280 protein-coding genes, 5 tRNA genes and 3 pseudogenes (1 of these 288 cut by a window edge) are annotated in these 337,165 nt (G+C 43.1%); 181 read left to right on the top strand and 107 right to left on the bottom strand.

Annotated elements, in window-relative coordinates:
- The 7 genes from HMPREF1535_RS02460 to HMPREF1535_RS02430 all read right to left on the bottom strand — a co-directional run.
- Nucleotides 1-611 (bottom strand): IS110 family transposase (locus HMPREF1535_RS02460; RefSeq protein WP_046146372.1); only part of this gene is annotated, 611 nt, incomplete at its 3' end.
- 175 nt (nt 612-786) lie between these two features.
- Nucleotides 787-1,857, bottom strand: a complete 1,071-nt coding sequence (locus tag HMPREF1535_RS02455; RefSeq protein WP_046145201.1) for a metallophosphoesterase — start codon at nt 1,855-1,857, stop codon at nt 787-789.
- 24 nt (nt 1,858-1,881) lie between these two features.
- The gene (locus HMPREF1535_RS02450; protein ID WP_046145200.1) at nt 1,882-3,927 is read right to left on the bottom strand and encodes a BNR-repeat neuraminidase N-terminal domain-containing protein; all 2,046 of its coding nucleotides are present in this window, start codon (nt 3,925-3,927) and stop codon (nt 1,882-1,884) included.
- 11 nt (nt 3,928-3,938) lie between these two features.
- Nucleotides 3,939-4,970, bottom strand: a complete 1,032-nt coding sequence (locus HMPREF1535_RS02445; protein WP_046145199.1) for an endonuclease/exonuclease/phosphatase family protein — start codon at nt 4,968-4,970, stop codon at nt 3,939-3,941.
- 90 nt (nt 4,971-5,060) lie between these two features.
- On the bottom strand, nt 5,061-6,623 hold the full coding sequence (locus tag HMPREF1535_RS02440) for a SusD/RagB family nutrient-binding outer membrane lipoprotein (protein ID WP_010802276.1): 1,563 nt from the start codon (nt 6,621-6,623) through the stop codon (nt 5,061-5,063).
- 11 nt (nt 6,624-6,634) lie between these two features.
- A complete protein-coding gene (locus HMPREF1535_RS02435) occupies nt 6,635-9,952 on the bottom strand; it encodes a SusC/RagA family TonB-linked outer membrane protein (protein ID WP_016213026.1) in 3,318 nt (1,105 codons plus the stop codon).
- 247 nt (nt 9,953-10,199) lie between these two features.
- Nucleotides 10,200-11,216 (bottom strand): FecR family protein, encoded by a 1,017-nt coding sequence (locus HMPREF1535_RS02430; RefSeq protein ID WP_010802278.1) that lies wholly within the window; start codon nt 11,214-11,216, stop codon nt 10,200-10,202.
- 181 nt (nt 11,217-11,397) lie between these two features.
- Between HMPREF1535_RS02430 and HMPREF1535_RS02425 the strand changes: the two genes are divergently transcribed.
- A complete protein-coding gene (locus tag HMPREF1535_RS02425; protein WP_010802279.1) occupies nt 11,398-11,982 on the top strand; it encodes an RNA polymerase sigma-70 factor in 585 nt (194 codons plus the stop codon).
- Nucleotides 11,983-12,034: 52 nt separating this feature from the next.
- Here HMPREF1535_RS02425 and HMPREF1535_RS02420 read toward each other — a convergent pair whose 3' ends face one another.
- Both HMPREF1535_RS02420 and HMPREF1535_RS02415 read right to left on the bottom strand, forming a co-directional pair.
- The gene (locus tag HMPREF1535_RS02420; RefSeq protein WP_007657333.1) at nt 12,035-12,769 is read right to left on the bottom strand and encodes a nucleotidyltransferase family protein; all 735 of its coding nucleotides are present in this window, start codon (nt 12,767-12,769) and stop codon (nt 12,035-12,037) included.
- Nucleotides 12,766-14,196 carry a RapZ C-terminal domain-containing protein gene (locus HMPREF1535_RS02415; RefSeq protein WP_046145198.1) on the bottom strand — a complete coding sequence of 477 codons (1,431 nt, stop codon included), beginning with the start codon at nt 14,194-14,196 and terminating at the stop codon, nt 12,766-12,768. The genes HMPREF1535_RS02420 and HMPREF1535_RS02415 overlap by 4 nt, the downstream gene beginning before the upstream one ends.
- Before the next feature lie 457 nt (nt 14,197-14,653).
- Here HMPREF1535_RS02415 and HMPREF1535_RS02410 point away from each other — a divergent pair, with 457 nt between their 5' ends.
- Nucleotides 14,654-17,155 (top strand): DUF6383 domain-containing protein, encoded by a 2,502-nt coding sequence (locus tag HMPREF1535_RS02410; RefSeq protein ID WP_046145197.1) that lies wholly within the window; start codon nt 14,654-14,656, stop codon nt 17,153-17,155.
- A 78-nt stretch (nt 17,156-17,233) separates the two neighbouring features.
- Here the strand turns inward: HMPREF1535_RS02410 and HMPREF1535_RS02405 are convergent, their stop codons facing one another.
- A complete protein-coding gene (locus tag HMPREF1535_RS02405) occupies nt 17,234-18,070 on the bottom strand; it encodes a hypothetical protein (protein ID WP_046145196.1) in 837 nt (278 codons plus the stop codon).
- A gap of 79 nt (nt 18,071-18,149) precedes the next feature.
- Between HMPREF1535_RS02405 and HMPREF1535_RS02400 the strand changes: the two genes are divergently transcribed.
- Nucleotides 18,150-19,583, top strand: coding sequence for a CCA tRNA nucleotidyltransferase (locus tag HMPREF1535_RS02400; RefSeq protein ID WP_046145195.1), 1,434 nt, complete (start codon nt 18,150-18,152; stop codon nt 19,581-19,583).
- A 98-nt stretch (nt 19,584-19,681) separates the two neighbouring features.
- On the opposite strand, the gene HMPREF1535_RS02395 is transcribed toward HMPREF1535_RS02400, so the two are convergent.
- Entirely contained in the window at nt 19,682-20,017 is a 336-nt protein-coding gene (locus HMPREF1535_RS02395) for a helix-turn-helix domain-containing protein (RefSeq protein ID WP_007657339.1), read from the bottom strand.
- Between the two features lie 495 nt (nt 20,018-20,512).
- Here HMPREF1535_RS02395 and HMPREF1535_RS02390 point away from each other — a divergent pair, with 495 nt between their 5' ends.
- The 9 genes from HMPREF1535_RS02390 (at nt 20,513) to HMPREF1535_RS02350 (ending at nt 35,502) form a co-directional block, all read left to right on the top strand.
- On the top strand, nt 20,513-23,719 hold the full coding sequence (locus tag HMPREF1535_RS02390) for a SusC/RagA family TonB-linked outer membrane protein (RefSeq protein ID WP_046145194.1): 3,207 nt from the start codon (nt 20,513-20,515) through the stop codon (nt 23,717-23,719).
- A 13-nt stretch (nt 23,720-23,732) separates the two neighbouring features.
- On the top strand, nt 23,733-25,601 hold the full coding sequence (locus HMPREF1535_RS02385) for a RagB/SusD family nutrient uptake outer membrane protein (protein WP_046146371.1): 1,869 nt from the start codon (nt 23,733-23,735) through the stop codon (nt 25,599-25,601).
- A gap of 174 nt (nt 25,602-25,775) precedes the next feature.
- Nucleotides 25,776-26,942 carry a Gfo/Idh/MocA family protein gene (locus tag HMPREF1535_RS02380; protein WP_007657342.1) on the top strand — a complete coding sequence of 389 codons (1,167 nt, stop codon included), beginning with the start codon at nt 25,776-25,778 and terminating at the stop codon, nt 26,940-26,942.
- Between the two features lie 29 nt (nt 26,943-26,971).
- Nucleotides 26,972-30,070, top strand: a complete 3,099-nt coding sequence (gene lacZ, locus HMPREF1535_RS02375; RefSeq protein WP_046145193.1) for a beta-galactosidase, LacZ type — start codon at nt 26,972-26,974, stop codon at nt 30,068-30,070.
- A 158-nt stretch (nt 30,071-30,228) separates the two neighbouring features.
- Entirely contained in the window at nt 30,229-31,812 is a 1,584-nt protein-coding gene (locus HMPREF1535_RS02370) for an SUMF1/EgtB/PvdO family nonheme iron enzyme (protein ID WP_007657344.1), read from the top strand.
- 47 nt (nt 31,813-31,859) lie between these two features.
- Nucleotides 31,860-33,248 carry a Gfo/Idh/MocA family oxidoreductase gene (locus tag HMPREF1535_RS02365; protein ID WP_007657350.1) on the top strand — a complete coding sequence of 463 codons (1,389 nt, stop codon included), beginning with the start codon at nt 31,860-31,862 and terminating at the stop codon, nt 33,246-33,248.
- 4 nt (nt 33,249-33,252) lie between these two features.
- On the top strand, nt 33,253-34,194 hold the full coding sequence (locus HMPREF1535_RS02360; RefSeq protein WP_007657351.1) for a sugar phosphate isomerase/epimerase family protein: 942 nt from the start codon (nt 33,253-33,255) through the stop codon (nt 34,192-34,194).
- 24 nt (nt 34,195-34,218) lie between these two features.
- Nucleotides 34,219-34,908 (top strand): helix-turn-helix transcriptional regulator, encoded by a 690-nt coding sequence (locus HMPREF1535_RS02355; RefSeq protein ID WP_187386426.1) that lies wholly within the window; start codon nt 34,219-34,221, stop codon nt 34,906-34,908.
- 9 nt (nt 34,909-34,917) lie between these two features.
- On the top strand, nt 34,918-35,502 hold the full coding sequence (locus HMPREF1535_RS02350; RefSeq protein ID WP_046145191.1) for a response regulator transcription factor: 585 nt from the start codon (nt 34,918-34,920) through the stop codon (nt 35,500-35,502).
- A 107-nt stretch (nt 35,503-35,609) separates the two neighbouring features.
- Here HMPREF1535_RS02350 and HMPREF1535_RS25935 read toward each other — a convergent pair.
- Nucleotides 35,610-35,992, bottom strand: a pseudogene (locus HMPREF1535_RS25935) (AAA family ATPase); the annotation flags it as partial.
- On the bottom strand, nt 35,944-36,105 hold the full coding sequence (locus tag HMPREF1535_RS25285; RefSeq protein ID WP_222622090.1) for an AAA family ATPase: 162 nt from the start codon (nt 36,103-36,105) through the stop codon (nt 35,944-35,946). The pseudogene HMPREF1535_RS25935 and the gene HMPREF1535_RS25285, both read right to left, overlap by 49 nt.
- 304 nt (nt 36,106-36,409) lie before the next feature.
- On the opposite strand from HMPREF1535_RS25285, the gene HMPREF1535_RS02340 reads away from it, so the two are divergent.
- The 9 genes from HMPREF1535_RS02340 (at nt 36,410) to HMPREF1535_RS02300 (ending at nt 49,314) form a co-directional block, all read left to right on the top strand.
- The gene (locus HMPREF1535_RS02340; RefSeq protein WP_046145190.1) at nt 36,410-38,281 is read left to right on the top strand and encodes an OTU domain-containing protein; all 1,872 of its coding nucleotides are present in this window, start codon (nt 36,410-36,412) and stop codon (nt 38,279-38,281) included.
- Between the two features lie 218 nt (nt 38,282-38,499).
- On the top strand, nt 38,500-40,821 hold the full coding sequence (locus HMPREF1535_RS02335) for a TonB-dependent receptor (protein ID WP_046145189.1): 2,322 nt from the start codon (nt 38,500-38,502) through the stop codon (nt 40,819-40,821).
- 126 nt (nt 40,822-40,947) lie between these two features.
- The gene (locus HMPREF1535_RS02330) at nt 40,948-43,020 is read left to right on the top strand and encodes a TonB-dependent receptor (protein ID WP_046145188.1); all 2,073 of its coding nucleotides are present in this window, start codon (nt 40,948-40,950) and stop codon (nt 43,018-43,020) included.
- Nucleotides 43,021-43,236: 216 nt separating this feature from the next.
- Nucleotides 43,237-44,442 (top strand): MFS transporter, encoded by a 1,206-nt coding sequence (locus HMPREF1535_RS02325; protein ID WP_046145187.1) that lies wholly within the window; start codon nt 43,237-43,239, stop codon nt 44,440-44,442.
- A 2-nt stretch (nt 44,443-44,444) separates the two neighbouring features.
- Complete coding sequence (gene hemN, locus HMPREF1535_RS02320; RefSeq protein ID WP_010802295.1) at nt 44,445-45,812, top strand: oxygen-independent coproporphyrinogen III oxidase; 1,368 nt, start codon at nt 44,445-44,447, stop codon at nt 45,810-45,812.
- A gap of 1 nt (nt 45,813) precedes the next feature.
- Nucleotides 45,814-47,187: a protoporphyrinogen oxidase gene (gene hemG, locus HMPREF1535_RS02315; RefSeq protein WP_046145186.1), complete on the top strand. Its 1,374-nt coding sequence runs from the start codon at nt 45,814-45,816 to the stop codon at nt 47,185-47,187.
- 35 nt (nt 47,188-47,222) lie between these two features.
- A complete protein-coding gene (locus HMPREF1535_RS02310; RefSeq protein WP_010802297.1) occupies nt 47,223-47,621 on the top strand; it encodes a putative signal transducing protein in 399 nt (132 codons plus the stop codon).
- Between the two features lie 13 nt (nt 47,622-47,634).
- Nucleotides 47,635-47,817 (top strand): hypothetical protein, encoded by a 183-nt coding sequence (locus HMPREF1535_RS26440; RefSeq protein WP_007657367.1) that lies wholly within the window; start codon nt 47,635-47,637, stop codon nt 47,815-47,817.
- A 162-nt stretch (nt 47,818-47,979) separates the two neighbouring features.
- Nucleotides 47,980-49,314, top strand: coding sequence for an NADP-specific glutamate dehydrogenase (locus HMPREF1535_RS02300; protein WP_046145185.1), 1,335 nt, complete (start codon nt 47,980-47,982; stop codon nt 49,312-49,314).
- Nucleotides 49,315-49,401: 87 nt separating this feature from the next.
- On the opposite strand, the gene HMPREF1535_RS02295 is transcribed toward HMPREF1535_RS02300, so the two are convergent.
- Genes HMPREF1535_RS02295 through HMPREF1535_RS02285 form a run of 3 tightly spaced genes read right to left on the bottom strand, consistent with a single transcriptional unit; the run spans nt 49,402 to nt 51,715 of the window.
- Entirely contained in the window at nt 49,402-50,586 is a 1,185-nt protein-coding gene (locus HMPREF1535_RS02295; RefSeq protein WP_046145184.1) for a class I SAM-dependent rRNA methyltransferase, read from the bottom strand.
- 2 nt (nt 50,587-50,588) lie between these two features.
- Entirely contained in the window at nt 50,589-51,173 is a 585-nt protein-coding gene (locus HMPREF1535_RS02290) for a 3'-5' exonuclease (RefSeq protein WP_007657374.1), read from the bottom strand.
- On the bottom strand, nt 51,170-51,715 hold the full coding sequence (locus HMPREF1535_RS02285; protein WP_046145183.1) for a DUF5063 domain-containing protein: 546 nt from the start codon (nt 51,713-51,715) through the stop codon (nt 51,170-51,172). The genes HMPREF1535_RS02290 and HMPREF1535_RS02285 overlap by 4 nt, the downstream gene beginning before the upstream one ends.
- A gap of 378 nt (nt 51,716-52,093) precedes the next feature.
- On the opposite strand from HMPREF1535_RS02285, the gene HMPREF1535_RS02280 reads away from it, so the two are divergent.
- The 26 genes from HMPREF1535_RS02280 to HMPREF1535_RS02155 all read left to right on the top strand — a co-directional run bounded on the left by HMPREF1535_RS02280 (nt 52,094) and on the right by HMPREF1535_RS02155 (nt 94,208).
- Nucleotides 52,094-52,693 (top strand): HU family DNA-binding protein, encoded by a 600-nt coding sequence (locus HMPREF1535_RS02280; protein WP_046145182.1) that lies wholly within the window; start codon nt 52,094-52,096, stop codon nt 52,691-52,693.
- 1 nt (nt 52,694) lies between these two features.
- Nucleotides 52,695-53,087, top strand: coding sequence for an A1S_2505 family phage non-structural protein (locus HMPREF1535_RS02275; protein ID WP_046145181.1), 393 nt, complete (start codon nt 52,695-52,697; stop codon nt 53,085-53,087).
- A 231-nt stretch (nt 53,088-53,318) separates the two neighbouring features.
- On the top strand, nt 53,319-53,906 hold the full coding sequence (locus HMPREF1535_RS02270; RefSeq protein WP_046145180.1) for an RNA polymerase sigma factor: 588 nt from the start codon (nt 53,319-53,321) through the stop codon (nt 53,904-53,906).
- Nucleotides 53,907-53,993: 87 nt separating this feature from the next.
- Nucleotides 53,994-55,163: a FecR family protein gene (locus HMPREF1535_RS02265; RefSeq protein WP_046145179.1), complete on the top strand. Its 1,170-nt coding sequence runs from the start codon at nt 53,994-53,996 to the stop codon at nt 55,161-55,163.
- Nucleotides 55,164-55,310: 147 nt separating this feature from the next.
- Entirely contained in the window at nt 55,311-58,748 is a 3,438-nt protein-coding gene (locus tag HMPREF1535_RS02260) for a TonB-dependent receptor (protein ID WP_046145178.1), read from the top strand.
- A 13-nt stretch (nt 58,749-58,761) separates the two neighbouring features.
- Nucleotides 58,762-60,612 (top strand): RagB/SusD family nutrient uptake outer membrane protein, encoded by a 1,851-nt coding sequence (locus HMPREF1535_RS02255; protein WP_046145177.1) that lies wholly within the window; start codon nt 58,762-58,764, stop codon nt 60,610-60,612.
- Between the two features lie 27 nt (nt 60,613-60,639).
- Nucleotides 60,640-63,789, top strand: a complete 3,150-nt coding sequence (locus tag HMPREF1535_RS02250) for a SusC/RagA family TonB-linked outer membrane protein (RefSeq protein ID WP_046145176.1) — start codon at nt 60,640-60,642, stop codon at nt 63,787-63,789.
- A gap of 13 nt (nt 63,790-63,802) precedes the next feature.
- On the top strand, nt 63,803-65,623 hold the full coding sequence (locus tag HMPREF1535_RS02245; RefSeq protein WP_046145175.1) for a RagB/SusD family nutrient uptake outer membrane protein: 1,821 nt from the start codon (nt 63,803-63,805) through the stop codon (nt 65,621-65,623).
- A 26-nt stretch (nt 65,624-65,649) separates the two neighbouring features.
- Nucleotides 65,650-66,621 (top strand): DUF1735 domain-containing protein, encoded by a 972-nt coding sequence (locus HMPREF1535_RS02240; RefSeq protein ID WP_046145174.1) that lies wholly within the window; start codon nt 65,650-65,652, stop codon nt 66,619-66,621.
- A gap of 80 nt (nt 66,622-66,701) precedes the next feature.
- Nucleotides 66,702-69,092: a glycoside hydrolase family 88 protein gene (locus tag HMPREF1535_RS02235; protein ID WP_046145173.1), complete on the top strand. Its 2,391-nt coding sequence runs from the start codon at nt 66,702-66,704 to the stop codon at nt 69,090-69,092.
- Between the two features lie 175 nt (nt 69,093-69,267).
- Nucleotides 69,268-69,819 (top strand): RNA polymerase sigma-70 factor, encoded by a 552-nt coding sequence (locus HMPREF1535_RS02230; RefSeq protein WP_046145172.1) that lies wholly within the window; start codon nt 69,268-69,270, stop codon nt 69,817-69,819.
- Nucleotides 69,820-69,897: 78 nt separating this feature from the next.
- A complete protein-coding gene (locus tag HMPREF1535_RS02225) occupies nt 69,898-70,881 on the top strand; it encodes a FecR family protein (RefSeq protein ID WP_046145171.1) in 984 nt (327 codons plus the stop codon).
- 144 nt (nt 70,882-71,025) lie between these two features.
- The gene (locus HMPREF1535_RS02220; RefSeq protein ID WP_233584417.1) at nt 71,026-74,361 is read left to right on the top strand and encodes a TonB-dependent receptor; all 3,336 of its coding nucleotides are present in this window, start codon (nt 71,026-71,028) and stop codon (nt 74,359-74,361) included.
- A gap of 17 nt (nt 74,362-74,378) precedes the next feature.
- Nucleotides 74,379-75,947 carry a RagB/SusD family nutrient uptake outer membrane protein gene (locus HMPREF1535_RS02215; protein ID WP_046145170.1) on the top strand — a complete coding sequence of 523 codons (1,569 nt, stop codon included), beginning with the start codon at nt 74,379-74,381 and terminating at the stop codon, nt 75,945-75,947.
- Between the two features lie 129 nt (nt 75,948-76,076).
- Complete coding sequence (locus HMPREF1535_RS02210; protein ID WP_046145169.1) at nt 76,077-79,211, top strand: sugar-binding domain-containing protein; 3,135 nt, start codon at nt 76,077-76,079, stop codon at nt 79,209-79,211.
- A 6-nt stretch (nt 79,212-79,217) separates the two neighbouring features.
- Nucleotides 79,218-82,160: a glycoside hydrolase family 2 TIM barrel-domain containing protein gene (locus tag HMPREF1535_RS02205; protein WP_052716636.1), complete on the top strand. Its 2,943-nt coding sequence runs from the start codon at nt 79,218-79,220 to the stop codon at nt 82,158-82,160.
- Between the two features lie 122 nt (nt 82,161-82,282).
- A complete protein-coding gene (locus HMPREF1535_RS02200) occupies nt 82,283-84,799 on the top strand; it encodes an FtsK/SpoIIIE family DNA translocase (protein WP_046145168.1) in 2,517 nt (838 codons plus the stop codon).
- A 24-nt stretch (nt 84,800-84,823) separates the two neighbouring features.
- A complete protein-coding gene (gene lolA1, locus HMPREF1535_RS02195) occupies nt 84,824-85,498 on the top strand; it encodes an outer membrane lipoprotein periplasmic chaperone LolA1 (protein WP_046145167.1) in 675 nt (224 codons plus the stop codon).
- Nucleotides 85,499-85,552: 54 nt separating this feature from the next.
- Nucleotides 85,553-86,506 (top strand): thioredoxin-disulfide reductase, encoded by a 954-nt coding sequence (trxB, locus tag HMPREF1535_RS02190; protein WP_046145166.1) that lies wholly within the window; start codon nt 85,553-85,555, stop codon nt 86,504-86,506.
- Nucleotides 86,507-86,548: 42 nt separating this feature from the next.
- Complete coding sequence (locus HMPREF1535_RS02185) at nt 86,549-88,027, top strand: glycoside hydrolase family 10-like protein (protein ID WP_046145165.1); 1,479 nt, start codon at nt 86,549-86,551, stop codon at nt 88,025-88,027.
- A gap of 47 nt (nt 88,028-88,074) precedes the next feature.
- Entirely contained in the window at nt 88,075-88,512 is a 438-nt protein-coding gene (locus HMPREF1535_RS02180) for a hypothetical protein (protein ID WP_046145164.1), read from the top strand.
- 318 nt (nt 88,513-88,830) lie between these two features.
- Nucleotides 88,831-91,041: a TonB-dependent receptor gene (locus HMPREF1535_RS02175; RefSeq protein WP_046145163.1), complete on the top strand. Its 2,211-nt coding sequence runs from the start codon at nt 88,831-88,833 to the stop codon at nt 91,039-91,041.
- A 37-nt stretch (nt 91,042-91,078) separates the two neighbouring features.
- Nucleotides 91,079-91,411: a cation transporter gene (locus HMPREF1535_RS02170; RefSeq protein WP_007657419.1), complete on the top strand. Its 333-nt coding sequence runs from the start codon at nt 91,079-91,081 to the stop codon at nt 91,409-91,411.
- Between the two features lie 187 nt (nt 91,412-91,598).
- Nucleotides 91,599-92,126, top strand: coding sequence for an RNA polymerase sigma factor (locus HMPREF1535_RS02165; RefSeq protein ID WP_046145162.1), 528 nt, complete (start codon nt 91,599-91,601; stop codon nt 92,124-92,126).
- Nucleotides 92,127-92,135: 9 nt separating this feature from the next.
- A complete protein-coding gene (locus HMPREF1535_RS02160; RefSeq protein WP_046145161.1) occupies nt 92,136-93,392 on the top strand; it encodes a porin family protein in 1,257 nt (418 codons plus the stop codon).
- 42 nt (nt 93,393-93,434) lie between these two features.
- Nucleotides 93,435-94,208, top strand: a complete 774-nt coding sequence (locus HMPREF1535_RS02155; protein ID WP_046145160.1) for a BFO_2992 family lipoprotein — start codon at nt 93,435-93,437, stop codon at nt 94,206-94,208.
- Nucleotides 94,209-94,276: 68 nt separating this feature from the next.
- On the opposite strand, the gene HMPREF1535_RS02150 is transcribed toward HMPREF1535_RS02155, so the two are convergent.
- From HMPREF1535_RS02150 to HMPREF1535_RS02140, 3 genes are all read right to left on the bottom strand, one after another.
- Nucleotides 94,277-94,936, bottom strand: coding sequence for a suppressor of fused domain protein (locus tag HMPREF1535_RS02150; RefSeq protein WP_046145159.1), 660 nt, complete (start codon nt 94,934-94,936; stop codon nt 94,277-94,279).
- A gap of 55 nt (nt 94,937-94,991) precedes the next feature.
- The gene (trxA, locus tag HMPREF1535_RS02145) at nt 94,992-95,306 is read right to left on the bottom strand and encodes a thioredoxin (protein WP_472467380.1); all 315 of its coding nucleotides are present in this window, start codon (nt 95,304-95,306) and stop codon (nt 94,992-94,994) included.
- A gap of 576 nt (nt 95,307-95,882) precedes the next feature.
- Entirely contained in the window at nt 95,883-96,176 is a 294-nt protein-coding gene (locus tag HMPREF1535_RS02140) for a hypothetical protein (protein WP_007657427.1), read from the bottom strand.
- A 40-nt stretch (nt 96,177-96,216) separates the two neighbouring features.
- Between HMPREF1535_RS02140 and HMPREF1535_RS02135 the strand changes: the two genes are divergently transcribed.
- The 15 genes from HMPREF1535_RS02135 to metH all read left to right on the top strand — a co-directional run bounded on the left by HMPREF1535_RS02135 (nt 96,217) and on the right by metH (nt 112,441).
- Nucleotides 96,217-96,969, top strand: coding sequence for a GNAT family N-acetyltransferase (locus HMPREF1535_RS02135; RefSeq protein ID WP_007657429.1), 753 nt, complete (start codon nt 96,217-96,219; stop codon nt 96,967-96,969).
- 114 nt (nt 96,970-97,083) lie between these two features.
- Nucleotides 97,084-99,162 (top strand): NHL repeat-containing protein, encoded by a 2,079-nt coding sequence (locus HMPREF1535_RS02130; RefSeq protein ID WP_046145157.1) that lies wholly within the window; start codon nt 97,084-97,086, stop codon nt 99,160-99,162.
- A gap of 27 nt (nt 99,163-99,189) precedes the next feature.
- Entirely contained in the window at nt 99,190-100,227 is a 1,038-nt protein-coding gene (locus HMPREF1535_RS02125) for an NHL repeat-containing protein (RefSeq protein ID WP_046146368.1), read from the top strand.
- A 181-nt stretch (nt 100,228-100,408) separates the two neighbouring features.
- Nucleotides 100,409-100,485, top strand: a tRNA-Asp gene (locus tag HMPREF1535_RS02120).
- A 213-nt stretch (nt 100,486-100,698) separates the two neighbouring features.
- Nucleotides 100,699-101,289 (top strand): imidazole glycerol phosphate synthase subunit HisH, encoded by a 591-nt coding sequence (gene hisH / locus HMPREF1535_RS02115; RefSeq protein ID WP_007657442.1) that lies wholly within the window; start codon nt 100,699-100,701, stop codon nt 101,287-101,289.
- A gap of 6 nt (nt 101,290-101,295) precedes the next feature.
- Nucleotides 101,296-102,015 carry a 1-(5-phosphoribosyl)-5-[(5-phosphoribosylamino)methylideneamino]imidazole-4-carboxamide isomerase gene (gene hisA / locus HMPREF1535_RS02110; RefSeq protein ID WP_007657444.1) on the top strand — a complete coding sequence of 240 codons (720 nt, stop codon included), beginning with the start codon at nt 101,296-101,298 and terminating at the stop codon, nt 102,013-102,015.
- Nucleotides 102,016-102,035: 20 nt separating this feature from the next.
- Nucleotides 102,036-102,791 (top strand): imidazole glycerol phosphate synthase subunit HisF, encoded by a 756-nt coding sequence (gene hisF / locus HMPREF1535_RS02105; protein ID WP_010802324.1) that lies wholly within the window; start codon nt 102,036-102,038, stop codon nt 102,789-102,791.
- A gap of 13 nt (nt 102,792-102,804) precedes the next feature.
- A complete protein-coding gene (hisIE, locus tag HMPREF1535_RS02100) occupies nt 102,805-103,401 on the top strand; it encodes a bifunctional phosphoribosyl-AMP cyclohydrolase/phosphoribosyl-ATP diphosphatase HisIE (RefSeq protein WP_007657448.1) in 597 nt (198 codons plus the stop codon).
- A 6-nt stretch (nt 103,402-103,407) separates the two neighbouring features.
- Nucleotides 103,408-104,085: a cell division ATP-binding protein FtsE gene (locus HMPREF1535_RS02095; protein ID WP_007657449.1), complete on the top strand. Its 678-nt coding sequence runs from the start codon at nt 103,408-103,410 to the stop codon at nt 104,083-104,085.
- A 66-nt stretch (nt 104,086-104,151) separates the two neighbouring features.
- The gene (locus tag HMPREF1535_RS02090; RefSeq protein WP_007657450.1) at nt 104,152-105,468 is read left to right on the top strand and encodes an aspartate kinase; all 1,317 of its coding nucleotides are present in this window, start codon (nt 104,152-104,154) and stop codon (nt 105,466-105,468) included.
- Nucleotides 105,469-105,528: 60 nt separating this feature from the next.
- Entirely contained in the window at nt 105,529-106,686 is a 1,158-nt protein-coding gene (gene lysA / locus HMPREF1535_RS02085; RefSeq protein ID WP_046145156.1) for a diaminopimelate decarboxylase, read from the top strand.
- A gap of 152 nt (nt 106,687-106,838) precedes the next feature.
- On the top strand, nt 106,839-107,603 hold the full coding sequence (locus HMPREF1535_RS02080) for a hypothetical protein (protein ID WP_007657453.1): 765 nt from the start codon (nt 106,839-106,841) through the stop codon (nt 107,601-107,603).
- Between the two features lie 58 nt (nt 107,604-107,661).
- Entirely contained in the window at nt 107,662-108,228 is a 567-nt protein-coding gene (locus HMPREF1535_RS02075) for a YIP1 family protein (protein WP_007657454.1), read from the top strand.
- Nucleotides 108,229-108,241: 13 nt separating this feature from the next.
- On the top strand, nt 108,242-108,703 hold the full coding sequence (smpB, locus tag HMPREF1535_RS02070) for an SsrA-binding protein (RefSeq protein ID WP_007657455.1): 462 nt from the start codon (nt 108,242-108,244) through the stop codon (nt 108,701-108,703).
- A gap of 45 nt (nt 108,704-108,748) precedes the next feature.
- Entirely contained in the window at nt 108,749-112,441 is a 3,693-nt protein-coding gene (gene metH / locus HMPREF1535_RS02065; RefSeq protein ID WP_046145155.1) for a methionine synthase, read from the top strand.
- 319 nt (nt 112,442-112,760) lie between these two features.
- Here the strand turns inward: metH and HMPREF1535_RS02060 are convergent, their stop codons facing one another.
- Nucleotides 112,761-113,186 carry a transposase gene (locus tag HMPREF1535_RS02060; RefSeq protein WP_010802327.1) on the bottom strand — a complete coding sequence of 142 codons (426 nt, stop codon included), beginning with the start codon at nt 113,184-113,186 and terminating at the stop codon, nt 112,761-112,763.
- Nucleotides 113,187-113,913: 727 nt separating this feature from the next.
- On the opposite strand from HMPREF1535_RS02060, the gene HMPREF1535_RS02055 reads away from it, so the two are divergent.
- The 7 genes from HMPREF1535_RS02055 to HMPREF1535_RS02025 all read left to right on the top strand — a co-directional run bounded on the left by HMPREF1535_RS02055 (nt 113,914) and on the right by HMPREF1535_RS02025 (nt 125,609).
- Nucleotides 113,914-114,666, top strand: coding sequence for a DNA-binding domain-containing protein (locus tag HMPREF1535_RS02055; RefSeq protein WP_046145154.1), 753 nt, complete (start codon nt 113,914-113,916; stop codon nt 114,664-114,666).
- A gap of 225 nt (nt 114,667-114,891) precedes the next feature.
- A complete protein-coding gene (locus tag HMPREF1535_RS02050; RefSeq protein ID WP_046145153.1) occupies nt 114,892-116,700 on the top strand; it encodes an Mfa1 family fimbria major subunit in 1,809 nt (602 codons plus the stop codon).
- A 12-nt stretch (nt 116,701-116,712) separates the two neighbouring features.
- On the top strand, nt 116,713-117,729 hold the full coding sequence (locus HMPREF1535_RS02045) for a FimB/Mfa2 family fimbrial subunit (protein ID WP_046145152.1): 1,017 nt from the start codon (nt 116,713-116,715) through the stop codon (nt 117,727-117,729).
- A 3-nt stretch (nt 117,730-117,732) separates the two neighbouring features.
- Complete coding sequence (locus HMPREF1535_RS02040; RefSeq protein ID WP_244275553.1) at nt 117,733-118,902, top strand: fimbrial protein; 1,170 nt, start codon at nt 117,733-117,735, stop codon at nt 118,900-118,902.
- A gap of 7 nt (nt 118,903-118,909) precedes the next feature.
- Nucleotides 118,910-120,124 carry a hypothetical protein gene (locus HMPREF1535_RS02035; RefSeq protein WP_046145151.1) on the top strand — a complete coding sequence of 405 codons (1,215 nt, stop codon included), beginning with the start codon at nt 118,910-118,912 and terminating at the stop codon, nt 120,122-120,124.
- Between the two features lie 21 nt (nt 120,125-120,145).
- Nucleotides 120,146-123,454, top strand: a complete 3,309-nt coding sequence (locus HMPREF1535_RS02030; RefSeq protein ID WP_046145150.1) for a DUF4906 domain-containing protein — start codon at nt 120,146-120,148, stop codon at nt 123,452-123,454.
- Between the two features lie 163 nt (nt 123,455-123,617).
- Nucleotides 123,618-125,609, top strand: a complete 1,992-nt coding sequence (locus HMPREF1535_RS02025) for a tetratricopeptide repeat-containing sensor histidine kinase (protein ID WP_224263253.1) — start codon at nt 123,618-123,620, stop codon at nt 125,607-125,609.
- Here HMPREF1535_RS02025 and HMPREF1535_RS02020 read toward each other — a convergent pair.
- Nucleotides 125,602-126,009 (bottom strand): type II toxin-antitoxin system VapC family toxin, encoded by a 408-nt coding sequence (locus HMPREF1535_RS02020; protein ID WP_010802334.1) that lies wholly within the window; start codon nt 126,007-126,009, stop codon nt 125,602-125,604. The genes HMPREF1535_RS02025 and HMPREF1535_RS02020 overlap by 8 nt on opposite strands.
- Entirely contained in the window at nt 126,009-126,272 is a 264-nt protein-coding gene (locus HMPREF1535_RS02015; protein WP_007657482.1) for a hypothetical protein, read from the bottom strand. Before HMPREF1535_RS02015 ends, HMPREF1535_RS02020 begins: the two co-directional genes overlap by 1 nt.
- Nucleotides 126,273-126,434: 162 nt before the next feature.
- Here HMPREF1535_RS02015 and HMPREF1535_RS02010 point away from each other — a divergent pair, with 162 nt between their 5' ends.
- Together HMPREF1535_RS02010 and HMPREF1535_RS02005 are read left to right on the top strand one after the other, a co-directional pair.
- A complete protein-coding gene (locus HMPREF1535_RS02010) occupies nt 126,435-127,499 on the top strand; it encodes a DUF3810 domain-containing protein (RefSeq protein ID WP_392391951.1) in 1,065 nt (354 codons plus the stop codon).
- A gap of 107 nt (nt 127,500-127,606) precedes the next feature.
- Nucleotides 127,607-129,049: a TlpA disulfide reductase family protein gene (locus tag HMPREF1535_RS02005; RefSeq protein WP_046145148.1), complete on the top strand. Its 1,443-nt coding sequence runs from the start codon at nt 127,607-127,609 to the stop codon at nt 129,047-129,049.
- A 33-nt stretch (nt 129,050-129,082) separates the two neighbouring features.
- Here the strand turns inward: HMPREF1535_RS02005 and HMPREF1535_RS02000 are convergent, their stop codons facing one another.
- The gene (locus HMPREF1535_RS02000; protein ID WP_046145147.1) at nt 129,083-129,673 is read right to left on the bottom strand and encodes an RNA polymerase sigma-70 factor; all 591 of its coding nucleotides are present in this window, start codon (nt 129,671-129,673) and stop codon (nt 129,083-129,085) included.
- Nucleotides 129,674-129,802: 129 nt separating this feature from the next.
- On the opposite strand from HMPREF1535_RS02000, the gene HMPREF1535_RS01995 reads away from it, so the two are divergent.
- The 5 genes from HMPREF1535_RS01995 to HMPREF1535_RS01975 all read left to right on the top strand — a co-directional run bounded on the left by HMPREF1535_RS01995 (nt 129,803) and on the right by HMPREF1535_RS01975 (nt 138,239).
- Nucleotides 129,803-130,819, top strand: coding sequence for a FecR family protein (locus HMPREF1535_RS01995; RefSeq protein ID WP_046145146.1), 1,017 nt, complete (start codon nt 129,803-129,805; stop codon nt 130,817-130,819).
- A 233-nt stretch (nt 130,820-131,052) separates the two neighbouring features.
- On the top strand, nt 131,053-134,409 hold the full coding sequence (locus HMPREF1535_RS01990; protein WP_167769553.1) for a TonB-dependent receptor: 3,357 nt from the start codon (nt 131,053-131,055) through the stop codon (nt 134,407-134,409).
- Between the two features lie 11 nt (nt 134,410-134,420).
- Complete coding sequence (locus HMPREF1535_RS01985; protein ID WP_046145145.1) at nt 134,421-136,211, top strand: RagB/SusD family nutrient uptake outer membrane protein; 1,791 nt, start codon at nt 134,421-134,423, stop codon at nt 136,209-136,211.
- Between the two features lie 57 nt (nt 136,212-136,268).
- On the top strand, nt 136,269-137,180 hold the full coding sequence (locus HMPREF1535_RS01980; RefSeq protein ID WP_046146364.1) for an endonuclease/exonuclease/phosphatase family protein: 912 nt from the start codon (nt 136,269-136,271) through the stop codon (nt 137,178-137,180).
- Between the two features lie 159 nt (nt 137,181-137,339).
- Nucleotides 137,340-138,239, top strand: a complete 900-nt coding sequence (locus HMPREF1535_RS01975; protein ID WP_046145144.1) for a metallophosphoesterase — start codon at nt 137,340-137,342, stop codon at nt 138,237-138,239.
- A gap of 303 nt (nt 138,240-138,542) precedes the next feature.
- Here the strand turns inward: HMPREF1535_RS01975 and tnpC are convergent, their stop codons facing one another.
- From tnpC to tnpA, 3 genes are all read right to left on the bottom strand, one after another.
- Nucleotides 138,543-140,003 carry an IS66 family transposase gene (gene tnpC, locus HMPREF1535_RS01970; protein WP_046145143.1) on the bottom strand — a complete coding sequence of 487 codons (1,461 nt, stop codon included), beginning with the start codon at nt 140,001-140,003 and terminating at the stop codon, nt 138,543-138,545.
- Between the two features lie 88 nt (nt 140,004-140,091).
- On the bottom strand, nt 140,092-140,460 hold the full coding sequence (tnpB, locus tag HMPREF1535_RS01965) for an IS66 family insertion sequence element accessory protein TnpB (RefSeq protein ID WP_046145142.1): 369 nt from the start codon (nt 140,458-140,460) through the stop codon (nt 140,092-140,094).
- The gene (tnpA, locus tag HMPREF1535_RS01960; protein WP_046145141.1) at nt 140,453-140,776 is read right to left on the bottom strand and encodes an IS66 family insertion sequence element accessory protein TnpA; all 324 of its coding nucleotides are present in this window, start codon (nt 140,774-140,776) and stop codon (nt 140,453-140,455) included. The genes tnpB and tnpA overlap by 8 nt, the downstream gene beginning before the upstream one ends.
- Before the next feature lie 341 nt (nt 140,777-141,117).
- Here tnpA and HMPREF1535_RS01955 point away from each other — a divergent pair, with 341 nt between their 5' ends.
- Entirely contained in the window at nt 141,118-142,671 is a 1,554-nt protein-coding gene (locus HMPREF1535_RS01955; protein WP_187386425.1) for an ATP-binding protein, read from the top strand.
- A 75-nt stretch (nt 142,672-142,746) separates the two neighbouring features.
- Here the strand turns inward: HMPREF1535_RS01955 and HMPREF1535_RS01950 are convergent, their stop codons facing one another.
- A complete protein-coding gene (locus HMPREF1535_RS01950) occupies nt 142,747-143,352 on the bottom strand; it encodes an HU family DNA-binding protein (protein ID WP_046145139.1) in 606 nt (201 codons plus the stop codon).
- A 254-nt stretch (nt 143,353-143,606) separates the two neighbouring features.
- On the opposite strand from HMPREF1535_RS01950, the gene HMPREF1535_RS01945 reads away from it, so the two are divergent.
- Both HMPREF1535_RS01945 and HMPREF1535_RS01940 read left to right on the top strand, forming a co-directional pair.
- Nucleotides 143,607-145,682, top strand: coding sequence for a BT4734/BF3469 family protein (locus tag HMPREF1535_RS01945; protein ID WP_046145138.1), 2,076 nt, complete (start codon nt 143,607-143,609; stop codon nt 145,680-145,682).
- Between the two features lie 236 nt (nt 145,683-145,918).
- Nucleotides 145,919-146,809, top strand: coding sequence for a HEPN domain-containing protein (locus tag HMPREF1535_RS01940; protein WP_046145137.1), 891 nt, complete (start codon nt 145,919-145,921; stop codon nt 146,807-146,809).
- A gap of 6 nt (nt 146,810-146,815) precedes the next feature.
- Here the strand turns inward: HMPREF1535_RS01940 and HMPREF1535_RS01935 are convergent, their stop codons facing one another.
- Nucleotides 146,816-147,025 carry a DUF3791 domain-containing protein gene (locus HMPREF1535_RS01935; RefSeq protein WP_046145136.1) on the bottom strand — a complete coding sequence of 70 codons (210 nt, stop codon included), beginning with the start codon at nt 147,023-147,025 and terminating at the stop codon, nt 146,816-146,818.
- A gap of 51 nt (nt 147,026-147,076) precedes the next feature.
- Nucleotides 147,077-147,346: a DUF3791 domain-containing protein gene (locus tag HMPREF1535_RS01930; RefSeq protein WP_046145135.1), complete on the bottom strand. Its 270-nt coding sequence runs from the start codon at nt 147,344-147,346 to the stop codon at nt 147,077-147,079.
- 131 nt (nt 147,347-147,477) lie between these two features.
- Between HMPREF1535_RS01930 and ileS the strand changes: the two genes are divergently transcribed.
- The 5 genes from ileS (at nt 147,478) to HMPREF1535_RS25275 (ending at nt 153,183) form a co-directional block, all read left to right on the top strand.
- Complete coding sequence (gene ileS, locus HMPREF1535_RS01925) at nt 147,478-150,906, top strand: isoleucine--tRNA ligase (RefSeq protein ID WP_046145134.1); 3,429 nt, start codon at nt 147,478-147,480, stop codon at nt 150,904-150,906.
- Nucleotides 150,907-151,024: 118 nt separating this feature from the next.
- Complete coding sequence (locus HMPREF1535_RS01920; protein ID WP_046145133.1) at nt 151,025-151,405, top strand: TraR/DksA family transcriptional regulator; 381 nt, start codon at nt 151,025-151,027, stop codon at nt 151,403-151,405.
- Complete coding sequence (locus HMPREF1535_RS01915; RefSeq protein ID WP_007657509.1) at nt 151,406-152,032, top strand: lipoprotein signal peptidase; 627 nt, start codon at nt 151,406-151,408, stop codon at nt 152,030-152,032.
- Nucleotides 152,033-152,842, top strand: coding sequence for a DUF4296 domain-containing protein (locus tag HMPREF1535_RS01910; protein WP_007657511.1), 810 nt, complete (start codon nt 152,033-152,035; stop codon nt 152,840-152,842). It begins immediately after the preceding gene.
- An 8-nt stretch (nt 152,843-152,850) separates the two neighbouring features.
- The gene (locus HMPREF1535_RS25275) at nt 152,851-153,183 is read left to right on the top strand and encodes a hypothetical protein (protein ID WP_007657513.1); all 333 of its coding nucleotides are present in this window, start codon (nt 152,851-152,853) and stop codon (nt 153,181-153,183) included.
- Here the strand turns inward: HMPREF1535_RS25275 and HMPREF1535_RS01905 are convergent.
- Nucleotides 153,106-153,873, bottom strand: a complete 768-nt coding sequence (locus HMPREF1535_RS01905; RefSeq protein ID WP_046145132.1) for a TrmH family RNA methyltransferase — start codon at nt 153,871-153,873, stop codon at nt 153,106-153,108. The two genes, HMPREF1535_RS25275 and HMPREF1535_RS01905, sit on opposite strands and share 78 nt — an antisense overlap.
- A gap of 479 nt (nt 153,874-154,352) precedes the next feature.
- Here HMPREF1535_RS01905 and HMPREF1535_RS01900 point away from each other — a divergent pair, with 479 nt between their 5' ends.
- The 8 genes from HMPREF1535_RS01900 (at nt 154,353) to HMPREF1535_RS01865 (ending at nt 169,186) form a co-directional block, all read left to right on the top strand.
- Nucleotides 154,353-154,946 (top strand): DUF3575 domain-containing protein, encoded by a 594-nt coding sequence (locus tag HMPREF1535_RS01900; protein WP_046145131.1) that lies wholly within the window; start codon nt 154,353-154,355, stop codon nt 154,944-154,946.
- A 13-nt stretch (nt 154,947-154,959) separates the two neighbouring features.
- Nucleotides 154,960-156,390, top strand: coding sequence for a DUF3868 domain-containing protein (locus HMPREF1535_RS01895; protein WP_046145130.1), 1,431 nt, complete (start codon nt 154,960-154,962; stop codon nt 156,388-156,390).
- A gap of 23 nt (nt 156,391-156,413) precedes the next feature.
- On the top strand, nt 156,414-158,381 hold the full coding sequence (locus HMPREF1535_RS01890; RefSeq protein WP_046145129.1) for an Mfa1 family fimbria major subunit: 1,968 nt from the start codon (nt 156,414-156,416) through the stop codon (nt 158,379-158,381).
- Between the two features lie 19 nt (nt 158,382-158,400).
- Nucleotides 158,401-159,423: a FimB/Mfa2 family fimbrial subunit gene (locus HMPREF1535_RS01885; protein ID WP_010802349.1), complete on the top strand. Its 1,023-nt coding sequence runs from the start codon at nt 158,401-158,403 to the stop codon at nt 159,421-159,423.
- Nucleotides 159,420-160,784: a hypothetical protein gene (locus HMPREF1535_RS01880; RefSeq protein ID WP_046145128.1), complete on the top strand. Its 1,365-nt coding sequence runs from the start codon at nt 159,420-159,422 to the stop codon at nt 160,782-160,784. Before HMPREF1535_RS01885 ends, HMPREF1535_RS01880 begins: the two co-directional genes overlap by 4 nt.
- Nucleotides 160,785-160,944: 160 nt before the next feature.
- Complete coding sequence (locus tag HMPREF1535_RS01875; RefSeq protein ID WP_046145127.1) at nt 160,945-166,524, top strand: T9SS type A sorting domain-containing protein; 5,580 nt, start codon at nt 160,945-160,947, stop codon at nt 166,522-166,524.
- A 169-nt stretch (nt 166,525-166,693) separates the two neighbouring features.
- The gene (tamL, locus tag HMPREF1535_RS01870) at nt 166,694-169,045 is read left to right on the top strand and encodes a translocation and assembly module lipoprotein TamL (RefSeq protein ID WP_007657531.1); all 2,352 of its coding nucleotides are present in this window, start codon (nt 166,694-166,696) and stop codon (nt 169,043-169,045) included.
- Nucleotides 169,046-169,112: 67 nt separating this feature from the next.
- A tRNA-Arg gene (locus HMPREF1535_RS01865) sits at nt 169,113-169,186 on the top strand.
- A 47-nt stretch (nt 169,187-169,233) separates the two neighbouring features.
- Here HMPREF1535_RS01865 and HMPREF1535_RS01860 read toward each other — a convergent pair.
- The 10 genes from HMPREF1535_RS01860 to HMPREF1535_RS01815 form a co-directional block, all read right to left on the bottom strand.
- Nucleotides 169,234-170,115 (bottom strand): aryl-sulfate sulfotransferase, encoded by an 882-nt coding sequence (locus HMPREF1535_RS01860; RefSeq protein ID WP_007657533.1) that lies wholly within the window; start codon nt 170,113-170,115, stop codon nt 169,234-169,236.
- Nucleotides 170,116-170,128: 13 nt separating this feature from the next.
- Entirely contained in the window at nt 170,129-171,931 is a 1,803-nt protein-coding gene (locus HMPREF1535_RS01855; protein ID WP_046145126.1) for a c-type cytochrome, read from the bottom strand.
- Entirely contained in the window at nt 171,931-174,420 is a 2,490-nt protein-coding gene (locus tag HMPREF1535_RS01850; protein WP_046145125.1) for an HzsA-related protein, read from the bottom strand. Before HMPREF1535_RS01850 ends, HMPREF1535_RS01855 begins: the two co-directional genes overlap by 1 nt.
- A gap of 157 nt (nt 174,421-174,577) precedes the next feature.
- Nucleotides 174,578-175,273, bottom strand: coding sequence for a deoxyribose-phosphate aldolase (deoC, locus tag HMPREF1535_RS01845; protein WP_010802355.1), 696 nt, complete (start codon nt 175,271-175,273; stop codon nt 174,578-174,580).
- A 12-nt stretch (nt 175,274-175,285) separates the two neighbouring features.
- Nucleotides 175,286-176,320 (bottom strand): zinc-dependent alcohol dehydrogenase, encoded by a 1,035-nt coding sequence (locus tag HMPREF1535_RS01840; protein WP_087880785.1) that lies wholly within the window; start codon nt 176,318-176,320, stop codon nt 175,286-175,288.
- Between the two features lie 20 nt (nt 176,321-176,340).
- Nucleotides 176,341-177,864 (bottom strand): xylulokinase, encoded by a 1,524-nt coding sequence (gene xylB, locus HMPREF1535_RS01835; protein ID WP_010802357.1) that lies wholly within the window; start codon nt 177,862-177,864, stop codon nt 176,341-176,343.
- Nucleotides 177,865-177,880: 16 nt separating this feature from the next.
- Nucleotides 177,881-178,360, bottom strand: a complete 480-nt coding sequence (locus HMPREF1535_RS01830; RefSeq protein ID WP_007657547.1) for a Lin0368 family putative glycerol transporter subunit — start codon at nt 178,358-178,360, stop codon at nt 177,881-177,883.
- A complete protein-coding gene (locus HMPREF1535_RS01825) occupies nt 178,357-178,740 on the bottom strand; it encodes a Lin0368 family putative glycerol transporter subunit (protein ID WP_046145124.1) in 384 nt (127 codons plus the stop codon). Before HMPREF1535_RS01825 ends, HMPREF1535_RS01830 begins: the two co-directional genes overlap by 4 nt.
- Nucleotides 178,741-178,761: 21 nt before the next feature.
- Entirely contained in the window at nt 178,762-179,811 is a 1,050-nt protein-coding gene (locus tag HMPREF1535_RS01820) for an SMP-30/gluconolactonase/LRE family protein (protein WP_046145123.1), read from the bottom strand.
- Nucleotides 179,812-180,006: 195 nt separating this feature from the next.
- Nucleotides 180,007-181,653: an alpha-L-rhamnosidase-related protein gene (locus tag HMPREF1535_RS01815; protein ID WP_046145122.1), complete on the bottom strand. Its 1,647-nt coding sequence runs from the start codon at nt 181,651-181,653 to the stop codon at nt 180,007-180,009.
- Nucleotides 181,654-181,862: 209 nt separating this feature from the next.
- Between HMPREF1535_RS01815 and HMPREF1535_RS01810 the strand changes: the two genes are divergently transcribed.
- The gene (locus tag HMPREF1535_RS01810; protein ID WP_229102478.1) at nt 181,863-182,411 is read left to right on the top strand and encodes a glycosyl hydrolase; all 549 of its coding nucleotides are present in this window, start codon (nt 181,863-181,865) and stop codon (nt 182,409-182,411) included.
- The gene (locus HMPREF1535_RS01805; protein ID WP_046145121.1) at nt 182,377-183,054 is read left to right on the top strand and encodes a hypothetical protein; all 678 of its coding nucleotides are present in this window, start codon (nt 182,377-182,379) and stop codon (nt 183,052-183,054) included. The genes HMPREF1535_RS01810 and HMPREF1535_RS01805 overlap by 35 nt, the downstream gene beginning before the upstream one ends.
- 244 nt (nt 183,055-183,298) lie before the next feature.
- On the opposite strand, the gene HMPREF1535_RS01800 is transcribed toward HMPREF1535_RS01805, so the two are convergent.
- Nucleotides 183,299-183,574, bottom strand: a complete 276-nt coding sequence (locus tag HMPREF1535_RS01800; protein ID WP_007657564.1) for an HU family DNA-binding protein — start codon at nt 183,572-183,574, stop codon at nt 183,299-183,301.
- A gap of 747 nt (nt 183,575-184,321) precedes the next feature.
- Here HMPREF1535_RS01800 and HMPREF1535_RS01795 point away from each other — a divergent pair.
- From HMPREF1535_RS01795 to HMPREF1535_RS01730, 14 genes and pseudogenes are all read left to right on the top strand, one after another.
- Nucleotides 184,322-185,806 (top strand): TolC family protein, encoded by a 1,485-nt coding sequence (locus HMPREF1535_RS01795; protein ID WP_007657565.1) that lies wholly within the window; start codon nt 184,322-184,324, stop codon nt 185,804-185,806.
- Nucleotides 185,807-185,849: 43 nt separating this feature from the next.
- The gene (locus tag HMPREF1535_RS01790; RefSeq protein WP_046145120.1) at nt 185,850-187,229 is read left to right on the top strand and encodes a sigma-54-dependent transcriptional regulator; all 1,380 of its coding nucleotides are present in this window, start codon (nt 185,850-185,852) and stop codon (nt 187,227-187,229) included.
- A gap of 11 nt (nt 187,230-187,240) precedes the next feature.
- Entirely contained in the window at nt 187,241-188,542 is a 1,302-nt protein-coding gene (locus HMPREF1535_RS01785) for a sensor histidine kinase (protein WP_046145119.1), read from the top strand.
- Between the two features lie 65 nt (nt 188,543-188,607).
- Nucleotides 188,608-189,846: a site-specific integrase gene (locus HMPREF1535_RS01780; RefSeq protein ID WP_046145118.1), complete on the top strand. Its 1,239-nt coding sequence runs from the start codon at nt 188,608-188,610 to the stop codon at nt 189,844-189,846.
- A 523-nt stretch (nt 189,847-190,369) separates the two neighbouring features.
- Nucleotides 190,370-190,936, top strand: coding sequence for a DUF3575 domain-containing protein (locus HMPREF1535_RS01775; RefSeq protein ID WP_046146361.1), 567 nt, complete (start codon nt 190,370-190,372; stop codon nt 190,934-190,936).
- 13 nt (nt 190,937-190,949) lie between these two features.
- Entirely contained in the window at nt 190,950-192,560 is a 1,611-nt protein-coding gene (locus HMPREF1535_RS01770; RefSeq protein WP_046145117.1) for a DUF3868 domain-containing protein, read from the top strand.
- Nucleotides 192,561-192,597: 37 nt separating this feature from the next.
- Entirely contained in the window at nt 192,598-193,512 is a 915-nt protein-coding gene (locus HMPREF1535_RS01765) for a FimB/Mfa2 family fimbrial subunit (protein ID WP_235438496.1), read from the top strand.
- A gap of 167 nt (nt 193,513-193,679) precedes the next feature.
- On the top strand, nt 193,680-194,528 hold the full coding sequence (locus HMPREF1535_RS01760; protein WP_010802370.1) for a KilA-N domain-containing protein: 849 nt from the start codon (nt 193,680-193,682) through the stop codon (nt 194,526-194,528).
- Between the two features lie 159 nt (nt 194,529-194,687).
- Entirely contained in the window at nt 194,688-197,486 is a 2,799-nt protein-coding gene (locus HMPREF1535_RS01755) for a hypothetical protein (RefSeq protein ID WP_046145115.1), read from the top strand.
- Nucleotides 197,487-197,510: 24 nt separating this feature from the next.
- The gene (locus HMPREF1535_RS01750; RefSeq protein ID WP_046145114.1) at nt 197,511-199,394 is read left to right on the top strand and encodes a hypothetical protein; all 1,884 of its coding nucleotides are present in this window, start codon (nt 197,511-197,513) and stop codon (nt 199,392-199,394) included.
- Nucleotides 199,394-199,717, top strand: coding sequence for an HU family DNA-binding protein (locus HMPREF1535_RS01745; RefSeq protein ID WP_007659123.1), 324 nt, complete (start codon nt 199,394-199,396; stop codon nt 199,715-199,717). Before HMPREF1535_RS01750 ends, HMPREF1535_RS01745 begins: the two co-directional genes overlap by 1 nt.
- Complete coding sequence (locus HMPREF1535_RS01740) at nt 199,704-202,721, top strand: fimbrial protein (RefSeq protein WP_046145113.1); 3,018 nt, start codon at nt 199,704-199,706, stop codon at nt 202,719-202,721. The genes HMPREF1535_RS01745 and HMPREF1535_RS01740 overlap by 14 nt, the downstream gene beginning before the upstream one ends.
- Before the next feature lie 21 nt (nt 202,722-202,742).
- On the top strand, nt 202,743-203,516 hold the full coding sequence (locus tag HMPREF1535_RS01735) for a DNA-binding domain-containing protein (RefSeq protein WP_007659121.1): 774 nt from the start codon (nt 202,743-202,745) through the stop codon (nt 203,514-203,516).
- A 186-nt stretch (nt 203,517-203,702) separates the two neighbouring features.
- Nucleotides 203,703-205,020: pseudogene (locus tag HMPREF1535_RS01730) on the top strand (ATP-binding protein).
- 16 nt (nt 205,021-205,036) lie between these two features.
- On the opposite strand, the gene HMPREF1535_RS01725 reads toward HMPREF1535_RS01730, so the two are convergent.
- On the bottom strand, nt 205,037-205,924 hold the full coding sequence (locus tag HMPREF1535_RS01725; protein ID WP_046145112.1) for a beta-propeller domain-containing protein: 888 nt from the start codon (nt 205,922-205,924) through the stop codon (nt 205,037-205,039).
- Nucleotides 205,921-209,247, bottom strand: a complete 3,327-nt coding sequence (locus tag HMPREF1535_RS01720; RefSeq protein ID WP_046145111.1) for an SUMF1/EgtB/PvdO family nonheme iron enzyme — start codon at nt 209,245-209,247, stop codon at nt 205,921-205,923. Before HMPREF1535_RS01720 ends, HMPREF1535_RS01725 begins: the two co-directional genes overlap by 4 nt.
- A 164-nt stretch (nt 209,248-209,411) precedes the next feature.
- Between HMPREF1535_RS01720 and HMPREF1535_RS01715 the strand changes: the two genes are divergently transcribed.
- Nucleotides 209,412-210,314 (top strand): AraC family transcriptional regulator, encoded by a 903-nt coding sequence (locus HMPREF1535_RS01715; protein ID WP_007659116.1) that lies wholly within the window; start codon nt 209,412-209,414, stop codon nt 210,312-210,314.
- Nucleotides 210,315-210,390: 76 nt separating this feature from the next.
- On the opposite strand, the gene HMPREF1535_RS01710 is transcribed toward HMPREF1535_RS01715, so the two are convergent.
- The 4 genes from HMPREF1535_RS01710 to HMPREF1535_RS01695 form a co-directional block, all read right to left on the bottom strand.
- A complete protein-coding gene (locus HMPREF1535_RS01710; RefSeq protein ID WP_046145110.1) occupies nt 210,391-212,808 on the bottom strand; it encodes a hypothetical protein in 2,418 nt (805 codons plus the stop codon).
- A 12-nt stretch (nt 212,809-212,820) separates the two neighbouring features.
- Complete coding sequence (locus HMPREF1535_RS01705; RefSeq protein ID WP_046145109.1) at nt 212,821-215,622, bottom strand: sugar-binding domain-containing protein; 2,802 nt, start codon at nt 215,620-215,622, stop codon at nt 212,821-212,823.
- A 279-nt stretch (nt 215,623-215,901) separates the two neighbouring features.
- Nucleotides 215,902-216,999 carry a phosphotransferase enzyme family protein gene (locus HMPREF1535_RS01700; protein WP_046145108.1) on the bottom strand — a complete coding sequence of 366 codons (1,098 nt, stop codon included), beginning with the start codon at nt 216,997-216,999 and terminating at the stop codon, nt 215,902-215,904.
- Nucleotides 217,000-217,179: 180 nt separating this feature from the next.
- A complete protein-coding gene (locus HMPREF1535_RS01695; protein ID WP_007659112.1) occupies nt 217,180-217,434 on the bottom strand; it encodes a type B 50S ribosomal protein L31 in 255 nt (84 codons plus the stop codon).
- Nucleotides 217,435-217,654: 220 nt separating this feature from the next.
- Here HMPREF1535_RS01695 and HMPREF1535_RS01690 point away from each other — a divergent pair, with 220 nt between their 5' ends.
- On the top strand, nt 217,655-218,653 hold the full coding sequence (locus HMPREF1535_RS01690; protein WP_044214855.1) for a class II fructose-bisphosphate aldolase: 999 nt from the start codon (nt 217,655-217,657) through the stop codon (nt 218,651-218,653).
- Nucleotides 218,654-218,814: 161 nt separating this feature from the next.
- Nucleotides 218,815-219,357, top strand: a complete 543-nt coding sequence (locus HMPREF1535_RS01685) for an RNA polymerase sigma factor (protein ID WP_010802380.1) — start codon at nt 218,815-218,817, stop codon at nt 219,355-219,357.
- A gap of 80 nt (nt 219,358-219,437) precedes the next feature.
- Here the strand turns inward: HMPREF1535_RS01685 and HMPREF1535_RS01680 are convergent, their stop codons facing one another.
- The 5 genes from HMPREF1535_RS01680 to HMPREF1535_RS01660 form a co-directional block, all read right to left on the bottom strand.
- Nucleotides 219,438-221,396 carry a RagB/SusD family nutrient uptake outer membrane protein gene (locus HMPREF1535_RS01680; protein ID WP_046145107.1) on the bottom strand — a complete coding sequence of 653 codons (1,959 nt, stop codon included), beginning with the start codon at nt 221,394-221,396 and terminating at the stop codon, nt 219,438-219,440.
- Between the two features lie 29 nt (nt 221,397-221,425).
- Entirely contained in the window at nt 221,426-224,788 is a 3,363-nt protein-coding gene (locus tag HMPREF1535_RS01675) for a TonB-dependent receptor (protein ID WP_046145106.1), read from the bottom strand.
- Nucleotides 224,789-224,898: 110 nt separating this feature from the next.
- Nucleotides 224,899-226,122, bottom strand: coding sequence for a FecR family protein (locus tag HMPREF1535_RS01670; RefSeq protein WP_046145105.1), 1,224 nt, complete (start codon nt 226,120-226,122; stop codon nt 224,899-224,901).
- Between the two features lie 280 nt (nt 226,123-226,402).
- On the bottom strand, nt 226,403-227,806 hold the full coding sequence (locus HMPREF1535_RS01665; RefSeq protein WP_046145104.1) for an MFS transporter: 1,404 nt from the start codon (nt 227,804-227,806) through the stop codon (nt 226,403-226,405).
- 11 nt (nt 227,807-227,817) lie between these two features.
- On the bottom strand, nt 227,818-229,821 hold the full coding sequence (locus tag HMPREF1535_RS01660) for a hypothetical protein (RefSeq protein ID WP_046145103.1): 2,004 nt from the start codon (nt 229,819-229,821) through the stop codon (nt 227,818-227,820).
- Between the two features lie 114 nt (nt 229,822-229,935).
- Between HMPREF1535_RS01660 and HMPREF1535_RS01655 the strand changes: the two genes are divergently transcribed.
- The gene (locus HMPREF1535_RS01655) at nt 229,936-230,556 is read left to right on the top strand and encodes a DUF4923 family protein (protein WP_046146360.1); all 621 of its coding nucleotides are present in this window, start codon (nt 229,936-229,938) and stop codon (nt 230,554-230,556) included.
- 50 nt (nt 230,557-230,606) lie between these two features.
- Here the strand turns inward: HMPREF1535_RS01655 and HMPREF1535_RS01650 are convergent, their stop codons facing one another.
- From HMPREF1535_RS01650 to HMPREF1535_RS01640, 3 genes are all read right to left on the bottom strand, one after another.
- On the bottom strand, nt 230,607-231,278 hold the full coding sequence (locus tag HMPREF1535_RS01650) for a YczE/YyaS/YitT family protein (RefSeq protein ID WP_007659087.1): 672 nt from the start codon (nt 231,276-231,278) through the stop codon (nt 230,607-230,609).
- A 675-nt stretch (nt 231,279-231,953) separates the two neighbouring features.
- Complete coding sequence (locus HMPREF1535_RS01645) at nt 231,954-234,071, bottom strand: AAA family ATPase (RefSeq protein WP_044214854.1); 2,118 nt, start codon at nt 234,069-234,071, stop codon at nt 231,954-231,956.
- 116 nt (nt 234,072-234,187) lie between these two features.
- Nucleotides 234,188-235,786 (bottom strand): aspartate:alanine exchanger family transporter, encoded by a 1,599-nt coding sequence (locus HMPREF1535_RS01640; RefSeq protein ID WP_007659085.1) that lies wholly within the window; start codon nt 235,784-235,786, stop codon nt 234,188-234,190.
- 122 nt (nt 235,787-235,908) lie between these two features.
- Here HMPREF1535_RS01640 and truA point away from each other — a divergent pair, with 122 nt between their 5' ends.
- From truA to HMPREF1535_RS01625, 3 genes are read left to right on the top strand one after another with little or no spacing between them, the layout of a single operon-like run.
- Complete coding sequence (truA, locus tag HMPREF1535_RS01635; protein ID WP_044214853.1) at nt 235,909-236,661, top strand: tRNA pseudouridine(38-40) synthase TruA; 753 nt, start codon at nt 235,909-235,911, stop codon at nt 236,659-236,661.
- 5 nt (nt 236,662-236,666) lie between these two features.
- Entirely contained in the window at nt 236,667-237,563 is an 897-nt protein-coding gene (locus HMPREF1535_RS01630) for a DMT family transporter (RefSeq protein ID WP_046145102.1), read from the top strand.
- A 10-nt stretch (nt 237,564-237,573) separates the two neighbouring features.
- Nucleotides 237,574-238,206, top strand: a complete 633-nt coding sequence (locus HMPREF1535_RS01625; protein WP_046145101.1) for a DUF3256 family protein — start codon at nt 237,574-237,576, stop codon at nt 238,204-238,206.
- 75 nt (nt 238,207-238,281) lie between these two features.
- Here HMPREF1535_RS01625 and HMPREF1535_RS01620 read toward each other — a convergent pair whose 3' ends face one another.
- The 5 genes from HMPREF1535_RS01620 to HMPREF1535_RS01600 all read right to left on the bottom strand — a co-directional run bounded on the left by HMPREF1535_RS01620 (nt 238,282) and on the right by HMPREF1535_RS01600 (nt 242,185).
- The gene (locus HMPREF1535_RS01620) at nt 238,282-238,731 is read right to left on the bottom strand and encodes a PepSY-like domain-containing protein (protein ID WP_046145100.1); all 450 of its coding nucleotides are present in this window, start codon (nt 238,729-238,731) and stop codon (nt 238,282-238,284) included.
- 123 nt (nt 238,732-238,854) lie between these two features.
- Nucleotides 238,855-239,700, bottom strand: coding sequence for a PepSY-like domain-containing protein (locus HMPREF1535_RS01615; RefSeq protein WP_046145099.1), 846 nt, complete (start codon nt 239,698-239,700; stop codon nt 238,855-238,857).
- Between the two features lie 24 nt (nt 239,701-239,724).
- Nucleotides 239,725-240,165: a PepSY-like domain-containing protein gene (locus HMPREF1535_RS01610; protein ID WP_007659072.1), complete on the bottom strand. Its 441-nt coding sequence runs from the start codon at nt 240,163-240,165 to the stop codon at nt 239,725-239,727.
- A 66-nt stretch (nt 240,166-240,231) separates the two neighbouring features.
- Nucleotides 240,232-241,500 (bottom strand): sensor histidine kinase, encoded by a 1,269-nt coding sequence (locus tag HMPREF1535_RS01605; protein WP_007659070.1) that lies wholly within the window; start codon nt 241,498-241,500, stop codon nt 240,232-240,234.
- A 4-nt stretch (nt 241,501-241,504) separates the two neighbouring features.
- Nucleotides 241,505-242,185 carry a response regulator transcription factor gene (locus tag HMPREF1535_RS01600; protein ID WP_007659068.1) on the bottom strand — a complete coding sequence of 227 codons (681 nt, stop codon included), beginning with the start codon at nt 242,183-242,185 and terminating at the stop codon, nt 241,505-241,507.
- 97 nt (nt 242,186-242,282) lie between these two features.
- On the opposite strand from HMPREF1535_RS01600, the pseudogene HMPREF1535_RS01595 reads away from it, so the two are divergent.
- The 5 genes and pseudogenes from HMPREF1535_RS01595 to HMPREF1535_RS01575 all read left to right on the top strand — a co-directional run bounded on the left by HMPREF1535_RS01595 (nt 242,283) and on the right by HMPREF1535_RS01575 (nt 245,411).
- Nucleotides 242,283-242,792, top strand: a pseudogene (locus tag HMPREF1535_RS01595) (RNA polymerase sigma factor).
- A complete protein-coding gene (locus HMPREF1535_RS01590) occupies nt 242,789-243,316 on the top strand; it encodes a hypothetical protein (RefSeq protein WP_046145098.1) in 528 nt (175 codons plus the stop codon). The pseudogene HMPREF1535_RS01595 and the gene HMPREF1535_RS01590 overlap by 4 nt, the downstream one beginning before the upstream one ends.
- A 13-nt stretch (nt 243,317-243,329) precedes the next feature.
- Nucleotides 243,330-243,803 (top strand): DUF6108 family protein, encoded by a 474-nt coding sequence (locus tag HMPREF1535_RS01585; RefSeq protein WP_010802401.1) that lies wholly within the window; start codon nt 243,330-243,332, stop codon nt 243,801-243,803.
- Between the two features lie 20 nt (nt 243,804-243,823).
- Entirely contained in the window at nt 243,824-244,711 is an 888-nt protein-coding gene (locus HMPREF1535_RS01580) for an outer membrane beta-barrel protein (protein WP_046146359.1), read from the top strand.
- Between the two features lie 304 nt (nt 244,712-245,015).
- Nucleotides 245,016-245,411 carry a YkvA family protein gene (locus HMPREF1535_RS01575; protein WP_007659063.1) on the top strand — a complete coding sequence of 132 codons (396 nt, stop codon included), beginning with the start codon at nt 245,016-245,018 and terminating at the stop codon, nt 245,409-245,411.
- 121 nt (nt 245,412-245,532) lie between these two features.
- Here HMPREF1535_RS01575 and bioD read toward each other — a convergent pair whose 3' ends face one another.
- The 14 genes from bioD to HMPREF1535_RS01505 form a co-directional block, all read right to left on the bottom strand.
- Complete coding sequence (gene bioD / locus HMPREF1535_RS01570; RefSeq protein ID WP_046145097.1) at nt 245,533-246,216, bottom strand: dethiobiotin synthase; 684 nt, start codon at nt 246,214-246,216, stop codon at nt 245,533-245,535.
- Nucleotides 246,217-246,219: 3 nt separating this feature from the next.
- Nucleotides 246,220-246,981, bottom strand: a complete 762-nt coding sequence (gene bioC / locus HMPREF1535_RS01565; RefSeq protein WP_046145096.1) for a malonyl-ACP O-methyltransferase BioC — start codon at nt 246,979-246,981, stop codon at nt 246,220-246,222.
- The gene (locus HMPREF1535_RS01560) at nt 246,957-247,616 is read right to left on the bottom strand and encodes a DUF452 family protein (protein ID WP_046145095.1); all 660 of its coding nucleotides are present in this window, start codon (nt 247,614-247,616) and stop codon (nt 246,957-246,959) included. Before HMPREF1535_RS01560 ends, bioC begins: the two co-directional genes overlap by 25 nt.
- Nucleotides 247,613-248,752 carry an 8-amino-7-oxononanoate synthase gene (locus HMPREF1535_RS01555; RefSeq protein ID WP_046145094.1) on the bottom strand — a complete coding sequence of 380 codons (1,140 nt, stop codon included), beginning with the start codon at nt 248,750-248,752 and terminating at the stop codon, nt 247,613-247,615. Before HMPREF1535_RS01555 ends, HMPREF1535_RS01560 begins: the two co-directional genes overlap by 4 nt.
- A 3-nt stretch (nt 248,753-248,755) precedes the next feature.
- Nucleotides 248,756-250,033 carry an adenosylmethionine--8-amino-7-oxononanoate transaminase gene (gene bioA, locus HMPREF1535_RS01550; RefSeq protein ID WP_046145093.1) on the bottom strand — a complete coding sequence of 426 codons (1,278 nt, stop codon included), beginning with the start codon at nt 250,031-250,033 and terminating at the stop codon, nt 248,756-248,758.
- Between the two features lie 13 nt (nt 250,034-250,046).
- Nucleotides 250,047-251,027 carry a biotin synthase BioB gene (gene bioB / locus HMPREF1535_RS01545; protein ID WP_046145092.1) on the bottom strand — a complete coding sequence of 327 codons (981 nt, stop codon included), beginning with the start codon at nt 251,025-251,027 and terminating at the stop codon, nt 250,047-250,049.
- A 12-nt stretch (nt 251,028-251,039) separates the two neighbouring features.
- Complete coding sequence (locus tag HMPREF1535_RS01540) at nt 251,040-251,444, bottom strand: hypothetical protein (RefSeq protein WP_007659056.1); 405 nt, start codon at nt 251,442-251,444, stop codon at nt 251,040-251,042.
- A 13-nt stretch (nt 251,445-251,457) separates the two neighbouring features.
- Nucleotides 251,458-253,119, bottom strand: a complete 1,662-nt coding sequence (locus tag HMPREF1535_RS01535) for a peptide MFS transporter (protein WP_010802405.1) — start codon at nt 253,117-253,119, stop codon at nt 251,458-251,460.
- A gap of 19 nt (nt 253,120-253,138) precedes the next feature.
- Nucleotides 253,139-254,206, bottom strand: a complete 1,068-nt coding sequence (locus HMPREF1535_RS01530; RefSeq protein ID WP_007659053.1) for a DUF4831 family protein — start codon at nt 254,204-254,206, stop codon at nt 253,139-253,141.
- Between the two features lie 270 nt (nt 254,207-254,476).
- Nucleotides 254,477-254,842, bottom strand: a complete 366-nt coding sequence (locus tag HMPREF1535_RS01525; RefSeq protein WP_007659050.1) for a DUF3244 domain-containing protein — start codon at nt 254,840-254,842, stop codon at nt 254,477-254,479.
- 116 nt (nt 254,843-254,958) lie between these two features.
- Entirely contained in the window at nt 254,959-256,560 is a 1,602-nt protein-coding gene (locus HMPREF1535_RS01520; protein ID WP_233584437.1) for a tetratricopeptide repeat protein, read from the bottom strand.
- Nucleotides 256,561-256,870: 310 nt separating this feature from the next.
- Entirely contained in the window at nt 256,871-258,382 is a 1,512-nt protein-coding gene (locus tag HMPREF1535_RS01515; protein WP_046145090.1) for a bifunctional ADP-dependent NAD(P)H-hydrate dehydratase/NAD(P)H-hydrate epimerase, read from the bottom strand.
- Nucleotides 258,383-258,482: 100 nt separating this feature from the next.
- Entirely contained in the window at nt 258,483-259,805 is a 1,323-nt protein-coding gene (locus HMPREF1535_RS01510) for a sensor histidine kinase (protein ID WP_007659047.1), read from the bottom strand.
- On the bottom strand, nt 259,802-261,169 hold the full coding sequence (locus tag HMPREF1535_RS01505; RefSeq protein WP_007659046.1) for a sigma-54-dependent transcriptional regulator: 1,368 nt from the start codon (nt 261,167-261,169) through the stop codon (nt 259,802-259,804). Before HMPREF1535_RS01505 ends, HMPREF1535_RS01510 begins: the two co-directional genes overlap by 4 nt.
- A gap of 456 nt (nt 261,170-261,625) precedes the next feature.
- Between HMPREF1535_RS01505 and HMPREF1535_RS01500 the strand changes: the two genes are divergently transcribed.
- The 13 genes from HMPREF1535_RS01500 to HMPREF1535_RS01440 all read left to right on the top strand — a co-directional run bounded on the left by HMPREF1535_RS01500 (nt 261,626) and on the right by HMPREF1535_RS01440 (nt 274,591).
- Entirely contained in the window at nt 261,626-264,013 is a 2,388-nt protein-coding gene (locus HMPREF1535_RS01500; protein WP_007659045.1) for an ABC transporter permease, read from the top strand.
- Between the two features lie 22 nt (nt 264,014-264,035).
- Complete coding sequence (locus tag HMPREF1535_RS01495; RefSeq protein ID WP_007659044.1) at nt 264,036-266,444, top strand: ABC transporter permease; 2,409 nt, start codon at nt 264,036-264,038, stop codon at nt 266,442-266,444.
- Between the two features lie 27 nt (nt 266,445-266,471).
- Complete coding sequence (locus HMPREF1535_RS01490; protein ID WP_007659043.1) at nt 266,472-267,146, top strand: ABC transporter ATP-binding protein; 675 nt, start codon at nt 266,472-266,474, stop codon at nt 267,144-267,146.
- Nucleotides 267,147-267,206: 60 nt separating this feature from the next.
- On the top strand, nt 267,207-267,749 hold the full coding sequence (gene hpt / locus HMPREF1535_RS01485; RefSeq protein ID WP_046145089.1) for a hypoxanthine phosphoribosyltransferase: 543 nt from the start codon (nt 267,207-267,209) through the stop codon (nt 267,747-267,749).
- A 64-nt stretch (nt 267,750-267,813) separates the two neighbouring features.
- A complete protein-coding gene (locus HMPREF1535_RS01480) occupies nt 267,814-268,383 on the top strand; it encodes an adenylate kinase (RefSeq protein ID WP_007659038.1) in 570 nt (189 codons plus the stop codon).
- Between the two features lie 80 nt (nt 268,384-268,463).
- Nucleotides 268,464-269,621 carry a GTPase ObgE gene (gene obgE, locus HMPREF1535_RS01475; protein WP_007659037.1) on the top strand — a complete coding sequence of 386 codons (1,158 nt, stop codon included), beginning with the start codon at nt 268,464-268,466 and terminating at the stop codon, nt 269,619-269,621.
- Nucleotides 269,566-270,390: a peptidoglycan editing factor PgeF gene (gene pgeF, locus HMPREF1535_RS01470; RefSeq protein ID WP_046145088.1), complete on the top strand. Its 825-nt coding sequence runs from the start codon at nt 269,566-269,568 to the stop codon at nt 270,388-270,390. The genes obgE and pgeF overlap by 56 nt, the downstream gene beginning before the upstream one ends.
- 6 nt (nt 270,391-270,396) lie before the next feature.
- A complete protein-coding gene (locus tag HMPREF1535_RS01465) occupies nt 270,397-271,086 on the top strand; it encodes a B3/B4 domain-containing protein (protein WP_046145087.1) in 690 nt (229 codons plus the stop codon).
- Between the two features lie 129 nt (nt 271,087-271,215).
- Complete coding sequence (locus HMPREF1535_RS01460; protein WP_007659033.1) at nt 271,216-271,416, top strand: winged helix-turn-helix domain-containing protein; 201 nt, start codon at nt 271,216-271,218, stop codon at nt 271,414-271,416.
- Nucleotides 271,417-271,564: 148 nt separating this feature from the next.
- Complete coding sequence (locus HMPREF1535_RS01455) at nt 271,565-271,858, top strand: hypothetical protein (RefSeq protein ID WP_007659032.1); 294 nt, start codon at nt 271,565-271,567, stop codon at nt 271,856-271,858.
- A 5-nt stretch (nt 271,859-271,863) separates the two neighbouring features.
- A complete protein-coding gene (locus HMPREF1535_RS01450; protein WP_007659031.1) occupies nt 271,864-272,160 on the top strand; it encodes a cell division protein ZapA in 297 nt (98 codons plus the stop codon).
- A 103-nt stretch (nt 272,161-272,263) separates the two neighbouring features.
- Complete coding sequence (gene rny, locus HMPREF1535_RS01445; protein ID WP_007659029.1) at nt 272,264-273,802, top strand: ribonuclease Y; 1,539 nt, start codon at nt 272,264-272,266, stop codon at nt 273,800-273,802.
- Between the two features lie 261 nt (nt 273,803-274,063).
- Nucleotides 274,064-274,591, top strand: coding sequence for a DUF1097 domain-containing protein (locus HMPREF1535_RS01440; RefSeq protein WP_007659027.1), 528 nt, complete (start codon nt 274,064-274,066; stop codon nt 274,589-274,591).
- A gap of 9 nt (nt 274,592-274,600) precedes the next feature.
- Here HMPREF1535_RS01440 and HMPREF1535_RS01435 read toward each other — a convergent pair whose 3' ends face one another.
- Nucleotides 274,601-276,442, bottom strand: coding sequence for an LTA synthase family protein (locus HMPREF1535_RS01435; protein ID WP_046145086.1), 1,842 nt, complete (start codon nt 276,440-276,442; stop codon nt 274,601-274,603).
- 57 nt (nt 276,443-276,499) lie between these two features.
- Entirely contained in the window at nt 276,500-278,113 is a 1,614-nt protein-coding gene (locus HMPREF1535_RS01430; RefSeq protein ID WP_044214846.1) for an ABC-F family ATP-binding cassette domain-containing protein, read from the bottom strand.
- 125 nt (nt 278,114-278,238) lie between these two features.
- On the opposite strand from HMPREF1535_RS01430, the gene HMPREF1535_RS01425 reads away from it, so the two are divergent.
- From HMPREF1535_RS01425 to rodA, 11 genes are all read left to right on the top strand, one after another.
- Complete coding sequence (locus HMPREF1535_RS01425) at nt 278,239-278,883, top strand: site-specific integrase (RefSeq protein WP_229102488.1); 645 nt, start codon at nt 278,239-278,241, stop codon at nt 278,881-278,883.
- Complete coding sequence (locus HMPREF1535_RS26160; RefSeq protein WP_244275552.1) at nt 278,804-279,154, top strand: tyrosine-type recombinase/integrase; 351 nt, start codon at nt 278,804-278,806, stop codon at nt 279,152-279,154. The genes HMPREF1535_RS01425 and HMPREF1535_RS26160 overlap by 80 nt, the downstream gene beginning before the upstream one ends.
- A gap of 46 nt (nt 279,155-279,200) precedes the next feature.
- Nucleotides 279,201-280,040, top strand: a complete 840-nt coding sequence (locus HMPREF1535_RS26155) for a DUF3575 domain-containing protein (protein ID WP_242507771.1) — start codon at nt 279,201-279,203, stop codon at nt 280,038-280,040.
- Nucleotides 280,006-280,542, top strand: coding sequence for a hypothetical protein (locus HMPREF1535_RS01410; RefSeq protein ID WP_244275551.1), 537 nt, complete (start codon nt 280,006-280,008; stop codon nt 280,540-280,542). Before HMPREF1535_RS26155 ends, HMPREF1535_RS01410 begins: the two co-directional genes overlap by 35 nt.
- Before the next feature lie 400 nt (nt 280,543-280,942).
- Entirely contained in the window at nt 280,943-281,221 is a 279-nt protein-coding gene (locus HMPREF1535_RS01405) for an HU family DNA-binding protein (RefSeq protein ID WP_046145084.1), read from the top strand.
- A 168-nt stretch (nt 281,222-281,389) separates the two neighbouring features.
- Nucleotides 281,390-282,913 carry a bifunctional phosphoribosylaminoimidazolecarboxamide formyltransferase/IMP cyclohydrolase gene (gene purH, locus HMPREF1535_RS01400; RefSeq protein ID WP_046145083.1) on the top strand — a complete coding sequence of 508 codons (1,524 nt, stop codon included), beginning with the start codon at nt 281,390-281,392 and terminating at the stop codon, nt 282,911-282,913.
- 91 nt (nt 282,914-283,004) lie between these two features.
- Nucleotides 283,005-284,024, top strand: a complete 1,020-nt coding sequence (locus HMPREF1535_RS01395) for a rod shape-determining protein (RefSeq protein WP_007659018.1) — start codon at nt 283,005-283,007, stop codon at nt 284,022-284,024.
- Nucleotides 284,025-284,137: 113 nt separating this feature from the next.
- On the top strand, nt 284,138-284,992 hold the full coding sequence (gene mreC, locus HMPREF1535_RS01390; RefSeq protein ID WP_007659017.1) for a rod shape-determining protein MreC: 855 nt from the start codon (nt 284,138-284,140) through the stop codon (nt 284,990-284,992).
- Nucleotides 284,985-285,500, top strand: coding sequence for a rod shape-determining protein MreD (mreD, locus tag HMPREF1535_RS01385; protein ID WP_007659016.1), 516 nt, complete (start codon nt 284,985-284,987; stop codon nt 285,498-285,500). Before mreC ends, mreD begins: the two co-directional genes overlap by 8 nt.
- A complete protein-coding gene (locus HMPREF1535_RS01380) occupies nt 285,490-287,376 on the top strand; it encodes a peptidoglycan D,D-transpeptidase FtsI family protein (protein WP_046145082.1) in 1,887 nt (628 codons plus the stop codon). Before mreD ends, HMPREF1535_RS01380 begins: the two co-directional genes overlap by 11 nt.
- Complete coding sequence (gene rodA / locus HMPREF1535_RS01375) at nt 287,357-288,802, top strand: rod shape-determining protein RodA (RefSeq protein ID WP_046146357.1); 1,446 nt, start codon at nt 287,357-287,359, stop codon at nt 288,800-288,802. Before HMPREF1535_RS01380 ends, rodA begins: the two co-directional genes overlap by 20 nt.
- Here the strand turns inward: rodA and gldH are convergent, their stop codons facing one another.
- The 3 genes from gldH to spt all read right to left on the bottom strand — a co-directional run bounded on the left by gldH (nt 288,803) and on the right by spt (nt 292,105).
- The gene (gldH, locus tag HMPREF1535_RS01370; RefSeq protein WP_007659013.1) at nt 288,803-289,315 is read right to left on the bottom strand and encodes a gliding motility lipoprotein GldH; all 513 of its coding nucleotides are present in this window, start codon (nt 289,313-289,315) and stop codon (nt 288,803-288,805) included. It abuts the gene before it with no gap.
- Nucleotides 289,254-290,729: a PSP1 domain-containing protein gene (locus HMPREF1535_RS01365; protein ID WP_046145081.1), complete on the bottom strand. Its 1,476-nt coding sequence runs from the start codon at nt 290,727-290,729 to the stop codon at nt 289,254-289,256. Before HMPREF1535_RS01365 ends, gldH begins: the two co-directional genes overlap by 62 nt.
- A gap of 188 nt (nt 290,730-290,917) precedes the next feature.
- Nucleotides 290,918-292,105 (bottom strand): serine palmitoyltransferase, encoded by a 1,188-nt coding sequence (gene spt / locus HMPREF1535_RS01360; protein WP_007659011.1) that lies wholly within the window; start codon nt 292,103-292,105, stop codon nt 290,918-290,920.
- A gap of 198 nt (nt 292,106-292,303) precedes the next feature.
- Here spt and HMPREF1535_RS01355 point away from each other — a divergent pair, with 198 nt between their 5' ends.
- The gene (locus HMPREF1535_RS01355; protein WP_007659010.1) at nt 292,304-293,275 is read left to right on the top strand and encodes a diacylglycerol/lipid kinase family protein; all 972 of its coding nucleotides are present in this window, start codon (nt 292,304-292,306) and stop codon (nt 293,273-293,275) included.
- On the opposite strand, the gene HMPREF1535_RS01350 is transcribed toward HMPREF1535_RS01355, so the two are convergent.
- Entirely contained in the window at nt 293,260-293,976 is a 717-nt protein-coding gene (locus HMPREF1535_RS01350) for a tRNA1(Val) (adenine(37)-N6)-methyltransferase (protein ID WP_046145080.1), read from the bottom strand. The genes HMPREF1535_RS01355 and HMPREF1535_RS01350 overlap by 16 nt on opposite strands.
- A 104-nt stretch (nt 293,977-294,080) precedes the next feature.
- On the opposite strand from HMPREF1535_RS01350, the gene lon reads away from it, so the two are divergent.
- Nucleotides 294,081-296,543 (top strand): endopeptidase La, encoded by a 2,463-nt coding sequence (gene lon, locus HMPREF1535_RS01345; RefSeq protein WP_044214754.1) that lies wholly within the window; start codon nt 294,081-294,083, stop codon nt 296,541-296,543.
- Between the two features lie 181 nt (nt 296,544-296,724).
- Here lon and HMPREF1535_RS01340 read toward each other — a convergent pair whose 3' ends face one another.
- The 5 genes from HMPREF1535_RS01340 to nusB form a co-directional block, all read right to left on the bottom strand.
- Complete coding sequence (locus HMPREF1535_RS01340; RefSeq protein ID WP_007659005.1) at nt 296,725-297,174, bottom strand: DUF5606 family protein; 450 nt, start codon at nt 297,172-297,174, stop codon at nt 296,725-296,727.
- A gap of 99 nt (nt 297,175-297,273) precedes the next feature.
- The gene (coaE, locus tag HMPREF1535_RS01335; protein ID WP_046145079.1) at nt 297,274-297,846 is read right to left on the bottom strand and encodes a dephospho-CoA kinase; all 573 of its coding nucleotides are present in this window, start codon (nt 297,844-297,846) and stop codon (nt 297,274-297,276) included.
- Nucleotides 297,839-298,849 (bottom strand): CdaR family protein, encoded by a 1,011-nt coding sequence (locus tag HMPREF1535_RS01330; RefSeq protein WP_046145078.1) that lies wholly within the window; start codon nt 298,847-298,849, stop codon nt 297,839-297,841. Before HMPREF1535_RS01330 ends, coaE begins: the two co-directional genes overlap by 8 nt.
- Nucleotides 298,850-298,862: 13 nt before the next feature.
- Entirely contained in the window at nt 298,863-299,174 is a 312-nt protein-coding gene (yajC, locus tag HMPREF1535_RS01325; RefSeq protein ID WP_007658999.1) for a preprotein translocase subunit YajC, read from the bottom strand.
- A gap of 62 nt (nt 299,175-299,236) precedes the next feature.
- Complete coding sequence (nusB, locus tag HMPREF1535_RS01320; RefSeq protein WP_007658997.1) at nt 299,237-300,163, bottom strand: transcription antitermination factor NusB; 927 nt, start codon at nt 300,161-300,163, stop codon at nt 299,237-299,239.
- Nucleotides 300,164-300,387: 224 nt separating this feature from the next.
- On the opposite strand from nusB, the gene HMPREF1535_RS01315 reads away from it, so the two are divergent.
- The gene (locus HMPREF1535_RS01315) at nt 300,388-300,750 is read left to right on the top strand and encodes a DUF3276 family protein (protein WP_007658995.1); all 363 of its coding nucleotides are present in this window, start codon (nt 300,388-300,390) and stop codon (nt 300,748-300,750) included.
- Nucleotides 300,751-300,854: 104 nt separating this feature from the next.
- Here HMPREF1535_RS01315 and HMPREF1535_RS25270 read toward each other — a convergent pair whose 3' ends face one another.
- Nucleotides 300,855-301,025 carry a DUF362 domain-containing protein gene (locus HMPREF1535_RS25270; protein ID WP_007658993.1) on the bottom strand — a complete coding sequence of 57 codons (171 nt, stop codon included), beginning with the start codon at nt 301,023-301,025 and terminating at the stop codon, nt 300,855-300,857.
- A 111-nt stretch (nt 301,026-301,136) separates the two neighbouring features.
- On the opposite strand from HMPREF1535_RS25270, the gene porT reads away from it, so the two are divergent.
- Nucleotides 301,137-301,838 (top strand): type IX secretion/gliding motility protein PorT/SprT, encoded by a 702-nt coding sequence (gene porT, locus HMPREF1535_RS01310; protein WP_010802419.1) that lies wholly within the window; start codon nt 301,137-301,139, stop codon nt 301,836-301,838.
- Here porT and HMPREF1535_RS01305 read toward each other — a convergent pair.
- The 3 genes from HMPREF1535_RS01305 to rsfS form a co-directional block, all read right to left on the bottom strand.
- Complete coding sequence (locus HMPREF1535_RS01305; protein ID WP_010802420.1) at nt 301,825-302,658, bottom strand: phosphatidate cytidylyltransferase; 834 nt, start codon at nt 302,656-302,658, stop codon at nt 301,825-301,827. The two genes, porT and HMPREF1535_RS01305, sit on opposite strands and share 14 nt — an antisense overlap.
- A gap of 136 nt (nt 302,659-302,794) precedes the next feature.
- Complete coding sequence (gene ftsH, locus HMPREF1535_RS01300) at nt 302,795-304,858, bottom strand: ATP-dependent zinc metalloprotease FtsH (protein WP_081615941.1); 2,064 nt, start codon at nt 304,856-304,858, stop codon at nt 302,795-302,797.
- A 28-nt stretch (nt 304,859-304,886) separates the two neighbouring features.
- Nucleotides 304,887-305,246, bottom strand: coding sequence for a ribosome silencing factor (gene rsfS / locus HMPREF1535_RS01295; RefSeq protein WP_007658988.1), 360 nt, complete (start codon nt 305,244-305,246; stop codon nt 304,887-304,889).
- Between the two features lie 224 nt (nt 305,247-305,470).
- Between rsfS and HMPREF1535_RS01290 the strand changes: the two genes are divergently transcribed.
- A tRNA-Gln gene (locus tag HMPREF1535_RS01290) sits at nt 305,471-305,541 on the top strand.
- Between the two features lie 90 nt (nt 305,542-305,631).
- On the opposite strand, the gene HMPREF1535_RS01285 is transcribed toward HMPREF1535_RS01290, so the two are convergent.
- From HMPREF1535_RS01285 to HMPREF1535_RS01245, 9 genes are all read right to left on the bottom strand, one after another.
- Nucleotides 305,632-306,924 (bottom strand): site-specific integrase, encoded by a 1,293-nt coding sequence (locus HMPREF1535_RS01285; protein WP_052716633.1) that lies wholly within the window; start codon nt 306,922-306,924, stop codon nt 305,632-305,634.
- Complete coding sequence (locus HMPREF1535_RS25710) at nt 306,912-307,178, bottom strand: hypothetical protein (RefSeq protein ID WP_148499097.1); 267 nt, start codon at nt 307,176-307,178, stop codon at nt 306,912-306,914. Before HMPREF1535_RS25710 ends, HMPREF1535_RS01285 begins: the two co-directional genes overlap by 13 nt.
- A 184-nt stretch (nt 307,179-307,362) precedes the next feature.
- On the bottom strand, nt 307,363-307,626 hold the full coding sequence (locus HMPREF1535_RS01275) for a hypothetical protein (protein WP_044193335.1): 264 nt from the start codon (nt 307,624-307,626) through the stop codon (nt 307,363-307,365).
- A 33-nt stretch (nt 307,627-307,659) separates the two neighbouring features.
- Nucleotides 307,660-307,935, bottom strand: coding sequence for a hypothetical protein (locus HMPREF1535_RS01270; RefSeq protein ID WP_046145075.1), 276 nt, complete (start codon nt 307,933-307,935; stop codon nt 307,660-307,662).
- Nucleotides 307,936-307,946: 11 nt separating this feature from the next.
- The gene (locus tag HMPREF1535_RS01265) at nt 307,947-308,309 is read right to left on the bottom strand and encodes a hypothetical protein (RefSeq protein WP_046145074.1); all 363 of its coding nucleotides are present in this window, start codon (nt 308,307-308,309) and stop codon (nt 307,947-307,949) included.
- Between the two features lie 25 nt (nt 308,310-308,334).
- Nucleotides 308,335-309,216 carry an HNH endonuclease gene (locus HMPREF1535_RS26150; RefSeq protein WP_052716632.1) on the bottom strand — a complete coding sequence of 294 codons (882 nt, stop codon included), beginning with the start codon at nt 309,214-309,216 and terminating at the stop codon, nt 308,335-308,337.
- A gap of 1 nt (nt 309,217) precedes the next feature.
- A complete protein-coding gene (locus HMPREF1535_RS01255) occupies nt 309,218-309,703 on the bottom strand; it encodes a S24 family peptidase (protein ID WP_235438424.1) in 486 nt (161 codons plus the stop codon).
- Nucleotides 309,704-310,394: 691 nt separating this feature from the next.
- The gene (locus tag HMPREF1535_RS01250; protein ID WP_046145072.1) at nt 310,395-310,973 is read right to left on the bottom strand and encodes a hypothetical protein; all 579 of its coding nucleotides are present in this window, start codon (nt 310,971-310,973) and stop codon (nt 310,395-310,397) included.
- A gap of 5 nt (nt 310,974-310,978) precedes the next feature.
- The gene (locus HMPREF1535_RS01245) at nt 310,979-311,260 is read right to left on the bottom strand and encodes a helix-turn-helix domain-containing protein (RefSeq protein WP_048316132.1); all 282 of its coding nucleotides are present in this window, start codon (nt 311,258-311,260) and stop codon (nt 310,979-310,981) included.
- Between the two features lie 176 nt (nt 311,261-311,436).
- Between HMPREF1535_RS01245 and HMPREF1535_RS26410 the strand changes: the two genes are divergently transcribed.
- The 18 genes from HMPREF1535_RS26410 to HMPREF1535_RS01160 all read left to right on the top strand — a co-directional run bounded on the left by HMPREF1535_RS26410 (nt 311,437) and on the right by HMPREF1535_RS01160 (nt 323,167).
- Complete coding sequence (locus HMPREF1535_RS26410) at nt 311,437-311,571, top strand: hypothetical protein (RefSeq protein WP_255419288.1); 135 nt, start codon at nt 311,437-311,439, stop codon at nt 311,569-311,571.
- A 13-nt stretch (nt 311,572-311,584) separates the two neighbouring features.
- On the top strand, nt 311,585-311,884 hold the full coding sequence (locus tag HMPREF1535_RS01240) for a hypothetical protein (RefSeq protein WP_046145070.1): 300 nt from the start codon (nt 311,585-311,587) through the stop codon (nt 311,882-311,884).
- Nucleotides 311,885-312,257: 373 nt separating this feature from the next.
- Complete coding sequence (locus HMPREF1535_RS01235) at nt 312,258-312,512, top strand: hypothetical protein (protein WP_046145069.1); 255 nt, start codon at nt 312,258-312,260, stop codon at nt 312,510-312,512.
- Nucleotides 312,509-312,847: a helix-turn-helix domain-containing protein gene (locus HMPREF1535_RS01230; RefSeq protein ID WP_046145068.1), complete on the top strand. Its 339-nt coding sequence runs from the start codon at nt 312,509-312,511 to the stop codon at nt 312,845-312,847. Before HMPREF1535_RS01235 ends, HMPREF1535_RS01230 begins: the two co-directional genes overlap by 4 nt.
- 2 nt (nt 312,848-312,849) lie before the next feature.
- On the top strand, nt 312,850-313,134 hold the full coding sequence (locus HMPREF1535_RS01225) for a helix-turn-helix domain-containing protein (protein ID WP_046145067.1): 285 nt from the start codon (nt 312,850-312,852) through the stop codon (nt 313,132-313,134).
- A gap of 194 nt (nt 313,135-313,328) precedes the next feature.
- Complete coding sequence (locus tag HMPREF1535_RS01220; RefSeq protein ID WP_046145066.1) at nt 313,329-314,279, top strand: ATP-binding protein; 951 nt, start codon at nt 313,329-313,331, stop codon at nt 314,277-314,279.
- Entirely contained in the window at nt 314,248-315,048 is an 801-nt protein-coding gene (locus HMPREF1535_RS01215) for an HNH endonuclease (RefSeq protein WP_129698225.1), read from the top strand. The genes HMPREF1535_RS01220 and HMPREF1535_RS01215 overlap by 32 nt, the downstream gene beginning before the upstream one ends.
- Nucleotides 315,045-315,470, top strand: a complete 426-nt coding sequence (locus HMPREF1535_RS01210; RefSeq protein WP_046145064.1) for a NinB/YbcN family protein — start codon at nt 315,045-315,047, stop codon at nt 315,468-315,470. Before HMPREF1535_RS01215 ends, HMPREF1535_RS01210 begins: the two co-directional genes overlap by 4 nt.
- Before the next feature lies 1 nt (nt 315,471).
- On the top strand, nt 315,472-315,663 hold the full coding sequence (locus HMPREF1535_RS01205) for a hypothetical protein (protein WP_028729675.1): 192 nt from the start codon (nt 315,472-315,474) through the stop codon (nt 315,661-315,663).
- 4 nt (nt 315,664-315,667) lie between these two features.
- Nucleotides 315,668-316,330 (top strand): hypothetical protein, encoded by a 663-nt coding sequence (locus tag HMPREF1535_RS01200; RefSeq protein WP_046145063.1) that lies wholly within the window; start codon nt 315,668-315,670, stop codon nt 316,328-316,330.
- On the top strand, nt 316,324-319,134 hold the full coding sequence (locus HMPREF1535_RS25025) for an SNF2-related protein (RefSeq protein WP_052716631.1): 2,811 nt from the start codon (nt 316,324-316,326) through the stop codon (nt 319,132-319,134). Before HMPREF1535_RS01200 ends, HMPREF1535_RS25025 begins: the two co-directional genes overlap by 7 nt.
- A complete protein-coding gene (locus tag HMPREF1535_RS01190) occupies nt 319,131-319,484 on the top strand; it encodes a VRR-NUC domain-containing protein (protein WP_028729673.1) in 354 nt (117 codons plus the stop codon). The genes HMPREF1535_RS25025 and HMPREF1535_RS01190 overlap by 4 nt, the downstream gene beginning before the upstream one ends.
- Entirely contained in the window at nt 319,481-320,191 is a 711-nt protein-coding gene (locus HMPREF1535_RS26065) for a hypothetical protein (protein ID WP_187386416.1), read from the top strand. The genes HMPREF1535_RS01190 and HMPREF1535_RS26065 overlap by 4 nt, the downstream gene beginning before the upstream one ends.
- The gene (locus tag HMPREF1535_RS01180; protein WP_052716630.1) at nt 320,127-320,774 is read left to right on the top strand and encodes a P-loop NTPase family protein; all 648 of its coding nucleotides are present in this window, start codon (nt 320,127-320,129) and stop codon (nt 320,772-320,774) included. Before HMPREF1535_RS26065 ends, HMPREF1535_RS01180 begins: the two co-directional genes overlap by 65 nt.
- Nucleotides 320,775-320,795: 21 nt before the next feature.
- Nucleotides 320,796-321,194 (top strand): PcfK-like family protein, encoded by a 399-nt coding sequence (locus tag HMPREF1535_RS25265; protein WP_046145062.1) that lies wholly within the window; start codon nt 320,796-320,798, stop codon nt 321,192-321,194.
- A 3-nt stretch (nt 321,195-321,197) separates the two neighbouring features.
- Nucleotides 321,198-322,523: a PcfJ domain-containing protein gene (locus HMPREF1535_RS01170; RefSeq protein WP_046145061.1), complete on the top strand. Its 1,326-nt coding sequence runs from the start codon at nt 321,198-321,200 to the stop codon at nt 322,521-322,523.
- 13 nt (nt 322,524-322,536) lie between these two features.
- A complete protein-coding gene (locus HMPREF1535_RS01165) occupies nt 322,537-322,893 on the top strand; it encodes a putative quorum-sensing-regulated virulence factor (RefSeq protein ID WP_028729669.1) in 357 nt (118 codons plus the stop codon).
- Complete coding sequence (locus tag HMPREF1535_RS01160; RefSeq protein ID WP_235438425.1) at nt 322,886-323,167, top strand: DUF551 domain-containing protein; 282 nt, start codon at nt 322,886-322,888, stop codon at nt 323,165-323,167. Before HMPREF1535_RS01165 ends, HMPREF1535_RS01160 begins: the two co-directional genes overlap by 8 nt.
- Before the next feature lie 318 nt (nt 323,168-323,485).
- Here HMPREF1535_RS01160 and HMPREF1535_RS01155 read toward each other — a convergent pair.
- Nucleotides 323,486-323,560: transfer RNA gene (locus tag HMPREF1535_RS01155), tRNA-Val, on the bottom strand.
- Nucleotides 323,561-323,598: 38 nt separating this feature from the next.
- Here HMPREF1535_RS01155 and HMPREF1535_RS01150 point away from each other — a divergent pair.
- Nucleotides 323,599-323,922 (top strand): hypothetical protein, encoded by a 324-nt coding sequence (locus tag HMPREF1535_RS01150; protein WP_052716629.1) that lies wholly within the window; start codon nt 323,599-323,601, stop codon nt 323,920-323,922.
- 7 nt (nt 323,923-323,929) lie between these two features.
- On the opposite strand, the gene HMPREF1535_RS01145 is transcribed toward HMPREF1535_RS01150, so the two are convergent.
- On the bottom strand, nt 323,930-324,127 hold the full coding sequence (locus HMPREF1535_RS01145; RefSeq protein WP_148499096.1) for a hypothetical protein: 198 nt from the start codon (nt 324,125-324,127) through the stop codon (nt 323,930-323,932).
- Nucleotides 324,128-324,542: 415 nt separating this feature from the next.
- On the opposite strand from HMPREF1535_RS01145, the gene HMPREF1535_RS01140 reads away from it, so the two are divergent.
- Nucleotides 324,543-325,502, top strand: a complete 960-nt coding sequence (locus HMPREF1535_RS01140; RefSeq protein ID WP_046145059.1) for a bacteriophage abortive infection AbiH family protein — start codon at nt 324,543-324,545, stop codon at nt 325,500-325,502.
- A 42-nt stretch (nt 325,503-325,544) separates the two neighbouring features.
- Here the strand turns inward: HMPREF1535_RS01140 and HMPREF1535_RS01135 are convergent, their stop codons facing one another.
- The 3 genes from HMPREF1535_RS01135 to HMPREF1535_RS01125 all read right to left on the bottom strand — a co-directional run bounded on the left by HMPREF1535_RS01135 (nt 325,545) and on the right by HMPREF1535_RS01125 (nt 327,712).
- Nucleotides 325,545-325,976 carry a hypothetical protein gene (locus tag HMPREF1535_RS01135; RefSeq protein ID WP_046145058.1) on the bottom strand — a complete coding sequence of 144 codons (432 nt, stop codon included), beginning with the start codon at nt 325,974-325,976 and terminating at the stop codon, nt 325,545-325,547.
- A 33-nt stretch (nt 325,977-326,009) separates the two neighbouring features.
- On the bottom strand, nt 326,010-326,606 hold the full coding sequence (locus tag HMPREF1535_RS25010; RefSeq protein WP_052716628.1) for a hypothetical protein: 597 nt from the start codon (nt 326,604-326,606) through the stop codon (nt 326,010-326,012).
- A 299-nt stretch (nt 326,607-326,905) separates the two neighbouring features.
- Nucleotides 326,906-327,712, bottom strand: a complete 807-nt coding sequence (locus HMPREF1535_RS01125; protein ID WP_046145057.1) for an AbiH family protein — start codon at nt 327,710-327,712, stop codon at nt 326,906-326,908.
- Nucleotides 327,713-327,869: 157 nt separating this feature from the next.
- Here HMPREF1535_RS01125 and HMPREF1535_RS26060 point away from each other — a divergent pair, with 157 nt between their 5' ends.
- Complete coding sequence (locus tag HMPREF1535_RS26060) at nt 327,870-328,280, top strand: terminase small subunit (RefSeq protein WP_046145056.1); 411 nt, start codon at nt 327,870-327,872, stop codon at nt 328,278-328,280.
- A gap of 7 nt (nt 328,281-328,287) precedes the next feature.
- The gene (locus HMPREF1535_RS01115) at nt 328,288-328,707 is read left to right on the top strand and encodes a hypothetical protein (RefSeq protein WP_046145055.1); all 420 of its coding nucleotides are present in this window, start codon (nt 328,288-328,290) and stop codon (nt 328,705-328,707) included.
- Nucleotides 328,708-328,713: 6 nt separating this feature from the next.
- Here HMPREF1535_RS01115 and HMPREF1535_RS01110 read toward each other — a convergent pair whose 3' ends face one another.
- The 4 genes from HMPREF1535_RS01110 to HMPREF1535_RS01095 form a co-directional block, all read right to left on the bottom strand.
- The gene (locus HMPREF1535_RS01110; RefSeq protein ID WP_046145054.1) at nt 328,714-329,184 is read right to left on the bottom strand and encodes a hypothetical protein; all 471 of its coding nucleotides are present in this window, start codon (nt 329,182-329,184) and stop codon (nt 328,714-328,716) included.
- Between the two features lie 3 nt (nt 329,185-329,187).
- Entirely contained in the window at nt 329,188-329,703 is a 516-nt protein-coding gene (locus tag HMPREF1535_RS25005; RefSeq protein ID WP_167769552.1) for a YfbU family protein, read from the bottom strand.
- A gap of 610 nt (nt 329,704-330,313) precedes the next feature.
- Nucleotides 330,314-330,553, bottom strand: coding sequence for a hypothetical protein (locus HMPREF1535_RS01100; RefSeq protein ID WP_046145053.1), 240 nt, complete (start codon nt 330,551-330,553; stop codon nt 330,314-330,316).
- Between the two features lie 10 nt (nt 330,554-330,563).
- Nucleotides 330,564-330,839 carry a helix-turn-helix domain-containing protein gene (locus HMPREF1535_RS01095; RefSeq protein WP_046145052.1) on the bottom strand — a complete coding sequence of 92 codons (276 nt, stop codon included), beginning with the start codon at nt 330,837-330,839 and terminating at the stop codon, nt 330,564-330,566.
- A 194-nt stretch (nt 330,840-331,033) separates the two neighbouring features.
- On the opposite strand from HMPREF1535_RS01095, the gene HMPREF1535_RS01090 reads away from it, so the two are divergent.
- The 10 genes from HMPREF1535_RS01090 to HMPREF1535_RS01045 form a co-directional block, all read left to right on the top strand.
- Entirely contained in the window at nt 331,034-331,369 is a 336-nt protein-coding gene (locus HMPREF1535_RS01090; RefSeq protein ID WP_046145051.1) for an SH3 beta-barrel fold-containing protein, read from the top strand.
- Nucleotides 331,370-331,371: 2 nt separating this feature from the next.
- Nucleotides 331,372-331,554 (top strand): hypothetical protein, encoded by a 183-nt coding sequence (locus HMPREF1535_RS25705; RefSeq protein ID WP_148499095.1) that lies wholly within the window; start codon nt 331,372-331,374, stop codon nt 331,552-331,554.
- A 632-nt stretch (nt 331,555-332,186) separates the two neighbouring features.
- A complete protein-coding gene (locus tag HMPREF1535_RS01080) occupies nt 332,187-332,960 on the top strand; it encodes a hypothetical protein (protein ID WP_235438457.1) in 774 nt (257 codons plus the stop codon).
- 172 nt (nt 332,961-333,132) lie between these two features.
- Nucleotides 333,133-333,206, top strand: a tRNA-Val gene (locus tag HMPREF1535_RS01075).
- Between the two features lie 31 nt (nt 333,207-333,237).
- The gene (locus HMPREF1535_RS01070) at nt 333,238-333,627 is read left to right on the top strand and encodes an ASCH domain-containing protein (RefSeq protein WP_046145049.1); all 390 of its coding nucleotides are present in this window, start codon (nt 333,238-333,240) and stop codon (nt 333,625-333,627) included.
- Between the two features lie 183 nt (nt 333,628-333,810).
- On the top strand, nt 333,811-334,494 hold the full coding sequence (locus HMPREF1535_RS01065; protein WP_046145048.1) for a phosphoadenosine phosphosulfate reductase domain-containing protein: 684 nt from the start codon (nt 333,811-333,813) through the stop codon (nt 334,492-334,494).
- A complete protein-coding gene (locus HMPREF1535_RS01060; RefSeq protein ID WP_046145047.1) occupies nt 334,466-335,206 on the top strand; it encodes a ParB N-terminal domain-containing protein in 741 nt (246 codons plus the stop codon). The genes HMPREF1535_RS01065 and HMPREF1535_RS01060 overlap by 29 nt, the downstream gene beginning before the upstream one ends.
- 1 nt (nt 335,207) lies before the next feature.
- Complete coding sequence (locus HMPREF1535_RS01055; protein WP_046145046.1) at nt 335,208-335,426, top strand: hypothetical protein; 219 nt, start codon at nt 335,208-335,210, stop codon at nt 335,424-335,426.
- A gap of 1 nt (nt 335,427) precedes the next feature.
- Nucleotides 335,428-335,943: a hypothetical protein gene (locus HMPREF1535_RS01050; protein WP_046145045.1), complete on the top strand. Its 516-nt coding sequence runs from the start codon at nt 335,428-335,430 to the stop codon at nt 335,941-335,943.
- Nucleotides 335,940-337,165, top strand: the 5' portion of a protein-coding gene (locus HMPREF1535_RS01045; RefSeq protein WP_046145044.1) for a PBSX family phage terminase large subunit. Its footprint extends 43 nt past the window's final position; only the first 1,226 of its 1,269 coding nucleotides appear in the window; it begins with the start codon at nt 335,940-335,942; the stop codon falls past the right edge of the window. The genes HMPREF1535_RS01050 and HMPREF1535_RS01045 overlap by 4 nt, the downstream gene beginning before the upstream one ends.

Below are 337,165 nucleotides of genomic sequence, written 5' to 3'. Positions count from 1 at the left end.
GGACTGGCTTCAAGTTTTTTATGATAGATGCAAGTTATGTCATCCATTGTTACATGACCCTTATCGATCAACATATCTATCAGCTTGTTCGCCACGACTCCGTCCAGGCTGCACACCACGCTGGAAAGTTTGATGTTACAATCTTCCAGGATACGAACAATACGGTTTTTCTCAGAAGATACATGCTGGATCAACTTGTTACGGTAACGGGTTAAATCACGAAGCTCACGTTGTTCACGCTCCGGGATATAACTCGGTTTCAACAAACCTGCTAAAAGCAGTTTGCAAATCCAGGCACTATCCTTTTTATCCGTTTTGTGCCCGGGAACATACTTGATGTGCCGTGCGTTCACGATCCAGACTTTCATATCAGGACATTCAAGAATCTTATAAACCGGCTTCCAGTAAACACCGGTACTTTCCATGGCTACATGCGTAATGCCACTGGATAATAACCATTCTTTTAATTCTGTCAAAGAACTACTGAAGGTCTTGTAACTGCGGGTTTCAGTTTTGAGACCTTCGCCACTTATCGTAGCAACTACCATGTCCTTGTGGACATCTATTCCACAACCCCGGAGGATGACTTGTTCAAAAGGTACTGTTTTCATTGCATTCGTTTTTTCGAGTGAATGACACTAAAGTAAACAATACCCCCCTATTTACATTCTCTTGGACGAAATTTATTTCATGGATGTTTCATGATATGTGTTTAAATTTTGTATTAGTTCACCAAAGGTATGTATAATTGGTTCGAATACCCAATTATCATAAGTTCTTTTATCATTATTTTATAGTAATATCGAATTGATCGTACGACTCGGTTCTCCAGGATTTATCAGCTGTTGTTGGGGAGATAGCGAAGAGGGGAGAGAATGTTTTTATCTTGATCGTCTGTCCGTCAGGCATAAACTCCATAATCCGTAACCAACCGTCACCTCCGTTGCCATGCCAGAAACCGTCTGCGGTCTGGGCGTTGAACATCATCTGTGGAATATCTTTGCCGGCTGCATTCTTATCAGTACGGAAGGCTACATTGTCTTTGAACGGAGCGATCTCACACTCATGCCCGCAGATGACCATGCAGATATTGGAAGAAGGATAAACAAGTTTCTGCCAGATCGCTTCCCCGTAGTTGGCAGGAGATACTTTGTAGTTCTCTTTTAGGTGACGTTTTCCGTTCCATGCCAGGAAAGAGTGGGTGAGAAGTATCACTTTATGCTCTTTATATTTCGGTTTTTCCGTAACTGTTTTTGCCCATTCGATTGCTTCATCACGTGGAGCGAACTCGAGGGATACGACGAGTATCTTTCCCCATGTTTCGGTTTCAAATTCATAAGCCGCATTTTCGAGTGTCGGGATTCCCTGGTAGTTGTTTCCTACTTCGACCAGTGAGTTTCTCCAGCAGGAGTTTCTTTCTGACGGGAAATATTCCGGTAATCGGCATAAACGGTTTTCCGCCTTTTCGTATCCGTAATCATGGTTTCCGGTACAGACAACATAAGGCAGTTTATTATCCAGTCGGGCAAAGGCTTGCGAAGCAGCTTTCCATTGTTCTTCGCTGGTCTGGTTTCCGTTCACTCCGTCGGGGATACGGATTTCGTTCTGCTCCACCAAATCTCCGGTACAGAGCACAGCTTCGATATTCAGTCTCTCTTTGTTGTTGGCGGTCCATGCCGTCATCAGTTCGAACAAAGGCTGGTTGACATCGAATTTCGTGTAACTTTGCGGATCAGGGAACAGAATCATGGAAAATGATTTGTCGTCCGTTAATTTGGGTTGCACAGGCTGAACCTGTGCGGTAATTGCTGCCAGATTGAATAGGCCGGCGGCGAATAAAAGAAGTCCTTTTTTCATGTGTATTTAGTTTTTAAATTGTAGTTATTTCTCGGATGGTGATATTATTTCAAAGACAGTCAGGACAGCAGCATGATCGGAAGCCCAGACATCATCGATCTCCGGTGCTGTTTTTACTATTTTGGAAGAAACAGCTTTGATATTCTTTCCTTTGTAATAGAGAAAGTCAATACGGCTGACCTGTAGTTGTCCGTAAATAACGGCAAATGTCCCTTCCGGGCGGGCTACTTCATCCGGATTGATTTCACGAAAGCTGTCTTTAAATCCTTCATCCAACATATATTGCGAGATAGGGAAAGGTACGGGACCATATCCGAAATGTATGGGTGCAGCTGCTTGGGTCCAATCCAGATGGCTGCAAGAGTTAAAGTCACCTCCGATAATAATGGGAGTATCGTCATCCGTCAGATAAGGTTTCGTATCCTTTTCCATAATATGTTGCATATCCGCCAAACCGCGTAGGGCATCTTCTGCCACCCAAACCGAAGTGTTATGTCCTATATTGGGGTAATTGCAGGAATATTCTGGGTTATAAGCATAACGTAACCAGCAGGCGTTAACTAATAGTTGTCGGTTGCCGGGTAATGTCAGTTTCACGGGGTTGGAGTTGAAACTCTTCTTTGTCGGTATAACTTCAGTTATAGGATAACGGCTAAAGAGAACCAGATTGTCTTTCAGGGAAGGTGTTTGCATATAATATCCCAGTGAGTCTTTGATCCGTTGCTGACCTCCGTAGCCTTCCTGCATGGTAACAATATCGGCATTGGATGCCTTTACGAGATCTATAACCCGGCTGAGACCGTCATTCCCGACATGAACACCTCCGTGCCAGATATTCCATTGCAGGACTTTCACGATGTTGGGATTGTTTTTGCTGCTTTCCGTGATTCTTTTTTCAATGATACCGTCACTAACTTCCGGAGTATATCCGGTTTTTTCCAGTTTGAAAGAAGGTACGGATATTTTTATTTTGTTACCGGCGATGGCTTTTTCTGCTATATCGGCTGTGACCAATAAATAATTGATACCAGGAGTCAGTGTTACGACACCCTGTTCGTCTTTAAAAGTCATTTTCTTTTGAGGCTTTTCTCCTTTGCCGAATAATTCGGTTTTGACTCCTGACCGGGCAGTTTTTCCCGTATAATATACGTGAAGACTGTTTATATCGGATAAAGCAGTCGTTTCAGATAAATCAAGAGAAAGTTCTGTCAGGCGTAATGGGGCCTGGCTTCCGGTAACGGCTATTCTTAATTTAAGGACCTGATCATCCAGACTTCCCTGGTCGACGTCCCATTCGCTATCGATGACGACTGCGTTGAATAATTCCTGCTGTTTATCCGGTTTTATGAATTTGGGGTTATCGTTTACTACGGTATAGGCCAGTGGAACAGTACCGTTGTATTTGTTTCTGCCGTTTCTCAGATGGTATCCCAGGTCTCCTTTTCCCACCCAGTTGGTTGAAACATCTTCGATACCGTCATCGAAGTTATAGTAGGCAACCAGCGTGCCAAACTGGGGATGAGTCGGTTCAAGCGGTTTCCCCATCCACTCTTTTAATGTTTCGGTTGATACTGCCGAGTTCCATATGCGGATTTCGTCCATTAACCCGCCGAACGTAGTCGGTTCACCTTCATTTACACCAATTGCTCCAGGCAATACGGATATGGCAGTCGTTTTACTGTCGACAACTTCTCCATCCAGATACAGCTTGGTGACAACTCCGTCACAACTTAATGCCACATGATGCCACTGGTCATCCAATACATCTTCCGACCATAAATCAGCCCATGTGTTATGCAGCCTGCCATTCTCGATAACAAGCGGCAGATAATCCGCTATATTCAACAGGCTGTATTCTCCTCCCCCGAAGATAACTTCAAGATCTTTCCATGAATTATCATCGCCCTTGATCCAAGTCTCCAGTGTCCATGAGTCTTTCAGGATACCGATGCCGGTACGGACATTGTTATCTTGCCCGTCCAGGTGAAGGGCAAGATTATCGTTTGAGGCGTGTATAAAAGATAAATTTGTAAAAAGGCTGATAAATAAAAGAGTGAATATGTATTTCATGGTATTTTATTTTAATGTTTTAGTTTGAAGGTCGCCAGGACTGCTTTATGATCTGTTGGCCATGTTCCCGCAGGTTGTATAAATTTGTCCTTGCTGTTTTCTTCAGCACGTTCACCTCGGATTATAGATTTCCGGGGACCTACCACGGCGGCATCTATTAACTTTAATTTTTTGTTAGGTTTGAAATAGATAAAATCAATACGGTCTCTTTCATCGGCTTCCGGAGCCCAGGCCAGTTTTTTTACATCGACATCGGGATTGTCTGAAGGAAATGTGAAACCGGGATGTGTCACAGGATCAGGATATACTTCACGATAAGCATCTTTAAACCCGTTTTCCTCCAAAAGGACAGAACAATCCCAGCGTACGACCGTTCCATTGTGATCCCACAGGTCTTTTGTGTTATCCTTCCAATCCAGATGGGACGGTTCATTGAAGTCTCCTCCCAGGAGGATGATATTCCCTTTTTCATTTTCGACATCTTCGATTACTCCCCGGATAGCTTCGTCCCGTAAGGATTCATTATTGGCCTTTTCTATTTCCTGGGAGTCAAGAACCGGTGCGTCCAGTTTTTTCCAGGTAACGCCACTGTATCCGCGTGGCAGATAACAGGCGTAATGCGTATAATCCAAATGGGCGGAATAGACGACAATGGTCTGCCCTTCGATTTCGATACGGGCTTTGAGAACTGACCCTGCATCATTTTTGAGAGGATAATTTGGCCGTTGTTCCTGTATTTTGTATTTAGAAAGTATACCGACATCCAAAGTACTGGTTTCACCGTAATAATTAACACCTCTGTCTTTTAATGCCTGCAAAATGCGCGGAATAAATTGTTTACCGTGGTAGTTTCTTACTTCACTGAACAGGACAATATCTGGAGACAACCGACTGACTTCGTCTGCTATGGCATCGAACCCACCATCCACCATCGTACCTTCCTGCCAGATATTCATTTGCAGAACAGTCAATTCTTTACTTTTTCCATAAAGCGTACAAGAACAAATCAATAGAATTAGAAGTATAAAATTGTATTTTCTCATGATATTCAAAGTGTATAATAAAGATGTACTCTATGAAAAATAGAGCGACCTATATTCAAAGAGTACATCAAAAGTAGTAATATAAATTGATTATTTAATTATCCACATAATTTTGTTTACATCCTCGGAACCTCCCCATTGGCGGTTAACAGCATTGATCAGTTGCTCTTTATTGTAGTTTGTCTCAGATTCAGGATATAACCATCTTACTGGTATTTTATATTTGTCGTCATTCAAGTTTGTTTCCGGGTTGATCGGTAATTCCGGATAACCTGTACGTCTGTAATCATAATAAGAGTCCCAAGCAAGGTGGAAATAAGAAGCTAAGAATGCTTGCATCCATATTTGTTTAAGCCGGTCGAGTGATGTTCCGTTTGTAGCATAGGCTACATCTTCTCCTTTTAGATATTGGGTGATATACTCGTCTGTGATGGTCATTCCTTGATTATATTCAGGAGAAGAAACCGTTGTGCGAACGAATTCAAAAGAGGCGCGGATACCTTTTTCATAATAATTTTGAGCAGAACCGCTGATCCATCCTCTTTCAGCAGCTTCAGCCAATACAAAATTCATATCAGCATATCCCAATCGTATAGAAGGTACTCCGACATAATCTGTGCGATAAATATCGTTGGGGCGGCAATGCATTTTGTTAGAGATCTTTTTCTGTTCCGTGTTGAATAATCCTGCGGCTTCAACTCCCTGATACGCATTCCAATCATTTTTTTCCAACAGGGTTTCGCCTTTCGGCAGATATATTGGATCTGTCAGAGCCTGCATCGGGGCAAAATAAGAGAATAACCGATAATCTTTGTACTTTTTCAGCGGATCGATTAAAGTGGTTGTTCCTGCATACACATTGATACTTCTTGTTAGATCCTGATGAAAAGGATTTTTCTGACCATCTTTATTGGAATAAGTAACCTGGAGGTTGTCATCATTTCCTTCAAAAAGATTTCCTTCTTTTACAATTTGTGCAAATTTTTCTTTGATCTGTAATTCAGGTGTGTCATCCGCTCTTTTCTGTAAAGCCATTAATACTTTCAGGCGGAGCACATTGGTCGCTTTTCTCCATTTAGCAGGATCGCCATTGTAAAATGGATCGCCGCTGATACCTTCCGTCGCTTTGGCAAAATGACTGTCAGCCTGTTCCAGATCATCGAGTATCCCTTTGAATACCTCTTTTTGTTCATCATATTTAGGATATCTGAACTCATTGACTTGAAGCGCTTCACTATAGGGTATGTCTCCCATATCCATTGTTGTCCGGTAAAATGCCCAACCTTTTAAATAATAATAGAGTCCGGTATAAGCATCTTTATTGGATTCAGAGGCTAATTCAACCATTTTCTGTGCATTGGTAAGTCCCTGTATGGCGCTGAAGCTCCCTTTTTCCACACGATTGTATTGATAATTATCCATTTGTTCTCCCCAGAACATGCGTTTGCACATGAATTCATTATTGTCGCTACTTGCAGATTTTACATGATCCAGTATCACTTTAGTGGCAAGCAGTGCCGGGGTAACTTTTGTTGTGGCGTCAGGATTGGTATTCAGATCATCAAAAGATGATGTACATCCATTCCAGATTATAGATATTCCTATTGCACTGAAAGCAAATAAAGATTGCTTTATATATTTCATTGTTTTCATATATTTTACCTTTAGAAGTTTGCTTTTATGTTAAAACCGATGTATCGTTGAGAAGGTGAATTCAAACTTTCATAACCACTGCTGTCTCCTCCTTTGTCAGGATCTGCATATTTGTATTCTTTCGCCCATAAAAATAAATTCTGACCTGTAAGACTGACTGATGCTGATTTCATTCCTATTTTTCCACACCACAATTGAGGTATGTCATAAGTAAATGTCAGATTTCTTAGTTTGAAAAATGTTTCATCCAATACATTCTGACGGCTGGGGCGGCTTGTTGAATCGTGATATTTTGAAATATATGCTTCATAAGATACAACGACATCATTAGGAGCGAACACGCGGGTGTCACTGATGATATTTCCATCTGGATCACGTTCAACACTACCGGATACCACTTTTACACCTTCTCCGATGAATGTTTTGTTTCCATTGACCACTTCTTCATATCGCCATTGATTGTCAGAATCTTTATGTGCTCCGGAGTTCCATAACATTTGGTGGGTACGTGAATATGACATGCCACCAATACGTCCATCGATAGTGAAGTTAAGTGTAAAGTTTTTATATCTGAAAGTATTAGTAATACCCCAAACCAAGTCAGGTGTCAGGTTTCCTACTTTGGTCTTGAAGTTTTGTTTTACCGGAATACCTCCGTTATGTATAATATTTCCGTCTGGATCTCTGTCCCAGTCGTAGATGTCGAACCAATCCCAGCTTTCTCCTTTTTTTACCCAGGGTTTTTTAGTTGAATAATCTGGGTCGATTTTGAAGTAAGAATATTTATCATGTCCCCAGTTTGTAAGGATGTCCCACTGGAAATCTTTGTTTTTTATAGGACTTCCCCCTATCGTTAATTCATAACCGTTTCTCAATCTTTCTTCTTTAAAGTTGACTTGCACAGAACTGAAACCTGTTGCAGAACTTATACCTCCGGAAATAATGAAGTCCGATTCAAGTTTTCTGAAATATGCTAAGTCTGCATATAATCTATTATTAAAGAAGTTTGCGGCTGTTCCGACTTCATATACCATTGATTTTTTTGGATGTACATTACCTCCGATTAGAGATGAAGGATAAGAAGCGGTACCAAGTCCGTCCCAAACATTCGTAGAGACAGAGTAAACATTATTGTTGTCATAGACGCCTGCATCCTGTTTGGAGGTTGTCCATGAACCTCTTATCTTCCAGAAATTCCAAGCTTCGGGTAAAGTGATGATCTCTGATAATACCACACTTCCGGCGACGGAAGGATAGAAGTAAGAACGTGTCTCTTTGGATAATGTGGATGACCAGTCGTTACGTCCGGTTACATCAAGGAAATAGGTACTGGCCCATGATAATGACAATTTACCATATAAGCTGTTTACTCTTTTCCTTTTCAATTCACTGCTGGCATCGATAGGATCGACGCTGGCTTTTAGAGAATAAAATCCGGGAATAGTCAGACCGCCGGAGGTGGTGCTTCTCATTTTGTCATCCGAATAGAAATAAATATTACCACCGGCTAATACATTCATATTTAGTTTTCCCCATGTCTTGTCTGCCATTAACATGGCGTCTGTATTGATACTGTAACCGGAAGTGCGACTGATACCGAAGAATCCGTTTTTATCCCATGCATAATTGGCACTTTTCGCATTTCTCCATTCATTTTTCTTGGAATAAAAGTCCAATCCGCCTCTTAACATGGCTTTCAGCCAAGGAGTAATTTCATAGGACGAATTCATATACACATTCAATATATCAGTATCATAAGCATCGACAACTTCGTTGGCTTTAAACCACGGATTGTCATACCAGCTATTATCGTACCAGTTTTGCTGTTCATTTTCTTTACCTTCAACCCAATAATTTTTATAATCGCGTACATCATATTCCGTACCACCCCAAATTACCATGTCATAAATATAGCTGCCGCTATAACCTGAACCGTTGTCGTTTGATGACACACGTTTGTTGTATGACGCTGATCCTTCCAGTTTGAAATTTTTGTAACTCATTTCACCTCCGGCAGTATAAGTTATTTTGTTCAGTTTTTGGTTAGGATATTGTCCCTTGTTGAACACGTGGGTCAATGATGTTCTGAACGAGCCGTACTTTCCTTTTTGCGAGACACTGACATTGTTGTTTGTAATCGCACTGAATTGGAGGAAGTTTTTAAAGTTATTTTTTCCTTTGGATGTTAACTCCATTTCTCTCCACTCGAATGTTTCCGGGTCGTATTGAATAGCCGTTCTTCCGATATCCAATTTGTCTCCCCATACATAATCGCTGTTGTATTTTCCGCCGTAGCCTCTACTATAAGATGATTGTACTTCTGGGAATGCCAGATATCCTGCGAAAAACATTGTGTTACTGTTGATCTCTACATTAATACCTTCATTTTGTGAACCTCTCTTGGTAGTGATCATGATCGCACCGGTAGTACCGCGTGCTCCGTATAAAGCAGAAGCGGTGGCACCTTTTAAGACATCGATGGATTCGATATCGTCAGGTGCAATTTCGTTCAATGTCATATTTCCATATGGGATACCGTCGATGATCAATATGGGAGTTTCTCCTCTTAATTTCAAAGAGGGAGCTTCATTGAATTCGGTACTGTTTTTAACATTTAAACCTGCCACTTTTCCGGTTAATGAAGTTCCGACATCGATACTTTTTGCTGAGGTTAATGCTTTCGCATCTACTTTTTGAACCGCATATCCCAAAGCTTTTTCTTCACGTTTGATACCTAACGCTGTTACAACTACTTCATTTAAGTTTTGAGTGTCTTCTGTCAATTGTATGTTGAAGACTGTCTGGTTTCCTACGACAATAGCTTTGGATACATATCCGATATAGGAGATTACCAATGTCGATTTATTGGGTACGGATAAACTAAATTTGCCGTTGATATCGGTTACGGTACCGTTTGTAGATCCTTTCTCCAATACATTTGCTCCGATGATTGGTTCGCCATTGCTATCGGTAATAGTGCCGGATATATTTTTTATGGATTGCTGTACAACAGCACTCATCAGCATCTCTTTGGGAGAGAGGATAATGCTTTTATCCAAAACCTTATAACTGATATCCGTTCCATTGAATAATTGTTCAAGAACGTTGAATACATCCTTTTTTTTACTTTTAATAGAAACAACACGATTCGTATTTACCTGCTTGTTGTTATAGAAGAAGTGAAACTCAGATTGTTTCTCAATTTCATCCAGGACCTCTTGTACCGTTTTGTTGTTAACGTTCAGAGTTAGTGTTGTAGATTGACTGTAACTTTCGGAGGCATATGCCAGTCCGATACATACAAATAACATTATTGCGGTGAGTCTCATACATAATGGTATTTTTTTCAGGACAATAAACGATAAATTCACCATCCTGAAATGTTGGATGCTAAAATAATTTGTCATAGATTTGTAAGTGATTTTAGAGTTAAAAAAATTCATTTGCTGGAGCTTGTCGCCAAACAAGCTTACAGTTGTTTTTCATACGGAGAAATACGCCAATATTTTTCCGTATGTTTTTTTTAAGGAGGCTTCTTTCTTTTCATGCTGTACTTAATTTAGGTTACACAAAAGATTAATATAATTCGACAATTGTCTTTTCGGATATTTTATTTTGACTGATATCCGGATCAATGAATTTGTATTGAATATCAGTTGATAAGCGAAAATGTTCAAGTATCAGATGGAGATGTTGTCCACTAAATGTACCAGTAAACGAATTGTTATACAATAGGTCGTTCTTTACGATGAAGTTTGTATTGAATCGTTTACTCAATATTTTTAGAACTTCTTCAAATGGTGTGTTTCTTAAAATAACCAGTCCATCTTTCCAGGCTATTTGTGTTGGAATATAGGATGTATGAAGTTTAATCTTTTTATTTTTAATGTTATATGAAATTTCCTCATCAGGTTTCATTATTACAGATTCTTCTTTGTTGTCCTTATTTAGGAATGAAAGTCTAACTGAACCAGAGACCAAAGTTGTAGTTACTTGATTTTTCTTCTTATAGGCTTCAATATTAAATTCTGTGCCTAATACTTCTGCTTTTATATCAAAAGGTGTATTTACTATAAATTTTTTGGTTTTATCCTTTTGGATGGAGAAGTAGGCTTCCCCGTTAATTTCTACATAACGCGTATCTCCTGTAAATTTTTGTGGATATTTCAAGTAAGATTGGGAGTTTAGCCATACTTTACTTTTGTCTGGCAGATCGACTTTAGCCACCATACCCGGATTTGTCCTGATTTCAATGTATTCAACCGGATCTTCTTTGAGAGCAAAATAAAGTGTGCTGATTAGTAAAGGTAAAACCAATATAGCAGCGATTCTTTGAAGCCAGACAAAGTAATGTTTTTTTTCGGGCTTAATGATCCTTTTCTTTACCTGGACAAGAGCCTGGTCGGAGTTTATTCCTTTTATTGTCTGAAGTGTGTCGGTTGCTAAATAAATATATTGAATGTCACGAGCTATTTTTCTGTTTTCCTCAGATTGGTTCAGCCATTCTTCTACTTCTTGTTTTTGAGTAGCGGATAGTGAACCTGAAAAGTAGTCCAGAAGCATATGTTCGTCTATGTTTTTTTGTGTATCCATTTTGTCTCTTTTATAATTAAGACTAATGAGCGGGAAAACCTCCTAAACGAAAAAGCATTTTTTTTGTGATATTTTTTTGAAAAAGTTAATCGTGTTGTAATAGGTTGATATGTTGAAAAATGTTATTTTTGCACAGACTCACATTAGTATCACTGGAATTTAATACATTATAGGTCTTAATATGCTTTCAACTACTACAGACAACACAAACGATGAGATTCTTTTTCAAAGGATTCAAGCAGGCGATGTGAAAGCATTCGATGTATTGTTTATGCGTTATTATCCTCTTTTGTGTGCTTATGCCAAACAATTTGTAAATGTAGATGACGGTCAGGAGATCGTACAAGATGTGATGGTTTGGTTTTGGGAAAACAGTAGCATGCAGGTTATCGAATCCTCTCCGAAGAATTATCTATTTAAAGCCGTAAAGAACAGATGCCTGACCCTGATCAATCGGAATGAACTGAAACAACAGATTGTAAATACGCTGTATGCAGATTGGCAGTCACAGTATGAAGATCCGGACTTTTATGTGGTTGAAGAGTTGACGAGGAATATTGAAGCTGCTTTGTCACGTTTGCCGGAAAGTTATCGGGAGGCTTTTGAAATGAATCGCTTCCAGAATATGACTTATAATGAGATAGCACAGAAACTGAATGTCTCATCTAAAACGGTCGATTACCGTATTCAACAGGCATTGAAACTTTTGCGTGTCGAGTTGAAAGACTATCTGCCATTATTAATGGCCTTAGTCAGAATTGTCTGAAAGACATTTCCGGCTAAAGCCATCCTGATGTATTATTGTCTTTATCCTTGTATTATAAACCTTTCATCCATTTTTCCGCTTTGGCTAAAGCCTCCGGCTTGCCTATATCCAGCAACTGTAAGTTTTCGGCTGCATAGGCATGGATATTTGTTTTAGCACAGATAGCCAGATAGAAATTGATGATCGAGAATTTACCCGTCCATTCTTCCATCCAGTCGAATATTTTCGGTGATATTACATGGATACCGCTAAAAGCGTATTCATTATATTGTTTGGGGTCGAAATCCGGATAATAAGATTTTACTTCTCCGGTTTCATGATTTCTCCATCCGCACAACCGGCTCTCTTTGTTGAACAGGAGATAACGCGATGTGTTACGTTTACTGACCAGCAAAGTAGCGACCGGATTGGTTTCCAGATGGCAATCGTATAACTTTTTCAGATCCACATTCGACATGATGTCGACATTGTGTACCAGAAACGGTTCGTTTCCCTGAAGGAATTTGGCCGCTTTTTTGATGCCTCCTCCCGTGTCGAGCAGGTAATCCCGTTCGTCGGAGATATGGATCTGAACTCCGAAGTTGTTGTTGGCTGCCAGGAAATCGATGATCTGGTCTCCCAGGTGGTGAACGTTGATAACGATCTGATGAAACCCTGCATCCTTCAGCTTCAGAATTACATGTTCCAACATTGGTCTTCCATTTATTGGTATCAATGCTTTTGGTGTATTGTCAGTCATCGGTTTGAGGCGGGTCCCCATACCGGCTGCAAAAATCATAGCTTTCATAATATTGCGTCAAAGATTTGTTCTATATTTTGTTCCCTGTGGGTAAGGTCTATTTTTATTCCGAATTTGGCATGCAGATGCTCTGCCAGATGTTGTGCCGAATAGACGGAACGATGTTGTCCGCCGGTACAACCGAAAGAGATCATCAGATTCGTGAAACCACGGTCCAGATAACGTTTCACCGAAGCATCCACGATCGTATATACATGTTCCAGGAATTGCGTGATTTCCCCGTCTTCTTCCAGGAAGTGGATCACTGGCTCGTCCAGTCCTGTAAAATGGTTGTATCGTTCATATTTTCCCGGGTTGTTGATGGCCCGGCAATCGAATACGAAACCACCGCCGTTTCCGCTCGGATCGTTCGGTATTCCTTTTTTGTAGGCAAAGCTGACGATCTTAACTTCCAGCATCCGTTTTTGTATGTCGTCCCTGAACTGCGTCAGGCCGGTCAGTTCTCTCAGAACGGCGCACAAGTACGGATATTCCGGATAATCATTCTTTAATAACTGCCGCAGATTGTTGATGGCGAAAGGTACGCTTTGGATAAAATGCGGTTTCTTTTCAAAGTATCCCCTGAAACCGTAGGCTCCCAGCACCTGTAGTGTGCGGAACAACACGAAATGGCGTAGCTGGCAGAAGAAATGTTCTTCGTCTACATCAGTATATTTTCGTAATGCTTGCAAATAATCGGCAAGCAATTCGTTTCTCAAATCTTCCGGGTAATTGGCTTTAGCCTGCCAAAGGAAAGAGGCTACGTCATAATAGACCGGACCTTTTCGTCCTCCCTGGAAATCAATAAACCAGGGTTCGCCATCTTTGATCATGACGTTGCGTGACTGGAAATCCCGATAAAGGAAAGTGGGAGAGGTGTCCTGAAGCAATACATCGCTCATTTTCTGGAAATCATCTTCCAGGCGGTCTTCCTGAAACTCCATCCCCGTCGCTTTCAGAAAGCAATATTTGAAGTAATTCAGGTCCCAAAGAATAGAACGTTGGTTGAATTCCGGTTGAGGATAACAGTTCTCATACTCGAATCCTTCGGCACCGGCATACTGAATAGAAGGAAGTTGCGTGATTGTTTTGTGTAACAACCTGCGTTCCTCTTCATCGAAAACACAGCTTTTGCGTCCTTTTTCTATGGCATTGAAAAGCATGGTGTCGCCCAGGTCTTCCTGTAAATAAAAAGAATAATCGTCCGAATAGAAATGCACTTCCGGGACGGAAATACCTTTTCCCCTGAAAAATCCGGACATATAAATAAACGCTTTGTTCTCCTCCTGGGAAGAGCCGCTGACCCCTATCAATGTTTTCGGGCCGGATATTCTGAAATACCGGCGGTTAGAACCGGATGAAGGTAGTTCTATAATATCTTCGGCCTGCGAACCGGTATATTCGTAGTAGAGTCTTTTTAATTCTTCTGTTACCATATTTTTTGAATTACGGCACTAAGGTAAGCCTTTTTTGTTAGGGAAGGAAACTTCTCAAAAACATTCGCAATTGTATTTGCTTTTTGTACTGATGTCTGTGGAATTACTATACGTACTAAATTATATAGCAAGCTTTCGGTGTAGTACATATAAACAATCTATAAATGTTTAACGAAAGCAGTATCATCGATATTGTTTCATCCTAAAGAAACAAGTGTTTCTACATAATGAAACAACTGTTCCATTACTATGAAACAGATTCTCTTAAGGAGGTATTGGGAATGTGAAAAGAGTAAAGGTGATAAGATGCATTGTTCCAGTATGATTTTGCATGAAAAGTCGTCTCTTTTGTACAATATACTTGATTATTAGCGTTTGTTATAGTAATTTCGGATTTAAAATATTCTATCTTTGTACTTAGTATGGGTTAATATGTAAATCAAAAGTGAAATAATATATGAATAGAAAATCTACATTATTGGCTGTGGTTTTAATGGCGGTAAGTTCTTTCACGATGAATGCGACAGAATTTGGATCTACGAATGATTTCTTTTATTTGAAATCAGGAGATCTCTACTTATCACTGGATGGTAATAAATCGGATTCTGTTATAGTAAAATCTTTTAAAGAAAATATGACGAAGGCTGCAGTTGATTCTGCTTTGTGGCAGATAGTGGAAAAAAAAGCGGTCGTAGGAGTTACAACTTATTCGATCATAAACAAAGCAACTTTGAGTTATTTGGCTTTTGCTCCGGCTAAAAAACCGGTACCTAATCTGGTTGCAGTGAAAGATGGAGTTGCTTATAAATGGATTTTGGATGGAACAGATAATCCGCAAGAATTAAAAAGTTTTTATAGCGGAGATAAATATTTGTCTTTTGTGATTACGAATGATAAAGATTTATCTTTGGTTGATACTCCTGCGGCTGATTCCAATGCTAAATTTACGGTAGTAGAGCCTTCTTCCAAATTTCTTTTGAAGGCAGACGAGCTCGGGGCTGGTTTTAAGACTTTCCAGTTAAAGTTTGGTGATACGTATGAAGGGGATATTTTTTCAGGGAAAGACCTGATAGCAAAAGATGTCGATGATGAAGACGGATACGTTACTTTACAGGAAAAAGGAAACGAGGCATTCCCGGATAATAAGGCTAAATATTTTGGTGTCGACATGCTTAAAACAGATATTTCTGGTGCAAAGGATGTATTTGGATATAATTTTTCTTTGGATTCTACCCGTCAGACGCAAGATCCGAATGCTGATTGGCAAAAGTTTAAATTTACAGTCGACTTAAAGAATGATTCAGTATCTGTATTTTTAAAAAGAGCTCCTGAGAGTGGAGAAGATACTGTGCAAGTTGTATTTGCCAGTGTTGGACCGAAAAAAGTGTTGACTGTTTCAAAGGTGGATGATAATGGTGCTGTGAAACAAGGAAAAGCACCTTTGATCAATTTGTCTGCCGGAACTCATGCAAATATACCGACAGGTTCAGGCGTTTATTTTCTCCAAAGTGCAAGCAAAGGTACCAAAGGTAAATATTATGTTAAGAAAAACTCCTTTATGGGGGGAGACAGTGTTCCTTCTGTGAACTTGCCGAGAGGGCAATGGTATATTAAAACTGAAAATGGCAAATATTCCGTTGTCGACCGTGAATCTGATGATGCTTTTATCTTGAATCAGGAAATATTTGAAGTGGCAGAAATGGAGGATACCTATTTACTCGATGGAGACTCTGTAAAAGTTACTCCGGTGTCTGTTGATTTGAAAGATAAATATCTAGGTTCGCGGGCTTATACAGAGAAAGAATTGGCCGAGAAAGGATTTACGCTTCATCTGATACCCGGAATTCCGATAGGTCCTGCTTATCTGTCTACATTTACGAACGATTCTATCTTGAAAGGAACAGGTGATATTTCTAACCAGATTATGTTTAAACTGATACCAAAGGATACGCAAGTAGTAGCTGGTGCTAAACAGTTAGGCGATGAAATCTCTATTATTTCTTATCAGCTACGTACGTTGTTCGGAACTGATAGAATCGCAGCGCAAAGTGATAGTTTGAAATTGTCCGAGACAAGTGAGCCTCTTTCATTCCACTTTGTTTTCAATGAGACAAGACAATGGTCTACAATGAAAGTTGTGGGTGATGCTGAAGACCGTTACGTTGGAATGGATATACAGACTGGTTGTCTTCAGTTGACAAAAAATCCGGCTAATGTTATGATCCTGTCTGCTGATGCTCCTGAATATGCTCCTCAGGAAGTTGGTCATAAGCGTTTTTCTACTGCTAATAATTCGTTGGTGATGAACCCGAATACATTCCTGGCTGAACTGAAAATCGAAGGCAATCCGATTACGAAGTCTGGTTATACGGAAGATAATTTTAGTCTTTGGGTTGAGAAAGCTGAAAAGAGTCCGTTGGGTAAACAGTTGTATTATATCTCTTGCAAGGCCATAGGCGCGAAAGAGGGTGACGAAACTCGTTATTATTTGGCAGCTAGTGATACTTTAGGCGGACGTGCCGTATTCATTTCCGATGAATCTGTTAAAACGATGGAAAACAGTCCGGCTCTCTTTGCATTCAAGATGGTAGAGGGTGGTACTTATTATCTGGAAAACCAGAGTGAGTTCAAAAAGGATGATGCTAAACCTTATGTCGGTATGGTGAATGGATTTGCTGTAATGCAGCCTGTTCCGATGGCAGAGTTTACTATTGAGAATGCTCCGGCTCCTGTTGCCAACGAAGAAATCGAAGCACCTACGACTATTCAGGTAATCGGAAGTACAGGTGAATTCCAAATCCGTAATGCAGGAGGTAAGAAAATTACTTTATCGAATATTCTGGGGCAGACAATCGGTTCCCGCTTTGTATCTTCTGATAATGAATCAATTCAAACAGCAAGAGGCGTTGTGATTGTGTCCGTTGAAGGTGACAAGGCTTATAAGGTGATCGTGAAGTAAAAAAAGATACTCTCAAATAAAAATCCGGTTCTCATATTCAATTGGGAACCGGATTTTTTATGGAGAAAATCAGACCGTTTATTCTTCTGTATTACTTTCCAATTTGCTTTTCAAATAAGCAATTCGCTTGGTTGCTTTTTCTTTCTCTTTCTGAAGATTTTCCAGATCGCTTAATACAGTAGCCAGTTCAAAAGTCGCGGCAATCGCTTTTTTATCCCCGTCAGCTATATATAATGTATAGGGTTTGCCACCTGTGTACTCGGCTTTGACACGTTCTTTTACGTTTGTAGAAATGAACTTGGCAGCATCGAGTCCTTTTTCGCCTTTGTAGGTGACGACTTCAGTTGTTTTTCCCAGATCTTTAAAACGGTAGTTTACTCCGCCGTCGTACGGGATTGCGGCTGTTTCGGCAAACTGGCCGTCTTTCGTACTGACCTTGATGCCTGTATGGTTGATCGGTGCGCCGCCGTAGAAAACACTGGCAAGATAAATCTCGCCCTTTTCGTTGACCCCGCTGCGGATATAACAGCGTTGCACATTCCGCTCCACTGTCTGCTGTTTCCATATATAATTACCGATCTCTTCGTAGACGCTGTCTTTTTCAAAAACGAATCCTTTTTTCAGTCCTTCCGCTTCTTCTGTCTTGATGGGAATAAGGCTATCGCAAAAAGCGATATTCCGTTCCGCCTCTTTCATCTCGACCATACGCATCAGGGAAAGTCCTTCTTTCAATACTTTGAATTCTTTCGGATAGAGGGCACGGATAGAGTCTATTTCGCTTTTTGCGGCGAAGAGCTCGTTTCGTTCATACATACTTTTTGCATTGTTCAACCGGGTTCGGGCTTCTTTCTCCGTGTTATTGCATGCTGCCAGGGTTACGGCTGCCAATGCGATGCATATTACAGACTTCTTCATGTTGTTTATCTTATTCGTTCTGTCTGCAAAGATATATTTTTTATCTTTGCAGTCTCAATGAGTGAGATAAATAAAGCGAATGTATATAGAACAGGAAGATATTTTAAATCATATATCGGCAAAACCGTTCCACATAATTTCAGAGGCCGCAGACGAATTAGGTGTTGAGGCTTATGTGATTGGCGGTTACGTCAGAGATATTTTTTTATACCGTCCATCAAAAGATATTGATGTTGTTGCAGTAGGTAGCGGGATAGAGTTGGCAAAAACTGTTGCCGGCAAGTTGGGGAAAAAGACACATTTGTCCGTATTTAAGAATTTCGGAACGGCGCAGGTGAAATCAGGCGACCTTGAGATCGAGTTTGTCGGAGCACGGAAAGAGTCGTATAATCGCGATAGCCGGAAGCCGATTGTGGAAGACGGGACTCTGGAGGATGATCAAAACCGGCGCGATTTTACGATCAATGCACTGGCTTTATGTCTGAATAAAGAACGTTACGGGGAGTTGGTCGATCCTTTTGGAGGATTGGATGATATGGATAATCTGATTATCCGTACGCCACTCGATCCTGATATAACGTTCAGTGATGACCCGTTGCGTATGATGCGTGCGGTCCGCTTTGCTTCACAGCTGGGATTTTTTATTCATCCCGATACATTTGATGCGATTGAGCGCAATAAGGAACGCATCTCCATTATATCCAAAGAACGGATTGTGGATGAATTGAACAAGATCGTACTTTCGCCAAAACCCTCCATCGGTTTTGATTTGCTTGATAAGAGCGGATTGTTGCAGCTGATTTTTCCGGAACTGTGTGCTCTGAAAGGAGTGGAAACAAAAGAAGGCATCGGCCATAAGGATAATTTTGCCCATACCTTAATGGTGTTGGACCGTTTGAGTAAAACAACGGATAATCTGTGGCTTCGTTGGAGTGCGATTTTCCATGATATAGGAAAACCGGCAACCAAACGCTTTGATCCTCGTCTGGGATGGACGTTCCACAATCATAATTTTATCGGCGAGCGTATGCTGCCGGGTATTTTCCGTCGGATGAAGTTGCCGATGAATGAGAAAATGAAGTATGTACAGAAAATGGTAACCCTTCATATGCGTCCCATAGCTTTGGCAGACGATGAAGTGACAGATTCTGCCATCCGTCGTTTGTTGTTCGATGCCGGTGACGATATCGATGACTTGATGAAGCTTTGTGAGGCGGATATCACCAGTAAGAATCCGGAAAAAGTCCGCCGTTTTCTGAATAACTTCCGGTTGGTTCGTGAGAAGCTGGCAGAAATAGAGGAAAAAGACCGGGTACGGAATTTCCAGCCGCCGGTCTCGGGTGAGGAAATTATGGAAACATTCTCCCTGCCTCCTTCACAGCCGGTAGGCGTCATAAAAGAAGCCATCAAGAATGCTATTCTGGACGGCATAATTCCTAATGAATATGAGGCAGCTAAACAGTTTATGCTGGAACGGGCTGCAAAGATGGGGTTGAAGCCAGTTAGGGGATAATTCCTTTAAGTATAAATAGTTACAGAGTAAATATAATTAATTAGATCCGGTTTTTATATTCAATAAACCGGATCTGATCTTTTCAATAGATAAAAATATCACTTTCCTTTTAGCAATTCTGCTGCTTCATCTCCGAAAACGATTTTTAGCACCTGCTCTTTTTTATCGTTGTCCAGCTTGATTTGTAATACTGTTTCTGTTGATATATTACTTTCCTTGCTCAGAACATATTTATCCGGATATGCAATAATGTTTATTACTGATTCTTGCAGGGCATTTGCAATTTGTAATAATGTGTTGTATTTAAGTTCCCGCTCTCCTGACATAATAAGACTTAACCCGGCTTGTTTTAAGCCGATCTGACTAGCTAAGTATTCTTGCGAATATCCTTTGTTTCTGCGAATTGCATCTATATTCCTTAGTATATCGTTCATGTAAGCAATTTAGTGTTTGTGGTTTGAATAAATAAATGATATTTGTAATAAAAAATTGCACTTATGTTTGCTAATATAACAAAATGTAATATCTTTGCTGCTGTGATTTTCTTAATTCTCTTAATAGATCTTGTGTTCCCATTTTGAAACATTTTGCTATTAAGTCTAATAGTTAACCTAATTTGTCTGAAGATTGTGTTGATGTATAGAAGGTTATGCTTGTTTGGTAAATGAGGTGTCCGGTATGTGTATGAAGGGGACTGTTTTCCTTAGTAATACGGTTCTCAAGATATATGCCAGTTGTTTCTCTGTAATAAAGATTGCACTTTGTTAAGTAATGGAGAAGATAAAATTTAAGTTTATATAATTCACTAGTATTCATTTTAATATTGCTTGCCTATGATTATGAATTTTTAATTCCAATGTTTTCTATTCGGATATGTAGTCATATCCATTGTGTTTTTTAACCTTATATTCATTTAATAACAGAAGGAAATGAAAGAATCTTTTTTAGACATACATTTAAAAGGATGTCGTGTTAAAAGCAATTTATTCAGAATGTTAACCTTATTGCTTTTAATTTTTTGTACGACAAATGTATTTGCACAGCAGAAAAATGTCAGAGGAACGGTTGTTGATGCTTCGGGGGATCCTCTTATTGGTGTAAATGTTTCAGTAAAAGGAATGACAATCGGTATAATTACCGATATGGAGGGTAGATATCAACTGGAAGTACCGGCCAATGCTACGCTTCTCTTTTCTTATATTGGATATCGTTCGCAGGAGATTGCGGTAGGTAATCAGTTATCGATCAATATTACGATGCAGGAAGATACTCAAAATATAGATGAGGTTGTGGTTGTCGGATATGGAGTTCAGAAAAAAGAAACTGTTACAGGTGCTGTCTCCACATTGAAGGGGGATGATTTAATAAAAACACCAGTAGCGAATCTATCAAATGCCATAGCTGGTAAAATGTCGGGAGTGGTAACATTTCAGCGTTCCGGTGAACCGGGTTACGATGGAGCAACAATTCGTATTCGCGGTTCAAATACATTAGGAAATAATGATCCGTTGATTGTCATTGACGGAGTAGCGGCGAGAACTGGTGGTTTGGAGCGTCTTGACCCAAACGAGATTGAAACGATGTCTGTACTGAAAGATGCGTCTGCGGCTATCTATGGGGCACGTGCAGCCAATGGTGTAATCTTGATAACTACTAAAAAAGGACGTGCGGGTAAGAAACCGGTGTTTTCTTATTCTTTTAACCAAGGATGGTCTAAGCCTACCAATCTACCGGAAATGTGTGAAGCTCCTCAATATGCAGAGTTGATGAATGAATTGTATATGAATAAAGCCATGAAAAATCCGGCTAAGAATAATGGTGTCGGTATGGGAGATTATACTTTGTTTGCAACTCAGGAAGAAATTCAGAAATATCGTGATGGTTCTGATCCTTGGAGATATCCGAATACGGATTGGTATGCGGCAACCTTTAAAGATTGGTCTCCACAGCGAATTCACAATGCATCGCTGGAAGGTGGTTCTGATAAATATCAATACTTTGTAAACTTCGGACATAAATATACAGACGGGCTTTATCATAAATCAGCGAACAACTACAAACAGTTCAACCTGCGTATGAATGTTGATGCACAACTCAATGAGTTTATTAAAGTGGGAACTCAATTAATGGGACGTCAGGAAAACCGTAATTTCCCAAGTCAGGGAGCAGGTGATTTGTTATGGTTCACATCCAGAGGCCGTCCAACTGACCAGGCTTACTGGCCTAACGGACTTCCCGGACCGGCACAGGAATATGGGCGTAATCCGGTTGTTGCCTGTACAGATGAAACCGGTTATACGCATGATAAGCGTTACTATATACAAACTAATGCTAATGTAGAAATTACCCAGCCCTGGATTGAAGGCTTGAAACTTGTAGCTTCCGTCTCTTATGATAAATACTTAAAGCAAAGTAAAACATGGTTTCAGCCATGGACTTTATATGATTGGGATAAAGTGAGTTATGAATCAGATGGCACAACACCTAAATTAACGCCGATGTTGAGTTACCCGAACCATGAGGATCCGGACTTGTCTATGGAGTCTACAGACCAGACAAATACAGTCTTAAGCGGTATTATGACATATAATCGGGTTTTCGGAGATCATGGAGTCGATTTTTTGATTGGTATGGAACGCGACTGGTCTGATGCTGAATCGTTTAACGGATACCGGAGGTATTTCCTTTCTACGGCTCTTCATCATTTTAATGCAGGTGGTGATAAAGAGAAAAATGCCAAGAGTGACGGAGATAACTGGGAACGTGCCCGTATGAATTATTTCGGACGTTTTGCTTATAACTATAAAGAGAAATATCTGGCTGAATTTGTATGGCGTTATGATGGTTCTTATATGTTCGCAGCAGGCGAGCGTTTTGGCTTTTTCCCCGGTGTTTTGCTTGGATACCGTATTTCGGAAGAGGACTTTTGGAAAGAAAATCTCTCTTTTATTAATTACTTTAAGTTACGTGCATCCTGGGGGCAGATGGGGAACGACCAGGTTTATTATGATGATAAATTAAGGGAATACCAATTTGCACCTACCTATTATTATGAATGGGGATATATTATTGATAATGCGGATGAAAAGGGATTGCGCATCAGTCGTTTTCCGAATCCTGCTATTTCGTGGGAACGTGCTAATAACTTCAATGTTGGTATTGAAGCCCGGACATTCGATAATCGCTTATATTTAGAGGCAGATTATTTTTATAATAAACGTTCAAATATTTTATGGCGTAGAAATGCATCTATTCCTACAACTTCCGGCTTAACATTGCCTGCTGAAAATATAGGTAAGGTTAATAATACCGGTTTTGATTTTAAGATTGAATGGAATGACAATATCGGTAAAGATTGGCGCTATAGTATATCTGCAACCGGAGGCTATGCAAAAAATACCATTAAGTTCTGGGATGAAGCTCCGGGTGCTCCTGAGTGGCAAAAGTCGACAGGTCATCCGATGAATACTTCTTTGTATTACGAGTATGACGGTGTATTTAAGGATTGGGATGAAATCAACGATATAGCTAATCGTCCAAATTATGACGGTATAACAAAGGATGCGGACTTAAAACCGGGTGATATGAAATTTAAGGATCTCGATGGGGATGGTAAAATAACCCCGGATGACCGTTATCGTTCGGACCGTACCAATGAACCGAAATGGACATATGGCATTACAGGATATTTGCAATGGAAAAACTTTGACATGAATATCTTATTTCAAGGTGCGGCTGATTCATGGACTAAAGTTTACTGGGAAGCCGGTGATATTGGTAATTATCCGAAAACAGTTTATGACAAGCATTGGTCTATTGATAATCCATCTGACAAATATCCGCGTGTAAACGAACGCAGTCAGTATTATTGGGATGGAACGGCGGCCGGTAACAACACTTACTGGATGGTCAATACGAATTATATCCGTTTGAAAAATCTTGAAGTAGGATGGAGTATCCCCAAAGCATGGTTGCTGCAAACAAAGTTTATCTCGTATGCCCGTTTGTATGTGAGTGGGGTAAACTTGCTGACTTTCTCGCCAAGTAAAGATATTGACCCGGAAAGTACAAGTTCCAATGCGACAAACTATCCTCAGTCAAAAATTATTAATGTAGGTTTTACTGTAACATTCTAAACTTGATATGAACATGAAAAAAGCGAATATATTATGTCTTTTATCTGTAGCTTTGCTTACTGTGTCTTGCAGTACGGATTTTCTGGATACAAAATCACAGACAGAAATCATGGCAGATGATATATGGAAAGAAAAGAGTCTGGCAGAAGCTTATATGTATGATATTTATTTTGCATTTCAGGATGCCGGTTTTACGGAAGAACTACAGGCTTCGGCTTGCGACGAGGCGATGTTTACACATGGGAGGGAATTTGTTGAGACAAACGCTGGTGCTGTGACTGATGTGAATTTAGGCTGGTTTTCAAAGACTCAGAGTGGGCATCAATGGCAACGTTTATACCTGAATATCCGTTCCTGCAATGATTTTATCGAACATGTGGATGACGCAACATTTGCTGACGATGCAAAAAAGCAGTTGAAGGGGGAGGCTTATTTTTTGAGAGCCTATTTCCTGCATCGTTTAACACGTGGATTTGGCGGTGTTCCTATTCAGTTAAAGGTAACCCAGCTGACTGACGATCCGGAGTCGTTTTTATTATCCCGTTCTTCTTATACGGATTGTATCGGGCAGGTTCTGGATGATATTGACAAAGCTGCGGAGTGTTTAAAGGATCATACGTTTGATAATACGCAGAAGGGCAGGGCTACATTGGCTGCTGTTAAGGCTTTGAAAGTTCGTGTGTTGACGGATGCTGCCAGTGATTTGCATGACCAGGCTACAGCTTCGGCAAAATCGTCTCTGCTTGCTTCTTATAAAAATTCGGAATTGTTGTTTTACACGCAAGGGTCACGAACGGAGCGTTGGCAAGCCGTTAAAGTCGCAGCAAAAGATTTGTTGGATAATCCGATGGGACATGCTATTCCGACCTATGGAGGTACAGGACTTTCTACGGAAGAAAAAGCTCAGGCTATCTGGCGTTTCTTTTTGGCAGAAAGTGCAGATCATATTTTTTCTCGCTATTTTATCGATACAAAAGACGAAAGTGGTACTAAGATGCCGATATTTAATGGCCCTTCCGGTTATCATGGATGGGGAGGAAATACTCCTGTTCAAGATTTGGTAGATGCATTTGCAATGGAGGACGGGAGCAAATTTGATTGGAATAATTCTCAACATGCAAACAATCCATATGGTAATCGCGAACCCCGCTTTTATGCAACCATCATGTATGATGGCATGCAATGGATACAGAGACCCGATGATTATGCTTCTATTGAACCGACCGGAAAAATACAGACTGGTTATTATCAGTTGGATCCGTCTGTAACTGATGATTCTAAATTTTATGCAGGAATGGATAGCCGTAGTGGCGGTGGGGAAAATTGGAATGCTACATACACTGGTTATTATTTAAAGAAATATATCAATCCTGCCGATGGGGATCACCGTAACAAGATCAATGCGGTTTTTCCGTTCATTCGTTTGTCAGAGGTTTATTTCTGCTATATTGAAGCTTGCATTGAGTTGGGTGAATTGGACGAGGCGAAAAAGTATCTGAATGAATATCGTGAACATGTGAATTTACCGGCTGTTACAACCAATAATAAAGATGAATTGCGGAAAATTTATCAGAATGAGCGTCGTCTGGAATTTTCTTTTGAAGAAATTCGCTATTGGGATGTCCGCCGTTGGATGACTGCCCCTGATCTTCCGGGTTTAAATAGTTTGAAAGGTATTCGTGTTACTGCTACATTGAAGTCAGGAGCTGGTGTTCAATACAAGTATACTGCGGATCCGGATATCTGGAATATGCATTATAAAGTTATAGACCTGAATAATGAAGGGCGTCAGTTTGTTGACAAATGCTATTTTTTACCTATAATGCGTGATGAGAAAAACAGTAATCCAAATTTAATTCAAAATCCAGGTTATGAAAATTAAATAAGTTACTAGTTCTTTTTTTATAAAGTACCGTCTTTGTATTAGAGTATAGACGGTACTTTATTCAGCCTTTTGTTGAGCGATTTGCATTAAATCGGATTTATCATTTGTCTATATAACGAAATAAATCCTATCTTTAGGGTCTCAATTCGTAATTGTAAAAATAGTATTATCATGAAAAACAGAAAATTAAGAATGGGCATGGTAGGCGGTGGAAGTGACGCCTTTATCGGTGCAATCCATCGTCGTGCGGCTTTTATGGACAATCAGATCGAACTGGTATGCGGATGTTTCAGCGTAGACCCTGAAATTTCTAAGAGTTCCGGTCTGTCTTATTACTTGCCGGAAGATCGCATTTACAGTACTTATCAGGAAATGTTCGAGCATGAAATGACGTTGCCGGAAGGTGAACGGATGGATTTTGTGACTATCGTGACACCTAACCGCTGGCATTTTGAACCGGCTATGATGGCTTTGGAAAGAGGATTCCATGTTGTAGTGGATAAACCGATGACCTTCTCGCTGGAAGAAGCTAAACAACTTCAGAAGAAAGTGGAAGAAACAGGACTGATCCTGGCTCTGACCCATGTATATTCTGCCTATCCGGCAGTAAAAGAAGCCAAAGAACGTATCGCCAGAGGTGAACTGGGAACGCTCCGCCGTGTTTATGTGGAATATCTCCAGGGATGGCTTTCCGATCGGATCGAACTACAGGGTGGAAATAACGCCGGATGGCGTACAGACCCGAAACGCTCCGGAAAAGCCGGTTGTATCGGAGATATCGGTACGCATGCCTGGCATCTGAGTGAATATATAACCGGTTTGAAGGTGCTGGAAGTTTGTGCCGACCTGAATGCTTTTGTGCCCGGACGTCCGATCGATGATGATGGCGCAGCATTCCTTCGTTATGAGAACGGTGTGGTCGGAACTTTAACCGCATCGCAGGTCGCTGTCGGAGAAGAAAACAATATCCGGATCCGTATTTACGGAGATAAGGGCGGTCTGGAATGGCAGCAGCAGGAACCGAATACTTTATATGCTAAATGGTCGAATAAACCGACAGAAGTGATCCGTATGGGAAATAACGGTTTTATCGGTGATATGGCCAAAATGAATACCCGCACTCCGGGTGGTCATCCGGAAGGTTTCATCGAAGCTTTTGCCAATATTTACAGAAACTTTGCCCATACTGTTATGAGTATCAAGAAAGGAGAAAAGCCATGTGAGGAATGTCTGGACTTCCCGACTGTTTATGACGGCGTAAGAGGCATGCAGTTCATTGAAACGATGGTGGAAGCCGGATACAATGAAAATGTAAAGTGGCAGAAGTGGGTAGATTGATGATCGCACATTAGTAAATCAATATAGGAATGAAATTAAAAATGTTAGCTTGCTGTTGTTCCTTGCTGGGAGTGACAGCATTTGCTCAAAAAAATGAGTGGAAAGATCCGAACGTAAATGAAGTTAACCGTGCCCCGATGCATACCAACTATTTTGCGTTTGAAACAGAGGATGCGGCGTTGAAGGGATGCAAAGAATCGTCAGTCAATTTTATGACTTTGAACGGAACCTGGAAATTTAACTGGGTGAAGGATGCCGATGCCCGTCCGACAGATTTTTATCAGGTAGGATTTAATGATAAAGGTTGGGCGAATATGCCCGTTCCCGGCATCTGGGAATTGAATGGTTTCGGTGATCCTATTTATGTGAATGTGGGATATGCCTGGAGAAACCAGTTCAAGAATAATCCGCCGGAAGTGCCGGTCGAAAATAACCATGTCGGTTCATACCGTAGAGAAATCGTTATTCCGGCAGACTGGAAAGGAAAAGAAATATTTGCTCATTTCGGTTCGGTAACATCCAATATGTATCTTTGGGTAAACGGACAGTATGTAGGGTATAGCGAAGACAGCAAACTCGAAGCGGAATTCAATCTGACCAAATACCTGAAACCAGGCAAGAACCTGATCGCATTCCAGACATTCCGCTGGTGCGACGGTACGTATCTGGAAGACCAGGATTTTCTGCGTCTGTGCGGTGTCGGACGTGATTGTTATCTGTACACCCGTAACCCTAAATATATCCAGGATATCCGCGTAACTCCAGATCTGGATGCACAGTATAAGGATGCCACATTAAATGTAAGCGTTAACCTGAAAGGTAGTGGCGTTGTGGATGTAAAATTGTTGGATAAACAAGGCAATTCCGTTGCAACAACTACGCTGAAAGGCTCAGGCAAAGTGTCTGCGGATATCGCTGTTTCCAATCCGTTGAAGTGGACGGCTGAAACGCCTAACCTGTATACCCTGGTCGCTACGCTGAAAGAAGGCAATAAAGAACTGGAAGTTATCCCGGTGAAAGTCGGTTTCCGTAAGATAGAACTGAAAAACAGCCAGATCCTGGTAAACGGGCAGCCGGTACTGTTTAAGGGAGCAGACCGTCATGAAATGGATCCGGACGGCGGATATGTGGTTTCCCGCGAACGTATGTTGCAGGACATCAAGGTGATGAAGGAATACAACCTTAATGCGGTTCGTACCTGTCACTATCCGGATGCAAACCTGTGGTATGATTTGTGTGACGAATACGGTATTTATGTCGTAGCCGAGGCAAATGTGGAATCCCACGGTATGGGGTATGGCGAACAAACCTTGGCTAAGAATCCGGCGTATGCAAAAGCACATATGGAACGTAACCAGCGTAATGTACAACGTGGTTTCAACCATCCGTCTATTATTTTCTGGTCATTGGGTAATGAAGCCGGTTTCGGACCGAACTTTGAAGCATGTTACACCTGGATCAAGAATGAAGATAAGAGCCGTGCCGTTCAGTATGAGCAGGCAGGAAAGAATGAATTTACCGATATCTATTGCCCGATGTATCTGGGGTATAAAGGATGCGAAGACTATTGCAATAGTAATGTCGACAAACCGCTTATCCAGTGCGAGTATGCGCATGCAATGGGTAATTCACAGGGTGGATTCAAAGAATACTGGGATCTTGTCCGTAAATATCCGAAATATCAGGGTGGTTTCATCTGGGACTTTGTGGATCAGTCATTGCGTATGAAAAATAAGGAAGGTGTGGAATATTATGGATACGGTGGCGATTTTAATCGCTACGATGCATCTGATAATAACTTCCTGGACAATGGTTTGATCAGTCCGGACCGTAAGCCTAATCCTCATATGCATGAGGTCGGACATATTTACCAGTCGATCTGGGTAACTCCTTCGGACCTGGCAAGCGGTGTCGTGAATGTTTATAACGAAAACTTCTTCCGTGATTTGAGCGGTTATTATGCAGAATGGGAATTGCTGGCTGATGGCGAAGTAGTTCAGACAGGCATGGTCAAAGATCTGGAAGTGGCTCCGCAACAGACCAAATCTGTAAAGTTGAACTATACTACGGACGGAATCTGCAAATGCAAGGAATTGCTGTTGAATGTCGCTTTCAAACTGAAAAAAGCGGAAACAATGCTTCCGGCGGGATATACGGTTGCTAAAAACCAGTTGGTTGTCCGCCCGTATAAGGCTCCGGAATTGAAACTGGCAAATGTTGAAAAGGTAAATGTTGCCACGGTAACCCCGGTAATTACAGAAAATGATTACAACTATCTGATCGTTACAGGTGAAAACTTCCGTATCGAGTTCAATAAACATGACGGTTTCCTTTGCAAATATGATGTAAAGGGCCAGGCTTTGATCGATGAAGGCGGCAAGCTGACTCCAAACTTCTGGCGTGCTCCGACCGATAACGATATGGGAGCCGGTTTGCAGAACAGATATGCAGCATGGAAAAAGCCGGGACTGAAACTGACCTCTTTGAGAAATAAGATGGAAAACGGTCAGGCGGTAGTAAATGCAGAATATACAATGGAAGCCGTATCGGCTAAGTTGTCCGTTTCTTATACCATTAATAATGAAGGTGCCGTAAAAGTAACACAGAAGATGATTGCCGATAAGTCGGCTAAAGTATCGGATATGTTCCGTTTCGGTATGCAGATGCAGATGCCGAAAGAAATGGCATTGATCAAATATTATGGTCGTGGTCCGTGGGAAAACTATTCAGACCGTAACAATGTGACCGATCTGGGTAAATTCTGCCAGACAGTGGATGAACAATTCTACTCTTATATCCGTCCGCAGGAAACCGGTACAAAAACGGATATCCGCTGGTGGAAACAGACAAACAAAGGTGGCAACGGTCTGATGTTTGTTGCCGAGGCTCCTTTCTCTGCTTCTGCATTGAACTACTCGATCGAATCACTGGACGACGGTGTGCAGAAAGACCAGAGACATTCAGAATTAGTCCCGAAAGTGGACTATGCCAACCTTTGTATCGACAAGGTACAGATGGGACTGGGCTGTGTGAACAGCTGGGGCGCATTGCCTTTGGAGCAATATCGTTTGCCTTACGGTGATTATGAATTTACTTTCATTATGACACCGATACAGTCAAATCTTTAAGGGATACTGAAAATAATTAAAAAAAGCATAATCTGCTTACTTATTACGTTAAATAGGTGGGTTATGCTTTCTTTATATTAAGGAAAATGTTACTTTTATTGCCGATTTTTAAATCTAATTCTCAGACTAAGTGTAAATATTGAATACCATAAAAACAGATGGCTACTAACAAGAATTCTAATCGATACTCATCAGGCCTGAAGAAGAATTTTTTTAAAGGAAAGACCTTTATGCTTCTTTTGGGCGTAATTTTTGGTGCCGGGGTAATGATTCTGGCTTATAATACTTCCGTTTATTTTTCCAGTGACGAATCCTGTATGATGTGTCATGTGCATCCGCATGTGGAAGGCAGCTGGAAACTATCCAAGCACGTAAATAACGGGAGCGGGGTGAAAGTGCATTGCGTGGACTGCCACCTTCCGCCTAAAAACGATACCTGGAACCATTATACGGCAAAAGCAAAACTGGGCTTAAAAGATGTCTGGTCTTTTATGACCAAAGACAGTGCCGACTTTGACTGGGATGTAAAGTCAGAACTGGATCATGCCGTTAAATATATCCCGAACGAATCATGTAAAGAATGCCACCAGAATTTGTTTCCGGAAGGAATTACGAACGACGGTATTACAGCACACCTTTATTATGATGAAAATGAAAAGAAACTGGACTTGCAGTGTATCAGTTGTCACCTGGATGCCGGGCATTATAATCCCAACTACAACCATTCCAAGTTGACTGGTATTCCTGGCATGGCTTCCGGATCTTCGGCGGTCGATACAAGCCTTTATTTCAAGGAACCTGCACAGGTAACAAGTTTTGCCGATTATGTAGAACAGATACCCGGAACACCGGTGTCTTTCAAAATGGTTGCCGTGCCGGGCGGTACGTTCAAAATGGGTAGCACCAGCAAGGAACCGTTCCATAAACCGGATGAAGCACCTGTACGCAACGTAACGGTCAGCCCGTTCTTTATGGCTGAGGTGGAAGTTACCTGGGACCAGTACTGGTCGTTCTATGGAAATACGATGAGCGAGGGACGTACTCCTCCTGAAACAGTTTATGCGAATAACAGCAATCCGGATGTGGATGCTATTTCCGGTCCGACACCTCCATTCGGATTCCCCGACCAGGGATGGGGTGGCGGCGATCGTCCGGCTATCACAATGACACATTATGCAGCTGAAACATTCTGCCAGTGGTTATCGAAGAAGACCGGCAAGAAATACCGTCTGCCGACCGAAGCCGAATGGGAATATGCAGCCCGCGGAGGTACGGAAACTCCTTACTTCTTCAGCGGCAGCCCGAAAGACTTCTCCGACCAGGGATTCTGGCGTAAGTTCTTCGATGCAAAAACCGACAGTATCAGTTCGTTCGTCATTTACAGCAAGAACAGTAAGAATAAGACACAAGAACCGGAACTGGTGAAAGCCAATCCGTTCGGATTAAAGAATATGTTGGGTAATGTCATGGAATATTGTGCAGACAAGTATGATCCCGAAGCCTATAGCAAGGGTGGCGAGTCTGTTACGAATCCGTTGGTAACCGAAGGAACGGAATGGGTAGTGCGCGGAGGTAATTATACTTCTGACGCGGCAGACCTTCGTTCGGCAGCCCGCGACTATACCAAACATGAAGCGTGGTTAAAGACCGACCCGCAGCAACCTAAAAGTATCTGGTGGTATTCTGACATACGTGGCATTGGCTTCCGTGTGGTATGCGAGCCGGATTCATCCATTCAATAAAGTAGACTAGTGTAAAAATTATATCAATTCTTTAAATTTGCTATATCATGAAAAAGGAAAACAGTATCAGTAGAAGATCATTTTTAAAAAGTTCAGCGATGGCCGGTGCACTGGGTGCAATCGGTACAGGTAGTGCAGCAAGTGTGGTTCTGACTTCATGCGGCGGGGGAGAAAAAGCCGCAGCTTTGAAACCGCTGAAAGAACCGGGTACTTATTATATTCCGGAATTGCCGGATCTGGCAACCGACGGCCAGGAACTGAAAGCCGGTGTTATCGGTTGTGGCGGACGTGGTTCCGGTGCCGCTTTCAACTTTCTGAATGCAGCAAATGGCGTGACTATTGTTGCGTTGGGTGATACTTTCCAGGAAAGAGTTGACGAACTGGCCGGTAAGCTGAAAAAAGATAAGAATATAGATATTCCTGCCGACAAACGTTTTGTAGGTCTGGATGCATATAAACAAGTAATAGACAGTGGCGTGGATGTTGTGATCATTGCAACACCTCCCGTGTTCCGTCCGGTACATTTCCAGTATGCGACAGAAAAAGGGAAACATTCATTCCTTGAAAAACCGATCTGTGTGGATCCGGTAGGTTATCGTACGATCATGGCTACAGCCAAACAGGCGGAAGCGAAGAATCTTCGCGTAATCACAGGTACACAACGTCATCATCAGCGTTCTTATGTAGAATCTTACAAAAAGATCATGGAAGGTATGATCGGTGAGATCACTGGCGGTACGGTTTACTGGAACCAGAGTATGTTATGGTTCCGCGAACGTCAGAAAGAATGGAACGATTGCGAATATATGATCAAAGACTGGGTGAACTGGAAATGGTTATCCGGCGACCATATTGTTGAGCAGCATGTACATAATATCGACGTATTTACTTGGTTCAGCGGGCTGAAACCTGTTAAGGCTGTCGGTTTCGGTTCTCGCCAGCGCCGTATTACCGGTGACCAGTATGATAATTTCAGTATCGACTTCACTATGGAGAACGGTATCCATATGCATAGTATGTGTCGTCAGATTGACGGTTGCGTGAGCAATGTAAGCGAATTTGTCCAGGGTACGAAAGGCTCATGGGACAGCTCTACGATGGAGATCAAAGACCTTGCCGGTAATGTGGTATGGAAATACGATTATGAAGCAGAAAAAGCAAACTTCAAACAGACCGACCCGTATACATTGGAACATGTTAACTGGATCAACAGTATCCGTGGTAACAAACCGCTTCAGCAGGCTTCCGAAACAGCTATTTCGAATATGGCAGCTATTATGGGACGTGAATCGGCTTATTCCGGTGCTGAGACAACCTGGGATGCTATGACCGCTTCTCCGCTGGATTATACTCCGAAAGACCTGAATCTGGGTAAGATGGATATGAGTACATTTACTGTACCGGTTCCGGGAAAACCTCGTGATCAAAATAAATAAAGATATGACATTAAACAGAAGAAACTTTTTAAGAACAACTTTGTCCGGTGCTGCGGTAGCAGCCGTTAGTACCGGCACGTTGGCATCCTGTGCATCGAAGGCTTCTTCGGATGAGAAATGTCCGGAAACGAAGTCTTGCTGCAACACCAAGGCGAAACTGAACCTCTCTTTCCAGGAAGGCATCGCTCCGGGTGAAAACCTGAACCAGAAGCTGGACTATATGGAAAAGCTGGGAGTTGTCGGTTTTGAACCGGGCGGACGTGGTTTGAAAGACCGTGTAAGCGAGATCAAGCAAGCTCTGAATGGTCGTGATATCAAAGTCAGTGCCATTTGTGCCGGTTTTGACGGTTTTATTCTTTCTACCGATCCGGCTATCCGCAAGCAATGTATGGATACGATGAAGGAAATCATCACGGCTGCCGGCGAACTGGGGTCGACTGGTGTTATCATCGTTCCGGCTTTCAACGGGCAGGTACCGGCGCTTCCTCATAATCAGGAAACCCGCGACTTCCTGTGCGAGCAATTCACCGAAATGGGAAACCATGCCGCTCAGAACGGAACGACCGTGATCTTTGAACCTTTGAATCGTAAAGAATGTTTCTATATGCGTCAGGTGGCCGACGCCGCTTCCGTATGCCGGGATATCAACAATCCGGGAGTACGTTGTATGGGTGACTTCTGGCATATGACCTGGGAAGAAACGTCCGATATGGGAGCCTTTATCTCGGGTGGAGACTATTTGCAACACGTACACGTGGCAAGCCGCAAACGTCGCAGCATGCCGGGTGAAGACGGGGAAGCAGATAACTACGTAGACGGCTTTAAAGGCCTGAAGATGCTGGGTTATGACAAATACGTAAGTTTCGAGTGCGGATGCCAGGGCGATCGTAACATCGTTGTCCCTGCCGCGGTAGAACTCTTGCGCAAACAATGGGAAGAAGCATAAATTATGCCTTTAGTATATCCAAATATGCAAATGAGTGAGGTGGTGGAAGAACATCCCTCACTCATTCCTGTAATCAACCGGTTCGGTATCCGCCTCGGGTTGGGCGATAAATCGGTGAAGACGATCTGTGACGAATATCAGCTGGATACTGATTTCCTGCTGACTGTAATTAACACGTTCCTGAACGAGGAATACTTCCCGGAAAGGAAGTTACAGACATTCCATACGACACAGATTATCGATTACCTGACCAAGACCAATCTTTACTATCTGCGTTATCAGTTGCCGAACATAGAGCGGCACCTAACTTCTTTCATCTCTATGAGCACACCGGGAAACAATACGTTGAACCTGATCGGCAAATTCTTCTCCTCTTTCAAGGAAGAGCTTACGGCACGCATCGAACATGATGATAAGGAATGGTTCCCTTACTGCCTGGAGTTGAGTGAAAAAATAAAAGGGTGTTGTAATTCCGATGAAAAGGAGGCACTCCATCTGGGTGACGAGCAGCGTTCGGAAGATGCTATAGAAGCGTTGTTATCCGACCTGAAAGGCATCATGATCAAGCATCTTTCCGGCGATTACAACGAGAATCTGTGTTATGCCGTGATCTTTGGGATCAGCAGCCTTGAAAAAGACATCAAGCAGCATAACCGTATCCGTTACCGTATCCTGACTCCGATGGTCTCTGCCATGGAGAAATTATGTAAATAACCCCTGTCGATGCACCGGAACAAACAAATAGCGATTATCTTACCCGACACTCTACAAAGTATAGGTCTTCAGAGTCTGCTGACCGACTACTTTCCTCCGGTCGAGGTCTGCTATTTCCCTGCGTTCGAGATTTTTAATGCGGCAGGTGGCAACGATGCGTTCGATTATTATTTTACCTCTCCGGACATCATGGTGCTGAACGCCGACTTTTTCCTTCCCCGCCGTAGCAAAACCACGGTACTGATCGATGGGGGAGAGGGTACTGGCGGTATTTCTACCACCAACCATATAACCATCAAGGCATCGCAGGAGATTATCATCGAGCAATTGCAGCAATTGTTTACCAGCGACAGTTCCGCTTACACAGTCGGTGAAAACAGCAAAGACCTTTCTTCCCGCGAGACTGACGTCCTCCAACTGATCGTCAAAGGCATCACGAATAAGGAGATTGCCGACAAACTGAATATCAGCCTGAACACCGTCCTGACCCACCGCAAGAATATCACAGCCAAGCTAGGCATCAAGACCGTCTCCGGTTTAACATTCTATGCCATCATGAACGGGATTATTTCGGGGGATGATATTGAGTTATAAGTTTCTTTCCACCACCTTCCACGTCTCTATATTCCGTGTTTTGTTACTGAAGTTTACGCCTATTTTGAATAGTTTGCGGGTATCGCTGGCGAAGGGGTGTGCATAACCTTTCTCTTCTGGAAAGGTGAATCCACCTTGTCCGTATTGGCATAAAAAGGTAACAGGAATTTCATAAATCCATCTTCCTCTTCGCGGTTGGGAAATCCCAGCCGGTAAAAATACCAAAGAGACGATCATAATCTTTGATAGTCTGGTATCCGCTCTGATAGATAACTGGTATTGGGTTCGTAGAAGTCGAGTCAATACTGTTTAACACGTCTGCGTCGGTTTCCGTATGAGCCATGTTGAGATTGTAGTTGGAACGTTTAAGCAACATAACCAAATAAGTTGGCGTACCTGTTTCAAATCAGTAACTTCCAAATTGCATGTACTTGAATGTATTTAACAGACTGAACGGATTATATATTCCTGGACTGTCGGGCACGAAATATAACTGCCTGTCTTGACCAATTGGTAGATCAATTCCGTTTTATCAATATAAAGAAAACCATCCTTTCTGATTTTCTCGAAGTTCTGTATGCCGATGGGATAAAGCTGTGTCATAATTAACCTGATTGAAAATGATACTTTCACAAAGGTTGAGAATTATTCCTAATAATATGCCTTTTCACCGAATCCGGGATACAAGCACTGTCATCCTTATGCATTATATATGTAGCAAGTTCTCCGTGCCAAGTCGCCAGCCATATTTTTTCTACCAATACCTACTTCCTCTGCGGTATAAGATTATGCCGGTTATTGGCAAAGTAATGTCGTTTGCAAACAATGCCTGTCGTTTGTGGAAATAAATTGCATAATCATTCTACAATCTTTAGCTTTGGGTAATTGTAAAATAGTATTTACTGCTATGGGCAAAAAAAAAGCGAAAGAAAGAAAGCCGGGTGGAACACAAGTTAGCAGTGTCTCGTCCCAAAAAGGGAAACCCAAAGATAAGGCCAAAGGTCAAACACAAAAGGAAGAACCAACTCATGTGGATAATAGTCCTAAATCTGAGCATGACCGAATACTGAAAGAGAAGATAGAAAAAGGGGAGAAGAAAAAAAGAGCACAGGAAAACCTAAAGAAAGTGAAGGATCTACCAGCCAAAGAGAGAATGGCTTTTATTGCACAAATCATGAAAAAGTATGAATGTTCTGAAGACGATTGTATTGGTTATATTAGCCAAAGTCTTCAGGATCTTAAGCCGGGAGAATATGATAGGACCCGGTTTGAACAAACGTTAGCTTTTGATATACGGCATATTAGATTTGCTCCTGAACCCCAAACCTTGCATCAACAATATCTAACTAAAAGCGGATGGGATAGGAAATTGTTAGAGAAAGAAGGAAAATCAGTTGTACCAAGAAGACAGGCAACGAAAGAAGAACTGGCAGAAGATCAGCTATGCATTTACAGAACGATGTCTTTGGCTGAATGGGAAGGGTTGAAAGGGAAGCCATCATCGTTGAAAAATCATTTGGGCGATTTTAAAGAGGCAGTAGAATATTTATATTTAAAAAGTTCTGATGTTCCGATCAAAGTGTTGGTTGAATTCCCTATAAAGAGAGGTCGGGAAGCAAATTTGTTCTCCCCGAATCTCATAGGCTTCCCTTCTAAGATCGCTTATAATATAAAATCAATGTCTAAAGTTCTTTTGGATGTAGAGCATTCAAGTAATTTTTCAGAAAACGAAGCAAAGGACAAGACGGGAGAAAAGGTTGGAATAAAATCGGAAGACCATGGCGATGCAAAATTCAGCTTTTCATTGCCTTCCAGCAACAATCCGACGAAAAACAAAAAATGCGTTGAAAATTTAATGAGTCTGATTGATATACCGCAAATAGGTGTTTTAGCTTATAATATCAATGGAAAGATAACATTTCTGGAAGAGAAAAAAATAGATTTTGTGAAGGCTGATGTGAATGACTCGGAAAAAGCTACCGACAAAACGATATCTGCTGAATCTGACATTCCGCAACCAGAGAAACAAACACCTGATGCCACTCCGTCAAAAGAATCCCAACCTGTAACGCAGGTTCCGCCAGAAATGCCCCAATCCGAAGATGAAACTTCCGTTGTCTCAGTCATTGCCTCTGAGATACGATCAATGCTTCAATCCGCTGATGAAGACGAACAAGTATATCCGGATGTGCCGGACCTTACTCCTGAAGAACTCCGGAGGCTCGATATGCCGGCAGCGTCAGATCCCGAAAGAAAAATGATACCCGAAGCCCAATATGTAGCAGAAAAGAATTGGATTATAGAAGATTACGGAGGAGGTGGTGATTGTTTGTTTCGTGCCCTTTCGGCTTCTTTAGATCCTGAGGTATTCTTAAAATTGCGTCAGGAGATAGTAATAGAAGAACAAGAGGCGGGTTTGGTACAGAAAGGATTTGTAGATGCCAACCTTATGGGTATGTTAGAAAACAGCCTCTATCCCGAACTTAGAGATCTGTCGGTTGAAGCAATTCATAAACAGAATATTCCTATTGAAGCCTATCATAAACTTATGGCACTCCAAGGTACATGGGGTGGGGATATGGAAATTTTGGCATTTACTCGATTGGGTCATCAAATCGTGTATGTGATAGACGAAAATGGGACTATGTTTTGTTATGAGGAAGGTGAGAGCCAGAGAATTGATGAAATACCGGATGGGGTATGGGAGAATGAATCTATTGTTCTTTACAAAACTCGTGATCATTGGCGTAGAGTTACCGGTCGATACCATACACAATAGCAGACCTATTCAATTATATACTGAAGAAGGCGGATTTCAAAATGGTTTAGATAAACTTAATAATAGACAAAGTTTGTGATACATCTCTTTTATCCAGGATAAAGGAATTCGCGAAAAGATCGCAAAGGCTCTTTGTTAAAATCACTACATCTAGTGATTGATCGCCTTGTTTCTTTCCTGTTCCTTTGCAATCGTAATATACTAATAGTGAAAATACGATGAAACAACGCTACTTGTTTGTTCTGATTGCAGGGGCTGTCTCTGGATTACAACCGTTGATGGCTGATGAAGTAAATGTGAATGTAAATGAAAATGACACCATCAAGACGTATAATATCGATGAGGTCATTATAACATCTTCTACAAAAGAGACGAATGACTTACGGTTATTGCCCGGTTCTGTTTCCATCCTTTCCCCCCAAGCGATATCAGGACGCCAGATCGATGCGTTGAAAGATATCAGTTCGTTTGTTCCTAACCTGTATATGCCGGATTACGGCTCCAAAATGACTTCGGCTATCTATATCCGCGGTATCGGTGCACGAAGCAGCGGACAGTCGATCGGACTTTATGTCGATAATGTGCCGTATCTGGATAAGAGTACCTTTGATTTTGAATTGAACGATATACAGCGCATGGAGGTGTTGCGTGGTCCGCAGGGTACTTTGTATGGCCGTAATGCGATGGGAGGAATCGTGAATATTTATACATTGTCACCCTTCAATTATCAGGGAACAAAGTTTTCGATGTCGACAGGTAACTATGGTGCTTCCAAGATCAAAGCGTCCCATTATCGAAAACTGAGCGAGCATGTCGGTATTTCCCTTAGCGGTTACTACGACAGGAATGACGGTTTTTTCATGAACGAATATTCCGATACGAAGGCAGATAAGGAGAAGTCTGCCGGCGGACGTTTTAAACTGGATTGGCTGATCAATCCGGCAATGAAACTGCAATATGCATTCAATTATGATTATGTCGACCAGGGCGCCTTCCCTTACGGACAATATAACACGGAGACAGGAAAGGTGGAGCCTGTACGTATAAATGATCCCAGCACCTATTGGCGGCGGATGCTGAATAACAGCATTTATTATGAGTGGAAAACGGATAAATTCCTGCTGTCCTCCACCACCGCCTACCAGTATCTGAAAGACGATATGAAGATGGACCAGGATTATACGGAGAAGTCTATTTTCACACTGAACCAGAAGCAAAAGCAATATGCCTGGAGTGAAGAGGTGGCGATCCGGTCGAATCACCAGAAGAATTATCAATGGAGCTTCGGTGCATACGGCTTTTATAATAGTCTGAAAACGGATGGTCCGGTGATGTTTAAGGAGGATGGTCTGAAAGATGTTCTGCAGAAAGCCTTTGATGAGATGTTGGTTACTTATCCCAAGGCTCCGCAATTGACTGTATATGGTGATGATAAGAATCAGATTTATTTCCCCGGATATTTTGAAACGCCGACATTCGGTTTTGCTGTCTTCCACCAGTCCACTTATAACAACTTATTTACGGACGGACTGTCTGTAACGGCAGGTATCCGGCTGGATTATGAAAAGGCAAAGCTGAATTACGACTCTTCGGTAGATAGTATGAAGATAGGTGTGTCGATGGGAGGACGTCCTATGGGTGTTCTGCCTGTCGAGACAAGATTGGAAGGTAAAACATCGCAGGACTTTTTGCAGGTGCTGCCAAAGGTGTCTGTGAGGTATCAGTGTTCGCCGGGTACGTTTACGTATGTGTCGGTTGCCAAAGGGTATAAGACGGGAGGCTACAATGTGCAGATGTTTGGTGACCTGGTACAGGAATATGCCCGGTACGATCTGATGTCGAAGTTCATGCCCAACCAGGCAAAGAAGCCGGCAGAGGTGGAAGAGGTGGCTGCCTATAAACCGGAGCACAGCTGGAATTATGAAATGGGTATCCGCAGTGAATTGATCAAGGACCGTCTGCATGCCGAACTGACACTCTTTTATATGGATATTCAGGATATCCAGTTGACGACATTTGCCAAAGGGGGAAGCGGGCGCATGATCACCAATGGAGGCAAGGCCGACAGTTATGGGGTGGAGGTAAGCCTTCGCAGCCGTATTGCCGAGGGCCTGACGGCTGATTTGAATTATGGTTTCACCCGTGCTACCTTCCGCGATTATAAGACGTTGGATAAAAACGAAACGGAGATAAATTATAAGGATAACTTCATCCCGTACACTCCGCGCCACACTGTCAGTCTGGGATTGAACTATACCAAACTGTTGCGGAACAGTTGGCTCGACCAGTTTACTGCTTCCGTCCAGTATGCCGGAGCCGGGAAGATTTTCTGGACCGAAAAGAATGATATCAGTCAGGACTTTTACGGTGTGTTGAATGGCAAAGTGGGAGTGCGTAAGGGCATTGTTAACCTGAATGTATGGAGCCGCAATATGACTGACACTGACTACCAGGCATTTTATTTCGAATCATTCGATAATTCATTTATACAAAAAGGCAAACCCTTCCAGATCGGGGCGGAAGTGGCTGTGACGTTTTAATTCAGTATTTATCAAATATGAACTATCCGATTATTGACCGGTTGTACCTGGCTCCCCTCTTGAGAGGGGAATTGGTTACTCCCGTCACTATAAGCAGATAGTTCATATTTTTCTAAAATAACTTATATGAAAGTATTATTCTTATTTGTTTGTTTGTGCTTGTCCGCATCAGCGGTTAAAGCGGACGATCCGGATACAACGAAAGTTCGTCAGGTTGAGTTGAACGAGGTGGTGGTCCGGTCGTTTAAGCAAAACAGGGATTTGCGCCTGGAACCGCTATCGGCTTCCTCCGTTACCGGCACAGCCATACAAAATAAGAATATTACAGGAATTAAGGAGTTCAGTTCCTTTATCCCGAACCTGTTTATGCCAGATTATGGGTCGAAGCTGACTTCGCCTGTGTATATCCGTGGGATCGGTTCGAAGATCAATGCACCTTCCGTCGGACTTTATGTGGACGGTATCCCTTATTTTGAAAAGTCGGCGTTCGATTTCGATTTTGCGGAGATCGACCGTGTCGAAGTGTTGCGCGGTCCGCAGGGAACTCTATACGGACGCAATACGATGGGGGGAATCATCAATGTCTATACCAAATCCCCCTTGAAATTTCAGGGAACGAATGCTTCGATCTCTAACGGTACCTACGGTGCCCGCGAGTATGCCCTTTCCCGCTATGCGAAAATAGGGGAGAAGTTCGGCTACTCCCTTTCCGCCAATTATAACAGGAATGACGGATATTTTACCAATCTGTTTACCGACAAGAAAGCGGATGACCTGAAAAGCGGCTCCGGCCGTATCCGGTTGGAATGGCAGCCGACGCAGCGGTTGTCGCTCGGCCTGATGAGTTCGTATGACAATTCCAGACAGGGAGGTTATCCATATGCCGTCTGCGATTCGGTGACATACCGGCCGGGCGATGTCAACTACAACGATTACAGTTTTTATAAACGGGCCATGTCTACCACCGGCCTGACGGTGGAATATAAAGGTACGGGGTACAGTCTCAGCAGCAAAACGGCTTTCCAGTACCTGTCGGATCATCAGGGGATCGACCAGGACTTTTCTCCGGCAAGTATTTATTTTGCCCGGCAGGATCAGAAACAGAAGATGTTTTCGGAAGAGTTTAATATAAAATCGACGACAGACGGGCGGTATAAATGGCTGTTCGGCGCCTTCGGTTTCTGGCAGGGAATAGATAATACGGTGATAATGGATTATCTGTCGGCTGCCTACAGTTCGCGTAAGTTGTACGACACGCCCACCTACGGAATAGCCTTTTATCATCAGTCTACCTTCGATGACCTGCTGGTCGACGGCCTTTCCGCAACGATCGGCATACGCTATGATTACGAACGCGCTTCTACCGATTATCTTAGCTTCAAAGATACGGAGGAGGAGAGTAAGGAGTTGGATGCCTTTTACAGCAAACTTAAATTCAGCCAGGTTACACCTAAATTTGCCTTGCAATATATGTTTCCCTCTTCCGGGATTATCTACGCCACTGTAACGAAAGGATATAAGACCGGTGGCTTCAACACCTCCTTCGAACGGGAAGAGGACCGCTCTTTCCGGCCGGAGAGCAGTTGGAATTATGAAGTGGGAGGCAAGCATCCTTTCCTCGATAACCGCCTGCGCGCCGAGATCGCTCTTTTCTGGATCGACTGGAAAAACCAGCAGATCAGCCAGTCGCTTACGGTAGGTTCCATGCTCAACAATGCGGGGCGGAGCGAAAGCAAAGGGGTAGAAGTCAGCTTGCAGGGAAATCCGGTAAACGGCCTGATGGTACAGTTGAATTACGGGTTTACCCATGCCACATTCAAGGATTATACAGACAAGAAGAAAGACAAAGTGTATGACTATTCGGGCAATTATCTGCCGCTGGTCCCCTCGCATACTTTCTCTGCCGGGGCTGATTATACCATTTCAAATCCTTGTTCCCATATCGACCGCATCCTGATCAGTGCGAACTTTACCGGTGCGGGCCGGATATATTGGAAAGAAGATAACGTTGTTTCCCAACCTTTTTACGGACAATTGAACGGAAAGGTTTCTGCAACGAAAGGATTTGCTACCTTTGCAATCTGGGCTAAGAATATCACCAACACACAATATACCGCTTTTTATTTTGAGATGGGAAAAGGTCTGGCACAAGCGGGCCGCCCTTTCACGATCGGAGGAAGTGTAGCGGTGGCATTTTAATCGGGTGTAAAATGCTTTCCCAATCTGGGAAACGACTTTGCAAGGGTGTAAAATGCTTTCCCAGGTTGGGAAACGACTTTACAAGGGTGTAAAATGCTTTCCCGATTTGGGAAACGACTTTACAAGGGTGTAAAATGCTTTCCCAACGTGGGAAACGACTTTACAAGGATGAAAAGTGCTTTCCCAACATGGGAAACCATATTACAAAGAAAACGAATGGAACAAAAAAATAAAATATTCAATCTCGGGACCTTTTTCTGCCTCTACATTGCGCAGACTATCCCGATGAGTTTTTTCTCTACCGTCATCCCGGTAATGATGCGGCAGGAGAATTTTTCTTTATCAGCCATCGGTTTGCTGCAACTGATCAAGCTGCCCTGGATACTGAAATTCCTCTGGTCGCCGATGGTGGATCGCCATGCCCGGACAACGGGCGATTATAAACGGTGGATCTTCTCGTCCGAACTGATCTATGCCGTCCTGATCTTTGCCGTCGCTTTCCTTGATTTTAAAACGGATTTCTATACCATTATCGCCCTGATCATCGTATCGTTCGTAGCCTCTGCCACCCAGGATATTGCGACCGATGCGCTGGCTGTCCTTTCCTTTAGCCGGAAAGACAAGAGCCTGGTGAACAGCATGCAGTCGATGGGCAGTTTCGGCGGCTCGATGATCGGGGGAGGCGTGTTGCTGCTGTTGTTCAAACAGCTGGGATGGAACAGCCTGTTGCCTTGCGTTGCCTTGTTCGTGATCGTTGCTTTATTGCCGTTACTGTTCAACCGCGGACTGGAGATTGCACCGAAAGATACGCATGAACGGGCGAAGAAAGCAGATGTCTTTTACTTCTTTACCCAAAAGAATATATGGAAACAGATCGGTTTCCTTTTCCTTTACTATTCCGGCCTGATCGGTACGCTGGCGATGTTGAAGCCTTACCTGGTCGACCTGGGATACTCGATGAAAGAGATCGGGGTGATGAGTGGCGTGATAGGGACCTCTTTCGGGTTCATCTTTTCTTTTGTCGGGGGCTTTATCGTGCGCCGCATCGGACGGCATTGGGCACGCATCCTGTTTGCCGTGTTTGTGCTGCTTGCCACGCTTTATTTCCTCGGATTGTCTTATGTCACTCCGACACTCGGACTCTTGCATGCCGGCATTGCCCTGCTCTGGGGCAGCTATGGGATGGCGACGATCGTGGTCTATACAACGGCGATGGATTGTGTTCGTCTCGGACGGGAAGGCACGGACTTTACGATACAGACGGTTATAACCCATCTGAGCGGGATGGTGATGGCGATATTGAGCGGAAAGATTGCCGATCATACCGGCTACCACGGCTTGTTTTTCTTTGAAGTCAGCCTGGCGGCCTTGTCGTTGGTTTATATATTGATCGTATTCAGGAAAGAGAAAGAAACAGTATAATTATGATACAGGATTTATTACAGAAATATAATGTGCCGGTGCCGAGATACACCAGTTATCCGCCGGCCAACTATTTTACGGAAGCGTTTGCCAATAAGGAATACGAATCGGCCATAGAGGCATCCAATACGGCACGGCCCGAACACATCTCTTTTTATGTGCATATCCCGTTCTGCCGCCATCTTTGCCATTATTGCGGGTGTAATTCATTCCCGATGATGAAGCGGGGCGTGATAGAACGTTATTTCTCAGCGTTGCACAGGGAAATAGAACTGGTAAAGACGCGGCTGGCTCCCGGACGGAAGATTTCCCAGATACATTATGGCGGGGGAAGTCCGACATCCATGCCTGTGTATTATCTGAGAGAACTGAACGAGCATTTGTTGGCAGGCTTCGAAACGATCGACCAGCCCGAAATAGCCGTTGAGTGCCATCCCGGGTATCTGGATGAAGAGTCTTGGCAGTCGTTGACGGAGGCGGGTTTCAATCGCTTCAGCCTCGGTGTGCAGGATTTCAATGAAAAGGTGTTGAAGACGGTCAACCGCCGCCCGTCGTTGTTGCCGGCGGAGATGATCTTTCAGATTCTCCGTAGCAAAGGGGCGCGCATCAATATGGACTTTATCTACGGCTTGCCGTTCCAGACGGCCGAAAGTTTTGCGGAAACCATTACGCGGGCGGCAGTTCTGTGTCCTGACCGCCTGGTTACTTTCTCGTATGCCCATGTCCCTTGGGTGAACAAACAGCAACTTATCCTGGAAAAAGCCGGTTTGCCGCCCAGTGAGGAGAAAAGCCGCATGTATGAATCGGCAAAGAAACTTTTGTCAACAGCCGGTTACAAGACGATCGGCCTGGACCATTTTGTCCGGCAGGACGATGAATTGTATACGGCGTTGAAGAACGGCCGTTTGCATCGTAACTTCCAGGGATATTGTACCCGCCGTACAACCGGACAGGTGTATGCTTTCGGTGTGACCGGAATCAGCCAGCTGAATACCGCCTATACCCAGAACAGCAAGGACATTAATCAATATATGGAACGGATCGAAAACGATACGTTTGCCGTATCGAAAGGATATGAGTTGAGCCGGGACGAACAGATTACCCGTGAGGTGATCGAAACGCTGATGTGTAACTATTCTCTGGACTGGCAGGAGATGGCCGCTCGTTTCTCCCTGTCTGCGGAAGAGGTAAAATCGGCAACTGCCTATAATGACAATCGTCTGAATGAATTTGCCGCCGACGGCCTGATCGAGTATGACGACAATCATATCCGTATGACTTCCGGCGGAGCTCTCTTTGTCCGTAACGTTGCCGCTTCGCTGGATAAACTGATGCTTCATTCCAATAAATCATTTTCAAAACCAGTCTGATATGGAACAACATAATACGGATATTCTGGTTATCGGAGCCGGACTGACCGGTCTGACTACCGCCTTCCGGCTGACCCGCGGAGGAAAACAGGTACATATCCTGGAATGTAGTAACCGGGTAGGCGGGCAAATACATACCTTCCGTGAAGACGGGTTCGTTTTTGAAAGCGGACCGAATACCGGAGTGATATCCTATCCCGAGGTCGCCGAACTGTTTGAAGCCTTGTCGCCTGCCTGTCAATTGGAAACGGCCCATGAAGAGGCCAAACGCCGCCTGATCTGGAAAGGAAACTCTTTCCGTGCATTACCTTCCGGCTTGTTGAGTGCAATAACAACCCCGTTGTTTACTCTCGGCGATAAATTCCGTATCCTGGGCGAACCTTTCCGGGCAAAAGGTACGAATCCCGATGAATCGGTCGGTGAACTGGCTGCCCGCCGTTTGGGAAAGTCATTCCTGAATTATGCCGTAGACCCGTTCCTCTCCGGTGTTTATGCCGGCGATCCGCTGAAACTTATTACCCGTTATGCTTTACCTAAATTGTATAACCTGGAACAGCAATACGGAGGATTTATCAAAGGCACGATTGCCAAAGCCCGGCTGCCTAAAACAGACCGTGACCGATTGGCAACCAAAAAGGTTTTCTCCGCTGCCGGTGGTTTGGAGAATCTGGCGAAAGCGATGGCAGAGGCTATCGGTTCCCGGAATATCACCTTGTCGGCTTCCGGCGTGACGGTCCGTCCGTCCGAAAAAGGCTGGCTGGCTACTTATACGACTTCCGAAGGCGAACAACTTATGCATGCCAATAAGGTCGTAACGACGAGCGGTGCCTATACCTTGCCTGACCTGCTGCCGTTCATTCCCCGGGAAGATATGGATAAGATCAGTAACCTGCAATATGCTCCGGTAATACAGGCGAGTGTCGGCATTCGTAATACCGGGAGTTTGCGTTTTAACGCTTTTGGCGGACTGGTCCCTTCCTGCGAAAAGAAAGATGTGCTGGGGATTCTTTTCCCGGCTGCCTGTTTCGATAATCGCGCACCGAAAGAAGGAGCGCTCTTTTCTTTCTTTATCGGTGGCGTCAAGCGGGCGGAACTGACCCGTTTAACCGATGATGAACTAAAGGGGCTGATCACACATGAATTTCATGCAATGCTGAAATTTCCTATTCAGGTGCAACCGGATATGATCCGTATTTTTCGCCACCCGCATGCAATACCGCAGTATGGCCTGAGCAGCGGCGAACGTTTCGCTACGATCGATCAGTTGGAGGCACGTTATCCCGGACTGATACTGGCCGGTAATATGAAAGGTGGTATCGGCATGGCCGACCGTATCCGGCAGGCGACTGGTATTGCTGAAAACTTGCTCATGTAAGTCAAAATCCTTTTCTTTGCAGAAAAGATCTATTCATGGATGATACGGATAAAATGGTCGAAATAGCCCGGTTTCAATATCCGGCAGAGGCCCAGACACTGATCGCTTTGCTCAGGTCGGAAGATATCGAATGTTATTTGAGGAACGAATATAGCAGTCAACTGATGGCGGGTTATATAGATGTTGGCGGTGCCCGTGTAGAGGTGCTTGAAAGCGATGTGCCCCGGGCGTTGGAGGTGATGGAAGCCGGTGGGTACGACATTCCTGCGGAGGATGAAGAACCAGAGCAGATACAGGTCGTAGCCGGATGGGCCCGTCATATCCCTTTTCTTCGTAATTACACGTTAGAGAAGCAAATTGTCATCTTATTTGTGATTATTGCTGTGTTTTTGGTATTATTGATCTTTTTTGGATCACAAATCTCGTCTAACTAAAAAAATGTAACCGATGGCCCGTAGAAAGATAACAAATAGTCAGGCGGTGTGTCTCACTCTTTTATGGGGTGTTTTGGCCTACATGCTGCTTGTTTACAGTGAAAAGATAACCTTTGATGTGGTTTTTGCCTTGGTAGCGTCCGCTATCATTGTGTTCGTTCCTGTCTATAAAAACATAAAACGTAGAAATGAGTGACATTTAGTCACGTTTGCCTCTTTAAAATATCATTTCGATATTTTTTTATCATTTTTTCTTTCAAATATTTGCCGGTTTGAAAAAATGGCTTACCTTTGCGACGTTCTTAAAAGAAGAACGCTAACTAGCAAATTGGTATAACATTCTAAATAAACAGTTCTTATGAAGGCAAATGAAGTTTTAGACAACTTAAAGAGAAGATTTCCTAACGAACCCGAGTATCATCAGGCAGTTGCTGAAGTTTTAGGCACAATTGAAGAAGCCTATAACGAACATCCTGAATTTGAAAAGAGCAACTTGATCGAACGTCTTTGTATTCCTGATCGCATTTTCTCATTCCGCGTAACATGGGTAGACGATAAAGGACAGGTACAGACAAACATGGGTTACCGTATCCAGCATAACAACGTGATCGGCCCGTACAAAGGCGGTATCCGTTTCCATGCTTCTGTAAATCAATCGATCCTTAAGTTCCTGGCTTTCGAACAGACTTTCAAGAACTCATTGACTACACTGCCGATGGGTGGTGGTAAAGGTGGTGCCGACTTCAGCCCGCGTGGCAAATCAAATGCTGAAATCATGCGTTTCTGCCAGGCTTTCGTTATGGAATTGTGGCGTCACATTGGTCCGGATACAGACGTTCCTGCCGGTGATATAGGTGTTGGCGGACGTGAAGTTGCTTATATGTATGGTATGTACAAAAAGCTGGCCCGCGAAAACACAGGTACATTCACAGGTAAAGGTATCGAATTCGGTGGTTCACTGATTCGTCCGGAAGCAACAGGTTACGGTAACGTTTACTTCCTGCTGGAAATGCTGAAGACTCGTAACATCGACATTAAAGGTAAAGTGGTTGCTGTTTCAGGTTCAGGTAACGTAGCTCAGTATACGGTTGAAAAACTGATCGAACTGGGTGCTAAGCCGGTTACTATGTCTGACTCTGACGGTTATATCTATGATCCGGACGGTATCGACCGTGAGAAACTGGATTATATCATGGAATTGAAGAACCTCTATCGTGGACGTATCCGCGAATATGCAGAAAAATATGGCTGCAAATATGTTCAGGGTGGCCGTCCCTGGGGTGAAAAATGTGACATCGCCATGCCGAGTGCAACTCAGAACGAATTGAACGGTGACGATGCCAAGACATTGTTGGCTAACGGTTGTTTCGCTGTATCGGAAGGTGCAAACATGCCTTCTACTCCGGAAGCTATCGATGCATTCCTGGAAGCTAAGATCCTGTATGCTCCGGGTAAGGCTGCTAACGCCGGTGGTGTTTCCGTATCAGGTCTGGAAATGACTCAGAATGCAATGAAGCTGAGCTGGACAAGAGAAGAAGTAGACGAAAAGCTGAAAGGTATCATGAAGTCTATCCACGAACAGTGTGTAAAATACGGAACACAGGCTGACGGAACTGTAAACTACGTGAAGGGTGCAAATGTGGCCGGCTTCATGAAGGTTGCAAAAGCTATGATGGCGCAAGGTATCTTATAATTGACAGAAATGTCGGTTACCATATAGATTTTGGTCATGGAAAAAGGGAGTCAAAAATGGCTCCCTTTTTTATTAAATACAATTTTTTTATTCCACGTATAAAACCAGTCCTTTCAGATATTCCCCTTCCGGATGATAGATGTTTACCGGATGATCGGCCGGTTGCGTCAGCTGATGCAGGATACGGACGCTACGTCCGGATTGTGCAGCGGCACTGAATACGGCCAGGCGGAAATTCTCTTTACTGACAACCTGCGAACAGGAGAAAGTAAATAAAATACCTCCCGGTTTAATCTTTTCAAAAGCGATCGCGTTTAGTTTACGGTATCCTTGCAAAGCATTGCGGAGCACGTTCTTATGCTTGGCAAAGGCTGGCGGGTCCAGAATGATCAGGTCGTAATTGCTACCCATCTTTTCCAGATATTTGAAGGCATCTTCCGCAAAAGCCTTATGTCGCAGGTCGCCAGGGAAGTTCAATTCTACATTTTTATTTGTCAGTGAAATCGCTTTGGCCGAACTGTCTACCGAATGAACCACTTCGGCACCGCCACGCATCGCATAGAACGAAAATCCTCCGGTGTAGCAAAACATGTTCAGCACCGAATGACCTTTGGCATACCGCTCCAGCAAAGAACGGTTTTCGCGCTGGTCCACAAAGAAACCGGTCTTTTGGCCTTTCTGCCAGTCCACACAGAACTTCAGTCCGTTTTCTGTTGCAATATCCTCTACTTCTCCGCCATATAGGTAACCGTCCTCACTGCCGAGATTGGCTTTATAAGGAAGAGTCGCTTCCGATTTATAATAAATGTTCTGTAAAGTATCTCCCAGTACCGTTTTTAACGCTTCGGCAATTTCGTGGCGGGCATAATGCATACCGACCGAATGCGCCTGCATAACAGCCGTATGGGCATACATGTCGATAACGAGTCCCGGAAGATTATCTCCTTCCCCATGAATCAGGCGAAAAGTATTATTGTTTTCCACACCTGCCAGTCCCAGTTCGCGGCGAATAGCATAAGCCACGCGGATACGTTCTACCCAAAAATCCGCATCGATCGTAATCGGTTTGAACGATAAGATACGTACGGCAATGCTGCCTATCTGATAATGGCCGATAGCCAGAAAACGCTGGTTCGTTCCGTACACCTTTACCAGGTCGCCCTCTTCAGGATTCCCTTCAATGCTTTGGATAGCTCCGGAGAACACCCACGGATGGAAGCGCAACAACGATTCTTCCTTTTTCGGTTTGAGAAAGATTTTACAATAGTTCATTCTTATTTATCTTGATTCAATTGGTTGTAAATTTTCAGACAAGCCCAGGCGTCCAGGGCTGCATATTTCTTTTGTTGTTCGGTCAGCACATCGGCTTCCCAGTTGCTCAGGCGCTGGCCTTTCGATATTTTCTTATCGAAAAGGATCGCGTAGATCTTTTGCAGGCTGGCATCCTCGATACCGAATTGTCCCACATAATTCTGCAAATCCAGAAAGTTGGCCGGTTTGATATCCGTCCGCTTCCGCATGGCACCGAAATCATCGCGCAGGGATAACCCGATTTTTAATATTTTATCGTTAACCAGAAAATCTTCAAGCGATTGCGGAATACCGATTCTGTTCAACCGGAACAGGAAGCAAGCCTCATCTGTCGAAATCTGCATCAACGAAATCTTATAGCGTGTCCCCTTTTTAAAACTGGGACGTGTTTCCGTATCGAAGCCAACCGCTTCGAACTGGGTTAAATAGCTGACGGCTTTATCGGCATCCTTTTCGGTGTCGATAACAAGGATCCGTCCCGGAAATTCTTCTATTTCAAGAAGTGATATCTCTTCTTTTGTTATTGTGTGTGTGTATTGTGTCATCATTCCTCGTTCGTTTCAATAATTTCTTCATCGCTGTAACGGATAGCGTGAAGCGCTTTCAGTGCATTTAAGAGTTGCTGTCCCCAGAACTCCTGGAAATTGGCGCGGCATAAAGCAATAGCCTGAAGCATGACTTCCTCATTTCCCTGTCGAAAAAGTGAAACAAAATTTCCTGTGTCTTGGTAAACATCCGCTAGGTTTTCCGAAACAAATGCAGCGATTGGCGTGTCGCTATATTGCATATCCGGATGAAATGTCTCCAGGTAAGAGTCTTTTTCTCCCAGCAGGGCGGCAATACGGGTCCGCACGGCTTCGTACATATCTTCCGTAACAGTCAGTTCCGGTTCGTCATCTTCGTCGTCCACTTCCGCTTCCGGTAATAGTGTCGCCTTCAGATAGAGCAGAGGTAACAGCTTGATTCCTTTATCTATAAAATCAAAAAGGCCGTTTTGTCCGGCTGTTTCAACAAATGTACAAAATTCCAGCGCTACAGTTACAAACTCCAGCGTATTGCGTTCATATATGGGATTATTCTCCTTTTCCATGCTACTTCTTATAGTATACCTATGATTTCTAACTTGCAAAAGTAAGAAATATATTGCGATAATCAGAATTATTAATTCTTATTAAGGTCTAATAAGAGGATGTCGATGAGAAAATTTTCGTGTGTGTTAAAGAGAATACGTGGGAAACAATAAAATATAAGCGTTCAGGAGGATAATTTCTCCCTTTCTGTTGTATCTTTGATGCTAATGGATTTAGCGGCTGATAATTGTCGGCCGTTTGGTTGATAATTATGTGCCAATCGGTCGATAATTGTGAGCCAAACGGCCGAGGATTATCAACCATTGATTACCTGCCGTACTAATTCAAATTAGTAAGGCATATAGATGAAAAGAGTATGTAACCAAATAAATAATACCATGTCAATAAAATTTAAAGCTTACTACACGCCGAAGCCGAATGGACGTAAAGGCATGCGGTTGACACATGCCCGTGCGATCAGCAGGGGAACTTATAATCTGGAAAAAGTTTGCAGGTTGATAAGCGAACGTTCTGCTGTATCGTCGGCAGAAGTCAAAAGTGTCTTGGATTCATTTGCCTGGGTGGTCGAACTGGCCCTGGAGGACGGCTGCCATATCGAGTTGGATGATCTGGGGTATTTCTCGCCATCATTGAAAACTACTCCGAATAAAGAAAACGGAAACAAGGGAACGGTTTACGTAGATGGAATTAATTACCGTTGTTCCACTTCTCTACGAAAAAAGTTAAGGAAAATCGATCTGGAGTTTGAAAAAGATAAAAAGATACTTGATAACAGGGAGACACTAAAAGATAAATTGTTGAAATACATGAAACATTGGGAAAGTGTGACTCCGCGTGCTTATGCTAAAGAATTTGGTTGTAGCCGTTACCGGGCGGAAATAGATCTGAAGAAGTTCGTGGAGGAAGGCGTACTCGTCAAGGTGGGCTATCGGAATAAGGTGATGTATTTGCTGGCGGCGGATAAGCAGGAAGAATAGTATGTATAAACAGCGCATAACAAACAATCGGATACAGGACTTGAAGCCGGATGAGATTTTTGTATTTGGTAGTAATTTGGCAGGAGCTCATGGTGGAGGTGCCGCTCTCCTGGCTTATCGTAAATGGGGAGCCGTATGGGGACAAGGTGTCGGTTTACAGGGACAAACGTATGCTATACCAACGATGCATGGCGGTGTGGATAAAATCGATCCTTATGTAAAGGATTTTATCTGTTTTGCAAAGCAACATCCGGAAATGACTTTTCTGGTAACAGAAATCGGTTGTGGAATTGCTGGCTTTCTTCCGGAAGAAATTGCTCCTTTGTTTAATGAGGCTATTTGGGTCGGGAACATTTATCTTCCGGAAAGGTTTTGGAAGGTTTTGATGAGTTAGTAGATTGATTAACATAGTAAAAACAAATAATATACCATTGGTTGTGCTCGTTTTCCGAATTGTGGCTATCCGGATTGGAAGTATTAACTGCATATGGAGTATTTGTTTGTTATGAGGTAAGTATTATATGCTTTTTGCTCAATAAAAAAGCATATAATAAAAAAATGGCTATATTTGGAAGCTGAAGTTAACCAGGTGCAGGTAGACACAGGTTAGTCTATTAATGCTTTTATGAATGTAGCTGAAGAAGATATTATAAAAAAATTAGTTCAGGGAGATCGAGAGAGTTTTGACTATATTTATACTTGTTATGTGAATAATTTGTATGCTTATGGGAAAGGGTTCGGTCTTTCGGACGATGAATTGTATGATGTTCTTCATGATCTTTTCCTGTCATTGTTATCTAATACGAAAATTTTTGAAGGCGTTAGAAATATAAAATCTTTTTTGTTTACTTGTTTTAAGAACAGACTTTTGAATGTCTTAAAAATCCCCTATGAATATAGTGACGTAGAACAGTGTGAACATTTATTTGTTGTTGAGGTCGATTTACTGGATGAACTGATAGACCGTGAACAAGCTGCTATGAGAGTACAGAAAGTAAAATCTCTGCTGGATACTTTAACGGATCGGCAACGGGAAGCCATCTATTTAAGGTATATGCAAAAACTTTCCTATGATGAGATTGCAGATATGTTAGACCTGACCCAGAAAGGTGCACGAAAGTTGGTGGCGAGGGGAATTGAACATATGCGTGAGGAGGCAACCTCATCTGTTATTCCGCTATTTTTGATAATCTTTCCTTCTGATTGGATATAAAAAATCATTTTTTTTAATTATTTGAATTTTTGTGGGGGCAAAAAATGAGTGAGGTTGTCTTAATAGTAACAACACTTGTTTTCTTATATGAAAAAGAAAGTAAAAAATGATTTTTGGCAAGATGAGCGCTTTGTCCGTAACAGACTGTTGTCGGATGAAGAATCTACTGCATATTGGGAAGCCTATTTGAAGGAACATCCTGATAAACAGGAACTTTATGAAGAAGCGTGCCATGATTTTGAAAAAATACAATTGAACAATTATTCTTTATCGGAGGAAAAGCAAAAGGAATTATTGGACAAGGTTTATAGAAGCCATAATGCACAAAAGAAAAAACAACATAACCTTTATTTATATGGGGCACTGGTTGCAGCCTGCCTGATCGGAGTTTTGTTTTTGATTCCGGTTTATATGAGTCATGATTCATCTGTCGGTCAAGATAGTTTGGCTGTTCTCCCGGTAAGCGATACTGTTCATACGGAAGTTACTTTAATCACAGATCGAGCGGAAACAATTGAGATTGAAGATAATGCTATTATTGCCTACGATTCTACTGTTTATGTACAGAATGCCAAAGGGCAGAAAAATTATTTATCAGAATCGAAAGTGGACCCGAAGGAAAAAATGGTTTATAATACCTTAGTCGTTCCCCGTGGAAAACGTTCCTCATTGCAATTGCCGGACGGATCGAAAGTATGGGTTAATGCCGGATCTGTTTTACGTTTCCCCTCGACATTTTCTTCTGAAAAGCGAATGATTCAAGTGCAGGGTGAAATTTATATAGAGGTGGTCAGAGACGAGTCGAAACCTTTTTATGTGCAAACTCCTAAATTTACAGTCAATGTGCTAGGGACGAGTTTTAATGTCTCTGCTTATTCTGATGAAGAACTTCAGTCTGTCGTTTTGGTTAAAGGGCAGGTCGCTGTAAAAACAGAGATGAATGAAGAAATAAAATTAATTCCTAATCAGAAACTAGAGATGAACGATCACAAGAATAAAGTCGTACCAGTCGATGTGTACGACTACACTTCATGGAAAGATGGAATTCTTCAGTTTAAGGGAGAAACTGTAGCCGAAGTATTGAAACGGTTGAGCCGTTATTATAATGTAGAGATAAAGTGTGATCCATCAGTGGCCGGTAGGCGATGTGGTGGTGAGTTGATTCTTTTTGATGATGTAAATCAGGTGATGAAGTCTCTTTCTTTGTTATATGAATTTACTTATCGGTTTGAATCGGAGACTATTATAATTGAATAATAACTAAAAATGAAAAGCCTATGTAAAATGTAAAGAGAGTCATTGTTAATCAGTAAAGAATAAGCCCGGATAACGGCAATTATCCAGGCTTGATTGAATTTAAATTTTCCAGTAGTAAATTGAAAAACCTAAAATGTATACAAATGTATGAAAAAAGTAAGTCGTAACAATACAAATCGGTTACGTTCTCTTCTTAAAATGTTTGAAAGTGTGGGATTTATTGTAGTTCTATTATTAGGAGCTACTAATATTCATGCTCACACGGATCATGTTTTCGTATCGATAGAACAACTAGTTAAAGCTAGAAAAACAACCATGTTGGATGTCTTTAAAACGATAAAAGAAAAGACCGGGTATATATTCTTTTATTCGGAAGACATAAAAGCTGAGTTAGAGAAAGAAGTTACTCTAAAGACTACCTCCGGTTCTATAGAGGATATTTTAAAGCCTCTTTTTGTAAATTCTAATCTGACTTTTGAAATTAACGAAAAGCAGGTTATTATTAAACAGAAAATGGATAGATCCGTAACTCCTTCCATACAACAACAACCGATTGAATTGACGGGTGTTGTGGTGGATGAGACAGGAGTACCTGTTATCGGAGCCAATGTGTTGGTTAAAGGAACGACAATGGGTATAATAACGGATGTCGATGGTAAATTTATATTGAAAGTGCCTGCTAACAGTACGTTGGTTGTTTCTTTTATCGGATATAAAACGGTAGAGATAAAACCGGGTAAAAGGAATCATGTCTCTGTAGAACTGGTAGAGGATACGGAACATCTGGAAGAAGTAGTGATCGTTGGATACGGAGTCCAAGAAAAAGAAAGTGTTGTGGGTGCGATCACACAGGTTGGAAATAAGAGTTTGGTGCAATCTGGAGTGTCTGATGTGACTGCTGCAATTGCCGGTAAACTATCCGGTGTATTAACTATGCAGCAATCTGGTCAACCGGGACAGACAACGAATGATATTATTATTCGTGGTGTTTCCAGTTGGAACAGCTCTAAACCTTTGGTTATGGTGGACGGAGTGGAACGTGATTTTGCAGATCTCGACCCGAATGAAATCAATACGATTTCTGTTTTGAAAGATGCGTCGGCAACAGCTGTTTTCGGTGCAAAAGGGGCTAATGGGGTTATCTTGGTGACGACTAAGCGCGGTGTGGAATCTAAACCGAAATTAGATTTTTCAGCTTCTTACGGTATTGAACTGCCGACCCGAATGCCTAGGCATGTTAATTCTTATACGACAATGAGTATGTATAATGTCGGATTGATGAATGCCGGGACTTTTCAGAGCCTAACCCCTCAGAATGTACTTGATGAGTACCGGAACCCTTCTACTCCGTTGAATTCAATCCGTTATCCGGATGTTGATTGGTTTGATGTACTGGCTCGTGATTTTGCGCCGGTAACGAATGCTAATTTTAATATACGCGGCGGTACAAATTTTGTGAAATACTTTGCTTCTTTAGGATATTATCATCAGGGTTCATTCTTTAATTCTTTGAATGAAGGTTATTGCGATACGAGATATAAGTATGATCGTTTTAATTTTCGTGGAAATCTGGATTTTGATTTGACTAAGTCTACTGTTCTATCCTTTAATATCGGAGGAGATATTAGTATACAGAATACTCCAGGTGAAGATCCTTGGAGGCCGGTTTATCAGGCTAGTACAACATTGTATCCAGCCTATTATCCGGCATGGGTTTTGGAGCAGGTTCCGGATCTGGATTATCCGGATGCGTCCGGAGATCGTCTGGCGGCAGCACAGAATGATGCAAGAGGAAATCCTTATTCCGCTCTTCACCAGGGGAAATTTAATGAATATACATCTTCTAAATTATTTACGGATCTTATTCTTAAACAGAATTTGGATATGGTAACGAAAGGACTGTCCGTCCAGGCAAAAGTGTCATTAAGTACGTATTATAAAAATAAATCTCTGACAGCTGATTGGTCGGTTCCTCAATATACGCTTAATTTTGATAAAATAGGGACAGGAATGAATCCTTGGTTCAGGGAAGGTGAAGGAAACGAAAGTTGGACGCAGCCTCCGTTGGATATTAATGTGGGCGGATTGGAAAATGGTTATTACAGTAATTTGTATTATGAGTTTTCATTGGATTATAAACGTTCATTTGGAAAACATAATGTAACGGCACTGGCATTAATGAGCCGTCATCAGAAAAATTCAGGAACAGATTTTGCCTACTATAACGAGAGTTGGGTAGGTCGTGCTACTTATAATTTTGATAAAAGATATTTATTGGAGGTCAATATTGGGTACACTGGTTCCGAACGGTTTGCCCCTTCTAATCGTTTTGGTTTTTTCCCTTCCGGTGCTGTCGGTTGGGTTGTTTCGGAAGAAAAGTTCTTTAAAGATAATATCTCCTGGATGAACAAATTGAAATTCCGTTATTCTGATGGGAAAGTAGGTAGTGATTCCGCTAGTGAACGATGGCTTTATATTGGCGAATATAGTGCTAACGGAAATTATATTTATGAAGATAAAGTACCTAATATATACGCTCAGTGGGAGGAAGCTCGAAAAAGAGACTTGGGTATTGAAATGGCTTTTTTAGATAATATGATAACTGTAGGAGTTGATTTTTTTGATGAAAAAAGAACACATATGTTGTTAAATCCTCAAAGTAATACCATGTTGATTGGTAATAACGGGTTTAAACAATTAAACAAAGGTTCAATGAAAAAGCATGGTCTGGAAGTTGAACTGGGATTTAACAAAACAACTTCGTATGGATTAAGTTATAATTTGAAGGGAATTTTTGGTTTCAATGAAAACCGGATTGTAGATAAAGATGATTTACCCTATGCCCCGGAATATAAAAAAGCGGCTGGAAAACCTTATGGAGCTCAGCTTGATGGGGCTTTATTAACGGGTTCCGGATATTATACGTCTGTGGATGATATTCATAATAATCCGGCTCCAACAACTATAGGCAATATAAATGTAGGTGATTATAAATTTTTGGATTATACGGCTGACGGAAAAATAGATACTTATGATAAGTATGCAATTGACGGAACTCTTTATCCGCCGATAACTTTTTCTTTATCCGGAGGATTTTCCTATAAAAATTTTGATTTTAGTATTTTGTTTCAGGGAAATTCCGGTAAATATGTTGAGTATAATGAAGCATTTGAGGCAGAGTTTACCAGTGGTTCTCTTCGGGTTCATGAGTCTCAATTGGATTATTGGACGCCGATTAATCCTAATGCAAATCATTCGACTTTGCATTATGTGGGACAGGGAAATCCTCCTATGTTATCTTGGGGGGGAGGAGATGCTTATGCCGGATATGGTATAATGATTAAAGATCGTTTTTGGAGAAAAGCGGACTATATTCGGTTGAAAGAGATTTATCTGGGTTATAACATAAAACCGAAATACTTGAAGAAGTGGGTCGGTATTTCTGCCGTTACAGTATATGCTTCGGGAAATAACCTTTTTACGATTACGAGTTTGTTAGAAGGTGATCCGGAAAGAAAAGATTTTGCTCGCGGATTCTATCCTCAGATGAGTACTTATAAAGTTGGTTTGAAAGTCGCTTTTTAAAACTTAAATCAATATGAAGAAATATATATTATTATTTATTGCAGTAATTGGTTTGTCAACACAATTTTCTTGTACGGATTATTTGGATAAAGCCCCGGAGTCTGGTTTATCAGAAGAAGATGTGTTTACTAAACATGTGAATTTTAAGAAATTCTTTTATACCGTTTATGGGGGTAAAGAGAACAAGAATATTACATGTGCTCATGCATTGAGTATCGCGAATTGGGATCAACGTTATGGGCTGGAGGCATTAACAGAACTGGCTGATAATGGACGTTTACTTGGTGGTCAAAGGATAAAAGGCGGAGTGATGGGAACAGATATCAATTTTTTTACCTATCAAACTTCGGCAACCAGAAGACCTATCCTTGATGCTATGTTTAAAGTAATACGGGTCTCGAATATCGCATTGGAAAAAGTTGATCAGATCAAAGATGCTACTCAGGAAGATATTGAAGATTTGAGAGGACAAGCTTATTTCATACGGGGATATGCACATTTTGTATTAAATCGTTATTGGGGTCCGATGCCGTATCTGAATCAGTCGATCGGTGCTTATGATGAATGGGATATTCCGCGTCTTTCCAAAAATGAAAGTTTGAGGTGCGTTGCATTGGATATGGATTCAGCTTTTGTCGCTTTCGAGAAAGCGGGAAAAATACGCCGTGATCCGGGACCAGGAGAACCAGGACATTTGAATGACCCGGATTTGGAGAAACCCAATGGCGTAGCTGCTAAGGCAATGAAAGCCAGAGCGCTATTGTATGCGGCAAGTCCGTTGAATAATGCGAATGGTTCGAAAGATTGGGAAGATGCAGCTGTTGCCAGTTGGGAGGCGATCCAATTGGCACAAAAATATCAGTATGCTTTGATTGACGGAGACAGGTATACGGATAATATGTACGGTGTAAAATATACAAATGAGCAGATATGGGCCTGGCATGCGGGAAATAAAAATTATGGAAATGCTCCGACTGCATTGCAAAATGGAATATTTTCTAATAAGAAAACAATCGTGTCCGGTGAAAATCCAACACAGAATTTTGTGGACATGTTCGAAACACAGTGGGGAGATCCTTTGAATACGGAAGAGGATAGAAAAGAGGCTATCAAATTAGGACATTATAATGAACAAGATCCTTATGTAAGTCGTGATCCTCGTTTTTACCATTGTGTTATTTACAATCAGGCAAATATAATATGGGCGAAAGTGGCAGATGGAGAAGTTAAAAATAAGGCAAATATCTATTATGAGAATGATAATGGAAAATTTAAATATTCTACACTTTTAGATCAGAGTTATGTTGGTGTTAGTCATACAGGGTATTATACCCGGAAATATTTTGGCGATATGAGTGTCCAGAATCAGGTAAATACTTTGACGACAGATCCGTTGATTCGTTTGACTGAATTATATCTTAATTATGCCGAGGCAGCAAATGAAGCCTATGGTCCGTCCGGAAAAGCCCCAGGGGCTTCTATGTCTGCTATAGATGCTATCAACCTGATTAGAGAACGTGTTGATATGGTTCCGGTTAAATCAATTTATACGAAGGATACGGAAACGTTCAGAAAGCATATTAAAAATGAACGTACAATCGAATTATATGGCGAGGGTCATCATTACTTTGATATCCGACGCTGGAAGGATGCTCCGGTAATCATGTCGACAAAATTATATGGAATGGATATTGAGAAAGTGGAGAAAAGCGCTGAATATCCTACCGGATTTAAATATACACGGCAGCCGTTGGAAGAAGGACGTCAGGTCAGATGGCACGATGCTATGTATTATTTTCCGTTCCATTCGGATGATTATTATAAATTGAAAAACTTTGATACCAGTTTGAATCCAATTTGGTGATAAGAACCATAAAAAAAGAAGAATTATATGAATCTATATAAACGACTATATGTCATAACAAAATGCGTAGGTTTGATTTTACTTTTTCTGACCGGCTATGGTAATCTGTCTGCACAGGAAAAAGAAAAATCGAAAGTGTTAGAACTCACCATACGAGTTGTGGATGAGGCTGATGAGACTGTTTCTGATGCAGAAATAGTGGTTGGTGAAGGTTTTACCCATGGGGTAACAGACCAAAACGGTGAATATAAACTGAAAGCGAAACCAACCGATTTTATCACTGTTTCTAAACCGGGATTTGAAAAAGTAGTTACTTCAATGCCTCTGTTGAATAACGACCCTTCGGTTGTATTGAAACACTCCTTACTCTATCGTTCGGAAGATGATCGTATTCAGTTGCCGTACACCTATAACTTTAAAAGGAATACGACGGGCGATTATATTGTTATTACAGGCAAGGAATTGGAAAAATATCCTTCCAATGATCTCCGTAATGCGTTGGTTGGGCTGATTCCCGGCTTAATGATAACGGAAGGGGAAGGATCGACCGGTACGAGTGCGGAAGAAACACGCGGCCAGTTCGGGGTAAAGACGAAAGTTTCTGCTAATATGCGTGGTTTCAGTCCGATTTATGTCATAGACGATATGCAGATCGATATTACGGAAATGCAGTTGGATCCTTCAGAAATAGAAACGGTTACATTTGTTAAAGATGTGGTTGGTAAAGCAATGTACGGACCGCGGGCGGCAAATGGAATTATTTTTATCAAGACTAAAAAAGGACAGGCTAATGACCGGATATTGAATGTGAATGTAGAAGGCGGGGTTAGCATGGTAGATCGTTTCCCGAAATGGGCGACAGCCGGAGAATATGCCCGCTTGAATAATCAGGCACGTATCAACGATGGTTTGTCTCCTTTATATGATGACGCGGCACTTGCCGGTTATGATAGAAATGATCCGTATGATAAAATATATCCGGCTGTTAACTATCAGGATATGATGTTTAATGATCTGAAATCTTATCAACGGGCTAATGTGTCTTCTTCGGGTGGCAATAACTTTATTAAGTATTATGCTTATCTGGGATATTCGGGTGAAGGTGATAATTTCAAGATTGGAAATAATGCGGATTATAACCGGTTGAATGCCCGGGCTAATCTGGATATGAATGTGAATGATTTTATTAATGTGGAATTCGGATTTTTCGGAGGACTGACAATTCGCCGCTCTCCCAACTATGGATATGATAAAGATTATGGGAAGGATAATAGTGATGATGCGGAACTGGATATTTTTGAATTTAATTCGGCTATAGAAGATGCGACGACAATTGCTCCCAATGCATTTCCTGTATATGCGGCTTTTGATGAAGAATCGGGTTTGCCTTGGTATGGAGTAAGTTCCACTTTTAAAAGAAATCCGATTGGTCATTTGGTAGATAATGGTTACTATAACGAAACGGGGCGTTTGGGCGCTGCCAATGTAGCTTTGAACTATGATATGAATCATTTGGTTAAGGGACTGAAATCCAGAACGTATGTCGGATTTAATGCTTATAACCTGACCCGTATCGGAAAGGCGGAACAATTTGCAGCTTATATTGCCACCCCGAATGCTGATAAAACAGATGTAACTTTGGAAAAAGTGTGGGATTTGACGGAAATGTCCGGACAGGCAAAATTGCATGATTATTATTTCCAACAGTTTTCCGGCTATCAGACATTTTCTTATGATCGACTATTTAATGATGTACATGGAATCAACACTGCATTGACTTATCATATTTCCAAATTGACGCGTAACCAGGTAGAGAATCCTTTATGCCAACAAAATGTGAATTGGACGGGTAGTTATACCTATGATAATAAGTATACGTTGCAAGCGGCTGTGACTTTTGCCGGAACACAGAGCCTGATTAGTTCATATCAATATCAGTTCTTCCCTTCTGTCGGTGCCAGCTGGATCATCTCGGATGAACAGTTTATGAAAAACTTGAAATTTATTGATTTTCTTAAATTGAGGGCAGAATATGGAGAACTCGGCTATCAGGCGTTGACTCCGACGCTTTTCATGTATGAAGATAAATGGGGGGTAGACAATAAAGGTACTGCATTTGGACCTCATACGAATAATCAGTGGTTTGGAAGTAATACGGATAACAATATTTACCGTTCGACCTATAACAAACTGGGTAATCCTGATTTGAATTGGGAAACACGTAAAGAGTTTAGTGTCGGTTTGGATGCTCTTATGTTGGATCGTAAATTGTCTGTCAGTGTTAGTTATTATAATACTCTTCGTACTAATGAATGGGTGAAACCGACTAACCGGTATCCGTTGGCTATCGGTTTGCTGGCAACACCTTATGTGAATTTTAATAAAACGCGTTATTACGGAGTGGAACTCTCTGCAAAATATACAGATAAAATAGGTGATTTCCGGTATTCAATCGGTGCGATGGCTACTTTACCGAGAACTGAGCGCATCCAATTCGATCAACCTGATTATCGTAATGAATACCAAAGTCGTATCGGAAAACCGACAGATGCTTATTTTGGATTGGTTCATCAGGGACGGTTTAGTTCGGATGAAGAAGCAAATAAAATACCTCAACTGTTCGATGAAAAATTGAAAGCTGGAGATTTTAAATATGCAGATTTGAATAATGACGGAGTTGTGGATGGTAATGATATGAAACAGATAGGGAATACATCTCCTCGTTTGTTTTATGCATTGAATATTAATCTGGCTTATAAAAATATCGAGTTAACGATTATCGGAGACGGCCGTTCTGGTTTTGATATTCCCTTGACCAGCAAATATTTCCATAACGGTTGGGGTGATAATAATTATTCAAAATATTTAGTGGAGAATGTGGGTACTGATAAGTTACCTCGGCAGACATATTATAAAGTGGAAAACAATTATCAGGCATCTACATTTTGGTTGAAAAAAGGTGATTATTTTAAAATCCAGAATATTGAAATTGCTTATAATCTACCTTTGGCAGCCTCCGCTTTCATGGGTATCCGTAAGGCTCGTTTCTTTGTTCGCGGTGCTAATCTGGCAACAATTTCCGGAATAAAAGATATTGATCCTGAATCTGCAACCTCGGGGATAGATCGTTATCCGCTGAATAGAACGTTTACGGGCGGAGTCAAATTAACCTTCTAAAATTAAGAGTAAGATGAAAAATATAGTAAAAACAAGTCTTTTTGCAGTAGTAGTTATGATGAGCACATCCTGTGCGGATTTTCTGGATCCTTATCCTTACGGCAGATTATCGGAAGAGGATTTTTGGGAGCGCCAGGATGCTGTACAAGGATTAGTCGGACAGTGCTATGACTATATGCAGCGTAATTATAACCATAATAATGGCTTTTTTCTGGATGGGGCGACCGATGATGCGGTAGTAACGAGCTCTACACATGCGATGGCAAAGTTGGCTACCGGAGCTTTAACTCCGTCAAAGGATCCTTTTGAGGCTTATTGGATAGAGGATTATAAAGGAATCGCTTTAGTCAACAAATTTTTGAAAGATCAACATGGGTTTAATACTCGTTTTATGGTAGATGCCCATTTTAACGATCTGGTACGTTATCGTTTACAGGGAGAAGCTTTTGCGTTGCGTGCCTGGTTCCAGTGGGATTTACTTCGGCGTTATGGTGGTATCGGTATAAAGAGTGGCGAGTTGCTGGGGTTCCCTATTATTACCGAACCGGTAAATGTTTTTGAGGACGATATGAACCTTGCACGAGATACGTATGCCGCGTGCGTAAAACAAATAGAGAGTGATTGCGATTCCGCATACGCTTATTTGCCGATCGCGCATCGCGATTTTTTAGTGGAAAATGCGGGCGATCTGGTTTATGCCGGTTCTCGTTATTGGGGCCGTTTAGACGGTATCACAATGACTGCCCTCAAATCGCAAATGTATCTTACATATGCCAGTCCGCTGTTTAATCCGGAGAATGATATGACACGTTGGGAGAAGGCAGCTATATATGCCAAACAGGTGATCGACTTTAAACTAAATGTGGATAATGTAAAAAACGGATTTAATCCGGTAAATAGAGTTGATTGGACTGATCCGAATTTTCCGGGTATAGTTTATGGTTCTCGCTATGATAATAATAATGATGCAATGGAACGTGTTTTGTATCCGGCTGGTTTCCAGGGGAATGGTGCGCTAGGGGCTACTCAGGACCTGGTGGATGCTTTTCCAATGAAGAACGGTTATCCGAAAGATCATCCGGAAGGAGCAAAACTATATGACCCGAAAAATCCGTATGCTAATCGCGACCCTCGTTTTTACAGTGTGATTTTTTATAATAATTCGAAAGCCAACAGAGATAATAATGAGACAAAGCCTATGTATACTTTTGAATGTTGGGAAAATCAAGATGCATTGGGAAAAGATGCCGCAGGAAATAAAGCGACCAGCCGTACGAACTATCATATAAAGAAATATATTTATATGGGACTAAACTGGAGTGATGCGACCGTAAAGAAGATGCCGCATTCCCGTTTCTATATTCGTTGGGCCCATATGGTTCTGAACTTCGCAGAAGCAGCTAATGAAATTGGAGGACCTAATCATCCGATTGACGGATTGTCGGCAAAGGAGGCCATGAAATATTTGCGTACCAGAAAAACTTATGATGGGAAAGAGCTTTATACGGACGATGATCCTTATCTGGACGAGGTCGCTACAATGGGAAAAGATCAGTTCAGAAAGTTTATACAGAATGAACGGCGTCTGGAAACTTGTTTCGAGGGTATGCGTTTTTATGATCTTAGGAGATGGTCGAAAGATGGCAGCATTGAAATGTTGAATCAACCTGTCTATAAAGCAAAAATTTTGAAGAATGCGGAGAATACTTTTGATTATGATAAGGATGTTGTAGAAAATAGAATTTATACATCACCTTATCTTCCGTTACCCTATGATGATATCTTGAGAATGGATAAATTGGAACAGAATAAAGGCTGGGATAACTGGCAGTAAAATGAATTTAATAAAAACATAGAAGCATGAAAAAGATAGGAGTTTTTATATTATTGGCTGCGGCTTTGACTTCTTGCTATGACGAATATGTGAAAGATTATGATTATGATGGGGTTTATTTTCCTTATCAGGAGAATGTCAGGACTTTTGTCGTTGGCGAGGGGTTGAAGATCGATGTAGGGACTGTATTGGCCGGGGTTTTGGAAAATAATAAGGACCGTGTTGTTCGTTATCAGATAAAGAATGATCTGGTGACACCGGATGCTTTGGCACGGATGAAAAGCGGACAGAATTATATAAAGAATTCTGTCGCGGGTGTAAATGAACTGTTGCCTATGCCAGCAGATTATTATTCATTAAGTAATTCGGAAGAGATGGTGATTCGTAAGGGGTCACATGGCGGAACAGTTACTGTCTATGCGGATTCTGCTAAATTTCTTTCTGATCCGAAGACATTGAAAGCAGCTTATGCATTACCTTTTTATATAGAGTCGGCTGATGCGGATTCTATCATAGAGCCCATGCGGTATGCTGTGATCGGATTGAAATATGAAAATATGCTTTTCGGTAATTATTGGCATGGAGGAGTTCGGGTTGTAAAGGATGCGGCTGGTAATACGCTGAATACGGTTGCTTACTATACCCAGATACCACAGCCGGAATCTAAAGTCTGGACTTTATCTACAGTCGCTCCTTTCGAACTGGAGACAAACGGTCTGGCAGATGATGCGGATAAAGGTTCTATGAAGTTGACTTTAAATTCGGACGGGACTATTACGGTGGGAAAATCTTCTTCCTCTGACATAAATGTATTGCCGGACGGAGAATCCCGTTTTAATCAGGCCAAACTACTTCAGGATAGAAAAATATTCCTTAAGTATAAATACGATAATGGAGATGGTACTATCTCTTATGTAACGGATACATTAACATTCAGAAACCGTGTAAGAGATGGAGTGAATGAATGGCAGGATGAAAATCCGGGAAACTATGAGTGAGTTTTTTATTTGTGTTTTTTAAAAGAACAGTGTCTTTAAGCAAAGACACTGTTTTATAATATCTAATATCAAAAAACTATATGATTACAAGAAATGTACGAAAAGTTTGTAATACGGCTTTTCTGGCGTGTTGTTTATTAGCAGGAGGAGTGAATGCCCAACAATATAAATGGGACACGCCTCCTTATGCTGAAGATTATGCCTTTATCACAAATGATGGTGCCTGGTGTTGGTTTTCTGATCCCCGTGCGATTTATGTCAATGATAAGATGATTGGCGGATTTGTAGATAAAGAGGGAAGTATCTGGGCTTTTAGTTATGATCCTGCAACTCAGGAAAGACGGCAGTATAAACTGAAAGATAAGTTTGATTACGATGACCATGCGAATCCATCGGTTATGGCACTTCCTGACAATCGAATTGCCATTTTTTTCTCTGCTCATGGCGGAACCAAGAATTCTCCCATTTATTATGCGATATCGAAAAATCCGGCCGATATATCATCATGGAATGAATTACAGCAAGTCGATCCTGATATGCCCGGAAAATTAGGTGTTTGTTATTCCAATCCGGCAATGCTTTCTTCAGAAAATAACCGGACGTATCTCTTCTTTAGAGGACGTAATTTTAAACCGACTTTTATAGCGACAGATGATTTTAAAACCTGGAGTGATCCGGTAACGATTGTAGTCAATGATACGATTTTTGGAGAGAGTGGCCGTCCTTATATGAAAGTTACGACTAATCATAAAGATAAAATTTTCTTTGCTTTTACAGATGCCCATCCTCGTGATAGAGCAACGAATTCGATTTATTTTATGATGTATGAAAAAGGGAAACTGACTAAAGCAAACGGAGAAATTATATCGGATAGCTTTGATAAGCCAGTGATGCCAAGTCAGACCGATAAAGTCTACGATGCAACAAAAACATTCGATAAGGCCTGGATTTGGGATGTGGCTTTCGATCAGGAAGAAAAACCTGTTCTGGTCTATGCCCGTTTTTCTCATGCCAGAAGTACTCATTCTTATTGGTATGCCCGCTGGAACGGGAATGAATGGGAAAATCATAAAATAACGGATGCCGCGCAGTGTTTTATGCGTAATGATTATAATAATAAAAACTATATGGAAACCGAAGAAAATTATTCGGGAGGAGTTTATCTGGATCATCAGAATCCTTCGGTTGTTTATACCTCGCGGCCTATTAATAATGTATTTGAAATAGAGAAATGGACATTTGTTGGAGGAAAGGATAAATGGAAGACAGAGGCGGTAACCCGGGATTCGGAACGTGACAATATTCGTCCTTTTGTTGTTCGTAATTATTCCGGTGATCAACCGAATGTCTTATGGGCTTATAATTATAAATATCCTGGCTTTAAGTCTTATGAAAGTGCTATCCGTGTGAATCAAAAGGCGAAAGGATTTGATAGCAGCCTGAATAAAGAAGCGATTAAAACAGTTGCCGCTAAGGTTGCGGATTGGCAGCTTCGTGATTATAAAACAGCGCCGTTTAGTAGTGGTGTCGCCCGTGGCTGGAGGAATGGAGTTTTATATAACGGAATGTTCGACTGGGCAGAATTGAGCGGTGATAATAAATATTTTAAGTATTTGGAGAATATCTTCAATAAAGAATATTGGCAGGTAGGTAACCGTATGTATAATGCGGATGATATTTGTGTGGCTCAGGCTTATTTGGATATGTATGTAAAGTACAAGAAGGACAATATGTTAATTCCAACATTGGCACGTGCGGAATGGGTACTCGAACACCAACCAAAAGGAAATATCGATATATCGAAAGGAAAAAGTGACCGTTGGTGGTGGTGTGACGCTTTATATATGGCTCCGGCAGTTTATTCCCGTCTGTATGCGATTACCGGCAATAGGGCGTTTATGAAATTTGCCGATAAGGAATTCAAAGCGACTTACGAACATTTATATGATAAAGAAGAGAAGTTATTTTTCCGTGATGGGAATTATCTGGATAAACGTGAGGCAAACGGAAAGAAGGTTTTCTGGGGGCGTGGTAATGGTTGGGTTATGGGTGGCCTGGCTGAAATATTGAAAACCTTACCGGCAGGGGATAAAAAATATCGTCCGTATTATCTACAACTATTCCGTGAAATGAGTGACCGGGTAGCTGAGTTGCAGTGTGAAGATGGTTTTTGGCGGACAAGTATGCTGGATATGGAAACATATCCGGATCCTGAAACGAGTAGTACGGGGTTGTTTGTTTATGCATTGGCTTACGGTATAAATCAGGGATATCTGCCTAAAGATAAATTTTTACCGGTAGTAACGAAAGGTTGGAAAGCGCTTGTCGCTTCAGTAGATACGGAAGGAAAAGTCTGTTGGGTACAACCGGTAGGGCAGGCTCCGAAGAGAATTGAAAAAAGAATGACACAGGTGTATGGGACCGGAGGTTTTCTGATGGCAGCTTGTGAAATGTATAAATTGACAGAATGATAGCTACTTGTTTAGAAGTAGCTGTTACATAATTAGTAGTATGATTGTAAACCTCGAAAGTTTTTATTTACTTTCGAGGTTTATTTGGTTTATAAATAATGACTTTTGCATATTCGATGTTTTTATTTACTTTTGTTTATAGTAAGGAGTTTGTTTTGAGATATCGGATATATTGATGGATTTCGAGAATTTTTACATAACATGGTATTCGCGTGTCAAATATTTTGCACGCGACTATGTCCTTTCTGATGAGGAGGCTGAAAATATCGCACAGGATGTTTTTCTGGAGTTCTATCAAAAGAGAGAGGAACTGGGTTTCCACATAAATCTGGTTGCCTATTTATTTACCTCTGTGAAAAATAAATGTATCGATTATTTACGGCGGAGGTTGATGGAACAGGAAGCTGCTGTTAAAATGCAGGAGGAGTTCGATCTGTCTTTCCGTATGAAATTTGATTCATTGGAGGCTTTCAATCTGGAAGGCCTTTCTGAAGACAATATAAAAGACATCATAGAGAAAGCACTTGATACGTTACCCGAACGGTGCCGGGAGATTTTTGTAATGAGTAAAATAGAAGGGAAAAAACAGAAAGAAATAGCAGAAGAATTGAATGTATCTGTGAAAACCATTGAAAGCCAGATGACTATAGCCTACAAAAAGTTGAGAGAAGAATTGAAAAACCACTTACCGCTACTCCTGTTCCTTTTATCTTCCTGGGAAAATTGAGATAAACAGAAAAAAAATTTGATTTTGTTTAGGGGGATTATTTTTCCTGTTCGTTTACTATATAAAGAATCGTACACGATGGATGAAAAAATAATAAAATATTGTCAGGGAAATTTATCAAAAGAAGAACAGGATCAGCTTCTGAAAGAAGCCTACAAAGACCCTGTGCTGAAATCCCGGATAATAGATTATCAACATTTACATAGCTTGCTCGAATTGACTCCCGAACGGATGGACAAGGAGCAGGGCCGGATAAATTATGCTTGTTTCAGAAAGCTGGTTAATTCTCAAAAGCGGAAAGTAATGCTGATATCTTTCAGCCGGTATGCTGCGATCATTGTAATTGCTTTTGTTTCTGCATGGATGCTGGCCTCTTATTATTTTTCGGGGAATCTGGCAGAACAGAAAGAATTGATCGCTTTTCAGCAGGAACTGCTTGTCCCGGCCGGGCAGCGTGCGGAACTGACGTTACCTGACGGAACGAAAGTGTGGCTGAATGCCGGTTCGAAATTATCTTATCCTTCTTTTTTTGAAAAGGAGCGGAAGGTTTTTTTATCGGGGGAAGGATTTTTTGATGTGGCTAAAAACGAAAAAGTACCTTTTATTGTTTCTACCGGAACGATCGATGTAAAGGCTTTGGGTACTCAGTTCAATGTGTTCTGTTACCCGGGGAGTGACTATACCGGTGTTTATCTTCAGCAAGGGTCTGTGAAGGCTTATTTCCCCTCTTCAGAGTCGGAAGGAGTTGTACTTTCTCCGGAACAGTATTTGGTTCAGAAAGGGAAACGGCTGGAACTGTCGACGAAGGATCCGGATGAATTGTTGTGGCGCCAAGGTATTTATACATTTAAAAGGCAAAAGTTAGGAAGCATCATAAAGAAACTCGAGTTACATTATGATGTAAAAATAATTGTGAAAGACCCGGAAATATTAAATTATGAATATGTCGGAAAGTTCCGTCAAAGGGATGGCGTGCTGGAAATACTCCGGTTGATCCAGCGGATACATAAATTTAATATTAAAAAAGATGATGAGTTGAATCAGATCGTTCTGAGTAAGTAAAAAGAAGTATTAACCTTTAAATGTAATATGTATGAGCCCATGACAAATTAAAAAAATCGGCAGATATTGGCGTATCTACCGATTTAGCGAAAAGCAAACCCATTCGTGATCAAAAAAATAGTATTTACTTAACAAAACAAAGATATGAAAATAAATCCTTTGTTAATACATTTCTTATGTCTAAAAAATATCCAAAAGGCATTCAGAATTATGAAAATATCCTTTTTTATTCTTTTTGTTTGTGCTTGTCAATTGTTCGCAGTGAATACAGAAGCGCAAAATGCTGTTATCGAATTGAACTCAAACAAAATTTCGATAGAAGAGCTTTTTAAAGAAATTGAAAAACAGACTGATTATCTGGTAATCTATAGTACAAGCGGTCTTCGTTCAAACTTTGAATTATCATTAACGAAAAAGAAAGCAAAAGTATCCGAATATTTGGAGGAAGCTTTAGCCGGACATAACTTGAAATATGAGTTTGTGAATAATTACATAATCTTGTCGAGTTTGGAAATAAAGAAATCCCAACAGGATAAAAAACAATTGCAAGGAACAGTTTATGACCAGAATGGAGAACCTGTCATTGGAGCGAATGTAATAGAAAAAGGTACTCACAATGGAACAGTCACAGATATTGATGGTAAATTCTCTCTTACCATAGGAAAAAATAGTTCTTTGGAAATTACCTTTATCGGTTATTTGGCACAATCTGTAACTCCTAAAGATAATACAATCAATATTTATCTGAAGGAAGATTTACAAACTCTTGATGAGGTAGTTGTAGTTGGTTATGGTGTACAGAAAAAGGTAAATGTAATTGGGGCTGTAGCTGCAGTTAATTCTGAATCGATCGGAAACAGACCTGTGACTAATATATCCAATGCTATTCAAGGTTTGTTGCCAGGAGTGTCGGTAACTTCTGATACAGGACAACCAGGGCGTGATAACCCCACATTGCGTGTTCGTGGAACTGGAACATTAAATAATTCGAATCCTATGTATGTTGTGGATGGAATGCCTGTAAGCGGTATCAGTGACATTGATCCGAATGATATTGAAAGTCTATCTGTCCTGAAAGATGCTTCATCTGCTGCTATTTACGGATCACGTGCTGCTAATGGTGTAATTCTTATTACCACCAAAAAAGGAACGGAAAGAGCTCCCCGTTTAAAATATGACGGATATGTTGGATGGCAGAATGCAATTAGTTTACCGGAATATCTGTCTTCTGCGGAATATGCAGAGTTGTATAATAAAGCTTTGATTTATGAAGGTAAAGCTCCGAGATATACAACGGAAGAGATCGCTCTGTTCAAAAATGGATCTGATCCGGATAATTATCCGGATACGGATTGGCATGATTTGTTTTATAAGACAGGGTTTATGCAAAATCATAGAGCAGAAATAAGCGGAGGAAATGGTGGAACGTCCTATATGTTTTCGGTAGGTTATTTAGGACAGGATGGTATCGTTAAGAATTCTGAATATGATCGTTATACAGTAAGAGGTAATGTGAATTCGAAAATAAGCAATGTGATTACAGCCGGTGTAAATTTGTCTTTTATGTATGGGGATATGAAAGAACCTATTTCTGCAAAAACAGGGTCGACAGGCTCTTTATTCACTATGATAAATACAATAGCTCCCTTTGTCCCTTATAAATATTCAAATGGCTATTATGGTTATAATTCCGATGGTAATCCGATATCCAATTTGGATATTAATAATATAAATAACGAAAAATGGTACTCGAGTCGTGCTGTAGGAAATATTACTTATGAACCGGTTAAAGGATTAAAACTTCAGGAAAATGTTGGATTTGAATACAAAGCGAATGTAGCGGAATGTTTTAAAAAAGATCAGCAGTTCTATAATTGGAAAACAGGTTCTCCTAGTATGTATATTGGTCCTAATAGTCAAACGGATGAACGTAATAATCAATTACGTGTCAATTTGCAAACATTAATTAATTATAATAAGACTTTTGGGTCTCATGATATAGGTATTATGGGAGGATTCGAACAGGAGTACACTCGTTATGACTGGACAAAAGGATATCGGATCAATTTCCTGAATAATGACTTATGGGAATTGAATGCCGGTTCTCCGGATGGACAACAAGCTTCTGGTTCTGCCTATGAAATAGCTCTCCGTTCTTTCTTTGGTCGTTTAAGCTATATTTACGATAACAGATATTTATTGGAGCTCAATATCAGAAGGGACGGAACTTCCCGCATTGCTCAAAGTACACGATGGGGTAATTTCCCTTCTTTCTCTGCAGCTTGGAGAATTATTAATGAATCGTTTATGGAAGGAACCCGAGGTATTTTGTCTGATTTGAAACTTCGTGGAGGCTGGGGTAGATTAGGAAACCAGGCGATATCCAATTATCCTTATCAATCGGTTCTTGCACAGAAGAACTATGCTTTGGGTGGTTCTGTTTATCAGGGGGTTGCTCCTGTAGATGGAGCAAATAAGAACATCAAATGGGAGACAACGGAAACGATCAATTTGGGATTGGATGTTGCTTTCTTATCCAATCAGTTTGTTTTGTCAGTTGATGCTTATAAGAAAAAGACATATGATATATTAATGAAATTACCGGTTAGTCCGCTTTACGGATTATCAGCTCCTTATCAAAATGCAGGAGAGGTTCATAATACAGGGGTTGAACTTCAATTAGGATACAAATATGCACATAAAGATTGGACTGTGGATGTTACAGCGAACACTGCTTATAATAAAAATGAAATCGTTGATTTAAAAAATAACGGTGCACGCATTTGGAACGGATATAAATTCCTGCAGGAGGGGTATTCTATTGATTCCTATGGTGGATTTATTGTAGACGGTATTTTCCAAAATGAGGAAGAAGTCAAGAATAATGCTGTGATAAATAGAGCAAATGCCGGTCCGGGTGATTTTAAGTATAGAGATGTAAAAGAGGATGGCGTTATAGATGCAGAAGACCGTGTTTATCTAGGATGTAGTACTCCTAAATGGATATTTGGTTTAAATTTGTCTGCTACATGGAAAAATCTGGATGCATCGGTATTCTTCCAAGGTGCTGCCGATGTAAAAGGATTTCTTCATTCATGGGCAGTCGGTGAATTAATGGGAGATAAATCAAAGCCCTCTTCTCTGTATCGAGATGCATGGGATGCAGAGACCAATCCTGACGGAAAATTTCCAAGACCGTTGTCTTCCTGGTCGCAGAACAGTAGTGTATATTATAATTCGTCATTTTGGATGAGAAATGCTTCTTATTTGCGATTGAAAAATCTCCAGATTGGGTATACAATACCAAAAGAATGGTTGAATATCCTTAATATAGAAAAAGTACGGTTTTATTATAGTGGTCAAAATATGCTTACCATTACAAAATATCCAAAAGGATTTGATCCGGAAAGAACATATACTGACGGCGGTTCCAATCCTCTGTTAAGAGCGCATACGTTTGGTGTAAATATTGTTTTCTAATTTAATAAGATGAAAAAATGAGAAATATAATTTATTCGATAATGGGTGCGCTGTTTTTATCAGCGTGCAGCAGTGATTTTTTGGAAAGAAATCCATTGGATCAGCCTTCAAACGAAGGATTTTGGAATACGGAAAAAGATGCTGTAGCTGCGGCTATGGGATGCTACGACGGGTGGTTTTCAATGACAGAAGTGATATCTTTAGATTGTGCTTCCGATAATGCACATGATCCGTTCCCTTGGGAAGGATGGTCGGTTCAGGCTTCTGGGTATGCAACTCCTTCTGATCCGGGAACAGATTATTTTGGATATAGCAAAATGGTCCGTTACAATAATTTTCTGGAAAATATTCATCGTCCAGAAATGGATGATGCATTGAGAGCCAGACTGACTGCGGAAGTCCGATTTTTGCGTGCATGGGATTACTTTTGGAAAGTTCTGTTTTATGGTGATGTTCCTTTAGTAAAAGAAGTTTTACCTATAACAGATGCGAATAAACCGCGTAATCCGAAAGAAGAAGTTATTCAGTTTATTTTGGACGAACTTACCGAGATAACACCTCAACTGGAAATTAAATATACAGGAAATGATGTGGGGCGTGTTACTCGTGGAGCAGCATTGACATTGAAAGCGAGGATGTTGTTGTACAATAATCAATATGCAGATTGCCTGAAAGCATGTGAAGAAATTATGAAACTGGGATATTCCTTGTTTCCTAATTACAGAGGCTTGTTTCGAATTTCGAACAAGAATAATCAGGAGATAATCATGGATGTTCAGTATGTTGAAAATTTATATTCTAATGGGACATTGGGAATATTGCCTCCTGCCAGTTGCGGGGGGTGGTGCTCTATCAATCCGACACAAAGTTTGGTGGATATATATGAATGTATAGACGGAAAAACAATAGAAGAATCTCCTCTTTATGATCCTGACCAACCTTATCAGAATCGTGATCCTCGACTTAGTGCCAGTATTTTATGTCCGGGTGACCTGTACGAGGGAAAATACTATGATCCGATAGATCAGAACGATCCCAATGGGGATTATTATGCTCCTTACGGACGTTCAAAAACAGGTTATCTGGTTCGTAAATATGTGGATGATTTGAGTGATTATGCAGATATGTGGAATACGGCAATGAATGCTATTGTAATGCGTTATGCGGAAGTCTTATTAATGTATGCAGAATGTAAAGTAGAGTTAGGGGAAATTGATGCTTCTGTTTATGATGTACTTAATGAACTTCGCAGTCGTGCCGGTATGTGTGAAGTAGATAAAACTGTTTATATAACTCAAGCCAAAATGAGAGAACTCGTGAGACGTGAACGTCGGGTAGAATTGGCTTTGGAAGGATTACGCTGGTTTGATGTTTGTCGCTGGAAAATCGGTGAGGAGGTGATGCCTGGGCAGGTTTACGGATGTCGTTTAGGAACAGTGGATCCTGTAACTGGTAAATTGGCTTTAACAAAGGAACGGATCAAGACGGAAGTTCGGATTTTTGATCCAGCCAAGCATTACCTGTGGCCAATTCCGCAAACAACGATTGATGCAGCTTCTGAGATAAAACAAAATCCGGGGTACTGATAAAATATCCGGTATAACTAATCAAGGCAAAACTGATTGTCTGTTTTGCCTTGACTTTTATAAAAGATCACTATAATGAAAAAAATAATCTGTTGTATTTTTCTACTTTTTTCTTTACATCAGTTTTTAATGCCCCAAACTACCGGACGGATATCGTTAGCCGGAGATTGGCGGTTTGAACTGGATTCGGCTGACATTGGCGAAGAAGAATTATGGTATACAAAAACATTAATCAATAGTATAAAACTGCCGGGTATTACGGATGAAGGTGGTTATGGTCCAGAAGTTATTGAGACAGGAAAACTGTCCCGGTTGCATAAATATATAGGGAAAGCATGGTACCAGATGGATATAAGCATACCTGAAAACTGGAAAAATAAAAATGTATCCCTTTGTTTCGAGCGGATAATGTGGAAAAGTAAGTTGTGGTTAAATGATCAATATATTGATGCGCAGGAATCGTTATTGACACCTCACTATTATTTTTTAGGTAAGTTATCTCCTGGTACTTATAGGTTAACTCTATGTATTGATAATCGGGAAATCTATCCGATAGGAAATGAATGGGGACATAGTTATGGCGAACAGACACAAATTATCTGGAACGGAATAATCGGAGAAATGATCATGTCGTCACATCCGGATGTACAAATCAGCCAGATACGTACTTTTCCGGATGATACGGGACAATTAGATATTGAAATTTCAGTTTTGAATCGATCCCAAAAGGAACAGAAAGCAAAACTGTGTTTTGAATTAAGGGACAGGAAAACTGGCAAGGTGGTTAATACAATGGAGTCGAATTGTCGGATAACTTCCGGAAGAAACAGGATCGTTGAATCTCTTAAAGTCTCTGATGTAAAACTTTGGGATGAGTTTTCTCCTTCTTTATACGAACTGAACTGTTCTTTGATGAGTAAATTAGGAAATGATGTTTATGAACCTGTTATATTCGGATTTCGTTCGATTGGAAAAACAGAGGATTATATAACGGTTAATGGTTTGGAACGTTACTTGAGAGGAAATCTGGATTGTGCCGTTTTTCCATTGACAGGATACCCGGCCACAGACAAAAAGAGTTGGCTTCATATTCTTCGGTCCTATAAAGATTTTGGTTTAAACCATGTCCGTTTTCATTCATGGACTCCCCCTAAAGCTGCTTTTGAAGCAGCAGATGAACTCGGCTTATATATATTGAGTGAAATATTTTGGCGGGATGGATGGATGGGTAAAGAATTGGATATCGAAAAGGTGGAACCTTTTTTACATGCGGAGTTAAGGAGGATAGCTGATTCTTATGGAAATCATCCCTCTTTGGTCATGCTGGCAATGGGGAATGAACTGGGGGGATTTGATCGTAATAAGTTGGACCCCTGGATAAAGGACGTTAAAGAACATGATCCGCGGCATTTTTATACAGCATCGGTCAGACGACCTGTTACAGCGAATTCGGATATCAATTTTCAAGGGGATCTTTCATCTCCTTATCCGTTACTTTTTATTAATGAAGGACGATTATCCACGGATTGGGATTATTCCAGGTGGTATGGAGATGCCTCTCCGTTACCATCTATTCAACATGAAGTCGGGCAATGGGTGTTTTATCCTGACTGGAATGAAGTAAATAAATATACAGGAAATTTGAGAGCGCGATCGATGGAATCATATAAAAAACTAGCCTTGAAGCATGGTGTATATGAGCAAAATAAAGAATTTACACAATCTTCCGGACTCCAATCTCTTACTTTGTATAAGGAGAATGTGGAATCTTTATTGAGAACTCCTTATTGTGGAGGTTTTCAATTGTTAAGTATTCAGGATTTTCCGGGACAAGGAGTGGCTTTGGTCGGCTGGTTGGATTCATTTTATGATAACAAAGGGATTGTTACACCTAAAAAGGTTAGAAATTGGTGTAATACGACAGTTCCGCTTATGCGAGTACCATCTTATATATATATGTCAGTCGATACATTGAAAGTTGGAATAGAAGTTTTTCATTTTGCCAATAAAGATATAGAAGATGCAAGGATCGATTGGCAATTAAGGAATGATAATGGTTATGTATGGGATAAAGGGACTTTCGATCATTATGATATTAAAAATGCGGTATTGAATAAAATAGGATTTTTATCAGTACCATTGAATAAAATAGATCGTTCACAGAAACTGGTTCTGGAGGTCTCAATACGTGATACGGAGTATAAGAATAACTGGAATTTATGGGTATTCACCGAACAGAAGGATTTAAAAGATAATTCAGTGAAAGAAACAACTTCTGTTACAGAAGCTATTGATTATCTTAAAGCTGGAAAGAATGTTGTTTTGTGGGCACATCGGTTGGGAGGTAATAAAAATGCCGGATATGCTCATTGGAAACCTACTTTCTGGCAGGCGGGAGATCAGGGAAATGAAGGGTTCACGAACGGAGCGGTTATTCGAAACACACATCCGGCATTCAATAATTTTCCGACCGACAACTATTTGGATTTTCAGTGGTTTGAGATTTGTCAGGGTGGACGTGGTTTTGATTTAGAAGGATTTCCGTCCACTATACGTCCTATTGTACAACCGATTCATGATTTTCATTTTAATCGTAAATTAGGTTCCATCATGGAATTTGTAAGTAAAGAAGGAGGACGTATTTTAATATGTGGGTATAATTTGGTGGATTCGTTGGAGAAGAGACCGGCAGCGCGGACTTTGAAGAACAGCTTGCTACGATATGTCGCTTCCTCTGGTTTTCAACCAAGTGACATTATTGATTATGATTGGATGAAACGTGAATTGTATGATATAAACACATCTTATTTAGCCTCTGGTGAATTTGAAAAGGCGTATCTCTATGTAAAGGCCGGAGGCCGTTGGGAGCAAAACGGAGTAACGGAATGGGCACTTGAAAAGGATGCTTCTACATTTTATGAAACAGATAAATATGGTTATCGTGTTCATTGCGATAATATAATAGTAGATAAATCATTTTCGGCATGGCAGGGAAAGAAGATTGAATTGGACTTGAAATTGCCATTTGATTTTGATGGTGTAATTAAATTATTCCTCTGTAATCCTGATAATAAGGTTAGAAAAGGAACTGTTTTTTTCAATGGAAGAGAAACAATTGTCGATCATATTCCGCGTGAAGGGAAATGGGTTACATTTAAGTTGAATCCGGGAGAAACCTTGTTAGGTAATATCGGTATTACGCTTACAGGCCTTGACGGTAGATCTTTGTTGGTTGGTGAAATAGCCTTGATGCCTAAACAATAATATTTTATGAAGAGCGTGAAAAAGTATATAAATAAGTTTTTAAGTGGGATCATTTTCTTTTGTATGTTTTTTGCGGAAGTGTATGCAGGGAATGTTTCACGGATAAACCTTTCAATGAATACTGACTGGGCTTTTTTTCGGGGTGATATTGAAAACGGTGAATCTATTACGGCTGATGATTCCTGTTGGATGCCGGTTTCAATTCCGCATATTATGCAACTGGAGAGGAAACATTGTGGTGGAGATGTGATTTATGATGGGATAGGTTGGTATCGTCGTTATTTTACTCTCGATCCTGAATATAGAGATAAAAATATTCGTATAGCATTCGAAGGTGTGATGACTTCATGCAAAGTCTATCTGAACGGGTATGAAATAACTGAAAATCATGGTGGATATATTGGCTTTATTGCAGATATCACGGGAAAGGTCAACTTTGATGGAAATAATGTCTTGGCAGTACGGGTCTCCGCAGAATATGATCCGTTGACTCCGCCGGGAAAACCACAGAGCGATCTGGACTTTTATTATTACAGCGGCATATACCGGGATGTGGAAATGATAATTTCAGATAAGCTTTATGTTACGGATCCTCTGGAAGAGAATGAAATAGCCGGAGGAGGAGTTTTTGTCACGTATCCCGAGGTGAGTAGAGAAAAGGCAAAGATACATATAAAGACTCATGTCAGGAATCGGTACAATATTCCCAGAAAAGGATATCTTCTCACTCGTTTGATCGATTCGGATAATAAGGAAATTGTTTGTCAACGGCATCTCTTTTCATTAAAAGCTGGTGCAAGTATTCACTTGGAGCAAGATTTGTCAGTTGATAATCCTTCTCTTTGGTATCCTTATTGTCCTTGTTTGTATGAATTGAGAACAGAAGTGATAGTTGACGATAAAACGGTGGATAAGGTCACCCGGCAAATTGGGATACGTTCTATACAATATACGACAGAAGATGGCTTTCTTATAAATGGAGAAAAATTGTATATGCGTGGTGCAAACCGGCATCAGGCTTATCCCTATGTAGGGGATGCCGCTTCGAATTCAATACAGGAAAGAGAAGTAATTAATATGAAACAGGGTGGTTATAATGCGGTACGTGCAGCCCACTATCCACATGATCCGGCTTTTCTTGACGCTTGTGATAAATATGGACTGTTGGTTGTAGAATGTATACCGGGTTGGCAGTATTTTAATAATGATACAACTTTCATAAACCGGGTTTATGAGGTTTGTCGTAGAATGATCAGGCGTGACAGGAATCACACTTCGGTTGTTTTATGGGAGACAGCTTTAAATGAAACGCGTTATCCGAAGGAAATTGCTAAGATACTTTATGGGATAGCACATGAAGAATATCCCGGTGATCAAATGTATACGGCTGGAGATTATTTCGGTCATACGGATCTGGTGGATTGTTATGATGTGTTCTATAAACAAGTAGCCCGTTTCCCGAAAGACGGTAATGTAATGAGCAATTATACGGAGGATCAAGTTGTAATTAAGCCGTTACTAACTCGAGAATGGGGAGACGGAGCCGGAGAGAAACCTCGTGTGAGCATAACAGAGAATGGGAGAGAATTGCTTGAACAATGTAATACTCGTTATGAACAGCTGGAAGGAAGAGGTTATTTTGATTGGTGTATGTTGGATGCTAATGAACGTTTAGGAGGACATTTCCTATGGAGTTATAATGATTATAATCGCGGAAGCCAGGAAACGACAATGTATTGTGGCGTTGTGGATATAAATCGTGCCCCAAAGTTCAGTTATTATATGATGCAGAGCATGCGTGATAAAAATATAAGTCAAGCTGGTTTATATGAAGGGCCGATGGTGTTTATCGCTTCCTATAATATGCCTTCGGAGACAGGAGGGGCTTTATCCCCAATCACTGTATTTTCTAATTGTGATGAAGTAAAACTCTATCAGAATAAACGGCTTATAGGAACACAAACTCGGTTGGAGCGAACCTCATTCCGTCCTAATATAGTAAAAAAAGGAGGAAGTCCGGATTTTGTTTTTTATCCGGATAGATATGAACAAGGAGAATTAATGGCTGAAGGTTTATCTGCTGGCAAAATTGTAGCCACACATGTGGTACGTACCCCTGGGAAACCACACCATCTGGAAGTCTTTTTTAATCATAAAAATGTGATGCCGGTGGCGGATGGAAGTGATATGATACCAGTTTATATAAAGGTTTGTGATGAAAACGGGACATTAGTGAATAACGCTGCAGATTTGATTACTTTGTCAATACGTGGACAGGGAGAGATCATAGGTGATGGTATTGAACGGGTAGGTATTAGTCGTCAACGGGTAGAAGGTGGTATTGGTTTTGTTTTTGTCCGGACTGGCAAATATCCCGGAGAGATAATAGTTAAGGCTGAAGCGAAAGATCTGCAGGAAGGGATAGCAGGCATAAAAAGTATCCCTTATGACGGTCTATTCGTGCCGGACGGTATTCACGCTTCTTTTAAAGGGAAAGAAGAAGATGGCGTAGTGGAAAAGATGAATATAAAAGAAAGGATGTTGCTAAATCTTCCTGTGATAATTCCTCGAGAGGTTACAGCGACCAGCTCTCATGTTTCTTATCCTGTAGTAAATCTCGTAGATGGAGATGATCGTAGTTGGTGGATTGCGGATACGGATAGTCTACCTCAGGTTGTGACTTTTTCGTTTGATGAACCTGTCGATATAAAGGCAAGTCGTATTCTTTTTCAAAAGGATAGTTCTTTGTACGGACATACAGTTGAAGTGTCATCTGATGGAAATAATTGGAGTTTGGTCTATGAGCAGGAGTGTACCGGTTGGGAGTTTAAACCGATAGAATTGAATTGTAGAAAAGTGAAGTGTTTTCGGGTTACAATTCATAGTGTATCGGAAGGACGTGCTGGTATGGGAGAAGTTACTTTGTTTGGGAAACGTAATGCTGATTGATTTCCAGGAACTGATAGGGAATATTAGAATTTTTGCGTGGTAGTTTGGAGATAATCATGTATATTTGCAAGTTATAAAAATATCTGGACTGTTTTTTCAGATATCATTTAACGAGGATTTATATGGCAAAGAAAGCAACTACAACAAAACAAAATAATAATAATGAACCGGGTAAGTTCGCAATGATGAAAATGTTTTTCACTAATGAGCGTACCCGTTTCATTACAGGATTGGTAATAGCAATTATCACCATTTATATAGGATTAGCTCTTATTTCTTTCTTCTTTACGGGAGGGGCCGATCAGAGTAAGATAGAAAACGTTCCGTTGGCAGACTTGCTGACCAACAGAGGTTCCGTAGAGAACTGGACGGGAGTGCGGGGAGCTGTCCTGGCAGACCTGCTGATGAACCGGTGGTTTGGGATATCTTCTTTTATGATCCTGTTTTTCCTGGGGTCGGTAGGAGCTAAATTGATGAACCTGCGCCGGGTATCGCTGTTGAAACGGTTTTTGTTTTGTGCAGCCATGCTGATTTGGGGATCTATGTTTTTTGCCTTTGTCTTTATCAGCGGATATGAAGATACGTTCATTTATCTGGGAGGACAGCACGGATATTACCTGTCGGAGATGATGATCACGAATGTCGGTATTCCCGGAACGATACTGTTGTTGGCGGGGGTGTTTCTGATCATCGCCATATTCTCTAGCAAACGGACGATACCGTTCCTGCAAAGTGTCCTTTCTTTCGGATGGTTGAAGAACCGTTTGAAAAGGGAGAAAAAAGAAGTATCGGAAGAAGAGGATATCCATGAAGATGATGAGGAAGAGGTAGCAGATCAGGTAGTGACAGACCAGCCGGACGAACGCCCGGAAACAGAAGAATTTGTTTTCGATACTGAAAAAGAGATAGAAACAGCCCGCAAGGAAGAGAGCCGGAAGAAGACGGAGGTTTATTCAACGATCTCCCATGATGATGCTTTTGAAGTGACAGTGCCGCAGGAAGAAGAAGTGTATGATGCTCCGAATGCGGAAAATCAGCCTGATGAGCCGGAAGATCTTCCCGGAGATCCTCGTTTTACGGTGGAAGTCCCGGCAGGAGACGATGAAGTGTATGATGCTTCTTCATTAGGTGAGTACGATCCGAAACTGGACTTGTCCGGCTTCCGTAATCCACCGATCGAATTGCTGAAAAAATATGATGTAAGCGACCATCAGGTCGATATGGAAGAACAGATGGCTAACCAGAAACGTATCAAGCAGACGCTGGAAAGTTTCGGTATCAGCATTGCCTCTATCAAAGCAACCGTCGGTCCGACTATTACCTTATATGAAGTGATTCCCGATACCGGGGTCCGTATTTCAAAAATTAAGAATCTGGAAGACGATATTGCCCTGAACCTGTCGGCTTTGGGTATCCGTATCATAGCCCCGATGCCGGGTAAAGGTACGATCGGTATCGAGGTGCCGAATAAGGATCCGCAGATTGTATCTATGCAGTCGGTCGTTGCTTCACGTAAATTCCAGGAATCGAAATATGACCTGCCGGTTGTGCTGGGTAAGACGATTACGAATGAAATCTTTATGTTCGACCTTTGTAAGATGCCTCACCTGCTGGTGGCCGGTGCTACCGGACAAGGTAAGTCCGTCGGGTTGAATGCCGTGATCACTTCTTTATTGTACAGGAAGCATCCGTCGGAACTGAAGTTTGTCATGGTCGACCCGAAGATGGTAGAGTTCGGTATCTATTCCGATCTGGAACGTCATTATCTGGCGAAGTTGCCGGATGCGGACAAAGCGGTAATTACGGACTGTACAAAAGTTATTATGACGCTGAATTCCGTTTGTAAGGAAATGGATGACCGTTATGAATTGCTTATGAAAGCGCATGTGCGTAATATCAAGGAATATAATGCCAAATTTATTTCCCGTCATCTGAATCCGGAGAAGGGGCATAAATTTATGCCGTTTATCGTGGTGATCATCGACGAGTTCGGTGATTTGATCATGCAGGCCGGTAAGGAGATTGAAACACCGATCGCCCGTATTGCCCAGAAAGCACGTGCCGTCGGTATCCATATGATCATTGCAACGCAGCGTCCGTCTACCAATATCATTACCGGTATTATCAAGGCAAACTTCCCGGCCCGTATGGCATTCCGTGTGATGCAGATGGTCGATTCGCGTACGATTCTGGATGCACCGGGTGCCAATCAGTTGATTGGTCGTGGTGACTTGCTGTTCTCACAGGGAGGCGATACAAATCGTGTGCAATGTGCGTTTGTCGATACTCCGGAAGTGGAACAAATCGTCAATTTTATCTCCGGTCAGGCCGGATATCCGACTGCTTTCCTGTTGCCTGAATATGTAGGTGAAGGTGGTGAAGACAAGGCTCCGGGATCAGTGGATCTGTCAGACCGTGATCCGTTGTTTGATGAAGCTGCCCGTCTGATTGTGATTCAGCAGCAAGGTTCAACATCTCTGATCCAGCGTAAGTTTGCTATCGGTTATAACCGTGCCGGTCGTTTGATGGATCAGTTGGAGGCTGCCGGAATCGTCGGACCGTTTGAGGGTAGTAAGGCCCGTCAGGTCCTGATCCAGGATGAGTATAATCTGGAACAGTTACTGAATTCCCTGAAATAATATGTCCTTTAGTAAATGTAGTTTATGGAAAGAGAGAGAAAAATAAGAATATGGCGGGGAATCGCGTTTGTGGGATTTCTGTTGTGCCTTCTTTTTGGAACAAGAGTGATAAGCCAGGCTCAGAATCCGGTATCTATCCTCGATAAAGCGGCTTCTGCCTACGAAAACTCGAATGGTATAACAGCCTCTTTTGAACTGAATACCCGTTCGGATGTACATAAAGTATCGGAAAGTTTTGAAGGAACGATCAATATGAAAGGCGATAAATTTACGTTGGTCACTCCTGATATGATAACCTGGTTCGACGGGACTACCCAGTGGACTTATGTGGAACGGAATGACGAAGTGAATGTGAGTACGCCGAGCGGAGAGGAATTGCAATTTACCAATCCGGCTTTGTTGTTACGTGTATATAAGAAAGGGTTTACTCCTAAGTATATAGGGGAAAGCACTGCGTCGAACGGAAAAACGGCTTATGATATCGAACTGACACCAAAGAAAAAAGGCGATATTATCAAAGTCGTGTTGCAAATCGAGAAGTTCTCCAATTTCCCTGCATCGATCAGGATCGAAGCGAAGAACGGAGTCAGCAACACGATTCATATCAGCCAATTGAAGACAGGGATAAACCAACCGGATGACTTTTTTGTTTTTAAAGAAAGCGAATATCCGGATGCAGAGGTGATAGACCTCAGGTAAAATAGAAGCGATGAAATAACAGCCAATTATCAATATTCAATTAACATAAAAAGTATGAGCGATTCAATAAATGAAAAGGTTCGTTGCCTTATAATAGGTTCCGGTCCTGCAGGATATACAGCAGCAATCTATGCTTCCCGTGCTAACTTGTCTCCGGTATTGTATGAAGGTATTCAACCGGGCGGCCAGCTTACTACAACAACAGAAGTGGAAAATTTTCCGGGATATCCCGAAGGAATCACTGGTCCGGAACTGATGGAAGACTTGAAACAGCAGGCGCTTCGTTTTGGTGCAGATATTCGTTTTGGTATCGCGACGGAAACGGATCTTTCGGCTGCTCCATACAAAATTACAATTGACGGGGAAAAGGTTATTGAAGCGGAAACGGTAATTATTGCAACCGGGGCAACTGCTAAATACCTGGGTATTCCGGATGAACATAAATATGCAGGAATGGGTGTATCTGCCTGTGCTACCTGTGATGGTTTCTTCTATCGCAAGAAAGTGGTGGCTGTTGTCGGTGGTGGTGATACGGCTTGTGAAGAGGCTATCTATCTGGCCGGACTGGCTAAACAGGTTTATCTGATTGTGCGTAAGCCTTTTCTGCGTGCTTCGAAAGTTATGCAGGAACGTGTATTTAACACGCCGAATATTATGGTATTGTTTGAACATAATACAATTGGTCTGTTTGGTGAGAACGGGGTGGAAGGTGCCCATCTGGTAAAACGCATGGGCGAATCGGATGAAGAAAAGGTGGATATCGCTATTGACGGTTTCTTCCTGGCTATCGGACATAAGCCGAATTCCGATATTTTCAAACCGTGGATCGATACGGATGAAGTAGGATATATCAAAACCGTACCCGGTACGCCACGTACGAAAGTTCCGGGAGTTTTTGCTGCGGGCGATGTGGCTGATCCGCATTACCGCCAGGCGATTACGGCTGCCGGAACTGGTTGCCAGGCCGCTATAGAAGCAGAGCGCTACTTGTCCGAAATTGGAAAATAACGAAAAAGTAGTACCTTTGCGCCACTCAATAAATAAGTGGAAATGAGAAAGTATTGCCTGTTATTTCTGGTCTTTTTCCTGCTTCAAGCGATTGGAGCGGTTGAATCTCCTAAGCACGAAATCCGTGCGGTTTGGCTGACTACCATCTATGGTCTCGACTGGCCGAAGAAACCGGCTACAACGGAAGCGGGGAGAAAAGCACAGCAACAGGAGTTATGTTCTATGCTGGATAAATTGGCTGATGCCAATTTCAATACAGTGTTTTTGCAGGTTCGTTTGAGGGGTGATGTTATTTATCGCTCGGCTATTGAGCCTGCTTCCAAAACTTTCTCAGGAAAATACGGAACGATGCCCGGATATGATCCGCTGGCATTTGCAATAGAAGAATGTCACAAACGGGGGATGGAATGCCATGCCTGGTTTGTGACATTTCCTGTTGGTACGGATAAGGCTGTGAAGGAACAGGGGAAACTGTCCGTTGTGAAGCGCAAACCCAAACTGTGCAAGCGTCATAATGGCGAATGGTATCTTGATCCGGGTGTGCCGGAGACAGCCGATTATATTTTGTCGCTGGTGAAAGAGCTGGTAAACGGATATGATATCGATGGTATCCAGTTCGATTACATCCGTTATCCGGAGCAGGCAAAGACGTTTCCGGATAAAGCGGTTCATCAGAAGTATGGCAAGTCTACCCGTTTGGCGGATTGGCGGCGTGAGAATATCAATAAAATGGTATACCGTATTTATGACTGGGTGAAACTGGCAAAACCCTGGGTTCAGGTCAGCAGTTCGCCGTTGGGTAAATATAACCGTATCGAACGGGTTCCTAATGCCGGATGGACGGCGTACGAAAGTGTTTTCCAGGACCCTAAAATGTGGATGGAGAAAGGAAAACAGGATATGATTGTTCCGATGATGTATTACCTGCATGATAACTTTTTCCCCTTTGTGGATAACTGGGTGGAAAATTGTAACGGACGTTTGGTTGTTCCAGGTTTGGGAGCTTACCGGATGGATAAGTCGGAGGCGGACTGGACGGTAAATGATATCACAGACCAGATAGATTATAGTCGTTATTATGGTGGTGCCGGTGCTACTTTTTTCCGTTGTGAGAATGTTCTGGATAATACAAAAGGACTGTATAATGAACTGAAAGATAATTATTATAAATATCCTGCTCAGTTATTTCCGCTGACCTGGCTGAATGACCGTGTTCCTATTGCTCCGGATGAAATTCGTGTGGATCGGGAAGGGGATGAATTGAAATTGTCCTGGCAGAAGCCGTTGGAAGAAAAAGAGGATTTAACCTATACGGTTTATTATTCATTGACGGATTCGATCGATACGGCATCGGCCAAATATATGCTGGCGACAGGGATAAGGGATACGGTTCTGTATCTGCCTGTCGGTCCGAATGAAGAAAGAGGATATAGTTTCAGTGTCTCGGCCTCTACCCACTATCATATAGAGAGCCTGCCGTCTCCGGAAACGTATTATTACCTTTCCAGATTTCCTAAATAATATTAACGATTAGGAGCGGATTTACGAAAGCACTATCTTTGTGCTGAATGAAAAAAGCTGTAACATATTTGTTTATCGTTTTTCTGGCGTCTCTTATTTTTTATGGAGGGGCCGGAGTGAATTTTATTACCTACTGTTGTGGCGATTGCCGTACGGAAGGTGTTGCAGTTTTATTGAATGATAATTGCTGTGAAGTGCATGGTCATGACTGTTGTGATGAGGCGGCAGAAGCACCTGTATGTTCTTCCGGCTGCTGTGAAGATGACTGTTGTGATCTGGAACGCATCAGTTTTGACTGGAGCAGTTTTAATAACCCCATTGTAGAATTACAGCCGGTAGTGGTCGACCTCTTGTCGTTTGGCTCTTCCTTTGCCTCACTCGTGCCGGTTCCTTCCATAAAAGAATTTATAGCACAGAATCAGGATGGACCACCCATTGTCTGTCCCCGTATTTATTTGAATTTATTGACTGCACTTTTGATTTAGCAGGTCTTTATCTACTTTTCCCTTGATGGAAAAGTAGTCAAAAGATCAAGGCTGCACCGGCTTCACTGCTTCGGTGAAAGATTCCGCTGTCGCATCTGAACTCGCTTCGCTCAAACAGCAGATGCTCCTACCGCTCCATCTTTCCCCTTTGCGGACGTTCACCCGCTGAGGCCTTGACAAGAACGCAACGCGTTCTCTTAGGATGGCCGATACAGATAGTTGTGTAAGAGACTGATACCTATATAACAGGTGGTTTTGGCGATCCCAAAAGGAAGCTCTGCTTCCTCTGAATTAATGATTATAACTCAAATGTAAGACATGTTGAAACAACTCTATCTTATTATAATATTGACTTTCTGCGCAGTTTTTGCCCAGGCGGAGGAAGTAAAAGGGCATGTGTTTGATGATAACAACCAGCCGATCATCGGGGCGAATGTTTATTGGGAAGGGACCCAACAAGGCACGACTACCGATGTAGACGGCGCATTTGAACTGAAAACAAGAAAAAGTACAAACAAACTGGTTGTAAGTTATATCGGTTATGAAACGTTTGTCATGCCGGTAACGAATACAGATGAACCTCTGGTTATAAAGCTGAAAGGCGAAGTAGCCTTAGAGGAAGTCGTGATCAGCGAGCGTAAAATAGGAACAATCGCTTCGCGTACCAGTGTGTTGCAAACTCAGAAGATCACCTATGATGAACTTTGCCGTGCTGCCTGTTGTAATCTGGCGGAAAGTTTTGAGACAAATCCTTCTGTGGATGTGTCTTATGCCGATGCAGCAACCGGAGCTCGCCAGATTAAGCTGTTGGGATTGGCCGGAACATATGTGCAGATGCTGACGGAAAACTATCCGAATTTCCGTGGAGCAGCTTCCTTATACGGCTTGGATTATGTTCCGGGTGCCTGGATGGAAAGTATCCAGGTCTCCAAAGGAACCTCTTCCGTAAAGAACGGATATGAGGCATTAGCCGGGCAGATCAATGTTGAATTTAAGAAACCGCCTACGGCTGATATTTTTTCTGTAAACCTGTTCGGTAGTGATGCCGGACGGTACGAAGGAAATGCGGATGCTTCCTGGCATATCAATGATAAGGTTTCGACCGGTTTACTGGTGCATTATTCGAACGATAAGAAACAGCATGACGGTAATGATGACGGTTTTCTGGATACACCTTTAAGAGAACAGGTCAACCTGATGAACCGCTGGTATCACAAACTGGATAACTATGTAGCCCAGTATGGAGTTCGTTACCTGCACGAAAGCCGTACGGGAGGGCAGGCCACCAAACATCATGATTTTACGGATCCGTATCGTGTGCAGTTGAATACGAACCGGGCGGAGTTATATACCAAACAGGCTTATATCATTGATAAGGAAAAGGTGGAGAGCGTAGCCTTGATTCTGTCCGGTTCTTATCATGAACAAAAGTCCATGTATGACCGTACTCCTTATAATGTATATCAGAACAATGTCTATGCGAGCCTGCTCTATGAAAAGGAATTTTCTCCGGCCCATAGCCTGAGTACCGGTTTGAGCATGAACTACGATGGTTTTAACGAGAACCTGTTGCAGAATGATGTGCGTAAAGTGTTCGACCGTACGGAAGTTGTTCCGGGTGCCTATGTACAATATACTTACAACCTGAATGATAAGCTTATACTATTAGGCGGCATCAGGGCAGATTACAGTTCTTTGTACGATTTCTTTGTTACGCCTCGCGTACATATTAAATATAATCCGTTCGACTGGTTTCATGTCCGTGCTTCTGCCGGTAAGGGGTTCCGTACGGCTAATATTCTTGCAGAAAACAATTTCCTGTTATCCAGTAGCCGTAAAATGAATATTGCGGATAATCTGGATCAGGAAGAAGCCTGGAACACTGGCGTTAATTTGTCATTCTACATTCCTCTGTTTGGAAAAGAACTGACGCTGACCGGCGAATGGTATTATACCAACTTCCTGAAGCAGGTAGTTGTCGATATGGATAGCGATGCCCATGCCGTCAGTTTTTATAACCTGGACGGTAAATCCTATTCAAACAGTTTCCAGGTGGAAGCGACCTATCCTTTCTTCCGTGGGTTTACACTGACTGCCGCCTACCGTTATACGGATGCTAAAACCGATTACCGGAATGCAGAGGGTGTGACACAGCGCTTGAAGAAACCGTTGGTAAGTGATTATAAAGCATTGGCAACCGCATCTTATCAAACCCCGCTGAAGAAATGGCAGTTCGATTTGACCGGACAGTTCAACGGAGGAGGCCGGATGCCGACACCGGATGCAACAAATCCGCTGTGGAAGCCTAATTTTAATGCTTATACAGTTGTGAATGCGCAAATTACAAAGTATTTTCGCAGATGGTCCGTCTATGTCGGCGCGGAGAACTTGTTTGACTATAAGCAATCTCATCCGATCATAGATGCGGAAAATCCGCGGGGAGACAATTTTGACGGTTCGATGGTCTGGGGACCGGTTCACGGACGGAAGATATATGCCGGCCTGCGTTTCAACATCAGCCGTGATTAAATAACAGAAAATATTTACCAATTAATACAGATACATTATGAAACAGTTAGTAGTAGCATTGATTTGTGCCGTTTTTACTCTTTCTACGGTTTATGCACAGGATGCAAAAAAGAAAAAAGATACCGTTACTTTCTTCGTTGAAGGGATGGAATGTGCCAATTGCCAGAAAAAAGTAGAAAAGAATATCTCATTCGAAAAAGGAGTGACCGATATGAAATGTGACCTGACTACCCGTACGGTAGTTGTCACTTACAAACCGGATAAAACCTCGAAAACCAAACTGGCATCAGCCTTTAAAAAGATCGGTATGGAGGCAGTGCCTGTGGACGATGGAGCCGGATGTCCTGTCGATCCTGCGAAAAAAAAGTAAGCAGTCTATATCCGTTAACACGGAAATTCGTTAGAACATCTTATCTTTGCAAAGCATACCTGTAGGGGGCGGATCTATGTGTCCGCCTCTTTTATGAAAAAAAGTTCGTAAAACATGCAGCGTTTTGCACGAGAATAACATCATAATATTTGTACGGCCTCGTAAGAGGTGAGAAGGCACACACTGAATGGATGAGACACAACTGATAAATGGTTGTAGGAAGGGAGACAGGCTGGCTCAGAAAGAGCTTTACGAGAGGTATTCCCGCAAAATGATGGGAGTTTGTCTGCGTTATGTGAACGACAGGGAGACTGCTCGTGATTTGCTGCAGGATGGATTCGTTAAAGTTTTTACCAGTATGGACTCCTATTCGGGAATTGGCTCATTCGAGGGGTGGATGCGAAAGATCTTTGTAAATTGTGCATTGGAATATTTGCGTAAATCAGATGTGCTGCGCGAATCGACTGATCTGGATAATACGGCGGAGTTGATCCAACCGGATGCTTCGGTTATCTCCAATATGTCGGCGGCTGAACTGATGCAGCTGGTACAGGAGTTACCTGCCGGTTTCCGTACGGTATTCAACCTGTTCGCAATTGAAGGGTATTCGCATAAGGAGATCAGCGACATGTTGAATATAACGGAGAGTACGTCACGTTCACAGTTTACGCGCGCCAAACAGATGTTACAAAAGAGGATTAACGCATTGTATTAAGAGGAAAGAATGGAAAAGGAAAGAGATACATTTGATGATTTGTTCCGCTCGAAATTGCAGGATTTTGAGGTGGATACAATGCCGGGGGACTGGGAGGCCATAGCCGATCGTTTGCCGGTAAAAGCGCCGGTACCTTTCCGCCGGACATTACGCTACTGGGCTGCGGCAGCCGTAGTTTCGCTGTTGATGATAACAAGTGGCGTTTATTTATTCAAGTCAGAGAAGGAAGCGACTCCTTTGGCTGAAAAGATCGAACAGGAAACAAAGAAAATAGAGACGGAACTGGCAAAAGAGACGGAAGCGTCTGTTACTCAGGTAGAGCCTGTCGAGGAAAGAATTACTGCATCACCGGTTGCAGCAGTGCAACAGCCGGTGATGCAGGCAACATATAAGGCGACTGTAAAGGTTGCTGAAAATGAACCTGCCGTTATTTCTTCAGATGATGATATGGAGGAGAATGCAGAAGTTATAACACTACCGGATAATACTGCTGTTGTTGAAACAGAAGAAGTTGCGCAGGATTATCCGGAAGTGGGTTCTGCTGATGATACCCGTTCGTTGATAGCGGATGCGGCTCCTGTCGGTAAGAAAGATAAAGAAGTATCTCCACGCAGATGGGGATTTGGCATGGGAGGCGGAAGTGTAACTGCCGGAACAAGTAATTCACTGAATACATATGCTTTGAAGAATACATCGCTTACGGATCAGGAGTTATTGTTTTTGAATTCTGCTAATTTTGAGAATTCAGCGCGAAAGACAAATGTAAAACATAAGACACCGGTTTCTTTGGGGATGTCAGTGAGTTATTCTTTAAATAACCGGTTTGCTTTAGTAACCGGTTTAAATTATTCGTTATTGTCTTCTTCGTGGGAAACATCCGATGCATACCATAATAAAACGAGTCAGAAACTTCATTTTATAGGTATTCCGTTGTCTTTGACATATAGAATAGCTGAATGGAAACGTTTCCAGGTTTATGCGGCAGCGGGAGTCATGACAGAAGTGAATGTGGCGGGTAAATTGGTTACGAAAAAATACATGCATAATGAATTATATGAAAAGGAAGCTGATCATATTCGTATGAAAGAATGGTTCTGGTCGGTGAATGCCCGTGCCGGTGTAAGCTATCCTTTGCTTCGTTTTGTAAGTCTTTATGCGGAAGTAGGGGCTGATTATTATTTCGATAATGGCAGTTCGATCGAAACTGTCCGTTCCGAAAAACCATTTAATGTAAATCTGCAGGCCGGTTTCCGGTTTGGCTTTTAATAAGAAACAAATACTAATAACATAAAAATTAAAAGACAGAAAATGAAGAAGCTAAAATCTTTAGGCGTGGTTGCCGCAGCAACTATTTTGTTGACCTCTTGTTTGGATGGTAATAATGAGAGAAGTTTAAACGGTTTTGGAGTTATAGAATTATCTATGGATGCTATGGGGAATGTTGCCTATATAGATGATTATACCCCTGTATATTCTCCTGCATTCAAAGATTACAAAGATGGTGATTGTATTTTTTTTACTAGCACTTATAGTACTGATGACCCAGCGAATAATGGGACGAAAAAATATTTGACGGTAACCAATGCAGTAGCGTCAAATCCATTAGACAAGGGAGAATTTGTGACTTACATTGATACAGCTAATATTATACCTGGTGAAATTGCAGCTCTGAATGTAGGGGTATTGGATTATTCTTATACTCAGTATTCATTTACCAATCATAATTATTTGTTTATGGGTTCGAGTCATGAAAAAGTGGCTTTAGATCAACCCAATAGATATATTTTGCAGTGGGATTATAATCAGGAACCTCAAACTGTAGATGGAAAACGTGTTTATGATTTCTTTTTACGTGTTGTGAAGAATGGTGATGGAAAGGGAGTTGCTGGCACTAATGCTTTTAATTATGTATTTAACACAAGTAGTTATTTCAAAACTTTACAGTCAAGAGAAACTGCAGCTGGAAATGAAACCTTAAATATTAGATTTAACTATATCAAAGAGTTTAATAAAGATTCAACAGCTGCAACATGGGGCAAATCTCAGATTTTCCAAACAGCCATTTACAAGGAAAATAAATAATAAGATAATATTATTATATGAAAAAGGGGATTCAGTATTGAATTCCTTTTTTTGGCTAGTACATATATTTAGAGGTAATTTATAGTACGAGTAAGATCTGTAATGAGCATTGGATTATCCTTTCTCATTAACTCTATTAATACCGATGCTTTTGACGGATCGGCTTTTATTGCTTGTAATTCCTGTTCTGTGATACCAACCAGCTGCATAAAGTCCAGTTTTCCGTGGATTGTATTTACACCGGGGACTTCTGTGTCATTTACAATCAGTAAGGCTGTAATGGCTGATTCGACATCCCAATTAATGGATTGTCCGTTACCTGCTATGAATTGCAATGGTTCGAACCAACGTTCCTGGGTAAAAGTATAGCGAGCCAGGTTACTCATCATGCTGATGGCCCATTGACATTCTTCACTCGTTTCGACCGGTAGTTTTATGGTCATCTCGTATCCCCATTTGCTAAATTCGTTTTCCTGTGCTTCTTCGTTGGCATATAATTCGCTCATGCCATAGGTAACAAGATGTTTGTAGCCGTTGGGGGAGGTGTAGATGCTGTATCCGTCAAGATACTCGTCACCACCCATCATCGCTCTGGAAATGATGTTGGTGCCGAAATGTTCCGGCTCTTGTCCGGGATAAAGTTTTTCGAAACATTCGTCGATAGCATCCCATCCGGGAGCCCAGTCTTCATGTTCCTCTGCATATTTTTTATATTCTTCTTTGTTCATAACCGTATGTGTTTGTTATGAACAAAGATAGAAAGAGTTTCCGGGAATAAAGATTTTAGTCAATAAACTTCTTGATTTGTTCCAGAAGGGCCCCTTTTTCCATTACTCCGGAAGTACGCCAGACTATTTCACCCTTTTTGAAAATGATTAAAGTCGGAACGGACTGGATCCGGTACAGGTTGGCGACAGCTTCGTTTTTATCGACATCGATTTTCAGAATACGTGCCTGGCCAACCAGTTCCTTGCCTAACGCTTCCACTGTCGGACTCATTACTTTACAGGGACCACACCAAGTGGCAAAGAAGTCAACCAAAACCGGTTTATCTCCATGTATGATATCTTTGAAAGTTTCCATATTGCTAGTATTTATGATTGCAACAAACAATTATTTATCTTCATTTATAACAGTTACTTTGTAGTGGTTGTTCATTAGCCAGTGTGGTAGAGCTATGACGAAAGACATCGGTAGGTAGAGAGTGTTTAATAGGTGAGTTTTATTAACTTTGTATGAATAAACTGCGTTATAGGCAAATGTCGGGTGAAAGTTTATACATTAGGTTTAATTCATTAAATGTACTATCATACTATCATTTTCTAGTGTATGATATTGTTTTCCAGTTGATTAATGTATGATAGTAGATGCTTTTAACTATCACTTATCTATCATTTAACTGTCATTTTAACAGGGTTTTAACTAACGGTTAGTCTTTTTTTGACTATAAAAGCTGTTCATTACTGCTGTATACGGTACCTTATCATTCGTCGGCCTACCAGCTTTTTATACCAAAACTATGATTTAACTTCACTCGGATAAAGACTTTTTGTTGCCAGGATGCCCGTCTCACCTGATTTTACACCCCCATCCTGACGATGCTTACACCCGGGTGTCGATGATATCAAGACCCGGGTGTCAAGCAATAGTTTTTACTATCTTGCTGAAAATTAGTTATATATTTACTGAAAATAGCAAACTGTCTTCCCTGCTTTTTAAGCAGGGTAAGCTGGTTACTCCCTCCAAGGTTTCATTATTGACATCTGTCACTTTACTGGAAACTTTGATTTCTGTTTGCTGTGCATATAAAGGATAAGCTAGTAATCCTAAAAGCAGTATCTGAATGATCTTTTTCGTCTTCATATTTTTGTCGTTTAATAATTTATCAGCAAAGCTATGGGGTGGGGAAGCGGGTTTCAAATAAGATTGACGAATTGCTTGTTTTTTGAGGTGAATTGCGGAATTCATATAAGTTCACTACATTTACACTATTGAAACGAAGATACACATGGATACTGATTTTATAAACATAACAACAGCAAATCTTGCCGATGAGCATTTATGCTGCATTATCCGCACTAAAAAGCTACATCCGGGTGTTGAGGCAAAGCGTCAATGGCTTTCTGACCGGCTGAATGAAGGTCATGTCTTTAGAAAGTTAAATGCGAAGGCAACGGTTTTTATCGAATATGCTCCTTTGGAAACAGCCTGGGTTCCCATAATCGGGGATAACTATTATTACCTCTATTGTTTATGGACTTTGGGTAGTTGCAAAGGGAAGGGGTATGGAAAATCATTGATGGAATATTGTATAGCCGATGCCAAAGAAAAAGGTAAATCCGGTATCTGTATGCTCGGGGCAGAAAAACAAAAATCCTGGCTTTCCGACCAGTCATTTGCGAAGAAGTTCGGCTTTGAGGTAGTCGATACTACCGATAACGGATATGAATTGCTCGCACTTTCTTTTGACGGAACAATGCCGAAGTTCGCGCAAAATGCAAAAAAGCTGGAAATAGAAAGCAAAGAGCTGACAATTTATTATGATATGCAGTGTCCTTATATCGATCAAAAAATTGGGATTGTCAGACAATATTGCGAAATGAATGATGTCCCTCTATCATTGATTCAGGTGGATACATTACAAAAAGCGAAGGAATTGCCTTGTGTTTTCAATAACTGGGCTGTGTTTTATAAAGGAAAATTTGAAACGGTGAATTTAATACAAGACGTTACCCACCTGAAGAGAATACTTAAGAAATGAAAGTATAATTTTGACTACCTTGCAATAAGAATACTGGTAAAACACATCGAAAATAATTAATTTTGCACCCTTTTTCGGAAGAGCATTATATTTAATTATAAACAAAGACAGACGATGAAAAGATTATTTCCCACTAGCCTGTTTGTGTTGGCTGGTATGCTTTTGCAGCTGGTTGGCTGTAAAGATGATGAAGTATCCCTACCCGATGAAGGTGGTCTTGTAATTGAAGAATTGCCCGTCAGGATGACGGAAGCTGCCTATAATGAGGATAATACGTATTATTTGTTGAACGATGAAGAATCGCCGGATATTTATTTCGATTCGAGCCAGCGCAGTTTCTATGTCACTCAGCCGTTGCAGATTCAATTGGACGACGATCATAATTTCCAACTCCGCTTTTATAGCCCCAGAGCGTTGAAAAACGTAACCATCTGGGCGACTATTGATGGATATGATGAAGAGTTCATGTTTATGTCGCTCGAAAAGGTGCTGCCGTTTCAGCAACTTCGGGTATGTATTCCGTTTGCCACTCAAGACTTGACGGCTTATACCCGTAGCGGAAAAAAGATTCGTATCATGGCAAACCCGTATCTGACGGGAGAAAACATTTCTTTCACGGTAGAGTCTGACGATCCTTATTGGGACAGGTTGCAATCTATTCGTTGCAAATGGCGCATCGCTTTTGGCAGATATAGTGATACTCAGGCTAGCTGGAAATATAAAATGAAGGCTTCGCATACACGTGAAGCTGTAGCTATTGCGCTGAACATGAGCTATATGTTCTCTTCGCAAAAGTTCGAGAAAGCATTGTATGAGTTTGGACCGTTGCATAGTAACAATGACAGGGTGGAGATCGACAAAAGCGCCTTGTTGACGAGAGTGCTTAATCATGCAGGACTGGTTTTTGGATATACGACAGGAGTCATGGGGCTGGGGGGAGGAACTACCTTCGGTATGCATGAGGTGTGTTATTTGGAGCATTATGCCGACGATAAAAGTATTACGGAGACTATCTTTCACGAATTTGCACACTGTGTCGGATATGGCCATGCCGGAAACATGACATACGAACAAACCGGACCAGGCTGGCCTACTTTGTGTAATAATGTATATGTAGATTTATCGCTGGAGAAAGAACTGCCGGTTTATTCTCGCCGTTTCTTACATACCCGCCGGAGTAAAAACAGGTATTTTGACGATATCTATGTAGCTTCTAAGTATATTATTGAAGATCCGGAGCTGGATGCCCTCGATGGTGGGTTGTCACCGCTACGCGAAGAGAATACTTCTGAGGGAAACGATGGAGAACCTGTTACTTTCAAGCTGGATTATTCAGATGTACCGGGAGCAACAGCAGCTACTTTCCGTCCGAAAGATGTGTTTGCATATGGTGATACGTTGTATGTCGTGAATGATGCCGATAATAACTATAGCCTGGAAGTGTTCAGTATAGCAAACGGTGGTAAGAAGCATTTGGAAAGTATCAAGGAATGGACCTGGGAGGATACCCAGGAAAAATTTGCAGGTCGACCGAATGGGGTTACACGTGCTAACGGAAAGATTTACGTTACTCATGAGGGGAGCCGAACGGAGATTTTTGATGCGGCAGACCATCAGTTTATTACTTGTATCGGTACCGGTAGTTGGGGAACAGGAGTTTCGCAGACTGTTCATGCTTTTGATGTGCTATGTTATAAGGGACTGATTATGATTCATGATAAACGTTATATCGATATTGTGGAAGAACGAATTTTGGAACCGGGGAAAAAGGCTCCGCGTATCTATATCCGTTCCGAACATTTGGGTGAAACCGCCGGTACTTATGGTATGGCAGTAGATGAACAGAGCGGACTATTGTATTCTACTCATCCCTCCAAACGTATAGATATCTTTACTCCTGATGCTATCCGTGAAGGAGTAACATTTAAACGTGTCGATCAGCTGACGTATGCAAATATTCCTTATGCCTTGGATTTTTATGAAGGTCGGTTGTTTGTTAGTTCAAACGGCAAGGAGAAGTTTTGCGAAGTCGATCCGGTGACAGGCGAAATCTTGAAAGATTACACGGTTGTAGGAGATGTCACCTTGCAGGTTCCGGAAAAATTCTGTATTCGCCGTAATACCTTGTTTATGATAGACCGTACAAAGAGCGGAGCGTGTATCTATGCAATCCCTATGAATGAATTAAACTAAGTTGATCCCATAAAAATGAAAGTGAATATGAAAATGTATGTTTATATCTGGTTGGTATTGTTGGGTATGCTGACCATTCGGTGCAGCAGTGATGATATAGGGAACCCGGAGGAGGATTCGCCCGAATATGATAGTTATTGGTATTATTCTTATGAGGCTGCACAGTTAGTTAATGCGGAAACTTTAGGAATGGAAGCCTTGGAGGACTTCTCGCCTTATACTGTAGCACATCTGGGAGATACTCTTTTTGTTGCTAACATAGGAAAGGAAGGAAACAGTTTGTTGGTATTCAATACAAAGGAGGGGCGATTGCTGGATGTGGTGAAATCATGGCAATTCGACAATGAGGAAAAGAATTTCGGGAGTTCGATCGAAGCTATTGTTCCGGCAGGAAATCGATTATATGTTGCTGAGCGGCAGTCGCGCATTCATGTGTTCGAACTACCGGATCTGACTTATGTCACTTGCATTGGAAATGGACAATGGAGTGGTCCGGTATTTCAGGCACAAGCGCTTGCGGTGAAAGATGGCCTTATCTTTGCACGCGACAAGAACGGAAAGGTCAGTATTTATAAAGAGTCGGATGTTACTCAAGAAAATTATCAGAAGATAAACCGTCATTGGCAAGTTTCCGGAAATAACAGTCCGGGTAACAATGGTTTTGCTCCCCACTATATGCAGTTCAATGCAGAAGGGAATATTCTGCTTACAGATTATGAGGGAAAGAAAATACGTGTACTCGATCCGACATTGGTAAATGATGATTTGGTAAACGGAACTTCCATTGATATGGACGAACTGTCTCTTTCTCTTGATTTTAAACCCAAGACGCTTGCTTTGTGTAACGAACGTTGGTATGCTACCGGTGATAACGATGCTATCAATATATATGATAGCCAACAAGGTGAATGGGTGAAAAAAATAAAGACCATCAAAGGATACTCTTTTTTACTGCCTGTTCGTATTTATGCGCAGAATGATTCGGTGTTATGGGTTTCGGATACACATAAATCGATGCAGACATTGGTAAAAATGGTTGTGCATAAAGGAGAGATACGCGAGTAAGTATCTAAGCGTGACAAGCATGTGTTTAGTGGATATTTTCTTAAAAATATATGCTTTCTAATTTGTTGTCTATCAGGTATGGTTGAAATATTGGTGTATTTTTTTTGCTTAAAGTATTGCAGAATTAAAAATAATATCTACCTTTGCACCGCAATCGAGAGAGATTGATTATTCAAGAAGAGGTTCGGTAGTTCAGTTGGTTAGAATACATGCCTGTCACGCATGGGGTCGCGGGTTCGAGTCCCGTCCGGACCGCCAAAAAAGTCTGTTAGTCGTTAGATTAGCAGACTTTTTTTATGTTTGGGCGTTTCGTGTGTTATGGCTTTTTTCATTTTCCAATTACCTATTTATAAAACAGGTTTGTTACAAATCTATACTGTTTGGCAACTTTTCATAAACCATACGGTGATATGTTATGATAATTTGTTACTTTTGCAACTCAATATAAAAAAAGAAAACGGAGAAAGAAAAATGGACGTCGCCATTATTAAGTATAATGCCGGAAATATCTACTCAGTGAATTATGCACTGAAACGATTGGGCGTAAGTCCTGTGATAACAGCGGACCCGGAAGTATTAAGTAAAGCAGATAAAGTGATCTTCCCGGGTGTAGGGGAGGCACAAACGACAATGGCTCATCTGCAGGAACATAAACTGGATGCTGTTATTAAGGATCTGAAACAACCCGTATTGGGTATTTGTCTGGGTATGCAATTAATGTGTCGTCATTCTGAGGAAGGAGATGCAGAGTGCCTGGGGATTTTTGACACGGAAGTAAAGCGGTTCATTCCCCACCGTCATGAGGATAAGGTGCCCCATATGGGATGGAATACTATAACTCAGGTTAAAGACGGTTTATTTACCGCACAATTGGAGAATAAATTTGTTTACTTCGTACATAGTTATTATGTACCCGTAAATGAATATACGGCTGCTACCACTAATTATATATTACCGTTCAGTGCTTCGCTGCATAAGGATAACTTCTACGCAACGCAGTTCCATCCGGAGAAAAGTGGTTCGGTCGGTGAAGTAATTCTGAGGAACTTTCTAAAACTGTAAGAGAATATGATCGAGCTTATCCCTGCAATAGATTTGATAGATGGCAAATGTGTCCGCCTGACGCAAGGCGATTACGATACCAAGAAGGTGTACAACGAAGATCCGCTGGAAGTGGCGAAGATGTTCGAAGCGCATGGCATCCGTCGTTTGCATGTAGTGGATCTGGACGGTGCCCGTCAGGGACGGATCATCAATTACCGTGTGTTGGAAAGACTGGCGACACGGACCGCTTTGGTGATAGACTTCGGTGGCGGACTGAAGCAGGAAGATGATCTGGAGATCGCTTTTGAAAGCGGTGCGCAGATGGTGACCGGCGGAAGTATCGCAGTGAAGAACCCGGAAGTTTTTACTTCCTGGATTACCAAGTTCGGAAGCGAAAAGATTATATTAGGCGCTGATGCGAAAGATAAAAAGATTGCTATCAGCGGGTGGGAAGAAACTACTGATAAGGAACTGATCCCTTTCATCGAGGGGTATTACGACAAAGGAATCACAAAAGTGATCTGTACGGATATCAGCCGGGATGGAATGCTGCAGGGACCGGCTATCGGATTATATAAGGAAATACGGGAAGCATTACCTTTTATATATATTATAGCCAGCGGCGGCGTCAGTTCAATTGAAGATATAGAAAAACTGGCTGAGGCGGGAATACCGGCGGTAATTTTCGGCAAAGCCATCTACGAAGGAAAGATCGATTTGAAAGATCTGCTTCGTTTTACGTGAAACAAAGGAGAAATCAACGTATGCTAGCCAAGAGAATAGTGCCCTGTCTGGATATTAAAGATGGAAAAACAGTAAAAGGTATTAATTTTGTAAATTTCCGCGATGCAGGAGACCCTGTGGAGTTGGGAACGCAATATAGCCGGGAAGGAGCTGACGAACTCGTCTACCTGGACATAACCGCTTCGCATGAAGGACGTAAGACCTTCACCGAACTGGTCAAAAAAGTAGCTGCAAATATCAGCATCCCTTTTACTGTGGGCGGCGGTATTAACGAATTGAAAGATGTAGACCGTCTGTTGAGTGCCGGTGCCGATAAGGTATCCATCAACTCGGCGGCACTGCGCAACCCTTCGTTGATCGAAGAGATCGCGAAGAACTTCGGAAGCCAGGTCTGTGTCGTGGCTATCGATGCAAATTATGAGAATGGCGACTGGATCTGTTATCTGAACGGCGGACGTATCCCGACAGAGAAACATCTTTTCCAGTGGGCGGCCGAAGCTGAAAACCTGGGAGCCGGAGAGATCCTGTTTACCAGTATGACACACGACGGTGTGAAAGACGGTTATGCAAACGAGGCGTTGTCGACCCTGGCGGACAACCTGCATATCCCGGTCATTGCATCGGGTGGTGCCGGAAAGATGGAACATTTCCGTGATACATTCGCGGCAGGTAAGGCGGATGCGGCATTGGCTGCCAGCGTATTTCATTTCGGTGAAATCGGCATAGCCGACCTGAAGCAGTATCTGAATAGGGAAGGAATCAATGTAAGAATATAATTACAAGAATAAGATGAAATTAGATTTTGAAAAAATGGGCGGACTTATCCCGGCAATCGTTCAGGATAACAATACCAACAAAGTATTGATGCTGGGTTTTATGAATGAAGAAGCCTATGAAGAAACAAAGGAAACCGGTAAGGTGACCTTCTTTAGCCGTACAAAGAACCGTTTATGGATGAAAGGCGAAACCAGCGGCAACACCCTGCAGGTGGTTAGCATGATGGTGGATTGCGACAATGATACGATCCTGATCAAAGCCAATCCCGCCGGTCCGGTTTGCCATACAGGTGCTGATACCTGCTTCGGCGAAAAGAATGTGGAAGATATCATGTTCCTGAAATATTTGCAGGACTTTATCGAACAGCGCCGTCAGGAAATGCCGGAAGGCTCCTATACGACCTCCCTGTTTTTGAAAGGTGTGAACCGTATGGCCCAGAAAGTGGGAGAGGAAGCGGTTGAAACTGTGATCGAAGCGACCAACGGAACGGAAGACGGCTTTATCTACGAAGCATCCGACCTGATCTATCATCTGATCGTATTACTCACCAGCAAAGGACTTCGTCTGGAAGACCTGGCACGCGAATTAAAGAAAAGACATAAAGGATAAATTACTATGGAAGATACAACACTGCTCAGACTGGATGGCGTAGAAATCTGCCGCGATGAAAATGTCATATTGCACGATGCCTCTTTTACCTTGTGTAACGGGGAGTTTGTGTACGTCATTGGAAAAGTAGGCTCCGGAAAGAGCAGTCTGTTGAAATCCTTGTATTGCGAAATCCCCATCAGTCAAGGCGATGCCTGGCTGTTGGATTACAATCTCTGTAAGATGAAACGGAAAGATATCCCGTATCTTCGCCGTAAGCTGGGGATTGTGTTTCAGGATTTTCAGCTGCTTACCGACCGCTCGGTGATCAAAAACCTGGAGTTCGTATTGCGGGCGACAGGCTGGAAGAAGAAGAGCGAGATTAAGGAGCGCATCGACGATGTGCTTCACCAGGTGGGTATGCATAATAAAGGGTACAAGATGCCGCACGAACTATCGGGTGGCGAGCAGCAACGTATCGTCATAGCAAGAGCACTCCTGAATGATCCTAAACTGATATTAGCCGATGAGCCGACCGGCAATCTGGACCCTGAAACAAGCGGCCAGATCGTACAGCTTCTGCACGACATCTGTGAGAAGGGTACGGCGGTGATAATGACTACACATAACTACACGCTGGTGCATAATTATCCGGCCCGTATAGTTAAATGTGAGAATGCACGCCTGGGTGATGTCGGTGAATAATTTTTTATGTAACTTTGCACACGCAAAAGAAGCAAGGAACGAACAATTTAATTATAGGAAAAGAAAATGAAAATTTTAAAGTTTGGCGGTACTTCTGTGGGATCTGCACAGAGAATGAAAGATGTAGCAAAATTGATTTGCACGGGCGACCGTAACATTGTCGTATTGTCTGCCATGTCAGGTACAACCAACTCGTTGGTTGAAATATCCGACTACCTGTACAAGAAAAATCCGGATGGTGCAAATGAAATCATCAATAAGCTTGCACAGAAATATTACGGACATATCGAAGAACTGTACAGTACCGACGAATATAAGCAGAAAGCCAAAGAACTTGTAAAATCTCATTTCGATTATATCCGCACTTTTACTAAAGACCTGTTCACCCTGTTCGAAGAAAAGGTCGTGCTGGCACAAGGCGAGTTGATCTCTACCGGCATGATGAACCTGTATCTGAATGAAACAGGTGTGAAGTCTGTCCTGCTTCCGGCATTGGAATATATGCGGACGGACAAGAATGCAGAACCGGACCCTGTATATATCAAAGAACGTCTGGTTAAACTGCTGAATGAACATAAGGATGCTGAGTTGTATATCACTCAGGGTTACATTTGCCGTAATGCTTACGGTGAAATTGATAACTTGCAGCGTGGCGGTAGCGACTATAGCGCTTCTTTGATCGGTGCAGCCCTCAATGCTGATGAAATCCAGATCTGGACAGATATCGACGGAATGCACAACAACGATCCGCGCATCGTAGATAAAACATCTCCTGTCCGTAACCTGCATTTCGAGGAAGCAGCTGAACTGGCTTACTTCGGTGCGAAGATCCTGCACCCGACTTGTATCCTGCCGGCCAAGTTGAACAATATACCGGTTCGCCTGCTGAATACTATGCAGCCGGATGCTCCGGGTACATTGATCTCTAACAATACTGAAAAAGGAAAGATCAAAGCTGTTGCAGCAAAAGACAATATCACTTCCATTAAGATAAAGAGCGGCCGTATGCTGCTGGCTACCGGTTTCCTGCGTAAGGTATTCGAAACTTTCGAAAACTACCAGACTCCGATCGACATGGTTACTACTTCTGAGGTAGGCGTATCGGTAACGATCGACAACCGCAAACATCTGGAAGAAATTGTAGACGACCTGAAGAAATACGGAACCGTTACCGTAGATGAAGATATGGTAATTGTATGCGTAGTCGGTGACCTGGAATGGGATAACGTCGGTTTTGAAGCCCGCATTGTTCAGGCGATGAAAGATGTTCCGGTACGTATGATATCGTATGGCGGTAGTAACTACAACGTTTCGCTTCTGGTGAAAGCTACTGATAAAGTGAAAGCGTTGCAAGCGTTAAGCGATCATTTATTTAACAACTAAATATATGAGGGCAGCCTTTTCCGGACTGCCCTTTTTTTAATTTATATATAATAAAGTAATATGCTCAAAGGAACATTCCCGATAGATAAATTGAAGGCACTTCCTACGCCCTTCTATTATTATGATGTAAAGTTATTACAGGATACACTGGATATGGTGAAGAATGAAGCCGGCAAATACGGCTATCATGCACATTATGCCGTAAAGGCAAATGCCAATCCGCGAATCCTTTCTATCATAGCTGAAAACGGACTGGGTGCCGATTGTGTAAGCGGCGGTGAGGTTAAAGCGGCATTGGATGCAGGTTTCCCGGCTGATAAGATCGTTTTTGCCGGTGTGGGCAAAGCTGACTGGGAGATCAACCTGGGACTGGATAACGATATTTTTTGTTTCAATGTGGAATCGGCGGTAGAGTTGGAGATAATCGACGAACTGGCTGCCGCAAAGAATAAAGTAGCCTCGGTCGCTCTCCGTATCAACCCGGAAGTAGATGCCCATACACATGCCAAGATCACGACCGGTATGAAGGAGAACAAGTTCGGTATCAACCTGAGCCAGTTAGGACAGGTGCTGGATAACCTGGCGAATCTGAAAAATGTGAAACTGATCGGTATTCATTTCCATATCGGTTCGCAGATCACGGACATGTCGGCTTTCCGTAACCTGGTGATTCGTGTAAACGAAATACAGGAAGACCTGGAAGCACGTGGTATCCGGATCGAAAATGTGAATTTCGGTGGCGGTCTCGGTATCGATTATTATCATCCGAATCATTTGCCGATCCCGGCTTTCGATAATTACTTTGCCGTATTCAACAAATTGCTGAAAGTACGTCCCGGCCAGCAGGTACATTTCGAACCGGGCCGCTCGGTAGTAGCCCAGTGCGGTACATTGATCTCAAAGGTGCTGTATGTAAAGGAGGGCGAGACAAAGAAATTCGCTATCCTGGATGCCGGTTTCACTGAACTGATCCGTCCGGCCATGTATGACGCTTATCACCGGATCGAGAATATTTCCAGTGATGAAGAGGTTGATTTGTATGATGTAGTTGGCCCTATCTGCGAATCATCCGACGTGTTCGGTAAAGATGTAGAATTGAATAAAGCGCATCGCGGAGACCTGATCGCCTTGCGTTCGGCCGGTGCTTACGGCGAGGTGATGGCTTCCCAGTACAACTGCCGCCAGCTTCCGAAAGCCTACTATTCCGATACGATTTAATTGTTAATTAATTATATAGAGAAAGCCGGGTTTCTTTGTTTTTGCAAAGGTTCCCGGTTTTCTTGTTTGTTGTGTTTCCTTTTTTACTACCTTTGTACGATCCCGTCATGTGGGGTGTGGTTTAACTTGAATGTTCGTAAAGATAGAATGTGATGAAAAATAAAGAGTTATATAGCATATTCATAGTTTGCTTGTTGATGATGTCCTCTTGTCTGGGGGATACGAATACACAGATCACCGTAGGGGAGCAGGAAGCTGTGTATCAGACCCGTCCGACCCAGGGCTTCTTTGTTGAGGGCGGGCGTTTCCTTTATGGTACCAATTTAGGCGTAAGCGGGAATAATGGCGATTGTTTTCTGATACAATATTCATTTGATTCGGCTGCTCCTGAGTTACAGAATTCGGATAGTTTGTCTATCGAGTTGATAGAAAATCCTGTTCCTGTGGATTTGTGGCCTGTGGATAAAAACTGGACGGATACAACGGTCGTATTAAAAGACGAGATGCTGACAAAAGCTATCACTGGAAGGGACTTTTATATCAGAGGCCGGCTGTTTTTATGGAGTACCCATACGGTTGTGGAGAACCAGAAGGATAGTTTCATGATAAGCTATAATCCTGAAAACCTGTATACCCAGGAAGACGGCAAACGTATTTACAATTTATATCTGAGAGCGATAGCGAGAATTGAAGTCGGGGAAGGAGAGGAGCTGCCTAAAGGCCAGCAACTGAACCTGGTGAATGCCTTTAGTGTGGAAGAGTTCTATAATATGGTGAGTGCTTTGGAGGAAGAAAAAGGCAGTAACACATTTTCTATAGCGATCAATTATGCTTCTGCTTTTAATAAGGATACGACGGCCTGTATCTGGGACAGGACGGAACCGATAGAATATAAAATTAACAGCAGGACGGAATAAGGAAAAACAGATAAATAGAGGGGATAGGGAGAATACATTCAAATAGAAAAACAGAGAGATGTACAAGGAGATAATTAAATGGGTTATAGCCATCATATCCCAACCGGGGAAGGCCTGGGATATGCTGTCGAGGAAAGAAGAGAAGGGCGACGAGTTCTTGTCGCGCTTTATATATCCGTTAATCGGGCTGGTAACTGTGGCAGCTTTTCTGGGCGTATTGTTTACACGGAAGGAATTTGATGTCGAACTGGCGTTGAAGTCGTCGATCAAGACATTGGTCGCTTCGTTCGGAGGTTTCTATCTCGGGGCGTATTTGCTGAATGAAGCCTGGCAGGGGTTGTTTAAAAGAGAGAAAGACATGAAACTTTGCCAGCGTTTTGTCGGTTATTCATCCTCCCTGATGTTTGCGTTGAACGTCGTACTGATGCTGTTGCCGGAGTTTTTCTTCCTGCGCATCTTTATACTTTATACATTTTATATTGTATGGGAAGGGGCCGGCCCTTACATGCAGGTGGAAGAGAAAGAACGCCTGAAGTTTGCAGGTATAACGACCGTTATCATTTTGCTGACACCGGCGGTGATCGAGTTTGTTTTATTCATGCTGATGCCGGGGTTACGTTATTGACAGTTAGAAAAAGATGAAAGAAAAGATTAGTAATAATATACAGATAAAGAATAAGCGGGCAACCTTCGATTACGAATTGCTCGACACTTTTACTGCCGGGATTGTGCTGACAGGGACGGAGATCAAATCCATCCGCCTGGGAAAAGCCAGCCTGGTGGATACGTTTTGTATCATGGAGAAGGGCGAGTTGTGGGTAAAGAACATGTATATCGCCGAGTATTTCTATGGTACCTATAATAATCACGTCGCACGCCGCGACCGCAAACTGCTGCTTACCAAAAAGGAACTGCGCAAGATAGACAGTGCCGCCCGCAACAGCGGTTTTACCATTATCCCGACCCGTATGTTCATTAATGAAAAAGGGCTGGCGAAAGTGGTTGTCGCTATTGCCAAAGGTAAGAAGGAATACGATAAGCGCGATTCCATCAAAGCCCGTGACGATAAGCGGGAGATGGACAGGGCATTCAAACGGTAAGAAATATTCTTGCCGTTTCTCTTTTCATAAAGAAACAACATATCTATGACTAAAGAATTATTTATACGATCTCTGCAGGAGCGTATCCTGATACTGGATGGTGGTATGGGTACCATGATCCAGGGGTTCAAACTCAATGAACAGGATTATCGCGGCGACCGTTTTGCCGATTTCCCCGGACAACTGAAAGGAAACAACGACCTGTTGTGTATCACCCGTCCGGACGTGATCAAATCCATTCACCGGCAATACCTGGATGCCGGGGCCGATATTTTTGCCACCAACACATTCAATGCCAACGCGATCTCGATGGAAGATTATGCCATGCAGGAATATGTGCGCGAAATAAACCTGGCCGCCGGTAAGTTGGGACGCGAAGTGGCCGACGAGTTCATGGCGGAGCATCCCGACAGGACTATTTTTGTTGCCGGCTCGATCGGTCCGACCAACAAGACTGCCTCCATGAGCCCCGATGTAAGCAACCCTGCTTACCGTGCCGTTACCTATAAAGATGTATATAAAGCATATAAGGAACAGGTGGAAGCCTTGATCGACGGCGGTGTCGATCTCATCCTTTTCGAGACGACCTTCGATACGCTGAACGTGAAAGCCGGACTCGAGGCAGCTGAAACAGCATTGAAGGAAAAAGGCAAAGACCTGCCCATCATGTTGTCCCTGACGTTGTCGGCTCAGGGAGGACGCACGTTGTCGGGACAGACGCTGGGTGCTTTTCTGGCATCGGTCCAGCATATCAATCTGGTCAGCATCGGCCTGAACTGCTCGTTCGGTGCGGCCGATATGAAGCCTTATCTGGCGGAACTGGCCAAGCATGCCCCTTACTTTATCAGTGCCTATCCGAATGCCGGGTTGCCTAACAGTTTCGGTACGTACGATGAGACACCCGAAAAGATGGCTGTCCATGTCAAACCGTTTATCGAAGAAGGACTGGTAAATATTATCGGTGGCTGTTGCGGTACGACTCCGGCCCATATCGCCCAGTATCCGGCATTGGTAAAAGGAGCGAAGCCGCATGTGCCGGCTCCGAAACCGGATTGCTTGTGGCTGTCGGGCCTCGAACTGCTGGAAGTAAAGAAAGAAAATAACTTTATCAATATCGGCGAACGTTGTAACGTGGCCGGCTCGCGCAAGTTCCTGCGTCTGATCAAAGAAGGAAACTATGAAGAGGCACTGACCATTGCCCGCAAACAGGTGGAAGACGGTGCCCAGGTGATCGATATCAATATGGACGATGGAATGCTCGACGCGGTGAAGGAGATGACTACTTTCCTGAACCTGGTCGCTTCCGAGCCTGATATCGCCCGTGTCCCCGTTATGATCGACTCCTCCAAATGGGAAGTGATTGAAGAGGGACTGATGTGTGTGCAGGGAAAGAGTATTGTCAACTCGATCTCGCTGAAAGAAGGGGAGGAAGTCTTCCTGGCCCATGCCGCCCGCATCAAACAGTTGGGGGCAGCCGCCGTGGTGATGGCTTTCGATGAAAAAGGGCAGGCGGATACTTTCGAACGGAAAGCCGAAGTCTGCGGACGCGCTTACCGTCTCCTCCGGGAGAAAATAGATTTCGATCCGAATGGAATTATATTCGACCCGAATGTACTGGCAATCGCAACCGGGATGGAAGAACATAACGGATACGGACTCGATTTTATCCGTGCCGTCGAATGGATCAAACAGAACCTGCCGGGTGCGAAGGTGAGCGGCGGTATCAGTAACCTGTCGTTCTCATTCCGTGGAAATAATTATGTACGTGAGGCGATGCACTCCGTATTCCTTTACCATGCTATCAGCAAGGGACTGGATATGGGGATTGTCAACCCGTCATCGGCCGTACTGTATGAAGATATAGAACCTGAATTCCGCAATTTGCTGGAAGATGTGATCCTGTACCGCCGTCCCGAAGCGGCAGAGGAACTGATCACCTATGCCCAGAACCTGGTCGTTGAGAAACAGGGCGGAACGGAAGAAAAGCATGAAGCCTGGCGTGAACAACCGTTGAAGGAACGTCTTGAATATGCCCTGATAAAAGGTATCGGCGACCATCTGGAAGAAGACTTGCAGGAGGCGTTGAAGGCGTATCTGCGTGCCGTGGATATTATCGACGGTCCGTTGATGAGCGGCATGAATAAGGTCGGCGAACTGTTCGGGGCCGGAAAGATGTTTCTGCCGCAAGTGGTGAAGACTGCCCGCACGATGAAAAAGGCAGTTGCTATCCTGCAACCGGCCATCGAGGCGCAGAAATCGGCAGCCGGCTCGGCAAAAGCCGGAAAGGTGGTTTTTGCTACTGTAAAAGGCGATGTGCATGATATCGGAAAGAATATCGTTTCGATCGTCCTGGCCTGCAACAACTACGAAGTGATCGACCTGGGTGTGATGGTTCCTGCCGAAGTGATCGTGCAGACTGCCATGAAGGAGCAGCCCGACCTGGTTTGCCTGTCCGGCCTGATCACCCCTTCGCTGGAAGAGATGGTACATGTGACGGACGAAATGCAGAAAGCAGGTCTGACCATACCTATTATGGTGGGTGGTGCAACAACCTCCAAATTGCATACGGCTATCAAGATCGCTCCTCATTACGACTATCCGGTGATCCATGTGCTCGATGCGTCGCAGAATCCGTTGATCGCAGCTAAGTTGTTGAATCCGGATACCCGTGATGCGTATATCGAAAACCTGAATAATGAATATGAAGCCTTGCGTGCTTCCATGGAAAAGAAAAAGGAAGTGCTGGTTTCATTGAGCGAAGCTCGTGCCAATCCTCAGCAGATAGATTGGAAGGGGTATACGCCGGTGGTTCCGAATCAGATGGGTATCCATGTATTGCCTTATATCCCGTTGGAGGAAATTATTCCGTATATACACTGGACATTCTTCTTTACCGCCTGGAAACTGAACGGCCGCTTTGCCGATATCACCCAGATACACGGTTGCGACGCTTGCCGCGCTTCCTGGCTGGCAGATTTTCCGGAAGAGGACCGTGCCAAGGCTGCCGAAGCCATGCAACTGTATAAAGACGCCGTCAAACTGCTGGACCGCCTGGTGGAGATGAAGGCTGAATATTGTAAGGCCATCTACGGGTTCTTCCCGGCTAACAGCGATGGCGATACGATCCGGATGGGAGAGATCGCGATCCCGGTATTGCGTCAGCAGTCGAAAAAGGAGGAGGGCGTTTATAAATCGCTGGCCGATTATATCATGCCGGTGTCGGAAGGCCGTACCGATTATGCGGGGGCGTTTGTCGTTACCGCCGGTGTCGGTGCCGAAGACTTGAAGAATAAGCTGGAAGAAGAAGGGGACACCTACAATTCCATGTTGCTTCAAACATTGACGGACCGTCTGGCGGAAGCCTTGGCGGAATATCTCCATGAAAAAGTCCGCAAGGAATACTGGGGGTATGCTCCGGACGAAGCCTTGTCGATCCCTGACCTGTACAAAGTGAAATATCAGGGTATCCGTCCGGCAATCGGTTATCCTTCATTGCCCGACCAGTTATTGAATTATACGCTGGACAACCTGCTCGATATGTCGCAGATCCATGTGAAACTGACGGAAAACGGCGCCATGTACCCGACAGCAACGGTAAGCGGTATCTATATCGCCCATCCCGACTCACAATACTTTATGATCGGCTCGATCGACGAAGAACAAATGAAAGATTACGCCGCCCGTCGCAACCTGTCGGAAGCGGAGGCTAAAAAATTGTTGAATAAGAATATATCCTGAATAAAGAATAAAATTATTCCCATAATTATCTCTTAAACGAGGCTCGCCTCGTGCCGCAGGCTCTCTTTTGCCGTCAGTTTCAACTGACGGATAATTAAATTTTCCGGCTTTGCCGGATTCCTCTGTGGGTTTTAACCCCTTTAATAATAATAATAAAGGGACTAAAGTCCGCAAAGGAAGAGGCTTTGCCTCCTGTTTTTAGATCCGTCAGTTGAAACTGACGGCAAAAGAGAGCCTACGGCATGCTATGCTCCACATGGCATATGGGATATGAGACATGGCATATGGTATTGGTATAAAGCCATACCTTATAACAATATTACAATCCTTCTTTGTGGAGTATTTTCAGAAAAGATTCATATTCCTCTCCGAAACTATACTTTTTATGATGCTCTTCCTGTTTTCTAATATATCGGCGAACTGTCTCCAGCCGATCCGGACTTACCGAAATAGCAAAATAATCATCCTGCCACTCTAAATGTCCGTATTTCATTTGGGAATACCAATGGGAAGACTCTCCTTTAATTAATTTCTCTATTTCGGCCAACGATTGACCTGGTTTAAGAAATAACAAGAGATGTACATGATTTGTGAATCCTCCGATATAGTCGGTAAGAATACCCTTTGATTTTGAGTACTTTCGTATATGAGCAAATAGTTCATACCGGTAATGTGGATTCTTTAATAACGGAGCTCTGTCTTTAGTGCTCCAAACGCAATGGATAAGAATAGATACGTAAGACATAGTCAATGGTTTTAAAATTGCGGTAAATGTAGAGATAATTATTTGAATTATCTCAAAGCGAAGATTTTTCTTTTCAAATAATTTAAACAGGGTAAATCCTGGTGTCGCAGTTCTTTTATGTCTTTAGCTTTCTTTCTCATGTTTTTGATTCTCTTTTGCTATAGGCTCTCTTTTGCCGTTGGTTTCAACCAACGGCAAAAGAGAGCCTGCGGCATTCGTGTTTTCCGATTGCTTTTTGTTATGTGGGTTTGAGTTTGAGTTTGTGATGGTTGGATATGGTGGCTTAATTAGAGGGGGGATACAAGAGTTTTTTATTCTATTATTTTATACAATAACCGATGTTTTGAAAGTGTTATTTTTTACAGTAAGATATTATGAAAATCATTACATTTTAAATGTGGTTTAATCCTTCTTTTATAACAGGTAGTAATTGCTTGTTATGCTATTTGGATAGTATAGTCTTTGATAAACAAGGTTGGTTGTTGGTGGGTTTAAAATGATTCTATTTCTCTGAAATTATTCTTTAAAAGAAATCTCCTATCTGTGGATTGATCTTTTAGGATTGTTTTATAATATATAAAAAATACAATAATATTTGGCGAGATGATAAAAAAGGCATAGATTTGTCGGCGTGTTGAAACGAACGTTTGGTCCGGTGATGATTTGACGGCAGACAACGCCCGTAAAATGCGTAGTGAAGAATTATTAATCTTAAAAAGCTAGTATTATGCAAAACAAATTAAGAGGATGGTTGACTGATAACAGCGTTACGGCAGACCCGAATGACCAGATTTTAGTGCTCGACCCTGCCGGAAATGTCGGCCTTCCCGAAATTTATGCGGAAATGCGTTCGGAAGATACCGGACTTCGCGAAGAAACTCTCGTTCATGTAGTAACCCTTTTCCAACGTATGGTGGCCCGCTTCCTGATGAACGGCTATAATGTGAATACCGGCCTGTTCTATGCCGTTCCCCGTTTTACCGGAATAGTCGAAAAAGGGCTCTGGAATCCTCTGAAGAATGGTATTTATGTTGTCTTTACCCAGGATAAAGTCCTCCGTGAAGAGATTGCTAAGACCGAAGTCGTCATTAAAGGCGAAAAACCCGGTCTTATGTACGTGGTTGATACGGAGGACCGTAGCAATGGTATGATTGACGGCAGTATGACTCCGGGACGTAATTTTGCTATCCACGGCTCTTACCTTCGGGTGGTGGGTGACGATCCGTCTGTCGGCATTACAATCCGCAATACTGCGACCGATGCCGTGACTAAGGTCGAAAGCGACATGTTCGGAATAAACGACCCTTCGAAAATCATGTTTGTTGTTCCTGCCGGCCTACAACCCGGAAGCTATGAACTGACAATTACCACTCAATATATGAAAGGGAAAAACGCCCTTCGCAAATCCCCCCGCTCCCTGACAATCCCTGTATCCATAGCCCAGCCGGGAGGTGGTGGCGACCGTCCCGAAATCGAGTGACAGCCCCTCTGCTTTCGAGGCACCCGCGAAACTACTTTCGCCGATAGTGCGAAACCGTTTTCGAGGGTGCCTCGAAAGGCTTGTTGCCAGACCTGCAACCGCCCCTTTCGCGTTGGTGGGAACCTCCCTTTTCGAGGCATCGGCAACCATCCCTTTCGCTCTATCGGCAACCGGTGTTTTTTCTTAGGCACGAATGTATTATAATTAAACTAACAGAATAAGAGTATGAAAACGAATTGCTTCTATTGGGCAGCTTTGCTGGCACCGCTTTTGGTGGGCTGTACGAATGACGAAGTGAAAGATGATAAGGGTAACCCGCAACCCGAAAAAGATACCTATACCTCGGTCACCATCAAGTTGCCGACAGTGAGTTCTGAAACAAAGGCAGAACTGGGTTACGATGCCGGTACGAAAGGCGAATATAAAGTGTCTGACCTGACGCTTCTATTCTTTCGTGCTCCTGAAGGACAGGAGGAAAGTGCTACGGCTGAAGATGATTTTGTATTATCGGAAGTCGTCTCTACCAAAGCTGAACTGAGTACGGGAACTGTTTTGCCCGGAACGATTTTACCGGATAATAGCGCAGATGGTGATGCCGGGGTTACTACTAAAAAGTTCAGCACCGGTGCTATTCCAATCAGCAGTAACTCCGTACGTGTACTGGCTTTGCTTAATGTGGGGCCTACCGAAGGAATAGCAAAGGAGCTTTTGAAGTTGGGAAGTCCTTTTAGTACCATTAACAAAGCGCTTCCTATTCCCGGTGGCAATCTGGAGGGACTTTTGGGTACTGCCCATGACTGTTTTCTGATGACTTCCGCTCCCGTTTACAGCGAATCGGATATGAAGACCTTAACGAAATGTGTTATAAGTAGTAATGAAGTGACAGCTGGAAGTAATCCTACGGCAATTAACGTAGAAAGAGTAGTTGCCAAGGTGAGCCTGAAAGCTGGAGATAAATATGTTGTGGGGGATGATGGCACATCCTATTTTACAGTGGCAGATGGCCTCAGCCATTCAGGCGATAAGATAACTATCCTGGGGTGGACGCTCGGTAATGCCAATACGCAGGCTTTCCCTTTTCGCAAGGTTGTAACGAGTTGGTCTACTATCAGTCCTTTATGGGAGAATGCAATTTGCCCTTCTAAAGCGAATCCTGCACGTATCCATTGGGCGGTCGATCCCAATTATAACCGGACTGTTGCCGAATCTCAATTCTCGACTCCGACATCTGTAACGGATAATGCCGATTGGACTGATGCCGTTGAATATTGCCTGGAAAATACCTGCGATTATAATTGGATGTATAAATCCCAGGTAACCCGTCTGATTGTCAAGGCTAAATATATTCCGGATATAACGAAGGCGACATCGACAGGTAATAATACAATGGATGATGATGAGACCTGGTGGTCGTTCACTACAGTGGCTGAACATTATTCGGCAAAGAATATGTATTGGAAAATAATAAAGTGGGCACATGATAATTTGAATAAAGATGGTGACATGCCTGATGTTCCTGATAATGGAGATGGCATTACAACTGCTGAGTCAAGTGATGAATTAACAGGTACTTCTTCTGGTAATACATGGAAGATCACTTTGAAGTCCGATGGTTATTTACATTATAAATTGTATAAAGTATCTTATCAAAAAACAACCGGTTTTGGTACAATCGAACTGACCGGAGCCTCCCTGGACGCTTTCCATTCCAGCATGGGAAGAATCCAGAAATACGACAAAGGCGTCTGTTACTACGAAATCTTTATCCGTCACTTTACGGATGACGAAGGCGGTTATGCACCGGCTGACGGTTCCCTTTGGGTGAAGGAAGGTGAGTATGAACAAGCCCAACTCGGCCGTTACGGCGTAGTAAGAAACAACTGGTACACCGTAACCATCAACTCGATCAAGCAACCGGGCGAACCGACCATCCCCATTGATCCGGATGAACCCGTCGATACCCAGACGGCCTATATCAATTGCAATATCGAAATCTCTGCATGGGCCAAAAGAGACCATAACATCGACTTATAAAGTCCGGATTGTATGACTGAACCTGTTCGTATATGGCGATTGCTGGTGGCCGGGCTGCTATACCTGCCGGTCTTTACCTCTTGCATTCATGACAATCTGGCGGAATGCCCGCAGGCCTACTCCGTTTGTTTTCGCTACGATTACAATATGGAGTTTACCGACCGGTTTGCCGATGAGGTCGACAGCCTTTCCGTCTATGTCTTCGATGCCGGCGGGAAGTACCTCCGCACGTTCAGCGACGGAGGAGAAGCCTTGCGCAAATCCGGTTACCGCCTGCCTCTGCCGCTTGACCCCGGCAAATACCAGTTGGTCGCATGGGCAGGTTTGAAAGAAGGGTGCTTCGAACCTTCCGGCATGCAGGTGGGTATCTCCGGACCGGAAGACCTGGTGGTCACCCTGCAATGCGACGGCAATGGCGAAGTCCCCCGCGACAAACCTCTTTCCCCGCTCTGGCAGGCGATGCAGGAAACAGTCACCGTCCCCCGGCCGGGTACGGAGCGGACCGATACGCTCAGGCTTGTCAAAGATACGAATATCCTTCGTGTCATCCTTCAACGGCGTGACGGAGCGACCCTACATGCTGCCGATTACGGTTTCAGGATACTATGCCCGCATGGCAACGGACGGCTGGCTTACGACAATACATTGCTCGACTGCCGCCCCCTGGTGTACCGCCCTTACCTGCAAACGGATGGGACGGACGGCGAGGATTCCGGCGGCGCAGAGGCTGTTTCGAACGTGATAGCCGAACTGTCCCTCTCGCGCCTGCTGGAAGACGATGCCATGCGGTTGCATATTACCGATGCTTCCGGCAATGCGACCTTGATTGATATTCCGCTGATGGAATACCTCCTGATGACGCAAAGGGAGCAGGACAGCCGTATCCTGTCCGACCAGGAATACCTCGACCGGCAGGACTTTTTCACCATCACCCTCTTTCTGGAAGGCAAGTCGGGAGAGGAACACTGGTTTGACGGATTGATTATTATTAACGGCTGGGCTTTGCGTCCCGGCTCTGTGGATTTATAAGAAATGAAAGGAATCACCCGACATATGATTTCAGCTTTGTTGCTGGCGGGGTCGGCCTGGCTTCTGGCTGCCTGCTCCAATGAGGTGCTTATCGGGCAGAAGGACGGGAAAGACGATCCCGACGACGGTAAGGTGGTACTGGCAATGACGGTACGCGGCACCCCGCTTTCCGTCTCCGGCGATACCGACGCCGGGTCGGAAGAGGAAAGGGCTATCCATTCGCTTTATGTCTTTGTCTTCAACATCGGTACCAGCCAGTATTGCGAAGCGGAAAGGTTCAGCGTGTATGATATGGCAGAGGGTACAGACGGAAAATATACTTTTAAGATGGAAGTCACTCCCGGATATAAACGTTTTTATCTGGTGGCTAATCCCGGAATTGATTTACGGACGAACCTCGCCAGCTATACCCAGGCGGAACTACAGGATTTGCGGACGATGGAACTGAATGACCATCACGATAATCGTACCAGCGGAAACCTGGCGGATGGCTTACAACAGGACCAGATCATGATAGCCCTTAAAGACGGAAGGGGAATACCCATGTCGATGAGTGTGACAGGCTGGATAACCTTGAACAATACCAAGGCCGGGTCTGAGGGAACTGCACAGGGGAATTTGGTGTTGGATGACGGGTCTGATACTTTCAACCTTATCCGTGCTGTTGCCAAAGTCCGCCTGATCTGCCGGGTGAAGGATGAACTTCCGAGTAATAATTTTCAACTGGAAACGTTTGAAATCCTGCAGGCAAACAGACGGACGTTTCTGTTTCCAAAATATGCCGTGGAGAATGATAAGTGGACGATCGACTTTCCTTCCATGACGGAGGCGGCTGATTTGAGGAGAACTGTCGGATATGTATATGGCAAGCAAGAAAATCATTCGGGGCAGGAGTGGCTGGAGTTTGACCGCGGAACGCATTATCTGTATGAAAACTATTTTGGTCCAACGTTGCCGGGCGATACACGGGAGGGACTGATCGACGAGACGAAGTATAGCCATATACATGTCGTTTTGGATGACGGACGCGATAGGACTTTCGCCTTGCCTTATTTGAAGCGGAATGATTATCTGACGGTTCGGATCAATATGAGTGCTTCCGATATTATCTGTGATATAAAGCCGTGGGAGAAGGAAGATATTTATCCGGATTATACTGATACGACAAAATGAAGTGAATATGAAATATCGGACACTGTATAGAACGATTATCCGGTTGGCTACATTATTGCTGATATCCGGATGTACAAAGGAATTACCGGTAGGGGAAGAACTTCCCGAAGGAGAGAAATTTACGAGGATTGTGTTCACTCCTTCAACTTTTACAAAGGCGGATGCTGGTCCGTATGCTTCGACGACAGGAAATGAGGATGGTATAAAATCTCTCGATGTCTATGGGATTGTCCGGGGAAGTTATTCGATTGTTAATATATTCCATGCTCCGGGTGTCGATCCGCTGGGTAGCGGGCGGACTTGGGGAGAGATCAGAGGGGATACGGCTGTTATCATGAGTTCGCTCTTTGAAAGGAATGCCAGGGGAGATGTAATTAAATATGTGAATTTATATGTTATAGCGAATGTTGAACAGTTGGAACCTGCCTATACTGACGTTTTTAAATCTTTTACTGCCTATAATACTCAGATCAAAGATGCGGTACAAAAATATCTGTGGAGCCGTCAACCGATCAACCAGAATGTAGAGGATATATTAAAAAAACTAGTCGTAAAAGCCAATGGTCTTTCGGCAGCTCTCGATTATCCGGTTATGGCACAGTCGATGAAAGTGGAAGGCGGCGTATCTTTTCTCCATATGCCGTTGGAGCGGATTTATTGCCGCATCGGTTTTTCGTTCCTGTTTACAGGTAATTCCAGTGACAAGATTAAAATTGATAAGATCACTATTGACAAGACGAGCAACCAGGGTTATTTGTTTCTGGAAGAGAATGAAGCGGATAATAAAACGCCTTTAGGTTCTCTGGTATGGTCTGCCGCCACCAATGGTCCGGGAGTGTTTAAAGATGCCAAAGGGAATATTAATACGAATGGGGAGCAACCTACAGGGGGAACCCTTATGACTCTTTATGCAGAGTCATCCAGTGCGGCCCCTCTCTATTTCCGTACCTGCCAGTATCTTTGTGACGATGAAAGGGAGGCGCCTTCGATCACCCTCGACATTACTGTTACCGGTAGCGGAGGTACAAAAACACGTACATTGACCGCACCCCTGTACAGTTCAGGGGGCATAGGCGGCAAAAAGCATTATGGTTTCCTGCGTAACCATTCCTATCAGGTGGTTTCAACAATCAACACCAGTGCGCTTCAACTGGAAGACGTGACGGTTGAGATGCGCGACTGGAACGACCGCCCCTCGGTCGATATTCCCGAATTTAAATGAGTATTACGTAAATATCAGGCAATGAAACATAGAAATATCCCAGTTTGGTCGATTACACTTTCCTTCTTTTTCATCTTTGCCTCGTGCCGTGATGAGATGGCCGGTAAAGGTGGTGTCCTGGAAGTGGAAGAAGGGATTCCCGGCACGCTGACCCTCTCGGTCACTTCCGGCGATCCCGCCCTGCATGTGGTTACACGGGCTTCGGAAGAGGAAGAGAAACATATCTCATCGCTCTATGTCTTTATTCTGGATATGACTTCGACAGGTGGTCCGGCGACTCATCCGGTCCTGTCGAGAAAATGGTTTCCTGATACGCAGAGTTTCCCGCGTGATGTTTCCGGGAATATACAGGTCGGTATTCCTGCTGTCTCCTGCAACTCTGTTCGGATATTCGCCGTTGCCAATCTGAATACGGCTAACCAGTTGTCGAACAACAAAGAGATGTTGGAGGCTTTTCACAATGCAGCCAATGAAGCTGAACTGGAAAGTATAACGGCTCGGTTGGATGTGTTTAAGACGGCAACGGATGCGGAGCCGGAGAGTGGGAGGAGCCTGGCGCTGGTCGATCGGTTGCAGGGCAGTTTGCTTTCTGCCGGACATTACTCTTCTTCGCCGGATTATTCTCCTTATGCGAGTGCAGAACAGTTTGTACTGGATAGTGATGTCGCAACAGGCCGCTTAATAATGAAGAAAACTACGGGTGGGACTGTAAATGGGGCCATCCGGCTTCATCATCTGGATGCCCGGTTTAACTTCGTTGTAAAACTGGCGGACGGATTGCCGTCGGGTGCTTATTTCAAACTGAAATCATGGAAGGTGAAAAACCTGCATATGCGGTCGTTCGTGCATTGGCAACAGAACAGTCCCTGTTTTTCGGGAACGGAAGAGTTAGGAGGAACTACCGATATGAATGGTAATTATATCGACGAAACCTCTGCCGATGGCAAAGTAACAAGTAGCTTTACCTTTTATACGTTTGAAAACCGGCATGCTCCGGCTGCCCCTTTCACGAGTGTCGATAAGGTGAAAACAGCGATGGAGGCCGAAGGATTGTCGTGGAACGAAGATTCCGGCTTTACTTCCGATCAAGCATATATGTTACGTGAAAAGAAAAATCCGGACGGCAGTTTTAAATATGCACCCGGTAATGCCGCCTATGTCGTTTTGAAGGGTGAATATTACAATCCGGCGGAAAAGGTGCTGGGAGGCATTACGCAGCAATGTTCGGCAACTGTAACCTATCTCATCCATCTGGGATATATCGGGGAAGGGAATATGGAAAAATCAATGGTAGGCAGTTCTTCGGAACAGCAAGAGCTGGATAAGCTGAACGACTATCGTATTTTGCGTAATTCGAATTATACTTATACGGTTACAGTCGGCGGAGTGGATAATATCCGGGTCGAGGCGGAGGCTGGTGGCGTTGAGAACCAACCCGCTGCCGAAGGGAATGTAGTCGATTCGGACTTCGATTTCCAGGCGGATGCACATTATGAACAGCGGCTGGTTAGACTGAATCTCAAGAGTGTGGTTGCGCGAATGAATCAGACCGGTGCCGGTTATTCTTATACAGTGAATACTCCTTTTACTTCCGGTCCGGTATCGGTGACGCTTCAGGATGACGGAGGCAGCGACCGGTCGATCATGCTGGATGACGGATGGGTACATTTTGCTTATCTGGGAAACGATATTTACGGAGGACTGTCGGAGACGCTGCACCGGCGGATAGAGGAAACCGGCGGGTACGGCTTGCCTTATACTTATACGTATGACCTGGAGTCGGGGGAAAGCTCGGTCAGTAATCCGGTACAGCTATGGGGACCTGTCACTCTATTGCAACACCTGAAGTCGTGGATTAATATCTATAACGCGGAGTTAGCAAAAGGGAAAAAGATCGAGGGGCGTGAGGAAGATCCTTATATCGTGCTCGACGGAGGTGCTTATTTTTACCTCTACCGCTATTTCACAGTCTATGTCGATGAATATTATTATATCCAGGACCCGGTGACCGGAACGACTTCGAATACATTTTGGATGAGATTCTGTAATGCAGCCGACCGTACGATGAGTGTTTTTCAGGGAATGGATACGAGTGCCGATGGTCACAGTAGCTACACCCGTTCGGGCATGAATATCCGGCAACGTTCCATCCAGACCTTATATTCGCCGGGACAAAGCGGGCAACAACTGACCTACAAGGCTTTCGGTATCGAACATACGGACGAGTATGGAGGAAACTATAACATAACGTCTGACGCGCCTATGCTTTCCGCTTCTTCCACCTCTGCCGACGGGCTCGATAATACCTGTCGAGGACTTTGGGATAACAAAGTTCTAGTGATTGAAGCCCTTGGTGAGTTTACCTGGAAAGGCGGGAACGGAATCTTTCCGGTGACCGATCGGACGTCCGATAGTGGTGCAGGGTGGCCTATGGCGCGAAGCAGTCGCTATGTCAATGTCGCTGCACTTTCACGCAACAGAGACAACAATCGCAATGGCCTGATCGATCTGGATGAGATTGTATGGTATGTACCGGCTAAAGAACAGATGATGCACCTCTATGTTGGTACTTTCCTGATGGATGACCCGCTTTATCAGGCCCGTTTGCAGAAGGGGGATAATCTGTGTTATGCAACCAGCACTTTCGACGCATCGAAGGGACTGGCTATCCTGGTAGCCAATAAGGGAGCTGCGATCGACTGGATGAAAGACGGCTCATTCAGTGAGACGGACAGGAAGAATTGCTATATCCGGTGCGCTCGCAATCTGGGTACTCCGCCGGTGATGCAGGCACATGCACCTTATACCGGCACCGGCTATGCACATGAAGGTTTGGCGTTCGTCTCTCCGGCACCGGGTAGTACGGGTGTAAATTATATAATTACATATAATAAGCTAAGTACTACGGCACTGCGTTCGTATATCGGTGTCGGTTCATTGGGAAGTCATACACAGTTCCAGGCGGCCGCCCGTCCGTATCGTAGTTTTATCACGGCAAAACAATTACTTTACGGGGCAGGTAACTCTCCTGTCACTTGGAACGAGGCCCGTAACTTATGTTACAATTATTCGGAACAGACCGATCGCTCGGACAAAGGGACCTGGCGTTTGCCTAATTCCTGTGAGGCGATGGCTATGTTGTTTAAGTTTACGGATAATTTGTGGGATAAGACTGTCGGTCGGGTCATGTGGTCGTGTACCCGGTATAGTGGAAGCGCATTGTCTGTCGAGTATATTGGAGTGGAGTATGATAAGCAGGAGATAGTATGTGCGCCGGGAACGGATGTCGTAGGTTATGCCAGATGTGTGCGTGATAATAATGATGAATAAAGTCTATTATTTTGTATAATATCGGACAGTGTCTCGCAAAAACATCTATCTTTGGAAATCAATAGCTATAGGTGGGCTTATGAGGAAGAAATGCATATATGTAAGAGGGTTTTTTATTATCGTTAATCTGATCTTGTTGAGTGGATTTGATTACTGTTTGGGTATGAATAGTTTTGAAAATCAAAAGAAATCAGGTCAGGATAGTTTGTTGTCCGTTCTTCGGAATACAACGGATGTGAAAGTGAAACTAAAGTCATTGCTCGGGTTGTCTCGGCTGAACTGGGAAACGCCGGAAGAAGTCGGTTATCTGCAACAACTCATGGAAACGGCGGCTCCGGTCGATTCTATGAATCATTATTATTATGCCCTTTCCGGATTGGGACGTTATTATTGCAACCTGAATAAATTGGATAGCCTGCTATATTGGGGAGGGATATTCGATTCGGTAACGAAGGTTCGCAAGGAAACTCCTCATGAGGCGTTTGATTTCCTGAATTATTATTGTCGTTATTACCTGAATAATGAAGAATACGAGTTGGCGATGAATGAAGCCGTGCGTCTTCAGATGCTGTCGGATGAGACCGGTAATTTGCAAGGAACTATCTCGAGTAATGAATACTTGGGATTGATTTATATCATGATCGGTCGCGACCGGGATGCTGCGACCGCTCTTGAAAAAGGGATGAGCTTGCTGAAAGAGTCCGGGGGGCAACCTGATTATGAAATGCAACTGACGCCCTTCCTCTTGATTGCTTACCTGAGGCTTAATGAATTGGAGAAAATGAGGTCGCTCCTTGTTTATTATGAGTCTGTAATACATATGATGGAGAGTGAACAACCAGCTAAATGGATGAATTATCCGTTCCGGCAGAAGTATTGTTTCTTGTATTCCTATTATACGAACTTATATATTGCAGAAGATAAACCGAAAGAGGCGAAGAAGGCTATGCAACAGGCGTCTTCTTATGTGGACGATACGAACAGGAATGACCCTTTTCTGATCTCGGTATACAACCTGGCGATGGCCCGGTATTATTTTTATGTGAAAAAGTATCCCGAGGCGATCCGTGAAATAGATAAAGTATTGTCTGTCGATTATTCTACCGAACCTCTTAAATTGAAGGCTGAGATACTGAAAGCGGCCGGAAAGAAAGAGGAGGCGCTGGTCTTTTACGATCAACTGCTGACGTTTGTAGAACAGATAAATGTTAAGGCTTTCACCCGCCAGCTAAACCAGCTCCGTACACTGCATGATCTGAATGAACAGAAAATACAGGAGCAACGCCTGGTTTACCAGAAGGAACAGTTATCTCAAAAGCAAACCCAACTGACTGTCTCGCTTGTCTTTTTCGGTGTGCTGTTGTTGCTGTTCTCTTTTTTACTTCGTTACGTTTACCATGTCCGCAAACTGAAGGATGACTTGCAAAAGGAACGCGGGGTATTGATCGATACGACCGATAAACTGCGTATAGCCAAAGAACAGGCGGAGGAATCCAATCGGCTGAAGTCTGCGTTTGTCGCCAACATCAGCCATGAGATACGGACGCCGTTGAATGCGATCGTCGGCTTTTCCGGTTTGCTGGAAGATGCGGACGAGGAAGAAAGGAAAGAGTTTATCCGGATCATCAATAATAATTCGGACTTGTTGCTCGACCTGGTAAATGACGTTCTCGACCTATCGCGTCTGGAATCGGGGTCTTATAATCTGAACCTCAAAGAGTGCAATATTTATGCATGTTGTAAGGATGTTGAAAAGAGTGTGCAGCAGAAAATACAGCCGGGTGTAAACTTGACTCTGACCTGTTCGGAAAAGGATTTTGTCATGAAGACCGACATACTTCGTTTGCAGCAATTATTGCTGAACCTGTTGACCAATGCCGCCAAATTCACCGCTCAGGGAGAGATCAACCTCGATTATCAGGTCGACAAAGAGAAGATGCAAGTTATTTTCTCTGTCACGGACACCGGTTGCGGTGTACCTCCCGACAAACAGGAAAGCATCTTCAATCGTTTCGAAAAGGTGGATGAATTCAAGCAGGGAGCCGGTCTGGGCCTGCCTATTTGTCGTACGATCGCCGGACTTTTCGGTGGCACGCTAACTGTCGATCCTGCTTATACCGGCGGGGCACGGTTTATATTTGTGCATCCTATCTAACTGTCCAGTTTTCGATGAAAATTCCAGGCAGTCTTTCCAGATGTTTTATGTTGTCTGTAACCAGGATTAAGTTGTTATGAATAGCTGCACATCCTATTAAGATATCAAAATCATCAATTAATGTTCCTTTTCTTTTCAAATTAGCTTTGATATCCCCAAATAAAGGTAATGTTCCTGAAACGGAAATTACTTTGAAACGGTCTACTATAAAGGCAACATCTTTTAAACGTTCTTTTTTATTGTCACTGAATGATGCACCAAAATAGAGTTCTCCTAAAGTTATTTCAGATACATAACAATTTTCAGCTTTGGCTTTTAATATCGCCTCGCGAACACCATATTTGTTCTTAAGCATAGATATGCAGATATTGGTGTCTAACAGATAACCTTTAGTTTTCATTAAAATTCGTCTATTATTCGAGTTTGGTTACTGGTTCTGCTTTCCCTGATTTTCCGGACTTCATCTTCAACAGAAGTATCATCTTCCCAAGCTCCTGATAATGCACTGAAGAAATCGGAAGATTTGGATGAGGTTTTTTTTGAATATGTATGCGTGTCTTTTAAAGATTCAGACAATTTGCTGATTAAGTCTAATTTTATATCCGGACTTAATGGAGCCAACAGTTTCATATACCAATCTACGGGATTTAATGCCTGTTCCATAAAGTTTCTCCTTTCTTTTTTACAAAGATAGCTCGTTTGTTTTAAAGTGGCGGTATATTTATGTTGTTTTTTGTTTTAAAGTAGATGGTAAATGGGGAAATTAACTCTGTATAAATTCATAATCCGTTTGGAGAGTGAAAGGGATTATCTATCTTTGTTTGCATGATGAATGTAAAGGATGTGATTAAAAATATACGTTTGCGCTGGGTTGTACTGGTGGTTTTGCTGGTGTTTATCCGGACGACTATGTCTTTTCCTGTGATGGGAGAGTGGTATGCCCGTACGGTTTATCCGGTGTTTTCGGGGGTGTTGTCCCGTTTTTCTTCTCTTTTCCCTTTCTCGATCGGCGATTGCTTCATTTATGGCAGTATTGCAGGGTTGGTAGTCTATCTGGTTTATGCGATTGTGAAACGGCGTCCGTGGTTGAGGACCATCGGGCGGATGGCGGAATTTTTGCTTTGGGTATATGTCTGGTTCTATATGGCCTGGGGGATGAATTATTTCAGAATGAATTTCTATGCCCGGGCGGAGGTGCCTTATGCAGCCTATTCGGAGGATAACTTCCGTTCGTTTCTGGCTGATTACATGGAGGCATTGAATGCTTCTTTTGTTCCTGTCGGGAAGATCGACGAGGCTATCGTGGCGAAGGAAGTGGAGAAAAGCTACCAGGAAATAGCAGGACGTTTCGGCTTGGTCTCGCCTGCAACTTACCTGCATCCGAAACCGATGCTGGTCCCGGCCCTGATGAGCGGTGTCGGCATACTGGGATATATGGGGCCGTTCTTTACCGAATACAATCTGAATCCGGATCTGCTTCCGGTCCAGTATCCTTTCACCTATGCTCATGAAATGGCACATGTACTGGGCATATCCAATGAGGCGGAGGCAAACCTGTACGGCTTTCTGGCATGTTCACGTTCCGAAGTACCGGAAATACGTTTCTCCGCTTATTTCGGTTTGTTGCCTTATGTGCTGGGCAATGCGTACCAGTTGTTGCCGGAAGAGGAATTCAACCGTTGGAAAGAAACGATCTCTCCGGATGTGAAAGATGCCTACAACCGTAAAGTGGCTTATTGGCAGACATTATATAGCCCGACAATCGGCGATATACAGGACACAGTTTATAATTGGTTCCTGAAAGGAAACAACATTCCTTCCGGCCGTCAGAATTATTCGGAAGTGGTCGCTCTTTTAATGGCTCTGGATGCTTCCTCACTAGAAAAATGATCGCGTAACAAGCCAACAGAAATAAATACCTAACGGTAGATATGGATTAAAATAATTCTCTACTTTTGCATATATCAATTATGTAGCAAATATCTAAAACTAATAAGATGAAAAATCAAAGACTGGGATGTGTATTGGCTGGTATAGCTATTTGGGGATTAACGGGGTGTTCGCCGGAATCGATAATCCTTGAAGGTAAAGTTTCGAATCTTTCCGGTAATACGATTGTTTATCGGCCGACAATGGATGGTATATACAATGCGACACAAAGGGATACCTTGTTTCTGCAAGCCGACAGTACGTATCGTATCACTCTTCCGTCTAAAGGAAATGAGAAGATATCTTTCTATATCTATGGGCAAAAATACCTGGGAACGGTTTATGCTGAACCGGGAAAGAATGTACTCGATATCGACGCATCCCTCGAAAATAACCTGAGTATTGAAAATACGTTGGTAAAAGAAAATGAAATAGTAAAAGAACTTTCCCGTTTACAGGAAGAAGTCTTTAATTTGAGAGCACGAAGAGGCGATGCTTTCCAGGTAGCAAAGGATACAGTAGCCTCTTCCGTCTATCAGAAACTGACGGATTATGCGTCGGGAATAGAGCAAAAGATTACAGGGGTGGATGATGTATTCAAAAAGAGGGCGGTACAAGACGTTCGTATGCAGATGTTGCTGGCCTTTATGAACCAATATTTTGGCATTAACTATCAGGGTACGGAAGAAACAAAGAAAGAGTGGGAGGCCGTCTATCCGGAAATGTTGGCATATGCGGATATCAGTCAGCCGGAGAATGTCTTTTCCGAAGCATTTGCTGATGTGATATCCAATGTAGCCGGTATAGAACTTTACATGAAAACAAAACAGCAGCCTAAAGACCGGAATGAAGGTAAACAGAAACTTTTCGACTGGTATAAAAACAATCTAAAAGGGCGTGTACAGGAAGTCGCCATGGCTAACGTGATCCTTGAAGACGCATCGAACGAGAGTTATTCAACGGGGATACCGGCTTTATACGAACAGTTTAAAGAATTGCATCCGGGTAGCACGCTGACTCCGGCATTGGAAAAAGCGATACAGAAAAATATCGCATTCAACAATCAGGAGCTTCCCGAAGACATTCATATACTGAACACCGATAGTGTGCGTTCCTTTAAAGAGATAACCGACCGATATGCCGGCAAAGTTATTTTTATCGATATCTGGGCTACCTGGTGCGGTCCTTGTCGTGAGTCTTTTGCCCATGTGAAACCTTTGCAACAATATGCGAAAGAGAATGACATCGTATTGTTGTATGTTTCTATCGACCGTCCGACCGATGCCGCTTTGTGGAAGAAGATGGCCGGGTATTATAATCTGAAGGGCGACCACGTTATTATTAATGAGTTTTTCAAGATGGATATCTACAATACATTCGGAAATAACGGTGCCTTATACATACCTCATTGCGCTATCATCAATAAGAAGGGAGAGTTGCAATTCAAGAAAGCAGCCAGCCCGGAAGATATGGATAAACTGGCGGAACAGTTACGGGAAGCCGGTGAATGATTCTGAAATCTAACCTTACAATTCAGTAAGCCTTTAAGAAAGCAGGTTTTTGGGGAGTAATAAGAAGATGATCGGTAGATAATCTTTTAAACTGACCCGTAACTGTTTTAAGGCTTGCTGGATACGGTAATTTACCGTTTGGGTGGAAACTTGCAGGATTTCGGCAATCTCTTTATAACTTTTATTTTCAAAGCGATGCATTACAAATGCCTCCCGGTAACTGGGCGGTAAGGCATGTATTGCCTCGATGATATGCTTTTTCAGTTCTTCCGTTTGATAGAAATCGGTATCCTGTAGCATTTCCAGCATATATTCGTAGAAACGTGTTTCTGCCCGCAGTTGTGACTGTTGGCGGGTAAGTTGATTGATGCATTTGTGGTAGACTGCCTTGTACAGGTATTGGCTGAAGGAGGTGTTGAAGGTTTGTATTTCCCGATTTTCCCATAACCATAACATGACATCCTGCACGATCTCTTCGGCATCTTCCAGACTAACAAATCGATTTGCATACGTACATAACATCGGATAGTATCTTCTGAATAAGGTACCATAAGCCTTTTTATCCCCATGTTGCATGGCTGATAACAGAAATGAATCATCTATCGCTTGTGAGGTATTTTTCATATCACTTTCTCCCTGGTTGCAAAGGTAGGTTTTTTGTCGTAGAAAAAAAATATCAAAAAAAAGTGGATTCCCGTTTAGTAATCTGTCGTAGTTCTCTTGTCTAATATATAAACAGGGATAAAAGTGCAGATGGAAACATTCAATATAGATAAGATAGAAGAGATTCTTCCCCGGTATTGTTCCGGTGAGGCAACGATAGAAGAATGCCGGATGGTAGAGGAATGGATCGGGCAGTCGGAAGATAATTACCGGATTGTCAAACAAATGTATGCCATCGATCAGGCAATGGGCACGGTGCGGATGGAATCGCAGGTGAATACAGAGAGGGCTTTGGCTTCCGTCAACCGTAAAATGAGTAAGGAACGTTCGCTCGTAAACTGGTTTACCTGGGTACAGCGGGTGGCAGCTATTCTCTTTGTTCCCCTTCTTATTATCTGGGGCATCGAGCACTTTACTCCCCGGACTGAGATTGCCCGGATGATCGAGATAAAAACAAATCCGGGAATGACGACGACTGTCGACCTTCCTGACGGTTCCAAAGTTTATCTTAATTCAGAATCTTCTTTGATCTATCCTTCTTCTTTCAGTGGAGAAAAGAGAAATGTTCAACTAAAAGGAGAGGCATTCTTTGAAGTACAGAAAGATCCTGAGCATCGTTTTATCGTATCCGGTCCTTGTCATACACAGATTGAAGTATTGGGAACTTCTTTTAATGTAGAGGCGTTCGAGAGAGATTCGTTTATCTCCACAACGTTGGTGGAAGGGAAAGTCCGCTTTGCTTATCAGAAGAATCAGAAACTTGCTACGGTAGAGATGAAACCCGGACAAAAACTGCTGTATGATACAACCTCTTCTCAGGTTAAGCTGCTTCGGACAAGTGGTGAAACAGAGACTGCCTGGAAAGACGGAAAGATCGTTTTCCTGGCAACTCCGTTACCGGAAGCATTGCGGATGTTGGAGAAACGTTTTAATGTAAACTTCGTATTATCCAATGACCGCCTTCGTAGTGAAGCCTTCAACGGTACTTTCACAAACCAGCGTCTGGAACGTATATTGGAAATATTTAAAATATCATCGAATATAAAATGGCGTTATCTGGATACCCAGAATACGACAAATGAGAGAGCGAGAATAGAAATTTATTAATCTAATTGAAAAGATCATGAAAAGCAAACCACCCTAAAGAAAAACATCCGGAGAAATATTGGCGTATTTCACCGGATGGAAAGAATTAATTTAAAACGCTTGTTTGGCGACAAGCTGTAGTAAATCACTTTTATTAATTAGATCAGTACAAAGTTATGCAAAAACATTTTAATACCCAACAGTTTTGGGTAGCAGAGTTTCTGCGGTTTATCTTAAATAAAATACCGAGAGTTATGAAGTTATCAGTCTTCTTACTATTATGTTCCATAGGTTTGGCGCAAGCAACAGACAGCTATGCACAGAAGGCTACTGTGAATTTGGAGATGCGGAACCAAACGGTAAAAGAAGTGTTGGATGAGATCGAGGAACAATCAGATTTCTCTTTCTTCTTCAATATCAAACATGTCGATCTGCATCGGAGAGTCTCTGTCGTAGCTAAGAAAAGCGATATATTTAAAGTGCTGGAAACTGTGTTTGCTGGTACGGATGTGCGTTATTCGGTGGTGGATAAGAAGATTATTTTGTCGACGGAAAAACAGGAACTTCAGCAAAAAGAGGGAAAAAGAATAAAAGGAGTTGTTAAGGATGAACGTGGTGAACCTATTATAGGGGTAAATGTGATAGAGAAAGGAACAACAAACGGGATAGTCACTGATGCTGATGGAAAATATGAGTTGACAGTTTCTCCCGAAAGTACTCTTTCTTTTTCTTATATAGGGTATAATACACAAGAGATAAAAGTAGGAAAAAGCGAAGTGATGAATGTTTCTCTTCGCGAAGATACAGAAGTTTTGGATGAATTAGTTGTTGTGGGATATGGAACGCAGAAGAAAGTGAATTTGACGGGAGCTGTTACAGAAATAAAATCAGAAGACTTTATTGAGGACAGGCCTATAACACAACTTGGACAGTCTTTACAAGGTAAAGTTGCAGGTTTACAAGTTTCCAAATCAAATGGTAAGCCGGGATCAGGTTATTCATTTAATGTCCGTGGTACAACTTCATTAAATGGTGGAGGACCATTGGTTCTCGTTGATGGTGTTGAAATGAATGCCAATACGATTCCACCTGAAGATATTGAGTCTATTTCGGTATTAAAAGATGCCGCTTCTTCTGCTATTTATGGAGCACGTGCAGCATTTGGTGTTGTTCTTATTACTACAAAATCAGGTACTTTTGATAAAAAAATTGAAGTCAATTATTCCAATAACATATCTTGGAGTAAACCGACAGATTTACCTGAAAAAGTTGATCCTGAAACTCAGATAAAATATGGTGGATATGCATGGGGTAATAAATCAGGATCTTATGATAGTTATTGGGGGCATAGTGTAAGTACCTGGTTGGATTTATATGAAAATACGACAGAAAGGAATACGTATAAAATTGTTGATGGAGTATTTTATCCATTAGGTAATACTGATATGATTAAGGTAATGACTGAAACTGGTTTCCTTCAAAGACATAATGTTTCTGTCAATGGAGGTAGTAAGAAAGTTGCTTATCATATTAGTGCAGGATTGATGAATCAAAATGGTGTGTTGACCAGGGATAGGGATAAATATAGTAGAAAAAATATAAGTATTAAACTAAATTCTAATGTTACCGATTGGTTGTCATTACAATTATCTTCAAGTTATATTAGGAACAAAACTGAATTTCCGTATATTCCTCAAGGTGATTGGTATTTATATAGTGTATCTTATCTTCGTCCTACGTTTTGGCTTACAGGGATAAACGACATACATAATTTACCCTATGGTTATTCACCTCAGATTATAGATTATGGTGCACAGAATTATAATTTAAACAATAATTATAATCTACAATTTATGACGACAATTAAACCTATAAAAGGTTTAGAATTGAATGTAAGATATACTTATAGGAGAAATGATGGAGAAGATTTCTTTCATCAAAACAGTTATCAGACTGTACATCCTATGAGTGGTGGTGTTGAATATTATAAAAATGAGGTGAATTATTTACAACGAGATGATAAATCAAGCAATTATCAGGTATTTGATTTGTGGGGGCAATATGAAAAATCCTTTGGAAATCATAAATTCAGATTAATGTTAGGATATAATCAAGAATTATATACATCTCGCAGTTTCTTTGCAAAAGGAGAGAAATTGGTTTCTGATAATGTTCCTTCACTGGATTTGTCAATGGGTAATACTTATGTCGGTGATGATTTGAGTGAATGGTCTACCAGATCAGGATTCTTCCGATTTAATTATAACTATAAGGAAAAGTATTTATTGGAAGTGGTAAATCGATATGATGGTTCTTCTAAATTTAGAAAAGACAGTCGATTTGTTTATTTGCCTTCTGCCTCTTTAGGTTGGCGAGTATCGGAGGAAAGTTTTATGGATTGGTCAGATACTTTTTTAGATAATTTAAAATTAAGAGCATCTTATGGGATACAGGGAAATCAGTCTATTTCTCCTTATGCATTTATACCAACCTACGGAACCGGATTATCTAATTGGATAGTGGCAGGAAAAAAGGCTGTAACAATAACACCTAGAGGAATTGTAAATGATAATTTCACATGGGAAGAGGTGAAAAATTTGAATTTAGGTGTTGATTTAGGATTATTTTCCAATCGATTGACATCAACATTTGAATGGTATTCTAGAAAAACGGAAGGAATGTTGATGCCGGGTGAAGTTTTACCTGGTGTTTTGGGAACAAGTGTTCCAAAAGAAAATGCGGCTGACTTACGTGTTAATGGCTGGGAGTTGTCTGTAAATTGGAATGATCAAATAGGTGATTTTTCTTATAATGTAGGTTTTAATCTTTATGATTATAGAACTAAGATTGTGAAGTTTGCTAATCCTACTGGATTATATACTAGTAATTATGAAGGAGAATATTTAGGAGAGATTTGGGGATACGAAACTGATCGCTTTTTTACAGAAGATGATTTTATCGTAGATTCTGAAGGTAATAGAAAATATAAAGACGGAATTCCAAATCAAGACATAATAACAGGTAACAGAGTGCCAATGCCCGGAGATGTAAAGTATAAGGATTTGAATAATGATGGTAAAATAGATTATGGTAATAATACATTAGAAAATCCTGGTGATAAGCGTATAATAGGAAACTCATCACCTCGTTACCAATTTGGAGTTAATATGGGAGCTCAGTATAAAGGGTTCGATATGTCCCTGTTCTTCCAAGGTGTTGGAAAAAGGGATCTTTGGATTAGTAATAGTTTAATATTTGCCTTCTCTGAGAGTTATGAGTCTTTGTTTAAGCATACTATGGATTTTTGGACTCCTGAAAATACAGATGCTTATTATCCTAGACCTATTGCTGATTGGGCATGGAACAGACAAGTTCAAACAAAATATTTACAAAATGCAGCTTATGTTAGATTGAAGAATTTAACAATAGGCTATTCATTACCTAAATCGTTATTGTCTAAATTATATTTATCAAAATTACGCTTGTTTGTAAGTGCTGAAAACTTATTAACGTTTACACCATTACCTAAAGGTATAGATCCAGAAATAGGAGGTAGTCATACTTATCCATTTGCTAAAGAGATTTCTTTCGGTGTAGATATTAAATTTTAAAATTGTAAGTTATGAAGAAGAAAACATTATTAGTTACAATACTTTTGAGTACGGCTTTTTCTGCATGTAATGATAGTTTTCTGGAAAAATATCCGGGAGATAAGATGACAGAAGAAACTTTATGGCAATCAGAGGCTGATTTTAGAGGATATGCATTGAACTTATACGACTTTCATGGATTTGGAGTTGGGAATGATCAGAATGTAATTCAAAATAATTCAGATGAAATTTGTCGGGGAGCTATGAACCAAAATAGCCGAATATTTGATCGAAGAGTAATTCCGGAGACAGGTGGTTCATGGAGCTGGAAAAAGTTAAGGGATATAAATATAATGGTAACTGCCGCAAGAAATTGTAATTTGGATGAAGATGTTAAATTGCATTGGGAGGGAGTTGCACGTTTTTTCCGAGCTAAAGAATATTTTTCAAAGGTAAAAGCATTTAATGATGTACCTTGGATTGGAAAGGAGTTAACAACTTCTAGTGAAGAGTTATTTAACCCTAAAGATCCAAGAGCATTAGTCATGGACTCTGTTTTGGCGGATATAAACTTTGCTGTTGAACATATCCGTATAGATGATGAGGAAAATCAAGTGAATAGAGATGTCGCTTTAGCCTTAAAATCTGAAATTTGTTTGTTTGAGGGTACTTATCGTAAGTATCATAAGGAGTTGAATTTACAAGATTGGGAAAAATGGTTGAAAGAGTGTATAAAGGCTTCAGAAACATTAATGGAAAGAGGTTATACCTTGTGTGAGGATTATAGATCCTTATATTCATCTTTGGATTTGGCAGGTAATCCGGAAATTATTCTTTATAAGCAGTATGAAGCTGGTGTTATATCAAATCAAATGACAACTGCTATATCTTCTGGAGAATCTTCTACCGGTACATTTGGGGGAACAAAGGATGCGGTTGAAGCTTACTTATGTAAAGATGGACTACCTTATGGTGTAAGTCCGTTACATCCAAAAGCGATAGCAGGAGAACCTGAATTTTTAGAAGAAGAGTTTAAGGATAGAGATCCACGCTTGTTGATGTCGTTTGTTTTACCGTATAATGATTCTAATCCAACTCAACTTCCGGCCATGGATCATAATTATTCAGGAGATTTACCTCCATTTATGCCGGCTTTTACAGGTGAGGGTTATATTCATTCTCCTTCTGGTTATCATATTTATAAATATTGGAATCCAGACTCACCCAATACAGATGCAACTACCGGTATAACAGATGCTCCGATTTATACATTAAGTATAATCTTGCTAAATTATGCTGAGGCAATGGAAGAGTTGGGTTTATGTACAAATGATGTTTTGGATAAATCCATAAATTTATTGAGGCGAAGAGTTGGTATGTCTGATTTAACGGTTGAATTTGCTAATAAAATAAATGATCCAAAGAAAGGTAAATTTGCGCCTGAAATTTCACCTTTGTTATGGGAGATTCGAAGAGAAAGACAAGTAGAATTGATATTTGACGGTTCTCGTTTTTCTGATATTTTACGTTGGAAAAAAGCCAGTTATTTCTCAAAACCTTTTGTGGGTTGTTATGTGGATCTGGAAAAAAGGCCACAAGCTGCCTATAATGAGGATGGAACACCTAAATTTAAAGCAATCTTGGGCGATCGTGAAGGGAATGTGATACCAGGAGCGACAAAAGGTTATGTTTTACCATATAATGGTGAGTTACAACCTGTATATAGTGATAATGATTTGAAGCTATATTATGAACCTATAAATAAACAAGAATTGACTTTAAATCCTAATCTTACTCAGAGTCCAGGTTGGGAGAATGAATAATAATAACATAACATGGTTTGGATTTTCATCCAAACCATGTTATTACATTGGAAAATTATGAAAAGAAAGTTGTTTATATTTGTATTTTTATTTTCAGTCTTTAAAGTAGTATCTCAAGAGCAATTTCATGCATTAGAGGAACATTGGGAACCCCAATGGGAAAAAATAAGAGTAACTTCTTATAATATATTATCAGCATTTAATAAAGAGGAGAGAAAAGATCAATTGGTGAATTGGTTAAAGCAACAAGATCCGGAGGTGTCTGCTTTTCAAGAATTGAGTATGACTCAGAAACAGTTTGCGGATTGTGCTAAATTATGGGGACATCCTTATGTGATTATTTTAAAAGAAAAAGGATTATCTGTAGGAATATCATCAAAAAAACCAATCGAGGTAATATCTAAGAATATGAGTTTTCACCATGGTTTTTTACATGTGAAAACTTTTGGAATAGATTTTATTGTAACACATTTACATCCAGGTTCTTGGAAAAAGAGATTGAAAGAGGCAGATATATTGGTTGATTATATAAACACCAATAAGCTAGACAGTTTGTTTTTGATGGGAGATATGAATGCTCATTCACCGATGGATGCAGACTATTTAGAAAATAATTCAGTATTACTACCATTGATGCGAGGAGGAATTAACAGTGAAAATTTCCCCGCAGGGAATTTTGATTATTTTGCTATTTCAAAATTGTTAGGTACTCCTTTGTTGGATGTTATACAACCTTTTGTTCCTGTAGAAAAGAGGATGTCTTTTCCGAGTCATTTGTTAATGACGACATCAAAGCAAGATTATCGTTTGAAAAAAAGAAAGGAAAGAATTGACTTTATATTAGCATCACCTAAAATAGCTCCTTTTGTAGTTGATGGTTATGTGTTTAATGGGAGGGAAACAGATTATATATCGGATCATTATCCAGTTTGTGTGGATATATTGGTTGATAAACGGTTAGAGAAATAATATTTCCTTACTATTGATTTTGGATAAATCATTCAGCTCCGAAAGATAATTTTTCTATATTGTGTTGTTAGAGCAATTATCTGACTTCAAATATATTTCTACAGATTTTGTACTTGCAATAGTTTAATTTGATAATACTATTGACTTTTTAAAGGATTTATGGATAGAAGACGTTTTTTACAATCAACTATTACTTTTGTGAGCGGATGCGCTATAGCTCCGTTTTTAAATGCTTGTGGAAAAGAGGTTAATGTGAGGTTTGGTTTAATAACAGACTTACATTATGCATTTAGAGAGTCAAATAATACAAGGTGTTATAAAGATTCTTTCGCAAAAACACAAGAAGCATTAGATGTGTTTGAAAAGCATAATTTAGACTTTATTATAGAATTAGGAGATCTAAAAGATCAAGGTTTAAATCCTCAAAAAGAAGAGACAATCTCTTATTTAAGGGATATAGAGAAGTTATTGCAAAGTTTTTCTGGAAGGGTTTATCATGTTTTAGGAAATCATGATATGGATAGTATTTCGAAATTAGATTTCCTATCTAATATCAAGAATCCTGATGAAGTAAATGGTAAAAGCTATTATTCATTTAAGCATGGTGGATTGAAATTTATAGTTTTAGATGCAAACTTTAGGGAAGACCAAAGTGATTATGATTCTGGTAATTTTAATTGGGAGATCGCATTGGTTCCAGATAAAGAGTTAGAATGGTTACGACAAGAATTGCATGAAGGTAAAGAACCTGTTATTATATTTATACATCAGCTATTAGATAAGGGTTCAGGCTTATACGAGGGTTTGTATGTAAAGAATGCTGAACAGGTAAATCAAGTATTAATTGAATCTCAACGTGTCTTAGCTGTTTTTCAAGGGCATCATCATGAAGGATCTTATTCTTTTCAAAATCATATTCATTATTTCACAATGAATGGTATGATAGAAGGGGATTTTCCAGAAAATAATGCTTATGCGATAGTTGAAGTATATCCAAATAAGAATATAAAGTTAATAGGATTTGGAAATACGCCGAGTAAGGATTTGAAAAGTTGTTGAAGGTTAACAAGATTGAAGTACATTAAAAAGGTTATAGTCGTCCTGTCATTTGCCATTGCAATATTACAATAGACATTATATAGATTAAATTGTTATATAGCTCATTTTATGACTGATTCTAAAGTTGTGTAACCCACAAGCAATAAGAATCACCATATCTTCGAAACCGAATTTATGGCATCTAAATCGTTCTTTGACAATACGGCATTTTTTTAGCGGCTGTCACTATGAACCTTATAGTAGCAGTCGCTATTGTTTTGTTAAACCTGTATGTTGCATTCGTGGTCAGTTCCCATATACCTCCTATTGTTTTGTCAGTACACATTCCGGATGTTTCAACTTCCATTTGTGTGGAAGTAGATTCAAAAGTTCTTCTTGAGTTGCCTTTTTGTGATAAGGCATTTGTGCGATGACATCGTTCAGGTATACCCTTGGGTTTACATCAAGTGCCTTACATGTGGCCAGCAAAGAACATATGACAGACATATTAACCGCTGCTTCGTGATTACCACAGAAGAGAAGATTTTTTCTGCTCAAAGTAATGGGTCGTTGGACATTTTCCGCCAGATTATTATCCCAGTACAGGCGGCCATCGTCCAGGCATCTCATAATATTATCCCATTTGGTATAGGCATATGTAATGACCTTGCCTGTCAAAGAACTTGGACTGTATTTAATGCCTTCTGTCTCCATCCAGACCTTCATTGCCTCCATGATTGGCCTGGACAGTTCCTGACGCGTCTGTCTGCGCTCATCATATGACAGGCCGGCTTCGTCACACTGACGTTCTATTTTATAGATATGCTGTATCTGAGTCAGTGCATGTTGGGCCATCTCCCTGTTTTCATCCAACGTTTGCTCAAAATGACGACGGATATGAACCAGACAGTTGAGCAGCCGCACGTTGGGGTTGGTTTTGAAGGCTGTTTCATAGCCTGCAAAACCGTCACATTGAAGATATCCCTTGAAGTTATATTGATTTGCCAGGGATTCGATGACCGCTCCGGCTCGTGATCCTCCGTCGTAATGGAAGATGACCAGTTTCTCCATGACTGATCTTACCATCCAAAGATATTCCTTGTCGGCCTTGTGCTTTTCCCTGTTAATGACCGGAACTGTAGTCTCGTCCGCTTGTACATAGTCGCAGAAGAAGACTTCCCGTTTGAGTTCTTCATACAGAGGCTTAAGCAGTTCTACTGTTTTCTTGAACCAGCCGGTCAGTGTACTTTCGGTCAGACCTTTCATTCCAAGATGGCGGTATTGTTGTATCTGACGGTAGAACGGGACATGATATTCATACTTCTGAAGCAATATTTCGGCAAGAAGACTGGTATCAGCGATGCACTTGTCGACCGGCATCAGCGGCATGGGAGCTATTTCTACGCCTTTCGGTTCTATTGTATCGGTCTCCAATACGGGTAAGTCCTCTGTCATTTTGCGGTTCTGACGATTTCGTTTTCCGTCTTCCACCGATTCCTTCTCAATCTTTTTCACAGCCTCGTCCCGCTTTTCTTCCACCTGTTGCCGGAGTCCGGAAAACTCGCCGGCAAAGAGATCGGGCATATTAGGATCATATACGCGGAGTTTCTCCGATTTACGACCAAAGAGCTGACGGTTCAGCCATGCGACCTGAGCCGTCAACTCCTTGATACGTTCCTGCAGATTTTTTATCTGTTCGGATTGATTCTTATTAGTAGTAGACAATGAGACTATAGAGGCATTCAGCCCTTCTGTCGTCTTGAGTAATATTTCCTTTTCTTCCATTGTCTGTACCTTTTTGTTGATGTAAATATACTAAATTATAGTGAATTACACAACAATATCCGTACTTTTGCTCTCACTGAGAAGCATGTTATACATGGTATTCCTTACGTTCAGCCCTCAACCGCCGGAGCCTCTGTTCCGGGTTTTCCTGTATGCCTTCAACCATCATCACCAGGTCGCGCCACTCCATGGGGTAGCTGTTTGATTTGGAATCATACTCCGGCAGTTTGAAGCGACCGGCCTCCAGGCGTTTTACATACATTACCATACCTCCGTCTTCGGCATGAAGCAGTTTCATGAGTCTGCGGCTGGAGCCGATGAAGATGAAGACATCACCGTTCCTCACTTCACTGTTCATCTTCTCATGTACCACTCCGCATAGCGAACTGATACCCTTGCGCATATCTGTCCTGCCCGGACACAGGAAGTAGCGCATCGTGTCGTTCAGGTTAAACATGGCCGCCTCGAAGACTTTGGCTTAAAACTTCCATCAGTATATCTTTTGAACCGCTTCCAAAGTGGGCACGAAGCCCATTGGGAAACAGCAGGGCCACACCATAAAGCAATTGTTCTTCCTGGAAAGACTCCGTAACTGCCTGTTTAAAACTGATGGGAGCCAACTCCTGTCTGACACTGTTACTGTCAGCGGAACATTTTCTACGCCGGTAGTGATAGGTTGAATAACTTACACCTATCTGTTGAAGGTACGACTTCAACGGCAGGTTGCTTTGTTGCACCTGTAATTCTAATTCTTCAAATTCTTGTCTGTTCATAATAATTGAGATTTGATTGTATTCGCTGCCGCAAAGCTACAACCAAACCTCAAAGTCTAAAAGGTGCATTTCTTCGAATGCTTACGAAAATTGTTTCCGTCGCGGACTTTCTCATGACCTTAAACTACCATTTCGATTATGTAAAACGGTGTTTTGTGTCGGCAAAAACGGCACTTATTCGGAAAAAGAACAGTTCCCCATCCGTTTTCTTTCGGGCGAGAACTATTTTGGTGCGGTTGCCCTGATGATGGTAGAGGTATCTTTTTTCAAACAAAAGTTTTTTAATAATCCATTATCTCTATTTTTTAATTACTTTTGTCTTGGTACGAAAACAAAAGCAGATTATGGCAACACTTTATCCGATAGGTATACAGAACTTTGAAAGTCTTCGTAAAGACGGTTTTCTTTATGTTGATAAGACCGCATTGATTTATCAATTGGTTCAGACGGGACGTTATTATTTCCTGAGCCGCCCCCGCCGTTTCGGTAAAAGCCTGTTGATATCTACTTTGGAAGCCTATTTCCAGGGAAAGAAAGAGTTATTCAAAGGTTTGGCGATGGAGCAGTTGGAGAAGGATTGGATAGAGTATCCGATTCTGCATTTGGATTTGAATACCGGCAAGTATGACTCGGTGGAACAATTGATGTATGTCTTGGATGATACGTTACATAATTGGGAACTCCTGTATGGGCGTTCGGAAACGGAGAAGACACCTGAACTTCGTTTTAAGGGAATTGTTCGCCGTGCATATGAGAAGACGGGGCGGCGTGTGGTCATCCTGGTGGATGAATATGATAAGCCATTGTTGCAGGCGATTGGCAATGAAGCACTCCAGGAAGAGTTCCGTAATATGCTGAAACCCTTCTATGGGGTATTGAAGACGATGGACGGTGCGATCCGCTTTGCCTTGCTGACCGGTGTCACGAAGTTTGGCAAAGTAAGCGTGTTCAGCGATTTGAATAACTTGGACGATTTGTCCATGCGTGATCCGTATGTAACCCTTTGCGGCATATCGGAAGAAGAGTTGCATGCCTATTTTGATGACGATATCCATGCATTGGGAGCTTCGTTGAACCTCACGTTTGAAGGGACTTGTTCTTTGCTGAAGAAGCAGTATGACGGTTATCATTTCACGGCAGGCAGTCCGGGCGTTTATAATCCGTTCAGTCTTTTGAATGCCTTTAAATATAAGCAGTTGGGTAGTTATTGGTTTGAGACGGGAACCCCCACTTATTTGGTAGAATTGTTGAAGCGCACGGATTATGACTTGTATCGCATGGCGCATACGGAAACGGATGTGGACGTGTTGAACAGCATTGATGCCGTTTCATACAATCCCATACCGGTCATTTACCAAAGTGGTTATCTGACGATCAAGGATTATGATCCGGAGTTTAAGATGTACACGCTTGGTTTTCCAAACGAGGAAGTCGCCGAAGGTTTTACCCGTTATCTGTTGCCTTTTTATACATCCGTAAAAGCGGGTGACACCGCATTCCAAGTTCAACATTTTGTTAGAGATATCCGTAAGGGTGATGTGGATGCGTTCTTAGTTCGCCTTCAAAGTTTCTTTACCGATACGCCTTACGAGTTGATCCGCAATTTGGAGGTACATTACCAGAATGTCTTGTTTATAGTTTTCAAGCTGGTCGGTTTTTATGCCCAAGTGGAATATCGTACATCACGTGGTCGTATAGATTTGGTGTTGCAGACCGACCGTTACTTTTATGTCATGGAGTTCAAGTTGAATGGAACGGCAGAAGAGGCATTGCAACAGATCGAAGACAGGCAATACGCTTTGCCGTTCGCATCCGACCCGCGGACTCTGTTTAAAATCGGTGTGAGTTTCGATAATGAAACGCGGAATATTGCGGAGTGGATCGTCCGGTCGTAAGATTCTCTTTCTCTGAAAAAAGTTTTTCGAAAATAATCCTTCATTCCTTCATCTGTAAAAGCTTGTTGTTTATTATCAATGTTTTTCAGATGAAGGCAATGAATAAACCCTAGTGCTTCGATACCCGTTTTTCTCCAATTTACCTTCATCGATCAGCTTTTTCAGGTCTTCTAAAGCACGATACTTGGAACAACCTGTCAGTTCCCGGTAATCGCTGCAAGTGATATAGTGATGTTTTTCCAGATATTCCATCAGCCTGCGGACCCGTTCCCCGAAAGGGGGTAACACTCCTTTTCCTTCCGGCATGCGTTCCAGATCCATTGTTTTTAATTTACTTTTCAGGTATTTTCCGCAGCGGAAGTTGACATTCTTGAAATGAATCGATTCGCTACGGATTTCCTTCTTATCCATGACCGGGCGTGAAGAAAGCGAAACGCTGAGGAAGCCAAAATTCTCTACTTCGACATTGTAGCCTTGTTCCAATCTGTCGGCTACCACATCTGCAAGGACCCGTAAAGCCCCTTTGATGTCTGCTCCCGAAATTCCCGAACGGTTTTCGACTTCTTCGATTAAATCGTCGGTATGGAGTGTCCCGAGAGGTACTACACGCGGATGCAACGCTTGTTTTTTCTTCTCTCCAGTAGGGTTCGGAGTGCGAACCATTCGATATCTTGCACACATATCAGTTATTGTTTAAGGTGTAACCAGGCATCCGGTAATGCCGGAGTGCTTTCTTTTAATTTATCTGCCAACTGTCATACGCTTGTTTGAAAGCTGACAAACGCTTGTAAGACTACTGTTGAATAAGCGTTTGACAATTGACAAACAAGAAAGAATAACGCACTAAAGATATAAATAATAATCGATAGAAACCTTGTTGTCCATAGCTTTTTTTCTTATCTTTAAACAGAAAATACACCTTAAATTACAAGCAAATGAATATAACACAGTATAAAGACGGAAGTAAGTCCGTTAAAACCTTTTCGCTTAGTGAATTAGTCGATACGATGAAGGACCGTGCGTCCGGTCGTGCAGTAGAAGAATTCCGGGACAACCCGGAGGATACTCCTCCGGGTTGTCCTTGTCCGGCGGCAAGTAAACTGCCCCGGATTGTTTTTGGTGCCGAATACCGGAAGAAGAACGGAGAGATGAAAATGGCAGCCTACAATGGTCTTGTCCTTCTCGAAGTCGGTAATCTGTCCGGGTATACGGAGGCGACGGAGGTGCGACGGAAGGCAGCCGGTTCGCTGCAAACACTGCTTGCTTTTATCGGCTCAAGCCGTAAAAGTGTGAAGATTGTTGTACCTTTTACATTGCCGGACGGTTCTTTGCCTCGTAACTGTGAACTGGCGGGGTGGTTTCATGCACATGCTTACCAATTGGCACTCAATTATTACCGGATGCAATTGCAGCGGGATATCGCTTTCCGGCAACCGGTTATAGAGCAGTCTTGCCGTATCTCCTATGATCCCGATCTTTATTATAATCCGGCGGCTGTTCCGGCAACACTCGAACAGCCTTTGCAAATGCCTGGCGAACCGACTTTTCGCGACGTGAAACAGCAAGAACCGTTGCCGCTTCAGCGGATGGAGGCGGGGCACGAACGTAGTAGTTCTGTTTATCTGCTCTATCAGGTAGCTCTGAAAAAGGCGATAGAGGAGGTGAAAAAGGAACTGGGGGATGCGGAAGAGGACACGTTGTTGGTCCGTTTGGCAGAGAATTGCCTGCGGGCAGGCATACCGGAGGAAGATGTGCTGAAATGGTCGTATGCGAACATGCACTTCCGGCGTAGTGAAACGGAATTGCGGGCGGCTGTGCATAATGCCTATCTGCTGGATAAATATTATGGTGTTGGTCCGGTGATGCCGGCTTGCCAGAATCTGGTGCTCCGGATGGAAGAGTTTATGAAACGACGGTATGAATTGCGACGGAATGAGTTGAAAGGGGAGGTGGAGTATCGCGAGCGGCGTTCCTATTATTATGATTTTTTCCCGGTCACAGAGGAGGTGCTCAATACGATCTCTTTGCATGCACAAGCCGAAGGACTTGATTTATGGGATCGCGATGTGAAACGCTATATCTATTCCAATAAGATACCGCTGTTCAATCCGCTGGATGATTATTTGGATCATTTGCCCGAATGGGATGGGAAAGATCATATCCGTGCATTGGCGGATACCGTGCCGACATCGTCGAAACTGTGGCGCAATCATTTTTATCGCTGGTTTTTGGGGCTGGTTGCCCAATGGAAACAGATGAGTAGCGTGTATGCCAACAGTGTCTTGCCTTTGCTGGTGGGTGAGCAGGGATGTGGAAAGTCTACCTGGTGCCGTAATCTGTTGCCGCCTGTTCTGCGCGACTTTTATACGGATAGCATTGATTTTGGGAATCGCCGTGACGCCGAACTGATGCTGCATCGATTTGCCCTGATCAATATCGATGAGTTCGATTCGGTGGGGGCTTCCCGCCAGTCTTTCCTGAAACATCTGCTTCAGAAGCCGGAGGTGAATACCCGCAAGCCTTATAAATCGAGTGTTCGGGTGTTGAAACGGTATGCCGGATTTGTCGGGACTTGTAATAATATGGACCTGTTATCCGATCCGACCGGTAGCCGTCGTTTCCTTTGTGTTGAAATTAAAGGGGAGATCGACCGCCGCTATTTGGTTGACCATGACCAGCTATATGCTCAGGCCATTTATTTGTTGCGGGCAGGCGAACGTTATTGGTTTACGCATGAAGAGGAACTGGCTGTTACTCGGCAGAATGAGGCATTTGAGCAAGTGCCGGTGGAAGAGCAGTTGTTGTTGCAGTATTTTCGTGCCGTTCCTGTTGGGGAAGATGGAGGCGATTGGTTATCAGTAGCTGAGATCATGCAACATATCCGTAAGCGTAGCCGCCTTAGTTTCAGTAACACAACGATCAATGGCTTTGGCCGTTTGCTGCGCCGAAATAACTATCCTTCTCGCCACGCTTTGCGTGGAAATTTGTATCATGTAGAGGAGATCGGATGATATTCTTCATTTTGTTCATCTGCAAGGCGTTTATTTTTAGTGTTATAGCTTTGCAGATGAATAAATGAAGGAAAAAATGGGAAAACTTTTATTCGGCATATATGGCATAGAGCAAGCGGATGGTTTATAACTGTATTGTAGTTTCAGAAAAAATGAATGTATGTAAGTTTGATTAGTTACGGCAGTAAACTTTTTGTACTTTTGTAGATATTATCGTACATAATAATAAAGGCATAATGAAAGACTCGATAGCTTATTTACCCAAGGACAAGCAGGAAGATTTAAACTTTCTGGTTAATGAGATACTGAAAAGGCTACCTCAGGTGGAGTTTATTATTCTGTATGGTAGCTATGCAAGAGGAAATTATGTACGCCGTAGCATACGGATTGAAGATGGCGGTATTCCTACCGTCAAAATATCCGATTATGATATCTATGTGATAACCAGTGGTATCAATAGTAAAAAGGCTGAGACTGTTCTGGATAACGTGGAAGATATATTTTTTTCCGGAAAGGATTTTGACCGGGATACTCCTGTCCAGTTTATCAATGATGATATTAAGATAGTAAATAAGTACCTGGAGGAGGGACGATATTTCTATACACAGATTAAACAGGAAGGAATTGTTCTGTATAATAGCGGTAAATACAAACTGGCTCGCCGCCGGAAACTAAATTATGCAGAGATAAAGGAACAGGCGCAGGAATATTTTGATGAAAAATTAAATGAAGCGAATGAATTTTTAGTAGATACAATCAATGCGTTTAATAGAGGAAATTATAAAAGAGCTTCGTTTTATCTTCATCAAGCCTGTGAGAACTATTATTATGCGATCCGATTGACTTATACCTTGCGCAATAACAAACAGCACAATCTATCAAAATTGTCTTCATCAGTTAGAAGCTATTCTGAAGATCTGAAAACGGTATTTCCACAAGATACACTTGAAGAAAAACGGCTTTTTACTTTATTAAAGGCTGCTTATGTGGATGCCCGGTACAATCCGCATTTTGTCGTTACCAAAAAAGATATCGATCAACTAACTCCGAAAGTAGAATTGTTAAGGGATATAACAAAACGGATTTGTGAATCGAAGATTAAGGAGTATGCGGAGAAAGTTTTGTGAAACTTGTCAGGTTTGTTGTTGCTGCAATTCGATTATGATTTCATCGGTAATATATGCATCGCTCATCGTTATTAAAGGATATTCTTTATTAAGTAAGAGAGCATATATATTACTATTATAGAATAGATGCAATGCTTTTACGGGAGAAACTTTTAGTTGTTTAGCTAGTTGCATCACAATCCGACTGTATTTATTCCATACTAAAACATCTATCATAGTTTGTTTATTTAAGCGTTTGTGTTTCCGCTGTACTTCCGTGAAAGACTTTCATGATTGTTTCTCTTTTTCTTTATAATATCTTTCCCAATTATCCAGAGCTTCTATCAATGTGTCCGCAATGTATTCCCGACTTTGAGTATGAAGCATGTCATATCCCTCGATAAGGTAACGGGTGATGAGATCGACCTTTTCTAATCGATTATAAAGGACTGGGGCAGGAATACCAGTTTTTTGTGCTGCACTTTCGATGGCAAAAACCACAAACTCCATGAGTTTATCGTCTATCGCTCGGAATATATGTGTTGCTTCTTGTTGCATATTTCATTCTATATACTTATCTGCATTACAAAGATACTAATAAAAGCGCAAAAGAGAAATATGTTTTTTCTAATTAGAATTAAATCACTAACTTTGCGGCATTTTTAGAAGAAAGATAAATATAACGCGAAATGAGTAAGAAATTTGCCGAATATTCTAAGTTTGACTTATCGAATGTCAATAAAGAGGTGCTGAAGAAGTGGCAGGATGGAGACATCTTCCACAAGAGTCTTGAAATCCGCGAAGGATACCCCTCATTTGTATTTTACGAAGGACCGCCTTCTGCAAATGGTATGCCGGGTATTCACCACGTTATTGCCCGTTCGATTAAGGACATTTTCTGCCGTTACAAGACCATGAAAGGATTCCTGGTCAACCGTAAGGCGGGATGGGATACGCACGGCCTGCCGGTTGAGTTGGGCGTGGAGAAATCCATGGGTATAACCAAGGAAGATATCGGCAAGAAGATTTCTGTCGCTGACTATAATGCAGCTTGCCGCCGCGATGTGATGAAGTTTACCAAAGAATGGGAAGACCTCACCGATAAGATGGGCTACTGGGTGGATATGGAAAATCCGTATATCACCTACGATAACCGTTACATCGAAACGCTGTGGTATCTGCTGAAAGAATTATATAAGAAAGGTTTGCTGTACAAAGGATATACGATCCAACCGTATTCGCCGGCAGCCGGAACAGGTCTTAGCTCACACGAGTTGAACCAGCCGGGATGCTATCGCGATGTGAAGGATACGACCTGTACGGCACAATTCCATATCCTCGATCCGAAGCCCGAAATGGCACAGTTCGGTGATGCATTCTTCCTGGCATGGACGACTACTCCGTGGACATTGCCTTCAAATACGGCTCTTTGCGTAGGTCCGAATATCACTTATGTGGCTGTTCAGACGTACAATCCGTATACCGGTATGCCGATGACTGTCGTGTTGGCAAAGGATTTGATGGATGCACATTTCAATCCGAAAGCTGCCGGTCTGGAACTGTCTGATTATAAGATAGGAGATAAGCTGATTCCGTTTAAGGTGGTTGGCGAATGGAAAGGACCGGAATTGGCTGGCATGCATTATGAACAGCTGATTCCCTGGGTAAATCCGGGCGAAGGTGCTTTCCGTGTAATTACGGGTGATTATGTAACAACCGAAGACGGTACGGGTATCGTACATATCGCTCCGACTTTCGGTGCGGATGACGACCGTGTGGCTAAGGCAGCTGGCGTTCCTCCGTTGATGATGATCGACAAGGATGGCAACAGACGTCCGATGGTGGATATGACCGGTAAGTTCTATCTGCTGGAAGATCTGGATCCGGAGTATGTACAGGCTCATATGAACGCTGCCGATTACGATCCGTGGCAGGGTAAGTTCGTAAAGAATGCGTACGATCCGGAAAAGACAGACAAAGACGAAACATTGGATATCGAAATATGTATGATGCTGAAAGTGCAGAACCGCGTGTTCCGCATCGAAAAGCATGTACACAATTACCCGCACTGCTGGCGTACCGACAAACCGGTGTTGTATTATCCGTTGGATAGCTGGTTTATCCGCACAACAGCCTGTCGTGATCGTATGATCGAACTGAATAATACAATCAATTGGAAGCCGCAGAGCACCGGTACGGGACGTTTCGGCAAATGGTTGGAAAACCTTCAGGACTGGAACCTGAGCCGTAGCCGTTATTGGGGTACCCCGTTACCAATCTGGCGTACGGAAGACGGAACGGAAGAAAAATGTATCGGTTCGGTGGAAGAACTGTACAACGAAATAGAAAAGGCTGTTAAAGCCGGATTCATGGAAAGCAATCCATATAAGGATAAAGGCTTCAATCCGGGTGAATACAATAAGGATAATTACGAAAAGATCGACTTGCACCGTCCGTATGTGGATGAGGTAATTCTGGTTTCTGAAAGTGGTAAGCCGATGAAACGGGAAACCGACCTGATCGATGTTTGGTTCGACTCGGGTGCGATGCCTTATGCCCAGATCCATTATCCGTTCGAGAATAAGGAAATACTGGATAACCGTACGGTTTATCCGGCCGACTTTATCGCGGAAGGTGTCGACCAGACACGTGGTTGGTTCTTTACCCTGCATGCGCTGGCAACAATGGTATTCGATAGCGTGGCTTATAAAGCGGTTGTTTCCAACGGTCTAGTACTGGACAAGAATGGAAATAAGATGTCCAAACGTCTGGGAAATGCGGTCGATCCGTTCTCTACAATCGAACAATATGGTTCCGACCCGTTGCGTTGGTATATGATTACGAATGCATCTCCTTGGGATAACATCAAGTTCGATATTGACGGAATGGATGAAGTGCGCCGTAAGTTCTTCGGTACATTATATAATACCTATTCATTCTTCTCACTGTATGCAAATGTGGACGGCTTCGATTATTCGGAACCGGATGTTCCTCTGAACGAACGCCCGGAGATCGACTGCTGGATTCTTTCTTTGCTGAATACATTGGTGAAAGATGTGGACGGATTCTATGATACCTACGAACCGACCCGTGCGGGACGTGCTATCTCCGAATTTGTAAACGATAACCTGAGTAACTGGTATGTACGTCTGAACCGTCGCCGTTTCTGGGGTGGTGGTATGACAACCGATAAGTTGTCGGCTTACCAGACATTATATACTTGCCTGGAAACGATAGCCAAGTTGATGGCTCCGATTGCTCCGTTCTATGCCGATCAGTTGTTCTGCGACCTGATTGCTGTAACCGGACGTGAGACGGTTGAGTCTGTTCACTTATCCGATTTCCCGAAATATGACGAAGCATTGATCGATAAGGATCTGGAAGAACGTATGAAGATGGCGCAGGATGTATCGTCCATGGTGCTGGCTTTGCGTCGTAAAGTGAATATCAAAGTTCGTCAGCCGCTCCAGACCATTATGGTGCCGGTTATGGATGCCCATCAGCAGGAAAGTATCGAAGCTGTGAAGAACCTGATCCTGAACGAAGTGAATGTGAAGGAACTGAAGTTTGTCGATAACGCTGCCGGAATCCTGGTAAAACGTATCAAGCCGGACTTTAAGAAGTTAGGCCCGCGTTACGGTAAGATCATGAAGAGTCTGGCTGCCGCTATCCAAAGCATGAGTCAGGAGGATATCCTTGCATTCGAAGCTGCCGGAACATTCATGCTGAATGTGGAAGGACAGGAAGCAACTATCGAACGGGCTGATGTTGAAATTATCTCGGAAGATATCCCGGGTTGGTTGGTTGCCAATGAAGGCCGTCTGACTGTAGCTCTTGATATCACAGTCACTGAAAGCCTGCGTAAGGAAGGTTTGGCACGCGAATTGGTAAACCGTATCCAGAACCTGCGTAAGAGCAACGGTTACGATATCACCGATAAGATTGTCGTGACCGTTCTTTCGACCGATGAGATGGATGACGCAATTAAGGAATTTAATGAGTACATTGCGAACCAGGTGCTGGCTGTATCTGTTGAAATAACGGAACATGCCATAAGCGATGCGACCGTCCTTGATTTCGAAGATTTCAATCTGTCGGTACGAATCGAAAAAGAGTGATTTTTTCTATAAAAAAGAAAGGCGTCCCTTGTTGCATATAAATATTATCGTATATTTGGACTGCGACTTGGTCGCCTGATATATATTATGAATTGTGGAACCTAAAATTAAATGAACCATGGCAGAAAAGACTAGATATTCGGATGCTGAACTCGAGGAGTTCCGCGCCATTATTTTAGAGAAGTTGGATGTAGCCAAGAAGGATTACGAGTTGTTGAGATCGGGTGTAACCAATTCTGATGGTAACGATGTGGCTGATACATCACCAACATTTAAGGTGTTGGAAGAAGGTGCCGCAACTTTGTCGAAGGAAGAGGCCGGACGTTTGGCACAACGCCAGATGAAGTTCATACAGAACTTACAGGCTGCTTTGATCCGTATAGAAAATAAAACGTATGGCATTTGTCGTGAAACGGGTAAACTGATCCCGAAGGAAAGACTGCGTGCCGTTCCTCATGCTACTTTGAGTATCGAAGCAAAACAAGGAGGTAAGAGATAAATGAAATTTTCTAAAGGTTGGGGAGCAGTGTTGATTATAATGCTGCTCCTTATTCTTGACCAGGCTCTCAAAATTTGGATCAAGACACACATGCAGTTGCATGAGAGTATAGAGATTACCCCGTGGTTTTATCTCTATTTTACCGAGAATCCGGGAATGGCTTTCGGTATAGAAGTAATAGGTAAGTTGTTTTTGTCGATATTCCGCATTGTGGCGGTCGGCTTTATCGGTTATTACCTGTATAAGCTTGTAAAGGACAAATATAATTTCGGTTTTATTGCTTGTGTCTCGTTGATATTTGCAGGAGCAATCGGTAATATTATCGACTCCGTATTTTATGGAGTGGTATTTGATCATAGTTTCGGTCAGATCGCATCTTTTATGCCTGCGGGCGGAGGATATGCGGGATGGCTGCACGGGAAAGTAGTGGATATGTTTTACTTCCCGTTGATTCAGACGGTATTGCCTGACTGGCTTCCTATCTGGGGTGGGGAGGAGTTCGTCTTTTTCCGTCCTATCTTCAACCTGGCGGATTCAGCAATCTGCGTAGGTGTTTTCTTATTATTGATATTTTACCGGCATACCTTGTCGGCCAGTCTCTCTAAAGAAAAAGAAAGTAATAAATAAATGCGGAATAAATTGCGCAGATATGGTGTCGCATTGTTGACGGCAGCTTTGTTGGTTTCCTGTAGTAAGGTGCCTGATGGTATTTTGTCGGAAAAGGAAATGAAGGCTGTCCTGATCGATATGCAACTGGCTGAAGCTATGATCAGCACGGATTATAAAAAGTATAGCGACGATGCTGAGAAAGAAGCGCTTTACCAGTCTGTATTCCGCAAGCATAAAATAGAACAGGCTGTTTATGACAGTTCGCTGGTCTGGTATGGGCGTAACCTGGATGTGTACATGCAGGTCTACGACTTGGTACTGGCCGAACTGAATGAACGGCAAAAGGCGCTGGGAGATGTGCAGGCAAATGCCGCCCCTGTATCTAAACAGGATTCGGTAGATATCTGGCCGCGTCTTACTTATCTTACCTTAGAACCGAATGCCCTGTTTAACGGGATAGCGGTCGATATTAAACCGGAAACCAACTATCCGTCCGGCAGTACGTTTGTATTGGGAATGCGCGTCTGGGGATTGAACGATGCGATGAAGAATCGTCCGGAGATCCGTCTGAGCGCCAATCAGGGAGATACGATTATTACCGTAAACGACAAAATTCTTCGCGACGGTTATCATGAAACAACGTTAAGGACTTTGCCTACCAAACAGGTAAAGAGCGTGTATGGTTTTATCCGCCTGAACGGAAAGGATGATTCCACCTCTTATTTCAAAATTTATGTGGATAGTTTGAGCCTGATGCGGTATAACTACGGTCGGTTACCGGAAAAGGACTCCATACAAGTTGCACGTAAGGACTCTATAAAGAATTAGATCAAAATATGCGCAGGATTGCTTCGCATTATATATATTGGCGTAAATGGTACCGTATGCATTATCTTGAGTTGGATGCGAAGGGACGTTTGACCGGTGTGTATCCTCTGGTACAGGAGATTGCGAATACAGAATTTTATGACGGTACTTTATTGCCGGTACCGTCAGATATTACTTTTCCTCCGGTTGGAGTTTCTTCTTTAGCGGAATGGCTGGCTGTTACGGATTCAGTAACCATAGACTCTCTGGTACAAGTCTGTCATTTACCCAGCATTTCCCCGACGACGCCTGAACTCGGCGCAGACTACAGCAGTGGCGATTGCTACGTTCAGCGACTCTGATGTTTCCCTGTCCTGTGGATAGTTAGGTATGTATAATTTTTCATTGACAAGCGTTTCTATCTCGGGGCGGATACCGTTTCCTTCATTTCCCATGATGATGATACCTGTTTCCGATAATTCTTTCGCGTACATATTTTCTCCGTCAAGAAACGTTCCGTATAACGGGATTTGTTGTTCTGCCTGTTTTTTCAGGTAGTCGTGCAAATCCGTATAATGTACTTTTACATGGACGAGAGCCCCCATAGTGGCTTGTACCGTTTTGGGACTGAATACGTCGGCGGTGTCCTGGCTACAAATAATATGTTCGATGCCGAACCAGTCGGCCAGCCGTATGATCGTACCGAGATTGCCGGGGTCTTGTATCCCGTCGAGGGCAAGGATTAACTGTTTTTTGGGGTCGGTATCATCCAATGACCAGGTCGGACGTTTGAAGACGGCCAGTACATCCTGCGGGTTTTTCAGGAAACTGGCTTTCCGTATATCGTCATCATCAGCTTCCAGCAACTCCTTAGCGGGAATGTCGCCTTGTGTTGCCATCCATGACGGTTTGGCTATCAGCAGGTCGCATTCGAATGCATGTAACATGTCTGCCACCAACTTATTTCCTTCGGCAACAAATGCATTTAACTCGTTGCGAAACTTCTTTAATTCCAGTGAACGGATCTGTTTTATTTTAGACTTACTCAGCATCTTTACTTTTTTTACAAAGCAAAAGTACAGGAATTTATTTAATTTCAGTTACATTTCATTGAAAAGTGGATATAAGGTAAATACATTATAATTCTTCTTTTATGAGGATTGTGTCTATTGCCTTTGTGAACTAATGAAGGAACAAATTTCCCTATTATAATACCATATGTCTTGAAATTGATGGTATTTGGAATAATTGCTTTTTATAATTTATAATTTTAAGGCGAAGTTTTCGAAAAATTAGTATTGATGGATAAATCCAGTAACCCTCATGAGGGTTTTTTGCTGTATGCACAGCAAAAAACCCTCATGAGGGTTTTTTGCTGTATGCACAGCAAAAAATTATATATATTTTATTTACTTAATTTACATGTAACCCTAATGCATGTAGTTTGGATATGAATGAAATGAATAGATTGATAGCGATGTGAAGAGGATAATAAACGAATAAAACAAAATAACTAAAAACAAAAAGTATGATGAGAAAACTTGTTATCATGATCTTCCTGTTTGTGATTCCATTGTCGTTTTATGCACAGGATAGATTGAGTGGTCAGAAAGGATCAGTCGTCGGTCTGAAAACGAATATTCCGTATTGGGGAGCGATGGCAACTTTCAATGCCGGAATTGAATTCCGTCTGGCACGTCATTGGTCATTGGATATAGAAACCGGTCTGAATCCGTTCGACGGAAAGAAAGAGGATGGTAGTTATGGTAAATCTCTTAAGCATTGGCGACTCCATCCGGAGTTGCGTTATTGGTTTTGTGAAACTTCTTACAAACATTTCATCGGTCTGCATGTCCCTTACATATTATATAATGTATCGGACATCAAAATACTGGGTACCGAGAATGAGCGCCATCAAGGTTGGGGAGCAGGAGTAGGAGTTAGCTACGGTTATTCATGGTTGCTTTCCAAGCATTGGAATCTGGAAGCGACGGTCGGTGTGGGATATCTCTATCTCGAATCGGAGAAATACCCCTGTACAAACTGCGGTCGTCGTCAGGAATACGTCAAGAAACATTATTTCGGTCCAACACAGGCTGCAATTAACCTGATTTATCAATTTTAATTTTCGCCGCCTTATGAAAATGAACAAACATATACTTATAGTAACGAGTCTGCTGGCGGCAACTGCTTTGCAGGCACAGGAGATTAAAGTAAAGGATAAGATTGTAGAGAAATCGGACAATGCGTTGATTATTGGTATGACGTTCGATTTTGGTAAAGTGAAGGTTCCTGCTGACCGTAGTCTGGTATGCACACCGGTGGTTGTTTCGGGGGATAGTATCCGCCCTTTGACACCGGTTATTCTCAATGGTCGCGATCGTCATATTTTGTACGACCGCACAGGGCGTACTTATTCGACACACGGGGAATATGAACTGCGTCGTAATAATGGTGAGGAACAATTCTTCGAATACACCACTCGCACACCAATGGCGCCTTGGATGAAGAAGTCGGAAGTGGCTCTCGTAACCGACCTCTGCGGTTGTGGTTGGGAAGCGTTGCAGAACGACCGTTCTCCACTCTTTCCGATCAATTTGTCAGAGCCGGTTGTTTTGAGACCGTTGCTTGCCTATCGTACGCCTGAAGCCGAGGCGGTCAAGGCGCGTTCGATCGAGGGAAAAGCATTTTTGGATTTCCCGGTTAACAAAATAACGATTTATCCCGACTACCGAAACAATCCGCGTGAGCTGGCAGCTATCCGTGCAACGGTCGAGTCCGTGAAAGACGATCCGTATGCTACCATCACGGAGGTGTGGATCAAAGGTTTTGCTTCTCCCGAAGGCTCATACGCCAATAACACATATTTAGCGGAAAACCGTGCCAAGGCCTTGCGCGACTACGTGAAAAGTCTTTATCGTTTCGAACATGCTACATTCAGCGTAGATTTCGAACCGGAAGACTGGGAAGGATTGGAAAAGCGTCTGGAAGAAATGAATTTACCGGACAAAGCTGAGTTGCTGGCTATTATTCGTGATCAGGAACCACGCGACCTCGATAAGAAGGAACAGAAGTTGAAAGTCTTGAATGGTGGTAACTCTTATAAAATTTTGCTCAGGGATGTTTATCCGGCGTTACGCCATTCGGACTATGTGGTGAAGTATAACATCCGCAATTTCACAGCCGAAGAAGCCCGGTCGCTTATCTATACTGATCCGAAGCAGTTGAGTCTGAATGAAATGTTTATGGTGGCTCAAAGTTATGAGGCTGGAAGTGAGAAATATAACGAAGTGTTCGAAATTGCTGTCCGCATGTTCCCGGAAGATCCGGTATCGAACCTGAATGCTGCCAACACTGCTATTCAAAGAGGCCAGTTGGATCAAGCCGAACGTTACCTTCAGAAAGCAGCCGAAGGAGATGAGAAACAGTTGGCACGTGCATCTATTCTGATGCTTCGCGGCGATCTGGACGGTGCGGAAAAGATCTTGAATACGTTGCAGAATAGTCCGGTGACAGGAAAAGCAGCCCAGGCAAACCTCGAACAGATCAAAGCAAAACGTGAAGAATGAAAAACGTCAAAAAATGATTGATTATGAACATAGCCTATAAATATCTTTTATACGTCTGTATGGCAACCTGTTTTATGCAGGTTGGCTGTACTGACGAAGTTCATTTGAACCGTGATGACGGAGAGGAGGATGTGGTGGTGGAAAACTACCTTCGTCTGACTATCAGTAGTCCGGAAGCCAAACACTTAACCCGTTCAAACCCCACCGGTGGCGAGAATGGTGACGGCTATGAGCCGGGACAGGACTACGAGACGCGCATCGACGATCTGATGCTACTCTTTTATCAAGGGACAGACGGTGTGAATTCTCCTGCCTCGACCCCGATAGATAAAATTATGTATCTGGATCGTGACGCCATGGAGGGTGATAATCGCACCGAACCAGTATTAGTGGGGCTTCCGGGTGGTTGGTATGACTTGTTGGTCATTACCAACACCGGCAACATACGTTCGCAGCTTCAGGGAATGACGCTCGGCGGTGTGCGTGACTATTTGCAAAAGCGCGCCTGGACGGAGAATGGAGGAAAATATTCTCGTTTTGTGATGGCTTCGGATGGTCATTTGGACACACAAGTGTATATCTGTGGTGAGAATACGATCGATAATCCGGCTTCTGCCACAGTTGAGGTGGAACGTCATGCGGCACGCATCGATTATCAATTGGTACACAAATATTATGATGTGACGGACAAGACAGCCGGCGAGGCCCAGGTTTCCATTACCGGGGCTTTGATCGTGAACAAACTGGATGCCGGTTCCTATATGCTCAAACGAGTGATAGGTGCAGCATCGGACGGTTCGTACGGTGCGGAAAGTACGCTTAAATACCTCGGCTTGGAATTACCTGAATGGGGCGATCACCAGACCAACTACGTGCTGGATCCGTGGAGTCGCAAGAAGACGCTGGCCAATGTGGATCGTCGCGTTTTTAATCCGGAACAGCCTTCCGGTTCCGGACAACCGCTTGCTTCACTTTATGAAAACTATTTTACGAGCTACGGTACATCGGTATCCAACTGGAAGTTTGCTCCCGGTTTGGGTGAACGTGTGGGTGACTGGTACCGTGTGGGTTACACGAAAGAAAATACGGTGGCAAAGGCGGAACAATCGCCTTACATCAATACGGGAGTCGTATTTAAAGCTTCTTATGGACCTAAGAAATGCATTGTTTATGATCCGGTTTCCGGTAAAGCGATCGAACGGACGGGCTTGGATGGAACACCGTTCACGTTCTTTGCATACAAAGGCGTTATATACAACTCGGCGGAAGCTGTTATGGCCGCATTTACAGGTAACGGCACGAATGTGGTCGGCTATGATTTTGCCGGTAAGACTTGGGGCGATGTCGAGAAGTTGACGAAGGAGTTAAAGGAAAACGATCCGGTGGGTTACCGTCGTTTTCTTACTCAGAAGGCAAAAGGCAAGACGGCAACCGACCGTTTGACCGAAGCAGAAGCCTACCAGTTGTCCTGGAATAATTATATGTATGTCACCTTTGGGTACTCGTTGGGTACGAACGGTACATCCATTATTAATCTGAATGGCAAGGACACTCGCCGATTGTTGGCGCGTTACAGACTACATACGTATGCTGATGGAGTTTGCTATTATACTCACTGGATTCGTCATTCTAACAACAATGATCCATCAAAAGGGATTATGGAATATGCGATTGTGCGTAATAATGTTTACAAATTGCGTCTTAGTGACATTTATGGCCTGGGACATGATATCCCATACGAACCGCCGTTCGATCCGGAACCTGTCGATCCGACACCTCCCGGTCCGGATGACCCGGACAATCCTCCTACACCTCCCGGCCCGGACGATCCGGATAACCCACCGACGCCACCAGGGCCTGATGATCCGGATAATCCACCAACGCCACCCGGACCGGATGATCCTGATGACCCGGATACCGATCCGCTTATCCAGATCGAGGTGGTTGTGAAACCTTGGTTGATAATCGACCCTGAAACGTTTTATTTCTAACCGTTAAAATAAGAAAACGATGAAATCAATAACAACAAAATATATCTTTTTCCCGGTACTGGTACTGTTGTGCCTGGCCGGGTTGGCTTCATGCGATTATATCCATGATGAACTACCTCTTTGCCGGCATACACTCCGTTTTGTTTACCGGCATAATATCAAACATGCCGATGCATTTGCCTATGAAATGGAGAATCAGGAGGCAGCAAAAAATGTTCGTTTGTATATTTATAGTGCTGATGGCAAGTTTCTTTCATCTCGCCTGATTGAGGGGGAAGAGTTAAAAAAGAACGAAGTGGATCTGAGCGAACTTGCCCCGGGCGATTACCGCCTGTTGGCTTGGGCCGGTTTGAACGCTCAGGATTATACGTGGACGGAACCGGCCCCCGGTTCTTCTATCGATGACTTCCGTATGTCGGTACAAATGGTGGAAAATCGTGTCGATCGCGAATTGTCCGGTCTTTTTCAAGGGGAATTGGAATATACGATACCTATCGGAGGTACTACCGATACCGAGTTCCCATTGGTAAAGAATACCAATAAGATACGTTTCATACTGATCGATGCCAACCGGGGAACGAAACTGACGTCGGATGCATTCGACTTTGCTGTTACTACCACAAACGGCGATCTTGATGCGCACAATGAACCGGTCTCTCCTACACGAATCACCTGGTTGCCTTATTTGCAACAGGTAGAGGAAGTGAAAGCCTCCGGTAACGAAACGATTAAGTATGAGGCTGTTTGTACGGAATTGAATACACTTCGTTTGATCGACAACACTACCGGTACGCTTCGTATCCGTTATGCGAGTGAGAAGACGCCGTTTATCAACGTCAGTCTCACGGAACTCCTGAAATTGACACAGATAGCATCTCATAAACTACCGGGACAGGAGTATTTGGATCGGCAAGACGAATATGTGATCACCGCATACGTCGACATCGTCGGCGGACGGGCACACTGTCTTGAAGTGATCGTTGATGACTGGATTGTTCGTTTGGAAGACTTGACACTTGGAAATGAGGAGATGACATTATGAAAGGTCGATTGAATCCATATAGGAACCTGTCAGCGGTTGTCTGCCTGCTTGCTTTTCTCGCCTTCGGTTGTGTGAGTGGCGAGAAGGGTGGCTCCGGCGACCTGGACCTTCCCGAAATGGTGGAGGTGGATTTGCAAGTGGGCATAGCGGATGTTGCGCCCTCGTTGCAAACGAAAGCTGACGAAGGTGAGGAGGTAGAAAGAGAAGACAAGAATGCTTTGCCGGGTGAACAGATTCATTCGCTGGCCGTGCTGATTGTCAATAATTCTACCCAAAAGATTGAGAAGAAGTTTTTGCCCGATTTGACTAATGATGAAAAGGCTAAAGAGGGTGAACTGACAAGTTGGAGTTCCGAAGAGTTCCGGTTGCCCAAAGGTACGAAACGAATTTATGCCTTAGCCAATTGGGAGTCGCTGAAGAATGAGACGCTGAAAGCTGCTATCGAGGCAAAAGAGGGTGACGAGATGCCGAAGCTACCGGAAGATGTCTCCTGGCCTGAAGGTGGTTTTAACCCGGGGAATGGAGTTTATCTTCCGATGAGTTACGCTGAAACGTGGGAGGTTTCTTCTTCGGTAAAGAAAAGAATCGAACTTACCCGTTTAGTGAGTCGTTTGCAGGTGAAGGTGGCTAATGCCACAAGTCACGAGTTACAGTTGGATGGCCTTACATTTGGTTCTTTTAATAATAGAACGCTTTTGTTTGGTAGGGCTATTAAGGATTGGTATGAAAAAAGTGATGTGAGTTTTTTACCTGCGGTGACAAAAACGCTGCAACCGATGGGGAATGAGCTGGAAGAATATACCTCCGACTGGATGTATGTTTTTGAGACAACTCAGGCAAAAGGTTTCCGGCTTGGTTTTAAAACGACAAGTAAGGGGACAACGCTATTTCATGCTGCCGATATGCATAGTGGAACAAAAAATACTAAAAACACGGAAGTAAAACGTAATCATATCTGGAATCTGAATCTGTGGGTTTGTGGTTACACGTTGACTTTGAAGTTAGAAGGTGAAAATCCGCCGATCGGTGGTTATCCAGTGATAACGTCGAATGTGATGGAAGGTTTGAGCGGAACGTTGTATGGTGGCGGTCCGTTTACTCTTGAAATCGGAATGTTGAAATCGCCGGAAAATCAATTGACTGTACCGAATGATATCCAATGGTCAATCATAGATGTTGAAAATTCTGATTTGTTAATAGAACAGTTAGAATTAACAGGTAAGACGATAAAGGGTTGTATGGTTGGATATGCTGATAATGGAAAGAGCCTTAGCTTTAAGTTGAAAGCAACAAGCAACGGTCAGGTGGTATCTGTTTTTCCAGTTACTCTGAAATTTGAGGAAATATTCAACATGAAATAGGAGTCCGTCTGCTCGTTGAACAGGCGGGCGTCTGCTTATCGAACAGATGGGCTCCTGTTCATCGAACAGACGTACGTCTGCTTGTCGAGTAAATGAAGGGTTACTCGATAAGCAGTTCAAAAGATAAAAATAACTGATGTTATAACTAAATTAGAATACGATGAAACGAAATAAAATAAAATATGACAGATGGCTGCGAATGTTACTCTTGTCGTTCGCTCTGCAGGTTGGTGGGGGATGGACGGCTTTGGGGCAGACGGATTCGAAACCGATGATCAGCCTTACATGGAATGATAACGACCATGATGAAGTACATACGGAAGAGAAGATAATTTATGTTGATCCAAATAAACAACGTGTGTTGTCACTTCCTGAGTTGAGTATCAATAATAGGTCAGATGGTGATGATTCTTATAATTGGTTTGTACATTGGTATGTGTTAAACAGTAATGGAGGAACCCCCGGTGTAATTAAGCATGAAAGCATTACTGTTAATAATATCGATGCTTCAAATCGAGGCGGATCGATTGGACAAGGGACAACCGTTGTCATTGAAGGTGCAAATACAAATCAATATACAACGAAAGATTTTTTTGTCAAAGTAAAAGAGACTCAAGGTTTGCTCTGGTCGAATAGATTAAAAATAAATAATGTTATATCTCCAATTGATGGGAAAAGAGGATTAGGTATTGATGCCTCTACTATTGCATATACATTACCTTCTAACTATACCGAAGGGGATGTTATATATTGTGATGTGAGTGTTTATCAGAATGGGGTTTGGACATCTAATAGTAGTTCTGACATTGTTGGTACATATCAAGAACCTACCTTGTTGAAACGATATAAGTATGTAATTAAAAAGGCGGAAGAGTGTCCAGCTTTTAGTGGGGAAAGTGAAATTTACGATATATATTTCCCTGATAAAACTACATCAATAAATTTGTCGATGCCTTATGCACCGGATAATTATTTTTGGAAAACAGGTACTACTATCCATCAAGGAACCCAATTTTTATATCGAATAAATGGTGAAGGTGAATTTCAACCGTTCCATCTTGTAACCAGAAATGCTAAGTTGAAATTTCAACAGACTCAAAAAATAGAAATAAAAGACTTACATACAGATAAGGAGAATATAGTTGAAGTCAAAGCGGAATGTTCAATACATTCAAATGAAGTAAGCCATGTTTTAGCGACATTCAAATTTCGGCCGATTGAGAATGCCGAGTTCAAGTTGGAAGATGATTTGGATAAAGGTAAAGATGATGACAGATGGCCTAGAGGAAATACAGAGAAATATGAGCAGATAGGGATTGTTGATTTTGATCAAAAAGAAAAAAATGAAGAATTACTGACGACAATAGCTCCGGGAGAAAATATGTCAAGTAGACCAGTCGGTTCTGTAAGTGAAGCTCGAACAAGTTATGGCTTTATACGTAAAGATGGTGCGTCTTTATTAGATAATAAAGATAAATGCTGGACTTCATATCCCGGTATGTATGGTTTATTTAGAAGTGCAAATGCAGAAAACTCTAAAGATCAAGGGGATTGTTACGTTAGTGGAGATGTAAAAAGATATTATAAGTGGATAACTCCTCGTATAGCAGGTAGTGGAACAATGTATGACAATCTTGAATTGTTTGACCGAACTTATGAAGTCGAAGGTAAACATGGTTATTTTTATTATATCGATGCTACAGATGAACCCGGCATGTTGGTTTCTGTACCTATAGATGGAACTATTTGTGGAAATACGGAGTTGACTGTAACTGGTTGGTTAGCAGATATGACACGTCCTAAGGCTAATGGATGGGATCCAAACAAATATCTTCCTTTAGCTCCTAATTTGAATATACTATTTAAAGCAACAAACCAAATTGGAGAAGAAGTTGTTCTTCACCGATTTACAACAGGAGATGCAAAAACAAGTTATGATGGAGCAAAATTAGATACTCCGGATGATCGAGCGAAAGTCTTTAATACGTATCTTATGCAATGGCAGCAATTTCATTATAAGTTCGTTGTTTCAGAAGAAAAGATCGCTGGATGCTCTGATTTTCGTTTGGAAGTTCAAAACAACGAGCCTCATACTGATGGGGCCGACTATGCTATTGATGATATCCGTATCTTCAAAAGAAAACCGGAAGTGGGAATTGTTCAAGCTGGAGATTTGTGTGATACGGAGTTAAAAGAGGTCCGGTTTGTGACAAGTTATAGCAATATAATAGATGTAATGGGACTGGCGAAAGGTGAACCGGTATCGGGTGTGAATCGAGATGTCGTATGGGATGAAAAATCATTGCCGAAGGCGTTAGTTGAATATATAAAAGCACACTACAAGGATGATCCGAAAGGTGCTGTAGAAAATTACTTCACAAAGATTTATTATTCTATTTATGACTCTGAAAATAAGAATGAGCCTCTCAAAATAGATTATAACGGTGATGGAGAACCTGAGTATTGTCGTGTATCTTATCTTTCCACACGTAAGGAAGACATGGGATGGGTTGATTATTCATCTTTTGGTTCTGAACAAAAAGATAATACAGATAAAATCTATTCTATGTCTCTGGAAATCGGTCAATATTTTAAGAGTAAGAAGTATATAGCTAGAATTTCATCACAACCGATAGGTAATGGAGCTGGGGAGATATCGCCTGTATGTGATGCTTGTGCTTTGATTGGAGATCCGTTTGAGATATCGGTTGCAGAAGATCGCTTTAAAATATATGGTTCGGATGATACGCAAACTGAAATATCGGAAGAAGATGTAGAACAAGAAAATACGTATCGTATTGTCGGTAATTTTCAATATTTCAAAGACGATAAATGGAATATATTGGAAAATGCCAGCTTCGACTGGTTTATTGGAACTCTGGAAGAGGCTAAAAAATTAACAGTAGAGGTAGATGGAAAATCTTATTCGATATGGGGAGCCTTAAGTGAGATTTCAACTAATGCAAGCAATAATAGAGATATTTTGAAAGAAGCTTTACAAGATAAATATGGTTTCTATAGTAAAAGTACTCCTAAAGGTTTGTTTGTTTTAGAAGCTTCTTCTTTTGATTACGAGATGGTTGGAGGATACCAATCTGTAGTTGGTCTGGCACGAGCTAAACAAAAGGATCCAACAACCGGTGAGGAAATTGAAAGTGATTTGTATTGCACGGAGCCTGTAGTGATCAAATTAGGTGGAACACCTCCGACAATTACGCCGGGTGATCCGGATGTACCAGAACTCGATCCGGAAGATCCTGATGATCCCGATAACCCTCAACCGGATAAAGATCCGGAGACCGGTTCGTATGTTCGTTCGGTTCGTGTTGGCTTGGTTCAGATTCGGGAGATGGTGAAGAATAATGGAACGTTGCGTATTCCTATTCATTTCCGGAATTCGGGAAAGGCAAATAGAATATTCTCTAAGAATAAAAATAATGCGGATATAAAAGTAGTCCGGACTGCTGATAAGGAGTTTGTAAACAATCAAGATCTTGTAATTGCGACATTGGATAAGCTTGTAGATAAAAATACTACTGCTAATTGGAAGGAGAATTATTTCGAGATTAGATTTACAGACAAGGCTATCGGTAATTTCCGTGAAGGCTTCTGGTATATGGTTGATATACCATACGCTGTAATTTATAAGGATAATGTAGACAAAATAGCTTACGAAAATTCTTTTAAACTTACCCTCAAAATCGTACCGGAATACGTGACTTGGGTAGGTAGTGAAAAGACAAAGCATAACTGGAATAATGACGACCTGAATCATTGGAGACGTTCTACAAATGCAGAGCTTTATATATTAGGTGATAAAGTAGCAGCCGAGGCCAATGGCACACATCCCGAAGCTTACACTCCGATGCGTTTCACGAAAGTGACAATTCATGGCAAAGCTACAGTAGAAGAAAAAGATGGTTCTTATTCTTATGGGGATAAGGGGGCTGCTTATGCCGCTTATCCTCATCTATACAAGCTGGAGAAGAATACCGGTGACCAGAAAAAAGATCCTGAAAACGTCTTGTTGAATATGATGCCTGGTATAAATGTATCGGATGAAATCGGTGCTGCCACTAAAAACATCGAATATGACTTGTTGGCTGATCCGGCTTTTGAAGTGGAACTAAACCGAAAACCGGTTAATGCACTATCTGAACATTCTTTCGCCTGTGTCCGTTTCTACGGCAACGCTTGCGACGAAATTTACATCAAGCCTGAATCGGAAATCCTGCATACGGAATACCTGACCTACAATAAAGCTCATGTAGACTACGAAATGGATCCGAACCGTTGGTATATGCTTGCTTCACCTTTGAAAGGTGTTGTTTCGGGAGATATGTATTTGCCGACAGGGACAGTTGAGAACAATATCGGCAGATATGCACGACAGGAGACTCCGGCGTTTAATGAGATTGAATATCTAAACAATACAGATTATACCCGTTGGAATCCTGCTGTCTATATGCGCGGTTGGAATAATTCTTCTGTAACAGTTGTTTATCCTAAAGATAAACCGGTTGAATATGCTGTTAAAGGTAATTGGTCGAATCTGTATAACGATGTGAATGTCTCGTTTGCTCCAGGGCACGGTTTCTCTATTGGGACAAAAGTTTCGACTAAGTTCCTGAATAGAAAGGAAAAAGTGTTATTCCGTTTGCCGAAAGAAGATTCAAAGTATTATTATTATAGTAATGATGGTAATATTAAAGACTACTATATAGATATCTCTAAAAATCGGACAGAGAAGAATGGTCGTTTCTATTTTAGTCCGGATGAGAAAGAATCTTTGACTGTTCAAACAACCGGTATGTTTGGAAATCCGTTTATGTCACATTTGGATATGTCAGAATTCATAAAAGAGAACGAATCGGGTAGTACATATTATATTTTAAATGGTAATACTACGATAACTAATATCGCTGGTGCCGAGTATAACTTATCTACGGATAGTGATTACGACTCAAAATATGTAGCTCCTCTTCAATCATTTATTAAAAATGATTTGAAAAATGCTGTATTTACTACTGCTATGATAGCCAAGGCCCCCACCTCAGGAAAGAAAGTCGGCTTGCGTTCCGCTACTGCTGCGGCATCAGAAAAGACATTGCCTCAATTGCGTATCACAGCCAGCCGTGGTGGTGTACATAACACTGCGCTTGTGGCAGGTCTTGTTACAGCATCAGACAGCTATATAGAAGGTGAAGATGCAGCCTTGCTGATCAATGAGGAAGTCGCCGCTCCGCAAGTGTATACGCTTGCCGGTAATCAGATGACGGCTATCAACGTGACGCCGGAACTGAAAGATATTCCGGTCGGTATCTATGGTAAAGATGCTTCTCCGGTAGAACTGAGTTTCAAGCTGTCGGGAGATATGCAGAATGTTACATTAGTAGACAAGCAGAGTGGCAAGGTTTATCCGGTGACTGACGGTTTGACCCTGACTGTCTCCGGCAATACTTCCGGACGCTACTTCCTGAATGGCTCGATCGCTACGTCGAACGAGGTGATCGTTCGCAACGAGATTGTATGTTATGCCAATGGAAACGGTCAGATTGTGGTTTCATCGGTTGATCCGCTTACCCGGATCTCCGTCTATAGCGTCTCCGGACAGCGTTTGCGCTATTTGGATAATCTGAATATGCAGACGGTCTATGTCAAAGACTTGGCTCCCGGCATTTATATCGTCAAAGCCGAAAGTGTAACACAGGTATGTTCGGAAAAAATGGAGGTTAAGTAATTGTGGATACAATATAAATCTTCATAGATATTTGTAACTGAATGGCGGTCATATTATTAATGGCCGCCATTTTTTTATTCAAAAAGGCATTCCCTTTATTGTATCTTGTATCGACTAGTTGCCTTTCTGAATAATTTCAGCTACATTTGCGTGCGTAAAAGCTCGAATAATGAAGGGAATCCTCCATATACTATATTTCATATGCCTTGTTTGGATGCTGGCCGCCTGTAGTACGACGAAATATGTCGGTGACGGTGAATATCTGCTGGATAAAGTAGAGATTGTCTCCGATAATAAATCTTATAAAACAAATGAGCTGAAGCCATATCTTAGACAGCAACCGAACTTTAAAGTGTTCGGATTGATGAAATGGCAACTTTTTGTTTATGACTGGTCGGGCCGGAATGAAAAACGTTGGCTCAGCAAGCAGCTTCGCCGGATCGGGGAGCCGCCTGTTATTCTGGATACTACATTGGTGGAGCAATCGACGGATGAGTTGAGGCGGTTCTTTATCAATAAAGGATACGTGAATGCGGAAGTCTCGGCCGAGATAGATACTTCGCGGCAGAAGAAGGCGGTTGTCATTTATAAGATTAATTCGAATGAGCCTTACCGGATACATAATTATACGATGGAACTGGATGATTCGAAGATTGACAGTATTGCCCATTTGAAAGCCCCCAAGCGTTCGGCTGCCTCTTCGGCTTTTCGGGTATATCCGGAAGACTATACCTCTTTGGTGAAAGACAGTTCCCTGTTTGACAGGGATATACTGGATAAGGAGCGGCAACGCATCACGACATTGCTCCGTAGAAGAGGATATTATGCATTTAACCGTGATTACCTGGCTTATCTGGCAGATAGTTCCTACAATAGGAATATTGTGGATTTGGATATGGTTCTTAAACCTTACCGTAAATTAAAGCCGGACGGTTCTGTTGTCGATACTCTGCATCGCCAATATTACATCAAAGATGTAACGATTGTGACAGATTATGATCCGCTGAATCAGACGCAGAGTGACTTATCGTTTGCTTCTGCCGATACGGTGAAAGCAGGAGATTTACAGATTCTCTACGGAGAGAATGGTAGAACTATCCGCCCAAATGTTTTACGTAGAAGTACTTATATAACTCCCGGCAGGTTATTTAACGAACGGGCTGTTGAACAAACTTACTCTTCGTTTGCCGCTCTCCGTGCATTGAGGAATGTAAATATACGTTTTACGGAAGTGGAAGAACGCGACACGATGATGTTGAATTGTACCATCCTGACTTCTCCGGCAAAGTTACAAGGTTTTGGTGTTGACCTGGAAGGAACGAACTCGGCTGGTGATTTCGGTTTTGCTTCCAGTGTGAGTTACCAACACAGGAATCTGTTCAGAGGCTCGGAGATTTTATCAACGAAAGTGCGTGGAGCCTATGAGGCTTTATCCAAGAGTTCGGCGGGCGGCAGTTATTGGGAAGTTGGAGCGGAAGCGTCTGTTTTGTTTCCCCGTTTTCTGTTTCCCTTTGTCAATGAAAGTTTCAAACGAAGGGTGCGTGCTTCTACGGAGTTGAAGGTCAGTTACGGTATTCAGACACGTCCGGAGTACAGACGTGCGATCCTTTCCGGCGGATGGAGTTATATCTGGCAGGAACGCTCGAATACACAAGCACGGCATGTATTTAAATTGCTGGATATCGATTATGTGCATTTGCCGAAGATCGATCATGATTTTGAAGAGAGTTTGCCAAACTCTACCCGGATATATAATTTTACGGACCAGTTTGTCGTTGGTTCCGGTTATACCTATTCATTTACGAATTATAATCCTCAGAACCGTTTGAGGAATACACATTCTTTGCGTGTATCCTTTGAGATGGCCGGAAATCTGTTGTATGCGTTTTCCAAGATAACGAATGCAAAGAAAGATAAAGACGGATTGTATAATCTGTTTGGAATTAACTACTCACAGTTTGTAAAGGGGGATGTTGATTTCAGTAAAAGTTATGTATTGGATAGCCGTAATAAGATCGCATTTCATGTGGGAGTAGGTGTCGGTTATCCTTATGGAAATGCGAAGATGCTGCCTTTTGAGCGGCGTTATTTTTCCGGTGGGGCGAACAGCGTCCGCGGATGGTCTGTCCGGTCATTGGGACCGGGAGGAATGCTGGCAGACTCTGTTACATCGTTTGCCGACCAGGTCGGGGATATCCGTTTGGACTTGAATCTGGAATACCGGACCAAGATGTTCTGGAAATTTGAACTGGCGGCTTATGTCGATGCAGGAAATGTCTGGATGATGAAGCCGGATAAGGATCATAAAGATGGAAACTTCGATTTCTCCCGTTTCTATAAAGAAATAGCCGTATCTTATGGTTTGGGATTGCGTCTGGATTTCGATTTCTTCCTGATTCGTTTCGATACAGGTATGAAAGCCTATAATCCACAGGTACGTGGAAAAGATCGGTGGGCTATTCTGAATCCCAATTTAAAGAATAATTTTGCCTGGCATTTTGCAGTAGGATATCCCTTCTGATGAAAAAAAAGACTTTCCTGTTTGCAAATATAAATATTAATGCTACCTTTGCACCGCAAATAAGGATGGTCAGGTAGCTCAGCTGGATAGAGCAACAGCCTTCTAAGCTGTGGGTCCTGGGTTCGAATCCCAGCCCGATCACATAAAAACAGGCGGTTATCAGTGATTGATGACCGCCTGTTTTGGTGTTAATGGTACGATTTCCCGTTCTCATCGAGGCTGAATACAGATGACATGGTTTGTATTCCTTCCCGGTTCTCTACTGTACAAAGAATATTTTTCTCCCTGTCTACCAGAAACAGATGGTTCCGTTGTTCTGGGTTGACATGTCCTACCCAGTTGGTAAACAACAGACGCCCGTCCAGGAAATATTGCATGCCTCCCAGAAACTTCAACGGTTTACCGGGAATATCCTTGTTGGATATTTCCCAAACGGTTTTACCTTGTTTGTCTAGCTCCACGATGCGGGGGTTTTGTGTCTTATCAGCAACAGCGACCAATGTGTGTCCATCCGGCAGCCGGATTACGGAATGAGGGCCACCGGGTATCTGTACCTGCCAGACAACTTTACCTGCCTGGTCATATTCTTTAACACATTCATCGCCGTAATGAGCGACCAGATAATGTCCGTTATCCAGTTTCCGGGCATTGCGCATAAAAGCAAATGTCCCGTCTGAAACGCCTTCCGGTAAAATGCATATATCACTGACGATATTCCCATCGGGAGATACTTCCAGCAGACGTCCGGCATTACATTCTCCGATAAACGTATTTCCGTTCTTCAACCGCTGGCAGGCAAAGATCGGACTTTCGGAAGTATAATGAAAAATGGTATCGTTCTGACGGGTGATTTCCAGTACCCCTTTGCCGGTTGAAAATAACAGGTTGCCGTTGGGTAATACCCAGATGTCATTCGATTCCGGAGCTTTATGCTGCCAGACGATCCGGTTGTTTTCCATAATGAACACTATCCCTTGCGAATAGTCTGCTCCAACAAAATTCCCGCACTGGGCCACGGTTGCCAGGCAACAGATACAAGAAAGAATGAGTGTATAAATAATGGTTCTCATGATCTTTTATTGATTATAAAGATAATACGTATTCTGCCAGGTCATTCAGTTCGTTTTCAGATAATACTTCTGCCGGAGCATGTATTTTCAGCATTTCCTGCATTGTGTAAGCACGTCCGTCGTATAAATAGGGGGCTGTTCTCCATACTTCGTTCAGGGCGGGAACATCCATTTTGACATGCTCGTCCGGTCCGTTGGTCCAGCTCACTTTATATTGTTTCATATCTGTGTAGTAAGTTCCGGAATGGCAGGAAGAACAATCTTTCTCAAAATGAGCTTTGCCTCTCTTTGCCGCTTCCGACAGGTTGCCGTTCACCAGTCGGGGACTGGGAACCGGGGATAACGATTTCAGATAGGCATCGATAGCCGGAGCTACTTCTTCGGTTGAAGCTGAGAATAAAATATATTTGATTCCCGAAACAACTGCGGTCTCTGCATCTTTACGGATTCCGGTGACCATACAGGGCGGTGTCTGATGGGAGAGGACTAACGTCTTGGTGTTCTTAGGATTCCCCATTCCATCATTCAGCAAGTCCCAGTTCAGTCCGTCCATCCGGGCATCATTCGGATGACAACTGGCGCAACTCTGCCATCCCTGGAAACCGATCGATGCGTCATGGAAATACATGTCGCCTTTGCCTGTTTGAGTGGAAGCGAGAGGAGTACCCAATGAAGAAGAAGTCATCTCTTTTCCACTCTGATTGAAGGCTACAAGTTCACCGGTGTAGTAATTTGCCGTATATACTTTATCCGAAGTGACGTGTAAGGCCCGGGGACCTTTCCCCTGTGTTTTGTAAAAATCGCGGATACCGTATAAGAAGCCGGCGTCATCCCGGATATGTGCATAATCTTTTGTCGAGGGAGTTGCTTTTCCCCCTTCTTTTACCTGTGCCAGACGGTTATGCAGCATCGCTCTGTCTATACAGGCCAGTTCGTGGGTACCGGAAATTGCCACCCATATTTTGCTGTCGTCCGGTGAAACAACGACATTCCAGGGATTTGAGGCTCCTTTCTGGGGAGTATCCAGCAGAACAGTGTTTTCCACTTCCTGTGAATGCAGGTTGATGATAGATAAAACGTTGGTACTCATCCATCCCCGGTCCACCTGATTGGTCGGGAGTTGGTAGCGTGCCAGCAAATGGACGGCATATGCATAGTCGCCTTTACTGTCTGTAGCCAGGGTTTTTACATCAGTCGAACCGTTCGGGAGTTGTAATCGTTTCACTACCTTTTTGTGGTTCACATCCACAATATCCAACTGACAGGCAACCGGATAAGCAAGCGACGACATTTCCGGCAGGTTATTGGCTACCAGCAGCATGCTGTCGTTTGCAAATGAGACGAGGTCTACCGGTTCACGTCCAACGGGAATTCGGTTCAGTACTTCTTTTGTTTTCGGAGAGACTTCCCAAAGTTCATTATTGAAACGTTGCGTAGTCCACAAGGATGCGGTTTGTTTATTGAATAACAGGGCGGAGGGCGTATGTCCCAATCGGGTATCCGATATGACGGACAAATCTTTTCCGTTCAATTCGCACAGAGAGCCGTCTACACCGTCACACACTACCCAGATATGCTGGTCAGGTGTTTCCGCCAGATCGTTTGCTGGGGCGGGCAGTACCGCTTTTGTCCCGGTTTTATTGAAATTGGCGTCGATGAGGTATATTTCTTTTTTATCCCGGTTTGTCACCAGGAGTCCGCCTTGCTTTCCGGCACTCCATATATGGTCCGGAGCAAAAATATCATCTCCGCTGCATCCGGTCAGGATGGTCAGGGAGAGACAGGCTATGTAGGTCCAGTTTATTTTCATGATCATTACTTCTTAGCTTTTAATGATTGAAGATACTGGCGGATATTTTCTTTTTCCGCAGCACGGGATGTCTCCCGTTTCTTCTCATAATAAGTATAATACTCTTTTTCTTCCTGTGTCCAGTTATTCGCTTCCCGGTAATCGCCGATGAACGGTACACACAGGTCGATCCATAAAGCGATCGTTTCTATTTCCTCCTTGCTCAGTTTGCAGCCGCCATGCCCGTTTTCAAGTCGCTTGATCAGATTACTTGTATTGGAACCTGCAAAATAAGGGGCAAGTAAAGTCGGCTCGGATAAATTGCTGATCCAGTTCACTTCCGGATGATGGGCGTCTCCCTGCCAGGAGTCGTTATCTCTGGTCATTTGACGGGCATGAGTCAGGTTCAGGTAAGAGTCTGAGAATTTACGCTTCGTCTGCTGGTCTACTACTTTTAATTCGCCTTTCAGGCTTAGCTTGCTTTTTACCCCGTCGTGGCAGGAAATGCAATGAGCGTCCCAGATGGGCTGCACTTCTTTGATATAACTGAAACAACGGTCGCCGATACCTTCCGGCTCGATCTTTTGGATACCGGTGTTCATCGCCATAGATACCGGATGCGAGGCTATCGGAACGGTGTTTTTATGTTCATGACAGCCCACGCAACTCTGCGTTTCTCCCGGTTGCAGTGTCGACCAGCTGCGCATGGTTTGCACAACCCGGTTGTTTTCGTCTAATGCCTGAAAATAAAGCGGAGTACGGCAAGGAACTTTAAAGAAAGCCGAACCGTCGGGATTAACATCGACAGTTCCCAATATCCGTTTTACATCCCAGCTGGCGTTGCCGACACCTACCGGAGAGAAAGCATGTCCGGCACCACCCGCATCAAAACCGAAAGCAGCACCGATACTGGCTACCCGGTAGATGGGTTCTACAATTCTCAGTTTTTTGATCGTTCCGGGCTGAACACCTTTCAAGCCGTTGCCTTCATAGATATTTTGCATATAGTAGACACCTTCCTCTTTTGTGTAATCCACATTGTCTACGCGCTGGAAAGGACGTTCACGTTCGGACAACAAGACCGGTTGGTTGCAAGATATGCTGGCGTCTGAAACCAGCAGTTCCCGTTCACCGGACGGTGTCATCCAGTAAATACCGAATTCCATCGGATGACCTACATGGTAACCTAATGGGGTATAGGATATTAAAAACTCCTTTTCATTCAATGGGTAAGGATGCTGGAACTGGTCGGCGAACTGCCCGTAGGCGTCGATTTTTACGGCTTCCGGTTTCCGGAGCGGGGCAACCAGCATGACGCCTTCATTCTCGTCACGTCCGGCTTCCGGGTCGATGATACATAGTTTGCCATGCTGGGGAGTGTGATGTCCCAGGATTGTCGCCATCACTTTCCGGGTTCCGGGGATTTGCCGGGTGTGGGTGAGTGTGGTTGGGAAAAAACTGTTCCCGCCATAGTATTCCGCTTGTCCGGTACCGTCCGGATTCATCTGGCAAAGCGGTTGCATGAATACCTGGCCACGGTCATTGTATTCCCAGCGGGTATAGACAACCCGTCCGTCATCGAGCAGTGTCGGGTTTGATGTATGTACCTGGTCGAAACCAACCTGGCGCATATAACGTCCTTCACGGTCGCAGAGATAGAGGTTGCTGACTTCGACAGTCCAGCAATCCACTGCACTTCCGTTGCGGGTCGAATTGAACAGAATGTTTTCGTCGGGCAGATAGATCGGCTCTATGTCGGCAAATCCCAGACCTGAAGTGATTTGTTTCAGTTTCCGCGACGGCATCTCCATTTCATAGAGATGAAAATCATCCTCCTTTTGTGATTTCTTCCAGGCAAAGAGAATATGTTTACCGTCGAAATGAACATCCGGATCCCGGAAGACACCGGCTGTATCTTTTAATAAAGTTTCTTCCTTTGCCCAGATCCCGTCCATTTTGAAATAAGCCAGCTCGCCACCAGCAAAGAAGTTGCATTCTGCGCGGGCATCCGACAGACCTTCCGTATAAGCGAAAAAGGAAGGGCGAAGTGTGCGGAATTTGGTAAACACGACTTCGGGAGTGTTTTTTATAAAGGATGCCAGCCGTTGTTCCCTTCTTGCTTTACAGGCATCCAGATAGGCGGATAAAGCCTGTGTTATGCTTTCCGGCGTGTTGGTTACTTTGGTTTCCTGCTGTAATTTTTGCAAACGCTCTGAAATTTGTTCGGGCAATGTTTTGTCAAACCATTTTACATCGCTTCCATCCTGTAGCCACCAGTCGTAGTAAACCGGATAGTGGTGATAGAAATGCAGATGTGCCTCCCGGATCAGGGTGGCAGTACTGTCTTTTGAAACAAGACCTTCGGTTGCCTTTATTTTATTAAACCGGTCTTGTATGTCTGTTATAAATTCCTGCTTGTCGGCGGGATAGTGGTCCTTATATACTTTTTCCTTGTTCTGGCAAGCTGCCAGAATGAGGAGCATAAGTCCTAATCCTATTTTGTGTAAGTTATTCATATATATTACTCCCTTCTTTGTTGTTATTGGTTTGCCGGAATTGGCAAACGGAAGTCATTTTTCCCCACTTATTTTTTCTTTGTGGGGAAAAAGTCCCACTAGCGTGGGGAATAATCCCCTTTGCAATGGGGAATTATCCCCATACTAGTGGGGATTTTTACTTAATAGCACTTTTATAAGCCTCCACAATAGTAACTCCACTGGATGTGCCGATGCGGGTTGCTCCTGCCTTGATCATGGCTAAAGCAGTATCGAGGTCGCGGATACCGCCAGCCGCTTTTACTCCGATTTCCGGACCAACTACACGGCGCATCAGGGCTACATCTTCTACAGTCGCACCGGCTGTTCCAAAACCAGTCGAGGTCTTAACAAAGTCAACTCCAGCCTCTTTGGCTATCCGGCAGACTGTTTCCTTTTCGGCATCCGACAGATAGCAGGTTTCCAGAATCACTTTGCAGATAACGCCCGCCGGTCTACAGATAGCAACCATCTCTTCGATTTCTTTCTTTACAATATCCAGGCGGCCTTTTTGTAACGCGCGTACATTTATTACTGTATCTATTTCCGTCGCGCCTTTAGCGATGGCGTCGCGTGTTTCGAAAGCCTTGCATTCGGTCGTGGTCTGTCCTAACGGAAAGCCGATGGCTGCACCGACACGGACGGGCGAACCTTCCAGCAGTTTGACGCAGGTTTCTACTTCCGCCGGATTGATGGCAACCATGGCGAATTCGTATTTGCGTGCTTCGTCACATAGTTTCTCAATGTTTTCTGCTGTGCCGAAAGGTTTCAGGAAAGTATGGTCGATCATTCCTGCCAATTGTTTTACTGATAAGTTCGCTATTATTTCGTTCATGATAAATGATGTTTAGAATGTTAAAACTGTTTTTATTACTTCGTTACGTTTTACGGCTTCCAGGGCCTCGTTGATTTGTTCTATTTTAAAGCGGTGGGAGATGAAGTCGGATGCGGACAGCCGGCCTTCGCGTATCCATTCGGTCAGGGCTATCATTGCCCGTTTCTCTTCCGAACGGGTCGGCCAGCGGTGGATGAACAGGTTGAAATTGTAAGGAGCCTGGTCCAGGTCGATCGTCGGATTCTTTGTCATTACGCCATATACACAAATATCTCCGGCCATTTTTATAAGGGGTAGGGCCGAATGAACGATGGAAGGCAGGCCGACAGCGTCGATGACCGTATCGTATGAACGATTTGCGGCAGCGATAAATTCGGGTGTCGCAATCTCAGCCGGCGTATAGCCATTATCAGCACCCATTTGTCTGGCTAGTTCCAGTTTGGCAGGTAGCATGTCGACAATATCCACTTGTCCGAGACCGAATAGTTTGCCGAGTTTCACAAAACTCAACCCGACAGGACCGGCACCGAATACCATCACTTTCTTTCCCGGTTCCAGGCGGAAGTCTTTGAATGCACCCACTATTTCACGCCAGGTGCAGGCAATGACTGCTTCTTCCGGCTGTATATCGGCCGGTATTGCATTCTGTATTTCGAAGCTGTCCCAGCAGCCTTGTTCCGGAGTGGCAAGGCCTTCTTCCTGCAAAACTTCGAAATCGTTTACTACGACATATTCACAGAAACCGCCCCAGGCACTGTTCAGCCCCGGTGTCGTAAAGGAGGCATTCAATCCGCCGATTACCCTGTCGCCTACCTTGAAATTTCGAACTTTACTTCCGACTTCTATTACAATGCCGACATTTTCATGGCCTAAAGCCATCGGGAACTGATCTGCCCCCGGAAAATGTCCGGCTATCAGTTTGCTGTCGGTGGCATTGCACAAAGCGACCATTTCTGTTTTTACGAGGGCCTGGTACGGAGTGATAACAGGCATATCTATTTCCCGGATTTCTACTACGCCGGGAGCTGTTGCGATTACGCTTTTCATTTTTCCTTTCATATTCATTCTTATAGATTTAAATCCGACAGGTCTGTATAAACATCTTTCAAATGCTCGTACGTCCGGTCGAAAACAGCTATTAATTCTTTGTATTTCTCTACATTGGCGGGGATAGGACTGATCTTTTTGTCGATATGGATAAACCGGTCGGTTACACTGAAATCTTTGAATAAGCCGGCTCCGATTCCTGCCAGGATGGCGGCGCCCATGGAGGTCGCTTCTTCCAGATAGTTCGGGATTTTTATTTCAGTCTGATAAATATCGGCCATCATCTGCTGCCAGATCGGATTTTTAGCACAGCCTCCTATTACCGTCATATTTTCTACGGGGACGTGGTTGCGGAATATATTGACGATAAGTCCCAGGTTCAGGGTGATGCCTTCCATGACGGAACGAAGCATATCGCCATGCGTGTGTCCTACCGTCAGTCCGATAAAAGCGCCTTTGGCATTTACGTTCCAGCGGGGAGAACGTTCGCCCATCAGGTAAGGCAGGAACAATAGTTTGTTGGAGCCTACCGGAGATTTCCGTATCTGTTCGTCAATCAGTTCGTACACATTCCCTTTCCTGATTCTGGCTTCTTCCTGTTCAAACAGGCAGAGTTGCTGCACCATCCAGTTATAGGAAGCGCCTGCCGTCTGCATAGTTCCCGACGGATGCAGCATGCCCGGTACGACATGCGCCCAGTTCATGGTACGGCGTTGTTCGTCTACAACCGGCTTTTCTACTGTCAGGGCAACCCATGAGGAGGAGCCCAGATAATTGTAGGATGTTCCCGGGGCTACACAACCTACGCCGACTCCGGCACAACTGCCGTCGCCTCCTCCGCAGATAACCGGTGTACCTTTACGGAGTCCGGTGGCTTTGGCTGCTTCCTCCGTTACTTCTCCTATAACATCAATAGAAGAACGGACTTCCGGGAAGAGGGAGATATCCAGTCCTGCTGCTTCTATGATCTCTTCGCTCCATGACCATCTGTTCAGGTCGTAGGCGTTTGTTCCGGAAGCATCTGACGGGTCGGTGGCGATCGTACCGCAAAGGCGGAAATTGATGTAGTCTTTTGCATTAAGCATTTTGTACGTTTTTGCAAAAACTTCCGGCATATGTTTTCGTATCCACATTAATTTTTCTATTGAATAGGAAGCACTGATACGGTGTCCTGTTATTTCATAGAAATGAAGCGGGTCCATTTTTTCATACAGGAAAGCTTCTTCCTCCTGTGAACGCTGGTCGCAGTACAGCAGGTGTGGAGAAAGCGGATTCCCTTTTTTATCGATACATAAGCATCCCATCATCTGGCCGCTCAGGGCAACTCCGGCGATCTCTTCGGGTGATACGAGTTGAAGTAATGCATTTGTTGTTTCTGTTATGGCTTTCCACCAGTCGGACGGATCCTGTTCCGCGCGGTTACCGGCGGCATAAACAGTCTGGTAGGAGGCGACACGGGATGCAACCAGCATGCCTTCTTCATTGAATAAAGTGGCTTTGTTGCCACTTGTTCCTAAATCGTGTGCAATGACGTATTTTGCCATGGTCTTTGAATTTTATTTATAATGCAGCATTCGTATATCCGGTCAGTCCGACCAGGATGCCTCCTGCTATCCCCCCGGCAATAATGACGGCCCAACGTGGAAATGCCTCTTTCAATAATCCCAAACGTGTCCCTCTGGGAGCACAGAGTGTATCACATACGACAAATCCCATAGCGATGGCCCAGCCCATATCCACCCAGGGAGCACTTCCGCGGGCTCCCTGATGGATGAGGCTGAATTGCATGGGTAATCCGTTTACATCGGTAGCTAAACCGGTGGAGAAACCGAAACCGGGCAATTTGTGATTCACCAGCCAGAATGTTCCTATAATTAAGGCGGCCGCAATAAATCCTCCTTTTGCTCCAAAATCTTTCACCAGTTTGGGCCAGCAGAATATAACTGTAAAAGTGACGGCGAAAGAACCGAATATACTGGTTATGATACCGGCATTGTACATGCCGAACAATTCATTGTAAGTTTGTAACCATTCGCTCATACTGCATCCTCCTCTTTTGACAGGCGATTACCGCATGAACGCATTATCCAGATGGTTATTCCGGCTAAAGCACCTCCGATCAGACAACAAAGCAAAGTGGGGGCAGCCAGGAAAAACTGAGTGAAATCACCCTGGAAACGGACGATTCCCCAGGCTATGCCGGCAGAGCCGATACACCATCCCTGGTCCAGCCATATTTTTCCTTCCGGATTTAATATGGCTCCGTTATAATGGTTCATGTACCACATGATCCCGATAATAAGGGTAGCAGCCAGCCATCCTCCCATTAAACCGTATGTTTTCCAAAGTTCCGGCCAGATGCCGAAAGCAAATCCTCCGCATATTGCCGAACCGGCAAATGTAGATAAGTAGTGTTTCATGATATTTAGGTTTATGATCTGTTAGTTCAATTGTAATTTAGCTAGTGTAAAAGGCTTGTCGTGTTTGGTATTTACTTTGTCGGGACCTGTCACGATGTCGAAGCAGGATACAATCACCTGGCCGTTCCAGACGATCGGTTCTCCCGGCTGGTCCAGACCACCGTCGCTGCCGTCGCAATCCGGACTTTGGGCGATACGCTGAATGCGGCCGTTCTTGTTTATACGGGCCACTGCATTTTCAGAAAAGTCGGCTACCCAGATATTTCCGTCGTCATCCATGCACATTCCGTCGGTGGTGCGTAGTTGTGACGGGTCTTGTGCCCATATCTCATTTCCGATAACGTTGCCTTTGGGATCCATGGTTATTCGGTGAATGGTGCCGTCTCCAAAATTTCCTACATATAAATTGTCTTTTTTATCGAATACGATTCCGTCAAGTCCGTACTGAACTGCTTTGTTTTTCGTAATGACGGTTGTGAGCAGGTTCTTATCTGCTTTTGTATTGGTTACTTTTATATTCTTATCGTTCTTGTCGAAGCAATAGACTCCGCTTACCAGTAGTCCGGACGGATCCTGGATGGAGGAGAGGGAGCTTTGTGTTACATATAATTTCCCATTTCTGAAGCGGATGCCGTTGGGGTGTTCCATACCGGTGGCTACTTCGATAACTTCTTTCAGTTCGTAGCCATCTAATTTTAAGCATAAGATTCGGCCTTTGTTCCTGGCCTTTTCAGCTCCGCTCCATCCCTGGTTGTCACAAATAAATAAGTTTCCTTCATCATCGAAGGTGATTCCCATGGGAGCAGCCCAACCTGTTTCTTCTAATATGGGTACATTCATCCATTTGCTGATTTTCCCGTCTTTAGTAATCCGCATCAGGCAGGCTGGTTTCGACAAATCGGCAAAGTTCGGACAAGCCAGGATCAGGTCGCCATTTGGGGCAATTGCCATTCCGTCGGGTGTCGGACAATCATCCGGCAATTCCATGAATAGTTCACTTTTTTGCATTGCCGGTGTACAAGCTCCCAGGAATGCAGATAATAAAACTGATATTAAAAACACGTTCTTCATGATATATAGATTTTTCATTGGCAAAGAAATATAATTCTGCCCTGAAAGAGTTTCATCTATCGGTCAAAAGCTTTCAATATTCGGTCAGTGAATGATTTGTGTTGTTGTAAGGTGTTGATATTTAGTAGCCTGATTGTATGAGGCTTTTATATGCCGGAATAAATCTAGATGAACTTTTTCAACGTGTATTTGAACTTATTCCTGAAATATTTCCGGATATTTCCGGATGAAATACGTCGGTGTACAACTCCAGGCATGGCAATAGCTATTGACCGGGAAAAAGTTGTATGGAGATAAAAACTCATTTTTAGGATCATAAACTTCCCAGAATGTATCAGCACCTTTGTGGATCATTCCTCCCCAGTATTCTGCTACTTCATTTCGGGCTTCTTGCGGCATTCCGCTTTTGATCAGGGCCTCTATATAATAATGGAACAGGTAAGGGGCTCCCGGAGTGCAGACATTCTCTGTTGTTTTCAAGGCTTTTAAAGATCGTTGGGCTTCTTTTTGTGTAGGTATTTCTCCCAGTATCATCCATATTTGGGAAGCATAAGAAACCTGATCATTCAATTTGCCTGTGAATAAACCCGTTTTTGGATTGTAGAAATGCTTTCGGGCAGCTTTTTTCATCTTTTTGATGAGTCCCGGAAGTTGGGCGACCTCATTTTCTTTGTTCAGTAATTTTGCCAGTTCATAGGTCTCTTTGAAAGCAAAAACAGTAACGCCATGAAAAGCTACTTCTCTATGTAATCCGTCTTTCCAGTCGAAGAATATCCACCATTCACGGGATGCCCGTTCGTAATTCATTGTTCCGTCATCCTGTAGGTATTGGTAAGCTGATTCCAATTGTTTTTTTACAACGGGCCAAAGATCCTCAGCCGTCTCTCTGTCTCCCGTTTCCTGCAAATAGTCTTTGAGGGTAACGCCAAACAGGAAAGAATAATCATATAAATGTTGTTTTGCCTGGGGCTTGGGCTCCTGGGTTTCAAAAACAGTTGCGTTTAGTTTTCCGTTATGCTCGCTTAGTCCGGCCAGCAGGTAGAGGCAGCGTTTGGTCAGATTGTATTGTTTGAAGGAATAGTTGTTAGCCAATGCTTCCAGATATAAGTCGCCCAACCACAGACGCTGATCCCTTTTGGGACCGTCTTCGTAAACGGTTTGCATACATTCTTTCAGAGTATTTAAACTAACCCGGTCTATGTCTTTAAATATCTGTGGCGTGGCAGCCGATAATTCTCCGGGCGTATTGACGGCAGAAGTAACAGCGTCGCATTTCATTCCGGAAATACAGAAGTCATATCCGGGAGGAGTCGCGATAAGTTCTATTTTTACATATCTGAAGGATACACGGCGTGGAATGGTGATCGTTGACGGCATTGTCATCATGGTGACTATTTCATCTTGTAACCACGCACGGCTGAGTCCTCCCTGATAAGGATCGAAAGGTGTTACCAGTTCAGAAGGAACTTCTCCGAATGTCAGTTTGAAGCGTGCCGGTGCGTCTGCCTCGGCTTTTAGTAACTCCGTGCTGAAACTGAAACTACCTGTTATGTGCTCTCCGAAATCGACAATGACGGCTTTTGTCTCCTTAAAAGAGTTATCGTAGAGTGTATTTATAGGTGCTGTTTGCTCTGCTTTGTATTGCTGGAAAGCATTTTCATCTTTTATTATATGTACTAAACCGACCGGCTTTTTTTCTGTAACGGTCAGTTGAGGAATGCTTTCTTTTGCTTTTTGTAACCAGGATGCCCGCTGGCTGGCATAAAAATCTTGTCCGTGGACTGTTATAAAACAACTGGCAAGTAAACAGTTTAATATAAGTGTTTTTAAGGTCGTTTTCATGTTTCTATAAAATATGAATAAGTGTTTTATCAAAAGTATTCTTTCTTATAAATAGTTGATAAAATTACTATTTACCGGGTGGATGTATGTTGTATTATTGATATTAAATGTTACAAAAATGACACAATAGTAAGGGTTGAATTATTTTATCTTTTTCGTGTTGGGAATTCCTTTTATGCAAGGATGCCGGTTTATTGACAGTGGAGAAAATGAAGATGATGGGCGACCAGAGTAACCTTTCCGGTGTGACCCATTCGATCCTGCACGGTTTTAATTATAGTCCGCTGGAAGTGCCGTTCCCCGGTTGGATCATGTACGGCGCATTTCTGAACGAACGGAATAGCTGGTGGCCTTATTTCAATTTGTGGGCGACCTATAAAAGCCGGGTGTCGACTGTCCTTCAGGAATCCGATTTCTTTGCTGATATTGCCGTGATGCATCCGCTGGCTGATATGTGGATGATACACGGACCACAGCGTGATCCGTTCCCCAGCCTGCATTATCCGTCTTATCAATATCATGTGTGGGAAGCAATTCATCAGAACGGAAATAGTTGTGACTACATAAGTGAGAATATCATTCAGCAAAGTAGTTTCAAGAAAGGCAATCTTGTTTTCAATAACAGGAAATATAATACATTGATGCTGCTGGAAGTTGAGTCGATGATGCCGACGACAGCAGAAACACTGGTTGAATTCGTTAAAGCCGGAGGTAAACTGATCTTTGTCGGTAAAGAACCATTTTATTACGAATTGTAATCCGGAGGATGGAATACGGATACAGGCAACATTTGAGGCGAATGGCAGAACACCTTGGTTATGGAATCCGGAAACAGGCGAACGGACACCTTATCCGGTCTCTTCCGGTTCCACTTTACAGATCGACCTGGGGCCGGCCGCATCCAAACTGATTGTTTTTGAGGAAACGAAAGGCGCGAAGATCTCCATTCCGGCTTTGCCGCTTCAGAGTTCGTCTCCGCTCGAACTGAACGGATGGACGGTCGGAATGGCGCATGTCAATGGCGAGTCGGCCAAACGTGAGCTGGATACGTTGGTGGATTTCTCTGCAAACCCGGAAACACAATCGTTTTCCGGCGACCTGTATTATGAAAAGACGGTCGATAATGCAGCCGGATTCAATTACCTGGATTTAGGGAAAGTATATGGCGTTTCGGAAGTAACCCTGAATGGGGAAAAACTGGGATGCAAATGGTATGGAAACCGTGTGTATCAACTGCCGGAACATTTAGCTAAGGCACCGGTCAAATCATTGCAGATAAAGATCACGACAACTGTCGGTAATTATCTGAAGGGTACGCCTGAAAACAAAATAGGGCAGGCATGGACCCATCATCAGAAATGGGCACCGACAGGTATGCTGGGCCCCGTTAAATTAATGTAACATCAGGAATAAACGGATAATGTCTTTTTTTGTCAACTGAAAAATGTTTCTCTTTTATTTTCTTGGCATTCTCTCATCCCTCATTGCAGCATTATAGGCAGACCAGGCTACGATCACTGCATTATGACGTATATCGTCTAACACCAGACGGTCGGAGATATTCTGTTCGCAGGGGACGGGACCGGCTTCTTCCAGTTTATGGAAATTCAGTCCCGGAACGCTGTAACTACCGGAATGTGCAAAATTATTTGTTCAGCGCCTTTATCAGGTCTGAGCCGGCGCGGAACTTGACGGAGGTACGCGGCTTGATCATCACCGGCTCTCCGGTCTGTGGATTCCGGGCGGGGCGTTCGGTCTGCTCCCAGGGCAGGAAGGTACCGAATCCCTGGAATACGACCGTATCTCCCTCTTGCAGGGCTTCGGTGGTATTGTCAATGAAGGAGTTGAGTACCGCCTTTATCGCTGCTCTCGTCATGCCGGTGTCTGCGGCTATTTGTCCGATCAATTTACTTTTATTCATATACTACAGGTTTAAATCGTTTTTAGAACAAGTGTTCGGGATACTTGGCCGGAGACGTAGTTCTGCGGTAGAAGCAGGGTATAACTTTTCAGCATAATATCCTTTAAATCGGTATAAATACTCCGTTTTCAGGAGTATGGTTTACTTCTTTTTGTTCTCTGATATTAGTTAATATAAATTGTTCACTTTCTGTTCTTCGCCCTCAATCAGTGGATTAACTACCGTATTACCGGAAATACAGCGTATTCGATAATTTGTAGTAGGCCATTTTCTCTTATTTAATGGAGTTCGTTAAGAACTTTGTTATTAATGGAGACAAAGATAATAAATACAGAGGATAAGCAATCAAACATGCGATAAAATTCATCTTTTCTCTTCTTTTTCTCCTCTTCCACCAAGGATAATGCGATAAAGCCGGGTTCTGTAAAAGTACCACAAGGGAATTGGCAGGGGAGGAAACAAGGAGAAATCTTGCCGGAAATAAGCAGTTTTTAATCAAGTGGCTTGGCTGTTACAGGTTTATTTGCAACAATTAAATCTTTCTGTTTATGGATAACTCCATTATTTCTATAGCGCCCCCCTAATTTCCTGAGTTCTTAACGAACTCTGTCCATTTTCCCTTCATAACTCCATTATCGGACATACTGTTCATTATCGGACACTATTCTTTTGTGTTATACTCAGAAAATCAATGATATATGTTTTTGGCATACCTTTTGCCTGTAGCATGGCAAAACATATATTACGATGAAAAAGATCTATATAGCCATTACTTATTTATTGCTGACATGCTTTGGTTTACAGGCCGAAGAACAAGATAATGTAGTCCGTCTGACTTTGAAAGATGCCATTACGCTGGCACAACACCAGTCTGTCGATGCGGCTGTGGCTCTGAACGAATTAAAGACGTCTTACTGGGAATACCGTACCCATGTCGCCGACCAATTGCCGGAGGTTAATTTTAAAGGAACGCTCCCCAGTTACAGCAAGCAATATTCACGTTACCAACAATCGGACGGAACCTATGCTTTTGTGCAGGACAATAACCTGTCGATGGACGGAGCGATCTCTATCGACCAGAATATCGCTCTGACAGGCGGTAAGATCTCATTGAACTCTTCTCTTAATTTCTCCCGCCAGTTGGGGCATGGTGCCTTCAATGAATATATGAGTGTCCCGGTCGGTCTGACCCTGACGCAACCTATCTTCGGCGTGAACGACCAGAAATGGAACCGCCGGATCGAACCTGTTCGTTACCAGGAAGCAAAAGCCGCTTATATTGAAAGCGTAGAGGGGGTAACCATCTCGACAATCGCTTACTTCTTCAATCTTCTGTTGGCGAAAGAAAACCTGGCAACGTCTGTGCAGAATCTGGATAACGCAAATAAACTGTATGATATCGCTATCGCGAAACGCAAGATCGGTCATATCTCTGAAAGTGAACTGATGCAATTGAAATTATCTGCTTTACAGGCGAAAGGTAAGTTGACGGAAGCGCAGTCGAACCTGAACGCCAAAATGTTCCAGCTGCGTTCTTTCTTGGGATTGAGCGAGGAAGATGTGATAGAACCGGTCATCCCCGAATCTGTCCCCGACATGCGGCTGGTCTATCAAGAAGTATTGGAGAAAGCCCAGGAAAACAACTCGTTTGCCAAACGCATACTACGCGAACAACTCGAAGCCGATTATGCAGTAGCGACGGCCAAAGGGAAACGCCGCGATATCAACCTGTTTGCTTCCGTGGGATATACAGGGAAAGACCGTGATTTCAGTGGCGCTTACAATCCGCTGAAAGATAACCAGGTGGTGGAAGTCGGTTTCAGCATCCCTTTGCTGGACTGGGGAAAACGGAAGGGAAAGGTTAAGGTTGCCGAATCCAACCGCGAAGTGGTTCTCTCCAAAAACCGTCAGGACCAGATGACATTCAACCAGAATATCTTCTTGCTGGTGGAGAACTTCAACAACCAGGCTGCCCAGTTGGAAATTGCGGAAGAAGCCGATGAGATCGCCCAGAAACGCTACCAGACATCTATCGAAACATTTATGATCGGCAAGATCAATATTCTCGACCTGAATGATGCCCAGCAATCGAAAGATGATGCCAAACAGAAGCACATACAGGAATTATACGGTTTCTGGAGTTATTTCTATAATGTCCGCAGCGTGACGCTTTACGATTTTCTGAACGACCGTAATCTGGATGCCGATTTTGAGGAAATTGTCAGAAAGTAGGTAACTTATTCGTATCTTTACAAACCCAATTAAAGAAACCTATATGATATTAATTATTGATGATGACGCAGCTGTCCGTTCTTCGCTTACTTTTTTGTTGAAGCGGGCAGGCTTTGAACCGGAAGCTGTTCCGGGGCCTGAAGAAGCGTTGGTTATTGTGCGCCGGGAAGCGCCCCAACTGATTCTGATGGATATGAACTTTACCTTGACTACGACGGGAGAAGAAGGGATACAGCTATTAAAACAAGTAAAGATATTTCAGCCGGATGTCCCAGTGATCTTAATGACCGCCTGGGGCTCCATTTCGCTGGCTGTGCAGGGTATGCAGGCCGGCGCTTTCGATTTTGTGACCAAGCCCTGGAACAACCTGGTGTTGCTGAAGTCGATCCGTACGGCTCTGGAACTGAATGAGCAGAAGAAGATGCAGAAATCGCCGTTGAACCGGAACGATGCGGACAGTAAATTCCATTTCGAGAAGATTGTCGGACAGAGTGATGCGCTGATGGATGTGTTGGGAACCGTTTCCCGCATAGCACCGACCAATGCTTCGGTGCTGATTACCGGTGAAAGCGGGACAGGCAAGGAACTGATTGCGGAAGCGATCCACGCCAATAGTCCCCGTATGAAAGAGGCTTTCGTCAAGGTCAACCTGGGAGGATTGTCTCAGAGCCTTTTTGAGAGCGAGATGTTCGGTCATAAGAAAGGTGCGTTTACGGATGCTTATATAGACCGTACCGGACGTTTTGAAATGGCAAACAAAGGAACTATCTTCCTGGATGAGATAGGTGACCTGGAGTTATCCTGCCAGGTAAAACTATTGCGTGTATTGCAGGACCAAACATTTGAAGTGCTGGGCGACAGCCGTCCCCGGAAAGTGGATATCCGGGTGGTGAGTGCTACCAACTGCAACCTTCCGGAAATGGTTGCCGCACGTACGTTCCGTGAAGACCTGTTCTACCGTATCAATTTGATCACGATCCATCTGCCCGCCCTTCGCGAGCGGAAAGACGATATTCCTTTGTTGGCCCGTTATTTTGCCGATAAGCAGTCGGAAGTCAACGGTTTGCCTAAAGTCACTTTCTCTTCGGATGCCGTCAGTTTCCTGCAACGTCTTCCGTATCCCGGAAATATCCGTGAATTGAAGAACCTTGTGGAAAGAACGATGCTGGTATCCGGTAAATCCTTGTTGGATGTGTCCGATTTTGAAGGGCAATGCCTGAATCTGGGGAACAAACAATCCGTGAGAAAAGGCGGAGCCGTCAGTTTCGAGGGTATGACGCTGGACGAGATTGAAAGGCGGACTATCCTTCAGGCTTTGGATACACATGAGGGAAATCTCTCGCATGTCGCATCCGCATTGGGAATCAGCCGGGCAGCCTTATACCGCCGGTTAGAGAAATACGGAATACCTACCGATAAATAAATGATATTCGAATGAGGATAAAAGGATTGTTCTGGATCTTGACCGGGTTGCTGCTGACTATTCTGGCAGTTATCACTTACCATGTCTTCTATAATTATTCTTCCTTCATGTTCTTTATTGTGGAAGGTGTTGTCCTGGTTACGATCTTGTACCTTTTCCTTTTTTACCGTCGTATCATCAAGCCGTTGGATATTATCGGCAATGGTATGGAACTGCTGAAAGAGCAGGACTTCAGTTCCCGCCTGAGCCGTGTCGGGCAGAAGGAGGCCGACCGCATCGTGGACATTTTCAATAAGATGATGGAACAGTTGAAAAACGAACGTTTGCACCTGCGGGAACAGAATCATTTCCTGGATTTGCTGATCAATGCTTCTCCTATGGGAGTGATTATGCTGAATCTGGATAACGAGATCATATCGCTGAATCCCGCTGCCCGCAAGATGTTCGGACAACCTTTGTCGGTCGATTTCGCCGGAAAATCCTTTACAGAGATAGATTCCCCGTTGGCGGTGGAGTTGGCGCGTATTCCCTTGTATGAATCGCAGACTGTTCGCCTGAACGATGCCAATATATATAAATGTACGCATTCCTCTTTTGTCGACCGGGGATTCCATCACTCGTTCTATCTGGTGGAAATACTGACGCAGGAAGTCTTTAAGGCTGAAAAGAAAGCCTATGAAAAGGTGATCCGCATGATTGCCCATGAGGTAAATAATACAACTGCCGGTATTACATCTACATTGGATACGTTGGAATCCACTTTCAGCGAGATGGAAAATACGGAAGATATATGCGACGTGTTGCGTGTTTCCATCGAACGCTGTTACAGCATGAGTCATTTCATTACAAACTTTGCCGATGTGGTGCGCATCCCGGAACCGCAAATACGTAACCATGAATTGAATATGGTGGTGACTTCCTGCAAGCGGTTTATGGAGACGGTTTGCCAGAACCGCAACATTCAAATCATTATGGAGCTGGATGAAGTGTCTCCTGTTGTGCGGCTGGATAGTTCGCTTTTTGAACAGGTGCTTGTCAATATTATAAAGAACGCCGCCGAGTCGATCGAGCGCGACGGCAAGATTTATATACGTACTTCACGTAACCCTGTCTGCCTGGAAATAGCAGATACCGGTAAAGGAATAGACAAAGAAACTGAAAAGAAATTATTCAGTCCTTTTTTCTCCACCAAACCGAACGGGCAGGGGATCGGCCTGATCTTTATACGCGAAGTATTGCAGAAACAGAACTGCTCTTTTTCCCTGCGTACTTATACGGACGGTTTGACAAGGTTCCGTATATTGTTTGAATAAGTCTGAAATACAGTAGGCTATAGTTGTTTTCATTTTGTTATATTAGGTAACAAAATGAAACCAGTATGTATAACGTATCAGTAAAAGTAAAAAGGCGTAAGTCGATAGAGGCTGGGAAGCGGATGCCGCTCTATGTGCAGATTATCTATCGCCGCGAGGTCCGGAAGATGGCTTTGCCGTACCAGTTATCCGAAGAAGAGTGGGACGGAGGCAGGGAGGAAATCAATATCCCGGGTGAAAGCACTTCCGAACGGTCAAAAGAATTGTATGCCATTCGTGAGCAGTTTTCCCGCGATTGCCGGACAGTCCGGTCCGTAATCTATTTGAAGGAGAAAAAGGGTTCCTTTACTCCGGATGAAATAGTGGAGGCGTGTAAGGAACGTTTTGCGGTAGCCAACCTGACAAAATATGTGGAGAAACAGATCTGTGTGCTGCAAGGGGAGGGCAAGGATGAAACGGCCAGGCATTACCAGAGTACGCTGAATGCCTTTATGCATTTCCGGGGTGGCTGCGAACTCAGGCTGGACGAGATCGACGCGCCGCTTTTGAAAGAGTTTGAGACCTACCTGTTCAGTTCCGGTGTTTGTGCCAATACCGTTTCTTTCTATCTTCGCGTGCTCCGGGCTATCCGTAACCGGGCGGTAAGGGATAACCTTGTCGAAGCCATCCCGCAGCTTTTCAGTAATGTCCATACCGGTATTGAAAAGACGCGCAAACGTGCGGTTCAGGAGAATGTGATCCTGGGTCTTGTCGCTTTGCAGCTTCTGTCGCCTGCGTTGCAGCTGGCACGCGACCTGTTCCTGTTCTCTTATTATGCCCGTGGAATGGCCTTTGTGGATCTGGCTCATCTGACGCGGAAGAATATCGTGGGGGATAAGATCGTCTATATCCGGCGCAAGACCGGGCAGGAGTTGCAGATACGTCTGCTACCCGAAATGAGGAGACTGATTGCCCGTTACCAATATGTATCCGGCCCTTTCCTGTTCCCAGTCCTTACGGGTTCCCGCCCGGACTATATCGGTTATCAGAGTGCGCTGCGTGTTCAGAACAAGCGTTTGAAGAAACTGGGAAAGATGGTCGGGACCGACCTTTCGACTTATATTGCCCGTCATACCTGGGCCAGCGTTGCCGCACAGAAAGGGATACCGGAAGAACTTATCTCACAGGGTATGGGACATGAGTCTGTTAAAACGACCCGTATCTATATGGCGCTCCTGGATACCTCGCGGGTGGATCGTGCCAATGAAATCGTGATACATAAGAGGAATTGTAAATCAAAGCCTGTTTATAAAGTCGTATTGTGAGGTGTGTTCTGTCTCTTAGGAAGAGACGGTCCGTCGGTGACAGTCAGTGTTAAAACTTTGCAAATGTACTAACTCTTTTTTATACTTGCACCATTTAGTACGGTGTTTTTCCATATGACTAGCCTTAATATTCATGTATTTACTGAATATTGTTACATCTTTTAAGAAAGAAGGCCTGTTGTTCATGCCTCTCTCCGGTCTTTCTATGTCTGTCTTTTTGCTTCTTTTTCTGTTTGTTATCTATTGATTATCTGTTGTTTACTGTTTGTTTTCCTGTTGTATCTCTTTTTTTTGGCAGGGATGCTAAATGATAAAACTTGAAAAACAAGCACTTTTCTACTTTCCCTTTTTTTCATCTTCCCGTTTTGTTTTCCGGATGTTGTCCCTGAGTGTTCTGCTCTTGCAGTATGGCACCATAAAACAGTTTGAAATCCCTGATTCTTGTGCCTTTTGTGTATCCCTGTTCCGTCTCTTCCTAAGAGACAGAATCCCTCTGACGGTTACCAAATCTAGTATTAATATAATGTATAGGGTTCTTTACTTATCGCTGCTGTATACCGGTTGTTTGTTGCTAACGACAAATATGTATGGACAACAAACCGCACTGAAAACGAATCTCCTGTTCTGGGCGACCACCACTCCGAATACCGGTGTGGAGTTCGGGATGGGACGTCAATTCACCATGGATATCTGGGGTGCCTATAACGCCTGGAAGTATCCGGATGATATGCGTCTGAATCTGTACCTGATACAGCCGGAAGTCCGTTTCTGGCCGTGCCGCAAGTTTGAAGGGCATTTCTTCGGGGTACACGGTCATTACGGTCATTTCAATATCGGCATGATTCCGTTTATTTCCGGCCTGAAAGACCATGTGTTGAGAGGTGACCTTTACGGCGGCGGCGTAACCTATGGCTACCACTGGGCGGTCGGCAACCGCTGGGGATTAGAGGCGATGATCGGCGGCGGTTATGTTTCGATGAAATATACCAAATATAAATGTGCCGAATGTGCGGAGGCATCCGGTTCTTACAGCCGTAGCTATTTCGGCCCGACGCGTATCGGTTTTTCAGTCATCTATTTTCTACGCTAAAATAACTTGTCCGATGAAACATACCTTCTTCTATAATATATATGTATGGGCCGTTTGCCTGGTGCTTTTTGCGTTGCCTGCCGGCGCGCAGCATATCCGTGTCGTGCCGCAGCAGGTCTCTGTGCGTAACGACAGCCTGCAACTTCAGCTCGATATGGACCTGGAGGCAGTGAATGTGTCCGCAAGCACAGCCGTTATTTTTACCCCTCAATTGCTTGGACCGTCCAAACAACTTCTTTCTTTGCCCCCTGTCATTATCAGCGGCCGTATCCGTGAGCGTCAGGACCGTCGCGAACGGTATCTGTCTGCCGGCAAAGAATCTTCCGTCCCTTATATGCGCATCCGCGATACCCGGCATACGGGATCAAAGAAAATAACTTACCGGATGTCCGTCCCTTACACCTCGTGGATGCAGCAGGCTTCTTTATTACTCTGCCAGGAGGTGAAAGATTGCTGTGACCTCCAACTGTTGGGAGTGGATACGCTGGTGCGTAAACTCAGCTTAAACCATGTGCCGCAACCGATTGGTGAGGCTCCCGTTCCCGTGCCTGACACGGGATCGCAGAAGAAGCGTCCTCTTTCCCGGGCGAATATGACAAAAAATACGAAGGATCGGGCCGTTGTCCCTGCGATCCCGCATCGGGTACGGGAACGGGCTGTCGATGTGACTGCTTACGAGTCGATGGTATCCTATCTGCGTCCTGAAACTGGCCAGACCGGCAAACGCCATACCGAGAGTGCCGTGCTCTATTTCGATTACCCGATCGGCAAGGACGATATTTATCCTGATTATAAAAACAACCGCGAAGAGATCGATAAGATCGACCGTATCATGGTGCCTTTGCAGGATAAGCGTTTTACATCGGTCGACCGTATCCGTATCTGCGGTTATTCTTCCCCCGACGGACCTTACGGCGACAATGAACGGCTGGCAAAAGCGCGTTCGGGGCTTTTTGCCTATTACCTGCGGAATGCATACGGCATTCCTCGCGACCTGGTGGAAGTCTCTTCGGTGGCAGAGGACTGGGAAGGACTGTCCGATCTTATGAGGCGGGAAAAACCTTCGTGGCAGGATGCCGTGCTCCTTATCATCCGCCGTTATGGCATTTTCAACGGGCGTGAAAAGCAATTGATGGATTTAGAGGGCGGGACGCCCTACAGGGAGATGATGCGCCATTACTTTCCGAAACTGCGGCGTATAGAGGTTGTCGTTCAATACGATGTCCGCAAAGTGGAGGGCGACGAAGCGGCCGAACTGATCTATACGCATCCCGACCTGCTGAGCCTGAAGGAGATGTATGCCGTGGCACGCTATTACCGTCCCGGGACGGAACAATACCGTGAAGTCTACGAGATAGCCGCCTTTCATTTTCCGGATGATGTGGTGGCGAATGTGAATGCGGCCTCGGCTGTCATGCTGACGGGCGACCTTACATCGGCCTGGGATTATCTGCGTAAGGTGGAGGCGGACCCGCGTGCCTGGAACAACCTGGGCGTGCTGACGCTGATGGAAGGCGACCCGTCCGGTGCGGCGGTGTGGTTCCGTAAGGCGGTGGGTGTGGAACCCCGCAAGGCGCGGAAGAATCTGGAGATAGCTGAAAGTTATTTGGAAAGCGATGAATAGGAAACGGTCCCGGAGATATTTCAAGCATTTGATTTTTATGATACTGACAGTACTGCAATCAAGCTGCACTTTCGGAGATGAACCCGGCGTTTGTCCCTACAATACCCGCCTGGACTACAGGTCTGCAGGTAGCGGTAGCGAGAACGAGCTGCCAGTCTACGTCGACAACCTCCGGCAGTACCTGTTCGACAGTGAGGGTAAACTGCTGGGCGTCGAAACCCTCCGTGGCGACAGTATCCGCGGCTGGCAGGGCAACCTGGCGGCGGGTGAATATACGGTCGTCCTCTGGGGCAACCTGGCGGACGACGGCAGTGACGGCCTGGCTATAGAGCCGGAATCCGGAGAGAGGCTGGCCGATATGGAACTGAGCGCCGTCACATCCGGTGCCCCTGCGGGATACCGGATGAACACCGGTCGGCTGTATTACGGTAACCTGACGTTTCGCGTGGAGGAAGGCCGGAGCTTCCGGCGCCGTGTTTACCTCTCGCATGCCCATGCCTCGCTGCATGTCACGGTGCAATGGATGGCGGATGCGCCGGCGGAAGGCGGTACCTACCGGATGCGGATGAAGGGGATCGCCTCGGAATACGGCTTTGTGAAAGGCTGGGAGAGTGAGGAACAGCCGGAGGGCGGTTCGTATGCAGTCCCTTACATCAGCACTTCCCGTATCAACCATGAAACACGTGCCTCGATGAATTACGACGGCGAAGTGACAGGCGAGTTCGTCACTTTCCGCTATACCTCAGGCACGCACCAGTTATGGAGCCTGTGGCGTAACGACGAACGTATCGTCGGCGATCTGGACCTGTACCGCTTTTTTGCCAAAAAACCGATGGATATGGACCGGAACATCGAGCAGGAGTTCGAAATCCTGGTCACGGTCTATGCCGATAAGATCATCGTCACGGAAGTTACGGAATCGGATTGGGACGAAGGCGGTGCGATCGGCTAACAGATAATTAATCCGGTACGGGAGCGTAGCGGATAGATATAAGCGTTCTTTGACATGGTGTAATTAATGGGAATTTTTAGGTAAGACTTGAAATATATTCTTTCATGGTTTGTGAAGAATATATATTTCCTTATATTTGCGCATTATCAATCAAAACAATTTAGTCTATGAAAAAAGAAAAATGTGTAAAAGCGGAAATCAATGCTGATGGCAGACAAGTTTCAATCTTATCATTAGGAAGAAATAATGATTACATTTCTTTGACGGATATTGCCCGTTATAAAAGTGATGATCCCAACGATGTAATAAAAAACTGGATGAGAGGAAAAGATGTTATCCAGTTTCTTGGCCTTTGGGAGAAATTGAATAATCCGGATTTTAAACCCGTCGAATTTGACGGGTTTAAAATGGAAGCAGGAACAAATGCTTTTACTCTTTCTCCCCAAAAATGGATTACAGCAACAAATGCAATCGGTATTATTTCAAAGGCAGGTCGTTATGGAGGGACTTTTGCCCATACTGATATTGCTTTTGAATTTGCATCCTGGATTTCAGCCGAATTTAAGTTGTATATTATTAAAGATTATCAGCGGCTGAAAAATGACGAAAATAGTAACTCCTCTTTAGGATGGAACTTAAATCGTGAACTGGTAAAAATTAATTACCGTATACATACCGATGCGATAAAGGAAAATCTTATTCCGGAATCTATGGCTAACAAATTACAGGGTATTGTTTATGCCAATGAAGCAGATATATTAAATGTGTCTCTTTTTGGAAAGACAGCCAGACAATGGAGAGATGAAAATCCCGGATTGACAGGTAATATCAGGGATTACGCTACATATCATCAATTGATCGTTCTTATAAATCTGGAGAGTATGAATGCTGAACTGATCAAGATGGGACTATCTCAAAATGAACGAGTATTGCGATTAAATAAAATGGCAATAGAACAAATGTCTTTATTGCTTCGTGATATATCTATAGAGCCAATCAAAGGGCTGAATAAGTAACCTTTCTTTTCCTATTAATTACATCCGTGTTTGAAAATGCACGGATGTACAATCGTTACATAATACTGGGTCCGGTATCATGCTGCTTTTTGTGCATCCATATGATTTTGAATTGAAAGAGATTTTTAAACATATAGTATTCACTTTAAAAGAGTAGTTATGAAAAAGACGTATTTAATGTTGCTTCTGGCCCTGTCCGGCCTGGGAAGCGGTTGTACAAACGATGACGGCACGACGGAGAGTCCGTCCGGTGCCGGCGGTGAGATCCAGCTGGTGTTCAGCGGGAGCGGTGAGAGCGAGGAATATACGAAGGCCATCGCTTCCAACAGTGAGAATGAGATAAAGAACCTGAAGGTTTATCTTTTTGCCTCGTCGTCGGCAGAAGCGGGTGATGACGAGTATTATTACATGGAAACCTGGTCGAAGACGGAGGCAACCCCTACCGGAAACCAGTTCCTCCTTCAATCGTCGGGCTCTTCGTATAAGGCCTCTATCAAACCCGGAGAGTTGAAAGGCCTTCCGTATCTGACATTGGTCTGTGTGGCGAACCAGGACGACCTTTTTAAAGGTGACGGCAATGCTTTTGGCGGCCTGACCGCCGTAACGGTCGATGCCAACGGTGCGCCCCAGAATGCCGCTGCGGCAACCGACCTGGCCGATTTCAAAGCCGCCTATACGGCCAGTCTGGCAGCGGACGGTATCATCAAAACTCCCCTGGTCATGACGGGAATGGAGAAAACGAAGATCAGCGGGAGCGTCTCTAAAGTCGCCATTACGCTGAAACGTGTCGTGGCCCGTTTCGACATCGACAATACGACGGCGACCTCCCGTCTGACCATCACGCATATCGCTTTGGGACAGGGCCGTCCGAACGCCTCCCTGTTTGGTGCGGCACTGGCGGAGGTAACGCCTCCTACGGGTGTGATGACCTATGCCGACGTCGAATACAAAGGAGAAAACGCGAACGTGGGAACCCTTGAAAGTGCCCTTTACGTTTATCCGAACCTGGCCACGGATAAGAGCTTTTTGATCATCAAGGGTACCTACAGCAGCCCGTCTACAGGCCAGCCGATAGATGTGACCTATAACATCCCTATCGTCAAAACCCCTGAAGACGCCACCCCTACAGAGCCTGCCAATTACATCGCCATCAACGCCAACAGCCGTTACAAGCTGCACATCACGGACGTGACCGAATCAAACATCTTCTCCACCTTCGAAGTGGAAGACTGGACTTCGGGCGGTGGTGTGATAGTCAAACCGGGTAACGATGCACCTGTATTCGATGTCGCCACCGGATTTACCGCTGCCGACGGAGGCAATATCGCGGATATCCCGGTCGCAGTAACCTATGCCGGGGGAGCAACTTCCACCACTGAATTTAAGGTAGTGGATGGAAAATCCTTTAAGACAACCCTCGCAGCCACCGGTAAAATCCGTGCAGAGAAAGCCCCGGCAACCAAAGCCGATGTGGCACCCGATGCCTGGCTGACCTTCGATGCCCCGACTTACGAAGAGAAGGACGGCATATGGTATACGACATTCGTATTCAAATCTACCGACGCAACGGGAAAACAACCTGTAAACGTTACTTTCATCAACGACGCCGCCTCTTACGATCCCGACCTGTGGACCACGCTGACATTCTACGGCCCGCTGGCCGCCCCGTCCCTGAAAGAGGTAGTAAACGGACATAGTACCGGAAACGCGGTGGATATCGCAGCGTCTACCGCCACGATGTATAAGCTCAATAACAGCCTTATCAAAGTGGAAGCCATGTGTATCGAAGGGGTAACGGTGGAAGTCCCTGCCGGATTTGTTGCAGAAGCAGGTGAAACGAATGGTTATACGACTGTTTATACGGTAAAGATCAATAAAGTATCAGAACTGGTAGGTAACGAACAGAAAATCACGTTCAAGAACAAAGAAGCGGGTGACGTTAAAACCGAATTGACCGTAACCCTGGCCGAACCGGGCATGACCATGGAAGAAGGAACCGATACGAACAATGCCGCTGATGTGACCGGCAATACGATCAAGGTCGACCTGGACGTTCTGGCCACCGGAAACTTCACCTTCAAGGTAAATGCCCCGCAAGGCCTTACAGCGGGAAGCCTGGAGTGTCCGTGGCTGACAATCACCGAAAGCCATGCCTGGGCGGATACTGACGGTAACCGTTATGCCGAATATACGGTTGCAGCCAAAGGCGGCACTCCAGCCAACTTCGATGACTTCGACATCCTCTTTACCAATGCCCTGGCGGGAGCAGCCAACCTGACCGTCACGCTGAACAAGGCCGCCAGCAAACCCAAACTGGAAGCCGCCACAGCAGGAACAGCCAGCGACTTCAACGGAACGGTCTCATTCCCTGACGCAAGCACAGCAACAGTCGACATGTATAAAGCTAACGGCAGTAAGGTGTATGTAAAAATGACCTGTGATGAAGCAGCCGCCTTTGCCAGTGTCACCGGTCTGAGTATGACTAAAGAATCTGACGATAATTACGAGGTCAAAGTAACGGATGCCACCCAGTTTACAGCCGGAGCCACAACGGTTATCACCGCTAAAAACAGCAGTGATGAAACCCGTACGGCAACACTGACTATAACCTGGTTGGATCCGGCGATAACATTTGAGAAAACGTTGGATACAGCCAGTGCAGGAACGATAGTGGGTGATGATATTAATGTAAATGGGACAACCTTTAAAGATTCATACGGAACAATCAAAGTAAAAATCAAAGGTTATAAAGGTTCCGTTATTGCTGTCTCGGATGTCAGCAGTGCTTGGGCCGGCATTGCGAATCCTCCTTCTGTTATAGCGGAAGATGGTACGGCAGAAATTACGATTTCTGCAGCAACGGCTGTAAATGCAGATGCTACAAATGATATAACAATCACTGTAACGAATGCGATTACCGGCGGAGGTGATAAAACGATTACGTTGAAGAAACAATAAACTGTAAATAACAAAAAAAGAATCATGAACATAAAATATAAACTATCCAGCATCGCCGCCAGCCTCCTGCTGGTCGCCTGCACCAGTGAAAACACACTGGAACCCCCGACGCCTCCCGACGAAGGCACGGCATCGGTAAACAACACCCGTGAAGTCCTGTTATCCCTTAAAAACAAGCTGAAAGTCAGCCCTGTCGGAACGAAAGCCGGCGATGTGATCGCCACGGTGGAGGAAAACCATATCTACAGTCTCGACGTCTACGTTTTCGGTTCCAAGACGGAGGGAGGCGACTACACCTTCCTGCAACAGTTTTATTACCGTGAAGACGCCCGCCAGATTGTCGACGGCGAATACGCCACCAGCTTCACCCTGAATACGGGAGCCGACAACTCGACCGCCCTGCTGAAAATGCAGAAAGGTCTCTTCGTCAAAGTCTACTGTATTGCCAACAGCACCAAACTGATCGACGCTGCCGGTGCAGAGTTCGCCGGCTTCCAGCCATTGGTACAGACGAAACCCGGCCAGCCGGATAACGTTGTCACTCCCGGTGTGCCTACCGAGACAGCCTTCAAGGCGCTCCATACCGCAGTCCTGAAAGCCGACGAGCCGACCGATATCCTGAAAACCCCGCTGCCTATGACCGGCGCCTACACCACGCCGCTCGACCTGACCGATTTCTCCGTCTCCGCCCGTACGCAACTGGGCTTCAAGCTGACCCGTATGGTCGCCCGTTTCGATGTGGAGAACGATGCGTCGAAATCGAAGTTCACCATCGAATCGGTGAGTATGGGCAACGGACGTACCGGCGCCACCTATTTCCCGGTGAAGGTCCTGGGAACCGAGCCGGCTGCCGACGGTGACCTGATCATCTATCCGGTTCGCGACTATGTAGCCGACCAGACAACCGCGAGTCCCAAAGGAACAGGTGTTTTCTATTCCTATCCGAGTCCGGTGGGCGACGGCGGTTACCTGATCCTGAGCGGTACTTATGCCGCCAACAAAACCGACAATATCCCGGTCACCTACAGGGTCCCCTTCAAACCCGCAGGCAACGAGACGGGTAACTATATCGAAGTGGCGCATAACCACCGTTACATGGTCAAGATCACCGATGCCGACGAATACCATCTGGACTTCACGCTGAATGTGGCTGACTGGGCGGACGAGGGCACAGTCGACAATTACAAGCCGGATAACGACTTTTCCAAAGATGCGTTGGCCCTGGCCGATGCAGGTAATAGCCCGGAAGTGAAACTGCTCGCAGACGGCAGGGTGATGATGACTACCGAAGCTGCGAAAACACTGGCCTTTACCATCGCATCGAACAATGTGAAGGTGGAGGGCATCACCGAAAAACTGGATTATGCCGGTGGTGACGAATGGCTGGTCGTAGATGGTGAGAGGACGAACACGACGAAAGCCTCCATGCTTACCACATTTACGTATAAGACGGCGGACGGTATCGGTAGCATGAGCAATTTCCGCCCGGTAACCATCCAGCTTACGAATGTAGCCAGCGGCAAGACGTTGGATATTATCGTTGTACCAAAAGACCAGACCGGTCCGGAGATCAGCCTGGTGGAAGAAGAAAGTAACGACAATACCTACAATGCGGCCACCCGGACGGTGACGCTCCTGAATGAAGACGGGCAGGCCATCCAGCTGAAAGCGACTGCCGTTACCATACCGGGCGAATCGCCCGAGACCGGAAGCAGTACTGTTTCGGCGGACAACTGGATTCAGGTATCTCCCGCCAGCTCTGCGGAAGCCGAAGGTGTCTATACGATAACGTTGCCGACGGCAAAGGATAATGCGACGTACACGACTACGCTGACGTTTACCTCTACGGCAACAGGTGCGAAAACAACAGTGAATGTGAAACTAAAAGAAGCCTCCCCATCCATCTGATGAATAAGCGCGATTTAGTAGTATCCCTATCCGAACGCCTCTCCCTGACCCAATCCCAATCCGTTGAGATTGTGAACGCCTGGGAGGGCGTTCTCACGGACGCATTGCAGTCCGGTGAACGGCTCACGCTGCAAGGTTTCGGTACTTTTTTTGCCTGGAGCCAGACCGAGCGGACAGGACGTAATCCCCGAACGGGTGAGACCTGCCGCATCGAGGCGCGTGTCAGTGTGAAGTTCAAGCCCGGCAAATTCCTGCTGGCCGCATTGAACGAGAAAAAGAATGATTGTCAATCAACAAATGAAAATAAAGATGAGACTATTTAATAAGTTATATGGAATCAGCCTGTTTACCCTGCTTCTCTCTGTGGCGTCCTGCACCAGCGAGACGGAGGAACAGCACCGGACGTCTGCCCCGGACCCCTCCGGAAGCGAGGCCCGCCGTGAAGTGATGCTAACGCTTAAAAACAAATTGTCGGTCGTAAAGACCAAGGCCGGTGATGCGATCGCCACAGCCGATGAGAACAAAATCTCGTCGCTCGACATCTACGTCTTCGGCAGTACGACCGAGAATGGAACCTACACCTATCAGGAACGTTTCAGCTATCGCGAAAGCAGTGCGGAGATGCCGTCGGGCAATGATGTGACGCCTCTCGATCTGACGGAAGTCGGTAGCGACGGCAAACAGACGAATGCCCTTTTATCCCTGAAAAAAGGCCTGTTTGTCAAAATCTACTGCATCGCCAATCAAAGCAAGCTGATCGATCCGGCCACTGATACCGTGTTTAATGGCTTTATTCCGCTCGTGCAATCGAATCCGGGACAACCGGGTAACACTGTCACGGAAGGAACTCCGACCGAGTCCGATTTCCTGCTCTTCAAAAGTATCCAACTCGACCCCGCATCGGCAACCGACATACTAAAAACCCCGCTGCCCATGACCGGGGCCTATGCTACGCCGCTCGACCTGACCGATTTCTCAGTCTCGGCACGTTTGCAACTGGGTTTCCGCCTGACCCGTTCGGTGGCGCGTTTCGATATCGTGAATGATGCTGCCACCTCTAAGTTCACGATCCAATCGGTCAGCATGGCGAATGGCCGTCGGGGAGTAAGTTTCTTTCCTTTAAAAGTTACGGGTACTTTGCCGACAGCCGCTGCCGGCGATCTGATCACCTATCCCGCCCGCCCGTTCGATGGAGAGAAAGCAAATGCAGGTAACTGCCTTGGCGCTTTCTATACCTGGCCCAGTCCAATGGGAGATGGTGGTTACCTGATCTTATCGGGGACTTATGCCACTAACCAGACCGAAAATGTCCCTGTCACCTATAAAGTGCCTTTCAAACCCGAAGGGGATGGTAACTATATAGAAGTATCCCAGAATCACCGCTACACGGTCAATATCACTAAAGCCGACGAATATCATCTTGACTTCACGATCAACGTGGAAGACTGGACGGACGAAGGTAATATAGATGATTATGAGCCGGGTGGGGAAGCGGATGAGAATGGTATGGTTGTAAATATCACAGATGCAAATGGGACGTATGATACAGATACCCGTACGGTAACAATGGCAATTACCAATGATGTTCAGTTTACGATAGAAGGAAACTCAACGTCCGGTTACTTTACTACGTTATACTATGAAAATGGAGATGTCGATCATCAATGGCTAACCATCAATCCGGAGGCTGACTATATGCCAACGAAAGCGGAAGCTGCGCCAACAATATATACTGTAAGCAAGAAAAATGAATATATAGGTACAAAATTCCCTGTAGCCTTCATCCGTTTTACCGATAAGATTTCAGCCAAAGAAACGGTAATTATTGTGGAACCCATATCAAATCCGGTAGTAACAAAGATAAGTTCATCAGATGGATGTAGCTATATAGACAATATAATGACATTATATCAATCAAAAGAAGATACACCTCCCTCTATGGGTTTCAAGGTTTTTGCATCGGGAGGAAGTGAATTCTCTTTGAATGAAAATGGTAACGTCTGGGAAGATTGGTTGACCATAACTCCTAGAACAAAGCAGGATTTATCTCAATCGGAATATACATTGACACTTAATGCCTCATCAGCAAACATTCCGAGTCCATATCCTTCAACAGGTAAAACTATTTATATTATCAACCAGGGAGATAAAACTAAGAAAGAATTGATTACTGCAAAGATAAGTAGCTTGCCTGTAATAAAGACAAAAGAAATAACAGGTGGAAGTTCTCTTTCTTCCTATGATGAAGGTTCAAAAACAATGCATTTGTTTAATGACGGTTCCACTGTGAAATTGACGATCTTCTCTATTGGAGGTTGCGTGGTTAATGATGTAGATAAACCTAGTTGGGTAACTGTTGCTCCGGGTGGTGATAATAATACAATGGATTTAACTTTCTCTCAGCAAACTTTGAATCAAAATGCTACCGGGACAATTAAAATCCGTAACAAAAATGATGAAACAAAGTCTATAGAGCTAAAAGTGAATAATAGGAATAAAGATGTAACGTTCGAGTCGACAAGTATAACGGCTTCTAATACCCCGAGTACTGCTATAGTAAATGCTTTTTCGACATCTGATCCTAAAATCAAATTCTATCCCACTACTTCTGATAATTTTACATTTCAGGTACGTTCTCCTAGAGGTGTTTCACTTAATATATCAGAAAGTAAAAATTTAATAGGGAATGGAGTCATAAGTCAATGGATTAATGCAACCGTAAATGAGACATTGACTGCTTCCAATGGTGATATTCTGAATACAATAAAAGTAACAATGGGTTCATCATCGACGAATATCATGAATATAGATCGGAAATCGTGTAAATTAACAATACAAAACAGTGTGTCGGGTTGTGCTAATAAAGTTGTAACTGTAGTAACAGCAGCTCCGACATATCCGGGTGTTACAGGTCAGGCTCCAAGGTCAATAACTACCGCTCGTTTGGATTGGTGGGTAGCTCCTATATCAGTAAACGGAGGAAGAGCAATGAATGGTTCTACTTTTAATAGTATCCGAACATCTTGTTGTCCGTCAGGTTGGTATCTTCCTTCTTCTGGTGATTTTAAGTATGCATTTTCTAATAATGTGGGACCTGTTACCAATACTTATTATCAGTATAGTAATACTACAATAAGAGATGCTGCCCGTGCAGCATTTACGGAAGATAGATATTTTACCAATGAGGTACAACTTATTGACAATTGGTATTCAATATACAGACCTAATATTGATGGTTGGGGAGGCGGCTATACTAACCTTTATAATTTAGGCGGATTATATAACGATGATGCGTATGCTCGTTGTGTAAAAAATATCTCTTATTAATAATTTATAAATTAATCACTTATGGCAAATTACACCAAATTCTGGAAGGTCTGGCTCCGCCTGAACCTTCTGACAAAAGATGTGGATAACGACTACACAGCCGAAGTTTCCACCATGAAAAACTCCCTGCGTAATGAAGATATCGCGCAGCGGATAGTAAATGAAGGTTCGGAATACAAGTACGATACTTTGTTATCAATCATTAACCAGCATGACCGCATCATTCGTGAAGCGGTCATGGACGGTTATAGTGTTCTCACGAAAACCTGCCAGTACACCCCGCGTGTGCTAGGTCCATGGATCGGCTCGAGTGCCAAATTTGATCCTGAGAAACATAAGGTGACGCTCGATATCACGCTCTCTTCTGAAATGCGTGAAGCCTTGAGCCATGTCGGAGTGGAAGTTCTGACGGTGAAGGATAGCGGTGCTAATATTGGCCTGGTTATCGATACGGTCACCGGCCTCTCCAATGATACCATCACTCCCGGCGACGATATCCGTATTGAAGGCGAAAAGATCCGTGTATCCGGTGAAGCCGCAGGTGTCGGTGTCTTCTTCATCGCCAGCGACGGCACGGAGCATCCCGTCACTCGCCGCCTGACAACGAACGATCCGAAATGCCTCCTGGCCCGTGTCCCATCAGACTTGGCAGACGGTCAGTACACCTTACGTATCGTCACCCAGTTCTCCAACACAACCACCCTGTTGAAAGAGCCCCGTACCATCGAGTACGAACGCCCTCTCACCGTAGGCACGGGTGGAAGTGGCGATGGTGACCGCCCCGAAATCGAATAACCTCCCCGCGTCGCATCGAGGCGCCGCCTTACGTCTCTCCGCGACGCACCCCATCGTCTCCCCTAAACGCAACGTTACGTCTCATCGAGACGCCGCACGGCGTTTAAGGGAGACGGTAATTTTACATCTCTAATTAATCTATTACGTGATATAATATCCTATATTTATATGAGAAAAAATAAAGTTATGAATGCAGCCGTAAGAAAATTACCGATAGGCATACAAAGTTTTGAATATATAAGGAACCAGGGTTTTTTATATGTTGATAAAACAGCCTTGATTTATAAAATGGCAACTATGGGAAAGCCTTATTTCCTGAGCCGTCCCCGCCGTTTTGGTAAAAGTCTGTTGTTGTCTACCATTGAAGCCTATTTTCAGGGGAAAAGAGAGTTGTTTAAAGGACTGGCTATCGAGAAACTGGAAACGGATTGGCTGGAATATCCTGTGTTGCATCTGGATCTGAATGCAGAAAAATATACTTCTATTGAAGCATTAACATATATACTGGAACGTCATATCAACGGATGGGAAGATACTTGGGGTAAAGATACGCGAGAGAATAGTTTGTCTGACCGTTTTATAGGTGTGATAACACGTGCTTACGAAAAGACAGGGCGTCAGGTCGTTGTTTTGATAGATGAATATGATAAGCCTTTGTTACAGGTATTTAATGATGAAAAGCTGCAAACGGAATACCTAAAGACTCTGAAAGCGTTTTATGGCGTATTGAAAAGTGCGGACCGTTATTTGCGGTTTGTTTTTAATCCGTTTAGTTTATTAAATACGTTGAGTTTTAGCCGGTTTGGAAGTTATTGGTTTCAAACAGGTACACCGACATTTTTGGTGGAATTATTAAAGCAGAGCGAATACGATTTGCGGACGTTAATCGATGGTGTGGAGATGAAAGAGTCTGCTTTCTCTGAATATAGGGTAGCCGAAAATAATCCGATCCCATTGATTTATCAAAGCGGTTATCTGACGATAAAGGATTATGATGAGCGTTTCCATCTTTATACTTTGCGATTTCCCAATGATGAGGTAAAATATGGTTTTCTTGATTTCATAACTCCGTTTTACACATCCGTCGGCGATGAAGACAATGGTTTTTATATCGGTAAATTTGTTCGTGAGTTGGAAAGTGGCGATGTGGACTCTTTCCTGACACGTTTGAAAGCATTCTTTGCTGATTTTTCGTATGAGTTGAATGATAAGACTGAACGTCATTATCAAGTTGTTTTTTATCTGGTATTTAAACAGATGGGGCAGTTTTGTGATGCGGAAGTCCGGAGTGCCCAGGGGCGTGCGGATGCTGTAGTTAAAAACACAAGATTCTATCTATATTTTTGAATTTAAACTGAATGGTTCTGCTGAAGCGGCTTTAAAACAAATCAATGATAAAGGATACCTGATACCCTATATGGCTGATAACCGTAAACAGATAAAAGTCGGCGTTATGTTCGACGTCTCCGAACGTAATATCGGACAATGGCTTATTGAAGAATAAAAAAGGAATAGCCGTCTTATTCCCTGAATGAATAGACGGCTGAGATATTGATAATGTCCTGATGTAGCGGAAGCGCCCAGACAACTGTATTATCCGGAGTTATTTCTACCAGTAGTGGTTGCGATTTATCTTTACTATGTCCGTTCCAGTTACTTATCAGCGTGTTTCCGTTGTCATACCGGACCAGTTCGGCAACAAACAACAAAGAGATGTTCTGTAAGTCGTCGCTTCCGACTTTTCTGACAATCTGTTTGCCGGCGGGGTCTATCTCCACGAAATTATGTGCATCGCCGCAGGATACCAGCCAGTTTCCGTTTTTCAGTATCTGGATGGCGAAGGGATTGCCACCGCATTCGACCCTATTGATAATTTCCTTTTCTTTAGTCATTTCAACTACTTCCCCTTTCCCCATCAGTGGTATCAGGTAAGTGTTTTGCGGTGTCTTTATAATCTGGCGGAACTGGTCGTGCACACCTGTGATGCTGGTGTCAAACTTAATCTCTTCGACAGGATGGCCTTGCGGGTCGAGTTCGATGATGCGGGAAGGGGTGCCGCAGATTGCCAGCATGTAATGGCCGGAAGGTAGCTGGGTTGCGGTGAATAATTCTTCCCCTTTCTTTGCTTTGAAGTCCCACACCGTCTGTTGGTCACGGGTAATCATCCGGGCACCGGAAGTGTAGGCATACAGGATATTTCCTTCCCTGGTTATTTCAACATCGTTGCAGTCTTCCCCTTTGTTAAGCGGGTGACTCCATTCTATCTCTCCTGTTTTTTTGTCGAGAATTGCTACCTGTTTCCAGCCACAGCCGGAAACAAGCAACTTTTCTCTGGTATTGCTGCACGAGCAACAAGTGCTAATTACTACTACAATGCAAAACAGATATTTAAAATAGCGTTCTATCATTCTTCAGTCATTACTACACGGAATCCAACATTATATACTTTCTGATATTCACGGTACGGCAGGCGGAAAGAAGATGTCGAACGGTAAGGACGGTCGTACCAGGAACCTCCGCGTACAACCCGTTTGCCGTTTTCCGAAGACAATTCGTTTCGTCCGTCATTTTCGTTGTACGGGTAAGGCAGATAGGAAGACAAGGTCCATTCCCATACATTTCCGTGCATATCGAACAAGTCCCATGGATTGCGGACGTAACGTCCTACCGGTTCGGAGATGAAACCTCCGTCGTTGTAAGTCGTGTCGCGCGGAATCCAGTCGTCGTATTTATTGGGATTCTCTATCACCATGGCGCTTTCGTAGAATTTATAAGCGGTACAGGCGGCAAATTCTTTCAGCTTGATGTCTCCCAGGTTGGCATAGCGTGAGAAATCGGCTGACATGTCGCCATACCAGAAAGGTGTATCGCTTCCGGCACGGCAAGCCCATTCCCATTGCGCTTCGGTAGGAAGCGAGAACTTCATGCCTGTTTTTTCGGATAACCATTTACAGTAATCCATCGCTTCCTGCCAGGAGATGCGTACGGCCGGCTGGTCGGGATGGTTCATGGAATAGCCTTTGCGTCCGAACTGGTAGCCGTGGCGGTGTTCGTCGCGACTATCGTGTGCCGGGTTATAGGCCCTGAACTGTGCGTTAGTGATTTCGAAACGCCCCATCCAGAAAGGTTTGTCTACCTGTACGATTGTTTGGGGCAATTCGTCCGGATGCCGGTCGCTACCCATGATGAAGGAACCTGCCGGAATTTTCACCAATTCCAAAGTAATACCGTTACCCAGCGGGATGCTTTTCTGAAAGTTACCTAATGCCAATTGTTTCCATTGCGTGTTGTCCCATTGTGCGTATGATTTTTCGGTCGGGTCATAAAGAGGCCATTTAGCCAGCAGGGTATCGCCTAACGGTTTCTGTTCCTTTTCAAATCTGACGGGTTCTATATTCTGCGGGATTTCCGGTAACCATTCGGCTGTCGATTCCGGGGCACCGAACATTTCGCGGTATAGCTCACGAAGTTCATTACTCTTTTCTGCATCTTCAAACTTCGGAATGTCAGAACGGCGTCCGTGGAAAGGTGCATTGAAGTCTATCCAGCAGGCTAGCTTCTCCATAGACTCTTTATCCAGTTTAACGCCGTAATGCCCTTTCTGGAGAATCTGCATCAGTTCGGTCTGATCGGCATGTACGTCCATCGGAACCAGCATGTGCATATCGCTTTCGATACCCGGCCGACGCACGTAACGGTGCAGGTTGGCATACGAAAGTGTAAAATGTCCGCCGTTTTTCCAGGCTCTTCCCGATATGTTTGAAGTCCAGTCATTAATCCATTTGTCCCCTTTCAGGTACGGTTTTCCGGGTTTGTCCTGATTGTGGCAGGAGATACAATATTTATCCAAAACGGGTTGTATTTCGTGACGGTAGCTGAATCCTCTCTCTTTCCCGTACCATTCTTTGATGGCCTGCGGTTTTTGCAGGGATGCTTTTGTCCGCTTCGGAATGGCTATTGTTGATTTTTCTTCATGGCAACCGATACAAGAAACCGTTTCGCCCGGCATTCCGGTAAACCAGCTTCTCATAACCTGTAATGCTTTTCCCTCTGCATCCAGCGGTTGTACGAATATGGCCGTATTGGCCGGGATTGTGAACATGGCCGAACCGTCTTCTTCGACATCCACTTCGCCCAGGATTCGCTTGATGTCCCACGGTCCGTCCATACCGATGGTGCCCAGCAATCCGCCTTGACCCCACGGGCTGAAGCTGAAAGAGCCGATGCGTAGTTTCTTTACTGTGCCACGTGGAATACCTTTTAGTCCTTCACCTTCATAAATATCTTGCAGAAAAACAGTGGAAGTTGAAGATGCCAGATTGATACGGTCGGGGATTACATTCGGTGATTTACGACTGTCCATTAGTACCGGTTCAAGGTAGGCAACGTTTTCCTCTTCGGCAATCAGAGTACGGTTATCGAACGTGTCGACCAGATAAAGTCCCCACAAGCTTTCCGGGTTTTCCTTCATGGAAACCAAATAGTATGTATCGTTCAATGGATACGGTTGCAGGAACTGCGGCCATATACCGTCGGGCAGGCGGTCGCGAACGACAGCTTCCACTTTTCTGCCGGCATACGGGATTTCGGCAACAACTCCGTCCGCTTCGTGGCGGCCTTTATTGGTATCGATGATCAGCATGCGTCCGCTGCGCGAAACGCTGTGATGACCGGAGGCTATGCCAACCACGGCTGATGGTCGTCCCGGTATGGGGCGAGCATTGAAGAATGAAGTCGGGAAGTAGGAGTTGGAACCATAGAAAGCCGATTGTGTGGTGCCGTCCGGATTCATGGTAAACAGCAGGCGCGAATTGGAATGGGGCAGGTCGGCATACTCCCAACGCTGGTAGAGCACAGTACCGTTGTCCATCATGACCGGTCCCCAATTGCTGTCCTGGTCGTATGTCAACTGACGGGTTTGTTTTGTTTTTGGATCATACAGGAATAATCCGCACATTTTATTTCCTCCATCTGTACAAGGCAGTCCGAGGAAGGTACCTGTCGAACAGAAGATGTATCGTCCGTCCGGTGTATAACATCCGTCGAAGCTGTCGAAATCTTTATATGTATCCGGGGTTAGTTGATGGGCTTTACCTGTGGTCAGGTCGAGTTCGAACAGATGCCAGCGGTCGGAGGTACCAATGGAAGAAAACATAAGTTTTTTCCCGTCGAAGTGTGGTTCCGGATCGGTGATGATTTTTCCGTCTTCCGGTTTGTACAGGAGAGATTGTTTTATTTTATCAGGGTTGACGGTTAATGAAACAAACTCGTTGGTCCAGCCTGCTTTCGGATTTCCAATCTCCGAATTATTCTGGAAATTGGAAGGGGCGATGCCCAGTTGCCCGCTCATGGCTGTACGGGCCTTATCGCCCAGCGTCCGGCGGATAGCTACCACCTGTTTGTCCGCCAGCAAAGGATTGGCCAGCAGGGCGGCATCCAGTTGTTTCAACAGTTTCTTTGCCTGTTTTTCCGCTTTGGGGTCCTTGGCTTTCAAACCGCTGATAAGTGTTTCCTTATCGGTTTTCAGTTCGCTGAGCGCTTTCTCCCAATCTTTATCGGGGTGGTAACTGTCAGGATATTTCTTTTTCAGGTTATCTATTGCCGATTTGTATTTTTCCGGTGAGTAATAGGTAAGCCTGTTAATCAGGCTTTGCCAGGAGTCCTGCGCCGAAAGGAGGAACGGACTACATAGTCCGGACACGATAAGTAATGCTGTTATAAGCCGTTTCATAGCGTAATTAGAATTATGTGATAAGATGAAGTTTAGTAATTACAAAAGTAAAGGCTATCCGGCTATAATCTTTGACAAAATAAGATGAATACTTTGCATAATCCGATATTGTGCATTTAAATATTATTCCTACATTTACACCGGTTAACTAATAAATGTCTGATATGCTTGTCTCTTATTCTCCTTACGACCTGTCGTTACCCTTACTTTATGCTGACTATTCCCGGGTTGAAACCTGGTGGAATTATCAGGATGTTATCAGTCCGTTTTACCGGCTTTACCTGATTACGAAAGGGAAAGGAAAAGTCTATATTAATCAGAAGGGATACGAACTATTGCCCGGACAACTTTTCCTTATACCCAAGTTTGCTTTCCATAGTTATGAATGCGATGACTTTATGGAACATTATTATATCTGTTTTTTCGATGAGACGAAAGGAGGGAAAGGTATCAGCAATCCGATGAAAATGGATTTGCAGATAGAGGCTACTCCGATGGATTATTCCCTGATGGAACGTTTTTTGGCGCTGAACCCGTATAAGTCGTTGCCGACGTCTGACCCGAAGCATTATGATAACGACAGGAATATTTATACCCGGGAGGATGAGGTTTCGGTTTCGACATTCTCCAACCTGGTAGAGAGTAGCGGTATCCTGCTGCAACTGTTTTCCCGTTTTATAACGGAAGAGTGTTTGCTTTCACCGGAGGCGAACAGCTTGTATGAAAAACTGGATGTGGCTATACAATATATAAATAAGCATCTGGACAAGCGTATCTCTGTCTCGGTTCTGGCTGATTTGATGTGTATTACTCCCGACCATTTTTCCAAAGTCTTTAAACGGATTATCGGCATGCCTCCCTGCGAATATATCCAGATGAAACGAATCGAACGGGCACAGACTTTACTGCTTACTTCCCATATGTCGATTATCGAAATTGCGGAAAAAGTAGGCATCACCAACCTTTCCCAGTTTTCCCGCCTGTTCTCAAAGATGGTCCGTTGTTCCCCGAGAGAGTATCGTGTGAAACAATTTAATGAATTGAAGTCGGATAATCATTCTATATAATAAAAATATCTCCCTACTGAAACAAATGCTTCAATAAGGAGATACCTGTGATGCTATCCGGCAGGCCGAGGATTTGTTACTTCTTCAGTTTTATCACTTCCGGAGTTCCTTTGGTAATGTAACGGATGATTACTTCGGGAGCGTCTTCACTGGTCTGTTCACAGGAGAAGGCTACGGCTGATGAGCCTGCGGGAAGTACGGCATTTCCCTGGGGCTGCACTTCGCTGATTACATTATAGTTCTTATCGGTTACTACGGCCTTGCCGTCGAATGTGTAAAGCAGATACTGGCGGTCTGAAATCTCGCATGGGAACTTAATCACTCCTTGAGGCGTAGTGAATGACGGGTCTTTGATGGTTCCGTCTCCATCTACTTTCAGACGGATGGCATATGTGCTTTTATAAGGACTGCTCCATGACCAGTCGGCACCGCCCGGTTGTCCCGGTTGCATTTCGGACAGGTTGCAACGGAAATGTTTGGATATATAGAGCGGATACAGGTTGTAGTTCTGTTCGTCTGTTTTTTCCAGGTGCCATTCTGTCTGCGGGTCTCTCAGACGGACTTTCTGCTCGTCCGTGAATGCTTCTGCTTCGCGCAGCTTATCCCAGTTTTTGATCGCTTCCAGTAATTTATCGATTTGTCCGTGACGGCGCAGTGTGTTACTGTTGATTGTCATCGCATAACCGGCATCGAAACCGGCTGATTCGGATAATGCCCATTCCAGGTCTTCGAGGGAAGAACATTCGAAATTACGGTCGGCCAGACGGATCAGGAACCAACCTAGCATACGCGGGAACAGGTTGCGGTGGAAGAATGATTGGTTTTTGATACGATTTTCAACCTGACCGGTGCGCATCGCTTCGCCCCAGGGTTCACCCCAGTTCATACGAGTGTGGATGTGCCATAAGTTATGGCTGAGGCGGCTGGCATCGTTAAGCACATTCTGGTCGAGCTGATTGTAGAAGCGATAGACGAAACGGTTGTTTGCATATTCGTCCTGACCGGTGTAGGAACATCCTTCCAGACCGTCGAAGGATATCTGGCGGATACCTGTTTTATTCATTATCTCAGCCAGGCGGTCAGCGTATTTATCTTGCAGGACCAGATCAGGGAAGAGGGTTTTGTAAGGGTAGTCCCAGAGTTTGTACAGCGGTGTTTTCTGTGAATGGCTGGCGGCTGTTGTTCCCCAGGCACCTCTTTTACAGTTTTTCAGCAGGATGTTTTCTCCCTGCTCTTCTGTTGTGCCGTAAGTAATCAGCTCTTTGTCGATCTGAAGGGTGTTGAGCGTCATCGGCATGGAGAACAGGTCTGACTTTTTGATTGTAATGTCGGTCTGGTCTTTGTTCAGATCGGCTGTCAGGGTGAGTATGCCTTGTTTCAGCAAGTGGTCGGAAGGAACCGGTGTTACATAGGCGTCGTTTGTAGTCGTGAAGTTACTGAGGGTATGGACACCGACAGCGATACCCTGTGCCTTTGCCTTGTCTACCATCTTCTTTACGCCTTCATCCCCGCCTTTGGTGAATTTGGGGTCCCAGTTGAAATGTCCCCAGTCCAGGAACGGGCCACTATGGTAAACGTATTCGAAACCGGCAATCTTAGCCTTGTCCAGGATCATATCAAAATTGTCTTCCGAGAAATCAGAGATCAGATAAGATTTCATGGCTGCGCGAGCTGTTTTCCCCCATTCGCCGTCGAACATCGGGTGGGGAAGTCCCTGCTCGATTTCAATCTCGCCGATACGGGCTAAAGCATCTGTATTCTTACAGCCGAAGAGAGCGATTTTTGAACCTTTTATCAGTCCGTCTTCCCCTTCGACAGGAAGGACCAGTGATTTCTGTATTTGCTGTACTTTGCGATATTCCTGTTTGTTTCTTCTGCGGGCGGAGAAATGGAATACCGTCCCGTCAGAAATATCGGCAGCTGCCAGTTTGAAGTCCGGGATGCTGGCAACCGACAGTTCAGCAGATTTTCCTTTATAACCGTATGTGCTGGTAATCAATTGTCCGTATTCCTCAGGGATACCGGCATTCGTTTTAATGTTCAGCGCTTGTATACCGAAAGCAACGCCGTTACCCTGTGCGACACCGACCACGTCTCCAACAACTTCATTGATCGTAACAGCTAACGGGCCGAACAGTAATACGTCGTATTTTTCCGGGATATTTGCTACCTCCAATGTGATGCAGACATCGCTTTCCTTATGTTTCAGTGTGATTGTGCCGCCGTCGGACATCGTTAGTTTAAGTTGGTTTCCGTTGGCACTCATTTTGGACGGTGTTATGAGTTTGTTGTCCGTGCAGGCCGTTACGAGCGGATATTTACCCGTATGGAGAATATCCTTGCCTTCTACCTGGATAGAAGAAAAGTAACCTTCATTGTTTATCCCTATCTGGGTGGAACGGGTTTTCAGATTTACATGCTGGGCCCTGGCCTGAAAAAACAGCGCGAAGGCAAAAAGCAGCACTAGTCTGCCAATTACAGAGAGTCGTTTCATGTTTGTTTTAAATTATTTGTATAATGATTTGATTAGTGTCGGATCAAGTGATACAGACGGATTGAAGCGGTCGGATGCCATATATTGCAAGATGCTTTGCCTGAACTGGCGGGCAGCCGGACGTTTATCCAGTTCCGTTTGCAGATCGGCACTGCATACCATCAGTTTGCCGTTACCGACTTTACCTTCCAACAGGATTCCCAACTTCCGGTTTGTGAACCAGTCGTCGATCAGATGTACAACCGGGCGGTAATCTGCTGGGAAGTCGTCCAGTACCATCGCATTGCAATGGCTTACCAGGTCCCACCATTGATAATCGCTATATTTCTCTGTGGGGAAAGCTGCCAGTGCCGGGTGTTTGGGATCACAGAGGATACCGAGCGTATGAGGCGGTTGTTTGTTGGTCCAAGCCGTGTTCCAGAAAATAGAGGAGAAGCCGACACTGATATTTCCTCCCTTTTCCGGCAGGATGCTTCCGGGTGACAACAGGAGCAGGACGTTTTCTCCTTTTTCCAGTTGTGCCATGGCTTGGTTATCCAATGCCGAAGTTATATAAGGTTGTTTATCTACCGTTTCTTGTTTTGCCGGATATACCCAGATATTCCATTGGTTTTTACTGCCGGTTTCTTTCACTTCCGCACTGACAACCAATTGCGTCGGTTTTTCTATGCCGGAGAATGGATATTCGATGTTTCCGGCAGGAATGCAATTGGTTACGGACAGGTCTTTCACGAAGTTGCCCTGTGCAATCTTTTCTCCTGCCTGGTTGCTGATCTCCCAGGTGATATTGGCTGCCTGTAACGGTTTTTCTCCGAAATGTGCCACTTCGAGGGGAACGTTCAATGTCTCGTTGTTCAGCCAGACCATTTTCGGGAAACGGACAAGAGGAACTGTTTTGTTACAGAAAGTACTATACTCTTCCGGTGTTACATAACCTTTTTCTTCCCAGAAGGGATCAAGAACGCCGACAAGGGCTGTTCCTTGTCCTGGAAAATCATGGAGGTCGAGTAATTGGAAGCCGGCGAAACCGGGCGTACGGAGAGCCCCTTCAATGTCTGCTTTGTAGCAAAGTGTTTGCAGGCGTCCGGATGCAAACAGGAAATCGTCTGCTAAGTCAGCCATATGATGTTCTTTCAAGGTTTCCTGAAATATCTCGAAGTTTTTAGCTTTCAGTACTCCTGTGTATTTTTCTATTTCTTTGAAATTCGGATAGACACACCACTGTCCGATTTCGTGGCTGACAGTCGGCATATTTTTTCGGATAATGTCGGCAAAGTCAAAGTCAGTACGGGGTTGTTGTGCGTTGATGATACTGTTCATACCTTCTCCCCAACGTTGGATGCGTGGTTCCATAGGATCCCAATAGTCGGCGTTTTCAACATAAGGCCAGCCACCGGCACTTGTATAGACGCGGCGGAGGTCTTTTGATTTCCAATAATCTATCAGGCCTGACAAATATGTAGCCTGATTGGCTCCTCCCGGCTCGTTACCGTAAGCCATCATACAGAAAGAAGGATGATTACCGTACTCTTTCAGGATGCGGTCGCTTTCGTCACGGAACCATTGATCGGAGTAACCTCCGTCGCCAACTGTTGCCCAGCCTGCGCATTCGACTTGTAGGTAAATACCCATGCTGTCTGCTACTGCGAAAGCAGCTTCCGGTGGACACCAGGAATGGAAACGGACATGATTTAGACCGTGTGCTTTGCATTGGTTATATATTTTTGCCCAGTAAGTATTGTCCATTGCCGGATAGCCTGTTAGTGGGAATATACAACATTCCAGAGTCCCGCGAAGGAATACTGGTTGTCCGTTTATTTCGAAACGCGTACCGTTCGCCTTAAACTCCCGGAGACCGAATGTGCGGCATTGTTCTTCTTTATTTTCGCCGTTTTTGATAACTGCACGTAAGGTGTAAAGGTTCGGAGTGTGTTCAGACCAGAGCTGAGCGTCATCACCCATTGCTAGAGTGGCCTCCTGTATTATACCGGAACCAGAAGTGATCTCTATTTTGTAAGGTTTGCCAACGATACTTCCATTTTTCTTCTCTATCTGAAGAAGTAGGGAAGAACCGTTCGTTCCGATTGTTCCGTCCAACGAGACTATAGCTTTGATCGTTTTGTTTGTGATATTCGGGTAAATCTGTATATCGTCTATGTAGAGGGACGGTTTGGCTGTCAGGCTGATTGTCCCGATGACACCATTCCAGTTCGATTGGGTATGGTCGGATACACTGTGTGCGTTTGTGCCCACTTCTATATTTACCCGGTTATCTACGCGGAGAGTTAACGTGTGTTTTCCGGGGGACAATTCATTAAAAGTGTGTCTGTACGGAGTGGACAGTGATTCGTGTTTCCCCATTTCCATGCCATCCAGAAAGAGCGTTGTTTCCCAGTGCGTGCGTTCCAGTTCGAGTTCTATCGGGCGGCCGTTCCATGAAGCGGGTATCTCTACTTCCTTCTGATACCATGCAACTCCTACATAATGCTTGTCCGGGTTCAGCCAGAAAGGAACTTTGATATTTCCCGGCTGACGGAATTTCTCATATTGGGGAGCGTCATACCATGATCTGTCGACGATTTGTCCGGTCCAGGGTGTTTCTATTCCGACATTGTCGCCATATCCTTGTTCCTGTAATGAACCGGGCAGATGAATTGTGTCGTTTAAAGATTTATTATACCATTGTTCTGTTAATCCGATGTCATTAGGATCGAGGGCAAATAGCCATTTCCCTTGTAGGGATTGTTTGTCATCAACCTGACGACAGGCCATTAGAGATAAAAAGATAAATAGGACTGATAAGTACTTTTTCATGAGTATTTAATAATATGTGAAATTATGATGCAAAGGAATCGTGTTCTCGATAAAAAATCAATAGATAATATACTCTTATAGATGGATTATATTCTGATTTGGTGATTTTATTTCTTTATTTTTTCTTTTATTGGTTGCTCGGGTAAATGGTTGTTTATACATTAAAAATATAGAGGTTGGTCTAAATAGTAAAGAGGTACATCCAATCTTGATTTACACTTGGTATAAACCGATTAAGAAGTACCTCTTAATTTATAAATTATTTGAATATACGACTGTTTACAGCCATTCCTTCATGAAGTTATCCATTTCTTCCGCATGTTCTTCCAGGCTTTGCAGCAGTTTGAACTGGGCTTTTGTACGGATCAGATTATGTTTCGGGCTGTGGATCTTATAATATGTATCACCGTTGATATAGTCTGTCAGGAAGCGTACGGTCTGCATGTAAGTCAGCAGGCGGCCACCATAAGGAAGCAGACTGATTTCGAGCGGAGAAAGGAATGCCTTGGCTGTTTCCATGTAACCACGGGTATAAGCCTTAAAGATATCCATGTTTACATTTACATTGTCCAGATTTTCATCATCTTCGGCACCTGTATTGGCACCTGTACGGATAAAGTCACCGATATCGGACAATACGAATCCCGGCATTACCGTATCCAGGTCGATTACGCAAAGTACCTTGTCGGTATCGGCATCGAACATCATGTTGTTAACCTTCGTGTCGCAATGGTTGGTACGTTTCTGCAACTTGCCTTCACGGTACAGACGTTCCTGAATGCACATTGCTTCGGCACGTTTTTCAATTTCTTCGATCAGATCTTTCACTTCTTCCAGACGTCCGGCAGTGTTAGCTTTTACTGCATCATGGAATTGTTCCAGACGGAATTCCATATTGTGGAAGTTAGGAATTGTTTCTCCCAGTGAACCTTCGGGCAGGTCTGCCAGCATAGACTGGAAATCACCGAAAGCCTTACCGGCTTCGTATGAAAGATCCGGAGTTACTTCTTCGTAGCTTTTGCTGTTGGGGATGAACAAACATACACGCCAATAGCTGTCGCCATCGAAATAATATGGTTTACCATCTTTAGTCGGAAGGAAAGTCAACACTTTGCGGTCGATATCGCTTTCGCCTTTAGCTTCCAGTTTTTTGCGGATATGAGTCGTTACAATATTGATATTGTTCTGTAACATATCTACATTGGTAAAAATCAGATGGTTGATACGTTGTAATACGTATTTGATCTCGCCTTTTTCGTTTGTTACTTTCAGCGTGTCGTTAATGTGTCCGTTTCCGAAAGGTTCAGCGGAAACAACTTTTTCTGCCAGTGTGAACTGGTCGAGAATGTTCAGTAATTCTTCTTTTGTTTTTGCCATGGTATTTATTAATTGACAATTGATAATTGACTATTGAAAACAAGTTGTTGTTGTACTCTTTTCAATCATGCATGCAAATGTAAAAATAATCTTTGATAAAATAAAAAAGGCAACGAGTCTGTTCGCTGCCTTTTTTATAAATTCATTTTGAATTGTTAATTGAACTTTGTCAATCTACAATTATTTTTTGTTGCGGTTACCGTAACGGCTCATGAACTTATCAACACGTCCTGCTGTATCCACCAGTTTAGATTTACCAGTGTAGAACGGGTGAGAAGTGTTAGAAATTTCGACTTTTACCAACGGATAAGTAACACCGTCAATTTCGATAGTTTCTTTTGCATTGATAGTTGAACGAGTGATAAATACATCTTCGTTTGACATGTCCTTGAATACTACAGGACGATAGTTTTCAGGATGAATTCCTTTTTTCATTGCTTCTTTATCTAATTTAATTTATACTCTTATTAGTTTGGTAACCGGTAAATTGGCTTGCAAAGGTATGGATTTGCTTCAAACTAACAAAGAAAATCGAACTATTTTTTCCGAAGGCGTTACTTTTGTATTATTTTATATGCTTAAAAGCATAAAGTTTTCAGAGAGTTCTTATCTTTGTGCAGAATTTTCAATCATTAACGTAATAATATATACTACAATGGTAAATTACAAAGATTTAGGTTTGGTGAACACAAAAGAAATGTTCGCTAAAGCCATCAAAGGCGGATATGCAATTCCGGCTTTCAACTTCAATAACATGGAACAGATGCAGGCTATCATCAAGGCTGCTGTTGAAACAAAATCTCCGGTTATCCTTCAGGTTTCTAAAGGTGCTCGTCAGTATGCTAATGCAACACTGTTGCGTTACATGGCTCAGGGTGCAGTTGAATATGCAAAAGAATTAGGCTGTCCGAATCCTCAGATTGTTCTGCACCTGGATCACGGTGATACATTTGAAACTTGCAAGAGCTGTATCGACTCAGGTTTCTCTTCTGTAATGATTGACGGTTCTCACCTGCCTTATGAAGAAAACGTAGCTTTGACTAAGAAAGTTGTTGACTATGCTCACCAGTTCGATGTAACAGTTGAAGGTGAACTTGGTGTATTGGCTGGTGTTGAAGACGAAGTTTCTTCAGATCATCACACATATACTGACCCTGAAGAAGTAATCGATTTCGCTACTCGCACAGGTTGCGATTCTTTGGCTATCTCAATAGGTACTTCTCACGGTGCTTACAAATTTACTCCGGAACAGTGCCACATCGACCCGAAGACTGGCAAAATGGTTCCTCCTCCATTGGCATTCGAAGTATTGGATGCAGTAATGGAAAAACTTCCGGGATTCCCTATCGTTCTTCACGGTTCTTCTTCTGTTCCTGAAGAAGAAGTTGAAACAATCAACAAATTCGGTGGTGCTTTGAAGGCTGCTATCGGTATTCCTGAAGAAGAATTGCGTAAGGCAGCTAAATCTGCTGTTTGCAAGATCAACATCGACTCAGACTCTCGTCTGGCTATGACTGCTGCAATCCGTAAGACTTTCGCTGAAAAACCGGCTGAATTCGACCCACGTAAATATCTGGGCCCGGCTCGCGATAACATGGAAAAACTGTACAAGCACAAAATTCTTAATGTACTTGGTTCAGACAACAAACTTTAATCAGATAACGGATTAAATATATTAGGAAGCCATCCCGTGTTTGCGGGGTGGCTTTTTGTTTTTTCTCCTTTTTTATTGTATAAATATAAAATTAAATATTTTATTATTTGTAAGTTTGTAATTGAATTTTAAGCTTTCTCATGATAACTGGCAAAGTATAAATGGAGCAGAAAATAAGAGAGTTCGATAAGTGGTATGAACAATATGTTGATGAATTGTTTTCGTATGGAATGGCATTCGGTATGGAGAAAGAATATGTGCTGGATGTCATACATGATGTTTTTTTACATTTATACGAATCGGTAAATAAAATAGAAATGCCTGATAATCCCAAGTTTTATTTACTCCGTTCTCTTAAAAACAGAATTATATCCTCTAAACAAAAGAATTTCAATTTATTAAGTCTTGATGACAATATGGAATATGAGTTCCAGATTAAGGTTGATGCACTTGCATTACTGGAAGATGAGGAGGAACGGTTGGCTTATGAAGAACAACTGGATAATTTATTCCGTTTATTGACCAATAAACAGCGTGAGGTTGTTTACTTGCATTTTATGCAGGAACTGAGTTATCAGGAAGTAGCGGAAATTCTTCATATAACGCCTAAAAGTGTACGTAAAATTATTTATCGTGCGTTGGAACGTATGCAAGGAGGAGTAGCTCCTTTATGGCTAGTCTTTATTTTTCTGGCTGAATCGTAAAAAAGGAAAAGGGTAACCCCATATGGAATTACCCTCCCGAATTAAAAACTCATCTGTAGTATTAATCTATTTATTGGTCTTTATTTGTCCCAGAATGGTGCCTGAACAAGCGTCGGGTCCTTATCTATCTCTTCCTGATAAATTGGATACCAATAGAATTTACGTTCATAGACCCGTTTGATGTATTGTGTACGGACGAAGAAAGCTTTGGGGTTATTCGGGTCATCAGACAATTCTGTTCCGCTGAAATTCATGCCATACATTGGCTGGTCCAAGACTTCTTCCGCTTTTTTCCATCGGCGCAGATCAAAATAGCGGATACCATTTTCACAACATAATTCTACACGGCGTTCATGATAAATAGCCCGTCTGACTTCTTCCTGGCCGTTTAAAGGAATCTTGTTGAAACCATTGCTGTCAATTCCGGTTCCATATTGCGGAACGCCTGCACGTTCACGAATCAGGTTCAGGTATTTTAAAATGTCCGCGTTACCCGGATCACATTCATTTAATGCTTCGGCATAATTCAGGTAAGCTTCCCCTAAACGATAAAGTATTCCCGGGCGATATGGATGTATATTATCACGCTGGTTTTGTTCCAAAGAAACTTTTTTACGATTCAGATAACCATTTTGAGGAGCATCGTGTGTGGGGCCACCGTCTTGTTCGTTAGACATCATTTGTACTTCGCGGTTGGCTTGATGGTACCATTGCCGGTTCCACATAACGGTCAGATAGAAACGAGGTTCCCGGTTGATATACATATTATATGTACCAGTAGCTGCAACCTGATTGTAAGTATTGCCGTCTGTACCGACAGAATCGACTGTTGCTCCCGGGCAATTGCGATACAGGTTGTATTTGGTTTTGCGGATATCTGGCTGGTCGGAGAAACCACGCTCTGTATAACCTGACTTTTCATTGATAACCGGCGAACCATAGTTACTTTTATAACCGGTAATGGGTAATGAACCATCTTTCATGGAGAAGGCATCGACTAATGTCTGATAAATACCTAATCCTCCGTTACCGGATGCTCCGCGTGGAGTAGCATGTTTTTCAAATTCACTGAAGTTACTGTCTGAACGAACGAATAATGCTTCCGGATTCACATCTCCACGCAGGAATAGCACGTTATAGCAGGACATGAAAGGATCGATGCTCCCGTCTGCATTATATTCGCGTACCAAGTCGTGACCGGCAGCATGGGCTGCCTCTATCAATTCCTTGCAGGCATCTGCCGCGCGGTTCCATTTGCTGGCGTCATAAGTCTGGCTAAAACGATCTTTACCGTCATAGTTTTTAAATCCATTATACCATTCATTGCCGTTGACCAGCGGGCTGGCTGCAAACAATAACATACGGGCACGGACTGCGAGGCACATAATGGATGTGGCACGTCCATAGAACTGTGTCGATTCGCTTAGCCAGGAAGTCGGCAGTTTTTTTGATAGGCTGACTAATTGTCCGTCAATCCAGTCAACCATTTCGTCGAAAGGTATCTGCCCACGCATTAAATTGGGATCATTGACATCTGCCAATCCGTCGAAGAAGGGAACACTGCCGTATGCTTCAATCATCATCCAGTAATAATAGGCAATCAGAAAGCGGCATTCATCTTTCATTCTTTCTATCTTTTCTTCTGTAACTCCCTGATCCGGAAGTGCATGAGCATTTTCAATAAACTGGTAGGCAGAACGGATACGTACAGGGCATTGACTCCATACCGCTCCGTCCCAGGAGGAACTTGTAAACCATTGTCCAATTACGAAATTCAGTGTATTACCCCACCACTGATACCAACGTTGGGAAGGATCGAGGTCATCTCCCATACTGTCATAACCATAATCTCTCAACAGACTCCAGTAAGGGTCAGGAACCCTGTTATAAACCCCGGAGAGCCAGTCCTCAGTTCTGGTTTTATCGTTAAATACCATTTCCATTGTTAGTGTATCATCCGGTGCATTATCCAGATAATCCGTACAACTATTGAGGGATAAACCTAAAAATGATAAGCCAATATATTTGAGTAGTTTCATTTTCTATATGTTTTATATTTATTACTCTGTTAGAAATTAATATCCAGTCCGAAAGAGAAGGATTTCATGATCGGGTATTTAGCTCCGTTTGCTGTGTCCAACTCTGGGTCCCAAAGATCGAAGGAGGAGAAAGTGAAGAGGTTGGAACCTTTGGCATAGAGGCGGATATTGGCAAGGCCGACCGAATTAATCCAGTGTTTCGGAAATGTGTAACCGATTTCTATATCTTTCATCCGGAGCATGCTCATGTTACGCAACCACCAGGTCGAATTTTGGCTGTTGTTGGCGTTTGTTCCATAACTTAAACGCGGGTAGAAGGCATCCTGTTTCGGGTTTTCCTGGGTCCAACGATCGTTGTAGTTGGTCAGGATGTTACCCATAGATCCTTGGGAAGCTCCTGGTAAGAAATTGGAAACAACGCCTCCGATAAAACGATAAGTCTGCCCGTTCCCCTGAAAGAAGATATTGAAGTCTACATTTTTATAACGAGCTGTTGCTCCGAAGCCATAGACAATTTCTGGATTGACGGTTCCGCCCATTGCCTTCTCATCCTTATTAGTGATAACGCCATCACCGTCGATGTCCATATATTTAATATCTCCCGGACGGATAGCGCTGAAAGTTTGTGCCGGTATACCTTCTTTTAAAACCAGGTCCCCTTTTTCATTTGTAGTGAAATCATCTTCTGTGAATAATCTTTCGGCAACGAGGCCAAATAATTCATTGACAGCTCTTCCGGTACGTTGACGATTTGTTCCGATAACTCCCATCGCTTCATCCATTTCAATAATTTCGTTGTGTGCATAAGTGAAAGTTCCGCGAAAACCCACGTGCAGGTCTTTATTGAACTGTTTATTGTAAGTTAATGAAAGATCTATACCTGTGTTGTTCACTTTACCGTAGTTAGCCCATGGTGTTTTACGGAAACCTGCAGATGTCGGGATATTATTACGTTGCATGAAAATATCACGGCGCTGTTCCTTGAACCAGTCTGCCTGTAATTCCAGAGCGTTCCAAAGACCTAATTCTATACCGACATTTAGTTTTTCTACGGTTTCCCATTTCAAATCTGTCACACCAAATTCTCCCTCAAAGCGGGAGGAACGGTTGTAATCGTTGTTTACACCCCATTTATATGATCCATCCGTGTCTATTGTTGGTAGGAAAGCGAAGCGGCGTCCGTCCAATTGGTCGTTACCGGTCAACCCCCATGATGCGCGGAATTTGATTTTAGAGAAAGTCTCTTTGAATTGTTCCATGAATTTTTCTTCCGAAAGCATATAGCCGACGGCGACAGAAGGGAAGAATCCGTAACGATGTCCTTTTGTGAAATTCTCCGAACCATTATAACCGAAATTGAATTCGGCGATGTAACGGTTGTCAAAAGTATAGGAGGCACGTCCTGCTATACCCATGCGGCGGAACGGCACAATGTTGCCATCCTGATAATCCCGTTGATTATAGAGGAACATGGCACTGACTGCGTGTTTCTTATTGAATGTGCGGTCGTAAGCGATATTTCCTTCCAGATAAGTGGCTTTATTTCCCCATGCAGACTCGCTTTTTGTATCCAGAAATTCTTGTCCGTCCGTACTGACTGTCAGGATCAGTTCTCCTGTTTCCGGATCTCTGCCTGTTGCCGGATTATAGTAAGTCGGAGTTTTGGAGCGTTTCACCCATGAACTGGAGTAACGGTCGAAAGAAAAGAGTCCTTTTATTTTCAAACCGGGAGTAATAAATTTCAGGTCCTGTTCGATAGAAAATAAGGATTCGACTTTTGAGTTGGTTGTTGTCTGATAACCATGCTGTGTGGCTTCCGCCCAAGGGTTATGGCGCTCTGTTACACGGACATCGCGTCCACCGGAATACTGGATCGGATGGTAGAAAGGAGGTGTATCAAATGCATAATTCCAAATGTCCTGTCCACTGACTGCCATTCCGTTTTGTTCCTGTAAATATCCCCCTATACTTATGCCGACAACGGTTGTTTTCGTAACGTTAATATCAACATTTGAACGGATATTGTATTTGTTCAGGCGGGTCGACGAATCCCAGTCTTTACTTTTATCGGTGACAAAAATACCACGTTCCCCATAGTAGGACGCAACTAATGCATAACGAAGAATATCGCTACCACCTGTAATAGTCAGATCACCTCGTGTATTGGATGCCATGTCTTTTGAAACGGCATCCAACCAGTTTACATTTGGATAAAGCTCCGGATCTACATTATTACGGTAGTTGTTGATTTTTTCTTCTCCGTAAAGAGGATTAGGATTCCCAGCGTCCATATATAGTTCATCCATTAATGAAAGATAATCAGCCGATCCGATATATTCCGGGAGCTGGGTAGGTTGTGTGAAACCCTGTTCGAAGTGAAAATTTACTTTGGGTTTGCCCAGTTGCCCTCTTTTGGTCTTTACGATGATAACTCCATTTGCTCCTCGTACACCATAGACAGCACTGGCAGCAGCATCTTTCAATACAGAGAATGATTCAATTTCTGCAGCGGAAAGATCATCGAGCGTACGTTCTATTCCATCTACCAAAACCAATGGTTTGATACCTGTCCCTTTGAATGAAGATATACCGCGAATCCAAAAGTCGGAACCGTCAGAACCAGGTTCGCCACTACGTTGAACGGCGATCACTCCGGCCAGTTGTCCTGCCAGATTATTGGAAACGGCACGGGTTGTTCCTTGTTGCAATTGAGCAGGTTCGATGGTCGTGATAGAGCCTACTACGGATACTTTTTTCTGGGAACCGTAACCAACTACTACAACTTCATCCAGATTGTTCGATTCTTCAGACATATTTACGTTTATATTGATCTGGTCTCCGACTTTAATTTCTTGTGATTCGAAACCGATATAGCTGAAAACAAGTACCGTGTTTTTATGAGGAACTTCAATGAAGTAATTTCCGTTAATATCGGTAGTTGTACCCTTTGTTGTACCTTTAATAATAACATTGACACCTGGTAATGGAACTTGCTGTGCATCTCTGATTGTTCCGTTGATAGAGATACTTTTTTGCTGTTGTTCTGTTTCTCCTTTTCGCATAATCATTACCTGTCTGTCATTGAGAACGTAGGTAAGACCGGTGTTTTTCAGAATTTCAGATAAAATTTGATCTATCGTTTGAGATTGGATGTTAATACTTACATTTTTACGTAGTTCTAGACGAACTAAGTCAGAATAAAAAAATACATACTCACTATTTTTTTCTACAGACGCAAAAACATCACTGATAGCCACATTTGATAAATCGAGTGACAAACGTGTAGATTGTGCATAGGACAATTCAGCCAAAAGAGATGAATTTACTGTAAAAAGCAAACACAACACTACACAAACCGCGTGTATTTTTCTTTTAATTTTTAGATATTCCATAATAATATAATAAGTTTTCCTTGATATTAATATTTTACTTGTTAACAACACAATGGTCTATTGTTTTATACAATACTAGGTTACGGCATGTTTTATCTATTCATAGGCATTCATTTTTTATTATTGATACTATTTACTTCAATCAAATTCCCCTTACGATGAAATGAAACTGATAACGTTTTCTGGAGTGTTTGAAGAACTTGGTCCATATTATCAAACAACACCAGCTTACCAGAGCATTTCACTTGTTCTATATCCGGTGGATAGCTAAATTGAACACGGTAATAACGTGAGATACTGCGTAGTACCTCACCTAAATTTTTCTCCCGGAACTGGAGAATACCATCTATCCATGAGATATAATCGTATACATTCACCTGGCTAACAGACATCTGCCCATTTTCCAAGACTAAGAGATCATTAGGTTTGATAATTTGTTTTCCGCTTTTATATCCTTCAACCGCAACACTTCCTTCTTTCAATACAACAGATTGGAAATTTTCATCCTTATATGCAACTATGCCAAAAGATGTTCCTAAAACTCTGATTTCCATCTGGTTCGTTTTTACATAAAATGGACACGATGCATCTTTGGTCACTTCAAGATAAACTTCCCCTTCCACATAAATCATTCTTTTTTCTTTTTCAAATATTTCAGGGAATTGAAGCACTGTGCCTGAATTTACCCATACTTTCGTACCATCAGGCAAAATCAATGAAGAATGACGTCCTTTCGGTACGCTTAACACATTCATATGATTACCTTTTTCCTTTGCTTCACCAATACACTTCCTCTCTGTAGCCTCTAGATTATTAAAGTCTTTATCCGTCACCTTGATTTTCCCTTGTTGATCGACTAAAATTGTCGCATTATCAGAAACCTTCATTTTTTCCTGTGCCAAATGAAGTTCTACTTCTGTCTGATTAACATCTAACTGGACATCATCCACCAAAGACAGAATATCTCTTTCCTGAAATAAATTTTCTTTAGTAATCAAAAATAATGAACCCAATGTACATATAATAAGAATACAAGCTGCTGCATATTGCCATGTCAGACGCATTCGCTTTGGCTTTCTGAATTTTCTTAAATCATTTATAATATTTTCTTTAAGAGATTCTTTTTCAATTGGCGACAGTTTCCTATTATTCAATTTCAACGAACGAACCATTTGCCTGGCCTTCTCTATATTTTCTTTCTCTTCCGGATACAGTGTCAGATAATCATCAATCCACACCTGTTCCAACTCTTCCGTAGGAAACAGACACCAGAGAATAAAGGAATCGTCATGTATTAACTGGTCAACAGTTTTTATATGCTGTTTTTTATTCATTTTGCTTTTTCATTTTAAACAAGACATTAATTTCCCAAATTTGGCCCCATTTTATATGTTAAATTCATTTAATACCAATATATATATATTGAATTAGTTCGTCTAGAACTAAGTTAATTTTTCAAATTGATAATAAAGAACCTTATGTCTTGAAAAATAAAGCTCCTGTTTGGTGGACCGTTTTTCCCTATTTTATTGTATTCATGCTGTTTCCCAATAAAAATATTAGTTAATAATTCGTTCTGTGAGATGAAAAGATTTGTGTTATATAACTGAATTTTTATTTAAATCCTTTCAACGGTCTTGGCTGTGAAATCCTTAAACTACTGATTATTGCGGCTACCACGGCAAATCCTGTTGCCAGATATAAACATGCTTGCGTGCTGTTGTTCGGAACCAGATTGAATATCATAGCGACTAATGTTGCTCCTAATGTCTGTCCTAATAAACGGGCTGTTCCCAGCATACCGCTTGCGCCTCCGCTTCGGTTGGAAGGGGCAGAGGAGATGATCGTGCTGTTATTGGGTGTCTGGAATAAACCGAATCCGGCTCCACAGATAAACAGGCGCCATATAATATCCGTATTTGTCGGGTTATCGGGTAATATGGCCAGTAGGAAAAGACCGGTAGCAAATATCGTCATACCGATACCTCCCAGTATACCGGCATGAATCCGTTCGACTAACCGTCTGGCAAGCGGGGCCATGATCATCGTTGCCAACGGCCAGGGAGTAAGAAGCAGGCCGGTCGTTACGTCGCTTCGTCCCAATGCTCCCTGAAGGAAAAAGGGGAGGGAAATCATTGCCAGCATTTGTCCGGTGAAAGAACATATCGACGTGCCGATCGACATGGAGAAGATCGGGATGCGCATCAGGTCGACCGGAAGTAACGGAAACTGTTGGCGTAGCTGATGGCGTACAAAGAAATAACCGATCATAAACAATGTGGCTATACCTGCTATGATCAAAGTTGTGTTCTCTTTATGGGCAATACCTTCCAGCGAGAAAATCAGTAATCCGAATGTAAGAGCGTTCATCAGGCAACTGAGCTTGTCGAAACGGCGGCCGGTGACTTTAACCGGATTGGCTGGCAAATGCATCAGACCGATCACCAAGGCTGCAATGCCGATCGGGATATTGATGGCAAACAGCCAGTGCCACGAACCTAAAGACAGGATGACGGATGCAATGGTCGGTCCGGCGGCAATCGAGACGGCGACGACCAGGGCATTGATCCCCATGCCGCGCCCCAGGAAACGTTTGGGATAAATGATTCGGAGCAATGCCGTGTTAACACTTGTGATGGCGGCAGCTCCGAATCCTTGTAAGATACGTGCGGTTGTCAACATCCAGAACGAATCGGCAAGGGCGCAGATGGCTGACGTGATGCTGAATAGTAAAATTCCTGATAAGTAAATCCTCCGGTAACCGTAAATGTCTCCCAATGAAGCGAAGGAAAGAAGCGAAATGGTGATTGCCAGCTGGTAAGCGTTGACAACCCAGATCGTGACAGACGGTGAAGTACCCAGGTCGCGGGCTATTGTCGGCAAAGCGACATTTGCAATTGTTCCGTCTATGACGGACATTCCGACACCTAAAGCTGTGGCCAGTATAGCCCAGTAACGTTTAGGTAACGGTAGTCCGTCGTTCTCACTTACAGTTATGGCGCGATTTTGTAATATCATTTATGTCTTGTTTACTTAATAACTTGTCTTACAGCTTCCAGCATAGGTTCGACGGTCAGCGGACTTCCTGTAGCCAGTATCATCCATTGGTTAGGGGTTAAACGTCCTTGACGGAAAATCCGTTCTACTTCGTTCGCGAAGTTCTTGCCTTCCAGATACTGGTCAAGCTGGAATTCTATGATTTGTCCGAAAGCATAAGCCGACAAATACAATGGATAGCTGATCATGTGCGAATAAACAGCCAGTACCGTCTCGTCCTTTACTCCGAAAACAGGCGCATAATATTTGTTCCATATCTCTTTCGATAATGCGATCGTCGCTTCTTTCAGCTGTTCGGCCGTTGCGTCCGGATGGGCATACATCCATTTCCATACGGAAATATCCAACATGGAAACACCGCAAATTTCATACATGCTCCATACTTTATCCAATATTTCCATCGCCTGTTTTTCCGGATTCGGATCGGTGATATCCAATATTTCGAGATCACGTTTCTGGAAAACAAAAGCCAGCGCTTCGGTAAATGCAGTGTTGGGTACGCCGCTCAACATATAATAGTCTACATCATAAAGCGATAAAGTCTGCTCTACATTGTGACCGAATTCATGGATGGCTATGTTGTATCCTTTATAATTTATTCCTGCTGCCGGAATACGTGTGCGGAGACGTGACTGCTGTCCTTTCATGGATGCTCCCCAGGCATGCCCTGAACCACGGGCGGCATCGACTGTGATCTTGTCGGCCAGATAGTTGGCCCGTTCGGCACTGAATCCCAGCTTCATAAGAATGTCCGGTAACTTCTTGTCCAAAGCTGCCGCATCCGGGTAAAGGGCTTGCGTTTGTGCATCCAGCTTGGTCTCGTCGAGATTACTGCGGGCTTTGAAACCGTCGTACCAGATATCGTAGGCTTCCAGTTTGCGTCCCAGACGTTTGGAGATCGTTTTGCCGATTTCTTTCAATTCGGTAGCGGACAGAAATTCATCGAACAGTTTTTCAACATCCTGCAAAGCTACTTCCATATCGTCGTTGAATTTACGGTCGATATAGGTATTACCTGTGTATTTGTCAATGTCTTGCATGGCCTTAAAATTGTTCAGCATCTTCTGATAACGGACAGTCGATTCGGGAGTCGTTTTTACTTCCTTGTTCTCCTGTTGTACCATGTTTGTATATGGATTCCATTCATACGTCCCTGAGTTGATTACTTCGACAGGAATATCCTGTGAAATGATCCGTTTCATCACTTCGTAAACGGTGCGTTGCTTGTCGAGTCCCTCTTTCCCCTTGTTGTAGTTTGCCTTGATTTCATCACGCAGGTTCCAGTGTGACAGCAGGATCATGTCTTTAGGGAACAGGTGTTGACCTTTTTTGTTCATTACATGACCCATGTAAATGTTATACTGGGAGATATAAATGTCGGCATCGCTTTCTGCGTTGGAAGCTGCCTGTAACAATGCGGCAGGGATCCGTTCCGTGAACATGTCGCCCAGACGTGCATAGGCCCAGGCTTTGCGGTCGGTGCCCAGTGCTTCTTTTTCTTCCAGGGTAAGGTGGGGGAAGTTTAGCGCGATGATAAAAGCTATTTTATTATTGTATAAGTCATCGCTTAAATGGCTTGAAGGACTGTATGAACCGAACTTCTCATCGATGGGGTGCAACGGACCGTTATCCAGCTGCAAATTTTTCTGTAAGCGCAGCGACATCTCATTGAAATGACCGCTGATACCTTCGAGGTAGTCGCTGATCTTGAGGAATACCTGATACTTTTCGTCCGGATCGGCAATATAATTGTCTTCACAAAAAGAGCGGAAGGCTTTTTCGTCGCCGTCTGTTTCCAGCCAAAGACGTGCAACCTGGCTGACTCCTTTTTCTATACTCTGTTTGTTACTGTTGTCCCTGGAGGTTAACGTGCTGATGGTCGATTGTATGACGGACGGATCGATGGATGCTTGTCCGTTCAGATACGCTAATGAGCAAATAAGCATAATACAAATGCGTTTAGTTAGATTTCTCATAAGACTTATGTTGTTAAGTTCAAGATCTTTTGTAGTGTAAATAAAAGCGTGAAACAAATGTAGGGATAATATTTGTATCTTTGTATGTTTTTTAAAAAGAGTAAAACAAGAGATATGAAAAAAGTGTGGGGATTAATGGCTGCTATATGCATCCTGCTGTCCGTATCCGGCCAGGCTTACGGACAATCGTTGAAAGACTTATTGAATTCATCTACAGTAAAGGATGCGGTTACTTCTGTAACTGGCGGAAAGAAACTGACAGTAGAGAACTTGCAGGGAACATGGACGTATACCAATCCTGCCGTTCAGCTGGAAGGCGATAATGCGTTGAAGAATGTAGCCGGGAGCGTGGCTGCTGGTGAATTGGAGAAGAAGCTGAAAACGTATTGTGCCAAGGTCGGTATTGTGGAAGGCATGTTCAACTATGTGTTCAATAGTGACAGTACGTTTACCAATGCATTAAAGAAAAAGACATTGAAAGGTACTTTCTCTGTTAATCCGGATGAAAAAACGGTTGAACTGAAATATGCGTTGGGCGGAAAACTGAAAGTGACAACTTTAACAGCCCACGTCGTGATTTCCGGAGATGAGTTGTCTTTGCTGTTCAATGCGGATAAGTTACTGGATTTTCTGACCAAATTATCATCGATATCTGACAATTCCACTTTGAAACTGGTCAATAAACTGGCCAGCGAGTATGACGGGATGATGCTGGGATTTGAATTGAAGAAATAGAAGAAAGTAGTATATTTTGAAAGTGGGTGGTCTTTTCGGACTATCCATTTTTATTTCAGTCCCGGCAATATTTTGTAGAGTGTTTTTCTGGTCATGATCTTCTGGTTCAGGAAACTTACAATATAGCCTGTTATACAGGCGGCAATAAGTGAACCTTCGCGTATCCCTTCAATGCCTTGGGTGAACATGAGGGAGATGAGTACGGCTAAAGTGACCAGGGTAACATCGAAATACACCTTGAACTTTCCGAATTCCTTATTATAACATCGGGATGCATATTTTACAAATGCTTCTGCACTCATCATAGCTACCTTCGGTTTGATTTCGAGCACTACGCCGATGGATTGTATGAGGCATCCTGTGAGCAGTAAGGCCATCGACATGCCGTAACCGGACGGATGCAGATTGCTTGTTAAAGCCATGTTGAAATCAATGAAAGCGGAGAATATGCAGGAAAAAGGTATCTGAAGAAGTATTTCTATCGTGTCCTGACGACTTCTGTCTTTCCGGATCAACCAGAACTGTCCCAGGATCAGCAGTACGTTTACAATGAATGTCCATGTTCCTAATGATAAAGGAGTATTAAGGCTTAACACGTAATTTACACTGGAGATAGGAGTGGTTCCTAATGCAGAGCGAACGATCAATACAATGCCTACAGCTAAAAAATATAATCCTAAAATAAATACCGAATACTTTTTTAATAGTTCTTTTATATCCATATCAAATCTCTATTTGTCTGATCTCTTTCTTTTTGATAGTTAGAAAAAGATATGCAAATATCCGATTTATTTTTCAAAACCGGATGTTATGGTGAATAAATTATTATCAAAATGATAATTTAACAGGGGAATGGAAGCTCTATTTGAATCCTGGGTCAGCCTGGCCTTTGTGTAGACGATTCCTGGATGGGTTAGGTTGGGAAAATAGCTATTATAAGTCGAGGTTTTGTGTTAAACAGATGTTGAAACCTCGCGGTTGTAAATATTTGTCTTTTTGTTTTCTGTTATGCTGATGTTTTTGATAATTTTATTTTGTTCGTGTGACGTTGTCTTTTAGAGTGTAAAATATGCTGTTTAGCATAAAAAAGTATTGTTTCTGAACTGTTTTTCAGTGTGTTTTTGTGCTTTATTAACAAAAAAACTCATCTTAAATAAACCAGGGATCCGTTTAAAACGAGAAAAAACTCGTTTTAAACGAGATAGAAATTTGTTTTAGATGAAGTTATCAAAATGATAAACCTTTACTTTGTGTTAAAAAATGTAATATCGATCTATCTGGAAGCTCTTTCCTGTGAGATGTGTCTGTTTCTATTTTGAGCTTATTTGTATCTAAAGTGATAAAATAAGCTCAAAAAATAGCCATTATGATAGTCGGTGCAAAATAGTGATTCTGTTCTATTGCTTCTTATATTCTTCAACAAGTTCCAGCAGTACGCTACCATAGTTTTCGATTACTTTTTTCCCTATTCCGGGGATTGCAAGCAATTCGCGTGAATTGGAAGGTAGTGTATTGACAATACCCAGCAATGCTTTCTGTTGAAGGATCGTATAAGGAGGCAATCCTTTTTCTGTTGCCAGCTCATAGCGCCACCGCTTAATGCTGTTATAGAGTTCGGGATGGAGAACGTCGCTCGAAACGGTCACTTTGGCCGGCTGCGAAGAACGTTCAGAACGTTTTTTAGCGGATGCGGGCGGTTCGATGGACGCTTTTGCTTTGGCGGATAGATAGCGGACGACAGAAAAGCCGTCTACGCATGCTTTCAGCGTCTCCTGCTTTAAATGGAGTTCTTCCGTAAATTTGCTGATCGCATTGTTCACCGCTTTCCGGCTTTCCTTGTTATCTATTTCGACAGCGGAATTTTCCTCGAGAGATGTACACAGGCTGTCGATACGCTCGATGAAATAGGCTACTCCTTTCCGCACACGTTCCTGGATGGTTTCGTCCTGTTGGTAATCGGGGTTTCCGGAGATCATGCGCGTCAGTTGCTGTTGGAAGCGTCCGCCTACTTCTGTTATTACGGAACGGAAGGCATCACGGGTGTTGGCATATTGCGTGTTGAGTTCCGGATATAATTTCTGTAAATGAGCATATACCGTATAAGCGGCATATTGCAGGCGTTGCTGGATGGAGGTGAAATTGAAAAGTTCGATAACCAGTTCCAGGTAATATTGCTGTTGCGCCTGTTCCAACTGTTCTTTTCCTGGTTGTTTGTCGGTGACGGAACTGGTAAATTCCTGTATCCTCATATCCTTGATCATCGCGTTGCGGGTGATCGGACTGCTTAAAACCAATCCCTCCAGGGTTTTGCAGCGACTGAGTGCCACATAGACCTGACCGTGTGAAAAGGCTGCCGAGGCATCGATGATGGCATGTTCGAAAGTCAGGCCCTGGCTTTTATGGATCGTGATCGCCCAGGCTGTTTTCAACGGATACTGGCTGAAAGTTCCGGCAACCGTCTCTGTTATTTCTTTGGTGTCCGGATTGATCGTGTATTTGACATTCGTCCAGGTTTCTCTTTCTACCTGTATTTCATTGCCGTCTTCTCCGACAACCGTTATTTTGTTCGGGTTGATAAAAACGATTTTACCGATTTTACCGTTGTAGTACCGGTGTTCGCCGGAAGAGTCATTTTTGACGAACATAACCTGGGCTCCGTTTTTCAGTTCCAGTTGATTATCGGTTGGATAAGAGTATTCAGGGAAGTCGTTGTTTATTTCGGCATTGAAGGTGTATGACTTACCGGGCAATTCGGCTAACTTCCGGTTGTTGAGTTGCTGTGCCTGATAATTATGTGTTGTAAGTGTGATATACCCTTGTTGGTCGTCTGGGGCGAAATCGGGTATATATCGCTGGTTAAGACTGTTTAATGTTTCTTCATCGAATCTGTTTTCCCTGATGTTATTCAGCAGGGAGATGAATGTACTGTCATTTTGGCGATACACCTTGGTGAGTTCGATGCAGTAGTAATTGCTTTCCGAAAGCGCTTTACTGTCGAAGAAAAAGGTGGACGGATAATGTTCTTTCAATAAGTTCCATTCGTCATCTTTGGCAACAGGCGCCAGCTGTTGCAAGTCACCGATCAGTAATAGTTGTACGCCGCCGAAAGGTTTTGTCCGGTCTTTATAGCGGCAAAGTACGTCGCTGATCGCATCCAGCAGGTCGGCTCGTACCATACTGACTTCATCTATCACCAATAAATCCATGCTTCGGATGATATTAATCTTATCCCGGCTGAATTTATTCGTGAAATTTTTTGCCTGGTCTGCCTCCCTGCTTGCCGAGGGGAGATAAGGGCCAAACGGTAACTGGAAGAATGAATGGATTGTAACACCTCCTGCGTTGATGGCGGCTACACCTGTGGGAGCAACAACGATCATACGTTTGGGGGAAACTTCTTTAAGTTTTTTCAGAAACGTTGTTTTTCCTGTTCCGGCTTTACCTGTCAGAAAAAGGTGAGTACCTGTATTCTGTAAGAAGTTGAAGGCAAGGTCAAATTGTTGGTTCATTTGCATCATCATAGATCTATTGTTTATGGTATCTGCAAATATATAATAAAAAAACGTGAAAAATGCGCTTATAAGCTAAAAATCAAGCTGACAAGCGCATTTTTTTTATTGTGCCTTTTTTATCAGACAATCAGGTTTGCGATCAGCTGGATAAACAGGATCAGGAAAACCATGGCAATCGGATAAACAGTCGCATATGCAATGCTCGGTGCGGAACTGTCTGTCATAGAGTCGGCTGCGGCAAGTCCGGGTGTGCTGGTCATACCTCCGGCGATGGTTCCGATCAGGTCAAGGATATTGATTTTAAAGACCCAGTAACCGAATCCTAAAGCGATAAGCATCGGGACCATCGTGATTGCCATGCCGACACCGAACAGCGTCCATCCGCTTTCCTGAAAAGTGGATACCAGGTTAACGCCGGCTGATGTCCCGACTTCCGCCAGGAATAACAACAACCCTAACTGACGCAGTAACTGGTTGGCTGAACCTGACATGGACCATACGATCGGGCCCGTTTTTCCGATTGCGCTTAAAACAAGCGCCACCATCAGGATACCTCCGGTCAGTCCCGGAGAGAACGAGAATGAATCGGAGAACGACAGATTCAGTTTCCCGAATAGTACGCCCAGTACGATACCGGCGGCAATCGGGAAAAAGTCGGTATCTGAAAGTTTTTTCTCATCGTTACCGAGAATTTGTCCAAGTTCTTTTAAGTCCTCTTTTTCTCCGGCGATCATCAGTTTGTCACCAAATTTTAGTGTCAGATCCGGTTCGGGAGGAAGGTCGATACCGCTTCGACGGACGCGGGTTACCGTGCAGTTGAATGTTCCTTGCAGGTTTAAATATCCTAACGTCTTATTTATTACGTTTTTATTAGTAATAAGCATAGACTGAAGTTCTTGTGTGCTGTTGAAAGGGAGATCCCCTTTGATGCGTTCGCCTACCAATATTTCCAGTTGTTCCAGTGATTTGTCATTACCGACGGCTTTGATCAAATCTCCTTCTTCCAGAACACTTTGTGCTGTGGGAATAGATGTTTTTTCGTTATGCTTGATACGGGAGACGACAGCTCCTGTCATACTACGCAATTGTAGTTGTGCCAGTGTCTTGCCACAAATATTACTGTTAATAATACGGAAAGCAGCTGTATGCAATGGGGGATATTTACCTTTTCTTTTTGCTTCCAGGGCCTGTGCTTCTGCATTCAGGTCTATACGAAGTATTTTGGGTAACAACTTGACAAACAGGATCACACCGATCACACCGAACGGATAAGCAATACCATAGGCGATGGAAGCGGAGGAAGACTGGGTCGTGTCGATTGCAACCGCCAAACCCGGTGTACTGGTCAGTGCCCCGGCTATCAGTCCGACTATGCTTGGTGTATCGATTCCTAAAGCATATTTGAATATCAAACCTGTCAAGCAGGCGGAACCAACGATTAACAAGGTGAGGATAATCAGTGTTTTCCCTTTCGACCGGAAAGAATCGAAAAATCCCGGACCGGCCTGTATACCGATGGTAAAGATGAATAACACTAAACCGAAGTTACCCAGTTCCTTAGGTATGATCACTCCGAAATGACCGAACAAAAGTGCAATGAAAATGACGGCTGAAACGTCAAGAGAAAGACCCTTAATCTGTATTCTGCCCAAGATGAATCCTAATGCAACGATCAGGAAAAGAGCAAAATAGGAAGACTGAAGCAGTGTTGCAAACATGTCAAATAATTTTATTGTGAAGATTTGAGAGCGCAAAAGTACACTTTTTTGGGTGCATGGGCAATCTCCTGGCGAGATTTCTGTTACCTTTGCAGCGAATTATTAAGAAGAATATCCCGCACGTGAATCGATACTTTATTTATTTAGGTTATAACGGTAAGAATTTCAGTGGTTGGCAGGTACAACCCAATGGTATGACTGTACAACAATGTCTGGAAGAGGCCTTGGCTACACTGCTGCGCCAGCCGGTTCCGGTTGTCGGTGCAGGACGTACGGATGCAGGTGTCCATGCCCGGCTGATGGTTGCTCATTTTGATTGGGGCGAACCGGTTGCCGACCTGTCTTTCCTGGCGGAGAAGCTGAACCGTTTACTTCCGAAAGATATTGCCGTTTACCGGATCGTACCGGTCAGGCCGGAAGCGCATGCCCGTTTTGACGCCACTTCCCGTACCTATAAATATTATATAACTACCCGGAAAGATCCGTTCAATTATGATCTGGTTTACAGAATGAGCGGTCAGCTGGACTTTGAAGCGATGAATGAGGCATGTAAGGTTTTGTTTGATTATATCGACTTCACCAGTTTCAGCAAATTGCATACGGATGTAAAGACGAATAACTGCCGTATTTATAAAGCGGGATGGGAACAGGAAGGCGATGTTTGGGTATTTACAGTTCAGGCGGACCGTTTCCTGCGTAACATGGTGAGGGCGATCGTCGGTACCTTATTGGAGGTGGGACGCGGAAAGTTGACGATAGAGGGTTTTCGTAAAGTAATAGAGGCCAAAGACAGATGCAAGGCCGGAACTTCTGTTCCGGGGCATGCACTTTTTCTTGTGGATGTAACATATCCTGAAAATATTTTTAATATTTAATCATCATGTGGTTAGCGCTAGCATTTGCCTCAGCATTCCTGTTGGGATGTTATGAAGTAAATAAAAAGATTTCCCTGAACGGGAATGCCGTAATTCCGGTATTGTTTCTGAATACGTTGATAAGCAGCCTTATCTTCGTTCCGTTTATATTTTTATCGTTCTGTACGAATGTGCTGGACGATACTATGTTTTATGTTCCCCGTGTCTCTTTTGAGGCGCATGTGGCTGTATTTATCAAAGCGGTGATCGTGTTGTCTTCCTGGATATCCGGTTATTTTGCATTGAAGCATCTGCCGCTTACCATCACGGGACCGATCAAGGCTACACAACCGGTCCTTACTTTGGTCGGAGCGATGGTTATTTTTGGGGAACGTCTGAATTTGTATCAGTGGATCGGGGTTTTGCTTTCCATCGCTTCATTTTATATGCTTTCCTCTTCGGGAAAGAAAGAAGGGATAAACTTTACCCATAACAAATGGATATTCTTCACGATTATTTCCATAATAACCGGTGCAATGAGCGGCTTGTACGATAAGCATCTGATGGGGAGTATGGATGTGATGACGGTGCAGGTCTGGTTCAATGTCTATCAGTGTCTGATCATGTTGCCGATCCTGTTGTTGCTATGGTATCCGCAGCGTAAGAAGAGTACGCCTTTTGTGTGGCACTGGAATATCGTATTTATCTCCGTATTCCTGATCATTGCCGACTGGATTTACTTTTATGCCTTGAGTTTCCCGGATTCAATGATCTCGATTGTATCTATGGTACGCCGTAGCAATGTATTGGTTACTTTTGTAGCCGGAGCGATCTTCTTCCATGAAAAAAACTTAAAGAGCAAGGCTGTGGACTTATTCCTTGTGTTGTTAGGAATGATATTCCTATATTTGGGGACGAAATAGACAATAGAATATGAAACGACTTATTTTTTCTATATTGATTTGTGTTTTTGCATGGGGTGTGAAAGCCCAGGAAATAGATGCATTATTTGTTTCAATGCCGGATAAGAATATTCCGCAACTGGAAGATGCCTGGCGTAAGGACTTGGTCGATCTGTACAAATCGGGTAAAGAGGCCCGTTTGAAGAATACGATGAATGGCTTTTCTACATTGAAGAATCTTACTTCCGATTATCTGTTGTTACAGGTTACCGACAGAAGTACTATAGAAATGAAATTACTTCCATTGGTAAATAATACGAATGTGATCTGTCTGGTGAAAACGGTAAATGGTCCGGTTCCTGACAGCCGGATTGAGTTTTTTACAACGGAATGGGAACCTTTGGCTGCTTCCGACCTGTTCACTCCCGTAGAGGCGGATTGGTTTATTAAAGAAGATGCAGATAAAAACAGTACGGCTTTTCTGGATGCAGCTTCCCGGTTGGATATGGATTTGATACAGTACAGTTTGAGTCCTGAAAATCTGATATTAACGGCAACATACACAACTCCTCAGTATCTGAGCCAGGAAGACCGTAAGATAGTAACTCCCTTTATAAAAGAAGCTCCAAAAGTGTATACCTGGGAGAAATATCATTTTAAATAGGACAAATAAAAAGAGATCAGCCAAGGTTGGATAAAGCTAAACCTTGGTTGATTTTTTGTTTCACTGTGTGATGATTTATTCAATGAGCTGTCCTTCCGAATCGAATGTAAGTTTTACCTCGTTATTATCCTGTTTCAGTTCAAATACGTAAAACATACCGGCTGGTTTTTCGATTGCATCTACTTCCAGTACTTTGTATTGGTTATAGGCGGAACTGGCAAGTTCGTCCGTCACAACGACCGGGACATCTTCAAGACGGGTATCCCATTGAGTGCTGATCCATTCGTTCTTTTCATTGAATGATACTTCTTTATGGATGCCTTTATCTTTTATATCGATTTCCGTGCCGCTCTTTTCTTTATCGAGTTTCAGGATGGTTGCCTGCGGATATTTGGTCGAGATAAAGTTCCGGAAAACCTGAGGGACTTCGACAGTCTGGTTTACTTTCTTTTGATGGTTATTACAACCGGCAAGCAGCGAAATGCAGCATACGAGAATGGCTAAAACAGATAGTTTTTCTTTCATGACGTTTAATTTTAATTGTTTATAAAAGAAAACACGAATACAATGGAGGTCCAGCCATCGTATTCGTGTAGTTTATTCTCGTAAGAAACAAATTCGCTCTATGCAAAGTTCGTTTTTACAGAGTTAATCTTTTTGGGTACTCTTAATATTGCCTTCGGAATCGAATGTTACTTTAACATCATTATCTCCTTGTTCCAGGTCGAATACATAGAAAGTACCTTCCGGTTTTTCAATAAGATCAATATCATCAATTGTATAATTCTTGTATTCGGAAGCCTGTAAAGCATTCATGACGATTGCCGGAACCTGATCTTTTGTAATGTCCCATTCTGTAGAAATCCATTGGTTTTCAGTGTTGAAATAAACATCCTTGTAGATATTATTATGGAGGATATCCACTTCAAAACCATTTTTTTCTTGATCGAATTCCAGCATAGTGGCACCCGGATACATCTCGTTGATGGCATCGCTGATTGCTTGCGGGATAACAACAGGTTGGAAATTGTTGTCGTTATCATCATCGGGAACTGCTTTTAAGAGAACACCATCTTCAGTATAATACAGGTCGACTTCCTGTTCTCCTTGTTCCACTTCTATGACATAGACTGTGGCGGCGTTGGAGCGTTCGAGCTTATCAAAGTCAGTGGGTTTCCAGTTTTTGTATTCGCCGCCGTTCAGGCTTAAGCGTACCGGTTCGGGAAGCAGACCGAAATTGATTTCCGTTTTTGTCATTACCCAGTTGCCTTTATTGTCGAACCAGGCTTCGGCTTTATTTCCGCTCAGATGGAAATCGGCTACCTCATAACCACTTTTTGTTTCCCATTCTACTTTACCGACACCCGGGTATTTTTCATCGAATGCTTTAGTGACGGTTTGGTCGGGCAGATAGTTGTTGTCATCATCATCACAACTTGTAAATGCAAACAGACCGCACAATGCTAATGCTAAGATAGATAGTTTTACTTTCATACTTATTTTCTTTTTGTTGTTTTGTTAATCGAATTTCTTAAAGTTACCGTTACGGTCGAATTTGAGTTCAAGGTCATTGTTTAACTTGACTTCATATTCGCGTGTGTCTTTGTCCACAGAGATTACCTTGCTATCGGCAAAATTCTTCCTTATATAATCAGCTATTCTGGCAGGCAGGATTTCTAAAGGGATGGAGGCATGGCGCGCTTCGATCTCTTTCCATTCGCCGGACTTGTCAAATTCCACATTAATTCCGTTGGTAAGGATCACGTCATATCCTTTTGTTCCTAACAGATTGCTTTCTATTTTTATATGCGAGATATCTGTCTGTCCGAAATGGTCTGACAGGAAGTTGCGACATACAGAAGGCAATACCGATTTGTCTCTTGTAATCTTCTCGTTGTCTGCGAAAATGGCCATTGTCGATAATAACAGGCTGACCAGAATTAATCCGAACTTTTTCATGACTTTCTTCTTTTAATTTATACTGCAAAGAAAAGGTGACATTTGGGAAAGATTTGGGAAAAATGATTATTTGAATGTTAAAATGAACTGATGCAGCCCATTATATTCATATTTTATATTTATCCCGTAAATGGAAACAATCGATTTAACGATCGCTAATCCCAGTCCGGTTGAATCTTTCTTATGTGTCTGTTTTTCAAAACGGTTGAACAAAGTAGCTTCATTCAGTTTCGGACTGTCGCAACTGTTGGCAACAGTTAATGTACGGCTGGTTACTGTAATGGCGATTGTTCCGTTTTCTATATTATGTATAAACGCGTTCTTTAATAAATTGCTGACCAGGGTAGTAGCCAGCGATTCGTTCATCGTATATGTTAATAAACCGGTTTCCGTATAGGATACCTGTATATTTTTGTATTCATACATCTCTTTATAATCCGGCAGGAGTCTGTCGATCAGCTTGTTGAACTCTATCTCGGAGGTGTCGGGGAACTGTTTGTTGTCGATACGTGAAAGGAGTAACAAGGATTTGTTCGTCTTTATAATCCCACGGAGCGTATGATTGATTCCGGCTATTTCGGAAAGCTGTTCTTCCGTGCAATCAGGGTCCTCGCTGAGAAGTTCCAGTTTGTTCATGCAGATAGCTAACGGTGTTTGCAGTTCGTGGGAAGCATTCTCGACGAACTGTTTTTGTTGGTTATACATGGCTGTATTCCGTTCCATGGCTGTTTGTATGGCCGTATTCAGGATTTTGAATTCTTCCACTTGGGTTTCGTTTACCAATGGAGCCGGTTGTTTTCCGGGGCGGTATTCTTTCAGCCATTTAACGAGCGTATAAAGGGGGCGGAAGCTGGATTTGAATACAAAGTGCGATACCAGCAGGATACAACAAAGCAGGCTGACATATAATATAATGATACTCCAGAAGATTGCTTCGGCCATATCTTCTTTCTCGAGGGTTGAAGTTTCGATGGTCAACTCGTAATATTTCCGGTCGGAAGTCATGAACCAGGTACGTAATACACGGACCGGTTCGTATTCCATTTCGATTTCGATATAGGTGGTGGAGTCGAAGAACTCGTCTTTATCCAGTTCCGCTTCCGCCTCCGGGACTTCACGGATATAATATTTGGTCATGATGTCGACATGGTCACGCAGTAATGTGCTGTCGGCAAGGACACTCTTGATAATGATCTCCTTATAATTCTCCAGGCTGTCGTTGGTCTCGTCGTCTATCTCATGCATGATGACGAAATAGAAACAGCAGGCCCAGGCGGTCAGGATAATCAATAATGGAATCGACAGGTTGCGGAATGTATAGTGGATCAGTTTCATCGTGTTATTCTTCGTTTACCATTTTATAGCCAAAACCGTAGACTGCTTTGATTTCGGCTGTCGCTCCGGCAGACTTTAGTTTCTTGCGCAGGTTTTTTACCTGGCTGTAAATAAAGTCGAAGCTGTCTGCCTGGTCGATATAATCTCCCCAGATAGATTCGGCCAGTGCCCCTTTGCTGATCAGGCGGTCGGGGTTGGTGACAAAATAGTAAAGCAGGTCGAACTCTTTGCGGTTCAACACCAGTTCTTCTTCATTAATATATACGGCATGGCGGTCCGGGTAGACAATAATGTTTGCCAGGTTGATATGCATTTCGCCATCCTGTTGTTTCCGGCGGATGATGCATTTGATCCGGGCATTCAGCTCGGCCAGGTGGAAAGGCTTGGTCAGATAGTCGTCGGCACCGAGGTCGAGACCGGTCACTTTATCTTCGATCGAGTCTTTGGCGGAGACGATGATAACACTGTCTTTCTTCCGCATCTTCTTCAATTCTTCCAGTAAACTGAGGCCGCTACCGCCCGGCAACATGATATCCAGCACGATACAATCGTAATCATAATCGTTGATCTTCAGCAAAGCATCCTGATAGTTGGCTGCACTTTCCACGACATAGCGCTCCTTTTCCAACGAACGGATCATTACTTCACGCAAAGAATCTTCATCTTCTACAATCAGAATTTTCATGGGCTATCTTATTTATTTACAAAGTTATGCAATAATTCTGGCAAAAATCTGGAATTTTCGTGTTATGTTTTCCTTCCTTTGTCGTCATAATAACAGAATGGAACTTGAAACGTTTAAAATAACCGTCTTACCACTCCGGGATAAGCTGATCAACTTTTCCCTGAGACTGATGCAGGAAAAGGCCGATGCCGAGGATATCGTGCAGGAGACTTTTTTGAAGTTGTGGTATATCCGTGAGAAACTGGACGGCTACAATAGCGTGGAAGCACTGGCGATGCAGGTCACCAAGAATCTGGCTTTGGATAAACTACGAGCTCGCCGGCCGGAAGGTCCCGATATAGAGACACTGTCGCTGGATTCAGGATACCGTTCACCGGCTGAACAGTTGGAACAACAGGATGCCGCCGCCCGTATCCGGTAACTGATCAGCCAACTGCCTGCTGTACAGCAAACCATCATCCGGATGAAAGATGTGGAAGGCTATGAGATTGGGGAGATAGCGGAGATAACCGGCTCTCAGGTCGAAGCTATCCGTTCCAACCTCTCGAGAGCCAGGAAGAAGATACGGGAACAGTTTTTATTATTAAACAAACAGGAGCAATTATGAATATAGATGAATTATTGAATCGGTATTTTGAAGGAGAGACTTCGGCGGAAGAAGAGCAGAAGCTCCGTCGTTTCTTCGCTTCAGACAATGTTCCGGAAAACCTGTCTGCCTACAAACCTTTGTTTGCTTATTTCGATGAGGAGATTACGGCTGAAAGGGATATGGCAGAAGAGATATGGTCGGAGATCGCTCCCGAAGCACTTCCGGAAAAGCGTTTCCGGTTGAATCGCAAGTCGGTGGTTTATGTCCTGTCGGCAGTTGCTGCTTGTGTGCTGGTGTTCTTGGGAATCAGTCAGTTGCTCTATCCGGCCGATCCCTGTTTCTGTTCAGATAATTATGTAGTGATAAACGGTCGGTGCTATACCGATATCCATAAGGTTCGCTCTTCGGCTTTTGAAGCGTTGCATGAGGTGGCCACTCCTGCAGACGAATATTTTCCCGAAGAAGATAAGGATGAAGCAGATCGCCGGATCATAGATAACCAATTAAAGGAACTCAGTTCCATATTCAGTGATGACGAATAAAAAACATGTTGCGATGAAACAGATTAAATACACATTATTAGTATGGTTGGCAGCCCTTATGCTGTTTCCTGCCGGAGTAGGGGCAACAGATGCTGAGGTCTTGCAGAAGGACCTGAAGATACAGGATGTTTTCCAGCGTTACGGTCGTAAAAAGAATGTAACGATGGTGGAACTTTCCAACGAAATGCTCGAGACGTACGGTATGACCCGCTATAAGAGCATTACGATCAAGAATGATCCGGATGCCTTGCGTTTCACCCGTCAGTGTTTGGAGGCAGACCAGAAAGGCGCCCGTAAGATAAAGGAAGTGACCGACGATGGCGGTGTGATTTCCGCTTATTACCAGTTGCCGGGTAAGGAGGCCGATATAAACCGTTTTGTCCTTTTCAAAGTCAATGCAAAAGGCGTGATAACCCTGGTCTATATCGAAGGAGATTTGGATAGTGATGACCTGATTACTATCTTGTTCACTAAAAAAGATTTATAAACGAATAAAACTATATGAAGATGAAAAGATTAATACTGATTATGGCAGCCTGTCTCCCCGTGATGGGTTTGTTGGCAGCAGAGGTAGAACCGATATCGGCCGATACGATTATCACATTGGAAAAGAAACGTATAGAAGTCAAAGATAACGGCGACCGGATGAAGGTGCGGGTATATGAGCTGGATGAAAATGGTGAAGCGGTTGATGATGAAATGGTTTTTGAAGGGCACTACCGTGACGGGCAAAGTTACGAACGTCGCAAACATATCAAGACGTTGAATATACCTGTTCCCACCTGGGACAGGGATTTTTCCGCCCACTGGGCCGGCTTCGGTATGGGCTTCAACAGTTTCGATGGAGACGATGTTTCGCTGCGCAAAGGGAAATCGCTGGAATATAATCTGAATTTTATGGAGTTCAGCTTTCCGTTCTCCCGGTATAACTGGGCACTGGTGACTGGTGCCGGTCTGCGCTGGAATCGTTACCGTATAGATGAAAACGCTCATTTCCAGGAGGTAGACGGTGTTACCCAGCTGGTTCCTGCTCCCGAAGGTGTTATTTATAAAAAGAGTAAACTGAATATGACCAGCCTTACCATTCCTGTATTGCTCGAATGGCAGACACCGAAGAAAAGACATAAACCCCGTTTCTTCGTTTCCGGTGGTGTCATTGGAGTGATCAAGACAACCTCTTCTTCCAAAGTTGTTTATGATGACGAACGTGGAAAGACCCGGAAGCAGAAAATGGATGGTGGCATGAACCTTCGTCCTGTTACGATGGACCTTCTTTTTCAAGCGGGTGTCGGCTGCATAGGAGCTTACTTCAAGTATTCGCCTATTGAAATGTTTGAGAGTAAAAAAGGACCGGCTCTTCATCCGGTTTCTTTCGGGTTGCAATTGCATTTGTAGAAATAATTGACCCTTGCTCCGGACGCTTCGTTTTCCCCCTTCACGAACGTTCACCCGCTCAGGTCTTTCCCAGGAAGCACAGCTTCTTTGGATGGGCGATACCGACACCTATATAAATATAACAGGTCTTTTCTCATTCAACAGTCGGTATCGCTTCGGCTTTTGCCGGTTTCCTGTTGTTTAGCAGGTTTAGTCGGAAGTATGAACAGCGAAGATAAGGATTTGCATGGCTGGATAAAATTAGTATCTTTGCCCGTAGGAAGGGGCAGTCTGTGAACTGCTCTGATTGGTAAAAACAACGAGTATGAGTACAAATAGAATTGAAGATGTTCCTTTTGAAGAGGTACACGAAGTGCAGAAATACGGAACCTATTATTCGGATAACCGTTTTTGGAAAAAGGTTGAACGGGTAGCCAAAAAGGTGGGAGCTACTGTGTTATTACCGGTGTTTACACTTTATTATATGTTGCAGGACGATAAAGTTTCTCTCCAGCATAAAGCTTATATTGTCGGTGCCCTCGGTTATTTTATCCTGCCGATTGATTTGATACCGGACGGCATCCTGCCTGTTATCGGTTTTACGGATGATATTGCCGTAATGACGTTGGTCCTGAAGTTGGTAAAAGATAGTATCACTCCTGAAATCAAGGCTCGTGCCAATGCTCGGGTATCGGAGATTATTGGGACGGATAATTTGTAACGGGATACTTTTTAGCGATTACTAGTTGATTGGTTTGTTTTGACGGTGACCGTCAACGAGAGGTGACGATCTCCGTCAATGGTGGTTGACGACTTACGTCACTTCTCGTTGACGACTGTCGTCAAAGTAGCTCGGTTATCGAAATATCATTTATATTCATTTCTTCTTTATATTCCGGCAAACAGATAAATGCTGTTCCCGGAAACTCCTTTTCAAGATACTGGGTGAGATACTCCATCGTATTATCGGCAATTAATTTGTCCGTTTCCGGATAGAGATTGTAGACCAGTGCTTTTACTTCTACTCCATATTGTTTACAGGCAAAAAGGCTGAGCAGGGTATGGTTGATACTTCCCAGTTTTCCGGAGGTGACGAGCAGGACCGGATAATTTTGTTCCTTTACGTAATCGATGGTGAGCGAGTTGAAATCATTCGGAACCATCAGTCCGCCGGCACCTTCGAGAAGGACATATTCATATTTCTCCTGTAACTTGCGTGTCGCTTCGGTGATGGTCGACAGGTCGATGGTGCGTCCGTCGCGTTCGGCAGCCATGTGCGGCGAACAGGGATACGTGAAGATGTAAGGACAGGTGAGGCCGGCCTTATCCTCTTCGGTAAAGGGGATATCCTGTAATTGTCGGTGCATTTCAATATCTTCCGATACTTCCGTACAACCTGTTTGTATCATCTTCTGGGTGATGACCGTTTTGCCCTTTTCGGCCAGGGCACGGGCGAGGATACCAGTAGCATAGGTCTTGCCGATATTGGTGTCGATGCCTGAAATAAATAAGACTTTTCCTTTCATTTTTTATGCTTGTTTTTTTACTGCCAGCACATAGAGTGGGCGGTAAGTGAGTGTTACCTGATTATTATTTGTATGGAACAGTTCCTGATAATCCCGGCAGAAATCTGTTTGTTTGCCGCGTGTCCAGGTGCCGTCGCCGGTAGCGGTTACCCCTGTATGCTTTAAATGGCGGAGTACATCGAGCGGTGTGTCGAAAGTGAGGATTATTTCTTCTTCTCTCAGGTGAATCAGATGAAAATCTTCCTCCAGCCATTCCGTCAGCAGTTCGCCAGAAGGGTATGTTAAACCTTTGCTAGTCAATTGCCTGATCTCTGCTAAATTGCCGGGGGCAAAGGTATTGAATAGTAAAGTCCCGTTAGGGGAAAGCATTCCAGCCAGTTTATGAAGGAATTGTATAGGCTCCTTCATCCATTGAAATGCGGAAGCAGATGCGATCAGGTCGAAGCGACCGGGAAAGTCGATCTCTTCCGCATTTCCGGCGATAAAGAGTAGTGACTGTCCGGGGAACAGGGAGGCTACTTTCTCCCGGCAACCGTCACAGATATCGTTTAGATACCATTCGTCGATAACGCAACTTTCTTTCAAAAGACGGGTGAAACCGCCCGTTCCGCAACCAATTTCAAGGGCACGCTGGAAATGGATGCCGGTGTAACGCGATAATATACCGGTGAGTTTCCGGCAGATTTGTTGCTGTGCATCGGCATGCAGGTCGTAACTATCCAGTGCGCGGCTGAAGCGAGTTATAATTCGTTCCACTGTTTCCATAAATAAAAAGGATAATGAGGTGCTGTGATTTCTGTTACCGGGCAACGTCCGTTCCAGTAGTTGCGTTGATAGGCAGCCGGAAAGATATGATCGTCCGAGCTTATAATGGCACGTGTCCATTGTATGGATGTTGTGTCGTCTGCATTTGTCATTGATTGGCCGTTACAAAGATTGTAAATATGTTGTAGCTCGTCTTTAACCTCTTCCAGCGGACGGGCAGGAAATTTCTCGTATTGTGCGAGTATATCCCGGCTGCCGCACATTCGTCGGTTGAAACGTTTCATACCTTCGGCTGTCAGGTTGTCGAGTGTTCCCCGGAAGATATTTTCCGGGATACCGAAGTTATCGTCTATCGGCCGGGGCGTGCCATTGACGGCGGTAGCTGTGGTTAGTGCGTATTTCCCGGCTAAAGCCAGTTCTGCCATACGCACTCCCATGGACCAGGCAATCAGATGGATTTCCTTATAGCTGCTTAGGTCTTCATGGAATGTCATGTCCCTGTAATCATAACAGAGCATGATATCCGTTCCGTTCTCTGCTTTCAGTCCGGTGAATGATTCGGGCGAGGCAGACCAGCCTGCAAAGAAGAGGAGCAGACGGGGATGGGAGCTATTGAGTTGTTTTTCTATTTTCATATTTCTTTTATCAGTTGGGTGAGTTGCGCAGTGGTTATATCCGCTGTCAATGAGAAGCGTATCCGTGCCGTTCCTTTCGGAACCGTGGGCGGACGGACGGGGAGACAATAGAAGCCTTTGCGTTGCAACTCTTCGGCTTTGCTGATGCAATCGTTATTTTCTCCGATTATATAAGGGATGATATGGCTTTCGCTGATTTCTCCTCCTTTGCCTTCGAGGGCATCGGAAAGCAGATGGCTTGTCAGGGTGAGTTCTTCACGCAGGGAGGAAAATTCCGGAAGCCGTTCGAAGATGAAACGTGTCCAGGCTATCTGTGCTGGAGGCAGGGCAGTGCTGAATATCAGCGGACGCATGCAGTTGACCAAATATTTCCGGATGGTCCGGCTACAGACCACATAGGCACCCATAGAGGCGAGCGCTTTACCGAAAGTGCCGACCAGCAGGTCTATCTCGCGGATACAATCCTGTTCTTCGGCTATTCCGAGACCGTTTTTGCCGCGGACACCGATTGCATGGGCTTCGTCGACATAGAGGCAAACGTTCGGATAGCTTTTCTTCAATTCCACCAAGCGACGGAGGTCGGCAACGTCGCCATCCATGCTAAAGATACTTTCTGTTACGATAAATAACTGTTCGTACTGACCGGCATTCTTCTTTAATAATGTTTCCAACTGATTGTAATCGTTATGGCGGTATCGTTGGAAAGGGGCGCCGCTGAGCAGTATCCCGTCAATGATGCTGGCATGTACCAGTTTGTCGGCAAGGATGAGGGTTTGCTTATCGGCCAAAGCCGGTAGTATTCCGGTATTGGCATGATAACCGCTGTTGAAAAGCAAGGCGGCTTCCCGGTTGAAGCGTTCGGCCATCAACTGTTCTAGTTCCGTATATACCGTAAAATTCCCGGTCAGCAGGCGGGAAGAAGAGGAGGAGAGAGGATAACCTTTTTCCTTCCATTCTTCAAAGAAAGCCTCTCTCAGATCAGAGCGGGACGCCAATCCCAGGTAATCGTTGGAGGAGAGGTTTAGCATAACCTGCCTGTCTCTTTCTATCCGGTTGCCAGTGTGGACGATGTCCGGCAAGCTACGCAGGTTCCCCGCTTCATTTAATTGTTTTAATATCAGAGTATAATCTTTCATTGTTTATTTCTTTATGCACCTCAATACCCCCGAAGTCAGAACCGTCAGCTCTTCCGGCCGGATGATAAACGGCGGCATCAGATAAACCAACCTGCCGAACGGGCGGACCCAAATGCCAGCCTCCACAAAGCGACGTTGAAGGATTGCCATATTGACCGGTTCTTTCATTTCAATCACCCCGATGGCTCCGAGTACCCGTACTTCCTTTACATTCTCAAATGATTGCGCCGGAGCCAGTTCATTGCGAAGTTGTGCTTCAATGGCATTGACTTTCTCTTTCCATCCGCTTTCCAAAAGCAGGGAGACAGAAGCAGAGGCAATAGCACAGGCCAGCGGGTTTCCCATAAAGGTCGGGCCATGCATAAAGCAACCGGCCTCACCGGAACAAATAGTGGTAGCCACCCGTGTCGTAGTCAGCGTGGCCGAGAGTGTCAGATATCCTCCGGTCAAGGCTTTGCCGATACACATGATATCCGGAACGACGCCTGCATGTTCCCAGGCAAAGAGTTTTCCGGTACGGCCGAATCCAGTCGCTATTTCATCAAAGATCAGCAATACATTGTATTGTTCGCATAACTCTTTGGCACGGACCAGAAAAGTCGGTGAGTAGAAATACATTCCTCCGGCTCCCTGTACGATAGGTTCCAGTATCAGGGCGGCGATATCATCGGCATGTTGTTTCAGCAAATCTTTTAATGGAGTCATGGCATCTTCGTTCCATTCTTCATTGAACTTTACGGAAGGTTGAGGAATAAAGTATTGAACGGGAAGGCTTCCGGCAAATATCCCGTGCATGCCTGTGACGGGGTCGCAGACAGACATTGCATGCCAGGTGTCTCCATGGTATCCGCTGCGGATTGTGGCAAATGCGTGCTTCCCGGTCTTCCCTTCGGATTGCCAGTATTGGATAGCCATCTTCATCGCTACCTCGACGGCTACCGAACCACTGTCGGCAAAGAATATCTTTTCCATCTCCGGAGGAAGGATTGCCAGTAGTTTTTGGGCCAGTTCGACGGCCGGTTCATGCGTAATGCCGCCGAACATGATATGACTCATCTTATCCATTTGCTTTTTAGCGGCAGCGTTCAGGACCGGATGATTGTATCCGTGAACGGCCGCCCACCAGGATGACATTCCGTCTATGAGGCGTCTGCCGTCTGCCAGAATGATATTCACACCTTCTGCACCGGCAACCGGATAGACGGGAAGCGGGTCGATTGTCGAGGTATAGGGATGCCATACATGCTCCCTGTCGAATTGCAATAATTCTTCTGTTGTCATAAATTTGTATGTGTTATCCGACCCAGTCGGTTTCTTCTGTTAATGAATAGCCGGCTTCGGTAAAGAGTATTTTGTCTTCCTCTACCTGGCTGCCGATGGTTGTCAGCAAGTCGCCGATGATTGCTGCGTTTATACCTATATATAAGGCTTTCCGTTGTGTCTCCTTACTCAACAGTGAACGTCCTCCCGAGAAACGGAGGTAAGCCTCCGGGTTGATAAAACGGAATAAAGCAATAGTTGTGAGAAACTCTTCTTCCGATAATTGGGGAGTGCCGGCAAGCGGAGTTCCCGGTATCGGTTGTAGCAGGTTTAAGGGGATGGAATGTACTTGTTCTTTTTGGAGTAACAGGGCCATCTCTATCCGTTGTTCCATGGTTTCCCCCATGCCGATGATACCGCCGGAACAGATGCGGAAACCTTCTTCGCGTGCCATATGAATTGTTTCGAGTTTCTGCTCGATTGTATGAGTGGTACATAGGGTTCGGAAGTGGGAGGGAGCGGTTTCGATATTGCAATGATAGTTTTCGACACCGCTTTCACGCAGTTCTTTTAACTGTTCTTTGTTCAAAAGACCCAGGGAAGCACAGCATTTGATGTCGCTCGCCTGTTTGATATAGCGGACGGTTTCTGTTAATTTCCTGATTTCTCCGTCTGATAAACGTTTACCGCTGGTAACCAATCCGAAGCGTTCGATTCCCTGTTGGCGATTGTGTAGTGCCTGATGAACACATTCTTCGGCCGGTAGTAAGGGATACAGGGCGACAACTGTGTTATAATGTCCGGACTGCGCACACCATTTACAGTTCTCGCTGCAATTCCCGCTTTTGGCATTGATGATGGAGCAGGTATCGAATTTATTTCCCATGAAGTGACGTGTGATTTGATGGGCGGCCTTATATAAAGCCTCTTTATCGGGAGATTGAGATAAGGCGACGGCCTGTTCCTCATTGATGGTTCCCCCTTCAATAACAATCTGTTTAAGTGTTTCAATCATATTGGTTGTCTTTTATGAAATAGAAAAGCGGGAAGTCTCAGCATAACTGAAACTTCCCGCTTTAGGATATATACATATAATAATGTAGGCAAACGAACCCGCTGCCGATGTCTGTTTTACCGTCTGTAAAGAGAATAGAAGAAGTAACATCTGTGAAAGCCACGATATAGCTTCCGCACACGATTGTTCCTGCAAAAGTTCAGTCTCTTTCTTTGCTTCTTCCGCACCGATTTGTCCGGTCAATAATACAGACGAATGATTGGAACCGTTTTTAATCTGGAATCTTTCTGCCACATTGGAAGAAAGTTGCCCGATCGTAACAGCCCTGCCCAGACTGAAGAATGCAGCATACCCCTTCCGGCTCCATCTTTTGAACCGGAAAGTCTTTTGTTTGAGATATGTCTGCTGCAACTTCATCTGTTAGCTTTTATTATTTAGCTACTTTTTCCAGACGCTTCATGATGGAGAAGATGAACAGTGCCGACAGCAAACAGCATACGATCAATACGCTCCATACCATCCACAACTGCATTCCGCCCCACAGATAACCGATGATAGCCACCAGATAGTTACCGATAGCCGTAGCTACGAACCATCCTCCCATCATCATACCTTTATATTTAGGAGGTGCTACCTTCGATACGAATGAGATACCCATCGGTGAAAGCAATAACTCAGCGAAAGTCAATACCAGATAAGTCGATATCAGCCAGTTCGGCGAAACCAGAACATCGGCAGAGATACCGTTTGCTTCAACAGCTGCCGGAGTAGGCAATCCTAAAGAACCCAACGCCATGATAAGGAAACCGCAGGCTGCAATCACCATACCGATACCGATCTTACGCGGTGCAGACGGCTCTTTCTTTTTCTTTGCCAGATATCCGAATACGGCCAGCGATACCGGAGTCAGCACGATTACAAAGAACGGGTTGAACTGCTGGAAGATCTGCGGCAGGATACTGACCGTTGAATCCATAGAACTGTAACTCCATCCCAGTAAGCCAAGCATGATGACAAGGACAAGTCCTGAGATTCCTTTTGCTTTGCCTGTTTTTGACTGGAACAAAGAAAATCCTGCATAAACAATAACCAGCAGGAAAGTAAGGTTTACGATATTGAATCCTAAACGATCCAATCCCGTCACGGCCTGTGCGGTATAGTCGCGTGCAAAGAATGTCAGTGTCAAACCATTCTGGTGGAAGGCCATCCAGAAGAAAATAACTACGGCAAATACCAGCAATAATGCCTGGATACGTGCTTTTGTCTGTTCCGGTGTCAGTTCTTCTTCCTGTACATTAGCCGGTTTAGCTTGTTTAGAGTTGTAATCGGCATGCTTGAATGTCGGACGGAACACTACATAGATCAACATGGATACGATCAGAGAGATACAGGCAATAGCAAAACCATAGTTGTAAGCCTCTGATAATTTGTCAATATAAGTAGTACAGAATGTCGCTGTATCACCAACGAAGTTCTGGGCAGCCTGTAAGCCGCTCAGGGTTGTTGCTCCTTCTTCAGTAATCGTTCCGTTCAGGAATTGATGGGCCAGTGATGGAAGTTGAGGTACATAAGTGAATCCGGCTTTTCCCAACATCTTGTTAGTGATCATGGTAGCCGCAGTCGGAGCATACATAGCACCGATGTTGATAGCCATATAGAAGATACTGAAAGCAGTATCACGTTTAGCTTTATACTCAGGAGCATCATACAGATTCCCTACCATTACCTGCAAATTCCCCTTGAACAAACCCGTACCACAGGCGATCAGGGCTAAAGCACCGAACATCAATATTTTTCCGGTAGAGGAAGGGGTGGGAATAGATAACAGTACATATCCGATAAACATGACAACAATACCTGTTGTTACCATTTTACCATAACCGAATTTATCGGCAAGAATACCTCCGATGAGTGGCATAAAATACACTGCTGCTAAGAAAGAACCGAAGATGGTCGATGTCTCGGCGGCTGTGAAGCCGAACTTAGCTTGTAAGAATAAAGTAAAAATTGCGAGCATCGTATAATACCCGAAACGCTCGCCGGTATTCGCTAAGGCTAACGCGTATAAACCTTTAGGTTGTCCTTCAAACATAGAAATTTAAATTAGATTATTATTGAATTATTTGTTTTATGGCGCCGGTCTCCGGATAGAAATAGACTTTCACCGGAGCTTTTTTATCTTCGAACATAACAGGAGCAAGCCCTTCGCGTGAACCGAATTGCGTAATTTGTGCGTCTCCTTTATATAGTGTTTTCTTGTTCATGCTGATTTCAATACTAGCTTTGCCGGGTACATTATAAACAATGCCTTTCAATGATTTTTCCTTCTTTTCGGCTTCTTTCGGGTCGAGCACCGGAGCACGTTCGGTCGCTTTTAAATTCATATAGACCGGGACACCTCCGAGGTCGTCTGCATCGACGATACCCATCAGATTGGAGAAGCGGAATAAGACTTCTTTTTCCAGATTATCGTAAGGGGTAATGCTCACTTCGTAATGAGAAGTTTCTTTGGTAAGGATACCGGTAAACAGGTTGGTCAGCGCCTTTTCCTGTTCTTCTAACTGTTGGATAACCAGCTTCATCGCTTCACCGTCGGGTGGAAGATTATCTGCATCTCCGGTCAGGATATTCAAACGGCTTTCACGGATACGGTAGATTTGTTTGGCGGCAACTTCTGCCTGCCTGGCTGTAGAGCCTGCCATCAGCAACTCTTCCGAAAAGACGGAGGCATCCGTCACTTTAGCCGGTCCCTGGCCATTTTTCTTTATTGTCTCAAGTTCTGATTCTTCCGGTGTATATTCTGCATTGATGGAACACAGGAGGCCGTCTTCCGTCAGATAAGCGTAAGGGGCAACTGTACCACTTTTAAATTCAACGATATAAGTGTTGTCCGGGTCGGGTATTCCTTTGTTTACCAACGATAGTTTTCCTAACTCATAGTATACCTTATCTTCCGTTATCGCATCTTTCACTCCTAAGTATTTTTCTGCATACTTGTAGTAAGGACCGGCTTTGCAGGTAACCTTTGTAACTTCTGCATCAACGATCAGTTGTGTTTTTGGCAATGAGTAGGTAATACCGAAATTATTAGCTTTAACAGCGTTTTTCTTTACCACTTTGGTTTGTGCCATGAGCGGTATGCTAAACAAAAGACATGCTATTGTGATCAGATTTTTCATATCTAAACAAATTATTTATCTCAATTATGATTGTACAAAACTATGAAATATTTTGTTAGAAACCAACCTTAGAACCTTCTTTTAGACTTTTGTAATGCAGATGAGCAGTATGATTATGGCACTTTAGTTGGGGAGGGATAAAAAAATCATAGTTAATGTTTTGGTTAAGGGAGAACAACTCATGAGTGGAAAAGGAGATCGAGATATAGAGGGGTCGGTTAAATCGCCCTCATGAGTTGTATATAAACATAAATTTAGCGCGTTTAATGCTTATTCTATTTCTATAATGAAAGAGCCGGTAAGATATCCGTATCTATGCACTAATTCCAGCGTATATTCACCATTCTCAAGATTTAATGGAATAGTATATACTTGTGGACCAGAGGCTGATACGCATTCTTCATAGACTACCATACCTGTATTATCTTTTACCTGAATAGTCAGGTTGCTAAGCGGACTGGTAAATTCGATTGTCAGATCTTGTCCTTCTATTGAAGCTGTAGGAGGTGCCGGAAAGATAGATTTAATATCCTGAGGACCCCATTTACCTTTAGTCGGAATATTATCTGCATACATGTTTTGAGCACAGAATGCTCCACATATTACTAAAAATAAAGCTGTGATGAACTGTCTCATAATCTTAATTAATTTAATTGTCGGTTGATAAAATTGAAAATGCCTTACAAATGTATAACCCATATTGGAATATAGATTATATTTTTGTTGACAAAATGTTGACAATTGATAAGTTGTTATAAATCAGCTATAAATTGGTCGAATTTCTCGGTACTTTCAGGCTCATGTGTCAATTTTTTATACAGTCTTTTCCGGCATTGTGTGACTCCGGAGCTTGTTAATCTCATCAATGATGCAATCTTTTTAACAGGAATGCCAATTTTGACCAGGTAACAGACTCGTAATTCTTCAGTAGAGACATATGGAGATAAGTCAAAAATACGTTTTGAGAAATCGGAATAAGTCGCATCGATCAGTAAACCCAGTTCTGACCATTCGCTTTCCGTAAGTCCGGTTTCGGTCTTATGTATTTTGATATATAAAGCAGACTTTTTGAGATCATGTTCTAATATCTCTAATGTATTTTGTTTTAAAGAGATTTGTCTGTTCTCCATTTCCAGCATTAGCTTTTGGGTTTCGAACAGTTGTTTTTTTACGTCACTCAGCGTTTCCTGTCCGTTGGAGAGTGCGTTTTCCAGATATTTGATCTGTTGTTTATTATCTTCTATATGTTGTTGGCTTTGTTTGTATTGTTGCTCTTTCAGGTCAAGTAGCTTTTTCTTTTTCTTCTGTTCTTTTTTGAAAAAGAAAAAGCCGGTGAGAAACAGAAAGACCGTGATGATCAGTATTTGATATATTATGATCATTTGTCTGGCTGCCTCTTGTTCATACTTTAGTTTCTCATCTGCTATGTGTTGGTAGTTGAACATGCTCTGTGTCATGCGTATATTTTCATAATGAGAGTTGACCCTGATTGAATCCCTCAGTTGTTCATAATGGTCCCAATACTTGAAATAGTCTGTAAAGTCGGATTTCTTTCTTTTTATCTGGGCTAAAAAGTATAAACTGCCTGCCTGGGTATAGATATTGGGACTCTGTAAACTTTGGCTCAAATAGTATTGGGCAGAATCGTATTGTGCTGTTTTTAATAAATATTCTCCGTATGTTAGAAATAAATGGTATTCCAGACTGGGAGTAAAGCAAGTTTGTATTGATTTTTGTATGCAATCGCCCGCTTCTTCATATTGACCGATTTTCATGTATAAACTACCTAAATCATTGTATAAAGAAGATGAACTTTCAGGGGTGGCTGTTTTTATCGCTTGCTGATAATAATATATAGCACTATCCAATTGTTGTGTTTCTGTAAAGACACGGGCAGTATTGCGCAGAGCGAGAGATATTCTGGTTGAGTCGTTACTCCCTTCCAAAAGAGATAGTGTTTTTTTGTAAAGTGGTAACGCTGTTTCGTAAATGTCCTGATAAGAATAAAGCGTTCCGAGGCTATTGTTTATTTTTATAAGCAGGTCTGTGGAGTTCAGGCTTTCACCTAATTCCAATGCTTTCAAATAGGCTTGTTGTGCTTGTAAGGCATCCTGCATATCGAAATAGGTTCTTCCCATATAATAATATGATAACGCCAGTGAGGCAATATCATTATGGTTTTCATAATAAGTGACGGCCTTTTTTATCAATGAGTCGGAAGTAATTGTAATATAGTTTTTATCTAAAGCCTGCGTAAACAGCAGGCAATAAGAGGCATATTCCCTGTTTGATAATGTTTCGGGTGATGGTATCTTGTTGAGAATGGCCAGCGCACTGTCAGGAAGTGTTTCCATTAATTTTTCTGCCTGCAATAGTTCTGATGAGGCAGAACTCCTCTTGGAACAGGAAGAAAAGCACAGGATACAGATTAGCAGAAAGTATAAAATAATATTTCGGGGTTTACTTGTCATTTGCGTATATTTGGTGGCCGAATATATCGCTTTTTTTTGAAACAGAAGTTGATAATGAATGTTATATTTTGGAAGTTATTCGGGAAGGAGGATAAGCGTATTGAATATTAAGCAGAGTCTGGCTGTATAAAAAAAGTAGCCGGACCTGAATAGGGGCCGGCTACCGGTATAAATGGGAAATAACTTTATCTGTTTATTTGATTTGCTTGAATGCTTTTCCGAGCATATCGGTGATGTCTCCGGCAATCATACTTTCTTCCGAACGGTAAACAGCTGCCAGGTCGCCAGCCGTGCCATGAAGGAAAACTCCTGAAACAGCAGCCGTTTCGGGTTCTGCTCCTTGAGCCAGCAGTCCGAGAATAATGCCGGTCAGGACATCGCCGCTGCCGGCTGTCGCCATGCCCGGATTGCCACAGCTGTTGAAATATACGTTGCCGCTTGCCGTGCAGGTTGCCGTATAAGTGCCTTTAAGTACTACACACAGTTTATGTTCGATAGCAAAAGACTGTGCTTTCTTCAGGCGCTCGAACATGCTGTTGCTTTCTCCGGCGATACGGTCGAACTCCTTCGGATGCGGTGTGAGGATGCTGCGCGGAGGAATGCGGTTCAATAAATCTTTATTGGAAGCGATCAGGTTTAATGCATCGGCATCCAGCACGACCGGCTTGTCGGTTGTCTGCAACAGACGTTCCAGGGCGGCGGCCGATTCGAGATGTTGTCCTAATCCAGGTCCTACACCGATAGCGGAATAGATGGATATTTCGGGCACGGTCGTGAAATAGTCGGCATGCGGATCGAAGCTGATCATGGCTTCCGGAAAAGCTGCCTGCATAATGACTTCGCCACGTTGCGGGATATGCACGGTCAGTAATCCCGTACCGCTTCTCAGGCATGAACGGGCGGCAAGCAGGGCGGCTCCCATCTTTCCTTTGCTTCCGGCAATGAGTAATGCGTGACCGAAAGTCCCTTTATGGGAGAATTTATCGCGGGGCTGGAATACTTCGGAGATATCGTCTTCCGTCACCATCATATAAGGAGTAGACGTATTATCGACGATATCCGGGTGAATACCGATGTCCAACACTTTCCACTCACCGACATACTGAGCATTTTCGGGGAAGAAGAAAGCCAGTTTCGGGAATCCGAATGTCAGCGTCAGGCTTGCCCTTACGATAGAATCCAGATCATTCGTCTGGTTATTCTCCCCGAACAATCCGGAGGGAATATCGATAGATACGATCGTAGCATCCGACTGGTTGATATATTTTACCATTGCAGCAAAACCGCCGGTCAACGGACGGTTCAGGCCGGAACCGAACAAACCGTCGATCACGACATCGCGGTCGGTCAGTACCGGAGGAACGAAGTCGGCTACCACTTCGGTAAATTCAACCTTCTCCAATCCGAGTATCCGTTGCTTGTTCATCTCACAATCAAAAGAAAGATGCTCGGTCGGGTTGAACAGATAAGTTTCAACCCTGTAACATTCGTCCTTCAATAGCCGTGCGATAGCGAGTGCGTCGGCACCATTGTTTCCCTGTCCGGCAAATACGATGATACGGGTTTGCTTGGAGTAACGGCGGCAAAATTCGTGCACGAAGACCGTTGAGGCGCGTTCTACTAAGTCGATAGAACTGATCGGTTCGTTCTGGATTGTGTATTGATCGAGTTCTTTTACTTTGTCTGTTGGAAATATCTTTATCATAACTGTAGGATATCAGAAGTTTATTCAGCATACAAATGTATAACAAACTTTGCTATGTTGTTCCCCCTTTTTTAAAAAGGAAAGGAAGCATTTTCGCCAATCAGGCGAAAGTAAGCAGGAAACGGCTTCCTTTCCCTGCTTCCGAGATAACGGTCAGGCTGCCTTTGTGCATATACATGATCTGCCGGGAAATACTGAGTCCGATACCGGAACCGACAGGCTTGGTCGTAAAGAACGGTATGAAGATGCGCTCCTGGACGTCTGCCGGAATGCCTGTCCCATTATCGCTGACCTGAATATAGTTTTTACCTTCCGCATTGATCCCTGCCGATAGTTCTATCCGGGGATTCTCACATTCCTGTGTCGCATCCAGCGCATTTTTTATCAGATTGATCAGTATCTGTTCGATCAGAGCTTTGTCGGCGATGACCTGTAAATGCGATGCCGAAGGCAGGACTTTTATGCTATCCGTTTCCTCCCTGAATAGCAGGGCGACATTGTCGAGCAAGCTGTCGACAGGTATAATTTCGGGGACGGGGGTAGGAATGCCGGTCACTTTTCTATAGTTCTCAACGAAGCGGACCAGGCCGCTGCTTCTCCGGAAGATGGTGTCGACAGCCTGATGTATCTCTTCGCGTTCCTCGTCCGTGATAGGATCCGAAGTCTGTTTGCTTTTCAATAACTCGGAGAGGGATACGATCGGTGTCATGGAATTCATGATCTCATGTGTGAGAACCCGGATGAGCTTCTGCCAGGCTTCCGTCTCTTTATTTTCCAGTACCGAGCGGATATTCTTCATGCTGACGACGGTAAGCGGCTTGTTCAATACCACGAATGACATGGATGACAGGATCAGTTGCGAGTAATCTTCCTGGCGGCGGACTTGCAGGATAGACAGTTCACCGGGATGCAGGATGCGCAGCCGGGCAGGAAGTTCCGGATGGTAAGCTGCCAGATCGTCTATCGTTTCGGCAAAGTTCAGGCCGGTTTGTATTTTGGCTGCCTGGTTCATCCATTCGACCTGTCCCGTTTCGGGAGAATAAACGAAGACGGAGAGGTCGATATGATTGGCCAGTGCCTGGAAATATTGCAGTTGGCTTTCCTTTTGCTGAAGATGTTTCTTATAGAATTGCAAAGCCTCTTCCACCGCTTCGGTCAGTTCTTGCGGGAGGGCATCCGACGGTTCCTGGGGTGTTGCACCCGAGGAAAGGAAGTCGGAATAGCGTACCGACCAGACAAAATGCCGGAATAGCCGGTCGCTCCGTTCCATCTGCCGGAGCAGGTACCAGGCTTCTATCAGGAGAATCATGCCGGCAATGAAAGCGGAAATATAAAACTGTCCCGCCACCAAAAAGGCAAGAACCAGGCTGGTGATTACTATTAAAAGGATCAGTCCGATAGCTTTTTTCGAGTATTGTTTCATAAACCGTATTTTTCCAGTCGCCTATATAAAGATGTACGCGTAATACCTAATAAGTCGGCAGCCTGTGTCAGATTGCCGGAGCAATGATGCAAAGCCTCCTGTATGGTTTTCTTTTCCAGCTCTTCCAGGTTGAACTTTTCTTCCTTTTCGCGGTAGCTGGAAACGGGAGTACGAAGCATGAAGTCGTCGTACTGCAACTTTTTCTGGTCAGAAAGGATGACGGCCCGTTCAATGACATGTTGCAGTTCGCGGACGTTGCCCGGCCAGTTGTATTGTTTCAGAAGCTGACGCGCCTCCCGTGAGAAGCCTTCTATCTCTTTCTTATATTTATGGCTGTACCGTTTCAGGAAATGATCCGCCAGGAGAGAGATGTCGTTTCCCCTTTCCCGCAAGGGAGGAATGAAAATCTCGATCGTATTGATGCGGTAAAGCAGGTCCTGCCGGAAACTGCCGTCCTGTACGGCGGCATGAAGGTCGGTATTGGTTGCGCAGATCAGCCGGACATTGATGGAAGTCTCCTTGGTCGATCCCAGGCGGTTTATCTTTTGCTGTTCGATCACCGTAAGCAGTTTGGATTGGAGCATAAGTGGCAGGTTTCCGATCTCGTTCAGAAAGAGCGTGCCGCCGGATGCGATCTCAAAACGTCCCGACTTGCTTTTATTTGCATCCGTAAAAGCTCCTTTTTCGTAGCCGAACAGTTCGCTTTCAAACAGGTTGTGCGGGATGCTTCCCAGGTCGATAGGCACGAAAGCCTCCTGGTTGCGTGACGATTGTTTGTGGAGCGTATAAGCAATCAGGTCTTTTCCCGTCCCGTTTTCGCCCTGCAAAAGAATGTTGGCATCCGCATTCTTCAACTTTTCTACCGTCTTGAATATCTTTTCCATGGCGGGAGATTCGCCGATCACTTCCAGCTCCGGCTCCGTCGTGGTGAGGACAGACTTCTGTTCTTTCAGCGTCTGCACTTCTCCGCGCCGCAGGCTGAGTTCGAGTGCCGACGAGATGGTTGCCAGCATCTTCTCGTTCTGCCAGGGCTTAGGGATGAAATCGGTGGCTCCCGCTTTGATGGCGCGGACGGCCTTTTCCGTATCCGAATAGGCTGTGATCAGGATGACGACAGTCTCGGGAGATATTTCGCGGATACGTTCCAGCCAGTAAAAACCTTCTTTTCCGCTAACGGCATCTGCCGTGAAATTCATATCGAGCAGGATGACATTGTATTTGGTAGTCGATACGAGCCGGTTGATCTCTTTAGGGCTTGTGCAGGTCGTAACGCTTTCAGCCAAAGGCCGGAGCAGCATTTTCAATGTAAAGAGAATGTCTTCGTTGTCGTCGATAACTAATATTTTTCCTTGTCGTACTGCCATGATATTCCTTCTTCATGTATTGATTAGATGGCCCAAACTTAGGTAAAATTTCCGGATAGCCGGTAAACTAATCCCAACTAAACGAACTTTTAATGTTTACCTCCCTGATATCTATTATTTTTCTTCTTAGATTTTTTGCTTTTGAGCTAGCACAAAATCAATTTCGGGCATGCATCAAATTAATTTTGAGCATGCTAAAAATTGATTTTCAGCAAGGGGGAAAGAAATAAAATAGAGGACTAAAATATTACTTAATCAGGAGAAAAGAATTAGTTCATCCGGTGTTTCGGGTTAGTTGCCGGTGAAGTACCGTACGGAAACGTATGGGGAACTGTACGATATCGTACGGTAGTCGTAGTCTCTGTATATTACATATTACTGATGGCTAGCCGGTTAGAAAAATGGCATGAATGTTGATTACTTATAGCAAGATATGAACTGATTAATAAAATGACCATGTTTAAACATTATGTGAAAGTAGCCATCCGGCAGATAAAGCGGAGTTTTCTGTTTTCATCTATCAATATGCTGGGATTTGTGTTGGGGATGACAGCCGCTTTCCTGATCTATCTCTGGATAGTGGATGAGCTGACATTTGAAGATTTTAATAAGAACGGAGACTATATTTACCGGGTGATCCGTGAAGAGCAGTCTGCAAAAGGGCAGGTTCCCTCTACGGTTACCCCGCTTAGCGAAGTGTTCCGGAAGGATTTTTCGAAGGTGGAGAATGCGACCTTTATAAAGTATGGTGGTAAATATGATATTTACGCCGGGGATGTAGGAGTTGAGGCTAACTATGGATATGTCGATACGACATTCTTTGATGTATTCAGTTTTCCGGTTGTGGCAGGCGATCCGTCCCTGCTGAAGAAAGACCCTCAGATGGTCGTGCTCTCAGAGGCGATTGCGGAGAAGCTGTTCGGTAAAACATCGGCTATAGGAAAAGAGGTCACCTGTAAATTCAATAAAAAATATTATAAGGTAGCGGCGGTATTGAAAGTGCCCCGCAAGAGTCATATACAGTTTGAGGTACTGGCAAGTTGGGATTCTTATTTGTGGGACGAAATAAAAGATGAACTTTGGGGATTCTCGGAGAGGATGCACGTTTTTATCCAACTAAAGAAAGGAACCTCTTTGACGGATGCCGACCGGCTGGCCATGCGCGACCTCTGGGTGAAGCATTCGCAATGGGGAAAGCCCCTGGCCTTCCAACCGTTGAAAGATATCCATCTGCGCACAGCATTTAAGGAACCCAACGATGTGTATAATCACGGGAATATGCAGCAGATTTACCTTTTTGCGGCGTTGGCTGCCCTGATCATTTTTATGGGGGCATTTAATTTTATGACTTTATCGACTGCCCGTGCTTCTTTGCGTTCCAAGGAGATAGGCGTCCGGAAGGTGAACGGGGCGAAAAGGAAGAAGCTGATCATGCAGTTCCTGTCGGAAAGTCTGGTGCAGGCTTTTATCTCGTTGCTGTTGGCGCTGGCGCTGACGGAATTGCTGTTGCCATTTTTTAATATGTTTGTTGAGAAGGATATTACTTTGCAATTCAATTGGCAGACCTTGTTGTTTGTGCTGTTCGGTATTGTCGGAGTCGGTTGCCTGGCAGGCTCTTTTTCTGCATTCTATATGTCGTCGTTCAGTCCGCTGCTGGCCTTCAAGGGAGGGCAGGCGACCGGTAAGAAGGGGAGATTGATCAAAGGGCTGGTCTGTCTACAGTTCGTAATCGCGATAACCATGATTATTTGTACGACTATCATATTCAAGCAACTCCATTATTTGCAGAATGCCGATCTGGGATTGAATAAGGAACATCTGATTGAGGTCGATGTTTTGGACTGGCGCCGGGGAGCAGACGGTTTCAAGCAGGAGATACTTAAAAATCCGTATGTGAAGAGTGTGGCGTTGGGTGTGGAGATAACCAACTACCTGCAAGGATATAGCTTTGAAGAAAATATGTTCAGGTGGGAAGATGAGAACGGGAAAACAGACTCGGTGAAGATGGTAGGAATGGTCGGAGACAGCGACTTTATTCCAACATTGGGGTTGACATTGTTGAAAGGAGAAACGTTCGGCTCAAATCCCGACCATTACTGGGATGGCTCTTATGCACAAGAATCGCCGATCGTTATCAATGAAACGGCATGGAAGATGCTGAAAGTAGAGAATCCGGTCGGTATGCTGCTGGCTGGCGGTGGCATCGGCATTCGTAATTCCAGGGTCGTTGGTGTTGTGAAAGACTTTAACTTCCAGCCGTTGCGGGAGAAGATAAAACCTGCATTCTTTTATTATACGGTTCAGTTGTTTAATTATATGTATGTTCGGATCTCGGCAGAGAAACAGGCGGAGACTCTGAAGTTCCTGAAAGAGAAATATGAGGAGGCACGTCCGGATATGCTCTTTAATTACCGTTTCCTGACGGATGTCCTGAATGAGAATTATACCCGCGAACGGCAACAAAGCCAGATGTTTCTGATCTTTACCGTGTTGGCTATTATCGTGGCGATGATGGGCGTGTTCGGCCTGGTGACTCTTTCAACGGTACAGCGAACGAAGGAGATCGGTGTCCGGAAAGTGAACGGTGCGCATTCCGACCGTATTGTCCGTATGTTTTGCCGGGAATATGCGATTTGGGTAGGCATTGCCTTTGTGGTCGCCTGTCCGCTCGGCTACCTGTTCATGCTGAGATGGCTGAGTGGCTTTGCTTATCAGACAACGATCAGTTGGTGGCTTTTCCCGCTATCGGGCGGCATTATCCTGCTGATAACGCTGTCGACCGTTATAGCGCAGACCTGGCGTGCCGCATCCAGGAACCCGGTACAATCATTACGGTATGAATAAAATAACAATAAATAAGAACGATATGATTAAGCATTATATAAAAGTAGCCATCCGGTTGATAAAACGGAGTTTTCTGTTTTCATCTATCAATATGCTGGGTTTCGTGCTGGGAATGACAGCCGCTTTCCTGATTTATCTCTGGATAGTGGATGAGCTGACATTCGAAGATTTCCACAGGAACCGCGACTCTGTCTACCGGGTGATTGCCGTAGACCGGAAAGACGGTGGGGAAATGAAAGAATCAGCTTACACGGTGGCCCCGTTGAGTAAAGCATTACGGGAGGAGTTCCCACAGGTGGAGAATGCAACCTTTGTGCTCAACTTCGGTATGCTGAACCTTCATTCGGGAGCAAATCTGATCGAAGCGAAGTATACATTTGTGGATACGGCCTTCTTTGATATGTTCAGTTTCCCGGTGATAGCGGGCGATCCCGCCCTGATGAAGAAAGACCCGCAGCAGATCGTGCTGGCGGAGTCTACGGCAAAGAAGTTGTTCGGAGATTCTCCGGCTGTCGGTAAAGATGTCACCTGTCAGTTTCTGGGGCAAGTTCACCGTTATAAAGTGGCGGCAGTCCTGAAAGTGCCCCGTAAAAGCCATATCCGGTTTGAAGTGTTGCTGAGTGAACAGGCCTATTTTGAACCGCTGAGCTGGGATTTTGCGGAAGGAACGAATGTATATATCCAGTTGAGGAAAGGCTCCGTATTATCGGAAGCTGACCGGAAGGCTATGGGCCGTACCTGGATAAATCAGCGGGAAGACGGGAGGCCGTTGGAGTTCCAGCCATTGAAAGATATTCATTTACATACCTCATTTAAAGACCCGTCGGTCGATAATTACGGAAATATGTCGCAAATCTGGTTGTTTATGGCGTTGGCCCTGTTGATTATTTTTATGGGGGCATTCAACTTTACCACTTTGTCGACTGCCCGTGCATCGCTGCGTTATAAGGAGATCGGTGTCCGGAAGGTGACAGGGGCGAAACGGAAGATGCTGATTACGCAGTTCCTGTCCGAGAGTCTGGTTCAGGCTTTCCTTTCGCTGGTCCTGGCGTTGGCACTGACGGAATTGTTGTTGCCTTTCTTCAACCGGTTTGTCGGGAAAGATATTGTTTTGTTGTTTAACTGGCAGACTATGTTATTTATCCTGTTCGGTATAATAGGAGTCGGGAGTCTGGCAGGAGCGTTCCCTGCTTTCTATATGTCGTCGTTCAACCCTTTGCTGGCCTTTAAAGGCGGAAAGGCAACCGGCCGGAAAGGGACGCTTATCAAAGGCTTGGTGTGTGTGCAGTTTGTCATTGCCATTACGATGCTTTTTTCCACTTCGGTAGTCTTCCGTCAGCTTCATTACCTGCAAAATGCAGACCTCGGACTGGATAAGGAAGATATGGTCGTCGTGGATTGTGATGTATTCGAACTGATGGCCTACTACGGCAACCAGGGAATAGATGATTATAGGCAGGAAGTAATGAAAAATCCGAATGTCGGGAATGTGGCGGGAGGCGTGGACTTGTCGAATTACCTTCGGGGACATAAGACGGAAGAAGCCGTTTTCAGTTGGATGGGTGAAAACGGACAGGTCGATTCGCTGAAAATGGTCGGTGTTGTGGGGGACGGCAATTTTATGAAGACATTGGGAGTGACCTTGCTGAAAGGCGAATCTTTCGGTGCCGACAAGAATGCCTATATGGATGGCACTTATCAGAAGGAGTCGCCGGTAGTCATTAATGAAACCGCCTGGAAGATGATGCAGGTGAAAGACCCGGTAGGCATGGTCGTTCAGAATAAAGGATGGTTCGGGGAGACTGCGCGGATTGTCGGTGTGGTGAAGGATTTTCATTTTCAGTCGTTGCGTGAGGAGGTCAAACCGGCTTACATCTATTATTCCCGTCAATTATTGAATACAATGTATATAAAGATCTCTCCGGAGAATAAGGCGGGGACATTGAAGTTCCTGAAAGAGAAATATGAAGAGATGCGCCCGGACAATGTGTTTTCCTACCGTTTCTTTTCCGATGCGTTGAACCTGAATTATGCCCATGAACAGCAGTTGAGCCGGATGTTTCTGATCTTTACCGTCCTGGCAATCGTTGTCGCCATGATGGGCGTACTGGGACTGGTTGCCCTGGCAACCGCACAGCGGACGAAGGAAATAGGTATCCGGAAAGTGAACGGTGCGCATTCCGACCGCATTGTCCGTATGTTTTGCCGGGAATATATGATTTGGGTGGGAATCGCCTTTGTGGTAGCCTGTCCGGTCGGTTATCTTCTGATGGTTCGCTGGCTGAGTAATTTTGCCTATCAGACTCCTATCAGTTGGTGGCTGTTTCCGCTGGCGGGACTGATTATCCTGCTGATAACCTTCCTGACAGTTGTAGCACAGACCTGGCGGGCAGCTTCTCGGAATCCGGTGGAGTCGTTGAGATATGAATAAATGAATAAGAATAATAAAATAAGCATCATGATAAAAGCAGTAAATTTAACGAAAGTATTTCGTACGGAGAGTGTTGAGACTACAGCCTTGAACGGTATTAATCTGGAAATAAACCAGGGAGAGTTCGTTGCAGTAATGGGGCCTTCGGGTTGTGGTAAATCGACATTACTGAACCTGTTGGGGTTGCTGGATAATCCGACATCCGGCGAGTTGTGGTTTCTGGAAGAAGAAGTTTCACGTTATACGGAGAATAACCGGACAGACTTGCGGAACGGTAATCTGGGATTTGTCTTTCAGAGTTTTAACCTGATAGACGAACTGACGGTCTTTGAGAATGTAGAATTGCCTCTTTTATATGCCGGAGTCCCGGTAAAGGAACGGGTTGCGAGGGTAAATGCCGCACTCGACCGGATGCAGATTGCCCATCGTACGGAACATTATCCGCAGCAGCTTTCCGGCGGACAGCAACAGCGCGTGGCTATTGCCCGTGCCATTGTAACGAATCCCAAGATCATCCTGGCGGACGAACCGACCGGAAACCTGGATTCGGTGAACGGAAACGAAGTCATGAATCTGCTTCTCGAACTCAACAAGGAAGGTTCAACTGTCGTCATGGTGACACACTCGGAAGAAAATGCCCGGATGGCAGGACGTTTAATCCGCATGATGGACGGAAATATCCTGACTGAAAGCAGGAAGTAAAATCTTTTTGTGCTTCACTGAAAATATTGTACCTTTGCTCCCTCGAAAAATAAACGGTATATGGACAAGATCCGATTAAAAGATAAAGAATTTGAACTGTTTATCCCGGAGAAGGAGATCAAGGATGCCATTGCGAAGATGGCTAAACAGATTAAGGCAGATGTAGGAGATACTAACCCTCTGTTCGTAGGCATATTGAACGGGGCGTTCATGTTTACCGCAGAACTGATGCGGCAGATGGACACCTACTACGAAATTACGTTTGCCCGCTATTCTTCTTATCGTGGCCTTAATAGCACCGGAGTTGTTCGTGAGATTATGCCGGTGCAGGCCGATGTGAAAGGACGTACCCTGATCCTGCTGGAAGACATTATCGATACCGGTTACACCATGCAGTTTGTTATGGATAAGCTGAGAAATGACGGTGCGGCGGATGTCAAGCTGGCAACCATGCTCTTCAAACCCGATTCCCTGAAATGCGATCTGAAGCCTGACTATGTCGGTTTGCAGATACCAAGCGACTTTATTGTCGGTTACGGGCTGGATTATGATGAAATGGGGCGTGCCTACCGGGATATTTACAAGGTGACAGTTAATAGTTGACAGATGACAGCTTACAGGTGAGTTTGATAACTGAAAAATACATTTATAAATAAGGAACAATATTATGTTGAACGTTGTTATTTTTGGAGCTCCGGGTTCAGGAAAAGGAACACAGAGTGAGTTGATCATTAAAGAGTATGGTTTGGATCACATTTCAACTGGTGATGTATTGCGTGCTGAAATGAAAGGTGAAACCGAACTTGGTAAGATCGCTAAGGATTATATTGAAAAAGGTCAGCTTGTACCGGATGAACTGATCGTTGATATGCTTGCCAAAGTATTGGACAGCAAAGCCAGTTCAAAAGGTGTTATCTTCGATGGTTTCCCCCGTACTATCCCGCAGGCAAAAGCATTGAAAGAAATGCTGAACAAACGCGGTACGGATGTTTCAGTGATGCTGAACCTGCAGGTTGAAGAAGAAGAACTGATTTCTCGTCTGCTGGAACGCGGCAAAGTATCGGGACGTTCGGACGATAACCTCGAAACAATCAAATCGAGACTGGATGTTTATCACAAACAGACAGCACCTTTGGCAGATTACTATGTGGGAGAAGGCAAACACGTCGGTATCCACGGAATGGGTACAGTCGAAGAAATCTTCGATCGTATCAAAGAAGCGATCAATAATTTGTAAATTAAACAATGTGCCGATATGCCAATAAGGGTTTCTTCATTGGCACATTGGCATATTATCACATTAAATAATTATTTTTTATGGCTGAATCAAACTTTGTAGATTACGTAAAGATCTATTGCCGCTCGGGAAAGGGCGGAAGAGGGTCTTCTCACTTTCGTCGTGAGAAATATATTCCGAAAGGAGGCCCCGACGGAGGCGACGGGGGGCGAGGAGGCCATGTGTATCTTCGTGGCAACCGGAATTACTGGACCCTCCTGCATCTGAAGTTCGAACGTCATATCATGGCAACGAACGGCGAAGGCGGCAGTGCCAAGCGCAGTTTCGGAAAAGACGGTGAAGATCGGGTGATCGAAGTGCCGTGCGGAACTGTAGTATATGATGCCGAAACCGGCGAATATATCTGCGACGTGACCGAAGACGGACAGGAAGTTATGCTGCTGAAAGGTGGTCGTGGCGGACAAGGCAACTGGCATTTCAAGACATCAACCAACCAGGCACCCCGTTATGCTCAACCGGGCGAACCGGCTCAGGAACGCAAAGTCATCCTGCAATTGAAGTTGTTGGCAGATGTGGGGCTGGTAGGTTTTCCGAATGCCGGAAAGTCGACTTTGCTTTCTGTCGTATCAGCAGCTAAGCCGAAGATTGCGAACTATCCGTTCACGACACTGGAACCGAACCTGGGTATCGTAAGTTATCGTGACCATCGTTCATTCGTGATGGCCGATATTCCCGGTATTATTGAAGGTGCCAGTGAAGGGAAAGGTCTCGGACTCCGTTTCCTTCGCCATATCGAACGAAACTCGCTGCTTCTGTTTATGATTCCGGCGGATACCGACGATATTAAAAAGGAATACGAGATCCTTCATAACGAACTGGTAAAATACAATCCCGAATTGTTGGGTAAAAGCCGTGTGCTGGCAATCACCAAGAGTGATATGCTGGATGACGAGCTGATCGAAGCCCTGTCGGAGGATTTACCCGAAGGCATTCCGCATGTGTTTATCTCTTCCATTACCCAGCAGGGTATTACGGAGTTGAAAGACCTGTTGTGGAAGGAACTGAATAAGGAAACCTTCCACGAAGTCGAGAACATCGTCCACCAGAACATCGATGTCAGTTCGATACCGCTGGATGATGATGACGATGATTTCGTCTTTCCTGTCGACGATGACGATCCGGATGAAGAGTATGAAGAATACGAGTGGGACGACGAAGATGAAGAAACTGAAAAGTAATACAGTAGAAATGTTGCAATTCTCCGGATTAAGCGGAGAATGCAACATTTCTCATTTTATAACGACCCGTCACGGAGGAGTGAGCCAGGGTAATTATGCGACGATGAATCCGGGAGAGTTCAGCGGTGACGATCCGGCTTCCGTCCGGATGAACCGTCAGCTTCTTTCGGATGCAATGGGAATTTCTCCCGAAAGGATTTTTGCGCCTTGTCAGGTGCATGAAGCGGAAATAAGTTGTATTGATGCCCAACAGCAGGAGATGTACGGAAAAGATGCACTGGTGACGGATATACCGGGAATCTGCATCGCTGTCTCTACGGCAGACTGTGTCCCGGTTCTGGTCTATGCGCCGGATAAGAAAGTGGTGGCGGCTATCCATGCCGGATGGCGGGGAACGGTAAAGCAGATCGTTGCTAAAACCATCCGTTGTATGGCGGACCGTTATTCCTGTGATCCTGCCCTGATGATGGCGGGTATCGCCCCGTCGATCAGTAAGGAGGCTTTCGAGGTGGGCGAGGAGGTGGTCGATGCTTTCAGGGAGACTCGTGTGGATATGAATCGTATCATGGAACGAAACGCTCAGACCGGTAAAGCCCATATCGACCTCTGGGAGGCAAACCGTATCCAGTTGCTGCAATCCGGATTATTGCCGGAGCGTATTGAAGTTTCCGGAATCTGCACCTATCAGCATCATGAAGATTTTTTCTCCGCCCGCCGGGTGGGAATAAAAAGCGGACGTATCCTGTCCGGTATAATGATTAAAGAGTAATACTATATGATACATGTTTCTATCTCGGAAGAAATAGCGAAGGCTTGCCCGGACCTGCATGTCGCCGTTGTGGAATGCGACGTGGTAAACACCGTTTCGGACGAACAATTGTGGAAAGAAATAACAGAAGTGGAAACCCATATCCGCACAACCTGCAAACTGGAAGATATAAACAAATTTCCTCCTATCCAGGCAACCAGGCAGGCTTATAAGCGTCTGGGGAAAGATCCGAACCGTTACCGTCCTTCGGCGGAAGCGCTTCGCCGGCGTATCCTCCGAGAATTACCCTTATATAAAATAGATACATTGGTCGATATAATCAATCTCCTATCTATTCAGAGCGGTTATTCTATCGGCGGGTTCGATGCCGGTAAGATTGACGGAGATCTGGTGCTGGGTGTCGGTCGGGAAGGCGAGATTTATCATGGAATAGGCCGTGGCGAACTGAATATAGCCGGCCTCCCGGTCTATCGCGATAATCAGGGAGGCGTTGGTACTCCGACCAGCGATGAAGAACGAACCAAGATCGACATGAATACGGGAAAGCTGTTAATGATTATAAACGGATACTCCGGAAAAGATGGCCTGCAAGAGGCGTTGACCTATGGGGTGTCCCTATTAACCCGATATGTATCAACAACTAATTTGGAAATGGAGTTGATTACGCCTGAAAGTAGAGTGAAAATTATGTTATAAACGCGTTAATTATGTTTAGAAACCTCAAAAACACCCGTTTTTATGCTAAAAAACATCTATTTCCTTTTGTTTTAATCGATTAATCTATAAATTTGCCCCCGTTAACGAATTAACAAAACGAAAAAGAAAATGATCGAATTGATTGGTACAAACGCCGGCCTTGTTTGGACAGTTTTAAACGAAGGCGGAAAAATGAGTGTTAAGGCAGTAAAGAAAGCAACTAAGATCAAAGCAGAAAAAGACATGTATGCTGCATTTGGTTGGTTAGCAAAAGAAGGAAAGTTGTCTTTCGAAGAGATTGAAGGTGAATTATTTGTTGCGTTGATCTAATCGCGTAACCGATACTTGGTTAGGAGGGCTGTTCGGATATTATTTGGACGGCCTTTTGTGTGTTTGGATGTTTTCTGTTTAAAAAAACAGACCGCCTTGTTGTTTAATTCAATTCTAAATTTTACTTTTGTCTAGAATTTGGTGTGAAATGACCGAAGATCAAAAGAGATTGTTGGCTGTATTTGAGGTTAGAGTTCGTGATTTAATGGAATTATGTAATAAGCAAAACCATAAGATCGACGAGCTCACAACTGTTTTGAACCATAAGGAAGCAGAACTGAAGCAGGCAATAAAAACGATTGAAGAGTTGAATACCAAATGCGATAAACTGCTGACAGCAAGAGTCGTTTCCGTAAATGAAGGGGAAATGAAAAGTGCAAGGATGCGTTTATCGAAGTTAGTGCGGGAAGTAGACAAGTGCATTGCACTATTAAACGAATAGAAGCGATGGACGATAAATTTCTTATACATTTAGATATAGCCGAAAAGAGTTACGGTCTTTGGATTGATCGGAAAGACGAGCAGTTGGCGCGGGATGCCGCCAAGCAGATACGTAATAAGATCAATCAGTATCGGCAAAATTTTGCTCAGTCCGATGTGGATGTAAAAGATTTGTTAGCCATGGTTGCTTTTCAATTGTCTATGACTAATTTGCAATTGGAAGATAAAAACGATACAAGTCCTATTACAGATAAGATACAGGAACTCACGGGTGAGTTGGAACAGTATTTGAAGGATAAGTAATTATAATATAATTGTAAGAAGAGTTTCCGCACTGCTCTGCACGGTTGTCGTGTATTGTAGTGCTTTTTTTGTTTTATATATATGAATTTAAATTATAAGTAAAATGACAGTGTATATAATCATATCATCAATTGTAGCTCTCCTGATAGGAGGGTTGTTGACGTGGTTGAGCATGCGTTTTCTTCTGAAGTCGAGGTACGATTCCGTACTGAGGGAAGCCGAGAAGGAAGCGGAAGTGATCAAGAAAAACAAATTGCTGGAAGTAAAGGAAAAATTCCTTCATCTGAAAGCGGATCTGGAAAAACAAGTATCGGCAAGGAACGCAAAGATCCAGTCGGCCGAAGGTAAGTTGAAACAACGTGAACTGACACTCAACCAGCGTCAGGAAGATTTGCAGCGTAAAAACTGCGAGATTGATGCGGTGAAAGAAAATCTGGCTACTCAATTGGAATTGGTAGATAGAAGAAAACAGGATTTGGAAAAACTTCATCAACGGGAGATCGAGCAGCTGGAAGCCCTTTCCGGACTTTCTGCCGATGAGGCGAAAGAACGCCTGATCGAATCGTTGAAAGACGAAGCCAAATCGGAAGCAACTTCTTATATCAATGAAATCATGGAAGAAGCGAAGATGACGGCTAATAAAGAAGCAAAGAAGATCGTTATCCAGTCTATCCAACGTGTAGCGACTGAAACTGCTATCGAAAACTCCATTACCGTATTCCATATCGAATCGGATGAGATCAAAGGACGTATCATTGGACGTGAAGGCCGTAACATCCGTGCCCTGGAAGCAGCTACCGGTATTGAGATCGTTGTCGACGATACCCCCGAAGCGATCGTTCTTTCCGGCTTTGACCCGGTTCGCCGTGAGATTGCCCGTCTGGCATTGCACCAGTTGGTACAGGACGGACGTATCCATCCGGCCCGTATCGAAGAGGTGGTGACGAAAGTTAAAAAACAGGTGGAAGACGAAGTGGTTGAAACCGGTAAACGTACGGTGATCGACCTGGGTGTTCATGGACTGCATCCTGAACTGATCCGTATGATCGGTAAGATGAAATACCGTTCTTCTTATGGTCAGAACCTGTTGCAGCATGCCCGTGAAACGGCTAACCTTTGTGCCGTGATGGCTTCTGAATTAGGATTGAACCCGAAGAAAGCGAAACGTGCAGGTTTGTTACATGATATTGGTAAGGTGCCTGATGATGAACCGGAATTGCCGCACGCAATCCTGGGTATGAAGCTTTGCGAAAAATATAAGGAAAAACCGGATATTTGCAATGCAGTAGGTGCCCACCACGATGAGGTTGAGATGCAGACATTGCTGGCACCGATTGTTCAGGTTTGTGACGCTATCTCCGGAGCTCGTCCGGGTGCCCGTCGTGAAATCGTTGAGGCTTATATCAAACGTTTGAACGATCTGGAACAATTGGCTCTTTCTTATCCGGGTGTTGTGAAGACTTATGCTATCCAGGCAGGCCGCGAACTTCGCGTTATTGTTGGGGCAGATAAGATCGACGACAAGGATACGGAAAACCTGTCAAACGAAATCGCAAAGAAGATACAGGACGAAATGACTTATCCGGGGCAGGTAAAGATTACGGTTATCCGCGAAACCCGTGCTGTAAGTTATGCGAAATAAAGTCCTTTAGGATATATTTGAAACTAAAATTTAAGGTGGCCGGTCTGAAGAGATCGGCCATTTTTTGTTGGCTGAAACTGTTAATTATTAGACTGTCGGGAATATATATCAGGGTGATGTGAATAGTCTATTTTGCACAATAACAAGTTGTTATCTGTCTTTTCGTGTTGTGTTTTATCAGTTAAATTAATATATTTGCCGTGAGAGGTACGAAAATCACTATATTCTATATCTAATTACTCATTTAAATCTTTTACCACAATGACACTAAAAAAGTTTGTTTTGATTCCCGTGATTATTGGTGTTTTAGCATGCCTAATACAGGCATTGGACCAGTTGTTGTACACCTCTGTGCCTCCCGAAGGAAATGTCGGTTTTAGTTGGATCTCTTTTCAGTCGTGGGCGGTTTACTTCCTGGCCGGTTGTACGGTGAGGGGAGGGATAAAAGCCTTTATTGCTTATGCGATCGGTATTGCTGCCTCCATTGTTATTATGGTTCTAGGCGGTGCGATGACGCCTGCTCTGGGATTCTTTGCCGTACCTGTGGCGGTAGGAGTGATTGCTTTCTGTGCTATTTTCTGTGAGCGGAGCGAATGGCTGTCCTTAGTACCGGCGTTGTTTATTGGTGCAGGTGCTTTCTTCGCCTTTATGAATTATGTGCCGAATGCCACTTTTGCTACGGCAGCTCTGACGGAGATGATTTATTGTACGATCGGTCTCTTATTCGGTTATATCACTATCTGCCTGCGTAGTGCTTATGAAAAGAAAGTAAGCGAAGACGCAGAGTAGCATTTTTCTTCACCTGCTACCCAAATCGTCATACAGCGTTTGTAACAGTACTTTGCCTTTATTCAGGCGGGTTTCGCTGTTTGTTACCGGGGTTTCGAGCAAAGGTTTGTTGCTTTCGTTGTCATATACTGAAATGCCTGTGCTGTCGATGAAACCGAATCCGTTGGGGAAGGTGTAGAAGGCGTATTTGGGGGAGCCGGGATCGAGTATGTCGCGGCTGAATATGAAGGAGTCGTGCGGCAGGTTCAGCTGGCACAATAGGGTGGCAGCCAGGTCTGTCTGGTTGGCATAGGTGTCGATCACCATCGGCTCTTTAACGGCTCCGCCCAACCAGATCATCGGGATGTGGAAACGGCGGGGTTCGTAATCCGTCAGTGTTGAAGGGTAACGGAAACCGTGGTCGGATACCAGCACGATCAGTGTGCTCTTCCAGGTCGGCAATTCCTTTAGCTTATCTACAAAGCTACCGATGCAACTGTCGGTAAATGCAACGGAGTTGAGATACGGGTCATCCAGATGGTGGAAAGGCACTTCGAACGGTTCATGGCTGCTCAATGTCAGGAATGTACTGAGCCACGGCGTCTTTTCATCCCGGTCTTTGATCGATTCGTATAGATGAGTGAATGTAATATCATCGTTTGCTCCCCATTTGCTGAGGCGGCTGGAGAGTGGAAAGTCACGGTCGGCAGTGATTTGGCTGTATCCCGAACTGAAGAAGTAACTTTGCATATTCGTAAAGTTGATATCTCCTCCGTAAAGCATATCGGCTACATATCCCTGTTCTCCCAGGCTTTTGGCGATAGAAGGAAGTGTCTGGCTTTTGGCGGGATACTTCATGATAGAAGTCGTCGGCTGTGCCAGGTAACCGTTCAGTACGGCAACAATCCCCCTGTCGGTACGGAAGGAGTTGGCATATATATTGGTGAAGGTGATCCCCTCTTTGCTTAGCCTGTTCAGATTCGGGGTGATCCCCGCTTCTCCTCCCACGGCTTCGATGGCGTTTGCCGTAAAACTTTCCATCAAGATGATCAGTATGTTTGGACGGTCGGTTGTCAGCAGATTGACCTTTTCCGTGTTATTTGTCAGGCTGTCATCCGGAAGGGTCAGTGCGGCATAACGCTCCTTTCTCTCTTCTTCCGGGAAGAAATTGAACTGGGCGGCAAAATCCTGTTGTTTGCTGAGAGAAGCGAGCAGGCTGAATGCCGGATTGATCGCTGAGTGGTTCAGAAACTGGTTTTTGCTGAAATAGACCATGCCGACATTGGCAGTTGAAGTAGTCACGCCTCCCCGGATCGGAATGAAAAGGATACCGGCGAGCAGCAGGACTATGATTGTTCCTCCCAATCTGTTATAAGCCGGAGTCGCGGGAAATAAAGGTACGATAAACCGTTTAAACAGCCAGAATATCCCGTAAGCATAGATCCCGAAAAGAGCGAACTGAAGCAGGAATGTACCGACCGGCACGCTAGCCATGGCATCGGCGGGCGATTGCAGGTAAAAGAACAGGGTGGCGTCCAGCCGGAATCCCCAGTAACCATACAGGGCAACGTCTACCGCAAAGATGGCTGCAACCACGATTCCCATAATCAGAAAATAACTTTTCAGGAACTTCTGATAGAACCTCCCCGGTAACCAGATGGAAATCAATACAGAGAGAAGCGGAATAACTGTCAGATACCCTGAAACCGTACAATCCAGCAACAAACCATGAGTAATTACCTTAAGGTAATCGGTTAGCGAACACCCGTTCGCTAAGGCATGGTGATATAACATGAAGACCGGCTTTTGAATGGCGAGGACCGGAAGCCAGCCAATAAATACTGTCAGAAGGAATAACAACCGCTTTTTCATCTCTATATAATATATCTAATACACACCCCCTGCCCCCTCTCCAGAGGAGAAAAGTTACTATTTATATAACTTTTCTCGTAATTCGGCTACTGTCGGATCGGTGATGTAATCATCGTAATCCATCATCTTGTCGATGATGCCGTTAGGTGTCAGTTCGATAATACGGTTTGCCACCGTCTGGATGAACTCGTGGTCATGACTGGAGAAAAGGACGTTTCCTCTGAATGACTGCAACGTATTATTGAATGCCTGGATAGATTCCAGATCTAGGTGGTTGGTCGGTGTATCCAGGATCAGGCAGTTTGCATCCGTCAACATCATCCGGGAAATCATGCAACGCATCTTTTCACCTCCGGACAATACGCTAACCTTTTTCAGCAATTCTTCACCCGAGAACAGCATACGGCCGAGGAAACCTTTCAGGAATACTTCGTTAGTATCTCCGGCGAACTGGCTCAGCCAGTCGATCAGGTTATAATCGGAATCGAAATATTTGGCATTATCCAACGGCAGATAGGTCGTTGTGATCGTCTGGCCCCATTGGAAAGTACCGGCTTCCGGCTTTTCTTCTCCGTTGATAATCTGGAAGAGGGCAGTCATGGCACGCGGGTCGCGGCTGATGAATACAATCTTGTCGTCCTTTTCTACGTTGAAGTTCAGATCTTTGAACAAAACCTTACCTTCGATGCTTTTCGTCAGTCCTTTCACTTCGAGAATCTGGTTGCCCGGTTCGCGGTTCGGGGTAAAGATAATACCCGGGTAACGGCGTGAAGACGGTTTGATCTCTTCGATATTCAGCTTTTCGATCATCTTCTTACGGCTGGTAGTCTGTTTGGACTTCGCCACGTTGGCACTGAAACGGCGGATAAACTCTTCCAGTTCCTTTTTCTTTTCTTCCGCTTTCTTGTTCTGGTTCTGCTGCTGACGGAGTGCCAACTGGCTTGATTCGTACCAGAAGCTATAATTACCGGCAAACATTTGCAGTTTACCGAAGTCGATATCTACGGTGTGTGTACAGACAGAGTCGAGGAAGTGACGGTCGTGGCTCACTACCAGGATCGTGTGGTCGGAGTTGGACAGGTAATTTTCCAGCCAGCTCACCGTTTCCAGGTCGAGGTCGTTGGTCGGCTCATCCAGTAGCAGGTTGTCCGGCTGTCCGAAAAGAGCGCGGGCAAGTAATATACGCACCTTCTGCTTACCGCTCAGGTCTTTCATCATGCTGTAATGGTACTCTTCGGCGATACCCAGGCCGCTCAACAGGTTGGCTGCATCGCTTTCGGCGTTCCATCCTTCCATCTCGGCGAACTTCTCTTCGAGTTCCGAAACGCGGATACCGTCGGCATCGCTGAAGTCAGGCTTTTCGTAAAGCGCATTCTTTTCGCTCATGACTTCCCACAAGGTGGTATGTCCCATCAGGACCGTGTCCATAACCGTATGTTCGTCAAAAGCAAAGTGGTCCTGGCTTAATACCGAAAGACGTTCTCCCGGGCCTAAAGTTACCGAACCGCGTGTCGGGTCGAGCTGTTTGCTGATCACGCGGAGAAATGTTGATTTTCCGGCACCGTTGGCACCGATAATACCGTAGCAGTTACCCGGCGTAAACTTCATGTTTACATCCTGAAAGAGGATACGTTTGCCGAACTGTACGTCCAGATTGTTTACTGTTATCATATATTGAATACCTATTAATTTTTCGAATGAGTGCGCAAAGATACTAAAATCTATTGACTTTTTGGAACTTCCCGCAGCGTATAACTTGTTGTACATTTGTTTTTTTCTATAATGATATAAGAAATATGACACAAAACATTTTCGTTTACATGGACTTTCAGGTCGCCTGGAAACGGGAGGCGGGAAAGGATAGTACGGCTGATCTTTACCGCGTGGTTCGCAACCGGCTGTACCGTTTTTGGAAAGGCGCTTCGCTGCAATGGACAGATATAACCGCCGCCATGGTAGATGATTTTGGCAGTTCGCTACGCGCCGAAGGGCTGGCGGTGAATACGGTGAACAGTTACCTGAGCAGTTTCCGGGCACTTTGCCATACCGCTTTGCGGGAAGGATTGCCCGGACCGGCCAGCGACCCTTTTGCCGGGTTGCATCTCAAACGGGAGGAAACGGCCAAACGTGCCTTGAAGATCGCGGAAGTCAATAAAGTGATGCAGGCGGACTATCCGGGGGAACCTTCGCTGCGTGAAGTGCTTGACCTGTTTATTTTCTCTTACCTCGCCTGCGGAATCCCTTTTGTGGACCTTGCCTGCCTGACAAAGAAAAACATCGTGGGCGGCGAGATCGTCTATTATCGGCATAAGACCGGGGCACTGATACGGGTGGGGGATTACGCCTGCCATGCGGTTACTCTTGAGAAAGTACGGGCAGAAAGGTTCTCCTTACCTTTTCCCGGTCCTCTCGGCGGGCAAGGACGGACACGAAGCCTATAAAACTGCGCTTCGTAAATACAACAGCCTGCTCGTGATTATCGGCGCCCGCCTGCATCTGTCGGTGAAGCTGACTTCCTATGTGGCACGCCATTCGTGGGTTACCGAGGCGCTCCGTCAGAATATCCCGGTGGCAGTAATCAGCCAGGCCATGGGACATACTTCGGAGAAGACAACCCGTATCTACCTGGCCCAACTGGACCAGTCGGTACTGAACAAGGCGAATGCGAAGATTACGAAGAAAGCGGCCGATATGTTTCTGGAAAGGGCCTGAACCCTTATTTCGTAAATAAGGTCTATAGGATAAAGAAAGATAAACGATGGAAAAGAGACTCTTTTATATACTGATACTCATGTGTTTGCATATGGTATTCATTCCTCTTCACGGACAACATGTGTCATTGAAAAGTAACCTTCTCTATTTGGGAACGAGCACCCCGAATATGGGATTCGAGTTCCGTTTGGGCAGGAAAATGAGTTTTGACCTTTGGTGTGCTTACGATGCCTGGGAGTTCAAAAACGATATGTCGCTCAAACATTACCTTGTACAACCCGAACTGCGCTACTGGCCCTGCCAGACGTATGAGGGCCACTTCTTCGGCCTTCACGGCCACTACGGCCATTTCAATATCGGAAATATCCCGTTTATCCCGGGGATGGAAGAGAAAAACTACCGGGGCGAACTCTACGGCGGCGGACTGACCTGGGGTTACCATTGGGTGATCGGCTGCCATTGGGGGGGGAAGCGTTTGTCGGTGCTGGCTACGCCTATATACAATATGAAAAATACGTCTGCTACCACTGTACGGAAGTGCTCGGAACATTCCGCCACCCTTCCAGCCTGTACCCTCGCAGAGGGTGGGGAAGGAGTACCGCCCCTCCGTATTACTTTCCGTGAGGTGGAGGTAGGCGACGACACTGTCTTGCTGCACCTGCAATTCGTGCTTGAAGATATCCGTGTCCCCTCGTCGCGCAGCCTGGTCCTTGAACCCCGCCTCGAAGCCGATGGGTATTCGCTGACGCTTCCGGCTATCGTAGTAAGCGGCCGCCGCCGTGCCCGTTACGATGCCCGCGCCCTGGCGGTCATCGGTCCGTATCCTCGGCAGCGACTGTTACCGCCGCATTGTGTCCCTGAAAAAAGGAAGCCTCCACGAAATTGACTATACCGTCCGCGTGCCTTACACCTCCTGGATGCGCAACGCCGGGCTGTCGCTCCGCCAGATCAGCCGCGACTGTTGTCGGGGAGAGGTGCTTACCGACGAGGTGCTGACCGCTGACCTAGCTCTCGTCCCGCCCTGTGTGAAGATAGCCGGCGAACCCACTGCCGCGATCTACAACCGCTATAACAAGGAAATCCGTTTCCTGATCCCCGAAGATGAATCCGGTATTTCGCAGTTTCGTCAGGTGCTGGTCGCCAGCTACGCCTCGCCCGAAGGCTCCTACCAGCATAACGAGACATTGTCGCGCCAGCGTGCCGAAGAGTTCCGCACCTACATCAGCCGCCGTTACCTGTCGGAAGACTGCCCGGTGATCTGTGGCAGCGTGGCGGAAGACTGGAGGAACTGCGCCGCATGGTCTCTGTTTCCGGCAAACCCTATGCGGAAGCAGTCTGTTTCATCATCGACAACTACGGCATCTTCGAAGGCTGCGAAACCTACCTGATGCAACTGGAAGACGGCCGCGTCTACGGCGAACTGCTGCGCGACATCTTCCCCTACCTGCGCCGCGTGGAACTGCGCCTCAGTTAAGAATCGGCTCCGGTTAGCGACGCCGAAGCCGCCCGCCTCTTATATTCGCATCCCGCCCGGCTCACCCTGTCGGAGATGTACCGCGTAGCTCGTTACTACCCGCCGGCCATTACCTCGACCGTGAAGACGTAAAAACCTACCCCGCGCCGCCATCAACCGCCAGGTTATGTTAGAGTTGATTATCAGCGACGAAAGTGTCTCTCTCCCCTCTCGAGAGACTAGTTTTTAAACAGTCTCTCAAGAGGGGAGCCAGTAACAATCAGTCTATAATTGGATAGTTCTATTTTGATAATAACAGAAACAACCTAATAATTATGAATAAAACAGACTTAATAAAATCAATGGCATCCCGGGTCGGATGTACCGAGGTGGTTGCGCGGCAGATGGTGGAGGTTCTGATGGAGGTGATGGAAGAGGGACTGAGTGACGGGAACGATATTGTCCTGCAAGGCTTCGGCACTTTCCGTCCCTGGAAACAGAGTTTTCGTGCAGGCCGTAATCCCTGTACCGGAGAGAGTTGTCCGATCGCTCCCCGTACCAGCGTCAGGTTTAAGGTTGGTAAGAATTTGTTGAGAGCAATGAATAAACGTTAACACGGATCGCTTTCGTTCCGTTATTTATGGCGGGGACTTTTCACTATCAACAGGATAGCATGAAAAATCCCCGCTTTTGTTATGGAAAGAAATTTACTTATCCTATGTGCTTATTGAAAATAATTATCTACTTTTGTGCTCTAAAACATTAAAATAAACCGAACAAAGATGGCTGCAACAAAACGTATCAAGCGTGCATTGGTCTCTGTATACCATAAAGAGGGACTGGATGAAATATTAAAGAAACTTCATAGCGAAGGCGTAACCTTCGTGTCAACAGGTGGAACTCAGACATTTATCGAATCATTAAACATCCCTTGCGATGCAGTGGAAGACCTGACCGGTTATCCTTCTATCCTGGGAGGACGTGTTAAGACTCTTCACCCGAAAGTTTTTGGAGGTATCCTCAACCGCAGAGATAACGAAGGCGATAAAGCGCAGATTGCAGAATACGAAATTCCTGAAATCGACCTGGTGATTGTAGACCTCTATCCGTTTGAAGAAACAGTAGCTTCAGGCGCAGAAGAACAGGCAATTATCGAAAAGATAGATATAGGCGGTATCTCATTGATCCGTGCCGCTGCAAAAAACTTTAAAGATGTAGTGATCGTAGCATCCAAAGCACAGTATCAGCCGTTGATGCAGGTGTTGAATGAAAAGGGTGCAGAAACTTCCCTGGAAGACCGTAAATGGTTCGCCAAAGAAGCATTTGCTGTTTCATCCGGCTATGACTCTGCTATTTTCAATTATTTCGACGGAGGCGAGGGTTCGCATTTCCGTGCTGCCGTAGACCAGCCGATGCACTTGCGTTATGGTGAAAATCCTCACCAGGCTGCTAAATATTATGGCAAGTTCAACGATATGTTCGACCAGATCCATGGTAAAGAGATCTCCTACAACAACCTGTTGGATATCGATGCTGCCGTTAGCCTGATCGACGAGTTCGATGAACTGACATTCGCTATCCTGAAACATAATAATGCCTGTGGTATCGCATCCCGTCCGACTGTGCTTGAAGCATGGAAAGAGGCACTGGCCGGAGACCCGGTTTCTGCATTCGGCGGTATCCTGATTACCAACAGCGCAATCGATAAAGAAGTAGCCGAAGAGATCAACAAGATTTTCTTCGAAGTAATCATCGCCCCGGAATATACAAAAGACGCTTTGGAAGTGTTGATGCAGAAGAAAAACCGCATCATCCTGGTCCGCAAGGATGCAAAGACTTGTCCGATGCAATTCCGTTCACTGTTAAATGGTGCATTGATGCAGGAAAAAGACCTGAGTATCCAGACTGCCGCAGATCTGGAACCGATGACTGACAAACAACCTTCCGCACAGGAAACAGAGGACCTGTTGTTCGCTAATAAACTGGTGAAGCACAGCAAATCGAACGCTATCACTTTGGTAAAGAACAAACAACTTTGCGCAAGCGGTATCGGTCAGACATCTCGCGTGGATTCTTTGAAACAGGCCATTGAAAAGGCAAACGCTTTCAAATTCGATTTGAAAGGTGCCGTTATGGCTTCTGATGCATTTTTCCCTTTCCCTGACTGTGTTGAAATAGCTGATAAAGCAGGTATTACTGCTGTTATTCAGCCGGGTGGTTCTGTAAATGACAAGCTGTCTGTTGATTATTGCAACGAGCATGGCTTGGCTATGGTTAAGACGGGTGTCCGTCATTTCAAACATTAATAATATGCCAATAAGACAATATGCCAATGTGCCAATTATAAGCACTTTTCATTGGCACATTAGCACATTGGCAAATTAACACATTATTTTTATGGGATTATTTTCTTTCACACAAGAAATAGCGATGGACCTGGGTACTGCGAATACCATCATCATCAGTGGTGGTAAGGTCGTAGTGGATCAGCCATCGGTAGTTGCCCTCGACCGGCGTACCGACAAAGTATTGGCGGTCGGAGAAAAGGCACGCCAGATGCACGGAAAGACGCACGAGAATATTCGTACGATCCGTCCGCTCCGCGATGGCGTGATTGCCGACTTCTTTGCTGCCGAGCAAATGATACGCGGCATGATTAAAATGATAAATCCGAAACACCGCTGGTTCTCCCCTTCGCTGCGCATCGTGGTTTGTATTCCTTCGGGCAGTACTGAAGTGGAGATCCGTGCCGTACGCGACTCTGCCGAGCATGCCGGCGGACGCGACGTCTACATGATTTATGAACCTATGGCTGCTGCAATCGGTATCGGTATCGATGTAGAAGCACCTGAAGGCAATATGATCGTGGATATAGGCGGTGGTACGACCGAGATCGCTGTTATCTCGCTGGGCGGTATCGTTTCCAATAAATCGATCCGTATTGCAGGAGATGACCTGACGGCTGATATTATGGAATATATGCGCCGCCAGCACAATGTGAAGGTGGGTGAACGTACTGCCGAACTGATCAAGATCAATGTCGGTTCAGCCCTGACGTTCCTGGATAATCCTCCTGAAGATTATATCGTACATGGTCCGAACCAGATGACGGCTCTTCCGATGGAAGTTCCCGTTTCTTATCAGGAAATCGCACATTGCCTGGAGAAATCGATCTCCAAGATGGAGGCAGCTATTCTGAGTGCACTCGAGCAGACTCCTCCCGAACTGTATGCCGATATCGTACGTAACGGTATCTACCTGGCAGGTGGCGGTGCTTTGATGCGCGGGCTTGACAAACGTCTGACGGATAAGATCAATATCCCGTTCCATATTGCAGAAGATCCGTTGCATGCGGTTGCAATAGGTACAGGTGTAGCATTAAAGAATATAGATAAATTTAATTTCCTTATTCGATAAGGGGAATAATGTGCCAGTTATTCAATATGCCAATGTGCCAATAAAAGACACATTCGTCGGTGTATTGATTAATTGGCATATTGGCACATTATCAAATTGGCACATTATTATTTATGCGTAAACTGCTGGACTTCCTGGTAAGAAAGAGGCATTGGTTCCTGTTCGTTTTGCTTGAGATTGTTTCGCTGATGCTGATTTATCGTAATAATGCATATCAGCGGAATATCATCTTCAGTTCGGCAAACGTATTGACAGGACATATTGCGTCCGTTTCCGGTTATGTAACATCGTATCTGAACCTGCATGAGATTAACAAGGAATTGCTGGAAAGGAACGGGCAACTGGAGATGGAATTGCTGGAGTTGCAGGACCGTTTGGATATGATGGTGGCGGATACGGTTGCTTTTGCCGGGTTTGCTCCTGATTCGACCGAGCAGTTTGCATATAGTTTTATTCTGGCCGGGGTGGTGAATAACAGTGTCAGCCATCTTTCGAATTATATCACTGTAAACAAAGGAAGTAAAGACGGAATAGCACCTGATATGGGAGTTGTTTCCGAAAGAGGAGTTGTAGGAATTGTTTCGACGGTGAACGATCATTTCTCTGTGATCATACCTTTGCTTAATCCGAAATCGCGGTTGAGCTGCAAAGTGTTGGGAAGTACTTATTTCGGGGCTTTGAGTTGGAAAGGGCGTGATATCCGTTTTGCCAATCTGGAAGAATTGCCGCGTCATGTGGAGTTCCAGAAGGGAGATACGATCGTGACAAGCGGTTATTCGAGCGTGTTTCCGGCAGGGCTGATTGTCGGTACGGTGGCAGATTTTGAAAAACAGCATGATGACAACTTTTTTTCACTGGAGGTGGAATTGGCTACGGACTTTCAGGCACTGAACAATGTCCGTATCATCAAGAATTATAATCAGGCAGAACAAAGAAGAGTAGAACAAGAGGCGAGAAGAAATGATTAATTTATTACGGGGATTGGTTTATTTCGTTGTACTGGTATTAATTCAGGCTTTGATCCTGAATAATATCCATTTCCTGCGGATTGCAACGCCGTTCCTGTATCTTTATTTTATTATAAAGATGCCGGTGGGTACGTCGCGCGACCTGGTCGTTCTTTTCTCTTTCCTTATCGGCCTGGTGATCGATATGTTTTCAAATACCCCCGGAATGCATGCGGCAGCCTGTACGCTGGCCGGATTTATCCGTGAACCGCTGATACGTTTTTTTATGGGGAAGGACTTGCCCGAGGGGATTTATCCTTCCTATAAGACCTTTGGTTATGGTGGCTTCTTCCGGTATGTGCTTTCATTTGTGGTGATTCAACATGTCACTTTATTCCTGATCGAATCGTTGACGCTGTTCGATCCGTTATTCCTTGCCATCCGTATCGGGGCGAGTGTGGTAACGACTACATTATTAATTTGTACAATAGAAGCATTCAATATAGAGACACAAAAGAGTGGAGACTAATACGAAGTATACACTTGAGAACAGGCGTTATGTGATAATAGGCGCTGTGGTTCTGCTGGTTCTCGTCTTTATCATCCGTTTATTCTACCTCCAGGTGGTTGAGAACGATTATAAAGCATGGGCAGACAGCAATGCGTTCTTGAAAAAGACCCTGTTGCCTTCCCGCGGAATGATTTATGACCGTAATGACAATCTACTGGTTTATAACCAGCCGGCTTACGATGTGATGCTTATCATGCGGGAAATCCAACCGTTCGATACGTTGGATTTCTGTAATATCCTGAGTATTACAAAAGAACAGTTTGAAAAACGGATCGCCGAAATAAAGAATCGGCGGTTGAATCCGGGATACTCGTCGTATGTCCCACAGGTTTTTATGAATCATCTTTCGGCACAGGAATGCGGTATCTTACAGGAAAAACTTTATAAGTTCCCCGGTTTCTATATCCAGAACCGTACGATCCGGCAATATGAATATCCTTATGCGGCGCATGTACTGGGAAATATCGGCCAGGTAAACCGGAAAGATATAGAGGCAGATGACTATTATGTGCAGGGGGATGATTCCGGACGTGCAGGTGTTGAACGTTCCTATGAAAAGCAACTGCGCGGGGAGAAGGGAGTGGAGATTCTTTTGCGAGATGTGCACGGCCGTATCAAGGGTAAGTATGATGACGGTGCGAGTGATGTAGCTCCAGTTTCCGGGAAGAACCTGAAGCTTTCGCTGGATATTAACTTACAGGCTTATGGCGAAAAGCTGATGAAGAATAAAGTGGGTAGTATCGTTATGATTGAGCCGGAAACCGGTGAGGTCCTCTGCCTGGTCACTTCCCCCAATTATGATCCGAGTTTATTGGTCGGACGCCAGCGTGGAAAGAATCACAGGATGTTGGAGGAAAATCCTCAGACACCGCTTATCGACCGTTCCATAACCGGTTTTTATCCTCCCGGTTCAACCTTTAAACCTACACAAGGGCTGATTTTTCTTCAGGAAGGGGTTATCACTCCTTCAACGATGTATACTTGTGCCCATGGATATACTTATTCGATCAAGCGGAAACCCGCCTGTCACGGGCATGCTTCTCCTTTAAGTCTTGTTCCGGCTTTGGCTACCTCGTGTAACTCCTTTTTTTGCTGGGGATTGCATGATATGCTGGATAACCGTCGCCGGTATCCCACTGTTCAGGAAGGCTTTGAGGTCTGGAAGAATCATTTGGTGTCGATGGGGTATGGCTATCCTTTGGGGATTGACCTGCCTGGTGAAAAAAGAGGATACATACCGAACAGTAAAGTGTACGATAAACTGCACAGGCGCTGGAACTCCAGCACGATCATCTCTATTGCGATAGGGCAGGGAGAAATATCCGCAACGCCGTTGCAGATATGTAACCTGGCGGCAACGATCGCCAACCGGGGTTATTTTATCACACCTCATGTGGTTAAAGAAGTACAGGATACCCCGTTGGATTCGCTTTATACACAAAAACGTTATCCGACTATCGATTCTAAATATTATGACATAGTAGCGGAAGGTATGCGCAACGCCGTATTGGGCGGAACCTGTTGGGCGGCTGCTATTCCCGGAATCGAGGTTTGCGGTAAGACAGGAACGGCAGAAAATCCTCACGGAAAAGATCACTCTGCGTTTATCGGTTTTGCTCCTTATAAGAATCCGAAAGTGGCAATTTGCGTTTATGTGCAGAATGGCGGCTTTGGTGCGGCGTTTGGGGTTCCTATCGGGAAATTAATGATGGAACTGTATCTGAAAGGTGAAATATCGCCGGAAAATAAGGCTTTGGAAGAAAAAATGATAAATTCGGTTGTTGCCGAAGATCGTGTTTATTTATTATCTGACCGTGGGTTACAGGAAAACTGAAATATGGAAGACTGTCGACTGGTTTACTATCATACTTTACTTGTTGATGATAGTGGCCGGTTGGTTTACGATTTGTGGCGCCAGCTTCGAATTTGACAGTATGGGGTTGTTCGATATAAACGGACGTCCGGGTTCGCAGCTGATGTGGGTTGGGGTGTCCATGGTGGTTATTTTTATCATACTGATGCTGGAAAGCGACTTCTTTGATGTTTTTGCTTACCTTATTTATGCGGCCGTTATTGTTTTACTGATAGCGACTATCTTTCTTGCACCGGATATAAAAGGCTCGCATTCCTGGTTGAAGCTGGGGGCTTTGCGTATACAACCTGCTGAGTTTGCCAAGTTTGCCACCGCTTTGGCTGTGGCGAAGTTTATGAACTCCTACGGATTCCAGTTGACTACCGTTAAGAATTTTGCCATCACGCTCATGCTGATTTTCCTGCCGATGATCTGCATTATCCTGCAAAAGGAGACCGGTTCGGCTTTGGTTTATTTTGCTTTTTTCCTGATGTTGTACCGGGAAGGAATGTCGGGATATATCCTGTTGGCAGGCATTTGTGCGGTGGCGTTCTTCGTTACTACCATGAAATTCTCGGATGTAGTGGTTGGGGCTACTGATATGGGAGAACTGATCGTCTCATCTATGATACTGGTTATCTCCTTTCTCCTGGTGGTCATGGTGCGGAAGGACCGGATGGCTTTGCAGGTTATGCTGGGAGGAACGGCAATCGTATATCTGGCTGCCTATATCGCTTCTTTGTTCGTGCCGGTAAACTTTGCCTGGGTCTCGATGGGATTGCTCGTGTTGGCAGTTATTTATCTGATTTATCTTTCCGTAAAGAACTGGATCTGGCATTATGCACTGATCGCCGCCTTTGCTTTGGGGTCGATGGCCTTCATGTATTCGGTGGATTATGTGTTCGACGAGATACTGGAACCCCATCAGCAGATCCGTATCAAAGTTTCGTTGGGATTGGAAGATGATCCGAGCGGTGCCGGTTACAACGTGAACCAGTCGAAGATCGCTATCGGGTCGGGAGGACTGACCGGAAAAGGTTTCCTGAACGGGACGCAAACAAAGCTGAAATATGTGCCGGAACAGGAAACAGACTTTATATTCTGTACCGTAGGAGAGGAGCACGGTTTTATCGGGTCCTCTGTGGTGCTGATCTTGTTCGGGACATTTATCATCCGGCTGGTTATTCTTTCCGAGCGGCAGAATACGGCTTTTGCCCGGGTGTATGGCTATAGCGTAGCCTCCATCTTCTTCTTTCACCTGGCGATAAATGTGGGAATGGTTACCGGAATAACGCCCGTAATCGGCATTCCCTTGCCTTTCTTCAGCTATGGAGGCTCTTCTTTGCTGGGATTTACAATCTTGTTGTTTATCTTCCTGCGCCTGGATGCTTCCCGGAGAGAGCGATGATCAATTAGTCTTTTCTACCCGGAATCCGATTTCTTGGATTCCTCTCAATGTACTGTCGCGCATTCCCTGGCGGAAACTGAATGTGTACATCCCTGGGTGTTCGAATTTGTAGTTGGTCCGTATCGGAAAGCTGGACTGGAACAGGGATATGCCATGCCCGTGCCATTTTCCGAACTCGTCAGCCAGCACACATTCTATCGTATCCCGTTTCAAAGGACCGATCGGCTGCTCTTCATTGCAGAAAAGCCAGAGGTTCTGGTAAGGATACATATTATTATTACGAACCTCGAATGTCAGGTTGTAGGGAACGGAAATGTCGTCTACATGAAAAGAGAAATAATATTCCTTATCCTTCCCCCACATTGTATTATCAATGGCCTGGTACTGGTCGTACAAGGCCTGTCGATCGCAGGAGAAGCATAAGGATATGAAGAGAACGACAATGAATCCTTTAAGCTTCGGGCTTATTTTCCGGTTTGTTGCCCGGTTTAGCTTGCTGCTGAGGTCTGTCATTATTCGCTTGCTTGTCATTATTGCCTTTAGGTTTTTGTCTGTTTCTGTTATTCCGGTTATTGTTGTTACGGTTGTTGTTACCGTTATTTCCGTTATTATTAGCGTTACCGCCTTTGTTACCGTTGTTGTTGCCGGAAGGTCTGTTGCTGTTTTCGTTACCCGGCTGTCTGTCGTTATTACCCGGCTGCTGCCTGTCGTTGTTGACGGGTCTGTTACCGGCCTGTTTGTTGTTTGCCGGCCTGTTGTTGCCGCCTTCGCCACCGGCAGCAGCGTTCGCATTGTTTCCGCCGCCATTGCCGTTATTGCCTCCGTTGTTTCCTGCCGGACGTTTTTTCTTCTTTTTCTTGACTGAGTCGAAACGGGTAACGCTATCCTGGCCGAGAATGTCCTGAGCATCGCGTTTGGGCGGCTGAGGTTTGGTGTCGGCTTCCAGTGTGACCGGTTTGCTTCCTTTCTTATTCATATTGATCACATCGAATGCACGTTCGGCTGATATTGTTATCAGGTTCGCGGCAAATGATTTGTCGGTAGAATAAGTTATTTCGCGTTTGAAGATGTCTGTCTTGAAATGGTAGTAGTTGTTATCTTTCGTTTCAAGTACGATCTCCCTCGAGGGCAGGCGTTTCTGAGCTTCCACATAGGCGTCCACTTCGTAATTGATACAACATTTCAGTTTTGCACATTGTCCGGCGAGCTTCTGCGGGTTCATGGAAATATCCTGGTAACGGGCGGCACCGGTAGCTACAGAAACGAAGCTGGTCATCCAGCTGGAACAACAAAGTTCGCGTCCGCAAGGTCCGATACCTCCGATACGCCCGGCTTCCTGGCGGGCTCCGATCTGCTTCATCTCGATACGTACGCGGAATGCTTCGGCCAGGACTTTAATCAGCTGGCGGAAGTCGACACGTTCGTCTGCGATGTAGTAGAAAATAGCCTTGTTGCCATCCCCCTGGTATTCTACGTCACCGATCTTCATGTTCAGTCCCAGGTCTGCTGCGATCTGGCGTGAACGGATCATAGTTGCATGCTCTTTCGCTTTCGCCTCTTCGTATTTCTCGATGTCGGTGGGCTTTGCCTTGCGGTACACTTTTTTAGGTTCGTATCCTTCTCCGGTACGTATATTGTTCTTTTTCATTTGAAGAAGAACAAGTTTTCCGGTGAGGGTTACTATTCCTATATCATGTCCGGGACTGGCTTCGACAGCGACCATATCTCCTTTTTCGAGAGGTATTTTGGAGCTGTTCAGGAAATAACCTTTCCGGGTATTTTTGAATTGTACTTCTACATAGTCGGTTGCATTTTCCGCATCAGGTACGTCGCAGAGCCAATCGTAGGTATTCAGTTTTGTATTTTGTATTTTGCTGCATCCCTTTTTCCCCATGCAGCAGCTTCCTTTATTTAGTTTGAAATCCATTTTCCGGTAATATATATGTTTTATAATGTGTATTGTATGTATGATACGTACAATTACGCAAAAATAGTCAAATATTCTCAGAGAATGAGCAAGGGATAGTGAAAAAACAAGAACAGGAAAAAAGTGAAAGGCCCCCAAGCCTGTATTTCTACCGTTTGGGAGCCTTTTATTATAAATATAGTAACTGTTTAGTCTACTAAGCCGTGACTTTTAAATACTTTGTGAATAGCTTCAAGCGCATAATCCAACTGCTCTTTCGTATGAGTTGCCATCAGGGAGAAACGGATCAGCGTATCTTCCGGAGCGACAGCCGGCGAAACTACCGGGTTTACGAAGATGCCTGCTTCGAACAGTTCCTTAACGATCAGGAATGTCAGGTCGTTGTCGCGGATGAACAAAGGAATGATCGGAGTTGAAGTATGTCCGATTTCGCAACCCATGTTACGGAAGCCATCCAACGCATAATGAGTCAGTTTCCACAGATGCTCGATGCGCTCCGGTTCGCTCAGCATAATATCGAGTGCTGCACCCGCTGCTGCGGTAGCTGCCGGAGTGTTACTAGCACTGAAAATGTAAGAGCGTGAATTGTGGCGGAGGTAGTTGATGGTGTCTTTGTCTGAAGCGATAAATCCACCGATAGAAGCCAATGATTTACTGAAAGTACCCATGATCAGGTCGACGTCGTCGGTAACACCGAAATGGTTACAAGTTCCGCGTCCGTGATCTCCGAGAACTCCCAAACCGTGTGCTTCGTCAACCATGATGCTGGCATTGTATTTCTTTGCCAAGGCAACGATTTCCGGAAGTTTGGCTATGTCTCCTTCCATACTGAATACACCGTCAATAACGATCAGTTTCACTTTGTCGGGTTCGCATTTCTGGAGTTGTTTTTCCAGCGAATCCATATCGTTATGCTTGTATTTAAGTTTGGTTGAGAATGACAGGCGATGGCCTTCGATAATGGAGGCATGGTCCAGTTCGTCCCATAAGATATAATCTTCACGCCCTGTCAGGCAGGATACTACTCCCAGATTCACCTGGAAACCTGTTGAATACACGATTGCGTCTTCTTTTCCTACGAATTCGGCCAGACGCTTTTCCAATTGGATATGGATGTCAAGCGTACCATTCAGGAAACGTGAACCGGCACATCCCGTACCGTACTTTTTGATCGCTTCAATTGCTGCCTCTTTTACTTTAGGGTGATTAGTCAATCCTAAATAAGCATTTGAGCCAAACATCAGGACTTTTTTACCGCTGATCATCACTTCAGTATCCTGATCGCTTTCGATCATTCTGAAGTAAGGATAAATCCCTGCTGCCATAGCTTTTTGAGGAGCATCGTACTTTGCTAGTTTCTCTTGTAAAAGTTTCATATTATTATTGAAGAGAATGATTTTCTCGCTAATTAAAATTCCATTAATAGAATTAAGGGTTTGTCGTATACATATTCATGTATGTTTCGGCAAATCCAGCCGCAAAAGTAGTAAAAAAATAACTTATAGTAGCCTTAATGCTTTAAAAGTTTTACAAAAGCATTATTTTTGTCGCTTCAATCTTTATAAACAGTTAGGATGGACGGGAAAAAAATAAAGGTACAGGCTATAATAAATCCTATTTCCGGGGTGGGATCGAAGAGAAAGATCCCTAAGATGATCGAGCGGATGTGCGAGAAAGGAGGATGTCCGTTGGAAATTTCTTTTACGGAATATCCGGGACATGCCAGCGAGTTGACCCGGAAAGCGATCGATGAGGGGGCTAATTGCATTATAGCAGTTGGTGGTGACGGTACGGTGAATGAAATAGCCCGTGCTATGGTTCATTCGGATGCCGTTTTGGGGATTGTCCCGAAGGGGTCTGGCAACGGGCTGGCCCGCGAGCTTCATATACCGATGGATGCTAAACGGGCGTTGGAGCTGATTATAAAAGGACATGTTTCAACAATCGACTGCTGCAAAGCTAACGACCGTGTTTTCTTTTGTACCTGCGGAGTGGGGTTCGATGCGGCAGTGAGTCAGAAGTTTGCCGAGGAAAAAAGGCGCGGTTCGCTTACCTATATAAAAAATACGGTGGCAGAGTATCTGAGTTATAAACCGGAGCCGTATGAACTGTTGGTGGACAACCAGACGATCAAGGAAAAAGCTTTCCTGGTGGCATGTGCCAATGCTTCCCAATACGGGAATAACGCTTTCATAGCTCCGCATGCCAATATACAGGACGGACGGATGGACCTGACCATTCTGTCTCCTTTTACGCCGCTGGACATAGCGCCGCTGGCAATCCAGTTATTTACGAAGCAGATAGACCGGAACAGTAAGATCAAAACGATGAAGGCGCAGCAGGTTACGATCATTCGCCAGAATCCGGGTGTCATGCATCTGGACGGTGAGCCGGTTATGGCCGACAGCCGGATCGATATTTCGATCATGCCGCAATCATTGCATGTGGTTACGCCGGAAGTCGTTTCCTTTACGGAGGAAGTCCATAATCTGTTCGGTGAAGTAACCCGCTTCTTCGATAAGAAATTACCTTACATTTTCAGGTAAAAATCTTTGGTCAGAGCAATATACTCCGGGGTATACTGATGCCGGGCTTCCTCGATGGTCAGTGTATTCCGGTTTTTTGTGTCTGTACTAACAGGAGATAATTCGACCAGTAACCGTTTGGGGTGTGCTCCCGGAACAGGGATCACGTTCGTTTGCCTGCAAATATGCAGGGAGTTTTTTTGAGCGGTCTCCCTGACTTCCTCTAGTTGCTCGTAAGGCAATACCAATGCTATACGTCCGGGCGAAGAGAGTAATGCCCGCGCGTTTTCGACCAGTTCGGATAGAGGCAGGCTGTCCGTATGGCGTGCAACCGAACGTTTATTATCCGGACATTTCAGTGAATTGATAAAGTAAGGCGGATTGGAGACGATCAGGTCATATTTTTTCTGTGCCATAGAACGGGCGAAATCCGCACAGGAAGCAGGAATAACCTTTATTCTGCCGGCAAAAGGCGAAGCCGCCACATTTTCTTCTGCCTGTATACAGGCCTCCTTGTCAATGTCGATCGCATCGATGTCCGCACAGCTCCGTTGGGCGAGCATCAAAGCGATGATGCCGGTCCCGGTTCCTATATCTAATATGTTTTTGCATGAGGCCGTATCTGCCCATGCTCCCAGCAATACGGCGTCTGTTCCGACCTTCATCGCGCATTTGTCATGCCGGATAGTGAACTTTTTGAATTGAAAATAAGGATTTGCCATACATATTTTTATAATGTAAGGTGCAAAAGTAGCTAGAATTGCCTGAAAAGCTGTAACTTTGGCACGTTTATTGTATCAATCTACACAATTGATAGGGAAGAAATATGATGAAAGAAAGAATGAAGAGGTTTGCCGATGAGTCGTATGACGATTTGGATGATAATATTGGGATTGTAATGCCCATCCTGACAGAGTGTGATGTGGATGAGGATTTTACAGAAGGTATAGATAAAGTAGGAAAAGTCGTTCCTATTCTTCCGTTGAGGAATATGGTTCTTTTTCCGGGTGTTGCCATGCCGGTCATTGTCGGCCGGCCTAAGTCTATGCGTCTGATAAAAGAAGCAGTCCAGAAAAAAACACTGATAGGCGTTGTCTGTCAGAAAGAGATGAATACGGAGGATCCGGGTTTTGATGACCTGTATACTACCGGTGTGATCGCTGATATTGTGCGTGTGCTGGAAATGCCAGACGGTACGACAACGGTGATTCTGCAAGGTAAGAAGCGTTTTTCCCTGGATGCCCTGGAAGAAACGGAACCCTATCTGAAAGGAAAGATATCCTTGCTGGAAGATAAGATGCCGGATAAGACCGACCGTGAGTTTGAAGCGCTTATCTCAACGATCAAGGATTTGACAATTAAGATGTTGGGTTCGTTGAGTGAACCGCCCCGCGATCTGATATTTTCCATAAAGAATAATAAGAATGTTCTTTATCTGGTCAATTTCTCCTGTAGCAATATCCCCAGCGGAGCGGAAGAGAAACAGGAACTGCTGTTGATCGGTGCCATGAAGGACCGTGCATACCGCTTGCTGTTTATCCTGAACCGTGAATATCAGCTGGTAGAATTGAAAGCCTCTATCCAGATGAAGACACATGAGGATATCAATCAGCAACAAAGGGAATATTTTCTGCAACAGCAGATCAAGACTATTCAGGAAGAACTGGGTGGAAATATAAATGAACTTGAAATACGGGAGTTACGGGAGAGAGCCTTTAAGAAGAAATGGCCGGCTTCTGTTGCTGAGATATTTGAGAAAGAAGTTCGTAAACTGGAGCGTCTGCATCCGCAATCGCCCGATTTCTCTATCCAGACACAATATGTGCAGACAATTATTAACCTGCCCTGGAATGAATACAGCAAAGATAATTTTAATCTGACACATGCCCAGAAAGTGCTTGACCGCGACCATTACGGACTGGAAAAGGTGAAGGAACGTATCATTGAACATTTGGCTGTCTTGAAGCTGAAAGGTGATATGAAGTCGCCTATCATCTGCCTGTACGGACCTCCGGGAGTGGGTAAAACTTCATTGGGTAAATCTATCGCTGAGGCGCTGCACCGCAAGTATGTGCGTATCTCGTTAGGTGGATTGCATGATGAAGCGGAGATTCGTGGCCATCGCCGGACGTATATCGGTGCGATGAGCGGCCGTATTATCCAGAATATCCAGAAGGCCGGAAGTTCAAACCCTGTATTTATCCTGGATGAGATAGATAAAGTAACGAATGACTTCAAGGGTGATCCGGCTTCCGCCTTGTTGGAAGTGTTGGATCCGGAACAGAACTCGACTTTCCACGACAACTATCTGGATATCGACTATGACCTGAGCAAAGTCATGTTTATCGCTACGGCAAACAATCTGAATACGATTTCACAGCCTTTGCTGGATCGTATGGAACTGATCGAAGTGAGCGGATATATTCTGGAAGAAAAAGTGGAGATTGCCGCCCGTCATCTGGTACCGAAGCAACTGGAGGCACATGGTCTCAGCAAAGGTAAGGTAAAACTTCCCAAAAAGACATTGCAGGTAATTATCGAATCATATACCCGTGAAAGCGGTGTGCGTGAGTTGGATAAGAAGATTGCCAAGATCATGCGTAAGTTGGCGCGTAAAGTTGCTTCCGACGAAGCGATCCCGGCACAGATCAAACCGGAGGATCTTCACGAGTATCTGGGAGCGGTTGAATACAGCCGTGATAAATATCAGGGAAATGATTATGCCGGTGTTGTTACCGGGTTGGCGTGGACGGCGGTAGGCGGAGAGATCCTTTTCGTCGAGTCCAGCTTGAGCCGTGGCAAAGGTTCGAAGTTAACTTTGACAGGAAATCTGGGAGATGTGATGAAGGAATCTGCCATGTTGGCACTCGAGTATATCCATGCGCATGCCTCTTTGTTCGGTATTAATGAAGAGTTGTTTGAAAATTGGAATGTTCATATCCACGTTCCCGAGGGAGCCATACCGAAAGACGGGCCCAGTGCCGGTGTGACTATGGTCACTTCGCTTGTCTCCGCTTTTACCCAGCGTAAGGTGAGGAAGAATCTGGCGATGACCGGCGAAATAACATTGCGCGGAAAAGTGCTTCCGGTAGGTGGTATCAAGGAAAAGATTCTGGCAGCCAAACGGGCAGGTATCAAGGAATTGATCCTGTGTAAGGAAAACCAGAAAGATATAGAAGAGATCAAAGCGGATTATGTGAAAGGATTGACTTTCCATTATGTGGAAGATATCCGTCAGGTGATCGACCTGGCTTTGCTGAAAGAGAAGGTAGACAATCCGTTGTTCTGATACATCTGTCTTCTGTCTCCTAAAGACGTTTTGTTTGTTCCATAGTAATGAAACAGTTGTTTCACCCTATAGAAACAGTTGTTTCATTACTATGAAACACTTTTCAGAATAAGATATAAAGGATAAAAAAAACCGGTGCATCCAATAAGGGTGCACCGGTTTTTTTATGACTGATTGTTTCCTATTCAGCTTTTGCTTCTGCGTTTGTATCTTCTTTAGCTTCGGCTTCTTCAGTGGCAGGTTCTTCTTCCGGAGTGAAATCTGTAATTTCGGCTCCGATCAGGATGTTATACCATGTCAATAATTTTTTGATATCGCTGGGATATACTCTTTCGCGGTCAAAATCAGGTAAAACTTCAGCAAAATAAGTACGCAATTCTTTAGTGTCGGAAGGTACTGTGACTTTGGCTCCGTTTTCTTTATTTTTTACGCTGGTAAGTACTTCGTGCAAAGGAACTTCTGTCTCGGTTGTATAGATAGCAATATCACCCAGCGAGATTACTTTATCTTTTGCGTACGCAGGTACTCTTTTCTTATCTGTCAACGATTCGACAATCAGCATGTTCTTTCCGTGGGAAACCAATTTAAATAATCCCGGTTTTCCCGAAATAGACAAAATAGTCTTCAACATAATACTTCGTTTTCTAATAGTGTTAAACTTTAAAGCTGCAAATGTAGTATAACTATACGATTTTACCGAAGTTTGGGAGACTTATTTTACAAATCTGTTTCATAAAGACACCAGAAATTTCTCAACCTGGGGAAGTAAAGCCTGCTTATCGTCGTTGTAGATAACATAATCGGAACGGTCTCTTTTTACCTCGTCCGGCAACTGGTTGTTGATGCGGCGTACGATTTCTTCCCGCGGGACGTTATCTCTCGCTACCGCCCGTTCGATACGGAGTTGCATGGGCGCATATACCATCAGGCTCTTGTCCACCACTTCGTTGAAACCCGATTCGAAGAGTATAGCCGACTCGATGGCACATATATCGGATGCCTGACTTTTTGTCCATGCTGAAAAATGACGGTTCACTTCGGGGTGTATGATCGCATTTACCTGCCGGAGATATTCCGGATTACTGAATATATGTGATGCGAGCAGCTTCTTGTTCAACCCTTTTTCTGTGTAGAGGTCTTCTCCCAATAATGCGGTGAGTTTTTCTTTAATGACAGGAGACGTGTCGGTCAGCAGTTTACTTTCCGTATCGGCGACATAGACCGGTACTCCGTATAAATTCAATAACGAAGCGACAACCGATTTGCCGCTTCCGATTCCGCCGGTTATTCCAATTTTAATCATGCAGATTGTTCTGTTCCAGGATAAATTCAATTTTGTCCGGGACAAGCGTAGCCGAACTTACCCAATCCGGTTTCTTTGTCAGTTGGATAGGTAAGGTGCCGGAGACGTTTTGTTCCAGATCTTTGAAAGAAAACTTTATTTCAAATGCATCTTCCGACAAGTCCTTGAAACGGGATAACGGAACGCTGCATGTAACCTTTGCTATGGAAGGAAAAGTACGCAATGTATAATGCGGAGGAAGTCCTGTACAGATGACAGGTATCTCCAATGTCTTTTCTGTAAACTCTTCAATAGGGATCGTTATGGTAACGCTTGTCGGATCATACGTCGCTTCACTGATCTTTTGCAGTTGTACGGTCCGTGTAATCGTTTTCGTCCCTTTCTTTATTTCGGTGAAGACGGTTTTTGCCTGGTTCAGCGTATCCAGTACAATGTCGCTGGCATATACACTGACTGTCGATGGCGAGATCAGGATGTTACCCGACACATGGAAGCCGGGATTTGTCTGGATAGTTCCGTCGAATATGACCGGGATATCTTTCTTTATCCGTTTACTGTATGCCGCTTCAATAGACTGGGGCTCGAAACCGACCAGCGAGGTCGTGGCAAGCAACTGTTTCTGTATGTCGCTTTGGATCGTTTTTTTGGTAATAGATAATGATCCGCTTTTCTCAGCCTGATTTTTCATATTCGTTTCGATCGGGGCAAACGATCTCCCGAAGGAATAGTTCAGCAGAACACTTCCTTTATCCTTTACCTTGGCAATGATCTCTTGCGGGGGAGTTTCGGTAAAAGAGATATCCGGTGGAATATTCTTGTATCTGACCGGGATGCTGATTTCTATTTCATATTCCTGCTGGAGGCTTTGCAATAACCAGAAACCTAATGACAGTAGTACGAAAAAGAAAAAGATTAATGCTTCCTTCCATCTCTGACGACGCAGAAAAGCATTAATCTTCATCCGGGCAGACTTGAATGATTGATTAATATCAAGCTGCGGCATATTTTGTTATTTCTTATTTTTGCTGTGCGTCTTCTGAAGAAGCAAAGATAGAAGTTTTATCTACACGGATGCGTACTCCGTCTGAAATTTCTATCAGCATATAAGTATCGCCGATTTCTTTGATCTTTCCGTAGATACCTCCGGCTGTGATCACTTTGTCACCCGTTTTCAATGCTTCACGAGATTTCTGTATCTCTTTCTGCTTTTTCTGTTGCGGACGGATCATGAAGAAATAGAAGATCGCAACGATAACCACCATCATAAGGATGCCTGACCACTGTGACTGGCCTCCGGCAGCCTGAAGTAAAATACTAACTAAGCTCATAACTAACTATATTCATTTATAAATTTGTACCTATTGACTAGCTACAAATGTAAGTATAATAATTAATCTTTAAGCAATACCTTTTCTTTTTTTAACTCGGATACAATAGAATCCAGGATTCCATTGATGAACACGCCACTTTTAGGTGTGCTGTAATATTTAGCCGTGTCGATGTATTCGTTGAAAGTGACATTGATGGGGATAGAAGGGAATGTCATGATTTCAGCCAGTGCAACCTGCATGATGATCAGGTCCATATTGGCGATACGTTCTGTTTCCCAGTTCTTCATATGTTTGTTGATACGCTCCCGATATTCGGCACCTTTCAATAATGACTGACGGAACAGTTTGATAGCGAAAGACTGGTCTTCCAGATCCTTGAACATAGGAAGCAGTTTCTGTTTTCCTTTGTTTTTTTCTTCGAACTGTTTGATTGTTTTCAGCGTGAATGTTTCAACGATTTCGATGTCGTCGTTCCAGTAAATGCTTTTGTCCTCCAGGTACTCTTCGATCATTTCGTTACCACAGATTAACTTTTTGAATACGGCACGCCAGAATTCTTTGTCAGTCTCGTAAGAATCGTTTTCGTTATCCAGATACTCGTTGTACAGGTCGGAAGCCAGGATCAGATCCAGTACATTCTTGATAAACTCTTCATCGTTTACCCACGATAATCCCTGTTCCGCCACATATTTCTGGAGCGCTTCGTTTTCGGCAACCTGGGCTGCGAAACGATTATTAACCAGACGGGTGTTAGGGTTCAACTCGGCGTGGGTCGGCATATACTTGCTTTTTTTGGCGTCAAGTGTCCGTTGCTGTAAGTTGGTGACTTCGATAATTAGAAGGAGGAAGTAGTGATATAAGTCGTACGACTTCCGTAAGCTGAAAAGCAATTCATTTTCCGCTACTTTGAGGTCATTGTTTCCGTTTTGATAGAATGAATAAACTATCTGTAAAACTTTAATGCGGATTAAAATTCTGTTGATCATCGTTTGAAGGAACTACTTTATTATAAATTAGGTTGCAAAGGTAGTCAATCTTTTGATAAAAGGCCCCCGGTTTATTTAATTTTATAGGTGTTAGGCGTTATTTTACACTTTCAAACGTAAAATGAGATATTTTGATGCGTTAAAATAGTTGTTGTTTAAAAAAAAATGCACATATTTGAAGCAAGTTATGAATATTGGGTGGGTGTTTAACAAATGTTGGCTATATGGATGAGTCGGTGAAGAAAATACAGGTTGAAGGTGGCGATAAAGAGATTTTGTACTCTAAGGCCATAAAAGCAGGTAAGAGGATCTATTATCTGGACGTAAAGAAGAACTTGAAGGACGATTTGTTCCTGGCGGTGACCGAAAGTAAAAAGGTGCAGCCTAAAAACGGAATGCAGATCTCTTTTGAGAAGCATAAGATTTTCCTTTATAAGGAAGATTTTGACAAGTTTATGGAGGGAATGAATGATGTGATCAATTACATCAAGCAACGTAACTCTGAAGATCTACAGGCACAAGCCCCGGATGCTGAGACAAAGACAGACGATGGTTCAGACGAGATAAAGCTGGACATCGATTTTTAAAAGGGGGGAAAATAATAACGAGCTGTTTTTCTTTATAAAGAAGAAACAGCTCGTTATCTTTTTATAGGTATCCTGTTATAAAGGTTGCCTATTTTTACTGCGGTTTATGCAACCGGATGAATTGCTTCAGTAGGACATGCGTCAGCGCAAGTACCACAATCAGTACACATTTCAGGGTCGATATGATAGATATCACCTTCTGAGATAGCTCCTACCGGACACTCGTCAATGCAAGTACCGCAAGCAATACAATCTTCACTAATTAAATAAGCCATTTTCTTAAACGTTTAAATTGATAACTATTAGTTGGTGCAAAAATAGAGTTTTATTTGTATTTCTGCAATAAGTTCTAATCTTTTTCGTTATAATTCAAAATTGATTGAGAGTTGAGACGTCTATTATTTCTATTATTGATATGCAGCCTTGCCGTCCCGGGTGTGATGGCGCAGAAAGAGAAGGTGAAGAATCAGCCGTATGCCGATTTGAAATGGTTTCATCTGGGATTCCATGTCGGATTGCATGCGCAGGATTTGTTGTTGACAAATACAGGTGTTACGACTGACGGTGAAACATGGTTTGCCGAAATCCCGACTTATTCGCCCGGTTTTAGTGTCGGTGTGATCGGTGATATGTATCTGAATCCCTATTTTAACCTGCGTTTCATACCTACAGTCCATTTCGGGGATAAGAAGTTCGTCTTCCGGGAACAGGTTACGGGTGAGGAGTTCACTACTTCCGTCCGTTCCACTATTCTGAGTTTTCCTTTGAGCGTGAAATTTTCGGCCCTCCGCCTGAATAACTACCGTCCTTATCTGATCGGTGGCGTATACGGAGCGATGGACCTTGGACGTAAGAAAGGGATGCCTGTTTTATTGAAAGCGGCAGACTTCGGTCTGGAGTTCGGTATAGGATGTGATATTTATCTGCCGTTCTTTAAACTCTGTCCGGAGTTGAAGTTCAGTTTCGGGCTGGTCGACCTGTTGCAGAAAGATCGTAGCGACCTGACCGATAAGGATCTGATCAAATATCCGAATGCATTGTCGAAAGCTACCTCCCGTATGGTTTCGCTGACATTTAATTTCGAATAAACAGTTCTATATAAATGTAGGCGGCAGGAGCTGCCAGCATCAGGCTGTCGAACCGGTCAAGCATTCCGCCATGGCCGGGCAGCACGTTGCCGGAATCTTTTACTCCCAATGTACGTTTCAGCAACGATTCGATCAGATCGCCCCAGGTTCCGAATAAGACAACGGTAGCCGACAATCCCAGCCAGTTATACCAACTAACTTCCGGTGCATACCATGCCAGAGCCTGCGAAGCGCCCAGGACTACGGCTAAACCTCCGAAGAAACCTTCCCACGATTTTTTAGGTGAGATACGTTCAAACAGCTTTCTTTTTCCGATCATGGAACCGACCAGATAAGCGCCGGTATCGTTCAGCCAGATGAAAATGAAGATCGCCATGACGAATAACGGGGAATAAACTACTTTACCCGGGGTGTCAGGTATGGCTGCGATAAAGTTCAGCATCGAAAATGTCCCGGCACAATACACCTGTGCGAAAAGAGTGAATGCCCAGTTGTTGATCGGGTTCGGTGCTTTATAATATAACTCGGCAACTAATGTATATATAAGAAATAGGAGATAAGGCAGGAAAACGACGCCGTCTGTCAGTTGGTTTGTGTAAGCGAAGGTGGCGGCAAATAAATAAACGCCTCCCAGCGAAGAGACTGCCCGTTTTATGGAGGCATCCTCATAATGCTTTACCAAACCATAAAATTCCCATAATGTCAATCCGGTGATCAGACTGAAAAGAACAAGAAAAGAGATCGGGTGGTAGCAAATTGCTCCAACCAGCACTGCAACGAAGATTATACCGGTAAGTGCCCGTTTTATCAGATTTTTCAAAACCGTATGTTGTTTTGTTCGTTTGTTGATTTATTTTCCGTGCAAAGATAAAGAATAAATCTAAATAAAAAGAGACCGGACAGTATCTTTACGAAAGAACTGTCCGGTCTCTTTTTATTTATCCCATGTATGTTTGTCAGGCAATATTGTCAGTCTCATTGGTTCCTGCCGGTACAGCCCGAACTTTGTAGTCGCTTGATTGGGGAGTTGTTTCATCCGTTTTTGTTTCTTCGGCGGCAACTTGCTTGTCGTTGTTTGCCTTTTCCTGCAAATCCAGAATTTCCTGTGAGCGTGAGATCCAGGCCCGTTTGCCGAAGATATGCTCAACATCTTCCGTATAGATCACTTCGCGTTCGAGCAAGACTTGCGCCAGTTTGTTATGTCCTTCTGCGTGGTCGGACAGGATTTTTTTAGCGCGTTCGTATTGTTCGGTAATGATTCTTTGTACTTCCTGGTCGATCATGCGGGAAGTCTCCTCGCTATACGGCTTGGTGAATCCCCAGTCCTGACCGCTCGAATCGTAATAATTCAGGTTAGGAAGTTTTTCACTCATACCGAAGTAGACAACCATGGCGTAAGCCTGCTTGGTTACCCGTTCCAGGTCATTGGATGCTCCGGTCGTTATTTTACCGAGGAAAAATTCATCTGCTGCACGTCCGCCCAGCGTTGCGCACATCTCATCGAGCATTTGTTCGCGGGTGGTGATCTGGCGTTCTTCCGGCATATACCAGGCTGCTCCCAATGCTTTACCTCTCGGTACGATAGTCACCTTAACCAACGGATTGGCATGTTCAAGGAACCAGCTTAATGTGGCATGGCCTGCTTCGTGATAAGCAATACTCTTCCGTTCGTCCGCGGTTGTTATCATAGTACGTTTTTCCAAACCACCGACAATACGATCTACCGCATTCATGAAATCATCTTTCTGAACGAACTTTTTACCGCCACGGGCCGCTATCAATGCTGCTTCATTACAAACATTGGCGATATCGGCTCCAGAGAATCCCGGAGTCTGGCGAGCCATGAATTCTGCATCAACACTTTCATCTATCTTGATCGGACGCAGATGCACGCCGAATATCTCTTTACGTTCGTTTAAGTCCGGCAGTTCCACACTGATCTGACGGTCAAAACGTCCTGCGCGGAGCAACGCCTTATCCAGAATATCTGCACGGTTAGTGGCAGCCAGGATGATCACACCGCTGTTTGAGCCGAAACCGTCCATTTCTGTCAGCAACTGGTTCAAGGTGTTTTCGCGTTCGTCGTTACTGTTCATGTTGGCATTTTTGCCACGGGCACGGCCTACGGCATCTATTTCATCGATGAACACGATACACGGGGACTTCTCTTTGGCCTGGCGGAACAGATCACGGACACGTGACGCACCTACGCCGACAAACATTTCGACAAAGTCGGAACCTGACAGTGAGAAGAAAGGAACATCCGCTTCACCGGCTACCGCCTTTGCAAGCAATGTCTTACCTGTTCCCGGAGGACCGACCAATAAAGCGCCCTTAGGTATTTTACCACCTAATTCGGTATATTTTTCCGGATTTTTGAGGAATGCGACGATTTCTTCCACCTCTTGCTTGGCTTCTGACAAACCTGCCACATCTTTAAATGTCACTTTCCGGTCGTTATCTTTATCAAAGAGTTGTGCTTTTGCTTTGCCGACACTGAATACCCCGCCCGGACCACCGCCTGCACCGCCTGACATTCTTCTCATCAGGAAGATCCACACAACAATGATCAGGATGATCGGTCCGAAAGAAACCAAAAAATTCCATATGGCATCGTCGCCTTCTTCATATCGTACTTGAGTATCAATATGATTCTCTGTTACCGCTTTGTCGTAAAAATCGGAAAATTTGTCTGCTGACGGTATTTTGACATACACTTTTGGGTTTGTGCCTAAAGTCGTGCTGTCACTTTTAAAGACTAATGCTTTCTTACCGCTCTTGACAGTGGCCTCCACCAGATTTTTCTTGTTGTAGACAGCCATTTTGTCAAAGACATTATCCTGGGCCAGTTTCTGGAATTCGGTCCATCCCAATTCTTTCGATGCCGAGGAATCGTTCGTCAGATACAGAGCAATAAGCATCATAAAAATTAGCCCGTACATCCAATACAGGTTAAACTTGAACATTTTAGGCTTATTGTTCTTCGGCACTTTATTAAACATGTCGTTTTTATTTTCCATACTTTGAATTCGATAATATTAATCCGGCTTAATCGAGATTCGGGATCTGGGTGACTTTAGAGTCAGACCATAGGGTCTCCAGATTATAAAACTCGCGTTGCTCCGGCAAGAATATGTGTACAAGAACCGTGCCATAATCCATCCCTATCCATTGGGCACTCTGGTTGCCATCAATAGACAAAGGTTTCTCGCCCGCTTTTTTGCGCGCGAAATCCCACACGGAATCAGAAAGTGCTGATACCTGAGTAGGAGTGTTCCCTTCGCATATGACCATATATTGGCATACGGCTCCGGATAGTTGGGTTAAATCTACGGTTACAATATTTTTGCCTTTTTTCTCTTGTAGGCCTTCAACAATTGTGTTTACTAATTCTTTTGTTTGATCCATTTATTTTTTATTGAATAATTTTCGAAGTTGCAAATATACTTCTTAATTTATTATCTGCATGCTTTCTCTATTTAATATATGTATAAACCCTGTAAATTCAAAACAGGAGAAAAAGAAAAATGTTTATTTTGATGAAATTTTTTCTCGAAATATTTGCAAGAATAAAAAATGTCCGTATCTTTGCACCCGTAATCGAGAAACATACTACTCGAGACAATAAAAATTGTTCTATGGTGTAATGGTAACACGTCAGATTCTGGTCCTGAAATTCCAGGTTCGAGCCCTGGTAGAACAACAACTTTAAAAATCATCCCTTGTAAGTTATGGCTTGCAAGGGATTTTTCATTTACGGGGTACATAATAGGGGACATTTTGTTCTGATTGTTTACTCAGTTTCTATTTGGGTAGCCATTTTATCAGCATTCTCTTCCAATGAGACTTTTATATAGTCCATCAAACTTTCAGCGGTAGTATGTCCGGTTACTTTCATTATTTGTATAGCGGAGTAGCCAAGTAAAAATAAATTTGTTGCACCGGTACGGCGTGCGGTGTGTGAGGTGATCAACTCGTATTTTTTTACCAGGCGCTCTTTTGTTTCACCACCTATGTTCTCAGTCAAAACTACTTCTTTGTCGATACCGGCCAGTTCTCCGATTTTTTTTAGTGCTCGGTTGAATGGCTGTTCTACTATTTTAGGTACTTTGTAATCATATTTCTGTAATAAGGTGTCAAGCTCTGGAAATAAGAAGGGGATCAATACGCGTTGCTTAGTTTTGATTTGTACTAAATCAATGACCTTGTTTCCGTTTCCTGTTGTTTGGATATGCTCAGGAGAGATTCTGCTGTAGTCGCTGTAGCGCTGTGCTACATAACAACCGATCAGGAATACATCTCTGTATTTTTCGTATGTTCCGGATAGCGGTAAGTCTATCAGCTTTTTCAATTCCTCAGATGTGAGGTATATGTTATAAACTTTTTCTTTGACAGCTTTAAAGTTGTTTGATTGAAATATAGTGTTTTTACTTATTCCTTCTTCAAAAGCTGTATGTAGTACTGCTTTTATTCTTTTTATAACAGATCCTGTTGTATTGGTCCGGAATCCAATCTGATTACAATATTGGAGTAAACTGTTGTAAAAATCAATATCTATTTCTTCTATATTAATGCAACCGATCTCTTTTTCAAAATCAGTCAACAACAATAGGTTTGATTTGTATGATTTGATAGTGTTAGGAGAATATTTTGTCCCTTTGTCGGTTAGATATGTACCGTTTTCCATCCGGGTGACCACAGACGTGAAGTATTCAATGAAGTTAACGGGTTTTACTTCTTCGATCATTTTACGACCTAAAAATTCTAAGACTCGTTTCTGTATCGTGTCGAGTGATACAGTCTTGTCTCTTTTTAGGTCAAGGATTAGATCGTTAACGAACAGATCAATCTCGTCTAACTTGATGGAAAGAATGCTAAGTTCCTTTTGTAAGATGGGAGCAAGGGTTCTTAATTGTTTTTTATTCGATATTGGACGCTGGTTGTCCTTATCCCAGTATTCCGGGATAATAGTTTCTGATGTAGAGATTTTTAACCGTTTACCTTTCCAATTGAGGAAGAGGTATATAAGGGTATGTGTTCCTCTATTCGGTTCTTTTAATATGAATTTGGGTTCTAATCCTGCCATTTTACTTCGTAGTCATTCATGTTTAAATAGTCATCCGGATCGTCCCAATGTGAGATACCTAGTACTTTTCCTGTTTTGGAATCTTCCAATAAAACATATTTGTCTCCGTCGATATGTATTGTCTCCGGAAATGATGCTATCATTGCTTTAGCTTTATCAATATTGAATACAGGGCATTCGATAATATCAAAACGTTCTATTTCCCTTTCTAGTTGTTTGAGTAGTTCTTCCTTATCGACTTTCCAGAACTTCATTTTTTTGTTTGTAAACTTACCAAATGAGTACCAAAATTTAAAAGCACTAGCCGGACATGAATTTTGTGGACCGATTGCATTAAGTTTACGGCATCCCCAACCCGGACAACGGTTATTGACCCAGCAGTGATGTTCTTTGTCCTCTGAACGTGTATATTGACCGTAACAGATGGCAATAGAGCGGTTATTCATTAAACATTTTTCCTTTTCCGGTAAATATATATTCAAGATTTATATTGTACCGCTCGTATGCCATGCGAATAGCATACAAGGGTACATTCATTGTGTTTTCAATCTCCATACGGTATATGTTAGAGGATGCGAGGCCGACGGACTCCGCAAATTGTTTTTTTGTTTTTATTTTCCTTAGTCCGATCAGCTGGTACATGATAGCCAGGAACCGGTCGGTTATAATCCTGTTTTCTGTAATCTTCTCGTTCGCTAACATATTACTTCGTTTTGTATAAGAGATATAAAGCATTTATTTTATTATTCCCAATTTTATTTTTAGTAAACTTTTTTGGAATAATGAAACGCTTGGCATCTTGTTTTGCTCCTTGCCCAATGAAATCCATGCTTCTAAAGGTTTACTTATTCTGGAAATTGAATTTAATATATTAAGAGGGATGCCACCTGATAAAGTGAAAAAATTCAAAGGTAGCTTGTTGTTGTTTAGAAAATTGTTGATATCTATCTTTGGATCAATCTCAAGGCAAGTGATAAGAAGATGATATAATCGAGCTTTAGGAGTTTTCATGCTATAATATTTTATTTTTTTATTGCCATACCTTTTACATATATATAGTTCACTGCACCATTCTTGTCATACGTAACGTCGTATTTTAGATTGATGATACCGTTTGCTCCTTTCTGTTTTGCATCGTTATAAACGGCTTCTACACCATCTATGTACGTTGCTCTTTTCCATTTACCTTTTTCGTTTCCACTATATACAAACGTATATACAGATGCTACCGGCTCGTAGTCGAAAGATACAGCCGATGCTTCAGTTATAAAGAAGCCGGCTTTTGTGTATTGGCTATAATCAATACTTTCGTTTTGAATGTAATAATTTCGCCCGCAGCTAGTTAATGCAATAATGGTCAATAATAGTAAAAATGTTTTCTTCATGCTTTGAATTGTTTAATTAGTGATTTTATCCGATTTTATTTGATTTTTCTAAATTACATTTTTGACAAAGGAGTTGTAAGTTTTCAACATTTGTTGCACCACCTTTGGAAAAAGGGATGATGTGATCTAAATGTAGATTCTCTGTAGAACCGCAGTAAACGCATTTTCCAGTATCTCTATTCCACACTGTATCAACAACTTCTTTGGGGATAGGAGGACGTTTGTTTGCTTCAGGGAATAGTGTTCCTTCATTAATGAGTTCTTGTGTAATTATTTTTTCGATTTGTCTTTTGCGTTGTCGGTCAATGATACGCTGCTTTATTTCTTCTTTTTCTCTTTCTTCTACAGATTTTTTTTCTTTCTCTGATTCCTCTTTTTTTAATTGAATATAGTATTGTGTCCTTTCTTCTATTTCTGTTTTATTATCATTGTAAAATACTGTATCTCCAAAAGAATATATTAATAACTTGATTTGGTCAATGTCATTTATCAATATTTTTCTTGGCGTTGAAACATCACTGTTTTCTAAAATGTGCAAGGCTTCCAATTGATTTAATATTCGTTCTGCTCGATTAGAACCAACAAATAAAGCATCTTTTAAATTTTGTATATTCGTACTTTGTGATTCTATAATCCATAAGGCGGCTTTTTCTAATAAAGAGTCATGGTTGAAATTATATGATATATTGTAATATCCTGCTTTATATTTCGCAATACAATCAATTTTTGATTTTTTCTGATTTTCTGTTATAAATGATTCTTTTTGAGGAGAAATATTCAATTGATGTACATTGGAAGTTTCAGACAAATTGTTCAGTGACTTTTTCTGAGCTTTATTGGTTTGCTTCCTTAGAAACCACCAACAAAGCACTATTAATAATAAAATAAATAGAGTTAGTATTTTCATATTACTTATTTTTTTGTTGTTTGACCACATTGAACAACTGTGCTATATCTCTGAGGTCCACTGTAAAGTCTGGATAAATCGGATTGAAGGAATGACAGGTAATTATTCCTTTCTCAACATCATGGTCAACAATCTGTTTGAGTACAATACCATCTGTCTTGTGTACGATGACGAATGCATCCCATGCGTTGATATGTAATTTGCTTTTCCAGTAATCACAGCCTATTTCCCGGCAAAGCAAAATGTCCCCTTGCTCATAGCTGTGCTTCATACCGTCGTCCATGCTGTCGCCTCTGACTTCGAAGCTGATGTACTTACCTTTATATTCCTTGTCAACGATCCACGGGATTTTGGGAAGTGTTTCAATGTAGGCTACATCTGACCATCCCGCCATATATCCAGCTTGTGCATACTGATTTACGAGTGGAACCATCATAAGATATTCGTTTTGGATAGGGAGTGCTTCTTCTTTCTGTTCAGTTAGCATATTCCCTATGTCTGCTAGTAACCAAGATGCATTTATATTCTCAATTGAGTGTATTATGCTCTCTAAGAATTTAGCAGAAGGAACACTTTGTCTACTTCCTAATATATTGTTTACGCTAGTGGGCGGTTCATTTATCGCTTTTGCGAATTGGTTTTTATTTCCGTTAAATAGCTTATCTACAATAGTTTGAATTCTTTCCTGTATTGTCATAGCTCAATTGAGTGTTAAATAATATCAATTTCAAGAAATAAAATCCTCAAAAGAGTTATTTGTAAAACTCAATTGAGTATATTTGCAATGTGATTAACAACAAACAATAATCACAATACAAAGTAAATAGCAAATATAATCATTCAAAATGACTAAATGTAGTCAATTTGATAAAAAAGTATCCAATTCGATCTTTGAGTTAGGTGTCATGAAAGACCTTGTTGAATTAAGCGTATGTTAGCAGAAATGCCGTGATACATGCAGGGGATGTAAACAAGGCTATATGAATGAAAAGATTGAGAGGAAAGATATTTCCAGCTCGCAATGTAGTTTAATTGTTTTCGATCTTGTAATGAGTATAAAAAATGTAATCCTTTTGCAGGTATCCTTGCGGTGGTGGGTAAGAAGACCGTATTACATGATAATATAGCCTCGCATGACTTTAAGTCTACCGTTTGATCGGGTGCGGGGTACACGTTGATTACGTTTTTGGTCCATAATAAATGAGTTTTCTATAATTTCCTTCTTTTCCAAAAGAAGGCTTAAATTTTTCTTCAAGTAATCTTCTATTAGGGAATTCTTGTTGTAGTTTTTCCCGTTTATCCTTATTTTGTTTAGCTTCATAAGTTGATAAAAAGAACTCCATGCAAGAAGATATGTATTTGTCATTCAAAAGTGACTGTTTATCAAAAAGAGGACAATCTTTATTTCGTTGTTTTATAATGCGAATAAGAGTATTAGATGGAATTCCGATAAGATTACTAATCTCATATATTGGTAAATTAGAAAGTAGTGCAGCTAATTTGAATTCTGTTTTCGAATATTCAATTTCATTAGACCTAAGTTGTTTTATTATAGATTGGTTATTAACAACCTTTTTAGAAATCAAAGGTTTTATCTCGCTAAATCTTTCTTTAAAATATAGCTGAGTCTTGAACTTATTTATTCTCTTAAGAATGTCAAATTCAATAGATATTGGTGGTTTTCGCTGTAATAGTTCGTCTATTATGGCATCCACTTTTTCATTTGTATTTATAGGTATATATTTATTAAGATCCATACCTCTTATTTTTTAGAGAGGTTCTCAATAGTTCGTTGTTGACTTTCTATGATAGAAAGAAGTCGTTCGTTAGTGATAGGAGCAAATTCTTCTGATTGCTTTGGCAATGAAAATCCAATCAATTCTGATACTTCAATCCCGGTGGCTTTGGAAATGGTTATAATTTCCTCTACGCTACGTTTCATTAAATCATCGTAACGAGGCATGTTATTAGGGTGTATGCCTAAGGCGTCGGATACAACTTTATATGTAATGCCTTTTTTTTTCAATATCTCTCTTAAAGTCATAAAATCAAATTAAATATAATTAACCAATAAAACAATCATAATTAATTGAGACAATCAAAAATGATTGTATATTTGCAATGTGATTAGCAACAAACAATAATCACAATACAAAGTAAATAGCAAATATAAGAAAAGTAAATAACCTGATATAGTCAATTTATAAAAAAGTAAACGATATGAGTAACAAGATTGAACTAATGAAAGCGGAAATTGAAACTTTAGTAAGCATGACAGAAGAAGAAGCATGCAGAGAGTATAACGTTGACAGCAAAGTAGAGGCTGTTCAGTACATCATTGATTTCTGGGTGTAGGAAGGAGGTAGCCATGAATGAATTAAGAGATATTTTAAAGATGGTACAAGTGGTACAATGTGAATGTTTCGGAACGGAAGTTACGATTGCAATATTCACTAACCAGAAATATTTTTCAGTCCATGTACAACGTGCCGATCGGGATTATGAGGTTGTCTATTCAGACAAATTCTATTCAACTGAAACATTGGCAATAAACACGAAGAAGTTTGCTGGATTGTATGCCTTTGTTGTTGATGAAGCTTTTCGCATCGGATATACACTGATAGGAAACAAATTTACCAAAGTAGAAAACCGCTGTGAAGCAGGCTAATGATTGACTAAAATAAGGTTCAGCCGGGTGAGAGTCCCGGCACACGGGCGGTCAGTAATCTGGGATGAAACATTACAGAGTGCGCACGATGTAAAGAGGCTGGTTCGATACCGGCACCGTCCACATTGAAAACGATCTTTGACGTACTACGAGATATGATATGTAACCGTTAAGGCGTGAAGGCACGCTGGTTACGAGTAAATAACCCACTAAATGAGTCTGCGATATGAAGGAGAGAACACCAACTTAGAGCAGGCGGTCACAAGTGTAGCGGAGTAAACAAAATTATTTGACAATATATTCATTTTTCTGCCAGGCTTGTTACCGGGTTCAATTCCCGGTTGACCACATCAAATCAATAATAAAATTAATTATGACTGCACAAGAAGCAATTGAATTTATCCGTATAAACAAACAGTACGGAGATAAAAAGGCCATATGTGAACGAGCTGGTGTATCACACCAGACATTTAATACTATGATGAAACATGAGAAAGGCCCTGATGAAGAGAAATGGTATGATGCCGAATACAAAGTTTTGTGTGAGGCTGTCGCGTATCTAAAACCTAAAGTTGCTCAACGCAAAAAGATGGCGGAGGAACTTAAAAGAAAACTGTCTCAAATATGATTCCGTTAACCGCTTCGGAAACGGATGCAGTACTTTATCTGGCAGAACATGAGGTTGTAAAAGTGGCAGCCGATAAACGCTGTGTATCGGAACACACCGAAAAAAATCAGATAAAGTCGGCAATGGCCAAACTGGGTGTAACTACCCAGATTGGATTGATAAAAGAATTCTTCCGGTTGATATATGGGATTGAATTTAATCTACAAGATGCCCGGCAAATGTTAGCAATCTTTTTTCTATCTCTCTTTCTTTCAACTTGGGGAAATTGGGATCAGGTTGCATGTAGAGCCCGGAGGATAAGAGGACGTTTTGAATATGAATTAATGGTTGCATAATAATGGATACTAAAGCTGTACTAATGATATCAATGCCTGTGACAGAACTGGCTAATTTGATAGAGATTGCTGTTGACAAGGTTTTAGATAAGCGTTTTTCTCCCTTGCGAAGACAATTTGAAGACCGTCTGATAACATTGAAAGAAGCTGCTCAAAAGTTAGGGGTAACAGACCGGACAATGAATAATTTAGAAAAACGTGGCGAATTGATTCCTACCCGAATAGGGGCAAAGGTAATGTATAAAGAGAGTGATATAACACAATACCTAAATCGAAAATCACAATGAAACTACTATTATCCTTCCTATTCTTTTTCCTGTCTTTCGGATGCTTATTTCTTGTGTGTAACGCAGATAAATGGGAACCTGGAAATGTCTTTTTCTGGGCTTGTGTTTTTGGTGTATCGGTCGTTGTAACGGAAAAACAATTGAAGAAAAAAGAGAATACTAAATAATATTACTAACAAATTAATTTTCAAGCTATGAGTTTATTCAAACAACCTTCCGAACTGGAAGTTTCTACAACAATCAAAGCGCTGATCTACGGACAGCCAGGTCTCGGTAAGTCAACATTAGGTTTGTCTACTCCTTCTCCGGTATTATTGGATTTTGATGGAGGTGTAAAGCGTGTGAATGGCGCTTTTCAGTGTCCGACGTTACAGGTGAAAAATTGGGACATGGTGATTGAGGCATTGCAGGAAGATTTATCTCCATTTAAAACAATCGTTATTGATACTGCCGGGAAGATGCTGGATTTTATGTCTGCCTATATTATCAAAAACGATCCGAAGTTGGGACAGCGTGACGGTTCCCTTTCTTTGAAAGGCTATGGAGTTCGTAAGACAATGTTTATCAATTTCCTTTCCCAATGTTCAATGATGGGTAAGAATTTGATTTTTGTTGCCCATGAACGAGAAGAGAAAGATGGAGAGAATCGGATTGTTCGTCCGGAGATTGGCGGATCATCCGCGGGGGACTTAATAAAAGAACTTGATCTGGTTGGTTATATGCAAGCGATAGGTAGTGAACGCACGATTAGCTGGTCACCTACAGAGAAATTCTATGCAAAGAACACATGTAATCTCCCGCCCATGCAGAAGATACCAATCATTATTGATGCTTCCGGCAATGTTACCGGACAAAATATTTTCTTATCAAGTATATTCGATAGCTATCAGGCTTATTTGAAAAAGCAGGCAGATATCAGTAATGATTATGAGGCTTTGATTGATGTGGTAAAGGAAAATGTAGAGTTGATTGTTGATGCTGATACCGCCAACGCTGTCACTGAAAACATGGGAAAGCTACAACATATTTGGGATAGCAAACTGAAAGCCGGTCTGATGATCCGGGATAAATGTAATAGCCTGGGATTAAAGTTGAACAAATTAACTAAGAAATATGAATCAGCCGATGCCGCAGCAACAGCCTAAGTATAAATTCTACCCGTCTCTTTTAGATCAGTTTGAAAAGTATCTGCATGTGGATCGTGAGTTTGAGCATTTTTTCAATCAAGATCAGGAGACAGGGGATTATAAAAAGACGTATGAAGAGATAGAGACTGAAATGAAACAGTCTCTACTCAACAGTATTAATCGAGTTCCGTTCGATTCAGAAGCCGCAGATAAGGGTACAGCATTCAATGATATTGTTGATTACTTTATCCATAGAAAACCGGTAAGAACTCAGATCATAGAGGATATCAATGCCGATGTAGTTACAGCGACATACAACAACAGAACATTTTATTTTTCTTATCGTTTCTGCTGTAAGGCAGCAGAATATTTTCATGGGTCTGTTAGCCAGTTATTTGTAAAAGCTGTTCTCCCTACCAAATACGGAACCGTTGAGTTGTACGGATACATTGATGAACTGAACCGTAATAGGGTGTACGATATTAAGACAACTTCCCGGTATGAGTTTGGAAAGTACTCAGATGGTTGGCAACGACATGTGTATCCTTATTGCCTTATCTCTTCCGGTCTTGTTAAAGATATTGATTCTTTTGAGTACACTGCTTATCATCTGAAAGGAGGCACAAGCCGAACTCCTCTCATTACCGGAGTACAATACCCAGAACTTTATAAATACGATCATCAGCAAAGCCAGGGGCTATTAGCCCGGCATTGTGAAAGGTTTATTGAATTTTTGGAAGTGAACCGGGATCTAATCACTGATAAAAAGATTTTTGCTGAAATATGAAAACACGATTTGTCAAGGAACAAGGAGTAATCAAGTGGCAAGGTCAGCCGATCGAGCTTCTCTTTAATCTTGTTGCCAACGGTGAATATACGCTTGAAATAAAGAAGAAAGTCAAGAAACGCACTGTTGACCAAAATGCCCTTATGTGGATGTGGCTTACTTGTATAGAAGATGAAACAGGTACACTGAAACAAGATGTATATGAATATTACTGTAAAAAGTTCCTTTGGCGAAATGTATTCATTAATGGTAAAGAGGAAATTGTCGTCCGGACTACATCGAAACTTAATACGGCTGAAATGACTGTATTTCTCAACAAAGTACAGGCGGATGCCGCTAGCGAATTCGGTATAAGGTTACCGTCTCCGGACGATCAATATTTCAACTCATTTACAAACAGGTATGAACACATAAGGTATTAAGATGGAAAAACAGGTTAAGATTGGGAATCTCGCCCATGAACATGAGAGTGAAACCGCTAAACAGACTTTAGTAAAATCAGTAAAAGCCACTGAAAAAAGGTTGTTGAAAGCGAAAAAATTAACCCGGTTAGTGATTGGTTCTGCAATAGTAATGACCACATGCCCGGAAAAGTATAACACATTAATTCGTTGATAGTATGGAAGAAAGAGAACCTAAAATTAAAAAGGCCGTTTTGAATGGTCGTCAGTTGACAGTAACTTATACGGAGTTCCGTCCGGAGGGTGACAAGGACATCGCTGTTAAGTCTGAGATACCGGCACATATTGATTGTACAAATGCATTCAAGAAATTGATTCCTCATTTTATTCTTCTCACAGAAATGAAAGAATCCGATAAAGTAAGTCAGCGAGCTGCGATTGTTGGAATGGATAATCTGATCGGTGACGACGATGATTTTAAGAATGCTGATGTTTACGGTATCAAAATGGGAAAGAATGATAGTAGTACCAATACGGTCATTTTGATGGGTGAACGGTATCTTCAAATTGGTGGTTCAGTTGATTTCTGTTCTCCTGCTCAGGCGTTGGAATCATCGGATAGTGAATTTGAATATCCTTACATTAATGAATTGAACCTGGCTGTACAGGCAGTGATTTATGAAGTAAAAGAATATTTGTTCAATCAAAAATTTGCTATAACTCAAACGACGCTAGACTTTGAAGCAGTACCGGACGCTCCGTTTGAAGCCGGAAAAATGGTAGATACGGATACCGGAGTAGTTACTCCGATCACTGTTGAGAAACCGAAGCGAGGACGTAAACCGAAAAATCAACCTCTTGCAACAGCAGCAGCATGTTAATCCAAGAAGACGAAAAGAATTATTTCCTGCAATTTAAGTATCATCCGCTTATGATTGATGTTGTCAAACGTATTCCTGGACGGAAGTTTGACAGCAAACTAAATATGTGGGTGATACCTAAAAGTTTCTATCCACCTGGAAAATATACTCAAAAGGCCTATGTCGACATTTTTGCTAACTGGGCTGTGAAAAAAGGCTATGAGAAAAGTGTACAAAAAGGAGCTCAGGCTTCAAGACCGGACGTTCACTATACGCTTCCTCCGATGCCGGAATTACTTTCACCGCATGGGTTAAAGATAGAACCTTTCCCATATCAGAAACAAGGTATTGCCTATGCTTTACAGAAAAAGCGGTGTTTCTTCGGGGATCAACCTGGTTTAGGAAAAATGGAACCTTACAGTGCGCTAATTGCCACTCCATCGGGATTTCGGAAGATGGGGGATTTAAGGGCAGGAGATGAGCTATTTGGACGGGATGGAAATGTCTATCATGTTACCGGTATATTCGATCATGGGGTAAAAGATGTATATCGGTTTACATTCAATGATGGTGCTGTATGTTATGCAGGTCTTGAGCATTTGTGGAATGTCAGGGATGTGAATATGAGAAAACGTAATCAAGGATGGAAGACGATGAGTACGGAGGATATTTTAAAAAAAGGACTTAGATGGAATATTTCACCAAGCCGCAAAGCAAGTGGTCGTAAGCCAATATTACGCTGGGAAATTCCTGTGTGTGATCCGGTTAAGTATTCGCATAAGAATTACATAATACATCCATATATCCTTGGCGCTTTGATTGGTGATGGAAATTTATGCAATGGTGTTGTTTGTCTCAGTAATCCTGATATTGACAGTGATATTCACCAAAAGATAAAAAAACTTCTTCCTGATTACATGCGATTAAGAGGCGATAATATTGCTACTTGTCCAAGATACTGTATATGTAATTCGGATGGTAAGCATGTGAATCATTTTTTAGCCGAGATCCGTCGTTTGAACATTGATGTCAAATCGGAAGATAAGTTTATACCTAACGAATACTTGTATGGTGATATAGAACAGCGTATTGAGTTACTTCGTGGTCTGATGGATACAGATGGGTCTATCACAAGTGGAAGGGCACGAATGATCTATCACTCAATGAGTCGCAAATTATGTGATAATGTTGTAGAGCTGGTTCAATCGTTAGGTGGCTTGGCTCATATAAGGGAATATGATCGCATGAATGAAGGAAAATCTATCGAATATCAGGTCATAATTACTACGCGGTTTAATCCATTCAGTACAGTGCGTAAAGCTGAGCGATATAAAATTCAGAGAGGAAACTATTGTTCACGTTATATAGAGAATATAGAACTGGATAGGAAGGAAGAGTGTCGGTGCATCAAGGTTGATGCTCCAGATGAACTGTATTTAACAGATGAATTTGTGGTAACTCATAATACCCTTCAGGCTATCGGTACATCTTTTATAGCAAAAACATGGCCGGTATTGGTGATCTGTCCCGCCAGTCTAAAGATCAACTGGCAACGGGAATGGAAGAAATTCACAGGAAAAGATGCGATTATCCTTGATGATCGGAATAAAAACAACTGGCACCGGTATTACGAAATGGGGTGCTGTGATGTTTTCATTACGAATTATGAATCATTGAAAAAGTTTTTTGTTGAAGACTTTGCCGGTGGTGTAACCCGGTCGATTAAGCTAAAGCCGGTAGCCAGTTTGTTTAAGTGTGTGATCATTGATGAAAGCCACCGATGTAAGTCAAGTAAGACACAGCAATCAAAGATTTGTTACAAGTTATGCCAGGGAAAGGAATATCGTTTCCTGCTCACTGGAACACCTTCGATCAATGGTCCGGGTGACCTGATCCAGCAATTAAAGATTATGAATCGTTTGGATGATTTCGGAGGATATAAGAGTTTTGAAGCAAACTTTATGCAGGGACCACGGCAGGCAAGTAATTTGGAGATGCTAAACTGGCGATTATGGAATACCGGTTTCTTCCGGAGGGAGAAAGCAAAGGTTTTGGATCAGCTGCCGGATAAGATGCGTCAGGTTGTGAATGTGGATATCACAAACAGAAAAGAATATCAGGATGCAGAACATGATCTGCTTAGTTATTTAGCTGCTTATGAAAATGCTGATGATGAAAAGTTACGACGGGCCGAACGTGGTAAAGTGATGGTACAAATGCAGAAACTCCGACAAATTGCAGCTAGAGGAAAAATATCGGCAGCCGTAGAGTTTATCCAGGATATAATTGATTCCGGTGAAAAGTTGATTGTTTTTGCCTTCCTCAAAGAGGTTGTACAGGAGATAAAGAAAGTATTCCCTAATGCAGTTACCATCGTTGGAGACAATACCAGCCAGGAACGACAGGATGCCGTTGATCGGTTTCAAAATGATCCGAAATGTAACCTTATCATCTGTAATTATAAATCGGCAGGGGTAGGTCTTACATTGACAGCTAGTAGCCGAGTTGCCTTTGTTGAGTTCCCGTGGACATTTGCCGATTGTGAGCAGGCGGAAGATAGAGCGCACCGTATCGGTCAAAAGAATAGTGTGAATTGTTATTACTTCCTTGGAAAAAATACAATTGATGAATCGATATGGGATATTATTCAGACAAAGAAAGACATAGCAAACGATGTAACCGGGACAGATGATCAGGTACCGGAGAAAACTGTCGATGCAATGATTTTGAAAATGTCTGCTAAATCAGGAATCAAGAAAAGTGAAACAAGCACGTCTCCGTTCGATCGTCGTCTGGATGGTGCACTATTCAGCAATGCAATATGAAAGGTGAGGCAGGTCTGCAATCTTCATGTATAGAGTGGTTCAATCTACAATTTCCAAAATTGAAACTGCTTCTTTTCGCTGTTCCGAACGGTGGCCGACGTAACAAGATAGAAGCGGCCAATCTCAAAAGGCAGGGTGTCCGGGCTGGTGTTGCTGATCTTATTTTACTTTTTCCAAAAGGTGGTCACGGTAGCCTTTGCATAGAGATGAAGTATAAGAAAGGTACGCAGCAGGATTCGCAGAAGGACTGGCAGAGGGTAGCGGAGGCGGCAGGCAATAAATACGTTGTCTGCCGGTCATTGAATGAGTTTATGAAAGAGGTCAAGAACTATTTAGGTATTGAGCGATGAATTATATTGAATTAATAAATCGGTTTTGGGAATTGGATGAGCAATGGCAATTCTCCTGCTGTGAAACGAGACTGTATTTTTACTTGGTAAAAACAGCAAATCGTTTAGGCTGGGCGGATAACTGGACGCATAAAGATGATAAAACATCTGCTAATGTGGGAGTGTCATTAAATACAATGAAGACAGCCAGGAACCGGTTATCTCAGGCGGGTTTAATTAAATTTATTTCCGGTGGAAAAGGTCAAAAAGATAAAACAAGGTATCAAATTTTGACACCTAACTTAATACCTAACTTGACACCTAACTTAACACCTAATCTGATACCTAATCAGACCCCTATAAATAAACTAAATAAAACAAGTAATAATATACCCCCTATAATCCCCCATGAAAACAATTTGCCTTTTCCGGAAGAAAAGCCGAAAAAGAAATCCGGTAGGGCAAAGAAAGAATTTATTCCTCCAGTACTGGACGATGTATTAAAATTCTTTTCCGGCAGCTTATTGCCGGATTGGGAGAACCAGGGACGGTTATTTTTCTCTCACTACAATTCCCAGGGTTGGCGTAAAGGAACCGGTGTACAGGTTACTGACTGGGATAGTTTAGCAAACAAATGGATTTTAGACGAAAAAATTAAACGAGATGCAAGGAGTACAGGAAGTAAGACAAACAATCCAGCGTCCGGTAACAGATACGCCGGAAAATAAGATTGACCTAACGGCCTATAAGAAATTATTTCTTCGGGTAGCAGATCACTATTCCAAAGGCACATTTGTAATCGACGAGCGAAACAGAGCGATCGTGTATTCCCTGTTTCTGTATTTCCTGAAACAACCGGGATCGCTCGATATCCAAAAAGGTTTGTGGTTAGCCGGTCCGGTCGGTACCGGTAAATCTACGCTGATGTATATTTTCAGCGGGTTTATGCAAACTTTACAAAGGGGGTTCCGGGTGTATGTGTGTAGCCGGATTACGACAGAATATGCAATGCACGGAGATTTGAGCCGGTATCTGGATAATGCCGGATGGTCTTCATTGGGCCCGGTTGATATGTGTTTCGACGAGTTCGGCCGTGAACCTATCCCGGCAAAATATTTCGGGAATGAGTTGAACGTGATGCAGCATATATTTCACATTCGGTACAGCTATTGGCAACAGTACGGATTAAAAACCTATGTTACAACAAACCTTTATCCGAATGATGTAGAACGTAAATACGGTGATTATATCCGTGATCGACGTGGTGAAATGTTCAACCTGATTGAGTTGAACGGAGAGAGTAGAAGATAACTAAACTAAAAATAATATCCTATGAGAACAAAAAACTTTAATGAAGTAATCGCTGATTATTTGAAACAGCGGGCAGCAGAGGACACACTATTTGCTCCGAAGTTTACTAATCCAAAGAAGAACATTGATGAATGTTGCCGGTATATTTTAGGTGAAGCGCGGAAGCGCGGTAATGAGGTGGTAATGACTGATAATGAAGTGTTCGGCTTAGCTATACACTATTACGAAGAGGAAAATATCAAAGTGAATGCTAGAATAGGTAATTCAGTTAAAAGCCGGGTTGTAAGTAGCAAACAGGTTCCTGAGGTTCAAACTGTGGAACAGTTGTCGATACAATATGAACGGCCTGTTTTTTCCACTGTTAAGCGGGGGAGAGGTAAGAGAGAAGAAAGCAAATTACAATTATCTTTATTTGATTAAGCCATGAAGCCAAAAACAAAATTACAAAAGCTGGTAGTTAAACTGAGCGCACAATTACCGAAATTTACTGAGAAACATCGTCAATGGGCTATTGAAAATGTCGTTGATCGTATTGGTCTTCGATTGAAAAAAGGTATTATTACTTGTACTCATTGTAGTGAAGTTTTTCCTGATACAATGAAATTTGAAGATGGAGAAATTGATCTTTGTCCCAATTGTGGAAGTAAGTTGAAGATCGAAACAAGTACGAGAAAGAATGATTTTCAAGCAGAGTATTTCTCTATTATAACAACATGCCAGGGATTTCAAGTATTCCGTTATTTTATGATTAAGAAGGAATTCAAATTTGGCTGTGAGGCACAATATAAAATTGCGGAAGTTGTTCAGCGATGGCTCCTGCCTGATGGTAGATTTGAAACATTTGCAAAACTTACTAATACCCATCAATATTATAGTGATGCGTGGTGTTTTGAAAGTGAGATGGAATTAAGGGGAAGAGATAAACATGCCTACAATGTTGGATGCGATGCATGTTATCCTGTTCGAAAATATCTTTCTGTTTGGAGAAAATATGGATTCAAAGGAAAGATGTACGGCTATTATCCTTTTAACTTCTTTCATCTAATCAGTACAAATAACCAAGCTGAAACATTACTTAAAGCCTGTCAGTTTGATTTGCTCTGTAGAATGTGTGCAGGATATGATGATGAAATAAAAAGATACTGGCCATCGATCAAGATATGTATGCGTAACCATTATTCGGTGAAAGATGCAAAAATGTGGCTTGATTATTTGATGTTACTCAGTTACTACAAAAAGGATTTACGCAATGCTCACTATGTCTGTCCTGTTAATTTAAGAAATGCTCATGATGAGTATATGAATAAGCGGAATCGCGAATTGGCTAAAGAACGTGCTGCCTTTGATCGTGAAAAAGCTATTTATGCAGAACAACGACGGAAACGACTTTTTGAAAAGATGAAGGAAGACAATCTCAAATATCAAGAACAGAAAGGTAAATTCTTTGATGTTCAATTCAATGATGGGGTTGTAGTGGTACGTGTACTACGTAGTGTTGAAGAGTTTAAAGAAGAAGGGGATGCTTTGAATCACTGTGTATTTACAAATGAGTATTATAAAAAGACTAATTCCCTTGTTCTTTCCGCTCGAATTGGAGATAAACACATTGAGACAATCGAAATAAATTTAACGACTATGACGGTCAATCAATGTTATGGGCATGGAAATAATAATACAAAGTATCATAATCAGATACTTGAACTTGTGAAAAAGAATATGAACCTGATCCGTCGAAGGTTGACGGCGTAAATATTAAGTTGTTATGAAATATGTTCCTGTTTTTGGTAGAAATATTGACAGCTATATTCAAAAAAGATTGAATAACAAAACTCATTTGATTTGCACATTCGATAGAGAAGACGGTTTAAAATTGTATATACTAGCAATAGAAATAAATATGAGACTTGAAGATAACTCCCTTATGCCTTGGGGAAAATATAAGGGTGAGAAAATGGCAAATGTTCCGGCTACATACTTGATGTGGCTATACAACAATGAGAAATGTAATGCGGAAGTCCAGGCGTACATTGAAGATAACATGGATGCTTTAAAAGAAGAAATCAGGCAATTAGGAGATAAAAAAGATGAAACTAAAAGATATAGCAAGCCAATTGGCTAACCGAATAAACCAACCAGCCGTAATCGAAGTGTATCTTCGACAGGTATATGCGAAGGGTTTTATAGATGGTACCAAACAGTCTCCCTGGATAAGCGTTAAGGAAGGGTTACCATGTGATCAAAATATCGTCTTGGTAAGGAGCCAATATGGAAGCAAATCTACAGCTTATTATTGCGACAATAATATCGGGTTTGTAATTTACGGAGAAAATGCCTATAAGGTTTTTGGAGTAGTAACGCATTGGATGCCGATACCGGAATTAGAAGAGAATTGAACTTTTGCTCACCTTATTTGCAAGGCGAACAAACGCGGAAAAATTGAAAATTAAGTATTGAGTCGACATTAAAAAGAACATAAATGTATTTATTGAAGGATTAATGCTATCACGGAAACAATAAGTGTTACTATTGCAATAGCTATGTTAATATAAGAGAACTTTTGTGACTGTTTTGAGTTCCGATCAGCGTTGTGTTCTCGTTTAATTTTTTGAATGTCAGCAGAGTAATGTTCTAATCCTTTGGTTGAATTATCTTCTTTACAAAAATACTTCATGTAGTATATAATGTTGGTGACTTATATAATATTTAAAAAGTGAACCGTGCCGGATTCGAACCGGCGACCTCTGCCCTGTCAAGGCAGCGCTCTAAACCAGCTGAGCTAACGGTTCGGTTTGGCAAATATAAGAAAATTAAATAATAACGAATCATGGAAACAAATGAGAATTTTAATTTATGGTGTATTGTCGAATTATTCGGACATAACCGGATAGCAGGCAAATGTAGTGAACAAAACATTGCAGGAAATAATTTCCTCCGAGTAGATGTGCCAACGACTAGTAAACAGTCCGGTTTTACCCGCTTCCTTTCAGCCAGTGCAATCTATGCAATCAATCCCGTCACGGAGGAAGTTGCTAGGCAAATCGCGGATAATTTGCAGATTCAACCTGTGAACGTTTGGGATGTGGGCCATTTGGTAGATCAAAAGCTGATGGCATTGCAAACCGGCGTTATCCAAGAGGACAATTTTTAATTCATATTTAACAGAAAAAGCCACTACAGAATACTGTCAGCGGCTTTTCCTTTAAATTGAGAGGGCGGCGTGGGACTCGAACCCATCTTGAAGAGTTGTGATTACTCATTATTTCATTGTAAGTTTTTACTTGTTGGTCGGAAAATCCTGCCTCGCCCAGAATCACAACCCCTACCGCATTCCAAATTTCATTTTTCTTTTTCATGCTTCTTCCTTTTTTTTGAACATTATTATTTTGGTTATCTTTAAATGAAAATAGTGTTGCCCCTAGAGCAAACAACTCAAAGTAAGTGGGCATTCCAAATCCCAATGAACAAGATATTATACTTACAGCTACTGTAATGCAATTTTATTTCGCAAATATCAGAAATTAAAAATTAGAACCCTAATTATTTTAATAAAAAAAGCAATTCAAATACTGTTTTTGGATAAATCATTTTAGTTTGTAACAGTTCGAGAATGGTACTGAATGGATTTCAGTTAGTACCATATTATAAAAGAACACTTAGTCGATTTATTGGTATAGTGATCAGATTTTGTGAAAAGAGAATTAAATATTAAATTTGTAGAATTGCATTAGAATTTTTATATTTAAAATTTAACAAGAAATAAAGGCATTTATGTATAACAAAAAGGACTCATCAAATCTGCATACTTTTAAAGATAGTATATTGTATCTTATTGGAAATGGATTTGATCTACATCATTCTATAAATTCTAAATATCAGGATTTTCATAAATATGTAAAAGAAAATAACCCTAAGCTTGAATCTTTTTTTGATACTTATTTTCAACTGTCAGAAGATCTAGATTATTTGTGGTCTGATTTTGAAAATGATTTAAGAACTTTTGAAAGTGACTTGTTTTTCCATGATATCAGTGTTATGAGTGAAAAAGAATGGTTTGATCAAAAAGAACCTAAATGGAGTGATTGGTTTGGTATGTATGATGAAATCACTGGGAAAATAGAGTATGAGCATAAGGAAATCTGTGATTCTTTTCTTGAATGGCTTAAGACTCTTTCAATAACAAAGGTATTGAGGAAAAATTTAAAATTTGACAATAATGCTAAATTTGTTTCGTTTAATTATACTCTAACCCTCGAAGAACTATATAATATCCCTTCAGAAAAGATTTTACATATACATGGGGATATAAATAGTAATAGTTCTGATCTTATTTTTGGGCACGGAGGTAGCCTCAAAGAAATTGTTGAATTTGATGAAAATGGCGATAGTAATCGAGTTCCTTGGAGTGATGCTGAAAAAGCCTCACTATATCTATATGATGTATTAAGAAAGCCTGTTCAATCAACTATCGAAAATAATATGATTTTTTTTAATTCTTTAAGCAATGTACAACATGTTATAGTGTTGGGACATTCATTAAACGAAATAGATATGCCATACTTTGAGAAGATAAAAGATCTTGTTTCCGATGGATGTAAGTGGATCATCGTTTATTATTCAGGAAAAGATGAGAAAAAAAAGTATATAAAAAGTATTAAATCCCTAGGATTAACAGAGTCATCTGAATTATTAACCTGGGAAGAATATCAAAAAATGGGGGAGACTATTTAATCCCGGATTCGGTTCCTGTGGTATTGAGTTTAGTGCCAAATATCAATATCTTCTAAATTTATAGAGTGTTGTTGATAGGTTTTCATTCTCTTTAATAAAATCTTTAAGGTAGTCCTCTGTAATAATAAATTGCTTATTTGTTTCTTTTTCCTTTGTAGCTAATATTTGCTCTCCGTTTGATGTTATTTGAAAACTGTGAATAATTCGATTTCTCTTATCACATAGTTCTTCAAATAAATTAGCTATTTTATCATCTGAATTTTCTGTAATAGTATTTTTGATTGCAGTTTCCATCTTTTTAGATCCTGATGTTGTATCAATTAAATTATACCAATCATATTGATGTTTTCCTTTATTATTTAGAATATTTTCAATGACAAAAGCATTATTTGAATTGAAAACACATAGAGCAATTCCCAACAATTTTATGTATTCTTCTGACGGTAAAGCCTGTTTTGTAATTGATTCGTTCATTTTTTATTTGTATATAATTTATAAATAGGTCGTTTAAAAATTACCCCATATAGCAGGGTTTGTTATAATATTGGCAATAACATTTGAAGCAACATCAGAACCAAAACTTTTAATCTTATCTATAAGTCTATTTTTAGCTTGTACAGGATCTGATTCATTTTCTATGATTGCTTTAATTTCTTTTTGTTGTTTGCCTGTTAACTCATCTTTTATTGCCTCAATGAAAATGTCAATAGCTAAAGACTGTTCTTGAGATTGATTCTGAGATTGATTAACATTGACATGTATAGAATTGTCCGTCTTATTATTCTCATTTTTAACTTTTGGGAGTTCTGGGATAACAAGACATGATTCCAGTATTCCTAGTAATTTATCAAATGAACTAGGTGAATTATAAGATTTAATGAAAGCTTCTGCTGCTTTTTCAAAATCATTAATACATCTGTCTCCTGCAAATTTGAAGGATAAAAACCTTATAGTCTTATTTTTCCAAGTTTCATATTGTGTTGTGCTTTGTAGTTTGTAAGCACTAAATAATCGTATTACATTAGGTGATGTATTGATGTAAGAAATGCCATTTCTTATTTCTTTACCTTCTTCTATAAGTTCTTCGAGAGTTATAATAGCCATATGATATTATTGTATGAATTTCCAAAGGTATAAATTTATTTGATGTAATGATATTTAAGGAACCATAAACTTAACAGTTGTGCTTTGTAAATATCATAATGTATAATACGTATCCTATATGATATTTTATTATATTTGTCTTTATATAAATCTGTATGTATGAGTAATATAAAGATTGATCCAAATAACTATCGTATCCATGGCGACAAGAACAAACGTCTGATCCGGAAAAGCCTTGAAGAATGTGGTGTCGGGCGTTACTGTTGAAAAGCATTGATTGTAGGGTGCTACTGTTGGTTTTATAAATGGTCATATTTTTCATTTACTGTATTAATGAATCTTACATTATAGCTTTTCTTGAATTCATATAAATTTTGATTGGACATAGTATCTATTTGCATCATTATATTATCGTAGCTATCGTTACCATGATAGGATATATATACCTCTTTCAGTGGAGTATTGTAGGATTTGCCTGGGAAAAAAAAGAAATCTTTAAAGTAAGTATGATCTGTTTCTCCTAAAGAATGTCCAAAAAATATTATACTGTCTGATATTTCTAAATAATTAGAAATATCTATTGGCGTAAAATTTATATTATAGGATTTTTTTAAGAAAATATGTTCTTTTTTTATGTCAGCCATATCTTCTACTCCAAATATAATATCTTTATTTTCTATGGAACCATGAACTTTTATTATCTTCTTTTCTGGATATAAAATCTTTGTTGTAGGAGTATAGTTGAAATCTATAATTACAATATCCATTTTACATAGGTCATTAATAATTTGGTATGCGATTGATTCTTTATTGATTTTATCATATGGTAAACTTGAAAGATAATCAATTAAAGAAGCACTAAGGTTTTTGAAATCTTGTTTTACTTGCTTGGGTTGAGAATCTGTTTCTGTAGAATATTTTTTTAATTCATTTTCGATATCAATCCAATTATATAGTTCTTGCTGATTAAGTAGATATTTACATAATTGATTGTTATTATTAACTTCCTTTTTGAAGTAGTCGCTTTTTATAAAGTCGCAGTACCCTGTTTTTAGACCTAGATTTAAATCAAATCCATTGCCAATGATAAGTAAAGTTTTATTCATTGAATTTAATGTTCTATGGTTATCTATTACAAAGATACGAAGTAATTTATATTATCTAATAAATGCTAGATTGTTTTTTGATTTATGTATCATGTCGGATATTAAATATACAATATGATAAATTATTCTTATATTTGTCTTTATAAGAATTTTAGATATGGCTGCATCGAAGAATAATCAGTTTTGGAAATTGAGGAGTAAACATGGAAGAGATACCCTTTTCTCTTCTCCTGAGCTCTTATGGTCTGTAGCATATGAGTATTTTGATTGGTGTGATGAAAACCCCTGGTACCTTTACATTGAAGGTAAATTCGGTACTGGCAGTATGAAACCAAACAGGGAGAAAAGCGGTATGTTACCGAAATTCATGCGGATAAGGTTGAGTTCTTCTCTTTCGGCAGTAAACGAGAGGATAATCAACGCCAGAATACTATCAGTCAATCGGCACAACCTGAGCCACCCAAAGAAGACCTACCATTCTAAAAACACGAGAGGCAACGCCCGCACTACCAGACCGTCACCCCTCCACACGATTATAGTACAAATATACTACTTACTTTTAAATTAATCGTGCTATGTTTAGTGAAATTGCAGAAATAAAGTCTATTCGGGAACAAAAATCAAAACTATCAGAGAGAGAAGCAGAGTTGACAACTCCGATTCTAACTGACCTTAACCAGATCAGCGTGTTGTATGGATGGTTTAGGGAGCTTTTATCCGATCAGGCGTGCCCCGGACGGGTAGAGGGTGCTCATCAAAGAAAGAAGTTCATTTTTATAGTTCTCTTTCTATTTGCACCTAGTGTGTTGGCCGGTGGGCGGATGCCAAATGGATTGCGGGATAAGATTGCAGAGGCTATCGACTTGAAGGATATAACATTCATTTCTCACAATATTGAGACAATTGTATTCCTTCATCAAAATGATAAATATTTCAGAAGGGATATAGAATGGATGTACGGGGAGATTATGAAAAGGATAAAGCTGGGGGATTAGGCGGCTTTACTGATAAAAGTTTTTGTTAGTTTCAGAACTAAGAATAGATATAAGACCTCTTAATTCTTCCAATAATATTTTATTTTTAGAAGTATTGCTATTGTTGAGATCTTGAGAATATGTACATATAGTATTATATTTTATGTTAAGTTTATCTTTAATAGGATGTTTGTCATCAATAAGTGCCTTGATTTCGTTTAATTTAGACAAAAAAACCTGAATTGCCATTAGGTCTTTATTGATATTTTTACCTAATTTTCTTGTTTCTGTGTTAATTGTGTAGTTTATGATTACTATTTCAATAGCTTTAGCCTCTTTTAGTAACTCACTCAGATCGATGGTGACTTTTCTGGCAAGAAGAAATTCTTTTGCTTCTATGGCCGCCAATGACGCTGATTTTGTCTTTCTATATTGCCTCCATGCGACAATTGCACCTATTATAGAACAAATTGAAGCTAAATAATTTATTATATCCATAAATTATGCATTTAATATTGATTCAATTTGTTCTTTGGATAAGTGATATCTTACCATGTATTCGTATTCTTTCCAAATGGATAGCATTCTTTGGTACTTATTTTGCATTATCATATGACTACTGAAATCTCCATTTGAGTTGGTTTTTATTTCGTCATATCTTCTTAAATCAAAAACAAAATACCTAGCATAGCTAGCCATTCTGGCTTCAAGATTATCATTGAAATCAAAACCTCTAAATTTGACTTTGTTAACGATATCGGTTTCGTTAATTTGTAAGGCTGAGAAAATTAGCCCCCTATACATTTCTAAAACATCAAGAACGAATCTACAATCTTCTAAAGATAATTCATTTGATAAAATTTCAAATAAATCTTGGTAGTGGATAGTATACCCTTCTTCAATAGCTGTTTTTAGATTCTTCAAAGTGTCATCATCAGGACTTAACTTTTCTAAAATTCTTAATTGTAGTGCATAAGATAATCTTTCTTTTGCGGTAAGTGTTATTATATCTTCCATTATATTTACATTAGAATTATATATATATGTTTTATTTGCCATTACTTATTGCAAATATACTTATTCTTTATGATTCAGACAACTAAAGTTTAGCTTAATCGACAATATACAAATATATCTAACAAAATCGAAGAAAGCAAGCAGATCCCTTGAAAATTTGTTTGTGCAAGAAAGAAATCTTTTTCTTTCTTGGTATAAGTATATACTTCTTTCTTTATATATTATATTTATTATTATTTGTGTCGCTTGCTGTGTCTAGCCTGTGTCACTTGGTTGTGTAATGTGCTGTATTTTAGTGTGTTATCTGTGTTTGTTTTGTGTCAAATGCTGTGTCGTAAATAGTTCATTGAATTTCAACGGTTTATTGTTTTAGATATTTGACTGTACGATTTTTATTTTTTTGGGGGGGCACTAGCTGTGTCAGTGATGAAGATAATCGATTAATATATAATGTGTTGTCTGTGTCGTTTGATGTATCGCCTTTTTAGTGGGGTGTGTCAATGATTGGTGTAATATGTTGATATGTAGAGGTGTATCTGTGTCAAAGACAAAGCCGGAGAAATCCGGCTTTATTTGTAATGAGCATTATATTCATAAAAAGTGATATAGATTAATCCAAAACGTCTATTATGTATCGTTTAGTTATACAATCACTGTTTGGATTTGAATAAGAATCTAATTTGAAATGAGATTTATTATTGCAGATAAATTCCCATAATTCCCATTTTGTAACACAAAGTTCTTTTGCAGCAAAATCGACACTCACTTTCTTTGTTTCGTGATAGCTTTGATATAATTGTACAAACTTTTTTATACTATCTAATGATAATGTTTCTCCCTTCTTTGCCATAATATTTAATTTAAAGGTTTTCTGCTAATTTCCTAATATCTTCCTTACTATTGATAACATGTGTGTCCTTACCGATCCGGACGGCTCCAACTACTTCGTCAGAAGACTTATCGAATAGCTCTGCCACAGGAACACCAAGGGCATTAGCAATCTTCTCAAGAGTCTCAAGGGTGGGATTGCCGTTGATACTATTTGATAGTGTTACTCTATTTACACCGATAAGATCTGCTATATTTTGAATAGTCGTGCCTTTTTCTTTAATAAGTTCTTTTATTCTTAGTTCCATAACGTAGCTTTTATATTACGCCACAAATATATAAAGAAAATCTTTATGTAAATACATACGTTACGTTTTAAATGTTAAAGTAGTGTTAAAACTACTATGTTGTATTGTTTGTGTAAATATATAACCTACATTTGCATTGTCAAAGTAGGTCAAAGACTACGAAACAATATAATTCAACTAAACATACAACGATTATGAGCACAACATTTAAAAGCAGCATGAGAGAGGTAATGAGTAACGCATGGCGTTTCTTCAAAGTAACAGGTGAAAGTTTCGCTGACTGCCTCAAAAGAGCTTGGCAGGTTTACAAGCTGGCTAAAGAAATGAAGAAAAGAACAGTTCAGTTCTTCTATCAGAAGGTAAACGGCGAAATCCGTCAGGCTTTCGGTACTATGAAAGACGAAGTTATCGCCGATAAGATCAAAGGTAACGATACCCGTAGAAAGAATGACGATCTCTTTACCTATTGGGATTGCGAGAAAGAGGCATTCAGATCATTCAAGAAGTTTAACCTTGTAAAGATAGCATAACTATGAAATTACTATCAATCAACTATTGCAATAGCACCTTCTATGTTGAGAACAATGGTGAAGTGTACACCGGTTCTTTCGGCACTTGTGGCGGCTTTGTCATCGTCACCAACTTAACAGGGTATAAGGCTAATTTGCCTTTGAAGTTTAGAATTGAACATTTCTTGTACGATATAATACTGTAAGCTATGATATTTAACGGTAAAAGATATAATGAATACGAGACTAATATAATAGGTCTTGATGATATAGTTTGTTTAAATGGTACAATAGGCTACGTAGATGCTATCATGTACGATTATATATTACTGGTAGATGACAAAGGCAAGGCACACCGGATAGATAAGAACAACATTCAGTCTGCTTTTATGTTAAGTCAGATTTTTCGTAATAACTTATCAAGTATATTGTTGAATTGACCTCTTTGCACGGTTATTAAAGGCCGCTCGCACTACTTTAGAGCGGCCTTTAGACTTATTTTGAAACAATCAATGAATTGTTTGGTATAAAGGATAGTGATATTCTTTTAAAAGTTTGGTAGGTTATAGTTTTGTGATATGAAAACAACCCGCATACGTGACGGTCAGCGGCAGAAGATATTTAGGGCATTGGTTAGAGTTGCATACCGTCACATCAGGCAGCTTTGATCTTTGCCCTTTGCTTTTTCTTGTCAAGCGAGACTGAAAGAGCAGGTAGAATGGCATACTTCGGGGTTCGAGTCCCCGGCTACCACTTCGGACAAATAAAAATCCCCAGAAGCGGACAAGTCCGAACCGTTAATGGGGATAAACATTAAACAGTTGCAAATATAATTATTATGAAGCAATTATCAAAAACTAGTTCAAGCGAAGAAATAAAAATGTATTTCAACGCTATTTTAAAGTTGGCGAAAGCGAGTGAGGAATTTCCGGTTAACTTCGATGAAGTTTGGATGCTGGTCTATAATCGAAGAGATTACGCCGTAGATGCGTTAAAGAAAGATTTTATTGAAGGTGTAGACTATGTATGCACTTCGGTAAAAACCGAAGTGGGCAGCAATAAGTTTGAATATGAATTAACGGTAGCGTGTATGGAATTTTTCATCGCTCGTAAAGTTCGTGATGTCTTTGAGGTCTATCGCAAAGTCTTTCATAAAGCTGCTGAACATGCAAAGCAGTTGAAATCACCTACGCCTACAAAGGTTCGCGCGTCACTCGAATGGGTAAAAGGGGTTAAAGACCTACTAAACCTGAATGATTCTTCAATTCTATCTATGATTAAGCAGGTTGGCGACCCTCTTGGATTACCAACCCCGGATTATATCCAATCAAAAGGTATATTAAAATCTGCTGGTGATCTTCTGAAAGAAAACGGACTTTCTATCAGTGCACAAGCGTTTAATCAGAAAATGATAGAGAAAGGCTACATAGTTGAACTAACACGTCCATCTAGTAAAGGCGTTGTGAAGAAATTTAAGTCTATAACAGGTGAGGGGTTGAATTTTGGAGAGAATCAAGTGAACCCCAATAATCCAAAGAGCACACAGCCTCTTTATTATGAAGATAAGTTTTTTAAATTATTGACATTGTTAGATTTGAAACAGATTGCTTAGATTATAATGTGCGCCCGTTTTTCACGATCCGGGTGCGCCTACCTTAGAGGCGTGTAGAAAGAAACGTGATGCCTGGTTTAAAAACAAATAACCCACAATTAGCCGGTTGTGGTTAATCAATACACAGGATATTTCTGTATCTTTGGTCATGGTAGTACCTTAGTGGTGCTATCGCGGGGTAGAGCAGTTGGTAAGCTTACTACTTTGACTTGGTAGAGGTCGCGTGTTCGATCCACGCCCCCGCAACTGATTATTTATTAATAAAATAGACACGATTATGAACGTTTTAACGCTTTCGATTAAACAGAAGTTTTTTGATGAAATTTTAGCCGGCAATAAAACACAAGAGTTTAGAGAGATCCGGCCTAACACTTCTCAAAAATATGTCCGGTATAAAGTTGGTGACAAAGAGTACAAGCATTTTGAAGAAGTGCCAGAAGATCAAGAACCCGAAGTTGTGCCGGTTGAATACGATGCGATTAAATTTCTCACAGGTGAGTATAAAGGCACACGTCCATTTGCGATCGTAGAAGTAAAAGGCGCAAAAGTAGAAATCTTGACAGACGAAGATGGCAACGATATTCCTTATGAAGTCGATGGCGTTGAATACGTAATGGCTCAGATCGTTTATGATCTGGGTAAGGTATTAGATAAATCCAATGTTTAACCATTAATATTTTTGCTGAGTCGGTAGAAGAACTAACAGAACAGGTTTTGCGACCTCTAATTACAGAGGCGGCCGTAGAGGTTTGACGGTACCAGGAACAAACAGAGTTTCTCAAGGTGGTAGATTCATTACAAGAAACCAACAGTACAGAAATGTGCGTGCAGGTTTAGGCATGAGTTCAGGATGACCTTGCTTGAGAGAACATATAGGACGATAGACTTCGTTAGAGTAAAATCTAATGAGGCTATCGTTTTTTGTTCTTTAGGTAAGGACAGTCTTGTATTACTGGATCTTCTTTATCCAAGGTTTGAAATGGTAGTATGTGTTTTCATGTACTTTGTCCCAGGATTAGAACATATCGAACGCTGGGTGAACTGGGTTAAGGCCAGATATCCAAAAGTAGAGTTTATACAGATTCCACACTGGAATTTGACCTATATTCTTCGATCAGGCATGTACTGTGTCCCTAATCCAAAGATAAAGCTGTTGAAGCTGGCTGACGTAGATAATGCTATGCGTTTAAAGTTTGGCATTGATTACGTGTTTTATGGGATGAAGAAAGCTGACAGTATGAACCGTAGGCTGATGCTGAATACTTATCCTGATTATGAGAATGCAGGTAAAGTTTATCCTTTGGCCGACTGGACACAGAAAGAGGTTCTAACCTACATGAGGCAAAAAGGACTTCCCGAGCCGATCCGGTATTCAAGTAAGGCTTCGGGCGGTATCGGGTTCAATCTTGACTGCTTTTTGTGGCTTCGTGAGAATTTTCCAGGAGATTTGAAAAAGATTATCAAAGCATTTCCTATGAGTGAAAGAATTTTATTTGAATATGACAATGGAATTAAGCAAATACATAAAGAGTGAATCAATTGAACTAAGCCGTTCGGCTATTCGCTTCGCAGACTATAACCCTCGCAAGTTGTCGGACGAATCTCGTAAGACTTTGAAGCGTGGAATTAAGAAATTTGGTTTGGTTGGTGGTATTGTCGTGAATAGACGTACCGGTTTGACTGTGGTCAGCGGGCACCAGCGTCTGTCTGTTATGGATGATTTGCAGAAGTTCCCCGATAACGACTACTGTATTCGTGTGGATGTGATTGACGTAGACGAAAAACAGGAGAAGGAACTTAATATTTTGATGAATAACCCGAATGCGCAAGGTTCTTGGGATTTCGATACCCTTGCTCAGATTGTTCCTGATATTGATTGGAAAGACGCTGGACTGACTGATGCCGACCTAAACATGATTGGCGTTGACTATCTTTTGCAGACAAAAGAGGAAAGCTCTATTGCAGACGCTTTGTCTGATATGATGGCACCTGTCACCGAACAGGATGCAGCCGATAAAGCCGCCAAGCAGTTAGAACGTGCCACAAAGGTAGCTCACATGAAAGGAGTCAAGCAACAGGTAAAGGAGAATGCACAGAAGCAAGCCGAGAACATGGATGCTTACGTGATGCTGTCCTTTGATACCTTTGAGGCGAAAGCTGCTTTTATGGCAAGATTTGGGTATGATCCGGATATGAAGTTTGTAAAAGGAGAAGTATTTTCCGATCAGATAGAGAGGATAGATTGATATGGCTGTAAAATTCAGGTATAAAGAAACAGGATTATTTTTTTGCAAAGCTAAAGGTTTATCTACTGACAAATCATATGGAGAATACAAAAGCCGTGAGCGTTTCTTGAAGAGACATTTATCAAAGCGTGGGCGCATTTATGAATCAGCCACCGAAAAACAGAAAGCCGATTGGATAGGTAAGATGTATGTAGGTGAATTTGAAATAGTGGAGGTGTGATATGAGTAATAGTGAATCTCAAAATACAAATAGTCGTGGAGGAAGAAAGCCTAAGTTTGATTATATAAGCGAGGATTTTCTTTCTCTCGTAGAATCGTATGCAAAAAAGGGGTTCACAGACAAGGAAATAGCTTTTGCTGTTGGGTTAGCCCCTCAGACATTTTGCGAGAAGAAGAGTCAGTACTCTGAATTAAGCGAAGTATTAACGCGCGGGCGGGCGACCATAACGGCAACAGTCCGGGCAAAGTTCCTTGCTATGGCCTTAGGGGGTGTTAAGACAAAAAGTACCACTATACGAAAGATAAAGGATAAGGACGGGAATCTAACAGGTGAAGAAGAAGTTCAAACAGTAGAAGGCGAACTGGCTCCCAGTTTGCAAGCACAGTCGGTTTGGCTCTATCATTACGATGAAGACTGGAGAAAGGTTGAACGCAAGCAGGATGAAGAAACTGACATTCCTACCGACATAAACCATGGTATCAGTATTGATTCCTGGATTAAAGACAAACTGAAATGATAGAACCCCAGGCGACATATCACCCCCTATACACTGATACGGACAAATTTATAATCCTTATCACCGGAGGAAGAGGTAGCGGAAAAAGTTTCAATGCTTCCACTTTCATCGAACGGCTGACCTTTGAAATGACGGAAGCCGAGAAGATTGTTCATCAGATACTCTATACTCGATATACGATGGTTTCTGCCGGTATGTCTATTATTCCGGAAATGATGGAGAAAATAGAGTTAGACGGAACAACCAAGTATTTCAAGACTACTAAGACGGATATAGTCAACAAAATGACTAAGAGCCGTATCATGTTCCGAGGCATCAAAACTTCCTCAGGAAACCAAACAGCGAAACTGAAATCTATCCAGGGTATCACTACTTTCGTCTGCGACGAAGCGGAAGAGTGGACAAACGAAGAAGAATTCGACAAGATAATGCTCTCCATTCGTAAGAAGGGTATTCAGAACCGGATTATCATCATAATGAACCCTTGTGATTCCAATCACTTTATTTATAAGAAGTACATTGAGAACACTCACAGGCTGGTAGAGATTGATGGCGTGCAGGTTCAGGTCTCCACACATCCGAATGTGCTTCACATTCATACAACCTACCTGGATAACCTGGATAATCTTTCCCCGGAGTTTCTAAAGGAGGTAGAGGATATGAAGGAGAGTAATCCCGAAAAGTATGCTCATGTGGTTATCGGCCGGTGGGCTGATGTTGCGGAAGGAGCAGTGTTCAAGAAATGGGGTATTGTGAAAGAGTTTCCGCAATGGTGCAAAAAGGTTGGTATTGGTCAAGACTTTGGATATACAAACGATCCTTCAGCATCTGTTCGGTGTGGTATCGTGGACAATGCTTTATACTTGGATGAACTATGTTATCAGACAGGAATGTTGTCTTCCGGTATAACCAAAATTCTTAAGCCGTGGGGATTGAAGGTTATGGCGGACTCTGCCGATCCTCGTTTGATCCAGGAGATAAAGAACGGTGGTGTGAACATCTACCCAGTAGATAAGTATCCGGGTTCTATCAATGCAGGTATCGATAAGATGAAGGATATGGAATTATTCGTTACTGAGCGCTCATACAATCTCATAAACGAACTTAGAAACTATGTCTGGGATAAAGATAAAGACGATAACTATATCAATACTCCTGTTGACAAAGACAATCACCTGATAGATGCGGCTCGTTATTATGTATTGGGTATGCTTCTAGGCAA

Origin of the sequence: Parabacteroides goldsteinii DSM 19448 = WAL 12034 (genome assembly GCF_000969835.1) — a bacterium.
GTDB lineage: Bacteria > Bacteroidota > Bacteroidia > Bacteroidales > Tannerellaceae > Parabacteroides > Parabacteroides goldsteinii.
This window is presented reverse-complemented; position numbering and strand designations above follow the sequence as displayed.

Bases quoted from the DNA above. Each gene is read 5' to 3' on its own strand.
- HMPREF1535_RS01575 (WP_007659063.1), top strand. From the start codon at position 245,016: ATGAGTACAAATAGAATTGAAGATGTTCCTTTTGAAGAGGTACACGAA.
- HMPREF1535_RS01605 (WP_007659070.1), bottom strand. From the start codon at position 241,500: ATGAAACTGATCCACTATACATTCCGCAACCTGTCGATTCCATTATTG.
- HMPREF1535_RS02350 (WP_046145191.1), top strand. From the start codon at position 34,918: ATGCACCGGAACAAACAAATAGCGATTATCTTACCCGACACTCTACAA.
- HMPREF1535_RS01255 (WP_235438424.1), bottom strand. From the start codon at position 309,703: ATGCTAACTGAACAGAAAGAAGAAGCACTCCCTATCCAAAACGAATAT.
- HMPREF1535_RS26410 (WP_255419288.1), top strand. From the start codon at position 311,437: ATGAGTAACAAGATTGAACTAATGAAAGCGGAAATTGAAACTTTAGTA.
- HMPREF1535_RS01540 (WP_007659056.1), bottom strand. From the start codon at position 251,444: ATGAAGTTGCAGCAGACATATCTCAAACAAAAGACTTTCCGGTTCAAA.
- HMPREF1535_RS25010 (WP_052716628.1), bottom strand. From the start codon at position 326,606: ATGGCTATTATAACTCTCGAAGAACTTATAGAAGAAGGTAAAGAAATA.
- HMPREF1535_RS02155 (WP_046145160.1), top strand. From the start codon at position 93,435: ATGAAGAAGCTAAAATCTTTAGGCGTGGTTGCCGCAGCAACTATTTTG.
- HMPREF1535_RS02150 (WP_046145159.1), bottom strand. From the start codon at position 94,936: ATGAACAAAGAAGAATATAAAAAATATGCAGAGGAACATGAAGACTGG.
- HMPREF1535_RS01225 (WP_046145067.1), top strand. From the start codon at position 312,850: ATGGATACTAAAGCTGTACTAATGATATCAATGCCTGTGACAGAACTG.
- HMPREF1535_RS02430 (WP_010802278.1), bottom strand. From the start codon at position 11,216: ATGGATACACAAAAAAACATAGACGAACATATGCTTCTGGACTACTTT.
- HMPREF1535_RS25275 (WP_007657513.1), top strand. From the start codon at position 152,851: ATGCGCAGGATTGCTTCGCATTATATATATTGGCGTAAATGGTACCGT.
- HMPREF1535_RS02055 (WP_046145154.1), top strand. From the start codon at position 113,914: ATGCAAAACAAATTAAGAGGATGGTTGACTGATAACAGCGTTACGGCA.
- HMPREF1535_RS01990 (WP_167769553.1), top strand. From the start codon at position 131,053: ATGAAGTTATCAGTCTTCTTACTATTATGTTCCATAGGTTTGGCGCAA.
- HMPREF1535_RS02040 (WP_244275553.1), top strand. From the start codon at position 117,733: ATGAAAGGAATCACCCGACATATGATTTCAGCTTTGTTGCTGGCGGGG.
- HMPREF1535_RS02175 (WP_046145163.1), top strand. From the start codon at position 88,831: ATGTTGAAACAACTCTATCTTATTATAATATTGACTTTCTGCGCAGTT.
- HMPREF1535_RS01240 (WP_046145070.1), top strand. From the start codon at position 311,585: ATGAATGAATTAAGAGATATTTTAAAGATGGTACAAGTGGTACAATGT.
- HMPREF1535_RS01995 (WP_046145146.1), top strand. From the start codon at position 129,803: ATGGAAACATTCAATATAGATAAGATAGAAGAGATTCTTCCCCGGTAT.
- HMPREF1535_RS01200 (WP_046145063.1), top strand. From the start codon at position 315,668: ATGGAAGAAAGAGAACCTAAAATTAAAAAGGCCGTTTTGAATGGTCGT.
- HMPREF1535_RS01895 (WP_046145130.1), top strand. From the start codon at position 154,960: ATGAAAATGAACAAACATATACTTATAGTAACGAGTCTGCTGGCGGCA.
- HMPREF1535_RS01535 (WP_010802405.1), bottom strand. From the start codon at position 253,119: ATGTTTGAAGGACAACCTAAAGGTTTATACGCGTTAGCCTTAGCGAAT.
- tamL (WP_007657531.1), top strand. From the start codon at position 166,694: ATGAAGGGAATCCTCCATATACTATATTTCATATGCCTTGTTTGGATG.
- HMPREF1535_RS01825 (WP_046145124.1), bottom strand. From the start codon at position 178,740: ATGAAACACTACTTATCTACATTTGCCGGTTCGGCAATATGCGGAGGA.
- HMPREF1535_RS02370 (WP_007657344.1), top strand. From the start codon at position 30,229: ATGGCTACTAACAAGAATTCTAATCGATACTCATCAGGCCTGAAGAAG.
- HMPREF1535_RS02450 (WP_046145200.1), bottom strand. From the start codon at position 3,927: ATGAAATACATATTCACTCTTTTATTTATCAGCCTTTTTACAAATTTA.
- HMPREF1535_RS01600 (WP_007659068.1), bottom strand. From the start codon at position 242,185: ATGAAAATTCTGATTGTAGAAGATGAAGATTCTTTGCGTGAAGTAATG.
- hisIE (WP_007657448.1), top strand. From the start codon at position 102,805: ATGAAATTAGATTTTGAAAAAATGGGCGGACTTATCCCGGCAATCGTT.
- HMPREF1535_RS01785 (WP_046145119.1), top strand. From the start codon at position 187,241: ATGAGGATAAAAGGATTGTTCTGGATCTTGACCGGGTTGCTGCTGACT.
- HMPREF1535_RS01395 (WP_007659018.1), top strand. From the start codon at position 283,005: ATGGGATTATTTTCTTTCACACAAGAAATAGCGATGGACCTGGGTACT.
- HMPREF1535_RS02095 (WP_007657449.1), top strand. From the start codon at position 103,408: ATGGAAGATACAACACTGCTCAGACTGGATGGCGTAGAAATCTGCCGC.
- HMPREF1535_RS01650 (WP_007659087.1), bottom strand. From the start codon at position 231,278: ATGGATATAAAAGAACTATTAAAAAAGTATTCGGTATTTATTTTAGGA.
- HMPREF1535_RS01315 (WP_007658995.1), top strand. From the start codon at position 300,388: ATGGATGAGTCGGTGAAGAAAATACAGGTTGAAGGTGGCGATAAAGAG.
- HMPREF1535_RS02410 (WP_046145197.1), top strand. From the start codon at position 14,654: ATGAATAGAAAATCTACATTATTGGCTGTGGTTTTAATGGCGGTAAGT.
- HMPREF1535_RS02005 (WP_046145148.1), top strand. From the start codon at position 127,607: ATGAAAAATCAAAGACTGGGATGTGTATTGGCTGGTATAGCTATTTGG.
- coaE (WP_046145079.1), bottom strand. From the start codon at position 297,846: ATGATTAAAATTGGAATAACCGGCGGAATCGGAAGCGGCAAATCGGTT.
- HMPREF1535_RS02270 (WP_046145180.1), top strand. From the start codon at position 53,319: ATGAATGTAGCTGAAGAAGATATTATAAAAAAATTAGTTCAGGGAGAT.
- tnpC (WP_046145143.1), bottom strand. From the start codon at position 140,003: ATGGAAGAAAAGGAAATATTACTCAAGACGACAGAAGGGCTGAATGCC.
- HMPREF1535_RS01905 (WP_046145132.1), bottom strand. From the start codon at position 153,873: ATGCTGAGTAAGTCTAAAATAAAACAGATCCGTTCACTGGAATTAAAG.
- HMPREF1535_RS02125 (WP_046146368.1), top strand. From the start codon at position 99,190: ATGAAAATGTATGTTTATATCTGGTTGGTATTGTTGGGTATGCTGACC.
- HMPREF1535_RS02310 (WP_010802297.1), top strand. From the start codon at position 47,223: ATGGATGATACGGATAAAATGGTCGAAATAGCCCGGTTTCAATATCCG.
- spt (WP_007659011.1), bottom strand. From the start codon at position 292,105: ATGAAACTTTTACAAGAGAAACTAGCAAAGTACGATGCTCCTCAAAAA.
- HMPREF1535_RS01775 (WP_046146361.1), top strand. From the start codon at position 190,370: ATGTATAGGGTTCTTTACTTATCGCTGCTGTATACCGGTTGTTTGTTG.
- HMPREF1535_RS02390 (WP_046145194.1), top strand. From the start codon at position 20,513: ATGAAAGAATCTTTTTTAGACATACATTTAAAAGGATGTCGTGTTAAA.
- HMPREF1535_RS01505 (WP_007659046.1), bottom strand. From the start codon at position 261,169: ATGGCAGTACGACAAGGAAAAATATTAGTTATCGACGACAACGAAGAC.
- HMPREF1535_RS02185 (WP_046145165.1), top strand. From the start codon at position 86,549: ATGAGAAAGTATTGCCTGTTATTTCTGGTCTTTTTCCTGCTTCAAGCG.
- HMPREF1535_RS01460 (WP_007659033.1), top strand. From the start codon at position 271,216: ATGATCGAATTGATTGGTACAAACGCCGGCCTTGTTTGGACAGTTTTA.
- HMPREF1535_RS02170 (WP_007657419.1), top strand. From the start codon at position 91,079: ATGAAACAGTTAGTAGTAGCATTGATTTGTGCCGTTTTTACTCTTTCT.
- HMPREF1535_RS02395 (WP_007657339.1), bottom strand. From the start codon at position 20,017: ATGAACGATATACTAAGGAATATAGATGCAATTCGCAGAAACAAAGGA.
- HMPREF1535_RS01095 (WP_046145052.1), bottom strand. From the start codon at position 330,839: ATGGAACTAAGAATAAAAGAACTTATTAAAGAAAAAGGCACGACTATT.
- tnpB (WP_046145142.1), bottom strand. From the start codon at position 140,460: ATGTTTAACCTGAACGACACGATGCGCTACTTCCTGTGTCCGGGCAGG.
- HMPREF1535_RS01055 (WP_046145046.1), top strand. From the start codon at position 335,208: ATGGCTGTAAAATTCAGGTATAAAGAAACAGGATTATTTTTTTGCAAA.
- nusB (WP_007658997.1), bottom strand. From the start codon at position 300,163: ATGATCAACAGAATTTTAATCCGCATTAAAGTTTTACAGATAGTTTAT.
- HMPREF1535_RS01700 (WP_046145108.1), bottom strand. From the start codon at position 216,999: ATGGCAAAAACAAAAGAAGAATTACTGAACATTCTCGACCAGTTCACA.
- HMPREF1535_RS01430 (WP_044214846.1), bottom strand. From the start codon at position 278,113: ATGATAACAGTAAACAATCTGGACGTACAGTTCGGCAAACGTATCCTC.
- bioD (WP_046145097.1), bottom strand. From the start codon at position 246,216: ATGAAAGGAAAAGTCTTATTTATTTCAGGCATCGACACCAATATCGGC.
- HMPREF1535_RS02260 (WP_046145178.1), top strand. From the start codon at position 55,311: ATGAAAAAAGTAAGTCGTAACAATACAAATCGGTTACGTTCTCTTCTT.
- HMPREF1535_RS01620 (WP_046145100.1), bottom strand. From the start codon at position 238,731: ATGAAAGAAAAACTATCTGTTTTAGCCATTCTCGTATGCTGCATTTCG.
- HMPREF1535_RS01915 (WP_007657509.1), top strand. From the start codon at position 151,406: ATGAAATTTTCTAAAGGTTGGGGAGCAGTGTTGATTATAATGCTGCTC.
- HMPREF1535_RS25025 (WP_052716631.1), top strand. From the start codon at position 316,324: ATGTTAATCCAAGAAGACGAAAAGAATTATTTCCTGCAATTTAAGTAT.
- HMPREF1535_RS26060 (WP_046145056.1), top strand. From the start codon at position 327,870: ATGGCTGCATCGAAGAATAATCAGTTTTGGAAATTGAGGAGTAAACAT.
- HMPREF1535_RS02240 (WP_046145174.1), top strand. From the start codon at position 65,650: ATGAAAAAGATAGGAGTTTTTATATTATTGGCTGCGGCTTTGACTTCT.
- HMPREF1535_RS02420 (WP_007657333.1), bottom strand. From the start codon at position 12,769: ATGAAAGCTATGATTTTTGCAGCCGGTATGGGGACCCGCCTCAAACCG.
- HMPREF1535_RS01440 (WP_007659027.1), top strand. From the start codon at position 274,064: ATGACACTAAAAAAGTTTGTTTTGATTCCCGTGATTATTGGTGTTTTA.
- HMPREF1535_RS01815 (WP_046145122.1), bottom strand. From the start codon at position 181,653: ATGAAAACGACCTTAAAAACACTTATATTAAACTGTTTACTTGCCAGT.
- HMPREF1535_RS01180 (WP_052716630.1), top strand. From the start codon at position 320,127: ATGCAAGGAGTACAGGAAGTAAGACAAACAATCCAGCGTCCGGTAACA.
- HMPREF1535_RS01350 (WP_046145080.1), bottom strand. From the start codon at position 293,976: ATGGCAAATCCTTATTTTCAATTCAAAAAGTTCACTATCCGGCATGAC.
- HMPREF1535_RS25265 (WP_046145062.1), top strand. From the start codon at position 320,796: ATGAGAACAAAAAACTTTAATGAAGTAATCGCTGATTATTTGAAACAG.
- hisA (WP_007657444.1), top strand. From the start codon at position 101,296: ATGATCGAGCTTATCCCTGCAATAGATTTGATAGATGGCAAATGTGTC.
- HMPREF1535_RS01220 (WP_046145066.1), top strand. From the start codon at position 313,329: ATGAGTTTATTCAAACAACCTTCCGAACTGGAAGTTTCTACAACAATC.
- lysA (WP_046145156.1), top strand. From the start codon at position 105,529: ATGCTCAAAGGAACATTCCCGATAGATAAATTGAAGGCACTTCCTACG.
- HMPREF1535_RS01520 (WP_233584437.1), bottom strand. From the start codon at position 256,560: ATGGAAACACTTCCTGACAGTGCGCTGGCCATTCTCAACAAGATACCA.
- HMPREF1535_RS01500 (WP_007659045.1), top strand. From the start codon at position 261,626: ATGTTTAAACATTATGTGAAAGTAGCCATCCGGCAGATAAAGCGGAGT.
- HMPREF1535_RS01250 (WP_046145072.1), bottom strand. From the start codon at position 310,973: ATGGATCTTAATAAATATATACCTATAAATACAAATGAAAAAGTGGAT.
- HMPREF1535_RS01065 (WP_046145048.1), top strand. From the start codon at position 333,811: ATGACCTTGCTTGAGAGAACATATAGGACGATAGACTTCGTTAGAGTA.
- HMPREF1535_RS26150 (WP_052716632.1), bottom strand. From the start codon at position 309,216: ATGAAAATACTAACTCTATTTATTTTATTATTAATAGTGCTTTGTTGG.
- HMPREF1535_RS02180 (WP_046145164.1), top strand. From the start codon at position 88,075: ATGAAAAAAGCTGTAACATATTTGTTTATCGTTTTTCTGGCGTCTCTT.
- HMPREF1535_RS01555 (WP_046145094.1), bottom strand. From the start codon at position 248,752: ATGAAAGATTATACTCTGATATTAAAACAATTAAATGAAGCGGGGAAC.
- HMPREF1535_RS01145 (WP_148499096.1), bottom strand. From the start codon at position 324,127: ATGAAAAAGAAAAATGAAATTTGGAATGCGGTAGGGGTTGTGATTCTG.
- HMPREF1535_RS26440 (WP_007657367.1), top strand. From the start codon at position 47,635: ATGGCCCGTAGAAAGATAACAAATAGTCAGGCGGTGTGTCTCACTCTT.
- HMPREF1535_RS01140 (WP_046145059.1), top strand. From the start codon at position 324,543: ATGTATAACAAAAAGGACTCATCAAATCTGCATACTTTTAAAGATAGT.
- HMPREF1535_RS02435 (WP_016213026.1), bottom strand. From the start codon at position 9,952: ATGAGACTCACCGCAATAATGTTATTTGTATGTATCGGACTGGCATAT.
- HMPREF1535_RS01270 (WP_046145075.1), bottom strand. From the start codon at position 307,935: ATGAAAACTCCTAAAGCTCGATTATATCATCTTCTTATCACTTGCCTT.
- HMPREF1535_RS02215 (WP_046145170.1), top strand. From the start codon at position 74,379: ATGAGAAATATAATTTATTCGATAATGGGTGCGCTGTTTTTATCAGCG.
- HMPREF1535_RS01975 (WP_046145144.1), top strand. From the start codon at position 137,340: ATGGATAGAAGACGTTTTTTACAATCAACTATTACTTTTGTGAGCGGA.
- HMPREF1535_RS26065 (WP_187386416.1), top strand. From the start codon at position 319,481: ATGAATTATATTGAATTAATAAATCGGTTTTGGGAATTGGATGAGCAA.
- HMPREF1535_RS02245 (WP_046145175.1), top strand. From the start codon at position 63,803: ATGAAAAATATAGTAAAAACAAGTCTTTTTGCAGTAGTAGTTATGATG.
- pgeF (WP_046145088.1), top strand. From the start codon at position 269,566: ATGAAGAGTATGAAGAATACGAGTGGGACGACGAAGATGAAGAAACTG.
- HMPREF1535_RS02440 (WP_010802276.1), bottom strand. From the start codon at position 6,623: ATGAAAACAATGAAATATATAAAGCAATCTTTATTTGCTTTCAGTGCA.
- HMPREF1535_RS01610 (WP_007659072.1), bottom strand. From the start codon at position 240,165: ATGAAAAAGTTCGGATTAATTCTGGTCAGCCTGTTATTATCGACAATG.
- HMPREF1535_RS01695 (WP_007659112.1), bottom strand. From the start codon at position 217,434: ATGAAAAAAGGAATTCATCCTGAAAACTATCGTCCTGTAGTATTCAAG.
- mreC (WP_007659017.1), top strand. From the start codon at position 284,138: ATGCGTAAACTGCTGGACTTCCTGGTAAGAAAGAGGCATTGGTTCCTG.
- HMPREF1535_RS01875 (WP_046145127.1), top strand. From the start codon at position 160,945: ATGAAACGAAATAAAATAAAATATGACAGATGGCTGCGAATGTTACTC.
- HMPREF1535_RS01245 (WP_048316132.1), bottom strand. From the start codon at position 311,260: ATGACTTTAAGAGAGATATTGAAAAAAAAAGGCATTACATATAAAGTT.
- HMPREF1535_RS02335 (WP_046145189.1), top strand. From the start codon at position 38,500: ATGAAACAACGCTACTTGTTTGTTCTGATTGCAGGGGCTGTCTCTGGA.
- HMPREF1535_RS02020 (WP_010802334.1), bottom strand. From the start codon at position 126,009: ATGAAAACTAAAGGTTATCTGTTAGACACCAATATCTGCATATCTATG.
- HMPREF1535_RS02445 (WP_046145199.1), bottom strand. From the start codon at position 4,970: ATGAGAAAATACAATTTTATACTTCTAATTCTATTGATTTGTTCTTGT.
- HMPREF1535_RS01285 (WP_052716633.1), bottom strand. From the start codon at position 306,924: ATGGCAGGATTAGAACCCAAATTCATATTAAAAGAACCGAATAGAGGA.
- lacZ (WP_046145193.1), top strand. From the start codon at position 26,972: ATGAAATTAAAAATGTTAGCTTGCTGTTGTTCCTTGCTGGGAGTGACA.
- HMPREF1535_RS25270 (WP_007658993.1), bottom strand. From the start codon at position 301,025: ATGGCTTATTTAATTAGTGAAGATTGTATTGCTTGCGGTACTTGCATT.
- HMPREF1535_RS02325 (WP_046145187.1), top strand. From the start codon at position 43,237: ATGGAACAAAAAAATAAAATATTCAATCTCGGGACCTTTTTCTGCCTC.
- HMPREF1535_RS02360 (WP_007657351.1), top strand. From the start codon at position 33,253: ATGACATTAAACAGAAGAAACTTTTTAAGAACAACTTTGTCCGGTGCT.
- HMPREF1535_RS01110 (WP_046145054.1), bottom strand. From the start codon at position 329,184: ATGGATATAATAAATTATTTAGCTTCAATTTGTTCTATAATAGGTGCA.
- HMPREF1535_RS01765 (WP_235438496.1), top strand. From the start codon at position 192,598: ATGATACTGACAGTACTGCAATCAAGCTGCACTTTCGGAGATGAACCC.
- HMPREF1535_RS01465 (WP_046145087.1), top strand. From the start codon at position 270,397: ATGATACATGTTTCTATCTCGGAAGAAATAGCGAAGGCTTGCCCGGAC.
- gldH (WP_007659013.1), bottom strand. From the start codon at position 289,315: ATGACAGACCTCAGCAGCAAGCTAAACCGGGCAACAAACCGGAAAATA.
- HMPREF1535_RS02425 (WP_010802279.1), top strand. From the start codon at position 11,398: ATGCTTTCAACTACTACAGACAACACAAACGATGAGATTCTTTTTCAA.
- HMPREF1535_RS01060 (WP_046145047.1), top strand. From the start codon at position 334,466: ATGGAATTAAGCAAATACATAAAGAGTGAATCAATTGAACTAAGCCGT.
- ftsH (WP_081615941.1), bottom strand. From the start codon at position 304,858: ATGGAAAATAAAAACGACATGTTTAATAAAGTGCCGAAGAACAATAAG.
- lolA1 (WP_046145167.1), top strand. From the start codon at position 84,824: ATGGAAAGAGAGAGAAAAATAAGAATATGGCGGGGAATCGCGTTTGTG.
- metH (WP_046145155.1), top strand. From the start codon at position 108,749: ATGACTAAAGAATTATTTATACGATCTCTGCAGGAGCGTATCCTGATA.
- smpB (WP_007657455.1), top strand. From the start codon at position 108,242: ATGAAAGAAAAGATTAGTAATAATATACAGATAAAGAATAAGCGGGCA.
- rsfS (WP_007658988.1), bottom strand. From the start codon at position 305,246: ATGGATCAAACAAAAGAATTAGTAAACACAATTGTTGAAGGCCTACAA.
- HMPREF1535_RS02340 (WP_046145190.1), top strand. From the start codon at position 36,410: ATGGGCAAAAAAAAAGCGAAAGAAAGAAAGCCGGGTGGAACACAAGTT.
- HMPREF1535_RS01840 (WP_087880785.1), bottom strand. From the start codon at position 176,320: ATGAAAAGCGTAATCGCAACAGCTCCCGGCGTAGTAGAAATCCGGGAA.
- HMPREF1535_RS02000 (WP_046145147.1), bottom strand. From the start codon at position 129,673: ATGAAAAATACCTCACAAGCGATAGATGATTCATTTCTGTTATCAGCC.
- HMPREF1535_RS01090 (WP_046145051.1), top strand. From the start codon at position 331,034: ATGAGCACAACATTTAAAAGCAGCATGAGAGAGGTAATGAGTAACGCA.
- HMPREF1535_RS02140 (WP_007657427.1), bottom strand. From the start codon at position 96,176: ATGAATTCCGCAATTCACCTCAAAAAACAAGCAATTCGTCAATCTTAT.
- HMPREF1535_RS02135 (WP_007657429.1), top strand. From the start codon at position 96,217: ATGGATACTGATTTTATAAACATAACAACAGCAAATCTTGCCGATGAG.
- HMPREF1535_RS01795 (WP_007657565.1), top strand. From the start codon at position 184,322: ATGAAAAAGATCTATATAGCCATTACTTATTTATTGCTGACATGCTTT.
- HMPREF1535_RS01530 (WP_007659053.1), bottom strand. From the start codon at position 254,206: ATGAAAAATCTGATCACAATAGCATGTCTTTTGTTTAGCATACCGCTC.
- HMPREF1535_RS01425 (WP_229102488.1), top strand. From the start codon at position 278,239: ATGACACAAAACATTTTCGTTTACATGGACTTTCAGGTCGCCTGGAAA.
- HMPREF1535_RS01740 (WP_046145113.1), top strand. From the start codon at position 199,704: ATGAGACTATTTAATAAGTTATATGGAATCAGCCTGTTTACCCTGCTT.
- HMPREF1535_RS01590 (WP_046145098.1), top strand. From the start codon at position 242,789: ATGAATATAGATGAATTATTGAATCGGTATTTTGAAGGAGAGACTTCG.
- HMPREF1535_RS02220 (WP_233584417.1), top strand. From the start codon at position 71,026: ATGAAAATAAATCCTTTGTTAATACATTTCTTATGTCTAAAAAATATC.
- HMPREF1535_RS01820 (WP_046145123.1), bottom strand. From the start codon at position 179,811: ATGAAGAACGTGTTTTTAATATCAGTTTTATTATCTGCATTCCTGGGA.
- HMPREF1535_RS02050 (WP_046145153.1), top strand. From the start codon at position 114,892: ATGAAAACGAATTGCTTCTATTGGGCAGCTTTGCTGGCACCGCTTTTG.
- HMPREF1535_RS01780 (WP_046145118.1), top strand. From the start codon at position 188,608: ATGTATAACGTATCAGTAAAAGTAAAAAGGCGTAAGTCGATAGAGGCT.
- HMPREF1535_RS01920 (WP_046145133.1), top strand. From the start codon at position 151,025: ATGGCAGAAAAGACTAGATATTCGGATGCTGAACTCGAGGAGTTCCGC.
- xylB (WP_010802357.1), bottom strand. From the start codon at position 177,864: ATGGCAAAATACGTCATTGCACACGATTTAGGAACAAGTGGCAACAAA.
- HMPREF1535_RS01720 (WP_046145111.1), bottom strand. From the start codon at position 209,247: ATGAAACGGCTTATAACAGCATTACTTATCGTGTCCGGACTATGTAGT.
- deoC (WP_010802355.1), bottom strand. From the start codon at position 175,273: ATGAACGAAATAATAGCGAACTTATCAGTAAAACAATTGGCAGGAATG.
- rny (WP_007659029.1), top strand. From the start codon at position 272,264: ATGACAGTGTATATAATCATATCATCAATTGTAGCTCTCCTGATAGGA.
- HMPREF1535_RS02075 (WP_007657454.1), top strand. From the start codon at position 107,662: ATGTACAAGGAGATAATTAAATGGGTTATAGCCATCATATCCCAACCG.
- HMPREF1535_RS01745 (WP_007659123.1), top strand. From the start codon at position 199,394: ATGAATAAGCGCGATTTAGTAGTATCCCTATCCGAACGCCTCTCCCTG.
- HMPREF1535_RS01855 (WP_046145126.1), bottom strand. From the start codon at position 171,931: ATGATCATGAAAATAAACTGGACCTACATAGCCTGTCTCTCCCTGACC.
- HMPREF1535_RS02015 (WP_007657482.1), bottom strand. From the start codon at position 126,272: ATGGAACAGGCATTAAATCCCGTAGATTGGTATATGAAACTGTTGGCT.
- HMPREF1535_RS01435 (WP_046145086.1), bottom strand. From the start codon at position 276,442: ATGAAAAAGCGGTTGTTATTCCTTCTGACAGTATTTATTGGCTGGCTT.
- HMPREF1535_RS01170 (WP_046145061.1), top strand. From the start codon at position 321,198: ATGAAGCCAAAAACAAAATTACAAAAGCTGGTAGTTAAACTGAGCGCA.
- HMPREF1535_RS01330 (WP_046145078.1), bottom strand. From the start codon at position 298,849: ATGCCGCAGCTTGATATTAATCAATCATTCAAGTCTGCCCGGATGAAG.
- HMPREF1535_RS01450 (WP_007659031.1), top strand. From the start codon at position 271,864: ATGGACGATAAATTTCTTATACATTTAGATATAGCCGAAAAGAGTTAC.
- HMPREF1535_RS01630 (WP_046145102.1), top strand. From the start codon at position 236,667: ATGTGGTTAGCGCTAGCATTTGCCTCAGCATTCCTGTTGGGATGTTAT.
- tnpA (WP_046145141.1), bottom strand. From the start codon at position 140,776: ATGAACAGACAAGAATTTGAAGAATTAGAATTACAGGTGCAACAAAGC.
- HMPREF1535_RS02030 (WP_046145150.1), top strand. From the start codon at position 120,146: ATGAAACATAGAAATATCCCAGTTTGGTCGATTACACTTTCCTTCTTT.
- HMPREF1535_RS01705 (WP_046145109.1), bottom strand. From the start codon at position 215,622: ATGAAAAAGTACTTATCAGTCCTATTTATCTTTTTATCTCTAATGGCC.
- HMPREF1535_RS01515 (WP_046145090.1), bottom strand. From the start codon at position 258,382: ATGATAAAGATATTTCCAACAGACAAAGTAAAAGAACTCGATCAATAC.
- HMPREF1535_RS25285 (WP_222622090.1), bottom strand. From the start codon at position 36,105: ATGACACAGCTTTATCCCATCGGCATACAGAACTTCGAGAAAATCAGA.
- HMPREF1535_RS02090 (WP_007657450.1), top strand. From the start codon at position 104,152: ATGAAAATTTTAAAGTTTGGCGGTACTTCTGTGGGATCTGCACAGAGA.
- HMPREF1535_RS01660 (WP_046145103.1), bottom strand. From the start codon at position 229,821: ATGAGAAATCTAACTAAACGCATTTGTATTATGCTTATTTGCTCATTA.
- HMPREF1535_RS01080 (WP_235438457.1), top strand. From the start codon at position 332,187: ATGAAGCAATTATCAAAAACTAGTTCAAGCGAAGAAATAAAAATGTAT.
- HMPREF1535_RS01100 (WP_046145053.1), bottom strand. From the start codon at position 330,553: ATGGCAAAGAAGGGAGAAACATTATCATTAGATAGTATAAAAAAGTTT.
- HMPREF1535_RS02235 (WP_046145173.1), top strand. From the start codon at position 66,702: ATGATTACAAGAAATGTACGAAAAGTTTGTAATACGGCTTTTCTGGCG.
- HMPREF1535_RS01675 (WP_046145106.1), bottom strand. From the start codon at position 224,788: ATGGAATATCTAAAAATTAAAAGAAAAATACACGCGGTTTGTGTAGTG.
- HMPREF1535_RS02130 (WP_046145157.1), top strand. From the start codon at position 97,084: ATGAAAAGATTATTTCCCACTAGCCTGTTTGTGTTGGCTGGTATGCTT.
- purH (WP_046145083.1), top strand. From the start codon at position 281,390: ATGGCTGCAACAAAACGTATCAAGCGTGCATTGGTCTCTGTATACCAT.
- HMPREF1535_RS01560 (WP_046145095.1), bottom strand. From the start codon at position 247,616: ATGAAAATAGAAAAACAACTCAATAGCTCCCATCCCCGTCTGCTCCTC.
- HMPREF1535_RS02380 (WP_007657342.1), top strand. From the start codon at position 25,776: ATGAAAAACAGAAAATTAAGAATGGGCATGGTAGGCGGTGGAAGTGAC.
- HMPREF1535_RS01800 (WP_007657564.1), bottom strand. From the start codon at position 183,574: ATGAATAAAAGTAAATTGATCGGACAAATAGCCGCAGACACCGGCATG.
- HMPREF1535_RS01790 (WP_046145120.1), top strand. From the start codon at position 185,850: ATGATATTAATTATTGATGATGACGCAGCTGTCCGTTCTTCGCTTACT.
- HMPREF1535_RS01365 (WP_046145081.1), bottom strand. From the start codon at position 290,729: ATGGATTTCAAACTAAATAAAGGAAGCTGCTGCATGGGGAAAAAGGGA.
- HMPREF1535_RS01215 (WP_129698225.1), top strand. From the start codon at position 314,248: ATGAATCAGCCGATGCCGCAGCAACAGCCTAAGTATAAATTCTACCCG.
- HMPREF1535_RS26155 (WP_242507771.1), top strand. From the start codon at position 279,201: ATGGAAAAGAGACTCTTTTATATACTGATACTCATGTGTTTGCATATG.
- HMPREF1535_RS02455 (WP_046145201.1), bottom strand. From the start codon at position 1,857: ATGAAAAAAGGACTTCTTTTATTCGCCGCCGGCCTATTCAATCTGGCA.
- HMPREF1535_RS02035 (WP_046145151.1), top strand. From the start codon at position 118,910: ATGAAATATCGGACACTGTATAGAACGATTATCCGGTTGGCTACATTA.
- HMPREF1535_RS01680 (WP_046145107.1), bottom strand. From the start codon at position 221,396: ATGAAACTACTCAAATATATTGGCTTATCATTTTTAGGTTTATCCCTC.
- HMPREF1535_RS02160 (WP_046145161.1), top strand. From the start codon at position 92,136: ATGGAAAAGGAAAGAGATACATTTGATGATTTGTTCCGCTCGAAATTG.
- obgE (WP_007659037.1), top strand. From the start codon at position 268,464: ATGGCTGAATCAAACTTTGTAGATTACGTAAAGATCTATTGCCGCTCG.
- HMPREF1535_RS01205 (WP_028729675.1), top strand. From the start codon at position 315,472: ATGGAAAAACAGGTTAAGATTGGGAATCTCGCCCATGAACATGAGAGT.
- HMPREF1535_RS01640 (WP_007659085.1), bottom strand. From the start codon at position 235,786: ATGTTTGCAACACTGCTTCAGTCTTCCTATTTTGCTCTTTTCCTGATC.
- HMPREF1535_RS02010 (WP_392391951.1), top strand. From the start codon at position 126,435: ATGATGAATGTAAAGGATGTGATTAAAAATATACGTTTGCGCTGGGTT.
- yajC (WP_007658999.1), bottom strand. From the start codon at position 299,174: ATGAGCTTAGTTAGTATTTTACTTCAGGCTGCCGGAGGCCAGTCACAG.
- HMPREF1535_RS01685 (WP_010802380.1), top strand. From the start codon at position 218,815: ATGGAGCAGAAAATAAGAGAGTTCGATAAGTGGTATGAACAATATGTT.
- HMPREF1535_RS01585 (WP_010802401.1), top strand. From the start codon at position 243,330: ATGAAACAGATTAAATACACATTATTAGTATGGTTGGCAGCCCTTATG.
- HMPREF1535_RS01580 (WP_046146359.1), top strand. From the start codon at position 243,824: ATGAAAAGATTAATACTGATTATGGCAGCCTGTCTCCCCGTGATGGGT.
- HMPREF1535_RS01340 (WP_007659005.1), bottom strand. From the start codon at position 297,174: ATGTTGAAGACTATTTTGTCTATTTCGGGAAAACCGGGATTATTTAAA.
- HMPREF1535_RS02225 (WP_046145171.1), top strand. From the start codon at position 69,898: ATGGATGAAAAAATAATAAAATATTGTCAGGGAAATTTATCAAAAGAA.
- HMPREF1535_RS01715 (WP_007659116.1), top strand. From the start codon at position 209,412: ATGCTTGTCTCTTATTCTCCTTACGACCTGTCGTTACCCTTACTTTAT.
- hisF (WP_010802324.1), top strand. From the start codon at position 102,036: ATGCTAGCCAAGAGAATAGTGCCCTGTCTGGATATTAAAGATGGAAAA.
- HMPREF1535_RS01645 (WP_044214854.1), bottom strand. From the start codon at position 234,071: ATGCAAATGAACCAACAATTTGACCTTGCCTTCAACTTCTTACAGAAT.
- HMPREF1535_RS01710 (WP_046145110.1), bottom strand. From the start codon at position 212,808: ATGAAACGACTCTCTGTAATTGGCAGACTAGTGCTGCTTTTTGCCTTC.
- HMPREF1535_RS01405 (WP_046145084.1), top strand. From the start codon at position 280,943: ATGAATAAAACAGACTTAATAAAATCAATGGCATCCCGGGTCGGATGT.
- HMPREF1535_RS25710 (WP_148499097.1), bottom strand. From the start codon at position 307,178: ATGAAGTTCTGGAAAGTCGATAAGGAAGAACTACTCAAACAACTAGAA.
- HMPREF1535_RS01125 (WP_046145057.1), bottom strand. From the start codon at position 327,712: ATGAATAAAACTTTACTTATCATTGGCAATGGATTTGATTTAAATCTA.
- HMPREF1535_RS01355 (WP_007659010.1), top strand. From the start codon at position 292,304: ATGGACGGGAAAAAAATAAAGGTACAGGCTATAATAAATCCTATTTCC.
- HMPREF1535_RS01670 (WP_046145105.1), bottom strand. From the start codon at position 226,122: ATGAATAAAAAACAGCATATAAAAACTGTTGACCAGTTAATACATGAC.
- ileS (WP_046145134.1), top strand. From the start codon at position 147,478: ATGAGTAAGAAATTTGCCGAATATTCTAAGTTTGACTTATCGAATGTC.
- HMPREF1535_RS02415 (WP_046145198.1), bottom strand. From the start codon at position 14,196: ATGGTAACAGAAGAATTAAAAAGACTCTACTACGAATATACCGGTTCG.
- HMPREF1535_RS01510 (WP_007659047.1), bottom strand. From the start codon at position 259,805: ATGAAACAATACTCGAAAAAAGCTATCGGACTGATCCTTTTAATAGTA.
- HMPREF1535_RS01910 (WP_007657511.1), top strand. From the start codon at position 152,033: ATGCGGAATAAATTGCGCAGATATGGTGTCGCATTGTTGACGGCAGCT.
- HMPREF1535_RS01735 (WP_007659121.1), top strand. From the start codon at position 202,743: ATGGCAAATTACACCAAATTCTGGAAGGTCTGGCTCCGCCTGAACCTT.
- HMPREF1535_RS02080 (WP_007657453.1), top strand. From the start codon at position 106,839: ATGAAAAATAAAGAGTTATATAGCATATTCATAGTTTGCTTGTTGATG.
- HMPREF1535_RS02255 (WP_046145177.1), top strand. From the start codon at position 58,762: ATGAAGAAATATATATTATTATTTATTGCAGTAATTGGTTTGTCAACA.
- trxB (WP_046145166.1), top strand. From the start codon at position 85,553: ATGAGCGATTCAATAAATGAAAAGGTTCGTTGCCTTATAATAGGTTCC.
- HMPREF1535_RS02165 (WP_046145162.1), top strand. From the start codon at position 91,599: ATGGATGAGACACAACTGATAAATGGTTGTAGGAAGGGAGACAGGCTG.
- HMPREF1535_RS01950 (WP_046145139.1), bottom strand. From the start codon at position 143,352: ATGTGTGCAAGATATCGAATGGTTCGCACTCCGAACCCTACTGGAGAG.
- HMPREF1535_RS01230 (WP_046145068.1), top strand. From the start codon at position 312,509: ATGATTCCGTTAACCGCTTCGGAAACGGATGCAGTACTTTATCTGGCA.
- HMPREF1535_RS01265 (WP_046145074.1), bottom strand. From the start codon at position 308,309: ATGAAGAAAACATTTTTACTATTATTGACCATTATTGCATTAACTAGC.
- HMPREF1535_RS02205 (WP_052716636.1), top strand. From the start codon at position 79,218: ATGAAGAGCGTGAAAAAGTATATAAATAAGTTTTTAAGTGGGATCATT.
- HMPREF1535_RS01210 (WP_046145064.1), top strand. From the start codon at position 315,045: ATGAAAACACGATTTGTCAAGGAACAAGGAGTAATCAAGTGGCAAGGT.
- HMPREF1535_RS02280 (WP_046145182.1), top strand. From the start codon at position 52,094: ATGTCAATAAAATTTAAAGCTTACTACACGCCGAAGCCGAATGGACGT.
- HMPREF1535_RS01885 (WP_010802349.1), top strand. From the start codon at position 158,401: ATGAAATCAATAACAACAAAATATATCTTTTTCCCGGTACTGGTACTG.
- HMPREF1535_RS01880 (WP_046145128.1), top strand. From the start codon at position 159,420: ATGAAAGGTCGATTGAATCCATATAGGAACCTGTCAGCGGTTGTCTGC.
- HMPREF1535_RS02210 (WP_046145169.1), top strand. From the start codon at position 76,077: ATGCCCCAAACTACCGGACGGATATCGTTAGCCGGAGATTGGCGGTTT.
- mreD (WP_007659016.1), top strand. From the start codon at position 284,985: ATGATTAATTTATTACGGGGATTGGTTTATTTCGTTGTACTGGTATTA.
- HMPREF1535_RS02250 (WP_046145176.1), top strand. From the start codon at position 60,640: ATGAATCTATATAAACGACTATATGTCATAACAAAATGCGTAGGTTTG.
- HMPREF1535_RS01935 (WP_046145136.1), bottom strand. From the start codon at position 147,025: ATGATAGATGTTTTAGTATGGAATAAATACAGTCGGATTGTGATGCAA.
- HMPREF1535_RS02355 (WP_187386426.1), top strand. From the start codon at position 34,219: ATGCAAATGAGTGAGGTGGTGGAAGAACATCCCTCACTCATTCCTGTA.
- HMPREF1535_RS01490 (WP_007659043.1), top strand. From the start codon at position 266,472: ATGATAAAAGCAGTAAATTTAACGAAAGTATTTCGTACGGAGAGTGTT.
- HMPREF1535_RS01945 (WP_046145138.1), top strand. From the start codon at position 143,607: ATGAATATAACACAGTATAAAGACGGAAGTAAGTCCGTTAAAACCTTT.
- HMPREF1535_RS01655 (WP_046146360.1), top strand. From the start codon at position 229,936: ATGAAAAAAGTGTGGGGATTAATGGCTGCTATATGCATCCTGCTGTCC.
- HMPREF1535_RS02060 (WP_010802327.1), bottom strand. From the start codon at position 113,186: ATGTCTTACGTATCTATTCTTATCCATTGCGTTTGGAGCACTAAAGAC.
- HMPREF1535_RS01115 (WP_046145055.1), top strand. From the start codon at position 328,288: ATGTTTAGTGAAATTGCAGAAATAAAGTCTATTCGGGAACAAAAATCA.
- hemN (WP_010802295.1), top strand. From the start codon at position 44,445: ATGATACAGGATTTATTACAGAAATATAATGTGCCGGTGCCGAGATAC.
- hemG (WP_046145186.1), top strand. From the start codon at position 45,814: ATGGAACAACATAATACGGATATTCTGGTTATCGGAGCCGGACTGACC.
- HMPREF1535_RS01190 (WP_028729673.1), top strand. From the start codon at position 319,131: ATGAAAGGTGAGGCAGGTCTGCAATCTTCATGTATAGAGTGGTTCAAT.
- HMPREF1535_RS01135 (WP_046145058.1), bottom strand. From the start codon at position 325,976: ATGAACGAATCAATTACAAAACAGGCTTTACCGTCAGAAGAATACATA.
- HMPREF1535_RS02405 (WP_046145196.1), bottom strand. From the start codon at position 18,070: ATGAAGAAGTCTGTAATATGCATCGCATTGGCAGCCGTAACCCTGGCA.
- HMPREF1535_RS01985 (WP_046145145.1), top strand. From the start codon at position 134,421: ATGAAGAAGAAAACATTATTAGTTACAATACTTTTGAGTACGGCTTTT.
- lon (WP_044214754.1), top strand. From the start codon at position 294,081: ATGATGAAAGAAAGAATGAAGAGGTTTGCCGATGAGTCGTATGACGAT.
- hpt (WP_046145089.1), top strand. From the start codon at position 267,207: ATGGACAAGATCCGATTAAAAGATAAAGAATTTGAACTGTTTATCCCG.
- HMPREF1535_RS02025 (WP_224263253.1), top strand. From the start codon at position 123,618: ATGAATAGTTTTGAAAATCAAAAGAAATCAGGTCAGGATAGTTTGTTG.
- HMPREF1535_RS01495 (WP_007659044.1), top strand. From the start codon at position 264,036: ATGATTAAGCATTATATAAAAGTAGCCATCCGGTTGATAAAACGGAGT.
- HMPREF1535_RS02295 (WP_046145184.1), bottom strand. From the start codon at position 50,586: ATGAACTATTGTAAAATCTTTCTCAAACCGAAAAAGGAAGAATCGTTG.
- HMPREF1535_RS02200 (WP_046145168.1), top strand. From the start codon at position 82,283: ATGGCAAAGAAAGCAACTACAACAAAACAAAATAATAATAATGAACCG.
- HMPREF1535_RS01070 (WP_046145049.1), top strand. From the start codon at position 333,238: ATGAACGTTTTAACGCTTTCGATTAAACAGAAGTTTTTTGATGAAATT.
- HMPREF1535_RS02285 (WP_046145183.1), bottom strand. From the start codon at position 51,715: ATGGAAAAGGAGAATAATCCCATATATGAACGCAATACGCTGGAGTTT.
- HMPREF1535_RS01455 (WP_007659032.1), top strand. From the start codon at position 271,565: ATGACCGAAGATCAAAAGAGATTGTTGGCTGTATTTGAGGTTAGAGTT.
- HMPREF1535_RS02385 (WP_046146371.1), top strand. From the start codon at position 23,733: ATGAAAAAAGCGAATATATTATGTCTTTTATCTGTAGCTTTGCTTACT.
- HMPREF1535_RS01725 (WP_046145112.1), bottom strand. From the start codon at position 205,924: ATGATAGAACGCTATTTTAAATATCTGTTTTGCATTGTAGTAGTAATT.
- HMPREF1535_RS02300 (WP_046145185.1), top strand. From the start codon at position 47,980: ATGAAGGCAAATGAAGTTTTAGACAACTTAAAGAGAAGATTTCCTAAC.
- HMPREF1535_RS01235 (WP_046145069.1), top strand. From the start codon at position 312,258: ATGACTGCACAAGAAGCAATTGAATTTATCCGTATAAACAAACAGTAC.
- HMPREF1535_RS01900 (WP_046145131.1), top strand. From the start codon at position 154,353: ATGAGAAAACTTGTTATCATGATCTTCCTGTTTGTGATTCCATTGTCG.
- HMPREF1535_RS01665 (WP_046145104.1), bottom strand. From the start codon at position 227,806: ATGATATTACAAAATCGCGCCATAACTGTAAGTGAGAACGACGGACTA.
- HMPREF1535_RS01830 (WP_007657547.1), bottom strand. From the start codon at position 178,360: ATGAGCGAATGGTTACAAACTTACAATGAATTGTTCGGCATGTACAAT.
- HMPREF1535_RS01480 (WP_007659038.1), top strand. From the start codon at position 267,814: ATGTTGAACGTTGTTATTTTTGGAGCTCCGGGTTCAGGAAAAGGAACA.
- HMPREF1535_RS02365 (WP_007657350.1), top strand. From the start codon at position 31,860: ATGAAAAAGGAAAACAGTATCAGTAGAAGATCATTTTTAAAAAGTTCA.
- HMPREF1535_RS01980 (WP_046146364.1), top strand. From the start codon at position 136,269: ATGAAAAGAAAGTTGTTTATATTTGTATTTTTATTTTCAGTCTTTAAA.
- HMPREF1535_RS25705 (WP_148499095.1), top strand. From the start codon at position 331,372: ATGAAATTACTATCAATCAACTATTGCAATAGCACCTTCTATGTTGAG.
- HMPREF1535_RS02330 (WP_046145188.1), top strand. From the start codon at position 40,948: ATGAAAGTATTATTCTTATTTGTTTGTTTGTGCTTGTCCGCATCAGCG.
- bioA (WP_046145093.1), bottom strand. From the start codon at position 250,033: ATGACAACAGAAGAATTATTGCAATTCGACAGGGAGCATGTATGGCAT.
- HMPREF1535_RS01690 (WP_044214855.1), top strand. From the start codon at position 217,655: ATGGTAAATTACAAAGATTTAGGTTTGGTGAACACAAAAGAAATGTTC.
- hisH (WP_007657442.1), top strand. From the start codon at position 100,699: ATGGACGTCGCCATTATTAAGTATAATGCCGGAAATATCTACTCAGTG.
- HMPREF1535_RS01050 (WP_046145045.1), top strand. From the start codon at position 335,428: ATGAGTAATAGTGAATCTCAAAATACAAATAGTCGTGGAGGAAGAAAG.
- HMPREF1535_RS01750 (WP_046145114.1), top strand. From the start codon at position 197,511: ATGAACATAAAATATAAACTATCCAGCATCGCCGCCAGCCTCCTGCTG.
- HMPREF1535_RS01770 (WP_046145117.1), top strand. From the start codon at position 190,950: ATGAAACATACCTTCTTCTATAATATATATGTATGGGCCGTTTGCCTG.
- HMPREF1535_RS01615 (WP_046145099.1), bottom strand. From the start codon at position 239,700: ATGAAAGTAAAACTATCTATCTTAGCATTAGCATTGTGCGGTCTGTTT.
- HMPREF1535_RS01275 (WP_044193335.1), bottom strand. From the start codon at position 307,626: ATGTTAGCGAACGAGAAGATTACAGAAAACAGGATTATAACCGACCGG.
- HMPREF1535_RS02045 (WP_046145152.1), top strand. From the start codon at position 116,713: ATGACTGAACCTGTTCGTATATGGCGATTGCTGGTGGCCGGGCTGCTA.
- HMPREF1535_RS25005 (WP_167769552.1), bottom strand. From the start codon at position 329,703: ATGGAAGATATAATAACACTTACCGCAAAAGAAAGATTATCTTATGCA.
- HMPREF1535_RS01760 (WP_010802370.1), top strand. From the start codon at position 193,680: ATGAAAAAAGAAAAATGTGTAAAAGCGGAAATCAATGCTGATGGCAGA.
- HMPREF1535_RS02290 (WP_007657374.1), bottom strand. From the start codon at position 51,173: ATGATGACACAATACACACACACAATAACAAAAGAAGAGATATCACTT.
- HMPREF1535_RS02265 (WP_046145179.1), top strand. From the start codon at position 53,994: ATGAAAAAGAAAGTAAAAAATGATTTTTGGCAAGATGAGCGCTTTGTC.
- HMPREF1535_RS01940 (WP_046145137.1), top strand. From the start codon at position 145,919: ATGAAAGACTCGATAGCTTATTTACCCAAGGACAAGCAGGAAGATTTA.
- HMPREF1535_RS01890 (WP_046145129.1), top strand. From the start codon at position 156,414: ATGAACATAGCCTATAAATATCTTTTATACGTCTGTATGGCAACCTGT.
- HMPREF1535_RS01165 (WP_028729669.1), top strand. From the start codon at position 322,537: ATGAAATATGTTCCTGTTTTTGGTAGAAATATTGACAGCTATATTCAA.
- bioB (WP_046145092.1), bottom strand. From the start codon at position 251,027: ATGATTGAAACACTTAAACAGATTGTTATTGAAGGGGGAACCATCAAT.
- HMPREF1535_RS02230 (WP_046145172.1), top strand. From the start codon at position 69,268: ATGGATTTCGAGAATTTTTACATAACATGGTATTCGCGTGTCAAATAT.
- HMPREF1535_RS02275 (WP_046145181.1), top strand. From the start codon at position 52,695: ATGTATAAACAGCGCATAACAAACAATCGGATACAGGACTTGAAGCCG.
- HMPREF1535_RS01850 (WP_046145125.1), bottom strand. From the start codon at position 174,420: ATGAATAACTTACACAAAATAGGATTAGGACTTATGCTCCTCATTCTG.
- HMPREF1535_RS01860 (WP_007657533.1), bottom strand. From the start codon at position 170,115: ATGAGAACCATTATTTATACACTCATTCTTTCTTGTATCTGTTGCCTG.
- HMPREF1535_RS01625 (WP_046145101.1), top strand. From the start codon at position 237,574: ATGAAACGACTTATTTTTTCTATATTGATTTGTGTTTTTGCATGGGGT.
- bioC (WP_046145096.1), bottom strand. From the start codon at position 246,981: ATGGAAACAGTGGAACGAATTATAACTCGCTTCAGCCGCGCACTGGAT.
- HMPREF1535_RS01810 (WP_229102478.1), top strand. From the start codon at position 181,863: ATGAAGATGATGGGCGACCAGAGTAACCTTTCCGGTGTGACCCATTCG.
- HMPREF1535_RS01930 (WP_046145135.1), bottom strand. From the start codon at position 147,346: ATGCAACAAGAAGCAACACATATATTCCGAGCGATAGACGATAAACTC.
- HMPREF1535_RS01755 (WP_046145115.1), top strand. From the start codon at position 194,688: ATGAAAAAGACGTATTTAATGTTGCTTCTGGCCCTGTCCGGCCTGGGA.
- HMPREF1535_RS01525 (WP_007659050.1), bottom strand. From the start codon at position 254,842: ATGAGACAGTTCATCACAGCTTTATTTTTAGTAATATGTGGAGCATTC.
- HMPREF1535_RS01150 (WP_052716629.1), top strand. From the start codon at position 323,599: ATGGAAACAAATGAGAATTTTAATTTATGGTGTATTGTCGAATTATTC.
- HMPREF1535_RS02400 (WP_046145195.1), top strand. From the start codon at position 18,150: ATGTATATAGAACAGGAAGATATTTTAAATCATATATCGGCAAAACCG.